Annotated in this window: 335 protein-coding genes, 4 tRNA genes, 2 rRNA genes and 5 pseudogenes (2 of these 346 only partly in view); 163 read left to right on the forward strand and 183 right to left on the reverse strand. The window is 54.3% G+C overall.

Going from position 1 to position 425,000, the window contains the following annotated elements:
- The 21 genes from ACKPCT_RS19430 to ACKPCT_RS19530 all read left to right on the forward strand — a co-directional run.
- A 23S ribosomal RNA gene (locus ACKPCT_RS19430) occupies positions 1 to 872 on the forward strand; it begins 1,865 nt to the left of the window's first position.
- Between the two features lie 121 nt (positions 873 to 993).
- Positions 994 to 1,108: ribosomal RNA gene (rrf, locus tag ACKPCT_RS19435) — 5S ribosomal RNA — on the forward strand.
- A gap of 163 nt (positions 1,109 to 1,271) precedes the next feature.
- Entirely contained in the window at positions 1,272 to 2,186 is a 915-nt protein-coding gene (locus tag ACKPCT_RS19440; RefSeq protein WP_319567691.1) for an HAD-IIA family hydrolase, read from the forward strand.
- A 173-nt stretch (positions 2,187 to 2,359) separates the two neighbouring features.
- The gene (locus ACKPCT_RS19445) at positions 2,360 to 4,024 is read left to right on the forward strand and encodes a hypothetical protein (RefSeq protein ID WP_319567692.1); all 1,665 of its coding nucleotides are present in this window, start codon (positions 2,360 to 2,362) and stop codon (positions 4,022 to 4,024) included.
- A gap of 7 nt (positions 4,025 to 4,031) precedes the next feature.
- Complete coding sequence (locus tag ACKPCT_RS19450) at positions 4,032 to 5,249, forward strand: AAA family ATPase (RefSeq protein WP_319567693.1); 1,218 nt, start codon at positions 4,032 to 4,034, stop codon at positions 5,247 to 5,249.
- Positions 5,246 to 6,217 (forward strand): DUF58 domain-containing protein, encoded by a 972-nt coding sequence (locus ACKPCT_RS19455; RefSeq protein ID WP_319567694.1) that lies wholly within the window; start codon positions 5,246 to 5,248, stop codon positions 6,215 to 6,217. The genes ACKPCT_RS19450 and ACKPCT_RS19455 overlap by 4 nt, the downstream gene beginning before the upstream one ends.
- Entirely contained in the window at positions 6,217 to 7,869 is a 1,653-nt protein-coding gene (locus ACKPCT_RS19460) for a hypothetical protein (RefSeq protein ID WP_319567695.1), read from the forward strand. Before ACKPCT_RS19455 ends, ACKPCT_RS19460 begins: the two co-directional genes overlap by 1 nt.
- Entirely contained in the window at positions 7,866 to 10,541 is a 2,676-nt protein-coding gene (locus ACKPCT_RS19465) for a vWA domain-containing protein (protein WP_319567696.1), read from the forward strand. The genes ACKPCT_RS19460 and ACKPCT_RS19465 overlap by 4 nt, the downstream gene beginning before the upstream one ends.
- Positions 10,538 to 11,533 carry a hypothetical protein gene (locus ACKPCT_RS19470; protein ID WP_319567697.1) on the forward strand — a complete coding sequence of 332 codons (996 nt, stop codon included), beginning with the start codon at positions 10,538 to 10,540 and terminating at the stop codon, positions 11,531 to 11,533. Before ACKPCT_RS19465 ends, ACKPCT_RS19470 begins: the two co-directional genes overlap by 4 nt.
- Positions 11,534 to 11,565: 32 nt before the next feature.
- Entirely contained in the window at positions 11,566 to 12,657 is a 1,092-nt protein-coding gene (locus tag ACKPCT_RS19475) for an AAA family ATPase (RefSeq protein WP_319567698.1), read from the forward strand.
- Positions 12,657 to 14,282, forward strand: a complete 1,626-nt coding sequence (locus tag ACKPCT_RS19480; protein ID WP_319567699.1) for a hypothetical protein — start codon at positions 12,657 to 12,659, stop codon at positions 14,280 to 14,282. The genes ACKPCT_RS19475 and ACKPCT_RS19480 overlap by 1 nt, the downstream gene beginning before the upstream one ends.
- Positions 14,275 to 16,470: a hypothetical protein gene (locus ACKPCT_RS19485; protein ID WP_319567700.1), complete on the forward strand. Its 2,196-nt coding sequence runs from the start codon at positions 14,275 to 14,277 to the stop codon at positions 16,468 to 16,470. Before ACKPCT_RS19480 ends, ACKPCT_RS19485 begins: the two co-directional genes overlap by 8 nt.
- On the forward strand, positions 16,463 to 16,957 hold the full coding sequence (locus ACKPCT_RS19490) for a hypothetical protein (protein WP_319567701.1): 495 nt from the start codon (positions 16,463 to 16,465) through the stop codon (positions 16,955 to 16,957). The genes ACKPCT_RS19485 and ACKPCT_RS19490 overlap by 8 nt, the downstream gene beginning before the upstream one ends.
- Complete coding sequence (locus ACKPCT_RS19495) at positions 16,954 to 18,252, forward strand: hypothetical protein (protein ID WP_319567702.1); 1,299 nt, start codon at positions 16,954 to 16,956, stop codon at positions 18,250 to 18,252. The genes ACKPCT_RS19490 and ACKPCT_RS19495 overlap by 4 nt, the downstream gene beginning before the upstream one ends.
- 1 nt (position 18,253) lies before the next feature.
- The gene (locus ACKPCT_RS19500; RefSeq protein ID WP_319567703.1) at positions 18,254 to 25,492 is read left to right on the forward strand and encodes a hypothetical protein; all 7,239 of its coding nucleotides are present in this window, start codon (positions 18,254 to 18,256) and stop codon (positions 25,490 to 25,492) included.
- Positions 25,485 to 26,486 carry a hypothetical protein gene (locus ACKPCT_RS19505; protein WP_319567704.1) on the forward strand — a complete coding sequence of 334 codons (1,002 nt, stop codon included), beginning with the start codon at positions 25,485 to 25,487 and terminating at the stop codon, positions 26,484 to 26,486. The genes ACKPCT_RS19500 and ACKPCT_RS19505 overlap by 8 nt, the downstream gene beginning before the upstream one ends.
- Entirely contained in the window at positions 26,473 to 28,443 is a 1,971-nt protein-coding gene (locus ACKPCT_RS19510; RefSeq protein WP_319567705.1) for a M48 family metalloprotease, read from the forward strand. The genes ACKPCT_RS19505 and ACKPCT_RS19510 overlap by 14 nt, the downstream gene beginning before the upstream one ends.
- Complete coding sequence (locus ACKPCT_RS19515) at positions 28,440 to 28,802, forward strand: hypothetical protein (RefSeq protein ID WP_090075075.1); 363 nt, start codon at positions 28,440 to 28,442, stop codon at positions 28,800 to 28,802. Before ACKPCT_RS19510 ends, ACKPCT_RS19515 begins: the two co-directional genes overlap by 4 nt.
- 266 nt (positions 28,803 to 29,068) lie before the next feature.
- Entirely contained in the window at positions 29,069 to 29,593 is a 525-nt protein-coding gene (locus tag ACKPCT_RS19520; protein WP_319567706.1) for a TRAP transporter small permease, read from the forward strand.
- A 29-nt stretch (positions 29,594 to 29,622) separates the two neighbouring features.
- Positions 29,623 to 30,912: a TRAP transporter large permease gene (locus ACKPCT_RS19525; protein ID WP_319567707.1), complete on the forward strand. Its 1,290-nt coding sequence runs from the start codon at positions 29,623 to 29,625 to the stop codon at positions 30,910 to 30,912.
- A gap of 74 nt (positions 30,913 to 30,986) precedes the next feature.
- Positions 30,987 to 32,039: a TRAP transporter substrate-binding protein gene (locus ACKPCT_RS19530; protein ID WP_319567708.1), complete on the forward strand. Its 1,053-nt coding sequence runs from the start codon at positions 30,987 to 30,989 to the stop codon at positions 32,037 to 32,039.
- Between the two features lie 115 nt (positions 32,040 to 32,154).
- On the opposite strand, the gene ACKPCT_RS19535 is transcribed toward ACKPCT_RS19530, so the two are convergent.
- From ACKPCT_RS19535 to ACKPCT_RS19560, 6 genes are all read right to left on the reverse strand, one after another.
- A complete protein-coding gene (locus tag ACKPCT_RS19535) occupies positions 32,155 to 34,317 on the reverse strand; it encodes a tetratricopeptide repeat protein (RefSeq protein WP_319567709.1) in 2,163 nt (720 codons plus the stop codon).
- Positions 34,281 to 35,357 (reverse strand): glycosyl hydrolase family 8, encoded by a 1,077-nt coding sequence (locus ACKPCT_RS19540; RefSeq protein ID WP_319567710.1) that lies wholly within the window; start codon positions 35,355 to 35,357, stop codon positions 34,281 to 34,283. Before ACKPCT_RS19540 ends, ACKPCT_RS19535 begins: the two co-directional genes overlap by 37 nt.
- Positions 35,354 to 37,795, reverse strand: coding sequence for a cellulose biosynthesis cyclic di-GMP-binding regulatory protein BcsB (locus tag ACKPCT_RS19545; RefSeq protein ID WP_319567711.1), 2,442 nt, complete (start codon positions 37,793 to 37,795; stop codon positions 35,354 to 35,356). The genes ACKPCT_RS19540 and ACKPCT_RS19545 overlap by 4 nt, the downstream gene beginning before the upstream one ends.
- Positions 37,792 to 39,996, reverse strand: a complete 2,205-nt coding sequence (bcsA, locus tag ACKPCT_RS19550) for a UDP-forming cellulose synthase catalytic subunit (protein ID WP_090075068.1) — start codon at positions 39,994 to 39,996, stop codon at positions 37,792 to 37,794. The genes ACKPCT_RS19545 and bcsA overlap by 4 nt, the downstream gene beginning before the upstream one ends.
- 243 nt (positions 39,997 to 40,239) lie before the next feature.
- Positions 40,240 to 41,148, reverse strand: a complete 909-nt coding sequence (bcsN, locus tag ACKPCT_RS19555) for a cellulose biosynthesis protein BcsN (RefSeq protein WP_319567712.1) — start codon at positions 41,146 to 41,148, stop codon at positions 40,240 to 40,242.
- 236 nt (positions 41,149 to 41,384) lie between these two features.
- Positions 41,385 to 42,155 (reverse strand): DeoR/GlpR family DNA-binding transcription regulator, encoded by a 771-nt coding sequence (locus ACKPCT_RS19560; protein ID WP_090075065.1) that lies wholly within the window; start codon positions 42,153 to 42,155, stop codon positions 41,385 to 41,387.
- Positions 42,156 to 42,383: 228 nt separating this feature from the next.
- On the opposite strand from ACKPCT_RS19560, the gene deoC reads away from it, so the two are divergent.
- The 7 genes from deoC to rbsK all read left to right on the forward strand — a co-directional run bounded on the left by deoC (position 42,384) and on the right by rbsK (position 49,930).
- The gene (gene deoC / locus ACKPCT_RS19565; protein ID WP_319567713.1) at positions 42,384 to 43,055 is read left to right on the forward strand and encodes a deoxyribose-phosphate aldolase; all 672 of its coding nucleotides are present in this window, start codon (positions 42,384 to 42,386) and stop codon (positions 43,053 to 43,055) included.
- Positions 43,056 to 43,149: 94 nt separating this feature from the next.
- Positions 43,150 to 44,196: an autoinducer 2 ABC transporter substrate-binding protein gene (locus ACKPCT_RS19570; protein WP_319567714.1), complete on the forward strand. Its 1,047-nt coding sequence runs from the start codon at positions 43,150 to 43,152 to the stop codon at positions 44,194 to 44,196.
- A gap of 77 nt (positions 44,197 to 44,273) precedes the next feature.
- Complete coding sequence (locus ACKPCT_RS19575; protein WP_319567715.1) at positions 44,274 to 45,773, forward strand: sugar ABC transporter ATP-binding protein; 1,500 nt, start codon at positions 44,274 to 44,276, stop codon at positions 45,771 to 45,773.
- 10 nt (positions 45,774 to 45,783) lie between these two features.
- Positions 45,784 to 46,761 carry an ABC transporter permease gene (locus tag ACKPCT_RS19580; RefSeq protein WP_090075061.1) on the forward strand — a complete coding sequence of 326 codons (978 nt, stop codon included), beginning with the start codon at positions 45,784 to 45,786 and terminating at the stop codon, positions 46,759 to 46,761.
- 11 nt (positions 46,762 to 46,772) lie between these two features.
- A complete protein-coding gene (locus tag ACKPCT_RS19585; protein WP_319514431.1) occupies positions 46,773 to 47,762 on the forward strand; it encodes an ABC transporter permease in 990 nt (329 codons plus the stop codon).
- Between the two features lie 108 nt (positions 47,763 to 47,870).
- Complete coding sequence (locus ACKPCT_RS19590) at positions 47,871 to 48,953, forward strand: aldose 1-epimerase family protein (protein ID WP_319567716.1); 1,083 nt, start codon at positions 47,871 to 47,873, stop codon at positions 48,951 to 48,953.
- A 47-nt stretch (positions 48,954 to 49,000) separates the two neighbouring features.
- A complete protein-coding gene (gene rbsK / locus ACKPCT_RS19595) occupies positions 49,001 to 49,930 on the forward strand; it encodes a ribokinase (RefSeq protein WP_319567717.1) in 930 nt (309 codons plus the stop codon).
- Between the two features lie 88 nt (positions 49,931 to 50,018).
- Here rbsK and ACKPCT_RS19600 read toward each other — a convergent pair whose 3' ends face one another.
- Positions 50,019 to 50,912 carry a helix-turn-helix domain-containing protein gene (locus ACKPCT_RS19600; protein WP_319567718.1) on the reverse strand — a complete coding sequence of 298 codons (894 nt, stop codon included), beginning with the start codon at positions 50,910 to 50,912 and terminating at the stop codon, positions 50,019 to 50,021.
- Between the two features lie 575 nt (positions 50,913 to 51,487).
- Here ACKPCT_RS19600 and ACKPCT_RS19605 point away from each other — a divergent pair.
- From ACKPCT_RS19605 to ACKPCT_RS19625, 5 genes are all read left to right on the forward strand, one after another.
- Positions 51,488 to 54,904, forward strand: coding sequence for a DUF5107 domain-containing protein (locus tag ACKPCT_RS19605; RefSeq protein WP_319567719.1), 3,417 nt, complete (start codon positions 51,488 to 51,490; stop codon positions 54,902 to 54,904).
- A 30-nt stretch (positions 54,905 to 54,934) separates the two neighbouring features.
- Positions 54,935 to 55,909 (forward strand): substrate-binding domain-containing protein, encoded by a 975-nt coding sequence (locus ACKPCT_RS19610; protein WP_090075055.1) that lies wholly within the window; start codon positions 54,935 to 54,937, stop codon positions 55,907 to 55,909.
- Positions 55,910 to 56,053: 144 nt separating this feature from the next.
- Positions 56,054 to 57,556: a sugar ABC transporter ATP-binding protein gene (locus ACKPCT_RS19615; protein ID WP_319567720.1), complete on the forward strand. Its 1,503-nt coding sequence runs from the start codon at positions 56,054 to 56,056 to the stop codon at positions 57,554 to 57,556.
- Between the two features lie 14 nt (positions 57,557 to 57,570).
- Positions 57,571 to 58,569: an ABC transporter permease gene (locus tag ACKPCT_RS19620; RefSeq protein ID WP_090075053.1), complete on the forward strand. Its 999-nt coding sequence runs from the start codon at positions 57,571 to 57,573 to the stop codon at positions 58,567 to 58,569.
- Positions 58,570 to 58,633: 64 nt separating this feature from the next.
- On the forward strand, positions 58,634 to 59,539 hold the full coding sequence (locus tag ACKPCT_RS19625; RefSeq protein ID WP_319567721.1) for an aldose 1-epimerase: 906 nt from the start codon (positions 58,634 to 58,636) through the stop codon (positions 59,537 to 59,539).
- A 37-nt stretch (positions 59,540 to 59,576) separates the two neighbouring features.
- On the opposite strand, the gene cbiQ is transcribed toward ACKPCT_RS19625, so the two are convergent.
- From cbiQ to ACKPCT_RS19645, 4 genes are read right to left on the reverse strand one after another with little or no spacing between them, the layout of a single operon-like run.
- A complete protein-coding gene (gene cbiQ, locus ACKPCT_RS19630; protein ID WP_090075102.1) occupies positions 59,577 to 60,305 on the reverse strand; it encodes a cobalt ECF transporter T component CbiQ in 729 nt (242 codons plus the stop codon).
- On the reverse strand, positions 60,302 to 60,889 hold the full coding sequence (locus ACKPCT_RS19635) for a cobalamin biosynthesis protein CbiL (protein ID WP_319567722.1): 588 nt from the start codon (positions 60,887 to 60,889) through the stop codon (positions 60,302 to 60,304). The genes cbiQ and ACKPCT_RS19635 overlap by 4 nt, the downstream gene beginning before the upstream one ends.
- Complete coding sequence (cbiM, locus tag ACKPCT_RS19640; protein ID WP_319567723.1) at positions 60,886 to 61,512, reverse strand: cobalt transporter CbiM; 627 nt, start codon at positions 61,510 to 61,512, stop codon at positions 60,886 to 60,888. The genes ACKPCT_RS19635 and cbiM overlap by 4 nt, the downstream gene beginning before the upstream one ends.
- Positions 61,513 to 61,517: 5 nt before the next feature.
- Positions 61,518 to 62,291, reverse strand: a complete 774-nt coding sequence (locus ACKPCT_RS19645) for a DUF4198 domain-containing protein (RefSeq protein ID WP_090075049.1) — start codon at positions 62,289 to 62,291, stop codon at positions 61,518 to 61,520.
- 245 nt (positions 62,292 to 62,536) lie between these two features.
- On the opposite strand from ACKPCT_RS19645, the gene nikR reads away from it, so the two are divergent.
- Both nikR and ACKPCT_RS19655 read left to right on the forward strand, forming a co-directional pair.
- Complete coding sequence (gene nikR, locus ACKPCT_RS19650; protein WP_244544794.1) at positions 62,537 to 63,019, forward strand: nickel-responsive transcriptional regulator NikR; 483 nt, start codon at positions 62,537 to 62,539, stop codon at positions 63,017 to 63,019.
- A gap of 275 nt (positions 63,020 to 63,294) precedes the next feature.
- Positions 63,295 to 65,021, forward strand: a pseudogene (locus ACKPCT_RS19655) (sensor domain-containing diguanylate cyclase).
- Positions 65,022 to 65,088: 67 nt separating this feature from the next.
- Here the strand turns inward: ACKPCT_RS19655 and ACKPCT_RS19660 are convergent.
- The gene (locus ACKPCT_RS19660; protein WP_319567724.1) at positions 65,089 to 67,038 is read right to left on the reverse strand and encodes a glycoside hydrolase family 127 protein; all 1,950 of its coding nucleotides are present in this window, start codon (positions 67,036 to 67,038) and stop codon (positions 65,089 to 65,091) included.
- A 380-nt stretch (positions 67,039 to 67,418) separates the two neighbouring features.
- On the opposite strand from ACKPCT_RS19660, the gene ACKPCT_RS19665 reads away from it, so the two are divergent.
- From ACKPCT_RS19665 to ACKPCT_RS19705, 9 genes are all read left to right on the forward strand, one after another.
- Entirely contained in the window at positions 67,419 to 68,147 is a 729-nt protein-coding gene (locus tag ACKPCT_RS19665; protein ID WP_090075046.1) for a FadR/GntR family transcriptional regulator, read from the forward strand.
- A complete protein-coding gene (locus ACKPCT_RS19670) occupies positions 68,144 to 69,304 on the forward strand; it encodes a PLP-dependent transferase (protein WP_319567725.1) in 1,161 nt (386 codons plus the stop codon). The genes ACKPCT_RS19665 and ACKPCT_RS19670 overlap by 4 nt, the downstream gene beginning before the upstream one ends.
- A 175-nt stretch (positions 69,305 to 69,479) precedes the next feature.
- On the forward strand, positions 69,480 to 71,249 hold the full coding sequence (locus ACKPCT_RS19675) for an ABC transporter substrate-binding protein (protein ID WP_244544792.1): 1,770 nt from the start codon (positions 69,480 to 69,482) through the stop codon (positions 71,247 to 71,249).
- A gap of 149 nt (positions 71,250 to 71,398) precedes the next feature.
- Entirely contained in the window at positions 71,399 to 73,276 is a 1,878-nt protein-coding gene (locus tag ACKPCT_RS19680) for an ABC transporter ATP-binding protein (protein WP_319567726.1), read from the forward strand.
- Entirely contained in the window at positions 73,273 to 74,295 is a 1,023-nt protein-coding gene (locus ACKPCT_RS19685; RefSeq protein ID WP_319567727.1) for an ABC transporter permease, read from the forward strand. Before ACKPCT_RS19680 ends, ACKPCT_RS19685 begins: the two co-directional genes overlap by 4 nt.
- Entirely contained in the window at positions 74,292 to 75,245 is a 954-nt protein-coding gene (locus tag ACKPCT_RS19690; protein ID WP_319567728.1) for an ABC transporter permease, read from the forward strand. Before ACKPCT_RS19685 ends, ACKPCT_RS19690 begins: the two co-directional genes overlap by 4 nt.
- 55 nt (positions 75,246 to 75,300) lie before the next feature.
- Positions 75,301 to 77,112: an aminopeptidase P family protein gene (locus ACKPCT_RS19695; RefSeq protein WP_319567729.1), complete on the forward strand. Its 1,812-nt coding sequence runs from the start codon at positions 75,301 to 75,303 to the stop codon at positions 77,110 to 77,112.
- A 191-nt stretch (positions 77,113 to 77,303) separates the two neighbouring features.
- Entirely contained in the window at positions 77,304 to 77,882 is a 579-nt protein-coding gene (locus ACKPCT_RS19700; RefSeq protein WP_319567730.1) for a cytochrome b, read from the forward strand.
- Between the two features lie 17 nt (positions 77,883 to 77,899).
- Positions 77,900 to 78,751 (forward strand): RibD family protein, encoded by an 852-nt coding sequence (locus tag ACKPCT_RS19705; protein WP_319567731.1) that lies wholly within the window; start codon positions 77,900 to 77,902, stop codon positions 78,749 to 78,751.
- Here the strand turns inward: ACKPCT_RS19705 and ACKPCT_RS19710 are convergent.
- Genes ACKPCT_RS19710 through ACKPCT_RS19725 form a run of 4 tightly spaced genes read right to left on the reverse strand, consistent with a single transcriptional unit; the run spans position 78,671 to position 81,923 of the window.
- Positions 78,671 to 79,465 carry a class I SAM-dependent methyltransferase gene (locus ACKPCT_RS19710; RefSeq protein ID WP_319567732.1) on the reverse strand — a complete coding sequence of 265 codons (795 nt, stop codon included), beginning with the start codon at positions 79,463 to 79,465 and terminating at the stop codon, positions 78,671 to 78,673. The two genes, ACKPCT_RS19705 and ACKPCT_RS19710, sit on opposite strands and share 81 nt — an antisense overlap.
- Positions 79,462 to 80,517, reverse strand: a complete 1,056-nt coding sequence (locus tag ACKPCT_RS19715) for a glycosyltransferase family 4 protein (protein WP_319567733.1) — start codon at positions 80,515 to 80,517, stop codon at positions 79,462 to 79,464. The genes ACKPCT_RS19710 and ACKPCT_RS19715 overlap by 4 nt, the downstream gene beginning before the upstream one ends.
- Positions 80,514 to 80,912 carry a 6-pyruvoyl trahydropterin synthase family protein gene (locus tag ACKPCT_RS19720; protein WP_090075038.1) on the reverse strand — a complete coding sequence of 133 codons (399 nt, stop codon included), beginning with the start codon at positions 80,910 to 80,912 and terminating at the stop codon, positions 80,514 to 80,516. The genes ACKPCT_RS19715 and ACKPCT_RS19720 overlap by 4 nt, the downstream gene beginning before the upstream one ends.
- Positions 80,913 to 80,924: 12 nt before the next feature.
- The gene (locus ACKPCT_RS19725) at positions 80,925 to 81,923 is read right to left on the reverse strand and encodes a zinc-dependent alcohol dehydrogenase (RefSeq protein WP_319567734.1); all 999 of its coding nucleotides are present in this window, start codon (positions 81,921 to 81,923) and stop codon (positions 80,925 to 80,927) included.
- Between the two features lie 218 nt (positions 81,924 to 82,141).
- Between ACKPCT_RS19725 and ribA the strand changes: the two genes are divergently transcribed.
- Genes ribA through ACKPCT_RS19740 form a run of 3 tightly spaced genes read left to right on the forward strand, consistent with a single transcriptional unit; the run spans position 82,142 to position 84,795 of the window.
- Entirely contained in the window at positions 82,142 to 83,248 is a 1,107-nt protein-coding gene (gene ribA, locus ACKPCT_RS19730; protein WP_319567735.1) for a GTP cyclohydrolase II RibA, read from the forward strand.
- A 12-nt stretch (positions 83,249 to 83,260) separates the two neighbouring features.
- Positions 83,261 to 84,052 carry a CDP-alcohol phosphatidyltransferase family protein gene (locus ACKPCT_RS19735; protein ID WP_319567736.1) on the forward strand — a complete coding sequence of 264 codons (792 nt, stop codon included), beginning with the start codon at positions 83,261 to 83,263 and terminating at the stop codon, positions 84,050 to 84,052.
- On the forward strand, positions 84,049 to 84,795 hold the full coding sequence (locus tag ACKPCT_RS19740; protein WP_319567737.1) for an FkbM family methyltransferase: 747 nt from the start codon (positions 84,049 to 84,051) through the stop codon (positions 84,793 to 84,795). Before ACKPCT_RS19735 ends, ACKPCT_RS19740 begins: the two co-directional genes overlap by 4 nt.
- A 29-nt stretch (positions 84,796 to 84,824) precedes the next feature.
- On the opposite strand, the gene ACKPCT_RS19745 is transcribed toward ACKPCT_RS19740, so the two are convergent.
- A complete protein-coding gene (locus tag ACKPCT_RS19745; protein WP_319567738.1) occupies positions 84,825 to 85,757 on the reverse strand; it encodes a lysylphosphatidylglycerol synthase transmembrane domain-containing protein in 933 nt (310 codons plus the stop codon).
- A 210-nt stretch (positions 85,758 to 85,967) separates the two neighbouring features.
- Here ACKPCT_RS19745 and ACKPCT_RS19750 point away from each other — a divergent pair, with 210 nt between their 5' ends.
- Positions 85,968 to 87,467 (forward strand): sulfatase-like hydrolase/transferase, encoded by a 1,500-nt coding sequence (locus ACKPCT_RS19750; protein WP_319567739.1) that lies wholly within the window; start codon positions 85,968 to 85,970, stop codon positions 87,465 to 87,467.
- Between the two features lie 199 nt (positions 87,468 to 87,666).
- Complete coding sequence (locus ACKPCT_RS19755) at positions 87,667 to 88,497, forward strand: M15 family metallopeptidase (RefSeq protein ID WP_210186825.1); 831 nt, start codon at positions 87,667 to 87,669, stop codon at positions 88,495 to 88,497.
- Positions 88,498 to 88,549: 52 nt separating this feature from the next.
- On the opposite strand, the gene ACKPCT_RS19760 is transcribed toward ACKPCT_RS19755, so the two are convergent.
- From ACKPCT_RS19760 to ACKPCT_RS19900, 29 genes are all read right to left on the reverse strand, one after another.
- Positions 88,550 to 89,602 carry a hypothetical protein gene (locus ACKPCT_RS19760; RefSeq protein ID WP_139229339.1) on the reverse strand — a complete coding sequence of 351 codons (1,053 nt, stop codon included), beginning with the start codon at positions 89,600 to 89,602 and terminating at the stop codon, positions 88,550 to 88,552.
- 53 nt (positions 89,603 to 89,655) lie between these two features.
- The gene (locus ACKPCT_RS19765; RefSeq protein ID WP_319567740.1) at positions 89,656 to 90,393 is read right to left on the reverse strand and encodes a PP2C family protein-serine/threonine phosphatase; all 738 of its coding nucleotides are present in this window, start codon (positions 90,391 to 90,393) and stop codon (positions 89,656 to 89,658) included.
- Between the two features lie 10 nt (positions 90,394 to 90,403).
- Positions 90,404 to 91,084: a type VI secretion system-associated protein TagF gene (gene tagF / locus ACKPCT_RS19770; RefSeq protein ID WP_319567741.1), complete on the reverse strand. Its 681-nt coding sequence runs from the start codon at positions 91,082 to 91,084 to the stop codon at positions 90,404 to 90,406.
- On the reverse strand, positions 91,066 to 94,659 hold the full coding sequence (tssM, locus tag ACKPCT_RS19775; RefSeq protein ID WP_319567742.1) for a type VI secretion system membrane subunit TssM: 3,594 nt from the start codon (positions 94,657 to 94,659) through the stop codon (positions 91,066 to 91,068). Before tssM ends, tagF begins: the two co-directional genes overlap by 19 nt.
- A 3-nt stretch (positions 94,660 to 94,662) precedes the next feature.
- Positions 94,663 to 96,048 carry a type IVB secretion system protein IcmH/DotU gene (icmH, locus tag ACKPCT_RS19780; protein ID WP_319567743.1) on the reverse strand — a complete coding sequence of 462 codons (1,386 nt, stop codon included), beginning with the start codon at positions 96,046 to 96,048 and terminating at the stop codon, positions 94,663 to 94,665.
- Between the two features lie 14 nt (positions 96,049 to 96,062).
- Positions 96,063 to 97,397 carry a type VI secretion system baseplate subunit TssK gene (gene tssK, locus ACKPCT_RS19785; protein ID WP_090075028.1) on the reverse strand — a complete coding sequence of 445 codons (1,335 nt, stop codon included), beginning with the start codon at positions 97,395 to 97,397 and terminating at the stop codon, positions 96,063 to 96,065.
- Between the two features lie 188 nt (positions 97,398 to 97,585).
- A complete protein-coding gene (gene tssJ, locus ACKPCT_RS19790; RefSeq protein ID WP_319567744.1) occupies positions 97,586 to 98,017 on the reverse strand; it encodes a type VI secretion system lipoprotein TssJ in 432 nt (143 codons plus the stop codon).
- Positions 98,018 to 98,028: 11 nt separating this feature from the next.
- Entirely contained in the window at positions 98,029 to 99,528 is a 1,500-nt protein-coding gene (tagH, locus tag ACKPCT_RS19795) for a type VI secretion system-associated FHA domain protein TagH (RefSeq protein WP_319567745.1), read from the reverse strand.
- 4 nt (positions 99,529 to 99,532) lie between these two features.
- On the reverse strand, positions 99,533 to 99,823 hold the full coding sequence (locus ACKPCT_RS19800) for a PAAR domain-containing protein (RefSeq protein ID WP_090075025.1): 291 nt from the start codon (positions 99,821 to 99,823) through the stop codon (positions 99,533 to 99,535).
- Positions 99,820 to 100,443 (reverse strand): DUF6931 family protein, encoded by a 624-nt coding sequence (locus tag ACKPCT_RS19805; RefSeq protein ID WP_319567746.1) that lies wholly within the window; start codon positions 100,441 to 100,443, stop codon positions 99,820 to 99,822. Before ACKPCT_RS19805 ends, ACKPCT_RS19800 begins: the two co-directional genes overlap by 4 nt.
- 11 nt (positions 100,444 to 100,454) lie before the next feature.
- Positions 100,455 to 102,581 carry a type VI secretion system Vgr family protein gene (locus ACKPCT_RS19810; RefSeq protein ID WP_319567747.1) on the reverse strand — a complete coding sequence of 709 codons (2,127 nt, stop codon included), beginning with the start codon at positions 102,579 to 102,581 and terminating at the stop codon, positions 100,455 to 100,457.
- A gap of 30 nt (positions 102,582 to 102,611) precedes the next feature.
- The gene (locus tag ACKPCT_RS19815; protein WP_090075023.1) at positions 102,612 to 102,929 is read right to left on the reverse strand and encodes a hypothetical protein; all 318 of its coding nucleotides are present in this window, start codon (positions 102,927 to 102,929) and stop codon (positions 102,612 to 102,614) included.
- The gene (tssB, locus tag ACKPCT_RS19820) at positions 102,926 to 105,871 is read right to left on the reverse strand and encodes a type VI secretion system contractile sheath small subunit (protein ID WP_319567748.1); all 2,946 of its coding nucleotides are present in this window, start codon (positions 105,869 to 105,871) and stop codon (positions 102,926 to 102,928) included. The genes ACKPCT_RS19815 and tssB (ACKPCT_RS19820) overlap by 4 nt, the downstream gene beginning before the upstream one ends.
- Before the next feature lie 148 nt (positions 105,872 to 106,019).
- Positions 106,020 to 107,087, reverse strand: coding sequence for a hypothetical protein (locus tag ACKPCT_RS19825; RefSeq protein WP_319567749.1), 1,068 nt, complete (start codon positions 107,085 to 107,087; stop codon positions 106,020 to 106,022).
- Between the two features lie 34 nt (positions 107,088 to 107,121).
- Positions 107,122 to 109,824 (reverse strand): type VI secretion system ATPase TssH, encoded by a 2,703-nt coding sequence (tssH, locus tag ACKPCT_RS19830; RefSeq protein ID WP_319567750.1) that lies wholly within the window; start codon positions 109,822 to 109,824, stop codon positions 107,122 to 107,124.
- A gap of 24 nt (positions 109,825 to 109,848) precedes the next feature.
- Positions 109,849 to 110,868, reverse strand: coding sequence for a type VI secretion system baseplate subunit TssG (gene tssG, locus ACKPCT_RS19835; protein WP_090075093.1), 1,020 nt, complete (start codon positions 110,866 to 110,868; stop codon positions 109,849 to 109,851).
- Positions 110,832 to 112,706, reverse strand: a complete 1,875-nt coding sequence (gene tssF / locus ACKPCT_RS19840; RefSeq protein ID WP_319567751.1) for a type VI secretion system baseplate subunit TssF — start codon at positions 112,704 to 112,706, stop codon at positions 110,832 to 110,834. Before tssF ends, tssG begins: the two co-directional genes overlap by 37 nt.
- A gap of 4 nt (positions 112,707 to 112,710) precedes the next feature.
- Positions 112,711 to 113,205, reverse strand: coding sequence for a type VI secretion system baseplate subunit TssE (gene tssE, locus ACKPCT_RS19845; protein ID WP_090075018.1), 495 nt, complete (start codon positions 113,203 to 113,205; stop codon positions 112,711 to 112,713).
- Positions 113,198 to 114,037: a type VI secretion system accessory protein TagJ gene (locus ACKPCT_RS19850; protein ID WP_319567752.1), complete on the reverse strand. Its 840-nt coding sequence runs from the start codon at positions 114,035 to 114,037 to the stop codon at positions 113,198 to 113,200. The genes tssE and ACKPCT_RS19850 overlap by 8 nt, the downstream gene beginning before the upstream one ends.
- Positions 114,038 to 114,106: 69 nt before the next feature.
- Entirely contained in the window at positions 114,107 to 114,649 is a 543-nt protein-coding gene (locus ACKPCT_RS19855; protein WP_319567753.1) for a type VI secretion system tube protein Hcp, read from the reverse strand.
- A 75-nt stretch (positions 114,650 to 114,724) separates the two neighbouring features.
- Positions 114,725 to 116,215, reverse strand: a complete 1,491-nt coding sequence (gene tssC, locus ACKPCT_RS19860; RefSeq protein WP_319569444.1) for a type VI secretion system contractile sheath large subunit — start codon at positions 116,213 to 116,215, stop codon at positions 114,725 to 114,727.
- Between the two features lie 15 nt (positions 116,216 to 116,230).
- Positions 116,231 to 116,749 (reverse strand): type VI secretion system contractile sheath small subunit, encoded by a 519-nt coding sequence (gene tssB, locus ACKPCT_RS19865; RefSeq protein WP_090075016.1) that lies wholly within the window; start codon positions 116,747 to 116,749, stop codon positions 116,231 to 116,233.
- A gap of 70 nt (positions 116,750 to 116,819) precedes the next feature.
- A complete protein-coding gene (tssA, locus tag ACKPCT_RS19870) occupies positions 116,820 to 117,878 on the reverse strand; it encodes a type VI secretion system protein TssA (protein WP_319567754.1) in 1,059 nt (352 codons plus the stop codon).
- A 53-nt stretch (positions 117,879 to 117,931) separates the two neighbouring features.
- On the reverse strand, positions 117,932 to 119,290 hold the full coding sequence (locus ACKPCT_RS19875; RefSeq protein WP_319567755.1) for a serine/threonine-protein kinase: 1,359 nt from the start codon (positions 119,288 to 119,290) through the stop codon (positions 117,932 to 117,934).
- Positions 119,283 to 120,155: a Tll0287-like domain-containing protein gene (locus ACKPCT_RS19880; RefSeq protein ID WP_090075013.1), complete on the reverse strand. Its 873-nt coding sequence runs from the start codon at positions 120,153 to 120,155 to the stop codon at positions 119,283 to 119,285. The genes ACKPCT_RS19875 and ACKPCT_RS19880 overlap by 8 nt, the downstream gene beginning before the upstream one ends.
- Positions 120,156 to 120,222: 67 nt before the next feature.
- On the reverse strand, positions 120,223 to 121,299 hold the full coding sequence (locus ACKPCT_RS19885) for a peptidoglycan-binding domain-containing protein (protein ID WP_319567756.1): 1,077 nt from the start codon (positions 121,297 to 121,299) through the stop codon (positions 120,223 to 120,225).
- A gap of 188 nt (positions 121,300 to 121,487) precedes the next feature.
- The gene (locus ACKPCT_RS19890) at positions 121,488 to 122,654 is read right to left on the reverse strand and encodes a S8 family serine peptidase (RefSeq protein WP_319567757.1); all 1,167 of its coding nucleotides are present in this window, start codon (positions 122,652 to 122,654) and stop codon (positions 121,488 to 121,490) included.
- A 2-nt stretch (positions 122,655 to 122,656) separates the two neighbouring features.
- The gene (locus ACKPCT_RS19895; RefSeq protein WP_319567758.1) at positions 122,657 to 123,286 is read right to left on the reverse strand and encodes a hypothetical protein; all 630 of its coding nucleotides are present in this window, start codon (positions 123,284 to 123,286) and stop codon (positions 122,657 to 122,659) included.
- Complete coding sequence (locus tag ACKPCT_RS19900) at positions 123,279 to 123,812, reverse strand: RNA polymerase sigma factor (RefSeq protein ID WP_319567759.1); 534 nt, start codon at positions 123,810 to 123,812, stop codon at positions 123,279 to 123,281. Before ACKPCT_RS19900 ends, ACKPCT_RS19895 begins: the two co-directional genes overlap by 8 nt.
- Before the next feature lie 963 nt (positions 123,813 to 124,775).
- Between ACKPCT_RS19900 and ACKPCT_RS19905 the strand changes: the two genes are divergently transcribed.
- The gene (locus ACKPCT_RS19905) at positions 124,776 to 125,831 is read left to right on the forward strand and encodes a helix-turn-helix domain-containing protein (protein WP_319567760.1); all 1,056 of its coding nucleotides are present in this window, start codon (positions 124,776 to 124,778) and stop codon (positions 125,829 to 125,831) included.
- Between the two features lie 60 nt (positions 125,832 to 125,891).
- Here the strand turns inward: ACKPCT_RS19905 and ACKPCT_RS19910 are convergent.
- The 4 genes and pseudogenes from ACKPCT_RS19910 to ACKPCT_RS19925 form a co-directional block, all read right to left on the reverse strand.
- A pseudogene (locus ACKPCT_RS19910) lies at positions 125,892 to 126,176 on the reverse strand (helix-turn-helix domain-containing protein); the annotation flags it as partial.
- A gap of 830 nt (positions 126,177 to 127,006) precedes the next feature.
- Positions 127,007 to 127,246 (reverse strand): hypothetical protein, encoded by a 240-nt coding sequence (locus ACKPCT_RS19915; protein WP_319567761.1) that lies wholly within the window; start codon positions 127,244 to 127,246, stop codon positions 127,007 to 127,009.
- The gene (locus ACKPCT_RS19920; RefSeq protein WP_319567762.1) at positions 127,246 to 127,914 is read right to left on the reverse strand and encodes a ParA family protein; all 669 of its coding nucleotides are present in this window, start codon (positions 127,912 to 127,914) and stop codon (positions 127,246 to 127,248) included. The genes ACKPCT_RS19915 and ACKPCT_RS19920 overlap by 1 nt, the downstream gene beginning before the upstream one ends.
- Positions 127,915 to 128,363: 449 nt before the next feature.
- Positions 128,364 to 129,125 (reverse strand): SDR family NAD(P)-dependent oxidoreductase, encoded by a 762-nt coding sequence (locus tag ACKPCT_RS19925; protein WP_090075656.1) that lies wholly within the window; start codon positions 129,123 to 129,125, stop codon positions 128,364 to 128,366.
- A 143-nt stretch (positions 129,126 to 129,268) separates the two neighbouring features.
- Between ACKPCT_RS19925 and ACKPCT_RS19930 the strand changes: the two genes are divergently transcribed.
- The gene (locus ACKPCT_RS19930) at positions 129,269 to 130,162 is read left to right on the forward strand and encodes a LysR family transcriptional regulator (protein WP_319567763.1); all 894 of its coding nucleotides are present in this window, start codon (positions 129,269 to 129,271) and stop codon (positions 130,160 to 130,162) included.
- Between the two features lie 101 nt (positions 130,163 to 130,263).
- Positions 130,264 to 130,632 carry a GFA family protein gene (locus ACKPCT_RS19935; protein WP_319567764.1) on the forward strand — a complete coding sequence of 123 codons (369 nt, stop codon included), beginning with the start codon at positions 130,264 to 130,266 and terminating at the stop codon, positions 130,630 to 130,632.
- Positions 130,633 to 130,861: 229 nt separating this feature from the next.
- On the opposite strand, the gene ACKPCT_RS19940 is transcribed toward ACKPCT_RS19935, so the two are convergent.
- From ACKPCT_RS19940 to ACKPCT_RS19950, 3 genes and pseudogenes are all read right to left on the reverse strand, one after another.
- Entirely contained in the window at positions 130,862 to 131,206 is a 345-nt protein-coding gene (locus tag ACKPCT_RS19940) for an MbcA/ParS/Xre antitoxin family protein (RefSeq protein ID WP_319567765.1), read from the reverse strand.
- A gap of 429 nt (positions 131,207 to 131,635) precedes the next feature.
- Positions 131,636 to 131,992: a hypothetical protein gene (locus ACKPCT_RS19945; RefSeq protein WP_319567766.1), complete on the reverse strand. Its 357-nt coding sequence runs from the start codon at positions 131,990 to 131,992 to the stop codon at positions 131,636 to 131,638.
- A gap of 211 nt (positions 131,993 to 132,203) precedes the next feature.
- Positions 132,204 to 132,821, reverse strand: a pseudogene (locus tag ACKPCT_RS19950) (IS256 family transposase); the annotation flags it as partial.
- Positions 132,822 to 133,406: 585 nt separating this feature from the next.
- Between ACKPCT_RS19950 and ACKPCT_RS19955 the strand changes: the two are divergent.
- On the forward strand, positions 133,407 to 134,159 hold the full coding sequence (locus tag ACKPCT_RS19955; RefSeq protein WP_319567767.1) for an IS6 family transposase: 753 nt from the start codon (positions 133,407 to 133,409) through the stop codon (positions 134,157 to 134,159).
- Between the two features lie 1,126 nt (positions 134,160 to 135,285).
- On the opposite strand, the gene ACKPCT_RS19960 is transcribed toward ACKPCT_RS19955, so the two are convergent.
- From ACKPCT_RS19960 to ACKPCT_RS19980, 5 genes are all read right to left on the reverse strand, one after another.
- On the reverse strand, positions 135,286 to 136,596 hold the full coding sequence (locus ACKPCT_RS19960; protein ID WP_319567768.1) for an enolase C-terminal domain-like protein: 1,311 nt from the start codon (positions 136,594 to 136,596) through the stop codon (positions 135,286 to 135,288).
- 90 nt (positions 136,597 to 136,686) lie between these two features.
- Positions 136,687 to 138,282, reverse strand: coding sequence for a TRAP transporter large permease (locus ACKPCT_RS19965; protein WP_319514951.1), 1,596 nt, complete (start codon positions 138,280 to 138,282; stop codon positions 136,687 to 136,689).
- A gap of 131 nt (positions 138,283 to 138,413) precedes the next feature.
- The gene (locus ACKPCT_RS19970; RefSeq protein WP_319567769.1) at positions 138,414 to 138,932 is read right to left on the reverse strand and encodes a TRAP transporter small permease subunit; all 519 of its coding nucleotides are present in this window, start codon (positions 138,930 to 138,932) and stop codon (positions 138,414 to 138,416) included.
- A gap of 105 nt (positions 138,933 to 139,037) precedes the next feature.
- On the reverse strand, positions 139,038 to 139,844 hold the full coding sequence (locus ACKPCT_RS19975; protein ID WP_319567770.1) for a FadR/GntR family transcriptional regulator: 807 nt from the start codon (positions 139,842 to 139,844) through the stop codon (positions 139,038 to 139,040).
- Positions 139,845 to 140,043: 199 nt separating this feature from the next.
- Positions 140,044 to 141,078 (reverse strand): TRAP transporter substrate-binding protein, encoded by a 1,035-nt coding sequence (locus ACKPCT_RS19980; RefSeq protein ID WP_319567771.1) that lies wholly within the window; start codon positions 141,076 to 141,078, stop codon positions 140,044 to 140,046.
- A gap of 285 nt (positions 141,079 to 141,363) precedes the next feature.
- Here ACKPCT_RS19980 and ACKPCT_RS19985 point away from each other — a divergent pair.
- Positions 141,364 to 142,499 (forward strand): IS3 family transposase gene (locus ACKPCT_RS19985; RefSeq protein WP_407652442.1). Its coding sequence is split into 2 segments (ribosomal slippage): positions 141,364 to 141,655 and positions 141,655 to 142,499, totalling 1,137 coding nucleotides; the frame shifts between segments, so codons are not numbered across the junction.
- Positions 142,500 to 142,554: 55 nt separating this feature from the next.
- A complete protein-coding gene (locus tag ACKPCT_RS19990) occupies positions 142,555 to 142,905 on the forward strand; it encodes a transposase (RefSeq protein ID WP_407652443.1) in 351 nt (116 codons plus the stop codon).
- A gap of 77 nt (positions 142,906 to 142,982) precedes the next feature.
- On the opposite strand, the gene ACKPCT_RS19995 is transcribed toward ACKPCT_RS19990, so the two are convergent.
- The 3 genes from ACKPCT_RS19995 to ACKPCT_RS20005 all read right to left on the reverse strand — a co-directional run bounded on the left by ACKPCT_RS19995 (position 142,983) and on the right by ACKPCT_RS20005 (position 145,242).
- A complete protein-coding gene (locus ACKPCT_RS19995; protein WP_319567773.1) occupies positions 142,983 to 143,435 on the reverse strand; it encodes a hypothetical protein in 453 nt (150 codons plus the stop codon).
- A 360-nt stretch (positions 143,436 to 143,795) separates the two neighbouring features.
- A complete protein-coding gene (locus ACKPCT_RS20000) occupies positions 143,796 to 144,548 on the reverse strand; it encodes a hypothetical protein (protein ID WP_319567774.1) in 753 nt (250 codons plus the stop codon).
- Positions 144,490 to 145,242, reverse strand: coding sequence for an IS6 family transposase (locus ACKPCT_RS20005; RefSeq protein ID WP_319567775.1), 753 nt, complete (start codon positions 145,240 to 145,242; stop codon positions 144,490 to 144,492). The genes ACKPCT_RS20000 and ACKPCT_RS20005 overlap by 59 nt, the downstream gene beginning before the upstream one ends.
- 484 nt (positions 145,243 to 145,726) lie before the next feature.
- Between ACKPCT_RS20005 and ACKPCT_RS20010 the strand changes: the two genes are divergently transcribed.
- The 4 genes from ACKPCT_RS20010 to ACKPCT_RS20025 are packed head-to-tail and all read left to right on the forward strand — an operon-like array spanning position 145,727 to position 152,977.
- Positions 145,727 to 147,232 (forward strand): ATP-binding protein, encoded by a 1,506-nt coding sequence (locus ACKPCT_RS20010; RefSeq protein ID WP_319567776.1) that lies wholly within the window; start codon positions 145,727 to 145,729, stop codon positions 147,230 to 147,232.
- Positions 147,222 to 149,954, forward strand: coding sequence for a Z1 domain-containing protein (locus tag ACKPCT_RS20015; protein WP_319567777.1), 2,733 nt, complete (start codon positions 147,222 to 147,224; stop codon positions 149,952 to 149,954). Before ACKPCT_RS20010 ends, ACKPCT_RS20015 begins: the two co-directional genes overlap by 11 nt.
- On the forward strand, positions 149,914 to 150,915 hold the full coding sequence (locus ACKPCT_RS20020; RefSeq protein WP_319567778.1) for a PD-(D/E)XK motif protein: 1,002 nt from the start codon (positions 149,914 to 149,916) through the stop codon (positions 150,913 to 150,915). The genes ACKPCT_RS20015 and ACKPCT_RS20020 overlap by 41 nt, the downstream gene beginning before the upstream one ends.
- Complete coding sequence (locus ACKPCT_RS20025) at positions 150,899 to 152,977, forward strand: AIPR family protein (protein ID WP_319567779.1); 2,079 nt, start codon at positions 150,899 to 150,901, stop codon at positions 152,975 to 152,977. The genes ACKPCT_RS20020 and ACKPCT_RS20025 overlap by 17 nt, the downstream gene beginning before the upstream one ends.
- 6 nt (positions 152,978 to 152,983) lie before the next feature.
- Here the strand turns inward: ACKPCT_RS20025 and ACKPCT_RS20030 are convergent, their stop codons facing one another.
- Complete coding sequence (locus tag ACKPCT_RS20030; RefSeq protein WP_319567780.1) at positions 152,984 to 154,513, reverse strand: DNA cytosine methyltransferase; 1,530 nt, start codon at positions 154,511 to 154,513, stop codon at positions 152,984 to 152,986.
- 56 nt (positions 154,514 to 154,569) lie between these two features.
- Here ACKPCT_RS20030 and ACKPCT_RS20035 point away from each other — a divergent pair, with 56 nt between their 5' ends.
- Positions 154,570 to 155,025 carry a very short patch repair endonuclease gene (locus ACKPCT_RS20035; protein ID WP_319567781.1) on the forward strand — a complete coding sequence of 152 codons (456 nt, stop codon included), beginning with the start codon at positions 154,570 to 154,572 and terminating at the stop codon, positions 155,023 to 155,025.
- Positions 155,026 to 155,310: 285 nt separating this feature from the next.
- Here the strand turns inward: ACKPCT_RS20035 and ACKPCT_RS20040 are convergent, their stop codons facing one another.
- The 4 genes from ACKPCT_RS20040 to ACKPCT_RS20055 all read right to left on the reverse strand — a co-directional run bounded on the left by ACKPCT_RS20040 (position 155,311) and on the right by ACKPCT_RS20055 (position 158,986).
- Positions 155,311 to 155,655 carry a DUF2384 domain-containing protein gene (locus ACKPCT_RS20040; protein ID WP_319567782.1) on the reverse strand — a complete coding sequence of 115 codons (345 nt, stop codon included), beginning with the start codon at positions 155,653 to 155,655 and terminating at the stop codon, positions 155,311 to 155,313.
- A gap of 383 nt (positions 155,656 to 156,038) precedes the next feature.
- Positions 156,039 to 156,115: transfer RNA gene (locus tag ACKPCT_RS20045), tRNA-Arg, on the reverse strand.
- A 334-nt stretch (positions 156,116 to 156,449) separates the two neighbouring features.
- Positions 156,450 to 158,318, reverse strand: a complete 1,869-nt coding sequence (locus tag ACKPCT_RS20050; RefSeq protein WP_319567783.1) for a hypothetical protein — start codon at positions 158,316 to 158,318, stop codon at positions 156,450 to 156,452.
- 179 nt (positions 158,319 to 158,497) lie between these two features.
- Complete coding sequence (locus tag ACKPCT_RS20055) at positions 158,498 to 158,986, reverse strand: BRO-N domain-containing protein (RefSeq protein ID WP_319567784.1); 489 nt, start codon at positions 158,984 to 158,986, stop codon at positions 158,498 to 158,500.
- Positions 158,987 to 159,372: 386 nt separating this feature from the next.
- On the opposite strand from ACKPCT_RS20055, the gene hsdR reads away from it, so the two are divergent.
- The 5 genes from hsdR (at position 159,373) to ACKPCT_RS20080 (ending at position 168,421) form a co-directional block, all read left to right on the forward strand.
- Complete coding sequence (hsdR, locus tag ACKPCT_RS20060; protein ID WP_319567785.1) at positions 159,373 to 162,786, forward strand: type I restriction-modification system endonuclease; 3,414 nt, start codon at positions 159,373 to 159,375, stop codon at positions 162,784 to 162,786.
- A 68-nt stretch (positions 162,787 to 162,854) separates the two neighbouring features.
- Complete coding sequence (locus tag ACKPCT_RS20065) at positions 162,855 to 164,399, forward strand: class I SAM-dependent DNA methyltransferase (RefSeq protein WP_319567786.1); 1,545 nt, start codon at positions 162,855 to 162,857, stop codon at positions 164,397 to 164,399.
- Positions 164,396 to 165,883, forward strand: a complete 1,488-nt coding sequence (locus ACKPCT_RS20070) for a restriction endonuclease subunit S (RefSeq protein ID WP_319567787.1) — start codon at positions 164,396 to 164,398, stop codon at positions 165,881 to 165,883. The genes ACKPCT_RS20065 and ACKPCT_RS20070 overlap by 4 nt, the downstream gene beginning before the upstream one ends.
- A 28-nt stretch (positions 165,884 to 165,911) precedes the next feature.
- Positions 165,912 to 166,448 carry a hypothetical protein gene (locus tag ACKPCT_RS20075; protein WP_319567788.1) on the forward strand — a complete coding sequence of 179 codons (537 nt, stop codon included), beginning with the start codon at positions 165,912 to 165,914 and terminating at the stop codon, positions 166,446 to 166,448.
- Between the two features lie 17 nt (positions 166,449 to 166,465).
- On the forward strand, positions 166,466 to 168,421 hold the full coding sequence (locus ACKPCT_RS20080; protein ID WP_319567789.1) for a GmrSD restriction endonuclease domain-containing protein: 1,956 nt from the start codon (positions 166,466 to 166,468) through the stop codon (positions 168,419 to 168,421).
- A 47-nt stretch (positions 168,422 to 168,468) separates the two neighbouring features.
- Here ACKPCT_RS20080 and ACKPCT_RS20085 read toward each other — a convergent pair whose 3' ends face one another.
- Positions 168,469 to 169,446, reverse strand: coding sequence for a site-specific integrase (locus ACKPCT_RS20085; RefSeq protein WP_319567790.1), 978 nt, complete (start codon positions 169,444 to 169,446; stop codon positions 168,469 to 168,471).
- 101 nt (positions 169,447 to 169,547) lie between these two features.
- A tRNA-Arg gene (locus tag ACKPCT_RS20090) sits at positions 169,548 to 169,624 on the reverse strand.
- Between the two features lie 444 nt (positions 169,625 to 170,068).
- On the opposite strand from ACKPCT_RS20090, the gene ACKPCT_RS20095 reads away from it, so the two are divergent.
- Positions 170,069 to 172,060, forward strand: coding sequence for a methyl-accepting chemotaxis protein (locus ACKPCT_RS20095; protein ID WP_090075657.1), 1,992 nt, complete (start codon positions 170,069 to 170,071; stop codon positions 172,058 to 172,060).
- 84 nt (positions 172,061 to 172,144) lie between these two features.
- Here ACKPCT_RS20095 and ACKPCT_RS20100 read toward each other — a convergent pair whose 3' ends face one another.
- The 3 genes from ACKPCT_RS20100 to secA all read right to left on the reverse strand — a co-directional run bounded on the left by ACKPCT_RS20100 (position 172,145) and on the right by secA (position 176,962).
- Entirely contained in the window at positions 172,145 to 173,296 is a 1,152-nt protein-coding gene (locus ACKPCT_RS20100; protein ID WP_090075658.1) for a methyl-accepting chemotaxis protein, read from the reverse strand.
- A gap of 55 nt (positions 173,297 to 173,351) precedes the next feature.
- Positions 173,352 to 173,876 carry a PAS domain-containing protein gene (locus tag ACKPCT_RS20105; protein ID WP_090075659.1) on the reverse strand — a complete coding sequence of 175 codons (525 nt, stop codon included), beginning with the start codon at positions 173,874 to 173,876 and terminating at the stop codon, positions 173,352 to 173,354.
- Positions 173,877 to 174,283: 407 nt separating this feature from the next.
- A complete protein-coding gene (secA, locus tag ACKPCT_RS20110) occupies positions 174,284 to 176,962 on the reverse strand; it encodes a preprotein translocase subunit SecA (protein WP_319567791.1) in 2,679 nt (892 codons plus the stop codon).
- Between the two features lie 269 nt (positions 176,963 to 177,231).
- On the opposite strand from secA, the gene ACKPCT_RS20115 reads away from it, so the two are divergent.
- The 4 genes from ACKPCT_RS20115 (at position 177,232) to ACKPCT_RS20130 (ending at position 180,281) form a co-directional block, all read left to right on the forward strand.
- Positions 177,232 to 178,056, forward strand: a complete 825-nt coding sequence (locus ACKPCT_RS20115; RefSeq protein ID WP_319567792.1) for a peptidylprolyl isomerase — start codon at positions 177,232 to 177,234, stop codon at positions 178,054 to 178,056.
- Positions 178,057 to 178,245: 189 nt separating this feature from the next.
- Positions 178,246 to 179,490, forward strand: coding sequence for a bifunctional glutamate N-acetyltransferase/amino-acid acetyltransferase ArgJ (gene argJ / locus ACKPCT_RS20120; RefSeq protein ID WP_090075662.1), 1,245 nt, complete (start codon positions 178,246 to 178,248; stop codon positions 179,488 to 179,490).
- A gap of 12 nt (positions 179,491 to 179,502) precedes the next feature.
- Positions 179,503 to 179,940 (forward strand): 8-oxo-dGTP diphosphatase MutT, encoded by a 438-nt coding sequence (gene mutT, locus ACKPCT_RS20125; RefSeq protein WP_090075663.1) that lies wholly within the window; start codon positions 179,503 to 179,505, stop codon positions 179,938 to 179,940.
- Positions 179,941 to 180,104: 164 nt separating this feature from the next.
- Entirely contained in the window at positions 180,105 to 180,281 is a 177-nt protein-coding gene (locus ACKPCT_RS20130) for a Flp family type IVb pilin (RefSeq protein WP_090075664.1), read from the forward strand.
- 95 nt (positions 180,282 to 180,376) lie between these two features.
- Here the strand turns inward: ACKPCT_RS20130 and ACKPCT_RS20135 are convergent, their stop codons facing one another.
- A complete protein-coding gene (locus tag ACKPCT_RS20135; RefSeq protein WP_090075665.1) occupies positions 180,377 to 181,276 on the reverse strand; it encodes a methyltransferase domain-containing protein in 900 nt (299 codons plus the stop codon).
- Positions 181,277 to 181,389: 113 nt separating this feature from the next.
- On the opposite strand from ACKPCT_RS20135, the gene ACKPCT_RS20140 reads away from it, so the two are divergent.
- The 4 genes from ACKPCT_RS20140 (at position 181,390) to ACKPCT_RS20155 (ending at position 184,153) form a co-directional block, all read left to right on the forward strand.
- The gene (locus ACKPCT_RS20140) at positions 181,390 to 182,208 is read left to right on the forward strand and encodes a ComF family protein (RefSeq protein WP_319567793.1); all 819 of its coding nucleotides are present in this window, start codon (positions 181,390 to 181,392) and stop codon (positions 182,206 to 182,208) included.
- 85 nt (positions 182,209 to 182,293) lie between these two features.
- Positions 182,294 to 182,548 (forward strand): glutaredoxin 3, encoded by a 255-nt coding sequence (gene grxC / locus ACKPCT_RS20145; protein WP_090075677.1) that lies wholly within the window; start codon positions 182,294 to 182,296, stop codon positions 182,546 to 182,548.
- A 132-nt stretch (positions 182,549 to 182,680) separates the two neighbouring features.
- Entirely contained in the window at positions 182,681 to 183,511 is an 831-nt protein-coding gene (locus ACKPCT_RS20150; protein WP_319567794.1) for a carbon-nitrogen hydrolase family protein, read from the forward strand.
- A 108-nt stretch (positions 183,512 to 183,619) separates the two neighbouring features.
- A complete protein-coding gene (locus ACKPCT_RS20155; protein WP_319567795.1) occupies positions 183,620 to 184,153 on the forward strand; it encodes a DUF1178 family protein in 534 nt (177 codons plus the stop codon).
- 90 nt (positions 184,154 to 184,243) lie between these two features.
- On the opposite strand, the gene ACKPCT_RS20160 is transcribed toward ACKPCT_RS20155, so the two are convergent.
- A complete protein-coding gene (locus ACKPCT_RS20160; RefSeq protein WP_319567796.1) occupies positions 184,244 to 186,433 on the reverse strand; it encodes a methyl-accepting chemotaxis protein in 2,190 nt (729 codons plus the stop codon).
- Positions 186,434 to 186,772: 339 nt separating this feature from the next.
- A complete protein-coding gene (gene ubiG, locus ACKPCT_RS20165) occupies positions 186,773 to 187,546 on the reverse strand; it encodes a bifunctional 2-polyprenyl-6-hydroxyphenol methylase/3-demethylubiquinol 3-O-methyltransferase UbiG (protein WP_319567797.1) in 774 nt (257 codons plus the stop codon).
- Positions 187,547 to 187,787: 241 nt separating this feature from the next.
- Between ubiG and ACKPCT_RS20170 the strand changes: the two genes are divergently transcribed.
- The 14 genes from ACKPCT_RS20170 to ACKPCT_RS20235 all read left to right on the forward strand — a co-directional run bounded on the left by ACKPCT_RS20170 (position 187,788) and on the right by ACKPCT_RS20235 (position 204,697).
- Positions 187,788 to 189,041, forward strand: a complete 1,254-nt coding sequence (locus tag ACKPCT_RS20170; protein ID WP_090075671.1) for an aspartate kinase — start codon at positions 187,788 to 187,790, stop codon at positions 189,039 to 189,041.
- Between the two features lie 259 nt (positions 189,042 to 189,300).
- Entirely contained in the window at positions 189,301 to 191,583 is a 2,283-nt protein-coding gene (gene ptsP / locus ACKPCT_RS20175) for a phosphoenolpyruvate--protein phosphotransferase (protein WP_090075672.1), read from the forward strand.
- A 99-nt stretch (positions 191,584 to 191,682) separates the two neighbouring features.
- Positions 191,683 to 192,774, forward strand: coding sequence for a peptide chain release factor 1 (prfA, locus tag ACKPCT_RS20180; protein ID WP_319567798.1), 1,092 nt, complete (start codon positions 191,683 to 191,685; stop codon positions 192,772 to 192,774).
- A gap of 49 nt (positions 192,775 to 192,823) precedes the next feature.
- A complete protein-coding gene (gene prmC / locus ACKPCT_RS20185; protein WP_319567799.1) occupies positions 192,824 to 193,690 on the forward strand; it encodes a peptide chain release factor N(5)-glutamine methyltransferase in 867 nt (288 codons plus the stop codon).
- Positions 193,691 to 194,070: 380 nt separating this feature from the next.
- Positions 194,071 to 194,700, forward strand: coding sequence for a DUF4167 domain-containing protein (locus ACKPCT_RS20190; RefSeq protein WP_319567800.1), 630 nt, complete (start codon positions 194,071 to 194,073; stop codon positions 194,698 to 194,700).
- A gap of 366 nt (positions 194,701 to 195,066) precedes the next feature.
- Positions 195,067 to 196,233 (forward strand): nucleotide sugar dehydrogenase, encoded by a 1,167-nt coding sequence (locus tag ACKPCT_RS20195; protein ID WP_090075676.1) that lies wholly within the window; start codon positions 195,067 to 195,069, stop codon positions 196,231 to 196,233.
- Positions 196,234 to 196,392: 159 nt separating this feature from the next.
- Positions 196,393 to 197,292: a sulfate adenylyltransferase subunit CysD gene (gene cysD, locus ACKPCT_RS20200; RefSeq protein WP_090074119.1), complete on the forward strand. Its 900-nt coding sequence runs from the start codon at positions 196,393 to 196,395 to the stop codon at positions 197,290 to 197,292.
- Positions 197,292 to 199,190 carry a sulfate adenylyltransferase subunit CysN gene (cysN, locus tag ACKPCT_RS20205; protein ID WP_319567801.1) on the forward strand — a complete coding sequence of 633 codons (1,899 nt, stop codon included), beginning with the start codon at positions 197,292 to 197,294 and terminating at the stop codon, positions 199,188 to 199,190. The genes cysD (ACKPCT_RS20200) and cysN (ACKPCT_RS20205) overlap by 1 nt, the downstream gene beginning before the upstream one ends.
- A 189-nt stretch (positions 199,191 to 199,379) precedes the next feature.
- The gene (locus ACKPCT_RS20210; RefSeq protein ID WP_319567802.1) at positions 199,380 to 199,943 is read left to right on the forward strand and encodes a hypothetical protein; all 564 of its coding nucleotides are present in this window, start codon (positions 199,380 to 199,382) and stop codon (positions 199,941 to 199,943) included.
- A 44-nt stretch (positions 199,944 to 199,987) separates the two neighbouring features.
- Positions 199,988 to 200,932 (forward strand): glycosyltransferase family A protein, encoded by a 945-nt coding sequence (locus tag ACKPCT_RS20215; protein WP_090075767.1) that lies wholly within the window; start codon positions 199,988 to 199,990, stop codon positions 200,930 to 200,932.
- Positions 200,922 to 201,908: a glycosyltransferase family 2 protein gene (locus ACKPCT_RS20220; protein WP_319567803.1), complete on the forward strand. Its 987-nt coding sequence runs from the start codon at positions 200,922 to 200,924 to the stop codon at positions 201,906 to 201,908. Before ACKPCT_RS20215 ends, ACKPCT_RS20220 begins: the two co-directional genes overlap by 11 nt.
- 51 nt (positions 201,909 to 201,959) lie before the next feature.
- Entirely contained in the window at positions 201,960 to 202,721 is a 762-nt protein-coding gene (locus ACKPCT_RS20225) for a CatB-related O-acetyltransferase (protein ID WP_319567804.1), read from the forward strand.
- A 221-nt stretch (positions 202,722 to 202,942) separates the two neighbouring features.
- Positions 202,943 to 203,767 (forward strand): hypothetical protein, encoded by an 825-nt coding sequence (locus tag ACKPCT_RS20230; protein WP_090075763.1) that lies wholly within the window; start codon positions 202,943 to 202,945, stop codon positions 203,765 to 203,767.
- Between the two features lie 189 nt (positions 203,768 to 203,956).
- On the forward strand, positions 203,957 to 204,697 hold the full coding sequence (locus tag ACKPCT_RS20235; protein ID WP_139229384.1) for a hypothetical protein: 741 nt from the start codon (positions 203,957 to 203,959) through the stop codon (positions 204,695 to 204,697).
- Positions 204,698 to 204,784: 87 nt separating this feature from the next.
- On the opposite strand, the gene cysQ is transcribed toward ACKPCT_RS20235, so the two are convergent.
- The 3 genes from cysQ to cysD (ACKPCT_RS20250) are packed head-to-tail and all read right to left on the reverse strand — an operon-like array spanning position 204,785 to position 208,371.
- A complete protein-coding gene (cysQ, locus tag ACKPCT_RS20240) occupies positions 204,785 to 205,573 on the reverse strand; it encodes a 3'(2'),5'-bisphosphate nucleotidase CysQ (RefSeq protein WP_090075761.1) in 789 nt (262 codons plus the stop codon).
- A 3-nt stretch (positions 205,574 to 205,576) separates the two neighbouring features.
- Positions 205,577 to 207,472, reverse strand: a complete 1,896-nt coding sequence (gene cysN, locus ACKPCT_RS20245) for a sulfate adenylyltransferase subunit CysN (protein ID WP_319567805.1) — start codon at positions 207,470 to 207,472, stop codon at positions 205,577 to 205,579.
- Complete coding sequence (gene cysD, locus ACKPCT_RS20250; RefSeq protein ID WP_090074119.1) at positions 207,472 to 208,371, reverse strand: sulfate adenylyltransferase subunit CysD; 900 nt, start codon at positions 208,369 to 208,371, stop codon at positions 207,472 to 207,474. The genes cysN (ACKPCT_RS20245) and cysD (ACKPCT_RS20250) overlap by 1 nt, the downstream gene beginning before the upstream one ends.
- A gap of 463 nt (positions 208,372 to 208,834) precedes the next feature.
- Between cysD (ACKPCT_RS20250) and ACKPCT_RS20255 the strand changes: the two genes are divergently transcribed.
- From ACKPCT_RS20255 to ACKPCT_RS20265, 3 genes are read left to right on the forward strand one after another with little or no spacing between them, the layout of a single operon-like run.
- A complete protein-coding gene (locus ACKPCT_RS20255) occupies positions 208,835 to 209,668 on the forward strand; it encodes an ABC transporter permease (protein ID WP_090074117.1) in 834 nt (277 codons plus the stop codon).
- Entirely contained in the window at positions 209,665 to 211,062 is a 1,398-nt protein-coding gene (locus tag ACKPCT_RS20260; RefSeq protein WP_319567806.1) for an ATP-binding cassette domain-containing protein, read from the forward strand. The genes ACKPCT_RS20255 and ACKPCT_RS20260 overlap by 4 nt, the downstream gene beginning before the upstream one ends.
- Entirely contained in the window at positions 211,052 to 212,164 is a 1,113-nt protein-coding gene (locus ACKPCT_RS20265) for a hypothetical protein (RefSeq protein WP_090074114.1), read from the forward strand. Before ACKPCT_RS20260 ends, ACKPCT_RS20265 begins: the two co-directional genes overlap by 11 nt.
- A gap of 111 nt (positions 212,165 to 212,275) precedes the next feature.
- Here ACKPCT_RS20265 and ACKPCT_RS20270 read toward each other — a convergent pair.
- The 19 genes and pseudogenes from ACKPCT_RS20270 to ACKPCT_RS20360 form a co-directional block, all read right to left on the reverse strand.
- Positions 212,276 to 213,467, reverse strand: a pseudogene (locus ACKPCT_RS20270) (IS256 family transposase).
- A gap of 418 nt (positions 213,468 to 213,885) precedes the next feature.
- Positions 213,886 to 215,082 (reverse strand): capsular biosynthesis protein, encoded by a 1,197-nt coding sequence (locus ACKPCT_RS20275; protein ID WP_175528120.1) that lies wholly within the window; start codon positions 215,080 to 215,082, stop codon positions 213,886 to 213,888.
- A gap of 276 nt (positions 215,083 to 215,358) precedes the next feature.
- The gene (locus ACKPCT_RS20280; RefSeq protein ID WP_090074110.1) at positions 215,359 to 216,495 is read right to left on the reverse strand and encodes an SLBB domain-containing protein; all 1,137 of its coding nucleotides are present in this window, start codon (positions 216,493 to 216,495) and stop codon (positions 215,359 to 215,361) included.
- Between the two features lie 268 nt (positions 216,496 to 216,763).
- Positions 216,764 to 217,879, reverse strand: a complete 1,116-nt coding sequence (locus tag ACKPCT_RS20285) for a capsular polysaccharide export protein, LipB/KpsS family (protein WP_319567807.1) — start codon at positions 217,877 to 217,879, stop codon at positions 216,764 to 216,766.
- A gap of 15 nt (positions 217,880 to 217,894) precedes the next feature.
- Complete coding sequence (locus tag ACKPCT_RS20290; RefSeq protein ID WP_319567808.1) at positions 217,895 to 218,680, reverse strand: SDR family NAD(P)-dependent oxidoreductase; 786 nt, start codon at positions 218,678 to 218,680, stop codon at positions 217,895 to 217,897.
- Positions 218,681 to 218,682: 2 nt separating this feature from the next.
- Positions 218,683 to 220,050 carry an aminotransferase class I/II-fold pyridoxal phosphate-dependent enzyme gene (locus tag ACKPCT_RS20295; RefSeq protein ID WP_319567809.1) on the reverse strand — a complete coding sequence of 456 codons (1,368 nt, stop codon included), beginning with the start codon at positions 220,048 to 220,050 and terminating at the stop codon, positions 218,683 to 218,685.
- Positions 220,051 to 220,231: 181 nt separating this feature from the next.
- The gene (locus ACKPCT_RS20300; RefSeq protein ID WP_319567810.1) at positions 220,232 to 227,935 is read right to left on the reverse strand and encodes an SDR family oxidoreductase; all 7,704 of its coding nucleotides are present in this window, start codon (positions 227,933 to 227,935) and stop codon (positions 220,232 to 220,234) included.
- 116 nt (positions 227,936 to 228,051) lie between these two features.
- Complete coding sequence (locus tag ACKPCT_RS20305; RefSeq protein ID WP_319567811.1) at positions 228,052 to 229,047, reverse strand: capsular polysaccharide export protein, LipB/KpsS family; 996 nt, start codon at positions 229,045 to 229,047, stop codon at positions 228,052 to 228,054.
- A gap of 241 nt (positions 229,048 to 229,288) precedes the next feature.
- Positions 229,289 to 230,536 carry an NAD(P)/FAD-dependent oxidoreductase gene (locus ACKPCT_RS20310; protein WP_319567812.1) on the reverse strand — a complete coding sequence of 416 codons (1,248 nt, stop codon included), beginning with the start codon at positions 230,534 to 230,536 and terminating at the stop codon, positions 229,289 to 229,291.
- A gap of 27 nt (positions 230,537 to 230,563) precedes the next feature.
- Positions 230,564 to 230,899 (reverse strand): RidA family protein, encoded by a 336-nt coding sequence (locus ACKPCT_RS20315; RefSeq protein ID WP_090074099.1) that lies wholly within the window; start codon positions 230,897 to 230,899, stop codon positions 230,564 to 230,566.
- A 53-nt stretch (positions 230,900 to 230,952) separates the two neighbouring features.
- Complete coding sequence (locus ACKPCT_RS20320) at positions 230,953 to 232,461, reverse strand: amidase (RefSeq protein WP_319567813.1); 1,509 nt, start codon at positions 232,459 to 232,461, stop codon at positions 230,953 to 230,955.
- A gap of 5 nt (positions 232,462 to 232,466) precedes the next feature.
- Positions 232,467 to 233,807, reverse strand: coding sequence for a D-serine ammonia-lyase (locus ACKPCT_RS20325; RefSeq protein WP_319567814.1), 1,341 nt, complete (start codon positions 233,805 to 233,807; stop codon positions 232,467 to 232,469).
- The gene (locus ACKPCT_RS20330; RefSeq protein ID WP_090074093.1) at positions 233,804 to 234,619 is read right to left on the reverse strand and encodes a sulfite exporter TauE/SafE family protein; all 816 of its coding nucleotides are present in this window, start codon (positions 234,617 to 234,619) and stop codon (positions 233,804 to 233,806) included. The genes ACKPCT_RS20325 and ACKPCT_RS20330 overlap by 4 nt, the downstream gene beginning before the upstream one ends.
- A gap of 3 nt (positions 234,620 to 234,622) precedes the next feature.
- The gene (locus ACKPCT_RS20335) at positions 234,623 to 236,023 is read right to left on the reverse strand and encodes a M20 family metallopeptidase (protein ID WP_090074092.1); all 1,401 of its coding nucleotides are present in this window, start codon (positions 236,021 to 236,023) and stop codon (positions 234,623 to 234,625) included.
- A gap of 91 nt (positions 236,024 to 236,114) precedes the next feature.
- The gene (locus tag ACKPCT_RS20340) at positions 236,115 to 237,692 is read right to left on the reverse strand and encodes a gamma-glutamyltransferase (protein WP_319567815.1); all 1,578 of its coding nucleotides are present in this window, start codon (positions 237,690 to 237,692) and stop codon (positions 236,115 to 236,117) included.
- A complete protein-coding gene (locus ACKPCT_RS20345) occupies positions 237,689 to 239,374 on the reverse strand; it encodes an ABC transporter ATP-binding protein (RefSeq protein WP_319567816.1) in 1,686 nt (561 codons plus the stop codon). The genes ACKPCT_RS20340 and ACKPCT_RS20345 overlap by 4 nt, the downstream gene beginning before the upstream one ends.
- A complete protein-coding gene (locus ACKPCT_RS20350; RefSeq protein WP_319569445.1) occupies positions 239,374 to 240,210 on the reverse strand; it encodes an ABC transporter permease in 837 nt (278 codons plus the stop codon). Before ACKPCT_RS20350 ends, ACKPCT_RS20345 begins: the two co-directional genes overlap by 1 nt.
- A gap of 117 nt (positions 240,211 to 240,327) precedes the next feature.
- Positions 240,328 to 241,245, reverse strand: a complete 918-nt coding sequence (locus ACKPCT_RS20355) for an ABC transporter permease (RefSeq protein WP_319567817.1) — start codon at positions 241,243 to 241,245, stop codon at positions 240,328 to 240,330.
- A gap of 67 nt (positions 241,246 to 241,312) precedes the next feature.
- Positions 241,313 to 242,824: an ABC transporter substrate-binding protein gene (locus ACKPCT_RS20360; RefSeq protein ID WP_090074085.1), complete on the reverse strand. Its 1,512-nt coding sequence runs from the start codon at positions 242,822 to 242,824 to the stop codon at positions 241,313 to 241,315.
- Positions 242,825 to 242,936: 112 nt separating this feature from the next.
- Here ACKPCT_RS20360 and ACKPCT_RS20365 point away from each other — a divergent pair, with 112 nt between their 5' ends.
- Positions 242,937 to 243,614: a GntR family transcriptional regulator gene (locus ACKPCT_RS20365; RefSeq protein WP_090074084.1), complete on the forward strand. Its 678-nt coding sequence runs from the start codon at positions 242,937 to 242,939 to the stop codon at positions 243,612 to 243,614.
- A 36-nt stretch (positions 243,615 to 243,650) separates the two neighbouring features.
- Here the strand turns inward: ACKPCT_RS20365 and ACKPCT_RS20370 are convergent, their stop codons facing one another.
- The gene (locus ACKPCT_RS20370; RefSeq protein ID WP_319567818.1) at positions 243,651 to 244,313 is read right to left on the reverse strand and encodes a hypothetical protein; all 663 of its coding nucleotides are present in this window, start codon (positions 244,311 to 244,313) and stop codon (positions 243,651 to 243,653) included.
- Positions 244,314 to 244,926: 613 nt separating this feature from the next.
- On the opposite strand from ACKPCT_RS20370, the gene ACKPCT_RS20375 reads away from it, so the two are divergent.
- From ACKPCT_RS20375 to ACKPCT_RS20390, 4 genes are all read left to right on the forward strand, one after another.
- Entirely contained in the window at positions 244,927 to 245,898 is a 972-nt protein-coding gene (locus ACKPCT_RS20375) for a TRAP transporter substrate-binding protein (RefSeq protein ID WP_090074080.1), read from the forward strand.
- Positions 245,899 to 245,991: 93 nt separating this feature from the next.
- Positions 245,992 to 246,519 (forward strand): TRAP transporter small permease subunit, encoded by a 528-nt coding sequence (locus tag ACKPCT_RS20380; RefSeq protein ID WP_090074078.1) that lies wholly within the window; start codon positions 245,992 to 245,994, stop codon positions 246,517 to 246,519.
- Entirely contained in the window at positions 246,516 to 247,811 is a 1,296-nt protein-coding gene (locus tag ACKPCT_RS20385; RefSeq protein ID WP_319567819.1) for a TRAP transporter large permease, read from the forward strand. The genes ACKPCT_RS20380 and ACKPCT_RS20385 overlap by 4 nt, the downstream gene beginning before the upstream one ends.
- Before the next feature lie 46 nt (positions 247,812 to 247,857).
- On the forward strand, positions 247,858 to 248,283 hold the full coding sequence (locus ACKPCT_RS20390; protein ID WP_319567820.1) for a universal stress protein: 426 nt from the start codon (positions 247,858 to 247,860) through the stop codon (positions 248,281 to 248,283).
- 66 nt (positions 248,284 to 248,349) lie between these two features.
- Here ACKPCT_RS20390 and ACKPCT_RS20395 read toward each other — a convergent pair whose 3' ends face one another.
- The 9 genes from ACKPCT_RS20395 to hutI all read right to left on the reverse strand — a co-directional run bounded on the left by ACKPCT_RS20395 (position 248,350) and on the right by hutI (position 258,727).
- Positions 248,350 to 250,029: an amidohydrolase gene (locus tag ACKPCT_RS20395; protein ID WP_319567821.1), complete on the reverse strand. Its 1,680-nt coding sequence runs from the start codon at positions 250,027 to 250,029 to the stop codon at positions 248,350 to 248,352.
- 249 nt (positions 250,030 to 250,278) lie between these two features.
- Positions 250,279 to 251,091 carry an amino acid ABC transporter ATP-binding protein gene (locus ACKPCT_RS20400; protein ID WP_280141778.1) on the reverse strand — a complete coding sequence of 271 codons (813 nt, stop codon included), beginning with the start codon at positions 251,089 to 251,091 and terminating at the stop codon, positions 250,279 to 250,281.
- 31 nt (positions 251,092 to 251,122) lie between these two features.
- Positions 251,123 to 251,782 carry an amino acid ABC transporter permease gene (locus tag ACKPCT_RS20405; protein WP_090074072.1) on the reverse strand — a complete coding sequence of 220 codons (660 nt, stop codon included), beginning with the start codon at positions 251,780 to 251,782 and terminating at the stop codon, positions 251,123 to 251,125.
- A gap of 9 nt (positions 251,783 to 251,791) precedes the next feature.
- On the reverse strand, positions 251,792 to 252,445 hold the full coding sequence (locus ACKPCT_RS20410) for an amino acid ABC transporter permease (RefSeq protein ID WP_319567822.1): 654 nt from the start codon (positions 252,443 to 252,445) through the stop codon (positions 251,792 to 251,794).
- Between the two features lie 192 nt (positions 252,446 to 252,637).
- Positions 252,638 to 253,456, reverse strand: coding sequence for a transporter substrate-binding domain-containing protein (locus ACKPCT_RS20415; protein ID WP_090074068.1), 819 nt, complete (start codon positions 253,454 to 253,456; stop codon positions 252,638 to 252,640).
- A 56-nt stretch (positions 253,457 to 253,512) separates the two neighbouring features.
- Positions 253,513 to 255,189 carry a urocanate hydratase gene (hutU, locus tag ACKPCT_RS20420; protein ID WP_319567823.1) on the reverse strand — a complete coding sequence of 559 codons (1,677 nt, stop codon included), beginning with the start codon at positions 255,187 to 255,189 and terminating at the stop codon, positions 253,513 to 253,515.
- Between the two features lie 17 nt (positions 255,190 to 255,206).
- The gene (hutG, locus tag ACKPCT_RS20425) at positions 255,207 to 256,016 is read right to left on the reverse strand and encodes an N-formylglutamate deformylase (RefSeq protein WP_319567824.1); all 810 of its coding nucleotides are present in this window, start codon (positions 256,014 to 256,016) and stop codon (positions 255,207 to 255,209) included.
- Positions 256,003 to 257,559: a histidine ammonia-lyase gene (gene hutH, locus ACKPCT_RS20430; protein WP_319567825.1), complete on the reverse strand. Its 1,557-nt coding sequence runs from the start codon at positions 257,557 to 257,559 to the stop codon at positions 256,003 to 256,005. Before hutH ends, hutG begins: the two co-directional genes overlap by 14 nt.
- A gap of 4 nt (positions 257,560 to 257,563) precedes the next feature.
- The gene (hutI, locus tag ACKPCT_RS20435) at positions 257,564 to 258,727 is read right to left on the reverse strand and encodes an imidazolonepropionase (RefSeq protein ID WP_319569446.1); all 1,164 of its coding nucleotides are present in this window, start codon (positions 258,725 to 258,727) and stop codon (positions 257,564 to 257,566) included.
- A 179-nt stretch (positions 258,728 to 258,906) separates the two neighbouring features.
- Here hutI and ACKPCT_RS20440 point away from each other — a divergent pair, with 179 nt between their 5' ends.
- From ACKPCT_RS20440 to ACKPCT_RS20455, 4 genes are all read left to right on the forward strand, one after another.
- On the forward strand, positions 258,907 to 260,283 hold the full coding sequence (locus tag ACKPCT_RS20440; protein ID WP_319567826.1) for a formimidoylglutamate deiminase: 1,377 nt from the start codon (positions 258,907 to 258,909) through the stop codon (positions 260,281 to 260,283).
- Positions 260,280 to 260,987: a GntR family transcriptional regulator gene (locus tag ACKPCT_RS20445; protein ID WP_090074057.1), complete on the forward strand. Its 708-nt coding sequence runs from the start codon at positions 260,280 to 260,282 to the stop codon at positions 260,985 to 260,987. Before ACKPCT_RS20440 ends, ACKPCT_RS20445 begins: the two co-directional genes overlap by 4 nt.
- 210 nt (positions 260,988 to 261,197) lie before the next feature.
- Complete coding sequence (fabV, locus tag ACKPCT_RS20450) at positions 261,198 to 262,394, forward strand: enoyl-ACP reductase FabV (RefSeq protein WP_319567827.1); 1,197 nt, start codon at positions 261,198 to 261,200, stop codon at positions 262,392 to 262,394.
- 621 nt (positions 262,395 to 263,015) lie between these two features.
- Positions 263,016 to 263,867, forward strand: a complete 852-nt coding sequence (locus ACKPCT_RS20455; RefSeq protein ID WP_319514296.1) for an enoyl-ACP reductase FabI — start codon at positions 263,016 to 263,018, stop codon at positions 263,865 to 263,867.
- 88 nt (positions 263,868 to 263,955) lie between these two features.
- Here ACKPCT_RS20455 and ACKPCT_RS20460 read toward each other — a convergent pair whose 3' ends face one another.
- The 3 genes from ACKPCT_RS20460 to ACKPCT_RS20470 form a co-directional block, all read right to left on the reverse strand.
- Positions 263,956 to 264,300 (reverse strand): zinc ribbon domain-containing protein YjdM, encoded by a 345-nt coding sequence (locus ACKPCT_RS20460; protein WP_319514295.1) that lies wholly within the window; start codon positions 264,298 to 264,300, stop codon positions 263,956 to 263,958.
- A gap of 176 nt (positions 264,301 to 264,476) precedes the next feature.
- Positions 264,477 to 265,919 (reverse strand): NAD-dependent succinate-semialdehyde dehydrogenase, encoded by a 1,443-nt coding sequence (locus tag ACKPCT_RS20465; protein WP_319567828.1) that lies wholly within the window; start codon positions 265,917 to 265,919, stop codon positions 264,477 to 264,479.
- Between the two features lie 217 nt (positions 265,920 to 266,136).
- Positions 266,137 to 268,251, reverse strand: coding sequence for a methyl-accepting chemotaxis protein (locus ACKPCT_RS20470; RefSeq protein ID WP_319567829.1), 2,115 nt, complete (start codon positions 268,249 to 268,251; stop codon positions 266,137 to 266,139).
- Positions 268,252 to 268,841: 590 nt separating this feature from the next.
- On the opposite strand from ACKPCT_RS20470, the gene ACKPCT_RS20475 reads away from it, so the two are divergent.
- Both ACKPCT_RS20475 and iolG read left to right on the forward strand, forming a co-directional pair.
- Positions 268,842 to 271,064, forward strand: a complete 2,223-nt coding sequence (locus ACKPCT_RS20475; protein ID WP_319567830.1) for an NADP-dependent isocitrate dehydrogenase — start codon at positions 268,842 to 268,844, stop codon at positions 271,062 to 271,064.
- 438 nt (positions 271,065 to 271,502) lie between these two features.
- Positions 271,503 to 272,495 (forward strand): inositol 2-dehydrogenase, encoded by a 993-nt coding sequence (gene iolG, locus ACKPCT_RS20480; RefSeq protein WP_090074043.1) that lies wholly within the window; start codon positions 271,503 to 271,505, stop codon positions 272,493 to 272,495.
- Between the two features lie 85 nt (positions 272,496 to 272,580).
- Here the strand turns inward: iolG and ACKPCT_RS20485 are convergent, their stop codons facing one another.
- From ACKPCT_RS20485 to ACKPCT_RS20500, 4 genes are all read right to left on the reverse strand, one after another.
- Positions 272,581 to 272,919, reverse strand: coding sequence for an ArsR/SmtB family transcription factor (locus ACKPCT_RS20485; RefSeq protein ID WP_090074042.1), 339 nt, complete (start codon positions 272,917 to 272,919; stop codon positions 272,581 to 272,583).
- 267 nt (positions 272,920 to 273,186) lie between these two features.
- Positions 273,187 to 275,988 carry an EAL domain-containing protein gene (locus ACKPCT_RS20490; RefSeq protein ID WP_319567831.1) on the reverse strand — a complete coding sequence of 934 codons (2,802 nt, stop codon included), beginning with the start codon at positions 275,986 to 275,988 and terminating at the stop codon, positions 273,187 to 273,189.
- Between the two features lie 115 nt (positions 275,989 to 276,103).
- Positions 276,104 to 276,907, reverse strand: coding sequence for a BKACE family enzyme (locus ACKPCT_RS20495; protein WP_090074038.1), 804 nt, complete (start codon positions 276,905 to 276,907; stop codon positions 276,104 to 276,106).
- A complete protein-coding gene (locus tag ACKPCT_RS20500; protein ID WP_090074037.1) occupies positions 276,904 to 278,226 on the reverse strand; it encodes an aspartate aminotransferase family protein in 1,323 nt (440 codons plus the stop codon). The genes ACKPCT_RS20495 and ACKPCT_RS20500 overlap by 4 nt, the downstream gene beginning before the upstream one ends.
- Positions 278,227 to 278,421: 195 nt before the next feature.
- On the opposite strand from ACKPCT_RS20500, the gene ACKPCT_RS20505 reads away from it, so the two are divergent.
- The 4 genes from ACKPCT_RS20505 (at position 278,422) to ACKPCT_RS20520 (ending at position 283,526) form a co-directional block, all read left to right on the forward strand.
- The gene (locus ACKPCT_RS20505; RefSeq protein ID WP_090074035.1) at positions 278,422 to 279,282 is read left to right on the forward strand and encodes a MurR/RpiR family transcriptional regulator; all 861 of its coding nucleotides are present in this window, start codon (positions 278,422 to 278,424) and stop codon (positions 279,280 to 279,282) included.
- 42 nt (positions 279,283 to 279,324) lie between these two features.
- The gene (locus tag ACKPCT_RS20510; RefSeq protein WP_090074033.1) at positions 279,325 to 280,290 is read left to right on the forward strand and encodes a TAXI family TRAP transporter solute-binding subunit; all 966 of its coding nucleotides are present in this window, start codon (positions 279,325 to 279,327) and stop codon (positions 280,288 to 280,290) included.
- 192 nt (positions 280,291 to 280,482) lie between these two features.
- Positions 280,483 to 283,095 (forward strand): TRAP transporter permease, encoded by a 2,613-nt coding sequence (locus ACKPCT_RS20515; protein ID WP_319567832.1) that lies wholly within the window; start codon positions 280,483 to 280,485, stop codon positions 283,093 to 283,095.
- Positions 283,092 to 283,526, forward strand: a complete 435-nt coding sequence (locus tag ACKPCT_RS20520) for a universal stress protein (RefSeq protein WP_090074030.1) — start codon at positions 283,092 to 283,094, stop codon at positions 283,524 to 283,526. Before ACKPCT_RS20515 ends, ACKPCT_RS20520 begins: the two co-directional genes overlap by 4 nt.
- Before the next feature lie 92 nt (positions 283,527 to 283,618).
- Here ACKPCT_RS20520 and ACKPCT_RS20525 read toward each other — a convergent pair whose 3' ends face one another.
- The 3 genes from ACKPCT_RS20525 to ACKPCT_RS20535 all read right to left on the reverse strand — a co-directional run bounded on the left by ACKPCT_RS20525 (position 283,619) and on the right by ACKPCT_RS20535 (position 288,539).
- Positions 283,619 to 284,047: a methylglyoxal synthase gene (locus ACKPCT_RS20525; RefSeq protein WP_090074028.1), complete on the reverse strand. Its 429-nt coding sequence runs from the start codon at positions 284,045 to 284,047 to the stop codon at positions 283,619 to 283,621.
- 195 nt (positions 284,048 to 284,242) lie between these two features.
- The gene (gene rocF / locus ACKPCT_RS20530) at positions 284,243 to 285,214 is read right to left on the reverse strand and encodes an arginase (protein ID WP_319567833.1); all 972 of its coding nucleotides are present in this window, start codon (positions 285,212 to 285,214) and stop codon (positions 284,243 to 284,245) included.
- Between the two features lie 217 nt (positions 285,215 to 285,431).
- A complete protein-coding gene (locus ACKPCT_RS20535) occupies positions 285,432 to 288,539 on the reverse strand; it encodes an AsmA family protein (protein WP_319567834.1) in 3,108 nt (1,035 codons plus the stop codon).
- Between the two features lie 290 nt (positions 288,540 to 288,829).
- On the opposite strand from ACKPCT_RS20535, the gene pgi reads away from it, so the two are divergent.
- The 3 genes from pgi (at position 288,830) to ACKPCT_RS20550 (ending at position 292,796) form a co-directional block, all read left to right on the forward strand.
- Entirely contained in the window at positions 288,830 to 290,467 is a 1,638-nt protein-coding gene (pgi, locus tag ACKPCT_RS20540; RefSeq protein ID WP_407062732.1) for a glucose-6-phosphate isomerase, read from the forward strand.
- A gap of 369 nt (positions 290,468 to 290,836) precedes the next feature.
- Complete coding sequence (locus ACKPCT_RS20545; RefSeq protein ID WP_319567835.1) at positions 290,837 to 292,318, forward strand: hypothetical protein; 1,482 nt, start codon at positions 290,837 to 290,839, stop codon at positions 292,316 to 292,318.
- A gap of 91 nt (positions 292,319 to 292,409) precedes the next feature.
- Positions 292,410 to 292,796, forward strand: a complete 387-nt coding sequence (locus tag ACKPCT_RS20550) for a hypothetical protein (RefSeq protein WP_090074019.1) — start codon at positions 292,410 to 292,412, stop codon at positions 292,794 to 292,796.
- Between the two features lie 183 nt (positions 292,797 to 292,979).
- On the opposite strand, the gene ACKPCT_RS20555 is transcribed toward ACKPCT_RS20550, so the two are convergent.
- The 7 genes from ACKPCT_RS20555 to gcvA all read right to left on the reverse strand — a co-directional run bounded on the left by ACKPCT_RS20555 (position 292,980) and on the right by gcvA (position 302,407).
- The gene (locus tag ACKPCT_RS20555; RefSeq protein ID WP_319567836.1) at positions 292,980 to 294,629 is read right to left on the reverse strand and encodes an ABC transporter ATP-binding protein; all 1,650 of its coding nucleotides are present in this window, start codon (positions 294,627 to 294,629) and stop codon (positions 292,980 to 292,982) included.
- Positions 294,626 to 295,525 (reverse strand): ABC transporter permease, encoded by a 900-nt coding sequence (locus ACKPCT_RS20560; RefSeq protein ID WP_319567837.1) that lies wholly within the window; start codon positions 295,523 to 295,525, stop codon positions 294,626 to 294,628. The genes ACKPCT_RS20555 and ACKPCT_RS20560 overlap by 4 nt, the downstream gene beginning before the upstream one ends.
- A complete protein-coding gene (locus ACKPCT_RS20565; protein WP_319567838.1) occupies positions 295,522 to 296,478 on the reverse strand; it encodes an ABC transporter permease in 957 nt (318 codons plus the stop codon). Before ACKPCT_RS20565 ends, ACKPCT_RS20560 begins: the two co-directional genes overlap by 4 nt.
- A gap of 97 nt (positions 296,479 to 296,575) precedes the next feature.
- Positions 296,576 to 298,075 (reverse strand): ABC transporter substrate-binding protein, encoded by a 1,500-nt coding sequence (locus ACKPCT_RS20570; RefSeq protein ID WP_407062731.1) that lies wholly within the window; start codon positions 298,073 to 298,075, stop codon positions 296,576 to 296,578.
- 283 nt (positions 298,076 to 298,358) lie between these two features.
- Complete coding sequence (locus ACKPCT_RS20575; RefSeq protein ID WP_319567839.1) at positions 298,359 to 300,026, reverse strand: thiamine pyrophosphate-binding protein; 1,668 nt, start codon at positions 300,024 to 300,026, stop codon at positions 298,359 to 298,361.
- 109 nt (positions 300,027 to 300,135) lie between these two features.
- Positions 300,136 to 301,323 carry an acyl-CoA dehydrogenase gene (locus ACKPCT_RS20580; protein ID WP_319567840.1) on the reverse strand — a complete coding sequence of 396 codons (1,188 nt, stop codon included), beginning with the start codon at positions 301,321 to 301,323 and terminating at the stop codon, positions 300,136 to 300,138.
- Positions 301,324 to 301,486: 163 nt separating this feature from the next.
- Positions 301,487 to 302,407 (reverse strand): transcriptional regulator GcvA, encoded by a 921-nt coding sequence (gene gcvA, locus ACKPCT_RS20585; protein ID WP_090074007.1) that lies wholly within the window; start codon positions 302,405 to 302,407, stop codon positions 301,487 to 301,489.
- Between the two features lie 256 nt (positions 302,408 to 302,663).
- Between gcvA and ACKPCT_RS20590 the strand changes: the two genes are divergently transcribed.
- The 5 genes from ACKPCT_RS20590 to ispG all read left to right on the forward strand — a co-directional run bounded on the left by ACKPCT_RS20590 (position 302,664) and on the right by ispG (position 306,238).
- Positions 302,664 to 302,870, forward strand: coding sequence for a tautomerase family protein (locus ACKPCT_RS20590; protein WP_319567841.1), 207 nt, complete (start codon positions 302,664 to 302,666; stop codon positions 302,868 to 302,870).
- A gap of 149 nt (positions 302,871 to 303,019) precedes the next feature.
- Entirely contained in the window at positions 303,020 to 303,322 is a 303-nt protein-coding gene (locus ACKPCT_RS20595; protein ID WP_319567842.1) for a winged helix-turn-helix transcriptional regulator, read from the forward strand.
- 170 nt (positions 303,323 to 303,492) lie between these two features.
- Positions 303,493 to 303,942 carry an Rrf2 family transcriptional regulator gene (locus tag ACKPCT_RS20600; RefSeq protein WP_090074004.1) on the forward strand — a complete coding sequence of 150 codons (450 nt, stop codon included), beginning with the start codon at positions 303,493 to 303,495 and terminating at the stop codon, positions 303,940 to 303,942.
- Between the two features lie 332 nt (positions 303,943 to 304,274).
- A complete protein-coding gene (locus tag ACKPCT_RS20605) occupies positions 304,275 to 304,784 on the forward strand; it encodes a Fur family transcriptional regulator (RefSeq protein WP_090074002.1) in 510 nt (169 codons plus the stop codon).
- Positions 304,785 to 304,996: 212 nt separating this feature from the next.
- Positions 304,997 to 306,238 (forward strand): flavodoxin-dependent (E)-4-hydroxy-3-methylbut-2-enyl-diphosphate synthase, encoded by a 1,242-nt coding sequence (gene ispG, locus ACKPCT_RS20610; protein ID WP_319569447.1) that lies wholly within the window; start codon positions 304,997 to 304,999, stop codon positions 306,236 to 306,238.
- Positions 306,239 to 306,288: 50 nt separating this feature from the next.
- On the opposite strand, the gene ACKPCT_RS20615 is transcribed toward ispG, so the two are convergent.
- The 3 genes from ACKPCT_RS20615 to ACKPCT_RS20625 all read right to left on the reverse strand — a co-directional run bounded on the left by ACKPCT_RS20615 (position 306,289) and on the right by ACKPCT_RS20625 (position 308,759).
- Complete coding sequence (locus ACKPCT_RS20615; RefSeq protein ID WP_319567843.1) at positions 306,289 to 307,203, reverse strand: polyprenyl synthetase family protein; 915 nt, start codon at positions 307,201 to 307,203, stop codon at positions 306,289 to 306,291.
- A 317-nt stretch (positions 307,204 to 307,520) separates the two neighbouring features.
- The gene (locus tag ACKPCT_RS20620; protein WP_090074000.1) at positions 307,521 to 308,039 is read right to left on the reverse strand and encodes a carboxymuconolactone decarboxylase family protein; all 519 of its coding nucleotides are present in this window, start codon (positions 308,037 to 308,039) and stop codon (positions 307,521 to 307,523) included.
- A gap of 168 nt (positions 308,040 to 308,207) precedes the next feature.
- Positions 308,208 to 308,759: a peroxiredoxin gene (locus tag ACKPCT_RS20625; RefSeq protein WP_090073999.1), complete on the reverse strand. Its 552-nt coding sequence runs from the start codon at positions 308,757 to 308,759 to the stop codon at positions 308,208 to 308,210.
- A 213-nt stretch (positions 308,760 to 308,972) separates the two neighbouring features.
- Between ACKPCT_RS20625 and ACKPCT_RS20630 the strand changes: the two genes are divergently transcribed.
- From ACKPCT_RS20630 to ACKPCT_RS20640, 3 genes are all read left to right on the forward strand, one after another.
- A complete protein-coding gene (locus tag ACKPCT_RS20630; RefSeq protein ID WP_319567844.1) occupies positions 308,973 to 309,887 on the forward strand; it encodes a hydrogen peroxide-inducible genes activator in 915 nt (304 codons plus the stop codon).
- 326 nt (positions 309,888 to 310,213) lie between these two features.
- On the forward strand, positions 310,214 to 310,393 hold the full coding sequence (gene rpmF, locus ACKPCT_RS20635) for a 50S ribosomal protein L32 (protein ID WP_090073997.1): 180 nt from the start codon (positions 310,214 to 310,216) through the stop codon (positions 310,391 to 310,393).
- A gap of 255 nt (positions 310,394 to 310,648) precedes the next feature.
- Positions 310,649 to 311,068: a hypothetical protein gene (locus ACKPCT_RS20640; protein ID WP_090073995.1), complete on the forward strand. Its 420-nt coding sequence runs from the start codon at positions 310,649 to 310,651 to the stop codon at positions 311,066 to 311,068.
- A 243-nt stretch (positions 311,069 to 311,311) separates the two neighbouring features.
- Here the strand turns inward: ACKPCT_RS20640 and ACKPCT_RS20645 are convergent, their stop codons facing one another.
- A complete protein-coding gene (locus ACKPCT_RS20645; protein WP_319567845.1) occupies positions 311,312 to 311,644 on the reverse strand; it encodes a hypothetical protein in 333 nt (110 codons plus the stop codon).
- 328 nt (positions 311,645 to 311,972) lie between these two features.
- On the opposite strand from ACKPCT_RS20645, the gene ACKPCT_RS20650 reads away from it, so the two are divergent.
- The gene (locus ACKPCT_RS20650) at positions 311,973 to 313,688 is read left to right on the forward strand and encodes a GGDEF and EAL domain-containing protein (RefSeq protein ID WP_319567846.1); all 1,716 of its coding nucleotides are present in this window, start codon (positions 311,973 to 311,975) and stop codon (positions 313,686 to 313,688) included.
- Positions 313,689 to 313,752: 64 nt separating this feature from the next.
- Here the strand turns inward: ACKPCT_RS20650 and phaR are convergent, their stop codons facing one another.
- Positions 313,753 to 314,328 (reverse strand): polyhydroxyalkanoate synthesis repressor PhaR, encoded by a 576-nt coding sequence (phaR, locus tag ACKPCT_RS20655; protein ID WP_090073991.1) that lies wholly within the window; start codon positions 314,326 to 314,328, stop codon positions 313,753 to 313,755.
- Positions 314,329 to 314,931: 603 nt separating this feature from the next.
- Here phaR and phbB point away from each other — a divergent pair.
- On the forward strand, positions 314,932 to 315,660 hold the full coding sequence (gene phbB / locus ACKPCT_RS20660; protein ID WP_090073990.1) for an acetoacetyl-CoA reductase: 729 nt from the start codon (positions 314,932 to 314,934) through the stop codon (positions 315,658 to 315,660).
- 113 nt (positions 315,661 to 315,773) lie between these two features.
- On the forward strand, positions 315,774 to 316,646 hold the full coding sequence (yddG, locus tag ACKPCT_RS20665; RefSeq protein WP_090073988.1) for an aromatic amino acid exporter YddG: 873 nt from the start codon (positions 315,774 to 315,776) through the stop codon (positions 316,644 to 316,646).
- On the opposite strand, the gene ACKPCT_RS20670 is transcribed toward yddG, so the two are convergent.
- The 3 genes from ACKPCT_RS20670 to amaB form a co-directional block, all read right to left on the reverse strand.
- A complete protein-coding gene (locus tag ACKPCT_RS20670; RefSeq protein WP_319567847.1) occupies positions 316,643 to 317,455 on the reverse strand; it encodes a metal ABC transporter permease in 813 nt (270 codons plus the stop codon). The two genes, yddG and ACKPCT_RS20670, sit on opposite strands and share 4 nt — an antisense overlap.
- Positions 317,445 to 318,266 (reverse strand): metal ABC transporter ATP-binding protein, encoded by an 822-nt coding sequence (locus ACKPCT_RS20675; protein ID WP_319567848.1) that lies wholly within the window; start codon positions 318,264 to 318,266, stop codon positions 317,445 to 317,447. The genes ACKPCT_RS20670 and ACKPCT_RS20675 overlap by 11 nt, the downstream gene beginning before the upstream one ends.
- 151 nt (positions 318,267 to 318,417) lie before the next feature.
- Positions 318,418 to 319,932, reverse strand: coding sequence for an L-piperidine-6-carboxylate dehydrogenase (amaB, locus tag ACKPCT_RS20680; RefSeq protein WP_090073984.1), 1,515 nt, complete (start codon positions 319,930 to 319,932; stop codon positions 318,418 to 318,420).
- A gap of 330 nt (positions 319,933 to 320,262) precedes the next feature.
- Between amaB and ACKPCT_RS20685 the strand changes: the two genes are divergently transcribed.
- Positions 320,263 to 320,754: an Lrp/AsnC family transcriptional regulator gene (locus tag ACKPCT_RS20685; protein ID WP_090073982.1), complete on the forward strand. Its 492-nt coding sequence runs from the start codon at positions 320,263 to 320,265 to the stop codon at positions 320,752 to 320,754.
- A gap of 82 nt (positions 320,755 to 320,836) precedes the next feature.
- Here ACKPCT_RS20685 and gloB read toward each other — a convergent pair whose 3' ends face one another.
- The gene (gene gloB / locus ACKPCT_RS20690; protein WP_090073980.1) at positions 320,837 to 321,613 is read right to left on the reverse strand and encodes a hydroxyacylglutathione hydrolase; all 777 of its coding nucleotides are present in this window, start codon (positions 321,611 to 321,613) and stop codon (positions 320,837 to 320,839) included.
- Between the two features lie 228 nt (positions 321,614 to 321,841).
- Here gloB and ACKPCT_RS20695 point away from each other — a divergent pair, with 228 nt between their 5' ends.
- On the forward strand, positions 321,842 to 322,645 hold the full coding sequence (locus ACKPCT_RS20695) for a class I SAM-dependent methyltransferase (RefSeq protein WP_090073978.1): 804 nt from the start codon (positions 321,842 to 321,844) through the stop codon (positions 322,643 to 322,645).
- On the opposite strand, the gene metW is transcribed toward ACKPCT_RS20695, so the two are convergent.
- Both metW and metX read right to left on the reverse strand, forming a co-directional pair.
- Positions 322,642 to 323,295 (reverse strand): methionine biosynthesis protein MetW, encoded by a 654-nt coding sequence (metW, locus tag ACKPCT_RS20700; RefSeq protein WP_319567849.1) that lies wholly within the window; start codon positions 323,293 to 323,295, stop codon positions 322,642 to 322,644. The two genes, ACKPCT_RS20695 and metW, sit on opposite strands and share 4 nt — an antisense overlap.
- Positions 323,292 to 324,524, reverse strand: a complete 1,233-nt coding sequence (gene metX / locus ACKPCT_RS20705) for a homoserine O-acetyltransferase MetX (protein WP_319567850.1) — start codon at positions 324,522 to 324,524, stop codon at positions 323,292 to 323,294. The genes metW and metX overlap by 4 nt, the downstream gene beginning before the upstream one ends.
- A 252-nt stretch (positions 324,525 to 324,776) precedes the next feature.
- Here metX and ACKPCT_RS20710 point away from each other — a divergent pair, with 252 nt between their 5' ends.
- The 3 genes from ACKPCT_RS20710 (at position 324,777) to ACKPCT_RS20720 (ending at position 327,868) form a co-directional block, all read left to right on the forward strand.
- A complete protein-coding gene (locus ACKPCT_RS20710; protein ID WP_319567851.1) occupies positions 324,777 to 325,622 on the forward strand; it encodes a chorismate mutase in 846 nt (281 codons plus the stop codon).
- Between the two features lie 156 nt (positions 325,623 to 325,778).
- On the forward strand, positions 325,779 to 326,888 hold the full coding sequence (hisC, locus tag ACKPCT_RS20715; protein ID WP_090073964.1) for a histidinol-phosphate transaminase: 1,110 nt from the start codon (positions 325,779 to 325,781) through the stop codon (positions 326,886 to 326,888).
- Positions 326,889 to 326,893: 5 nt separating this feature from the next.
- Entirely contained in the window at positions 326,894 to 327,868 is a 975-nt protein-coding gene (locus ACKPCT_RS20720; protein ID WP_090073962.1) for a prephenate/arogenate dehydrogenase family protein, read from the forward strand.
- A gap of 69 nt (positions 327,869 to 327,937) precedes the next feature.
- On the opposite strand, the gene ACKPCT_RS20725 is transcribed toward ACKPCT_RS20720, so the two are convergent.
- Positions 327,938 to 328,993 (reverse strand): DUF2125 domain-containing protein, encoded by a 1,056-nt coding sequence (locus ACKPCT_RS20725; protein ID WP_319567852.1) that lies wholly within the window; start codon positions 328,991 to 328,993, stop codon positions 327,938 to 327,940.
- Between the two features lie 137 nt (positions 328,994 to 329,130).
- On the opposite strand from ACKPCT_RS20725, the gene ACKPCT_RS20730 reads away from it, so the two are divergent.
- On the forward strand, positions 329,131 to 329,679 hold the full coding sequence (locus tag ACKPCT_RS20730) for a gamma-glutamylcyclotransferase (protein ID WP_319567853.1): 549 nt from the start codon (positions 329,131 to 329,133) through the stop codon (positions 329,677 to 329,679).
- 84 nt (positions 329,680 to 329,763) lie between these two features.
- Here the strand turns inward: ACKPCT_RS20730 and ACKPCT_RS20735 are convergent, their stop codons facing one another.
- The 5 genes from ACKPCT_RS20735 to ftsE form a co-directional block, all read right to left on the reverse strand.
- Positions 329,764 to 330,126: a hypothetical protein gene (locus tag ACKPCT_RS20735; protein ID WP_319567854.1), complete on the reverse strand. Its 363-nt coding sequence runs from the start codon at positions 330,124 to 330,126 to the stop codon at positions 329,764 to 329,766.
- A 122-nt stretch (positions 330,127 to 330,248) separates the two neighbouring features.
- Positions 330,249 to 331,010, reverse strand: coding sequence for a lysophospholipid acyltransferase family protein (locus ACKPCT_RS20740; RefSeq protein ID WP_319567855.1), 762 nt, complete (start codon positions 331,008 to 331,010; stop codon positions 330,249 to 330,251).
- A gap of 194 nt (positions 331,011 to 331,204) precedes the next feature.
- On the reverse strand, positions 331,205 to 331,813 hold the full coding sequence (locus tag ACKPCT_RS20745) for a YdcF family protein (protein ID WP_175528115.1): 609 nt from the start codon (positions 331,811 to 331,813) through the stop codon (positions 331,205 to 331,207).
- A 104-nt stretch (positions 331,814 to 331,917) separates the two neighbouring features.
- On the reverse strand, positions 331,918 to 333,108 hold the full coding sequence (locus ACKPCT_RS20750) for a cell division protein FtsX (RefSeq protein WP_319567856.1): 1,191 nt from the start codon (positions 333,106 to 333,108) through the stop codon (positions 331,918 to 331,920).
- A gap of 14 nt (positions 333,109 to 333,122) precedes the next feature.
- Entirely contained in the window at positions 333,123 to 333,782 is a 660-nt protein-coding gene (gene ftsE, locus ACKPCT_RS20755) for a cell division ATP-binding protein FtsE (RefSeq protein WP_090073953.1), read from the reverse strand.
- A 226-nt stretch (positions 333,783 to 334,008) separates the two neighbouring features.
- Between ftsE and ACKPCT_RS20760 the strand changes: the two genes are divergently transcribed.
- The 3 genes from ACKPCT_RS20760 to ACKPCT_RS20770 all read left to right on the forward strand — a co-directional run bounded on the left by ACKPCT_RS20760 (position 334,009) and on the right by ACKPCT_RS20770 (position 336,578).
- Positions 334,009 to 335,364, forward strand: a complete 1,356-nt coding sequence (locus ACKPCT_RS20760) for a zinc-ribbon domain-containing protein (protein ID WP_319567857.1) — start codon at positions 334,009 to 334,011, stop codon at positions 335,362 to 335,364.
- Between the two features lie 59 nt (positions 335,365 to 335,423).
- Positions 335,424 to 335,960, forward strand: coding sequence for a hypoxanthine phosphoribosyltransferase (gene hpt / locus ACKPCT_RS20765; RefSeq protein ID WP_090073949.1), 537 nt, complete (start codon positions 335,424 to 335,426; stop codon positions 335,958 to 335,960).
- A 207-nt stretch (positions 335,961 to 336,167) separates the two neighbouring features.
- A complete protein-coding gene (locus ACKPCT_RS20770) occupies positions 336,168 to 336,578 on the forward strand; it encodes a response regulator (RefSeq protein WP_090073947.1) in 411 nt (136 codons plus the stop codon).
- Between the two features lie 86 nt (positions 336,579 to 336,664).
- On the opposite strand, the gene lysA is transcribed toward ACKPCT_RS20770, so the two are convergent.
- The 3 genes from lysA to argH form a co-directional block, all read right to left on the reverse strand.
- Positions 336,665 to 337,936, reverse strand: coding sequence for a diaminopimelate decarboxylase (gene lysA / locus ACKPCT_RS20775; protein WP_319567858.1), 1,272 nt, complete (start codon positions 337,934 to 337,936; stop codon positions 336,665 to 336,667).
- A 111-nt stretch (positions 337,937 to 338,047) separates the two neighbouring features.
- A complete protein-coding gene (locus ACKPCT_RS20780) occupies positions 338,048 to 338,296 on the reverse strand; it encodes an LptM family lipoprotein (RefSeq protein ID WP_139229295.1) in 249 nt (82 codons plus the stop codon).
- 103 nt (positions 338,297 to 338,399) lie between these two features.
- Positions 338,400 to 339,800 (reverse strand): argininosuccinate lyase, encoded by a 1,401-nt coding sequence (gene argH, locus ACKPCT_RS20785; protein WP_090073941.1) that lies wholly within the window; start codon positions 339,798 to 339,800, stop codon positions 338,400 to 338,402.
- A 160-nt stretch (positions 339,801 to 339,960) separates the two neighbouring features.
- On the opposite strand from argH, the gene tlpA reads away from it, so the two are divergent.
- Entirely contained in the window at positions 339,961 to 340,593 is a 633-nt protein-coding gene (gene tlpA, locus ACKPCT_RS20790; RefSeq protein WP_319567859.1) for a thiol:disulfide interchange protein TlpA, read from the forward strand.
- Positions 340,594 to 340,735: 142 nt separating this feature from the next.
- Here the strand turns inward: tlpA and ACKPCT_RS20795 are convergent, their stop codons facing one another.
- From ACKPCT_RS20795 to ACKPCT_RS20855, 13 genes are all read right to left on the reverse strand, one after another.
- The gene (locus ACKPCT_RS20795; RefSeq protein WP_090073939.1) at positions 340,736 to 340,942 is read right to left on the reverse strand and encodes a hypothetical protein; all 207 of its coding nucleotides are present in this window, start codon (positions 340,940 to 340,942) and stop codon (positions 340,736 to 340,738) included.
- A 195-nt stretch (positions 340,943 to 341,137) separates the two neighbouring features.
- Positions 341,138 to 342,016: a 3-hydroxybutyryl-CoA dehydrogenase gene (locus tag ACKPCT_RS20800; protein ID WP_090074135.1), complete on the reverse strand. Its 879-nt coding sequence runs from the start codon at positions 342,014 to 342,016 to the stop codon at positions 341,138 to 341,140.
- Positions 342,017 to 342,367: 351 nt separating this feature from the next.
- Entirely contained in the window at positions 342,368 to 343,297 is a 930-nt protein-coding gene (locus ACKPCT_RS20805; protein WP_090073937.1) for an electron transfer flavoprotein subunit alpha/FixB family protein, read from the reverse strand.
- A gap of 21 nt (positions 343,298 to 343,318) precedes the next feature.
- The gene (locus tag ACKPCT_RS20810) at positions 343,319 to 344,068 is read right to left on the reverse strand and encodes an electron transfer flavoprotein subunit beta/FixA family protein (RefSeq protein WP_090073936.1); all 750 of its coding nucleotides are present in this window, start codon (positions 344,066 to 344,068) and stop codon (positions 343,319 to 343,321) included.
- A 99-nt stretch (positions 344,069 to 344,167) separates the two neighbouring features.
- Complete coding sequence (locus ACKPCT_RS20815) at positions 344,168 to 344,392, reverse strand: hypothetical protein (protein ID WP_319567860.1); 225 nt, start codon at positions 344,390 to 344,392, stop codon at positions 344,168 to 344,170.
- 23 nt (positions 344,393 to 344,415) lie between these two features.
- Entirely contained in the window at positions 344,416 to 345,105 is a 690-nt protein-coding gene (locus ACKPCT_RS20820; protein ID WP_090073933.1) for a rhomboid family intramembrane serine protease, read from the reverse strand.
- Between the two features lie 74 nt (positions 345,106 to 345,179).
- Positions 345,180 to 345,758 carry a cob(I)yrinic acid a,c-diamide adenosyltransferase gene (locus ACKPCT_RS20825; protein WP_319567861.1) on the reverse strand — a complete coding sequence of 193 codons (579 nt, stop codon included), beginning with the start codon at positions 345,756 to 345,758 and terminating at the stop codon, positions 345,180 to 345,182.
- Between the two features lie 213 nt (positions 345,759 to 345,971).
- Entirely contained in the window at positions 345,972 to 346,535 is a 564-nt protein-coding gene (locus ACKPCT_RS20830) for an acyloxyacyl hydrolase (protein WP_319567862.1), read from the reverse strand.
- Between the two features lie 162 nt (positions 346,536 to 346,697).
- Positions 346,698 to 346,886: a twin transmembrane helix small protein gene (locus ACKPCT_RS20835; RefSeq protein WP_319567863.1), complete on the reverse strand. Its 189-nt coding sequence runs from the start codon at positions 346,884 to 346,886 to the stop codon at positions 346,698 to 346,700.
- A gap of 203 nt (positions 346,887 to 347,089) precedes the next feature.
- The gene (locus ACKPCT_RS20840) at positions 347,090 to 347,920 is read right to left on the reverse strand and encodes an SDR family oxidoreductase (RefSeq protein ID WP_090073927.1); all 831 of its coding nucleotides are present in this window, start codon (positions 347,918 to 347,920) and stop codon (positions 347,090 to 347,092) included.
- A gap of 47 nt (positions 347,921 to 347,967) precedes the next feature.
- On the reverse strand, positions 347,968 to 348,516 hold the full coding sequence (locus tag ACKPCT_RS20845; RefSeq protein WP_090073925.1) for a VOC family protein: 549 nt from the start codon (positions 348,514 to 348,516) through the stop codon (positions 347,968 to 347,970).
- A 210-nt stretch (positions 348,517 to 348,726) separates the two neighbouring features.
- Positions 348,727 to 350,412, reverse strand: coding sequence for an acyl-CoA dehydrogenase family protein (locus ACKPCT_RS20850; protein ID WP_319567864.1), 1,686 nt, complete (start codon positions 350,410 to 350,412; stop codon positions 348,727 to 348,729).
- Positions 350,413 to 350,658: 246 nt separating this feature from the next.
- On the reverse strand, positions 350,659 to 351,543 hold the full coding sequence (locus tag ACKPCT_RS20855; protein WP_319567865.1) for a DMT family transporter: 885 nt from the start codon (positions 351,541 to 351,543) through the stop codon (positions 350,659 to 350,661).
- Between the two features lie 331 nt (positions 351,544 to 351,874).
- On the opposite strand from ACKPCT_RS20855, the gene ACKPCT_RS20860 reads away from it, so the two are divergent.
- Entirely contained in the window at positions 351,875 to 352,792 is a 918-nt protein-coding gene (locus ACKPCT_RS20860) for a YihY/virulence factor BrkB family protein (protein WP_090073921.1), read from the forward strand.
- A 120-nt stretch (positions 352,793 to 352,912) separates the two neighbouring features.
- Here ACKPCT_RS20860 and ccrA read toward each other — a convergent pair whose 3' ends face one another.
- Positions 352,913 to 354,199 carry a crotonyl-CoA carboxylase/reductase gene (gene ccrA, locus ACKPCT_RS20865; protein ID WP_090073919.1) on the reverse strand — a complete coding sequence of 429 codons (1,287 nt, stop codon included), beginning with the start codon at positions 354,197 to 354,199 and terminating at the stop codon, positions 352,913 to 352,915.
- A 391-nt stretch (positions 354,200 to 354,590) separates the two neighbouring features.
- Between ccrA and ACKPCT_RS20870 the strand changes: the two genes are divergently transcribed.
- Positions 354,591 to 356,579, forward strand: a complete 1,989-nt coding sequence (locus tag ACKPCT_RS20870) for a protein meaA (protein ID WP_319569448.1) — start codon at positions 354,591 to 354,593, stop codon at positions 356,577 to 356,579.
- Positions 356,580 to 356,693: 114 nt separating this feature from the next.
- On the opposite strand, the gene ACKPCT_RS20875 is transcribed toward ACKPCT_RS20870, so the two are convergent.
- A complete protein-coding gene (locus ACKPCT_RS20875; RefSeq protein WP_175528113.1) occupies positions 356,694 to 357,755 on the reverse strand; it encodes a hybrid sensor histidine kinase/response regulator in 1,062 nt (353 codons plus the stop codon).
- 287 nt (positions 357,756 to 358,042) lie between these two features.
- On the opposite strand from ACKPCT_RS20875, the gene ACKPCT_RS20880 reads away from it, so the two are divergent.
- A complete protein-coding gene (locus ACKPCT_RS20880; protein ID WP_175528112.1) occupies positions 358,043 to 358,999 on the forward strand; it encodes an AEC family transporter in 957 nt (318 codons plus the stop codon).
- A gap of 32 nt (positions 359,000 to 359,031) precedes the next feature.
- On the opposite strand, the gene gluQRS is transcribed toward ACKPCT_RS20880, so the two are convergent.
- Positions 359,032 to 359,925 carry a tRNA glutamyl-Q(34) synthetase GluQRS gene (gluQRS, locus tag ACKPCT_RS20885; protein WP_319567866.1) on the reverse strand — a complete coding sequence of 298 codons (894 nt, stop codon included), beginning with the start codon at positions 359,923 to 359,925 and terminating at the stop codon, positions 359,032 to 359,034.
- A 118-nt stretch (positions 359,926 to 360,043) separates the two neighbouring features.
- Here gluQRS and ACKPCT_RS20890 point away from each other — a divergent pair, with 118 nt between their 5' ends.
- A complete protein-coding gene (locus ACKPCT_RS20890; RefSeq protein ID WP_175528111.1) occupies positions 360,044 to 360,685 on the forward strand; it encodes a DNA-3-methyladenine glycosylase family protein in 642 nt (213 codons plus the stop codon).
- A gap of 38 nt (positions 360,686 to 360,723) precedes the next feature.
- Here the strand turns inward: ACKPCT_RS20890 and ACKPCT_RS20895 are convergent, their stop codons facing one another.
- Both ACKPCT_RS20895 and ACKPCT_RS20900 read right to left on the reverse strand, forming a co-directional pair.
- Positions 360,724 to 361,308 (reverse strand): disulfide bond formation protein B, encoded by a 585-nt coding sequence (locus ACKPCT_RS20895; RefSeq protein ID WP_175528110.1) that lies wholly within the window; start codon positions 361,306 to 361,308, stop codon positions 360,724 to 360,726.
- A gap of 109 nt (positions 361,309 to 361,417) precedes the next feature.
- Entirely contained in the window at positions 361,418 to 361,999 is a 582-nt protein-coding gene (locus ACKPCT_RS20900) for a YqaA family protein (RefSeq protein WP_090073910.1), read from the reverse strand.
- 250 nt (positions 362,000 to 362,249) lie between these two features.
- On the opposite strand from ACKPCT_RS20900, the gene ACKPCT_RS20905 reads away from it, so the two are divergent.
- The 3 genes from ACKPCT_RS20905 to ACKPCT_RS20915 all read left to right on the forward strand — a co-directional run bounded on the left by ACKPCT_RS20905 (position 362,250) and on the right by ACKPCT_RS20915 (position 364,391).
- A tRNA-Leu gene (locus tag ACKPCT_RS20905) sits at positions 362,250 to 362,336 on the forward strand.
- Between the two features lie 394 nt (positions 362,337 to 362,730).
- Positions 362,731 to 363,951: a hybrid sensor histidine kinase/response regulator gene (locus ACKPCT_RS20910; protein ID WP_319567867.1), complete on the forward strand. Its 1,221-nt coding sequence runs from the start codon at positions 362,731 to 362,733 to the stop codon at positions 363,949 to 363,951.
- 14 nt (positions 363,952 to 363,965) lie between these two features.
- On the forward strand, positions 363,966 to 364,391 hold the full coding sequence (locus ACKPCT_RS20915; RefSeq protein WP_319567868.1) for a response regulator: 426 nt from the start codon (positions 363,966 to 363,968) through the stop codon (positions 364,389 to 364,391).
- Positions 364,392 to 364,408: 17 nt separating this feature from the next.
- Here the strand turns inward: ACKPCT_RS20915 and ACKPCT_RS20920 are convergent, their stop codons facing one another.
- Entirely contained in the window at positions 364,409 to 369,085 is a 4,677-nt protein-coding gene (locus ACKPCT_RS20920) for a CheR family methyltransferase (RefSeq protein ID WP_319567869.1), read from the reverse strand.
- A gap of 235 nt (positions 369,086 to 369,320) precedes the next feature.
- Here ACKPCT_RS20920 and ACKPCT_RS20925 point away from each other — a divergent pair, with 235 nt between their 5' ends.
- Together ACKPCT_RS20925 and ACKPCT_RS20930 are read left to right on the forward strand one after the other, a co-directional pair.
- Positions 369,321 to 370,007, forward strand: coding sequence for a hypothetical protein (locus ACKPCT_RS20925; protein ID WP_319567870.1), 687 nt, complete (start codon positions 369,321 to 369,323; stop codon positions 370,005 to 370,007).
- A 57-nt stretch (positions 370,008 to 370,064) separates the two neighbouring features.
- A complete protein-coding gene (locus tag ACKPCT_RS20930) occupies positions 370,065 to 371,264 on the forward strand; it encodes a response regulator (protein WP_090073902.1) in 1,200 nt (399 codons plus the stop codon).
- 41 nt (positions 371,265 to 371,305) lie between these two features.
- Here ACKPCT_RS20930 and ACKPCT_RS20935 read toward each other — a convergent pair whose 3' ends face one another.
- The gene (locus tag ACKPCT_RS20935; RefSeq protein ID WP_319567871.1) at positions 371,306 to 373,165 is read right to left on the reverse strand and encodes a [FeFe] hydrogenase, group A; all 1,860 of its coding nucleotides are present in this window, start codon (positions 373,163 to 373,165) and stop codon (positions 371,306 to 371,308) included.
- A 3-nt stretch (positions 373,166 to 373,168) separates the two neighbouring features.
- Entirely contained in the window at positions 373,169 to 375,166 is a 1,998-nt protein-coding gene (locus ACKPCT_RS20940) for an FAD-dependent oxidoreductase (RefSeq protein ID WP_319567872.1), read from the reverse strand.
- A 552-nt stretch (positions 375,167 to 375,718) separates the two neighbouring features.
- Between ACKPCT_RS20940 and ACKPCT_RS20945 the strand changes: the two genes are divergently transcribed.
- From ACKPCT_RS20945 to ACKPCT_RS20955, 3 genes are read left to right on the forward strand one after another with little or no spacing between them, the layout of a single operon-like run.
- The gene (locus ACKPCT_RS20945; protein WP_319567873.1) at positions 375,719 to 376,735 is read left to right on the forward strand and encodes an ABC transporter substrate-binding protein; all 1,017 of its coding nucleotides are present in this window, start codon (positions 375,719 to 375,721) and stop codon (positions 376,733 to 376,735) included.
- A gap of 3 nt (positions 376,736 to 376,738) precedes the next feature.
- A complete protein-coding gene (locus ACKPCT_RS20950) occupies positions 376,739 to 377,536 on the forward strand; it encodes an ABC transporter permease (RefSeq protein ID WP_319567874.1) in 798 nt (265 codons plus the stop codon).
- Positions 377,526 to 378,269, forward strand: coding sequence for an ABC transporter ATP-binding protein (locus ACKPCT_RS20955; protein ID WP_319567875.1), 744 nt, complete (start codon positions 377,526 to 377,528; stop codon positions 378,267 to 378,269). The genes ACKPCT_RS20950 and ACKPCT_RS20955 overlap by 11 nt, the downstream gene beginning before the upstream one ends.
- On the opposite strand, the gene ACKPCT_RS20960 is transcribed toward ACKPCT_RS20955, so the two are convergent.
- Both ACKPCT_RS20960 and ACKPCT_RS20965 read right to left on the reverse strand, forming a co-directional pair.
- Positions 378,235 to 379,002: a sulfite exporter TauE/SafE family protein gene (locus ACKPCT_RS20960; RefSeq protein WP_319567876.1), complete on the reverse strand. Its 768-nt coding sequence runs from the start codon at positions 379,000 to 379,002 to the stop codon at positions 378,235 to 378,237. The genes ACKPCT_RS20955 and ACKPCT_RS20960 overlap by 35 nt on opposite strands.
- A 91-nt stretch (positions 379,003 to 379,093) precedes the next feature.
- Positions 379,094 to 380,260, reverse strand: a complete 1,167-nt coding sequence (locus tag ACKPCT_RS20965) for a M20 aminoacylase family protein (RefSeq protein ID WP_090073894.1) — start codon at positions 380,258 to 380,260, stop codon at positions 379,094 to 379,096.
- A gap of 316 nt (positions 380,261 to 380,576) precedes the next feature.
- Between ACKPCT_RS20965 and ACKPCT_RS20970 the strand changes: the two genes are divergently transcribed.
- Positions 380,577 to 381,800 carry a D-alanyl-D-alanine carboxypeptidase family protein gene (locus tag ACKPCT_RS20970; RefSeq protein WP_319567877.1) on the forward strand — a complete coding sequence of 408 codons (1,224 nt, stop codon included), beginning with the start codon at positions 380,577 to 380,579 and terminating at the stop codon, positions 381,798 to 381,800.
- 13 nt (positions 381,801 to 381,813) lie between these two features.
- Here the strand turns inward: ACKPCT_RS20970 and ACKPCT_RS20975 are convergent, their stop codons facing one another.
- Complete coding sequence (locus tag ACKPCT_RS20975; RefSeq protein ID WP_090073891.1) at positions 381,814 to 382,050, reverse strand: sulfurtransferase TusA family protein; 237 nt, start codon at positions 382,048 to 382,050, stop codon at positions 381,814 to 381,816.
- 155 nt (positions 382,051 to 382,205) lie between these two features.
- On the opposite strand from ACKPCT_RS20975, the gene ACKPCT_RS20980 reads away from it, so the two are divergent.
- Positions 382,206 to 382,745 carry a DUF924 family protein gene (locus ACKPCT_RS20980; protein WP_090073889.1) on the forward strand — a complete coding sequence of 180 codons (540 nt, stop codon included), beginning with the start codon at positions 382,206 to 382,208 and terminating at the stop codon, positions 382,743 to 382,745.
- 240 nt (positions 382,746 to 382,985) lie between these two features.
- Positions 382,986 to 384,092: a GNAT family N-acetyltransferase gene (locus ACKPCT_RS20985; protein ID WP_175528107.1), complete on the forward strand. Its 1,107-nt coding sequence runs from the start codon at positions 382,986 to 382,988 to the stop codon at positions 384,090 to 384,092.
- Here ACKPCT_RS20985 and ACKPCT_RS20990 read toward each other — a convergent pair.
- Together ACKPCT_RS20990 and ACKPCT_RS20995 are read right to left on the reverse strand one after the other, a co-directional pair.
- The gene (locus ACKPCT_RS20990) at positions 384,059 to 384,625 is read right to left on the reverse strand and encodes a CAP domain-containing protein (RefSeq protein ID WP_175528106.1); all 567 of its coding nucleotides are present in this window, start codon (positions 384,623 to 384,625) and stop codon (positions 384,059 to 384,061) included. The genes ACKPCT_RS20985 and ACKPCT_RS20990 overlap by 34 nt on opposite strands.
- Positions 384,618 to 387,287 carry a DUF3772 domain-containing protein gene (locus tag ACKPCT_RS20995; protein WP_175528105.1) on the reverse strand — a complete coding sequence of 890 codons (2,670 nt, stop codon included), beginning with the start codon at positions 387,285 to 387,287 and terminating at the stop codon, positions 384,618 to 384,620. The genes ACKPCT_RS20990 and ACKPCT_RS20995 overlap by 8 nt, the downstream gene beginning before the upstream one ends.
- Positions 387,288 to 387,512: 225 nt before the next feature.
- Here ACKPCT_RS20995 and ppk2 point away from each other — a divergent pair, with 225 nt between their 5' ends.
- Positions 387,513 to 388,355: a polyphosphate kinase 2 gene (gene ppk2, locus ACKPCT_RS21000; protein WP_090073881.1), complete on the forward strand. Its 843-nt coding sequence runs from the start codon at positions 387,513 to 387,515 to the stop codon at positions 388,353 to 388,355.
- 141 nt (positions 388,356 to 388,496) lie between these two features.
- Here ppk2 and ACKPCT_RS21005 read toward each other — a convergent pair whose 3' ends face one another.
- Positions 388,497 to 389,537, reverse strand: coding sequence for a zinc ABC transporter substrate-binding protein (locus ACKPCT_RS21005; protein ID WP_319567878.1), 1,041 nt, complete (start codon positions 389,535 to 389,537; stop codon positions 388,497 to 388,499).
- A gap of 389 nt (positions 389,538 to 389,926) precedes the next feature.
- On the opposite strand from ACKPCT_RS21005, the gene ACKPCT_RS21010 reads away from it, so the two are divergent.
- Complete coding sequence (locus ACKPCT_RS21010) at positions 389,927 to 391,384, forward strand: methyl-accepting chemotaxis protein (protein ID WP_319567879.1); 1,458 nt, start codon at positions 389,927 to 389,929, stop codon at positions 391,382 to 391,384.
- Between the two features lie 151 nt (positions 391,385 to 391,535).
- On the opposite strand, the gene ACKPCT_RS21015 is transcribed toward ACKPCT_RS21010, so the two are convergent.
- From ACKPCT_RS21015 to ACKPCT_RS21030, 4 genes are all read right to left on the reverse strand, one after another.
- Positions 391,536 to 392,777: a murein L,D-transpeptidase family protein gene (locus ACKPCT_RS21015; RefSeq protein WP_319567880.1), complete on the reverse strand. Its 1,242-nt coding sequence runs from the start codon at positions 392,775 to 392,777 to the stop codon at positions 391,536 to 391,538.
- A gap of 355 nt (positions 392,778 to 393,132) precedes the next feature.
- A complete protein-coding gene (locus ACKPCT_RS21020) occupies positions 393,133 to 394,086 on the reverse strand; it encodes an acetyl-CoA carboxylase carboxyltransferase subunit alpha (RefSeq protein WP_090073874.1) in 954 nt (317 codons plus the stop codon).
- Positions 394,087 to 394,363: 277 nt separating this feature from the next.
- Positions 394,364 to 395,281 (reverse strand): site-specific tyrosine recombinase XerD, encoded by a 918-nt coding sequence (locus tag ACKPCT_RS21025; RefSeq protein ID WP_407652500.1) that lies wholly within the window; start codon positions 395,279 to 395,281, stop codon positions 394,364 to 394,366.
- Positions 395,282 to 395,409: 128 nt separating this feature from the next.
- Complete coding sequence (locus ACKPCT_RS21030; protein ID WP_090074125.1) at positions 395,410 to 395,550, reverse strand: histidine kinase; 141 nt, start codon at positions 395,548 to 395,550, stop codon at positions 395,410 to 395,412.
- 228 nt (positions 395,551 to 395,778) lie between these two features.
- Between ACKPCT_RS21030 and ACKPCT_RS21035 the strand changes: the two genes are divergently transcribed.
- The 3 genes from ACKPCT_RS21035 to ACKPCT_RS21045 all read left to right on the forward strand — a co-directional run bounded on the left by ACKPCT_RS21035 (position 395,779) and on the right by ACKPCT_RS21045 (position 398,926).
- Positions 395,779 to 396,369: a shikimate kinase gene (locus ACKPCT_RS21035; protein ID WP_090073872.1), complete on the forward strand. Its 591-nt coding sequence runs from the start codon at positions 395,779 to 395,781 to the stop codon at positions 396,367 to 396,369.
- Positions 396,370 to 396,536: 167 nt separating this feature from the next.
- Entirely contained in the window at positions 396,537 to 397,655 is a 1,119-nt protein-coding gene (gene aroB / locus ACKPCT_RS21040; RefSeq protein ID WP_319567882.1) for a 3-dehydroquinate synthase, read from the forward strand.
- A complete protein-coding gene (locus tag ACKPCT_RS21045; protein WP_090073868.1) occupies positions 397,655 to 398,926 on the forward strand; it encodes an HlyC/CorC family transporter in 1,272 nt (423 codons plus the stop codon). The genes aroB and ACKPCT_RS21045 overlap by 1 nt, the downstream gene beginning before the upstream one ends.
- 27 nt (positions 398,927 to 398,953) lie before the next feature.
- Here ACKPCT_RS21045 and ACKPCT_RS21050 read toward each other — a convergent pair whose 3' ends face one another.
- Entirely contained in the window at positions 398,954 to 399,214 is a 261-nt protein-coding gene (locus ACKPCT_RS21050) for a BolA family protein (RefSeq protein ID WP_319567883.1), read from the reverse strand.
- Positions 399,215 to 399,529: 315 nt separating this feature from the next.
- On the opposite strand from ACKPCT_RS21050, the gene ACKPCT_RS21055 reads away from it, so the two are divergent.
- From ACKPCT_RS21055 to ACKPCT_RS21070, 4 genes are all read left to right on the forward strand, one after another.
- Complete coding sequence (locus ACKPCT_RS21055) at positions 399,530 to 400,162, forward strand: J domain-containing protein (RefSeq protein WP_090073863.1); 633 nt, start codon at positions 399,530 to 399,532, stop codon at positions 400,160 to 400,162.
- 276 nt (positions 400,163 to 400,438) lie between these two features.
- Entirely contained in the window at positions 400,439 to 401,416 is a 978-nt protein-coding gene (gene cobS / locus ACKPCT_RS21060; protein ID WP_407062733.1) for a cobaltochelatase subunit CobS, read from the forward strand.
- Positions 401,417 to 401,467: 51 nt separating this feature from the next.
- The gene (gene cobT, locus ACKPCT_RS21065; protein WP_090073860.1) at positions 401,468 to 403,363 is read left to right on the forward strand and encodes a cobaltochelatase subunit CobT; all 1,896 of its coding nucleotides are present in this window, start codon (positions 401,468 to 401,470) and stop codon (positions 403,361 to 403,363) included.
- 31 nt (positions 403,364 to 403,394) lie between these two features.
- Positions 403,395 to 404,432 carry an esterase-like activity of phytase family protein gene (locus ACKPCT_RS21070; protein ID WP_319567884.1) on the forward strand — a complete coding sequence of 346 codons (1,038 nt, stop codon included), beginning with the start codon at positions 403,395 to 403,397 and terminating at the stop codon, positions 404,430 to 404,432.
- A 122-nt stretch (positions 404,433 to 404,554) separates the two neighbouring features.
- Here ACKPCT_RS21070 and ACKPCT_RS21075 read toward each other — a convergent pair whose 3' ends face one another.
- The 3 genes from ACKPCT_RS21075 to ACKPCT_RS21085 form a co-directional block, all read right to left on the reverse strand.
- Positions 404,555 to 405,190, reverse strand: a complete 636-nt coding sequence (locus ACKPCT_RS21075) for a VUT family protein (RefSeq protein ID WP_175528103.1) — start codon at positions 405,188 to 405,190, stop codon at positions 404,555 to 404,557.
- 130 nt (positions 405,191 to 405,320) lie between these two features.
- Positions 405,321 to 405,611 carry a 50S ribosomal protein L28 gene (rpmB, locus tag ACKPCT_RS21080; RefSeq protein WP_090073858.1) on the reverse strand — a complete coding sequence of 97 codons (291 nt, stop codon included), beginning with the start codon at positions 405,609 to 405,611 and terminating at the stop codon, positions 405,321 to 405,323.
- 72 nt (positions 405,612 to 405,683) lie between these two features.
- Complete coding sequence (locus tag ACKPCT_RS21085) at positions 405,684 to 405,842, reverse strand: hypothetical protein (protein WP_319567885.1); 159 nt, start codon at positions 405,840 to 405,842, stop codon at positions 405,684 to 405,686.
- Between the two features lie 288 nt (positions 405,843 to 406,130).
- Here ACKPCT_RS21085 and ACKPCT_RS21090 point away from each other — a divergent pair, with 288 nt between their 5' ends.
- The 5 genes from ACKPCT_RS21090 (at position 406,131) to ACKPCT_RS21110 (ending at position 413,661) form a co-directional block, all read left to right on the forward strand.
- Positions 406,131 to 406,997 (forward strand): DUF3108 domain-containing protein, encoded by an 867-nt coding sequence (locus ACKPCT_RS21090; protein ID WP_090073856.1) that lies wholly within the window; start codon positions 406,131 to 406,133, stop codon positions 406,995 to 406,997.
- A 1,442-nt stretch (positions 406,998 to 408,439) separates the two neighbouring features.
- Positions 408,440 to 411,349, forward strand: a complete 2,910-nt coding sequence (locus tag ACKPCT_RS21095) for a helicase-related protein (protein ID WP_319569449.1) — start codon at positions 408,440 to 408,442, stop codon at positions 411,347 to 411,349.
- Between the two features lie 99 nt (positions 411,350 to 411,448).
- Positions 411,449 to 411,838 carry an RNA-binding S4 domain-containing protein gene (locus ACKPCT_RS21100; protein WP_319567886.1) on the forward strand — a complete coding sequence of 130 codons (390 nt, stop codon included), beginning with the start codon at positions 411,449 to 411,451 and terminating at the stop codon, positions 411,836 to 411,838.
- A gap of 427 nt (positions 411,839 to 412,265) precedes the next feature.
- Positions 412,266 to 412,601 (forward strand): ferredoxin FdxA, encoded by a 336-nt coding sequence (gene fdxA / locus ACKPCT_RS21105; protein ID WP_090073853.1) that lies wholly within the window; start codon positions 412,266 to 412,268, stop codon positions 412,599 to 412,601.
- A gap of 505 nt (positions 412,602 to 413,106) precedes the next feature.
- Positions 413,107 to 413,661 carry a CarD family transcriptional regulator gene (locus ACKPCT_RS21110; RefSeq protein ID WP_090073851.1) on the forward strand — a complete coding sequence of 185 codons (555 nt, stop codon included), beginning with the start codon at positions 413,107 to 413,109 and terminating at the stop codon, positions 413,659 to 413,661.
- A gap of 111 nt (positions 413,662 to 413,772) precedes the next feature.
- On the opposite strand, the gene ACKPCT_RS21115 is transcribed toward ACKPCT_RS21110, so the two are convergent.
- Positions 413,773 to 415,248, reverse strand: coding sequence for a M48 family metalloprotease (locus tag ACKPCT_RS21115; protein ID WP_319567887.1), 1,476 nt, complete (start codon positions 415,246 to 415,248; stop codon positions 413,773 to 413,775).
- 90 nt (positions 415,249 to 415,338) lie between these two features.
- Positions 415,339 to 416,172 (reverse strand): thermonuclease family protein, encoded by an 834-nt coding sequence (locus ACKPCT_RS21120; protein WP_319567888.1) that lies wholly within the window; start codon positions 416,170 to 416,172, stop codon positions 415,339 to 415,341.
- Positions 416,173 to 416,421: 249 nt separating this feature from the next.
- Between ACKPCT_RS21120 and ACKPCT_RS21125 the strand changes: the two genes are divergently transcribed.
- Positions 416,422 to 416,498: transfer RNA gene (locus ACKPCT_RS21125), tRNA-Arg, on the forward strand.
- 252 nt (positions 416,499 to 416,750) lie between these two features.
- On the forward strand, positions 416,751 to 418,148 hold the full coding sequence (locus ACKPCT_RS21130; protein WP_319567889.1) for a hypothetical protein: 1,398 nt from the start codon (positions 416,751 to 416,753) through the stop codon (positions 418,146 to 418,148).
- Positions 418,149 to 418,278: 130 nt separating this feature from the next.
- On the opposite strand, the gene ACKPCT_RS21135 is transcribed toward ACKPCT_RS21130, so the two are convergent.
- The 3 genes from ACKPCT_RS21135 to ACKPCT_RS21145 all read right to left on the reverse strand — a co-directional run bounded on the left by ACKPCT_RS21135 (position 418,279) and on the right by ACKPCT_RS21145 (position 422,472).
- The gene (locus ACKPCT_RS21135; RefSeq protein WP_090075759.1) at positions 418,279 to 419,709 is read right to left on the reverse strand and encodes a carbon starvation CstA family protein; all 1,431 of its coding nucleotides are present in this window, start codon (positions 419,707 to 419,709) and stop codon (positions 418,279 to 418,281) included.
- A gap of 238 nt (positions 419,710 to 419,947) precedes the next feature.
- Complete coding sequence (locus tag ACKPCT_RS21140) at positions 419,948 to 421,666, reverse strand: LytS/YhcK type 5TM receptor domain-containing protein (RefSeq protein WP_319567890.1); 1,719 nt, start codon at positions 421,664 to 421,666, stop codon at positions 419,948 to 419,950.
- A 59-nt stretch (positions 421,667 to 421,725) separates the two neighbouring features.
- Positions 421,726 to 422,472, reverse strand: coding sequence for a LytR/AlgR family response regulator transcription factor (locus ACKPCT_RS21145; RefSeq protein WP_210186875.1), 747 nt, complete (start codon positions 422,470 to 422,472; stop codon positions 421,726 to 421,728).
- A gap of 449 nt (positions 422,473 to 422,921) precedes the next feature.
- Between ACKPCT_RS21145 and ACKPCT_RS21150 the strand changes: the two genes are divergently transcribed.
- Together ACKPCT_RS21150 and ACKPCT_RS21155 are read left to right on the forward strand one after the other, a co-directional pair.
- Positions 422,922 to 424,436, forward strand: a complete 1,515-nt coding sequence (locus ACKPCT_RS21150; RefSeq protein ID WP_090075756.1) for a hypothetical protein — start codon at positions 422,922 to 422,924, stop codon at positions 424,434 to 424,436.
- Between the two features lie 184 nt (positions 424,437 to 424,620).
- Positions 424,621 to 425,000: pseudogene (locus tag ACKPCT_RS21155) on the forward strand (nitrate- and nitrite sensing domain-containing protein) (its annotated part continues 453 nt past the right edge of the window); the annotation flags it as partial.

A 425,000-nucleotide genomic window follows, 5' to 3' on the forward strand; every position in this document is an offset into this window, starting at 1 on the left:
ATTGAATTCCCCGTGAAGATGCGGGGTTCCTGCGGTCAGACGGAAAGACCCCGTGAACCTTTACTATAGCTTTGCGCTGACAGTTGTGTTGGCATGTGTAGGATAGGTGGTAGGCTTTGAAATTTGGGCGCCAGCTCAGATGGAGCCATCCTTGAAATACCACCCTTGTTGTCATGGCTGTCTAACCGCGGTCCGTTATCCGGATCCGGGACAGCGCATGGTGGGTAGTTTGACTGGGGCGGTCGCCTCCCAAAGAGTAACGGAGGCGCGCGATGGTTGGCTCAGACCGGTCGGAAATCGGTCGTTGAGTGCAATGGCATAAGCCAGCCTGACTGCGAGACTGACAAGTCGAGCAGAGACGAAAGTCGGTCATAGTGATCCGGTGGTCCCGTGTGGAAGGGCCATCGCTCAACGGATAAAAGGTACTCCGGGGATAACAGGCTGATGATGCCCAAGAGTCCATATCGACGGCATTGTTTGGCACCTCGATGTCGGCTCATCGCATCCTGGGGCTGGAGCAGGTCCCAAGGGTTTGGCTGTTCGCCAATTAAAGCGGTACGTGAGCTGGGTTCAGAACGTCGTGAGACAGTTCGGTCCCTATCTGCCGTGGGCGCAGGAGAATTGAAAGGAGCTGACCCTAGTACGAGAGGACCGGGTTGGACGCACCTCTGGTGGACCTGTTGTGGCGCCAGCCGCATTGCAGGGTAGCTATGTGCGGAAGGGATAACCGCTGAAAGCATCTAAGCGGGAAGCCCACCTTGAGACGAGTTCTCCCTGAGAGCCGTGGAAGACCACCACGTTGATAGGTCAGGTGTGGAAGCGCGGTAACGTGCGAAGCTTACTGATACTAATAGCTCGATAGGCTTGATTACTCTCATTTGTCTATATTCATTCAAAGCGGGTTGCTCTTTAGCAACACGAAAAAACTAAGCGCTAGGTGATTGGATAAAATCACCGTTAGCAACTCCAGCTTCTCTGTTTGTTATTCGCCGGCCCGGTGGTTATGGCGAGGACACCAAACCCGATCCCATCCCGAACTCGGCCGTTAATATCCTCTGCGCCAATGGTACTCCGTCTTAAGACGTGGGAGAGTAGGTCGCTGCCGGGCCTGCTAATAACAAACATTCAAAAACCCCCCGTGCTCCATAAGCCGGGGGGTTTTTGCGTCTGAATGAGGACAGTGTAACACACTTGATACTGCCTTCTGAAATATATCCAGCCAGTTCAATAGCAGTCTTGCTCCATTTGAAAATACAAACGAGTACAAATCCATGCTCCCCACTTTGACTTCAGAACAGGCTTTTGAGCGCTATGAAGCCGTTAGACATCGCTTCCCAAATCTTTCCAGAAACAAACTAGTTATAGAGCCGATCAAAGACCTTTCTGAAATTGTGGATCGCTTTGATGCTTTTGTGTTTGATGCTTTTGGGGTTCTGAATGTGGGTGAAACACCCATCAAAGGGGCACGTGAACGAATAGAAGCTCTGAGGGCCGCAGATAAACATGTGTTCGTTCTGACCAACGCCGCTTCCTATTGTTTCAACCAGGTTGTTGCCAAATTTAAACGTTTGGGCTTCGATTTTCGCGATTGTGAGTTGGTATCTTCGCGCGCCGTGTGTGAAATGCATCTACCATCTGTCCCTCCCTCTTTTGTTTGGGGCGTTGCCGCGCCGTCGTCTTTCCAATCTGAAGAACTTTCCGTTAAAGCACGGCCCCTGCTGGATGATCCTGACGTATATGATGAAGTTGACGGCTTTCTAATTCTTTCCAGTGAGAGTTGGACTCTTGAGCGGCAGGCTTTGTTGTTTGAAAGCCTTATTCATAATAATCGTCCTGTGATCGTAGCCAATCCCGATATCGTTGCGCCACGTGAAGAGGATATGTCTGTTGAACCGGGCTATTATGCTCATAATCTCTTGGATCGGTTACCAGATTTGAGTGTGACATTTCATGGTAAGCCCTTTGGGTCTGTTTATGATGAAATCGAAGCGCGGCTCGGTAGCTCTATTCCTAGGCATCGGATTTCCATGATGGGGGATAGTCTTCACACAGATATCTTGGGCGCACGAGTGCGTGGCTGGGGGTCGGTGCTGGTAACCGTGCATGGGTTTCTCAGGGGGCAGAACCCCATGGATGCTATCCATAAGAGTGGCATTTATCCTGATTTTATGACGCCATCTATTTAATGTTTTTCGGATGCTTTTTTCGTGCTCGTAGGATTTTTGCGGGCTTTGTTTGGTCAAAGCTATTTGCTACCGTCTCTATCCGAGCATCTGATTTGCCATGAGCATGATAGTTGTCATTTCCATGCATATCATTTGTGGATTTGATGCAATGATTAGGCAAAGGCAGCAAAGTAATGGCTGGTTATGGTGACAATCAGGTCTTTGATAGTCTTCCACGTATGAGGTCAGCACCTGAAGACGCCGGCTTTATGTGGCGGTTTTTACAGGCGCGTCACTTCGTTGCAAGTTTTGGATGGCCTGTCGTTGCTGGAAGCAATGTCTCAGGCCTGCTGCTTGTTGGTTATGCATTGTTGCCCCAAGAGGGATCTTACCTATTCATCGTGGCTTCGACGCTCCTAGCAGTAGGTTCGTTTCTATTTGTCCTATCTCAGATCAAAAGGCATAAAGCGACCAAGCTTTATCAGACTGGCGCGTTCCAAAGAGCTGCGGCCCTCTGCAAAATTTCTGCATCACGAAAGCTGTTCATGATCGCACATGGGGTCGTCTGGGGCGGGGCTGCATTTTTGTGTGCCTCAGGGATTCTTGCGGGATTAGGGGCAACGCTGTTGTCCTATATCTTCGTTGGCGGGTTTATTGCAGTTGGATGCGGCCATCTCTTTGGTGTATTGCGGGTAAAAAGTTCGGTCTTTTGCTTGATATGTTGCAAGCGAAAAGAACTTCCTCCAGCGTCTCTTCCTCAGATGACACGCTATGCTCTGCAGCCGGATGTCCGCTTGGCGATGGATCAGGCAAGTGATGCGGGTGCGTTGAGCTCTTTGTTGGCGATTATTGCGCAAGACGATGCGCAGGCTAACGGGGTTGCGTTGCGCATTCCGGATTTTGGAGACTGGCCTGGGCTTTCGCTTGCGCGTGAAAGCAAGTTGCGTATGAAGGGGAGCCTGGCTCCTTTCGCTTCTGGTTGCGCTATAGGGCTTATAGCGGGGGGGCTTTTGCTGCTTCTAGTCGGTCTTCCTACTCATTCCATTTCCAATCCTCATGTGTTTGCTCCGCCATTTTCGGCTCAACAGCATACTGATATGCGGAGTGCAGAGAACGGCAAACCTCGCAGTGAATTAGGCTCTGTTTTTCAAAAGCAACAGCGGGGTCTCTCTGCTTCCGGTGCTTCTGGCAGAGAGGGTCTATCTGATCGCAATGGTGGCCGCATGGCGCAACATCCTCTGGAGTCTTCTCTAAATGCAGAGGACGTGGATGGTGCATCGTCCCGCGACTTGGCAAATTCTTCCAATGATAGTGTTCCGTCTCAATCTTTCGAGCAACCTCAAGGGCAGGACGGTTTGCCGCCGGATCTCTTAGGCGAGGATGCTTCGGCTCAAGCGGCGATGCAATCTGGCGATGCCTCACCTCATTCAGGTGCCACTGGGGGCGGGCTTGAAACTGCGCTGCAGGGGCTTGCTGATCGGGCAGAAGTTTTTCCAGATGGGAGTCTTGCGAAGGATCGGATCAAGATCGAACAACCTGGGCAGGATGGTGGATCTGTCGATAGGTCAAGCGCAAATACGCGCGATGACACTCGGCGTGATGGCACGCAAAGGGAAAAGGCTCAAGCTCAAACAGGCTCTCTTGTTGGAGGCAATGCTGACGCGCGTGGGGGAGGCGAACAAAGTACTGGGCAAGAAAAGAATCTGGCCGTTGCGGACAGGGAAGCAAAGGCGGTGCAGGTCGAGGAAATTCACGCAAAGGGCGCGAATCGTGAGACAAATGAAACGCCCCATCCCCATATTCCGGTGCAACAGATGCCCCACTGGATGAGATCCCTTCTCAAGCCGCAATCACAATGAGGAAGTCATGAACCAATTACCAGCGGAACAAGCAGCCCATTTCATGCTGCAGGTCAAGCGGAGCGTGCAGCGGGATATAATCGGGCAGGATGCTGTGATCGATGGGATGATTGCGGCGCTGTTTACCGGTGGGCATGTGCTGTTGGAGAGCAATCCCGGGCTTGGAAAGACATCTCTGGCGGTTTCGTTTGCCAAGAGCCTCAAGATGAAGGATGGCGCGGGCTATGGACGCATCCAGTTCACACCGGACCTGTTGCCCTCGGATATCACGGGCACCTTTATGCCCAATATGAGCGGGTCTGGGGAGGCTTTTGTTTTCCAGCCTGGCCCCATTTTCCGGCAGATTCTGCTGGCGGACGAGATCAACCGCGCCACGCCCAAAACCCAGGCTGCCATGCTGGAAGCCATGGCGGAGCGGAACGTAACTGTTCTGGGCGAAACGCGGTCCTTGGTGGAAAGCCGCATTCTTTCGCAAAATATGCAGCAGGCTAGATTTGAAACGCCCTTCATGGTGATTGGTACGCAAAACCCTATTGATCAGGAGGGCACTTACGATTTGCCGGAAGCGCAACTGGACCGCTTCCAGCTCAAGCTCCTGATGGCGCCGTCCGATAGCGCGGCACTGGTTGAGATTGTTGAGCGGGTCTCCGGTGGTCACACGGGCATTGAGGACGAAGTGCGGACGCCTCTGGATATTGATGCTTATTCCGCTGACCAGTGCGGCTGGCTGATTGATCAGACAAGGGCTTTGCTTTCGGAGACCAAGATGCCGCGCAAGATGGTAGAGCATGCCGTTAATCTGGTGCAGGCAACCCATGGCGCCGCCAAGGCGGCAGAGCTGGTCGATATTCCGGCGCGCTACGGCGAGCAGATTGTGCAGTTTGTCGAGCGTTATTGTGAATGGCCGCTTGGCCCGCGCGCGGCGATTGCTCTCATTCAGGCAAGCAAGGCAAAGGCTTTTCTGCTGTCGGCGGAAAGCGCAACCACGCAAATGCAGGCCATGGCAGCGAGAGCCCTGCTGGAGATGGCGCCTGGCGCCTTGCGGCATCGGGTGAAGTTCAAATATAGCTGGCAGCGGATGGCCATGGAGGACTTCCCGGCGCTGCGTTCCATGAGAGATATGGAGAAAGTGCGTGATGCGCTGTTGCTGCATTTGCTTGCTCTCACCGCACCACAGGCCGCCAGCTATAGTGAATTCTTCAAGCCATATCAGCTGGACCAATGATCTCTTTGCGCCCCAATCCGTTCGATCCGGCTACGCTGGACGACATCTGCGTCAAGGCTCGCAAGGCGTTTGCCACGTCTGGCAGCGGAGCCTTCTTGCGGCGCAAGTTGGGGCAGTCTTTGGAATATCGGGAGCATCGCTCTTATGTGTTCGGCGATGATGTGCGTCACATCGACTGGCGGGCGTCGTTGCGCCATGGCGGGGCGGATGAGTTTCTGGTGCGCTCATTCGAAGCCGAAGAACAATTCCAGCTTCTCGTGATTGTAGATGGCAGTGCCACCATGCGCGCCGGTATGGAAGACCCGCATCGGGTGAGCAAGTTGGAGGTTGCGCTCTGGATATGTGAAGCGCTGGGGCATATTGCAGGCAACGAAGCCATTGGCATCGGCCTTACGTCGCTCGGGGGCTCTTCGTCTCAGGATCGTATGAGCTTTGTGCAAGGCGGGCAGATCGGTGAGGCGTTTGCCCACTTCTCTCAAGGCTTGTGGTCTTCCAAAGCCCCTAAAGGCCGCGAAGAAGTGTCGATCGGGGCTGAGCTGTCTCGGCTTAAACAATCATCGGTCACCATTTTCATAACGGACTTCTATCGCTCTAATACAGCGCAAGCAGCCCTTGAGGAAGCCATACAGCTGGCTTCGCGCGGCTATCGGCAGGCCGTGGTGTGCGAGCTCAACAGTTGGCCAACGGAGCGCGCCATTCTTCGGGACGATATTGTTTCGCTGGGCGCTGTTGGGGCCGCAGCTGAGCGTAGCGGCGCGTTTCAGGCGTCGGGCCCTGATCTGACGGCCGCTGAAGATGCTATTCAGGCGCAGCGGGATGGATATGCTCAAGCCCTTAATCGCGGCGGCGTGGTGCATTTCGCATGGGATTTTCCCGATCGGCCGGGCTTTGATGCCATGGCGGAAGGTTTTCGCCTGCGCTTTCATGATTTCCTTCTTGCAAGCGAATTGTTCGGGAGGGTCGGCTAATGCTTCTTGGCCTTCTCGCCTTTGCAACTGTCGGTCTCTTCCTCGTGGTGCTGCTGGTCAAATATATGCGGCGCTCGAAAGTGCGGCATGTGGAGATATCTGCTCTGCAGTTTCTGCCTGAGCTTTCTGAGGCAAGACAATCGCGTGTACGCTGGCAGGTGAGTACACCCTTGCGCAGCCCTTTATTCTGGTTGCGCTTTCTCATTCTGCTGACGCTTCTGGCCAGCCTGTTGCTGGATGGGGTGTTGGTGCCAACCAAAAACGCGCCTGCTTTTGGCGTGCTTGTTGCCGTGGATCATTCTCCCAGCATGGCGGTGGGTCGTCCGACGCGGCTACAGTTGGCCAATGAAATGGCGGATAAAATCGTCCAGCATGTTACCGCCCAAGGGGGCTGTTCGCGTGTGGTGGCGGTGCCACATACTACGCCTAGCAATGGGGTTGGCGATGCTGGTGTGTCTCCCATTGCGATGATGCATGCTCTTTCTGCTGCACTTGAAGATGGTTCTTGCCATTGGACCCATCTGGCCGTCGTATCAGACTTGCCAAAGCCTCCGTTCTTTGCGCTGTCAGATGCGAGGGGGCAGGAGGTTGTGGCTGAAGGCGAGGCGCTGGCGGCTGATCCTCTATGGTTTCAGGTTGGTGAGCCTGAGGCTAATAGCGCTCTGACAGGAGCCGATTTCAAGGCTGCCGGACTTGGCGGAGACGGTGCGCGCTTGTCTTTGAATATTGCTCGCTTCGGGGATGCCAATTCGGACCTATCCCTTGTTGTTACAGGGCCAAAAGGCCAGATTCTCAGTCCCGATGCGCCGGTTGATTTGGGCAAGGGGCAGGAGGCCTCGGTCTCTTATGCTGTCTCTGAGCCAGGCACTTATCAAGCAGAGCTTGAAGAGACCGGCGAGTTTGCTCTCGACAATCGCCTTGCTCTTTCTATCGGCGCAATGTCGGTGTTGCCGATTGCTCTGGATTCTGATGTGAGCGCGGGGCCTCTAGCCAACCTTGCGCGGCAAATGGCGCCCGTTGTCGGGGCCGAGCGGGATGATGCGGTGCGCATCGGGCTTTATTCCGATCAAGACGGGCTCACCGAGCGCGGGATTTATCTTGTGCGTGGAGACGCACAAGACGGTAGTGCCCTCGGCTATTTCCAGAAGGATAGCCCCTTGCTGGAAGCGGTGGATCTGGATCTATTGGAAGCCATCAAGCCAAGAGGGCTTGAGCGATTGCCTGAGGGCTTTCGCTCTGTTGCAGCCGGTGCTGATGGCAAGGTCTGGATTGCGGTGCGTGCAGGGGCGCATCCGGCGGTGTTGATGCCAGAGCCTGCTGGCGGGCTGGTCAATGCCAATCTTGCAGACGCGCAGCATCTGACGTGGCTGGTGGCTTTCATCAATGCCTATCGCTTCGTCAATCAGGATCGGCAGCCGTTACTGGATGTGTCCCATGTGGATGCGTCGGGCGCAAGGCTTGAAAATCTGGCCTATGAGAGCGATACGGCCAAGCCCTTGGGGACGAACCCTGAGCTTGATGATATTCAGCCCGTTTCTATGATAGGGGAAGCGCAAAGCCCGCTTTGGCCGTGGCTTGCGCTGGTTGCCATCATTCTGCTCGTGGCTGAGCGTTTTGTTGCCCTGAGGCTGAGCGGTGGGAGGACGGCATGACGGCGTGTGAGCTGATATTTCCGCTTTTCTCGCGCTCTGGCTGGGTGGCCACCTGTCAGGAAACCGGTTGGGTCGCTTTGCTTGCAAGCTGGGGCGCTGTCGCTTTGCTGGCCGGTATCGTTCTGATCGGGGGCTATCATCTGGTCAGGCGAATTCAGATGGAGCGCTCAACGCGCCTGTGGCGCTTGGGAGCATCCTTTTCGGCTTTGATCGCTGCGCTTTTGCTGGCTGTGGCCGCAGGACGTCCGGCCTATTTGCATGCGCCTTCCGAGCGGCAGCAGCATTTCATCCTATTGGTGGATCAATCTGAAAGCGCGCATCGGCAACCGGCCATGCGGCGTGATCAGATTGGGGCTCTTGCCAAAAAGCTTGCGACCTTGGCGAGCGATGACGCCAATGCGAGAACACGGGTGTCTCTTATCGATTTTGCCGCCTCCGTTGATGTCAAACTCAATCGGGGCAGCCTATCTGATGGATTGTCTCTGCTACAAGAGGATGACGTTTCGAACGGGCTGTCTCGCGATGGCAGTGACCTTGCGGGCGCACTTGATGCCGCCAAGGCTCTCGCCGACCAACAACGGGATGATGACGTTCTGTTTCTGCTCAGTGATGGCAATGCCACGACAGCGCCGCTTGCCAAGCTGGCGTCTAGCTTAAAGGGTCGATTGGGCCCGGTTTTCATTGCGTCGCTGGATGCTGGCGCTGCATCTGAAGGGATCATTTCGTCCTATCTTCCTGCCAAAATCCGCTCGGGCAGCGAGCCGACCTTGCGGCTTGTCTTCGATCCGGGGGCAGTTGAAGCCAAAGACGTTAATGAAGAACGTTGGACTGTTACTCTCAGGCGGGATGGAGCGCCTGTAACTCTTGAAAATGATCGGCTTGATGGCGGACACGCTCTTCAAGCCTTGCGCCTACCCATGCGGTTTGAGGGCCGTGGGCTGCAATTTGCCTCAGTGGATGTGAAAAGGGGCGAGCAGGCCTTTTCCGAGCGGGTTTTCACGCTGGTAGACGCTCCTATTCGGGTTTTGGGGCTCGGTGCTACCGGGTTCCTCAACGCGTTGCCGAAAGAAAAGGTCGAGCTTGAGCAGCGGCGCGCTGCGGATTTATCGCGGCTTGATGATTTCGACATCGTGGTTCTGGGTGGCATGGACGCCGCGCAGTTTCAAGCCGGCGATCTGGCGCGGTTGGCCGATGCCGTGAAGAGCCGCGGGCTCGGTCTGTTTCTGGTGAATGGGCCCTTGGGAGGCAGCGCAGAAGACCCGACCGTGGTGCAAAGCTACGCTCATACAGCGCTTGATCCGCTGTTGCCGGTCTCACCCGATCCGAAATATCTGCAAGATGATCCGCCGCCGCGCGATACCATCGTGTTGGTGGATACCTCCGGCTCCATGGCAGGGGGAGGGCTTGCGGCTGCGCGGCTGGCCGTTGCCGATATTCTGGATTATCTGCGCCCTCAGGACAGTCTGGAGCTGATTACCTTTGGTGGCCTGACGACAGGGCGCCAGATGGGGGACGCGCGGGGCAAAAAGGTGATTCGAAATTTCGCCAGCCGCTTTCCGACCGGTGACAGTTCGAATGTTTCACGCGCTTTTGAGCGCGCTTTGGCCGCAACCGGCAATTATACATCGGTTTTTCTGATTACAGACGGCATGGTTGACCCTTACGACTATGCGAAGGCGGGGTTATCCTTTTATTATCTTCAATATGGCAGCGGCGCTACGCCGCTCAATGAGGAGATCGCCAAGGCGGCGCGGCAGTCTCAGATCTTGCAATCGGGGCAGGGGCTCTCGTTCAAGCCGGATTCCTACGACCCCGAAGAGCGAGCGGAATTCTTTACGCCGGATCTGGTGCGCCCGCGTATCGTTACGCCGATTGATGGCATTTCTGGCGGACTGGCAACCCCCGGCGTGGCCTTCACCTATGCCAAGGCCGATGCCGTTCGGGCGCTTGTCAGCGATGGACTTGAAGGAGAACCCGTGCTCGCGTTTCACAAAGCGGACCAGTTGGAAAAGGGCAATACGGGCGTCTTTCTCTCCGCTCTTGATGGCGCGTGGACTGATAGCGCGGCGGGGCGCCGCACGATTGAAGCGAGCCTCATGCAGCTGGTTAAATGGTCAAATCGCAATCGCTACAGCTTCCGGCTTCAGGATTTCGGCGATGAGATTACGCTTCGGGTGTCGGTTGTCGGTGAGGGCGCAGATGCTGCAAATGCGTCTCTGCCGCAGACCCTTTCGACGACCTTGTTGCGTGCGGGGCAATCCATCGGCGTTCCCATGACAATGGTCAAGGGGGAGCAGGGGGTGTTCGAAGGTCGCTTTGCCTTGCCAAGCCATGATGCTGCATCTGAAGGTGAGGGCGCAGTGAATAAGGGACTGCTCTATTTGCAAGAAGGCGGTGCGGGCGCATTGGAACAGCCGCAGGCCATTCCTGTTGCGCTGCCTTATGCTGTCCCACGGGCAGGAAACCGCTCGGAAGCGGCAAGCTACGGGGTCGACCTCTCGGGTCTGCAAGCCTTGGCTGATGCAACGGGCGGTACGCTTGATCATTTGCCAAATCACAGCGGACAGGCACGTCAATTTTCCGTGCCGCCAAAGCCGGTGCACAGGCTGTTGTTGCTTTTGGCGACCGTCTTTTTCGGTCTGTCCTTCCTGATGCGAGGCAGCCGATTATGATGGACTCCCTTGGCAAAGCGGGGCCATTTTCCAATCGGTCCCAATGGTTCGCGCCGCTCAATGACACGGCCTATCATGCCGAGCCACTGGTCGCGATCTTGCGTGATCTGGCGCATAAGGCGGTGCGTTATCATTTCGAAGATGGTGCACGCCCTTCTCTGTCGCGGGCAGACGCGAAAGCCTTGCAGCCTCTGTTTGGCGGGGCGCACTGGGCGGAAACGCGCCCCAATGCCTATCTCGGATTTCTCAATTCCGTGCTCTATTTTACCGGCAAGGATGCCGATTTTCGAACCAACGAGATGGTCTTGGCCGTGGGCGCTACGACGCGAACGCGCTTCTGGCAGCGCTGGGCCTTGCGCAAAAGGGTAAAAGGGGCAGCCCTTGTTGGTGGCGAGGCTTTGGTTCCGGTGCTGCTGGAAGGGGCCTGGAGTGCGCCTTCGGTGCAAATGCATCTGCTTGAGGCACTGCGCAAGAATTGGCATGCACGAACCCTTCTTTATCCTGACGACATAGACTGGCCTGATCGTGTATCTATTGAAGTGGTACTGATTCTCGTTTTGCTTGCTCTTGCGCGGCAAGGGGAAGAGGAGGCTGGCTCCTCATGGGCTCTTGTCCGGGCCTTGCAAGCGGTGCAGATGCGTCCGGTGCGGCGTATGGAAGGATTGCTGCTTGGTTGGCTGTCTCCCGCTTTGGCAGCCCTTGGAGACGGCGTCGATATCGAGCATCTGGTCGTGACGGATGCCATCGCCCGGATGCCCAATAGCGGCGCGCTGGAGGCGGTGAACCGCTATTGCAGCCGGACTGGTTTGGCCCAGCTGTATGGTTGGCTCCCTTTGTCTGAGGGGGAAGCGGACGAAAAAGACGGGGATGAGCAGGGCGTGCCGGCTGACATGGCGGATAGTGGGTTGAAGGCTTTTGCTGTGTCGCCTGTAAGCGAAGAAGAGCAGGCTGTTCTTGCGTTGGGGCAGCGGCTTGCAACTGGTTTGTTGTAAGCGATGTCTATGCGGTTTTATGGAGTGAGTTGATGTTTTCGCAAAAAGTCATGGCCGAATTGCTGGAGCGCCATAGTGATCTGTTTTCAGATCTGGTCACCATCAAGAAAACACTCAACGATCGCTTCTACGGTCTGTCCGATCAGATCCATTGTCAGATGCTGGCCGTCGCGTCGGGAGAATCCATGCTTTTGATCGGGCCTCCGGGCACGGCAAAATCGCGGCTCATTCGGGCCTTCGCTCACATTTGCGGGCTGCTGGGGGATGATGAATTCTCCGGCTCGGACGACCGCGCCTATGATGGCGTCTTGCGGGAATTCCAGCAGGAACCGCGCTATTTTGAATATCTTCTAACTCCCTTCACCGAACCGGGGGAATTGTTCGGCTTTTTCGATATCGGCAAACTGTTCGACGCGCATGGGCGCAGCGTGGGGCTTGAGCGGTTGCATGAAGGCATGATGCAGCATGCTGAGATCATCTTTCTGGATGAGGTCTTCAATGCTTCGAGCGCGATCCTTAATTCGCTGCTCACCTTCATCAACGAACGCAAATTCCATGATCGGGGCAAGTCTTATGAGGTTAAGCTTTCCTGCCTGTTCGGTGCGACCAACTTTCCGCCCAAGCGGCCCGAGTTGCTGGCGATCTATGACCGCTTCCTGCTGCGCAGCTGGGTGGACAATGTGCCTTCCGAGCCTCATGCCATTGGCGCTTTGATGCAGACCGGCTGGCAGGAGAGCCACGCGAAGGATCTGGGCCGAACCTTCCCGCAGCTTCTTGAAAAGGCAAGCCATTTTCGTGCTGACCTCAGGGCGATGAGCCAATCAGGTGCGCTTTTGGTCGATCTGCAGGACGATCAGGTCAATGACATGCTGGTGCGCCTTACCTGTGTGGCCGACTATGCCCGCGGACGGCGCCTTTCGCAGCTGTCCAACCGGCGCATGGTGCGCTTTTCAAGGATATTTCTGGTCAATGCCCTGATGCGGGCTGCCGAGCAGGGATCGGCGCAGCCAGTGATGGATATCGAGCAGGAATTGATGCTGCTGGCCCGGCATGGGCTCGATCGGTTGCCCGATCCATTTCAGGAAAATGATCTCCAATCGCTGCTGGTCAAGGGCCAATTGTAATGCAGGTTCATCTGGTTGGGGCGGTACAGTCAGAGCATTTTCTTCATGCTGGCACGGGGCAAGATGATCCTGCGCTGCTGGCACAAACACGCGCAGTTATCCGCCTGTTTCATGACCGGCATATCGGTGTGCCGCCGCACTTTGCCGGGGATGTGGCACAGGGCTTTTCAACCCATCATCCGGAAGTATCCAATCCGGTGCGGCTTGCGGTCTATCGGCGGCTTCTGGATGCCATGGATGCGACCCGCAGCATGAAACAGGATCCGCGCCAGTTCGATCATGTCTCGCGGGCGCTGTTTTATGATGTCTGTCTTTTGCCCCTTGGCGCGATGATCATGGAGGAGATGGAGGAGACTTATCTCTTCAGTCTTGATGCCGAGCTTGAGCCTGTATCCGAGGTGGACTATCAGGCCTTTTGCGCGCGTTTTTCCGAGCTGTTTCAAACGGTCTGTGATCCTGATATGCCTCTGGTAGATGGTGCTTCTGGTGAGGATCAAGCTGCGGACAAAGCGGATAAATGGCATCTTTTCTGGGAGCGGGCCGCACATCAGCTTTGGGGCGAATTGCAGCGCGTGCGCCATGGTAGCGGCATGGTGTCCGGGGCTGCCTATTCAAGTGTCGTCTATGATGATGTCTTGCTCAGGTTGATCTATGGTCTGGACCCCAGACCCAAGCTGAAATTTGATCCCGGGCGTGACAGCTTCGATTTGACCGATGAGCAGAATGCGCATCTGGCCCATCCCAAGCAGGGAGGGGTGGTGGGCATTCACACCAGTTCGCGGGTTGAGGATATCGAGGATATGCTGCTCTCGGAGATGGTTTTGCCGCCACCGCTCCTGGCGGACAAGCTGCTTAATTCCTCCTTCTTTGCGCGTCACCGTCCTCCGCCACTGGATCAGAAGAAACAGGTTGTGCTGATCGGAGCCAGTATTGATGACGGAAGTGATCCGGTGATAGCGCTGGCCAAGGCTTGTTGGCTGGAGGCGGTGTTCCGCATGGGGATCGTCTTTTACCAGAGTGAGCTGCTGCAAAGCGAAATCCGCTTCGGGCAATGGCATGGACAGATGGGCCTTGTTTCCTCTCGCATGCGGGTGGGGGACTATTCCCACTTGCAAGGGCTCAATCCGCTGACGGCGAACCGCGCGCAGCTGCATCGCTTTTTTTGCGATGCGGGCTGGCTGCCGGGCTTCCTCTCGATGATGCCCGGGGTTGAAGGGCACCAGACAGGGGAGGCCGCGCGGCGCCCAACGCTTGGATCGAAGGATTTGCAACTCTACGACATTCTGGATGCGCTATTGCCTGAAGCCAGCGATCTGGATAGCGATATGCTGCCTGATTTCAGTGCCGCTCTGATGGTGGTTATCCGGCGCGCCCATGTGGCCAAAGCTCCCCTTTTGCAAGGGCGACGGCAGGCAGCACTGGAAACCTTCAACCTGACCATCGGGTGCCCTGCCCAATTGCGCGGTGGGGCGATTTTCCAGCTCGAAGATGGCCAGAAGGCACCTCTTTCTCTTTCCATTCCGGGAGATGAAGGGCAGCCGATTGGCATGGATGCCCTTAACAAGCTGGCCGCTGATCTGGTCGTGGCGATCTTTCAATTCTATTGGGAGCAGGTGCATGGCTGAAACTGCAATCTATACCCTGCCGCGGCTTCCGGCTCCTGTGGCGCTGGACATATTGGCCCATCTGTTTGGAAAGACCGGAACCGCCATGGTGGACCGGTTTGACATCAGCGCCGAGCGCGATGGCTCGATCACACTTGCCTTTCGGTCTGATCATCGAAGCGTTGGGGCTGAAGAAGATCCGCGTTGGGAGGGGATGCTCTATCAGAGCTATAATCGTCACCCCTATATCGCGCAGAGGGGCGGGCGGTTGCCTGATGACCTTTCCAATGTGGCGCTTGAAGAGCGATCCACTGGCGATATTGCGCAACACTATGCCGGTTTGATCGGCATGGCGATCGCAGCCAGCCAAAGCAGCTTTCTTATTCAGACCGAAGCCAGCACCACGGAACTGGCTGCCCCTGAGGAAGAAACCGCCTATGTGCTCGGTGTCGTCGGGGAATTCACCTCGGTTGCCAAGGCCTTTGCGCGCATCGAATGGCGGGCCAATGGCATGACGCTCTCCTGCCTTGGTGTGGAAAGAGCTGTGCCGGAAAGTGCCGGGGAGATTGACGGGCATCTGGCGATTGCGAAAATCGGCATCAGCCCGGATTGGGGCGGTGCGCAGGATATCGTTGCAAGGCATCAGGAATTGTTCGAGAGCAATGTCGATGTCCGTCTGGCCTATACGCTCGCAGAAGGCAATCTGTTGCTGCTCAAGCCGATGGTTCTGTTGGAAGAAAGGCTGCGCAAGGCCGCCAGCATGATCGTGGCCAGTGTTGCACGCTATCTGCAAAGCCAGACGCCCGTCGGGCTTGCTCTTGACTGGATGCGTGATGACAGTGGCTTTGCCTCTCTGGATGCCCTTGAGGTCGGCTTGCCGAAGCTGGATATTCTATCCTCCGCTCAAGCCACTATGTCCGATCCTCTTGCCGTTGTTCAGGAGAGGGATGGCGTAGCGCGCGGCCCGGTGCGCATTGAGTTTGTCAAGCTCACCCATCTTGATGATGCAACGGCGCATTTGCGCTCTCTGCTGGAAGAGCATGCCAGCACATTGGGGCATCGTCTTAGTCTTCAGAGGTTGCCCAACTATCAAGACAGCTCGGACCTCTTGTTGGAAATTGATCAGCAGATTGATGAACTGTCTATCCGGCGGGATCTTATTCTGGGTGAAGGGGCGGGAGACTGGCGCCTGCTGCGCTTTCCCGCTGATGGCCTCAGCGCCTTTATTGATTATCTCAGGCGGTTTAGCTTGGAGATCATCGATTCAGGGCATTTGCGTTATGCCTTCCGTGGCAGCCAGAACGACGTGCGCGGGGTGCATTTCCTGCTCTACCGGTTGCGCGATGTGGGCGTGGAGCCGGCCTATCCGGTTGCTCTTTGGGAAAGTCGTCTCAAATCGGGCACCTTAAGCCATCGGGTTGATCCGATGTTCGCCCAGTTTGCCGTGTCGCAAAAGGCAAGGAGCCTCGTCTTTACGCCACCGGCGCATGTGGTGGTGCCGAACTTTCGCGCCACGCAAAGCGACATTGATGCTTATCTCAAGCAAGGGTTCGGTGGCCTGTTTGATCAGCAGACGCTGGAAGAAACGAAAGCCTTCGAGAGCCCGATCTATTGCTTCGGGCAGACGGAGCAGGGGGCCATGCGCATCGAGATCCTTGATGGCGGCGCATTCCAGCCCATCCGGCGGGTCATTCCGTTCCTCAATGATGCTTTGCAGATCGGGCACTATGTCGACGCAGAGAGTTTCGCTTCCGAGGTGACCGAACAGAGCTGGCGGCAGGAGCGGTTGCATCGTCTGGAGGCGGCCAACGCGGATCTGTCCGCCCGGTTGGACGCCGACATCGCCACCGTGGACAGACAATTGGCTGCCCAGAGTGAACAGCTGCTTGGGGCCATAGCCGAGGAAGTCAATGCGCTAAGGGCCTATCTGTCCAAGATTACTGGCCTCATGGAAGATCTCAGTGATCGCTCGGTGGCGCTTGAGACGCTGGTTGGCGAGAGCATTCGGAATGCGGCCTCTTATGAAGATATGGTCAAGAAGGTACCGGAGAAATTCTCCGAGCTGGAACAGGCAAGGCGGAGCATTCAGGATGCCATCTGGACAGAGCATCAGAATTCAGACGCCTTCATGCAAACGGCAAAGCGCAATATCGCGGCAATCCACGATATGATCGACGATCTGCGGCAGGAGCTTGAGCCTGATGACTGAGCCTTCCGCACCTCGATCCCTTGGTGACTATAAGAAGCTGCTGGAGCCGTTCGATCACTCCTTCGAGCAGGGGCTGGCCGAGATTCCGGACAATATCGAGCGGTCGCGCAAGACCATTGCTCGCATCAAGGCTGCATCCAAAAAGGGCAAAGGCGATATCAAAGGGTTTCTCGCCCAGCGTGCAGGGCAGACAAAGGAGGTGCGAAAGCGCTTCCGGCGGCAGAAATGGGCGCTGCGGTTGAGCAAACTGCGCTATGGATGGGCGCGGCTTGGCAAGCGGATTTTCTTCACGCTGCTGCGCCTGCGCATGTTTTGGTCTCGCTACAAGTGGGCGTTCATCATGCTCTTTGCTATCTGCGCTCTCTTTTACGGGGGCATGGCTTATTCCTCTGATGTGATCGATTTCGTGCGAACCCTTCTGGCATCCTTCTCTGATCGAGCGGGCGGGCAGTTAGCCTCTCTTCGCTTTCGGGGAGGGCTGGGATGATCTCCTTTCTTGTGCAGCGTCTGCGCCAGTTGATTGGATGGCGTGATGATAAAATCTTGCCTCCTTTTGATGAACGCCGCTCGGCTTCCTTGTCGCCTCTGTTGCAAGACGGGGCGCAAAGCCCCTATGTGCGCGTGCATTCAAGGCGGCTCTTTTGGGTTGGTGGCGTGCTGTTGGTGCTCTGCCTGTTCGGTGCCGCTACCCTGTTGAAGCTTTGGCCGGATGTTGCGCCTTTTGACAGCATTTACCGTTTTCATGATGATGTCTGGCTGCCACTGAAAGGGCGGCTCTGGACGGCGTGGTTCCCATGGAGCCTCATCTTGTGGGTGCCGGTGGCGGCGTTTGTCGGGTTTGGCGTGGGCATGTGGACGAGCGGCAAGGACCCTAGCCGTCCTCTGCATCGATTGATCATTTTGTTCTTGAGTGGCTTGCTGCGCTTGCGTCTTGCTGGCAAGGCCGAACCGTCTGCCGGGCTGCTGCAGACCGTCGTGCATTGGAGCCAGAAGCCGGGATTGCGCTCTGACTATATGGAGCTTGTCATCAGGCACGCCCTTGATCATCAGTTTGAACAGATGGAAGCGGCTGTGCTCGCGGGGCGGCAGGTGGATGTGGCATGGCTGCGGCGGGCAGATCGCCTGATGCGCGCGCGTGCCTTGTTTCCGGCAAAAGAGGTCAATGTGGGCGAGGGGAACCTGGGTGAAACCGAGGCTCGGTGGCTGGAAGCCTTTTTCGATCTGGCCTTTCTCAGTCACATCGACACAGATCAGGATGTGGCCATTGCGGATTATCTTGCCGATCTGATGAAGGCGCTCGGTCCGGAAGAAAACCAGAAATTCGCGCTGCTTGACGCCTTTGTTGCGGCTCGTCCTCTATCGAGCTGTCAATATGCGCTCTGGCAGGCTCTTGCGGGTTTTGATCAACTCTCCGCTTCAGCCAGTGCCCAGATCGAGCAGATGAGGCGCGTGCCACCAGCGAGCGGACGCATTCCCGAATTTCTGGCCCATTGTGCCTTTGCCTTTTTGGCGGTTGCTGACCGGAATTGGGCCTTGGCTTCCCTCACTGCGCTTTCGAGCATCGAGCGGGCCTACAACGCCTTGCGACTCTCTGGCGACTATCAGCAGGATGCGGATGCATTGGCCTGGTGGATTGGTCGCTCGCGGCTGGCAACCATTCGGTTGCTGCACCAGAGGAGCCATCAGACTTCCCTTTCTGCTGACGATCTGGCGCTTTGGCCTGATGAGCGTCCTGTTTATCACCCTCTGACGGGCAGCCGGTTGGCTGCGGGAGGGGTATAAGATGTTTTCCCAGTGGCGAAGCCGGACTCTGCAAAGGATTGAGGCCAAGAGGCGGGCGATTGAACGTCTTGTACCCTTGCGCCGACGGATTGATGCGATTTTGCTGTCACTCTATGGGCTTTTCCTTGTTTGCGTGGTGGCCTTCGGGATCTTGCTTGCCAACGGGCATATGCGCTTTGGCTGGTTCGACCCTGATCCGATCCAGCCACTTGCCGACGATCGGCTGGCGAGCAATGTGCGCGATGAAGAGGCGCAGAGCGCCGGCGCTTTTGTTGCGGCGTCCTATCAGCAAGGTGACAACCGGCTGTCGCTTTTAAGAGAAAATGGGCTATTGCATAGCGTCAATCTGAGTACGGGCGTTTGGGACGAAGAGGAAGGCCTTGAGGGCGTAGAAGGGATCGAGAGCACGTTTGTTGATATGTCTCCGGCCTGCCCGACCCAGACCAAAGAGGCGCTTTCCCATTGTGCCGACGAGGCGGGCCTGTTTGCCTATTCCGCTGATGGTGGGCTGGTGGTGCGCGACAAGACCGGCTGGCGGACGGTGCTGCCGGACACGCGTTTTACCGGCGCATCTGGTGATGCCGTTCAGCAGGATGATCTGGCGGATGCGGCGGTTTCCGCAGACAAGCGCTGGCTGCTGTTGGCCACAAAGGCCGATGGTTTGGGGCTGTTTGATCTTGTTCGGCGTATCTGGGTGCCCATCTCCCATGCTGATCAACAGGCTATATTGGGGGATGAGACGCTCCAAGCGCCTGATCATATGGTCGCCTTTGGAGGTGATTTCCTGCTAGGCACGCAAAAAGGGCTTATGGCCCTGTCCTTGGGAGCTGATGGACAGCTGGTCTCTTCCGGTCTCGTCAGTGACGGGCTCGGAACCATTCTCGATATGACCGTCTTTGACAAGGATGCTCTGATCCTTGCGAGTAAACCATGTGAGGGCGGTGCCTGTCTGTCGCTCTATCGCTATGAAGCCAGCGGAGATTTGCAGCGTTTGTTCGGGGAAACGCAGCTCTATCCGGAGCTGTCGCAGGCCCGGCTTTCGCGGGCGCTGGTGGCTGAAGATGGCAAAAGCATTCTCATGCTGGGAGAAGTGGGCATCTATCGCTATGACCGCGTGGGGCGGAACTGGCAACAGTTGCTGGATGAGGCCGTGTCGACCTATCTTGAAGCGCCCTCTGTGAATGGCATCTATTTTGCGGCCACTGGCAAGGTAGGCCTGCTTGAAAGATCGGGCGAGATGACCTTCTGGTCGATTGCCGGAGAGAAGGTGACCTCTCTTGCGCGCGATGAAACAGGCGCACTTCTGGTGCTAACGGCCAGCAACCAGACCTGGCGCATTGCTGACGATGCGGTCGCCATGATCAATGATGGTGTTGCGGCGCGCGAACCGCTTGCCAACATGAAGCGGGCTGTATCGGCCTTTGATCGTCTCGTGATGATCGGCAATTCCTATCTGGTTCTGCATGATATCAAAACGCGTTCCTATCGTTCCATTCCGCGGGCGCGCCTGTCTCCGGGGTTGCTGTTCGGGGCGGACACACAGCTTTATGGCGGTAAGGACGTCCTGTGGGGGCTTGCGGGTGATGAGCTTGAGGCGTGGCGCTTGACGGGCTCTGATGCTGAGCCTTCGCTTGAGCGTCTTGCGCACTCTTGGCTATCCTCCAAACCACGCGCCATACATAGGGACGGTGATGCTCTGTTGTTCGTTGATGCCGAAGGGCGCCCTTTCCGGGCAAAGGCGGTTGGGCATTCCATTCAGCTTACGGCGCTTTTGGGCGAGGCTGATGACGAACGAGGGCCGGTGCGGGATGTGATCAATGAGGGAGATCTCACCTATCTGGCGCGGGACCGCAGGGTCAGCGTCTATTCTCTTGCCGAACGCGGCTTTGTCGACACCCTCTCCATGCCCATCAGTGAAGATATTCGCGAAATTGCCCGTGTGGATGATGCGCTCTATTTTCTGGGATCGAACGGCAGCATCGTTGAAGAGGGACGCGGTAGGCGCTTGACAGGAAACGATAAATCCTTCTCCTTTCCCTCCGCTCGGATTTCTGATGCCATGAGCAATGGTAAGGCTCTGTTTCTGGCTTCTGGAAACGGCGTCACCACCTATTCTACAGCCGAGCGAAGCATCACGCAGAGCCTTCGGATCGATGCCTCTGGCCCGTTGCGGTTTGCCGGTTTGGCCGGTTCTGTTCCCATTGTCTATGATGGGCGCAACGCCTGGTTCGGCAATGAAAGCCTGTCCATTGATGGGGCGCGGGTTCTCTCTGCCAGCAAGGTGGGCGCGGATATTGCATCCGTACAATATGATGGCGAGGTGACCTTTCTGGCGCGCCACACCATCAAGGATGGCGGCCTTGCTCCCCCTTCCTGTTACTATCGCAATCCCGGCCCGGCCGGTGACAACATCATCGATGTGGCTGCGGTGCCTGATGTCGGGGTGGTGTCGCTGGTGGGGGGTGCCTTGTGGCTGAGAGATCAGGTGCATCGTCGCTTCGTAGGCTTTATGCTGTCTGCCAGCAGCTTGCCGCGCAATGCCCGCATTTCGGTGATCGACGATTATCTGGTGGTGCATAATGAACAGGACGCCTGGATTGTTCCTCTGGCGCGGCTGAGGATCTCAGATAGCTGTTCGCGATCGAATGAAGATCTGACCAACGAGACGACGCGGTTGAGCGCGGATCAACTGGCCGTCTCAAAATCAGACAATCTGGTTGGGCTGCTCTATGCGGACGGGGAATATCGCATCTGGAAGGATGGCACACTCTCTGTGCAGATTCCTGCCGTTGAAGGGCCACAACCGGCCCCGCAGAGTTTTCAGTCTGTTTCGCAGATGGGCAATGCGCTCTATTTTGCAGATGATCAGGGCATCTGGCGCTATGATGGCGTCCGGCGGCAATGGGCAAGAGCGGTGCTTCCGACGATGGAAGGCCGCCGCGCCAACGTTGATGTCTGGGCGCAAGAGGATGGTCTGGTTGTTACCGAAACCTATCAGGACGGGCGCACTTTGGGGGCTGTTGCAGACCCTGAGCTCACCTCCATTCCGCTTATGCCGCTTGATCAGTGGAGCATGGATGCCCTGCCCATTGCTCCTGAGGCGATAAAGGATGTTGTGCGTCTTTCTGATGGCAATTGGCTTTATATGACAGCGCAGGCGGCGGTTATTGCCGAAGCGCCGGATCGGCCTAATGCCCGGGTTTCCGCGCCGATAGCGCTGCCTTTCGCTCAAGGGGTGCGATCTGTCTCAGAGCAGAATGGGCAGATTGTGATTGCCGATGGTGACGAAGGATCGCTTCCTGTTTCGCTGTTGATCATCGACCCCGAGACAGCCTTTGGGCAAGAAGGGCGCGCACCGGTGCATCTGGCCTATCAGCCCGAGCGAGGGGAACGGGTCACCGTCCTTGCCGATCACCAACTGCTCAGACAATCAGCCGATGGCGCTGTCAGCCTTTGTTATTGGGGGGGAGGGCAAAACGGCCTCACGTCATGCACGCCACTTGAAGCTTCATCTGGGGATGCGAACGCAATCACGTTGCGTGAGGAGCAGGGGCATGTTGTTGTGTCTGCAGGCACGCGCGAGATCGAACGCTTTGACGGTCAATTGAGCATGATGAAGGCGCCTGCTGCGGCAACGGCCTCAGTGCGTTGGGATCGCGAAAAGGCAGCCTTCTCCTTCCTTGATGTGGATGGCACCCGTTTCTCACTGCCCGCCTCAGAGGCCATGCCCGATGGGCGGTTTGCTTTTGCCGCGCCGGGGCGTGCCGTGATGCTGGATGCTGAGCGCTATATGGTTGCGAACCGGTATGGTGTGTGGATCTATCAGACAGGCGCTGAGCCCACGGTGCGCTGGCGCCGCATGACACTGCCGGATGCTATTCGCGCGGTTGGCAAGGGGCGGATTTATTTCACTGATGGGCGTTCCGTCGGGCCAGAGGATTCTTATCCGGTTGAGGCCAATGGCACGTATGAGGTCTCGCTTGGTGCATTGCAGGTAAAGGCCGAAGTCGGAGGAGGGATCACTTCTGCACACTGGTCGGATGGGCTCCAGATTTACAATGCCTTCTCGGACAGCGGGTTTTTCTTTGATGTGAAGCGCGATGTGGCTTTTGCCGATGGGGAGGCCTGGTTCCTGACACCCGTCGGGCTGGTGTCTGCGCATGATCTTGGCCGCACCATGCCGCTGCTATCGGGGCAATCGATCTTGTTGACCAGCGTTGGGGACAGGTTATTTGCGCTTGAAGGGCGTGACCAGTGGCTTGTTCTGGATGTGATGGGTTGGCAACGGGCTGACAATCCCTTTGCCGATCGTCAGATAGCCTATGATCAGGATCTCATCTGGCTTTATCAGAATGGCCGGCTGATCACGCGCTCCACCACCCGAACCATGAGTGCGGAACGGCGGCTGGGTTTGCGCTTTGAAAGCGACATCCTGTTTGACGCAGCTTATTCCCCGCAGGGGCTTGTGGTGCGGCTGGGGGATGGGGTGCGCCAATATTCCGGATTTGATGGGCTTTCGGCCAGCGTGGATGCCAGTGCCGAGCTGCCTTCGGGGTTGCGGCTGGCGGTGCAGCCCATGCGGGATGGAGAACGGCAGGTTGTTGCCATTAACCGGCGAGGGGCAGTTAGCCGCCGCTGGAACGGGCAGGCCTTTGAGCGCGTCGCCTATGAAGACAATCCCGATATTGAACGGATCGCAACATCGCTGGATTGGTTGCGCGTGCGCTTTGTGGCGGGCAAGCCGTCTGTTGAGCTGAAAACCGAGATAGCCGGTTTTGAAGATGGCTGGACACCTGTGGCGTGGGATCAGGGCGAACCGATGCCGATGGATCGCTTCTTGTCACTCTATGGCCGCGATGGCGTTCTTTATGCCGGGTCACCCGTCGGGTTGCAGATTTTGAAGGTGGATCGCGGCAGGATCAGCAGTCAGCGTTTTGTCGAGCTGGGGCGAGGGTCGGCTGCGCGTAACGGGCGTGAAGCGGTGGTGCATATCGGCGCCTATCGCAATGGGCGCGCGCCTATCTATGCGCTCGGGTCTGAGCAATGTCTGGCGATTGATGAAGGCTCTGTTCTTCCTTGTGGGCGGGGTGCTGATTTCTCGGTTGAGGATTTGGGTGGCAATGATTTTTGGCACTGGGAGCGGCAGCAGGGGCGCATTTTGTTGCGCTATTCCGATGGGGATGGCCAGCCGTTGGGGGCTCCGTCTGTGCTGTCGTCATCGGGGCGCTTTCCGCATGATCAGCTTGATGACATTATCCGCTGCAATGGGAATCTGGCGCAAAGCTGGCATGGTAATTTCACCGCACTTGATGAGGCTTTCGGGCTTGCGCCTGCTGGTCCTGCCACGAGCGAAGGTAAAGGGAAGCGGGGGCGCAGTTTCCGTTTTCTGGAAGACGGGGCGGTGACGCTTTTCTGCCAGTCTGAAACGGTGGCTCCTTCGGTCAGTGAGCCACAGGGATTGCCTGAAGGGCTCTATATCGAGGCTGGCAATCTATGGCGCTGGGATGGCAATGGGCTGGTGGCTGCAAACGAGTTCTCCGAGGCCTTTGAGGCACATGAAGACGACCACATTGCCTATCAAGCGGGGCAGATGCGTGTGCGCAATGGCGATGGTGGTGTTTCGTTTGACTATCGCGATGGCAACCAGTGGAAGCGGCTTGCCTTTGCCGGAGGGCGACTGGCCATCGATGAGCGGCAAGGGCTGGTTTCTGCCGAAGGGCAGATCTGGGCTTATTCGCCGGAAGGCTTTTCGTCTGTTGTTGCCGAAGGGGGAGCAATCGATCCGGATCATTTTGCACTTTATGCTCTCACAGGCAAAGAAGATCAGGCGGCTTGCCGTTTTGATCGGGCCCAAACGGCCAATGACGGGTCGTCTCTGCTGAGCCTGGGGGGCGAGGGGGACGATGGACCGGTAACGCTGTTGCGCTGTCAGGATGGGCGCCTGTGGCAAGGGCGTTTGGCGCGTTCAGAAGCCGGTGAGCCTTTCGCTTTGCGACAGGATCAGGCTGACCCCTTCGAGACACGGCGTATTGTCGGCGATGAAGAGACAGGCGTCTGGCTGATTGGGCGCACTGCCGGGCGCGAGGGCATGTTGCAGTTTCGCTGGCATGGGGAAGAGAACAGCCTTTCAGCTGGGCGTTTTGCTCTGGATGCCATTCGGCAGATCGCCAAGATTGAACCCAAACACATCGACTTGATGACGGGGCTCGGATGGGTTCGGCAACCTGTTGGCCAGTGGGAAACGGAAAATGGAGCGCGAGCGGCCAATGAGGCGGGGCTCGCTGCCAGCATTCGCGCATTTGGCGCCGATGCCGATGTTGATCGCGTGCTGGACAGGGGACGAGCCGCTGTCCGTTCGCTTTGCCTTGAAGATGGCGATGGCCGTTTTTATCGCTGGCGCACCAACGGCCAGCTTGATCAGGTGGAAGCCTGTGACGCATTGTTGGCTGACGATGGAGACTTTGCCTATCGCCGCGGCGAAGGGGATGACGATGATGCCATCCGCATTTCGGCGGCAAGCTTGAATGGCAGCAAGATGACACGCCGTCTGGTCGATGGCCGGTTTAGTGATCTGGTCGCTCGCGGCCATGCTGTCTTGTCTCATCTTGAAGGGGCTCCTGTCATTGCTATTGGCAGCGAGAAACGGGTGAACCTGTTTGATCCGGATACGTTGGCGTGGAAGGGCGCATGGGCGTTAACGCGCGATCCGCAAACGCTGTATCTGGATGAGGCCGGTGACATCGGCGCTGTCTTTGACAATGGGCGCTCTGATCTGCGCGGACAGGCCGCCTCATTCTGCGCAGGCTTTGATGGCTTGCGTGCGCGCTTGGGTAGCCAAATGGTTGGCAAACTACGCGAATTTGAGGTGATGGGCGGGCGTGGTTATGTAGATTTTGTGAGCGACAATGGGTCGTCTCAGGTCTTGGCCTTTGACTGCGAAGATGCGGACAATGTTGTTGCGGGAGATATCGCCGAACTGGAAGACCGCACGCGCTATCTGAGCAATTTCGAGCTGTGGGGGCGCCCTGCGGCCATGCTCTCGCTCGTTGCGCGGCCTGATCAGGTGCTTGAGGCTCGTGTCGGCGACAAGCAAGTGTCTGTTGCAACGCTTGCTTCCCGGCCTCTCTTCTTGAGACGGATTGGCGAGCGCTTTGTCATATTGGATTCATCCGAGATCTATGCCGCGGATCTGGATGCCCTGCTATCTGTCACCATTGAGCAAGGAGCCCGTCATGAATGAAGCCCCTGCCAGCACCTTGACTGTCGGTGATGCCTTCTTTTCCTTCAGCGAGATAGATCGCAAGGTCAAGGCGGGTTTGTTGCAAGGCCAAGGCATTGATGACAGTTCGCTGCTTGCGGGGCGCGAAGAGCGGCTTGAGTGGCTCTGGCAATGGTCTTTTTGGCTCGACAGGGAAAGAGACCCTTTGCAGGCTGTGCCTGATGCGCTTGATGCAGACAGTATCTTGCGTGATCTGTTTGACTATTCCGCCAAGCAGGAAGGAAATCGCCAAAGCTGGGTTCAGGTCGGGGACATGCCGCTGCTGCCCAGATGGGCCGCCTTTGTTGCCGGACAGACCTGGTTACCGCGCCGCCTGCGTGCTTCGCAAGGCAGGCGCATTCATGCTCACAGGCAAGTCATGGCGCAATGGCTGGATGGCGAGCAGGACCGATGGGAAGGCATGCGAGCGGTTGCTTCTGATGAACAGCAGACCGAGGGCCCCTATGAGGCTTATCTGGGCCATCTACGTCGACAAATCGAGGCCGGGCGCTTTTCCCTTGAGGTGAAAACTGCTTTTCAGGCCCTGCTTCAGCGCATTTGCCCGTTGATCGAGCTTGTCGAGCTCAAGAGCGCAGATAGCGACAATCTTATTTTGATGTTGAAGGTTGCCGATAAATACAGGCAATTTTCCAAGCCCCGCCATCAACCCTCTGATGCGCTGGATCGTCTTGATCGCGTGCGGGGAGATGCGGTTGCCGAGCAACGGCTCAAGGAAGTCGGCTATCGGGTTGCCATTCTGGTGAGCGAGATGCTGCAAATCATGCATTGTCGCAGAAATCAGGTTGCCATGGCTTTCATTATGACGCACCATGGCGCGAGTAAACCCGTGTTTGCAATCACTTTTAAAGCACCTTTGTTATTGACCTATCGATCCTTTATTCTTTCCGCCATCGGCAGGCGGTTCATCCCCGATCTGCCGGTCTGTAAGACTCTTAAACTGCATGAACTCTTATAATCCATCGCGCCAGACTATTCGCGCTCCGCTATATCCGAACATCCGTTCCTTTGTTCTTTCCGGTGCGCGGCTCTGGAGCATGGTTGCCTTTCTACTGCTGGGTGGTGCGGCCTTTATTGCGCTTTGCTTATCGATGCTGTGGGCGCTCGATATGGTCCGAGGGGCTGGCTCTCTCTATGCGCAGTTCAGCTTTTTGATCAATGGGGCCAATCCACTGTTGCTGCTGCCATGGCTTGGCAAGGCGGTGGATGCCTTCAATCAGGCAAGAGGCAATTCCGCTTTTGATCTTGCTGCATGGCATCTTCTTTTCTTCCTTTGCCTGTTGCTGTTTGCCGCTCATATCTGCCGGTTTGACAAGCCTTCCGGCGAAAGCCTGTTGCTTTATCCTGCTGCGCGGGGCGTGGCTGAGCGATTGCTGCGTCGGGTGGGGTATTTCGTTGATATTCGCATGCCCGTCGGCAAGGACGGGGAGGCGGGTACTGACTTTTTCGGAGCCGACCAGCTGTTTTATGCGCCGAGAGGGCATCTCTCCCGCATCCTCAAGGGCAAGCGCTCTGACGCCGTTCAGGAGCGTCTGGCCTTTTTCATGGTGCATGAATGCGCCCATGCGGTCAGCAAGGACAATCTGGCGAATTCGGCATTCGTGGTGATTGTCGCGTTGCTCACCTTTATGTTCCTCATGGTGTTTGGGCCTCTTCTGCTTATAGGGTCAACGGTGCTGTCGATGACCCCCATGGGCCCTTCCCTTACGCTTCCGCTTTCCATTGTGATTTTCCTAAGCTTCAGTGCTGGGGTCTATCTTTCCTTTAGAGGCATGATTGTTTCCTATATCAAGGCGCGGGAATATTTTGCTGATGCTGCCGGGTTTCATTTTGTCTCAGAGGTCGAGTCGCCCTACGGGTTTGACGGCCTGCCTGCCAGACCGGACATCTTTTCTGCGCTTAGAACCGGGATTTCGCCTTTCGAGCGGGCGTTGCATCAACGGGGGCTGAGCCTTCACGCGCGGGATATGCTGATCTATTTCTGGGGCTTCTTTTTCAGCATCCGCACCTTGTATGTGCTGGTTGCCCCGAAGGATTTATGCTGGACGGTGTTGGGCTTTGATGCAGTGGCGCTCGGGGCTTTTGCCTGCCTCTATGTCACGCTGCCCAAGCGTCCCGCCAAGCCTTTGCGGCGGAGTGGTTTGGCCTGGTTTTTGACCTTTCTTGCCGTAACCGCCGTGGAAGTGTGCGGGCCGGGGCTGATCGGTTCGGTGATGATGCTGTATCGGGGGATTTTCTCCAACTTCAATGCGCAATTGATCGGTCTGCCCGGAGCTATACTCTTCCTTGTTTTTGCCATTGGCGGGGCTGTGAAGGGTATCCGACATCTGGCTTCGGGGCAGGTGTCGTTTTCAAGGCTGAAGGGAGACACGGGGCACAAGGGGCATAGAGGGCGTGTGCTACGACGGCTTGGCCTGTTTTCCCTCTCATTGCCGGGGGTAGTCGTGGGCTTTTTCATGCTCGTTGTGTGCGGGGTGATCTTTTGCGTTATTCCGCTCAACTATTTTCTACGCTTCGGGCTGTTTCATGCAAGGATACTGGAAAGCGGTTTGCTGTTACTGATCGTAATGGGCGGATTAACGCTGCTCTTTCATCAGTATCTGCTGCTGTTCATGCGCAAGCTGAAGGTGGTCGCGGCTGTTTCCCTGATTGAAACTTTCCTCTTTTTCCTGTTTTCCTGCACATTTTATCTAGCTCAGGCCGATGTCATGCGAGGGGTGCGGCAGGGAGTGGTTCATGCCACGCCGAGCCTTGATCGCTTCCCCCAGCTTTTTTCTCAGGCGCATTGGGCTTCTGTTTTGCCCACTGCGATTATTTCGACCGCTTGCTACCTCCTGTTGCGCTTGCTTGCATTTTGGGCACAGGATACCATAAAGCGAATGGATACAAGATGGGCACAGGAGAGTGGCCGATGATGATTGATGCTAAACAGCTCCAAATGGAGCTCACCAGAGCCATGGCCGAAGCTGTCGATGAAGCCGATAGCTATGATGATTATTTTGGTGAGGGAGCCGATAGTGCAGATTATGGTGTTGCGCGCGCTGATGGCGTCATGCCCGCCGATTTGCTGTTCTTGTGGAATTATGCCGGTCAGCTGGTCGACTATATGGTTCAGCATGGTCTGGATGCTCTGGATCTGGCCGAGCAAGCCGGCAATCTTTTTATGGCCTTCCAGGCCGTGAAGAGTGTTAAGAGCGATTTTGACAATAGCGAGAAGAAAAAGATACAAAAGGCCGCAGAAGACAAGCTGCATGATCTGGTGGATAAAGAGTAGCTTTTGAAATCGGATCGGGCTTTTGTTGCCTTGCGGGCTGTTCGTGCTTCTCACTGCTCGTGTTTCTGGCCTCTATGGGGGATGGTGGCCTTTACGAATTGATATGCCGAGGGGAGGCATGGAGCTGTGATCCACAGCTGTCATATCTTTGCGTTTTTTCCTCCTTATGCAAGACCGGACAGATTGAAATGCCAGAGCGTGGCAGAGGGTTTAGCCTTGCTCTGACGCTTTCAATACCACTTTGATCATCAAGGGAAGCGTGTCTCATGTTGGCGTCATTGGAAAAGGGGCTGAGCAGGGTGAATGCACCACTGGCGCGGCTGGGAAGCTGGATTGGTGGCGCGATGCTTGTCGCGATGACAGTGATCGTGCTGCTGCAGGTGGTGTTTCGCTATTTGCTCGGCATGCCGCTTAGCTGGACTGATGAGCTCTCGCGGTTCCTGATGATCTATATGGCTTATCTCTGCCTGCCGCTGATCTATCTGCAGGACAAGAATATTGCGATGACCTTTCTGCTCGAAGCCCTCAAGCAGCGGCGAGGGCGGCATCTGCTGATGGTCGTCATCCATATTCTGGCAATCCTGACATTCTGTGTGTGGATCAAGTTCGGCTATGACTTTTTCCTGCGTGGTGGCAGCAGAGCAGACAGCCTGCCGATTTCCATGCGCTTCATCTATGCTGCGCCTCCCATTCTGATGATAATCACGCTTTTGAGCGCCTTTCAGAAGATCGTTGCGGAATTGCGCCTTTTCATTGCTGATGCGCCCGGTGAGCAGACGCCCGCCCTTTGAGTGCAGAGAGCTGCGCAAGGATTTTACACATGGTTTCGCCGATTTTTGCCCTATATTTTCTGCTGTTGCTGCTGATCGGCCTGCCGGTTCTTTTTGCGCTGGGGCTGTCCCCTGTCATTGCCCTGTTTCAGGCTGATAAATTGTTGTTTCTCAACATGCTGTATCAGCGTCTTTATGCTGGTATGGACAATTTTCTGCTGCTTGCCTTGCCCTTCTTCATGCTGGCAGGCGAGTTCATGGTCAATGGCGGTATTACCACGCGCATCATCTCCTTTTCCCAGACCATGGTGCGCCACTATCGTGGTGGATTGGGGCATGTGGTCATTCTGTCTGCAACCATCTTCGGTGCGTTGACCGGCTCGTCGGTGGCGGCAACCTCTGCCATAGGCAACATGATGATACCGGAGATGGAGCGCTTCAAATATGACCGGACCTATGCGGCTGCCATCACGGCGGCGGCGACCGTTCTGGGCACCATCATTCCGCCAAGCGGCATCATGCTGATTTATGCTTTTGTGATGAATACCTCTGTGGCCGCGATGTTCATGGCGGGCATCGTGCCGGGGCTCATGTTGTGCGGTGCGCTGATGCTGGTCAATCGCTGGCAGATCAAGAAATATCCGCAGGTGCAGCAGTTCGATAAGGCCTTGCCCGCCGAACGGTCGGCAGCGCTCAAGGCGGCGGTGCTGCCTCTTTTGACGCCGGTGATCATTCTGGGTGGCATCTATGGTGGCATCTTCACGCCCACGGAAGCGGCGGCCGTGGCGGTCTTCTACGCCTTCATCCTGTCGGTTTTCATCATGCGCATTCTGAAACTGAGGGATGTCTTTCCGATGTTTGTGCGCATTGCGGTGAATGCGGGAGCCATTCTTATGATCGTAGCTGCGGCGAGTGGCTTTGCATCGGTGGTGTCCCTGTCGGGGATCGCGGATACGATCTCGCGCTTTTTCTATTCGGTCACCGATAATCCCTATCTCTTGTTCTTCATCATGAATATCTTCCTGTTTTTCGTGGGGATGTTTCTGGATGCAGGGCCAGCCATCCTTATTTTTGCGCCGATCCTGGCTCCCATCATGACCCATGTGGGGATAGATCCTGTTCATTTCGGCGTTGTCATGGTGGTCAATCTTTCCATAGGTTTGGCGACACCACCAATGGGGCTGGTTCTGTTTGTCGCCTCCGCGGTTTCCGGGGTGCCGCTGCAAAAGATATCCCGTGTTATCATTCCGTTTCTGGCCATTGAGGCCTTGGTTATTTTTGTGATTTCATTTTTCCCAACGCTTGTCATAGGGCTTCCTGAATTGTTGGGCATGATGTGAAAGGAAGATTTTAAGGGGCAATCGGCTTGTCGTTGAAACGGGCCGGGTGGTGTATTTGTCACAAGGAGGATTTTATGAAATTGAAGACTTTGGGTCTGTCACTGCTTTCTGCGATGGTGATGTCTGCTGGTGCTCACGCAGCGGATTACGAGCTGACCGTCCCGCATGTGACGAACATTGAAAGCTACAATCATCAATCTTTGCTGGTGTTCAAGAATTTCGTCGAAAACCACTCCAACGGGGCCATCAAGGTCAATATCTATCCAAGCGGTCAGCTTTGCAGCACGGCAAGGGAATGCCTTTCTGGTGTGCAGGCGGGCACATTCGACTATTTCCAGACGACCATTCCTGAACTGGCAAATTATTGGGGGCCGGTTGGTGCCTTCGATCTACCTTATATGCTGCGCGATGACCGGGTGGCCGAATGCGTCTATGACAATCAGGATTTTCTCTCTGATGTGCGCGCCAACGTGCTTGAGCAGACCGGTAATCTGCGCCTGATGATGGTGTCCAACTCCGGTGGCTGGCGCAATTTTGCCACCACGGACAAGCAGATCAAGTCACCAGACGATATCAAGGGGCTGAAAATCCGTACGGTTCCGGCGCCGATCCAGCAGGAGCTGGTCAAGGCTCTGGGCGGAGCGCCGACGCCGATTGCTTGGCCTGAGGTCTATACCGCCCTTTCAACCGGCGTTGTCGATGGCACCAAGAATGGCATTGTCGATATCACGATGATGAAGTTCGAGGAGAGCCTCAAGTATCTTATCCTCGATGGACATGCCTATATGGGCGGGGTCTGGATCATGAACAATGATCGGTTCAACAGTTTCCCCGATGCGCTGAAACGGGTCGTTCTGGATGGTGTTGCTGCGCAGAACCAGTTCTTGCGGGTCTATCCGAAGTGGAAGGAATATGATGCTTATGAAACCTTCCGTAAGGCCGGCGGGACGATCTACACACCGACTGCCGAAGAGAAAAAGGCCTTTCAGGCAGCAACCGCGCCTGTGAAAGACTATTTCATCGAACAGGCTGGTGACGAAGGCAAGGCTTGGCTTGAGCGCTTTGAGAAGGAAATCAAGGCCTGCGAAGCTTCCATTGACGCGGATTTTGCTACTGCATCCAAATAGGTCTGGTTGGCGCTGGCGCTTGAATGTAGCGGATAAAGGAAAGGGACCGGCTTTGCGCGGTCCCTTTTTCTTCTTGTCTCAAAATGCCATATTGCGGAGAGCGGATTTCTCTCGCTTATCCTTGCGACGAGGCCTGTTGCCTTGCTTCATTCAGGCTGCGGATGGCATCCCGATTGCCGGTTGCGGCCAATGCGTCAAATATATGGATCGCCTGTGCCATATGCTTGAGCTTGAGATAGGCATGGCCGCGCATCAGCATCAGATCCACCGGTTCCGGGCCAAGCTGGGCTCGCTGGTCCAGATAGAGGATCGCTTCCCTGTAATGACCGAGCTTGAAGGCTGACGTGGCTCTCTGTGTCAGGATGGAAACCTGTAACTCGTGCGCACGTTTTTGGCTGAGCGTAGCGCGGGTGGCGGTGAGGGCAGCATCATCGACAAGACCGAGGCGCAGATAGGCCAGCGATTTGCCATAGGCGGCTTCACTGCGTGCGCTGGAGGCGCCTTTGTTTAAGGCGATCTCGAAGCTGTTGGCCGCCTCCAGTGCGCGCTCCATGCGCATGAAACACCAGCCATAACTGATGGCTGTTCTGGCTGAGGATGCTGCCGAGGGCCTGTTGTTGCGGCAATTGACGGCAACGGCGCCGCTGCCGGACGCGGTGGGCTGTTTGAGCGCTGCGATGCGTTCGGATGTTTCTTGCCAACTCTCGCGGATGGATGCCAGACGCTTCCATTGCTTGAGATCAACCAATGTAACCGCAAGACCATAGGCGGTGGGTTCGCTTTCTTCATCCCAGGAAAGCGCGGTTTCAAACCATCGCAGGGCTGTCTTATGCTGCTTGAAATGGCGTGCATACCAACCAAATTGCTGGGCTATCTTGGCGCTTTTCTCTTCAACCGTAACGGTTGCGATACGGGTCAGCTTGTCTTGCTCAAGCGCCTTTGGCGGATCTTGTGATAACAACTCGGTGGCTGCCGCCAAATAGGTCTGCATAGCGTCCGGGCTCTCAGAGCGCCATGGATACATGACCTCTTCGGCTTCTTCGGGCTTTTCTTGCGATAGCAAGACCAGAGCCAGACCCTGAGATATTTCTGCCGTGTCTTCTTTCTCCCGAGCTGCACGGAAATAGGGCTCGGCCTTGTCTTTGCTGTCATGCAGCCAGAGATACCAACCCATCAGTGCGATATCGGACGCTTCCTTGCCGCCATCGGCAATCTGACGCATGGCGTTGACATAGCGATCATCAATCTGCAAGTCGGGGTCTTCGTTGGCCTCGGCCACAAAGCGCCTTGCCAGATTGTCGATCAGGGTTTGATAGTCAGCCACGTTGAAAGCATTCGGATCGGTGGATTCCAAGAGGCTTTGCATGGGCGCGTAAGGCAGCAACTCGGCAGCCTTTTGCAAGGTGGCCAGACGCTCCTGTTGATTGCTACAGGTGTTGAGAATGTAGTTATAGGCATCAAGGCCGCGCTGTTGGCGGTCTGTCTTGATAAAGGCCTCGGAGACGCGCCAGAGGATGTCGACGTCACTGCAGGTCAGCAGGTTGGGTTCGGCAGCCGCAATCTTGATGACCTGGTCATATTGTTTGAGTTCGGAGCTGTTGACGATCCGGTTGCGCTTCTCAGCCAGATCCAAAAGGCCGATCAGCTCCTCGGGGGGCTGCCAGCCGGGTTCCTGCTCCTGCCGCGCCTTGATCTCAGCGCGCAATTCAGCGAATTTTCCCTCGGCATAGAGAGACCAGAAGGCATCTGACTCACCGCCGGGTTCGTTCGCCATGGCCAGGGGATTTTCCGGTGGTACCCAGTTGGGGTAAAGCAACTGCAAGCGGGAAATCTCCGCCTTCAAGCGCTTGGTGTCTCCCTTGCTGGCAAAATAGCGCAGGGCGCTTTCATCCACCTCGGTCTGTTGGCTGCGTGCGCCCCCTGCTGCCTCTTGTTCGCTGGTTTCAGCTTGCGTGACCGTCAGGGACGGTTTGGGGCTGGCTTGGGCCGGAATGGCATTGCTGATTGCGTTCAGGCGGGTTTTTACCGGATTGGCAGAAGCCGCTGGCCGGTCTCTTTCAGATGCTTCGCTTTCAGATGGCGCGCTCTGCGGCGAAAGCTCCGGCTGCACTTGCATTTGTGCATTTGACAGCACAAAAGGAGCGTTGGCATCCTTGGGGGTTGATGCATCCTGCTTGAAGGCAGCAAGAGCAGGCGAGAGTTTGGGAATCTCCAACTCTGTCGCAATGGCTGCAATCGCTGCTAGCGAGGCGATGATGATGATCGGCTTACGAGACACTCTGAACGCTTCTCTTTCACATAGGCCAGGCCAAGTAACTGGAGTGTAGAAGGATAATAGAACTCTGGGTGGAAATCCCTCGACACGGTCGGATTGGTGTTGTCCATATTCGAACATGCCATGATATGGTTAATGATTTGATATCCGGGGTCTTTCAGGTTTTCGAGCTGAACACCTGTTTCGACATTGACGAGTGCAGGGATATGGTCTTGAAACGTCATGCCTTTTTTGATGCGCTCAAGCAACTCCGGCGCCTTGATGCCAGCGCGAATGAGATAGAGCGGTATGCGGATGCTGTTATAGCCGAATTGCGGGTCAAACCCTGCCGCCGGAACCGGCTCTTTTCCGCCAAGACTGATCCAGTCGGAAGGCAGTTTTCGGGGTCCGAATTGTGTCGCTTCCAGCAGTTGCAGGCCACTGTTATAGACTCTCTGCCATTTCTCTGATGGCGCGAGCGCATTCATAACCGGTAGGGCTTCAAATACCCAATATGATAGATTCACAACCGGACCGTCCTTGCGATCCTTGGCAGAGAATCCCTCAACGCCCGGCAAAAGCAGGCTCTGCTTGCCATGCTCTATCACCGTGCGTTCCAGAAGGGTTTTGGCGATACGGGTTGCCGCATCCATATAGGCTTCGCTCTGCCATGAGAAACCGGCCAGCGCCAGAGCATAAGCGATCAACAGATCTCCATCTGTGGCATTGTTGATGTCGGTGACATGGGGGCGTACGGCCGGATCCCATCGCCATGCGGCCAATCCGTCGTTGCGCACCATCAGTTCTGATTGTGTGAACGACCAGATGCGCTCGAAGTCTGCCGGTTCATTGGCGAGATAGGCCAGAAGCAGGCCGTATCCCTGCCCCTCGCTATGGCTGATATTGCCGTTTGCATTGTCTATGATGCGACCGTTCGATGCCAGAAACCGGGCCTTGTAAAGCGTCCAATTCGCGCTGGAAACGCCCCGGTCCTGAGCGAACCCGGTCGTCATCGCGGTGCAAAGAACGATGGCTGCCAAAAGAACGGTCATCAGGGGTTTCATTCCCGTCTCCCAGAGCGTTTGAGCAACGCACCCCATGAAAGGGCAAGGAAGATGGCGGCGAGAATGAGGAGGCCGACATAGACAAGACTGTTATGTGAAAGCCAATCGGTTATGACCAACCTGAGATTGCGAATATCCCAAGGGTCTGACAGGTGTAAGGTCGGGTTGGGATCAAGGCGGGAAACCATCCGGTCCGGTGTCAGTGCTGTCAGGTAGCCTTGGAGATTTTCCCAACGAGACTGGCTTGCGATGAGGGCATTGCCCAAGGCGAGATTCTGCACTGTGGGGCCGGTTATCAGGGTCCAGTTGCCCTTGCCCTCGAAGCTTGTATTCTGCGCCAGTAGCAGGATGTCGCTGGGGGTGGGCATGAAAGATTCCTTGATATCCTTGAAGAGCTCCAACTCGTCTGTCGTCAGGCCAAAGCGGTCATGCAGCCAAGAACCGGCCCTTTCCAGATAACCCAATAGTCCCTCGCTGGAGATGCGATCTTGCCATTCGCTGAACTGTTTGGTGGTATCGGCTTCTTCTGTTCCTGTGACTGCAATCTGGTTCCAGGTTTCGCTGGCATCCGGCGCTATGTGGAAGCGATCAAGAAAACTGCGCGGAATCTGGGAAATCGGAGCCACGAAAATCGTGTCTTCTTCACCGATGGCCCGAAGAGACGTCTTGGGCTTTACGCCCAGCGCATGGCCAGAGGAAAGCGCCATTTTTCCCAATACCGTTGCTGCGGACGACATGGTTTCCGGTCCGACAGGCTCGAGAAAGAGAGAAATGCTCTTCTCGTCTTTGGTATAAGGGAAGCCGGTGCGCGCGGTTGCTGCGAGATTTGGAAACTGGCCAGCCCGGGCGAATTTCTCGATCTGTATTTCCGTTGTGTTGAATAGGGCGAACCGGGGTTCGCGCGTATTATTCTCACCGGGGGCGCAAACCGCATCCTGGTTGGTCGAGAGCTCTGCGCTTAGGGTAATGGTGTTTCGCCCCGGCTTGAAGTGACGCATGGTCACGCTGACCGGAAAATGCTTGAAGATGCCGCCATGGCGATTGTTGATCTGCACCACGGAAGCCACTTCGCCATTGACGAAAACAGTGATGTGGTTGCCCGGCAGAACATCCGGCGCATAGGCTGCGTCCAGCAGGATCGTGAATTCGCTTGAGGCCCGGCCGTAGAAGTCACCCGGCAGCATGATCGAGAAGGTTGTCTGGAAGCGACGGCCGCTAAATTCCTGCGTTTTTAGACCCAGATCGGAAAGGCTGAACTGGCTGTCCGACAAGATGACCGGCAGGTCCGGTCCGGTCCAGCCACTATTTTGCAAACCGGCGCGCTGATCAACGGATGCCTCGCTTAGGGGGGCGACAATCTTGCCGATGGCGGCGCTGATGCTGGCCCAGTCTGGGCCGCTTATGACCAGAATAGGCGCGCTATCTGGGGTAACGCGCAGCATGGATGCCAACTGACCGACGCGGGCTGCCTGCGGCAGATTGGGTACGATGGGAGCCAGCTCGGAGGCGGTTCCCACCAGAACACCAAGGCGTCCCGGCCCGGAAACCGGCAGGGCATCGCGGTTGAAGGCGAAGTCTTGATTGGGCATGCCTGCCAGCAAGGCCAGCCCCTGACCAAGAGAGAGTAGATCCTCTACAGCCGTTGATTGCTTGATAGACGGAGAGCTGATTTCAAAATGGGTATCGCCATTTCCGTCGACCCCGATGGCGCGGATCGCCTCCAGATCGGATATGCGCTCGGATGCAGGCAAGGTGAGATAGCTGCCTTGTGCATTGAGGGTCGTTACCAGCTCATAGGTCGAATCGATCGTGCAATCCGTTCTATGGCGCTGTGCCACCCGAACCGAAATGGTGTTCGCGCCATAGCGCAGCAGGCCCTCGGGCAGCGGCACTGTGAGCTTGGTGAAGCTGGCTGGAGACCTTAAGGGTTCCTCTATGACGACATGGTCGTTGATGCTCACGATCATGCGGGAACTCTCCGGCGCGATCACCACCGTGTTTCGGTAAGACAGTGAGAGACTCTCTGCATTGGTGGCCTGCCATGAGGTGAGAAACAGGCTCCAGTCCTTCTGGTCAATTTCTCCGTTAAGGGTCAACTGGTTTGCGGGAATCAAATAGCGGCGGTTTATCTGTCCCGGTGATGCCAAGCCGGTCATGGTTGCCGACGGTTCTGAAGCTGAGGAGACCGGAGAGTAGGCATCAGGGGCGGCTAAAGCCGGTGCCGAGGACTTTGCCGGTGCGTCGGGGGGGAGAATCTCACCCAGTTGGCGGGATTGTTCTTCGCTCGTTTCTGGTCTTGCAGCCGATGGCGCAGCGGGAGAGGATTGCACGCGCGGATCGGCATTCTCGGTGGACATATCGAAGGGCAGGGGATCAGCCAAGCTGTTAGCCGCAGGCAGGGCAAACAGCATCAGGGCGAGCAGAATGGATTTCATCATGCTTTCCTCCCTTCATTTTCGGCCAGATTTTTCTCTTTTGAGCCTGAGATCGAGCCCTTGATGAGATACTCAAATCCGCGCAATGTCTGCCGGAGCGAAAGAGCAAGGAACCACACTGTTCCGCTTACGATACCCGGATTTTTTCGGCGACTGCGCATGAAATCTGTCCACTGTCTGGAATTGGCGAACACAAGGTCAGCAATGGCGGAATAGTCCTTGGGGCTTTCTGGCTTGAAAGCACTGCCAAGAATGAGCCTGTCTCCGCTTTGTCTGACGTTACGCACCTTGATGCTCAGAGATGCTTTATTCTCACCGTCATGCTTGGTGAAGCGGATCTTGCCAATGGCATCGCGTTTGATTTCCGGGAAGTCCGGTTCATAGATATGCAGTGCAGCGCCGTGAATGGAGACATTGTCGATGGAGCATTCGTGCCAACTGTCGCCATAAAGAAACTCGCAGCTTCTGGACACCGAAATGCGTCTTGCGCCCTGCCTTTCGCCGCGCTCGGAAACCACACCCAGAGCGCATCCCGCAAGGATGAGGTTGAAAATGTTCCAGCCTCCAACGACGAGGGTCACGTCTGCCTTGTAGGGCTCGGCGTAAATCTTGTAGATGGAAAAGGCAACCGCTAGCAAAATGGCAAAAAAGACAACGAAAAACGGCCGGTTGATCTCGGAAAGCCGGTTGGATGTGATGCTCTCATCCTTTGCTGTCACGTTGAAGCTGGGTTTGGACGGGTTGATGATCGCGGACAAGACCGCGGGCAGCAGATGGATCGTCTGTGAATATTCATACAGTTCGGAAATCCAAGGCCAGCGGAAAGACCCGTAGAGATAGTTCTGCATCATCAGGTTCACCAGCATATAGGCCAGTGTATAGGCCATGAAGTCGCCGCCGGAGGCCTCGAAAATCTTGAGATCAAAGAAGATGTAGCAGAAGGGGGCAAACAGGAAGATGGTCCGTGAGATCGGGAAGAACCAGAACATCATCGATGAGAGATAACATAGCCTTTGTGGCAGCGAGAGCCCCGATTTGAAGAGCGGAAAGTTATAGCGCATGAGCTGGATCATGCCCTGCGCCCAGCGGCTGCGCTGGCCGATGAAGCTGGCAAAGGTTGCTGGCTGCAATCCTGCGATCAGAGGCTTGTCGATATAGACACTGTTCCAGCCCTTGGCGTGTAGCGAGAGCGCGCTTTCGCAGTCTTCGGTGATTGTCTTGCCAGAGAAGCCGCCGGTTTCTTCCAGGGCCTCGCGGCGCAACACGGCTGCAGAGCCGCAGAAAAAGGACGCATTCCACTTGTCCAGCCCACGTTGGATGATGCCGTAGAACATCTCGTTTTCACTGGGCATGAAGGAGAAGGTCTTCAGATTGCGCTCAAGCGGATCCGGGTTGATGAAGAAATGCGGTGTCTGTACCAGAAACAGCTTGGAATCCTTGGAGAAATGACCCACGGTTTCAGTGAGGAATTCGCGTGCCGGTGCGTGGTCGGCATCAAAGATCGCGACGAGATCACCCGTGGAATGCTCCAATCCATAGTTAAGGTTGCCTGCCTTGGCATGTTCGTTGCGCTCGCGTGTCAGGTAGCGCACGTCCAGTTCGGCACAGAGCTTTTGCAAGTCCTCGTGACGCTTCCTGGCGGCATTGGCCTTGAGAATATCGCTTGAATTGCGCTTTTCGAGCGTGCCGCCATCATCGAGCAACCAGACGGTGACTTTTTCCGCCGGATAATCCATGGCCTTGGCTGCTGCCAGCGTGTTGCCGAGAATATCGGCCGGTTCGTTGTAACTGGGGACAAACACGTCAACCGTCGGCAAGCGGTTGTGGCTAGGCAATTCGCAGGAGGGGCGAGACGGCAAAGGACGGCTGACCACAAACAGACTGAGGAGCAGCGTCAGCACATTGTACATTTCCGCGATATAGAGCAGCAAGCCTGGAATGAAGTTCTCGATCTGGTTCGGAGAGGGAATGGTCTCCGTTGTGCGCCAGAAGACATAGCGCGCAATGATGGAGAGGCCGAATGTCAGCGAGATGATGCGCAGAGAGCCGTTCTTCTTGAGCAGCTTCAAAATAGCCATGAGCGTAAAGACGACAAGGCTGCAGATGAGCTGTGTCTGCAGGTTGATCGGCATCGTTGTGATGATCAGAAATGCAACAACTGACAACACCCAAACGAAGAAGACCTGGATTTTATACAGGGACATATGCGGCTCCTTTTGAGGAAAGCCTTAACGCGCAGAGGTAAATTTAAATTGAACTTTCGTCGATTCCTGATGCTGCCCACCATTGGAGCTGTTCTACATTTGGTGGATAACTAACTGAAATCACGAATTTATGATGTCTAAATGTTTCTGCGATGAGATCCGAAGCGCCGCAGAATCGCGACACTTTACCCTTCCCAGTCTATACCAGACGGCTTGCGTGTGGCAGGCGTGAATTCAAGCCAGTCAATTGTCTGTTGATTGCTGGATAACCGACGTCAAGGGAGGCAACGGAACGATTGGCGCGTTCTCTTGCGCTGACTCGCTGCTGCCAGAGGGCTGCGGAGTAACAGGTGGGTCCAGAATCAATGGACGGTCTTCCGGGGTCTTGGCGACGGGCGTAGTTCTCGGGGCTTTGGTTCTTCTGGGAGCGGGCGCCGAAGCCAGCGAGAAGCTACCAACACCGTCTGGTGGATAAATCGGGCTGCCGGTTTCTCCTAGTGCTCTGTCTGGTGTCTGTGGTTCGCCATAGGGGTTCCAAAAGCGTCCGGAATAGCTTGTTGCGATTGTGTAACCATACATCAGCGAAAGAAGCTGCTTCTCGGTTGCCTTGCTGTCGCACATGCGCAAGCGGATCTGCACTATGCCATTGTTGCGGAACAGGGCGCGATCTTCCGTGCGGCTGCGGATCTGCTGCCAGCCGTAAAGGCAGGTATCGCCCGTGGCGGCTTGGCCAACTGCGTAACTGAAGGGGCCGTAATTGTTTTGCAGGAACAGCGAGGATGGCGTCATCCGCATGGACGGGAACTCCGCGCGCAGCTCTCTTTGAATGCTGCGGGTGTCGGAGTAGGCGGTTGATGCGTTGGGCAGCGAAGCCTGATTGACGCCGGAAGCGATCACCAGCTTGACGTTGGCATAGTTTTCGCCCGGAACACCTGAACTGGTCGCCAGAGTGATCTGCTGTTCGGTGCCGTTGGAATAGTCTGTCTGCAACACCCCGACAATGGCAGGGCCACCGGGTGGGGTAAACAGGAACGCTTCGCTTGATGGCACCATCTTTGTTGCCTGGATGCGGTTGAGTTTACTGGATGTTCCGCAGCCGGCAAGCAGGGCAAGCGTCGAGAGGAGTGCTGTGATTTTTGCGCTTGTGTGCATGGTCCTGCAGGTCCTGGCGATGGCTTGTCGAGGGCAAATTTCGATTCAGACTTTTGTCTGGCTTTGCCGCTCAGTAAACACTGCAGAATTTAATAAGCTATTAACTATGTTTGTTAACAGAAGAAAAAGCTTTGATGTTTTGCTGCTGGATCAAACAAGTGAGCGGAATAAGGCGCGATTGGGACGAGATGAAAGCCTTTGGAAATAGCTGAGGGTATATGCGCGGGATGGCCCCTTCAGGGAACCAACTCGACATTGGCATCCATGAGCAGAGACCGTTGCTCGGTACTGATGTCATCATCGGTTGCCAGAAAGTCGATCGCGTTTGATGGCGCAAAGGGCGCGGCCTTCACCTTGCCTATCTTGCTGGAATCCATCACCAGAATGTTGGTCACAGCGCGGCTCATGGCCATCTGCTTGATACGGACCTCATGGAAATTGGAACAACTCAGCCCATGTTGGGCATGCAGGCCGCCTGCTGAAAGGAAGGCTTTGTTGATGCCTAGATTGGAGAGCATCACCAGCGCTTCTTCGCTGGCGAAGGATGCCGAGGAGGGGTGATATTCTCCGCCCAGCAGGATGACTTTCAGATTGGGCTGCTTGCAGACGATTTCGGCGATATTGACCGAGTAGCAAATGACGGTCAAAGGCCCTCTGTCGCCAAGGGATTCGGCGATATAGGGCAGGGTTGTTCCGCAATCGAGAAAGACGACGTCGCCGGGTTGAATAAGGTCTATGGCCTTCTGGCAGGATGCCTTTTTGGCTTGAACATTGGTGGCATTCTCCCGGTGCAGAAAATAACCCTTGCCTGAGGGTTGTTCGCCGGAAATGACAATATGCCCACCCAGAAAAGAGAAGCGCTCATCACTTGAAGCGATGTCGCGTCGGACGGTCATTTCAGAAACACCGAGCATCGAGGCTGCATCACGCAAGTGAAGCGCGCGCCCTTCATCGAGCGTTTTTTCCAGTTTATCAAGCCTCGTTTTTCTGCGGCTCTGCATCGTCATAAGCCTTGCAATCTGCGTACTGAATCGTTTCGGTTTTGTGAGGTGACCCTCTTATAACGAAATTTTCGTGTTACGCCATCCTGTGATTATGAAAAACTTGTCACAACTATCTTTTACAATTTGACAGAAAGGGCGTCAATATGTGAATATGCTTTCAACAAATGTTACAATAGTCACATTGATTAACAAAACCTTGTTTTCATATGTTGAATAACAGGAGCAGATTCCATGACTACCCTTGCCTCTGATTTAACTTCCCAGACCCTGGCCAAATATATCGATCACACCATCCTGGCGCCGCAGGCAACGCCTGAAGAGGTTGAGAAGATCTGCAAGGAAGCTCTGGAATTCGGCTTTTGCTCGGTTTGTGTCAATCCGGTCAATATTCCTCAGGTCGCCAAACTGCTGGCGGGCAGTGATGTGGTGACATGTTCGGTTATCGGCTTTCCGCTCGGTGCGATCCCGACTGCGCTTAAATGCGCCGAGGCCCGTTGGGTGGTTGCCGAAGGAGCCGGAGAGGTTGATATGGTGATCCCGGTTGGCCAGCTGAAGGCCGGGGATGTCGACTATGTGAAGAATGATATTGCCGAGGTCAAAAAAGCCTGTGGCGAAGCAAAGCTCAAGGTGATCATCGAGACCTGCCTTCTGAGTGATGAAGAAAAGAAATTGGCCTGCCAGCTTTCTAAACAAGCTGGCGCTGATTTCGTCAAGACCTCCACCGGCTTCATGAGCGGAGGGGCCACGGCCGAGGATGTGGCGCTGATGCGTGCTGAAGTCGGGGAAGAAATGGGCGTGAAAGCGTCCGGGGGTGTTCGCACACATGCCGATGCCCTGAAAATGATTGAGGCGGGCGCCTCTCGGCTGGGAGCCAGTGCAAGCGTCGCAATCGTTACCGGCTGAGGCCGGGCCGGATGGCCGTGACTGTTTGGAGGAACGCGCGGTTATTCTCTCACTTATCTGAATAGATGACATGGACAATCCAAGGGAGGATTCAATGAAGTCTTTGTTCTCATCAATTCTTGTAGCGGCAGCGCTTGTTGCCGCTCCTGCTCTTGCAGAGGGGCCTGTCGACACCTCACAGGTGCGCAAGGATATTTACAAGAGCGAAACGGGGAAAGAATATTCCATTGCCACGGTCGTCAAGGTTGACGGCATTGCCTGGTTCGATCGCATGCGCGACGGGGTCAAGCAGTTTGGTGATGAAACGGGCCATGACACATGGATGCTTGGCCCAAGTCAGGCTGATGCGGCCGCTCAGGTGCAAATCGTCGAAAACCTGATTGCTCAGGGCGTGGACGCCATTGCCATCGTGCCATTTTCCGTGGAAGCCGTTGAGCCTGTTTTGAAAAAAGCGCGTGATCGCGGCATTGTTGTTGTGGCCCATGAAGCTTCCAACATCAAGAATGCGGACTATGTTCTGGAAGCCTTCGATAACCACGCTTATGGCGCCAAGCTGATGGAAGTGCTCGGTGGTTATATGGGTGGTGAAGGCAAATATGCTGCAACCGTTGGCAGCCTCACGTCCAAATCCCAGAATGAATGGATTGACGGGGCGATCGATTATCAGAAAGCCAATTTCCCGAAAATGGAACTGGTCACCAAGCGTCTGGAAACCTATGACGACGCCAATACTGACTATAACAAGCTGAAAGAAACGCTCACCACCTATCCAGATCTTAAAGGGATCGTCGGTGGCCCGATGCCTACATCTGCCGGCGCTGGCCGTTTGATCGCAGAACGTGGTCTTAAAGACAAACTCTTCTTTGCCGGCACGGGCCTTGTGTCTGTGGCTGGTGAATATCTGGCCAACGACGATATCCAGTATATCCAGTTCTGGGACCCTGCCGTTGCTGGCTATGCAATGAACATCGTTGCTGTCATGGCGCTTGAGAAAAAGGATGCGGAACTCAAGGCTGGCCTCAATCTTGGTCTGCCGGGTTATACCGATCTGATTACTCCGGTGGCAGACCAGCCAAACCTGCTCTATGGCGCAGGCTGGGTCGGTGTGACCAAGGACAACATGGACGAATATAACTTCTGATCATGTCGCCTTCGGGGCAGCGCCTGGCGCTGCCCTTCTCACACCAATTGTTAAATTCTCAAACGCCTGGTTCGAGCATGTCTGAAGCGTTCATTGAACTGCGCAGCATCGGGAAGCAATTTCTCGGTTTGCGTGCACTGGATGACGTCTCCCTAACCATCAACAAAGGCGAAATCCATTGCCTTGCTGGTGAGAATGGGTCGGGGAAATCCACTCTTATCAAAATCATATCCGGGGTCTATCAGCCAACCGAAGGTGAGATCATCATCGAGGGGGAGAAGGTAGAAAACCTGTCGCCGATCGAGTCGGTGAACCGAGCCATTCAGGTCATCTATCAGGATTTCTCCCTGTTCGGTAATCTGACCGTGGCAGAAAATCTGGCCCTCAACACCGAGCTACGGGCCAAGACCAAGCTTGTCAATTGGCGTCGTGTGCGCAAACTGGCCCATGAGGCGCTGGAGCGCCTTGGCGTGGATATCGATCTGGATGCCGAGGTGGAAAGCCTGCCCACATCCAGCAAGCAGCTGGTGGCCATTGCCCGTGCGCTGATGTCTGATGCCAAGCTGATCATCATGGACGAGCCGACGACCGCGCTGACAGGCAAGGAAGTGGAGACGCTCTTCCGTATTGTGCGCGATATTCAGAGCCGCGGCATCGCCATTCTGTTCGTCAGCCACAAGATGCGCGAGATGTTGGATATTTCCGAGCGCCTGACGGTTATCCGGAATGGCGCGAAAGTGGCCGAAGGGCCAACCAGCGAATTTGATGAAGCCTCTGTGATCCGCCATATGACGGGCCTCGATATACAGATCGAGCCTTTCCGTCGAGCCCGCCCGGACGCAAGCGAAACGCCGCGCCTCAAGGTGCAGGGGCTTTGCCTTGCTGGCGATTATCAGGATATCGACATGACCCTTCATTCGGGTGAGATTGTCGGGCTTTCAGGGCTTTTGGGGTCAGGCCGCACAGAGCTGGCGCTCAGCCTGTTCGGCATGCTGCCACCAGAGAGTGGCTCCGTAGAGGTCGATGGTAAGCCGATTGCGCTTCACAGTGTGCAGGATGCGATTGCCGAGGGCATTGCCTATGTGCCCGAAGACAGGCTTTCTGAAGGCCTGTTCATGACCCAATCGATCAAGCGCAACATTATCGCGACGTCGCTGGAGACACTGGCCAAGGGCGGGATCATCGATATTCCGCGTGTGGATCGGGTCGCCGATGAGACGATTGCGTCCATGCAGATCGCCACTCCCAGTGCCGAAAAGCAGGTGGGGGAATTGTCCGGTGGCAATGCACAGCGCGTGGTGCTCGGTCGCTGGCTGTTGACCGATGCCAAGGTGCTCATCCTCAACGGTCCAACGGTTGGCGTCGATGTGGGGTCCAAGGCCGAGATACACAAGAAAATCCGCGAGCTGGTCGATAATCACGGCCTCGCTGTTCTGATGATCTCGGACGATGTTCTGGAGCTGGCCCAGAATTGCAGCCGCGTCATTCTCATGCATCGTGGGCGTTTCGTCGACGAGCTTGAAGGTGATGCCATCATCGAAGATGTGATCAGCGATCAGCTGAAGTCGTTCACGTAAGGACAAGGCCATGAAACTCTTCAAAAGATCAGAATTTGTCATAGCGGCCATCCTTTTGTTTGCCATGATCGTGATCGGCCTGATCAACCCTGCCTTCTGGCAGCTGGATAATATTTTCTCGCTTCTGCGCAGCAATGTCATCGTTGGCATCATGGCGCTTGGGGTGTTGATCATCATGATCTCGGGTGGCATTGACGTGTCCTTCCCGGCTTTTGCCGTGGCGGCGATGTATCTTACCGTCAAGGGGATGATCTATCTGGGCTATGACGGGGTAATCCTGCCTTTCATTGCAGCGGCTACGATGGGCATGCTGTTTGGCTGCCTCAATGCCTTCTTTGTCTACAAGTTCCGCATGATCCCGCTGATCGTGACGCTGGGCACCGGCAGCATGGTGCGTGGTTTCCTGCTCGGGATTGTCGGCACCAGTATGATCAACATCAACAAGATGCCGGACGCGCTGATTGATTTCGCCAAGACCGAAGTCATCTCCATGACCAAACCTGATGGCACCCATTTCGGTCTAACGGCCATGGTGCTGATCTATGTGGGGCTGGCGATCATCGTGCATCTGGTGCTGCGCTATACGATGATCGGACGCAGCGTCTATGCGCTGGGGGGCGACGAGGAAGCGGCCAAACGCGTTGGCTTTGATGTGCGCAAGACAATCTTCTTCATCTATTGCTTTGCCGGCATGCTGGCTGGTTTCGGCGGTCTGTTGCATAGCGGCATGATCTGGCTGGCCAACCCGCGCGATTTCGTCGGTCTTGAGCTGGATGTGATTGCCGCCGTCGTGCTGGGCGGGGCGAGTATCTTCGGCGGACGCGGCTCGGTGCTGGGCACCATGCTTGGCGTGTTCATGCTGGTCATGGTCAAGAACAGCCTGATCATCATGAAGGTGGAAACGACCTGGCAGCGTGTTGTGGTCGGTATCGTCATCGTTATTGCGACAGCCATGACTGCATGGCGTGATCGCAAACGGAATGTATGAGGAAATAGAACATGAAATTCTCCCTCGATTTTCGCAACATGGTCAATCGCGACAATAATATTCTGCAATTGATCATGATGACCGTTCTGATCTTCATCATCATGACGGCTCTTAGCCCGGACAAGTTCCTGCGCTATTATAACTTTGAATCCATCACCTATCTGTTCCCCGAGTTGGGCCTGTTGTCCATCGCGATGATGATTGCGATGCTGACCGGCGGGATCGATCTCTCGGTTGTCGGGATTGCCAACCTGTCCGGCATTCTCTCAGGTGTGCTGTTTCACTATCTCACCCGGGATCTGGGCATGGAACAGAGCGTGCCGATGGTGATGTTGGGTGTTTGCCTCTCGCTGGGGGTAGGGCTTGTGGCCGGGGCCATCAACGGGTTTCTCATAACCAAGCTCAATATCATTCCCATTCTGGCGACACTTGGCACGGGGCAGGTCTTTATCGGCTTGTGTCTGGTGCTGACCGGCGGGCCTGCCATCGTTGGTTATCCTGATGCATGGGCTTTCCTTGGCAATGGCAAGCTGTTTGGAATTGCGGTGCCGTTCCTGTTGTTCCTGCTGGTGGCTGGCATGGTTGCCTTCCTGCTGACGCGGACGACGTTGGGCGTCAACCTGATGTTGATCGGCTCCAACCCGCGGGCGGCCGTCTTTGCTGGTTTGAAGAAGTCGCGCATGATCCTTTACAGCTACATGTTGTCTGGCGTGCTGGCCAGCATGGCGGGCATCATCCTGTCGGGACGGACCAATGCGGCCAAGTCGGATTATGGCACATCCTATTTGCTGCAAGCGGTGCTGATTTCCGTGCTCGGCGGTACAAACCCTGCCGGTGGCAAGGGAACGGTGGCCGGTGTGTCGATTGCCGTGGTGGCCTTGATGCTGCTTTCCAGTGGGTTCCAGATCCTGCGCTTCAGTAACCATCTGATCGACTTCATCTGGGGGGCCTTCCTGCTGCTGGTCATTGCCATCAATGCCTGGAAGAACCGCGCCCGGTAGAGCAATCTATGACCGTCGCAGCCTCTGGCGCGGCGGTCTTTTGGATCACAATCAAGCCGGGGCCTGTTCTTCAGAACAAAGAGCTTCGGACAAGACGGAGGAAATACCATGGAACCGGTAAAGATCACCCTTCGCAAAGTCGACTTCGCCGCCCATGAGCAGACGGTAGCCAACTGCGATGAATTGAGCGCGTCCACCTTCCGCTATGACAGCGGCATCGAGGGATTGCGTATCAGCAACGCCAGAGGCCATCTGGTCATCCTGCCTTTCTATGGGCAAATGATCTGGGACGCGGTGTTTGACGGCGTCGACTTGACCATGAAAAACATGTTCTCCATGCCGCGTCCGGCCCATGACATTGCGGGCACCTATGGGTGCTTTGCCTTTCATTCTGGCCTGTTGCGCAATGGCTGCCCATCGCCCGATGATACTCACGCGCTGCATGGCGAAATGCCTGTGGCTGCGCTCGATTGTGCGGGGCTGGAAATCGGCGAAGATGACGAGGGGCTCTATATGGCAGTGACGGGCACTGCTGAATATGTCATGGGCTTTGGGGATCATTATATCGCTCACCCCAAGGTGATCTTGCGTCCCGGCAAGACCCTGTTTGACATGTGCATGGATGTGCAGAATGTCGGTGGGGCGCCGATGGATCTCATGTATATGTGCCACGTCAACTTCGCTTATTGCGAAGGGGCCAAGATCATTCAGCCCGCTCCCTTTACGCCTGATCGGACGGTGGTTCGCACCGCCGTGCCGGGTCATGTGCAGACCACGCCGGACTATCTCGCCTTCATCGATGCTCTGGCCAAGGATCCGACGGGGCTGGAAGTGCTGGATGAACCGGAGCGCTACAATCCCGAGCAGGTGCTCTATGTGCGTGGCGTGGGAGCCGATGGTGATGGCAACACGGCGTCGTTGATGCGTCGGCGCGAGGGCGACGGCTTTAAGATTGCCTATAACCGGAATGACTTCCCCAAGACCGTACGCTGGATTTTGGTGAATGCGGACCAGCAGGTGGCAGCTTTCGCGCTGCCATCTACCTGTGAGCCAGAGGGCTATCTGGCCGAGAAGTCAAAGGGCAATGTACGACAGCTTGCCAGCGGTGAGGCGGCCAGCTTCAAGGTTCGTCTGGGGTATGTAACAGGAGAGGAAGCCGAGGCGGCAGAAGCGCATATTCGCGCGCTCTGATCTCGCATACGGTGGCCATAACAAAGGCTAATCAAGGGAAGAGAACCATGTCAGGAAAAGTCGCTGTCGTTGGCAGCAATATGGTCGATCTGATCACCTATGTCACCCGCATGCCCGGGCCGGGCGAAACGCTGGAAGCGCCATCCTTCAGTCTCGGATGTGGTGGCAAGGGAGCCAATCAGGCAGTGGCCGCCGCCAAACTGGGGGCCGACGTGATGATGGTCACGCGGGTGGGGGATGATATCTTTGCCGACAATACCATCAACAATCTTGAGACACTGGGCGTCGATACGCGCCATGTGGTGCGCGTGCCGGGCACCTCTTCAGGTGTTGCGCCAATCTTCGTGGAGGAATCGGGCGAAAACAGCATCCTGATCGTGAAAGGGGCCAATGAGCATTTGACCCCCGAGGAAGTTGACAAGGCGGCAGAAGAACTTAAGCAGTGTGATCTCATCGTCATGCAGCTGGAAGTGCCGCTGGAGACGATCTATCACACCATCGCCTTTGGTGCGAAGCACGGCATTCCAACCCTGCTGAACCCTGCTCCGGCACAACCGGATCTTGATGCCTCCCGTATCACCGATGTGACCTATCTGGTGCCCAATGAAAGCGAGCTTGAATTGCTGACAGGTATGACAGTAAGCGATGAGGACAGTGCGGAAGCAGCCGCCCGCAGCCTCATGGCCAAGGGGATCAAGACGGTGATTGTCACGCTCGGGTCAAAGGGTGCACTGCTGGTCACCAAAGAAGGGCGCAAGCATTTTGCTCCCATTACCGTGACACCGAAGGATACGACGGGAGCTGGCGACGCCTTCATTGGCTGTTTTGCGCATTTCTATACCCGCGACAAGGATCTCGAAGCGGCGCTTTCCATGGCTGTGCGCTATGCAGCAGATTCCATCACGCGGCAGGGCACGCAGAAATCCTATGCAACGGGGGCAGAATTCGAAGCCTTTTGCGCGTCTCTCGAAAAATAGGGGTATCGCCCTTTGTGAAAGCCTCTAAGCCGGAGTGGATTGCCATTCCGGCTTTTCTTGTATCAAGAGAGAGCAGGATTGGATGCCATCAACCCTTCTGCACGGCCTTATACTGGATGGGCGAGCAATTGTGTATCAGGCGGAAGCGTCGCGAAAAATAGAGTGAGTCATCAAAGCCAAGCTGCATGGCTATGACTTTGACCGGAAGGTCTGTTGTATCGAGCAGATAGCAGGCCCTCTGCATCTTAAGGCGCAGGAAATAGTCAAGCGGGGCGAAGCCCGTACGCTTCTTGAAAATGTAGGTGAAATGCGACTTGGACATGCTGGCGTGAGCGGCCAGTTCTTCCAACGTCAATTTTCTGTCCAGTGCCTTGTTCATGAAGTCGATGACGCTTTTGATGTTGGCGCGATGGCTATCTTCGCCGTGTGGCTGTCTGTGGCGTATGGAAACCAGATGCGTTGCCATCTGATGCGTCGCCATTGAGGCGAGACGCAAGCTTTCGTCGGAATAGCCGCTATCGAGGAGATAGAGAATGCGTTCGAAAAGCGAGGGCAAGGCAGGGTCATGACCAGGATAGAGCATCAGGGATGCCGGATCCAGATCGAGAAGCTGTAAGAGGCTGCGTGTTTTTCTGCCCGCAAGGTGAATCCAGTAGATGGTCCATGGATTATGCTGGTCCGCGCCATAAAGATGGGGTGTGTCGGGGGGAACAAGCAGGGCTTGCCCGGCATGGATGCGGAAGGTGTGGTCCGCGATGGTTGCCCATCCTTCGCCCGATACGCAATAGATGAGGATCAACTGGGTCGAGCCTTTGGGGCGGTCGACATAGTGCCATTGTGCTTCAGGGAAAAGGCCGACATCGCTGGGGACCATATCAAACAGTGGGTCATTGGCGAGCCAGGTTGCCACAACCGAGCGAGGCAAAACGGCGGATCGTTGCCCTGCAAATCCTTCCCGTATTTGGTGCTGATCTGGTGTCATAGATGCAGGCCTCTTGCGAACGGTGGGCTGGCTGTTGGCCCTTTCGATATAGAGACTATATCAGGATCGGGTATCTTTGTGATGCGCGAATAGAATGGTTTTGTTCTAATTCAAAAGAGATATTCCGGTAAATAATCCATATCCCGTATTCTGAAAAGGTCTTTTAGGGCGGTGCGAGGTTGTCACTCTCGATTATCGCGCGCGGAGCGTTCCCAAGCGATCCCTTCCTTGTTTCAGAGCCTGTTTTTTTGCCAATGAGCGATTATGTTCAATATCTATCGAATAAAAGGATGATTTTCTTCGAAACAGGGACAAATGAAGCGGTGCGTCGATGGCGTGTGTGAGCCTCCAGATTTTTACGGAGATTGATCAAAGCTAATACTTTCGTTTCAGATTGAATTGTTGGAGCCGGATTTTCAGATATGCGTTTTACGCATGTCTGTTTCACATTTCGGAATATCTTCCATACTATTCAGTAAATTTGCCATTCTGGTTTTTAATTCCAAGGCTCACCATGAGGGCCGGAGGATGTCTTCAGGGATTAAATTGTCAGCAGCTGAAGACAAAATGCACACATGACTTGCCATACCCTTTTTGCTGAGGCACCCGCATCCCAGAAGGGCCGCCCTGTGAAGGCCTGGAGCCAACCACTGGCGTTACCGACCTATGAACCTGCGCAGGCCGAACGCAATCCGATGTTTCTTGAGAAGCGCGTATTTCAGGGGTCCAGTGGACGTGTTTACCCCCTGCCTTTCATTGACCGGATCGAGAGCGAACCGGTGGAGCATGAATGGACGGCTGTTTTCATCGAGAATGACCATCTTTTGGTGATTGTTCTGCCAGAGCTGGGCGGGCGCGTTTATGCGGCGATCGACAAGGCCAACGGGTATGACATCATCTATCGCAATCATGTGATCAAGCCTGCACTGGTCGGGCTGGCCGGGCCGTGGATTTCCGGTGGCATAGAGTTTAACTGGCCACAGCATCACCGCCCGAGCACCTATATGCCGACCGACTGGATGATCGAAGAGGGCGATGATGGCGCCCAGACGGTCTGGATGAGTGAGCATGAACCCATGAACCGCATGAAGGGCATGCATGGGGTGCGTCTTTATCCGGACATTGCCCGTTTCGACATTTTGGTGCGGTTGCATAACCGTACAGCGATGACGCAGACCGTCATGTGGTGGGCCAATGCGGCAACCGAGGTGCATGAGCATTATCAGAGTTTCTTCCCTGAAGATGTGACCCGTGTTGCTGACCATGCCAAGCGAGCCATGATCGATTTTCCGCGTTGTCAGGGGCACTATTACGGTGTTGACTATGGCGAAAGGGCGCGCTCCGGTGTGCCAGAGATCGAAGCGCCCAGCCAGTTTGTTCCCGAGAGCAACTATGCGCCGAATGATTTGCGTTGGTACGCCAATATTCCTGTGCCCACATCCTATATGTGCGTGGATACGTTGGGGTCCTTCTGCGGCGGCTATGATCATGCGGCTGGTGCTGGCCTTGTACATGTGGCCGATCGCCATGTCTCACCGGGCAAGAAACAATGGACCTGGGGCAATCATGATTTCGGCTATGCATGGGACCGCAATCTGACGGATCCTGACGATAATGGCATCTATCGGCCCTATATCGAGCTGATGGCGGGAGTCTATACCGACAACCAACCGGATTTCGCTTTCATTGCACCGGGGGAAACAAAGATTTTCATCCAGCATTGGTATGGCATTCGCGATATTGGACCGGCACATCAGGCCACGCCTGAACTGGCGGTCAATGTGTCCCTTGAAGGCACGCGTCTGCAAATCGGTCTTCATGCCGTGGTGCCTTTGTCCGGAGCCTTGATGCGGGTGCGCAAAGGCCAGCAGGAGATCGCCTGTTGGGGCGTTGAGGCAAAACCGCAAAAGCCGCTATTGCTTGAGGCTGAGGTGCCGGAGGGCACTTACCGCGATGAGTTGGCGCTGGTTATTCTGGATGCGGACGGGACTATGCTGCTCGATTGGGGCATTGATCGCGTCCGCGATGACGAACCCACCCAATCGGCCACGGAGCCGATGTTGCCCGAAGATATCGAGAGTCTTGATGAACTTTACATCACGGGGCTGCATCTTAGTCAGTATCGGCATGCGACGCGGGCACCCGAGATTTATTGGCGCGAAGCTCTCAAGCGCGATCCGCAGGATAGTCGTTGCAACAACGCAATGGGGGTATGGCATCTGCGGCGCGGCGCATTTGAAGCCGCTGAAGCGCATTTCCGCGCCGCCCTTGGCAGGCTTCGCCTGCGCAATCCCAACCCGCAGGATGGCGAGGCGTTCTACAATCTCGGACTCACCTTGCGTCATATGGGGCGCACGGAAGCGGCCTATGATTATTTTGGCAAGGCTGGCTGGACCGTTGCATGGGGGGCGCCAAGCCAATTGGCCATGGCTGAAATAGACGCAGCCAAGGGGCGTTGGGCCGAAGCATTGCGCCGGTCCAATGAAGCCCTGCGTGTTGGGGTCGACAATTTGAAAGCGCGTAATCTCAAGGCTTTCTGTCTTCGTGCGCTGGGGCGCAGTGACGAGGCGGATGATCTGTTTGCGGAAACGCTGGCGCTGGACCCGCTGGACTATATGGCGCGGGATGCGCTGCGGCTTCCTTTGAGTGTTGATCCGCAGGTGCTGCTGGATTTGTCTCTGGATTATGCCAGCATGGGCGACTTCAACCGGGCGTTCGAGTTGACGTCACGCGGTACTCCGCCGGGCTCTTCGGGCACGGAACCCCTCATGCACTATTACGCGGCCTATTTTGCCGATCAGTTGGGGCTGCATGATGAAGCCGACAGACAGCGCCAATGCGCTCGCAAAGCCAACAGCGACTATTGTTTCCCCAACCGTCTCGAAGAGATCGCCATTCTGAAGGCGGCGATTGCCGCGGATGCTACGGATCCCATGGCTCCTTACTATCTGGGCAACCTCTTTTACGACAAAAAACGGCATGAAGAAGCCATCGTGCTTTGGGAGCAATCCGTTGAAAACCAGCCCAAATTTTCCATTCCCTGGCGGAATCTGGGCATTGGCTATCACAATATTCTCAAGGATGCACAAAAGGCGCTTGCCGCTTATGACAGGGCCTTTGCCTGTGATCGTGCTGATGCCCGCATCTTCTATGAGCGCGACCAGCTCTGGAAACGCCTTGGCAAGCAGCCCGATGAGCGGCTCAAGGAGCTGGAAGCTCATGGCGGTCTGGTCATGAAACGCGATGATCTGACAATCGAACTGGTTGCTCTCTTCAACCAGACCGGAGCCCCAGACAAGGCATTGGCGACACTGATGCAGCGGCAGTTCCAGCCATGGGAAGGCGGGGAAGGAATGGCTCTTGAGCAATTCACCCGAACCTGTCTGAATCTGGGCAGGAATGCGCTGGAGCGCGGTGATCTTGTGGCGGCGTGCGAGGCCTTTGAGAAGGCCATGACCAGCCCGCACAATCTTGGCGAGGCGCGGCACCTGCTCGCCAACCAGTCCGATGCCCATTACTGGGCCGGCGTGGCTCATGCCCAAGCGGGAAATCAGGAACAAGCTTTGAAAAACTGGACTTTGGCCGCTGATTTCAAAGGGGATTTCCTTGATATGGAGGTCAGGGCCTTTTCCGAGAAGACATATTATTCAATATTGTCCATGAAAGCTCTGGGGCGCAACCGGAAGGCTGACATGTTGTGTGATGCCCTTGAAGGTTACGCCAAGAACCTTCTGGGCACGACGGCCAAGATTGACTATTTCGCAACCTCGTTGCCGACGATGCTGATCTTTGACGATGACATACAGCTTAGACAGTCCATTTCTGCCTATGTCATGCTCGGGCAGGTGGCGCTCGTGCGCAAGCAGGAGGATGTTGCAAAAGACTGGCTCTATCGAGCCCTCAAGGACGATCCTAATCATGCTCTGGCTTCAGAGCTTCTGGTTGAAGCCGAAAGAGGGGACGCCGCGCATGCGCCCGTTCTGGCGGTCTGACGCCAACGCCCATAACTGTGGAGGAGAAAAATGGGTAATTCACTAAAATGGATAGGCGCTGCTGTCGCATTTTGCAGCGTTTCATCTCTGGCCAATGCCGATGACATTAAAATCGGCTATGTGAACAAGATGGGTGACCATCCATGGTTCGTAGCCGAAGTGGTCGGGGCGCAAAAGGCCGCAGAAGCACGTGGCGCCTCGCTTATCGCGCAGGATGTGCAATTCAATGCCGATCTGGCAATCACCGCTGTTGATACCATGATTGGTGACGGTGTGAAGGGCATCGCCATTGTCGTGCCAGATCGCGGCATCGGCCCGGTTGTTGCTGCGCGCGCCAAGGAGGCTGGCGTCAAGCTGGTGGCGGTCGATGACGACATCTATCATGAAGATGGCACCAAGGTACCGTTCGTCGGGCTTGATTCCTATAATATCGGCCTGGCCGTTGGCGAAGAATTGTCAAACCTTTACAAGGCTTCCGGCTGGGATCCTGAAACTGTCAAGATTGCCTCGATTGAAGACCGCAAGGCTGATACCTGCATGCTGCGCAACAAGGGTGCCGAGGATGCTTTCCTGAAGGCCAATCCGGAATTCGAACGCGATGATATTGCCCGCGTTGCCTATGACAACACGATGGTCAACTCCATTGACGTGATGACCACCACACTGACCGCCAATCCCCAGATCACCAACTGGATTTTCTATTCCTGCAATGATGACGGCGTTCTGGGGGCTGCACGCGCCATGGAAAATTCCGGCTATGCGGCAGAAAATGGCATCGGCGTTGGCATCGATGGCAGTCGCGCCTGTGACGCCTTCGGCAATGGACGCGCATCCGCCTTCAAAGGCACGATGTGGTTCAACCCTGAAAACCAGGGCAAGGTTGCTGTCAATCTACTAATGGACGCAATCGAGAATGGCAAAGACCTGCCCGAGAACACCTATTCTTCGCCTGAACTGGTCAATATGGGCAATTTCGACGCGTATAAAGGGCGTCTGTGCAAGTAATATAGTTTTAAAATGCGAGGCCCCGTGCTGCACGGGGCCTATTCCGGTCCAAACTGCCCCTCGTCGGGCTTTGGAATATGGCTGCCGTCAATGGCAGGGAGGGGCAGATGCCTGCCCGGTCTTCGCATCTGAAAAGGAGGCGAGATGCAGAACACAATTAGTATGACCAACATTTCCAAGCGCTTCGGGGTTGTTCAGGCCCTTGCCGATGTGGAGGTGACCTTCACACCCGGAGAGGTTTTGGCGTTGGTGGGGGAAAACGGGGCCGGAAAATCGACCTTGATGCGCATTCTTGAGGGCGTGTTTCCGCCCGACACCGGATCTGTGCTGATCGACGGGCAGCCGGTTGTCTTTGGGCAGACGAGAGAAGCTCATGCCAGGGGCATAAGGGTGATCCACCAGGAACCGGAAATCGTGCCCGATATGAGCGTGGCGGAGAATATCTATATCGGCGAGCTGCCGCGTGTTGGTCGCGCCTTTCTGGATCGTTCGCGGCTCAAGCGTGATACTTTGGCGCTGCTCAAGGATTTCGGCATGGCCGATGAACTGGATCCGGACCAGAGCTGCGAGCGGATCGGACCAGCCCAGCGCCAGATGATCGAGATTATCCGGGCCGTGCGCGCAGGCGGGCAGTTTATCGCATTCGATGAGCCAACATCTTCCCTTACCGATGACGAGGCGCGACGCCTGTTCCGCATCATTCGCCGCCTGCGCGAAGAGGGTAAAGCCATCGTTTATATTTCACACCGCCTCAATGAGGTGGTTGATCTGGCCGATCAGGTTGCCGTGTTGCGTGATGGTCGTATCGTGTCCCAGACACAGGTTGCTGAGGAGACGACCGAATCCATTGCTCGCAAGATGGTTGGTCGAGAGCTGAGCACGCTCTTCTCGCGGCGCCCGAGCAAGCAGGATCGCGCGGTCCTGGAGGTCAGGGACCTGTCCTCGGCCGCGATTGAAAATATCTCCCTGACAATCAATGCCGGTGAAGTGGTTGGGCTTGGCGGCTTGATGGGGGCGGGGCGGTCCGAGTTGGCCAAGGCCATATTTGGCTATGACAAGATCACCGGCGGCACGGTTCATATGGAAGGCAAAGCGCTTGCTGCCAACAATACGGCGGCTGCCATTCAGGCGGGGATCGGCTTTGCGCCGGAAGATCGCAAGCATGAGGCCCTGTTGCTGATGCGCTCCATTCTGGACAATGGCGCGATTGTCATTCCCGATCTGGTCTCGCGTTATGGCCTGTTTGATCGCCAGTCGGCGAAAAATCTGGTTGGCGAGGCAGCAAGAGCCATGAAGATCAAGGCGCCGAGCCTGGATACGCAGGTGTCGGATCTTTCCGGTGGCAACCAGCAGAAAGTGGTTCTGGCCCGCTGGCTGGCGCGGTCGCCCAAGGTTCTCATTCTTGATGAACCCACCCGCGGGATTGATGTCGGTGCCAAATCCGAAATTTACAAACTGATTGATGACCTTGCCGCCAGCGGTATTGCGATTTTGCTGATTTCTTCGGAAATGCCCGAGCTGATGGGGCTGGCTGATCGCGTTCTGGTCATGGCCGATGGTAAAATCACCGCCGAACTGGAGGGGGATGCCATCAATGAAGAGGAAATTCTGCTGCACGCGATGCCTTCCGCATCGATGGTTGCTTGAAGGGGACCCTGACTATGTCTGATGAAACACTAAATACAAGCAGTGCCAATGCGCGCGAGACCTTCTATGAAGCAACCGCCGGCCGCATCGGCATTCACAATATGAGCCTTATTCTGGCTCTGCTCGTTCTTCTCGTACTGTTTGGTACGTTGCGCGGGGATGTCTTCTTCTCCATGCGGAATTTCCTGAATATGGGGATGGGGATTGCCATTCTGGGCGTGCTGGCCATATCCCAGACCGCTGTAGTGATCTCCGGACGCATGGATATTTCGGTAGGCTCCATCGTCGGACTGACGACGGTGGCGACTGCAACGGCCATTCAGGCGACGGACTCGGCCACTCTGGGCATCTTTTTCGGCATTCTTGTTGGTGCGTTGGCCGGTCTTTTCAACGGAACGATCATTACCTACGGCCGCGTCAATCATATCATCGTCACGTTGGGCACCATGGCTATTTTCCGCGGGGTTGCCTTCATCATCTCCGATGGCCAGTCGATTTCGATCTTCAATGATACCTTCCGCCTGATCGGTATTGGTCGTTTTCTGGGTATTCCAATGCCGATATGGATTCTGATCCTGACTGCGATTGTTTTCCATATCTTCCTGTCGAAATCCATCGTGGGTCGAAACTTCTATGCCATTGGCGGCAACCCGATTGTAGCGCGCTTCGCGGGCATCAATCTCAGCCGTTACAGCATCGGTACTTTCGTGATGAGTGGTGCGGTCGCTGGCATCGGAGGTATTCTGCTTGCCGCCCGTACCGGGTCCGGTCAGCCGATTTCCGGGTCGCAAGGATTGGAGCTTGAGGCCATTACGGCTGCATTCCTGGGGGGATGTGCCATGCAGGGCGGCAAAGGCAGTGTCATCGGCGCTTTGCTTGGTGTTGCCGTTATCGGCATCCTCAACAACGGCATGATCCTAACCTCGGTACCCACCTTCTATCAGTTGCTGGCCAAGGGATCGCTGCTGATCCTTGCTGTGGTCTTTGCCGAGTTCCAGCAGAACAGACAATAAAAACTATGACAAGCGGGCGCTTTGAGCCCCCGCTTGTCTTTCATTAAGGAATGGATGAAGAGGCATGTCCCTGATTGCTCTGGACCATGGAGACTTTTCCGCAACGCTCTCACCGCGGGGCGGGGCGCTCTGGTCCTTTGAGATGCGGCATCAGGGCCGGACTTTTCCGTTGCTTCAGACAAGGGGCGATGGTGCAAGCGACGGGGCAGACCTGTCGGGCTGCTTTCCTCTTGTGCCGTTTGGCAATCGCGTCAGAGGCAATGGCTTCTCGCTCGCGGGGAAGCATCATGTCTTTCTTGCCAACACGGATGATGACCCATTCTACCTGCACGGGGATGGCTGGTTGGGGGAGTGGCAAATTGTCGAGCACGCGCAAAGTCGCTGCCGGCTCTCTTTCGAAAAGCAACAGGACGCAGAGGGCACTGCGTCTCCTTATGTCTATCGGGCGACCGAGGACATTACGCTTGATGATGAGGGATTGATCCTCACACTCACTGTGACCAATCTGGGGGATGAGACCCTTCCCTTTGGGCTCGGCTGGCACCCCTTCTTTCCTTTGACTTCCCGGACCAGATTGACCGCTGGCGCCTCTCACTATTGGACTGAAGAGAGTGACCGGCTACCGGGGTCTAGAGAGGCTCTTCCTCGTGCGCTGGATTTCAATGAGGCCCAGTCTCTGCCGGATCATTGGGTGAATAACGGCTTTGAAGGATGGGATGGGTTGGCCGAAATTGCATGGCCTGACGACAATCTGATGTTGGAGATCAGGGCGAGCGATCTGTTTACGCGCTATCAGATTTTTGTGTCTGATATCTCCTTTGATCCAACCTACCAAAAGGATTTTTTCTGTTTCGAACCGATGTCCCATGCGGTGGATGCGCATAATCAGGAGGGACTGGCTGGCTTGCGTCTGCTTGAATCCGGTGAGATTCTCAGCGGATCGATGCGCCTGCAGCCTCGGATGGGCTGAGGGGCTTATGGGAAGCGCGAGGGTGGACTTGGGCCTCCTAGAAAGGGATCTTGTCCATGAGGAGAATACCGAGCGCCAACGCCATGAGAATGGAGCCGGAAAACCAATCCATTGGTTTTGGCGCGCTCAATTCGGCATAGGGGTAACGGCCATTATAGCCTCTACAGAGCATGGCATTTTCCACTCTGTGCGCCCGATCAAGGGAGCGGACCAGAAGCATGCCGATCAGGTTGCCATAGCTGGTGTAAGTGTGACGGTTTGTGCCCGGTTGAAAGGCCCTTGCCCTCATGGCCTTGTGCAGACGTGTTGCCTCCATGCGGATAACCGACACATAGCGCACTGTCATGACAAACAGGCGCACCAGACTTTCCGGCAGTTTCAGAGCATAGAGTGCTGCGCCAAGGCGGATTGGCTCTATGGGGCCAAGAAAGACCATCAAAAGCAGAACCGACGCCGAGACCTTGCAGCCGATCAATGCAGCTCTCGCCACGCCTTCCAGAGAGGCTTGCAAGGGGCCGATGCTGAAAAGGGAGGGGCCGGGTATGAGGAAGGGCATCGTGATGAAAATCAGCAACACGAAGCCTTCGACATGCATCAGCCGTCGCCATAGGCTGCGCTCGATTCTTTCGGTCGCGCCAAGAATGAGGCTCCCGATAAAGGCGAAGAAGGCCGTCTCAAGGCTCTGTAATTGGGAAAAGATACAAACCGCCAGAAAGACGACAATCAACCGAATCCGCAGGTCTTCTGGCAGCAGACTTGGTCTCATCGGCGAGACCGTGCCCATAGACCAATTCCCGCAAGCCCGATGATGAGAAAGATGCCCGAAATGATATCGGTAAAGCGCATATGGCTGTCCATTTGCTCGATGCGCTCCAGAAGCGGCTCGACCTGTCGCTGAACCGCCGCTTCGATCATCGGCTCCAGTTGAGATGTAGACGGGAGTTGGGGTTTTGCCTCTGCCGGGTTGGCAGGGGATGTTTGAAGGACGTTGTCTTGCGAGCCGGTTTGAGGGGTATGCATGCTTGTGCCACCCAAGCGGTCTGCCGCAACATGAGCGGAGGCGATATGGCCTTCCTGTGTGTTGACCGTGATGGTGATGTCAGACGAAGCGGGATTGGGAGGGGCGAAATCATAGGTCCCTTCCATGTCCGTGGTGCCTTCGGCCACTATGGCGCCGGAGGCATTTTTGGCTATCCATTTGGTCCCTTGCGCACGGCCACCGCCTATGAAAAAGGCATATCCGGCGATATGATCGCCCTTGACGGTGGCAAAGACTTTCAGTTTGTGCGCGTTGGCCGGGCTTGCGAAGAGCGCAAGGGATGCAAGGGCAATGAATAGAAACCGCATCATGAAGTCGCAGCTCCGGTTGCAAGACTCAATGCGTCGGGCTGAACGCGAGAGAGAAAGCCTACCACTGCCGCCGTGACGAAAGCTTCAGCCAGCGCCAGCGGCAGATAGGTGGCCAACAAGACGCTGGCGACGGGTGTATATTCCGGTGCCGAGAGCGCCAGCGAGAGGGCGACAAGACCTCCGGTTCCCAAGACAGACAAGGCCCCGATAAGAGCAGACAGGCCTGCCCGCATGGCGCTGGAGTGGGACGAGCGGATGATCGGGCCGATGGCCATGGCAAGGATAAAGCCGGGCAGGGCGATATTGACGGTGTTGACGCCCAATGTCGTCAGGCCGCCAAAGCCGAACAGCAAAGCCTGCAAAATGAGGGCAACCCCGACGGCGGGGAAAATGGCAATGCCAAGCATGATGCCCATAAGCCCTGACAATAAAAGATGCACACTCGACGGGCCGACGGGCACGGAAATCAGCGATGCTGTAAAAAAGGCTGCCGACAGAATGGCCGCGCGGGGAATGGCCCGATCACTCAAGCTGCGCAGCCCCAGCGTTACGCCGCCAAGGGCCACAGCAGCGCCGCCAATCAGGACCGGTGCACTGAGTATGCCGTCAGGGATATGTGCCATGGCGCTTATTTCCCGCTCATATCTGTCGTTTTTACCCACATCAGGGCGCCCAGTTCTACCGGCACGTCCTTGCCCTCTGGCGAGGACATTGGCTCATCGCCTTCGACCAGCGCGGCAAATCCCCACCAGCCTGCGCGTGGCATGGCATAGGTAAAGGTGCCGTTGGCATCGGCTTTGATCACTTGCGTAATGAAGGCATCGTTAGGGGCTGTTATAGAGGCGTCATTGATAAACTCAACCTCGATTTCGGCGAACGGTACAGGATTTCCCTCCTTTAGCACCACGCCGGAAAAGACATTGCCTGCCCACAGGCCGGTTGGACGCGTGAGCGGCTGGATTTCTACCGGCAAGCCGACGAGTTCATCCCAGCCTTCTCCGGATGCATAATTGTCCACGACGACCTTGGCGTAATGAATGATATATTTGCCTTCAGCAGGTTCCCAATAGGGCTGCGGTTCGACGTAGAAAATCGATGCCCCCGGCTCAACAAGCTCTGTTTCAAGGCTCCATGTGGTCTTTCCATCGATTTCGGATTGCTTGATCCGGGGCAACAGGTCGGTTGTTGTGCCAGCTTTGAAAACACCCATTTTGACGGGTTTTTTCATTTCCATAACCGGTCCGCCTTCAAAGGGGTGGGTGAAGACCATATCGATGTTCACTTCACCGCCTTCGGGCAGGACATCTGCGGAGGGAATGACTTCCTGAAAATGGGCCAAGGCCGGAGCGGAAAAAAGGGCAAGACAAGCGAGCGCAGCGAAGGAAGGGGCAAGAGGACGCATGGGAAAACCTTTGAGTATGAAATTTTGGATAATTGATCATACTATTGACCCTTGTTCAAGCACTTCCTGCTGCTTTTGGACAAGAGAGATAAAATCACATGCCGTATCCGCCATGATCTCCGCTCTGCAGCTGTGCCTCTAGGTCGAATAGCGGTTTTACAAACGGATCTGAATGTGTATTTATCAAATGGTTACAGCCCTGCTTGAAGCCCTTCGAGCCACGCGTGAGAAGAAACGAGATTGACATGAACAGCATGACGCGGACAACCATCACTCTGGACGCAGAATTGACAGAGGTTCTGGATCGTTTCATTGCCCGCTCGGGTGCTTCCAATCGCTCAGAGGCCATAAGAGACCTGATCCGGCGAGGGCTTGCTGCCATGCCGGCAGAAGAGCAGACAGCCAATTGTATCGCCGTTGTGTCCTGCACCGTGGATCATTCCGTTGTCGGGCTGGAGAAGAAGTTACAACGGGGGCGGCACGACAGGCACGGGCAGATTCTGTATTCCACGAGCCTGCCCATCGACCATGATCATGCCTTTGATGTGACTGTATTGCGGGGGTCTGTCGAGCAGGTGAATGATTACGCACAAGCCTTGTTTCTGGAGCGCGGGATCAAGCACGGGGCTGCCTCTCTCACTCCGGTGGATGAGGATGTGCAGCAGCATTCGCATGCCGAATCGGACCCCAAGGAGCATGTGCATCTCAAGGTGCGCGAGAGCTTCTAAATAGGCCTTTGGGTTTTTCTTTCTAGGGATTGTTCCATTTTGATGCGGGCTAATGCGTAGGGTTTTGCACGCCTTTTCTTGCACACATGATGATGAGGGTAAGGATATTTTCACGGACTGTGGATATGGACCGCTCTGTATATATGTTCTTTTAGCTATTTGATGGAATAGTTGATAGAGAAACATAAAAACAAAGCGCCAATATTGAGGCTAAACGCATGAAATGTCTAAATATACTATATAGAAGTAGTGATGATTTGGACGTTTTACTACAAATGGTTGCAGATGTGCCTCGTGACCAGATACTCATCCAGGTTTACGCCGGTGGATGCGGGCGCGACTCTCTGCAGAGCCTGCAGGCCGTTCTGGTGAATGCCTTTCCCGGCGTGGCCATTCTGGGGGCGACGACCGAAGGCGAGATACTGGGAAAGACCACCTCGCAAAATACGATTGTCCTCAGTCTGTCTGTTTTTGAAGACACCAAGGTCAAGACACTTTATGCCGATGATAGCAAGCCAGAGGCGACGCTCCGATTTGCCAAGGAGATCAGCGCTCAGGGGGCAACTGCTGCCATTCTGTTTCGCTGTGGTGCTACGGATGGCCATTTGCAGCGCAGCCTTGATTTTATTCAGGCCATCGGAGTTGAGAATCCCGGTCTTGTGCTTGCCGGAGGGCAGGCTGGCGTCGGGGATGAATATATTGATACCTTTGTCTTTACCGAGCATTTTCTTTCCAGCCATGGCTCTGTGATTGCAACCCTGGCAGGCCCCGATCTACACGCGGAAAGCCTGCGGATAGATGGTTGGGAGCAGATCGGCAGAGAAATGCAGATCACCAGAGCTGAAGGGGAGCGGGTTTATGAAATTGATGAACGCAGTGTCATCGATACCTACAAGCATTATCTCGGGGTCGATATCGATCTGGCAAAATTGCAAAATCCGACGCTGGAATTTCCCCTGACCTGTGTTCGGGACGGCATCTTGATGAAAAATGTGCCGGTTACCTATCATCCAGATGGTGCGATCGAGTTTCTGTTTCCCTTCAAGGAAGGTGAAAAGATCAAGTTCAGCTTTTGCGACATTTCCAAACTGCATCAGGATCTCAAGCAGATGCAGAGCCGCGTTGCGACCCTGAAGCCGGACGCCATCTTCTTTTTTTCCTGCTCCGGACGAAAAATGATCCTTGGCAACAAGATTTCCGATGAGACGCAGGGCTTTAGTCATCTATGCGACAGCACGGGCTTTTTTACCTCATCGGAATTCTACTCCGGAGGCAACCATTCCAGTGTTTCGCTGATCCAGAATATGACCATGCTGGTCTTGTCGGAAGGCAGTAAAAAGGAAAAACCGGTGCAATGGGGCGTGCCTGCCCAACAGCATTCCGAAGAAGAGCTGCAGTCCATCAAGACACTCAAGATTCTGACCAACCTGATCTCTGCCACGTCGCGCGAACTGGAGGAATCCAATCGGGCCTTGTATGAAATGGCGGTTCTGGACAGCATGACTGGGTTGCTCAACCGCCGTTCCTTTGATGTGATGATGAAAAGCGAGTTGCGCCGCCATGTGCGCTCTTTGGAGCCGATGTCGCTGCTTCTGATCGATATCGACTATTTCAAGCAATATAACGATCTTTATGCCATGTGGCGGGGGACGATTGTCTTGAAAAGGTTGGCGCCATTGTCCGGGATACCCTTCTGCGCACGTCAGACATGGCTTTCCGATATGGTGGAGAGGAAATGTGTTGTCTGCTGCCCGCCACTGATTTCAGCGGTGCACGCCATCTGGTTGGTCGCTTGCAAGAGAATGTGAAAGCGGCTGGAATTGCGCATGAACGCTCAGATATTTCTTCCCAACTGACCGTCAGCATTGGTTTCATGACCTATCATTTCAGGGGCAAAAGCCTGCCTGATGAAGATACGGTCATTCAGGCCTGTGACAAGATGCTTTATGCTGCAAAGCAGGGAGGCAGGAACAAGGCTGTTGGTGGAGAGCTGACCCTTTGAGTCACGCTTGACGAGGCCTGCTCCTGCTCTCTTGATGAATATTTTTTCTTATTTCGGATTGATCGGTTCAGGCTTCTTCCTGCAGCCAGACCATCATGCCCCCTTTTTGCCTGTTGGCCCACAGATGATAGGGAATGGCTGTCAATGTGGTCTCCATCATGCGCGCCTTGCTTTTTGAATAAAGCCCGTTGCCCCAGTTTGTTTCGTCTGCTGCCAAGGCATCGCATGTCAGAACTATTGCGCCGCCCAGAAGGTCTTCTGCGAATGAGGCCTTGAAAGCAGCTTCGGCGGGCAAACGCAGACGCTGGGGTGGAAAGCCCAGATCAGCTTCTTCGGCGCAATAGACAAGTGGTCCGCGCTTGATGGCAACGCGGCCAAAATCTTCCGAAACATCGGGATGGGCATAGAGCCGTACGGTGGGCATGGGCAAAATCAGTCGGATTTCATCGCCTCTCTGCCACCGGCGGGTCAGGTTGGCATAGCCCTTGATTGTGACATCTGAAAGATTGATGGCCTCTCCATTTACTTCGATGCTTGCCTTGTCGCACCAGCCGGGGATGCGCAGATGCACCGTAAAGTCCAAGGATTCGTCGAGATCAAGGCTGAGGCAGATATCGCCATCCCAGGGGTAGGCGGTTTTCTGCGTGATGCGCACAGGCCGCTCACTCAGCATAATGTCGGCTTTACCGGCGGCGTAGAGATGAACGGCCACTGCGTCGTCGGTGCTGCTATAGACATACCCTCCCAGCGAGGCGATGAAGCGGGCGATATTGGTGGGACAACAGGGGCAGTAGTGCCATTTCCAGCGCCGGTGCTGGCCATGGCTTTCGAGCACATTCTCGTAGAAATAATGCTCCCCATCCCGCGCGATGCCAGATAGGGCGCCATTATAGGCGATCAGCTCGAGGATATCGGTATAGCGGGAATCAAGATCAATCTGGGCCATGCGGCTCACCCAGAAACCTAGGGCGATGGCCGCGCATGTTTCCGCATAGGCGGTTTCGTTGGGTAGATCAAAATCCCGCGTAAAGCCTTCATTGTCGCCCGAAGAGCCGATGCCACCTGTGACATAGAGCAGCTTGGATGTCATGTGCGCAAACAACTTTTCCAGCGCGATCCAGAGTGTGGGGTCTTTGGTTTCGAAGGCCAGATCAGCCATGGCGCTGAAGAGATAGGTGGCACGCACAGCGTGACCTTCCACTTCTTCCTGCGCGCGCACGGGTTTGTGCGCCTGAGAATAGGCATAGGTCTTGTAGACATAGTCATCGGGATTTTCGCCGCGTTTACGGGCTTCTTCATCAAAATAGGATGGCATCTGCCCGCGCTCATCGACGAAATAACGGGCCAGTTGCAGATGTCTGTCCTCTCCGGTCAGCCGATAAAGTTTCATCAATGCCAATTCCACTTCGGCATGGGCGTCATAGCCCTTGAGCTTGCCATCTTCGGTGCCAAATTGGGTGATGATGTGATCCACGGCCTTGAGCATGATGTCCAGAAAGGCCCGTTTGTCGGTGGCCTCAAAATAGGCGATCGCTCCCTCAAGCAGATGTCCCATCGAATACATTTCATGCAGGTCGCGCAGGTTGGTCCAGCGCTTTTCCGGCTCGCGGCGGATAAACCATGAATTGAGATAGCCATCGGGCATCTGGCCTTCGCTTAGCTTTGCGACAATATCATCTATTTTGGCTTCGATGTCGGGATTGCGCTGATATTTGAGCATGTAGCTGGCCGCTTCGATCCATTTGCCAAAGTCGCTATCGAAAAAATGCTGCATCGACAGGCCTGAAGGCTGGATGGGGCGGGCGAGGGGCGCTGGAGGGCTCTTGAAGTCGAGAACCTCGAGGAATTTCTCTTCTTCAAGACGCTTATATTGGGTCGGGATAGTGATATCACGCACTATATCTTGCCAGCTCTTCCAGAAGCCTTCGGTGAAATGCACATGAGCATGATCTATCGGTTGGAAGCGTTTGGCCTGGCGGGAGAAAGGGGCGTCCATATCCGGGCTGTCTTGTTTCATGAGAACATTCCTTCGCAGTCATCTGGTTCCTGTGCATCGTGCCGTTCAGCTTAGCGCAGAACAGAATTATGTCTACACGCTGTCGACAATTAGTATTCAATGCGTTGTAATTGGAGAGAAGTGGGCGGCTGGTGGTCTCTGCCAGACCCGCGAAAAGCTTTGAGACAGTCGCGTTAACCTGATGAAATTTAGACCTAAATGAGGGCTGGAAAACTCTCTGAGATCTGACATCAAGAGCTGGGACAACCAGTGCCAGACACAGCATTTCAGGGCGTGGTTGGTCGTAAAAGTCACAAAATACTGCATTTGAGAGGGTTAAAGAGGACAAGTTATCCCCAGTTTCCTTCTCTTCAAATTGGTCAGACCTATTACCAAAGAGAATTGCATTGAAAGACAGGAAAAAGCGCGTCGCGGGGTTGAAGCCGCTTCCCCAGCAGGGGCGTAGCGAGCAGGTGATCAAGGCTTTGGCCAAGTTCATCACACGGCAAAAGATGGTGCCGGGTGATCGCTTGCCGCCTGAGCGGGATCTGGCCGAGGCGTTGGGCGTGGCGCGAACCAGCGTGCGGGAAGCGGTCAGCCAATTGGCAGCTCTGGGCATCTTGGAACCACGCATCGGCTCGGGCACGTTTTTACTGCGTAAGATTACATCCGATACCGTTTATATGCCGCTTTCTCTGGATACTGATGGGCTTGAAGACCTGCTGCTGAAGGCGCTGGAAGTGCGACGCGGTATCGAGGTGGAAGCGTCGATCGCGGCCGCCAAGCGGCGCACCGAAGAAGACATCGAGCGGATGGAAGCCGCGCTTATCCATATGGAAAGCCTGTTCAAGCCCGAAGGGGGCAGCGGCCCGGCGGATCTTGCATTTCACCTGTCCATTTATGATGCCGCTCATAACCCGCTGTTTCGCCAGCTTCTGGAGCAATTTCGCGATCTGTTCGAGCGCTTCTGGACACGTCCCTATGGGCGGCCGGACTTTGCCTCCAATTCCTTTCCCTATCACCGGACCCTTTTTGAAGCGATCCGTGATCAAGATCCTCACAGAGCCGAACAGGAGACCCGAAAGCTCCTCAATTCGGTAGAAGACGACATCAGGATGATGAAACCATGACCTCATGCGTGGAACGGGCACAGTTGATCCTTGCCCATGACGAGCATAATCCGCAGGACGCTGTTGTTCCGCCCATTGTGCAGACTTCTCTCTTCACCTTTAGCAGCTATGAAGAGATGGTGGCCACCTACAGAGGAGATCTTGAGCGACCGGTCTATAGTCGCGGTCTCAATCCCACGGTTCGGGCGCTTGAAGAGAAGATTGCCTCTCTGGAAATGGCCGATGATGCGATTGCCTTTGCCTCAGGCATGGCTGCCATTTCGGCATCCATTCTCTCGAATGTGGCTCCGGGGGACAGAATCGTGGTGGTGCGTAATGTCTATCCGGATGCCTTCCGCCTGTTCGGAACCTACATCAAGCGCATGCAAATCGAAGTGACCTATGTTGATGGCACAGATCATGCTGCCGTGGAGGCAGCTCTTGTTGGTGCGCGGCTGTTCTATATAGAAAGCCCGACAAGCTGGGTGATGGAAGCGCTGGATGTGGGTGCTCTTGCGGCTATGGCCAAAAAGCAAGGCGTGTTCAGCGTGATTGACAATAGCTGGGCCACGCCGATCTTTCAGAACCCGCTCGAGCTGGGCGTTGATCTGGTGGTGCATTCCGCTTCGAAATATATCGGCGGGCACAGCGATGTGGTTGCTGGTGTCGTTGCTGGATCGAAAGAGACTATCGCTCGCATTCGGGGTGAGATCTATCCCTATCTGGGCGGGCGCATTGCGCCCATGGATGCGTGGTTGCTGCTTCGCGGTCTGCGCACTTTGCCGCAACGCGTAATAGCCCATCAGGAAAGTGCGCTAGAGCTCGCTCGCCGCCTGTGTGAGAGGGATGAGGTGGTCAAGGTCTATCATCCCGGCCTTGCGCCTCTGCCTTACGGGCTGAAGGGAACAACGGGCCTCTTTTCCATTTTGCTGGCGGATCATGTCGACATGCGTAGCTTCTGCAACGCACTCGAGCTGTTCAAGCTTGGTGTCAGCTGGGGTGGGCATGAAAGCCTCATTGTGCCGGGTGATGTCGGGCTGCAACAGAAATCGGAACCCAATTCGGCGCGCGCCTTCGGGCAATCGCCACAATCGGTGCGTCTGCATGTCGGTCTGGAAGGAACCGAGGCTCTCTGGCGCGACCTTTCGGAGGCACTGGAGACTGCTTCCAAATCCTGAATCTATCTCCCTTGGTAAAAATGCCGAGAGAAACGGCGGGATTTCAACTTTGCCTCTATCATATGTCGACAATTATAATACAAAATATTGACGTATGATTATTCAATGATAATACTATGAAAATACAAATTATAAAAACACACCTTTCCATCGATCATCTTCAGAGGAGAAACTGATGTCTCAGTTCAAAATGAAGACTTGTGGCCTGTCGGGCACCATCGCCCGGACACTGCTCTGTGGTGTTGCTGCCGCAGCTACGCTTTCTATTGGTCTTGACGCCAATGCTGCCCCTCAAAAGGGCGGCACGCTCAAGGTTGTCGGCACTGCCGACATTGACCGGTTTGATCCCACCAGCGCCGGTCTGGTTACCACCAACAACTTTCTGCGCCCGACCCAGCGTACGCTGATCAGCTATGACTCTTCAACGGACGAAACGGTGCGAATCACGCCGGTTGGCGATCTGGCAACCGAAGTGCCTCAACCAAGCGCAGACGGCCTTTCCTACACGTTCACAATCCGTGATGGAGCCACCTGGAACACACCTGATGGTGCCCGTCAGATCTCGTCGGAAGATGTCGAGCGCGGTATCAAACGCATGTGCAATCCGGCGCTTGGGTCTTTTGCCCTGACATATTACACCTCGCTCATCGAGGGGATGGACAGCTTCTGCGAAGGCTTCTCCAAGGTCGACCCGACTGTCGACGCCATGAAGGCCTATATTCAGGAAAATGATATCTCCGGCATCACCGAAGAAGATGACAAGACCGTCACCTTCAAGTTGAAGGAAGAAGCGGGCGATTTCATTTATATGCTGTCTCTGCCAAGCGCCACACCGGCGCCGGTGGAAGTGCTCGACTATATGCCGGATAGCCCGGATTATCGCGACAATTATATCGCGTCCGGCCCTTACACCCCGACCGATTATGTGCCCGATAGCAAGCTGGTGCTGGAGCGCAATCCGTCATGGAATGCTGAAAGCGACCCACTGCGCGCAGCCTATGTCGACAAGATTGACATCACCTTCGGTTTGCAGGCTGATGCTGCCATTCAGCAGCTTCAGGCAGGTGACGCCGATGTGGTTTGGGACATCATTATTCCGCCAGCTATTCTGCAGATGCTGACGATGACCGGTGATGAAAAGCTCTCCACCATGGGTGTTGGCCGTACGTCCTTCATCTTCATCAATACGGTATCCGGCAATAATGATGGAGCCCTCAAGGACCTCAAGGTCCGTCAGGCTCTCAACTATGCTGTCGACAGGGCAGCCATTGTCCAGCAGATGGGCGGACCGGCTGTGGCTGCTCCTCAGCATGGTATCTTCGGCCCGGGTGTGTTGGGCTATCATGACTTTGATCTCTATCCTTCTGAAGAGTCCAAGGGCGATCCGGAAAAGGCCAAAGCCCTGCTCGCTGAAGCCGGATATCCCGATGGCATCACCCTCAAGATGCCCTACCGCAACTCGGGCATTCTACCTGCTGTCGCCCAGACCGTTCAGGCTGCCATGGCGAAAGCCGGTATCACATTGGAACTGACGCCTGTCGCTCCGGCTGACTATTATTCCAAATTCATGACCAACCAGCGCAACACCGAGGAAGGCACCTGGGATATTGCTCCGGTTGGCTGGTCTCCGGACTGGGTTGGCGGGGCTGCCCGTTCTGTCTTCCAGCCACAATTCACCTATGACGGCAACCACCAGACCTACAATTACACCGACTATAACAATGCGGATGCAACGGCTCTGGCGAAAAAGGCCATCAATGCGACCACGCCGGAAGAGACAGCCAAATTGTGGGGTGAAGTGGACGAAATGGTCATGAAGGACGCTCCGGTCGTTCCCATGGTTAGCGAAAATATCGTCCTGTATCACGGCGAAGCGGTTCAGAATTTCCAGCCATATGCGCTGAGTGCGCAGGGTGACTACACCAACGTGTGGCTGGATCGCTAAGGCGTTTCCTTTCTTCATCAAGGATGATCCGGCTGCTGTCCTTGCGGCCGGATCATCCGCGCTGTTCAAGTCTGCCGTCTGTTGCTGGCGGTAGGCCTTGATGCCTTGCTTCAGGATCAATCCAACAGACGAACGGAAAGCTGCCGGTCATGCCGTTAATCGAAGCGCACAATGTTACGATCCGAATTCCCACCGAGGACGGGGTCATCTATGCTGCCAATTCCATTTCCTTCTCGGTGGAAGCCGGAGAGGTTTTTGGCATTGCGGGGGAATCCGGCTCTGGCAAGAGCGTGCTGATGCAGGCAATTACGGGTCTGTTGCCCGGAGCCGAAATTACGGGGGAGGTGCTGTTTCAGGGGCAGGATCTTTTGAAAATGTCGCAAAAGGAGCTGCAGGACCTGAGAGGCTCCCATATCGGCATGGTCTTTCAGGATCCCCTCTCCAGCTTGCACCCCTACTTCACCATCGGGTCGCAGATCACCGAGATGATCCATACCCACCGCAAGATCAGCGCCGAAGAAGCGCGCGCACTTACGGTGGACATGCTCGAAAAGGTTGGCATTGAGGATGCAGAGAGCCGGTTTGATGATTATCCGCACCAGTTTTCCGGTGGTATGCGCCAGCGCGTGATGATTGCCATGGCGCTTGTGTTGCATCCGCCGTTGATCATCGCAGATGAACCCACGACCGCCCTCGATGTGACGGTTCAGGTGCAGATCATGGATCTGCTTGATGAGATGCGCCGCACCTTTGGCACAACGGTCATCATGATTACCCATGATTTGGGGCTGCTCGCCAATATCGCCGATCATGCCATGGTGATGTATGCGGGTACGCGCCTTGAAATTGGCGCAACTGAAAGTCTGTTTTCCAATCCGGCCCACCCCTATACGCTGGGTCTGCTCAAATCATCGCCCTCATCGCAGGAGACCGGCGGCAAAAGTCTGGAGCCGATCCAGGGCAACCCGCCAAGCCTGCTTGATCGACCCAGGGGCTGCATTTTCGCCGAGCGCTGCCCTCAGGTTCAGAACCAATGCCGCAGCGCGCGCCCGCCTCTGCAAAAATATGATGACGGGGCCGAAGCGCTTTGCCATTTCAGCGCTCACGATACGCAGGCCATGACCGTAGACACAGGCCTGCAAAAGTCAGCCAGCAAGCGGCCGATTGTTGTGGATGTGCAGGATGTGAGGCTCACCTTCCATGCCAAGAGCATGTTTGGCAAAAAGCGTAGCACCGAGGTGCTCAAGGGCATCAATCTGCAGATTCACAAGGGGGAAACCTTTGGCCTTGTTGGAGAATCCGGCTGTGGTAAATCCACCCTTGCCCGCGTGATTGCGGGCCTCATTCCGGCCAGTGCTGGCGAAGTGACACTGGACGGGGTGCCCATTCTATCTGTCACCGGACAACGTTGGCGGCAAATGCGGCGCCATGTGCAGCTGGTGTTTCAGGATCCGGTCGGCTCGCTCAATCCGCGGCGGCGCATTGGCGCGATCATTGGCGATCCGTTTCGCATTCACGATGTTGCCCATGGGGCCGAGCAGAAAAAGAAGGTTCAGGAGCTGATGGAAATGGTCGGGCTGAACCCCGAGCATTATAACCGCTTCCCTTCGGAATTTTCCGGCGGTCAGCGCCAGCGCATCGGCATTGCACGGGCTTTGGCCCTCAAGCCGTCTCTCATCATCTTTGATGAGCCTGTCTCGGCGCTTGATGTTTCCATTCAGGCCCAGATTCTCAATCTCATGCAAGAGCTGCAAAGAGACCTCAACCTGACCTATCTCTTTATCAGCCACGACTTGTCTGTCGTGCGCCATGTCTGTGACAAGATCGCAGTGATGGATGCGGGCCAGATTGTGGAGTTGAACCAGTCCGACAAGCTTTTTGCCGAGCCGACCCATCCCTTCACCCGAAAATTGCTGGACGCCATTCAGGATCCGCCACCCTTGCAGGAGAGTAGCGCCAGAAAACTGGTTGAGACCGAGCCGGCGGCGGCAGTGTTCGATGGTGCCGTGATGGAGGCCTCCCTATGACGCAGATCAATGAGACCAAGCCAGTTGAAACCAACGCTTCCAAAGCCTCTGAAAAGGTGGTGCTGCGGAGCTCCTTTGCTCTGACAATGCGCAGGATCCTCAAAGATCCAGCCCTGCTGACAGCCGTTGTCTTCATTGTCATTCTGTCCCTTATTGCCATTTTCTCCCCTCTGGTTGCTTATTGGACCGGCCATGACCCAAATGCCCAGTTCCGCGAAACGGGCATGTCGCCCTTCGGCTTGCCGGTTGGTCCCAACGGGGAATTCTTGCTGGGGGCGGATCAATTGGGGCGCGATGTTCTGGTTCGCCTGGCCTATGGTGCGCGTATTTCTCTCGCGGTCGGGGTTCTAGCCGCCTTTGCGTCGGCGGTGATCGGGATCACAATCGGGATGATTTCAGGCTTTTTCGGCGGCTGGGTCGATGTTGTGCTTGGCCGTGTGATGGATCTGGTGATGAGCGTACCGTTCCTGCTCTGCGCTCTTGCGCTGGTGTCGGTCTTCGGGCCCTCGCTGACCCTGTCTATCGGCGTGATCGTCTTTTTCAGTTGGACAACAATGGGGCGTGTGATCCGGGCCGAAACTGCTTCGCTCACCAAACGGGAGTTCATCGAGGCTAGTCGTAGTCTGGGCGCCAGCCCGCTGTCGATCCTCTTGCGCGATATCCTGCCCAATCTGTCGGTGCCGATTATTGTCTATACCACCATGATGATCCCCAGCTCGATCGTTTTTGAAGCAACGTTGAGCTTTTTGGGGCTTGGTATCACGCCGCCCACAGCGAGCTGGGGCGGCATGCTTGCCGACGCCGGGGCCAACTCGGTTTATCTGGTTGCCTGGTGGCTTGTTGTGTTCCCCGGTCTGGCGCTGCTCATGTCGACGCTGGCCTTCAATATTCTGGGTGATGGGCTGCGCGATGCGCTTGATCCAAAGGGGCGTCGCATCAAACCACGCAAGAAAAAGGGAAATACCCTGTTTGGCTGGTTGGCCAAGGGGAAGGCGTCTGAGGGAGGCACGCACCAATGATCCGATATTTTATGCAACGCTTGCTGTTTGCCTGTCTGGTGCTGGTTTCCTTGTCCGTGTTTGTCTTCTTCCTGTTTTTTGTCGCGCCGGGCGATCCGGCCCGAGTGGTGGCAGGCGACAAGGCAACAGAAGCCCAGCTTGAGCAGATCCGAGAAAATCTGGGTCTGGACCGACCGATCATCGTGCAATATGGCAGCTTCGTCAGCAAAGCCATTCAAGGGGATCTTGGCTATTCCTATCGCAATCAGCAGCCGGTTCTGGATCTCATCACCCGCCGTATTCAGGCGACCGTGTCCCTTGTGATCGGCGGGGTGATTGTCTGGCTGGCTATCGGCATTCCCATAGGGGTCATGTCGGCGCGCAATGCAGGCAGCAAAAAGGACAGGCTCGGGCAGACTTTCATTCTGATCGGGCTCAGTTTTCCCACCTTCGTGCTCGGCATGTTGTCGCTTTACTGTCTCTATTTTCTGCCGCGAAAAGCGGGCTTCATGCTCTTCCCTGCGGGCGGCTACAAGCCTTTTCTTGATAACCCTGCCGACTGGGCCTGGCACTTGGTGTTGCCCTGGACCACGCTGGCGCTGGTAACGGCTGCCATCTATGCGCGTCTGACGCGCGGCCAGCTTTTGCAGGTTTTGGGCGAGGACTATATTCGCACCGCCCGCGCCAAGGGGATCTCTGAAGGCAAGGTCATCTACAAACATGCCATGCGGGCCACTCTCACACCGCTGATTACCCAGTTGGGAGCAGATATCGCCTTTCTGCTTGGTGGTTCCATCGTCATTGAACAGGTTTACGGCTTGCAAGGCGTGGGGGCGTTGGCTGTGCAGGCGGTGGCTAATCAGGACCGGCCCATCATCATCGGTGTGGTGATGCTGGGTGGTTTGTTCATCGTGATGGCCAATATCATCGTTGACCTTCTCTACACCCTGCTGGACCCGCGCATGCGGTAGCCCTTCGGGGGGGGGGCTATGCGCCCAATACCAGACTTGTAACAGGAGGCTATCCATGAGCTCTGATAAAACCGTTTATCTGCCTGCCGATCGTCTTGGCGCGTTGCGTCTATGGATGGTTGACCAGAAGGTGGATGCCTATCTCGTGACCAGCGCAGATGCGCACCAGAGCGAGGATTGCCCGGAGCATGATCGTTGCCTTTTTTGGCTCAGCGGCTTTTCCGGATCACTCGGGCGGGCTTTGGTGTTGCAGCAAGAGGCCGTTCTGTTTGTTGACGGGCGTTATCAGGTGCAGGCGAGCAAGCAGATTGATCCGGCCTTATGGCATATTGCCCATCTGCATCAGACCCCGCCGGAAAAATGGATTGCGACACAGGGTGAGCATTCCGCCTTGCGGATCGGATATGATCCGATGCTCTGGTCTGTTGATCAGGCTGATGCACTGCGGGCCTCCTTGAAGACTTGTGGCGCGGAGCTGATCCCGCTCGATGATCCCTTCAGTGCCATTTGGGTTGATCGGCCTGCCTCTCCCGTGGGGAAGGTGCGGGCAATGCCGGAGAGGCTGAGTGGGCTTTCATTTGGCGAAAAGCTTGCCCAGATTCGCGAAGAGCTCCATGCCGATCAGATCGAGCTTTGGGTCGAAAGTCGCCCGGATGAAATCGCCTGGCTGCTTAACCGTCGCGGCAGCGATGTTCCCATGCATCCGGTTCCCTTGTCTTTTGCAATCATTCCGTCAAAAGGTGCGGTGAGCTGGTTCATTGAGCCGCAAAAAATAGCCGGTGATGGCATGGAGGGTCTTGACGTCAAACCGTTCGCCCCGGCGGAGTTTCTTTCTCGCCTCAGTAAGGAGGCTGAAGGCAAACGGGTCGGCTTTGATCCCATGTTTGCGCCCGATGCCGTGAAGGTCTCTGCCGAAAGTGCTGGCGCCACGCTTGTTCCGCGTAGCAATCCCATCATGATCCGCAAGGCCCGCAAAACCGAAGCCGAACTGAAAGGGTATCGCGATGCACATCATGCCGATGGCATTGCTTGGGTGGAATATTGCCATTGGCTCAGTGTTGAAGTGCCAAAGCGTGCTGCCGCAGGCAATCCTGTCACCGAATGTGAGGCGGGCGATAAAATCAACCAGTTCCGACAGGCTGTTTCAGGCTACCTAGAACCCAGCTTCAAGCCGATTTCTGCGGTCGGCCCGAATGCCGCCATGTGCCATTACAATCCCACGCCGGGCCGGGATGCGCCGCTTTTGCCGGGGTCCCTCTATTTGCTTGATTGCGGCGGACAATATGAAAGTGGCACCACGGATGCGACCCGCACCTTTGCCTTCGGGGGCTGTCCTGAAGCATTGAAACCGGCTGCAACGGCGGTGTTGCGTGGCTTCCTCTCTCTGTCCATGGCGACGTTTCCCGAGGGCACCTTTCCGCACCAGCTTGATGCGCTGGCCCGTATGCCTCTCTGGCAGCTCGGGCTTGATTATGATCACGGCACGGGACACGGGGTTGGCCATAATTTGCTGGTGCATGAATATCCTCATCGCCTTGGTAAATTGCCGAACTGTTTCGGGCTTGAGCCAGGCAACATCATGACGATTGAGCCGGGTTATTATCTTGAGGATGGTTTTGGCTTGAGGGTCGAAAATCAGGTCGAAGTCATCGCCGAAGAGAGCGGCTTTTGCTCGTTCCGCCCTCTGACACTTGTGCCCATTGATCTGGCGCTTTTCTCTCTGGATAGGCTGACACAAGAAGAGGTGATCTGGCTGGATGCCTATCATGTCCGCGTGAGGGAGGCTCTGAGGGACGGCCTTAGCCCTCAATGTCGCCGCTGGCTTGACCATGCGACAAAGCCAATTGCGGCCCGAGGCCGGGAGTAACCCGCAAGGGGGTGGCCAATTCAATGGTAGACCAACCGCATTCTTTAGACAATTTGAGGCGAGAGGCCCAAAAAGCCATGCTGTAGACCGATTGCCGCGTGTCGAGCGAACCTTTTGCTCCGCTAAGGGAACCAACATGTAAATAAACCTTGTTGGCTTGATCTTTTGCCGCATGAATGCGGGAGGCGGAATTGCAGGATACGGACACAGAAACGCATTTGCTTTTGCAAAGCATGCAACCAGTTCACAAGCAGGTAAAGACTGAATGCTACCCGGCGACTTCGCGCCTTTTGCATTGGGGTGTCGCACTATTGGTGTTGGCTACGTGGCCTCTCGGATTTGTCATTCACCTTATCAAGAATGAAGCTGCCATGACCTTCTACATGCTGCATGAAGGCTTCGGTTTTCTGGTGTTGTGGCTGATGCTCTTGCGTGTTGGCAACAAGTTGCTCAGCCGCAGTCCAGAAGCGGAAGGACATCGTCTCGAACAGATCGCCGCCCACTCGGTGCATGGCCTGCTTTATCTGCTTTTGATCGTGATGCCCGTCAGCGGCTTTCTGGCAACCAATGCGCATGGTTTTCCTTTGCAATGGTTCGGTCTGATCGAGATCTGGAGCCCGATTGGCAAATCTCCCGATATCGCCGGATTTCTATCCGGAATCCACTTCTGGAGTGCATGGTTACTGCTTGGGTTGTTTGCTCTGCATATGGGGGCAGTGCTGATGCATCATGTCATCAAAAGGGACTTTACGCTGTACAAGATACTCTGACAAAGGGGGCTTTTGTTTTGGCTATTCAATCGATCGAGATGACAAGCAAAGCATGGGACTGCGTTTTGGCCTTGCGACAAGGTCGGATCGACGAAACCAAGCCCTGCGGCGCCGTTTTCGAGCTTTACGGAACCCTTGCTCAAAAGACAGGGCCATTTGTTCTTGCGCAAGTGGGACAATCTCTGGATGGGCGGGTTGCAACGCCAACAGGGGATGCGCGGGACATATCCGGACCAGATGGCCTTGCTCATTTGCACCGGTGCCGGGCTCTGGTCGATGCCGTCATCGTGGGTGAGAACACCGTCACGACCGACAATCCGCGCCTCTCTGTGCGCATCGTCAAGGGGGGCGATCCGGTCCGCGTCGTCATTGACTGCCATGCAAGGCTTTCCGGAGAGGAAGGCATTTTTCATGATGGGGGAACACCTGTGATCTTGTTCCAGTCCGTGGCGGCCAGACCCAGACATTTGCCTAACACGGAAGTGATCAGCCTTGTGCCTGAAGCTGGCACAGGGCTTCGGCCAGAGGAGATATTAAAGGAGCTGGCTGCACGTGGCTATGCGCGTATTCTGGTGGAAGGCGGAGCCAAAACCATTGCCCGCTTTGTTGATGCCGGTCTGGTCGATCACCTTCACGTGGCTGTTTCTCCGATCATCATCGGGTCTGGCCCAACGGGCATAAGTCTTCCGCCGATCGAAAAGCTCTCAGCTGCTCATCGACCCGATACGAAGGTCTTCAATCTGGGAAGCGATATCCTGTTTGATTGCCGGTTTTCGCCTCAAAGCCTTTCAGATAGGCAGAGCGATGAGATCAGTGTGCCCCACGGTGCAAAGGCTTCCCGCCTTTTCAATGGCATCAAGACGGTATGACAGCCAGTCTTTGACTGAACCCGCCTCTAGTGTGCCCATCTGCCTGATGGGCTCCGGAAACCCCTGCAGAAATGCTCTCTCCAAGTCTTTATGCTGCGCAGAAATGTGCCATGGGCTCGGCCTTGTCTTTACAAGATAATTATTCTCGCGCAACAGTTCTGCGAGATAGACGCTTGCTTCCGGTCCCAAAGCGTCACCAAATCCCTTATCTGTGCGCTGATGGCGATTGAACAGCGCGATAATCTCGCTATCAAGCGGATGGGAATGCGACCAGTGCGTGGTCCCATCATAATTAAGCGCCGCATATAGACCACAGCGTTTGCGCTTCAACATGTCGATCAATTTCTTGCAGAAGGCTGGTGACGCCAGGTCAAAGAAAGCTGATGCCGTGACAATCGCACTTTCTTTCATTGGCAGTTGGTCCAGATCATTGAGGTCGAACTGATGGAAAGAAACGGATTTTGATGAGCCAATCTGCTCTTTTGCAGTAGCCAACAATTCTGCATCATAATCCAGAAGCAACCAATCCATCTCACTGGGTAAACGGGGCGCAAGAGCGCGCCAGGTGGACCCCGTTCCGCAGCCGATATCTATGATAGTGGAGAGATGCTTCTGGCTGATATGGTTCGATAAATCCGTTATCAAGGATCGATCGCGGGCGGCCCTGTCGGCCGGTTCGCGCAGGGCAAGCCATTCCTTGTCAAATCCGCTCATCGAAGGGTCTCCAGTCTTTTCGAGATGATTTGGGCGCTGTCTGCCCAACCGGGAAGCCCTCTACTTGCTTCTCTAGCGGCGGCTGCCATTTTCTTTCGTAAGGTAGGGCTTTCAAGCAAGGCGCGCAGAGCGGATGCAAAGGCTTCCGTGTCATCAATGGGCACGAGATGACCTGCTCCTGCTGGCACGACTTCGGGAATGGCGCCTGCCTTGCACGCAACAATGGGTAGGCCATATGAAAGGGCTTCCGCAAAGACCATTCCATAGCCCTCATACCGGCTGGCAAGGGCAAAGATATGCGCTTTTGAAAGGATTTTGCTGGTATCCTCTATTTCTCCTACAAGCCTGATCCTGTCACCGAGGTTGGAGGTGTGGATCAGGTCTTCGAGCGCCATTGCTGTTTGCGGCGCCAATCTTTTGCTGCCAACAATGGTTGCCTGCCATGGGAGATCTTCCACCTCTTTTAAAGAGGCAATGAGGATGTCGTGTCCCTTGCGTGGTATCAGCGATCCGATCGAGACGATGTGGGCAAGAGTGCCGTTGCCAGTAGCACATGGGGCCGGATCTGTGCCAGGCAGGGCGATGGTGATTTTATCTTCGGCTACAGTATAGTGCGCGATCAGTTCGCGCCTCGTGTTGGGGGATGTCACGATGACATGGCGGCAGAAAGCGAGGGCTCTTTTCTCCTGCCGTAATAACCTGTCATGCTCGTCTGCATTCAGCCCTGTCTCCAGCGCCAACGGGTGGTGGACCAGTGCAACGATTGTGAGGCGGTCGGCCTCTTTTGACGCCCAGTCGCCCATTATGCCGAAGGCCAGTCCATCGATGATAACGAGCGCATCATCGGGCAAGGCCGAAAGCTTGTCTTCCGCTTCTCTTCTGGTTTGAAGTAAGGGCGCGGGAAAGCCTTCCCCCAGCGCCAAACGGTTGATCGTCCAGCCGGATGCGTCAAGCTCTGCAAGGATCCGGCGATCATAGCCATAGCCGCCGGTCTTGAGGTCAAGATTGCCGGGATAGGCAAAGGTTAGCGTGCCGATGATGGACTGGTTCAAAGATCGGCCTCATACCAGCCTTTGGCCACATGGGATTCGTGCAAGGTGACCCTGATCTTGCAAATTCTGCGGCTGCCGGGGCCAAATCTTTCTTCATGCACGGCAGTGGCGAGCTGGTCGAAGATATATTTGGCGATCACTTCAGTCGTCGAGATTTTATGTCTGAAAACTTCAATCTCATCCAGATTTTGGTAATTGAGAGGATTGAGCACATCGTTGAGAGCTGTGGTTGCTTCGCCGATGTCGACGGCAAGGCCGTCACTATCAACATCGCGCGTAAAGAAGGTGGCATCAACGACAAAGGTGGCCCCATGTATGCCCTGAGCGGGCCCGAATACAGGGCGGGGCAAACTGTGGGCGATCATGATGTGATCGCGAACTTCAACTGCAAACATAGGCGAGCTCCTTTAATAACGAATGCGGTGGCAAAGGGTTGAGTGATTGGCAAGAATGGCCGGATAGTCTTCAGCGATGGAAGCAAAGGGTGTTTCGCCTGAAATAAGAGCGTCCAGTCGGGCGTCGACCAGCAGGTCCATTGCTTTGGAGAGGCGGCGCGAAAATGACCAACGAGAACGCCTGTCAGTTGGCACTGCACCGACCTGTGAGCTGATAAGTGACAGCCTTTTTGAATGGAAGGCTCCGCCAAGGGGTACCGTCACGGGCGCGGTTCCATACCAGCTTGCTTCCACGATGACCGCTTCAAACGAGGCATGGTCCAGTGCGTTAGCGAGGGCTTCCTGTGAGGCGGAGGCATTGATCAGGATGTCATAGTCGTTGGTAATCGCATCACTATGCAGAAAGGAAAGCCCGAGCGCTTCAGCAATGGAGCTGCGCTCCCTGTTACTGTCTATGAGCTCCACTTCGGTGCCGATGATGCGCGATGCAAGATAGGCGACCAACGACCCTACCACCCCGGCACCAAACACGGCTACCCTGTCTCCGGGCTGAACATGTGCGTCCCAGACGATATTAAGGGCTGTTTCCATGTTGGCTGCGAGAATGGCTCGGTCTGGTGAAACTCTATCGGGCAGTATGGTCACCATGTCTTTGTTGATGATGCATGCCGTTTGGTGGGGGTGCAGGCAAAAGACAGCTTTGCCGAGCAAGTCCTGCGTGCCCTCTTCAACCACCCCAACAAGGCAGTAGCCATATTTGACCGGAAAGCAGAAGTCTCCAGCCATGTGCGGACCACGCATTCGTTCTGTTTCTGTGTGCGGAACCTTGCCTTGAAAAACGAGCGCTTCTGTGCCGCGGCTGATACCGCTGAAAAGCGTTCTGATAAGAACCTGATCCTGTTCAGGCCTGCTCAGAGGGTCCTTGCGTATTTCGCAGGTTTGTTTTGCAGAGAGCCAAAGCGCAAGAGCATGAGTAGCGTCTTTGTTGTCTGCATAAATCGGCTTGTTCAACAGGCGTCCTCCCCAAGGGCGCGTGATTCAGGTCATTCGTAAGTGCCTTGATGCAGCAAAAGGGTTTGGCATTGAATAGATTTTTATTCGTACGACAGCTCTGACTCTTGAAGAGGCAAAAAGCGCTGGCAGCTGCGAGCCATGAACCTTCTGGGCTCAAGCTGGAACTAACGAGGTATCATTCAAGACAGGGCATTTAGACAGTCGGGGACCAATCCATGCTTAAGTCGGCTCATTTTACCTTTCAGCATTCCACCGCTCAGATGGACGTTGAACGCGCTGTTGCGGACTTAAGGTTCGGTCGACCTGTCGTTCTGAAAGACCAAAAGCGACAGCTTGCCGTGCTTGCCCTTGATTGCGTCACACCTGCAATCTACGAACTGTTTGCTCAGGTTGCCGCTGATCAGCATCGGCTCTTTCTCTCCGCTCCCCGTGCTGCGCGTCTGGGTGTCACGTCTGGAGCAGGCATTGCCGTGCCGCTCTCCGGGGTGGGATTTGAAGACGCATCGCGGCTCTCTTACGCTCTTGATGTCGAGCCTCCGCAAGAGTGGTGCCAACCGGATCAGATTATGGCGTCGGCAGCAGAGCTGGCCCGCAACGCGCTTCTGCTGCCAGCCATGATCTATGCCGAAATCGAGCCAGACGAGCCGCGTTTTGGTGCCTGCCTGAGGCTTGATGCCGATGCGCTCGGTCAAGCCAGTGAGGCGCGCCAGATCTTTGAGATCATAGCGCGTACGCAGGTTCCTTTGAAGGAAATCGGAGATGCGGAATTTGTCGTTTTCCGCGGAGGGCTCGCGCAGAGAGACCAGATTGCCATCGTGGTGGGTAAGCCCGACACAAATAGTCCGGTTCCTGTGCGCATTCATTCATCCTGTATCACCGGTGACCTGTTCGGGTCTCTCAAATGTGATTGTGGTGACCAGCTTTGCAATGGCCTGGCTCATCTGAAAGAGGCTGGCGGAGGCGTTCTTCTCTATCTCGATCAGGAAGGGCGCGGTACTGGAATTGGCTCGAAAATGCGCGCCTATGGCTATCAGCATCTGGGCATCGATACGATTGATGCGGATGCAGAACTCGGCTTTGAGGCCGATCATCGTCGCTATGAAGCGGCCGTTGCCATGCTCGGGTTGCTATCGATTTCCCGCACGGTGCTCTTTACCAACAATCCAACCAAGATCTCGGCGTTGCGAGCTGGTGGAATTCATGTCGAAGAGAGAAAACCGGTATTTGGCGATATCACAGCTGAAAATATGAACTATCTGCGCACAAAAATGCTGCGTGCCGATCATATGCTGGATATCGAGACGCTGACGGGGCCGTGCTAGATGGGGAACGTCATGAAAGCCGCAATCATTGAGGCGCCGGGAGCTGGCAATCATTCGCTCGATCCGGCACTCTTCAGACGCCTGAAGATCAATGCACTTGCGATATTGGCCGTGCTCTTCGGCTTCGCGCTTGGCGCCTATTATATTGCAGCCCCACATCTTGCTCTTACTGAGGAAGCAATCATTCCGGCGGCTTTCTTGTTGCTTGTCATCTTTTCTCTCGTACTCAGAGGACTTCCCAATCATCCTCACCAACGGTTTGGGGTCGCCAATGTCGTCACGTCCTTTCGGGCGGTCATTGTATGTCTTGTTGCTGCAACGGTCTTTTGCGCAAGGGATTTATCCGATGCTTCTTCGCCGCTATGGTTGCTTGTCGGCCTTGTCGGCTTTGCTCTGCTGCTGGATGGTGTAGATGGCTACTTGGCCCGCACGCTGAACCTGGTCTCTGAATTGGGGGCCCGTTTTGATATGGAGGTGGATGCTCTCCTCCTTCTCGTCCTTTCAATCGCGGTTTATATGCTCGATAAGGCGGGTGTTTGGGTCATTGCCATTGGCATGATGCGCTATTGCTTTGTGTTTGCTCAGATTTTCTTCCCGTCCCTCAAGCAAAATCTATCGGCATCGTTTCGCAGGAAGCTGGTCTGTGTCATTCAGGGGGGCGTCTTGTGTTTCTGTCTTATGCCTGTTGTTTCCCCTCATCTTTCCGGCTCTCTGGCTTTCATGGCTTTGGCCCTGCTGAGCTATTCCTTCGGGGTGGACACGCTCCATCTGCTGCGCAAGGACGAGATGGAGCGGGTCCGATGAACACCCACCTCAAAACCGCGTTCGGTATAGGGCGCTCTCTGCTTGTCTATTATGGGCAACCGTGGCGCCGAAGAGCCTTGAAGCGCTTTTACAGCGCACTCATCCAGCCGGGTGATCTTGTTTTCGATATCGGAGCTCATGTTGGCAACCGAAGCAAAAGCATGCTGTCTTTAGGGGCTCAGGTTGTTGCCGTTGAGCCGCAACCGGCCTTCGCCGATTTGCTGAACAGGATACTCGCGTCAAGGCTGAGGGGGCTTGAACAGTGTGCTCTGGGGGCTGCCGAAGGGCAGGTGACGCTCAGGATTTCCAGCCAGCATCCAACCGTCAGCAGCATATCGAGCGCCTTCGTTGACGGGGTTCAGAACAATAAAGGATTTCACCAGGTTGTCTGGGATCGCGAAATTTCCGTACCGATGACCACGCTTGATGCGCTGATCGATCGATATGGCATACCCTCTTTTTGCAAAATTGATTGTGAGGGTGCTGAAGTCGAGATCTTAAGAGGGCTAACACAACCGATCAGGCTCGTTGCCTTTGAATATACCCCAGCCATGCCATCGCTGGCTCAAGAGGCCATCGCGCGGCTTGGGGAACTTGGGCGTAATCGGTTCAATCGTGTGATTGGTGAGAGCCATCGCTTTGTTCAAACGGACTGGAAAGACGAGGCCGCAATGCTTGAGGATCTGGCCTTGCTATCTCCGTCAAGTCCGTTTGGCGATATATATGCCCGCCTTGAAAGCTGATGCCAGTGTTTGTAACGCCAACGGACCTTTTATGCTCTGACGAGACGTCCTTTGACAAGAGCGATAACAATGGCCAGCGCGCTCGGAATAGCCGCTCCTGCGAGGGAAAGCACCCCGTAAAGCAGGCTTGCAGCCAGCCCCTGGGTGCTGGCGAAGCCCAAAAGCGGCCAGAGGGCAGCCGCTGCGGCTTCCCGTGTTCCCCATCCGCCAATACCCGCTGGGATCAACATCGTCAGAAGGCAAAGTGGAAGGATGGTGAAGGCCGCGATTGGAGGCAGGGGAGCGCCCACAGCATCCGAGGCGATGAGAAATGTTGCGATATAGCCGCTCACGATGATGAGGTTCAGCCCCGCCTGCACGATCCATGCTCCATCGTGCCAAAAGACTTTGGCAAGGGCTGGCTTGAGATTGCGAAACCGTGCAGGAAGGTGACTTTGCTTCACGCCCAGTGCCAAGCCGAGGAAAGCAAGCAGCAATGCAGCCGCCGCCCAAAGAGCAAGGCTGATGCCTTGGGGCAGTTGATCCTTCAACAGAAATGGCCAAGCCCAAATCCCCACTGCGCAAAGGACGAAAAAGGCAATCTGCCCGGACAGCCTTTCAAGAAAAACTGCGGTCGCTGGCCTTTTCCAGCCGCCTTTCCTTTCGGTTCTGTTGCGATAGGCCCTGATCGCGTCGCCTGCCATGCCTCCTGGCAGAACAAGGTTGAGCGCGCTGCTCACATAATATTCGCGAATGGCGAGCCCTGCCTCTATCTCGTGTCCCAGCCGCCCAGCCGTAAACTGCCATCGATAGGCAGAGGCAAGGATCTGGATCTGAACCACCACAAAGGCCGCAACCATATGGCTCGCCGGTACGCGCTTGAGCATGTCTCCAAGCAGAATGGGCTCCGTCGCCAAGACAAGGAGCGCGAGCAAAGCAAGGCTGGCGAGGGCAGAGAATGTGGCAAATTTTCGCAAATCCATTTCTTTCTTTGGTGACGGGAGAAGGTGACCTTGTTTCGTGATTTTCAAAATACCCCGCAAGCCTCAAGAGCAAACCTTGGTGCAAAAAGAGCCAAATCAGGAAGGCGTAGCCTCCTTATGCGGCTTTTGCCTTTCCTGTTAGTGCTCATAATCAGCTTTGTGGTTCTCTCGCTGCCAGATCATCCCGGTGCTTTTTATTGGAATAGTTTCTTGCGTCTGCCGCTTGAGATGCCGCTCATCATCCTTGTTCTTTGCCTTTTGCCGAGAAAACTGGCGGCTGCCAGCGCCTTCGCTATCGCTTTGACATTGTTTCTGCTGCTCTTTCTCAAAGCCGCTGACATCGGTGTTCAGTCTGCCTTTCAAAGGCAATTCAATCCGTATCTGGATCTGAAAATGCTGAAAGATGGGTGGAATCTTCTTTCCGGTACCATCGGCAAGGGCCAAGGCGGACTAATATTGGTGAGCTTGGGTATCATCTATCTGGCTCTTTTTGTGGTGTTCCTTAAGGCAGAAAACCGCCTGATCAACGCTGAATTGGTAGCGAAGAGAGCCTATGTGCGGCTAAGTTTGGGTCTTCTTGCGGTAGGAGCAGGGCTTCTTTTTGTTGGGCCCTTTCCCTTCGCGCGGTCTGACCTTCAGGCTCTGCCTTATCTGGGTAAAAGGCTGGTATTGGTCAGGCAGTCCATTCTCGACATGCAGACTTTTGAGCGCGAGATCACAAGTTTCGATGGGGTCGCCTCAAAAAACAACCTCTTTGCGGGGATCAAGGGGCGAGATGTCATTCTGGTGTTCGTTGAATCCTATGGACGTAGCGCCATTGAAGACCCTCTTTATAGCCCTCTGATCGGTCCAAGGCTCGAAAAAGTGGAACGTCGGTTGGATGAGGCCGGGTTTGCGTCTGCCAGCGGATGGCTCAAATCTCCAACTGTGGGTGGGGTGAGCTGGCTGGCACATGGCACTTTTCTCTCGGGTCTTTGGGTGGATGATCAGGCACGCTATGACCGGCTCATGATCAGTCAGCGCAAGAGCCTCAACCGGCTTTTTCAAAAGGCAGGGTGGCAAACGGCGGCCATCATGCCCGCCATAACAATGGATTGGCCTGAAGCTGATTATTTTGGCTATGATCAGGTGTTCGCCGCCAAGGATCTTGGCTATAAGGGCAAACCGTTCAACTGGATCACGATGCCAGACCAGTATAGCTTGGCAGCCTTTGAGCGTCTGGTTCGGCAGCCCGCTCGAAAAGAGGGGAATCCTGTGATGGCAGAGATAGTGCTTGTATCCAGCCATGCCCCCTGGACGCCGGTTGCAAGGCTGATTGACTGGAAGTCTGTCGGCAATGGTACCGTCTTCAACGAGCAGGCCACAAGCGATCAGTCCCCAAAGGTTGTCTGGGCGGACCGGGATAACATCCGCGATCACTATATCCGCACGATAGACTATTCAATCCAGACGCTTGGAGACTATGTTTCCCGCTTTGGTGACGATGCCATATTCATCATTCTGGGTGACCATCAACCGGCTCCACTGATAACCGGCGAAAAGGCCTCTCGTGCCGTGCCGGTCCATATCATCAGTCGGGATCAGACGCTGGTGGGCAGGTTTGAGGGCGAAGGCTTCTCGCGAGGCATGACGCCGGCAAAGGCTGCGCCCGTGTTGCCTATGGACAGCATGCGAGAGCGTCTTGTTCGTCTCTTCAGTCAATCAGAATAGACTGCCAATTCTCATGCATTTGATCTTGTTAGGGTGAACCATAAGTCACCCAATGAGAACTCACTCGTAAATGCCTGCAGTCGCAGGACTGTCGGAAATAGAGAGAGGCTCTCATGAATAAGGCAATTGATACCAATCATTTAGACCATGCTGCAATGCTGCTCTGCAGGGCGGCCTTTGCTGGCGAGGGGCTGGCCTCATGATCCGTATCCTTTCCGCTTTGCTGATTGCTGTCGCCATCGCCATTACGCCTCTCACTTGGCATTATGGGCAAAAATATTTTCAATCGCCGCAGCCCGCACCGGTCACGCCTCGCGATGATACCGCACTAAGGGCAGAGATCGAGGCTCTGCGCAATCATGTCAGCGAATTGCAAACCCGGATTGATGGGCTTGATGCGCGTCTTTCGCTTGGTCTTCTGGGCAGCGCAAGAGACGCTGCTCCAGAAAGCGAGGGCATTGCGCCAGCATCGGATAGCCTCAAGGATTCTTTCGCTCAAGTCGTGCTGATTGCAGATCGGCGCAACGCCAACAATGGGCTGACTGTCGCTTCGCCATCCTTTCTGTCAAACCTGCTTGGGCTTCCGCGCGAAAACTTGACCGATGATTGCCAACAGATGACCAATCCCAAATTGGCGAAGCTGCTCAAAACAGAGGATGTCGGCCCGATCACGGTGCGCATGCTGGAACCAGCTCTCATTTCACTTCGTCAGGTTTTCGCCAATGTCCAGGTTTTTGAGCCAGAGCTCTATGCGCGCGTCAAGAGCGCCGGATCCCTATGTGTGCGGCGTATTAGAGGATCCACCACTTCGGCCTCCGCGCATGCTTATGGGTTGGCTCTGGATATAAATATTGATGGAGTGCTCGACAGTTTGGCGGATGGCAAAACCCAGCTCGGTCTCATTCTGCTGGCTGATTTCTTCAAGAAAGAAGGTTGGATTTGGGGGGCTGGCTTCGGCCGCGAGGATTCCATGCATTTTGAAGTCAGCCGTGAAAAGCTGCAACAGTGGCGGCGGTTGGGCGAAATCTAGCGAGCCCTTGGCGCAGGAGCGTTCTGTCCAATAAGCAAGATCATTGACGAGCTTATGCGAAGGGGCAGTGACTGCACATGTCGAAAGGGGCTATCTCCAGCACTTTCTGAAAAGATCCGCTGAGTGCCTGTGTCAGATTGAGAAACGGGGTTATTGCCAACTCCGGCGGAGAGAAACTGGAGTCAAGGGTCACCATGGCCATGGCGGCCTCCTGAGCTGCTTCCTGTCCCAATTCAATGGCTTCCAGTGGAGGTAAGCTATCGAGTTTTGCGTTGAGCGCCAAAGGCTCTAGCGGCGGCAGCGGCATGGAGAAGCCGTTCCAAACCGCCAGCATGGTCTCGATCCGATCCAACATCCATGGCCCGAATGCCTCCGGGCCAAAGGCTTCCTCGATGGTATCCAGAGACTGGATGACCAATGCGAGCTTTTGCAGCTCCGGGAACTGGATCGCCAGATTGGGCGGGGTCACCGCTGCAAGGTTTGACATATAGCCATACATCAACTCAAGGCTGCCCGGTTCACTCAGAGGCGGCAGGCTCAGTGTTTTATCCAGCGACATGATGTTGGGTATGCCCGCAACAATCCGCGCCATGGATACTTGCGGTGCGGTCAGAGCAAAGTCGAAATGCGGAAAGGACGCCTGCGGGTAAGACGGGAATGAGTCCACGGCGAATGGATCAATGCCCATGGATTGGAGATCGAGCGTCAGCTGCGCGATGTTCGCGAAATTGAGGAGCGGTTCCATTCTGAAAGAGGTCAGTCGACCCAACTGCGGCCAGACATTGCTTTCTATGCTCTGGGCAGCCTCGGCCATTTCCATTTCCAGCGTAGGCAGATCATCCAGCGTAAAAGTGTCTGATAGCATCGAGAGGGTCTGCGCCAGCAGGAGCATGGGCATGCTGCCAAGGTTGAGGGGCGGCAAGCCAGATCTATTCAATGCCATGCCAAAGATCGGCTTTTCGCCGAAATATAAGGGAGGCAGAACTGAAGGATCAAAGCCCGCTGCGATTTGCATATCGAGCCGGTTCTCTGGCGTAAGAGAGGGGAGAGCCGCCCCCAAAGCCATGGAAAGAGGAGGCGGAGGAAGGATCGGTAAGACCCCCATATCGAGGCTCTTTTGCATTTCTGTGACTGAGGATTCGCAGAAACAGGGCATAGTTAAACCTCGACAACGATGATGGAGACATTGTCAGCGGCACCCGCATCGAGCGCGAATTGCAGTAGATCATCGCTCACAGTGTCAATCGGCTTTTCATCAAGATAATGAAGCAGGGTATCCTCGCTTGCATATTTTGAAAGACCATCCGAACAGAGCAGAAAGCGATCGCCGGGCCGGATTTCACCGCGTCGCTTGTCGATTTCCAGAACATCACTCACGCCAACCGCACGCGTGATCTGGTTGGACTGCGGATGGTTTTCCGCTTCTTCCCACGTCAAATAGCCTTGCTCGACAAGCTCGCCCACGACCGAGTGATCCGAGCTGATAATCTCGATTGCACCATCACGATATCGATAAAGACGGCTGTCTCCCACCCAGAGGCACAGGAAGTTGGTCTCTGACAAGGCTAGAATAACAGCGGTTGCCCCAATCGTGCCAATGGAGCGGCGCGTGGCCTCGGCTTTGATCTCGCTATGGGCGCGATGAAGCGCTTGTCGCGCCTTGCACATCACCTCTGTCGGCTCGAGATTATCGGCAAGAGACTGGAGAGACTGAACCACAGTCTGACTGGCAAAGTCGCCCGCAACATGCCCTCCCATTCCATCGGAAATGGCCCACAGATCCAGCTCCGGGCGAGAAAGAATTGCGTCTTCATTGACCTTTCTTACCAAGCCGGTATGGGTTATGGCGCTGCTCTTTCTTGTTGTCTGTTCAGGCGGTGCGTATGTATCTGTCATCGTTTTCCTGTCAGGCTCGTTTGTTCCATATAGGAGCATTCAGGTCGAATATGGCGTGCGCCATTTCAGAGCCACTGGGCATCTGAGGCGTCAGAAGAATGCGGTTGTCTTCATCAACCGACGAGATCCAGAGAGTTGCCTGGTCATGCTGCGCCATTGCCGCAAGGGCTTCTTCTTCACTGCCCGTAAAATGGCAAGGCAAGCGGCTCTTTTGCAGGTCCGGCTCAGGACTAGAAAAGACACCCTCTTCTGATGGCAGTCGTTGAGGAATTTGCTGCAACAGATCCAACTTTGCCGTCTCTTCCAACATGGCCAATGCGACATCCTCCAGCATGGGCATGGCAGGCAAGAGGCGCTTGTAGAGGTCTCCGGCGGGGTCATCGGCTTCCACGGCAAGGCAGAGCGGGAATTGTCGCCCAACCCGATCCACACTCGGCATGACCAACCCCGCGACGGAATGGCTTCCACATATGCCGAAAGGCAGGGCAAACCGCCAGATGGGCGCGCTCATGTAGCAGGCCTGCCATTGGTCAAGCAGTGTTTCCCGTCCGGTGATCATCAGGCCTTGCAGCCAGTGGTCCCAGCTCTGGACGAAACCGGGGGACAGACCTGAGCGGACAAAATCACCAACGCAAGGGACTTTGCCATACCAGCCGACAGCCGCTTTGGTCGTCACAGAGAACTCGGGCATGAGAAGTCCTTGAGAGCTGAGATGGTGAACGGGTTCAGCGCCGAGCCCGCGCGGATCTGAAAAATGGCTATCCTGCCTCCAAGGTTGAAGATCACACTATTCCGGTCGGTGACGTTGGTCCGTCTGATCTCTGCTGCATCAAGCAGGCGGAACCATCCCCAAGGGCCATCCCGCTGGATGTCATTCTTGATACCCGCCTGTGATGGGGTGAAGGCAACACGGTTGCGGCGTGGACCATTCTGTCCCGGCCAGGTGATCGGGGTGACCTCGGGTGGGCCGTGGGCATAGATGACCGGTTGGCCATCAATCTCGACAGTCACCTGCTCGACATTGGGGTCAAGGGCCACAGGGGTCATATCGAATGTGATGGCTGGCAGGCCGGAGGATAGGAAGAAGCTGTCGCGGATTTCATTTGCCTTCTGGAACTGGGCGATAACGGAATTCGAGATACCGATATCAACACCATTGACCCGCTTGAGACGCCATGGATTGGCTGCGGTATCGACAAACTGAGCGAGATTCTCATTGAAGAACTTGTCTATGAGACCGCTTGGACCAAATAGTCGGCCAAAATCCTGCAAGGCAACATCCGCCTTGGCTTGTCTGTTGAACGGATAGCGCCCGTCGATCGCCCGGGTGCAGAAAGGGAGAACCTGTGCCTGCCATTTGGCGTTGATATCGGCGCGCGCCCCCCCAACCGCCGCCCCCGATGAGGCCGCAACAATCTGCGTTGCCCACCGTTGCAACGGGTTCGGCAGGCGCGTCGTCGCAGCCTGCAGCTCTGCTGCAGCATTGCCATTCTTGCCGACAATGGCTGCGCCCGTATTTTGGCCTAGAGAAAGACGGTTCAACTCGTTGAAAATGTCACCAAATCGTGTGATTACCTCATCGAGTTGTGAGGGAACCCCTTCGGGGCTGTCGACCAGCGTGTGCAAATCGGCGAACCTTTGTTCGACAAATTGCCCTGGCAGTTGCTCAGAGGCAGCATCCGAGCTATTGGCTGCGGCCGACCCAAGAGCATTGAAAATGGCCTGACCGTCAGAATCAAGATTCTCTAGGATCGTTTCTTTTGCGATGCTCGAAGCCTCGGCACCGACCTTGTTTGCAGCAGCCTGACCTTGGGTTGCCGTGGTGAGCTTGGTTTCTGCAGAGACCGCTTCAAGGATGTTGCGGATTGGAGAAGCCGGACCTGAAAGAATATTGATGACCTGAGTTGCCTGCCCGATGCTTTCCATTGGTATGATGTCGATATCGCCCAGCAATTGGTCATATTGGGTGACATAGTCGCTTTCATACAGGGCAAGGACATCGCGCCCCAACGTTTTAAGCGCTTGCGGTGTCACCTCTTCGGCACGAGAGCCTAGAACCAGATTTTCGAATTTTGCTCTCTCTCCAACACTCGCCAACTGCGGTACAAAATAGGTCAGAAACCCTTTGCGCGTATAGACGCCACCAACGCCGGAGCTCAAGGGTTTGCCAGATGGGCGAAGCATTACGCGCGAAACGGCTGGGCCTCCCACGTCAGTTATCCGCAAAGGCGCGAGCTGTTTGGCAACTGGTGCGTTGATAATGCCCTTGTAGATGCGCTCGGCCAGAGGGGTCTCGGCAAGCAATGCCTGAATCTGATCGACCAGAGGGCCGTTGAGCGCAATCTGTTGCATGGGTTGATTGATCATTGCATCCAGATGCCCCAGCAAATCATTCTGGAGCTGCTCGTCGCCAGAAAAAGCCACGGCCCAGTCTGCCTTCATCCACTGCTCGACCGTTTGCGCATCCATGGGGCCCTGAAGACCGAGCATGAGATAAACCTTGAGAGCCTCAAACAGCAGATCCTGGTTGTTCAAGTTGGCTTGCATCTGGTCTTCCAGCCGGAAGAGCAGGCGGGGAAGAAGCATCGTGTTCAGGGCACCCCGATAGGTTTGGGCTGTCTCTGTCCCGATCGCGTCGCCCTGATAGAGACCGAATGTGAGGTCGATCGGTGGCTCGGCGTCATTGGCGGCAGGGTTGCCCGGCAGGTCACGCAATATGTTGAGCGCCGGTATTGTGGCGGCGATATCCGCGTCGGCAATCGGACTGCGCGGGATTTGGTCGGAAATCTTGCTGAAAGTCTCCACCTGAGCGCTTGCTGAGGAGATCAAAGCCTTGTTGCCAAAGAAGCTGTTGCCGAGGGCTGCACCGGTTGCTCCAAGGGCAATGATGCTGGCCGTTATGGCTGCACCCTTGATCCAGCGATAGCGCCGTTCAACCTTGTCATTGTTCGAGACGAGGCCGGATTCCTTGAAAATGACGCCGGTCAACAGCCGGGTGAGGAAATAGCTGCGGCCTTGTCCTTTGCCTGTCCCAATCGCCTGACGCCCGATGCCAAATTCGCGCGCCATACCCATCATGAGACGGTCTATGGGCGTGCCTTCCTGCGTCCCGGATGAGAAATAGACCCCGCGCAGGAACTGGTTGTGTTCGTAGCGGCTTTCCTGAAAGATATCGCCAAGGAAGGACTTGGCTACCGAGCGTAAGGAGGCAATCTGGTTTGGAAAACCGGAGATCAGGCTGCGCCGCTGATAGTCTGTTTCCGCCTGCATTCGCTCAAGGCTTCTGTTAGAAAGCTGTGCCAGCAAGCTGTCGAATTCCTGCTCGAAGCCGGCCAGAAGATCACTGGAAGGGGTGGCCTCTTCATAGGGCAGGGTAAAGCCCCAGACCTGCGCCCGTTCTTCTGAGCCAAGATTGTCGAAAAACTCCTGAAATCCGGCGATCAGGTCTGCCTTGGTGAACATGATATAGATCGGGAAACGGACCCCAAGCCGTTCGCGCAGCTCGTGTAGACGCGTGCGAATGGCGCGCGCATGAGCACGACGGGTTTCTTCATCCTGCATGGATAGATCAGAAAGGCTGATGGAGACGATGGCCCCATTGATCGGCTGCCTCTTACGGTATTTCTTGAGCATGTCAAGAAAGCCGGTCCAAGCCTTGGCATCGGCATCCTGATTGCTGTCCTGGGTGGTGTAGCGACCAGCCGTATCCAGCAAAACCGCTTCGTTGGTGAACCACCAGTCGCAGTTACGCGTGCCACCAACACCGCCAATTGCCTTCTTGCCCATGCTCTCGGCCAGCGGAAAGTTGAGGCCTGAGTTGACAATCGCGGTGGTTTTCCCTGCCCCGGGCGGTCCGATGATGACATACCAGGGAAGCTGGTAGAGGGGAACCGAACCAAAGCGCCCGCCCAGTTTTGACTTGCGCAGAAACACGAGGGCTTCATTCATGCGGTCTCGGAGTTCTGCGAGCTCTGCTTTTACGGTCTCATCTTCTTTGGACGCATCATTGACGCTGCTGCGCGTCATCTCATGCGCCATTTCTTGATCTTTGCTGCGGCGGCGCAAAAGAATGGCCAATGTGGCAATGATGAGCCCGGCCAGAATGCATCCTATGGCGATAAGGCGCGAACTGATCAGATCAAACGGGCGAAAAGACCCAATTGCCAGCAGCGGGCCCAGATACCAGACAGCAAGGGCCAGAATGACGCTGAACACGGCCAAAACAGTGAAGATGTTGAACAGATAGGGGCGTATGGTCTTGAACATGGCTCAGCTCGCCTTCACTAGAATAACTTCGATGCGACGGTTCTTGGCGCGCCCTTCTGCGGTTTCGTTTGACGCGATGGGTTCCTTGTCAGCGCGCCCTTCCGCAGAGATACGGTCTTTGTCGGATAGCTTTTCCGAAATGCGGTTCATGACCGATTTCGCTCTGGCCAATGACAAGGCCAGATTGGAGGGAAAGCGCGCCGTGCTGATGGGGATATTGTCCGAGTGTCCTGCGACAATGATTTTTCCGTCTTCGTCATCAAGGGCTTCGGCGACGCGATCAACAACGGTTTCAAAGCGTGTTTCAAGGCTATCGGAGGCGGAGGGGAACATGCCTTTGCCAGCCAGCCGGACAACCAGTGTGTTGCCAATCTTTTCGACGGAAACGAGCCCTTCCTTGATTTCCGGTTCAAGGAAGGCCGAGACGGTTTCGATCGCTTCGACTTCCTTCGGTGCTGGCGGCGGAGGTGGTGGTGGCGGTGCAGGACGCTCCAGAACAACCGGCCTGCTGACATTGAGCGCTGTGATCTTGCCGCGCAGAAGATCTGTGTCCTGGCTCAATGCAAAAGAAAAACCGAAGAACAAAAGGCACATGCCCGCGAGAACAACAGCTCCGGTGCTCCATACCGGTACCCAGTTGGACAGGATCCTGTGAGCCACATTGGCCCCTCGCCAATGCGGAGAGAGATCGCGATCCGTGTCACCTCTGTGCGTTCGGATGAGGCGAGCCAGTCCGTCTCGAATGGAGAGATGCTTTTCCGAGCCGCGCGGCTCCACGCGCAAGCGTCCTTCAAAGCCCAGGCTGAGGCACATATAGAGGAATTCGAGCAAGTCGAGATTCTGGGAGGGCGCTTTTTCCAGACTGGAGAGCAATTCGTAGAAGCGGTCGCCGCCATGGGTCTCCTTGTGGAAGGTGCCAACCATGCTTTGTTGCGCCCAAATGCTCTGGCCGCCCCAAGGGGTGTTGAGCACGACATCGTCAATCGTTGCGCATATGGCATAACGTGCAGCGCGAATTGACTGGACAGGGACACCATTCTGCTGGGCGGTATTTCCGAATGTCCGGATTTCATTGACAACGCTTTGGCGCAGCGCAGCCGGGTCGGAATGCTGGGCCCGGTTCCTGATGCGCGCCACAAGGGAAAACAGTGTTGAGGCCGCTGCGTTGAGCGGGTTCATCCCGGTTGTCGCCGCGCTGGTGGGCACAACAGGTATGGTGCCCCCGGCGCCAACTGGTGGAGCGGCGGATGGGGTGGGCGCAGAGTGTGCCGGTTGCGGCTTCGGGGTTGGCTGCTTGGCCGTCGTTTGCCGGCGCCCTCCGGGATTGGGCCGGATCACGGTCTTGTCAGTATCGAACGGCTCTGCAAAAGGATCATCGGACGTCATCATGCGCTCCTTGGGGGCTATCGAATGGCCCAGAGTTCCATTTCAAGGTCGGGGAATTCACCAGATACATGCACAGCAAGTCCGCCAGACGTCGTGATCTGCTTCCAGTAGGTGCTCGTGTTATCGAGCTCGAAATACACAACACCCGAATGATAGGGCACCTGACGAGGCGCAACAGGAAGCGGTCTGAGGTCAATACCGGGCAGAGCCGAGTTGACCAGCTGGCGAATGTCTTCCACCGGGCCCAGTTTCGCCTGTGTCGGGAAGTGCCGCCTGATGCTTTCAAGCGGTACGCTGGCTTTGGCGGCGAGTATGAAGGTGGCGGAGGTAACAAGGCGCTTGTCCGAAATCATCGCAACAGAGACGCCGTATTTTCTTGCTTCGATCGGAATGGAAACCGCATTTTGCTCAAGGACAGCGCTCAAATGCCTGCGCAATGTCTGGAATAGAGGTTGGAAAATGTTGGTCAGATCATCATGGCGATAGGGGGCAAACTGAGGCGCAAGCTTTTGTGCCGCCATAAAGGTTGATAGCTCACCGGCAAGGCTCGCCAGCGTCTGATAAACAATATGCGGATGGATATTCTCAATCGACAAAAGGTGCCGGATGGATGGCAAGGCCCTATTGATGGAAATGAGCAGGAGGAAATCGGAGATTTCAGAGACGCCTTTGGCACTGCCGTCCTGATTCAACCGTCCGGCCAACGCCTCTGCGCGATGGCTCAGAAGGCCCTCCAGTTCATGCAGAAAGCCATGCAACGGACGTGCCGCCCGTATGTCTGTGCAAGTGGGGATGAAGGCGTTGTCCAGAATGATTTCCTTGTCCTGCCGTACCTCTATGATGCGTGCTACGGGAATAACGATCTGGTCTGTCAGTTCATCAAGGTCCAGAGCAAATTGCAGACGCAACTTGCAAATCGCCATTTGCACGGCTCGACCATCGCGGCCCATGCTATCGGTAATCTCTATTTCTTCTGGACGGTAGCGAGATGCCGATTGGGGCGCGTCGCTCATGTCGACCTCGACGGCACCATGGCGCCGAATAGGCACAGCCAGATAGACAATGGAATTCTTGACTGTGGTCGGCACGTCCAGAGCAGGCGGATGGTCTTCTGTTTGGGGAATCTTGAAGGTAACCCCGTCCGGGGTCAGGCCGGTGCAGCTCTTCACCGCGATCTTGCCCAGTTTGAGGAGATCTTCATCCAGCGTCAGTTCGCGCAAGCCCCAGACATAGGGGGAGACGGCTGATGTTACCCCGTCGACCAGCGCCTCGACATAGCGATCATGCTGCTGGAAGTGATGCGGTTGGAGGAAAAGTCCTTCCTGCCATACAACCTTGTTTTCCCAGGACACGCGTACTCTTCTCCTCTGGCAATTCAGTTTCAGCCCTTCTGCCTGCAAAGACATAAGCTGACTGTAAGTGCCGGAGAGCATCGACAGGGTTCATTGGATCTGATCTGAAATTTCCCTTTTTTGGTAAAAATAAACCCGCTCGGCTTTTCTGCTTGAGCGGGCTTTAAGCTTTTTGGGCGACGACTTGTCTATCGGATCGAAACGCTGTTTCCGGAGACGATGACCTTGAGGTTGTTCTCCTGACCGGGGGAGATCCGGCGCACTGCCGAGAATTTTGCGCCGCCAATATCGCGAAAGGCGGCCACGATCCCCACTGCTGTCGGTTCGGTTGCAAGGCTGCGGCTTTTGTTGGCAGTTCTTCCCGGCACCATCTGGATGTCGTCCGTGCCAAGGAGATTATCTCCAAGCGTTTCGCTGCCCTTGTTGAACAGGGCAAAAAAGTCTGCCGATGCAAAATTGCCAGCTGACTTGAGGTAAAAGACCTTGAGTTTTACAGGTGCGCCGCCGTTCATGTTGGCACTCCCTGCTGCCGAGATATTGACCGTGGTGGCCGAGGGGCCGTTGCAGCCAGCCAAGGCAAACAAAAGGGCGGCTGCGAGTAACATAAGTCTGGTACGCATGGTTTATCCTTTCAGAGTTTTTTCAGCTGTTCTTCATAGGCCCGTGCAAATTCCCTCCCGAATGCAGACTGGAAGTCATCTTCGGTTTCGCGGGCTATCTGGGCGTACATTTTTTCGTAGGCTTCCCAATATTTGGCTTTTCTGCCGCCAAGGAGACCGCCAAGGGTCGAGCCGGATTCGATCCTCTGGGAGAGCTGATCGGGGCCAAGGCGAAACAGCAAATCTTTGAGAGCGGCCTCCATGCCGGACATCATCGCCACTTCGTGGGCCTTGATATCATTCAGCGCTTCTGTGGTTGCCGTTTCCGCATCCTGATAGCCGTGCACGGTTGGCCGGATCATGGCTTCTACGGCTTGCTCGGCACTGATTGAGAATTTAAGAGGATTGTTGCCTCCCTGGTTGACCATAGTGCGCTCCATGCGCAATTCGCTCTTGATCGAGGCCCGTGTCATCAGGATTTCGCGCATGCCACTCACCATTGCTGCAAAGACACGTCCCATGCGCGCCATGGTTTGTTCCATTTCATGCGGAGGGATATCGAGATGCTGCACGCCAGCTCCTCCGAGAAAAGCGCGAGCCGCATCCCCGGTGTCACCTTGTGGGCGCTCCGGTTGTCTTGATGCCTCAGCTGTTGGCTGTGAGGCGCGAGCAGACGGGGCGGCTGGAGCTGGCGGTGTGTCTGGTATTGGCGCAGCAGGGGTATCGTGCTCTGCCATGGAAGGGGATGGCTCCGTCTTCGGAGCAAACATCTCATCCCAATCGTCCGGGATAATCGGGGCTTGCACGGCCGGGCGCGTGAAGTGATCCTGTGAAGAGGGGGAGTGATCCGTGAGGCTTTCTCCTGCATCTATCGGTGGCAAGGGGGGGGAGTCGAATGAAAAGTCTTCCGGTGCAGGGGCTTGGGCAAATGGATCATCAGAGACCGAGATGTCTTCAAAAGGGTCGAGTGGCTCTGAAAGCGGATCGCCAGAGAAGGGATCATCTGGAATGGCTTGCCGCTTCCAAACCGGCGCATTTTCTGGCTGGGATTGTTCGGTGGCGATAGGGGCGCTGATGATGTCGTCCCACGGAGCGTCAATATCATCAAGGGAATCCTGAATATCCGAAGGAGCCCGCCCGCTTCTTGCTGCTTGCGGAATGATCTCGCTGGCATCGGCTGGAGGCATCGGCATGGCGTCATTGGCATCGGGCTGGTTCTTGTCGATCGTGACGACCAGTTCATAGGCCCCCAACTGGATGACATCGCCATTGTTGAGTGGTGTCGGGATATCGCCTATTCGCTCTGAGCCATAGTTGAGATATGTGCCGTTGGTGCTGATGTCGACGATGAGATAGTCACCATTCCTTTCTTCGACCACACAATGGCGTTTGGACAGGGCGCGTTCCGGATCAGGCAGGGAAAGATCATTGTCTTCACCGCGTCCGATCGTTACGGTGCCATCCACCATATCAACCATGGCTTTGTCGCCCGGCATCGCGCCTGAATTCATCAATTTGAGGGTCAAACCCATGCCGCTATCCTCCTACCAAAACGGTTGGGCAGCCCATGACGATGACGCCTCCATGGGCGCATGTGTCCCCCAATCGCGCCTGCGGCTTCTTGCCTGTCAGCACTTTGGTGGAGCCTTTGGCCACCATATCGGGAGGACCGACACAGACCGCCATGGAGGTTGCTGTTGCGGCAGGCATTTTGCCTATGAGCACCGTCGGGCAGGGAACGACGATGGGGCCTCCGATATGAGGAATGATGCCAGTCACCATAGGGCAAACGTGATTGTCTCCGATGCGGGCGGCAGGGAGTGTCATGATCTGGTCTCCTTCTCGGATGGAATTGGCGCAGGCTCAGCAACATTGCCGTTGCCGCCGCGCGCAATATTGAGTGCGCGTTCCAAGAGCAATGGACCATTGGTTTCCACCTGATCCTCGTCATGAAAGAGTGCGTCCAGCACCATTCCGAATACGGCAAAACCGACGGCCCCCGGAGGCGTGTCATAGTCGTTCAGATTGCCCGGCCCCAAGGTTCCATCAGCAAAACTCGCCGCCATCGCGCAAAAGGCTGTATTGTCTTCGTTGCCCGCCCGATCGAGGGCTGCACGGGCTTGGGTTCTGGTTGCTACGCCGGGTTGACGCACCCATGCCTCGGCCGCCTGAACCGAGGCAGGAACAAGGGCGCCCGAAGCGAGGGTTTCCCGCGCCGCAAGGCACGACCACCATGTTGCCTCTCTGGCGGGCAATGCGTGGGCCAACAGTTGCAGCATATCGACAAGGGCGCCCTTTGCTTCCAATTCGGTGAGAACTTCGGGTATGGAGGCACTCGCGTGGGCCTCAAGCGATGTTTGCAAAACGACGTTTCCAGTTGCCAGCGCCTTTGCAGCAGGAATTTCTGGCAGTTTTTTCAAATCTGAAAATCGTGTGCTGATCGTCATGTTGCCTCCTGCTAATTGATCATCGTCAAAGCGCCTTTGACGAGCAGCATTCCGGAAGATTTCACCTGCGTCATGCCTCCGCCTTCGAGCTTCAACATACCGCCGCCCTTGAGGGAGGCTTGGCCTTTGCCTTCCATCTTCAACTGGGCTCCGGCGGTGAATTTGGCAGTGGCCTTTGCCTTGAATTCGATCTGGGTGGTAGAAATGGTGACCTTCGTCGGGGTCATCTCGATGGTTGAGCCACCGCATTTGAGCGTGATCCGGGATTTGGCCGTGATCTTCAGAGCATCTCCTACGTCGATATCGTAGTTGTCGGCAATATCGTCGGATTTGGCGCCAAGAATGCGGACGGATTGATCCTTGTCGACACGCAAATGATCTTCCCCGCCGATGCCGGTCTTACGCGTCTGGGCAACCGAGATATCTTCCTTGCCCTTGGTCACAGTGAAGCTGTGATCTCCCTCGCGGATGGTCTCGGTTTTTGTGCCATGGATCGTCTGGGTGAAGGTGCCGCCCTTCTTGTGTTCGAGCCCTATGGTCACCTCGGCATTGTTCTTGATGATCTGCTTATAGTCGCGCTCGGACTGGAAACGGACAAACTCCGCGTTTTTCTTGTCTTCAAACACCAGCTCATTGAAGCCGCCACCGCCCTTGGAGGAGTTTGTCTTCAATCCGCTTTGTGTCTGATTGGCTGGTAGTTTGTAGGGCAGCTTGGTGTCGCCATTATAGACCATGCCTGTTACGATCGGGCGATCCGGATCGCCATCCTCGAACTGAACAACCACTTCCTGTCCCATACGCGGCACGCCCACCATGCCCCAGCCCTTGCCGCTCCATGGAACCGTGGTTCGAATCCAGCAGGAGGATTTGTCGTCTCTCTTGCCCTCGCGATCCCAATGGAACTGAACCTTGATCCGGCCATATTCATCGGTCCAGATTTCTTCGCCCTTCTTGCCGACTACGACCGCAGTCTGGATGCCCGGATGAGGCGGGCGAGGCGTGATCTGGGGCGCGCGAAAAGCGACGCTGATAGGCTGAACTTCAAAGGAACATCTGTAGATGTCGATGGTGTTAGAATGATCGAACGTAAGGGTCGGGCCCAGTATCGCATCAATGATTTCCCTGTCATCGATATCGGCGTCGATCTGTAGTTGGTGGCAGGCGGAAAGAACGAGATATTCCGCATTTTCGGCCTTGCGAGGATGCTTTTTGAGCTTGAATTTCCCTCCAGCCATCATCTGTTGCACATTGCACACGCCCATGGCCCGTTGCGCCTGAGCCGCGATGCCTTCAATCTTGACACGGGCATGATGCTCGCCAAGACGAAGTTCTCTGTGGCGTCCCGGATATTGATAGACTTCGTAAGATTTATATGAGTGCTTGCCGCGCGGCAGAGCTTTTACCGTTCTAAGGTCTGATTTCGGTTTCTCGAAATCATAGTCTTGTAGCGTAACCTTGCCGGACTGGATGCTCTCTCCACCGCGCCACTCAAAGATATGGTCATCGGCGCGACGATAGTGTGGTTCACGAAAATAGAACTCTATCTCTGCATTGTCCTCAACTGCTTTATGCGTGCTTGCATCGTCGGCCAGAACGAGGGTCTCTTTCGACTTTTCGTGCGTGATGTAATAATAGATGCCTTCCTCTTCCATAAGGCGCGAGACGAAGGCAAAGTCCGTTTCCTGATATTGAACGCAATAGTCGCGCGGTTTGTAACTCTGCTTGGTTGAATCCTTGAAATCAGAGAAACCGTGCTGATTGAAGATCTCCTTGATGACATCAATCACGGACTTGTCCTGAAAGACACGGCAGTCTGTCGTGCGTGTCAGGAACCATAGCCACGGGCGCACCTCGGCTCGAAAATACCCTCGGCCAGCGTGGGAGCCAAGATATTCCGCGGCGACACAGTGGCCCTGAAAATAGCGGATCTTGTTTTTCGGGGCATCGACTTCAAGGCGCATCCGCTCTCCAACAACCTTTTGCAGGTCCAGATCGATATCTGGAGACATGAACTCGATTGTCGTCTCGGTTATCCGGCTCAGTCCTTCATCGATCTGGGCGCGCATCAAAAAACCCTTCAGGTTATTGGGCAATTCAAGGCGGACCTGACGGCCTTCCAGAATAGATTGACTTGCCATTATTTTACCTTTCACCGTTTGAAAGAAGGGTCATGCGCTTTGCGAATAGTCGACAAGGACGAGTTGGTTCTCGCGCTTCAGGCGATCGATAATGCCGGTGTGAATGGCCCACAGATCGGCAGTGTCTATGCCGCCTGAGGGCAGGGAGGCCATCTCGAACTTGCTTGCAAACCGGACACAATAAACAGGCGTTGGGTAAGGCTCTTCCGCTGATAGCAATGCAGCGAGATGCTGGTCACCCTCGATAAGCCAATAGCCCTCATCAAGCTGCGCTATGAGGATGGAGGCGGCGGTTCCATTTTCGCTGACGGTCTCGTCCGGGGTGGTGTTATCTCCATCAAGCATCATAGCCCCTCCAGAAGTGCTGCCAGCTCGGCATCGAGATCGTCTTCGTCTTCGTCGTCGTCCGAAGACGGCGTGTCATCTGTTTCATCATCGAACTCAGCCAACAGGCTATCCAGATCCACATCACCGTTGCTGTCAGCGTCATCGTCGGTAGGCGCGTCGCTATCGCTATCGTCAGCGGTCAGATCGAGATCTAGTCCGAGATCATCGTCACCAGTGCCTGAGATTTCTGACGTCAAATCTTCATTTTCAGTTTCGGTGTCTTCATCGGATTTCGATAGCGCGGACGAAAAGCTGAGGGTCGTATCACTTGTTGCATTGGCAGGCGTCGTGATTGAAGCCCAAGGGCCTGCGAGCATCGAACCACTCAATGCTTGAAAGGAGCCTTGCCGAACTTCGTTGCGCCCCTTGATGGACAGTAGCGGGATGAAGCCGCGTGTCACGACATCGGCCATTGTACGCGTGTTCAGAAGGCGCTCGGTGCAGGGCAAGGCGATCTGGTCGCCAAACTGATCATTCATGGTGTGGACTGGCATGTCATCCAGAGACATGATCTTGCCCAACTCCATCGATTTGCCCATGCTGCTCACGGTTTTTGCCATCAGGATTGCTGATAGAATGACGGGATTGGCCCAGAGCATGCCTTTCAAACCACTGCGAAGGGTGAATTCTTCAAAATCGAAAGGGTCTACCGGTTCGGTTTTGCGTCCATATGGCAACCGCAATAAAAAGCGCGGCGAGGCAAGGCCGACATAGGCCGCTTCCGGTAGCGCGCGCATGGCGTCCCATGATTTGGCTGTTGCCGGATGGCGATCCTCTTTAGATATTTCAAGAAACTTCGGAGAGATGGCTGAAACAAACGGGGCTTTCATCCATGCGGAAATCTTTGCCATACGGGCAAGAAGCTCCGCGTGGGGTGGGGTTTCCTCCAAACTGTAAAGCCCGAAAATGGCAGACAGGGGGCCCTGTGCCTCATCAAGGCGCGGCTCTTCGGCCAGCATCCGGAAGAGACCACATTCAGACAACTCATCCTGAGCGGACAGATCCGCAGCCCATTCTTCGGCTGAGACATCATAGAGAATAATCTCAAGCGAAGCGTTGGTCTCGACCCGTCTGGCAAGCAAGTCAAGCGAACGCCAGGTTGACTCGACGGCCTGAAAATCCGGATGATGCAAAATGGCTCTCATGACACCTGACAAGGCATTGTCGATGGCCGCAAGATAGCTTTGTTGATCAGGGTCTGGGGCCGCCTTGACATAAGGAGAAACCACTCGATTGATAAGGTCTTCTGCTGGTGTTGCTGTGACTGTAATGCCTTCTTCATCACCGATCAGACGCTGGAAATCGCCGAGTTTCCTGTTGGCAGGCACGGAACTGCCCTTGGCTCTGGTCCGTGGCAAATGTTCGATATCGATTGGTTCGACAGTGAGGTCTCTCAGTTTGGAAAGAGACGAGGCGGTGCCAGCGGCGACGCTTTGGCGGAGGGAAGACAGCTCTTCGAAAATTGACACATTTTCATAGAGTTCATCGGGATGAAGGTCATCAAGACTGTTTAACTTGACTTCGATGCCAGCACCATCCTTGCCCAAAGGCAGAAGCAAGGTAGTCGCAAATCTGGCTATGATGGTGTCTAGATTGTCGACATCAAGTTTGATCGGTTTGCGATTGGCGAGATCATCGCCCGTTGCCAGATCCCCACGGTTGGCGCGCCCTGTAAAATCGCCCAAAAGCGCAATGCGGAATTTGGGCCGCGAAGCGTCAATATCTTGGGGTTGGTCAAGGGAAAGAATGCCAAAGGGCTCCGTGATCGTTAGTTCGTCTTCGCTCTCTTCCTCTTCATCATCATCACGATCTAGTAGGAGTGCTTCCAGCTCGTCAGGCTGATCATCCTCCTCTGCGTCTTGCTCTTCAAACAGCCCATCGAGATGCAACTCACTGTCCTGAGAGACGGCCTCATCCAAGTCGAATGAGGGGGGGCTTTCTGTCGTTGTACCACCATCTGCTTCCAGATCAGAAAAGCCTGCCTCTGTATCGTCGGCGTCAGGTGCGTCTTCGTCAGCAAGCAATAAATCAAGATCCTGATCTTCATCGGAAGTCAGGCCAAGATCTTGCTGTTCTCCGCTCTCGCCTTCGTCGCGCCCTGCCAGAAGACTGTTGAAGGTGATGTCCCTTTCGTCGTCATCTACTTCTGGCTCGGTCTGATGTGACCGCAACGCATCGAACACAGCCTCGGTCGGGTCTTCTTCTTCCATGGATGGGGCGGCCGATGAGGATAGCAGGCTTTCAAACGCCGCGTGTCTCTCGTCTGGCTTTTCCTGAAGGTCGCGGCTAGGGATATCGCGCAGGCTATTAAGGGCGGCCCCAGTTGTATCTTCTTCTGCCGCCATTTCTGTATTGGATGCCGCTTGCCTCAAACTTTCAATGGCTTCTGCATGGTTTTGAGGCGTGGCGGAAGAATCTCCCGCTGACGCGAGAATAGCGGTGAGCGCCTGAGGATCGGCTATCAGCTTGGCAATAAGATCTTCAGCTCCCGTCTTGCCGTCCATATAAGTGGCGAGATGAGAAAGCCGGGTTCTTGCTTCAAGCAGCTTGTTCAGGGGAGATACCTTTTTTGCGATTGCGGCCGGAGAAAAATCCTCCATGCTTTCGAACGAAAGATCGATGTTCAGATTGCCGTCACCAGTCAGGGTGTTTGGCACCGAGAAGGCCGCTCTCGGGCGAAGCGCTTTCATGCGCTCATCGAAATTATCGATATCAATTTCCAGAAATTTTCGATCAGCAACGCTTGGGAGGGAAGCTTCGGATTTTCCGGAAAGATCTGACATGACTCCCATGACAAACGGAAGCTGGACTTTCTTCTCGGCTCCATAGAGCTCTACGTCATATTCGATCTGTACCCGAGGCGCCCTGTTGCGCGCGACGAACTTCTGTCCGCTTTTTGACATTGAACCGTCCCTAACTTGGCTGATGGCGTACCGGTTTGTCTGCCGAGCACGCCCTGTTGCCTTGTTAGTGCAGGGGAGGCCCCTTAAGGTTTGCGCCATAATGAAAAAAATTACGGGGAGATGCCCCAAGCGGGGGCTGCGAAAACCATCAAGTGGCAAATTCCTCAACCGCTGACGTGATCGACTTCAGAATGCCTTTGACATTCTTGGCCTCGGTCTGAATGGTCTTCCGGTCGAGAGCCTTAATCCGCTCCAATAGTGTTTTGTCGTCAACCTTGGCGCCCAAATCCTTCAGCGCGTCCTCGATATAGTCCAGAAAGGTTTCCTGCTTGTCGAGACGCGTTGCCAGAACGCGCACCTGCCCCTTGAGCTTCATGCATTCCGCTCCAATCTTGACCCCTTCTTTGATCGTTGCGGCAGCCTTCATCTTGGCCTGGATTTTACCTGCGGCTTTGGACAGATTGTCTGTTGAATGCCGGGTTTTCGTTACATTGTTGCGGTAGTCCTTCCGAGCTTTCTCGGCCTTGCTGGCAAAGCTGGCCAGCTTTTTGTCAGCCTCTTGTTTCTTTTTGGTCAATTCGCCCTTGTGTTTGGCAAAATCGGTCAGGGCGGAGTCGAGGACCTTCCTCAGTTTCTCCTCGTCGCGCATTTGCTCTTTGAAATCGTCATACAGGACCTTCAGTGCTTTGGCGATCGCGATATAAGCCGAGACATCGGCTCCGGAAGTTGCGACCAGTCTGCCAACACTGGTGGAAATCTTTAGGAGGGACTTTCCCCATTTTACTACGGTCTTGACCCTTGCTTCAGTAAGGTTGGAATCGTTGCGGGCTTCTTTCTTCAGGCGGTCTTGCGCTGCCTTCTTGGCTTCCGCTTCGGCCGAATCCATCAGCGCGCGGATCGCCTTGTTGGTGATTGCCGTTATTATCTGGACCTTCCGGGCGGTATCCTGCGTGACAGGGCGCACCTTCATCAGGCCATCGATTTCTTCAGCTGCGTCGAAGGCAAGCTTCTTGATCTTCGCTTCCTTGCCTTCCAGCACCTCGCGGGCGTCTTCCTCCAGACGCTTGAGCAGGGATTCAGGAGCAGGGGTCTTGCCTTTCGTCGTCACCTCGAACTCGATATCAACGCGGAAGGCAGGTACTTCGATGAACTCGCTCTTGGGCTTATTGCGCACGAGATCGACAATATAAAACTTGTGTTTGGTAGTGGTGGCCATCGGTAAAATCCTTTTATTTCAAGATTCTGAAAACTCAGTCGAATGCGTAGGAGAAGTCGCCATCAGCCAAATCAATGGCAATGCGCTCGATTTGCTCGCCCTCAAGTTGGCGTGTCAGAAACTCTGTCGAGATAGCAGGGAGCATCGTGTTGGTGATGATGGCATCAATCATGCGGCCTCCGCTTTCCAGCTCCTGACAGCGCGAAACAATCGTCTCGATCACAGCGTCGGAATAAGTGAACGGTACCCCATAGGTGTCCTGCACCCGCTTGCGAATGCGTTCCAGTTGAAGGTCGGTGATCTTGCCAATCATCTCGGGGCTAAGCGGGTAGTAGGGAATGGTGACCATGCGTCCCAGAAGGGCTGGTGGGAATACCTTGAGAAGAGGATCGCGCAAGGCCTTGCTCATGCCATCAGGGTCTGGCATCAACTCAGGATCGGCGCAAAGATCCATGATCACTTCGGAACCGACATTGGACGTGAGCAAGATGAGCGTGTTTCTGAAATCGATCATCCGGCCTTCACCATCTTCCATGAAGCCTTTGTCGAAGACCTGAAAGAAGATTTCGTGGACGTCCGGATGGGCCTTTTCGACCTCGTCCAGCAAAATGACAGAGTAAGGCTTGCGACGCACGGCTTCTGTTAGTACGCCACCTTCGCCATAGCCGACATAGCCCGGAGGCGCACCTTTTAGGCTTGAGACAGTGTGGGCTTCCTGAAATTCTGACATGTTGATGGTGATGACATTCTGCTCTCCGCCATAAAGCACGTCGGCCAGTGCCAGCGCTGTTTCGGTTTTACCAACGCCGGAGGTTCCCGCCAGCATGAAGACACCGATCGGTTTGGAGGGATTGTCAAGACCGGCTCTGGAGGCTTTGACACGGGATGTAATCATCTCCATGGCATGGTCCTGACCGATCACCCGTTTGGATAGATGTGTTGCAAGATCAAGAACCGTGCGGATTTCATCCTTCACCATCCGCCCGACTGGAATGCCGGTCCAGTCGGCAACCACGGACCCCACGGCCTGTGCATCAACGATAGGCAGGATGAGGGGAGCCTCTCCCTGCAATTCTGAGAGCGCAGTTTGTTTTTCCAGCAGCAATGCGCGTGTTTCCTCACGCGTTGCAGCATCGTCTACAGAGGGCTCCGTCTCGTCTTGTGCGTCGTCGATGGTGTCGACAGGCCGGCCGGATGTCCTTAATTTTGCCCGCAACGCGAGGATTTCTTCAACGAGCGCTTTTTCAGCGTCCCAACGCTCCGTCAGGGTTTGAAGGCGTTCCGTTTCTTCCTCCAAGATTTTGGTTGTACGCTGTCGCCTTTCGTCAACGGGCAAACCGGCAGCCTCGTCGCGGCCAATGATGTCCAACTCGGTCTGGAGGGCTTCGATGTACCGTTGGCAATTATCAACGGGTGCGGGCACGGCATGAAGACTGATGGCTACACGGGCACAAGCCGTATCGAGCACACTGACGGATTTGTCAGGCAACAGCCTTGCCGGGATATAGCGAGCGGACAATTTAACGGCTGCTTCCAGGGCTTCGTCCAGAATTTGCACCTGATGATGTTTCTCCAACATCGCTGCCGTACAACGCATCATGAGAACGGCGCGCGCCTCATTCGGCTCATCAACCTGCACCACCTGAAAGCGGCGGGTCAAAGCAGGGTCTTTCTCGATATGCTTCTTATATTCCGCCCATGTGGTCGCGCCTATGGTTCGCAAGGTGCCGCGCGCCAGAGCGGGCTTGAGCAAATTGGCTGCATCGCCGGTTCCTGCTGCGCCTCCCGCGCCAACAAGCGAATGTGTTTCATCAACGAACATGATGATCGGTTTGGGGCTGGCCTGAACCTCTTCAATCACGCTTTTGAGGCGATTTTCAAACTCCCCCTTCATGGATGCGCCTGCCTGAAGGAGCCCGACATCCAGAGAAAGGACACGCGCCTCAGCAAGAGGGGCAGGTACATCACCGCGCGCAATGCGCAGGGCAAATCCCTCGACAACCGCCGTTTTGCCGACGCCCGCTTCGCCGGTCAGGATCGGGTTGTTCTGCCTCCGACGCATCAGCACGTCGATAACCTGCCGGATTTCTTCATCCCGCCCGACGATCGGATCGATTTCGCCTTGGCGCGCTTTCTCGGTCAAATCGCTACAGAATTGGGAGAGGGCATTGCCGCCACCAAGTTGGGCTGGGACGGCATTGGATGCCTCGCCGGGATCACCTGATAGTGCAACGCTTTTGTCATTTGCGGATAGCTTCTCTTCGGGAGATCCTGCCAGAAGGTCTTGATAATTTTTGCTGAAGTGATCCGCATCGATTTTGGCGAATTGTGGGGAGATCGTCTCGATGAGACGTTTGAGACTGGATGTCTTCAGAATCCCGAATAGCAGATAGCCGGTGCGCACCTGAGATTCTCCAAACAGTAGGGAAGCATAGACCCACGCGCGCTCGACGGCTTCTTCCAGATGAGGTGAGAGGTCGGAAATCGCCGTCGCACCTCTCGGCAGACTATCCAGATTCCGCACGACATCGGAAGCAAGACGCGATGCATCAAGGTCATAGTGTTTGATCAGGTGATGGAAATCGCTATCTTGCAATTGCAGGATCTGGTGGATCCAGTGAACGAGCTCGACATAGGGGTTGCCGCGCATCTTACAAAAAACCGTGGCGCTTTCGATGGTTTGAAACCCCAATTGGTTTAACTTGCCAAATAGGGCCACTCGGCTGATTTCTGACATGGATTCTTCCCTGTAAAGTCGTGCTCACAGCGCATGATGCGTCGGAGCCGTAATATGTAGATCGTCGGCATCCTCATCATCCCGAGTGCCAATCCAGCTTGTCTGTCCCAGAGCACTGTTCGCGCCAAGAATGGTTGGTGGCACCTCTTCCTTTTTGAGGATGAGATTGACGTCCCACTCCAGAGTGTCTCCTGCATAAGTGCGGACGATGGCGCCAAGGCGCTTGATGCTTCGGCCCCCCGGGAGCAGACGCTCATAGTCTGCAAGAGATAGCGGACCGATCCGAATGCGGAATTTGGCTTCTCGGGACCAGACTTTCTCGCCAAGGTTGGCGCCTTGTCCAAGGGCCACAGCGCCCAGACGTCCGCGATCATGGGGTTCCAGATGAAGCCAGCTACCAACGAAGCTTTCAATGGTTATGGGCGCATTGAAAAACCGCTTCAGGATGGCAACCAGGCCGGATTCGTTGCGAGGACTTGCCGACAGAAGGCCCGAAAAATGCCGACGAGCCAGATCCGGCATGGCGTCACGGCAATTGAAGGCCTCGCCAGCGACGCCCGCGATGGCGTCAAGCTTTTCTCCGAAGGGATCATCGTCAACGCGATCAAAGGACGGAGCCGGTTCGCCTGTTGTCCACGCGCGATAAAACAGGGAGATCATGCGATGGTGGAACATGTCAGCAAAGGCCACAAAGGTCGGGTCATGCTGGTTGCGCAGGCGATCTCTGGCATATTCCGTCAAATGCAGAGGCAAGGCTCCGTTGGGGCCAAACAGACCGAACGCATGTTGCGTTAAACGGGGGGAGCCCGTCTCCGGATTGCTTTTAAAAGCTGCAATGGTCGAACTTGGAAAAGCAAGCTCTGGTTCCTGACCGAAGCGCACCGCATCCTCAGAGGGCCTGCGGGAGCGACCAAGGCGTGGATTGTTGGCATAAACGGTCTCGATCAGACGTAAGGCCTGAAACAGATGATGTGTTTGTGGGGAGTCCTTGAGGCCTTCCAGACGGCTCAGATCAGGACCCGCCTCCCGCTCTTGGCTGGCCATCGTCGGATGTCCCCTCTTTGTTGTGAATGGATGACGGTCTCGGTGAAGCTGTTGAGCGTGACATATTTGGCGAAAAAGGAGTCAAGAACTGCGCCGAGCAGATAGCAGCCCGTGCCTTCAAAGAAGCTGTCGTCAAATCCCAATCGAATCTCCAATCCGCGGACTGCTGTGGAAAGCGGTCCGTCAGCCATGCGGCGGACAATTGGACGGGAGGAAACACTGATCAGTCCCTCCATTTGCTTGGCTATGGTGGCATCGCCCGAGGGCGTGTAAATGCCGAGAAGTTCGCGAAGAGCTGCCGCTCCGGTTCCCCGATCCGCGTCGGATAGAGAAAGATAGTTGAGGCTTAAATGGCTGATCAACTGCCAGGCACGATTTCCCTCGGTCAACCCCTGATGTGGACGGGTTGGTGGCACAATGGCGCGGATTTCCGCGACCGGCCCGCCATCCGGTAATGTGAAGTCGGTGTCGCCTGAGCCAACAGGGGTTAGGAGTGGCAAATCCCTGTTTGTGCAAAGAGCTGTCACTGCCAGTTGCTTGATCTGTCCGGGATATGGCGCCTGAGTGCGATCACACAACGAGACGTAAAGCTCGGACCCGAGATAAGAGGTGCGAATGCCCTTCAAGCGTTGCTTCTCAGACCGCTGGCGCATTCGTCTGCGGACATTGAAGTAGGCCGTATGCGTTTCCCCAAACGGAGTGAAGTCTTCTGCGCTGTAAAAGGGGCGGAATGGAACGTCGTCAGCGCCTTCGCTGGCTATGCCTGTGACACTTTCCAACTGGAAGATTTCAAAGTCCAATGGTGCGGTACGATCCACCTGAATATGATGATCAATTTCAGTGCCGGCTATACGGGTGCGATCGCAGCGTTTGGAAAACAGATTGATCGCTGGAACCGCATGCAAGTCGAAGCTCTCCTTGCTCACTGACTTGAGCTCGGGATTTTCATCTTCCAGCAGAATGTACAAGTCGAGTTCATTGTCGCCGCACCGGTGGACTGCCTTTTGTATGCCTCCCAGGTCAATGAAGAAAAACCGCTCGGGCATGGCGAAATATTCCTGAAGCAGGCGATATCCCTCAAACGACTGACCCGGCGTTGGCAGAAGACTCTCTTCCGCTTCAAAACCGCGGGGGGAGATGTCCTTGCCAAGAAGCTCTGTCCAGTCGGCCCGTCTGTCCGTCGAGCGACCGGCTATTGCAACAGCCCGGCTGAGGATCGCCTCATATAGTCGCCATGGCTCGGCACCGGAGCCGGAAAGAAACAGGGTCAGTTTTTCAAGCGGAAGCGTGTTGATCGGAAGCCCTCCGGCATGTCTGAGGCGTATACGCACCGCAGATTTTGCCTGATTGCCTTTTCCCAGCCCTGCCGCGACGAGTTCGCCTCGCCCCATCACAAACTCAGCCTCGGAAATCTCCAAAGGCCACAAGGTCGTGTCCTGAGCGGTACTGAACTGGCAAGCGGTTTGCTCTCCGTCAACAATTCTTCCGCGCAGGATTGTGCCGCGCTTGACCGTATATCCTTCTTCAAGGCCACCTTGCGAAATATCCGGTTTGAGGCGAGCAATCATCATCGAAGGAGTCGGCGCGAGGACATGCGGATATACGATTTCCAACAGATTTTGCGTGAAAACCGGATATTGCAAATCCAGTTCCAACTGAACGCGTGCAGAAAGAAAGGCAAAACCCTCAAGCAGGCGTTCCACATAAGGATCAAACACTTCTGTTTGCTTCATGCCCAGCCGTGCAGCAATCTTCGGGTAGGCTTCGGCAAACTCTCCACCCATCTCACGGATATAGTCGAGTTCGCTCTCATAGTGTTTGAGCAGTCGGGTATCCATGTTGCTACACCTGTTTGATTGTCAAATCGCCGTTGGTCACATCCAGAGCGGTGCGTAAATAAAGATCAACCGGAACCGGTTTGGCCCACAGTTCCCCTCGGATGTCGAAGGCAATGACGGCATCGCTATCGGTTTTTTTTCGAAAAGGGGTAACCTCGATGGTTTCCCGCAGAATTCTGGGCTCGAAAACTTCAATTGCCTTGCGGATCGTTTGCTGGATCGAGGCAATTCGTCCCTGTGTGTTCCCCGTCCCGGAGAGATTTGAAATGCCGAAATTCACAACCGATGCGGCAGTATTGGGGAATAGATCGAGATCATGCATCGCCTCGATATTCGAACAGTTGAGAAGCCAGGTGAGATCTCTGTGAATGATTTTTCTCAACCTGTTTATGTCGATAAATTGTTCCGCTTCGCTGTCGATGTCTCGCCCGGGCGCTTCATCGGTCAAACGGTCGAGCAGGGAAGGCTGCAATCGTTCTGCTAGCAGAAGATCAGCCATGGTCACCTCCTGATCGTTCAGGTGGACTTGTTCGGTCCGCTGTTTCGTCAAGCACAAGCTCACGAACATCCATCAAGGCAAAGTCTGATTGATCGGTGGCAAAGAGGCGTTGCCCGAGCCCGGATGCTGTCAGGTTGCCATTGCCTTCCTGCCATGAAGTCGATGCCGAGAGCAGAAGCTGATTGTCTTTGGACCCTGTCGTTCCGACATAACGGGTCGGGATCAGACCAACAGCATCTCCTCCGTTTGACCATGTAATGGTCGCAGGCATCCAGACACGATCTCGCAGATCGCTTGGTGCCTCTATATGCACCTGTCTCATCACTGAAAAGGGCGCCCAGAAATAACGGCCGTTGACAATGACTTCCAGTATCGGCCCCAATCGAGGATCCGCATCGGCAATCCACCCGAAGGGTTGGCCGTCCAGCTGCCCTCCAATGGCGGGCGCCACTTCGAAGGCATGTGCACGCAAGTCTGCGGCGGCGGCCATGTTTCCGGATGCTTCATATTTGAGAGCCTCGATCATGGACGCGATCCAGTCCTCCGGCTCGCCAAAGATCAGTGGTTGTTTCGTCCCTTGAAAAACCTCGTTCCGATATAGTTCGCAAATGATCGCGGTCCGGTACATTTGCGCCATGGCATTGGCTTGAGGATCGAGAGTGGCACAGGTTTTCAACTGTTGAACCGCACGTTGCCATGCTCCCATGATGCAAAGCAGCTGGAACAGGAAGATGCGTAAGCTGGCATCTTGAGGTGTCTTGCGGATGTCATCCTGCAAAGCGCTCAAAGCTCCTTCCAGATCGCCTTCCTTGAACCTTTGCTCTGCTATCATGACGTTGCCACCTTTGGTTCGGGGTAGCCCGGCGCCATAGCGCCGGGACATTCATTTCTGACTGGCGAATTAGATCCCGGCTGCGTATTTGTTTGTGTTGAGAACGCGGCTCCAGACGGCTTCGGCACCGCCGGAGACAGTCGGCTTTTTCACCTTGCCGTCTTTGCCTTGCTGGAAATATTCGATCTTGATGGCGCCATATTCGAAGGTGAGATCCTCTTCGAGAATGTCGTCGCCATCCGAGCCGTTCCACCCCATGTCTGTGACATAGACCATCATGAAACTGATTTTGAGGACCGTGGCTCCAGACGATTTTTCCGAACCGCCCGAGCGGCGCAATTCCAGGATGGCTTCGTCATAGTGGGTGCCCCGGCACATCTGCTGGAACAGGGCGCAGGATGCTGTATCGGTCCGTTTCTTGATTGTGAAGGGCTTGAAGGTTGCTTTGCCCGACCCGCCACCGCCGGTAGCCGATCCGATATTGGCTGTGTTTTCAGCGCCGAAGCCGAATTCGGTCAACTCGAATGCGTCATGTTTGCCCATGAATGAGTCGAGCGTTTCACCATGTGGTTTGTCTTTGTCTTTGAAGTAAAGGAAGGCGTCATAGGCCATGATATGTTCCTCTTGATGAAGTGCGAATTTTCATGATGTGTTGGAACCGGAGCGTTCGTATCGCTCCGGTAATGCTTACTGTCCCCTTTGAGACGGCAGCTTTGAAACCAGCCGGAGTGAGACCGACAGGCCTTCCAGCTGATAGTGCGGTCTCAGGAAGAACTTGGAGCTGTAATAGCCAGGGTTGCCCTCAACTTCCTCAACCACGACTTCGGCTGCTGCCAGAGGATGTCGCGCTTTTTCGTCTTCGTGAGACGTCTCTGCATTGAAGTCGACATATTTGTTGATCCAATCCTGCAACCATTCCTGCATGTCGTTGCGTTCTCGGAAGGACCCCACCTTGTCGCGCACGATGCATTTCAGATAATGGGCAAAGCGACATGTGGCGAAGAGATAGGGCAGGCGCGCCGCAAGATTGGCGTTTGCCGTGGCATCGGGATCGTCATATTCTGCCGGCTTTTGAAGGCTCTGTGCCCCGATAAAGGCTGCCAGATCGGTGTTCTTGCGATGGATGAGCGGCATCATGCCATTCTTGGCAAGTTCCGCTTCCCGACGATCCGAGATGGCGATCTCGGTTGGACATTTCATGTCAACGCCACCGTCGTCTGTCGGGAAGGTGTGCGTTGGCAGCTCATCAACAGTGCCGCCGGACTCGACGCCGCGAATACGTGTACACCAGCCATATTCCTTGAAGGAGCGGGTTACGTTGCGCGCCATGCCATAGGCGGCATTGACCCAACAATATTTGTCGGAACTGGCCCCTTCTGTGTCTTCCTCAAACGAAAATTCATCAACCGGGTCTGTCTTCTCGCCATAAGGATGGCGCCCGAGGAAGCGGGGCATAGCAAGGCCCAGATAGCGGCTGTCTTCGCTTTCTCTCAGAGACCGCCATGCGGCATATTCAGGGGTCTGGAAAATCTTGGTCAGATCGCGCGGGTTCGCCAATTCGGACCAGGAATCCATCTGGAACAGGGAGGGCTCGGCCGCTGTCAAGAAGGGAGCGTGCGCAGCCGCTGCAACCTTTGATATCTCGCCAAGAAGCTCGACATCGGGAGGGCTGTGATCGAAATAATAGTCGCCGACAAGACAGCCGTAAGGCTCACCGCCAAATTGACCATATTCCTCTTCGTAGAGCTTTTTGAAGATGGGAGACTGATCCCAAGCCGTGCCTTTGAATTTGCGCAAGGTCTTGGAGAGGTCCTTTTTAGAGATGTTGAGGACGCGGATCTTCAGCATCTCGTCGGTTTCAGTGTTGTTGACCAGGAAATGCAGGCCGCGCCAGGCGCTCTCCAGCTTCTGGAAATCCTGATGATGCAAAATGAGATTGACCTGCTCGGTGAGCTTTTTGTCGATCTCGGCGATGATACCTTCGATAGAGCGCAAGGCGTCGTCAGAGACCAGTGCTTCATTCTGCAATACCTGCTCGGCAAGAGTGCGCACCGCTTCTTCCACGGCCGTCTTGGCCTGATCAGATTTGGGACGGAATTCTTTCTGCAAAAGAGAAGCGAATTCTGAAGAGCCGAAGGCGCTTTGCGTATCAACTGAGGCCCCGGCGGTCTGGTTCATTGTTTCACTCATCACTCATTCCTCGCTCTGTGCGCTGTCGCTGCTAGAAGCCGGGGTCGAAGCCAATGCCCGCAAAAGGCTGGGGTCCTGAATAATCTGTGCCATCAGATTTTCAGCGCCTGTCTTGCCATCCATGTAGGTGGTCAGGTTGGAAAGCTGGGTTCGTGCATCGAGCAGTTTCTTCAAGGGCTCAACTTTCTGTGCTATTGCAGCAGGTGAAAAATCGTCCAAGCTCTCGAAGGTGATATCGACTGCCAGATTGCCTTCACCGGTCAGTGTGTTGGGAACAGTGAAGGCGGCTCTGGGCTTCATCGACTTCATGCGCTCGTCGAAATTGTCGACGTCAATCTCAAGGAATTTGCGATCAGCGACTGCTGGCAGTGGCTCTTCGGATTTGCCCGAAAGATCGGACATGACACCCATCACGAAAGGCAATTGAACGGACTTTTCTGCTCCATAGAGCTCCACGTCATATTCAATCTGTACGCGTGGGGCGCGATTGCGCGCTATAAATTTCTGGCTGCTGTCGGCCATATCAAGGCTCCCCTGTCTAACTGGCTATGTGTGGTCCCTGACGCACGAAAAGGTTCATGCGAAACGTGATTTATTCGTCATTTTCTTCAATGCCGCCGATCAGCGAGACATTCTCCACGCCTTGAGGAGCCATGTCTTGCATGATGGTAAAGAAGTCCGCAGAGATGAGACGGCGGGCACGCGAAAGTAGAAGCGGCACGGGACTGGACGGTTCATGGCGGGCGTAATAGTCAATGATCCGGTCTATCGCCCGTCTGACATCTTCAGGGGAGTGGATTGCTCCTGAAGCCGCAGTTGAAGCCGCAGATGCGGCAGACGCCGGGGCGTCTGAGGAGATTTCGTGTCCATTCAGATCGCCTTCATCGCCCATTTCTGCATTGTTTGGGGAAAGGACTGTACCGGTATAGGCCTCGATCTGCTTTTTCATCAAGCTGAGGATCTCTTTTAGAGGATCGAGGTCTGGGCCCAGCGTGCCGATCTGTTCATCAAATTCCGAAGAGATCGCCGTCACATGCTCAAGGCATGCGGTAACTGCGGCAACGAGTGCTTCGATATGGGAGGCATCGGTATCCTGAAAGGCTGCGGAAATGGTCTGCGGTGTCGGTACACTATCCATATCCGACGGAGCGGATATTTCACCTTGCGCTATTTGAAGATCCCTTAGGCTGAAAAGGCCGAAGGTGCGGCTTTCCGCGAGTGGCACCATGCGTAGGGAGGCCAAGAGGCTTTCTCGATCTGTCAGCCCCATCACAGCATTGACGCGCATGGTTGGGTCGTTGTCATCCTCCTCATCGAGTTGCGGATGGACACTGTCCCAATAGTCGCTAAGACTTCTGCGGATATACTCCAGAACCGGTTCGAAGGAGAGAAGGCCGCCGGTGCGCAATGACGCATTGGCCAGCATCACGGCAACACGTATATCCCTTGTTCTTGCAAGGAGTTCTTTCGCAGCCTTCTCGACCTCGGAAAAATCAGGGTCTTCTGCAGGAATGAACGCGTCCCCCACGACCCGCTCCTCGCCCGGTTCGTTGGCCAGTGTCAGAGCTATATAGTCTGGGTTATATTCAAGGTCCATCCCGCTCGGAGCATCGTCTCCGAAACTGCGCAGCAATTCATCCAGATCGAGCATGTGGGCTCCTTACGATTGATGGCTCTGCTATCCGGGAGCCAGGTTGCGAGGAATTAGCGCAGCAGCTTTTCTGCGGCATTGACGAAATTCTGTCGTTCGGCATCATCATCGATATGCTCGGAAAGCTGTCTGATCAGTTCTTGCGAAGAGCCAGCCGTTTGAGCTGATTTTTTAACGACTACGCGCGCGATCGGTCCAAGCTCGGTTGTCATGAGACTTGTCAGTGTCTGCAAATATTCGCTCGAGAATGCGTCTGTTGCCGCTGTTTGGTTATGTGTGTCTGCCAATGCCTTGCGCATGATGTGGCGCAGATCGTCACGTTCCTTTTCATCGTCGAACTCCCGTAACACTGTCGCGATCATCTCTTCGGTGCTGGTGGCATTCGCCGCTGCCCGGCGGGCAATCACTTTGCCGATTGGTCCGATGTTGGAGGTGAGGTGATGCTCGACCTTGCGCATGCTTTGTTCGCTCATCCGGTCGAGCAGGGTATCAGGTGAAGCGCCGGCCTTGCGCTTGGTCGGGTGAGGCGGCGGTGCTATGTCTATAAGGCCTGTGCGGTCTGCTGTGGGCATGATGCGGGACAGCGCTTCGCGCATTTGCACCGCGCCTTCAAAGCGTTCCTCGGGATCAACGCTCATGGCCTTGAGCACGACGGCGTCAAGCTCCGGGCTGATCGAGGGAATATGGGTGCTCGGTGGTGTGATCTGTCCGTTGCGCATTGCTGCGAACAAGGCTTCTGCGCCACCTCCCTTGTAGGGCTTGCGACCTGTCAGCAATTCATACAGCAGAATGCCGCAGGCGTAGATATCAGCCCGTGCATCGACTTCGCTTCCGGTGAGCTGTTCAGGCGCCATGTATGCTGGTGTGCCGACCATGCCTGCTCCGGTGGCCTCCATGGCAGTGAGCCGGGCAATTCCGAAATCGGTCAGTTTGACGACGCCATCATCAGCCAGCATCACATTGGCTGGCTTAAGGTCGCGATGCACGATACCGGCCGCATGGATGCAGGCAAGGCCGGAGAGAATTTGCGATATGATCGCGTGGATCTCTTCGAGCGGCAGCGCCTCGGGCGCATCACGTCTATCCTCCAGCGTGATAGAACGAACGCGCTCCATCACGAGATAGGGCACACCATCTTCTTGCAGATAGTCGAAAATTGTCACCAGATTGGGGTGCAAAACGCGGCCGCCAGCCCGTGCTTCGCGGGCAAAGCGCTCCAGCCAATCCTGACCACCAGATTCGTTGATCAGGTGTTTATGGATCGTTTTGATGGCAACCGGCCGACCAATGTCAGGATCCTGACCGGCATAGACCATGCCCATCGCGCCCTCTCCAAGAATACCCTCTATGCGATATTTGCCGATGAACCGACGTGCGCCGGCCCCTGGTGCGATGATAGTGGAATCAGTCATCGATCATGCTCATGGCTCGTTCGAGACTGCGTCTCACACGATTGAATGAAAGGGAAAGGGAACTGATTTCGTCATTGCCCGGCTTTTTATATTCCGGCACTGAGAAGTCGCCCATGCTCACTTTTTCCGCCGCTGATGACATCAGACGGACAGGACGCAGCACAATGCGGCCGAGCATGAAGTTGGTGATGGCGAAGACCAGAATGAACACGACAGTGAAGCCCGCGATCAGAATGATGCCGGTTTCTCTTGCGCGTTTGTCTGCAATGGCCATGGGGGCCGTGATGATCTGCGCGCCGACGGTCTCTCCAAGTTTCCAGCCAAATCCGTGATCCGGTCCATATAGATCGATCATTGCAGGGGGGGCCGCATCCGGGGTCGAATGGCAGGCAAGACACCCCTTTTGCTTGATGGTCAGAGGGAAGGCTATGGTCAGGAACTTGTTGCCTTCCTTCTCGACGATTGTCGAAATCTGTTCAAGATCAGGATCGTCTCTCAACTGATTGATGAGCGACTTTTCCAATTCATTTGGCAGATCAGCCAAATTGGTCGGATCAAGCGCGGCTTCCTTGTAGTCAAACTCGGGAAACTGCTTTTGCAGGGTTGCAAACACGGTTTGTGCCGAGAAGGCGGCAACCGTTTCTGGCAGAAAGAGAACGTCGTTATTGTCAGACAGGAGCGGATCGATATTGTTGACCGTATAAGACCGGACCGCCAGCGCGTTGGCTCGCACCAGATTAGCCGACCTTTTGACTTCTTCAACGGCTGATTTCTGCACAATCGAATAGGAAATCGCGGCAGCTGCCAGCAGGCCGATAAGGCAAGCCAGGAACAGGGCGATGTTATATTTGAGGCGCAAGCCCATGGGTCGTTATCCTCTATTTCTCTTCCGAGTAGCTAGTGATGAGTTGCGATAAATGGTGCTGTTGCACCTATGAACTCAGGTCCAGCAACTGCCTTCGTGTGAGTATTCCGGTCTGTTTCTCGGAGCGGCTTTTTTGAAAAGCCTCGATTGCCTCTCTGGTTTGAGGGCCGAAGATGCCGTCGACCAATCCCTTGTAGAGTTGCTGGTTTCGCAGCGCGCGCTGAACCGTCCGTTTGGCAGCGCGCGACAGGGTTTGTTCCAGAAGCTCCAGTTCTTCCAGAGATTCCTCTGCAGAGGCCGCAGGCGCAGCCGGCTTGTTTGTGAGGGCACTGTCTGATGTCTGGAATTGTGATGCCGGGTCTGAAGGAGCTATCAGAGCACTATCCTGCTTTGGACCACCGGTGTCCTGTGCGTCCGAGCTGTCTGGGGCGTCTATTGCCTCAGACACCGGAACTGGCAAGGCCACCGGTTCCGGTTCGGCTTTCGGGGGGAGGCGAAGAAAGATCCGGTTGCGTGGCAAGTCCGAGATGGAGATGCCGTCCTTTACAAGCATGTCGCTCAGCAGGGTTCCGATCTCGACCTCGCTTTTTTCAGAGCTTTTTTCCATGGCCGCCAGAACGGGGGCAAAGGTCTCTGGCGTTGAAATCAGGACCGGACTTGCCCCCAGCACCGCTTCGGGGGCATTGGTCACGTTGCTCAGGCCGTCAAGCAAGCGGTCTTGTGGCACAATCGTAATGACAACTGCTCCGCCCTGTTCGGCTTGCACGGCAGAACGGGAAAAGGCTTGTATGGGGATGGCTTGGGTGAAGAGGTCTGTCGGCCGTTTAAGCGTGGCTCCTTTGGGAAGAATGAAAGGCCGTCCCTCGAAATTGACCGCTGGCACATCAAGATAGATGAAGGTGGCTCGTGCGCTGGAAGCTTCCCGCGCAAAACGCATCAAAATCGATCGCAGCTGGGCGTTGTTCGGGTCGTGGGCCCTTAGTGTTTCCGCCCCCATCAACTGCAACTGGGTTTGCATATCATCTGCGCGTTGCGCCCCGCCGCCGACAGAAACAACCAACGCGACGACACGGTCAGTTTGGGCTGCTGCCGGCATAGCCCAGATGGCCATTGCCAAAATCATCGGAACGATGCGCGCTTTCATGGAAACTCCCCTTGAGCCATTGTGCTGTCAGTCTATGAGTGCTGAAAGAAACTGATCTGGTTCACGGCAAGGGTAAAAAAGACCAAACACGCCCAAAAGGCGTGCCAGCAACGCATGTCGAAATGCCTGAAACAGGGAGAAGCAAAAGGAGAAGGAGCCCAAGACGGGAACGGCTAATAGGTGGGTGACTACTTGCAGGAAACCGTGTCTTTTGCCTCGCTATGCAGCACAGCACAGGCATCGATCATCGGATCTCCGTTGCGCTGTCTGACCGAAGCATGCAGGGCATGGGCGAGGGTCTCGGTGGGAAGGTCCGGGTGCAAGGCCAGCAGAAGCGCCAAAATACCCGATACGTGAGCCGCAGCAACCGATGAACCGGAAACATAGCGATAGTCGTTATGCGGTGCTGTGCTGATCACATCAACAGACGGCGCCGGTATGCTGGCTTTTGTCGGGCCACCTGCGGCGATAACGCCTGAAACTGAAGCAGGAAAGGTTGCCACACCATCTTCCCCCCATGCCGCAACCACCACGATATTTTTCTCTATTGCTGACTGGATAAGCTCTTCCAGAAGCGGGTCTGGAGGCCCTCCCAAACTCAGGTTGATGACGTCAAAGTCATTCAACAGAGCAAAATTGAGCGCTCTGGCGAGAGAAAAGCTGTTGCATTCTCCCTGCTCGTTCGGGGCTTGCCAGCACGCGCGTAAACTCGTCAATTCAGCCGTTGGTGCAACGCCGACAATACCGGTCGCGTTGGCAACGTCGGCAGCAATAATGCCTGCTATTGCCGTGCCATGGTCTTCTGCAACGATCGTTTGTCCAACCCCGACAAAGTCTTTGGCTGGTGTCAGACGGCCCAGAAGATCGGGATGGCTTGCGTCGATCGCAGAATCCACCACAGCAACGCGAACGCCAGATCCTGTTGAATAGCGCTGCGCTGCGACGGCATTGATTTGTGTCAGCGCCGTCTGGATAGGGAAGAGCGGGTCTGAATAGCGGCTTTCGAGCGTCTTGAAATCCTGCATTCTCTGAACGGTTCGGATTTGCTTGTCCGCTTGCATCCGGGCAATCAGGCTATCCATATCTGCTTGCTGATTTGCCTCCACTACGAAGCAATGGACTGCGATGGACTTGAGAGGCCACTCGGCAGTCAGTGTTACGCCGAACCGGGCCGCGATCTCACTGGCTGTCTGGTCGAGCTTCGTCTTGTTAGCCAGAGGCACCGTCAGGATCAAATGGGTTTTGGTTGCAATTGCGTTGGCCGGTTTCAGCAAGAATGGCTGAGACTGGGCAAAGGCGGGATATGTCAGGCCAAGGATGAATAGAAAAATGGCGGAGAGAGCGAGCCGTCTCATTGTCAGTCCGCCGGAGAAGCAAAGATGATTTCGGGTGCGCTCATCAGGGCTTTCGAAAGCGCGGCAAGATCTTCGCCCTGTTTGGGCTTGGTTGTATAAACGCCGGTCTCGGTTGGACCGCTCTGAATCTCAAGCCCATATCTGGACAGGATCGATGGCAAAGAGTCTGTATCGACGTCTGGGCCAATCTGAAACTTAATCGTTGCTTGCGAATTGGTATCGGTGCTTGTCAGTGTCTGGAAAGTGTTATTGCTTGTCGTTGGAACGAAGACCGCAATTGCCAGAAGGCATGCAACCGCCCCAGCGCCACCAATAAGGAATCCCGTCTTAAATTTACCAAGCCAGCTCCAAAGATTGAATGCCGGTTTGCTGCGAGGCTTTTCAGCTTCGATTTGAGCGCGCAACATTTCCCAACTGCGCGAGACGGGTGCTTCAAAAGGGTCGGCGGTGGCGACATGCTTGGCGAGCTGCTGTTGGCGGGCAACTTCGAGCGCAAAGTCATGGTTGTTAACCATGCGGCTTTTGACAGCATTATGCTGCTCGGAGGACAAGGTTCCGTTCACATACCATGGAATAAGGTCCCACAGATCATCATGATTGTCGTCCGACGAAGAATTCCTGGTCTTAAGCAACTTCGTTCTCCGAATAATTTGGCGCATCTTCAGACAAAAAACCTCTAAGACGTTTTCTTGCCGTCATCATGCGCGTTTTCACTGTTCCCACCGGACAGTCCAGAATTTCCGCAATCTCCGTATAAAGATAGCCGTTGTAATAGGTCAATTCAACAACAGCACGGAGTTCAGGCGTCAACTGCTGCAGAGCGCTGGTCAGGTCCTTCCTGTTCATGACCGTCTCAGCGACATTCTGGCCGTCATCTATGAGCGTTTCCTCTAGCAGAACATGGCCTTTATGCCGACTGAGCTTCTGCCTTTGCTTGAGTGATAGTCGATAGGCAATGCCGAATATCCAGGAGGACGCCTTAGATCGTCCTTCGAACCGGCTTCCTGTGCGCCATACGACCATCAAGGTTTCATTGGCCACTTCTTCTGCGGCCTCAGTACTATCCGTGATGCGCCGTGCGAAATGCATCAGTTTCGGAAAGTATTTTCCATGCAATTGTTCAAAGGCTTTTATGTCGCCAGTTGCAACGGCAGCCAAGAGTGCTTCATCAGTTTGTGGTGCCGCTCCCCTGGGGAGGGACTTTGTTGATTTGGGTCTATGCATACTGAACGTTCACTTTGCTGTCTTCAGTGATAAGTGTCTCCCAGTCTTCGAAAGGTTCATCTCTTTGCGAAAAATGGATGCAAAACACGGAATGTGAATTTGAAGAGCTCGTCGGGGCTTAGGACCGGCGATGCATTTGGGCAAAGTGAAGGTTCTTGGTGTTTGCTCGCTTCACTGTTTCAGTCGCATTTTTATTATTGATTTTATGTTTGTTCATTGTCGTTCCCCTGATTGTCTCAATGTGACTATTTTTGAGAACGCTATGCTTGAGAGCTAGACGAAGAGTCCCGTTTGTTGCCCAAATATTTATCGCTACGCCAAATATCCCTGCTCATGCAAAGAGAGCTGATGTGATCAGCCCTTAAAGCCGCAAACTTATCAAACATACCGTTGCTACTTGTTTTTTGAGTTGCCATTTTCTGGCGAGAAATCTCAAAATATTAGTATTGATACTGCTTGGAATGGTATTGAAGAATAACAGTTGCGAGGTTCTTTGGGAGCCACCAGGAATTTACAGCGCGTGCAAATATCATTGCCGTTTGTGCAAAGCAGGGCTGTTTTTGGTGTTCTTGGAAAGTGAACGGTGGCGCTTGCTTTGTTCTTAAACCGGAGTGATTTGGCGGGGAATTACTAAAAGAAGAGAATGAGATAGCTCTTTTAGCCGGTGTGATGGGTGGAAATAGAGGGCCGGTAGCAATCCAGCCAGTGTCTCCTGTTCACATGCTTTTTACCAAAGCCTTATGCGAAGCGTCTTGAGAATGGATTTCACTTGATTGTATGTGAAGGTACCTACAAAATTGACGTGTAAGTTTCAATGTCTCACGCAATTAGTGAATTTAAGATATTTTGGATTTGTTGATCGGCTGTCAGCATTATTGATATTCAGGAGTAACTGCAATGGAAACAAGCGAAGCCCAGTTACACGAACAATTGCAGGGCAAGAAACCTGTTCCCAGTTTGAAATTCTCCACTGAGCCTTTTCAGAAAAAGGAGCAATTTGATGCCTGGTGTGATTTCACGACAACAATGAGTGATCTGAAATCTGTCGCTCCTGTGACGGAAGGATTTAGAGGGCGCGTCAGCTCTTATCATCTTGATCGGTTGTTATTGACCAACTTTGAACTTTCTCCGATGAGTTTCACCTTCACAAAAGAGATTGTACGCAAATCCAACTTTGATCACTGGTGTTTGAGCATCGCGACGAAGGGGTCAGCTCTTTCCCAAAGCGATACAGGCAGTTTCAGAGCAACTCCCGGAAAGTTGGTTCTTCACTCTTACGCAAAGCCGTTTGTTGGTGCGATGGATGACATCAGCTATGCCGGACTGTTTTTCAGTCGAGATGATTTTTGGGATATTGCGGATGCCCTTGATCAAAACGAGCATCAAGAGGTTAGCGGGCCTATGTCTAGTATCGTCGGTGACTTTATTCTTTCCTTGAATAACCGGATAGACAGTTTGACCCGCACTGAATCTATTGCTGTCAGTGAGGCTTTTGGTCATCTCGTAAGAGCGATGGTGCATCAAACACCAGATGCATTAGAAGAAGCAAAAGCACCAATCGCGGCTGCGCAATTTGATCGCGCCCGCCGCTTTATCGCCAATAATCTGAAATCACCAAACCTCTCGCCAGAAATGATCTGTGCCGGTTTGGGAATCTCCCGACGTCAGCTTTACTATCTTTTTGGAAGACATGGTGGAGTGGTCAATTTCATAAGAAACCGACGTCTGGCCGCCTGTTACAATGCGCTCACAAGAGGCGACGAAAAGAAACTTGTCAGCTCTGTTGCTTATGAATTTGGTTTCACAAACAGCTCAACTTTTTGTCGGCAGTTTCAATCGCGTTACGGATTTAGCCCAACGGAGGCGCGCTCCGCATGGTTGAGCCGCCAGAAACTTCCTGGCGAAGAAAACGGTACTCTGAGTGACTGGCTTGGATGGCTGAGTGACGCGTAACTGCTGAATCCTCCTTTGTCAAATCAACCCAATCTGTCCCATAGGCGCTGAGACGGAACACACGGTCGTGTATCCACCGTCATAGCCCATTTCGGAGATTTCTCTCATGAGACGCCGCCCTGACAAATCTGGATACTGGGTAACGCGCTCACGCAAGTAGTTGTGATAGCCATCAAGCTTGCTGCCACGAGGCAACCGGGGGCCATAAACTGGCGCCTCCAATCCCAGATCCAAGTATTTGCGTACGGTTTTGCGGTCACAGCCAACCTGGCGAGCAATGGCACTCACGCTCAGGCCTTGGCGCTTTAAATCCTGTATCAAAACAATTTCCCTCAATCGGATCATTCCTTATCCCCCACCGCAATGAGGGTATTCCGGATGAAAAATGCGCGATTGCCAACTGTGAGGGGCATGCCCCTCACAGTTGGCAGCGATGCGCCAAACTGGGGAATTTTAAGTTGCCCGTTTTGGGGAGATTAAACCTGCCACTAATACGAGGCAACAAGCTTCTCTTTTTCCGCGGCTGTGCAGCGTATTGTAATCACCTTGGTAAGGTGATTTTCAGGTGCGCTGTCGGTGAGGTTCGAAGGGGAGGCAGACCTCTCATCGCAAGGCTCCGTGTTGTCATCCACGGGTGTCCTTGCTTCCTGATTTTGGCTCATAATTCCCTCGCACGGATTTTTGTGGTTGAGGGATATGCTGGATAGGTCTTAAGCGATGAAGGGCGGCTGAGTTTAAGGTGAGATATAATCTGCACGGATCCTGTTGGAATCGTGTTTGATCTCGCTTTCTGGCGTGGGTGTCTGCTCCAATTGGTCAGGTGATGTTGGGGGAGTGTCCAACTGGCAGATATCTTTTGGCGTATGGATTATGACCATCTTGGTTGCGATGGCCCCGATGGGAGGAATTCATAAAACTTCTCCTGAATAAACGATGTTACGGAGAGGCCAAAATCTGTTCGACTGAATTTAAAAAAACAGGTGCCGAAGATTTGTCGGTCTCTCTTCAGGGAAGTGATTTCCTTTTTAAGAAAATAAAAATTGAATTCAAAAAAAATTTAAGAAGCTACTTTACGGATTGTTGGCCGATAAAATTTGATGCGCTGGACCGAGGCTGATTTGATATAGCCTCGATCAATTCTTGTTTATCATTGCACCCAATTTGGGTGGTGGGGGTTATGGATTTCTTGCTCGCCATTCTTTCCAAACCAAATTCCAGAGTTGGCTTTTGGTTATGCCATGTACCGCGCTGTAGATTCTGAATTCCCGTAAGGTTTCTTCCGAAACAGCTATATTGAGCTGTCTCTTCGCGCCCCTTGGGCGCTTGGCCAGATTGTTTGTCGTTGCAACCTCAAGGTCTTTGTCGGGGCTGCCTTTACGGTTTGGATTGTCGATACTGGGCTTTTTGAGCTTCATCACAGTTCTCCTGCTTGTTCCTGATTGGCGTCACAAAGCTCTTTCATTAGCGATTGGAAGAATACACGGGCGCGATTATTGAGCTCTCCGAGCCATGTTTCCGTTACAGCCCGGCCACTATCGCTTGCCCGACGGTAGGTCACCATGTCGCGCAGTTCACCTGATGCCACGCGATAACCAGTCTGTTCGAGATAGTTTCTGGCTTCTGAGTTTTCCAGCTCACTGGTGCCGACGCGGTTCAGGCCGAAGACGATAATTCGGCGCGATATGCCATTTTTCTCGAGCTCATTGGCCAGTTGAATAGTCGGGATAAGGTCGTCGCGCGATGTGCCAGTTGGGATGATGACAACATCCGCAGCCTGAGCAACGCGTAGCGTGTCGCGGGATGCATTGGGGGCACCATCGACGATAACGATGTTATAGTTGCCTGCATCCGCCAACACCTGTTCGGGGCTGGCGTATGGTCTGGCAACGATATCTGGCTTACTGGCATTTTGCTCGCGCCATTGAGACCATCTAAAGGCGGTTGCTTGCGATGGATCCAGATCGGCAAGCAGCCCTTTCCAGCTGCAACCATCCATCAATGCAAATTCGACCGCGATCATGCGGGCAATCGTGCTTTTGCCGACCCCTCCCTTCTGGGAAACAACAGAGATTATATAGGGCATCGGCTATTCCTTCCATTTTTCGTTGAGAATGAGAAATGGAATGGAAATGGACTCGGTTTTTTCAGGATTAAAACGCAAAAGCGAATTTTATTTAAATTTTTTTGAATGGCCCTGGGGGGCAAACTGATAATTCTGGTCCATCTGGTCTGGAATTGTGGCTGGGCCAGCTATTTGTCTGCATAGAAATATAGAAATATAGAAATATAGAAATATAGAATAGTAGGTTTATAGAAAGCTTGTGCCCAGAGACTTCACATATGTAGCCCCTATCGATGTGGTTGCTTCCTCCGGCATCGTAGAATGATGGGATTGCTGTGAAGGGCGGGGAGCGGTCGTTCGCCGTAAATGTGCGATTTCTGATGCTGCAGGCTCAAGTGGCCATTCGACAATTCATTTTAGCTGCCCTCTGCAATCGTATCAGCGTTTAAGATCAAAGGGCGTTTTAGGATTCAGTTAACCAACCCACTTAGCCGGGCCAAGTGTTTTAGCAGAGTATTCTGAAACTCCTGATTTCTCACCTTGGCGTCCGGGGCTCGTGGTTTCATGTGATGCCAATATTGTCCCGACTGCAGTGTAATGGCGTCATTGGACGTTGCTAGCCAACATTGGGTGACGTGTGCCAATTCTAGTGGGTCTGAAGCTGATGCCCCTCCCATTCGCGTAGGAACCCATCCTGGGTCAACCGTTTGATAAACTATATTGGGACAAAGTCGGGCAAGCGCTGCAGAGAGCGTTGTGACGCTCAATTTACTCTCGCCGTAGGCCTGCGATCCCGACCAGCGGCGGCTACGCCACTCAAGGTCTTCCAGTATTTTGTTGTGGCCGAAATGCATGCTACTGCCGGTAAAGATATGACGCGCTGCAGGCAAAAGCTTTGATAATAGATAGGGAGCCAAAGCGTTGACTGCGAGGACTTGTAAATGTCCTTCCGTGGTTTCCTTACGACATGATCCGCCAAGGATACCCGCATTGTGAATTACCGCGTCTATGGGGCTGAAAGATGCTGCTTGATCAACGATCCTGCGAACGTCCGCCATCAAAGACAGGTCACCAATGACGACCCCCTTTGCTCCTCCGGCGAGATCACCAAAGCTTTCGGCGCGGTTAGCGTTTCGCGCATGCAGAATGACGCCGTGCCCTTCGTCAAGAAGGAGCTTTGCTGCATTGAGGCCTACGCCCTGCGTGCTACCAGTGATCAGTATATTCGCCATCTTGTTCTATCCTTTTATATCTGCCAGCAGCAATTGACCCTTAAGCTGTTTGGGCTTTTTTCTCATTATAAGTACTGGTTTATTGAGAGATTAGGTGGCATAGTTATATTAATTTAATTAAATTTGCTCATGGATGATTTCTTATGCCAAGAGAAAATGTGAATGATCTGCGCGCTTTTGTTGCTGTAGCGAAAGAGCGAAGCTTCACGCGCGCTGCGGCGGGACTTGGCTTAACACAGTCGGCATTGAGCCACACGATCCGGCAACTTGAGGAACGTCTCGGTGTGCGTCTTCTCACTCGCACTACACGAGCCGTAGCACCGACAGAAGCCGGCCAGCGTCTGCTTAACGGCGTAACTCCGCATCTGGAAGCAATTGACGCTGAGATTGAAGCACTTGGTATGTTGCGCGATATGCCTGCGGGCACAGTCCGAATTGTTTCATCAGAATATGGAATAAGCCATGTGCTTTGGCCTAAACTGGCACCTTTCTTGAAAACGCATCCCGACATTAAAGTTGAGATCACGCAGGACAATGGTCTGAACGAAATCGTAACCGAGGGCTATGATGCAGGCGTGCGACGCGGGGAGCATCTAGCCAAAGACATGATCTCCGCTCGAATTGGCCCAGATTTGCGCTATATTGTGGTTGGCTCACCTGCATTGCTGGATGTTTATCCGACTCCATCACATCCTCGTGAGCTGGACCAGATCCCTTGTGTCAACTTTCTGCTTCAGTCAAGCGGTATCCATTTTGCGTGGCAGTTCAAGGAAGAAGAACGTGAACTGCGCGTGCGCGTTGATGGGCAGTTGGCTTTCAATAACGTTTTCGATTGTTTAAAAGCGGCGGAAGCCGGATTTGGACTTTCCTACGTACCGGACGAGATCGCTCAGAAAGGAATTGCGTCCGGAAAGCTCATTCAGGTTTTGGAAACGTTTTGTCCCACTTGGGACGGGTTTCACCTTTACTATCCGAACCGGCGTCAAGCATCGCCCGCGTTCCAGGCCGTCCTGAATGCTCTGCGCTATCGGGGGTAACCTCGTCTAGGGACGAGGATTGCGGTTAGGCGATATTTGAGCTGGTCCTAAGAATTCGGACCAGCTCTCAACACACAATAGGCGGGTGCCTATGTGACGCTGTGAAGTTTCGCATCTCGGGCGACCCCGAGAGATTTTTTCTTTATCACTGCTCACGATGCCGAAAGGATAGCGATTCTACTTATTCGGCAAACTTGTTTTCTTCCTCTTCATCGATCACCTGGCTGTTAGGTCAGGAAAATGTCAAAGTATTTAAGCTTCCAAGAACACGGCACACGAAGTGTTTCTGCACGATATGCGGCTCCGCATTGCCGTTCTATCAAAGCAACGGTGATATACTCGTAGTACCCGTAGGATCACTTGACTCCCCAGTCAGCCTGCGACCAAACGCGCATATTTGCTTTTCGATGCGCGCAAATTGGGACAACGATCTTGCTTCGCTGGAAAAGATCGACGAACTTCCCAGTTGATACTCACATCTTATGACGCAATGGAAATCGAAGGAAGATGCAGAGGAAGCAAATGTCCGCTCATCCGTCGTCTGATGGCTGAGAATGCTGCGCTTCATTCAAATGACAGCAATGGGGAAGCGGGCTTGCCGCGTAGATCGGCTCACGAATGTAACCTTTGGGCCGCATCTTCCATGGGCCGCAATGAGAACTGGTCAGGATCATGCCAATTTGAGCATTCCAGATGCGCTTATGAATAGACACCAGATTGGACCGACCTCAAATAAGCAAGAACTCTGTCAGTTTTGCGCTCCGACACCAAATCAAACGCAGTTTTTCCGGCCCAGCCAGGAATTGGTTGATGTTTAAACCAAAGAGCCGCACGCTGATCTGATCCTGTCATCTCGCTTGCTAGGTTGAGGATGCTCATTAATGGGCGAACTGCTTCATTCAGCTTGCGCAAACCTGATTGCCTATAAAAAGAACGTCGATTAATACCGGTCAACTTAGCCAATTTTGTTTGCGTTATACCAAGGTTCGTTGCAAATGCCCTTGCAGATATAATGTGACTGTTGGGATCGAATTGTGTGGTCATGTTGAGAGAACCTTATCGCTAAGCCGGCCTTTTAGCTGCATTCGAGACAGGCCCATTCTGTGACCATCTTTCGAACAACACAAGTCTCTTGAAGGAAACGGGCTCAAAAGCAAATGTGCGAAAAATATTGTACGTTATCCTCCCGCGGTTGTCATACGTGGAGAAATGTCGGATGTATGGGAGTGCTGCAGCATGTAGACTAGTTGCAGATCGCTTTAGAGGGATGAGAATGAAAAATTGAGCCTGTATGATCTTTCCGATTGATAGTGCACCGCACCAGGCCGCTTCGAGCCCAGATTGACCCATGCTGCAGAGTTTTCCAACGTCCGCAATAGCAAATCACACACCTCCGATTAGCTTTTCAAAACGACGGATGAGTTTTTGTTTAGCCTTACATCTGAAGAAAACACTAGTAATACCGAGATCTTCTTACCAACAATCTCGCAGGTGTTCCGAGATTAAGAACTCATTGCTTTCTTCTCCTAACCACTCCTTGATCACGTCTTGATGCAATTTAAATTCTTCCATGATTATTTTTCGGGCTAGTTGCCACGAAGTATTGTCAAAAATATTCTGATGCATTGCATCCTCAAATGAGGCAATGATGAGAGACATTAACGTTTGTTTTTGATCTTTCGACAAGTCGTGGTCGTTGTAGAACTCCACAAACTCGGCCACTCGGTTGGGATCCGAAAGCTCTATTTCCCAGTCTTGCTCTCTTCCTGTGGCTGAAAGAGCTAGTGCTTGATTTAGATAAGTTTGTGCATCTTGTTTTGAATACCACATTTCATGGCTCCGGATATGATGTTTTTACGCCTTTCCCACCTGGCACCAATCTGATCGACCGAGGAGTGCTATAGGAGCCATTTGGATTAATGATCCTAGCTTTGAAACCTCTAGGTACTGGTACAGAAACAGGGCCATTAGTCAGCCCTTTTAAATTTCGCTGTATAAGCCTCGCAGCCGAGCTATTGTCAATTCTGGTGTTTGAAGCTTTTCAAGCAGCGGCCTTTTGTTGGTTTGACGGCTTGATGCCGTTGACGAAGTCGACGCCTTCAATGACGTCAGCGAGATGAGCGAAGCCACGAAGCTTTCGCCAGTTTTTCTCGGCGCATTGGCCGAGTTTGAACATCATATGCAGCATACCTTCTCTGCTCAGGCTTCCCTTTGTTCGCTTGGTGCGATGGCGGATGGTGGCAAAAGCGCTCTCAATCGGATTTGATGTGCGGATACTCTGCCAATGCTGAGCGGGAAAGTCGAAGAATGTCAGGAGTTCTGAGCGATCCTTGATCAAGCATTCAACTGCCCTGGGGTATTTGGCCTCATAGCTTTCGATGAACAGGTCAAAAGAGAGATTGGCATCCTCACGGGTCTCTGCCTGCCAAATATCATGCAGCATTTTCTTGGCCTTGGGCTGGGATCGCTTGGGCAGATAATTGAGCACGTTTACCGTTTTATGGACCCAACAGCGTTGCTGACGGGTGGATGGAAATATCTCTTCCAGCGCCGCCCAGAATCCCATGGCTCCGTCGCCGATGGCCAATTTCGGTGCCTTGAGGCCATGCTTTTGAAGGCCCAGCAGAACCTCTCGCCAGCTCTGGGTGGATTCGCGTAGCAACGACGATCCAATCAGATGCACCGCCAACTTTCAAATCCTCCAAACACCAGATTCACCTATAGCTCCATCTAAGCTGAGATAGTCATAATATGGTAATCCCCCCATTAAAAATGAGGGGATTACCATATAAGTTAAAATAATACCCCAACACCAATAACTATTGGCCCGTCCAACAATTCGATTGGAGCACCGCTAGTTAGTAATCTTTTAGGAGTAATACTTGAAATAAGAGAGCACTTCAAGATTGAGTATCCTGTATGCTTTTCAGTTTGGGACTCTTCTATAATGATATCAGTATAGTTTTCTGTCCAAAACTCGATCTCTTTCTGCAACCTAAACCCACACTTCATTCCCTCACCGGGTTGCGACGAGCGACCTCCAAGTTCTTTGGGCACCCACATTACTTTGATATTTAAACTATGCATGTTTTCACTTCAAGAATGGCAGATCTTCAGGATAGACGTAAACTCCGGGTCCACGACCATCAATGTTTGGAACGGGCGTGTCGCAAACTTTTGTCGTTAACCCAGCCTTGAGATTTTAACAGCGAGAAGATGCTTCGATTTGTTGAAGGAGCACCGTATGATTCTCAATGCCATTGCCGAAAAGCTTAAACGGAAATCGAGAGATGACTTCAAGGGCAGACAATTTGAGGCATGGCTGATCATTCAGGCGGTGTCCTGGTATCTACGTTACCCGTTGAGCTATCGGGATCTGGAAGAAATGTTCCTTGAGCGCGGCTTTGAAGTTGACCACAGTACAATCAACCGATGGATCCTGGCCTATGCTCCGCTCATCGAGAAACGGTTACGCCGGTTTCGAAAGCCCCACTGCGGATCAATCCGGATTGATGAAACCTATATCAAGGTTCGTGGGGTTTGGAAATATCTGTACAGGGCCATAGACAAGCACGGAAATCCAGTTGATTTCCTGCTTACAGCTAAGAGAGACCTTGGTGCAGCAAAGCGTTTCTTCAGCAAGATGCTCAAGGATGAACCGCTTTTGTCTCCGGGCAAGATCGGCACTGACGGCGCCAACACATTCCCCTCAACGATCAAACAATCGGTCGACAAAGGCTACCTCAGACCAGCCCCTGTCCATTATGTCACCAAGCATTTACAGCAGCGCATAGAAAGCGATCATTTCAGGGTAAAGAAGAATATGCCCAGGATCGGTGGTTTCCGATCCTTCCATACAGCACGGCGAACCATCGCTGGTTTCGAGGCCATGCTGTGGCTCAAGAAGGGCTTTGACTTCGCGGGGCAATGGACCGTTCGTGAACAGAATGATCTCATTGCTCTCCTCTTCGGACTTCAAAAAGTTAACGAAGCATGAAGACGAGGCCGTTTCCGGCACAAACAAGGCCTGCATAAAACTTTGCTACGAGCCCGAGTACCCTCGCTCGGTGATCTGCTTGACTGCTTCAATCTTAAACTCTTCAGTGAATTGGGTATGGGCCATCGTAGTCTCCTTGCCTCATTTTTAGGGGACAAGATGTCTACAATTCTAGGGGCAATTCAATCAGCCGTTGATTCAGGCAGCACTCTCGGTCTCGTTTACAAACAGATTGATGCTCCGTGGCTACATCGTCGTGTTGGCATCATTCGTAAAGCAAGTCGTAGGACTCCCCGGTTGCAGAGCATTTCATTGGGGCGCTGCATGCGGCAGTAGACAGCATGCCAAACAGCCCATTCAGCAGTATTAAAAAGCGGGAGTTTTCTCGGTAAAATCAAATCTATTGAATGGTCGAACTAGGCCGATTCTGTTTTAAAAATGGACTTTGCTTTCTGATGAAGCCCTGTTTTAATTCCTTTGAGAGTAGGGGATTTGGTCTTGATGGGCAGTTCATTCTATTTCCTCTCGTACCATGAAGCAGGATCGGTTACACCTCAAGAGACCAAATGGAACCAGAGACGCATTCCACACCGCAGCAACGGTCCGGAAATTGCGCAAGATGGCATAACTGGTATCAATACCCGACGTAAAGCGGTATCAGAAACCTCTTTACTGCGCGAGATACCTTCTCAAAATCTGCGACTTTTCCGACGGAATCGGTCGTTTTCGAGACCTTGATTCTTCTATAATAGATCGAAGCACCTTCTCACTGAATAAAGCCAAAGCCGGGGTCCCAACAGGATTTTGCAACGATCCACGCGTGTCCGTGACAAAGGTTTCGGTGTACGAATTCTACACCATGAATATGGATACACGATGGTAGCTCTACTGAGCGTCCCAAAATCAAGTCAACGCATCGGCTCGAAGGGCTCTGCTCTTCCCTAGCGTTCCGACGCGTTGACTCCCCAGCTGGGAGGGAGAAATTCCGTATGAGGACATCGGGCTAGCGCTCTTGGTATCGGCTGCAAATAACCAATTAGAGCTTTAGCGCATCTCCAGTTGATCCTTCCCGGTTGGTTAGAAGGATGGAGAGGCTTGCCCCTCCACCCTTTTCTGCCAGATTTGGCTATTTGGCTTCCTCAGCCCATTCGGCCCCGTTCGGGAATTCAAATCGATCCAGCGATTCAGCCCTCATCGTTGCGCCATAGCCGGGCAGCGGGTTGGGATAATAGCGCCCGCGCTTCACGGTCAGAGGTTCCTTGAAATTCTCATGCAGGTGATCGACATATTCGAGCACCCGGTTTTCAAGATTGCCGGTCACTGCGATATAGTCAAACAGTACAATGTTGAGGGAATATTGGCAGAGCCCCACCCCGCCACCATGCGGGCAGACCGGCACGCCGAATTTCGCAGCCATCAACAGAACCGCCAACACCTCATTGACCCCCCCAAGACGGGCAGGATCAAGCTGGCAGAAGTCCATGGCACCAGCCTGGAAGAACTGCTTGAACATCACCCGGTTATGCGCATGCTCGCCGGTTGCGATGCCAATTGGGCTGATGCGATCCTTGATGGCGCGATGTCCCTGAACGTCGTCGGGGCTGGTTGGTTCTTCAATCCAGAGCGGATTGAACTCGGCCAGACGCCGCATATTCTCAACCGCCTGATCGACATCCCAGTTCTGGTTGGCATCCATCATCAGCTGACGATCCCACCCCAGTTCCTCGCGCAGGATCTGGGCACGGCGTACATCCTGCTCGATATCCGCACCGATTTTCTGCTTGAGATGGGTCCAGCCATCAGCCACGGCCTCACGCGCCAAACGGCGCATTTTTTCTTCCGAATAGCCAAGCCAACCAGCAGCCGTGGTATATCCGGGGAAGCCTTTCTCCAGCATTTCCGCTTCACGCGCTGCCTTGCCCGGCTGTGCCTTGCGCAGAAGGCCAATGGCTTCATAAGGGGTCAGAATGTCGGAAATGTAGGTGAAGTCAACGCAGCGCACCAAGTCTTCCGGGCTCATATCGACCAGCATCTTCCAGACCGGTTTGCCCTGAGACTTGGCCCACATGTCCCACAGGGCATTAACGAGCGCAGCGGTTGCCAGATGCACCAGCCCTTTTTCAGGACCAACCCAGCGCAACTGACAGTCGCCAGCCACCAGCTTGTGCCAGAAGGCGCCGAAATCAGCCGTGATGTCCTCAAGATTTTGGCCGATGACGAACATCTCTGCCAGTTCGCGCGCCGCAACAACGCACAGGTCATTGCCGCGACCGATGGTGAATGTCAGGCCATGGCCTTCCAGATCGCCCTCGGTCTGGAGCGTCACATAGGTTGCCGAGTAATCGGAAATCGCATTCATGGCATCAGAGCCATCAAGATTGCGTGACGTTGGGAAGCGGATATCGCGTACAACGACATTTGTAATTTTGGTTGCCATTTTATACCTCATTAGAAAAAGACACACAGACCGCTCGGTTGGCGGATTGTCGGGCCGATGCATTCAGGTCGGCCCAACAGTTTGGCGAATTTAGAGAAAGACCATTGTCAGCTCTGGGAAGAAGAGCACCAGCAGCAACACCAGCACCTGAATTCCGATAAAGGGGATGAAGCCTTTGAAAATGTCGGGCAAGGTGATGTGAGGAGGTGCAACGGATTTGAGAAAGAAGGCGGCCGGACCAAACGGAGGCGACAGGAACGCAACCTGCATCGCAACCGTAAAGACCACGCCAAACCAGATCGGCACGAGGGCTGCGTGATCGACCATCGGGCCAAGAAGCCCCAGCTCAGCACGCGGCAGCTCGACAATGATCGGCAGGAAGACCGGCATAACCAGCAGCACGATGCCAACCCAGTCCATAAAGGCCCCCAGGAACAGGAAGATCACCATCATGATCAGCAGGACACCATAGGTCGGCATGTCCGCACCGATGATCAGATTGGCGATGTAAGTCGGGCCACCGGCCATGGTATAGGCACCCGCCAGAGCGGTAGCGCCCATGGTAATCGACAAAATGGAGCCAGTCGAAACAAAGGTCTGGCTTGCGGCCTGCTTGATCAGCTTGAAGGTCAACTCCCTGCGAACAGCCACAATGATCAGAACGATGATCGAGCCCATGCCAGCGGCTTCGGTAATGCCGGTGATACCCCCATAGATCGACCCAAGAACCACGCCCACGATAATGAAGGGAGCAACGAGTCCTTTTGACATGCGCCATGTTTCGGCGACAATCGTCTGGCCAAAGGCAAAGCGGGTACCCAACCAGCCGATGAGCAACGCCCCAAGGGAAAGCAGATGGTCCTGCATGGAATAGGGCAGATACTCTTCCGGTCGCAAACCGCCAAAGGCATTCTGGATTTCAATGGCCCCGCCATGGACCAGACGTCCGGCACCCCAGACAGCCACCATCCAGCCAAGCAAGGTGAAAAAGCATTTGGTTTTCTCAAGTCCAGCAAGCTGCTCTTCATCCATTTCCGGCAGCGGTGCCAGCGATGGATTGAGACGTGTCCGGATGATGATGTAAATGATGTAGAAACCACCCAGCATGAAGCCCGGGAAGAAGGCTGCCTTGAACAGCGAGTGAATGGACGTCTCCGTAACCAACCCATACATGATCAGAACGATAGACGGGGGGATCATCGTTCCAAGGGTCCCACTGGCGCAAATGGTACCGATGGCGAGGCTCTGGTTATAGCCGAGGCGAAGCATCTGCGGCAGTGCGATGAGACCCAGCAACACCACTTCCCCACCGATAATGCCCGACATGGCTGCCATCACGATCGCCATGATGGACGTGACGATAGCGATCCCGCCTCGGGTTCGCGATAGCCACATATTGAGACTGCTATACATATCCTTGGCGATGCCCGATCGCTCGAGCATGAGCGCCATGAAAATGAAAAGCGGCACGGAAATCAGCGCATAGTTGGTCAGGACTCCATAAATACGCTGGGCCAGAATGTTGAGAGGCCCCATGCCGAAGTGGCTGAAAAGCATGCCAACGCCAAATTTCATTGCCATGACGGCGACGGCGAGCACACCGGATGCAAATGCTAGTGGCATACCGATTGCGAGAAGAAACAACATTCCCATCAGCAATACGGCCGAGATTAATCCCGCGTCCATAGCTCTGGCTCCTTTGATGTGAAGACACAGCTTTCCCGTTGACTACCCTTTGCCCTTTCAAAAAGAACAGTGAGATGTAGCCCGAAGTGGTCTTCAGAATTTAGTGTTAGTGAGTGGGAGAGTGGCGAAAGTCAGCTTTCGCCTTCGCCGTCTTTCCAATCCATGATCAGGTTGGAGATCGCTTGCACCAGCATCAGTACAAAGGCAATCAACAGCAAAGGCTTGAGCGTCGCGGGAATCGGCGGATCCCAAGCGGTTCCGAAGGTTTCCCAGGTAATCAGCTTGCGAACGGCGTCCGTATAGCTGCCCCAGACAAGCGCCATCACATAGATGGCCAGAAGCACCACCGATATGACATCAAACACATGCTGCAGCCAGCGCGGAGAAATATCATAGATCACGGTGATCCTGATGTGAGAGCGCTTGCGCATGGCATAGACACCTGCCAGCAGATAGACCGCTCCGCAAATCCACAGAGACAACTCATTTGCCCATAATGTGGGGCTGACAAATACATAACGCATTGTGACTTCGTAGAAGATCACACAGACAACAACAGGCACGCCCCACATGCTGATGGTTCCCAAAAGGGAAGATAGGTAATCAACCGGCGACCGTTTTTTCTTAACGTCCTTGTGAGAGCTTTCCATCTCACATTCCTCCTGTTTGGTACTGGCAAACCCGAAAGAATCGGGTTGCCAGCCAATGACGGACGGTCGCAGAAACGAAACAAGTTTCGTTTTCAGGTGCTGCGATCACTCCTTTTGCAAGTCTTCCATAGAGCGCAACCGGTTCATGATTGTAAGGACAATGTCATCCTTGTCAGATGCACTTTTTCCTTCCAACCCTTCTTCAAGGAAGGGAACCCCGAAATTCTTGCAATGAAACTGCATGGCTCGGCGAGCGGCTACAGGATCATGCGCTTCAAGCGCCTCCAGAATGACATCATGCTCTTTCTGAATGGCCACGATATTCTCTTTAACACCAAGAATCTGGCGCCGAATACGAGCCCAGTTTGGGAACCGTTCACGAACGCTCCAGATCAGATCCATGATGGATATGAACATGTTGTTTTGCGTTGCCTGAGCTATTCCCAAATGAAAATCCGCATCATAGGTGTCCAACTCCTGGACAGGCAGATCCGGTTCTTTCATCTTCCGCAGAATTTCCCGCAATTCAGCGATCTCTTCCGCAGAAATCGTCAACGCTGCAACAGCAGCAATATCAGCCTCAAACCAGTAGCGTGCCTCGACGAGCTCGGAAAAGCTACAATCGTCGATCAGCCCCAGTCCCTTGGTTGGCAATCGCTGTGCAACAAAGGCCCCATATCCAAACCGAGTTTCCACATACCCCATCATTTCCAGAGATATCATGGCCTCACGAATGGTGGGACGACTGACCTGCAGCAGTTCCACCAATTCCACGTCTGGCGGCATTTTCTGTCCTGGCTCAAGTGCACCCTGACGAATAAGCTCCGCGATCTGGTCAGCCACAACGCGATAACGTGGCAAAGGCGCAGCTGCCGGATTGATCGTCAATTTCTGCTTAAGATCTTTGGACATGTTCCCTCGCCATCATTTCGGTAATTTTCAATCTTGTTCGAGTCAGCATAAACTCCGAACAGTTGGATGAAAATCAATACAATGCTTATTTGTAGACCACAACATTGCAAATTCCGACATGATAGAAACACCGTCAGGCCACGTTGGTTGGCTTCCAACCTGAACTCAGGAAGCCAACCTGAAAGAAAAGAGCTACAGACTACTTCTCCCCACCAAGACCGATGCGCTCCAGGAATTCAATGTGGCTTTTCACAAGCTTGTCGGTTTCCGGGGTCTTCTTGGCCCATTCAAGCCAACGCGCCTTTGCTGCGGCACGGAAGGTTGCGCGATCTTCTGCAGACCAGTTGTGGAGAGTGACCCCTGCTGCTGGAGACTTAGCAGCAGCCTCGCCATTCAGAACAAGCGTCTTCATCATCAGATTCATGGACAGCTTTTGCATGGCCGTCTCAAGAATCAGGCGATGGGCCTCTGGCATGGCATCCCACACATCCTTGTTGCAGGCCAGATGGTCGGCAGACATGGAATGGAAGCCTGGATAGGTTGTTTCCTTGACCACATCATACAACCCCAAACGATAGTTGTTGGTCAGAGTTGATGCGTCAGCGCCATCAATGATCTTGGTTTCAAGCGCCGTAAAGATTTCGTTGAAGTCCATAACGACCGGCTTGGCGCCCAGAGACGCGAAAATTTCGGATTCCATTCCCGGAGGAGAGCGGAACTTGAAGCCTTCCAGGTCTTTCACACCGCGCAGAGGACGGGAAGATACCAGCGATTCCTGCCCACCCATGAACGCGCCAACAAACTGCATGTTGTAGCTGTTATACAGTTCGTTGATGGCCTGCTTGCCACCGCCATAATAAATCCAGGACATGAACTGAAGCGGGTTGTCATAGCCCCCCATAACGTCAGCAACAAACTGGAAGGCCGGGTTCTTGCCTGTCTGGTAGCTGCCATTGGTCATATCACAGCTGGCAACACCGTTGCGCACAGCGTCAAAGGTTTCAGACGATTTGACGAGCGATCCCGAATAGAAAATTTCAACATCAATGTCACCATTGCCCATGGTGCGGACATCATTTTCAAACTGCTTGATCAGTTCGCCGGTTGTGGATTCGGCGGTCGTGGTCGTCGCAATGGTCAAGGACGTTTGCGCAGCCATTGCTGCCCCTCCCAGACAAGCTGCCAAGGCAGTTGCTCCCATCAGGCGCGCTGAAAAGCTCAAAAATTTCTTCATGATAATTATCCTCCAAATTCTCATGAGTTCGGACAAAATCGAACCGACAACAATGTAATATTGATATATTGCCATATTGTCAAACAATTTATCAATACTAGAAATATATGGAAGCGCCGAATTCGTCTGATTTATAGGTAAAATATTGAATATTATAGCCAATATATATTCATCCAGACAAACTGAGAGCATGGACAATGCTGGCCCTGTCGCAAAGTTAGAGCTGGTCCCAGGAATTTGGACCATGTGTTAAGGTGGATCGCCTGAACAGAAAGACGATCCGAAATGACGAAGAGAAAACGCTACTCTGCCGACTTCAAGGCCAAGGTTGCGCTTGAAGCAATCCGCGAAGAATTGACGCTTTCAGAGCTGTCGAAGAAGTATGATGTCCATCCCAACATGATCAGCGCTTGGAAGCGAACTGCGATTGAGAATATGGCGTCAGGCTTTTCAAAGGGCAAGGAAACCGAGCATCAGGGTAATGATGCCGAGATTGCCCGGCTGCATGCCAAGATCGGCCAATTGGTTGTGGAACGAGATTTTTTATCGGAAGCCTCTGTTCTGCTGGGCGTGAATGGAGTCAAAAAGCGGTGAAGCGTGATCATCCCAAGCTCAGCGTCCGTCGGACGTGCACACTTTTGTCTCTGACACGTTCAAGCCTTTACTACCAATCGGTCGGAGAAAGTGCCGAGAATCTGCGGTTCATGGAAATCATCGACAAACAGTTTCTGGAGACGCCTTGGTATGGCTCGCGACAGATGGCCCGTCATATGAAGCGTCATGGACACCAATGCGTCCGACATCGGGTGCGTCGCCTGATGCGCTTGATGAGGCTGGTCCCAATCTATCAGGAGCCCAATACCAGCAAGAAGAACCCGGCGCACAAGATCTGGCCGTATCTTTTGAAGGATCTGTCGATTGAGCAACCCAATCAGGCGTGGTGTGTCGACCTAACCTATATTCCGATGCGGCACGGCTTCCTGTATCTGGTGGCAATTATGGATTGGTACAGCCGGAAGATTCTATCTTGGCGGCTTTCCAACAGTATGGAAGCCAGTTTCTGTGTTGATGCCTTGAAAGAGGCATTGACCAAATATGGGCCACCGGAGATCATGAACTCCGATCAGGGCTCTCAGTTTACCAGTTCCGACTGGATTCAGACGTTGACCGGTGCCGGAGTGAAGGTCTCCATGGACGGACGTGGGCGCTGGGTCGATAACCGGATGATCGAACGGCTCTGGCGATCTATCAAATACGAGTGCATCTATCTCAATGCATTTGAGACGGGATCAGAAGCAAGGGCTGGCATTGGAAAATGGATCTCCTACTATAACGAACTACGCCCCCATTCTTCCCATAGTATTCTGACCCCGAATGAGGCCTACAACACGATGAATGGAACAACAAAACTGGCTGCCTGAACAGATAATCAGATCCACCTTATTCAGGCTAAAATTTGGTCGAAATAGCAGGACCATGTATGACACCCAAGAGAAGGCTGGCGCGGTCGTAGCAGAGCTTCGTGCAAAACGCATGGTCCGAGCCGCAGAATTGATTGAGGAAAGTATCGGGGAGACACTCACCTACTATGCCTTCCCGGATAGTCATTGGCGCAAGATTCGCACCAACAATCCGCTCGAGCGGATCATGAAGGAGATCAGACGCCGCACGCGTGTGGTGGGGGCATTTCCAGACGGGCAGTCATGCCTGAACCTGGCTGCGGCCAGGCTCAGGCATATCGCAGCCAGCAAGTGGTCAACGCGAAAATACATGAACATGGAACCGCTCTTCGCAGAGCAAAATCAATCACAGGGAGCCGTGGCCTGAAAACCAAAGTGCGAAAAATCTTTGACACTACCCAGGAGCTGGCGGATATTCTCTGAATGCACTAAAATCGAAAATGTTCACATTTTTTCTAGAGTAAAAGGAAATATCTCAGATTTAAGATGAGGTTTACGCGTGCAATCTATTACTGAATTTGCAAAATCGACTGCATCTTCAGAGAATGATCTGCATAGATCTTTATCTGATACTCCTTCGAATGGATGCTTGGTTAATGAATGGTTGCGGGCGTACAGAATGTATTCGAGTTCATCATTTCTCATCATGAGAATTTTGTTTTGAATATCTATGACTGCAAATTGTTGTACAAAGCCTGCCCATTCCTGAAATTCACTAGCAAGATGAAAAGAGAATTTTTCTATCTCCACCACAAGCTGGTCATTAATATTCAGCGAAAAGATTAGAAGTTTTGCAGGATGTCTCGAGAACAGGATTTCAAAATGAGCCTCTATGGTTTTTCCATTAATTGAGTACGATTCTTGTGAATAGCTTCCCCCCCAAATTACGTGATTCACATAACCATTCAGAGGACTGATGTAGTAAGGGTAGTTTGGAATTTTAGATTGTTTAATTAGGTCCGAAGGAACCCATCCTGACGAGACAACGACATCCCAACTGGATATACGGCACCCATGCTTAATAAAACAATCGGTGTTCTCAAAGTGGTGTTTCGTCATAGGTCAGTCTGATCAGCCCCATTTGAGTGGTCCGTTTTGAATGTTAGTGCATTACAGGCCTTTGTTCCATCTGAATGATGGTTTCAGGGGCTGGAGGGCGATAGCCCCGGTGAGAAACTTCGTATTGGTACTGCTATGCAGTTTATTTCTGCAATCCTCCGAACCGTTCTGTTTCAAGATAGATGGCTTTGTGCAGGATTACGTCAATCTCAAAACACGAGAAATATATGTTGTTTTCAACATGTCGAGGAAGTCAGGAGAGCAAAGACGAGCCGCTTGTGAAATATTTTTGTTAAAATAATCGGTCCAAAACGAATGATTTTTACCAAATAGTTCACTTTTTTCGATAGGTTCTCTTTTTGAAATAACAATGAACGGAAACTCAGGGCATAGTGTCACCCAAAAATCCTGCCCCTCATCGAAGATAATGAAATGTGTATTCGCACCGCCGTTTTGCGCGAGGCTTGATACAATGTCATAAGAGAAGGTTGGTATTTCTACCGCTATTAAGTGTCTTGGATCACATGAAGCGATGAACTTCTTGGGTCGAAGCGTTTCATTAATTTTACTTTCAATGAGCTCAGAGAGCTTTTGTCCGTTAAATGAAATTTCTTCCTGATCTTCGAATGAGAATGGAATCAAATAGTGTGTTAGATCACCTGAGATCTTAGGGATTGGATCCACAGTGTTCCATACGCAGAGGTGGGTGACGAGTAAGTCAAAAAGTTGATCATGATTCATTTTGTTGGCTTGGTCATTTGAAAGAAACCTCACCCCCTGCTCTTTGAGCCAAGGAACAATGTCAGACGCACCAAAATTACCTCCAAATGGCAGGAAGGGCGCGTCGCAAAGTTTTATGCAGGCCTTGTTTGTGCCGGAAACGGCCTCGTCTTCATGCTTCGTTAACTTTTTGAAGTCCGAAGTGGAGAGCAATGAGATCATTCTGTTCACGAACGGTCCATTGCCCCGCGAAGTCAAAGCCCTTCTTGAGCCACAGCATGGCCTCGAAACCAGCGATGGTTCGCCGTGCTGTATGGAAGGATCGGAAACCACCGATCCTGGGCATATTCTTCTTTACCCTGAAATGATCGCTTTCTATGCGCTGCTGTAAATGCTTGGTGACATAATGGACAGGGGCTGGTCTGAGGTAGCCTTTGTCGACCGATTGTTTGATCGTTGAGGGGAATGTGTTGGCGCCGTCAGTGCCGATCTTGCCCGGAGACAAAAGCGGTTCATCCTTGAGCATCTTGCTGAAGAAACGCTTTGCTGCACCAAGGTCTCTCTTAGCTGTAAGCAGGAAATCAACTGGATTTCCGTGCTTGTCTATGGCCCGGTACAGATATTTCCAAACCCCACGAACCTTGATATAGGTTTCATCAATCCGGATTGATCCGCAGTGGGGCTTTCGAAACCGGCGTAACCGTTTCTCGATGAGCGGAGCATAGGCCAGGATCCATCGGTTGATTGTACTGTGGTCAACTTCAAAGCCGCGCTCAAGGAACATTTCTTCCAGATCCCGATAGCTCAACGGGTAACGTAGATACCAGGACACCGCCTGAATGATCAGCCATGCCTCAAATTGTCTGCCCTTGAAGTCATCTCTCGATTTCCGTTTAAGCTTTTCGGCAATGGAATTGAGAATCATACGGTGCTCCTTCAACAAATCGAAGCATCTTCTCGCTGTTAAAATCTCAAGGCTGGGTTAACGACAAAAGTTTGCGACACGCCCAGATAACTAGAAGCATAGAATTCTAGAACTCGAACACTGGATAGCATTCACGGTGGTTGTCCTCTGGCGCAGTCGCAGAAAGTTCATGGGGATGGTTGTGAAGGACGGGAACCGGACATTTACCATGGGTGCTAGACCTCTGATGTCGCCGTTCTTGTAGACTCTGTCCTAGAATGGTCGCGGAATTAGTGCTGAGTGCCGGATGTGAGTTAGACATGTCTCTGGGTGATATCAACCTGTGGTATTTGTTACTCAGATGTTGATTAATCGTGTAGGAGGTAGTTAAGCTGGCCACAGCTTCAGATTATGGCTCGATTTTGAGAGCGACAATATCTCGTTTGTGTGTTTTGGTTGAAGTAATTCATTACGATGGGTTTTCCCTGTCGTGGCATGGAGCATTATGACTTTTCTGGCAGTCGACAATTCGGTCATTGAAGAAGTTGATGTGACGCCAGCTGCGTCAATCCTGATCGAAGGGCATCGCGACTTCGGATATGATCTTCAAACGGCTTTGGCTGATATTATAGATAACTCAATCACGGCTGGAGCGCATGATATAAAGATAGTGGCCGAAACCTCTTCGGCATCTCCTCGAATTGCGATTGCTGATGATGGCTGTGGCATGTCTCGGGATGAGCTCGTTAAAGCCATGACCTTGGGGTCCAAGAGCCCGACAGAAAAGCGGCCCGAGCATGATCTGGGGCGCTTTGGTCTTGGTCTGAAGACTGCCAGTTTTTCTCAGTGCCGACGTTTGTCTGTGGTGACCCGCAAGGGCGGAATAGAAGTCTGCGCGCGTTGGGACTTGGATCATGTTGCCCAGAGAAACAACTGGAACCTTGAGATTGTTTCTGCTTCGGATGAATGGGAGCTTTCCGACATCCTGCGGGATCATGGAACGGTTGTTATCTGGGAAAAACTGGACCGGTTGGTCGGTGAGAGATCTGAAGGCGACAAAATTACTGAGACCCTGAATGCTGCATTGGCGAGTGCTGAACAACATCTGTGCTTAGTCTTTCATCGCTTTATGGAAGGGAGAAAACCGGACATCAAGCTCAGTCTCAATGGGCGATCACTTACCCCTGCAGATCCATTTGCCTCAAAAAATTCGGCCCGGCAGGTTGATCCGGCCGAGACCATTGCAATGAACAGTGGAACGGTCAGAACCCAATGTTTCACTCTTCCTCATCACAAGAATATGACGAAAGGCGAGTGGGAACGGATTGGCGGGGCTGAGGGACATCTGAAATCTCAAGGTTTTTACGTTTATCGAGAAAAGAGACTGATCATTGCCGGGGGGTGGCTGGGTCTTGCAAGGTCGACGGAGCTAACAAAGCTGTGTCGGATACAGGTCGATATTCCAAATACAATGGATGCAGAGTGGAAAATCGATGTCAAGAAGGCCTCTGCCCAATTGCCTCCGGCTGTTAAGCAAAGACTGAAAAAGGTCGTAGAACGATACCTCGGAACTTCCAAGCGCACTTATACTGCCAGAGGACGGAAACTGGTCGACGAGACCAGATATCCCATCTGGAACAGGCTGCAAAAAGACGGGGTGATCATATTTCAACCTAATCTGGATCATCCTCTCTTTGAGGATTTCAAGGGCAGACTGCCTGATGAACTGAAGCACGACTTCTTGTCTTGTTTGCGGTTGCTTGGGACAGGCCTGCCTGTTGACACCCTCCACGCAGATCTCGTCGGTAATGCAGAGGCAGTAATCCCGGATAGCCCTGAACTTGACGAAATTAAAAGGGTCGTCAAGTCGCTGACAGATGTGCTGCTTTCCAGTGGGGTCAAAAGGGCCCTACTGGCCGATACGCTCAAAAGCCACGCGTATCTCCGACAAAATTGGGAACTTGCAAAGCAGGTGATCGAACAAGCACTGGAAGAAATCGATGCAGAATGAAGCGGCGTGCACTAACCTGATTGGTCTAGTTGATACTGCCCTGTTCGGGCAGGAACGGAAAACTGGGCATGAACTCCGGATCCTTATCAAGGGGTTGGCCGCTGCTGTCGCGCCAGAGTTGGGCGTGGAGGAGCTTGAATATGTGGCGAGGGTGGCTGAAGAGAAGCAAGGCATCAGAGCTGGGTTGGGAGCTATCCTGGACAGTGAAGATTATGAGCCTTGGTTGGATGATGCAAAGTCGTCCATTGTTCCGTTCTATTGGAGCCGATACCGGCAGCTTCTTCTTAAGAATGGATTGCCAAAAGATGTCGTGATTTCGACCGACACTGTCACAGACAGGATACTCAGTCGGCTTGGAAATCCAATGAACCGCTCGAAATGGGATCGCCGGGGAATGGTAGTCGGTCATGTCCAGAGCGGGAAGACGTCAAACTATACTGGTCTGATCTGCAAGGCTGCAGATGCAGGTTATCGGCTGATCATCGTCATTGCGGGAATTCACAACAACCTCCGGAACCAGACCCAGGAGCGGATAGATGAGGGCTTCATCGGACGGGATACCGGGAAGAAGCAGATTTCCAAGGGGCATAAGAAATTTTTGAAAGGCGTTGGCCATTTTGATCCTTCCAACACTCCAGTCAGTCTTACAAATACGCTGAAAGACTTCAACAAGGCAACGGCTTCGACCAATACGAGCGAGATCGATTCATACAAGGTCCCCGTCGTGCTAGTCATCAAGAAGAATTATCGGACACTGGGCAATCTTCTGGATTGGCTTCGGGACAACAGTGCCAAGGGAGACAATGAAATGATCGATCAGCCAATGCTGCTGATCGATGACGAGGCAGACAATGCCTCGATCAATACCAAATACAAGAAGAGTGACATCACGAAGATCAACGGCCAGATACGAGATCTTCTGAACATGTTTCACCGCAGCTGTTATGTGGGGTACACGGCAACCCCATTTGCCAACATATTCATCGATCCGGATCAGGAAGATGAAATGAGGAAAGAAGATCTGTTCCCTCGGAATTTCATCATAGGCTTGGATGCTCCGACGAATTATTTTGGACCCAAACGTGTATTTATCGATGGTCTTCCTGAGGATGAAGACCCGGTATTCCTTCGATACATTGATGACAATGAGCCATTCATTCCGATTTCTCACAAGATCGATCTTGTCGTTGACGAATTGCCTCCGTCTTTGGAGAAGGCTGTAAGGTTGTTCCTTGTGGCGAGAACCATCCGGAATCTGCGCAATCAGGTGTCTGCGCATTGTTCGATGTTGGTCAATGCTAGCCGGTTTACAGCTGTACAGCGGCTTTTGCGGAACCGGATTCATGATCTTGTGGAGAGAATTCAGAATGCTGTCCGGATCAATGCCAGCAAGGGAAGCAGGGCGCTCTCGGATCCAGAGATAGCTGCGCTCAAGGAAGTCTGGGAAACCGAATATTCAGATACCGACACAGATTGGAGTGAAATACAGGCGGCCCTGTTTGATGCCATCGCGTCGGCCAAGGTTGTCGAAGTCAATAGCAATGCCAACGGGCTTGACTATTCCGATGCGGGGGAAAAGGGGCAGTGCATCATAGCGGTAGGAGGGTATTCTCTCTCCCGTGGGCTCACCCTTGAAGGGCTCACCGTCACCTGGTTCCTCAGGAATACAATGATGTATGATACCCTGATGCAAATGGGGCGCTGGTTCGGATATCGAGGGGGATACGAGGATCTTTGCCGCATCTGGATGCCTGATAATGCTATCGAGTGGTATTCCTTTATTGCCGAAGCGACAGATGAGCTGTTTGATGAACTGAAAAAGATGGAGAATGCCAAGGCTACGCCGGAGGAATTCGGGCTTGCTGTCCGGAGCCATCCTGCCTCACTGCTGGTGACTGCTCGCAACAAGATGGGCGCTGGTCAGAAAGTCACCACTCAGGTGGGATTATCCAACAAGTTTGTCGAAACAGCGCGAGTGAGCATCAATCCCGGATATATCGATGCCAACAGGAAACTGGTCGAAAAACTTGTAGCTCGGCTCGTCGCAGAGGCTAAGCGGGATGAGTTTCTGGGGCAGACATTGTTCCGGGAGGTATCTTTCGATGTTATCGACGAGTTTCTTGCCGGTTGGAGGAATGCTCTTCAGAGCATTCAGACAGATCCTGCCCCGGTCCGGTCATACATAAGGGCTGGAAAGGATGATGAACTTGGCCAATGGGATGTCCTGATTGCTGGAACCAAGAACAAGACGGATGAGATCTGCGGAATTCCAGTGGGGCATATTGAACGTTATGTGGGGCTTGATGACCTGAGGCGCGGGTTCATGTCTTTCAGTGGCAGCAAGATGCGTGTCGGATCGCGTGGTATTGAAAAGGCTGGGATTAATCCCCAAAAGGCGGAGGAGGCTGAATTAAACTACCTTACGCAGCGTGCAGGCAAAGAAACCAAGCCAAACTTTCCAGACCGGATTTATAGACAGGCAAGAGAGCGTCCTCTTTTCATCATCTATCTTGTACAAGCGACGCCGCCCAAGAATATGTCTGAGGACGCTCGTGTCTCGAAAATTCCATCCCAGACGGTTGTTGCTTGGGGAATGAGTTTGCCTGCTTCTGCACGACCTGAGCAATCTGTCGAATACATCGTGACACCAACTTGGATGAGGGAAATGTTCGGGGAGGAAGATGTCGACGAAGAGTTTATGGAGATCATTGATGGAGAATGATCCTTGGAAAGGCCTTCAGATCGGCGATGCCAAAAGAGTGGAAAGCAAAGGGCGCCATGATTTCTTCTGGGTTCGTCTTGAAAAAGATCTGCCGGGGTTGATGCTGGAGTTTTCGGATGTAGTCGATCCTCGACCGAAGCTGCCAACGCTTGCAAGTCTTGAAATCGATTTTCGTTCTCTGGAAAAGGGCGTGGCTCTTGTCTTCGGGCTCAAAGAAAAAAAACCTGATCAGATCGAAGTGTTTCGCGCTTTTTGCCGGAACATCGTTTCGTCAGGAGAGGCAGCTCCTGACGAACGGCTCGCTTTGCTTGAAGTCGTGAGGCAGGCCAACAGATGGCACTATCTTCTGCGTTCTGGTTCTTCCAGAGGGCTTTCTGTCGAAGAACAGCGCGGACTGATTGGGGAATTGGCATTTCTTCAGGAACTGGTGGGATGCCTAGGACCACAGAAAGCGATTGAAGCCTGGAAGGGACCCTTAGGGGCTCCTAAGGATTTCGAGTTGCTTCATGGTTGTGTCGAGATCAAGACACGACGGTCTGCTTCCAAGCCTTTCGTATCCATTTCGTCAGAGTTTCAACTTTCAGATGTTCATGATGCTAGGCTTTTCCTGAGAGTGACGGAGGTTTCATCCTCTGTTTCCCCTTCCGGCACAAGTCTACATGATCTGGTCAATGAGACTGCGCGGCTCTTTCAGACAGATCCGCATGTTGTCAATCTTTGGGATCAGTCTTTGATAGCCTCGGGCTATGATGCGAATGACAAGTATGACGACCGGAATTGGAAAATCGGGGATTCAATGGATTTTGAGATCACAGAAGGGTTTCCGCGAGTAGTGCCACCGCTGCCCTTTGGAGTGAGCAATATCAAATATTCTTTGTCGTTGGATGCATGTCGGGAATTTGCCGTTGCCGATCTGTTCGGAAAAATTGCAAGGATGGAAAACAATGTTGGAGCTTCTTGAGTTTCATCATCAGCTCATTGCCGATGTCCAAGGAGATGCCGACGCTCTTGGCCTGATAACGGTTGAAGCCTTCTTTGAAAAGGTTGCCGAATATTTGACTGAAGCCGGAGAGGTCGATAGTCCCGGGAGAGCGTTTTATGAAGGCCGTCACTCTAGGTACACCATTCAGATTGATGGATATGGTGGAGATCCCCGAGAGAGCGATGGGATACTGAGCCTAATTCTTTGCGACTTTTCCATCACTGATGAAGTACGAAGCATCAATACACAGCAGGCAAGAGGTCTGCTGCAACGCATGTACCATTTTGCGGAAGCTTGCTTGGATGAACAATTTCGAGACGGTTTGGAAGAAACATCGGCGGCATTTGGCGTGGCAGACCTGGTTTCCACGACCTGGAAAGATATTACGAAGATAAAATTGATCATTGTAACGAATGCTGACTTCAGGGCTCGGGCCGATGGCGCTTTGGTCAATGAAATCATCGGGAAGCCGACCACACTCAGTGTCTGGGACCTGAAGAGGTTGAAACAATTTGCAGAGCAGGGTCAGGCGCGCGGCAGCTTGGTAATAGATTTCAAGAAAGATTTCGGAGGGGGAATACCTGTGCTTCCAGCGTCAATCGGAGACGAGACGCTGGAAAGCTACCTTGCGATCGTACCTGGGAAACAACTGGCTGCAATCTATGAAAAGTGGGGAGCACGCCTGCTGGAAGCCAATGTAAGGAGCTTTCTGCAGGCAAAGGGCAATGTGAACCGAGGTATCCGAAACACCATAAGGGATGAGCCGGCAATGTTCTTCTCTTACAACAACGGATTGAGCACGACCGCAGATTCTATTGATATAGAACCGTCACCGCATGGCCCTCTACTCGTCCGAGCAGACAACCTGCAAATCGTGAATGGTGGCCAGACCACAGCGTCAATCCATGCAGGTATGAGAACATTCGCAGATCAGATAGCAAAGGTGCATGTGCAGATGAAGCTGACAATTGTGCCAAGAGATCTAAGCGAAAATATCGTTCCAAAGATTTCAGAATATGCAAACAGTCAGAACAAGGTGAATGCTGCCGACTTCTTTTCAAATCATCCATTTCACGTCAGGATTCAAGAGCTTTCAAGACGGGTCTTGGCACCCGCTGGAGCAGATGGGTATCGGGAATCCAAATGGTTTTATGAAAGGGCTAGGGGGCAATTCGCAGACGAGAGAGGCCGTCGTTCTGATGCGGAGAGGAAAAAATTCGATGCTGAATACCCAAGGAAGCAGTTCGTTACCAAGACGGATCTTGCAAAATTTGAAAATACCTGGTCTAGGCTTCCTCATGAGGTGAGCAAGGGGGCCCAGAAGAATTTCAAGATATTTGCCGAAGGTATGGAAAAGCGTTGGGGGAGCGAGGGAGCAAATATCGATGAGCTTTGGTATCGGAGCATGATTGCCAAAGCCATTGTTTTCAAGGCCACAGAAAAGCTTGTTTCCGAGGCTCCTTGGTATGAAGGTGGCTATCGGGCCAACATCGTTACCTACGCTATTGCAAAGCTTGTACGGGATGTAGACGCGACGAAAAAGCAGATCGATCTCGAGACCATCTGGCGGCGTCAGGCGATATCTCAGGCATTGAAGGATGCGCTCAATGTTGCTGCTGAAAAGGCTCAGTATACCATTGCTCATCCACCAGTGGGAGTTCGTAACTTCAGTGAATGGGCCAAGAAAGAGGTCTGCTGGAAACAGTTGTGTGACATGAGGTTCGATTATCCAGAGCATCTTGATGATGCTCTGATTGCCATTGATATCGCCAAAGAAAAAGCTAGAGCTGCGCGTTCCGAGAAGGCGTTCAATGCGGGGGTGGAGGCTGAAATCGAAGTTTATAATCTTGGGGGAGTTTTCTGGTCTCGCACGATGGAGTGGGGAAACAGGCAGCGCCTGATTTCTCATGATGAGATTGGCATACTATTGGCCTGTGCATCCATTCCGCAGAAAACCCCTTCGGCAAAACAGTGCAGGGAAGCAATGAAAATTCTCGAAAAGCTGAGAAAAAACGGGCTTCCGGATCAGGTTGGTACCTAACCTTTTTCAAATAAACTGGAACACTGGAAGCAGTAACTCTGCTATCTGCCGTGCCAGAAAGGGAGGGACTGCGTTTCCTACCTGCACAAACTGCTGCGTCCTGTTGCCCATGAAATGATAGTTGTCTGGGAATGTCTGCAGCCTTGCTGCCTCCCTCACCGTGAGGCTACGGCATTGATTGGCATCGGGATGAATGAAATAGTGCCCATCTTTTGATATGTGACTTGTTACCGTGGTTGAAGGTCCAGTACCGACCTGAACCCTGAAGCGGTCGTTGAACTTCCCTGAGTGCCAGTTTTTGTGTGCAGGGGCCAGCTGTTCCGGGAACTGTTTCGCTCTCGGGCTGCTGCCTTCAGCTTCCGCGAAGCAGGCAACATACATGTAGCGTGCAAGATCTGATGCCATGTGCCCCCGGGTTTCGTGACCTGATACCCCAACCAGCCGATTGTCATCAAGGAACTGTTTCAGTCTTTCGTTCAGATCGCGGGAAAAGCCGGTTCTGCCTGTAGACATCCTTCCTTTGACAGCAGTTTGGGAGAGGGTAGATGCCATCCTTTTCAGAATGGCAAGATACGCTTTTCTGTTCTTTCCGGGATATACCGCCGAAATCTCCTGAAGCGTATTCGCCGCTGTCGTGACGACTTCAAGCCAATGATCGGGATTATCTTTCCGGCTGAGGCCACTCCTGAGGCAGGGAAGTCCGTGGAGCACCTCTTCAGCAGTTGTCTGCCTTTTATTCTTTACCAAAGTAAAGTCGAAAAGATCTTTTGGAAGCCTTGTTGCCAGTTCCCGCTTGACGCCGACTATGATGACTCTGTGACGTGCTTGGGGAACACCATAATCCTCAGCATGAATTACAAAGTCTCTAGGATCTGGCCTATCGAGCAGATTGCCTTTACCCGATAGCGCGAGCAGACGATATCCGTCTCCAGCCTTCTCCAAATCGTCCAGTACCTGCTCGAAGATTGCTTTCCCCTTGATTGAGGATGACAGCATGCCCTTGACATTTTCCATGACGAAAACGGCAGGTTTTAGGGTGTTAAGAACCTTGCAATACTCACGATACAGAAAATTTCTTTCGTCTTTTTGCGGCTTGTAGTCTTCAATTCCTGCTCGCCGGGAACGCCCGACAAGGGAGTATGCCTGACAGGGTGGACCGCCGATTAGCAGAGTGCGCCCATTAGCCTCTTTGTTGATCTCTTCAATCCGCTTGTTCAAGAACGTTGTCGTTTCGGGCTTTCCAAGCTCCATGCAAAGAGCCTCGTCATCTGCCGCATGCCATTGCTCGGGATACAGATGCTTCCAATCCGGCTCTTGGGTCTTGCCCCCGATCCATGCATAATACTCTTCGGGAAAGACATCAAACTTCCGTAGGAATGAACGCAGTCTCAATGTCTTGTGGGCGGATTGCTCCTTTTCGATTGAAACCTGGATCTGATAGGCAACATGATCGTTTTCATCTCTGCAAGAGGAAAAGCCTTCACCCAAGCCGCCCGGGCCAGAAAACAGATCGACAATGTGAACGGCATTTGACATTTGAAATCTCCGTTCCTCCTCTTCCCAGGTTTCGGGGGAAAGATCAAGAATTAATTATGGTTGATACTGTTGATACAAACACAAGATCGTGGATGATGGGGCGGATCCGCGGAAAAGATACAAAGCCGGAAATGCTGGTTAGAAAGTATCTGTTCGCTCATGGTTTCCGATACAGGCTTCATGGCAGGAAACTGAGCGGACATCCCGATCTGGTGTTGCGGAAATATGGCGCTGTGATTTTCGTTCACGGCTGTTTCTGGCATCGCCACGAAGGTTGCCGAGACGCAACCACGCCGTCTACCCGTGTAGACTTCTGGTGTCAGAAATTCAAAAGCAACATGTCCCGGGACCAGCGCAATGTTGTCACCCTCATGAGTTCCGGATGGCGGGTTGCCATCGTTTGGGAATGTCATCTGAAGAGAATGGAGCTCAGGACGCTGAACGCGCTCGAGGCATGGTTGAAGGAGGGCGGGCAGAGTTGGACCAGCGATGAACTGTGTCGCGGCAATTAGGTGAGGTGATCGAGGGCAGAATGCCTGTTATTCCCGCTTCAGATTATGCTGTCTGTTGATGAGCCTGTTCAAGGCATTCCCGGTAACGGTTCCCGTTCGAGAATCCTTTTCCAACCGCATCAGCAAGCTGATTTATTTTGGTGTGTTAGCTTTCACAAGGTTGCCGGCGTTAAACCCTAAAGTAGAATGTAAGGGTGCGATTGTTTCGCTTCCCCGAAACCAATTTACCCTGCATTCCTTTTGAGTGTGGGGTCTGCGGTGTAGACCCGAACGCTGCAGATCTGTCTATGAATAGACACCTGATTGGACCGACTTCAAATAGGCAAGAATTCTGTCTGATTTGCGCTCCGACACCAAATCAAACCCAGTTTTTCCGGCCCAGCCAGGAATTGGTTGATGTTTGAACCAAAGAGCCGCACGCTGATCGGATCCAGTCATCTCGCTTGCTAGGTTGAGGATTCTCATTAAGGGGCGAATTGCTTCATTTAGTTTGCGCAAACTTGATTGCCTATAAAACGAATGTCGATCAATGCCGGTCAATTTTGTCATCTCGGCCTGAGTGATGCCAAGTCTCGTCGCGAATGCTTGTGCAGATGTAATCTGTTTACCACCATCAAATGGCGTGACCATGTTTGAAGAACCTCTTTGCGAAGCAAGCAATTGACGTGCATGCGAGACTATCCCATTCCGTGACCATCTTTCGAACGATTCAAGCTTTTTGAACCGCCCAAGGTTTGCCGGAAGCCATCACCTCATGAAAGGAAACTATCCAAATTCCTGCTGTCAGGTCGATGAAAGCAGCGCGCTTCATTCGAACGACGGAAATGCGGAAGGATATTGCGCCACAGATGCCGCCTTACGAGTGGTGGGGTTGGACCGGATTTGCCGGGGCAATTCAGTTTACTGTACGCGATTTGTACGGAATTGCAGAACATTTGAGCGTAATCTGGCGATTCGCTTGGTCCAATAGAAATATGGAATTTCTAAAAACACCAATTATATCAATGAGATATTGGTGCACCCGATAGGATTCGAACCTGTGGCCTCTGCCTTCGGAGGGCAGCGCTCTATCCAGCTGAGCTACGGATGCTTCTGGTGGCTTGGATAAAGCGGAAAGAAAAACCTTCAAAAAATCAATCTGTTACACGAGCGATACTACATGAGGGCACCTCTCATTGCAAGCCCGAAAGATCGGTGATGTAGGCCGAAAAGTGCTCCAAAATGGGGGGCACTGTGACACCAGTGTGACAGAATTTTTGCTCGTTTTCGGTTGTAACTCCTTGTCTTCCTTCTTTGAATCCTGCTCCCCCCCCCTCCCTCTTGGTGTGACAGGAAGGGGGGCTCAGGGGGGATTCTACCTCGACATGGTGGTGAATAGGCCCGACGAATAGCCGGACCAAAATTCACGCGGCGATTACTTCCGATCAGAAGTCGTCGAAGAGACACAACTCGTTAAACATGAAGGCATAACGTCTTCCTACTTTCTCGATGATAATGTCGCGGTTCTCAAGCCCCTCAATGAAGTCAGGATGTTCCCGGACGTTCTTTCTGAAGTTCGAACTGTCTAGCACTGCGATGGCAGTCTGCACTTCCGAGAACAGAACATGGGAGTCCGGATGCTGATCCAACTGTTCAGTTATGAAATTAAGTGCTTCAGCGACCTTTCCTTTGGGTGTCGTGCGGATTGGCTTCCAGTCAGAGATGCAGCAATGTGGGAATACTTCTTTCAGAAGAGGTTTAATTTCTGAGCGCTTGCTGCCTATGATGTAGACGGTGCATGGGGCACACTGGTCCCCAATGCATTTGCGTACAGATCCCCGGCAAGCGGCCTGAAGGATAACATGCTTCAGCTCACCTCTGGCGATCGCTTCTGACCAATCAGATCGAAAATCTCCCATTTCTGATGGAAGACCAGCGGATGCTCGACCTAGAGACTCATAGTAGGATGCTGGGTAGAACAGGGTTCCTGCCAAAATGACATTCTTCACGTCAGCAAATTGGTTGGTCGCATCATGGCTGCCCCAATTGAGGTAGCTGACATTGCTGTTGTTGCGAAGCAACCGGCTGAGGTCTCGCGGAACATTGATGCCGAACCCCGTTTTGTGATGGACGATAAGCCACTTCTCATCTGGGCGTTTGTTTATGGTTTTGGCGATGCCTTCAAGCAACATCTCTCGATTGCGGCGGAAGCTTTGTTTGCCACCCCCCGTGTTCCATACCCGGATTTCGAGGTCATAGTAGTCTTTGCTGGCTTCAGGAAGGCGAACGATCCCTCCTCTTTGCTGCTCCCAGAGCTCGTAAGTCTGGCGAACACGCCCGGAGGCATCCAGAACCAGCACCGGAGCGAGGCCTTCTGGCAAGGTCTCGGAATAATCAAGCATCGTGTTTCCTGTTCCTCCATCATTGCGGACCGTGATCCATTTGCCGGACAACAACCATAGAGACTTGAGAGTTCGTTTCTGATCCTCAGTTGGGTTGGTGATCGCTCCCAAGGCACCCTCTACTGTCAGGTCGAAGGTTGATGCAAAGTCCGGTATTTTCTGTCGAGCGCCGTTCGGTTGTTCTCTGAGCGATACAAAGAGCTCCTCTAAAGCATCACCGAGCTCTGGATGTGCTTTGCGGACTGGCTGAAGGATGCTAGAAATGTCATCCCGCCCTACGGTTAGTGTTGCTCCCGGTAGCATGGCCTCATCCCAGATTAGTACCTGGCGTCGTTCTCCGACAAAGTGGAACTCCCGCACATCATCAAAATGCCTTCCCTCTGTCCTGCTTTCGACCATCTTGTGAGTGGTAAAGAGAAAGCGGGCATTGGCGTGATCAGAACGTCCTAGAGTATTGAGGCCATCATCGGACGTCAGAACTGCGAATTCCAGAGGATCGAAGCCGATGAGATCAACCAATCCTTGGATCTCCGATAGGCGGCTGACGCACATCAAGACAGATACGTCGAAGTGTTCATCAAGGGGTGAGGCTCTTAAGGCTTGGATAAAGCTGATGACCGCTTGGGTTTTTCCGACGCCAGGATCTAGAGAAGACAGAAATACATCGTTTGAGGCTGAACCATTGGCCATATCCGACATTGTCTTAAGCACTGCCTTTAGAGCTTCTAACATCTCCTCTGATGGCTGATGTCCGTATTTGAGGAAACTCGAGTTCAGACGTAAAAAGGCATCTGCCTCTAGTCCTCTGTAACCCTGGTTTGAGGTGGTCAATGTTTGTATAAAGGCATTCTTACAATGTTCGACCCCTTTAGAATTGCCTTTGATGGTGGTCTGAGGTGTTAAATAATTCATAGAAGTCCTCCTTTTGATTGGGCGAACAGGCACCCAAGCGGCGTCTGGGTTTCTGTTCGATAGGAACGTTGATTGTCATTGTCGGTGGATGTGTCTGGTCAGAGATTTGAAATGGCCGAAAGGACGGCTGCCGTCGGGCGCAGACGGAATAGGAAGACACTGGCGATGTCTGCCGAATGTCACGGTACTCTTCGGGGATGACGAATGTTGGGAGCAGTGCAGGACGGGGCATGCTCAAAGACTCGCAGCTCCATCTCTTCGATGGACATCTCGCCGGTCGCTACCTTCTCTTCACCCTGCACATACATGCCGTCCTTGCGGATGGCAGGGAGGACATCGCGGGTTACCCAGTCTTGGAATGCCTTGGCTTGAGGTTTGTCCGAGCGCATGACCAACTTGTAGAGGCCGGACTCTGAGATGATCGAGTAGGACGGGGCGCGAACTCCAACGAACAGATCGTTGCAGTCGGAGCGGCGTAGTGTCTTCTTCTCATCGCTGTCAATGTTTTGAAGGTATCGTCCAGCCCCACCTGCCAACGGAAGATCCAGCGCCTTGCACACATCCGCAGCGACGAACCACGGCTCATCATTGAGGATGACCACTCGGATCTCATTGGTCTGGAAGGAGAAGGTGTTCAGGTCGGTGGTGGTGTCTACTTTCTTGAGCATGTCAGTCTTCCTTTCTGTAGGTATAAAGAAAGACCGGTCCTTTCGGGCCAGCCTTTGGGTAGTCATTCAGTTTTGCTTTGGGTTAGCGTGTTGGCTTAGTGGTTGCTGGAAATGCAAAATTTCTGTCGATGTATTTTTATGAAGATGGCAGTGAACGATTCCATTGAATGCGCAAAAACATGGATCGCCACAGTCGGTTCACTAGGCCCGCTCTTAACGACCAGTCAAAATGAAAGGGAAGCAATGGCTGGAAACGCAAACTTATTGGACGAAGGAGCTCGTTAGACGGCAAAGTTGTAGGAATTTGTCTAGTTGGTTGTGCCTGTCGTTGACACTACCTTTGTGGCGTGGTCAGTTGAGGTATCTGATAAAGGGCAATAACCGCCATGACTTCCACGAACTTTGATCATTTAAAGAGCCTTAGCCCGCAGCTTTATAAGCTGGGCATTTTGGCAGAGCGCTTTTTCAGCCAGGATGCCAACACATCACTCATGAAGAGCCGACAGTTCATGGAGCTGATGGTCAAGGAGGTGGCAGCTCTTTCCGGTCAGTATGACGAGCATAGACAAGAAAGCATCCATGATCTTATCAGGCGTTTGTCGGCACAGCAGATCTTGCCGCAAGAAGTAGCAAGCGTTTTTCATGCCGTTCGAAAGCTTGGTAACCAGGCAGTTCATCAGTTTGATGGTGAAGCGCGAGATGCTCTTTCAGCTCTGAAATTCTGCCGTTCTCTCGGCGTGTGGTATCGCTGGTCATTCGGGAGAGATCCTGATTTCAAGCCGGGGCCTTTCGTTCCACCCAAGGAGCCAGAAGATGCAGGGGCTTTCCTGAAGGCGGACCTTGAGCGACTTCGTGATGAGATCAGGAAAAAGCAAGCAGCTCTTGTGGCAGCGCAGGTCGAAACGGAAGAGCTGAAGAAAGCCCAAGCTGCCTTTGAGGAGATGGCCAAGCAGGCCACTGAAGACCTCGCGATTTGGGAAGAAACCGCAGCTGAGCAGGAAGCCAATGCGTTGGCCCTGGCCAAAGAACTGGCGGAGCTTCAGAAGAAAGCCCAAGCCGAGCCGGAGCAAACGCATCGAGAGCGGCAACATGCTTCCCGTAGTGCAGCTGCAAACCTAGAGCTTGATGAACAGGATACACGTATTCTCATTGATGCTCAGCTCATGGAGATGGGGTGGGAGGCAGATTCTACATCGCTTCGCTATAGCCATGGTACGCGCCCTGAGGTTGGTAAAAGCAAAGCAATCGCTGAATGGCCTACAGACAGTGGTCCTGTCGACTATGCTCTATTTGTCGGCATGATCTGTGTCGGTGTGGTTGAAGCCAAACGGGAAGCTCTTGATGTGCCGGGTGTCTTGGCTCAGGCTCAACGCTATGCGCAAGACATCAAGCTTGATCCCGAAAACCTTCATACAGATTCTCCTTGGAAACATGGTCTGAAAGATCCTTTCCGTGTTCCCTTCGTCTTTGCTACAAATAGTCGCCCCTATGTGCGCCAGTGGAAGACAAAATCAGGAATCTGGCACTGTGACATGCGCCATGCCAGCAACAAGCCTGATGCGCTTTCACAATGGTTTTCACCGCAAGACCTGATGCAGAAGCTCAAGACGAATGTCGATGCGACAGCCAAAGGATTGGCAGAGGACAGTTTCGGCCAGGGGAAACTGCGCCCCTATCAGGAGGAAGCTGTCTATTCCATTGAAGACGCCATCAGTAAGGGACAAAAGGACATCCTCATTTCGATGGCTACGGGAACCGGCAAGACCCGAACCGCGATTGCGCTGATGTATCGTCTGCTCAAGCATTCACGTTTTCATCGGATTCTCTTTCTTGTCGACCGTCGCGCCTTGGGCAAGCAAACCGAGGATGCTCTGGAAACCACAGAGCTTGAAGGGCTGCTGAACTTCGCTCAGATTTATGGAGTCGCAGGGCTTGGCCAAAAGTTACCAACAAAAGAGCAGCGCGTTCAGGTGGCGACCGTTCAGTCCATGGTTGCCAGGATCGAAGGCGAAGACGATCTCAGCGCTCGCCCTACGCCAGGCACTTATGATTGCATCATCGTGGATGAGGCCCATAGAGGCTACACTCTTGATGCAGACCTGAAAGAGAGCGAAATCGCGTTCCGCAGCCTTGAAGATTATCAGTCCGCCTATCGCCAGGTGCTAGATTATTTCGATGCGGTCAAGATCGCCTTGACGGCGACCCCTGCTTTGCACACGCGAGAGATCTTCGGCCATCCGGTTTATCATTATGGCTATCGCCAAGCAGTGATCGAAGGGTACCTCATAGACCATTTACCCCCCAGACGCATCACCACGGCATTGGCAGAAGCTGGCATTCATTTCGATGGTGGCGAAGAAGTTGAAATTCTGGATCGCAAAACAGGTCAACTGGATTTGTTCGAGCTACCCGATGATGTGGATCTCGATTATGATCTGGCTCAGTTCAACAGCAAGGTCTATTCGGAAAATTTCAACCGCGCAGTTTGTCAGGCATTGGCCCGCGAGATACCTCCCACTAAGCCGGGCAAGACGCTGATCTTTGCCGCTCGCGATGACATGGCTGATGACATCGTAAGGCTTCTGCTTGAAGAATTGCAGGACGAGTATGGCATCGATGAAGTGCCAAGCTCCATGGTGCAGAAGATCACAGGCAAGACGGACAAGCCGCAAGACCACATTCTACGCTTCAAGAATGATGCGATGCCGAAATACGTGGTGACCGTCGATCTGCTAACGACAGGTATCGATGTGCCATCCATCTGCAATCTCGTCTTCATGCGCAGGGTCAAGAGCCGCATTCTCTATGATCAGATGATTGGTCGTGCTACGCGCCTTTGCGCTGAGATAGGCAAGGAGCATTTCAAGATCTATGACGCCGTAGACATCTATGCGGAACTGCAGGAAATGTCAGACATGCGCCCGGTTGTCACCAAGCCTGACCTTTCGCTGGGGCAGCTCGTGACCGACCTCTTCAACGCGCCCGATGATGAAGACAGGGATTGGGTGGCCGGACAGGTCGTCGTCAAGATGCGCAATCTCGCTGCACGGATCGATGAGGAAACTCAGGAGAGCTTTGAGCGAACGACAGGCCAGACAGCGGCGGCAGCAGTTCAGGATCTTTCTCAGAAGTCGTCGCTTGAGCTGATCGACTGGCTCAAAGCCAATCCGCTTGCTGTTGAGCTATTGGAGCGACGACCGGTAAAAACCTACAAGGGTGGCGATGGCGTGGCAATCTCCCACCATGAAGATGAGCTTCTGCGGATTGAAGAGATCTTTGGCAAGAACACCAAGCCCGAAGACTATATTGAAGGCTTTGAACGTTATGTCCGCGAGAACATGAACAGTATCCCGGCGCTGATTGCCGTTACACAAAAGCCGCGAGAGCTCACTCGCAAAGAGCTTTCGGAACTGGCCGGTCTTCTGGATGAGAAGCATTATTCTGAAGCCATGCTCCGTGCAGCCTATGGCAAGGCGCGTAACGCAGACATAGCAGCCCACATCATAGGCTTCGTGCGTCAGGCTGCCCTTGGAGACCCGCTAGTGCCTTATCGGGACCGGGTGGATGCCGCTCTTGATAAGCTCTACAAATCTCGTGACTGGACCAAGCGTCAACGCCAGTGGCTCAGCCGCATAGGGCGAGCGCTCAAGGATAAACCAGTAGCGGACCCGACCCTTCTCGAGCACGGCTCCTTTGCTGACAAGGGGGGCTTTGTCCGTATCTCCAAGGAGTTCGACGGCTCTCTGGATGAGGTGCTGCATGAATTCAATGAAGCTATCTGGGGGACACCGGCAGCTTGACCTGTCCGACTCATCCCCCAACCGCTATAGCTTTTTTATGATCTACCCATTTTGAAAACGGTCCCGCCATGAATGCCAATACCATCGTCCAGAAACTCTGGCGTCTCTGCGCTGTCCTTCGCAAGGATGGCATCACCTATCAGCAGTATGTGACCGAGCTCACCTATTTGCTGTTCCTCAAGATGATGAAAGAGCGTGACCGCGAAACTGGATGCATCCCCAAAGGCTACCGCTGGGCTGATCTCTCCAAGTCGGATGGTCTGTCTCAGCTTGAGCTTTATCGAGCGCTACTGGTTGCACTAGGCAGTGTCAATTCACGCTTGGGCAATGATGACAAGCTGCTTACCAAGCCATCCGATTCCGCCTCGGAAGAAGAGCTAAAAACCTACGCAAAGGGACAAGAAATCCCGCGCATGGTTCAGGCGATCTTTGACAATGCGTCGACCTTCATCCGTGAACCGCAAAATCTTTCTACCATTATTACGTCCATTGATGATCTTGATTGGTACTCGGCAGAACGTGATCAGTTCGGCGATCTCTACGAAGGCCTGTTGCAGAAAAACGCAGAAGAGACCAAGCGCGGCGCTGGCCAGTATTTCACGCCCCGTGTTCTTATCAATGTGCTGGTTGAGCTGATGCAGCCACAGCCGGGCGAAGTTATTCAGGATCCTGCTTCAGGTACCGGAGGCTTTCTCATTGCGGCAGACCGTTTCATGCGGCAGCGCACAGACGACTATTTCGATCTTGGCGAAAAGGCTGATTGGCAGAAGCATCATGCCTTCCATGGTATGGAGAATGTGCCAGGCACCTTGCGCCTGCTCCTTATGAATCTCTATCTGCACGACATCGATAGCGACCATGTGGATCTCGGTGATACCCTTTCCGATAAGGGGCAGCGGATGAGCGAGGCCGATCTGATCCTGACCAACCCGCCGTTTGGTCCGGCAGGCGGAGCGCCGACGCGGGACGATCTGACGATCACCGCTTCTGTCTCCTCCTATCAGTTGCCCTTTGTTGAGCACTGCATCCGCTCTCTGAAGCCCGGCGGTCGGGCGGCGATTGTCGTGCCTGATAACGTGCTGTTCGAGGATGGTCGCGGCAAGGCGCTCAGACAGATGATGATGGACTGGTGCGATCTGCACACGATCCTTCGGCTCCCCACTGGCATCTTCTATGCGCAAGGGGTGAAGACCAATGTCATCTTCCTCACCCGAGGCAAGACTGATAGTGGCAACACCGATGAGACTTGGGTTTATGACCTCCGCGCCCAGATGCCCAAATTCGGCAAGACCAACCAGCTGACCGAAGCTCATTTTGCCGAGTTCATCAAGGCCTTTGGTAATGATGCTCTTGGCCATGAGCGCGGTAAGGATCAGGGCGAGGAAGGCCGCTGGCGCTGTTTCACCCGCGAGGAAATCTCAGCCCGTGGCGACAATCTCGACATCTCCTGGCTGCGTGAAGCCGAAGAGGAAGCAGAAGACGGCCTGACCGAACCGGAAGACATCGCCGCCTCCATTCTGGAACACCTACAAGCCGCCATGATCCAAATCGAAGCCCTCAGTGCAGAGCTTGGTGAGAGTGAGCAGGATGCCGATCCGGAGGAGACACTATGAGTGAGCTGCCGGAGGGGTGGGTTGAGGCCGAGTTGGGAGAACTCGGAAAGTGGACTGGTGGAGGCACTCCCAGCAAATCTAATTCTACCTTTTGGGAAAACGGTACTGTCCCTTGGGTCTCTCCCAAGGACATGAAGTCCGATAGAATTGCCTCATCAGAAGACAAAATTACCGAATTGGCGATTGAAGGTTCGACGACCAATCTAGTTCCCGTCGGCACCGTCATGCTAGTTACTCGTAGCGGTATTTTAAAACACACTTTGCCTGTGGCCATCGCTCAAGTACCAGTGACAATCAACCAAGATCTTAAAGCTCTTACTCCAAGTGAGGGAATTAATTCAGACTTTGTGGCGAGACAGTTGAAAGGTGCCCAACGTAAAATTCTCAATGACTGCAGCAAAGCTGGCACCACTGTCGATAGCATAGATTTCAAACGCCTACAGGCTTTCAGAATTTCCATTCCCCCCCTCGCCGAGCAGAAGCGGATTGTGGGGAAGCTGGATGCCTTGAGCGCGAAATCCGCCCGAGCCCGCGACCATCTCTCCCGCATCGAAACCCTCACCAAACGCTACAAACAAGCCGTGCTTTCGAAGGCTTTCTCAGGGGAACTGACCAAGGACTGGCGGGGAGCTCAGTCTGCCGCATCTGACTCCCTGAAAGAAGTAGAGCTTGTAGAGAAAGCCAAACAAGGCCGATTGAAAATCCGGGGCGTCACTAAAATTCTCGAAGGAATAGTGCTATCTTCGCTGCCGGACGGTTGGAATTGGATTCAGAATTATCGCCTAGCAGACGACGCTAGCAACGCTATATGTGCAGGTCCTTTTGGAACTATTTTCAAAGCGAAAGATTTTCGATCCGAAGGTGTACCTATCGTTTTCTTGAGGCACGTTGGAGAAGGAAAGTACCTAACCCACAAGCCGAACTTCATGGATGAGGAAGTCTGGAAGGAACTCCACCAACCCTATTCCATTTCAGGAGGAGAGCTGCTGGTCACCAAGTTGGGCGACCCACCCGGGACCGCTTGCATTTATCCGCAAGAGGCTGGCACTGCAATGGTGACACCCGACGTCATGAAAATGAGCGTAGATCCCAGCGCGGCTTCAACATTGTACCTGATGTATTTCTTCAATTCACCAGTTTGCAAAGCCATGATTCAAGAACTTGCATTCGGCCTTACGCGATTACGTATTGACTTGAGCATGTTCAAGGGCTTTCCAATTCCGTTGTCCCCCCGTGCAGAGCAAAAAGAAATCGTCCGGCGCATCGAGAGTGCCTTTGCCAAGATCGACAAGCTGGCCGCTGATGCCAAACGGGCATTGGCGCTGACCGACCGGCTGGACGAAGCCTTCCTCGCCAAGGCCTTCCGTGGAGAGCTGGTCCCGCAAGACCCCAATGACGAACCCGCCAGCATCTTGCTTGACCGCATCAAAGCCGAACGAGCCGCCGCCCCGAAAGCGAAAAGAGGACGAGGGAAGAAGGCATGAGCATTGTTTATGAGGAAGCAAGTTAATTATGGGAGCTGAGAAAAAAGATTTAAGCGCAGGGAAAGTTATAAGCATGAAAAAGCCAAGTGAATTCTCAAAAGATGAACTGAAAAATCTGATCAATAATTACAGACGTTTACAGCGTACCCAGGACGCCTACTATTCTGAGTTACTTCAAGAATTTAGCTTGAGATCAGGGTCTGGCCTGGATTTCGAAACGACCAAAAAGGCTGTCTTGGAAGCCGCAAAAGAGCAGCGTTTTCTTTCTTATAAACAATTGGCTGATGCGAGTGGTGCAGACTGGGTCAAGGTGCACTATGCGATGAACACCCATCTTGGAGACCTTGTGGAGTATGCCCACTACAAAGGGTGGCCGCTGTTGAGTGCAATAATTGTCAATCAGAAAAATGTTGAGACTGGCGACATGGATCCTTCAACGTTGAAGGGCTTTGTCACCGTGGCTCGAGAATTAGGCTACTCGGTCGTTGATGAGGTGGCGTTTCTGAAAGAAGAGCAGCAGAAGGTATTCAAATGGGCTAGCCAGGCTAGCGAACAGCAAAGGTGAACTAAGTGGGGGGAACAATGAAAATTTCGACGATACTGGATCACATCGACAGTGGCCACATGGCATTGCCAGAGTTTCAGCGCGGTTATGTTTGGACGCGAGATCAAGTGCGTGGTTTGTTTGATTCCCTTTACAAGCGCCATCCGGTCGGAGGACTGCTTGTATGGGCAACCGAGGCCAAAACTGCTGATCATCGAGGAGATGGTCCCGTTGCCGCAGGTATTGTGAAACTGTTGCTTGACGGTCAGCAGCGCATGACTTCACTTTATGGAGTGGTTCGAGGCGAGGCCCCTCAATTCTTTGACGGTAATGATAAGGCATTCAAAGACCTTCGCTTCCATTTGGAGACCGAAACTTTCGCATTCTACCAACCCATCAAGATGCAGGATGATCCGCTCTGGATCGACGTTTCCGCTCTGTTACAAGGCGGAAATGATGGACTAGGTACAGTGATGGCGGGCCTTTGGAGTGATCCCGAGCATGGTCGAAACGCAGGAACCTACAACGGGCGACTGAACAAGCTGTTGGGAATTACAGAGATCGAGTTGCATGTTGAAGAAGTTACCGGCACAGACAAGACACTGGACATCGTTGTCGACATCTTCAACAAGGTGAACAGCGGCGGGACCAAGCTATCCAAAGGCGATCTGGCTTTGGCGAAAATCTGCTCTGAATGGCCAGATGGGCGCGATGCTATGAAGGCTAAATTAAAAGAGTGGGAAGGTAGTGGCTATCGTTTCACCCTGGATTGGCTGCTTAGGTCAGTAAACACTGTCCTCACCGGCGAAGCGAAGTTCAGCTATCTTCATGATAAGAATGCAGAAGAAGTTCAGGATGCTTTAAAGCGGGCTTCTAAGCAAATCGATGTTTCACTCAATTTGATTGCGGGTCGTTTGGGGCTGGATCACGATCAGGTCTTTTTTGGCCGGTTTGCTGTTCCAATCATGGTCCGCTATTTGGATCAGAAAGGCTCTAGTCTTAGTGCAAAAGAGAGGGACAAGCTTCTGTTTTGGTTTGCCCAAGCAGGGATGTGGGGCCGGTTTTCAGGCTCGACTGAATCCGTTATCGACCAAGATCTTGCAGCTCTAGAAGGCGATCAAGACGGCCTAGATGCTTTGATCGATAAACTGCGCCTCTGGCACGGGAATCTTCAAATTTTGCCGGATCATTTCAATGGCTGGAGTCTTGGGGCTCGTTTTTATCCCGTCTTGTATCTCCTCACTCGCATGGGTGAAGCTAAGGATTGGGGAACGGGTCTGCCTCTGAAAGCAAGCCTGCTTGGCAAGATGAGCAAACTGGAAGTTCATCACATCTTTCCTAAGGCTCAGCTCTACAAACACGACTATAAACGAGCGGATGTCAATGCTCTTGGAAACTTCTGCTTTCTCACGAAGGACACCAATCTTGCGATCAGTGATCGGTTGCCAGAGGAGTACTTTCCGGAGATTGAAGAAAAACACCCAGGTGCCTTGGCTTCGCAGTGGATCCCAATGGATCCAAGTTTGTGGCGCATGGAACGGTATTCTGACTTCCTTGAAGCTCGAAAGGCTCTTTTGGCACAAGAAGCAAACAAACGCTTTAGTGAACTGCTTCATGGTGATGAGCGCTGGTTAGACGCCAGTGATGATGATTCTCACGAGGTAGACACTCCGATTGTTGTTGGTGGTATTTCCAGTGAGGCAGAGGAACAGGAGCTTGAGTCGATTAATGCTTGGGTTGTTGAGCTCGGCTTGAAAGAGGGAGAAATCGCATTCGATCTTTCCGATGCCGAAACAGGAGTTCAACAAGCTGTTCTTGATCTTGCATGGCCGGATGGATTGCAGCCTGGATTAACCGTGCCCGTTGCGGTCCTTCTAAATGAAACCAAGGATGTTGTTTCTCTCGCTAGTAGTGGTGGCTTTCGTTGCTTTTCAGACAAAGCGACATTTGAGTCCTATGTCGAACGGGAAATTCTCGGAGCTGAAACCGTCTAATTAGAATGGTGGAGGAGAGGCTATTGCCTCTCCGTTTTCTGTCCGGCTTATAACCTCTTCGCCACTTCCTCTGCTTTGGGGTGGGTGTATCTGAACAGCATGCGCGGATCTTTGTGTCCGCTGATCATGGCTACCTCTGGGACATTCAGACCGAGCTCGAAAAAGCGGCTGATGGCTTCGTGTCGGAGATCGTGAAATCGAAGATCCTCTAATCCTGATCTGCGTTTTGTTCTCTCCCAGGACAGACGAAAGGCGTTGGCTGATAGAGGGAAGATGCGGCCCGAGGCTGTCTGGCAGAGTTTGAGCGCGGCGAGCGCTGAGCTGGAGAGAGGAACTGTGCGAGGGTCTCCATTCTTGGACATTCGGATCGTTGCGGTGCGTTTCTCCTTGTCTATGTCGTCCCAGTTCAAGGCTAGAATTTCACCTCGTCTCATGCCTGTCGCCAATGCGAAGAGAGCCATAGGCTTAACGTGCTTGTTGCGGCACTCATCGAGTGCTTTGCTCAGAGCTTGCAATTCCTCTTCTGTCAGGCGTCGTTCTCTGGCTTTGCCGTCTGAAGGAATCTTGATGTCATGCACCGGGTTTCCCTTGATCGGTTCGTTCCATTCTTTACGGGCGATCTCCAGGCAATGACGAAGCACCACCAGTTCTCGTCGGACGCTGGAAGAACTGACCTCTTTGAGGCGATCATCGCGATACTTGGCGACTGCCGACGAGGAGAGCTTGCTGATAGGGATCTTCGAGATCTCATGCCTGAGGATGGTCTTGATGCGGTATTGCTCAATGTCTGCTCCGCGCTTCTTCGGAGTGATTTCCTGGGAATAGCGAAAAAGCAGGTCAGACAGGGGTGGCGATTTGTGTGCGCGTGGCATTATTCCCATGCCGTCGATCTCTAGGGACATCTCCATTTGCTTTGCCCAGAGTTCAGCATCGGCTTTCGCCAGGAATGATTTGGTGATTGGGGTGTGGCCCTGCTTTCGGACCAGTGCTTGCCATCTTTGTCCGCGTTTGCGAAAGGTAGCCATAATCGTCTCCGTCACTGTGACACCAGTGTGACAGATCGATTTGTGAAGACTTTCAGGCTTTCCGTTCTTTCCTTCAATGTGTTGAAAACACTGCGGAAATTTGGTGCACCCGAGAGGATTCGAACCTCTGGCCTCTGCCTTCGGAGGGCAGCGCTCTATCCAGCTGAGCTACGGGTGCTTCTGGTGGCCTTTTGGGGATGTTTGCACGAACCTGATGTTTTCGGTTGTGCGTGGCTTTGTGACATCTCCAAGACACACAGATTATATGTCGGCTTTCTTAGCGGATGCATTCGACGGGTGCAATGGAAAAGCAGTCTAATTCTCGTGCTTTGTGCATATTCTGCAGATATGGGTCCTGTTTGTTGGTGTTGCTCATTGGTTAGCGCTGTCGCTCATGATGCGCTCGCGTGTTTGGCGCAGCCTTTCTTGGTTGGAGGCTGAATTTACGGATCCGGCATGCTGAATCAAACTAAATATAGTTTAAGAATAGTTGTTGTTGTAATTGACCGTTCTAATGGTAGTAATGCTCTTCGGAAATGATTTAGACTATTAATGAAATTATTATAACTTTCCTGATAAATATATTTTGATTATTTCAACAAAGTGAGGTGCGATTTTGGACATGGAAAACCAGATTGCTTCAGAAATATTGTCCGAAGCCGTAGTTGAGACCATTAGGGTTATTGAGAGTAATAAATCCCTGTCGCATCTTAGCTCTGCTTCCTTCTCCTTTCCGACTGGTCAGTCCCCGCTGGCCGTTGCCTATATCTCTCCCCATCTCAATTTTGAGGATATTGTCCGCCGGCTCAATGAAATGGCGGGGAAAACCCGCGTTATTGCTGTAATGACCGCTGGTGAGCTGTGCAACTGTTCTGACAATGCGCTTTATCGCAATGCTTCGGGCAGTTGGGAGAGCCTTACTGTCCAGATTTTCCCGCCAGATCTGATTGGTGATGTGTCCGTTCATAAGGTTTCCCTGCATAATGAGGATATTCGCGCGGGCAGCCCGAACAAAAGCCGTGACCAGCGGATTGCCCGTATCGCGCAGGATCTGGGGCGTATCAATGTGCCATTCTCCATCCGCCCCGAAGAAGTTTTTGCTCTGACTTTCATTGACGGTTTGTCAGCTTCTGAGAATTATCTGATGGAGGCAGTGTATCAGAGCGGTAAATTCCCTTGCCTCTTCATTGGCGGCTCGGCTGGCGGCAAACTGGATTTCTTGGAGACCAAGATTGCCGATGGGGCTCAGGTGATGCAGAACCATGCGATCATGGTTTTTGTTCGTTTGGCCAAAGGGCGGAAATATGGTGTTTTCAAAAGCCAGAATTTCAAGAAGAGCAGTGTTTCATTCCTGATTGCAGATGCCGACCCGGATTTGCGTGTGGTCCGCAGTGTGGTGGACCCAACAAGTGGCGATGTCGAGCCCTTTATCGATAGGCTGGCGCAGCATTTCAGGGTGTCGAGTGACAAGATCGAAGGTAGCTTGGCTGGCAAGAGCTTTGGCATCGAAATAGACGGCGAAATATATGTGCGCTCGGTCGCTGCGATCAAGCCCGAGGAGGGAGAGGTTGCCTTTTATTGCGATGTCAATCCGGGGGACGAATTGTTCCTGCTTGAAGCGACCGATTTTGCGCAGCAGACCAAGAGTGATTTGGGCAGTTTTTTGCGTGGCAAGCCTAAGCCTTTGGGAGCCATCCTGAATGACTGTATCTTGCGCCGCCTGCACAATCAGAAATCGACGGCGGCTCTGTCGGATGCTTGGGCGATGCCTGTCGCTGGTTTTTCCACCTTCGGTGAGCTGTTTGGCATCAATGTGAATGAGACACTGAGTGCAATTGTCTTCTTTGAAGATGAGGCGAACCAGTATGAGGATGACTATCTGAAGAATTTCACGATCCACTATTCGCGCTTCAGCAATTATTTCACACGGTGCCGTTTGGCCAGTGCCGAGATGATCAATCTGGTACGCTCCAAGATCATCGACACAATGTCGGAGCAATTTGCCAATGTTGGTGATATCCAGAGCGTTCTGGCCAACACGCAGCATATGCGGGATTCTCTTTATTCCATCCGTTCTTCCATTTCGGGAGTCAATGACGGTCCGGAGGCCGGGGCGGCTCAGGAAGCTGACGAGACGAATGATCTTTCCTATCAGTTCGAGCATTTGTCCGGTGCCATGAAGGGCTTGAGAGACATTCTGGGTGTGATTGACGGGATTACCGGGCAGACCAACCTTCTGGCTCTCAACGCAACGATTGAGGCCGCCAGAGCCGGGCAGGCCGGTCGCGGGTTTGCTGTTGTTGCTTCGGAGGTCAAGCAACTGGCCGGGGATACGAAATCCACTCTGGTGCATACCGAAGAAACAATCGGAGATATGGAAGGAGCGCTGGCTGCATTGGGTGAACTGATCGCGCAGACGCGGCAGAAATTTATTGACGAGGGGGATTTGTATAAATCCACCATTCAGCAGATTGATGACATGATTGCCCAGCCAGACGGCATCGACAAGACGCTCAATGAACTGGGGGGGATTGTCGAGACGCAGGTTGAATCTGCCGAGCTTGTTCAAAGGCAGCTTGAAAAACTTGCCCGTTTGGGGGCTAGTGCTGCCTGACACGTTGCCACAACAGGTCTTATGTAAAACGAAAGCCCCGGTCGAACCGGGGCTTTCTTGTTTTCTAGAGGTCGCTGGTACCTGTCAAATGACCTTGCGTACTTCGTGCAGAAAATTGTCGATGCCGGATTTGAGCTTCTCGCCGTTCGTGGCCAATTCCTGAGAAGCATGATGGACATCGTGCGCTGCGTTGGAGGCTTCAACGATGCTCTCGCTCACCGAAGAAATGTTGCAGGTTACTTCCGAGCTTCCCACGGACGCTTCTTCAATGCTGCGGGCGATCTCGTTGGAGGCTGCGCTTTGCTCTTCCACTGCGGCTGCGATGGCAACCGCGATCTCCTTGGTGCTGGCGACCGTACGCTCTATACCGTCGAAGGAATTAACAGCATGCTGGCTTGCTTCCTGTATGCGTGCAATCTGCTGGCCAATGTCGCTGGTGGCTTTGCTGGTTTGGGTTGCCAGTGCCTTGACCTCATTGGCGACGACAGCAAAGCCTCTGCCAGCTTCTCCGGCTCTGGCGGCTTCAATCGTCGCGTTGAGGGCCAAAAGATTGGTCTGGTCGGCGATGTCGGCAATCAGTGACATAATGGCGCCAATGCTATCGGCTGCGCTGGAAAGGCCCTTGAGGTCTTCGCTGGTTTGTCTCACCTCGTTGACCGCATTTTCGCTATGCTCGGCGGAGCGCATGACCTGCTGATTGATTTCGCTGATGGAGTTGGTCAGTTGCTCTGTGGCTGCAGCCACAGCGCTGACATTGCCAGATGTCTGTTCCGATGCCTGCTGAACAATGTTGGCCTGACTGCTGGATGTGGTGGCGATCTGGTTCATGGAACCGGCGGAAGCTTCAAGCTCGACGGCAGCTGCGGCCACAATCTGAACAATGCTGCTCATCTGGTCTTCAAAGTCCTTCACCGCTCCGGAGAAGGTGTGGACCCTTTCTGACATGACCTCCATGGCATCGTTGACCGTGCGGCTAGCCGTTGCGAAGCTGCCGTTCATGCCTTTTTCCGAGATGCGTCGGAAATATTTGTTTCGCGCAACATATTCAAGGGATGCTGTGGATTCGCGCAAGTAGGCATCCGATCGGTCGATCAGGTCGTTGATGGCATGTAACAGGCGTGCGGACTCGCCCGTTTCTGTAATATTGATAATGCGTTTTTCGAAGTCGCCCTTGGCTGCTGCTTCGACAACATCTATGGCTTTCATGACTGCGGACTTGTACTGATTTTTCAGCATACTATCGGTCTCTGTATTTAAGGCGCCTGAATCCGGTTGAACGGATTGTCATGCGTCACAATGTTGCGATGAATTCGTCATAGGGAACGCCACCGGATTCCAGCAGGTCGGTGAGCATCTGGCGGGACGCCTTCATGCCTTCCTTGCGATTGGTATGGGCGTTTTCTTCATCCAGCAATTTCTTGTAGAGCGGTATGATTGCGTTATTGACGATATCCCTGTCCGGGACACGGCGGTTGGAGTGATATCCGATAATGTTGCCCGATGCATCATGGCTCGGCGTGATGTGGGCGTTGACCCAGTAGTGATCGCCATTCTTGCAGCGGTTGACGACATAGGCGAAAATTTCCTTGTCGTTCTGGATGGTCTCCCACATCAGTTCGAAGACGCATCGCGGCATGTCTGGATGGCGAATAATGCTGTGAGGTTGGCCCAGCATCTCCTTTTCGGAATAGCCGCATATTTTGACGAACTGGGAATTGCAATAGGTGACACGGCCTTTGAGGTCCGTTTTGGAAACTATGATTTCGGACACTTCAAAAAAACGCTCAGTCCCTGTCAAGGTTATGTTCTTTGACATAAACGCTCCAGCGCAAAGTCCTGTGAACTCTGCTTATTACTTAATACTTTTCAATTCTTTGTATCAGCTTGCTCTTAACAGAATATTTAATTGCAAAATTGGCAGTAGATATAATTATCAAGTACAAATGCTTACGGATTTTAGGGTAATATGAAAAAAAATTACCCAAACTTCCAGTTGAAAATTAGTGTCTTTTTTGATTTTTCATAAAAAACTATAATTATAGGTATTTTCTATTCTTGTATTACTTACTGTGGCATTTCTTTGATTTTGTCGTTGGGTTCTGTTCAAGAGTGCTAAAACTGACGGATGTCTTCACGAAGGAAGAGTGATTGGACAAGGTATAAAAAAATCCCGCCAAAGCTGATAGGCAATGGCGGGACCTGATTTGGTGATGTCGAGGCTGATCAGCTCAACTTGCCGTGGCAATGCTTAAATTTTTTACCCGAACCACAAGGGCAGGGGGCGTTGCGTGGCACTTTGCCAAAGGCATTGTGTGGAGCAGCGTCCTTGTTGGGCACAGCATCATTTTCTCCCGTATTCGGATTGGCGTGCTGTTCGTGCATTTCTGGCAGTTCATTCTGTTCGAACGGGTTTGGCTCTTCCTGTCGCAGCTGCACATGGGCCAACTGCTGGGTCACCAGACGGCGCATATTGTCCATCATGGCCTGGAACAGTTCGAAGCTCTCGGTCTTATATTCCTGCAGCGGATCACGCTGGCCGTAGCCGCGATAGCCGATCACGTTGCGCAGATGATCGAGGGCCACCAGATGCTCGCGCCAGAGATGATCGAGAATTTGCAGCAGAACCGACTTTTCTACCTGACGCATAAGGTCCGGAGTGAAGTTGGCTGTTTTCGCTGCCGCTGCTTCATCTGCTGCTTTTTGCAGGCGATCGATGATTTCTTCGTCAGCGATGCCTTCTTCCTTGGCCCAGTCCTTTACCGGAACGTCGAGATTGAGGATTTCCTGCACTTCGTTGTGAAGGCCATCTACATCCCACTGCTCAGCATAGGCGCGCTCTGGAATATGCTTGGCGACGATATCTTCGACGACTTCGTGGCGCATATCCGTAACGGTTTCCGCAACGCTGTCGTCCTTCATTAGATCGACGCGCTGATCAAAGATGACCTTACGCTGGTCATTCATTACGTCATCGAACTTGAGAAGGTTTTTACGAATATCGAAGTTCCGGGCCTCAACCTTTTTCTGGGCTTTTTCAAGCGCCTTGTTGATCCACGGATGAACGATGGCTTCGCCTTCTTTCAGGCCCAGCTTCTGGAGCATGCCGTCCATGCGGTCCGAGCCGAAGATGCGCATCAGGTCATCTTCCAGAGAGAGGAAGAATTTGGAATGCCCCGGGTCACCCTGACGGCCGGAACGACCACGCAACTGGTTGTCGATGCGGCGGCTTTCGTGGCGCTCGGTGCCGATCACATAAAGGCCTCCGGCTTCGAGTGCTTTCTGCTTCTTGGCTTCGATGTCTGCCTTGATCTCGGCGATTTTCTTCTCGCGCTCTTCACCCTGCACCTCTTCTGGGATTTCCTGTGCGATGCGCATGTCCAGGTTGCCGCCGAGCTGAATATCGGTACCACGACCGGCCATGTTGGTGGCGATGGTGATTGCGCCCGGGCTACCGGCCTGTGCAACGATGAGGGCTTCCTGTTCGTGGAAGCGGGCGTTCAGGACCTGATGCGGGATCTTTTCCTTTTTCAGTCGCGCGGACAGCTCTTCGGACCGTTCAATCGAGGTCGTACCGACTAGGGCCGGCTGGCCTCGCTCCACGCAATCCTTCATCAGTTCGACGAGAGCATCATCCTTCTCGCGCAGGGTGCGATATACCTCATCATCTTCATCCACGCGCTGGATCGGCAGGTTGGTCGGAACATCGATGACTTCGAGGTTGTAGATGTCCATGAACTCTTCCGCTTCGGTCTGGGCCGTACCGGTCATGCCGGAGAGCTTGTCATAGAGGCGGAAATAATTCTGGAAGGTAACGGAAGCCAGAGTCTGGTTTTCCGGCTGTATGGCTGCGTGTTCCTTGGCTTCAAGTGCCTGATGCAGACCATCAGAGAAGCGGCGGCCTTCCATCATGCGGCCGGTAAACTCGTCAATGATGACAACTTCATTGTTCTTGACGATGTAATCCTTGTCGCGGGCGAACAGCAGATGAGCGCGCAGAGCCTGATTGAGATGGTGAACAACGGTCACATTCTCGATGTCATAAAGCGACTCGCCTTGCAGCATGCCAGCTTCCTGAAGAATCTTCTCGACATACTCGGTGCCTTCTTCAGTGAAGGTTGCCGTTTTCTGCTTTTCGTCGATTTCGTAATGTTCAGGGCTCAGCTGCGGAATGAACTTGTCAATGGTGTTGTACATTTCCGAGCGGTCATCCAGCGGGCCGGAAATGATCAGTGGAGTACGCGCTTCATCGACCAGAATGGAATCGACCTCGTCGACGATGGCGAAGTTATGGCCACGCTGAACCATCTGGTCCAGATCATATTTCATGTTGTCGCGCAGATAATCGAAACCGAATTCGTTGTTGGTGCCGTAGGTCACATCTGCTGCGTACGCGGCTTTGCGTTCTTCGTCATTGATGCCATGGACGATGACGCCGGTGGTCATGCCCAGGAAGCGGTAGACCTGTCCCATCCATTCGGAGTCGCGCTTGGCCAGATAGTCGTTGACGGTGACCACATGCACGCCCTTGCCTTCGAGCGCGTTGAGGTAACCTGCCAATGTTGCGACGAGGGTCTTACCCTCACCGGTGCGCATTTCTGCGATGGCGCCGTCATCGAGCACCATGCCGCCCATCAGCTGCACATCGTAATGGCGCTGTCCGAGCGTGCGCTTGGCCGCTTCTCTTACTGTGGCAAAGGCAGGAACAAGCAGCTTGTCCAGCTTCTCCCCGTTCGCCAGTTGTTCACGGAACTCCACGGTCTTGTGGCGCAAGGCCTCATCGGAGAGCTGGGAATATTCATCTTCCAGCGCGTTGATGGCGGCGACTGTGGGACGATACCCCTTGATGCGACGATCATTTGCCGTTCCAAAGAGTTTGCGAGCGATAGCTCCAAGACCAGCCATAGACCGGATCCTTCCTTGAAAATGCCCCCACAATTTTGTGACGGCCTTATTTGTAACGCAATTGCGGCGAGACTAGGTCAAGCGGGACGCAAGTCTCGGCTTTAACATGAATGTCAACAGCCAGATAACCTGATTGGCAATAAACTGCACGGCTGACAGATAAGATTGGGTCTTTGTCTTGTCAACGCCAAGAAAGGCGGGTAGGTCACATGAAAGGCAGTTTTTAAAGTTTTTTCGTTCCAAAGTGAACAACGATAGGAAAGATACAGATGGTTCGTGCCTATTTCCAACGCTCTGCAATGGCCGTAGCGGCTTCTCTATTTCTGATTGGCTCCGTCCCGGGTGTTCTCGCTCAGGATGCTGGAGACGACAGTGTGGTTGCTACTGTCAATGGCAAAGAAATCACCGCGGGCGAGTTTGATTTTATTGCAGATCAGCTTGGCCAACAAACCCAGCAGATGACACCCGAGCAGAGAAAAGAGACCCTGACGACGATGCTCGTTAACATGGAGCTGGTCTCTCAAGCAGCAACCAAACAGGGGCTGGATCAGTCTGAAAGCTTCAAGAAGCAGGTCGAATTCCTCAAGAAGCGTGCTTTGCAGACCGAATTTTTCCGCAAGAATGTGGATGAGGCCATCACGGATGCCGATTTGCAGGCTGTCTATGATGAACAGATCGGTGCGTTGCCGGTGCGCCAGCAGGTCAAGGCCCGTCATATTCTGGTCAAGACCGAAGATGAAGCCAAAGACATCATCAAAGAACTTGATGGTGGAGCGGATTTCGCCGAGCTGGCCAAGGAAAAATCCACAGGGCCGTCTGGTGCTCAGGGTGGTGATCTTGGCTATTTCGGTCAGGGACAAATGGTTCCTGCCTTTGAAGCTGCAGCCTTTGCACTGGATAAAGGCAAATATACCGAAGAGCCTGTCAAATCCGATTTCGGTTGGCATGTCATTCTGGTCGAAGACAAGCGGGATGCGCCAAAGCCAACGCTTGAATCGGTAAAAGATAACCTACGTGCATTTGTCGCTCAGCAGAAATTCCAGTCTTTGCTCGACGATCTGCGTAAGGAAGCGGACGTCAAGATCCCTGAATGATCTTGAAGACCAATTGCTTCTGACCATGAAAAGGGGATGGCGGGCCAAGGCTCGCCCGCCGCTAAAGTCAGCGAATAATTGCTAAAATTGGCTGGCATTTGTTCAGAGCACGGTTTATGGAGAGGGAAAGCATCCTTATGGCCATGGGCCCTGGATGTTTTCCCTCTTTTTTATGGAAGGATGCCTGTCATGGAACTCAAGCCATCACCTTTTGCACCAACCGACTATCCCGCGCTTGATGCGATCGGAGGGTTTCGCCTTGGTGTTGCTGCGACCGGCGTAAAATACAAGGGACGCAACGACTTACTGATTGTCGAGATGGCTGAGGGAACCTCCGTCGCCGGGGTTTATACCAAATCCAAATGCCCATCGGCTCCGGTTGACTGGTGCAAGGCCCATCTTGGTGGCGGCAGCGCGCGGGCGCTCGTTGTCAATGCATCCAATGCCAATGCCTTCACCGGCTCTGCGGGTGAGAAGACCGTTTCTGCTGTTGCTGCGGCAGCTGCTGAAGCCTGCGGCGGCAAGGCTTCGGAGATTTTCATGGCCTCGACCGGTGTTATTGGCGAACCGCTGGATCCGGCTCCGATTACATCCCTGTTCGGCACATTGTTTGATCCTGAAAAAGCCGATGCGTCCTTCATGGATGCGGCGCGGGCGATCATGACAACAGACACCTTTGTCAAGGTGGCCACAGCGAGCGTGGATATCGATGGGACAACGGTCGCCATTCATGGCATCGCCAAGGGCTCGGGAATGATTGCGCCGGATATGGCCACAATGCTGGGCTTCGTCTTTACCGATGCGCCGATTGCCTCCGAGGCCCTTCAGGGGCTGCTCTCCAAGCATGTGGATACCTCCTTTAACGCCATCACCGTGGATAGCGATACATCAACCAGCGACACTCTTATGGTTTTTGCGTCTGGTGCCGCCAAGGGGCGCGGCTGTCCAGAGATCGAAGTGGCAGACGATCCGCGACTTGAAGCTTTTTCCGATGCGCTCTCGGCTCTCTTGCAGGATCTGGCCAAGATGGTTGTGCGCGATGGAGAAGGGGCCAGCAAGTTCCTTGAAATCACGATCAGTGGTGCAGAGGATAATGCCGCAGCCAAGCGTGTGGCACTTGCTGTTGCCAATAGTCCGCTGGTGAAAACGGCCGCTGCCGGGGAAGACGCCAACTGGGGGCGTGTCGTTGCCGCTGTCGGCAAGGCCGGTGAAATGGCAGATCGGGACAAGCTCGCCATCTGGTTCGGTCCTTATCGTCTGGCTGTCGATGGCATGCGTGATGCGGAGTATTCCGAAGAGCTTGCCAGCGACTATATGAAAAATGGCGAGATCGAGATCCGCGCTGATCTCGGGGTTGGTGAGGGAACCGCGACGGTTTGGACCTGTGACCTGACCCATGGCTATATCACGATCAATGGCGACTATCGCAGCTAGGGTTTGGGGTTTATGTCTGCATCTGAAGGAACGAACGAGCCGTCGATCCGGTTGTTGCTGGTGGTTGCTGTCGCTTTGGTGGATGAGGACAATCGCATCCTCATCGCCCAGCGCCCGGAGGGCAAGAATCTGGCCGGGCTATGGGAATTCCCGGGCGGTAAGCTGGAAGCAGGGGAGCGGCCGGAAGTGGCGCTCATTCGCGAGCTGGAAGAAGAGCTGGGTATCAAGACCAAAGAAGCTTGTCTGGCGCCGCTGACCTTTGCCAGCCACGGCTATGATGATTTTCATCTTCTGATGCCGCTTTATATCTGCCGCCGTTGGGAAGGGGTGCCGCAGTCTCGTGAGGGGCAGGCGCTCAAATGGGTGCGGGCCGGTGCCTTGCGGGATTATCCGATGCCGCCGGCAGACCTGCCGTTGATCGCTCCGCTGGTCGATCTGCTGGGTGCATAGAGCCAGCTTTTTTCACGGAATTAATAATTTGGTTGCTATTATTTCAGGTCGGAAAGAGATTCTTTCCGGCTTTTGAGATTTTCTTTATAAATTTTGATAAAATTACGTCCAGATGGTTTTTTGCGGGAGCCAGATCTTTCCTGCGGCAAATTGTTAGGATCAGTATGCTTCACAAATTTAACGCTTTTCTGAAAGATCAAAATGGCGCTACGGCTATTGAATATAGCATTATTGCCAGCTTGGTGGCTGCTGCGTTGGTTATAGGCTCCGGTCCTCTGGTTTCAAACCTCAATCGGGTTTTGAATGCATTTGCTGGCTATATCGGGGCCACTGCGCCTTAAGACACAGGCGGATCACAGAGTGTTTGCAGCCGCGCCTCGGTTCGACGCGCGGCTTTTTGTTGTCTGGCGTGATTGGACATTGCAGGCAAGGGTCGTTATTTGCTGCCCGATTTATCCCCCAAAACACTGGCAAGAGACATCTTGGCGCTGCCCGGCTTGAGCGGCTTTTGCTGGCTTTCATCCGGAGCCCAGCCGGATAGGGATACGACTTGGAAGGTGGCGCGGATACGGCCGTCCTGATCGGAAAAGCGGTCTTGATAGATTTTGGCCGCGCGCATGAGACAATCACGCCGCATGAAATGGCGTGAGCGGTCTGTCAGCACATTGGTTGCTCCCATGCGCCGTAAATCCTGCATGAGCGAGAAGAGTGAGCTGTAGCGGACCGTCAGCGTGTCATGATCCACAACGGGTAATGAAAAGCCAGCCCGTTGCAGCAAGCTTCCCATATCCTTAAGGTCGGGCAACGGGGCAACCCGCGGGCTTGCGCCGCCTGTTATTTCGCTGTCGGCCATGAGGAATGCTTCGCGCAGTTCTTTCAGACTATCTCTTCCGAGCAGGGTGGCCAGCAGCAGGCCATCGGGAGCCAGACTCTGGCGGATTTGCACCAAGGTACCGGGCAGATCGTTGACCCAGTGCAAAAAGAGCGGAGAAACCAGAAGATTGAGACTTTGCGGCTTGATAGGCAGGAACTCGGGGTCAAACAAGAGCCCGTTGTCTTCCTTCGCCAGAAGCGTCGAGGCCTGTTCGAGGCGGAATACATAGTCCGTCCCCTCCCGATTTTTAAGCTGTCGGGCAAGACCTCCGGTGTGGCCGCCCAGTTCGGCGATGACGGGAAAGGGGCGCAGAATGATGGAAAGACGGTCGAGCATGTCACTGGTAACTTCCTTGAGCAGGAAATCGCCTGCGTCGCCATGGTGCGCCAGAGCCCTTTTGCGACGGTCGGCCAGCAATCTCGTGTCGAAAAGGCGCGGGACGCCGGTCGTGTCTGTTTCCATGAGAGTGATGCCTTTTTCGATTCTGGATCAACTTGTATGATAACGCTGCTTGTTGCATTGTGCTATCAGTATCATCGATCCGGGGTTAGCAGAGGCGAGGATTAGGGGAGGCAATGCTGAAATTTCTCCAGAGCGAACAGGGCGGCCTTGATGGAAGCTTGCTGAATGGCGCTCGGCTGATCGGGCGCCCTCTTTTGCGGGCAGGCCGCGCGGTGCAGGATCTTATCATTCCTCCCCGCTGCGCAGGCTGCGGCAAGATCGTGCAGGATGCCAACAGCCTGTGCGGGGCCTGTTGGGGCGAAATGGAATGGATCGCGCGGCCCTATTGTTCCGTATCGGGTGTCCCTTTTTCCTACGATCTGGGCGAAGCGCTTGTCAGTCCGGATGTTCTGGCCAATCCCCCCGCTTATGATCGCGCACGCTCTGTGGCACTGTTCGGCCGCACGGCAAGACGTATGGTGCATCAACTCAAATATATGGATCGAACAGATCTTGCCATTGTCATGGGGCGCTGGATGGTGCGGGCCGGAGCGGATTGCCTTACTGACCCTGATGCCATCATCGTGCCGGTGCCCCTGCATAAAAGACGTCTGTGGTGGCGGCGGTTCAATCAGTCTGCGTTGCTGGCCAAGGTGATTGCGCAGGAGACGGGAACCGTTTTCATGCCGGACCTTCTGCAACGTACGCGGCCCACGCGTCAGCAGGTAGGGTTGAGTGAGGATGAGCGCCGGGTCAATGTGGAGGGGGCCTTTCAGATCAATCTGGACGACAAGACATCTCTGTCGGGCCGAACGGTGGTGCTGGTGGATGATGTCTGGACGACTGGGGCAACGCTTGATGCCTGCTGCCGTGTGTTGAGGCGTTCCAACGCAGGAGAAATTTGCATTATCACTTTCGCACGGGTTGCCGCTGGCTCTGAAATGCCCATATAAATGATTGAGTTTTGAATAAATCCAAACTGGCATTTGCATCCTTCCCGAAATGGCAAAAGACCGGTTTGGTCGAATGGAGACCGAAATGGCAGAAGTTGTTATTTATACGCGTAAAATGTGCGGATTTTGCACCGCAGCCAAAAAACTGCTCACCGACAAGGGTGTTGCGTTCCGTGAGCTGGATGCGACCTTCGATTTTGATATCAAGCAGGAAATGATGAAAAAATCCGGTCGCCGCACCTTCCCGCAAATCTTCATTGATGAAGAGCATGTTGGCGGCTGTGATGATCTGTTTGCCCTTGATAAAGCTGGGAAACTTGACGAGATGCTGGCCGCTTAAGGTGCCGCAGACCGCACTCGGTTGCGAGCCCTTTTGTCCGCTTGTCATTGCGGATGGGCTTGGGTAATACTCAAAGGTGATCCTGTTGCGGCCCTGTCGGGCCGTCAATTCCGAGATAAACTGGAGAGTTGCATGACGTCCTTCCGCGCTGCCTGTGTTCAACTGCGTTCCGGTCGCGATCCGGCGCATAATCTTGATGAAGCCGAACGGCTTATCAGAGAGGCGCGTCGCGATGGGGCAGAATATATCCAGACGCCCGAACAGACCGCGACCATGGAGATGAACCGCAAGGCGATGATGGCCGTCCTCTCGGCCGAGGACGATGATGAAGGCCTCAAGCGGATGCAGGCGCTGGCCGAAGAGCTGGATATCTGGTTGCATATCGGTTCGATGTCCTTTCTGGTCAAGACATGTGATGAGGTGAAGGCGGCCAATCGCAGCCTCCTGATCTCGCCAGCCGGGCGGATTGCTGCGCGCTATGACAAGATCCATATGTTTGATGTGGATCTGGAAAATGGTGAGAGCTACCGTGAATCGGCCAGCTTCGTGCCCGGAGAGAAAGCTGTGAGCGCCATTTTACCTTGGGGTACATTGGGACTGACCATTTGCTATGATCTGCGCTTTCCCTATCTCTATCGGGCTTTGTGCAATCAGAAGGGCGCTAATATTCTGGCCATTCCTGCTGCTTTTACCAAGCGTACAGGTCAGGCGCACTGGGAAGTGCTGATACGGGCCAGAGCCATTGAAAATGGCGCCTTCGTGATTGCCGCCGCGCAAGGGGGTAAGCATGAGAATGGCCGCAAGACCTATGGTCATTCCATCATCGTGGACCCTTGGGGCACCGTGTTGGCCGAGGCTGAGGATGAGCCCTGTTTCATCGCGGCCGATATCGACATGACGCGCGTGGATGTTTGTCGCAAGGCAATACCGTCCCTTCAGCACGACCGTGCTTTTGAAATCTGATCGCAAGTAGCGTATAATTCAGCGGATGAAATTTCGCTTGCCAATTGGTGCGAAATGGATTTTTGTGCGCGATGCACAGATTGTCTGAAATGGAATTAGGGGTTTGACTTGATTAAGTATTCGCTGCGCTGCGAGCATGATCATGTGTTTGAGGGCTGGTTTCGCAATAATGATGATTGCGAGATGCAGACCCGGGACGGCCATGTTGAATGTCCTTTTTGTGCATCGACGAAAATCTCAAAATCCCTGATGGCTCCGCGCGTCACCGGAACGCGCACGCAAGACAGTGCCGTGCGCCCAAGTGAGGGGCAGGGCGCTGCTGAGGTTGCGCCTTCACCCGCTGTGCCACAACCAGCGACGTCGAATGCCGTCGTGCCTCATGCCGGTGCCGCCGTGGCAGCGCCCCAAGAGGGGCCCGATCCCCAGCAGGTGCAGAAGATGTTGCGCGCCTTCCGCGAACATGTGGTCAAGAATGCCGATTATGTTGGTGACAATTTCGCCGAAGAAGCCCGCAAGATGCATTTTAAGGAAACCGAAGAGCGCGGCATCTATGGTGAAGCAACCGTTGATGAGGTGAAGTCGCTGGCAGAAGACGGGATCGATTGTCTGCCGATGCCGGTTTTGCCCGAAGATCAGAACTGATTGGTCGATCTGTCTCGCAGACTGCAAATGAAAACCCGCACCAGCTGATGGCCGATGCGGGCTTTTTTGTCGGAAGGGTTTCTTTCAAACTCAGGCGGCGGCGAAGTCTTCGACAAATTTCTCCACGATGTTGCTGAGGTCGCCAGCCTGCTCGGACAGGCCTTTGGAGAGATCCTGCAGCTTGGTGGATGCCGTACCGGTCTGCTGGGCGGCGATGTTGACGCCGCTGATATTCTTGGTCACTTCATCAGTGCCGGTTGCTGCCTGCTGACAGTTGCTAGCGATCTCGGCGGTGGCCGATCCCTGTTCATCGACAGCTGTCGTGATCTGGGACGCGGTTTCCTTGATGCTTGCGATGACCTGGGCAATCTCGCCAACGGACCGGACTGTACCGTCTGTTGCTTGCTGGATTTCGGAAACTTTGAGTCCGATTTCCTCGGTGGCCTTGGCTGTCTGGGATGCCAATTCCTTGACCTCGGCTGCAACGACCGCGAAGCCTTTGCCTGCTTCACCAGCCCGGGCGGCCTCGATGGTGGCGTTAAGGGCCAGCAGGTTGGTTTGGGCTGCGATGCCATTGATCAGCTCAATGACGTCGCCAATGGCCGCAGCTGCTGCCGCCAGAGACTGGATGCGGTCATTGGCAGCATCCGCTTCGGCGTTGGCCTTGTCGGCGATTTGCGCTGAATGGACCACCTGATCGTTGACGACGCGCACGGAGGCCGACATTTCCTCGGTGGCGCTGGCCACGGTCTGAACGTTGGCCGAGGCCTGATCAGCTGCGACGGCAACAGACTGGGATTGTCGGGTTGTTTCCCTTGCTGTGTTGGACAGGTCCTGTGCTGCGGTGGCCACTTCGCTGGACGAAGAGGCGATGCCTGTGGAAAGAGCCTGCATGCGGGAGACAAAGTCCTGAGCCAGTTTGGCGCGGCGGTCCAGTAGTTTGCGTTCTTCTTCTTCGCGGCTTGCTGCCTCCTTGCGCAGTTTTTCCGCTTCCTGAAGACCTGTGCGCAAGATCTCGGAGGCTTGGGCGATTTCGCCGATTTCATCCTTGCGGTCAGCGCCATCGACGCGGTCAACTGTATCTCCGGATGCAATACGGCGCAGAATTTTGGCCATTTTGACGATCGGGGCGGAAATGTTGTGCGCGACCAATGCCATGGCGACCATGGCCACCAGAGCCACGATGAGGGCAACCGCCAACTGCCAGAAGAGAGCCGTGTTGTTGCGCTCGTCCATGGCCTGTCCCATGGCGATGGACTCGGCCATTACCACCGAGCGGGGCACATCGATGACCACTGACCAGCTCTGATCGGTGCGTCCAAGAGCGATTGGAGAGAAGACACGCAGGGCATCGTCCTTCTCGTCAACAAAGATCTTGGAAGCGCCTTCGCTCAGTGCCTTGGCCTCTGCTGCACCATTGTCCTGATCGAATGAGAATTTGCCGCCGATGCTCTTCGGGTCCAGACTGGATGCGACCAACAGGCCGTCATTGGTGACGATCTGCACCGAACCTGCTCCATCATAGATGCTTTTATCAACCTTGTTGGCTAATTCCTGAACGAAGGAAAGCTCGAAGTCGGCTCCTGCGACGCCAGCGAATTTGCCGTTCACCGTGATGGGAACGGACATGGTTGCAAGGTAAACCGACTTGCCTTGAACGACATAGGGAAGTGGGGCAAGGATATTTTCATTTCCTGTGCGTTGCGGGTTCAGGAACCATCCGCCTTTGACAAGACCATTGGGGTGTTTGTCCGAGCTGTCATATTCTACAAGAGGCTGTACGGCGATTTTGCCGTTGCCGTCGCGTGTCCAATAGGGCAGGGCCCGCCCTGATGCGTCGGAGCCCATGGCTGCATCGGATTTGAAAATGGCGTCCATGCCGTCAAGGGCGTCCGGCTCCCAGGCGCTGTAGGTGCCGTTGAAGAGGGGGTTGTCTTGGAGGGAGCGGTGAAGCAGTTCGTTCAGCTGGGCGCGTCGTACTTCGTCTCGAGAGCCGCCTTTATTTTCTGGCATGGCAATGGTTTCAAGTGCCTTTGCCATGCTGCGGGCGGTTGAAAAGGCTGTTTCGACCTCGGACTTGATGACACCGGCCTGAGCGGCGGCAAGGTGAGAAAGAGAAGACTGGCTGTTGTGGTCCAGAAGCTCTCCCACGTTAGAGGCCACATAGTCTGCGTTTTTACTGGCCGACCAAAGATTATATCCAACAATCGTGCCGGTGGACCCGATGACACAAATGGCTGTGAAAGCGACGATGCGTACGCGAATGGAATGGAGGTTCATTGTTCAAAACCTTGTTAAGTGCCATTCAGACTTGCTGATACACTGCTGATTTATCCGGCGGGCTCGATGCCGAATATCCTAAGGCTTCCTTGAACTGCTTTAACAATCAAAGAATTGAATGTTATGATCCATTGGACAGGTTAAAAGTAGGTAAAATATTCTTTTATTCTGAAATAGCGTAATACTTAAATACTGCTTATTACTGGAAAACTTTTCTATCTGAAATTATTAATGTTTATTCTTGAAACCATAACGGGTTTTTTTGTCGCAAATCTAGTAGAATTGACCACAGAACTTCTGTTTGTATACCTAGGGTGGTGGTTGTTTTTACCTGCTCTTTTATTGTGTTGACCTGCGGGAGCAAAGCACCATGTAATTGACGTCGAGATCCTTTGAGCGAGACCATTTATCGAACAGGGGGTTGTAAGTGACCCCGACCTTCTCGACGACATCCAGCCCGGTGGGGGCAAGGGCGCGTTCCAGTTCGTCCGGTGTTACGAATTTGTCCCAGGTGTGTGTGCCGACGGGCAGCCAGCGCAGAATATATTCGGCCCCTACGATGGCCAGCGCATGAGATTTAAGGGTCCGGTTAAGGGTTGCGATCAGCATCAGTCCTCCGGGCTTAACCATGCTCGCGCATTCGGAGATGAACAGATCCACGTCTGATACATGCTCGACCACTTCCATGGTCAGAACCACATCGAACTTGGCCCCTTCTGCAACGAGGGTTTCTGCCGTTGTTGCCCGGTAGGTGATGTCCAGATCATTTTCACTGGCGTGGGTGGAGGCAATGCCGATGTTGGTCTCTGAGGCATCAACGCCAACGACATTGGCGCCTAGCCGGCAGAGTGGTTCGCACAGGAGGCCCCCGCCGCAGCCGACGTCGAGAATATCAAGGCCCTCAAGGGGAGTCTTAGCCTTTGCGTCAAGGCCGAAATGGCTCAGAAGCGTCTCGCGCAGATAGGCGACGCGTGTGGGATTGAACTTGTGAAGCGGGCGAAATTTGCCCTTGGGGCTCCACCATTCCTGAGCCATTGCAGAAAAACGGGCAATCTCTTCGTCGTCGACGGTGGTTGCTTTTGCTTGCGCTTCCTTGGTGCTCTGGGATGTCATTGTCTGCCCCTTGTTGGCTTTTCGTCTTTTGCGAGATTGTACGAAACGGAATGGCCTTTGGATTGGTTGTGCCTGTCATGTTATCAATAACTTCTTTCCGCAAATGGAAAAGTCAAGCCTTTGAAAGCTTGCATGAGAGGCAACTGCCGAGTATGACTATGCGCAACCGGCGGCAAGGTCAATCAGCCCTTATGATTGAGCCGCTTAAAACGTAAAAACCAGTGACAGAAAGCGATAGTGAATGGCTCGTCTTGTCATGAAGTTCGGGGGTACGTCTGTTGCTGATATCGAGCGCATCAGACGCGTTGCCCGACATGTGAAGCGTGAAGTGGACGCAGGCAATCAGGTGGCCGTTGTGGTTTCTGCCATGGCGGGTAAAACCAACGAACTGGTTGGTTGGGTGCAGGAAGCGTCTCCGCTCTATGATGCGCGTGAATATGATACCGTTGTTTCCTCAGGCGAACAGGTGACATCGGGGCTTCTCGCTTTGACCCTGCAGAATATGGGCGTCGATGCCCGGTCTTGGCTCGGGTGGCAAATTCCTTTTAAAACCAACAGTGTGCATGGTGCTGCTCGCATTGAAGAGATCGATGGGTCGGTTTTGATCGAGCGTCTTGAAATGAACCAGGTGGCCGTTGTGGCCGGGTTCCAGGGCATCGCTCCGGATAATCGCATTTCGACATTGGGGCGCGGCGGGTCCGACACCAGCGCAGTGGCAATCGCTGCGGCAATCAATGCAGACCGATGCGATATCTACACCGATGTGGACGGGGTTTACACCACCGACCCGCGGATCGTGCCCGAAGCGCGACGGCTTGAGCATATTTCTTTCGAGGAAATGCTGGAAATGGCTTCGCTCGGCGCGAAAGTCATGCAGGTGCGCTCTGTTGAAATGGCGATGGTGCATAATGTGCGTACCTTCGTGCGGTCCTCTTTTGTCGAGCCAGATGCGCCAGAACTTATGAATACGGACCAGCCCATCGGAACTTTGATCTGTGATGAGGATGAGATTGTGGAAAAACAGGTAGTAACCGGAATTGCCTTCTCAAAGGACGAAGCGCAAATCTCTCTGCGTCGGCTCGAAGACAAGCCGGGTATCGCTGCACATGTCTTTGGTCCTCTCTCCGAGGCCAACATTAATGTTGACATGATCGTTCAGAATATTTCTGAAGACGGCACGATCACCGACATGACCTTTACCGTGCCCAAAGGTGATTTCGAGCGCGCAAAGGATGTGCTTGAGCAGGCGCGCGGCAACATTAACTATAACATGCTGCAAGGCTCGACCGATGTGGTGAAGGTTTCTGTGATCGGTATCGGTATGCGCAGTCATGCTGGCGTTGCTTCCAAGGCCTTCAAGGCATTGGCAGACAAAGGTATCAACATTCGTGCCATTACGACGTCCGAGATCAAGATTTCCATCCTGATCGACGCCGAATATGCCGAGTTGGCAGTGCGTGCACTGCACTCGCTTTATGGTCTGGATGAGAAATAGAGTGATAGGGAGAGGAAGCCTCATTGCAGGCCTCCTCTTTTCGTCTTGCTGTTCCAGTTTGGAGTGTCTTTTCAATCATTCTAAAAACCGGGCAGATGATTGATCTGTCTGATCGCCTCGTGCCATAGTGCGCATGAGACGAATCCCAATTGCCAATATGTCGCTTCTTTATGGCCTCATGCAGAGCAATGGTGAATTCGTGCAAGGGTGACACGTGAGTGGCCCTTAATGACAAAAGCGGAAAATCGGAGAAACCCGGATGCGGGGAAATCTGGCTGGGCCGCGTATCCTTCTTCGGCGCCTTCGCGAGACGATGGCAAAGCCGACCGATGCGCAGGAACGATTAAACGAGATTGTGCGATTGATCGCGGCCAACATGGTGGCCGAGGTTTGCTCTGTCTATGTTCTTCGGTCCGATAACCTGCTGGAACTCTATGCGACCGAAGGTCTGAACCCACTGGCTGTGCATGAAACGCGCCTGCAGGTCGGGGAAGGTCTTGTCGGCCATATCGCGTCCGAAGCCCGTATCCTCAATCTTTCCGAACCGCAAGAGCATCCCGCCTTTGCCTATCGCCCCGAGACGGGTGAAGAAATCTATCATGCCTTTCTGGGTGTGCCGATCCTGCGATCCGGGCGGACGCTGGGTGTTCTGGTCGTACAGAACAAGACACAGCGTGTCTATTCCGATGAGGAAGTCGAGGCGCTGCAAACCACGGCAATGGTGCTGGCTGAGCTGATCGCCTCGGGTGAGCTCAAGGGCATGTCCGGCCCCGGTGCCGATCTTGATCTGGTGCGTCCGTTGCGGCTGGAAGGTCTCTCCATGGCCGAAGGGCTCGGCCTTGGGCGCGTGGTGCTGCATGAGCCGCGGATCGTGGTCACCAATCTGATCGCCGAAGACGCGCTGGCCGAAGAAAAACGCCTGGAAGCGGCGATCGAGCATCTGCGCCTGTCCGTTGACGATCTGCTCAATCGTGACGATATCTCTCATGTTGGCGAGCATCGTGACATTCTGGAAGCCTACCGCATGTTTGCCTATGATCGTGGTTGGGTGCGCCGGATGATCGAGGCGATCCACACGGGCCTGACGGCGGAAGCTGCGGTTGAACGTGTGCAGAGTGATACGCGGGCGCGGCTGTTGCGATCGACCGATCCCTATTTGCGGGATCGATTGCATGACTTTGATGATCTTGCCAACCGCTTGATGCGTAAGCTGAATGGCGACCAACTGGCAGACAAGAACGGCGAGAAGCCTACAGATTCCATCATCGTGGCGCGCAATATGGGCGCAGCCGAGCTGCTTGATTACGGGCGGGATCGGGTGCGCGGTCTTGTGCTGGAAGAAGGGGCGCCTACCAGTCATGTGGTGATCGTTGCCAGAGCGCTTGGTATTCCCACAGTCGGGCAGGTTTCGACAGCGGTTAACCTGTGCGAAGATGGCGATCCGATCATTGTCGACGGCGATACTGGTCATGTGCATATGCGCCCTCCGGCAGATGTCGAGGCGTCCTATGTCGATCAGGTCAAGTTCCGTGCTCATAGGCAGGAGCAATATCGCAAGTTGCGCGACAAACCCGCTGTCACCAAGGACGGGGTTCCTGTCGATCTTTACATGAATGCCGGTTTGCTGGTGGACTTGCCCAATATGACAGGGGCAGGGGCCAAGGGTATCGGCCTGTTCCGCACCGAGCTGCAATTCATGGTCGCGGCCAGCTTCCCGCGCATGCGTGAGCAGGAGAAGGTGTATCGGCAGGTGCTGGACAGCGCGGCTGAAATGCCCGTGACATTCCGCTCTCTTGATGTGGGCGGGGATAAGGTTTTGGCCTTCTTGCGCATGGCGGCGGAAGAAAATCCGGCCATGGGCTGGCGCGCCATTCGGCTCGGGCTGGATCGTCCGGGGCTGTTGCGCACACAGATGCGCGCCTTGCTGCATGCGGCCGCTGGTCGGTCGCTGCGCCTGATGTTCCCCATGATCACCGATGTCTTCGAATTCGAAGAAGCCAAGGATCTCTTCATGCGCGAGGTGGCGCACTTGGAGCGGCATGGCTATGAAAAGCCCAAGAAGATCCATCTTGGCGCCATGCTTGAAGTGCCGTCTCTGCTGTTCCAGCTGGATGCCTTGCTGGATCGCGCCGATTTCATTTCGATTGGTACAAACGATCTGCACCAGTTCATGATGGCATGTGATCGGGGCAATACGCGCCTTTCGGGGCGGTATAGTTCTCTAACGCCCTCTTTCCTGCGCGCCTTGAAGAGCATTATTGACAAGGGCTTGGAAAAAGGGGTGCCGGTGACCGTGTGCGGTGAGTTGGCTGGCAGGGCAACCGGCGCGATGGCGCTTTTGGCCATTGGCTATCGTCGCTTGTCCATGGCCCCCTCTTCGGTTGGGCCGGTCAAGGCCATGTTGCTGGAACTGCCGCTAGAGCAGCTTGAGGCGGAATTCGCCGAAGCGCTTGCCAAAGCCGTGCATGCCGATGAAATCAAGCAATTCCTTCAGGATTTTGCCGAGCGTTACGACATTCACATTCCGGCCGGAAATCTTTAGCGACACATCGTGCCACTCGACTTTACTGCAGTTCGGGCTGCGGCATTGTGCGATGGACGCGTGTCATGCTTTTGGCCGCTTGCAACAGGACTGAATAAAATGGTTGGTGTTTCCATTCCGCTTGGGCGCGTTGAAGCCCTCATACAACGGTTTGATGCCCTGTCGGCTGAAATGGCGGCGGGGCCTGAGCCTGATGTCTATGTTAAGCTAAGCCGGGATTATGCAGAGTTGGAGCCGGTGGCCATCAAGTCCCGTGATTATCTGGCGGCTCTCAAGGAGCTTGAGGATCTTCAGGAAATTCTGAACGACCCCGAGATGGATTCCGACATGCGCGATTTGGCATATGAGGATGTCAAGCCCACGGAAGAAAAGATCGAGGAACTTGCAGCCGAGCTGCAAATCCTGCTTTTGCCGAAGGATGCCGCTGATAACAAGAGCGCCATTCTGGAGGTGCGGGCCGGAACGGGTGGCGACGAGGCAGCCCTGTTTGCGGGTGATCTGTTTCGCATGTATCAGCGCTATGCCGAGGATCATGGCTGGAAAGTTTCGGTCATGTCTGTCAGCGAAGGCGATATGGGCGGCTATAAGGAAATCATTGCCAGCGTGTCAGGCGTCGGGGTGTTCGCCAAAATGAAATATGAATCCGGTGTTCACCGAGTGCAGCGCGTGCCGGAAACCGAATCCGGCGGGCGTATTCATACTTCTGCTGCAACGGTGGCGGTGTTGCCGGAGGCTGAAGAGGTGGATATCGACATTCGCCCTGATGATATCCGCATCGATACCATGCGAGCATCCGGTGCCGGTGGTCAGCATGTGAACACGACGGACTCCGCAGTCCGCATCACCCATTTGCCAACGGGCATAGTGGTAACGTCTTCGGAGAAATCCCAGCATCAGAACCGTGCCAACGCGATGAAAGTGCTACAGGCTCGTCTTTATGAAGCCGAGCGGGATCGCGCTGATAGCGAACGGTCTGAAGAGCGACGCGGGCAGGTTGGATCGGGTGACCGGTCCGAGCGCATTCGCACCTATAACTTCCCGCAAGGGCGCGTGACGGATCATCGTATCAATCTCACGCTCTATAAGTTGGACAAGATTCTGGCCGGTGAAGCGCTGGGTGAATTGATCGATGCCCTGATTGCAGAAAATCAGGCGCAATTGTTGGCCGCTGTTGAAGACGATGCGGTTTAATTTGCTGCAGCTTGCTTAATGTGGGCTGTCTGGAGCCGGAAGGCGTGTCATGCGTTTGGATCAGATGATCGCAGGAATGTCGAGGGCTCTGGCGCAAGAAGGCATCGAAACCGCGCGCCTTGATGCCCGGTTGCTGGCTTGTCATGGATTGGGCCTGTCGGAAACCGATATCATTCTGCAATTTGACAGAGCCCTTCAGTCTGATGAGATCCGTCTGCTGGACGGGCTGGTCGAGCGACGGCTTACGAGAGAACCCATTGCGCATATTCTGGGCTATCGCGAGTTCTGGGGGCTGCCTTTCAAGGTGACCGCTGATACGCTTGTGCCGCGCCCCGATAGTGAAACGCTTGTGGCGGCGGTGCTTGATGCGGTGAAAAGCAAACAGGCGCCACTCTCCATTGTTGATATCGGGACTGGTACGGGCTGCCTGTTGCTCTCGCTCTTGTCTGAATTGCCCAATGCGTTTGGTGTAGGATCGGATATCAGCTCGGCTGCGCTCTCGGTGGCGCGGCAGAATGCGTTGGATCTGGGCTTTTCGGAGCGTTGCGCGTTTCTGCGGGCCAGCTATGCCGAGGCTTTTGCCGGAGGTATGGATATTCTGATCTCCAACCCACCCTATCTGGCTGCTGATGAAATGGGCGACATAGAAAAAGATGTCGCCGACTATGATCCGACCAGTGCTCTGGTGTCTGGAGAGACAGGGCTAGAGGCCTATGAGGCGCTCTTCTCTGCAATTGCAGCGTGGGAGGTGAAGCCATCCATCATGGCGTTCGAATTCGGTTATCGCCAGGCTGACGCGGTATGCGCTGTCGCCTGCAAGAGCGGTTTGACATCTGCGATTGGTGAAGATGGCCATATTTTGAAGGATCTTGGGGGGCAAAACCGAATTTTATTGCTGCAAAGCCGTCAAAATTAGCCTTTTTGCCAAACTTCTGTTGAAAGCACGGCGTGCGGTCTGACAAAAAAACGCCAATGGGCTTGAATTTGTGACGTAACTCGATAGATTGAAATCACCAAGAGCAAAATCCGGCTGATTTGCGTAGCAAAAGACAGCTGGCGGTGGGGTTCCTCTCAGATTCATCTGTATTTTTAGGGTCCCCGTAGCGGATTTCAGATTTTATTCAGTCAAAGAAGCAACTCGATCGTTGAATCGATATAGCTCGTGACTTTTCAAACAGGTTGACAACGCGGTGTTATGGTCTGCGAGATCAGGTCAGGGCACGTGTCCGTGGGGACATTTGGCAATCAGTTTGCCTTGCTGAACCTTTTGGTCGGCCTATTTACGAGAGAAAAACAATGCGACAGAGCCAGAAAAGCAGCCGGACACGCAGTCGCGGGCGCAAGCCATCCAATCCGCTGTCCCGCTCCTATGATAGCAATGGACCTGATGTAAAGATTCGAGGTACAGCGAGCCATATTGCAGAGAAATATCAGTCTCTTGCAAGGGATGCCTTGGCGTCCGGCGATATGGTCATGTCCGAGAACTACTATCAGCATGCCGAGCATTATTTGCGCATCATAGCTGCTGCGCAGTCTTCTTCCCGCGATGACGCGCGCAATAATAATTCCAATAGCGACCAGCCATCCAATTCCGAGCGTCCGGCCCGTGCAAAACCAGCCTCTCAGCCCGAGATTACCGGTGATGAACCGCAGCCGGAGATCAGTGGTTTTGAAAATACCGCTGTTGAAATGGAAGTGGCCGTTATTGAGAAGTCTGATGAAGAGCCGAAGCCTGAGGAAAAGCCGAAAAGGAAACGGACACCAAAAGCTGCAGCAGATGGGGACGAAGACGGCAAGGACGAGGCTCCGCGCCGCCGCCGCCGCACCACCTATCGCTCGCGCAAGAGACCTGTGGCCGGTGAAAAAGACGGCGAAGCAGCGCCTGCTGCTCCTGAAGCCCCCCAGCCGGTGGCTGCTGAAGAATAAGGCTCGGCCTTTGAATGATATGTCAGAACCCGCCAGAGATGGCGGGTTTTTGCGTTTTATGGTGAGGCTGGCGTTCCCTCGCTCACCTGCTCTTGTGAACCAAATGGTCAAAATAGTGTAACAGGGTTTATGCTATGTCAGGATTTGCTGGGAAGAGGGGCACCCTATCTTTGACGCTCTGCTTGTCGAGCTTTTTTGGGGGGGCTTTTTCCTCTCTTCTCAAGCGATTGGGCCGGGCTGACAAATTTTGTGCTCATTTGCTCTGCATATGACGGACATGTTGGACGCTGCCTGAATAATGAAGTAGAAGTGGTTCGGTATTTCGGGGCGCATATTTGCAGATGGTCTATTGACGGGTTGTATGAAATGAAAATTGCAGTGGCAGGTATTGGCTATGTGGGCTTGTCGAACGCTATCTTGTTTGCGCAAAATCACGAGGTTGTCGCGGTCGATATCAGCGAAAACAAGGTTCAGATGCTGAATGACAAGAAAAGCCCGATTGTTGATGATGAGATTGAGGATTTTCTTGCAACCCGCGCTCTTGATCTTACTGCAACGGCTGACGGGGCGAGCGCCTATCTGGATGCTGATTTTGTCGTGGTTGCTACGCCAACCAATTACGATCCTGAAACCAACTATTTCAACACCGAGTCGGTGGAAGCTGTTATCCGGGCAGTCATGGCGGTCAATAGCACCGCGACAATCATAATCAAGTCGACCATTCCGGTTGGATTTGTTGATGATGTGCGCGCTCGGATGGACACCGCGCAGGTGGTCTTTTCGCCCGAATTTTTGCGTGAAGGGCATGCGCTTTATGACAATCTCTACCCTTCGCGCATCATCGTGGGGGAGAAGTCCGAGCGCGCCAGACAGTTCGCCGATCTGCTGATTGAGGGGGCGGTTAAGAAAGATGCGCCAGTGCTTTTCACAGATGCGTGCGAAGCGGAAGCCATCAAGCTCTTTTCCAACACCTATCTTGCCATGCGTGTTGCCTATTTCAATGAGCTGGACAGTTATGCCATGGCCTTTGGCATGAATACGCGTCAGTTGATCGATGGTGTCGGGCTTGATCCACGCATCGGCGATCACTATAACAATCCCTCCTTTGGCTATGGCGGCTATTGCTTGCCTAAAGACACCAAGCAGCTGTTGGCCAATTATTCTCAGGTGCCTCAGGTGCTCATCCGGGCGATCGTTGATGCCAATACGACGCGCAAGGATTTCATTGCGGATACGATTATCGCCAAGCAACCCAAAACGGTTGGTATCTACCGCTTGGTGATGAAGGCCAACTCGGATAATTTCCGCAGTTCCTCGATTCAGGGGATCATGAAGCGCATCAAGTCCAAGGGGATTGAAGTGATCGTTTATGAGCCCTCTCTGGATGAAGAGCATTTCTTCAATTCACCCGTGATCACGGATCTTGCCGAGTTCAAGTCTATGTCCGATATCATCGTGGCAAACAGAATGGCCAAGGAAATACAGGACGTGACGGAGAAGGTTTTCACACGGGATCTGTTCGGCTCGGACTAGTACTCTTGTATCGTCTTGCGTGTTTAAAGGTGCCCTTCTTGAGAACACGGATGAATGTCGACAAGTTTTACAGCTTCAAGGGGTATACAAACGCGCTGAATTTGATAATAGGTGAAGCTGTTATTATCGCTTAATCCCAGAAGTTAGTTGAGTTCGCCAATGCATTTTACTCACTTAAAGGCCCTCGAATATGAGAGCATCCATATTATTCGCGAGGTTGCGTCGGAATTCAAAAATCCGGTGATGCTCTACTCGATCGGCAAGGATAGTGCCGTGATGCTGCATCTGGCGCGCAAGGCGTTTTATCCGTCTCGCTTGCCGTTTCCGTTGATGCATGTTGATACGACGTGGAAGTTCCGGGAAATGATCGAGTTCCGCGACCGGATCACCAAGGAATATGACCTTGATCTGATCGTGCATACGAATGAAGAAGGCCGGGCGAACAATGTGAACCCTTTCACCCATGGCTCTTCGCTTTACACGCAGATCATGAAGACGGATGCGCTAAAGCAGGCGCTGACCGCACACAAGTTTGATGCAGCCTTTGGTGGCGCACGACGCGATGAAGAGAAGTCCCGCGCCAAGGAACGCATCTTCTCCTTCCGGACAGAAAATCACAGCTGGGATCCGAAGAACCAGCGTCCGGAGCTTTGGAACATCTTCAACACCCGCACCAAGCCGGGCGAGAGCATCCGGGTCTTCCCTCTGTCCAACTGGACCGAGCAGGATATCTGGCAATATATCATGCTGGAGAATATTCCGATTGTTCCGCTCTATTATGCCAAGGAGCGCCCTGTCGTGAAGCGCGATGGCACCTTGATCATGGTGGATGACGACCGCATGCCGCTCAATGAAGGCGAAGTGCCGGAAATGAAGATGGTGCGCTTCCGCACCCTTGGCTGCTACCCGCTGACGGGCGCGGTTGAAAGCTCGGCCTCGACGCTGGAAGAGATCTTTGAAGAAATGCTGATTGCCCGGACCTCGGAGCGCGAAGGACGCATGATTGATCATGACGACACCGCATCGATGGAGAAGAAGAAAAGGGAGGGCTATTTCTGATGAGCGACGTGGAAACAACCTCGAAATCATCGCTGGAAGGCGGCCAATTTGCCCGTCAGGAAAGCCGCGACATTCTGCGCTTTCTTACCTGTGGCAGTGTTGATGATGGCAAGTCCACCCTGATCGGGCGGCTGCTTTACGATAGCAAGACGATCTTTGAAGATCAGCTCTCTGCGCTGGAAGTGGTCAGCCGCAAGCATGGCACGACCGGGGACGACATGGACCTTGCGCTGCTGCTTGACGGGCTTCAGGCCGAGCAGGAGCAGGGCATCACGATCGACGTGGCCTATCGCTTCTTTGCGTCCGACAAGCGCAAATTCGTTGTCGCCGATACGCCAGGGCATGAGCAATATACCCGCAACATGGCGACCGGTGCGTCCAACTGCGATCTGGCGGTCATTCTGATTGACGCGCGCAAGGGCGTGCTGACCCAGACCCGTCGTCACAGCTTCATCACCTCTCTGATCGGTGTGCGCCATGTGGTGCTGGCGGTCAACAAGATGGACCTGATGGACTTCAGCCAGGAGGTGTTCGACAAGATCGTTGCGGATTATAACGCCTTTGCGCAAGGGTTCGAGTTCGAGACGATCATGGCGGTGCCGATGTCTGCCCGCTATGGCGACAATGTTGTGGTCAAGAGCGACAAGACCCCATGGTATGAAGGCCCGAGCCTTCTGTCCTATCTGGAAGATATCGATGTCGAGAGTGCAGACCGCTCTCTGCCTTTCCGCTTCCCGGTTCAGTGGGTCAACCGTCCGAACCTCAACTTCCGTGGCTATTCGGGCACGGTGGCCTCTGGTGTGGCGCATGTGGGGGACGAACTTGTTGTCGCCAAGTCCGGCAAGGTCTCCAAGATCAAGTCCATCGTGACGATGGATGGGGATTTGCAGGAAGTGGAAGCCGGACAGGCTGTCACGATCACGCTGGAAGACGAGATCGACATCTCGCGCGGCGATCTCCTGGCTCCGCCACAACATCGTCCTCAGGTTACCGACCAGATCTCGGCCCATCTCATCTGGATGGATAGCAGCCGACTGATGGTTGGTCGGGCCTATATCATCAAGATGGGCAACCAGCAGGTTCAGGCGACGGTTACCGAGCTCAAGCACAAGATTGACGTGAACAACGCCTCCCACAAGGATGCGGGCAAGGCGCTGGATCTCAACGAGATCGGCTTCTGCAATATGTCCTTTGCCGAGCCACTGGCGATGGATACCTATGAAGAGAACCCGCATACGGGCTCCTTCATCCTGATCGACCGCTATTCCAACCAGACGGTTGCGGCTGGTCTTGTCTGGTTTGGCCTGCGCCGTGCAGAGAATGTGCATTGGCAGGCGGTTGATGTGGACAAGGCGGCGCGCGCCGAGCAGAAGGGTCAGAAGCCACGGGTTCTGTGGTTCACCGGTCTGTCGGGGTCTGGCAAGTCTACCATTGCCAATCTGGTCGAGAAGAAGCTGCATGGGGAAGGCCGTCACACCTATCTGCTGGATGGGGACAATGTGCGCCATGGCCTCAACCGCGATCTTGGCTTTACCGATGTGGACCGGGTCGAGAATATCCGCCGGATCGGCGAGGTCTCCAAGCTGATGGCTGATGCGGGTCTGATCGTTCTGACCGCCTTCATCTCCCCTTATGCCGCCGAGCGGCGCATGGTGCGCGAGATGCTTGAAGAGGGCGAGTTCATTGAGGTCTATGTTGATACGCCGATGGAAGTGTGTGAAGCACGCGATGTGAAGGGCCTTTACGCCAAAGCTCGCGCGGGCAAGATCGAGAACTTCACAGGCATCGATGCGCCATATGAAGAGCCGGTCAATCCGGAGATCTATGTCAACACCGCCAAAATGTCTGCAGAGCAGGCATCCGATCTCATCGTCAAGGCGCTGCAAGAGCGGGATTGATAAAAATATGCCCGGAGCTATACGGTTTCGGGCATTTCAGGCTCTTCTGATAAGGCCCATAGGCTAAAGGCAGAGAGAGTTATTTCCTACTATAATCTCTCGTGAAATCACTTATTATGCGAGGACAGGTCTGTATTCGCGCAGGATTCGGCTGAACTGTTGCAAAGCCAAGAAACGTCAAGGACACTAATGATGCAAACTTCAATTCTTGCCAAACTTATTTCTGAGCTGGAAGAAGCCGCAGCCCCTTTTGCTGATCTCAATCAGCTAACACAGATGGCACTATCAGCGAAACCTGCTGAAGAGATCTCTTCGCATGTGGAGCTTGCGCGTGGCATTCGCGTCGATGTGCAGCCTGACAGCAAAATTGAATTCAAGTTGGAACAAGCTCAAGAGGAAACCGGGCTTCGTTTGTGTGTCGAAGACCGAGCCGATTCAAAATGGATTTCCATCAATTTTCTGGTTCCGATCGCTCAGGCGAAAGACGCTCGCTATATTGTCAGCTTGATTGATGCTCACAGCAAAGGCATGACGGCTTTCCGCCCCTGTGTGCGCTATCATCTGGAAGAGCGTTTTGTTGACCGGTTCAACAGCCCGCTGACGGTCTTTACCGATGGACGCTCGGAGCAGTTTGTGATTCACAAAATGGAAGAAGAGCTGCTTCAGGAAGCCCGGAATATTGAGGTCATCTGGTTCTTTGATGGTACAAAATTTGATTTGAGCCTCTTTGCAATCGAACATATCAAAGTTTGATCGCAGGTTTCTCGAATGTTTATATTTTGTAGGTAGTTATTAGAATGGTCCATGCTGAATACTCTTTTGTGATTCCCGCATATAATGATGAGAAGGGAATTGCACGCCATTTGGATTTCTTTTCCAGGCGGCAAGAGGCTCTTGAGGTGATTGTTGTTGACGATTGTTCAACCGATGACACCGAGGGTGTTGTTGCGCGCTTCGAAATGCCCAATAACATCAAGCTGATCTATCACAAACAAGACCAGAATAGCGGGCCAGCCGCTGCCAGAAATCTCGGAGCATCGCTCGCAAGCGGAGAGTATCTGACCTTCATCGACGCAGATGACATGATTTGCGATAGCTTCTTTTTCTATATCAAGTCATCGGTTCTCAAGAATGGCGCAGACTTTGTGATCTATAAGTATCATCTGGCCGCGCATGAAGATGATCCTCTGACATATGAAATGCACGAAGTGGACCGTTCCTTCTTTTCCTCGATCGGAAGCTCCAGATATCCTGCGGGCATGTTTTCGTTGCGTGAGGTTCCGGGCGTTCTCAAAACCGTAAATTTCCCATGGAACAAGACCTATAACCGCGACTTCTATGTCAAAAGCGGCATCTGTTTCCCCGAAGCGCGGTATCATGAAGACATCCAGCCTCACTGGATGAGCTTTCTCAAATCCTCCTATTTCGGTATTCTTGGTTGGGCTCCTCCACTTGTGGTCCACTTTGAATCGCCTGAAGGAGAGCGTGCGACCAACTATATTGGTGAAATGCGTTTGCAGCTGTTTCCTATGCTGGAAGATATTTCAAAAGAGATCCAGCATCATGAAACCAATGCTGAACTCTATGCTGCTTATGATGGCTTCACCGAAGATGTTTTCAGTTGGCTTATCAACGGGTTATGCCGCGATGAAAGCGAGACCAGCCTGTTCTGGAAAGAGCGCTATCAAGCAGAAATAGAAGTTTTCAAAGCCAAAAGCCAGGAGTGGCGTCGTGAAAATTAGTGCTATTGTCACTTGCTATAATGTTGAAGAATATGTGGCCATCACGCTCCAGTCTGTGCTTGATTGCGGATTTGATGACCTTGAATTGATCGTGGTTGATGACTGCTCAAACGACGGCACGCAAGCCATTATTAAGGCGATTGCTGATGATCGGCACGATGTGTCGATCCAGCCGGTATTCTTCTCCAAAAACACCATTGGCGGTGTAGCTACGGCAGCCAATGCCGGCTTGGATCTGGCGACTGGCGACATTGTCCTGTTTGTAGATGGCGACGATTGGGTTATTCCAAAATATACCAAGCAAGCTGTTGAGATGCTTTGGAAAAGCAAAGCAGATTTCATCGTTTGCAACTGCAGTGAATATTGGAACCATGACGGCAAATACAGCCAATATCCCGAACATCATCTCTGGGGACAGGTTGCCGCCGAATGGCGCACCGACCGGTTGAGAAATACCCTCCTGGAAATGGCTCCCTTTCCATGGCGCAAAATCTATCGACGCTCTTTTCTTGAAGAAAAGGCCATTCGTTTCCCCGTCGGAGATTTCTTTTTCGAGGATAATCCATTTCATTGGGAAACAACCACAAAGGCCGAAAAGTTCCTTTTTCTCAACGAAATTACCCATGTCCATCGCATGAACCGGACCGGGCAGACGATTGGTGCGAGCGGTACGCGTTTCATCAAGATTTTTGATCATGCTCAGATCATGCTGGATAAACTCAAGAAGGATGATCTGTTTGAGAGCTACAAGAAGGATTATGCCAAGTGGCTCTATAAACACATTCTCTGGTGCAGTCGCTATGTGCCTCCGGGCTTTTTGAACGAAGTGTTCGAACGAGCCAATCCTCTGCTGAAAGAATTGCCAGCCCATACGTTTTGGGAAGTTGTCTCCACTTCAGGATACAATGCCAAGGATGTGCGAAAAATCGCCGCGATATTTTTGAATAAGAGATTTGAGTTCCTGCAGGAATTCTGATTTTTATAAAGGAACACTTTAAGCTTTGATATTTTCGGGAGTGGTCGCTGTATGGCTAAGTATATAAATGTAGAGGTGGATCAAACCACTTCCGATTTGCTTGCTGAAATGTCTATCGAGTTTTTCGGAGGGAAAAGGAAAATTAGGCCGGGAGACGTTATTCGCAGTCGTATCGGATCGGTCGTTGAAGAATATTCCCGTCATCCAACCAAGCTGCTGATGCATTCGGGCTCTTTTTCCTATGCATCAGATAATGGACGTTCACTTCTGGGGATGGCAACAGGACGCTACTGCAGCGTTGCGGTTGGTATTCGGGTCATGAATGGCCATCATCCCATGGAAGCGTTGACAACCAATCCTTGGCACTATGGAGATTTTTACAAGGAAGGCAACATTCCTGCCGATTTTGTTTATCGAGGCGAGCGCCCTGCCTTTCCGCAAGAATATGGCCCGGTCAAGGTTGGCCATGATGTATGGGTCGGCTCGCATTGTACTTTGATGTCGGGCAAGCAGATTTCTACAGGTGCGGTCATTGCGGGCGGAGCGAATGTTACCAGTGATGTGCCTCCTTATGCGATTGTCGGGGGGAACCCCGCAAAAGTAATCCGCTATCGTTTCCCCGATGAGATCATTCAGCGTTTGCTGGAATCAAAGTGGTGGGAAATATCGCCGAAGCTGCTTCGGGATTTCAATGTTTTTGAAGTGGAAGAAACCCTTGATGCAATAGACCGCTTGCGTCAATCGGGGGAGGCCATCGAATTTACTCCGAGGAAACTCAAAGTGACAGCCAACGGGTTAGAAGAAGCTTCCTGATTGTGTAACTGACTTAGTGAACCTATGCCGTCAGAGCGTTAGGTTGAGCCTTTATTGAGAATGCGAGCTGATATTAAGTCTATCGTGACTTTCGGTTAGGGAAAACAGCGTGGAGACATTTAGAAACTTCTGTCTTCCGGTAAATTTGTTTTATAAATTGATATGCTGTTTGTAGCTGCGGTAGTCGCACTGAAGCCGAAGAACAAGGAATTGAATATAATATGACCTCTGCGCGAGAAATCACGATCATTGCTGCGCCTAGAACGGGAACAAACTATTTCTGTGATAGTCTTGGTGAGTTTGATAATTTTGCCAATTTGTTCGAGATTTTCAATCCACGCGGTGCTTTTGGATTGGCACGCTTTCCTGAAGTCTTAGAAAGTCTTTGCGAAAAGGCTGGCATAGACTTTCAGGACCAGACAGATCCTGCTCTTACTCAGTATGTCGCAGAAAACCGGTTGGCATTTCTTGAAATTCTAAGGGATTCTATGACCAATGCAGGCAAATTGGCCTATTCATATAAGGTGTTTCCGCACCAAATGACCGGAGATGAACTTGATCAAATGATCGTCAAGCCTGATAGCCTGATCTTGTTTATTGTTCGCAGTCGTATTGATACCTTTATTTCCTACAAAAAGGCGATGCTATCCGATGTCTGGGTGAATGCAGACACCAAGGATACCAAACCGGAAATCGAGTTTGACGAATTCATGCAATGGGCCGAGGTAGAAGATCGCTGGTATAGAGCCTCCGAGGAGCGCGTACGTAAGGCTGGAAAGTCATATATGACCTTCTCTTATGAAGCGGATATCAACGTAACCAAACCGGTTCTTCTGGAACAACAATATCTCTATCTTCGTGGACAGGGTGTTCCGGTTGAGTTCCCGTCTGACATCACGCCTCCGACATTCAAGCGGCAGGACGGTGTTGTAGGCCCGTTCAAAAAAATTCAGAATGGCGAAGAGCTTAAACAGACATTTTTGGACAAGGGTTTGTTGGGTAAATATGCCCTTAGAAACCCATTGGTTGATCTAAGAACAAGTTAAACGCGAGTATAAGCATTTCTGTTTGATATCTGGAATGCTTAAGTTTTGAACCACATCATTATGCCGTCTAATGATTTTCATCATTGGTGACCGATGGGCTTTCGAGAAAATGTCTGGCGTGCTGAGATAATTTATTTGCAGTGATGAGCTGTTTCAGCGGTGCACTAAAATCAATAAGGTAGAAATCCAATGCAAATTGCTAGTGAATTAGGGAAAAATGGGTACTACATCCAGGTTGGTGAAAAAGTGCCCAGCAACTTTACAGTATTGGGTGAGCGCAGTTCTGGAACAAATTTTCTGAAAGCACAGCTCGATACTATTCCTGATATGCAGTTCAAGAATTGGGGATGGAAGCATGCATTCATTACGGCTTGGAATGTTTCACCCAACTTGATGATTTTTGGAATCGTCAGAAACTGGAATGATTGGCTACTCAGTATGCATAAAAAGCCATGGCATGCATCCAAACAACTCCACGAAATGGCGTTTTCTGATTTCATTCGGACAAAATGGGAATCTCATCCCATTCCAAGGCCGCGGCAGGATCAGAATATGATCATCGAAAAACTAATTCCCGGTGACAGAAATCCGATTGATGGATCGCAGATTGAGAATGTCTTGGCACTTCGTGCTCTCAAGTTGAAGAATCTTCTGTCTTTGCCCTTAAGAGCGGAAAATGTGGTTTTGATGAAATATGAATGGTTCAATCAGAATCCCGGCGCGCTGTCTGATCTTTTAAAGAGCAAGTTTCCATCTCTCGACTGTCCGAATTTCGAGAAGATAAAAGGCACAAGTTTTGCGTCCTTCGAGAATTATAAACGGTTTGAGGATTTTCGCCCTGAATTTCCCAAGAGCATACCTGAAGAAGATCTGCCTTTCATCAAAACCAATCTGGACAGTGAGTTGGAAACAAGCCTCGGCTATATGTAAGAGAGGCTTGCCCGCACAACAGATGTATTAAAAAAAGGCCACTGTGCGTTTCATCGCAGCGGCCTTTTTTATGCGCTGAAAACTGCTTCAGAACGTCTTTGCAATGAAAAACGGGTTGGCAAATGGCGCGTCATCCTGGACGACTTTGCCATATTGCAGGCGTTTGCCATCAGGTGTGATTACCGTGCCGCCGGCCGCTGAGAGAATGGCGTCGCCAGCAGCGGTATCCCATTCCATCGTGCGCCCAAAGCGCGGATATAAATCAGCTTCACCGGCTGCCAGAAGGCAGAATTTAAGCGAAGAGCCGATAGATTTCTGTTCGCCCACGGTGAAGTCCTTGAGATAGGCTTCTGCTTCCGGCGTATGATGCGACCTGGAGCCGACCACATCGACCTTATCCGTTGTTGGGCGCGTCTTGATCTCGTGCCAGTTTTCGATAGCATGAGACGTGCGAGGATCCGCTACATCTCCCTGCCAGCAGCCAGTGCTGACATCGCCTGCATAGAGCCAGCCTTTGGCAGGTGTGAAGATCACACCCATTACCGGAACATTGTCGCGAATAAGGGCGATGTTGACCGTGAATTCGCCATTCTTCTTGATGAATTCCTTTGTTCCGTCCAGCGGGTCGACGAGAAAGAAGTCTCCATCCACATCAGGAATATTTCCTTCCGCGGCGGATTCCTCCGCAACGACAGGAATATCAGGCGCCAACGCGGCCAGATGCTTCAGAATGACGGCCTCGGCTGCCTTGTCGGCCTGCGTGACCGGTGAATCATCACCTTTGATTTCGACATCAAAATCTGTTTCGTAGATATCCAGAATTGTCTCGGAAGCACAAAGGGCTGCTTCGATCAAGCTCTTGAGAAAAGGCGTCATGAATTAGTCCTTTGTCAAATACGCGACAATGGCATCTGCAGCATCTTCGGCAGACATCTCATCGGTATTTACATAAATTTCAGGATGACGAGGTGCTTGGTATGGCGCATCGATGCCTGTGAAGTTCTCGATCTTGCCCGCGCGAGCTTTGGCGTAAAGGCCCTTCACATCGCGTGCTTCACACACTTCCATCGGCGTATCAACATAGACCTCAATGAACTCGCCCTCTTCAAGCATCTCGCGCACCATGCGCCGCTCGGCGGCATAAGGGGAGATGAAGGCGGTCAGAACGATCAGACCCGCATCAGCCATCAGCTTGGAGACCTCGCCGATCCGGCGGATATTCTCGACCCGGTCCACATCGGTAAAGCCAAGATCGCGGTTGAGGCCATGGCGCACATTGTCCCCATCCAGCAGATAGGTGTGACGGCCTTCCCCATGCAGCTTCTTCTCGACCAGATTGGCAATGGTAGACTTGCCAGACCCCGACAGACCGGTGAACCACAGAACCCGTGGCTTCTGACCCTTCTGCTCGGCGCGCGCCGCCTTGTCCACATCAACCGCCTGCCAATGCACATTCTCTGCACGGCGCAGGCCAAACCAGACAAGACCAGCCGCAACCGTCTGGTTGGAATAGCGGTCGATCAGGATGAAGGAGCCCGTATGCGGGTTCTCTTCATAGGTATCCATCGCCAGTGGCTCGGCAAAGGACATATTGCAGAAGCCGATCTCGTTGAGATCCAGCGCCTTGCCCGCATCCTTGTGGGAGGCGTTGTTCACGTCAATCTTGTGCTTGAGCTCGGTAACCGTCGCCTGAACCTGCTGGTTGCCCATCTTGATGATATAGGCCCGACCAACCATCAGTCGGCTGCTATCCATCCAGATGAGATGGGCCGAGATCTGGTCGGTAACCTGAGGACGATGTTGTGGCGGAGCCAGGAGATCGCCGCGCGAGATGTCGATCTCGTCTTCCAGCGTGATCGTGACAGCCTGTCCGGCTTCCACTTCCTGCAAATCCCCATCCATCGTCACGATGGACTTGATCTTGGAGACCTTGCCGGACTTGGCGACAACAAGTTCGTCCCCCACATGCGCCACACCAGAGGCCACCGTGCCCGAATAGCCACGGAAGTTGAGGTTCGGACGGTTGACCCACTGAACCGGGAAGCGGAAAGGCAGAGAGCGGTCTGCACTCTCGACATCGATATCTTCCAGATAGGACAGAAGGCTCGGGCCTTCATACCATGGGGTCTTGTCGCTCTTGACCACAACATTGTCGCCATAGCGGGCAGACATCGGCACCGCCATGATCGTCTCGAACTCGAACCCTTGCGCAAAGGCGTTATAATCCGCAACGATCTTGTCGAACACCTCCTGGCTGAAGTCCATCAGGTCCATCTTGTTGACCGCCAGCACCACATGGCGCACACCGATCAGAGAGGTGATGAAGCTGTGACGACGGGTCTGGGTCAGCACGCCCTTGCGCGCGTCAATCAGAATGACCGCCAGATCGCAGTTGGACGCACCGGTCGCCATGTTGCGGGTATATTGCTCATGCCCTGGCGTATCGGCGACAACGAATTTGCGCTTGTCGGACGCAAAGAAGCGATAGGCCACGTCGATCGTGATGCCCTGCTCCTGCTCGGCCTGAAGCCCGTCAAGCAGCAGCGCAAGGTCCATGTCGTCCCCGGTCGTGCCATGCTTGCGGCTGACCACTTCCAGCGCAGAGAGCTGATCTTCAAAGATCGTCTTGCTATCGTAAAGCAGCCGCCCGATCAGGGTGGACTTGCCATCATCAACACTGCCACAGGTAAGAAAGCGCAGAATGTCGCGGCTTTCCTGACGGGCAAATTGGCCGCCTTCCAGCGATGATTTCGAGGTTGTTTCCACGTCGCTCATCAGAAATAGCCCTCCCTTTTCTTCTTCTCCATCGATGCGGTGTCGTCATGATCAATCATGCGTCCTTCGCGCTCCGAGGTCCGGGCAATCAGCATTTCTTCAAAGATCTCTTCCAGCGTCGAGGCCGAGCTTTCAACCGCGCCCGTCAGCGGGTAGCAGCCAAGGGTGCGGAAGCGCACCATCTTCATTTCCGGCACTTCGCCTTCATTGAGCGGCATGCGGTCGTCATCCACCATGATCAAGGTGCCATCGCGCTTCACGACAGGGCGCTCCTTGGCATAATAGAGCGGAACAATCGGAATATTCTCCAGCATGATATATTGCCAGATATCCTGCTCGGTCCAGTTGGACAGAGGGAAGACCCGGATGCTCTCGCCCGGCTTGGTGCGGGTGTTGAAGATGTTCCAAAGCTCCGGACGCTGGTTCTTCGGATCCCAGCTGTGATTTTCTGTCCGGAAGGAGAAGATGCGTTCCTTGGCGCGGGACTTCTCTTCATCGCGTCGTGCGCCACCAAAGGCTGCATCAAACTTGTGTGCGGTCAGCGCCTGCTTTAGCGCATCCGTCTTCATGATCTGCGTGTAAAGCGAAGAGCCATGGGTGAAAGGGTTCACATTGTTCGCCCGGCCTTCTTCATTCGTATGCACGATCAGATCAAGGTCATATTCCTTGGTGATCCGGTCGCGGAACTCGATCATTTCCCGGAACTTCCACGTCGTATCAACATGCATCAACGGAAACGGCAAGCGAGACGGATAAAACGCCTTGCGCGCCAGATGCAGCATCACGGCACTATCCTTGCCGATCGAGTAGAGCATCACCGGATTTTTGAATTCCGACGCAACCTCGCGAATAATATGGATGCTCTCATATTCGAGGGCCTTTAAGTGAGTAAAATGCATTGGCGAACTCAACTAACTTCTGGGATTAAGCGACAGAGTTTACTGTCATACATGACAATGTATTCAGAACGTAAACATTGGGGCCTTTATATCGTTGTGCTTTGGTGTTTGTCTACCAATAGCCGTGAAAAATTCGGCAAGATCGGTTTTGCATTTACTGGGATGTTGCAGAGGCAAAAAGGCTGATGTTTTGTCTGAGTTTATCGCGGCACACTGTCGTGTCGTTGTATGGCAAATTTATGTCTCTAGATGGCAACTCGCGTTGAACCCCTTGACGTTGCGTGAGCTGTGTGAGACGACACTTTAACTATATGGAATCATTGCTTCGGGTGAGACAAAATTTTACCTCAAATAGACTATAATATCATCTATATCCGGGACTTTATGCAATCACGTCCCTGAAGCCACCATTTCGATCGTCTCAGACTTTACTTATCGGCATGCGTGATCATGGAGAGCGGGTTTGAAGAATGTTAAGTTGAAATCCAAAGGCTTAGACAATAAAAGCGAATTCTATCTGTATAAGCGCGGTTTTCAAAAGCAGGTTTCCGCTATCTGGGCGCTTGTCTTCAAGGAATATAAAATCCGTCTGGGAAAGAGTCGGATTGGTCTGTTCTGGTCGCTTTTTGAACCGATTGTCGGAATGAGCATCATTACCGCGGTCTGGTGGGCCTCTGGCCGAACCAGTATTCGAGGTGTTCACGTGACCCTCTTTGTTGGCTGCGGTTTTATTGTTTTCAATACGGTCCGAAACGGGTTTGGCTATCTGGCGCATGCCATTCAAGCGAATATGGCTTTGCTCAATTACCCTCAGGTGAAACCTCTGGATACGATATTGGCGCGTTTCATTACCGCCATGTTTATGCATGCATGGGCAAGTGTCCTCTTGATTTTGCTGGTCTGGTGGCTGTTTGGCGCTGTGCCGGATTTCCCCGACCCGTTATTGTGTGTTGAAGTTATTCTGATTTCGATGTTGTTTGCCATGGGAATCGCAACTCCGCTGGCTGTACTGGGGACGCTCAATGAGAATATATTCAAGGTTGTTGGGATTGTGACGAGTCCGCTCATGATTATCTCCGGCGTTATCTTTTCGATTCTTGATCTGCCTGCAAATATCCAGACAGTTCTTGCATATAATCCCATTATCCATCTGACGAACGGTTTCCGGGCAGGCGCTCTGGGCGTACCTTTGTTTGCGGATTCAGATTTGTCTTACCCGCTTGAATGGGCTGTGATCGGTCTGGGGATCGGTTATGCTCTTTACTTCAAGTATCGTTTCAAGTTGCTGCAATCATGATCGAACTGTTCGAGGTTTCAAAATATTACCCGACGCCCAATGGGCGGCACTATGTTCTCAAGGATGTCTCCTTGGTCATTCCTGACGGAGCACAGGTGGGCGTGTTGGGGCCAAACGGCACCGGTAAGTCTACGTTGATGCGGCTTCTGGCCGGTGTTGACATGCCCAATACCGGAACGATCCGCCGGACAGGCTCCATATCCTGGCCAATGGGCTTAGCCAACTCGATGCAAGGGTCTTTGACGGGGCGAGAGAATGCTCGTTTTGCTTGCCGATTACAGGGTGTTCGGCGCAGAGACATGGATGCGATTATCGATGAAGTAAAAGACTTTGCGGAAATCGGTGATTATTACGAAATGCCCGTGCGAACCTACTCTTCTGGGATGCGCGCAAGGCTCAATTTTGCCATCGCGATGGCTTTTACCTTTGATTGCTATATCATTGATGAGCTGACCGCTGTTGGGGACAAGAATTTCAAGGAGAAAAGTGCCAAGGTTTTCAAAGACAAGCGTGCTGTTGCTTCCTTTATCAAGGTATCTCATAGCCTCAGAGAATTGCGCAATGAATGCAATATGGGGCTTGTGCTGAACAAGGGCAGCGCGGTCATGTATGACTCGATCGAAGAGGCTATCGAGGTCTATGAGCGAAATATCGGGTCGGAGTCTTCGGCGCCGAAAAAACGGCCCAATCAGAAGAGAATGCACCCCAAAAAAGGACCTCTTGCGCGCAAGAAACAAGCCGGGAACGGGCCGAATGCCGGTGTTAAGAGAGGTGTTGGGCCCAACGCCAGTAAGAATCAGGGAGCAGGCCCGAATGCGGCGATGAAGCAAGGCGGTGGGCCGCAGGCAAACAGGCTGCAAGCTGGTGGCCCGAAGGCCAGAATGGCACAAGGCGGCGGGCCTCTTGTCAATCAGAACTCTGGTGCGGGGCCGAATGCTGGTGAGGCGAGAGGCAACGGACCAAATGCAGCCAACAAACAGGCCACTGGTGTGAAGGCGGCAATGAAGCAAGGCAATGGGCCGCATGCGGATAGGCAGCAAGCTGGTGGTCCGAAAGCCAGAATGGCACAAGGCGGCGGGCCTCGTTTCAATCAGAAACCCGGAGCGGGGCCTAACGCTGGTAAGAATCAGGGCGCTGGTCCGAATGCGGCGACGGGGCGAAGTGACGGGCCCCCTGCAAGTCGGAAACAAGGCCCGAACGCCGGAATGAAGCCGCCTGGCGTATCCCGCGCGCATGAAACCGCAGAGCATGGCCCTCAGGCAGGCTTGCCGCGTGGACAGAACCGTCCCAATGCCAATATCAAAAATGGAGAAGGGCCGCATGGACCGGGCCCAGACCAGACCGGAACACCAGAGCGCCTAAAGCCACATATCGGAGCCAAAGATGATCAATGATATTAAGAGCAAATTGCCCGCTCTGAATCTGTCGCTATATCTGTTTCTTTTCGTTCTCATATTGCCCATAGTCATTGTGGCCATTTATCAGGGACTGATTGCGACCGACCGGTATGAGAGTTTGGCATCCATTTATATAACTGAAGCGAAATCCGAAAGCAGTCCGCTGGATCTTTCGATGCTGGGGCTCACATCTTCAACTGCGTCTGATCGCGATATTCTGGTTTTGAAAGCCTTTATCGAAAGCCCAACGCTACTTGATAAGTTGAATGATGATTTGGGGCTTCTGGACCATTTTGCCTCTTCGGACGCAGACTTCTTTTCTCGTTTGACAAAAGATACAGAACGGGAATACGCGCTTGAATATTATAACGAGATGGTTACGGCCACTCTGGATGAAGAAGCCAAGCTGCTGGAAATTTCCGTTCAAACCTTCGATCCTGCCTATTCGCAGAAAGTTCTTGATCGCATTCTGTACCACTCCCAGAAGTTTATTGATAATCTGAACGAGAAGGTGTCCCGTTCGCAGTTGCTTTTCTTTGAAGGTGTGGTGCAGCAATCGGAAGAAGAGTTGATGCAGGAGAAGAAGGTTCTGCAGGAATTCCAACAGAAGAACAAAATCTTCTCAACCGAAATTGCTTCGCAAACCATTGCTGGAACCATTTCCAGCCTTGAGCAGCAATTGGCTGCCAAGCAGGCGGAAATTACCTCTCGTCAGGGGACACTTGGTGAGAATTCACCTACCCTGATCAGGCTAAGGGCCGAGAGTGAAGCGCTCAAGCACCAGATTGAAAAGGAAAATGAGCGTCTGGCAGGTGGCTCGGGGCGTACCCTCAGTGAAATTGATTCTGAATTCAGGGATATCAATCTCAGGATCGAATATAAGACGCTGCGCTATAAATCACATTTGGAGGCGCTTGAAGCCGCTCAGTTGGAAACTGCACGACGTATGCGGTTTTTGACCATCGTGTCTGCCCCAACCATGCCAGAAGCGTCTCTCTATCCGCGGAGAGGGTATAATATTCTGACCGGCGCAATTATCGCTCTGATGGTTTATTTCATGGTTTCGGTGTCACTTGCCGTGATGCGCGAGCATGCCTAGATGACATCATCCGATGTAGGCACCTTGCTGTGACAGCAAGATCTGCATCATAATTAAATCAACGCCCTGCTTCTTTTACGGTAGTGTCAAAGATTTTTCGCACTTTGGTTTTCAGGCCACGGCTCCCTGTGATTGATTTTGCTCTGCGAAGAGCGGTTCCATGTTCATGTATTTTCGCGTTGACCACTTGCTGGCTGCGATATGCCTGAGCCTGGCCGCAGCCAGGTTCAGGCATGACTGCCCGTCTGGAAATGCTCCCACCACACGCGTGCGGCGTCTGATCTCCTTCATGATCCGCTCGAGCTGATTGTTGGTGCGCATCTTGCGCCAATGACTATCCGGGAAGGCATAGTAGGTGAGTGTCTCCCCGATACTTTCCTCAATCAATTCTGCGGCTCGGACCATGCGTTTTGCACGAAGCTCTGCGACGACCGCGCCAGCCTTCTCTTGGGCGGCCTTGCGGCTTTCTTGCGCATGAATGGCCTTAAGCATGTGTGTCACTTCCCGCATTTTGTCCGAAGGAACGTGACTGAATACGTTGCGATAGAAATGCACCATACAGCGCTGCCAGCGAGCATCAGGAAGATAATCTGCAATGCTCTCGACAAGCCCACGGCAAGCATCCGAGATGACCAGTTGAACGCCCTTCAGGCCCCGGTCAACCAGATGACGAAGGAATGAGGACCAGCCGGACTTGTCTTCCTTGGCACCCTCACAGATGCCCAATATCTCCCGATAGCCTTCCTTGTTGACTGCACTAGCCACCAGCAGCGAGACATTACGAACCTCCCCCGCCCATGTCCGCTTCATCACGATCCCGTCCAGGTGAAGATAGGGATGTTCTCCCTCAATGGGCCGCTGGCGCCATTCTTCGATCTTGACGTAGATCTTCTTGTTCAGGTTCGAAACCGTGCCTGGCGATACCCGAGTGCCCCACAGGGCCTCGGTGATATCTTCAACCCTGCGAACGGAAACACCCGCCAGATACATCTCAATCAAGGCCTCTTCGACACTGCTTTCCCGGCGCTGATAGCGCTCTATAATGGCTGTCTCAAAAGTCTGGCGACGCAGTTTCGGCATCTTCAGCTTTACTTCGCCTGCCTTGGTATGAAGTGATCGCTCATAACTGCCTGCCCGTGTATCTTGGCGGCCTTCCTTGCGTTCATAACGCCCAAGCACCACACAGCCGATCAGCCTCCGCATCAAGCATCGCGTTGAGCGCTTCTTCAACTGTGCCCCTGACCATCTCTCCCAGATGATCCTTGATGCGTCCTTCATCTATCCAAATGACATTGTCCATCACTCGATCGTCCATATCTTCTGCCATCCTCAAATCTCCCTTCATGCATCTTGAAGGAAACGGGCTCAAAAGCAAATGTGCGAAAAATATTGTACGTTATCTCTTTTACCGGAAGTGGGGCGTTTTGCGTTGCTAGGTGATGATGGCAGGTTTAGCGAGGCGCTTGTTGCAGAGACCCTCTTTCTCGAGTGGGGGGTGGGAGGGGCTCCGGTTTCTCAAGGTGAAGGATAATTTAGGGCGCTCATGCTGCCTTAATGCTTCACGGGTGTTGGACTGACGTTGGCGCGGGTCATCTTGGCCAAGATGGCTGACTCATGTGTAAGACCAAGTTTTAGCGACTGTACCAAACGAGATGCAAGGCAAGCGGTAGGGGGCTTTGAGACGTGAGGGCGAGACCTGGAGACGTCTATGACCCAGACTATCAGGTTGCCTTCGCTGCTGGCGGGTTCACGAACACCGGCAATCGATCCGGTGATACCTCTTTGGGCTCGACAGGGTCGATTTCCACTGTAATGGGCTTGGGCGCATAAAGGGGTGGCTCGTTCGCTACCAGCGTCGTCAGTCTCGGGGGCATTTCTTCAAAGGCGTCAAAGCCGTTGACTTTGCGTTCGATGAGGTTGTTGGCAAAGGCGGGCACTGCGGCCTTGTTTCCCTTGGTCGTAAAGAAATTGCCCTTTACCTGAATGCTGGCCGCAACGGCTTTCACAAAGTCTCTGACGAAAGCGTCGTTCGGCAACTGCGGGTGCGTCCAGAAACTGTCCAGACTTCCCTGATGTGTGAGGCCTTCAATATCGAAAATGGCATGGCCCAGAACCTTGACCGGACAGCCGGAGCGGACCGAATGCAGACCAACGGTGCTGTTGATCATGACGCAGCCCTTGGCGTGTTTCAGCATGAATGTCAGGTTGCCGCCAACAATAAAATGTACGCGTTTGGACACGCCAAGTTGCTTGGAAATTTTCTTGATGAAGGGGCCCCAGCGTTCCAGTCCATTGTCCAGAGGATGCGCCTTCAGGATCAGGTCTGTGCTCTTGTCAGAGGTTCTCGCAAACGAGCGAATGACCTGTTCGATTGCGCGCTTTTGATGAGAAAATGGCGCATTCGAACGAAGCTGATAATCGCTTTGCAGCTGAAGAGAAAAGATGAAAAATGATCGTCTTTTGCGTCCGAGTTGGGTGACCAGCTTGCGAGCGGCTATGTGTCGGCGCTTTTCAAGGAAGAGACCGGGAATGCCTGAAATATATTCGACCAGCGGATTGTAATACCGATCCGCTTTGTAAAAAGGATAGAAGAACCACAGGAAATAACTGAGCAGATTGTAGGTAACCTCGTAGAAGATCTCGCGTGGCTTGGTATAGGGATATTTCGGCTCAAAGTCAGGCTCATCGGCCTGATTGGCAATTGCGCTGATCTTTTCGGGTTCCGTCGGGAAATGGGAAAAAGCCGACATGCCGCCTCTTTCCAGAGTGATCCAGTCAGGGCGGAGATAACCGAATTCGAAGGCGTAGGTCGGGATATCGAGATCCGCTGCAACCTTTGCCGCTATTTGGTGATAAGGCTTTCGGTCTGCGTAATAAATGATGTCAGTAACGCCGTGGGTCTGGATGAAGCCCCGCAAATACTGTTCCCATGACGAGAAGGGCTTGCGGAAGTTGTGAGATTTTCTTCCCCACCACAAAATGGCATCGCCAAGGCAGAAATTGATGCGAAGCGCTGTGTGTCCTTGATCTTCAAGGTGATTGGCTACATTCCTGGCAAAGAACGAGGGGTGACCCTGAAGAAAGAGAAAGACTCTCTTTCCATCCTGTTGGGTAGGATTTTTCAATTCCTGGGTCACGCGAACACCATGAGGTCAAAAATTTAACTATAGGTTCGTTGATTGTTTAAAGTGACCTTAGTCGCTAAAAACTTCAACCTTATTTCCGGTCGTTGCTATGTTTCTTACAGATGAAGTCGCAAGATTCATAAGTTGCAGGATCTTGCCGATCTCGACAGCACGCGCATTTGAAACGAATACCGAATCCTTATCCTGCAGATGGAAGGATTGCGCATAAAAATACGACTGTGCGTGCTTCATGTTAATACGATAAATAGTCGGAACTTTGCCACGGACCTGATGGGTGTAGCCAATGTTCAAAGTATCAAGAACTTTCGGGTCTTCGTAGCGGAAGACAAAGACACCTGTCGCATCGGCTCGGTTGTCATTCAGACCACCTGCTGCTGCAATGGCTTCCAATACAGAGATCGTTGATGAATCGAATGTATAGACAGATGGCTTCTGGACGGCGCCGAGCACGGTGTAACGTTGCGGATCATGGGAAAGATAGATCCGGTCGCCGCGTGACACATAGATATTCTCGTCGGGCTGATCAATCACTGTTTCTAGCAGCTGGACGCCCTGACGGGAGCCGCGCATGAGCGTGATATAGGTTTCGCGAGCTGGGAACTTGGTGCCGCCAGCCTGCGCAACGACGTCGAGTAGACGAACGCCTTTGGATGACAAGGGATAAAGGCCCGGCTTGGTCACGTCACCACTGAGGGTAACGACATTGTTCTCGTTTTGAACGACATTCACCATGGCTTGAGGCTGAATAGCCTTGCCCTGCAGGCGCTCTACTACGAGATCCTGAATTTGCAGAGGGGTCTTACCCTTGACCTTAATGGTGCCAGAGTAGGGCAGAGAGATCTCGCCCTTGTTGTCCACGACGACTTTGGGGAATTCGGCCCGGTTGCCTGAGCTGCCTGTGAAGAGGCCACCCTGATCAGCTTCAAAGACGGTGATAGCCAAGATGTCACCGGTACCAACAGTGGATATCGGCAGGCGATGGCTCGTGGATTTGAACTTGCTATGCAGACCAACGGGGTTGAAACGGGCTAAGCCATCGACAACTTTCGAATCGACGTCAACCACAAGATAGTCATTCTGGGTGCTTTGCTTCTCAATTTCAGCAGATAGGGGCCCTTCTCGTGGCGTAAAAACGCAACCAGCCAAAGAAGCAGAAACTATCAGAGCAAGAAGAATTCTAAGCATGGGTATATAACTCGTTGGTAACAAACGGGAATAACACCCCCGTATGAGATCTGCGCGTCAGCTTTTGCATCATGCTTTAGCCACGATACAAAAATAGCATAAATTAAATCAATCAGTTAATCCTGTTTAGCAACATTTTTGAACCGACAGTTGCACAAACACCACGTTTGGTTTGAAACACATATTCATCAATGCCAATCTGGATATCACTGATAACGCTTAATTTCAACGGTATTAAGCCTTTTACTGCAGTAACTCCCAGTCTTTATCAGAGGCCAAGTCTGAAGGCGAGCCTGGCAATTTGCAGCATTATTCCATCCTTAGCCGATCCGGCTTTATTATTCCTTAACCTTGAAAGCTGATCGACCGTCTCTTCTGCCTCACAATATTGGAAGGTGAGGGGGGAAACATAGTGCGGATACTTGATCATGGCCAGATAGACGAGTTCATCAAGGGAACGCTTTGTGGTGCGGCGCAGGCAGCTGGTTTTATCCTCGCTGATACCCCAGCCGGCATAAAAAGGCAGGCCATGCACGACCACATGTTTGTTGCGCAACAAGGCCTCAAAACCGGACAGAGAGCTGATCGTGTGCAGAGAATCACACTGTTCGATCAATTGGATGATGTCGGTATCAAGCTCTATCGCGTCTGCATATGCCAACATCTGCGCGTCCGAGAGGTTGCCATCGCGCAGGCCATTGGTCACGTCGGGGTGGGGTTTGAAGGTGATATGGGCATCGGGGTGATGGCTGCGCACCCATTTGAGCAGTAGCAGGTTTGGATTCTCGCCCGAGGTGAGCGCCAGACTGTCACTGCGGCTTTTCTGGATGGAGGCATCATCGCTGACCTGACCGGGGACGAGAATGCGCAAGGCGTCTGTTGGGGGGCGCCCGTTTTTGGAGTGGTTAAAAGATGCCTTGTTGCCAAGGTTGTATTTTGAGACGCCCAGATCGACAACTTTTTGGCGGAAGGTCTGCCCTCGCAAGCGCTCTTCAGCGCTAACTGTATCCTGTTCCAGCATAGTTTCCAGATCGCTGGGATGGGACGGATCGTAATAGATGCCGCTTGCATCCATGATCAGAGATGCTGCCGGAGTAAAGGCTGCGCCCAGCCCGACGGAGCGGATAAAGCCGTCTTCCACATTCACGATTGCGACACCCTCAGCGTTGCAGGCTGCGCGCTGCTCCGGGCTGAGGCGGGTGGCCCAGGCAAACAAACTGGCATTGCTAGCCTTGGCAGCTTTGAGGGCGCGTTTGAAGGAGCGGATAAAGCGTGGCTTTCCGGGCAGAGGAGCAAGCATGCCTGCCATGGATTTCCTGTTCCAGAATCCGACGCCGTAAATCACGGCCGGTCGCTGCATCCAGTCTCTGGTCTGATTTGCCACGATGAAAGGCTCTCCCTATTCGGGCCGGTCATCACGTGCGACGTGATAGCGGAAAGGTCTGTTGACCCGGCGTCTTAGCCAACCGGGAAGGAGGTTGCTCACCAGAATGAGCCAGTAAAGATGTCTTGGGAAAATGATCCGGGCACGTTTCTTGTCGATGCCTTGGCGGATGATCTCTGCGGCGCGAGGGGCTGGCATCAAACCGGGCAGGGAACCAACTTGCATCTCTGTCTGCTGGCTTTCGATATGGCCGGGATAGACAATGCTGATTTGCACGCCATGGTCGGCGAGATCTTCAGCCATCGATCGGCCCCAAAAGGCAAGGCCTGCTTTGCTTGCGCTATAGGCTGGGCTATCGGGTTGCGGCTGGATGGCTGCGAGCGAACTGATGAGAACCAGATGGCCTGAGCCTCTGTCCTTCATGCCTTGCGCGCATTGATCCAGAAACTGGATGGTTCCTAACAGATTGACGCTAAGTTGTTGGTTTTGTTCAGCTCGTGGCTCGAGCATACCGTTTGCCTGTCGTCCGGAATAAACCCCGGCATTGGCGATCAGCAGATCCGGCAGGCCGATGAGCTTGATCTCTGCCAAGGCCTCATCAATGCTGGCTTCGCTGGTAAGATCCAGAGGGATGCAGCTGACCTTGGCTCCAGACGACCGGCAATCCGAGCAGACGCTCGCCAAGGCTTCCTCCGAACGGGCGGTCAAAATGAGATCAACACCCGCAGCGGCGTAGGCGTGCGCCAGTGCCGCACCCAGTCCGCGACTGGCTCCAGTGATCAATATGGAGCGCGGGCGCATGCTCATTCTTCCAGATTAAGAGTGCTCAGGGAGGTGGCAATGGAGAAGTTTGCCTCTTCCAGCTTGCGTAATTCCTCAGCTGTGATGTCGACAGCCTGTTGCAATTGTTCTTCGCTATGAGTGGCGCTAATAAAGAAGCGCAGGCGGGCGCTGTTCATGGGCACCGCAGGATAGGTGATGGGAAAGGCGTAGATGCCTCGGTCCATCAGGTTGTTGCTCAATTTGACCGCGCGCAAGCTGTCGCCAACTATGACCGGGACGACGCAGAATCCTGCGCTAAGCCCCGTGTCCAATCCGGCGTCTTGCGCTGCCTTTTTGAAATAGCGACCATTGGACTGTAGTTTTTCAACGCGCCATGGTTCTCGCTGCATGATCTCGAGCGACTTTGCCCCGGCTACAGCCAGTGGCGCAGACAGACCGACGCTATACATGAAGCCGGACGCGAAGAATTTCAGGATATCGATCAGCACCTGATTGCCGCAGATATAGCCTCCGCAACCACTCATGGTCTTGCTCATGGTGCCCATCCAGATGTCGATCTTGCTGGGATCAACGCCCTGCTGTTCGAACAGACCCTTACCAGTTGCCCCCAAAACGCCCAGTGAGTGGGCTTCATCGACCAGAAGCCACGCCGCAAAGCGCTCCTTGATTTCTACGAGGCGGGCAAGATCCGGCATGTCGCCATCCATCGAGTAGAGGCCTTCGGCAATGATCATGACGCGGTCATGGGCGTTGCGGGTCTCTTCCAGAATGCGTTCAAGATCATCAAGATCGTTATGCTTGAAGGAGCGTCTTGTGGCGCCGGAAAGCTTGCAGCCGGTTGTCACCGAATTGTGGCTATAGGCATCGAACACCACCAGATCGGTAGGGCCGAGCAGCTCGCCGATGGTGGAAACGTTGGTCGCGTGTCCCGAGACGAACACGAGCGCAGCTTCGCTTTTATACAGCTCGGCCAATTGCCGTTCAAGTTCGGAATGGAAGGGGCGTTCGCCCGAAGTGGGGCGTGAACCAGATACGGAAGTGCCAAACTTGTCAATGGCGGCCTTGGCTGCGTCATGCACTTCATCCAGACCATTGAGGCCCAGATAATCGTAGGAAGCGAAGTTGATCAGCTCCTTGCCATCCACGATGGTCGTCGCGCCAGCGCGTGTTTCGTGCAAGACGAAATAGGGATCTTTCGTTTGCAGTTTTTCAGCCATTTGCCGCTGAATGGCGATCTGCTGATAAAGATCCAGGGTCGCAAAGTCAGTCTTCGAGCGGTCGGCCTTTGTGCGGGATTCGCGGGTCGGCGCAGGTTTGGGCGCGGCACCTTTGGCCATTGACCGGGACAAATTCAAGATCGCGTCCCGATCAAATTGCTGCTTTGACATTCATTGCTCCATTCATTCCTCTGCCGAGTGGGCCTCCAGCACAACGGGTCAAAAGATCATAGGATCTTCTGGTGCGCGGAAGCATGCCCCTCGATTTCCGGATCATTCGCATGATCGGACTATAATAATCAATCTACGAATAACGGTAGCGGTTTACCAGAAGAAAAGGCAAGGGCCGACATCACATGTCGCTCTTGCGCATTTCGTTGAGCTTGGTTGCAACTGTGGTGGCTTCGCTTTCGCTGCTCACATGCTGATGAAGCAGCGTTTCCTCGGTGAAGGATAGACCACTGTCGGCATCGCCGCGAATACGCTCAAGCACCTTGGCTGCGATGTCCTCAATGGTTGTGCCATCGGCAATGGCCCCCATTGGGATTTCAATATCGAGCTTCTGTTGTGCCGCTGTGCGCAGTTCCATACCCATCAGGCTATCCATGCCCAGATCGGTCAGTGAGCGTTTGAGGTTGATCTCTTCAACCGGCATGCGGAAGATATCCGCCACTTCCTGTGCAAGGATTTTGGCGATTTCACCACGTGCCGCTACGTCATCAAGACCGTCGATCAGGCTGCTGACATCAAGGGACTGCTGGCCGCTTCTGGAAGATTGCGCCGCTTCCTTCTTGAGCAATTCATAGGCCGGTGTTTTCAGAATTGGCAGATTTTCATGCGCATAAGCCCAGTTCATCGGAGCCAGTGTGATGGTTGCCAAGTGGCTTTCTGAAGGCACCTGTGCGAGCAGTTTGGCGAGATGATCCAAGGCTTGCCGCGCCTTGAATTCGATGCCGCCCGTGGTTCTTGCCAAAATCTCTGCTGTCTGCTTGTCGCGTTCCAGAATGCCCACGTCGGTGATCGCACCCCAGCCGATGGCAAGGGCGGGCAGGCCTTGCTGCTGACGTTTGCGTGCCAGACCATCCATGTAGCTGTTGGCTGCCACGTAGTTTGCTTGCCCCGGGTTGCCCATCAGGACGGAGACAGACGAGAAGAGCCAGAAATAATCCAGATCATCCTTGCGCGTGACCATATCGAGATTGTCGCCGCCAAGAACCTTCGGCCCGAGTACCTTGTCGATCTGCTCGTCGCTCATATTGGCAAGCAGCACGTCATCAAGAACAGCGGCCATATGTATGACACCGCTGATTGGACGCTCCTTGCGCAATTCGGCAAACAGGCTCTCCAGCGCCGCAGGATCGGATACATCGCATGGCTTGACCACCAGCGCGCAATCGCTTGCGGCCAATTTGGTCTGAAGCGCCAATGCCGCATCGGAAAGTTTGCCCGAGCGACTGGTGAGGACGATAGATTTTGCGCCCTGATCAGCCAGCCAGCGGGCTACCTCGATGCCGAAGCCGCCCAGACCACCGACAAGAATGTGATGGCCTTCGGAGTTGACTTTGAATGGCGCTTTATCAGCCGGGTCGGCCATTGGTTTCGGCGCCTTGACGACGATTTTGCCGATATGACCAGAGCGCTGCATCAGGCGGAACGCATCAACGATATCTGCGCTGTCAAACAGGCGATACGGCAGCTGCGTGAATTGTTCCTCGGCGATCAGGTCAGCCAGTTCGTTAAAGAGCCGTTTGGCGCGTGCCGGTTGCTTGTTGAGCAGTTGGTCCGCATCAATGCCGAAGTAGCTGATGTTGCGGCGGAACGGGCGCAGGCCAATCTGGGTGTTGCCATAGAAATCGCGCTTGCCCAGCTCGAGGAAGCGACCGAATGGACGCACCAGCTCGATGCTGCGTTCCATCGCTTCGCCAAACAGCGAGTTGAGGACGACATCGACGCCTTCCTGATCTGGACCATCGGCTTTGCGTGTGATGGCGCGCACTTGATCGACGAAATCAAGCGAGCGGGTGTCCAGTACATGATCTGCGCCAAGCATTCTGAGGAAGTCGCGTTTTTCATCATTGCCAGCGGTGGCGATGATGCGGGCACCACGCCATTTGGCAATCTGCAATGCAGCAAGGCCAACGGCCCCTGCTGCGCCGTGGATGAGCACCCATTCGCCTTCTTCAAGGCGGGCCAGATAATGCAGGGCATAATAGCTGGTCAGGAACGCCACCGGCATGGTCGCTGCGGCAACCAGATCCACCGTTTCCGGCAATTTGGAAACGGCACTGTCGGAGACCGTCACGTGAGAGGCAAAGCTGGCCGGGGCCAGCGTCATCACCGGATCTCCAACCTTGAGATCCGTAACGCTCTTGCCCGTTGCTACGATGCGGCCGGAGCATTCAAAACCGAGGGTCGGACCGGCAAAACCGTCTTCCAGCGCTTCCTCAGGCAACAGCCCTTGTGCCCACATGACGTCGCGGAAGTTGAGGCCAGCGGCCACGACTTCGATTTCCACTTCGCCTTCGTCCGGTTTGCGGCGTTTGGCCGGAATCCATTTCAGGCGATCGAACGAACCTGTGCGCGGATGATAAAGCTGACAGCCATCGTCCTTGCCGAAGGCTTCTTCCTGTTTTGCAGGTTGCGGCCAGCCGCGTCTTACGCGAATGACACTCTGGGCTTTGTCTTCAAGAAGAATTTCGCGTTCTTCACCCGGCTCTTCGATGAGGTCTGCAAATCTGGCGGCCTGATCGGAGGCGGTCAGCGTAGCAGCGAAATCGACCAACCGTACGTCATGGTTGTCATATTCGTTGCTGACCGTGCGGCCAAAGGCCCAGACAGCACTTTGAACCGGATCGCTTTTCCGATTTTCCGAAGCCGGATAGCCTCCCGGAGCGATGATCCAGAGGCGCATCGGGATGTCAGACGTGGTGCGCACCAGATCGGCCAACTTGTACAGGCGATCTGCAAGCCGATCCACGGAGGCTTCTTCTGTGGTTGCACTGCCTGGCGTATAAATGACATCCAGTTTGTCATCGGGCTGGCTGGCACAAATGAGATCTGTCGCCTTTTCCCACTCTTCAGCGTTTGTGACGTCAAAGCAGGATAGAGCCGGAGCGGCAGCGCCACTTGTAAGCGCTTCAGCAAAGGCCTGAGCCTTTGTGTCTTTGCCATCTGTCAGTAGAACGGCAGTTCTGTGCTCGGCGTCGAGCAGCGGAATGTCGGTTGTCTCCTCTGCCTTCGCAGCTGGTTTGCTTGCTGCGGTCAGAAGATAGGCGCCGGAAAGATCCGGTTCGCCTTGCGCGCTGGCAAAAGGAGCCATGTCGATGGAGCCAAAGCCAGCTTCATCCAGCCAGTTGCTCCAATCCTTGGCAGCGCCAAAGCGTGAAACCGGGAACGAAGGATCAACGGAATGGTCGAACCAGCTCGTGGCTGGTCCGAAGACAAGATCCTGATAGACGTTGGCATCCGACAGGCTCATCAGCATGAAGCCATCCTTGGCGAGTAAATCAGCCAGAGGATTCAACATGGAAGATGCCTGATCCATCATCTGCAGGCCATTGGCCGAGACGACGAAATCAAACGGGCCGAACGGCTCAAGGGCTTCAAGATCAGAACGCAGTGCTACGGCTTCGAAATGGATCGAGTTGGCAAACAGGATGCGCAGGCGGTCAATGATCAGCTTGTTGGTGTCGGCTGAAACCAGAATGCCTTTGTTCTCTTCCAGCAGCGGCAGAATGGCTTTGGTCAGCTTGGCACCGCCGACGCCGAATTCCAGAACGCGCAACGGACGCCCTTCCGGCCACAGGTCAAGAGCGGCTTTGAAGGATGCGGTAACCTGCTCCACATGGGCTTCAGATAGAGGCGAGGAGCTCAAATGCTGTTCGAACAGATCGTGCGAATAGAGATCCTGCGGCTGGCCATGGTCTTCTGCGTCTCGCTGCATGGTGCGCAGCATCTCGGGCATGCGCATCAGCGCATGATTGAGCATGACGCAATCTGCCGACCAAAGCGGATTTTCGCTCAGAAGCATTTGCAGGATCTGGCTGAATTCGGGCAGGCCACTGTCCTCTGCCAGCGTCAAACCGTCTTCAGACGCGCTGACCAGGCCGGACTGCTCACAGATGGAAACCAGAGCACCGAAAATCTGCTTGCGGTGGATGGAGCGGCTTCTGAGATCTTCATCCGCATGTTCACCATCCAGATCGTCCCGTGCGGTAAGACGTGGCAGGGTGGCTTCGGACAGTGTCAGATCGTCATTTGCGAACTGACGAAGAATGTCATAGGCACCACGACGACTGGCTGCCTGCAGCAGCATCTGGCCATCATCGATCGGGCTGCGATCTGGCAAGGAGAGACCCTTGAGGGCTTTGGCAAGTGCCGCCGCATCAATCGGAGCGCCTTGCGCTTCCACGCCGGGAGATGACAGCTTCAGGGAATCGTAGAAATAGGTCAGGCGGTCCAGCCCTTGACGCTGCACAAGAGCGGATGCACGGAAGCGGCCATCTCTTAAGGTTGCCACCAGAGAGCCATCGTCGCCGAACATGTCGATATCGGCCTTGATGCCGCGTGCGTTGGAGCGGATCACATGCACGCGGGCTGATCGCACGGCTACGCCGGATTGCAGAATGCGCAGGCGTCCGAAGCGAACAGGAATGAAGGCCATTTTCTCGGCGTCTTCTTCCAGACTTTCATAAAGCGTGTTCAGGCCATGGAAGCAGGCGTCGAAATCAAGCGGATGCAGCGCATAGGGGGCGGCCAACTCTTCACGCTTGGAGGTGAAGGCGTCGCGGTCTGCGATGACGAGTTCGATATACTCGTCGCCATGGCGTTCGCAATGGGTCATGCGCTGGAAGGCCGGGCCGAAATCCAGCCCGAATTCACGCGAACTCGCGTAGAGCGCTTCGATCTTTTCAGGAGATGATGTGAGCGTCGCATCGGGTGCCCTGAGCTCATAGTCAGAACAGTCTTCGCCGACATCGCCCGGAATCTTGGCGACGCGACATTTTGCATGCAGTTGCCATTCGTCGTCAACCAACCGCGCGCGGCTGGAAATCTCAACCACGCCCGAAGTGGTGTCAAGGCGCGTTAGAATGGACGAAATCTGATCTTCTCCAAGCGGCAAGGCTTGCAACAGATCCATGTCGCGAATTTCGACGCGGTCGGTTTGGAAGGCAATCTGCGCGGCAGCCAGCGCCATTTCAGCGAAGGCGGCTCCGGGCAGGATGACCTTGCCATCTACCTTGTGGTGCTCAAGATACGGAATTTGTGCCGTGTCCAGCTCGGTAGACCAGACATGTTCTTCATTACGGATCTGCTGTCCGAGCAGGGCGTGCGGGACGACCTTGTCGTTGAAAATGTCAAAGGCTTCGCTGCTTGGGCGTAGCTTGAAGGGCTTGAGCTGCCATGGATAGCTGGGAAGCGCAACGGAACATGGCTTGTTGGCACCAAATACGGTTTTCTTGTCAAACAGCATGCCGTTGGCAATGGCCCGGCCGATGGCCAGTTGCACAGGGTCGAGGTCTTTTCCTGTCTTCTGCGTCAGGCTTTCTGCGACAATGATGGTCTGGGCGCGATCGCGCGCTGTTTCCGCGATGTAGCCTTTGAGAATGGCGCGCGGACCGATTTCGAGAAACTGGGTCTGGTCGTCGGCGAAGGCGGCTTCTACAGCGCTGAGGAAGCGCACCGGCTGACGCACATTCTGCCACCAATATTGGCCATCCATTTCCTTGCCTTTGAGGCAGGTGCCTGTAACAGCAGAATAGAATGGCAGTTTTGCCTTGGCTGGCTTGATGCTGGCAAGATCCTTGAGCAGGCCATCCTTGATGGGCTCAACCACGTTGGAGTGGAAGGGATAGTTGATATCCAGCATCTTGGCGGCAAGGCGCTTCTTGCGAGCGATCTTGAGGAAGGCTTCCAGCTCCTCGGTTTCGCCCGAAAGCGTCAGGGACTTGTCCGTGTTGATTGCGGAAATCTCGACTTTGTCAAAGCCTTCAGCGGACAACAGGGCCTGAGTTTCTGCAACTGACAGCTTGATCACGGCCATGCGGCCTGTACCTGCCACTGCTTCCTGATGGTGTGAACGCCAATAGATAACCTCGACAGCCTGCTTGAGATCAAGGGCGCCACAGGCCCAGGCAGCAGCGACCTCGCCAACTGAGTGGCCCATGACGCCACTGGCCGTCATGCCGGATGCTTTCAGCGCTTCGGTCAAGGCGACCTGTACGGCAAAGAGCAACGGCTGCGCGACCGAGGTCTGCTTGAGATCTTCTTTCAGATTATCTTCAAACAGCTTGTCTTTGAGGGACCAGCCCGAAAGCGGCAGGAAGAAGGCGTCGACCTTGTCAAAGGCCGCAGCAAAGGCGGCATTCTGCTCATAGGCTACAAGCCCCATGCCAGCAAATTGGGCGCCATTGCCCGAATAGACAAAGACCGGTGCCTTGGTTGCACGCGATGCGGTAGCGTGGATCAGCGCAGGATGCTTTTCCTCCTGCGCGAAGGCTTCAAGCGCTTCGGTCAGCTCTCTTTTGTTTTTGGCAACAATGCTGAGGCGTTCGTCCAGAAGGGAGCGGTGCCAGCCAAAGCTATTGCTCCAGTCTGCAAGGCTTGCGCTATCATCAGCTGCAATCGCTTCAGCGCTCTTGGTTGCGAGGGCCTTGAGAGCGTCTTCGGTCCTGGCAGAGAGAACAAGGAGCGTCGGTGTGCTTGGCTCGGCAGTCGTTTCGCCGCCCGACTTGGTCGAGGCTGCGAGAGGCTTGGCTTTTGCCGGGCGTACTGGCTTGGTATCGGAGACCAGAACATGCGCGTTGGTGCCGCCGAAGCCGAAATTGTTGATGCCGGCATAGCGGATGTCCTTGCCCTTTTTCAGAACCGTGGCTTCGCTGTTCAAGGCCAGATTGAGGTCCTCGAACGGGATATCCGGATTGGGATTTTCGATATGCAGGCTTGCGGGCAGCAGGTTGTTTTCAAGCGACAGCAGCGATTTCAGAACGCTGACGAGACCTGAAGCGGGCTCCAGATGGCCCAGATTGGACTTGACCGAGCCAATCGGCAGCGGCTTGTCGCGCTTCTGGCCAAGAACCTGGCCCAGTGCGAAGGCTTCTGCCGGGTCGCCGACGCGGGTGCCGGTGCCATGGGCTTCAATGAAGGCGAGTGCATTGGGGTCCAGATCGATGTCGGAATAGAGTTGCTTGAGCAGTGCCGACTGGAAATCCATGGACGGCAGGGCAACGCCCGAGGTGCGGCCATCGGAGTTAATGCCCGAGGCAACGATGCGACCAAAGCTCTTTTGTAGTTTCGGATCAAAGACTTCCTTGCGCTGCAGAACGAGGGCAACGGCCCCTTCTGCGCGCACGTAGCCATTGGCATCTTCATCAAAGGGGCGGCAAAGCCCCTGCGGCGACAACATGGATGCGGCAGCAAAACCGACAAACGGGAAGGGCGAGAGCAGCAGGTTGACACCCGCAACGATGGCGGTGTCTATTTCGCCCGACTGCAGGCGCTTTAGTGCCAGATCAAGGGCCACTAGTGACGACGAACAGGCCGTATCGACCGTGAAACTTGGGCCATGCAGATCGTAAACATAGGAAATGCGGTTGGAAACCAGCGACAGGGTGTTACCCGTCATCATGAAGCTGTCGGAGCTGGCCGGGTCGAAAAAGAAACGGTTTGAGTGATCGCTGCCTGAGTTGCCGACAAATACGCCGATATTGGAACCGGCCACTTCGGAAATGGGCAGGCCGGCTTCTTCGAGTGCTTCCCAAACGAGCATCAGCAGCAAACGCTGCTGCGGGTCCATCTGCGTTGCTTCACGGGGGGACAGGGAAAAGACGGAAGGGTCAAAGCCCCAGACATCGTCCAGAATGCCAGCGCGAAATGTATAGGTTTTGCCAGCCTGGCCCGATTTTGGATGCAAATAACGGAAGGTCGAAAACCGGTCCTGTCCGATTTCCCCTACGCTGCATTCATTCGAAACCAGTAAATCCCAGAACTCAGATACACTATTGGCTCCAGGAAGGCGGCAAGCCCGCCCAATTACTTCAACCCAGTTGTCACTCATCGTTATTACAATTGTCTTTCACTGTCTTTACAGCTCGTAGCCTAGGAAAACGAAGAACAAACCCCGCAACATAAACGCTTTTTACAAAAAACAAATTCCGCGAAATAAAACCGAATTCAAGCTTTTTGCTTGAGTTCCGCCAGATAGTCAATAGCTCTTTCAATCTCGCAAGCCTGCCCGGCGCGCAAATCTACGTAGCGTGGATAAAAGACCAATGCTGCCATCGCTAATTGAGCCAAAGTTGTGGTTTGTCGACGCTGCGGAGCCTCCAAAAAGTCTTCTGTTAGCCCCCATCCGGCATAGAAGGGCATGCCGAAGCATCTAACCGGTTTCTCCCATATCAAGGCTTCAAAGCCTATTTGTGACGTTACCGTATATATCTTATCGGCATTCTCTATCAGCCGGGAAGGAAGGCAACCTTCTGCAACTACCTTTATATTCTTCAGTCTGTCTAGTTCACTAGCATCAAAATGGCCAGATTTTGACCTTGTATAGATATCTGGATGCATTTTTACAACAATCTCACGGCCCGGATTCTCCGTGCGTGCGGCCGCCAGCATGGTCTGGAATGTGTTTGCATCGGCCATGCCGAAATGGATTGATGCGTCATTGCGCACCTGATCAATCACGAGAACATAATCTTCCGGCAGCTCGCCGTCATATTCCGCACCGGCATTATATTTGGAAAGACGAAGCTCTCTCCAGCGCGACAGGATGGAGGCAATGCGGCGCTCTTCATCCGGCGTCAGCTCTGTGGGGATCAGCTTTTCAAGTCTGGATGGAGCATAGGCATCATAATAGATGCCCAGATCATCAAGGGAGATCGCCAGTGGTGGATCGTTGCGATCATGAGAGCGCAGGAAGCCGTCTTCGAGCAGCAGCATCTGCGCGTTGCGCTTCTTGGCCATGCGCCTTGCGTGACGTCCGGACTTTTGCCCCCAACCGACATAGGTCTTGGCATTCATGGGCTGGAAAGGCAGGCAGAAGGCAGGGCGCTCTCCCAGAATGCTGGCAACGGCCTGCTCCTCACAAATATCGATGGACGGAGAGGCGTAGGTGACTTCTTTGCGTGTCGCCGAGCGGAAAATACTGTCAAGCAGGGTTGATAGCACTGTTTGTCCTTCAAACGTGAAAGCTGGGGTGCCGCGCAGTGGTCGACTGCATCAAATCCAAGCAGCATCTGGTCTGCTTTTTATTTATCGTCAATCTTGAGGATGGGCAATGGCGCGTCCGGAGCTAATTGAGAGGGCGATGACGATCTGGTGGTCTTGTCCCCCGCGAAATGCCCTTTCTTGCTATCTCAGTCCTGCGTTGGTGCGCTGCGGCCCACAATGTGGGCCGCTGTATTTTGTGTTACCGTGCCGAGATGACTGGCCGGTTTTCGGGGGATAGAGCATCCGACAGGGTGCTTGTCTTCCCTTCCATGACATCGACGAGGAGCTTTGCTGTCGTTGGGCCTTGGGTAAAGCCCTGATGGCCGTGGCCGAAATGGAACCAGAGGCCCTTGTGCTTCTGAGCCGGACCGACAATGGGCAGCATGTCGGGCATACAGGGACGATTGCCGAACCATGGTTCGTCTTCCACCATTTCACCCACATCCATCAGCTCGCGTGCGCTCTTGAGGCCATGCATGAGCTGCTTGGGATTGGCCGGGTCTTTGCGGTTGACCAACTCGGCGCCGGTCGCGATGCGCATGCCCTTGTCCATGGGCGAGAATACGCAGCCATTGGCGTAATCCTGAATCGGACGGCTCAGCGGGGTATCCATTTTGAAATGGGCGTGATAGCCGCGCTTGTAGACCATCTTGATCTTGTAGCCGAACGGGCCGAGCAGATCCGGAGCCCACGGGCCGAGAGCCACCACGACATCACTGCCGGTAACCGGACCGTCATCGCTTTGCACTTCCCAGCCAGTCTCCGTCTGTTTCAATGTCATGGCGTCGCCCTTGACGAAGGAACCGCCGCGCTTGATGAACAGATCTGCATAGGCCGAGGTGAGAGCGCCCGGATCGGAGCAGGCCCATGTGTCGGTCCAGTGCACAGCGCCGGCAACATCGATCTTGAGGGCCGGTTCTAGCTGACGCAGTTCCTTTCCATCGACCATGCGCAGAGGTACATCATACATGGAGGCAATGCGCTCGGCATCGATGGACTGGTCATCATAGGCGCGCTTGTTGCGGCACAGCTTGAAAAAGCCCTTGCGTTCGATCAGACGTTCGGTTCCGGATGCCTCGATGAGTGGCTGGTGGTCATCGGTGCATTTGACGGTCATCTGTTCGAAGATCTTGGAAATGCGTCGATGTTGGGTTTCGCCAGAATTGACGAAATAGGTCCACAGCGACGGCATGATGTTCGGCATGTCTTTCCAGTGATAGACAATGTCGTTGGTGCGCCCGATACCATAAAGGAACAGGGTCACCAGACTATGCGGGATGTGGTATGGTTCTGCGGCTTCGCGCTGGATCAGGCCAGCGTTGCCGTAACTTGTTTCAAGGCCCGGGTTGGAGCGATCCAGAAGGGTGACTGCGTGTCCGCGCTCTTGCAGGGCGAGGGCCGTACTGACGCCAACCATACCTGCGCCCAGAACGATTATCTCTGACATTTTCTTGTTCTTTCAAAGGGTGAAGCCTCAGGCTTCGGCAATGACTGTGATTTCCACTTTCGCATCCACCATAAGTTCGCAGCCAATTGTGGTGCGAACAGGGAGAGGATCGGAGAAGAAGGTCGCATAAACAGCGTTGAAGGCAGCAAAATCAGCGCGGTCGGTCAGATAGCATGTGCAGGAGATCACATTGGAGAGGGAAAGGCCTTCGCCTTCCAGTGTCTTCTTGATGCCTTCGAGGCAGTTTTTGGTCTGCGCTTCGATGCCCTCGGGCAGGGAGCCATCCGCATTGAAGCCGATTTCACCGGACAGATAGACGGTGGAGCCGGAGCGGCGGACTTTGGAGAAGGGTAGATTGGCCATAGTGTAGTCCTTGGGAGGTTATTTGGTCTTTAGTCGGGAGGATTCAGACGGTGTTATTCGAAACTCAAAAACCCCTCGGCTTGGCTGATTGGCGCTGCCGATTTGAGCAATGCAAGATCCGGGCCTTTTGGTGCGAGATCCGAAATGGACGCGATGATCGCTTCCAGCTCGTTGGCGACCGCAAGGACACCCAGATCATCGTGGCGGCGCCCGACAATCTGTAGGCCGAAGGGCATGTTGTTGGCGTCAAAGCCGCAGGGAATTGTGATGGATGGGTGGCCGGGGATGGTCGACGCATAGGCCATGGCCAGCCAATGATAATAGCTCTTTGTGGGCTTTCCGTCGATTTCAGCCGGATATAGCTCCCGCCACGGGCGCGGGCTGATGGTTACGGCCGGTGAAATCAGATAGTCGTGATTTTCAAAGAATTTCTGCCAGTCGCGATAGTAACGGCTCTGGGCGAACATGGCTTGGGCGACATCTTCGGCGGAATAGCTGCGGCCCTCTTTCACATTCTCGGTGACATTCGGGCCGACCAATTCGGGTTTGGTGTCTACTAAAGTTGCATGAATGCCCAAGAATTGAACACCGCGCAGCACAGAAAATATGCGATCTGCGTCCGTGCATTTGGGGCTTGTCTGTTCGATCGTGCCAAAGAAGGGGGCCAGTTGTGGCATTATCGTTCGGAAATGATCGCGGACGATGCTTTCCGTCGGGGCGAAATCATAGTCTTCGGTCACCGCAATGTTGAGCGAAGAGAGATCTGCGCGCGGCAGATTGGCAAAGCTTTCCGGATCCCACGGGGTCTTGCCATCGGTGATGATGGTGTAGGGATCTTTGCGATCGGGACGTGCCAGAACGGAGAGCATCAGGGCCGTATCGGCAACCGTGCGGCCCATGGGGCCCGAGGTTGGCATCGGAATGAGGGCTGCGGCGCGGCTATCGCCGGGGACAACGCCCGGGCTGGGGCGGTAGCCGACAATGCCGCAGAAAGCCGCCGGATTGCGCAGGGAGCCGCCCGTGTCCGAGCCGGTTGCCAAGGGAGCATAGCCGCAGGCAAGGCTGACGGCAGACCCGCCTGAAGAGCCAGCGCAGGTGCGGGTGAGGTCGTGGGGGTTGGCGGTGACGCCATAAACCCGGTTGCGGGTGTTGCCGCCTGCGCTCCATTCGGGGTTGTTGGTCTTGCCCATGGGCATGGCGCCGGCCTTGCGCATGGCGGCAACGATTGGGTCATCCCGCGTTGCGATATTGTCCTTGAAAGCCTCAGAGCCGAAGGTGGTCGGCAGGCCCTTCACATCGATCATGTCCTTTACGCCGAAAGGCAGGCCATGCAGGGCTCCAAGCGGTTCACCATCCATGACGGCCTGCTCGGCGGCCTTGGCTTCATCTGAGAGGGCTTCGAAGCGGCGTGCGACCAGCGCGTTGACGGCATGGTCTACAGCTTCGACCCGCTCGATGCAGGCATTGGCGAGTTCAACCGGAGAAAGGGCCTTGCGAGCGATCAGCTGACGCGCCTCGATTGCGCCCAGATCTGCGGGGTTCGTCGCGGTTTGCTTGACCATTTTCTTTATCCTTTTTTCAAATCGAATTGGGGTGCAAGCGCATTGCCCTTGTCCACGAAAGACTGGAATTGCAGCTCGGGAACGAAAGAACCGCCGGTCGTCCAGACGACATGAATTGCGTTTTCCATCGCTTTGGGAGTGAGATGCTGACTGCTGAAAGCCTGACCCTGCGCGGTTTCAAGCATGAAATGCGGGCCAGCAAAGCCGATGGTGGCTGAGGGCTCCAGCTTGAGATTGGCTGCGCCGTAGGCAATGGAGAGCAGTCGCATCAAATCATCATCGCCAACGGTGTAAACGCCAGCAAGGCGTTGCTGCATTTTCTGGGCAACGATATGGGACATGGTGGCAACCGCCATGCCATCGGCTTCGGTCTTGTTGGTCAGGCCGATATCATAAACAGACATTGGCTTTTCCAGACCATGCATCATCTGCACCATAGCGGAAGGCGATTGCACTGGCTCGGCAAAGAAGCAATGCACATTGGAACCAAACACACCGCGCGCGCCATAGGCGATGCCGCCCGGTGCGCCGCCGATGCCGCAGGGAAGATAGAGAAAGAGCGGGCAATCAGGGCCGATATTGATGCCAGCCTCGATCAACTGGCTCGCCAGTTCCAGCGCAGCGGCGCTGTAGCCGGAAAAGAGCAGCTCTGAATCCTCGTCATCGACAAAATAGACCATAGGGTCTTTGCTGGCAGCATCACGGGCTGCGGCAACGGCGAGGTTATAGTCTCCACGATGCTGCTTGACCTTGACACCGAAGCGGCGCAGGCGCTCGATCTTCCAGGGCTTGGCGTCGGCAGACATATGCACAACGGCATTATAGCCAAGGGTTCTGGCGGCAATGCCCACGCTGAGACCAAGATTGCCGGTCGAGCCGACAGCAATGGTGCGTTCGGCAAAGAAACTGTGTGCGGCCGCGCCTGTGAGGGCGGAGACAGGATCCGTGGGGGCGATGAAGCCAGAGGATCGGGCTTCATTCACGGCGGTCATGAGGACCTCATAGATGCCACCGCGGGCCTTGACTGATCCGGCAACCGGCAAGGCATGGTCAGCCTTGACAAACAGGCGCCCGAAGGTGCGATCCAGATAACCAAGAGGGGCGCGAAGAGCATCCACTTCGATGAGATCGGAGGTAATGGTGCCAGCTGTATCTTCCAGCTCTGGGAAAATAAGCTGGAGGAGTGGCGCCAGCATGCGCCAATTCTCGACGGCCTGCTGCAAGCCAGCTTGCGCCTCATCGTCACGCTGGGGCGCATAATCAGGATTGCACCAGAGGGTTGGTTCTGCGGCCCTTAGCTGCTCTAGAAGGGCGTCATTGCTGAGGAAAGGAGAAGAATGCGTCATGCCATCAGTGCCTTTCGGAGCATGTTGCCTGTCAGGATAAGGATTGTGAAGGCAAAGACGATGCGCAGCTGCTTGGGCGAGAGGGAATGGGCCAGACGCACCCCAAGCGGTACGGTCAGCATGGTGGTCATGACGATGACGACAACCGCGGGCAGGTTGACATAGCCGACGGTGAAGGGAGGCTTGCCGGTGATATCCCAGCCTTGCGTGAGAAAGGTGATGAAGCCGGGGATGGAAATCATCAGCCCGAAGCCGGGGGACGTGCCGACAGCCTTGTGCGGGGGTACGTTATAGGCGGTCAGCAGTGGCACGGTGAATGAGCCGCCGCCAATGCCCATGAGAGCCGAGAAGAAGCCGATTATGATGGGGTAGATCTTGCTGAGGATGCGGCCGGGCAATTCGGTTGAAAGGCGCCAGTCCTTCTTGCCGAGCAGCATGTAAAGGCCCAGCATGATGCCGATGCAGCCAAAGACAAGTTGCAGCTCATGGGAGCGCAGGGAGGCTGCCGCGAACACACCAACCACCGATCCAAAGGCAATGAACGGGCCCCATGTCTTGATCAACTCGACGCTAACCGCGCCGCGTTTGTTGTGTGCCAGCACCGAGCGGATCGAGGTGAATATGATGGTGCCCGTGGAGGTCGCCACGCAAATTTGCATGAGCTGTTCGGGCTGGTAACCCAAAGAAGAGAAGGCATAGAAGAAGGCGGGCACAAGGATGATACCGCCTCCCACGCCCAGAAGGCCTGAGATGATGCCCGCAATGGCACCCGCGCCAGCGATGACTGCAAAAAGCGTGAGGGTTGCTGCCATGTTTTATTCTCCTTCGGAAGGCACCGCCCCTTTGGCGGCGATGTCCCAGAACAGCCCCGTCATGCCTTGCAGGGCCTGTCGGGAAAGGGATTTGAGGATATGCTCGTTGGGGGCATGCTGGCTGCAGGCTGCATAGCTGTGCGGAATCCAGATGGTTGGCAGGCCCAGCACATCGGCAAAGCAGTCATTGGGCAGGGAGCCGCCAAGGTTTGGCAGGATGTGCGGCTTGGTGCCTGTGGATGCTTCGAGGGATTTGGCGGCAAAGCGGACCCATGGATGGTCCGGATCAAGGCGCGTGGCCGGGAAGGCATGGCGTTCGGCCTTGACGACCTCGACCTTGTCAAAGCCTTTGGCTGCCAGATGACGACGCAGCGCCGGAATAATGTCATCGGGGTCGGTGCCAACAACGAAGCGCAATTGGCAGGTGGCTTTGGCATAGCCGGAAATGGCGTTGACGGGGGCCTCCGGCACGCCGGATTTCATGGCGAGCACGGCAAAGCTGTTCCAGCCAAGGACACGTTCCTGCGGGGTGAGGCTTTCTTCGCCCCAGTTTTCATCGATCTCGATGGAGCCAGTGTCGACGGGTGGTAGCGCCGAGATCACTTCGCGAATGCGCGGGGTGAGGCTGGTCGGGCGCCATTCCGGGATCTGGATCTGGCCACGTTCATCGGTGATGGAAGCAATCGCGTGGGCCAGAATGATGGCCGGATCGGCAATCAGGCCGCCAAAGTTGCCCGAATGATTGGCGCTTTCACGCAGGTCCACCACCATGTCGAACAGTTCGCCACCGCGCGAGCCGGTGAAGATGGTTGGAGCTGCGGGGGAAAGGCGCGGGCCATCGGATGCGATGAGCACATCGGCGGCGAGCAGCTCCTTATGCTGTTCGCAGAAGGTCTTTAGCCCAGGGGAGCCGCACTCTTCAGCCATTTCCAGCAGGATCTTGGCGTTGAATCCCAGCTTGCCTTCTGCCTCGATGACGGCCGCCATGGATTTGATGTTGATGAGATGCTGGCCCTTGTTGTCGGCAGCGCCACGGCCATAGACCTTGTCACCCTCTTCAACCATGTCAAAGGGGGAGAGCCCTTCGCGCCACTGGGTTTCCTGCGCGCGGATGACATCGCCATGACCGTAGCTCAGCACCGTTGGCAGGGCCGGATCTTCCATGCGCTCGGCCACCATGATGGGAGGCGCATCTTCCTGAGGGTTGTCAAAGATTTTACAGCTGAAGCCGAGGCCTTCAAGTAGGGGCTGCATTTCGTCCGTGAGATAGGCCAGAAGATAAGGCTTGCCGCGCGGGTCCTGACTTTCGGTCGGGTGTGAGACAAGGCGCTTGATGTCCGAGAGGAAGGTGCCCTCATCAAAATAGCTGGCGCTGATGGCCAGAGCCTTATTGCGATCACTCATCTGTCTGCTCTCTATTCTTGTCAAATTTTAAACGGTTTCGGGCGGCGACCGTCCGGGCGGGCTCAGGGCAATGGCGGGGGCAGAGGTCAGGTCAGTCCCTGACTTCTGCAATGCCATCGCCCCATGGGGAAAAGGTTTCTGTGGTGCCGGAATTGGTGCTTCCGTCACGCAAAACGCCAGCCGGGCAGGCGAAGGCATAGGGGAAGGGCATGCGCTTTGCTGTTGCCAGAGACCAGCGGGCCGACAGGGCGTCGTTGACATCATCTGAAAGGCGCTCGTCGGCGACGATCGTGTCGCCGCCTGAAACGTCGATACGAGGGGCCTCTATGGCATCCTGCATTGACATGCCATAGTCAAGCAGGAATGACGAGATTTGTCCCACTGCGGGCATGATCTTGCGTCCGCCTGAAGCGCCCAGTGCAAAACGGCGTTCGCCTTTTTCGCCAATCACGGGGCAGACATTCATCAGGCAGCGTTTGCCCGGAGCCAGGGAATTGGGTTTTCCCTGCTCGGGATCGAACCACATGATGCCATTATTCATCATCAGGCCGGTGGAGGGCGACAGGGTGCGCGAGCCGAAGATGGAGAGCAGGGTCTGCGTCATGGCGACCATGTTGCCGTCTTTGTCGACGATGGAGAAATGGGTGGTGCAGCCCGGGGCCTTGGCGCTTTCATGATCGCCCATATTGGTGAGGCGATCCTCATAGGCGGCACGCATGGCTTCGGCCATGGCGGCAAAGCTCGTTCCTTCTGGCGCAGTTGATGGTGTGTAGGCGCTTTGCCAGTGGCTCATGGCGTGCGCAAGAGTGGGGCCTGCAGTGAGGGTCGGAACGGCCCAGATGTTGGCGCCATTGTAAGGGATATGCAGCGGGTTCTGCCACTCGGCGCGGTAGCTGGCCATATCCTCGGCAGTGAGGAACCCGCCCTTGTCGGTTACATCCTTGATAAGGGCCGCGCCAATGTCTCCGGTATAGAAATCCTCGGCTCCCGCTTCGGCAAGGCGCTCAAGGGTTGCAGCATGTCCGGACTGGTCAAGGCGGATATCGGAAAGAGCCGTCCAGCCAAAGACCTTGGGCCATTGACCATCTTCAAGGAACAATGCCGCGGCGTCCTTGTCCTTTGCCAGCTCTCTGGCTGAAGAGGCGATGATGAGGGCCGCGTACCAGTCCACATGCATGCCGGTTTTGGCATGGGCAATGGCTGGCTGCAGCAGATCACGCCATGGCAGCTTTCCGAAGCGTCGATGGGCTTCTGCCGCACCGGCCACCGTGCCGGGCACGGCGATAGAGGATGCGCCTGTGACATTGCGATCCTCAACCACGGCTTCCCAGGGAAAGAGATCCGATGCCTTGCCTGCTCCAGAGAGGGGATAGTGGGACACATCAAGGCTGGTTGAGGACCGCATGCCATAGTGTAGGGCATAAGGCTTTTTCTCGTCCGCTCGCCAGAGCATCATCGCGCCGCCCCCCATGGGGCCGGACATCCAGGGCTCCAGCACGCCGATGGCGAAACTAACGGCTACGGCTGCGTCCACCGCGTCGCCACCGGCGGCCAGAACTTGGGCTCCAGCTTCAGCGGCCAGAGCATGTTGGGCGGCGACAACGCCGCCGCTTGTTGCTGTTACACCCGGTTTGCGGGTGGATTGAGAGCGAGAGAAATTGCCACTCATCTGACCGCCCCCATGGGCTGGTTCAAGGCCTGATCCAGCAAAGCCGGATCAACGGGGGGGAGTTTGGAGATGTCAGGGACATTCCAGTTCTGGCCGGGCTGGGCCGAGAGCAATTTCTTGGTATAGTCGTGTTTGGGATGTCCGAAGACTTCGTCGACATTGCCCCGTTCCACGATTTCGCCATTCTGCATGACCACAAGATTGTCGCAGATCTGGGCGGCAACGCGCAGGTCATGGGTGATGAAGAGAACCGTCAGGCCCATTTCATCACGAATCTCGTTGAGCAGCTTGAGCACTTCCTTCTGCACGGACACGTCCAGCGCAGAGACGGCTTCGTCGGCAATGAGCACTTCGGGCTCGACCATCAGCGCGCGAGCGATGCAGATGCGCTGGCGCTGACCGCCGGAGAACTGGGCGGGATAGCGATAGAGCGCATCCTGCTCCAACCGGACGATTTCCATCAGCTTCTTGGCCCGTTCCATGGCATGGGCGCGGTCTTCGCCGAAATTGACCGGTCCCTCTACCAGCTGGTCGCCGATCGTGCGGCGCGGGTTGAGCGAGCCATAAGGGTCCTGAAAGACGATCTGGATGCTCTTGCGATAGGGATGCAGCAGTTTCGGCGTGAATTGTGCAATGTCGCTGCCATCGATGATGACCGAGCCGCTGTCTGGATCTTCAAGGCGAATGAGGCATTTGACGAGCGTTGATTTGCCCGAGCCGGATTCGCCCACGATGCCCAGAGTCTCGCCGCGATGGACGATGAAGTTGATATCCTTGCAGGCATGCACCGTGCGGGACGGTTTGAACATGGTGCCTTTGGTGTGGAAGGTCTTGTTGAGGCCAAGCACTTCCATCACCTTGTGCTTTTCCGTCATGTGGGCATTCACTGAGCCTGTACGGCGGGGCACTGCGTCAATCAGCTTGCGGGTGTATGGATGTTTGGGGCGATTGAGCACCTCTTCAGCTGTGCCCTGCTCTACGATCTTGCCCTCTTTCATGACGACAACCTTGTCGGCAATCTCGGCTACCACGTCGAAGTCGTGGGTCACGAACATGATGCCAGCGGAGTGCTTCTCGCGCAGTTCCTTGAACAGATGGAGAATCTGGGCCTGCGTGGACAGGTCGAGCGCGGTGGTTGGCTCATCGGCGATCAGCAGGGAAGGATCGAGCGCAAGGGCAATGGCGATCACGATGCGCTGGCGCTGGCCGCCGGAGAGCTGATGGGGATAGGAGGAATAGATACGTTCCGGTTCCGGCAGCTGTACTTCGTCCAGCAGCTTAATGGTCTTGGCCTTACGTTCGGCTTTGGACAGGCTGGTGTGTTGCTCAAAGACTTCTTCGATCTGATCGCCAACGGTGTAGCAGGGATTGAGCGCGCTCATAGGTTCCTGAAAGATCATGGCCATGCGACTACCGCGCAGCTTGGCATGTTCCCTCGGGGAGAGCTTGAGCACATCCTGCCCTTCAAAGATCACTTCACCGGTTGAAGGCTTCAGAGCCTTCGGCAAGAGGCCCATGGTGGTGAAGGATGTGATGGACTTGCCCGAACCGGATTCGCCGACGATGCAGACGATTTCCTTTGGGGCAATGTCAACCGAGAGCTTCTCGACCGCATGGGGGCGGTCGCCGCCTTCTGGCAGATCGACGGTCAGGTTCTTGATGGTGAGAATAGGGTCGGTCATCAGTTGCGGCCCTCCGGTGCGGTGACGTCGCGGATGCCGTCGCCAAGCATGTTGATAGACAGGACGAGAAAGAACAGAGCGACACCCGGGATGGTGATCAGCCAGCTTTCAAACAGCAGCATTTCCTTGCCTTCAGAAATCATCAGGCCCCAGGACGGGGTTGGTGGCTGAACGCCAAGGCCAAGGAAGCTGAGGGCGGCTTCAAGGATGATGGCATGGGCCATTTCAAGCGTGAAGATGACGATCAGATGGTTCATCACGTTCGGCAGGATATCCTTGATAAGCACACGCGGCAGAGAGGCTCCGAGCACTTGAGCTGCGGCAACATATTCCAGCTTGCGTACTTGCATGGTGGCTGCGCGCATGACCACGGCGAAGCGATCCCAGAGCAGCAGGCCAAGCACAGAGACGACGACGAGCAGAGACCCGCCAAACAGGGCGACCACGGCCAGCGCCACCAGAACCACCGGCATGGCGAGGCGGACATTGATGAAGAAGGTCACGATCAGGTCAATGCGGCCGCCGAAATAGCCAGCCATGACACCCATGAAGGTGCCGATTAAGGCCGAGATGGTGGCTGCGATGAGCCCGATCAACAGTGAAATGCGGGCGCCATAGACAAGGCGGGCGAGATAGTCGCGGCCAAGGGCGTCCGTGCCGAGAGGATGCTCCCATGTGCCGCCAAGAAAGACAGGGGGCTTCATTCGGGTGAGCAGGCTCTGGCTGTAAGGGTCATGACCGGCAAGCAACGGTGCGAACAGGGCGACAATCACAATGATCGCCATGACGAACAGGCCAAACAGCAAGCCTTTGTGGCGCAGCGCCCGATGCAGCATCTTGGCGCGCGGTGAAAGCTGATGAACCGGCGTCTTCTGCTTTTTGGGGGCAGATGCCTGTTTTTCGGTCGAGGCCGAGGTGATGGATGTCTCCGACATGATTTTCTCCGTTCCCTATCAGGCTATGCGCAGGCGTGGATCCATCCAGGCGTTGAGGATATCGGCCAGGAAGGTGAAGAAGATGTAGAACATCGAAAAGATGAGAATGAGAGCCTGCATGGTTGGCAGGTCATTTCGGGAGATGGATTCCCAAGCGAGGAAGCCCGCGCCATGCAGCGCGAAAATGCTTTCCACCACAATGGACCCGCCCAGCATGAAGCCCATCTGCACGGCGGCAAGGCTGATCACCGGAATGATGGCATTGCGCAGGGCATGCTTGAACATGATCTTGCGGCTATCCAGCCCCTTGGCGCGCGCGGTGCGGATATAATCTGCGCTCAGCACTTCGAGCATGCCTGCGCGGGTTAGGCGCATGATGGCTGGTGTTGCGTAATAGCCCAGAACGACCGTCGGCAGAATGAAATGAGCCCAGCTTGTCGAGCCGGATGCGGGCACAAGCCCCAGCTTGATGGAAAAGACCACGATCAGGATCAAGCCGAACCAGAAGGACGGGATGGCCTGACCGACCACCGAGATGAAGAGAGCTGCGCGGTCGATGAGAGAGTTTGGTTTCATCGCTGCGGCAACGCCCATGGGGATGGCCAGCAGAAGCGCGAAACTGATGCTGAGCAAACCCAGAAGCATAGTGACGCTCAAGCGGTCTACGATGAGGTCGGAAACAGGCAGATCAAAATACCAGCTGTTGCCCAGATCGCCGGAAACTGCCTTGCCCAGCCATTCGAAATATTGCACGACGATGGGGCGATCAAATCCATAGCGGTCATTGACCATCTGGATGTCTTCCATGGACGCGTTTTCTCCTGCAATTGCGATGGCGGGATCACCGGCCATGAAGAGCAGGCTGAAGCTGATTGCGGATACGGTGAAAGCCACCAGTAAGGCAAGACCAAGCCGTTTCAGAATATAGATATACATTCCGACCTCGAATTCTCATTATTGGGGGAGGGGTGGGGGCCGGATGGTATCCGGCCCCGATTGCTCGTTATTTCCAGCCGAAGGTGAAGAAACGCACCAGCTCGTCCGGGGTTGCCTTGTAATCGAGTTCTTTGCTCATGGCGTAGTTCACATTGTAGGTGAACATCGGAACCCAGTAGGCTTCCTCGACAATCTTGGTCAGGGCCTTTTTGTAAAGGGCCTTACGTGCTTCCTTGTCTGTGGTCTTGTCAGCTTCCGTCAGCCATTCCTTGATTTCCGGATCGCGGGCATCATCCCAGTCGCCGCCGGTGAAGAATTCGGAGGTAATGGCGGACGCATCTGCGATGGAGTAAGAGCCCCATGTCTGGAAGGAAATCGGCACTTCACCCTTGGCGCGCTTCTCACGCAGTGCAGCATATTTCAGGTAGCTGAAGTTGGTCTTGATGCCGACTTCGTTAAGGAAGCCCATCATGGCTTCGGCATACGGACGGTTGCGGTATGCATAGAAATCGGTGGTGAAGCCATCCGGATAGCCAGCTTCGGCCAGAAGGGCCTTGGCTTTTGCCGGGTCATAGTCGTAGGTCGGCAGGTCCTGAGCACAGGCAAACTGAACTGGAGAACAGGCGCTGTCGATGACGGTGGAAGAGCCTTTCACGAGAGCTTCGACGATCGCCTTGCGGTCAATGGCGTGATAGATGGCCTGACGAACCTTTTTCTTGGTCATCGGGCCGTCCGGATCAAAGCGGCCTGCAGCATCCATTGTGATATAGCCAACGCGGATTGCCGGAGCATTGACCACATCGAACTTGCCCATAGCGGCGAGCTTTTCAGCCTGGTCGGCAGGGATGTTCCAGAGGAAGTCCAATGTGCCGTTGAAGAATTCGGCGATTTGGGTGTTCATGTCCGGAATGGTGCGGATGTCAACTTTTGACACCTTGGCCATGCCTTTGGGGCCGTTGAAATAGTCTTCGTTTTTCTCAAGTACAAAATGCTTGCCGGGTTCCAGCTCCGTGACCTTGAAAGGACCGGTGCCGACTGGATGGGCAGCCATGCCTTTGGGGCCGACTTTGGCGTAGTATTCGTTGGGATACATCGCAACGGGGCCTGCGAGGAACTCTTCAGCGGCCGGGAATGGAGCGTCGGCAATGATACGGACCGTGAAGTCATCTACCTTTTCTGCGTGATCCATCCAGCTCACATTGGTCTGGCTTTTCACGCCATTGGCTTTGTCAGACACGAAGTTGACAGTGTAGACCACGTCATCTGCGTTGAATGGCTCGCCATTGTGGAATTTGATGCCCTTACGCAGCTTGAATTCGATTGTGGTGTCGTTAATCCATTCCCAGGATTCTGCGAGGTTGCCCTTATATTCACCGGAGTCTGGATCGCGATAAAGCAGACCATCCCATACCGAATTGTTCAGAAGAAGACCTTCGCGTGCCGTGTTGAAAAAGACGTCGGCAGATTCGAGTTCTTTCAGAAATGCCATATTGACGGTGTCGCTCGCTTTATCAGCGTAGGACGTCGCCGAAAGCGCCAAGTAGACCGCAGTACTCAATACCAGTTTGGATATCTTCATATTCGTTCCCCTGTTGAAGCTCGGGTTTGTGCTTGGAAGGTTATTTGTATTGATTTTTATAAGATTGTATATAATCTGTGTGAAATGTATACTGTCAAGCGATAATGGTACCATGACTAATAAATACAAAGCATCAGCCCTGATTTGCTCGGAAATTGAGCAGAAAATAGCCACCGGTGCCTACAAAGATGGCGAAAAACTCAATGAAGCTGCGCTTTCCGAGCAGTTCAATGTGTCGCGCACACCGCTGAGAGAGGCCTTTCAGATTCTGGATGGCATCGGTCTTGTGGAACTTATACCCAACCGTGGTGCCTTCGTTCGCAGGCCTTCAATGACCCGCCTTGTGGAGATGTTCGAATTCATGGCTGAGTTGGAAGCCTGGTGTGTCAAGCTGGCAACCCGCCGTCTCACTTCAGCTCAGCAGCTTTATCTCAAGCGTGCCGCGAGCGATTGCGCGCGGGCGCTGAAGGAAGGCAAGAATGATGACTATTATGAAGCAAACAACAGGCTTCATGGCATGATCTATCAGGCCTCGGGCAATGCGGTGCTGGAAGAAGAAACCTTGCGCATGCACCGGCGCCTCAGACCCTTCCGGCGCAAGCAGCTCGATGTGAGCGGACGCCTTGAGCAGTCCATGCAAGAGCATGACGATATTCTAGCCGCGATGGATGAAGGTGACGAGGAGAAGGCTGCCGAGCTGATGCGCAAACATATCTACACGCTTGGCAACACCTATGATCAGTATCTTGCCGCGCTTGAAGAAGTGCCCGCCGATATCATGAATCTATAGAAGATTGGGCGGTCGGTTCAGTCGAAGAGAGGCGTGTTATTGCCCTTTGATTAGGGCATTGACCCCATCCAGAATGGAATAGACCGGCTTGCCGGTGGCCTTGGCTATGGCCTGCTGATAGGGAGGTAAATTGCCGCATTCGAGCAGAAAAGCCGCAAGGTCGGGATGGTGAGCGAGCATATCTTGCGCCTTGCAGATGATGTCGGCCTCTATGGCTGTCTGATCCAGTTTCAATGACTGCTCTCGCTTGGCGCCCAGAATGGCGGTGGCAAAAGCGGGACAATCTTCCATGCCGCGGATGATCACATCCTCGGGCTCTATATTTACGGCCTTGAGCACGTCTGCGCCCAGACTTCTCGCGGATGCCGTGAGAATTCCGATTGGCCCCTCGAGATGTTTGGTACGAATATCCGTGTAGAGACAAAGCGCTGAGAGCATTACGGGGATCGAAACCGCGTCTTCCATCTCTTTCTGAATGGTGGCTAGAAAACCGCAAGTGGAGGTTAAAGCACAGGCGCCTTCCCGTTCCAGTTTGCGCGCCTTTTCCTTGAACGCTTCTACCAGATCCGGCAGGGGGCGGCCATTTCTGACAATGTCGGGGCTACCCGCTCCGGTAATCACTTCGATACGGGCCGGTATGGCAAAACTGGCGGCGTTGCCCGCATCTCCGATTGGGCGCTTGAAACGCGTGTCCAGCATGAGGATGCCTAGAAAAGGATCATTTTGAACAGTTGATGCCAAAATATTTGCCATTCCTTGTTGGTGACGATTGCTAATTCCGGTCAAAGCTGTTGATTTTATGGACGGAAATCGCGGTGCTCGAAGGAAATAACGGCGATATTTCCAGATTTGTCAATGGGGCACGGATTTTGCACGTATAGACTGCAAAAAGAAAGCCGGACGCCGTTTCATCTGAAGGCAAAGGGTAAGTTGGGGTTTTTCCCGCCTTTGCCTTGGTCCTTTCCTCTCCGCCTTTGTCGATATAGGAGAACGGGCCGCCAGTCCGGTAAGCGTCAAGTGGAGTATGCAGTATGGTCAAGGATGGTCTGGATTGCGGAGCACGAACAATGGGCGTGCTGATCGCGCTGGCGCTTCTGCCCAACAGGATAAGCCTCATAAATCTTGACGCTTTCCACATTTTCCAACACTTTAAGCCAGCAGACACCTGCGCCAATCAGGGAAAGCCCCTGATATCGCAAATTTTTCACCGATCGGATAACAGGTCGGAAAAATAACAGGATTGCCGAGCCGTCCTTTTCTTACGGTTCAATCTTTCATTTTTAAAAAGCACCACCATCCAGAGGAATACCAAATGAAACTCAAATTTCTCCTTGCCTCGGTCGCAGCGCTTGCGGCCTCGACATCGCTCTCCCATGCTGAAAAGTGGGATATGGCTCTGGCTTATTCGGCCACAAACTTCCATTCCGAAATGGCTGCTGAATTTGCCAAGGAAGTGGCCGAGAAGAGTGATGGCGCGCTTGAAATCACCACCCACCCGTCAGGGTCTTTGTTTGGCGGGGCTGAAATTTTCGGTGCCGTGCGTAAAGGTTTGGTGCCGATTGGTGAGCGCCTGATTTCTGCGCTTGGCAATGAAAGCCCGATCTATGAAATGGATTCCATTCCGTTTCTGGCAACTTCTTTTGATGATGCCATGAAGCTTTACAAGGCAACCAAACCAACTCTAGAAGAAACTCTGGCCAAGTCACGCGTCACGCTGCTTTATTCCTGCCCATGGCCGCCGCAGGGCTTCTATTCCATCAAGGAAGCCAAGGTGCCTGCTGATGTTGAAGGCCTGAAATTCCGTGCTTACAATCCGACAACATCCAAGATCGCCGAATATCTGGGTATGGCGCCGACCAAGATCGAAGCTGCCGAACTGTCTCAGGCTTTCGCAACAGGTGTGGCAGAAGCCATGATTTCTTCTGGCGCGACTGGCTATGACCGTAAGCTTTGGGAGCATGTGAGTTACTATTATGATGTGAAAGCCTGGTTGCCGCGCAACATGGTCATCGTCAACACCCGTGCATGGGATCGGTTGGATGATGGCGTCAAAGCAGTTGTCAAAGACGCAGCTGCCAATGCAGAAGCCAAGTGCTGGGCAAAATCGGAAGAGCTGGACAGCTGGTATGTTGAGCAGTTCAAGGAGAAGGGCATGACCGTTGCTCCTGCTTCGCCTGAAATGAAGAAAGCCTTTGAAGATGCCGGTGCAAAGCTGAAAGCTGAATGGCTTGAGCGTGCCGGAGAAGAAGGCGCTGCCGCTTTGAAAGCCTACGAAGAAATGTAACCGAAATATCGGGGAGGCTTCGTGCCTCCCCGATGCATATCTGTTCGCAGGTAATCCGGTCTTATTGAGAGGCGCAAGCCTCGGGACGAATGCATGACTACTATCAGTCGGTTTATGGACCGCATCTATCTTTTGGGAGCCTGGCTTGCGGGGGCGCTCTTGGTGCTGCTGTGTCTGTTGGTGCTTTATAGCATCCTGGCGCGTCTTGTTGGATGGTTCGCCGGTGGGGCATCTGATGTGGCTGGCTATGCCATGGCAACCAGCAGCTTCATGGCTCTGGCCTATACCTTCCGCTCACAGGGGCATATCCGCGTATCGATCCTCTCCCAGAGGCTGGAAGGGGCCAAGAGGCGGGCTTTGGAAATCTGGGCGCATCTGGTTATCTCCGGTGTTGCCAGCTTTCTGGCCTTCTACATGATGCGACTGGTGATTGATTCCTATGACTATGGTGAGCGCAGCGAAGGCGCCGATGCGATCCTTTTGTGGATACCGCAGACGCCGGTGGCGCTGGGCTCCATATTGTTTGCGCTGTCGACCATTCATGTCTTGCTGATCGTTCTGTTCGATTACAAGTCGATAGATCCTGAACAGGGCGAGGCCGGGGGGCCGCAAGAAGTATGAATGAAGCGCTTTCCATTTCGATATTCCTGTTCGCCCTGTTCTTGCTGCTTGGCACCAGCGTCTGGGTGGGGGCGTCGCTGCTGCTCACGGCGATGCTGGGCATGTATCTGTTTACCTCTGCGCCCATCGGGGACGCGCTGGCGTTGACCGTCTGGGGCAGCCAGTCTTCCTGGACCCTGACGGCTCTGCCTCTTTTCATCTGGATGGGTGAAATTCTCTATCGCACAAACCTGTCCGAGACCCTGTTTCGTGGCATCGCTCCCTTTATGCGGCGCATGCCCGGCGGATTGCTGCATGTAAATGTGGGGGCTTCTGCCATTTTTGCCGCCATTTCCGGCTCTTCGGCAGCCACGGTGGCCACGGTTGGCAAAATGGCCATTCCGGAGTTGCGCAAACGTGGCTATCCGGAAAGGCAGATCGTCGGGTCGCTTGCGGGGGCAGGCACACTCGGTCTGCTCATTCCGCCCAGTATTTCGATGATCATCTATGGGGTGACGGTCAATGAGAGCATCGCCAAGCTCTTTATGGCGGCGATGATCCCCGGTGTGTGTCTGGCGCTGCTTTTCATGGGCTATATCGCCCTCTGGGGGCTACGCCATGGCGAGAAGATGCAGATGGATCCATCGACCAACTGGAGCGAAAAGCTTTCAGCCTTTTTGGGGCTGCTGCCCGTTGTGGCGCTCATTGTTGCAGTGATCGGCTCTATTTATGGCGGCGTCGCAACGGCAACCGAAGCGGCTGCGCTCGGGGTGCTCGGGTCTTTTGTGCTCGCCTTCCTGCAGAAGACATTGACGCGGGACACTTTCGTTGAGTCCGTCTTGGGTGCGGTGCGCACCACCACGATGGTCATGTTCATTCTGATGGGGTCGGGCTTCCTGTCGCTGGCTATGGGCTTTACCGGGATTCCCAAGGCGCTGGCCGAGGTGATTTCCACGTGGGATCCATCGCCGCTGGCTCTGATCATGACGCTGACGGTCTTCTACATCTTGCTGGGTTGTTTTCTGGACGGCATTTCGTCCATTGTTCTGACAATGGCCGTCATCGAGCCGATGGTCCGGGCTGCCGGATTTGATATGCTCTGGTTCGGAGTCTATCTGATGATCGTGGTCGAGATGGCACAGATAACGCCGCCAATCGGGTTCAACCTGTTTGTGCTGCAAGGGATGACGGGGCACGATATCGGGGTCATTGCGCGGGCAGCGGTTCCGAGCTTCCTCGTCATGTGCCTGTTTGTGGTGCTGCTGGTGATCTTCCCGGATCTGGCGCTCTGGTTGCCGAGTGTATTGAAATAGACAATCGGCCTCTGGATAGGTGGCGATGAACCCTGCGGAGAGACCCATGGACCCCAAGATTCTCGTTGCGATTGACATTGAACATCAGGCCAATGCGGTCAAGGCCCTCAAGGAGGCAGCTAAGCTTGCGCAATGCGTCAATGGCGAAATCCATGTCTGCTATGTGCTGGCCTATGGCTTTTATGACTATGTGAAGCCCTTTCTGGTGGAAGAGGTGGTCAAGGACAGCATTGCTCACGTCAAGATGGAGCTTGTGGCGCTCGTAAAGGAGGCTGGCCTCTCCGATGAGCTGGTCTATCGGCATGTCCTGAAGGGCGGCGTTCATCAGCAGATCCTGCTGCTCGCCGAGACGTTGGCCTCATCCTATCTCATCGTCAATGCCAGCCAGCCGGACGCGATGACGGGTATTGCCGGGCCAGTGACGGCCCAACTCGCCCATCTTGCGCCTTGTAGTCTGTTGATCGTGCGCTAGGAGCAGGGCTCCTTCACTTGCAGAGGATTTGATGAGTCGCGGGAAAGAGTGACAAGAGGGCTGCAATCAGCCCTCTTTGCGCTCATAGACGACCTTGCCATTTAGAATAGTGAGGTCGCAGAGCGTGTCATTGAGAATCTCTTCCGGCGTTGCCTCCAGGAGATTGCGCGAGAAGACGGCGACGTCGGCCAAATAACCCGGCATCAGCTTGCCACGCACATGTTCCTGCTTTTGCGAATAGGCCCCATATTCGGTGTAGGATTGCAGGGCTTCTTCAATCGAGAGGCATTCGGACGGGTCTAGCTGGGTGCCTGCGCCCGTCTTGCGGGTTAGCATGGCATAAAGGTTGGTCCATGGCGCAGGGTCACAGACGGGGCTATCACTGCCGGCAGGTGGTTTCAGGCCCATGTCTGTCCATGTTTTCTGCGGATAGGAACTATAGACCCGTTCCTTGCCGATCATGGTGATGTAGGCATCGCCGAAATCATAGAGAAACACCTGTTGCGGCGAGGGGATGATGCCTGCCTTCTGCATGCGCTCATTGTGGTCAGGGGCCAGAAAGCCGCTATGCTCCACCCGGTGACGCCGGTCCGGATCGGGGTAGGCGGTGAGTGCCTTTTCATAGGCTGTGATGAGCTGTTCGATGGCGCCATCGCCAATGGCGTGGGCGCAAATCTGGTAGCCCTTCTCATGATACTCCAGCACCATGGCTTCCAGCTCCTGGGTGGGGATCATCTGCAGGCCGTGGTTGTCCTTGTCGGCTAGATATCCTTCGGTCATCCAGGCTGTTGCGCCGCCGATCGAGCCATCCAGAAACAGCTTCACTGAGCCGACCATCAGCATGTCGTCGCCAACGCCGGAGACAAGGCCGACGGCCTCGCATTGGGGCACGATATTATCATGCGCGGGGGTGGCTCTGAGCGCCATCCATGTGCGCACCGGCAGGCGACCTGTCCGCTTGGCCTCGTTATAGGCAGCGATTTCCTCAAAGCCTGCCTTCATGCCGATGGCTGCATCCATTACGGATGTGATGCCGACCGAGAGACAGTAATTCCCGGCTCGTTCTATGGCATCAATGGCAGCGTCTCTGCTGAGTGGCGGCACGGCATCAAAGACCGGTGCCGAGGCATTCTCGGCCAGAAAGCCGGTCAGTTTGCCATTTTCCTTGCCAATCTGTCCGCCATCCGGGTCAGGTGTGCTGTCATCAATTCCGCCTGCCTTCATGGCCAGACTGTTGGCAATCTGCACATGTGTGCAGGTACGGATCAGCATTACCGGATTATTCGGCGCGATGGCGTCCAGTTCTGCAAGCGTCGGGTGTCGTTTGACGTCGAGCTTGGTCTGGTCATAGCCGCTGGCAAAGACCCAAACGCCCGGCGCGCTCTGCTCTACCCGCGCCTTGACCGCAGAAAGCAGCGCTTCAAGGGTTGGGGCCTTTTGCGGCGTGATATCGACCCAATCCATGACCACGCCCAAATAGGTGGGATGCAGATGGGCATCGGTAAAGCCCGGCGTGGCCAGTCTGCCCTCAAGATCGATCATGCGGGTGTGGTCCCCTTTGTAAGGGGAGAGTTCATCCAGTGTGCCCGTTGCCAGAACCCGCCCTTGCCAAAGAGCCAGCGCTTGCGTTGTGCCTTCTTCAAAACCGCGCCAGATGGGGCCATTATGCAGAATGATATCGGCAATAGGCGTCGTATGGGAAGCGATGGGCGTGTGGGCTCTGGATGGGGCAGACGAGGTTGCCATGGTTCTCTCTTCAAGGTTTGAAATGGGGGCCTTGCTGGTATGAAAGGGCAAGGGAATGGGCAATGATTTGTTCGCTTTATGCATTCATCATAAAGGGCATGCACGCCATTTCCAGCCCCCTTTAGGGTCTTTCCGCTTCAGGCATGCGTCTTTCCACCGGTGGGATGGATTGGGCGCCCTCTTTAAAAAACAAAGGCCGCCTTCCCAAAGAGAAAGCGGCCATTTCTCAAGCAAGATTAAGCGCAAAGCCTAAACCACATTGCGCTCGCGATAGGTCTGTAGGAAGGAGCGCACACGGGCGTCGTCCGGCTCGCGCCCGAACATTTCTTCAGGCGGAACGCAGGTAACCAGTCGCCCGCTATCAAGGAAGGCGACGCGGTCGGCCACATGGGCGGCAAAGCCCATTTCGTGGGTAACCACCACCATGGTCATGCCTTCGGCCGCCAGATCCTTCATTACCGAGAGCACTTCGCCCACCAGTTCCGGGTCGAGCGCCGAAGTGGGCTCATCAAACAGCATCACCTGCGGTTCCATGGCAATGGCACGGGCGATGGCGACACGCTGCTGTTGACCACCCGAGAGGTTTGCCGGGTAATTCTCTGCCTTGTCTTCCAGATGCACCTTGGTGAGCGCTGCCATGGCAGCTTCTTTGGCTTTCTTTTTGGATAGCTTCTTTACGCTTGTCAGGGCTTCGGCGACATTGTCCAGTGCGCTCATATGCGGCCAGAGATGGAAATGCTGGAACACCATGCCGATATGTTGGCGCTGTTTGCGCAGGGCTTCACCGGAAAGCGGCTTGCGTGGATTGTGGCTGATATCCTGCCAGCCGATCAGTTCGCCATCCAGATGTACTTCGCCGCCGTCATATTGCTCAAGAAAGTTGAGGCAGCGCAGCAGCGTGCTCTTGCCGGAGCCGGACGGGCCAATGAGGCAGAGCACTTCGGAGCGTTTGACATCCAGCGTGATGTCGCGCAGGGCTTCGAAATCGTCAAAATATTTGCTGAGATTGCGGACTGTGATGATCGCATCGTCAGCGGTGGTGGTCATCTGTTCTTTCGACATCTTGGTCTCACTTGCTTGTGCGTTCATCTTGTCAGGCCCGTTTCAGGTGGCGGGTAACGCGCTGTTCCACCTTGGCGCCAATCCAGCCGGTTACCAGCACCATCAGCCAGTAGAACAGGGACAGCGCGAGGAACGGCTCGACAAAGGTGAAGGTTTCCGCAGCCATTGTCTGGGTCTGGAACAGCAGTTCCGGCACGGTGACGACGGAAAGAATAGCGGTTTCCTTGGTCAGGATGATGAAGAAGTTGGTGAGTGGTGCGGTGATCGGCACCAGCATTTGCGGCAGGATGATCCGCCACAGGATGCGGGTTTCAGGCATGCCGACGCAGCGGGCCGCCTCGATCTGGCCCTTGGGAATGGCGTTAAAGCCAGAGCGGAAGATCTCGGCAAAATAGGGGCTGCCATAGACCACAAAGCTTGTAATGCCAGCCTGCACCGGCGAGAGCACCAGACCGATATAGGGGCCGCCATAATAGAGGATGAACAGCTGGATCATGAAAGGCGTGCCGCGAATGATCTCAACATAGACATAGATCACCCAACTGAGCGCATGCGGGCCCCAGCGGTTGAGGCAGGCCAAAATGAAGCCGACGATCACGCCACCAATGGAGCCTGCCAACCAGCACAGGATGGTGATGCCGAAACCGTAGAGCAGGGCGGGTCCGTAACGGACAAAAAGTTCTGTTTCCATGACGCGCTCCTATCCGATCTGTAGTTTCTTTTCGATCAGTCGGCCACTGATGGACAGAACCCAGTTGATCGCGAAGTAAATGACAGCAGCGGTGATGTAGATTTCCAGCGGGCGATAGGTCTCACCGGTGATATTCTGCGAGATGCGTGTGAGTTCGCCGATGCCGACAACGGATGCCAGAGAGGAAACCTTGACCAGAAGGATCAGCTCGTTGACAAGGGAAGGCATACCGATGCGCACCGCCTGCGGCACCAGAATGCGACGCCAGAGCGAAAAAGACGGAATGCCCAGCGCATAGGCAGCTTCCGTTTGTCCGCTGGGGATGCTCTGCAAGGCACCGCGCAGGATTTCAGCGGTATAGGCCGCCGAACATAGGCCCGTTGCCAGAATGGCAGCCTGAACGGCCGGAAGGTCCAGTCCGACATAAGGCAAGGCGTAATAGAATAGCAGCAACTGGACAAGCAGCGGTACGCCACGGAAGAAACTGATATAGAGGGCGGCGGCTCCACGTAAAAAGGGGTTGGCCGAAAGCCGGGTCGCGCACAGGGCTGTGCCCCACACAAGGCTAATCGCCATGCCGCTGACCGAAATAAGGATGGTCCAGCGCGCAGCTGCCAGCAGATAGGGCAGATTGTGCCAGATCGTATCAAAGGAAAAATTCATTGATCGCAATCTCCGCTCGATGAGCCACTTCCCCCGGTCAAGTGTCATGAGGCGGGCTGATCTGTCGTAGAGAAGACTTATATGATTGTTAAACAGAAAGGGCGAGGCATAAAGGCATGACTCGCTTGGCTGTATTGGCAATCTAATGAAAAGCATACGCCCGGCAAGGTGACCTGCCGGGCGCTGTTTTCATTATTTTACGTCCGGCATGGTTGTCGGTAGGTCCGGATTGCTGCCGAGCCATTTTTCGTTGATGGCTTTCAGGCGACCGTCTTCATGCATTTTGAGAAGGCTGGCGTTGATTGCCTCAATCAGGCTTTTGCTGTTTTCGTCACCCGTTGCGACCCAGCCGAAGAATTTCGGATCGCCGAATGGAGGCATGACGAGTTCGAACAGGCCTGGGCGCTGTACTGCGGCATACCCCATCAGAGGCAGGGAGTTAGCAACGCCGGAGATGCGGCCTGCTGCCATGTCAGCGAGCGCTTCGTCGACGTTTGTGTATTCACGGATCTCAGCTGGCGTTGCCAGCGATTCGGAAAAAGCCTTGAGCTGTTCGAGCTGAGCGGTACCCTTCTGGGTGCCGACGACCTTGCCAGAAATGTCTTCAGGCTTGGAGATGGACGTGTCGCCAGCCTTCTTGGCCAAAGCAACGGTGGCGTTGCCAATAGGCAGGGTGAAGTTGTAGCGCTTCATGCGTTCTGCGGTGATGGTGACCGGGGCAACGACGAAGTCGAATTTGCCTGCTTCCAGACCCGGCAGAATGGAGTTCCATGGCAGGTCGAGATATTTGGCCTTGACGCCCAGATCTTTGGCAATTTCGTCAAACAGATCACGGTCGATACCTACATATTCACCATCCTTGAGAAGGTCGAATGGCGCGTAGTGCATCTCGGTTGCGGCTACGATTTCGCCTTTTGCCTTGATGTCGGACAAAAGGTCGGCCTGTGCCGCACTGGCAAAGCTCAGACCGATGGTTGCAGCAGCAACAAAGCTGAGGATTGTCTTTTTCATTGTAGCTGTACTCCTAAATTTCTGGAAGGTTGGAGGGTATTGTTTTCGTTATTATATTATTCGTCTGAAAGGATGCCCGGAAGATTCAACTTGTGTTCCTTAGCGCATTCCACAGCGATTTCATAGCCCGCATCGGCATGACGCATCACACCGGTTGCAGGATCGTTCCATAGCACGCGTTCCAGGCGTTCGTCTGCATCTTTTGTGCCATCGCAACAAATGACCATGCCCGCATGCTGGGAGAAGCCCATGCCGACGCCGCCGCCATGATGCAGCGACACCCATGTGGCGCCCGAGGCTGTGTTGAGCAGAGCGTTGAGTAGCGGCCAGTCGGAAACGGCATCCGAACCATCTTTCATGGCTTCGGTTTCGCGGTTTGGCGAAGCAACCGAGCCACTGTCCAGATGGTCGCGGCCGATGACGATCGGCGCTTTCAGCTCGCCATTGCGCACCATTTCGTTAAAGGCAAGGCCGAGACGATGGCGCTGGCCAAGGCCAACCCAGCAAATGCGGGAAGGAAGGCCCTGGAAGGCGATTCGCTCACGGGCCATATCGAGCCAGTTGTGCAGATGCGGATCATCGGGGATGAGTTCCTTCACCTTGGCGTCGGTCTTGTAGATATCTTCTGGATCGCCGGAGAGGGCTGCCCAGCGGAAGGGGCCCACGCCACGGCAAAAGAGCGGACGGATATAGGCGGGCACGAAGCCTGGGAAGGCAAAGGCATTCTCTAAGCCTTCTTCCAGTGCCATCTGACGGATATTGTTGCCGTAGTCCAAGGTCGGGATGCCCATGTCGGAAAAGGCAACCATGGCTTCGACATGATCTCGCATGGAAGCGCGGGCCGCTTTTTCGACCACTTTGGGCTCGGTTTCCTGCTTGGCGCGCCATTCGGCAACGCTCCAGCCCTTGGGCAGATAGCCATGAACAGGGTCATGGGCAGAGGTCTGGTCGGTGACGATGTCCGGTTTGACGCCGCGTGCGATCAACTCGGGGAAGATGTCAGCGGCGTTGCCTACGAGGCCGACCGATTTGGCTTCGCCTGCGGCGGTCCATTTCTTGATCATCTCCAGAGCTTCGTCGAGGGTGTGGGCCTTTTCGTCCACATAGCGGGTGCGCATGCGGAAATCGATGCGGCTCTCGTCGCATTCAACGGCAAGGCAACAGGCGCCTGCCATGACGGCTGCCAGTGGCTGGGCGCCACCCATGCCGCCAAGACCACCGGTCAGAATCCATTTGCCCTTCAGGTCGCCTTCATAATGCTGACGGCCTGCTTCGGCGAAGGTTTCATAGGTGCCCTGCACGATGCCCTGTGCGCCGATATAGATCCACGAGCCAGCGGTCATCTGGCCATACATCATTAGGCCCTTTTTATCGAGCTCGTTGAAATGGTCCCAGTTGGCCCAATGGGGCACAATGTTGGAGTTGGCGATGAGAACACGCGGCGCATCCTTGTGGGTGCGGAACACACCAACCGGCTTGCCAGACTGGACCAATAGGGTCTCGTTGTCTTCCAGCGTCTTGAGGGTTTGTGTAATCTTGTCGAAATCCTGCCAGGTGCGGGCGGCGCGACCGATGCCACCATAGACAACCAGTTCGTGCGGGCGTTCGGCCACATCCGGATGCAGGTTGTTCATGAGCATGCGCAGGGGCGCTTCGGTGAGCCAGGATTTGGCGTTCAGTTCCGGGCCGGTCGGCGGGAAAACATCACGTTCGTTGTGGCGGCTGTCAACCATTGCTGTCTCCTCAAGTCTTATTGTTCTTTGCCGGAAAGGTGGGGTGCGAGTGCGGCCAGATCGGTCAGGATCGCCTTCAAATGCACGCGCAGCGCTTCGGCTTTTTTGTCATCATAGTCAAACGGGGGCTCTTCGCGGACCAGATGGGTATCCTGTGCCAGTTCCATCTGGATCACATGGACCTTGTTGTCCGGATCGCCATAATGGCGCGTCGTCCAGCCGCCCTTGAAGCGACCATTGAGCACGGCGGTGTAGCCCTCAGCGCCCATGGCGTGGGTGGCGACGGTCTTCTCAACGCATTTGCAGCAGGTTTTGCCCTCATTGGTGCCGATGTTGAAATCGGGCAGCTTGCCTTCAAAAAGGAAAGGAATATGGGAGCGGATCGAGTGACAATCATAGAGAATTGCAAAGCCATGGATGGCCTTGACCCGTTCGATCTGGGCCGCAAGGGCATCATGATAGGGCTTGTGCCAGGCAAGGCGGCGGGCTTCTATCTCTTCAGCGTCGGGCTCCATGCCATCCTTGTAGATCGGCTTGCCGTCAAAATCGGTGGTAGGGCAAAGGCCAGTGGTATTCTGGCCCGGATAAAGCGACTCGTCGCTCGGGGCGCGGTTGGCGTCGATCACGTAGCGATGGAAATTGGCGCGCACCATGGTTGCGCCTTCCAACAGACCCGAATAGAGCCGGTCGACAAACCAGTCGGTGTCAGCAAGGACCTTGCCCGTTTCATTGAGCTTTTCTTCTACCGCGTCGGGCAGGTGGGTGCCGACATGGGGGAAGGCCAGGATAATCGGGCTTGTGCCTTCGGTAAGGTCAAAGGGCTGCATCGAGCGCCTCCAGTGAAATCAGATAGTCTTTGGAAATTGCATCAAGCATGGTGCGGTCTGCGATCAGGGCGCAGGCGGCCTTGAGGTCCGGAGCCATGAAGCGGTCGGTATCAAGACTCGGAATGTCTTGCCGGAGGCGGGCAATGGCCGTTTGCAGGCATGGGCTCGTCTTGAGCGGCAAGCGATGCTCCACACCCATGGCCGCACAGAGCAGTTCCACGCCCAGAATGTTGGCAAGATTGTCCGTCATGCGCTTGAGGCGGCGGGCTCCATGAGCGGCCATTGAGACATGGTCTTCCTGATTGGCGCTTGTGGGCGTGCTGTCTGTCGAGCAGGGGTTGGCCAGATGCTTGTTCTCGCTCATCAGGGCGGCGGTCGTCACTTCGGCAATCATCAGGCCGGAGTTTAGGCCCGGATCCTTGGCAAGGAAGGGCGGAAGATCAAAGGAGAGGGCCGGATCGACCATGAGTGCAATACGCCGCTGGGCAATGGCACCAATCTCGGAAATGGCAAGGGCGATCTGGTCGGCGGCAAAGGCAACCGGCTCGGCGTGGAAGTTGCCACCTGAAACGATGCGATCGGCCTCAATGAGCACGAGCGGGTTGTCGGTGGCGGCATTGGCTTCGATCTGCAAGGTCTGGGCGGACATGCGCAGCAGGTCAACGCAGGCGCCTGCCACTTGTGGCTGGCAGCGGATGCAATAGGGGTCCTGCACACGGGCATCGCCATCGCGATGGCTTTCGCGGATTTCAGAGCCTTCCATCAGCTTGCGCATGGCGCTGGCCACTTCGATCTGGCCGCGATGGCCACGGAGTGCGTGGATTTCCGGCAGCAGGGGTGCTGTGGAGCCCATGATGGCATCCGTGGACAGGGAAGCGGTCACGAGGCAGGCTTCGGCCATGCGCAGGGCGCCAAACAGTCCGACCAGCGCAAAGGCGGTGGAAACCTGCGTGCCGTTGATGAGGCCAAGGCCTTCTTTCGGGCCAAGGGTGACCGGTGTAAGGCCCGCTTGGGTAAGGGCTTGCGCGCCAGACAGGCGGGCGCCCTCATAGGTGGCTTCGCCTTCGCCGATCAGCACGGCGGTCATGTGCGCCAGTGGGGCAAGGTCGCCTGAAGCCCCAACCGACCCTTGGCTCGGGATGATGGGGGTCACACCCGTTGCGAGGCAATTTTCGATCAGTTCGAGAATCTCCCAGCGAACGCCGGATGCGCCGCGGGCCAAAGACAACAGCTTCAGCGTCATGACGAGACGTACGGTGGCCGGTTCCATCTCTTCGCCCACGCCGCAGCAATGGGAGAGAATGAGATTGCGCTGCAGGGTGGCGGTGTCTTCCGGCGCGATCTTGACGCTGGCAAGTTTACCAAAGCCAGTGTTGACGCCATACACGGCTTCTTCGCCAAGGGCAGCAAGGCGCACGCGATTGGCGGCTTCTTCAATGGCTGGTTTGGCGCTGCGGTCAATGGTGACAGAGTGACCCTGACGATAAATGGATTCAAGATCCTTGAGCGTTACGGCGCCGGGAACGAGAGAAACGGTAGCCATTTTATTATGCACCTCCCCAGATGCGATCTTCTAGCGGGTTGAAGCCGATGCGATAGGCCAGCTCTGCCGGATGAGCGGCATTCCAGATGGCGATATCGGCACGAAGGCCTTTTTGCAACATGCCCCGATCGGCAAGGCCGAGGGCCTTGGCTGCGTTGCGGGTGACACCGCTGAGCGCTTCTTCTGGCGTCAGGCGGAAAAGGGTGCAGGCCATGTTGATGGTCAGCAGAAGGGATGTGAGCGGCGATGTGCCCGGATTGCAATCTGTCGAGATGGCCATGGAGACGCCATGCTTGCGCAACAGGTCAACCGGTGGGCTCTGGGTTTCGCGCAGGGTGTAAAAGGCACCGGGCAGCAAAACGGCAACCGTATCGGCCTCGGCCATGGCTTTTACGCCAGCTTCATCGAGATGTTCCAGATGATCGGAGGAAAGTGCGCCGAATTTGGCAGCAAGCGCTGCACCACCCAGATTGGAGAGCTGTTCGGCATGGAGCTTGACCGGCAGGCCGAGTGCCTTGGCCGCTTCAAATACGCGGGCAATCTGCTCAGGTGAGAAGGCGATGCCTTCACAGAAGCCATCAACCGCATCCACAAGGCCCTCTTCATGGGCCTGTTTGAGGGCTGGTAGACAGACCTCATCAAGATAGAGATCCGGCTTGCCTTTATAATCGGCAGGTACGGCGTGGGCGCCAAGATAGCTGGTGCGCACGGTGACCGGACGCTCCTTGGCGATCCGCTTGGCAACGCGCAGCATTTTTAGTTCGCTCTCGATATCGAGGCCATAACCGGATTTGATTTCAAGGGTGGTGACGCCTTCTGCGATCAAGGTGTCAACGCGGGGCAGGGCGCTGGCAAGCAGGTCGTCTTCGCTGGCTGCGCGGGTGGCTGTTACCGTGGAAACAATGCCGCCACCTGCACGGGCAATCTCTTCATAGGTGGCCCCTTCAAGACGCATTTCAAATTCGCGCGCACGATTGCCCCCAAAAACAATGTGCGTGTGGCAATCGACCAGAGCGGGTGTGACCAATGCGCCATCTACGTCGCGGCTCGGCCAGTCCTTCATGTGTTCTGGAAGAGTGGCAAGCGGGCCGCAATAGGCGATTGTCTCGTTCTCTATGGCGAGCGCTCCATCGGGGATGAGGCCATAGGGCTCCGCGCCTGTTACCATTGTTGCCAAGGTGGCGTTTTTTATCAAAAGTCGCGTCACTGATTGCAATCCGTGCTTGATTATGTTGCGATTTATGTGAATATACATGCACATAATAATGAGGCTGTCAACGAGACTCTCGAATTAATGCCGCTATTATCGGCAAAACTGATCACGATCGCGTTGGAGAATAGTAAGTGATGAAAATTTATGCAGAAAAGGCGTTGCTGCCGAATGGCTGGCAGAATGATGCTCTTGTGTCGATTGGCGCGGATGGCAAGATAGCACAGATCGAGAGCGATGTTGATGCCGCGCGCGCAAGCGAGGCTGAGAGCAGAGTGGATATTCTGTTGCCTGCGCCGACCAATCTGCATAGCCATGCCTTCCAACGCGCCATGGCCGGCATGAGCGAGAAACGCGGGCCCGAACCGCTCGATACCTTCTGGACCTGGCGCCAGATCATGTATCGCTTCCTTGATATTCTGACGCCCGACGACATTGAAGCCATTACGAGCTTTGTGCAGATGGAAATGCTGGAAGCGGGCTATGCCTGCAACACCGAATTCCATTATGTGCATCATCAAGCGGACGGGACGCCCTATGACAATCTGGCCGAACTGTCCGAGCGGGTGGTTTCTGCCGCCGAGACATCCGGCATCGGATTGACGCTGCTGCCTGTGCTTTATCAATATGGCGGCTGTGATCAGCGGCCTCTCGGGGCTGGGCAGATCCGGTTTGGCAATGATTTCGAGCGCTTTGCACGACTGCATGAAGGAGCGTCAAAGGCTGTGGCGCATCTTGGGGGCGATAGCCTCATTGGCGTTGCACCCCATTCTCTGCGGGCTGTTTCGCCCGATGCTCTGGCCTCTTGTGTGGCCTTGGTAGGAGAGCGCCCGTTGCATATGCATTTGGCCGAGCAGGTCAAGGAAGTGGAAGAAGTGGAAGCTGCCTGGGGCAAACGGCCCGTCGACTGGCTGCTTGATACCCATGATGTGGCGTCGAACTGGTGTCTTATCCATTGCACGCAGATGAGCGACGACGAGACTGACGCGCTTGCGGCAACCGGTGCTGTTGCCGGACTTTGCCCGATGACTGAATCCAGCCTTGGGGATGGTATCTTCAATGGGGTGCGCTATCTGGCCAAGGGCGGCAAGCTGGGGCTCGGGTCGGATTCCAACATCCGCATTTCCCTGTCTGAAGAATTGAGAACGCTGGAATATTCGCAGCGTTTGCGTGATCGTTGCCGGGCGAGTGTTGCCACAACGGAGCGCTCCACAGGGCGGGTGCTGTTTGATGCGGCCGTAACCGGTGGGGCTCAGGCTGCTGGTCGTGCTGCCGGAGCGCTTGCCGAGGGGCACTATGCAGACCTGCTGGCGCTTGATGCATCATCTGTGATGCTGGATGGCTGCGCGGGGGACGAAATTCTGGATAGCTGGATTTTTGCTGGCGATGATCGTTTGATAACAGATGTCTGGTCTGCGGGGCGGCATTTGGTTATAGATGGAAAACACACGAGGGGAGAAGAGATTTGCGCACGCTATATCCAGGTAATGAGACGGCTGAGGCAGGAATTTTGAGCGAGAAGACAAAAGAGGGTACCAGTTGGACCCAGATCAGAGAAGAAGTGCTTCGGCGGATCAATGAGCGAATTTGGCAGCCCGGTGAGATAATTCCCAATGAGTCAGAGCTGGCCGAGGAATTTCACTGCGCCAGAACGACGGTCAACCGTGCCCTTCGAGAGCTGGCGACATCAGGCATCGTGACGCGCAAGCGCAAGGCGGGCACTCGGGTTGCCGTCAATCCGCCACACAAGGCAATCCTGACCATTCCGATCATTCGCGAGGAAGTCGAGGCCAAGGGTGCATTCTATCGGCAGAATCTGCTGATCCGTGAAAATCGTTCCCTGCCTGCCTTTTTGGCTGGGGCCTTCCGTGTCGGTGATGATACGCCGCTTCTTTACACCGAGACTGTGCATTTTTACGACAATCAGCCCTTTATCTATGAAGAACGCTATACCAGCCTTGATGCGGTTCCTGATTTCGAGGCTGCCGATCTGGAAAAGGTGACGGCAAACGAATGGCTCGTTCAGAATGCGCCTTATTCGGGTGGCGATGCGAGTTTCTTTGCCGTTTCGGCCGATGCCAAGCTGGCCAGAGCCTTTGATATTCCTATCGGCGGCGCCTTGTTTGCAACCGAGCGCAATACATGGTTTGCGGAAAAACCGATCACCCATGTGCGGCTGGTTTATCATCCCGGCTACCGGATGCGCACCAGCTTCTAGGCTGCATCTTCCTTGCCTCTATCTTGCTTCTGGCATCTATTCGGGCTCTCAGGAGCGAATGCACCGGATCGTGGGCCTCTGTTTTTTAACAGGGGTCTTTTGGTTAAGTGTGGCCACTTTTTTCAGTTGCTTGGTTGCGCTATTTTGCTTGTGTCGGGCCCAAGATGGATGAGCCCCTGTTTTTGATCACGCATTGCTGCTTGGACTATCATGATTATTCATCCCGTTATCAAGGGGCAGGTTGCCAAATCCTGCCACCCGGTTGGCTGTGGCCAGGCGGTTGCTGAACAGATTGCATATGTGAGCCGCGCCCCGCAAATTGCCAAAGGGCCACGCAAGGTTCTGGTGTTGGGGGCGTCTTCGGGCTTCGGGCTTGCCTCGCGGATCTCATTGGCCTTTGGCGGAGCACGGGCCGATACCATCGGTGTCGCCTTCGAGCGCGGGCCTTCGGACAAGGGCGTCGGCTCGGCCGGCTGGTATAATCTCATTCATTTCAGTCACATGGCCCGCAAGGAAGGGCTGATCGCGCGCAATTTTGTTGGCGACGCCTTTGCTCCGGACATGCGGGCGAAAGTCGCTGACTATATTCGCAATGAATTTGGCGGATCGGTGGATCTGGTGGTTTATTCTCTGGCCACCGGAGCAAGGCCCGATCCGGAAACGGGTGAACTCGTGCGTTCCACCATCAAGCCGATAGGAACTGCGACGCGCGGCTATACCATCAATCTGGAAAAGGATTGTCTGGAAGAGCAATGTCTGGAACCTGCGACAGATCAGGAGATCGAGGATACCGTCAAGGTGATGGGTGGCGAGGACTGGCAAAGCTGGATATCGTTTCTGAAAGGCGAAGGTCTGCTCGCGGAAGGCTTTGAAACGCTGGCCTTTTCCTATATCGGGCCGGAACGCACTTACGACATCTACCATCATGGCACGCTCGGGCGGGCCAAGGCTGATCTGCATCAAACCGCAGACCGGATTGATGCGGCGCTGAAGGCGCAAAAGGGTCAGGCCCATGTGGTTGTCTGCAAGGCTCTGGTGACAAAGGCCAGTGTGTTTATTCCAGGTCTGTCGCCCTATCTGCTGGCGCTGTTTCGCGTGATGAAGGAAATGGGACTGCATGAAGGCTGCATCGAGCAGATGCAGCGGCTTTATGCGGACACACTCTACCGCGCGGATGGCACCATTCCGGTCGATGCCGAGCGGTTGGTGCGAATTGACGACAGGGAGCAGCGCGCCGATGTGCAGGAGAAGGTTGCCGCGCTTCTGGACAAGATGACACCTGAGACCTTCCGCTCCATCGGTGATTATGAAGGCTACAAGGGCGACTTCATGAAGCTCAACGGCTTCGGACTGGAGAGCGTCGACTATGAGGCGGATGTGGATCTTGACCGCTACAGGATGGAATAGGGAGCTGGCGGGTTTCGCGGCGGCGTCCTTGTTTGATTCTGACTTGCCAGCCTTTTACGCCTTTTGAGGGTTGAAAATGCCCTCTCAGGGTAATCACATATTGTTTCAAATTGTGTTGGAAATGGTAATCTTCGACCGTCTCGCAAGGCCAAGGTAAGTGGCTTTTTGCTCCAGAAATCCATTAAAATTCAATATTTACAATGGCTTGTTTGTTTTTCTTGGATTTTGTGTAGGGTTGCTCTTGATGACGCTTTTGGGTGTCTTGATGTTCACTGCTGCCCGGGCGCCTCTGTTGGCATTTCACGATTTGTCCCATATATTTAACTAACATGTTCAGCGAACATTTTGATTGCTCCGCGTCGGTAAGATTGAAGCAGATCCTGCCGGGAGTTGTAGGTGGATGTGGATCTCGGACAGCCCTGTCACAAATCCACACCGTGCCGTCATTTTGTCATATTGAAGTTTGGAACGCGTGGTATCTAAGGCGGCCTTTCGGGTCTTGAAGACTTGAGGCGCTTGTTGAGTTTTGAATCAATTGGAGTTTTGACGCATTCATCCGTGACCTTTTGATGAAGGCGTATTGTCTCCGGTGTCTTGGGACCATCCGTTCAGGATGAAGAAGTGGATCGATTGGCGATGGGTTGGCAAGGACAAGTCCTGAAATATAGTGCATTTCTCGACAAACGGAATTTTTTGGCTCCGGTGCCCGATAATGAGGCTCCGAGACAGGACGTGCGCGAGGAAAAGGCTGTGGCTCCTGCCGGCAAGGCCATGATCGTGGGTGTGAGCTCGCGGCGTTCCATCGGCTTCGGTATTGCTGAACATCTGGCTGACCATGGTTGGAATACCGTGGTGACAACGCGTCGCAAAGACAAGTTCATGCATATTTCTCAGCGTCACGAGGTGCGTGAGCTCGATTATCAGGGATCTTTTGATGATCTGGATGATCTCAATGATGTGACCGGTCTTGTCTATTGCATCGCCAAGTCGAATGTGACGACGACCAAGGGTCTGCTTGGCACCAGCCGCGATGAATTTTTGCAGACGATGAGCGATAGCTGCTATTCCTACATCGCCGTGATCGATGAAGCGCTCAAGCGGAATCCCAATATCAAGTCGATTGTCGGGTTGTCTTTCCTCGGTGGGGAGAAGGTTATTCCCGGCTATGATGCGATCGGGGTGGCCAAGGCTGCGCTTGAACAGACCAACCGTATTCTTGCCTGTGAGCTCGGAGATCGCGGCATTCGCGCCAATATCGTTTCTGCCGGTTCACTGCGCACGCCAGCCTCGCGCGTGTTGCCTGATTTCAGCAAGGTGCATTCCATCTTGAGCCGCCGGTCCTTCCTGCGGCGTCCGGTGACCACTGAAGAGATTGCGGGTAGCGTGGAATTTCTGCTGAGCGATGCTTCGGGCGGGATGACCGGAGAGGTGATCTATGTGAATGGTGGCCTCAACCATTCCATGATGCTCTGATGCACCCAGTCGTGCGTATCTGGTTTGATCCGCGCCAATAACGCTCAGTCGGGATATGAACAAGGCCTCCTTGCGGAGGCCTTGTTTTTTAGTCATTCACCTTCTTGATGAATTCCGATTTTAGCCCCATCGGGCCGATGCCCGGAATGCGGCAATCGATGTCATGGTCGCCGCCAACGACGCGGATATTCTTCACCTTGGTGCCGACCTTGACGACATCGTTGGTGCCCTTGATCTTGAGATCCTTGATGACGGTGACGGTATCCCCATCGGCAAGAGGGGTGCCGTTTGCATCGCGAACAATCTCTTCGCCTTCTTCTTCTGCCGCCTGTGTGAGCGACCACTCGTGGGCACATTCAGGGCAGATCAGCAGGGCGCCGTCTTCGTAAGTGTAGGTGCTGCCGCATTGCGGGCAGGGTGGTAGTTCGCTCATGGCGGGTCCTATCTCTCTTTGCCCGTAGGGCAGGGGCTTGGTTGATGTCTCAGTGCCACGTTGTCTCATCAAGTACAACAGGGATTCGTACTATCCTTGCGTTTGGCGCGAAAAACCCGCCCCTGTCGGGAGGCGGGTTCTTTCAATTTCTGATTTTTGGGCTTTTCTTTGGCCTGTTAAATGCCGCCAAGGCACACATATTTGACTTCGAGATAGTCCTCGATGCCATATTTGGAGCCTTCACGGCCAAGACCAGACTGCTTGATGCCGCCGAACGGAGCCACCTCGGTGGAGACAAGGCCGGTATTGACGCCAACCATGCCGGTTTCCATCGCTTCAGCAACGCGCCAGACGCGGGAGAGATCATTGGCGAAGAAATAGCCTGCAAGGCCGAATTCGGTGTCGTTCGCCAACGCAATGACTTCCTCTTCGGTTTTGAAGCGGATGAGCGGGGCGACCGGTCCGAAGGTTTCCTCGTTGGAGACGAGCGCGTCAGCCGGCACGTCGGCAATGACCGTCGGTTCAAAGAAGGTTCCTTCAAGACGAGAGCCACCGGTGAGCACCTTGGCGCCTTTTTCCAAGGCATCCTTCAAATGGGCCTCGACCTTTTCAACTGCATCCATATTGATGAGTGGGCCGACGGTGACGCCTTCATCCATGCCGTTGCCGGGCTTGAGCTTTGCCACAGCTGCGGTGAGCTTCTCGGCAAAAGCATCATAAACGCCTTCCTGCACATAGAGGCGGTTGGCACAGACGCAGGTCTGGCCATTGTTGCGATATTTGGCGATCATGGCGCCTTCCACGGCGGCGTCCAGATCGGCATCATCGAAAACGATGAAGGGAGCGTTGCCACCCAGCTCCATGCTCATTTTCTTGATGCTGTCTGCGCACTGGCGCATGAGGATCTTGCCCACGCGGGTAGAGCCGGTGAAGGTGATCTTGGAAATTTTAGGATTGACGCACAGCTCTTGCCCTGTTGCGGCAGAATGGCTGTTCGGCACCACATTGAAGACGCCTTTTGGCACGCCTGCGCGCTCGGCCAGAACAGCCATGGCCATGGCAGACAGTGGCGTAAGTTCTGCCGGGCGCGCCACAAAGGCGCAGCCCACAGCCAGCGCCGGAGCGACCTTGCGGGCAATCATGGCGTTGGGGAAGTTCCAGGGTGTGATGGAGCCGACGACGCCAACTGGCTGCTTGAGCACCATGATGCGCTTGTCGCGCTGATGGCCGGGAATGATATCGCCATAAACCCGTTTGGCTTCCTCGGAGAACCATTCGATGAAGGAGGCGCCATAATGAATTTCTCCAATGGCTTCAGGCAGGGGCTTGCCCATTTCTGCGCACAGGATCTGGCCGAGATCGTCGGCATTTTCGACCATCAGGTCGAACCATTTGCGCAAGATGGTGCCGCGTTCTTTGCCCGTGCGCTTGGCCCATTCCTTCTGGGCTTCATAGGCAGCATCAATGGCGGCCTTGACATCGTCAATGCTGCAATCGGAAACCTTGGCGATTACGTCGCCCGTCGCGGGGTTGGTGACATCGAAAGTGGCGTCGAGTTGTTTCCATTCGCCATTAATATAGGCGCGGGGTTCTAGAAGGCTTTTGTCTTTAAGGTTCATGTCATTATGTCTTTCGCGCGGTAAATTTGTCCGGGTCGATATCTGACAGGCCCGGTGCGTCTTGAAAATCGTGTTGACCCTAAGGGATCACCTTCAGCATCGCAAGTCATGCCTATTGATGACGGTTATTGTGTGAAGGGGCGCGCAAGAGAGGGGCAATAAAAAGGCCGCCTCGGGCGACCTTTTATCGTGTTTTTGCTTTGAATGGGCGAAGGGATCAGGAACCGACAACCTTGCGGATGTCTTCAAAGAAGCCGCTGACGCTTCTGCGCAGGTTGCTGGATTCGTTGGTCAGCTCGCTTGCAGATTCACTAACGTGACGAGCTGCTTCGCCGGTTTCACTAGCCGAGGTGGAGACGCCTGCAATGTTGGAAGAAACTTCCCGCGTGCCTGCGGAGGCTTCCTGAATGTTGCGTGCGATTTCCTGCGTGGCTTGCCCTTGCTGCTGCACCGCTTCGGTGATGGCAGCGGCAATCTGGTTCATATGTTCGATGGTGGCCGAGATTTCGCCGATAGCGGTAACCGCTCCATCGGTTTCGTTCTGAACCGCTTGAATCTGCTGGGCGATCTCGTCCGTTGCCTTGGAAGTCTGCTCCGCAAGGCCTTTGACCTCTGCGGCGACAACCGCAAAGCCCTTGCCAGCTTCGCCAGCGCGTGCGGCCTCGATGGTCGCGTTGAGTGCAAGCAGGTTGGTCTGTTCGGCCACATCCGTGATCAGCTTGACCACCTCTCCGATGCGGGTTGCCGCGTTGGAAAGGCCTTCGATCTTGCTGTTGGTGCGATTGGCCTGCATCACCGCCTCGGACGCAATCTGGTTGGATTGATCCACCTGACGGTTGATTTCATTGACCGAAGCGAATAGCTCCTCGGCAGCCGATGCAACGGCTTCCACGTTGGCTGAGGCCTCTTCGGAGGCCGCTGCCACAGCGTTGGATCGCATGGAGGTGCTGTCAGCGCCCTGTGTCAGTTGTTGTGAGGTCAGATCCAGACGCTCAACAGAGCTGGAAACCGTATCCAGCAGGCCAGAGATCTGGGCATCGAAAGCCTGGGCGAGTTCGTTGACCTTGGCTGCCCGACGCAACTGTTCCTCTTTTTCCTTCTCCTGCTCCTTGGTGAGCTGTTCGGCCCGCAGGGAGCTTTCGCGGAAGATTTCAAGAGCATGGTTGATCTGGCCGATTTCATCCTTGCGGTTGAGATAGCCGATGGTGACGTCATACTGGCGATTGATCAGGGCCTTGATGGTTTCGGTGGTCGCAGCCAATGGCTTGCGGATCACGGATTGACCGACAAGGAACAGGGCCAAGGAGACGGCAACGATCAGAACCAGACCCGTGATGACGACAGACATGGTGATCTGACGGCTTGCCGCATAGACGCTATCAACCGGAATGGAAACGATGAGGGCAAGGGAATTGCCCGTGTTGCCAACGGGAACCGGATCGATAAACCGGATGACGTCTGTAGCCAGAGTGTTGGAGTATCCCTCGAAGGTCAACGGCTTGCCAGACTTGATGGCGTTGAACAGTTCGGCCTGATGAGACAGATCCGCTTCGCTGCGTCCCTCGTTCCAGTTTTTGCCAAGAAGAGTGCTGTCCGAATGGGCAATCCATTTGCCTTCTTGCGAAATAAGCTGCACGGTGCCGCTGCCAAGAGGCTTTATCGAAGACAGATAATCTGAAAGCTCGGTCAGGATAATATCTGTACCGGCTACACCGATGATGTTGTCGCTGGCGTCCTTGATGGGAACAGCCAGAGAAACACCGGTCACGGTCTTGCCGCCCATGTCCCAACTGTAGGGCTCAGTGGCGTAAGGCTTGCCGCTATCATAGGCGCCATAGAACCAGCTCAGCTCTTCGCGGGATTTGCTATCCATATCCGCGATGGTGCGGAAACCGATAGAACCGTCCGGGTTACGGAAGAAATATGGGCGCCAGACGCCCGAGGCATCATGATACTCGGAATTGGCGGCCTTTGTGTCTTCACCATCAAGCTTGTTGTCGATGACGGCGCCCCATGTGCCGGAAAGCTCAGGAGTCTTTTCCAGCATATGCAGCAGCATACCCGACCAGGCTTGCCGGTTGGTCATGTCATCCTGCTTTAGGCTTGTAAGAGCGTTGGCAATGTTGCCAGCAGAGGTCAGGCCATATTGCAGAGTATTCTTGACCTCTGCAACTTGCGTTTCGGTAACGGCCTTGGCTTCCCTGAAGGTCGTTTCCTTGGTGATGGAGGAGCTTTGCCAACCGATAAATGTAATGCCTGCAGCGAGGACCACGATAAGGGTCAATATGCTTGCTACGAGCATTTTGGTTGTTATCATCATTCTTGAAAACATGGCGCAGATCTCTTTTTCGGTGCTACCGGGCGTTTTTACTGGTTATTGATAATTTTGCTTAGGTAAGAGTGTAGCGAATTTTCCTTAAGTATTTGTTTCTGTGATTTCTGATATCCGAATGTGTGAATTCAATTTTTGTTTTCTTTCCTTTGGCTAAAACCTTTGCGTGTCTTGGTGTCTCTTTGAGTTGTATTTGGTGTACTTGGCGCTTTGTGCAATCTGCGTGAGGAGATTCGCAAGGAAAGGCATTCTGGGCAGGTCTTGCACCGCCAGCTTCCGGCAATTTCCTGCAACTGACAAATCTTGCCATGTTTGAGGGTGGCATGCGACGGATGTTGAATTGGAATAAGGCCTTAGAGTGACTAGACACTTGATCGAAAAAAGAGCGTGCTCAATAACAAGGGCGTCAATGGCAAATAACGGCGAATGACATCATTTTGCTAACTTGAATGTCAATCAGTGGTTGACGCATAGTGCTCTTGCTCACTTCGGGCTTTTCCTTGAGGGAGAGGTTGCGGAGCTCATTTTTCCTGACCCGGCAGGGGAGCTGCCTGATGGTCAGGAATTCGGGAACCGGAAAGGTAAATCATATGGCCGATCAGTCTAACCCAGATATCATCTATACTATTGTGGACGAAGCGCCGGAATTGGCGAGCGCATCCTTCTTGCCGATCATACGGTCTTTCGCTGATGCTGCTGGCATCAAGGTCGGTACAAAGGACATTTCCCTTGCCGGGCGTATCATTGCAACTTTCCCGGAAAAGCTGACCGAAGAACAGCGCCAGAGTGATGATCTGGCTGAACTTGGCGAACTGGTTAAAACACCCGGCGCCAATGTTATCAAGCTTCCGAATATTTCCGCCTCCGTGCCACAGCTTGTTGCGGCCATCGAAGAGCTGAAGGCACAGGGCTATGATCTGCCGGACTATCCTGCCGAGCCGAAAACTGATGAAGAAAAGGCCGTGCGTGCGCGCTATGACGGGATCAAGGGCTCTGCCGTGAACCCGGTTCTGCGCGAAGGCAACTCCGATCGTCGTGCAGCCAAGGCCGTCAAGAATTACGCGCAGAAGAACCCGCATTCCATGGGCAAATGGTCCTCTGACAGCAAGACCCATGTGTCTTCCATGCCGGGTGATGATTTCTATGCCAACGAGGCATCCGCAACGCTTTCTGCTGATCAGGCAGGCGCTGCAAAAATCGAATTCGTTGCCAAGGATGGCAGCATCTCGATTCTAAAGGATGGCTGGATGCTCACCGATGGCGAAGTTGTCGATGCAACCTTCCTGTCGGCCAAGGCGCTGGATGCCTTTCTCGCTAACGAAATCGAGAAGACCAAGAATGACGGCATCATGTTCTCGCTGCATATGAAAGCGACCATGATGAAAGTCTCTGACCCGATCATCTTCGGCCATGCGGTCAAGGCATGGATGGGGCCGATCTTCGAAAAATATGGTGAAGCTTTCGCCAGCGCAGGCATTTCGCCCAATTCCGGTATGGGCGATGTACTCGCTCGCATCGCAAGTCTGCCCAATGCTGCTGAAATTCAGGCCGAGATCGACGCTTTGGCTGCGGACCGTCCGGCAATCTATATGGTTGATAGCGACAAGGGCATCACCAACCTGCATGTGCCGTCCGACGTGATCATTGATGCTTCCATGCCAGCGCTCATTCGCGCCGGTGGCAAGGGCTGGGATGCCAAGGGTGAGAAGGGCGACGTCAATTGCGTCATCCCGGACAATTGCTATGCATCCATCTATGATGAGGCCATCAGTTTCTTCAAAGCCAACGGGGCGCTTGATCCGTCAACCGCCGGTACCGTGCAGAATGTAGGCCTCATGGCGCAGAAGGCCGAGGAATATGGCTCTCATCCGACGACCTTTGAAGCTCCTGCCGATGGCACCATCCGTATTGTTCTGGCCAATGGTGATGTTCTGCATAGCCATGATGTGGAAGCTGGCGATATCTGGCGCTCTTCCACTGCTAAAAAGGCGCCGATTGAAAACTGGATCCAGCTTGCGCTTGATCGTCAGCGCTTGACCGGCTTTGAAGCCATCTTCTGGCTTGATGCCAATCGCGCCCATGATGCAGAGCTGATCAACTATGTGAAACCTGCTCTGGAGGCTGCTGGCGTGGCCGACAAGTTCCAGATCATGGCACCGCGTGAAGCAACCCGCGCCTCGCTTGAAACCATCACAGCGGGTAAGGATAGCATCGCTATCACCGGCAATGTGCTGCGTGACTATCTCACGGACCTGTTCCCGATCCTTGAGTTGGGTACGTCGGCCAAGATGCTCTCCATCGTCAAACTGATGAATGGTGGAGGTCTGTTTGAAACCGGTGCTGGCGGCTCGGCTCCAAAGCATGTTCAGCAGCTGATCGAGCAGAACCATCTGCGCTGGGATTCCATGGGTGAATTCTGCGCTCTTGGCGAGAGCCTGAATTTCCTTGCTGATAGCAAGGGCAACAGTAAGGCTGCTGTGCTCGGCGCTGCGGCTGAGGCTGCTACTCAGGGCATTCTGGACAATAACAGGTCACCATCGCGCAAGGTTGGTGAGCCGGATAACCGCGACAGCCACTATTGGTTTGCCCGCTATTGGGCCGATGCTCTGGCTGCACAGTCCGATGACTCTGAGCTGGCAGCGCATTTTGCTCCGATTGCCAAGGCGCTTGCCGAGAAGGAAAGCGACATCCTCAAGGAATTGGCTGAGGCGCAAGGCGGGGCTGGTGATATCGGTGGTTACTATCACCCATCCGTAGAGAAGAAAGCGGCCGTCATGCGTCCAAGTGCGACTCTGAACGCAATCTTCAGCTAAGCGCGGATAATAGTCCAACACCTGCCTTACGCAGGTTAGCAAGACAAATGGCACCCGGATTTGGTCCGGGTGCTTTTTTTATGAAAAGCTTCAGCCCCGGCTGTGCGCGTTTGATCAGATGTTTCTGAAGATCATATCCAATCAGGTGAGATATGAGCTTGCTGCATAGCTTCTATCATCCAGGCGTCGCTATTCGTGAAAACGACTATATGCTAGAAGACTGCCGGAAGTGACCATTAGCATTGACCATCTATTTGACTTTCCGCCCTGGAATGTGGCATTTGAGCCATACCAAGGTCTAACTCACTTACGCCTGTGTGCTAGTCTGAATTAATCGGTGGACATACGCCGGAACCGACGCGTTATGACGGAATTGTCATATCTGCGCGTTCCTGCGTCGCTAATACCCGTGCAGAAACGCAACTTGGAGAAATATATATGATCCGTATCGGTCTTTTGGGAGCTGGCCGTATTGGCCAAATTCATGCCAGATCAGTCAATGCGCTCGACAATGTTGAAATTGTCGCGATTCATGATCCGGCCGATGAGGCTGCCGCATATGTTCAAGCCATGACCGGCGCAGCCCGTGCGTCGCTATTGGAAATCGTGGACGACCCCGATATCGATGCTGTGATCATTGCTTCGCCTGCAATGCAGCATGCAGAGCAGATTATGGAAGCGGCCAATGGGGGTAAGCATATTTTCTGCGAAAAGCCGATCGATCTCGACATGAACAAGGTGCGTGAATGCGTGGCTGCCGTTGAGAAGGCCGGTGTGAAAATGATGGTTGGTTTCAACCACCGTTTCGATACCAACTTCAATGCGGTCAAGCGCAACATCGAAAATGGCGAAGTCGGGGAAGTTGAACTCGTTCAGATCACCTCGCGTGACCCGTCCGCCCCATCCATGGATTATCTGAAATCATCCGGCGGCATTTTCGTCGACATGATGATTCATGACTTCGACATGGCGCGCTATGTTCTCGACGATGAGATTGTTGAAGTCTATGCCACCGGTTCCGTGCTGACCGATCCGGCAATCGGCAAGATTGGCGATCTGGATACCGCGACCGCAACGCTGAAGTCTGCCAAGGGCCGCGTTGCCGTGATTACCAACAGCCGCCGCTCCAGTTATGGCTATGACCAGCGCGTCGAAGTGCATGGCTCCAAGGGCATGGTTAGGGCGAACAACCTGCGTGGCACGTCGGTTACGCTGGCCAACTCCACCGGCTATCGCAGCGATCCGCTGCTCGACTATTTCCAGGAGCGTTATGCCGTTTCCTATAAGGCCGAGTTGCAGACTTTCTGCCGCGTGATTTCTGGTCAGGACGAAAAGCACCCAGACCATATTGATGGTCTGAAGGCTATCGAACTGGCAGAGGCAGCCTGGGAATCCTACAGAAAAGGCCGCATGATCAAGATCGGCGAATAGCATCCGGGCAAGAATAGCTTCATGAAACAGGAAAAGGCCGCGTGAGCGGCCTTTTTTATTCCTCCCGATTGTTATCGTGGCAGCTCTATGTGGTGCTGCCACAGAATAAGTCGTAAACGAGGTCCATGACCCGTTTTGCCCGATTGTCGGTGAGGTGATAGTAAATCGATTTACCTTCTCGGCGTGATTCAATTAAACCCTCAAGACGTAGTCGAGAGAGCTGCTGGGAAACAGCAGCCTGACGAGCTGACAATAAATCTTCCAATTCAGTAACCGATTTTTCGCCTGTTGCTAGATGGCAAAGAATCATCAGTCGTCCGTCATGTCCGATTGCCTTGAGGAAGCTGGAGGCTTGCGATGCAACGCCCGCCATTTTTTCCAAGGAAGTCTCGTCGATATCCTCACTGAAAATGCGTGTGGACATTCAATGTCACCATATTTGTTTTTATAGTTGAGGCTGTAATGCTGGTTGAAAACCCGCAATTTGTCTTGGCGACGCCGCGACTCACTAAGCAGATCACATTCTTCAGCTGTTTGGATACCGCGATACTACTAAGAATCCACAAGCTATATAGATTTTACCGGGCTTTTACCTCGTCAAGATTGCCAAGTTCTGTTGTTTTGCGGGATAAACAGGGGGCATTGAAGGTGTTTACTTGCCTAAAAATCATGAGTCGAACTGATCTCTTGCTCAACCGATTTGGCGCTGTTTCCCCTCCGCGCTGACCGTTGTGCTGAGTGAAAGATAGGATGCAAACTGATCGCTTTTCATGGGTTTGCCAAATAGGAAGCCTTGCCCCTGATGGCAGCCAGCAACACGCAAGACATCGGCCTGTTGTTGGTTTTCCATGCCTTCGGCAACGATCTTCATATCAAAGCCATGGGCGAGTGCTGTTACCGCATTGATGACGGCCATGGAATCCGCTGAGTAGGGCAGATCTTTGACAAAGGCGCGGTCTATCTTGATCTTGTCCAGAGGGAACCGATGAATATAGCTCAGGGATGAGTAGCCCGTGCCGAAATCATCCAGTGCGATCTTGATGCCCCTGTTTCTGATGGCAGTGAGTTGCTCAAGAACGGCTTCGGGATCTGCTATGAAAAGAGATTCCGTGATCTCGATATGAAGGCGGTCATGCGGCAGTCCGGAAAACGCCAGAGCCTCCTCAATCTCTTCAAGAATGTTGGAGCGCTGGAACTGTACCGCTGAAATATTGACCGCGACAGGCACCGGCTTTGGCCAACTCATCGCCTGAGAACAAGCTGTTCTTAAAAGCCAGTGGCCCAGCTCGACAATCTTGCCTGTTTCTTCCAGAATGGGAATGAAATGGTCTGGGCGAATGAGGCCCAGTTCCTTGTGGTTCCAGCGAACCAGTGCTTCGCAGCCCACGGGCTCTTCTGTTTTCAGATCGACCTGCGGCTGATAGTAAAGCTCGAATTCCTCGCGCTTGAACGCACCCGGTATCTCGTTTTCCAGAAACCGTTTGCGCTGAACGTCGGCGGCGAGACTGGTTGAATAGACGGTACAGTCTTCTCCCGTTTCCTGAGCGTGATCAAGGGCAATGATGGCTGCATTGGTCAGATCGGTGGCGCTTTTCATGGTCGCGCTGTCAAATCTGGCTCCTCCGATTTGCGAGCCAACCATGATGCTGTGCCCGCGCACGTCGAACGGAGCATCCAGACATGCTTGAACCATCTCGGCCAATGCGTGCATGTCGGACGGGCTTGCATTCCTCTTGGCAAGCAAGAAGGTCTTGCGATTGGTGCAGAAGCCAATGCAGTCAAATTGCTGCAGGGCTATGAGGGATTGGCCGATCTGACGCAAGAGGCTCTCGACATAGTCCGGGCCCAACATCTGGTTGACTTTTTCGATGCGTTTTCCCTGACAGGCCAGAATGATTGTGGTGTCTAGAGCGGCTTCGGAAGACGAAGTTTCTTCTATCTGATTGCAAAAGCCCTGCATGTTGTACAGGTTCGTGATGGGATCATGATCTGCGATGTAGGCGAGACGCTTCTGCTCCAGATAGACATCCGTGATATCGTGAAACAGAAGGGTTACGACCTTGCTTTCTTCCTGTTGCGCATCGCCATCGGGGGCAATGGAGGACGGTGTTATGGAATATTCGTAAACGCGCCTTCCGCCCCTGCGTTTGATTTCAAGCAGGTGGGTGCTCTGTCCGTTATGGTGCCAATGAATTTTGTCGAGGCATTCCCTGATCTTGCTGCCAAACTCGGATGGGATGGATTGCTCCATAAGAGCCCCTTTGTGGGCGTCATAACCGAGACGCGCGAATGTTTGCTGTGCCTGCTGACTGACGCTGAGGATGCGGCGTTCGGAATCAACAATCACAATGCCTGTCAGGCTGTCGGTGACAATGGTGTCCAGCAGATCGGATATGCTCTGGCCATGCTTGTGGGAAAGATTGAGCAGTACAGACTTGAAGCCCACTTCGGTCAGCGTCAGGGCGACACCCGTCATCAGGATGGTCGCTTGAACCATGGCTGTATCCAGCAGCAGATGATGATCGGCATAGAGGGTAAAACCCAGATATTCCACGCCAGCAGCCAGCGCGAAAAGGCCCGCTAGTCGGCCATAACTATTGAACTTTCTGAGAAGGAGGATCAATCCCATGGGCAATAGCAACAGCAGCATCAGGCCATAGGTCCAGCGCTCTGGAGCCTGATGGACATTGGTGCCCTGTAGCAGATTTTCTGCGGCGATGACTTGCAATTGCGGTCCACTGAGAACGCCAAAGACGGGGACGGCCATCGTGTCGCGCAGTTCTGCTGCGCCCGCACCGACCAGGATCTTCCGGTTATCAAGCGCCCTTTCCGGGAGGGTGCCCTCCAACAGGTCTATGACCGAATAGGTGGGGATCGTGTCCGGATTGATATTGAAATTGATGATCTGCTGTTTCTCCACAATCTCCTGATATCCACTCAGGGAGCTGGTAAGGGAGGGGAGCAGCTCGTCACCAATGGTTTGCGCCAGAGGAAAGGACCGCACATAGCCATCTGAATCTGCGATCACATTGACCGTAGCCAGCCAGGCCTGTGTGGCCAGAGAAGCGATGGGCCGGTTGAAGCGTTGTTCGCCTGCCTCCATGCTCGAGGTGGCAAATTGCTGGAAAACCGCAAGGGTTACCGGCCCTTCCGCCTGTTCGAGCGCCGCGGCAAAGGCTTGATCTTCATCGGGGGTTGAACTGGATGAAAAATCGATATCGAAGGCCAGCTCCTGTGCCCCGGCCTTAAAGGCCTTATCAAGGATATCGGCATAGATCGAGCGCTTCCACGGCCAGACGCCAATGGCGGAGAGGCTCTTGTTATCAATTTCCAGAAGGACGATTTCGCCGGAAGCGGGCATGGCTCGAGTGGCCATACGATGATCCGTGAGCACATGATCAATATGGTCGAACCAGCCTTCCCTATTTGCCAGCACGCAGCAAACAAGAACGACCAGAAGCGTCAATATGCGATAGAGAGGTGCCCGCTTCATTATAAGTCCGAATTTTTTACATTATCTTCAAGCGGACTATAGAAGTGAAAAGTTGAGCAATAATGCCAGTTGCGCTGGCGACCTCTCTCTTTCTTTGGCTATGGTAAGCAGAGCGTTAATGCGCTGTCGGTCGGGCCTTGATAAGGTCGACTACACGTTCGGCATTGTCCCTTGCAATGGTGCCATCCTTGTTGGTCATGTTGTTTTCAAATCCGATCCGAACCTTCCCTTGCAGACTTTCCGCCTTGAGAAGACAGTCGGTCTCTTGCGCTCCGAAGGCGCAGCAGGCCCAGTCCGCCTTGATCTGCAACGCTTCTTCAAGGCTTTGTTTGGCCTTGATGAATGGCAGCAGATCGTCGGGGGATGAAACCTGACCATCGGTGTATCGGCCTAGAACAAAGAGCAGATGGAGGTTCCGGGCGGGGATTATGTCCCGACGGCAGAGATCAAGCAGGAAAAGGACCTGTTGCTGATCATAAAGGATGTGCTGGATGGCGACGCCCTTTTCTGCCTGCGCGTGATAGAAGCGTTTGACGTCCGCAGTTTCGCCATCGCTCAGCATTTCCTTGACAGAAATGGATACAGCGGTTGGCTCCACCGCTTCGACAACTGCTCTCTGTTCGGCGGGGCTATATTGACCCACGGCTTCGGTCGTGATCTGGGCATAAAGGTCCGGGGTCTGCTTCGTCAGCTCATCGAGCAATTCGCTGTAGAGGCCGGCATCAAGAATATGTTTGCCCTTGGCATCACGCACATGGGCATGGATGCCGTCGGCTCCCGCCTCTTGGCAGGCAAGGGCCGTTTTAACGGTTTCGGCAATGGTAACAGGCAGGGCGGGATGATCCGCCTTGCCCTTGCGTGCCCCGTTGGGCGCGATCATGATCGCCGGCAGGGGAGATTGGCCTGCAGTCAAGGTCATGGCAGCACCTTGTCCATGGCAATCTTCAGTTTTCCGACCAGCTCTTCGATATGCGCGTCTTCATAGATGAAGGGAGGGGCCAGCAGAATGTGATCGCCGAATTTGCCATCGATCGTTCCGCTCATCGGGTAGCAGATAAGGCCTGCTTCAAAGGCCGCTTTCTTGAGGTGTTTGGCGGTTGCAAGGGCCGGATCAAAAGGCTTCTTGCTCTCTTTGTCTTCAACAAACTCGATGCCAAGGAACATGCCGCGGCCTCGGATGTCACCCACGTAGGGATGGGTACCAAAGGCATCATCGAGGGCTGCTCGCAGTTTGGTGCCGGTTTCCGCAGCGCGCTTCACAAGACCGCCGTCGGTCAGCTTGGTCAAAACCGCCAGCGCTCCTGCCGCTGCCGTGGGGTGGCCGATATAGGTGTGGCCATGCTGGAAGAAGCCGGTGCCATCCTCAATCGCCTTGTAGATCGTATCGGTGCAGATCATGGCCCCGATGGGTTGATAGCCTGCGCCCAACCCTTTGGCGGTTGTCAGGATGTCCGGTGCGATGCCGTCCTGTTCACAGGCAAAGAGCGTACCGGTACGGCCCATACCGCACATGACTTCGTCCAGCACCAGGAGGATGCCATATTGATCGCAAATCTCACGAATACGTTTGAAATAGCCCTCAACCGGCGGCAATGCACCGGCCGTTGCACCGACAACCGGTTCAGCAAAGAAGGCCATGACATTTTCGGCCCCGACACGCAGGATTTCATCTTCCAGCTCATTGGCAACGCGCTGGCCATAATCAAAGGCGCTCTCGTCTTCCTTGCGGTCGCGATATTCATAGCAGGGAGAGATGTGGCTTGTATCGATCATCAGGGGCGCGAAAGGTTCGCGGCGCCAAAGGTTGCCGCCCGTTGCAAGCGCACCAAGGGTGTTGCCATGATAGCTCTGGCGGCGGGCGATGATATGGCGGCGCTGCGGCTGGCCGATTTCAAGAAAATACTGACGTGCCAGCTTGATGGCCGATTCGACGGCTTCCGAACCACCTGAAACAAAATAGACCCGGTCCAGCCCTTCAGGGGCATGCGCGATCAGCTTGTCGGCGAGCGCTTCGGCCGGTTTGGAGGTGAAAAAGCTGGTGTGCGCGAATGGCACAGCGTCAAGCTGTTGTTTGATCGCTTCGATGACATCTTGATCGCCATGACCCAGACAGGAGACAGCCGCTCCTCCGGACCCGTCCAGATAGCATTTCCCTTCGGTGTCAAAGAGATAAACGCCTTTTCCGTGGTCTACAGTGGGGAGATTGGATTTGGTATGGCGAGGGAATATGTGGGACATGGCTGTGCCTGCTGATAGGGCGGAGATGGCCTCCGCAGCAATGGTTTTAGCGGGTCGCGCGGGGTTATTGGACCGTTTGACCCAAGGGGTGGGTTATATAACAAAGAAACATTTGTTTCAACTATTGACTTTAGTTAAAACAATTGAAATTTTACTGAGGCGTCATGAGACTAGGGTGGAGCCAATATTACGGGTATGCAGTCGATACAGGACAGGATTTCTGGTCACTATGGCCAACTGAGCGGGCGGTTGAAACAGGCCGCAGACTTTGTGGTTGACCACGAAGTCGAGATAGCGACTCACTCGTTGCGCTCGGTTTCCGGTATGGCAGGCTTGGCTCCGTCCACTTTTACACGGCTTTCTCAGGCGCTGGGATTTTCCAACTATGAAGAAATGAGAGACATGTGCCGTCAGCGCATCGGGCGTCAGGCCATGTCATTTTCTGAACGCGCGAGCTTGCTTGTCGAGGATGGAGCCGGCAGCAGCGCTCGATCCTTCTTCGAACGACAGGTATCCGCCAGCCTTGAAAATCTTGGGAAACTGGAACGGGATATCAATCAGGAACAGCTGGTCGCTGTGGCGGATCGTCTGAATGATGCCCGTCAGGTGCTTTTGTTCGGGGCCTTCAGTTCAACGGGTTTTATGGAATATCTGGGATATCTTGCGCGCTATTTTGCCGATAACTGGAAGGTTGCCGGGCGGATGGGGGCATCTTTGAGCTCGGCCATGGTGGGGCTTAACGAGAAGGACGCCGTCATCATACTGACCAAGGCTCCTTATGCCCGACGCGCGATTGTTGCTGCCCAGATGGCCGCCGACGCTGGCGCCTATGTACTTGTTATTACGGATGATATTTCCTGCCCGGCTCTTGCACATGCATCTGCAAATTTTATCGTGCCGACAGAGAGTCCACAATTCTTCTCTTCTTATGCAGCCACGCTTGTGCTAATTGAAACTCTTATCGGAATGCTGGTTGCTAGGGCAGGGGATAGTGCTCGCGCCAGAATTGAAGAAGTTGAAACCCGGAATCACCGATATGGTGAGTTTTGGGATTGAATAGACTTGGATTAACCTTTCGATCAACTCAGGGAGAACTTTATGTTGAAAAAATTGACAATCACTGCAGCTGCGGTCGCAGCTGGCTTGAGCTTTTCTCAAGCGGCGTTTGCCGAGAGCTTTATTTCCATCGGTACCGGCGGTGTAACGGGCGTATATTATCCAACGGGTGGCGCTATCTGCCGTCTGGTCAATAAAGGCCGTAAAGACCATGGGATTCGCTGCTCTGTCGAATCAACCGGTGGTTCCGTTTACAACATCAACACGATTCGTGATGGCGAACTGCAGTTCGGTGTTGCCCAGTCTGACTGGCAGTATCACGCTTATCATGGTACCTCCAAATTTGAAGACAAAGGCGCTTTCGAGGATCTGCGCGCTGTGTTCTCCATCCATCCGGAACCATTCACCGTGGTTGCCCGTGCTGATGCCGGCGTGAAAAACTTCGCCGACCTCAAAGGCAAACGCGTCAATATCGGTAACCCGGGATCTGGTCAGCGTGGCACCATGGAAGTTCTGATGGAAGCCCTTGGCTGGACCACCGACGATTTCGCACTGGCTACCGAGTTGAAGGCTGCTGAACAGTCTGCTGCTCTGTGTGATAACCAGATCGATGCCATGGTTTACACCGTTGGTCACCCATCCGGTTCCATTCAGGAAGCCACCACAGCTTGTGATTCCGTTCTGGTAACGGTTGACGGCCCTGCCGTTGAAAAACTGATCTCCGACAATGCCTACTACCGCTCCGCTACCATTCCTGGTGGCATGTATCGCGGAAACGATGAAGATGTGAAAACCTTCGGTGTTGGCGCAACTCTGGTGACCTCCGCTGCCGTTTCCGATGACGCTGTTTACACGCTTGTGAAATCCGTCTTCGAAAACTTCGATGCCTTCAAGAAACTGCATCCTGCATTTGCTCACCTGAAACCGGAAGAAATGATCAAGGACGGCCTGTCTGCTCCTCTGCATCCGGGTGCTGTGAAATATTACAAAGAAAAAGGCTGGATGTAAGTCTCGCTGATTTTGGGCTTCGGGCTTTTGTGTCCGAGGCCTTTTGCAATTGCTGTGACTGGACCCGGCAAGACCGGGTTCGGTTTTCCATAATTAATAATATGCTATCGCCGATCAGTGCTGGTGAAACTGTTTGACGGTTTCAGCTTGGTTGTAATCGCGCTTGGGAGCGATGGCTGGGGGCTGCAATCTATGTCACAGAAAAATGCGTCTGGGCGTCCACTTTCTGAGGAAGAGCTTCAGGACCTGGTTGCCTCTACGGATGCGGGAGCGCGTAATCCGATCGGCCCGGTGGGAACCTTTTTGGCTATCGTTGCCCTTGTTTGGGCTGCCTTTCAGGTCTTGCTGGCTTCGCCGATTTCCAACTATGTCCTTCCGTCCGATCTGATCAACAACTCGCGTCAGGTGCATCTGGCCTTTGCCATTTTCCTGGCCTATATGGCTTATCCCGCGCTGAAAAGCAGTCCACGCCATCATATTCCGGTTCAGGACTGGATCTTCGCGTTGGCGGGCACCTTTATCGCGCTCTATGGCTTCTTCTTCTATCAGAAGGTCGTCAATAATGGCGGTCTGGCCGATGATGTCGACAAGTGGGTCGCCCTTGCAGGCCTGATCCTGCTGTTTGAAGCGGCCCGGCGTGCGCTTGGTCCGGCTATGGCGACCATCGCAGTCATCTTCCTTGTCTATGTCTTTTTCGGCTCGTCTGAATGGGTGCCGGAAGTCATTCGCTGGAAGGGCGCTTCGCTCAAGAAAGCCATGAGCCACATGTGGATCACATCCGAAGGCGTGTTCGGTATCGCGCTGGGGGTTTCCACCAAGTTCGTGTTCCTGTTCGTGCTGTTCGGCTCGTTACTCGACAAGGCCGGGGCGGGGAACTATTTCATCAAGATGGCCTTCGCTGCTCTAGGGCATTTGAAGGGCGGACCTGCCAAGGCAGCCGTTGTCGGCTCGGCAGCTACCGGTCTTATCTCCGGCTCTTCCATTGCCAACGTGGTGACGACGGGTACTTTTACCATTCCGCTCATGAAGCGGGTGGGCTTTACCTCCGAACAGGCTGGCTCTGTTGAGGTGGCTTCTTCGGTGAACGGGCAGATCATGCCGCCGGTGATGGGGGCTGCGGCCTTCCTGATGGTGGAATATGTGGGCATTTCCTACATGGAAGTGATCACGCATGCCTTCCTGCCTGCGATCCTGTCCTATGTTGCGCTAGTCTATATCGTGCATCTGGAAGCGGTGAAGCGCAATATGCCCACCATCGGTACGAAAGCTGTTTCCACGGCACGGACCATTCTTGGCATGTTGTTCTTCTTCGTCGGATTTGCCCTGCTTTGCTATGGCATCAAATACCCGATCGGGTTGATTGTTTCTATGGTGCCTGAAGGGGCAAGCTGGATTCTGGCGGCCATCACCTTTGTGGCCTATCTGTTGCTGCTCAAGCTGGCGGCATCGGTGGATGACCTGAAACCGGACGATCCAAATGACGAGAACATCGTGCTGCCGGAAGTCAAGGACATCTACAAAACCGGTCTTTACTATCTGCTGCCGATCGTGGTTCTGGTCTACTTCCTGATGATCGAGCAGAAATCGCCGGGGCTTTCCGCTTTCTGGGCGACGGCTCTGATGTTCGTTATCCTGCTGACGCAGCGGCCGCTCAAGGCCATGTTCCGCGGCGAAAATGAATATGTGAACGCCTTCAAGGCTGGTGTTGGTGATCTGGGTATCGGCATGATCGATGGCTCACGCAACATGATCGGTATCGGTCTTGCCACGGCAACGGCTGGTGTGATCGTGGGAACGGTGACGCTAACCGGTATCGGGCAGGTGATGGCGGATCTCGTGGAGCTGATGTCCGGGGGCAACCTCGTCTTGATGCTGATCTTTGTGGCCATGCTGTCGCTCGTGCTGGGTATGGGACTGCCGACAACGGCCAACTATATCGTTGTGTCTTCGCTGATGGCCGGTGTGGTTGTTCAACTCGGGGCGCAATCCGGTCTGGTGGTGCCGCTTATCGCAGTTCACTTGTTCGTTTTCTATTTCGGTATCATGGCCGATGTGACGCCGCCGGTGGGGCTTGCCTCCTTTGCGGCGGCTGCGGTGTCGGGGGGCGATGCGATCAAGACGGGCTTTACCGCCTTCTTCTATTCGCTCCGGACCGTTGCGCTGCCATTCGTCTTCATCTTCAACACCGATCTGCTCTGGTATGATGTCACATGGTATCAGGGGCTTCTGGTTGCTGCGATCGGAATGATAGCGGTGCTGGTCTTTACAGCGGGTACGATGGGTTATTTCGTGACCAAGAGCCGCATCTATGAAAGTGTCGCTCTGGTGCTGATTGCCTTTATTCTGTTCCGTCCGGATTTCTTCATGAACCGGATACAGCCTCCTTTCGAGGTGGTGGAACCGGCGCAGGTAAGTCAGGCCTTCGGGGCTATTCCTCCGGGGCATGAAATGCGGCTCAACATCTCCGGGCCGGATTTCGACACAGGATCAACCAAGGAAACCACCCTGGTTATTACCTCCGGTGAAGAAGCGGGAGGGGACGCACGTCTCGAGGCTCAGGGCCTGACCATTCTCGATGAAGATGGTGTGACCAAGCTGGATGAGCCATTCCCGGGCACACCTTTCTTTGAAATGCTCGGTGGCTTTGACTTCTACGCGGATGACCCTGTGCAGATTACCCATGCGGAAATCAAGGCAGACCAGTTGCCCAAGGATCTGATCTATATTCCGGGGCTGTTGCTGCTTGGATGTGTTTATTTGCTTCAGCGTGCACGCGTTGGTCGCAAAGAGGAGAAACCAGCATGATCAATACGGTCCTATGCGCCCTTGACATCAGTCAGAAAAATGATGCCGAAGTTCTGAACACGGCAAACAAGATCGCCAAGCTTGAAGGTGCACGGCTGGATATCGTAACGGTCGTGCCCAATTTCCGGATCTCTCTCGTCGGGTCCTATTTCGATGAGAATTTCCAGAATCAGGCGGTCAAAGATGCCAAGGTTGCGTTGAAGAAGCGTGTCTCCGATATTCTTGGCGAAGACGGTGTGGCCGATTTGCGTCACATCGTGGCGTCGGGCTCGATCTATGAGGAGATTCTGGAAACCGCCGAGCAGGCTGATTCAGATCTGATCGTGATCGGTGCTCATAAGCCTGACTTGCGCGAAATGCTGATTGGGCCAAATGCGGCGCGTGTCGTGCGCCACTCCAAATGCTCGGTCTATGTCGTGCGGGAAGACTAGCGACAGGCTGCATCGCGAAATAAAAAGGCCGCTCGGGGAACCGGGCGGCTTTTTGTCTTGCAATATCCGTTTGGGCTTTGTGGGGGCCTATCCTACAAGTCGATGGTGCCGTATTTTTCCATCATCATGCCGCGAATGATCATGTTGGCGGAGCGGCGGCTCTGGGCCATAGGCAGGTCGTAAACGACGGCCAGACGGTTAAGTGCTTTCACGTCCACATCATGGGGCATGGGAGAAAGCGGGTCGACGAAGAAGATCAGACCATCCAGTTTGCCTTCGGCAATCATGGCGCCGATCTGCTGGTCGCCACCCAAAGGGCCGGAGAACAAAGGCGTGAGATCCAGCTCGGGAAAGGCCTTCTTGATGCGTCCACCGGTGGTGCCGGTGCCGACAAATGTTGCTTTTCTCAGCAGATTGAGATGTTTGCCAACCCAATCCACGATGTCATCCTTCTTTGCATCATGGGCCACCAGAGCGATGCGAAGCGGAGCATCATCCTCTTTGCTGTCATTGTCTTGCATGCGTGCGTTTCCTCGTGCCGTTGTGATCTATCCTTTGAGCCTGATCCATAGCGAGCCATTCTCACACGACAGATCATTGTCGTTGATCCTAGTTTTAGGCAGGAAATGATTTTTGTCCAGTTAATCAACGTGATCAGGCTGTTACGCAGCGGCAAAATTACCGAAAGGGATAGCAAATTGTTTGATGGCCGTGGACTAGACGCTTCTGTGCCGTGGGCCGGGGCGGCGGGTTGGCCGGTCGAAAATGGTGCGTCCGAAGAGGGAGGCTGTGAGATCGGTCAGCAGCTCCGCTGTCTTGCCGCGATGATCAAGGAACGGATTGAGCTCGACCAGATCCAGCGAGGAGACACAGCCGCTCTCATGCAGTAGCTCCATGATCAGATGGGCTTCACGCAGGGTGGCGCCCCCCGGTACTGTCGTGCCGACGGCTGGGGCAATCTCCGGGTCGAGAAAGTCCACATCAAGGCTGACATGTAGCATGGCGTTGCGTGATTTGACTTCATCAATCAGTTCCATCAAGGGGCGGATGACGCCCATCTCGTCAAGTACACGCATGTCGTTGATCTTGACATGGTGCCGCCGCAAGAGATCACGCTCTTTCTGGTCGATGCTGCGAATGCCCATCATATGGACTTGAGCGGGATTGACCGGATGATCAAGGGGGGCTTCGTAAAGACCGCTCAATTCGGGCAAACCGCAAAAAGCGGCGACAGACATGCCGTGCATATTGCCCGATTCCGATGTCAGCGGGGTGTTGAAGTCTGTGTGGGCGTCAAGCCATAGCACGAAGAGCTCTCTTCCTTCTTCGGCGGCATGGCGTGCCATGCCAGCAACCGAGCCCATAGACAGCGAATGGTCGCCGCCCATAAAGAGCGGAAAACCGTTCTTGGCCATCTCATAGGCTTTGGGAGCAAGGGTGCGGGTCCAGCTTGCGATAGCATCAAATTGCAAAGCGTTGCCCTTTCCCGCGGGCATTGGATCAATGGCGGCGGGCGAAAGGTTGCCATGATCCACGCAATCAAAGCCAAGTCCTTCAAGCGTGTCTCGCAATCCGGCAGTGCGCAGAGCATCCGGCCCCATGAGGCATCCTTTTTCATGGGTACCATCTTGAACCGGAACCCCAAGAAGATGGATCGTTGGCGGGGTTGCTTTCTCTGGTGCAGGCATTGTCCTATGGCTCCCTTGATCGGCTTGCTGGTCTTTTGGGAGGACTTAACTGCACTCGCTGATCAACGGGTAGAGGCTATCTTTTATAAAAATTGTCAGAATTAATGCAAATCGTCAGAACTCTTTGTGCAAATTGTCAATTGGTCTGGCAGTGAGACTGTCTCCAACAAAAAAAGGGCCGCCGATGGGCGACCCTTGATGTCGGTATGCGGCTTGTTCAATTGCCGAACAGGCCCTTGGTCAATCCTTGCAGGAGTTGCTCTTCGAGCTTGGGCTTTTGCTGGCTCTCGTTGTTATTGCTATTATTATTGCCCTTTTGTGGCTGCAAGATCTGGTTCAGGTCAACGCCGAGCTTGTCTGACTGCTTTTGCAGCTCCTTGGTGACATTCTTTTCGATTTTTTGGATCGCCTTGGAGGCATCTTTACCTGCTCCTCCCATCTGCTCAAGCGATTTGAGGATCGCTTGCGGGTTTTCCAGAATGCCCGGAATATCGGGATAGATGCGCGGCTGGCTGAGCTTGCCTTCAATGATGATCGGGATGGGAATGCCATCCGCATCCACCGGACCGCCTTGCCCCTTGAGCTTGGCAATGACCTTCGGTATGGCCTTATAGTTGATGGTCATCTGTGGCAGGTTGATGGTGCCTGCACCAGACAGCCGCAACAACGGGCTGAGCATGTTGAGGTCATTGTTGCTTGCAATGCCGTTCTTGAAGACGAAGCTGGCGGTCAGGGCTGAGAAGTCTGTACTTTGAGCATCGGCAGAGGCCCAGCCATCCAGAATATTGCCACGCAGACTGCGCAGCATACGCGGAATGTTGATACCATTGATCTGTCCATCCCGCATTTCCAGTTTGCTTGTGCCATTGAGCTGTCTGATGATGGCGGCCTGACTTGCGCCTTGTGCTGTCAGATCGAGGGTGACCCCGCCTTTGCCGCTCAAGTTGCGCATGCCGATGGTGTCGGTGAGGAAGGGGCGCATATTCATGCCCGAGAGGGCGAATTGGGCAGCCAGTTTCGCCGGTTTGCTCCGTGCGTCCACCGTGATCTGTCCATTGCCTTTGCCCTGATAGAGCGAAATCTGGTTCAGTGCCGTGGAGAGCTGGCCATTGTCGATTTTCACAGCGAGCTGCACCGGCCCCATGACGATGTCGCGGGCAACGAGGGATTTTGCCGAGAAGGCCAGATCGGCTTTGATGCTGTTGAGGCCCGAGAAATCGATGGGGCTTTTGTCCCAGCCGGACGGGGTGGCTGGTCGATTGGCCGCTTGCCTGTTTTTCGCACCCCCGCTCTGCTGGCCATCGCCCATGAACGGGGTCGCGTCCAGTTTGTCAAAGGCCAACGAGCCCGAGATGGCTGGAATAGTGCCCGCGACATAGGTGATGTTGCCTGAGCCATTGGTCTGGCCCATGCGCAGGGTCATATTTTTGAGCGTGCTCTTGTTGGCGCCAAGGTCGAGCTGACCGGAGAAGAAAACCGGAAGGTTCGGTGTGCCCCGGTTGACATCTCGCCCGAGCCAGGCCAGCAGTTGTTTGCTTGATTTGGTTTCAACGGTCAGCTTGCTGCCTGAAAGGCTGCTTTTAGCAGGGTCAAGCTTTCCCGCAAGGGCGAGGGCGAAGCGCTTGCCTTCAACCGAAATGCTGGCAGGAACCGGCGCATTTGACAGCAATTCGCCAAGGCCGATGGTGCTGCTATATTGGATTGTGTCGCCATTCCAGTTGAAGCTGCCCTTGATGTCGATAGGATCATCGAGGTTGGCGATGGTGATGCGGCTGGAGATTTTGCGCAGCATACCGGTTTTGCGCTTTGGTACGGCCTGTTGCAGTGCCGGATTGGCATATTGTCCGTTTGCAAGGGTGATCTCGCCTGCCAGATTGCCCTTCTGGGTGATTTCGTCGACGGTCAGGCCCTGTGCGGCGAAATTGATATTGGCCGAAAGCTTGCCCGCCAAGGGGCTGGTCTGCCCCACCAGCTTTGCGATCTGCTTGACCCCCAACCCATTGGCTGTCAGAGAGCCGGACCAGACAAGCTGGTTGACATCGCCCGAAAGTTTGGCGCGCACATTGCCCTTGGCCAGATTGGCGGACTTGAGATTGATGCCAAGTTTGCCATTGATGTTCTGGGCCAGCAATTTGACTTGGCGCAGCGACTGTCCCTTGTAGGTGAGGCGCCCAGAGCGGAAGTCAAGCGTGGCGTTGAAGTCGTTGAGAATGGACAGATCCGGCGGTGTGCCGGCGGTGCCTTGCGCCTGAGACGTGGCTTCCTGGCCCTGCGCGTTTGCTGCGGCTGCGGGCTTGAGAAGCGTGTCGATATTGAGGGTAGAGCTATCCACGGCCAGCCGAATGGCGGGGCGCTGCGTTTTGGGGGCGATGAAAAGCCGTGCTGCTGCGTTCAGCTGTTGCTTGTCCAGCGAGACGGTCAGGCTGGGCAGGCGAATCTCTTTCTTTCTCGCGATCACAGAGCCCTTGACGCTCGCCGCCTTGACATCCAGCAGGTCTGGCGACAGGCCTAACCAGCTCATGAATTGCTTCACATTACCAATGTTGGAGGCATAGTTTGCCGTGAAGATCTGGTTGTTCTTGTAGGCAAGATTGCCCTCGATGGTCGCCTTGATCAGTTCGCTATCAAGGTTGAGATCTAGTCGCGAAGATTGGCCATTGATTGCGCGTCCCGTATTGGCCAGCTTTCCTGCAATGGAGAGGGATTGGCCCTTGTAGGGCAGGGTTGCTTCGATCTCGGAGACACCATTGAAATCGGGAATGCGCACGGTGGCGTTAAGCCCGGAGACGATGTTTTGTGCGTGGCCACCCTGATCGATGGTAACGACCTGGGCGTCATTGATGCTGAGGCGACGGATGCTAAGGGCGGAAAGGTCTATCTCGCCGGATTGTCCCGAAGCGGCGGGCGCTGTGTCTGTCTGGGCGCTAGCCCCATCGGCTGCCTTGGTCTGTCCCTGTTGGCCTTCAGCGGGCGATGGCGCTCCCGTCGTAATGGTCACCACCGGCCGATCCAACGTAATGCCGGTGATGTCTGCCTTGCCACTGAGAAGCGGAGAGAGGGCGAGCCCGAAATCCAGTTCGCGCACCGAGAAGAGCGGCTGTCCCGCCTGATCTTCCAGCGAAACGCTCTCGGTGTTGAGCTTGACGCCGGTGATGAAGGACAGGGACACATCGCCACCAATGGCCAGCGTCATGCCCGTCTTGTCTTTTACTAGATTGACCACCTGCGCCTTGAGATAGTCGGTGGAAAGGAACATGGGTAGGAGAAGGATTGCCAGAACAACCACAATGATCGCTGAAACAATGGAAATGACTATATTGCGCACAAAACTCTCCCGCCGATCCGGCTTTTCCTGTCCTGTTTCCTTGCGAGCGGCTTCGAGGGGTCGAATCAGCTCACTGTTTCATATTAATTGCATAGGTTGAATTTCTACAATCTGCTTGACATATTCAGCTATTTTTTGACGCTTTTTAGCAGCGAAGGCGCTTTTTTTCCTCTGAAGGCCGTCAAAGGGCGGGCGTGGAAAATTACACACTTGAATTCATTTGTTGATGGAACTCAAATGACTCGTCACATATTCGTTCTACAAGTCTGTAAAGTTTCAAAAGCAATTGATTGGGGTTGAAAATGAGCTCTCTGGAAGTCGTCTGGTCCGATTTGGTCCGCCATCGTCAGGAATTGTCTGATTTTAACCTGCGCTCAGCCTTCGCTGAAGAGGCTGACAGGTTCGAACGCTTTTCTGCAGAAATGGACGGATGTCTAACGCTCGACTATTCGCGCAACCGCATCCAGGACAAAACCCTGATGCTGCTCGAAAATCTGATGCTGCAATCCGGTGTGGCCGAACGCTATGCCGAGATGAAATCTGGCGTTGCCATCAACAATACTGAAGGGCGCTCTGTGCTGCATATCGCTCTGCGCGGCAGTGTTGATGATGATCTGGTGGTTGATGGGCAGGCAATTGCGGCTGATGTGAATGCTGTCAAGGAACGGCTCTATGCGTTTGCCAAAGGCGTGCGTGATGGGTCCATCGCTGCCAAAGATGGCAAGCCCTTCACCGATGTGGTCAATATCGGCATTGGGGGCTCTGACCTTGGGCCGCATATGGTGACCGCTGGTCTGGCTGCCTATCATGATGGTCCACGCGTGCATTTCGTCTCCAACGTGGATGGCGCGCATATGGGCGATACGCTGAAGGTGCTGGATCCCGCTCGTACCCTGTTCCTCGTTGCCTCCAAAACCTTCACCACGCAGGAAACCATGACCAACGCCCGTGCGGCCAAGGAATGGCTTGTCGCGGCTCTGGGCGATGATGCTGTGGGCGATCACTTTGCAGCGCTTTCCACCAACAAGGAAGGTGTGGAAGGCTTTGGCATCAGCACCGAGCGGATGTTTGAATTCTGGGATTGGGTCGGCGGCCGCTATTCGGTCTGGTCGGCCATCGGTCTGCCTGTGATGATCGCCATCGGGCCGGAAGGGTTTGAGGAGTTTCTCGCTGGTGCCCGCTCCATGGACGAGCATTTCGAAACAGCGCCATTCCGCGAGAATCTGCCCATGCTGCTGGCCGCGCTTGGCCTGTGGTATCGCAATATCTGGGCCTGCCCATCGGTTGCCGTGTTGCCTTATGACCAGCGGCTGGAATTCTTCTCCGCCTTCCTGCAACAGCTGGATATGGAATCCAACGGCAAGCGCGTGCGCCGCGATGGCTCCGATATCCTACGCGCGTCCGGTCCGGTGATCTGGGGCCAGTCTGGCACCAACGGTCAGCATGCCTTCTATCAGGAACTGCATCAGGGCCATGATATCATCCCATGCGAATTCCTCGTTGCTGCAAAGCCGACGGACGCGGACCAGCATCAGCATGAATTGCTGCTCTCCAACTGCTTTGCGCAGGTCGAAGCGCTGGCCTTTGGCCGCACGGCAGATGAAGCCAAGGCGCAGCTGGAAGCTTCGGGCAAATCCGCCGAAGAGGTCGCAGCCCTTGTGCCGCACAAGGTGTTCCCGGGCAACCGCCCGACCTCGCTTCTCTTCTATGACAAGCTGACCCCGAAAATGCTTGGCCGCCTGATCGCGCTCTATGAGCACAAGGTGTTCGTTCAGGGCGTCGTCTGGGGCGTGAACAGCTATGATCAGTGGGGCGTCGAGCTTGGCAAGGAACTGGCCAACAAGCTGGCTCCTGCCGTTAAATCCGCCGAACGCGGCGAAGGTGACCCAGCCATTCTCGATCGCCTCAAAGCCTACCGCGCCAAATAGGCGTCAATGGTGCAACAACGCTTTTAGCGGAATAACTATCCAGCCCGTCGGAGCAATCCGGCGGGTTTTGCTTTTTTTGGGAGGGGAGGTTGGAGCCCAAACGCGACATTGAAAATGGTGGCACGTTCCCATGCTCGAAAGAGCTGCCCGGAAACCGCAGTCCATACCGGACACCCTGTAGAGGCTACATCCCAAATGCATGCTTCCCCATTCCTGCCATTCGATTGAAGCATCGCAAGCCTTTACGATGATGCATCATTTTTACAATTTACTTACCAAAAGCAAAATTACTGACAGTGTGCATTCAGTGTTTTCTTACTCTCAACCTTTTGAATATATCAAGACAATATTCAATCTGGAGGGTGTATTGTGAAAACCAAAATGCTATCGCTTGTTGCTTCCCTGATGATGTTAAATGCGCCCTATGCGAGCGCCTCTGAAGCGCCATCCATTTTTAGCAAATATGAACTGAAGCAGATCGCCAAGGGACGTGATAAATTCTTAATCCGTCTCAACGATGAGTTTAAAAGACGAGCTTCTGACGGCGTGTTTACGCAAAGCATGTTGGATAGGGAAGAGCAATGGAGCTTGGCAAAGGCACGCGCATTTTTTGCGGCTGACATACTTTCATATGATTTCAATTCGGATCGCGTCATTGACGGCAAGGATTACGCCAGTCTTTCCGCTCTCATGTCTGAGCGCAAGCTCAAGAGTGTACAAGCCACTCTTTCCAAGATTGACGAGGCAGGCAATGGAGACGGCAAGGTCTCATTTGAGGAATTGTATCGATATTCTTCTGATGCAGCGCAGCATCATAAGGACAAGAAAAAAAGGCAAGACCGCCTCATGCGTTTTGACGCTGACCATGATGGAAAGGTGGTGTTTGAAGATATCCTGCAAGCATTAGATCAGGTTCCGGTAAAGCAAAGTCCATCGACAGAGGAAACGGAAACGGCTGAAAAACCAGCCCAGACGCCAAAGACGAAAGCTGCTGCCGTTGAAACTAAAAAACAGGCCTGCATTTTGCCGCAACCCTCGGAAAAGGCGGAAATCATCTTCCTGAGCGGATCTGCCTCCAAGGCTCTCTCGTCGGTTGCCGTGAATGGCTTTGAAGAAGAAACAACCGCTGCAAGTATCAATATTGAATCCGGCGACAAGCCCCTTTTCATCATAAGTGCTTTTAGCGGATCAGTTGTTCTGAAATTTACCGGCGAAACGAGCAGGATTGAAAAGCTTGTCGTTTCTGAACTGGATGGAAAGCGTCAGGGGATCGTTGGCCTCAAGGCCAATCAAGTCGAGTTCACAGCACAAAAAAACTGTGCTCCACCCTATATAGGCAACCCGAAATCCGGAAGAGCCCTGCTGGCGGAAAGTCGTTTGTCGCTGGCGCTGGGCCACGCTATTGACAAGGTAATTGCCGCCCGCTCTATTCAGAATATCGGGCTTCCATCGGGCACGAGCGCTAAAAGAGAACGCTTAGGCATCGACTATTCAAAGAGAGATCCGCGCAGCAAAATTGAGAATAAATTTCGAGGTTTCTACCCATATGGGGTGGAACAATTCGAGGTGGCTGATGTGATCGCATCAGGAAAAGTGGCAGTTTACGACATTCTCCCTAACATTGCAGGGCTGATACAATTGCTTGATGCAGGATCACTTAGCGTTACAGAAGACGAATACTTCATCATTAAAAAACCGATAGCGCATTTTCCTGCAGGCATGCACGGAGCCTTTGGCGGTACGTTTCTCTTGGAAGAAGGGGTTCCTCTTCCCGCAGGCGACCTGGGACATGCCGTGGTCTATGACCTTGCCACGGGCAAGTGTCTCGACGGTTTCAGATGTCTGCAATAGGCGCTGCTATTCCTTGTTCTGAAAACAAACGTAAACTTCCTCGAAAAGTCATTAGAACAAATCTTTACACTCATTTCAAAAGGTGCTGCGAATGTCCGCTTTCTCAAGAACGCTGCGTATCGTCTTGATCGCCTCGATGTTCATGTTCAGTATTTATATTCTTCTCAACATACCAATTCTCACCGTCACAGTGGAGAGACCTCTGAGCAAAACCTATGAAGGTCCAGGCTTTTCGGAGCAGTCCAAAAGGGTGGCGCCATACTCCGATATGGCGGCGCCCTTCGATATGGCGGCACACTCCAGTAAGCAGGTTTTTCAAATTTGTGGGCTAGCGCATCCTGTCACGCTCGATGAATCGGATGTTTTCAGCATCATTCGAAAGGGTGGGCGCGATGCTGATGTGGCCCGCGAGATGCTAAGAAAAGGCAAAAGCAGGTGCGCTATTCTGGGGACGCTAGAACGCCTTCATGGCCGCTGAACTGCCAAATAGGTATTTTGCTTAATTCCCTAAATGTCAGCTTCCTCTTGAAGCATCACAAATCTCTCATCCGCAGTAGATGACCGCCTCCCGCTCGCTTTGCCATAAGCGCGCACCGACGCCATGAAATTTCGGCACTGCACCCAATGTATCCTTCGTCCGCAAAGCTGACATGGCGCGTTCTCAGGTGGGCTCTTCTGTCACGGCCCTTCGTCTTGCAATGGTTTTGTGCAGGTTGGGGGCGGCGTTGATGAGGGCGCGGGTGTAGGGCTCTTGGGGGGCATTGAAAATGGTTTCGGTGCGGCCGCGTTCGATGATTTTGCCGCGATACATGACCATGACTTCGTCTGTCACCGAGCGGACAACGGAAAGATCGTGACTGATGAACAGATAGGCAAGGTCCAGCCGGTCACGCAAATCGGTGAAAAGATCCAGAATCTGGGCGCGAATGGAGACGTCGAGGGCCGAGACGGGCTCATCGGCGATGATGATGCGGGGACAGGTGATAAGCGCCCGGGCGATGGCGATGCGCTGGCGCTCGCCTCCGGAGAATTCATGGGGGAATTTTTCCGCGTCTTCTGGTGCTAGTCCCACCTGCGTGAGGCTGGTGGCGATGCGTTCGTCGCGCTCGTCGCGGTTCACTTCCTTTTGAAACAGATAGAGCGGTTCGGCAATGGATCGTCCCACCTTGTGGCGTGGATTGAAAGAGCCGTTCGGGTCTTGAAAGACGATCTGGATATCCCGACGCACCTGTTGCAGATCGGTCTTGTTGGCGGAATAGGGATCGTGTTGGCCGACGCGAATGCCGCCCTTTTGTGGAGCTTCCAGCCCCAGAAGGGTGCGGGCGAGAGTGGATTTGCCACAGCCGGATTCGCCCACGAGCCCGATGCTCTGGCCCTTGTGGATCGTCAGGTCTACGCCATCCACGGCGCGCGTGCTGCGGCGTTCAAGATAGGGGAACTGGCGCGGCAAGGGGTAGGTGCGCACGACTGTGCTGGCGGAAAGCACGGGGGCCGTTTGCACAAGGCTCGGGTCATCGCTGAAAATGGGTGGCTTTTGCCGCGCGGGCTGATGGGTCGAAGCCTCGAACAGGCGTTTGCTATAGGGGTGGCTGAGGGTGTCGAACAATCCCGGTAGTGGGCCTTGTTCGACGATGGCACCCTTTTTCATGATGGCTATCGAGTTGGCCATTTCAGCCACCACCGCAAGATCATGGGAGATGAGCATCAAGGCGGAATGGTCTTCGGCCATGAGGGCCTTGAGCAATTGCAGGATTTCGGCCTGTGAGGTGACGTCGAGCGCGGTGGTCGGCTCATCGGCGATGATGAGGTCCGGTTTCATGGCGATGGCCATGGCGATGACGACGCGCTGGCGTTGCCCGCCAGAGAGCTGGTGGGGAAAGCGATCCGGCGCGACATGCTCGGGGTTGAGGCCAACACGTTGCAGCTGGTTTCTGGCCTGCTCCTGCGCTTCATGGCGGGTGACCGAGCTGTGCTGGAGGATGCATTCTTCCACTTGCGCGCCAATGGCTTTTAGCGGATTGAGCGCTGTCATGGGTTCCTGAAAAATCATGCCCATCCGGTTGCCACGCCAATTGCATAGCTGCCGCTCGGAGAGATGGGCCAGATTGGTCTCCGCCAGATGGATGGCGCCTGAAAGCTGGCTCTGGCGCGGCAGAAGCTGCATGATGGAAAGGGCTGTCAGGCTCTTGCCCGAGCCAGATTCGCCAACAAGCCCGAGACATTGGCCCCGCTCCAACGAGAAGGAGATATCCTTCAATATTGGCTTGTCACCAATAGTGAGGCTGACATTTTCCAACGTGAGCAGGCTCATGATGCTTTGCTCCCGCCAATGTCGAGGCTTGAACGGATTTTCGGGTCGAGCATGTCGCGCAGGCCATCGCCCAGAAGATTGAGGCCCAGAACCGTAAGAATGATCGCCATGCCGGGGATGATCGCCAGTTGCGGGGCCATCATCAGCCATGTCTGAGCTTCCGAGAGCATTTGCCCCCAGCTGGGCATGGGTGGCTGGGTGCCAAGGCCTACATAGGAAAGCCCGGCTTCAGCCAGAATGCCCAGTGAGAACTGGATGGTTCCCTGCACGATCAGCAGGTTGGCGATGTTGGGCAGGATATGCTCGATGGTGATGCGCACCGAGCCCTTGCCGGAAAGGCGGGCGGCGAGAATGAATTCACGCGTCCATAGGCTCAACGCCGCACCGCGGGCAAGGCGGGCAAAGACCGGAATGTTGAAAATCCCGATGGCGACAATGGCGTTGATGGCGCCGGGGCCAGCCAGAGCGGTGATCATGATGGCCGAGATGATGGCCGGAAAGGCGAAAATAAAGTCGCCTGTGCGCATGATGGCTTCATCCAGCCAGCCGCCTTTTGCCGCTGCCCAACAGCCAAGAGGCACGCCGAGACAGGCGCCGATGCCCACGGCAACCAGCGCCACGGCGATGGAATTGCGCGCGCCCAGCATGATCATGGAAAAGAGATCATGGCCATAGTGATCCGTGCCGAGCCAATAGGTGGCACTGATCGGCTTGAGGCGCTCGGCGATATTGACCGAAAGCGCGTCATGGGGCGTCCAGACAAAGGAGACCAGAGCAAGCACCACAAAGAACAGAGTGATCGCGCCGCCAATGACAAAGGAAGGCGAATGCAGGCCCTTGGCAAGGAAGCTGCGATATTTATGGGCGTCCGTTGAGAAGAGATGCGGCTTGGTCATTGGCTGCCCTGCCTGCGATGAAGGCGCGGATCGATCAGGCCATAGGTGATGTCCACGAGGAAATTGACGAGTATGACGGTGGCGACCAGCAGCATGATAACGGCTTTCACCGTGATGAGGTCGCGCTGGTTGATGGCCTGAAACACCAATCTTCCAAGGCCGGGCAGGGAGAAGACATTCTCGATGATGACCGTGCCCGCCAGAAGGAATGAGAATTGCAGCCCCATGATGGTGATTACCGGGATAAGCGCGTTGCGCAGACCATGGCGCGCCAGTGTCTGACGCAGGTTGAGGCCCTTGGCGCGGGCGGTGCGCATATAATCTTCATGCAACACTTCCAGCATGGAAGAGCGCATGATGCGCACGAGAATGGATGCCTGCGGCAGAGCAAGGGCAATGGCAGGCAATAACAGCGCCTTGATTGCGGGCCAAAGCCCGGCCTCCCAGCCGGGAAAGCCCCCCGAGGGCAACCATTGCAGGGTAACGGCAAAGACCAGAACCAGAAGCATGGCAAACCAGAAATTGGGGATGGCGATGCCGATCTGTGTTGCGCCAATGAGGCTCACATCCGGCCAGCGACCGTGATTGCTGGCGGCCAGAATACCAAGTGGCAGGGCTATTAAGGTGGAAAGGGCAAGGGCCATTAGCGCAAGTGGCAGAGAAATGGTCAGTCGTTCGCTGATCAGCTCTGTGACTGGCACAGAATAGGTGTAGCTGATGCCGAAATCGCCTTGCAGCATGCCCGAGATCCAGAGCCAGTAGCGGCTGGCAAGGGGCAGATTGAGGCCCAGTTGCTCGCGCAAAGCGGCCAAGGTGTCTTCCTGTGCGTTGATGCCAAGAATCAACTGAGCCGGATCGCCCGGCAATATCTCCATCACTGCGAAGATAAAAAGAGAAGCTGCCACGAGTGTCACGCAAAGAGAAGCAAGGCGGCGCAGGGAATAGATGATCATGGCAATGGGCTGCTATCTGCCGGGCATGGTGATGCGAAAAAGGGTATGGCAGATGGTTGCTGCCATACCCGGAGGTCTTTTAAACCGAAATCGCTGATTAGTCCATCCATTCTACGGCTGTCAGATCGTTGGCCTGGATGGGGGCATTGGCCCACAATCCCTTGATCTTGGCGTTCCAGACGCCGGTCTTGGCAAGCTGGAACAGGAAGCCGTTGACGGCATCGTCATTGAGCTTTTTCTGGGCCTGATGCAGCAATTCCGTGCGTTCTGCTTCATCGGCTGTGGCATTGAGCTTGGCGATGATCGCTTTGAACTCTTCATTCTTATAGTTGAAGTAATAGTCATCGCGGGCATAGATGCCGATATCCAGCGGTTCGGTGTGCGAGATGATGGTCAGATCATAATCCTTGCCCTTGAAGACGTTGCTCAGCCACTGGGCCCACTCGACATTGATCAGTTCCAGTTCGATGCCGACCTTTTTGAGATCAGAGGCGATGATCAGGCCGGAGCGACGGGCATAGTCGGTCGGTGGCAGGAACAGGCGGGCTTTGAAGCCGTCTTCCAGACCAGCTTCCTTCAGCAGCTCTTTGGCTTTCTCCGGATTATAGTCATAGACGTGGGATAGATCGAGATAGGCCGGGTTATGCGGCGCAAAGTGGGAGCCGATAAGGGTTCCATAGCCGAACATGGCTCCATCGATAAGGGACTGGCGATTGATGGCATAGGCCAGCGCCTTGCGCACGCGCACATCGTCAAAAGGTTTGACCCCATTGTTGGTGGCCAGAATGGTTTCCCCTTCCGTGGTGCCGATGACGACCTTGAAGCGCGGGTCATTCTCGAATTGCGGCAGCATTTCCGGTGCGGGAAAAATCGGGAAGGCATCCACATCGCCTGCCATCAGGGCAGCAAGGCTGGCCGCGGCATCGGCAACAATCTTGAAGGTGGCTTTCTCCAGCTTGGCTGGTTGACCCCAATAGGCGTCATTCCTGATCAGGGTGATGGAATCGCCCTTGACCCATTTTTCCAGTTTGAAAGGGCCTGTGCCCACGGGATTGGTCTTGTTTGTTTCTGCGCTTTCTGGGGCCACCATGGCAGCGTCTCCCCAGCCCAGATTGAAGAGCATGGCGCCGGTCGGGCGCTTAAGAGTCATCTCGACGGTATATTTGTCCTTGGCAACGACGCTATCTATGGGTTCGAACAGCGCTTTCTGCGCATTGACCGAATCTTCCCCGCGGGCACGGTCGAGCGAGAAGACCACGTCTTCTGCATCAAAATCGGTGCCGTCGTGGAATTTTACACCCTCATGGAGCTTGAAGTCATAGGTGAGGCCATCGGCGGAAATGGTCCAGCTTTCCGCCAGCGCTGGCTTGATTGCACCATGTTCGTCAATGCGCGTGAGGCCTTCAAAAATATTGGCATAGGTGATTTCGTCAATCGCAGCGGCAGCGCCTGCTGTTGGGTCCAGATGAGGTGGTTCTAACCGGACGCCCAGCACGATATCTGTCCGTGCAGCCCATGCGGCGGACGTGGAGCCTGCTGTTACAAGCGTTGCCGCCATAGAAAAGGCTACAGCCCATTTCCTTGCTGATTTCATCATTCTTGATACTCTCCGACCGTCTTTTTGTGCCGCGCTGGTTCATAAATGGAACTGGCTGGCTGATTGCAGAGCGCAGTGTGTCCTGTTGACAGCATGCTGGTCGCTCCCCCCTTTGTTGCGGCGTTTTATTGCACAGCGTGTGCTTCGGGGCAGCCATGACTTCCGTCGAAGTCGAGATTTCAATCACTTTTCTGTTTTGCACGATTGTTAGCACAAAAAAGGGTGCCTTGAGGCACCCTTTTGTAAAAAAATCATGCATTTTGAAGCGAAAAAACGCGCCATATCAGCTTTTGGTGCGGAAATCCGTGATGGTTTTAACTGGCGTGATTGCTTCGGGATCTGTGATGATCTCGATGAGCGCTGGGCCGTCATGGGCCATCATGCGGGCAAAGGCATCGGGAAATTCCTCGGTTGAAACGACCTTTTCTGAATGCCCCCCCATGGCTGCGGCCATGGCTGTGAAGTCCGGGTTGGACAGGGCCGTGCCGGAAATGCGGGTTGGGTATTCGCGCTCCTGATGCATGCGGATTGTGCCATACATGGAGTTGTTGACAACGATCACCTTGATGGGGGCACCTTCCTGCGCGGCGGTGGCAAATTCCTGACAGGTCATCTGGAAACAGCCGTCGCCTGCAAAACAGATGGCCGGGCGAGATGGATCCTGAATAGCGGCTGCAACGACGGCCGGCATGCCATAGCCCATGGAGCCGGAAGTCGGGGCGAGCTGGGTACGCCAGCCACGATATTTGATGAAGCGATGCACCCAGATGGCATAATTGCCTGCACCATTGGTGAAGACCGTGTTGTCGGGGGTGTTGGCAACCACATGTTTGACAATTTCGGCCATCTGCACATCTCCGGGCAATTTACGCTCGGGTATGGCGCTGAAGGCATCATAACCCGCACGGGCTTCGCTCACCCAGTTTGCATCCCCTGCCTTGCGGATTTGGCCCAGAGCGCCAAATAGCAGCGCCATGGTTTCATGGCGGGCAGCGATGGCGAGAGCTGGCTGATAGACGCGGCCCAATTCTTCCGGATCGGCATGAATGTGAATGAGCGTCTGGGTCGGAATAGGCGTGTCGATGAGGGTGTAGCCGGAGGTGGTCATTTCGCCAAGGCGGGCGCCGAGCACGATGAGCAGATCGCTTTGCTTGATGCGCTTGGCAAGTGCGGGATCGATGCCGATGCCGACATGGCCCGCAAAGTTCGGATGCTCGTTGGGGAAATAGTCCTGACAGCGGAAGGAGGTGCCCACGGGAATGGCATTCTGCTCGGCAAAGGCGGTGACCGCCTTATTGGCTGCCAGCGACCAGCCGCCGCCGCCAACAATCATGAAGGGACGTTCGGCCTCGGCGACAAGCGCCTCAAGCTCTTTCATGCTCTCAGCAGATGGTGCGCTGTCTGCCGGTTTGCCCTTGGCGGGAAGGGCTGCTGGCTTTTCAATTTCGGTGACCAGCATGTCTTCGGGCAGGGCCAATACAACGGGGCCGGGACGACCGGACAGGGCGGTGCGATAGGCGCGGGCGATATATTCTGGAATGCGGGAAGCGTCATCGATCTGGGCAACCCATTTGGCCATCTGGCCGAACATGCGGCGATAATCGATCTCCTGAAAGGCCTCGCGCTCGATCTGGTCGCTGGCAACCTGGCCGATGAACAGGATCATGGGGGTGGAATCCTGATAGGCCACATGCACGCCGGAGCTTGCATTGGTGGCACCGGGGCCTCGGGTGACCATGCAGAGGCCAACCTCGCCGGTCAGCTTGGACCAGGCATCCGCCATCATCGAGGCGCCGCCTTCCTGTCTTGCGTTGACATAACGCAGGGAGGGGGCATCGTAAATCGCGTTCAAGACGGCCAGATAGCTCTCGCCGGGCACGCCGAAAATGGTTGAGGCTCCCTGCTCTATGAGGCAATCCACCAGAAGGGTTGCGCCTGTTGTCAGCGTCATGTCGCTGTCCTTTTCTCTTTATGGAACCGCTTTTATGCTCGTGCGGAGGGAGTGCTGCGGTTATTGGATGGTGATTAAGTATGTGCCAATGGGCTTGGCCAATGGGGTTCTAGAAGAAAGCCTGCAAACCGGTTTGTGCGCGGCCAAGGATCAGGGCGTGGATGTCGTGCGTGCCTTCATAGGTATTCACGCTTTCCAGATTGACCATGTGGCGCATGATGTGGAATTCGTCGGCAACGCCATTTCCGCCATGCATGTCACGGGCCGTGCGCGCAATGGTGAGGGCCTTGCCGGTATTGTTGCGTTTGATAAGTGAGACATTCTCGACCGGGCAGTTGCCTTCATCCATCATTCGGCCCACGCGCAAGGCAGCTTGCAGGCCCAACGTGATTTCGGTCTGCATATCGGCAAGCTTGAGCTGGACGAGCTGGGTTTGCGCGAGCGGGCGACCAAATTGTTTGCGATCCATTGTATATTGGCGCGCAGCATGCCAGCAGAATTCGGCAGCGCCCAAAACCCCCCACGCGATGCCATAGCGGGCCTTGTTAAGGCAGCCAAAGGGCCCCGCGAGGCCTTCCACGTTGGGGAGTAGATGATCTTCGGGCACAAAGACATCGTTGAGCACGATTTCACCGGTGGTCGAGGCCTTGAGGCTTAGTTTCCCTGCGATCTTGGGGGCCGAATAGCCTTTGCTGTCAGCCTTGACAATGAAGCCCTTGATCTTGCCGTCGTGAGCATCGGATTTGGCCCAGACGATGGCGATATCGGCGATGGGAGAATTGGTGATCCACATTTTCGCGCCATTGAGGCGATAGCCGCCCTCGACCTTCGTGGCGCGGGTGACTAGGGAGCCGGGGTCCGAGCCATGGTCCGGTTCGGTGAGGCCAAAGCAGCCGATCAACTCTCCTGTCGCCAGCTTGGGCAGATAGTGTTGTTTTTGCGCCTCGGAGCCATAGGCATGGATGGGGTGCATGACCAGCGAGGATTGGACCGACATGGCTGAACGATAGCCTGAGTCCACACGTTCGATCTCGCGGGCGATCAGACCATAGGCTACATGGTTGACGCCAGCGCAGCCATAGTCTTCGCTGATGGTGGGGCCAAGGAAGCCTTGTTCGCCCATTTCCCGCATGATGGCGCTGTCAAAATATTCCTGCCTGTTGGCTTCAAGGACGCGCGGCATCAGCTTGTCGTCGCAAAAGGCGCGGGCCGCGTCCATGATCATGCGTTCATCTTCGCTCAGTTGCTGGCGAAAGAGGAACGGATCATCCCAAGTGAAGGCCGGTTTTGCGCACATTGCCTATTGCTCCTGTTCTGCCGCGCGGGAAGGCCGATAGAGGGCCGATGCGGGCTGGCATTAATGGCGCAATAGTAGTGCTGCCTGTCAGGCGCTGGAAGCGATGATATTTCAATCGCTCATGACATTTGTTTATAGGCCCTGGTTGCCTAACCTGTTGGGCTCAGGAGAGGGCTGCATTCATCTTCTTCTTGGTGCTTAGTGCCTCGCGCATGACCCAGGTGCGGAAGGTCTGAAGATTGGGATTGGCCCGCTTGGCCTGCGGATAGACGAAATAATAATCGCCGTTGGAAGGCGTCAACTGGTCGTCAAGCTGCACCAGCTCTCCGCTGGCCAGTTCTTCCTCCGCCAACAGACGAGGCAGAACGGCAATGCCCATTTTAGAGGCGGCGGCCCGTATGACCATATGAAAATGCTCGAAACGCGGCCCAACATGCGGGTTGGGATGGCTATAGCCTTTCTGGCTGAACCAGTGGGGCCAGAGGGCGGGACGCGATGTCGCTTGCAGCAGCGGGTGACGCCGCAACAATTCTTCCAGTCCAACCTCCTTGAGCTCTTCCTGCAGGATTGGATGAGCCATGGGCACGACATATTCCGGCATCAGCTCGTCTGTGAGGGCATTGGGCCAAGCGCTTTCGCCGAAATGGAAGGCGGCATCGATATCAAGGCCATCAAACTCGAAGGGTTCAAGTTTGGTCACGATCTGGATCAGGATTTCTGGGTGTGTGGTGGTGAATTTTGTGAGGCGCGGAACCAGCCAGCGTGCGCCAAGGGTCGGCAGGCAGGCGATGGTCAATTCTCCACCCTGTCCGCGATAGGCGAGCAGTTCCAGCGTTGCGGTTTCGATATCCTGCAGTTTGGTGCGGATTTTGTGGGCATAGACGGCGCCCGCCTCTGTCAGAACCAGTCCCGAGCCTGTGCGCTCGAACAAGCGCAGGCCCAGCAGATCCTCCATGGAGCGCATCTGGCGGGAAATGGCGCTCTGGGTGACGCCCAGCTCGCTGGCAGCCTTGGTGAAACTGAGGTGACGGGCTGCTGCCTCGAAGGCACGCAGGGCAGAGAGAGAAGGAAGGTAATTCAGCATGGCATGAGGTTTGATTATGGTTCGTTTTTGGCTTCTTGTTTTGCTTATTCGAGCTTTTCACCATTTCTCCCGAAAATCAAAGCAAAAAGGTGGGTAATGACGCTCTGATCCCAGCTTTGATGCCGGTTGGCGGCAGAAGGGGATGAAGAAAAGTCATGCTAGAAAATTGTTGCTACTAATTTAGTAGCGTGATAATGTGGCTTTGCTACTAAAATGGTAGCGGATTATATTTATCTTCTCATTCATGGAGTCTATCATGCCCGTTATCACAATGACGTTGGGCGCTGATCAGATTGACCAGCAAAAGAAAAATGCCTTCATTCAAACCGTCACCAAGTCCGCTGCGGAAATTACCAATATTCCCGAGCAATCCTTCATCGTTTTCATCGAGCAGCTCGATAGCGATAATATCGGCGTAGGCGGTGTGTCGCTTACGGAAAAACGCAAGCTTAAGGCGTCTTGAGCGCTTTGTGCCTTCTGGCGGCAAAACGGTCTTTTCTTTTTGGTTCTTTGCGTTAGTGTGACACCATCACAGCGAAGGAAGAAGAGACACATATGGCGATACCACGCCCCGGAAATCCTGTCCGAGGCTCCCAAAGCGGAGCCCCGGTCATGGCAGCATTCGATCTATTGGGCCGTCGATGGGCCATGGGGATCATTTGGAACCTCAAGAAGGGGCCTGCGACATTCAGGGTTCTGCAGGACCACTGCGAAACCATTTCTCCCTCCATTTTGAATAGCCGCATCAAGGATCTGCGCGAAGCGGGCCTGATAGAGAAAACGCCGCAGGGATATGCTTTGACAGCCCTTGGCGAGGAGCTTTATTCTTTGCTGCAACCGCTCGCTGACTGGGCCGTCCGGTGGGCCGAAGAGCTTTCGCAAGAAACGGGTTCTGATATTTCAAAGTGTAAATAAAGAATTTCACTTAGGAATCATGACATATTCTGCGCGCATCCCTATATTAGAAGTCGAATTCTTCTAATGTTTCCGGCGTCCGGGATTGAAGGATATGGTGAAAAGGGATAAAAGGCACAAGTAACAAGCGGTGACCTTTTGCGCAGCGCCAACAGGCAGGTGGTGAAATTATGAGATTAACTCAGCAGGCTAATTATTCTGTTCGCATTCTGATGTATTGCGCTGCCAAGAAAGATGAATTTGCCAAGGTTAGCGAGATCGCGCAGGTTTATGCCATCTCCGAATATCACCTGTTCAAGATTCTGCCGATTCTGGTGTCCAACGGCTTCATAACCACGCACCGTGGCCGCAACGGTGGGCTGAAGCTGGCAATGGAGCCAAGCGAGATCACGCTGGGGCAGATCATTCGTGCCGCCGAAGAGAATTTCCATCTCGCGGACTGTTTTGATGAAGGCAGCTATGATTGCCCGCTGCTCTCAATGTGCGACTTCAACCAGGCGCTCAATGATGCGCTTGAATCTTTCCTCAAGGCGCTGGACAAATACACGCTGGCGGATCTTACTGCTCGGGAAGGCGATATGCGCAATCTGCTTAACATTTCTGAAGCCGCTTCCGCCTGATCATCTGACTGATTTTATGCCTGACCATCAGACTGGTCAGGCGCTTTTCAGGCTCAGATGGGGATGCTGCCTGTCGGCCTGTCTCGGCTTTGCGATGGGGCCTGTGGCATTTTGTGCGTGCTTTTCAGCAATTTGATTCCGTCTCAGACTTGGCAAGTGGTTATGGATGTGCACAATCGGACTTGTTATATTGTATCACATCGCTGCCGGGCAGCATGCTCTTCAGGCCAGTTTGCACGACCATCAGAAAGGCCAAAGAGAAATGACCATGGCAAAACGCATGGCATTGCGTTGACGGAAATGCCTTTTGCTGTGTTGTAGAGGAAAATGCAATGATCGAAATGAGTGACCATGACCATAGTTTTTGCATAGATCGCGTTCTTGCCGATGCCAAGGCTGTCTGTGCTGAAAAGGGCGTGCGCCTCACGGATCAGCGGCAGTCGGTTTTGCGGGTTCTGGCGGCCAGCCACGTGCCTTCAAGTGCCTATGATATTCTCAATCAGCTCAACAAAGAGCGCAAGGAGAAGGGCGAGACGATGCTCGCGCCGGTTTCCATCTATCGCGCCCTTGAATTCCTGATCCAGCATGGCATCATCCATCGAATCGAAAGCAGGAACGCCTATGTGGCGTGCAATGAAGGACCGGATGCCCGACATAGGCATGGGGAAGCGACCATCTTTCTGCTTTGCGATAAGTGCGGGCGCGCCGCCGAGTTCCAGTCTGAAAGCCTTGGCGGGCTGATTGAAACCATCGCCGGCAAGGTGAAATTCAGCCCCAACGCACCGGTCATGGAAATTCGTGGTCTTTGTGAGGAATGTCAGAAGCTTGAAGGCAATGGCTAAGGGCTTCTTGGTAAAGCTCACCAGATTGTGACAGTCCGTTTGCGGTTTGTCCGAATTTGTGCGTATGCTTCAAGCCTTCCTTGCCGTTGTTGACTTGCGCGCCTAGATGCAATTTGCCATATAAAATCAGCGTATTTTCATCCCTCCGGTGTTGCGGCTTGCTGGTTGCCTGAATGCCGGAAAAGAGAGGGTCCATGTCTCTTTTGTCCCAGATGCCTGTTGGTTCCACCCCATTTCTCACCGAGCCCCTGCCTCGCAGGATTACCCATGCCGTTAAGGTCGGGTCTGTTACGGTCGGAGGCGGCGAGCCGATTGTCGTGCAATCGATGACTAACACGGATACAGCAGATGTGGACAGCACGGTCGCGCAGGTGGCTGCCTTGCACAGGGCCGGCTCGGAGCTTGTGCGCATTACAGTGGACAGGGACGAAGCGGCAAAGGCTGTGCCCCATATCAAGGAGCGGCTTCTGCGGCTGGGCATCGATGTGCCGTTGGTGGGGGACTTCCATTATATCGGTCACAAGCTGCTGGGCGAGAATCCCGCCTGCGCTGAAGCGCTGGACAAATACCGGATCAATCCGGGCAATGTTGGCTTCAAGGATAAACGCGACAAGCAGTTCTCGACCCTGATCGAGCTGGCCAATCGATATGACAAGCCAGTGCGTATCGGGGTCAACTGGGGCTCGCTGGATCAGGAATTGCTGACGCGCCTGATGGACGAAAATTCCGTCAGTGAAGATCCGATGCCTGCCCAAAAGGTGATGCATGAGGCGATCATCCAGTCCGCGCTGCTTTCAGCCGAACGGGCTGAAGAGCTCGGCATGGGGGCAGACAAGATCATCCTGTCGGCCAAGGTATCTCAGGTGCAGGATCTGATTGCGGTCAATACCGAGTTGTCCCGCCGCTCGGATTATGCGCTACATCTGGGGCTTACAGAAGCGGGAATGGGCACCAAGGGGATCGTGGCCTCGGCGGCGTCCATGGGACTTGTGTTGCAGCAGGGGATTGGCGATACGATCCGCGTTTCTCTGACGCCGGAACCAAATGGAGACCGCACGCGCGAAGTGCAGGTGGCTCAGGAATTGTTGCAATGCATGGGCTTCCGCTCCTTCGTGCCCATCGTGGCGGCCTGTCCGGGGTGTGGGCGGACGACGTCAACCGTCTTTCAGGAGTTGGCGCAGGCCATCCAGACCGATATCCGCGAGAATATGCCGGTTTGGCGTGAGAAATATCCTGGTGTCGAGGCGCTCAATGTTGCCGTCATGGGCTGCATCGTTAATGGGCCGGGGGAATCCAAACACGCCGATATCGGCATTTCCCTTCCGGGCACTGGAGAAACCCCGTCTGCGCCGGTCTTTGTGGATGGCGAAAAGGTGGCAACCTTGCGCGGACCGCAAATTGCAGAGGATTTCCATCAAATGGTGCTGGATTATATCGAAAAGCGCTTCGGCTAGGCCTGATTGAGGCCCGATAGCCTTAGCGCCTTTTGCTGTCCCTTAGATGATCAGTTTTTGCGCGTTGCGATGTAGCGGGCCGTTGCAGTGAGCGTATCGGCCTGACTGCCGAAGGGGGCGAGCAGGGATTCTGCTTCCGTGATCAGCGTGTTGAGTTCGGCGCGCGTGGCTTCTATCCCGTGCAGGCTGACGAGGGTTGCCTTTTTGGCCTTCTGGTCCTTGCCTGCGGTTTTGCCCAGCTGGGCCGAGGTGGAGGTGACATCCAGCAGGTCATCGGCAAGCTGGAAGGCGAGGCCGATAATGGTGCCAAAGCGGGTTACGGCGGCGCGCTCCTTGGCGTTGGCCTCGGCCAACATGGCGCCAGCCTCGCAGGCAAAGCGCAACAGGGCGCCGGTTTTCATCTGCTCCAGCTGACGGATTTCCCCTTCCGTGATGGATCTGCCTTCCGACGCGATATCAAGGCTCTGGCCGCCTGCCATGCCGCCGATGCCGGCATTCTGGGCAAGGCAGCGGACGAGTTCGGTGCGCACTTCTGCCTTATAGTGGGTTTTTTCATCGGCCATGATGTCAAAGGCCATCGTCAGAAGGCTGTCGCCTGCCAGAATGGCTGTTGCTTCATCAAAGGCGACGTGAACGGTTGGCTTGCCACGGCGCAAGGCATCGTCGTCCATTGCAGGCAAATCGTCATGGATGAGGCTGTAGCTGTGCACGCATTCCAGCGCACAGGCAGCGCGCAGCACGCCGGGATGCTCATAGCCAAGCATTCTGGCGGTCTCTATCATCAGGAAGGGGCGAATGCGTTTGCCGCCATTCAGGACACCGTGGCGCATCGCCTCCAGAAGTCTTGGAGGGCGATATTGCTCGGCCCCTCTTGGGTCTTCGGAAAGCATCCGTTCCAGCTTCTGCGCCACGTCTTCTGCGCAGGCTTTCAGGCGTGTCTTCAATGGTTGCGACTGTGGGGACATACGCGACATCACTCCCTAAAGCTCGTTAACCCGGCTTGTCATCTTGTCTTCTCGCCATGGTGCCATGGCGGTGCGGGCAGGTGGCAAAAGGCTTTACCCTGTGCTGTGTTCTTAGCTGCTCAATGGTATGAAAACAACCAGCAAACCAATCAGAATTTCATCAGATCAGCTACAGCAAAAGCATAGTCCTATATGGAAGAGGCTGAAGAGGGCGTGCAAGGCTTTGCACAGTCAAAAGGGTATAAAAAATAAATTACCCCGGCAACAGGCGCGGTTTTCTGTTGCCGGGGCTGGCTTGCCTACCAGTTTATTGGCGATTAAGCCGCTTCCAGCGCAATAGCGGCGGACTGGATAATGGCAGCAAAGCGAATCGCTGTCTGGATTTGGTCGGTGGTCATGCCACCCTGACGCAGAACAGCCTCGTGGGAATCAATGCACATGCCACAGCCATTGATGGCTGAAACAGCAAGGCTCCAAAGCTCGAAGTCGACCTTGTCGACGCCCGGACGGCCGATGAAATTCATACGCAGCTTGGCCTGCAGGGAGGCATATTCCTTGTTGGAAGCCAGATGGACAAAGCGGTAATAGACATTGTTCATGCCCATCATGGTGGCTGCGCCCTTGGCTGCGGTCAGGGCTTCTGGGGAAAGCTTGTCGGCAGCTTCTGCCAGGAAGGCTTCGCGGATGGCCGGGCTGCGGGTCGCGATGGCGCAAGCAACCATCAGGCCATATTTCTGCTGATCGGTCAGGCTTTCATCACCGGCAATGTTGGACAGGTTCAGCTTCACATCCTTGGCGAAATCAGGCATATGGGATTTAAGGCTGTCGATGGTCATTGCAATGTTTCTTTCTTCAAATTTGCTGGAAGTTGGCCAGGCAGCATCATGTCCGCGCCAGATATGTCGCAGGTCTGCAGGCTTTAGGTGTTCCGGGAAATCTGCCTTGCGGCAGCGGGAATGGACGGGCCAGCGGCCCGCCCTTGATTAGTGGGTTCGGCAGGCTGATTAGCCAACCAGAGTTGCGCCGCCGATGTCACGGTTGCATGGGCACAGCTCATCTGTCTGCAGAGCGTCGAGAACGCGCAGGGTGTCTTTCGGGTTACGGCCAACATTGAGGTTGGTTGCGTAAACATGCTGGATCGTGTTGTCCGGATCGACAACATAGGTATAGCGGTATGCAACGCCATCCGGGTGACGCACGCCGAGTCCGTCGATCAGTTCACCCTTGGTGTCTGCAAAGCTCCAGATTGCGAGCTTGTTGAGATCCGGGTGGTCACGGCGCCATGCGAGCTTGACGAATTCGTTGTCGGTGGAGCCGCCCATGACGACAGCGTCACGATCTTCGAATTCTTCGTTCAGGCGTGCGAACTCGGCGATTTCAGTCGGGCACACAAAGGTGAAGTCTTTCGGGTAGAAGAAGATGACTTTCCACTTGCCTTCAAAGCTTTTTTCGGTGATCGGCTCAAATGCTTCAACGCCGTCTTCAACGATCTCGTTAAAACCAGGTTTTACGCCGGTTACAGTAAATTCTGGAAGTTTATCACCAATGCCAAGCATGTTCTTTCTCCGAGGTTTGGACCTTATGGGAGGTAAGGTCCAGATTAGAATAATTCAAAATCTCTGAACCCTATGAACCATATTTTGGACAGGGTGGCAAACTTCTAATTTCGAATTTGCCAATCGATTTTTTCGATCATATAGTGTTTCTACGTGCTATCTGTTCGAACGCCCTGTCAGTGCGTGATTTAATTGTTTTGGAGTTTTCATGTCATGACCATTCGCCCAACCTTACGGCAACTGCAATATTTGTCTGCGCTTGCCGAAAAACAGTCGTTTCGTGAGGCGGCGGCGGCCTGTCTGGTATCTCAATCGACACTGAGTGCGGGAATCCGCCAGCTTGAGGAGATCTTGCAGGTGACACTTGTGGACAGGGAGTGCGATCATTTCCGGCTGACAGTGCTTGGGGGTGAGATTCTCGAACGGGCCCGCTGTTTGTTGCGCGACGCGGATGATCTGGTGGCAGCCGCCCAGCGTCATGACAAGCCCCTTGCGGGGCGATTGCGGCTGGGGGTCATACCCTCCATCGGACCATTCCTGTTGCCACGGGCTTTGCCCAGTCTGCGCCAGAGTTTCCAAGAGTTGAAGCTCTATTTGAGGGAGGCTCTTTCGCGGCAATTGCTTGATGATGTGCGGGCCGGGCGGCTTGATGCGGCTGTTTTGGCCTTGCCCTATCCGATTGATGATTTTGCCTGCCAATCGATCGGCAATGATGGCTTTCGGGCAGCCTTGCCGCTGGACCATCCTCTTACTGAGAAAGAGGCCATATCATCAGAGGCACTACAGAATGAAGCGCTCATTCTACTGGAGGATGGTCACTGCATACGCGATCACATCCTCTCCTGCCTCGACCTTAGCAATGCGGCTCGCCGATCGCGCGAGAGTGGGGCCGAGCATATTGAGGCGACCAGCCTTATTACCATCGTGCAGATGGTGGCCAATGGGCTGGGTGTCACTCTCCTGCCCGAGATTGCCTTAAGGGCCGGGCTGGCTGATGGGCTCGACATCGCCTTGCGGCCTCTTGCTGAACAACCGGCCGAGCGGGAGCTGGCGATCATCTGGCGCAAGAATTCGGCCTTCGAACCGAATATCCGGCTTTTGGCCGGGCACTTGTCCAATTTCGTTTAAGGGCCTTCTCGATAGGATCGGACAGATAGGGGGCCGTTTACCCTTTTGCCAGAATGTCCTGCCTTATATTGCCGATTCTGGCCAAGAAAGGGTGCCTGAAGCGATTCTCTCCAATGTAGGGCTTGAATTTTCAACTGATTGGGATATGTAAGGGGCGAAGTGACGCTACTTGATCAAAGAATCTCGTGAATGCGGTCTTTTTTTGAAAGATTGCTCTGGTCAAGTGCGTTCCGGTTCTGTATAAGGCCCGCAACCTCTTCCATTAGAGTTATTCCCGCAACGGGGCTAGCCCCGGATAGCGGTCTATTGACGACGGAGTTTTGACCATGGCTGTGCCAAAAAGTAAAGTGACCCGTATGAAGCGTGGCTTCCGCCGCTCTGCGGATGCACTCAAACAGTCGGTCTATGTCGAAGACAAGGATTCTGGCGAACTGCGCCGTCCTCATCATATCGACCTGAAGACCGGCATGTATCGTGGTCGTCAGATTCTGGAGCAGAAAGACTAAGCCTTTACCGGTTTGGTTCTACGCTTCTTGACGATGAAGAATTGAGAAAAGGTCGGATTTTATCCGGCCTTTTTTCATGCGCATTTTTTGTGAAAGGGGTGCGTTGGCCGTTGGCAAAGCACCCTGCATATTGGATTATGTCCCCGTTTCAAAATCTGGTCACACGTCAATTCTATTGTTGAATGCCGTTGTTGAGGGCGCCTGACCATAATCGTGAAAGCTGCACGCCGTTCGCCATGCTGCAGGGAGATACAAATGCTTTTTAATATTCCGCTTTTGATTGCACCTCTGGCTGTCTATAATTTCTTTGCCTTCGGGCTGCTGGGCGCTTCGGTCGGTGATCCATGGAGCGTGCCGATCGTGACGATCGAGATGATCTCCTCGGCGCGCTGGACCCTTACCTTGGGGGACGTGATGATTGTGGCAGCGCTCGTGTTGCTGTTTGTCGAGATCCTCAAGGCAACGCGCACCGGTGTCAGCTCCATTGTGGATCACATCCTGTCCACGCTGCTGTTCATCATCTATCTGGTCGAGTTTCTGCTCGTACGGGAAACAGCAACATCTGTCTTCTTCATTCTGATGATTATTTCTCTGGTGGATGTGATCGCCGGTTATTCTGTTACGATCAGTGGTGCCCGCAGAGACATGAGCTTCGGTCCAGGGCCGCATGCCTGATCAGAGCCAGAGCGCGGCCACAGCTCCCCATGTGTCCTGAATTGATACAATTTTATTAAAATAGTTTGACGATGAATGCAGCCCGAGCGCGAAGAAGCGCATCATTCTGTTCGGATATGGTCTATTAAGGCGGGGGAAACAGGCCGGAAGAACCGGGCTTTCGGGGGCAATTTGGGGATTTGTATCATACGGGCACAGCCAGCCTTGGCGGTTGGCTGCTCTTAATCGCCCTCTGACATTTCGTTAAACAACTTTGCGATGAATGGGCATATCCGCAACAGCTTGCGGACGGCGGCGGGCCTGACCGTAGGCACGCGCGACTTCTCGCGGACTACGGGCAGCACTGTGGCGCCGTGGGCTTCGGGTCAGTTCGCTACTAAGCAACTGCGCCTGAATATAGGCCTGCTGATTGCCCGCATATTGCATAGGCGTGATTGAGGGGACAACCGCGTTGTTCACTTCAACCGGAGCGGCTGCCTGTTGAGGCTGCTGCCTGCCGTCGGTCAAGAGCGGCTGATATTGTGTGCCACTTCCCGCCGGATGATAAAGCGCCGGAACCACTTTCAAGCCAGACATTGTTGAGGCCTTCCCAAAGAATGTCTCATTATGAGACAAGGTTGATTGTTTTTCTGTCTTTACGGGAAGAATTTGCAAGAAGCGGGCCAGACTGTTAACGGTCTGTTAAGATTTTGCCGTTGGGTGTAAGTCCTTTGGGACAGTGCAAATTTGGCAAAAATTAACCATGGGAATGCCATTATGGGGTTCGATCTTTCCGTCCGCTTTGGGATGTGGTTGCTTCACATACAGAGCAGTGTCGGACCAATGGAATTCACTTGCAGGTGGTTTTCCTCAAAAAGAGGGGTGAGCCGCATGCAGCATGGGCAGGCAGAGAGGGCTTAGCGGGTTGGACACTTCATCTCCCCGATCAAAAACGGCCATCAAGGCGCGTGACATTCTGACATCCATCGGTGAGGTGGTTTATGAATGGCAGGCGGCCACGGATCGTTTGCGCTGGAGCAACAATGCGTTCGATGTGCTCAAGACCGATATTCTGAGTGTCTTTCCAAGTGGCAAATCCTACACGGATCTGATTACGCCAGACACTCTGACCTCACGCTACAGAGCCATTTTCGGCTCCGGTAAAAGTGATGATGGTGACGGCGTGCCCTTTGAATGCATCTATTGTCTTGCGCCTCTGGGCTTCGAGAATGAGCTGAGGCTCTGGGTTGAAGAGAGTGGGCGATGGTTTGCGGATGGGACTGGCCGGGCCGAACGGGTGCACGGCATCATTCGCGTGGTCAATGAAGCGCAGCATCGCGAGCAGCGTTTGCGCTTTCTCTCCCAGTTTGATGCGCTGACCGGCCTGTTCAACCGCTCTGTCTTTCTGGATCAATTGCAGCTCACTCTTGTGCAATGCAGAGAAAAGGGCAAACAGGCCTGCTTCCTGATTGCCCATATAGACAATTTTCGTGTGGTCAATGAGGCTTACGGGTTCGATGTTGCCGATCAGGTGATATGCGAAGTTGCCCGCCGTATTGCACGGCGCTTGCGCGATGGCGATCTAGTGGGCCGTATCTCGGGAACCAAATTCGGTCTTCTGATCAACAATTGCTCAGAGAAGGAAATGGCAGCTGCCGCAGAGCGTTTTCTGGATGCGGCCCGAGAAGAGCTGATCATGACCGATGTCGGTCCTGTGCATGTGACCCTGACGATGGGTGGGGTGTATCTGGGGGAAGGCGTTGACGATCTGCGCCAAGCCGAGATTTGCGCACTGGATGCCTTGGATCGGGCCAAGAGCCATTGTCGCGGAACATTCCGTGCTTTCCAGGCCAAGACCTTTGCCCTGGAAGAACGCCAGCAGAAAATCCGGATGTCCGATGAAGTGATTACGGCGCTCAATGAACGGCGCATTGATCTGGCCTTTCAGCCCATTGTCGAGGCACGCACTGGCGCCGTTGCCTTCCACGAGGTGCTGGTGCGGGTCAAGGATCGTGATGGCGATCCAATCCCTGCGGAGAGCTTTGTTCACTATGCCGAGCAGCTGGGGCTGGCGGCAATGCTGGACCACCGCATTCTGGAAATGACGCTGGATCTGCTGTTCGCGCATGAAAAGGTGCAATTGAGCATGAATGTTTGCCCTGATGTTGGCGGGGACAAAGAGTGGATGAGCTATTTGCGGGCGCGGCTGGTGAATAACCCGGATGTGGCGGCGCGGCTGATGATCGAAATCGCGGAACGCTCGACGCTAGAAAATCCGGAGACTGCGGCCGAATTTGTTCGCTCCGTCAAAGAATTGGGCATTCGTGTTGCGATTGACGATTTCGGGGCTGGCTACACATCCTTCCAGCAACTGCAGGCGCTGGATGCGGACATGGTCAAGATCGCCGGTAGCCTGATGCGGGATATTGCCGAGAATGAACAGAACCGGGCGATTGTGCGCATGTTTGCCGAGCTGGCGAGCGAATTGGGCTTTGATGTTGTGGCGAAATGGGTGGTTAGTGCTGAAGTGGCCGATCTGTTGGCACCGCTCAAGGTTGCCTATCTACAGGGCTTCCATTTCGGTGAGCCGGTGAGCAAGCTGCCAGGGCAGGAAGGTGACGCTCAGGCGAGAACCAAGTGATGGGGGCATTGATGAGCCTTTGTCATGTGCTGCTGCCCTGCCGATCAACTGATTTGATGGCTTGCTAGTCCTTCTTGCTGCGAACAACCAACTCGGAAATCGTTTTCTGCATATCAGCGATCTGGTCCTTTAGTTGTTCCAGCTCGCTCGGTTTGCTGGGTTCGGGCTCCTTCTTTGGCTTCTGGGGCGCAGAGCCGAAGGGCATGAACATCTTCATGGCATTTTCGAAAATTTCGGAATTCCGGCGGACCTGCTCTTCCATGGCTTCCATGGCTGAGTCGCCGAAGGAGTCGGCCATCTGCTTGCGCAGATTTTCCTGATCCTTGGCCAGATTCTGCATGGTGAAATCAAGATAGCTTGGCACCAGATGTTGCATCGAGTCGCCATAGAAACGGATCAGCTGGCGTAGGAAATCGATGGGCAGCAGATGCTGGCCCTTATTCTCATGTTCAAAGATGATCTGCGTGAGAACAGAGCGGGTTATGTCTTCTCCGCTCTTGGCATCATAGACGACGAAATCCTCCTTCGCCTTTACCATGTCGGACAGATCTTCCAGCGTGACATAGGTGCTGGTGCCGGTGTTGTACAATCTGCGGTTCGCATATTTCTTGATGACAGTTTGATCCGCTTGTTTTGTCATTTATGCAAGGCCTCGTGACGGAATGGACACTGGTGTCAGCAGCTTGAAAAGCGCTTGTTGATGCCCCCAACTTAAATCGTTCATGCTGCATTGCCAAGAGCCTCGGACCTATCCTTTTAGCAAGTGCAAAAAGATAGGAATGACCAGTAAAAGGGCATGTCTATTTTCTAGGTCTTTCAGACTAGGCCCATGGCGTAATTGACTCCTTGCCACTTTCTAAACGATTTTCAAGAGGCCAAATTCTTCTCGGAAGCTGGCGAATTTGAGATTTTTGCTGCGGCGCAATAAGGGATGAGGTACCCGAAGTTGCTGTTTCGCCGCACAAATATCGAGCGCATTTCGGGCTCGGGATAAATGGCATCCTGCGTCCATTCGGTTGGCCGGTGCACACAAGGTGAAAAGATGCGCCGAGATGCAAACTGCGATGCGCAATGAAGGTGGGCCGGACAGCATTCAACAGGCACAAGGCAGACCAGGACGTCTGACTGCTTGCTGACCTGCCCGAGATGACGAGGGGCGCGGCAGCGACACACATTCAAGGTGGAGGGACCAGCCCGATCCGGAGAGGGGGCGGGCCATGGTTTTCATGAGGGGAGAGAGAGCATGTCCAAGGTTGCAGTTGTAACTGGTGGAACAAGGGGTATTGGCGAGGCGATCTGCATAGCCCTGAAAGAGGCCGGGTTTTTTGTTGCAGCCAACTATGCTGGCAATGATGACAGTGCCCGGGGCTTTACGGAGCGCACGGGCATCAAGGCCTATAAATGGGATGTAGGGGATTTCGAAGCCTGCAAGGCGGGCCTGAAACAGGTCGAGGAAGATCTCGGTATCATCGATATTGTGGTCAATAATGCAGGCATCACGCGCGACAGCATGTTGCACAAGATGGAATTCGAGCAGTGGCATGAAGCCATCAATGTCAATCTGAACTCGATGTATTACATGACCAAGCCGATCATCGACGAAATGCGTGCACGCGGACATGGGCGGATCATCAATATCTCGTCCATCAATGGCCAGAAGGGGCAGATGGGCCAGACCAACTATTCTGCGGCCAAGGCTGGCGTGATCGGCTTTACCAAGGCTTTGGCGCAGGAGGTGGCGCGCAAGGGGATTACGGTCAATTGTATTTGTCCGGGCTATATCGATACCGACATGGTGTCGGCTGTTCCCGAGAAAGTGCTGGAAAGCATCGTCTCCAACATTCCGGTTGGACGGTTGGGGCAGGCCGAGGAAATTGCCGCGATGGTGGCCTTTCTGGTCTCCGAGCAAGCAGCCTTTATCACGGGGTCTGTGATGACGATCAATGGCGGCCAATATATAGCAAATGGCTAAATTTTAGTCATTGCCTAAAAAGCGTTTGATAACAAACCGCAGGAGCTTTTCTTCTGCGGTTTTTTTGTCTTTGCTGAGGCGTTTTTTGATGGTCTGTTGAAAGTGAAGTTTCCATGTCCAAACGCCTGCTTGCCACGCTTGTCGGATTCACGGCAATCCTGATGTGGTCGCTCCTTGCCTTGTTTACCGTATGGAGTGGAACAGTGCCACCCTTTCAGCTGACCGCGATGTCATTTATCGTGGGTGGGCTGGTTGGTCTGGTCAGCTGGGTGTTTCGCCCTTCCGCGATAAGGGTGCTCAAGCAGCCGTGGAATGTCTGGGCGCTAGGGGTGTTCGGGCTGTTTGGCTATCATGCCGCCTATTATGCCGCGCTGCGTCTGGCACCGCCAGTGGAAGCGGGGCTTGTGAATTATCTCTGGCCGCTGCTCATCGTTGTCTTCTCGTCTCTGCTGCCTGGTGAACGGTTGCGCTGGTTTCACAGTCTGGGGGCGCTTCTGGGCCTCTCCGGTGCGGTGCTGGTCGTCACCAAGGGACAAACGATCTCGATCGATCCGCAATATATTCGCGGCTATAGCGTGGCGCTGTTCGGAGCTTTCTTCTGGGCTGGCTATTCGGTTCTCTCGCGCCGCTTTTCTCATGTGCCCACGGATATTGTGGTGGGCTTCTGCTTTGTAGCGGCCGCGCTCAGCATTGTGGCGCACTTGTTGTTCGAAACCACGGTTTGGCCCGAAAATGCCATTCAATGGATGGCAACCATCGGGCTGGGGCTTGGCCCGGCTGGCGGGGCCTTCTATGTTTGGGATTTCGGGGTCAAACACGGTGACATTCAGGTGTTGGGAGCGGCTGCCTATGCTGCGCCGCTCCTGTCTACCGGTCTGCTCATTGTGGCTGGCGTGGCTGACTTTACGGTCATCATCGGGGCTGCTGCGTTGTTGATCACCTGCGGTGCCGTATTGGCTTCCAAGGATCTGTTCCTGCGTCGTTAGCGCTGGGGTGGGCGCAGGGCTCGCACCAGCGGGGCGATGGCCAGAGACAGCAGAAACAGCATGAAGGCCCCCAGCACAATGGACGGACCGGGGTTGGAATCCCAGATCATCGACATGTTGAGGCCGAGAATGGCTGATAGGCATGCCAGGATGGCGGCGAGAAGTGCCATCATCTCCGGACTGCGGGCAAATTGTCTGGCGCTGGCAGCAGGAATGATCAAAAGCGAGGTAATCAGCAAGGCGCCGATGAGCTTCATGGCCACCGCTATGACCAGCGCGATCAGAAGGATAAAGACCAGATTGGCCTGCTTGGTTGGCAGACCTTCTGCAGAGGCAATATCCTGACTGACGGTTGCCGCCAAAAGGCTGCGCCAGTGAAACAGAAGCAGGCCAAGCACCAGTATGCCTCCGCCCCAGATGAGGGCCAGATCGCCACGGGTGATCGAGAGGATATCGCCAAACAGCAGAGACATGACATCCACGCGCAACCACGTCATGAAGCCCAAGGCAATCAGCCCGATGGAGAGGGAGGCGTGGGACAGGATGCCCAGCAGAGTATCGCTGGAGAGGCGGTCGAGTTTTTCAAGGCCGTATAGCGCCATGGCAATGGCGATGGAAACGGCGAAGACGCCCCAGAAAGGCATCAGATCCATCATCAGGCTCAGGGAGATGCCCAGCAAAGCTGCATGCGACATGGTCTCGCCGAAATAGGCCATACGGCGCCAGACGATGAAGCAGCCAAGAGGGCCGGATACAAGGGCGATACCGATGCCTCCGAGCAGGGCGCGTATAAAGAAATCATCCAGCATGGTTATGTCCCTCGTGGTCGCAATGGTGATGGTTCTCGCATGAGTGCCCTTCGGCACTATGGTCGCCAAGGGACGCCGAATCGGGCGGAATATCATGAAAATGGCCATGCCTATGGCCATACGGCGCCATGGTCTGCAATCCGCGAGAGCCAAACAGGCGCTGGTAATCGGGGCTTTGTTCCACATCGGTCGGCTGTCCGGAGCAGCAGACATGGGTGTTGAGGCAAATGACCCGATTGGAGGCGCGCATCACCATATGCAGGTCGTGAGAGACCAGAAGGATGCCGCATTTATACTTGTTGCGGATGGCTTCGATGAGTTGGTAAAGCGCGATTTCGCCCAGATAGTCGACCCCCTGTACCGGCTCATCCAGCACCATCAGTTCAGGCTGGCGGATAATGGCGCGGGCGAGTAGCACACGCTGCATCTCACCGCCCGAAAGCGAGTGGATATTGTCATGGATCTTGTGTGCGACACCTGTTTCTCCCAGCGCGTCCTCAATCTGGGCGCGCTTGTAGGAGCCGGTGAGCTGCATCAGGCGCTGCACCGTAAGTGGCAGCGTGCGATCAATGACGAGTTTTTGGGGCACATAGCCCAGATTAAGATTCTTCTTGCGTTTGACGCTGCCGGACGCAATAGGCCTGAGGCCAAGGAGGGACTTCAGCAAGGTGGTCTTGCCGCCGCCGTTGGGCCCGATAATGGTCACGATTTCATTTTCGCAAACCGAGACGGAAACGTTATTCAGCAGTGTCTTGCCGTCAGCTTTGACTGTGATGTCTGTTCCAACGAGCAATGGGTCGGTATGGGGCACGAGCTTGCAATCTTGATTGGTCGAGGATTATAATGGGGATGTTACATTATAACATTTTACGCAAAGCGCAAGTGGTGAGCGTTACATAACACAAAAAAGGGCCGTGAACGGCCCTTTCGTCAAATTCTCACTTTAAAATTCCTTGTCGTCATCAGACGTCGAAGGACACACCCTGTGCCAGAGGCAACTCGGTGGAATAGTTGATGGTATTGGTCGCACGGCGCATATAGCCTTTCCATGCATCAGAGCCGGATTCGCGGCCACCGCCGGTTTCCTTTTCACCACCAAAGGCGCCTCCGATCTCTGCGCCTGACGGGCCAATATTGACATTGCAGATACCGCAGTCAGAGCCGGCCGCACTCATGAACAGCTCAGTTTCACGCATATCCAGCGTGAAGATGCAGGAAGACAGGCCCTGTGGGACTTCGTTATGCAGCTTAAGGGCTTCGTCGAAATCCTTGTAGGTCATGACATAGAGGATCGGGGCGAAAGTCTCGGTTTTGACCACATCGCTCTGGGCAGGCATCTCGGCAATCGCGGGGCGCACATAAAAACCGCCTTCGCATTGCTCGACTGAGACACGTTCACCACCGGTGACGGTGCCGCCCTGTTCCTTGGCCTTGGTCAGGGAATCCTGCATCATGGAGAAGGCGGCTTCATCGATCAGCGGGCCAACCAGTGTACCGCCATCCAGCGGGGTGCCGACGGGCAGAGATCCGTAAGCCTTCTTGAGCTGTGGCACCAGCTTGTCAACCACACTCTCATGCACGATGAGACGACGCAGAGAGGTGCAGCGCTGACCGGCGGTGCCCACGGCGGAGAAGCAGATGGCGCGCACGGCCATATCGAGATCGGCGCTTGGCGCTACGATCATGGCGTTGTTGCCGCCCAGTTCCAGAATGGAGCGGCCAAAACGGGCTGCTACGCGCGGGCCGACAGCCTTGCCCATGCGGGTCGAACCGGTGGCAGAAATGATCGGTACAAGCGGATTATCTACAAGCGCTTCGCCGACAGCCGGACCGCCAATGACGACCTGAGCCAAAGCAGCCGGAGCCTGCTCAAAGGAAGCAATCACGCTGTTCAGGATTGCTTCGCAGGCGAGCGCGGTGAGTGGGGTCTTTTCCGAAGGCTTCCAGATGACGCTATCGCCACAGATGAGTGCCAGACATGTGTTCCAAGACCAGACCGCAACGGGGAAGTTGAAGGCGGAGATGACACCACAAACACCCATCGGATGCCATGTTTCCATCATGCGATGACCGGGGCGCTCGGAGGCGATGGTCTTGCCATAAAGCTGGCGAGACTGGCCAACGGCGAAATCGCAAATGTCGATCATTTCCTGCACTTCGCCAAGACCTTCAGACAGGATCTTGCCAGCCTCGATAGACACCAGCTTGCCAAGTGCTTCCTTGTGCTTGCGCAGTTCAACGCCCAGTAGGCGAACCAGTTCACCACGGACCGGCGCTGGTACGGTGCGCCATTCAAGGAAAGCCGCATGGGCGGATTCGACGGCCTTGTTCATATCGTCGGCTGACTGCTCTGCGACCGTTGCTATGGTCGAGCCGTCAATCGGGCTGGAAACGGAAATGGATCCGCCAAGTTTGGCGGCGTCAACGCCCATGGCGTCGAGCAGGGTTTTTGCTTCAGAAGCGAGGGATGAGCTCATCGAGGGATCTCCGGCAAGTGTGATTGAAGACGGTTTTGAAAGGGGGAGGAAAATCAATCCGTCTTTAATATGTTGATTTTATTCATGAAAAAGAATTTGTCGGCTGATAGTATAATCAGGCGACTACAGCAGAAACAGAGGGGCGTTTGATGCTATTTGGCAATATGCCGAATATTCGAAGCATTTTGCTGGAAATATTTGGTAATATGTCAAATTAGCGGTAGCTCTTGAGGGAAAATCATGAATAAGTGAGCTAATGAAATACAGGTGAGGACAATAGCCTGTTTACAAGATCGAGCCAAGAGGCCCGATAGGATTCAGGAGAGGGCAATGCGGCGTTCGCTAGATGATCTGGACAGAAAACTCATCCGATTGTTGCAGGCAGACGCGCGTCTTTCGACTTCTGAAATCGGGCGCAAGCTGGATGTGGCACGCTCAACGGTGCATGAGCGCATTGAACGGCTCAAGCGGGAAGGCGTGATTGACGGCTTTACCGTGTTGCTCAACAGCGACCCCATGGAAGCGCTCAATCGGGCGATTGTCTTTGTCGAGATCGACCCCAAATTGCAGGGGCCTATCGTGCAGAAGCTCGAAGGCTATCCCGAAATTTCCTCTTGCTTCACGGTGAACGGGGCGTTCGATCTGTCACTGATCGTGGAAATGCCACAGCTTGAAGATCTGGACGTGCTGCTTGATGAAATCGGCGAGATACAGGGCGTTGTGCGTACGATGACCAACATCATTCTGGCCAAGAAATTCGATCGTCGCCATACGCTTATCAATGAAACTGCCAAGAAGCTGTTTGGCAGTGAACCCTTCTAGGGGCGCGCTTTTTTGTACACGAAATTAGAGGCACCGAAGCGCCTCTTGTCAATTTGAGCCCTTTGTTCCGCTTTCCGGCACGTCAGGCATTGTCCTTGCGGGTGCGGATCTCGGCAAAAACTTCCCAATCTTCAGCATCGGCCATGCCCAAAGAGGCCTTAACGTCCGCGTCATTGGCGCGCAAGAAGCTGTTGGTGGTCAGTTCATCCAGAATGGTTGACGGCACAGTTGGTAGTCCTTGGGCTCGCAAGCTTTTAACCTCTTCTACCCGCTGCTGGAGCAGCTCATTGTCCGGTTCAATGCTCAGGCAGAAATTGCCATTGGCCTCAGTATATTCGTGACCGCAGAAAAAGGTCGTTTCCGGCGGCAGTTTTGCCAGCTTGTCAACGGAAAACCACATGTCCTTAAGGGTGCCTTCAAACACGCGACCACAGCCCATGGCGAAGAGCGTGTCACCCGTGAAGGCCAACTCGGCATCGGGCAGCCAATAGCTGATATGGTCAAGCGTGTGGCCCGGCGTTCCCAGCACATAGACCTTCTGGTCGCCAAATTTGAAGCTGTCTCCGTCGGAGAGAGGCTCGTCGATATTGCCTATCTTGCTGGCGCTGTCCGCTGGGCCATAGACCGTGGCTCCGGTTTCTCCCTTGATGGCGGCAAGCCCTTCCACATGGTCATAGTGATGATGGGTGATCAGAATATGTGTCAGAGACCAGTCCGTTTCCTTCAGGGCCTGTCGGATGGCTGGCGCTTCGGGGACATCCACCAGAAAAGTGAGGTTCGCCTCCTTGTCATGGACCAACACTGCATAATTGTCCGATCGGCAGGGAATGAGTTTTGTTTCAAGGGGCTGATTGGTCATTTGGGTCTCTCCAGTGATTGCTGTCTGGCATTGCCGATCACAGTTGCATGTTTTCGAGGGAATGCCCAGATTCTTTCTCAATATAGGGGCCACCCGCGCGGACGCAATTGCCAGCTTGCTCATTATGTGATTTTTGCCGCTTGGAATTGGTGGTGCGAGATGCCACATTAGAGTGGCTAGCCACGAGCCAACGATGGGGAGCCGCTTACGCGGTGCGTGCTGTTTTTCATGTTTCTTGATGTTCTGGATTTGAGAAATTTCTATACCCAGCCGTTGGGACGTGTGACTGCGCACCATGTCAATCAGCGCATTCAGACGCTCTGGCCCAACCTCAAGGGGCTGAGTGTTCTGGGGATGGGCTATGCTCCCCCCTATATCCGCAGTATGCGCGAACATGCCGAACGTGCTCTGGCTTTCATGCCCTCGCAGCAGGGAGCTGTCTACTGGCCTTCGAATGGAGCTTCATCGACTGCGCTTGTCCAGAGCAGTGATTTGCCTTTGGCCGATGCCAGCATTGACCGGGTTGTGCTGGTGCATATGCTGGAGCTGGTTGACAATCCGGCTGAGCATTTGCGCGAGATCTGGCGCGTTCTGACGCCGGGCGGGCGCTTGATGATCGTGGTGCCAAACCGGCGCGGCGTTTGGGCGCGGGTGGAGCATTCTCCCTTTGCCTATGGGCGGCCCTTCTCGAAAAGACAGCTAAGACACCTCTTGCGCGATACCATGTTTACGCCGACCCGCTGGAATGACGGGCTCTATTTCGCTCCCTTCAAGCGGCAGCGCTTTCTGGGCTCGGCGCATCTGTGGGAACGGATCGGGACGCAATGCTGGCCCGCTTTTTCCGGCGTTCTGATTGTGGAGGCAACCAAGCTGTTGGCGCAAGGGCTGGTGAGTACGGAAGCCAGCAAGGTGAAGACCAGCTTCCGCCCTGTTTTCCTGCCGGTTCCCAATCTGCCTTCAGCGGGTGGGCATTTCCCGGCCTACAATTCTTTTGCCAATGTTGAAGATTGGCCGAAGGGCGAGCGCGACTAGCGCTTGCGGCTTAGAAGGAAAATGGCCTGCTCGGCAAACAGATTCCAGAACCACCATGGCGCGGAAAAGGAGATGCGTTCGCCATCGCCCTGAATGCCGTGGGCTTTCTCGATTTCGGCATTGGTTTCCCGACACAGATTGACAAAATCCCGCACCGTGCAGAAATGGATATTCGGGGTGTCATACCAGCTGTAGGGCAGGTAATCGTTGACTGGCATCGTGCCACGGAAGAGAAGATCCGAACGCACGCGCCAATGACCGAAATTGGGGAAAGAGACAATAGCCTTGCGCCCGATGCGCAGCAAATGCTCCAGCACGAGTTTGGGGTTGCGTGTGGCCTGAATGGTCTGGCTGAGGATGACATAATCAAAGCTGTCGTCGGGATAATAGATCAGATCTTCATCCGCATCGCCCTGAATAACCGACAAGCCACGGGCCACGCATTTGTTGACCCCCTTCTGGGACAGCTCGATGCCGCGTCCTTCCACATTGCGGCTGTCACGCAGCAATTCCAGCAGGGCGCCATCGTCGCTGCCCACATCAAGAATCTTGGTGTTGGGTTCGATCATGTCTGCCACCAGCTCGAAGTCGATGCGGGTGTTGTCTGCGCGTCCGCCGACGATGAGGGCCTTCTTGTCGGGCTTGCTCATGAGCGCTCCTCCGTATCATCGTGGGTGCCGGGCTGGTCATTGTTGCGATCGGCAGCATGCAGGAAGCCGTTGATGGCATCGAAGAATTCTGGCTCTTCGAGCAAAAAGGCGTCATGGCCCTTGTCGCTGTCAATCTCGACAAAGCTGACCGAAGCGCCTGCCGCATTGAGCGCATGCACGATGGTGCGGCTGGCCGAGGTTGGGAAATGCCAGTCGGAGGTGAAGGAGACAACGCAAAAGCGCGCCTTGGTTCCCATGAAGGCTTTGGCCAACTGTCCATCATAGCTTGCGGCCAGATCGAAATAATCCATCGCCCGCGTAACATAGAGATAGGAATTGGCGTCGAAGCGATCCACGAAGGTCATGCCCTGATGATGCAGATAGCTTTCGATTTCAAACTCGGCATCAAAGGAAAAGCCCTTTTCCGTACTATTTTGCAGATTGCGGCCAAATTTATTCTGCAGTGACTGCTCGGACATGTAGGTCACATGGGCCGCCATACGCGCTACGGCGAGCCCCTTTTTCGGTGTGACGTCATAGTCATAGTAGCGCCCGCCATGCCAGTCCAGATCGGCCATCACGGCTTGGCGACCAACCTCGTAAAAGGCAATATTCTGCGATGAATGGTGCGAAGCGGTGGCGATCAGGATCGCCGAGTTAACCCGTTCGGGGTAAGCAGCCGCCCATTGCATGGCCTGCATGCCGCCCATGGAGCCACCAATCACACTGAAGAGTTTGTCGATACCCAGATAGTCAATCAGCATCGTCTGGGCGCGCACCATGTCCGGCACGGTGATCACCGGCAGGTCAAGGCCATAGGGCTTGTCGGTGGCCGGATTGATGGAGGCCGGCCCTGTGGAGCCTGAACAGCCGCCCAGAACGTTTGAGCAGATAACGAAATAGCGTTCGGTATCAATGGGCTTGCCCGGTCCGATCATGGTGGACCACCAGCCCGGCTTGCCGGTTACCGGCGAGGGGGAGGCGGCATATTGGTCACCGGTCAGGGCGTGGAAAACGAGGATAGCGTTGGAGTGGTCTTCGTTCAGGCTGCCATAGGTTTCATAGGCGATGGTGAAGGGAGAGAGTTCTCCGCCAGCATCCAGCTTGAGCGGGGTGTCCGGGCCGAAGGTGACACTCCGGCTGGATGGAGACAGCGCCTCGTGGTGGGCGCGCTCTTCCCGACTTTTCACTCCGGTTTCCGGATTGTTCTTGTCGGTCGGACTGTTCATTGGGCATTTTCTCCAAAGACGGACTGGTTTTTTTGTCTTGTGCAAAGTAGCTAGGGAGCATGGGGGGACAAGTCAAATCTTTTCTTTGCTTTTGTGGTGTCTCCCTTTTAAGGATACTATCCAATCAAAGGGATACTATTCGATTAAGCGCATTGAACGGCGCGCGGAAATCAGCCTGTTGCCGGATGCGTTTCATCGGCTCATCGGCGTTGGCCAAGTGACTGCGCAGAGACAATTGAAGACAGGACGATCATGACGGATAGCAAAGAGGGCGGCGCGCAAAAGGACGAGCCGACACTGGATGAGCTGCGGCAGAGAATTGACAGCATCGACGAGTCCATTCACCGGCATTTGATCGAGCGCAGTGAAATCGTTCAGGCCCTGATCGCGGTGAAGCGCACACACAAGCCCGGAGCGGCCTTCCGGCCAGGACGCGAGATGGATATGATGCGCCGGCTTGTCGGGCGGCATCGGGGTATCCTGCCGATTACGACCGTGGAGCATCTCTGGCGCGAAATCATCGCCACCTTTACCCATATGCAGGCCCCTTATGATGTGATTGTCGAGCCGGGCGTTGAACTGCGCGATGTCGCCCGCTTCTATTTCGGATTTACGGTGGGCTTCAAGGAAGCTGCCGGCAGCGCTTGCGTGATCGAGCAGGTGCGCGCTGGCGATGGAGCCGCCCTCGGGCTTGTCGCCAACCAGAGCGACGCCAAAAGCGCCTGGTGGGTTCCGCTTTCTAAGGATGGCGTGCAGATTATCGGTCGCTTGCCGGTGATCAAACAGGCGGGGCGCCCGGTGGATCTGGATACCTTCGTGCTGTCCATGCCATTGATGGATACGACCGTGCCGGATATGCGTCTGGTGGCCCTTTGTGCTCCGCATGAGGAAGGGGTGCAGGACGCTGTCAACCGCATCGGTGGTCAGTTGATCTCCTGTGTCATGGAAGAGGGGCATTGTGAATGCCTTGTTGCCGTGCCTTTCTCGGTGGCTGATGTGGAAGTGGAAGGTCTGACACGCTCGCCCAGCAACCCGATGGTGATCCGCGGGGTTGTTGGTGGCTATTGGACGCCAATTGCGCTCTCTGCTGCCGAATAGGCCTTGATTTCGCTTCAACAGGCGCGAATTTTTGATCTTTCGATCAAATCTGGCTCTTTGATCGTTCAATCCCACCTTTTTGCTTGAATGGGCTTCCGGCTTGGCTGTAAGACTGCCGGAAGCAATTGTAGACTTAAGATTATCAGGAGTGGTGAAATGTCCTCTTCCGGACAGCCCCAACGGCCTCAGCCGCGTGAAGGGCTTCTCGATATCCCGCTTTATGTTCCCGGCAAGGCCGAGATTGATGGGGCGGCGCCCATTCACAAACTGTCCTCCAACGAATCTCCTTTCGGTGCAAGCTCCATGGCAATGGATGCCTTCCGTCAGATGACGGGTAATTTGGAGCTTTATCCCGATGGCGGCAGTGTTGTTCTGCGCGAGGTGATCGGCGAGGTGCATGGTTTGCATCCTGATCGTATTCTGTGCGGTGCTGGCTCGGACGAAGTGCTCAGCCTGCTGTGCTACACCTTCCTTGAGCGTGGTGACGAAGCAATTTACAGCCAATATGGTTTTGCGGTGTATCCCATTGCCATTCAGGCTGCAGGCGGTGTTCCTGTTGTTGCTAAGGAGCAGGATCTGACGACCGATGTGGACGCCATTCTTGCTGCGGTGACAGACAAGACCAAGATGGTTTTTCTGGCCAACCCGAACAATCCGACCGGCACCTATATTCCAGTGTCTGAAGTGCGCCGCTTGCATGCCGGTTTGCCAAAGCATGTGGTTTTGGTTCTGGATGCGGCCTACTCGGAATATGTGGCTGAAAATGACTATGAGGCTGGCATCGAGCTGGCAGCGACCACTGAGAATGTGGTGATGTCGCGCACCTTCTCGAAGGTGTATGGCCTTGCCGCGTTGCGCCTTGGCTGGTGCTATGGACCGCAGGCCATTATCGATGCCATGAATCGTATTCGCCCGCCGTTCAATATTTCCGGTGCAGCTCAGGCCGCAGGTGTTGCTGCCCTGCGTGATCAGGATTTTATCCGCAAGGCCGTGGTGCATAACAGGGAATGGCTGCCAAAGACCTCTGCTGCTCTGGAAGCACTGGGACTGAAAGTGACCCCGAGTGTGGGCAACTTCATTCTCATTCATTTCCCGGATGCACCGGGCAAAAGTGCAGCAGAAGCAGATGCTTTCTTGCAGACCAAGGGCTGCGTTCTGCGACAGGTTGGAGGATATGGTTTGCCAAACGCACTGCGTATGACCATTGGCACCGCAGAAGCGTGTGAGGCCGTGATCGGCCATTTGGCGGAATTCCTCAAAGGGTAAATTGGATGACAGACTTTCTTTTCAAGCGCATGACCCTGATCGGTATCGGTCTTCTGGGGTCTTCCATTTCTTTGGCAGCCCGTCAAAAAGGGCTGGTCGAGCATATCGCGGTGCATACGCGATCCGATGCCACATTGGCGCGTGCTGAAGAATTGGGCTTGGGAGACAGCTATCACAAGGATGTGGCTGAGAGTGTCAAGGATGCCGATTTCGTCGTTGTCTGCACGCCAGTCGGCGTTTGTGGCACCGTGGCCAAGGCGATTGCGCCTCATTTGAAGGAAGGCGCTATCATCACGGATGTCGGCTCGGTCAAGATGTCGATCATTCGCCAGATGCAGCCACATCTGCCCGCTCATGTGCATTTCGTGCCGGGGCACCCGATCGCGGGTACCGAGGAATCCGGTCCTGATGCAGGCTTTGCCGAGCTGTTCATCAATCGCTGGTGTATTCTGACGCCTCCTGAGGGCACGGATGAAGGAGCCATCGAGAAGGTCAAGACCTTCTGGTCAACGGTCGGGTCCAATGTGGAGCTGATGGATGCGCATCATCACGACAATGTGCTGGCCATCACCTCTCACCTGCCGCACCTGATTGCCTATAATATCGTAGGCACCGCGTCTGATCTGGAAATGGTGACCAATTCCGAAGTCATTAAATATTCTGCCGGTGGTTTCCGCGACTTTACCCGTATTGCAGCATCCGATCCGACCATGTGGCGGGATGTCTTTTTGCATAACAAGGAAGCCGCTCTGGAGATGCTGGGGCGCTTTACCGAAGATTTGACGGCTTTGCAGCGGGCCATTCGCTGGGGCGACGGGGATGCCCTGTTCGACCTTTTCTCGCGCACGCGTTCCATTCGCCGCAGCATTATCGATGCTGGTCAGGAAATTGCCGCTTCGGACTTTGGCCGTCATCTCAAAGAGGGCGAGACCCATGCTCCAACGCTGAGCAGCGACGATCACGAATATACCGGCAGCTGATCGCTATCACCGGATGCGCAAGCGTGAGCCATCCGGTTTTTCGATTCCGGCGCGCCATGCTAGCAAATGCTATCGCAAAGCAGGCAGGGTCCCCAAAGGCAGGAACCCTGCCTTTATTGCACCATTGACCAGCGTGATCTTGACCTCAGAGCCGACCAGATCTCCATCCCGCACCGGTTTCCCCATCAACTGAAGGCCGGTGAGCGGGCCGTTGAAGCCATCGCGCTTGGCTGAGAGGGTTGCCTTCACCTTGGCGGTTTCGAGGTTGGGGTTGAGGATGCGCAGCTTGAGGGTGCCATTGGCAAGGCCTGCCTGATTGAAAGCGATGTCACCCTTCAGCTTCAGGGTCTTCTGGCCAATTTCCAACCAGCCATCGATATTTTCGATTTTGCCCGATTGACGTAGCCACAAACCGGCCGGGTCGCGTCGATCCTGCATCAATGCGTTCAGGCCGTCCTTGGCGGTGAAAGTCATTTCACCATTGAGAACAGGGATGCGATTGATTGAAAGTTCGCTTGCCTTGAAAGTGAGATCCAGATCGCCAGTTGTCTGCTGCCGTGGGCTGGCATTGAATTCGAGGCTGTCAGCCTTGATGGTGCCAACGGGTTGGCCGAGAACCGCATTGTTGGCGGACAGCGTGGCCTCCTCCGCTTTGAAGGACACGGCACGTATGCCATTGGGTGGTGTGAGCAAAACCGAACTCTGGATGAGGCTGCCAGTGATGTCATAGCTCTGGCCAAAGGCTGGCTGCTCGATATGCATGGGGGCATGGGTCTTGATACTGGCCTGACCCGGCTCATGAATTTGCCAGTAGACTTGCAAGGGGCCGCCGGAGACCTGCCATCCGGAGGCAGGATCGACAACCGCGTAGGACGAACAATCAAGGGCCAACCGCACCGGGTAACCACCCAATTTCCGGTCCTGACAGCGAACTATTTTCTGTCCGTTCACCTCGCGGGCGACAAATTGATCCACAAGGGCTTGTGTGGTCGTATAGCCATAATACCAGAAGCCTGACCATCCAGCTGCGATCAGGACTAGAATGATGGCGACACCCCATAGGAGGCGTTTGGCGCCTTTTTTCTGCTTGATCTGGTTGGTTTGCTCAGGTGGCTGTTGAGGCATTTGGCACTCGTTCTGTTGCAAATGTCGATCGGTGTTGGTATTTCACGTCCTTTGTTGCGTTATCTTATGGCGCAATCATGGCGGTTTTTATAGCGAACCGATTTTAGTTGTTTGTATCCTGTTTGGAGGCAGTTGGCATGCGCGATCTTTGGGTCTTTGGTTATGGCTCTCTCATGTGGCGACCCGGATTCGACTTTGAAGAATCCTATATTGGTACCCTCGAAGGCTATCACCGCGCACTCTGCGTCTATTCCCATGTCTATCGTGGATCGCCGGAAAATCCGGGACTGGTGATGGGACTGAGCGAGGGCGGTTCCTGTCAGGGCATGGTGTTTCGCGTTGATGCCAGCCAGCGCGAGGCGGTGATTGACTATCTGCGCGCGCGCGAACAGGTCACCTCCGTCTATCTGGAAGAATTTGTGCCCGTCGAGATCGCTTCGGTCACGGTTGGTGGCGCGCCGCGCAAGGTGGAGGCTGTGACCTATGTTGCCGACACAACGCATGGGCAATATGCGGGAAAGCTCGGCCTTGAGGAGCAGGTTAAGATTGTTCTGAAAAGCCAAGGCGAGGCCGGTCCGAACATCGACTATGTACTCAACACGGTGGATCATCTCAAGGAGATCAATATCGAGGATGAGGCTCTTTATGAACTGGCTGACGCGCTGAGGTTCAAAGCCAAACCGTGAAGGTACGACGCAGCGAAGATGCAAGAGCGATTTTATGAGAAGCGGCTATCATGAGGCCGTCTGTAGCTTTGAGCCTGATGAGTCTCAGGCACTAAGCAGGCAGATTTCCCGTCCAGCATCGCGCGCCAAATCGTCAATGACCTGCTGGCGTTCATGTTCGCTACCTGCCAGCAGGTGAACATAGACCACCAGATCCTTGACGTCCTCAGGGGCGATGTCGCGAAAGGCGAGCGGGGACAGATCCGAGATTTCGCCGATCCACTTCAATTCAGGCTGAAGCTTGTCAGCGCTTTCGGTGGCCAGCAACAGGATGCAATTTTCGAAGCTGGAAATGTCATCTTCGGGAATCTGGGTGAAAATATACCGATTGCCACTTTCGCTCTGCCAGTAGCAGAAGCGATTGCGCAGGCTGTCGACAGCGAAGTCTCCAATGGCCCCAAACGACATACTCGATCCCCAACACATCTTGATCTTAATAAGAACAAATATAGAACAATCCATAATGGGATGCAACTTGTTCTTTGTCTATATTATGTAGTTCGATTCTTAAAAAATACAATATTTAGAATCTAGGCTTCGGTTTTTGTCGGTGGAGGGAGGTCTTCGTTGGCAGCACGGGCTTCGGAAATCAGCCGATTTGAATGCGATTCTATGGTTTCACTAAGTTGTTCGAAAAATGGACGCATCCCCATGCCCGGTTCGATCGGAGGCAGAATCTCGATGATGATTTTGCCGGAATGGCGAATCGGGCTGCCTTTCGGCCAGAACAGACCGGTGTTGAGGGCCACAGGATAGCAGGGCACTTTCAGGGCATGATAGATATGGCTGATACCGAACTTATAGACTGGCTCAGTATCGGGGCGCCGGCGTGTGCCTTCGGGGAAGATGATGAGTTGCCTGCTGTCGGCAGTCATTTTCTTGCGTGCTTCGAGCAGCATGCCGCGCAGGGCTTTCAGTCCGGCGCTGCGGTCGATGGGGATCATGTCGGTTTTCAGCAAGGCCCAGCCGAAAAGCGGATAGCGCAGCAATTCGCGCTTGAGAATGAATAGTGGGTCGTCCACCAGCGGTACCAGAGCGAAGGTCTCAAAGGCGCTCATATGCTTGGAAGCGAGGATGATGCTCTGGCCTTTGGGAATTTTCTCCGCCCCTCTCACCTCATAGCTGCCGCCCACGATGGTGGTAAAGAGCCATGCGCATACCTTTGCCCAGATGCCTGCCAGTTTGATCAGATAGCGGCGGGGCAGGGGGTAGGTGAAAATGGATATGATCAGCATGAGCGCTGTCGACAGATAAAAGGCTGCGTTGAATAGCACGGATCGGATAATCAGCATCTGGGTCTTGTTCCGCTCGGGTTATCTGATGCGTTTTTCTTTCATTCGGCTCTTCCGGTTTGAAAGACACGCACTGGTCCATTGGTTTTTATGTGCCTCTGTGCAGCTCCGCGCGCACAGCTCTCGGATCTGGCTTGGTGAAACCATTTATCGGTGAAAATGACAGATCTGTCCAGAGACATGATCGTCTCAGGCTATTGCCCCCGATGGCTCAAGAGTCTCTCGGTGGTCCCGTGCAGCACAGCGGCCAGAAGCTTGAAATATTCCTTGGTTAGCAGGTGTACCGTGTTCCAGTTGATTAGGCGAGACAAGAGCGGCTGTTTGGTTGATCCGGCCACAAGATCGCTTTGGAAGGATACATCTGGTGCCGCGCGGCGCATTTCCAAAAGGGTCCGGGGCATGTGATAAGCGCTGGTGACGATGATGAGGCTTTTGAAATTGTTTTCCTTGGCCCAGATCGCCGTCTGGGTGGCATTGGCAACCGTATTCAGCGCTTCCCTGTCCAGATCGACACAGCAGTTGATCGTCTCTTCATCCAGATCGAAGCGGGCAAACAGGGTGCGGTCCGTGTTTCTGTAGTGTACGCCGGAAATGAGCAGCTTGTGGCCCTTGTCTTCCTTGAGCAATTCTATTGCCCGTTCCAACCGACCCGCTCCCCCCGTGACGACGACGATGGCGTCGGCTGGCTCAGGGGGCGTTTCATCGGCTGTCAGCGCATAGGCGATGAAGATTGCCCAGCCAATCAACAGCGCACACAGGCCAATAAAGGCCGCGAAGAAAAGAGCAAATACCCCTTTTCTCAAGGCAGAGCTCTGTTGTGTGGGTGACTGGGGCATTCCGGGTCCGGCGTTGGTTGTGATGGGTGCTTTATCCGCATTTGGGCACAGCCTGTCGAGGCCAATTCTGCTCAGGATAGCTTTTTCAACGTATTCATAACGGTCAATCGTGTTGTGATTGCGGTGAATACGGCGATCAAGATCACCAGAGCGAAGGTGCCAAGATAGGCGTTGGCGCCCAGTTGCACAACACCGAGTAGGGCCTGCATCTGATCAAGGGCGGCAGACCCTTCCTGCGCGCGCAGCAACCCCTGTATGATAAGGAAGGTGACGACGGCGGTCCCGCCGCCAGCAAGGGCGCCCTGAAAGCCGAGGGTAAAGAATTTGCGCTGGAATTCGCCGGCAATGAATTTGTTGCTGGCTCCCACAAAGTGGAGCACCTCGATCGTTTCCTTGTTGCCCGACATGGCCGATCTGGTGGCAAAGACCACGGTTAGAACCGTGGCTGTGACCACCAGCACCATGATGGTGAAGCCGATGAAGATGGCGGTTTCGGCCATGGAACGCAGTCGTTCCACCCAGAAGCGGTGGTTATCCAGAACGGCGCCGGGCACCTGCTCCTGCAATTGCCTGCTTAATGATGCGAAGTCCACTGCCGAAGGGTCATCGATGGTCAGCTCTATCAGACGCGGAATAGGTAGATCATCAAAGGTGATATCGAGCCCCAGCCATGGCTCGAGCAGCGAATTGGATTCATCCGACGTGAGGGCCGTGGCGCTTGTGATGCCCGGGGTCTGGCGAGCAATATTGATGGCCTTGGCCAATTCCCCTTCCATCTCGACGCCCTCCAGCTGTCTGATCTGGATGGTTGCGCCGCGGCTGATGTCAGATTGCCAGTCCCGCGTAGCATCGGAAATGATGGTCACGGCTGCGACAGTGAGTGCGGCAAGGAAGCTCATGATGGCGATAACCAGTACGAGCGCGTGGCCCGCGATGGTTCCTTTGGGGACAATCGGGCCGGGCTTCTTGTCCGAGAAGGGGATCTGCTGGGTGAAGCGCTTGGGCTTCATCTGACGCAGCTGGCGCATTCTGGAGCTTTTCTTGCGCACCTTGCCCGGTTTGGAGAGCGGATTCTTGCCCTTGGTCAGGGAAGGCAGCTCATTGGGGCCTGCCGGTTGTCTGGTGCTGGCATGCGGCTTGAACGCTTCCTCGCCCACAGGACCCGGCCTGGGACCAAGATTGGGGCCGACGCGCGGCGTGCTGGACGGCATCGGGGCGTGCGTTCTGTCTTGTCCGTCTCTATCGGTGGGGCGTCTGGCCATGGGGCTCTCCTCTCTTAATCGTAAATGTAGAGAGTTCCATCGTTCAGCACAATGCGGCGCGCCTCAATCTGATCCATCAGGCTGGTGTCGTGCGTTGCGATGACAATGGAGGTGCCTGATCTGTGCAATTCAACAAACAGGCGCAGAAGGCGGCGGGCAAGAATCGGGTCAACGTTACCGGTCGGCTCGTCTGCCAGCAGAAGCTTGGGGCGGGAGATGAGCGCGCGCGCAATCGCTGCGCGCTGCTTTTCCCCACCAGACATTACAGGCGGATAGACATGCATACGGTGGCCAAGGCCGACCCATTCCAGCAATTCGGCCACATCGGTTCTATAGGCACTTTCAGACATGCCCTTGACCCGTAATGGCAGAGCGACATTTTCGAAGGTTGTCAGATGGTTGAGCAGGCGGAATTCCTGAAAGACAAAGCCGATCTGTCGGCGCAGCTTGGCAAGTTCGTCATGGTCAAGGCGAGCGGTATCACGGCCGAAGATCTTGATCAGGCCGCGGTTGGGCTTGAGCGAAAGGAACATCAGTTTGAGCAGGGATGTCTTGCCAGCCCCCGAGGGGCCGGAAAGAAACTGAAAGGAGTTCTGTGGGATGTGAAAAGACACATCGCGCAGCACTTCCTGTCCCATTCCGTAGCGCAGGCCAACATTCTCAAAGCGAATCAATATGATCTTCCTTCTGGTCGTTTGATGGCAGCTTGCATGATTTGGTGTCCCGATTCACCCGATAACTATACACAATCATTGATCTTTGAGCGGGGCTTGGCAAAGCCTTAATGGCTGATATCCTATGTTGTGGATGATTCGCCTCCTTTCAATGCTTTGTCTAGAATGTGGGCGTCAAAAGGCGGGGAGCCGCTTATACCCATTCCTTTGCAGCGTTGAAGCACCGATGAAGATAACCTGCCCAAATTGTGCGACAAGCTATCAGGTCCCCGATGATTATATCGGCGCTGAAGGGCGGTCCGTGCGTTGTTCCAGTTGCGGGGAAACCTGGCATGCGGAACAGACCCCTGAACCGAAGCCTGAAAAGGCACCTGACCCCAAACCTGCCCCAAAGCCAGCGGCAAAAGAACCCGAGGTGCAACCTGCTGAGGGAAAGGAACAAAGTCAGGATGATATTGACGCGTTGTTCGACAGCCCCTCCGGTGGTGAAGAGCAAAGTCAGGATGATATTGACGCGTTGTTTGACAGCCCCTCCGGTGGTGAAGAGCAAAGTCAGGACGATATCGATGCTCTGTTTGACAGCCCATCTGGTGGCAAGGAACAAAGTCAGGACGATATCGACGCTCTGTTCGATAGTCCGTCTGGCGGTGAAGAGCAAAGTCAGGATGATATTGACGCGTTGTTTGACAGCCCGTCTGGTGGCGAAGAGCAAAGTCAGGATGATATCGATGCGCTGTTTGACAGCCCTTCCGGCAGTGAAGAACAAAGCCAGGATGATATTGACGCTCTGTTTGACAGCCCCTCAAGAGGCGAGGAGCAGAGCCAGGACGATATTGATTCCCTGTTTGATGAGCCTGCTGGCAAGGCGGAAAAAGCTGAAAAACCCAAGAAGCCCCAGAAAGCAGAGGCTTTGCCCGCAGGAGAGTCTGAGGACGGGGCAGATGATGCTGCGGCCGATGATGAGGATTCCAAGCCCTTTGTCGTGAAGGGAGACGGCGGGGATGATTTCCAGCCTCCTGTGGTCGATCTTCTGGATGCCGCTGCTTTTGAAGCGCAAAAGAAAGTCGCGCGCGGCGGAACAGAAGCCCGGGCGCGCAGTCGGCGGCGCAAGGCGCGAGCCAAAAAGCAAAAGGGGGGAGGCGGCGCCGGCCGTTCAGTGAAAAAAGAGTGGGTGATGGGTAGCGCTGCTCTTGCCGCCACGGTGATTTTGCTGGGGGCTCTGTTTATGGCGCCTCAATTCTGGGTGAAACGCATTCCGGACCTCGCTTCCCTTTATTCCATGTTTGGAATGGATGTGAATGTGGTCGGTGTCGATATCGAGATGGTTGACGTGCGTCTTGAGCAGAAAAGCGGGTCACCAGTGCTCGCCATCGAGACCGAACTGGTCAATCCGGGCACTGAACCTGTGATTCTTCCCTCTGTGGAGTTTTCCGTCCTTGGCAAGGAGCGTCTTGAGCTTTATTCATGGACCATCGGACCGGACCATGTGGGCCTCGGGCCGGGTGAGCGCAAACTGATCGAGACGTCGATTGCTGCGCCCGCGCAAGCAAGATATCTCTCGATGCGCGTGTTCAACGAATAGATCATCATAGGCCAGGCCATCTGACAGAGTCTGAGTCTGAAGGGAAGCCGGAAAAATTCATGACAGATACCATTGAAGTCCTCTATGACGAGGCGACACTCGCCAGCCGAAATCAGGAACTGGCAAACGCCATCGCAGAGGCTGGTTATAAAAATCTGCTCGTTATTGCGGTCCTCAAGGGAAGCTTTGTATTTGCAGCTGATCTGCTACGCTCTCTGTATCGCGCCGGTGTTCCGCTGGAAGTGGAATTCATGTCGCTCTCCAGCTACGGCTCTGGCACCAAATCTTCAGGCAATGTGAAGGTTGTGCGGGACATCGAGGTGATCGTGAAGGATCGCGATGTGCTACTGATCGACGATATTCTGGAATCCGGGCGCACTCTGGCCTATGCCAAGAATCTGTTGCAGGAACGTGGCGCCAATCGCGCAGACATTGCCGTTTTGCTCGATAAGCCGGGCAAAAGGGTCGCCGATCTTGATGCGGAATATGTCGGTTTTGAATGCCCTGACAAATTTGTTGTCGGTTATGGAATGGATAAGGCACACTCATACCGGGAAGTGCCTTTTGTTGGCTATCTGGAAGAAAACGATCAATAAAATCAGATAATTGAATGTGATTTATGGGTAAGGGCGCAGGTCGAACCGAAGGGTTGGATCTGCGCTTTTCTTTATGTGTAAACATGCCGGTGCTTCAATTTTTCCGTCCCGTTTTCGCTTTTGGTAAACCTTTTGGCTGTCAAATAGGCGAGCAAGATCGGCAAAAGATCTTGGTGTGACTAAAAAGAGTATTTTGGGGGTAAGGTTATGGCCCGAATTCTTCTTACCGAAGATGACGACGGGGTTCGCATGTTTGTGCAGCGGGCATTGATGATGGACGGGCATGACGTCAAAACCGCTGAAGACGGAACAGATGCTATGGACCTTCTTGCAGAGCATGGAGGGTCTTTTGACCTGCTTCTGACTGATATCAAGATGCCCGAAATGGATGGCATTGAACTGGCCAAGTCTGCCGCAACCAGCTGGCCGGAAATGACAATCCTGATGATGACCGGATTTGCCGATCAGCGCGAGCGCTGTGATAGCCTCGCTGCTATTGTGCATGATGTGGTGTCAAAACCCTTTTCTCTGGCAGAAATTCGCCGTGCCGTAAGAGAGGCCCTGTCTGGAGAGGCGTCTCTTGGTCCGGTTTCCATGTCGCGTGCGATGTATGGATAAGTTGGTTTCCGGCTGGAGCTTATGACAAGCGTTTAAAAAAAGGGATGGCATTTGCCATCCCTTTTTACATTCAGCTATCGGTCGGACTATTCTTCCAGCCAGTCTGGCACGCTGTCCAGCGCGAGCAACGCGTCATAGCTCTTGCGTTCTCGGATGACATGCCACTTGTCGCCACTGACCAGCACTTCGGGCACCAACAGGCGGCTATTATAGGTGCAGGCCTGCACCGCGCCATAAGCTCCCGCTGACATGATAGCCACCAGATCGCCTGAATCCATATGCGGTAGGGGACGATCCTGCGCTAGGAAATCTCCTGTTTCACAAACGGGGCCTACAATGTCCACATTCGAGACGGGGGTGTCGTAGGATGGTTCGGTTACGGGTTTGGCCTCGTGCCATGCTTCATAGAGCGTGGGCCGGATGAGATCATTCATGGCACCATCTACAATGACGAAGGTTTTGCCTTCTCCTTCCTTGCGATAGATGACCTCGGTGATCAGCACGCCCGCGTTGCCTGCGATGAGGCGGCCAGGCTCGAAATAGACCTTGCAGTCGAGATGCTTGACATGCTTCTTGACCGTTTCGGCATAGTCGCGCGGCAGAGGCGGTGGCGACTGGGTGTTCTGGTAGGGAATACCCAGGCCGCCCCCCAGATCCACATGATCGATCTCGATGCCATCGCTGCGCAATTGTTTGACCAAATCTTCAAGGCGCTCGAATGCAGAATCAAAGGGTTCCAGATGGGTTATCTGGCTGCCGATATGCATGTCGATGCCGGTGACCTTGATGCCGGGCAGGCTGTTGGCGCGTTGATATACCTTGCGGGCGCGCTTCCAGGGAATGCCGAATTTGTTTTCCGATTTTCCAGTCGCGATCTTGGCATGGGTCTTTGCATCCACATCCGGATTGATCCGCAAGGAAATGCGAGCCTCTTTGCCAAGCTCTGCAGCGATCCTGCTCAAATGCTCAAGCTCGGGCTCGGATTCGACATTGAAGCAGAGAATGTCCTGTTCCAGCGCAAAGGTCAGCTCGCGGCGAGTTTTGCCTACGCCGGAGAAGAGGATTTTTGAAGCGGGAATACCTGCGGCCAGAGCGCGACGCATTTCTCCTTCAGAGACAACGTCTGCACCAGCGCCAAGGCGTGCGAGCACCTTCAGTACAGCCTGATTGGAGTTGGCCTTCATGGCGTAGCAAAGCATGGAGTCCACATCACCAAAAGCCTCGGAAAACACCTTGTAATGGCGTTCGAGCGTGGCGGTGGAATAGACATAGAAAGGGGTGCCGACTTGCTTGGCGATGTCCGGAATGGAAACGCCTTCGGCATGCATGACGCCGTCGATATAATCGAAATGGTGCATGGCTATCTCTTTTCTTTGGGCTCTTCAGTCGCAAGCACGCGCTTTTGCGTGGCAGATGAGCGGGCATGGTTTCGATTCCGGGCGCCGGGGGGCCGTAACGTAAGGCTGTTCCTAGAGCAGAGGGTCGAGGAAGAAGTCGTCGTTGGCCGTCTTCGTCGGGGTGGCCTGAGGCTCTTGCTCGTCAACGGCTCCCTCGCTTGCCACCGGATCCTTGATGGTGCTTTGTGCATTGGTGTTGGCTGACGGGGCCTGCAGTGGTCCACGCACGCCGCAGGCAGCTAGGCTGGCCACCATGCCCAATGCGATGAGGCCGGTTGCGGCGGTTTTGACGACGGACTTTGAAAAAATGCCATGAGCCATCGCTTGATATCCCTTTTTCTTCGCATGGTCTGGATGGTGGCGGAGGTAGCGCACCATGAACGAGGCCGGGCTTTGTTGGCTCCGGCCTGTTTGTTCTTGTTGACTATTGCTTGGCTGCTTTTTCTTTTTCAAGCTTTTTCAGCCAGCTTTTTGCCTGTTTTTTAACATTGGCAGGAGCGGTGCCACCAAAAGAGACGCGGCTTCGGACGGATTTGTCGACCGAGAGCACCGAGAAAACATCTTCGGTGATGGTCGGCTCGACCGTCTGCATGTCTTCAAGAGTAAGCTTGTGCAGCTCGATATTGCGCTCGGCGGCCATGGCAACAAGGCTGCCGGTGACATGATGGGCGTTGCGGAAGGGCATGCCCAGTGTCCGCACGAGCCAGTCTGCTAGATCCGTGGCGGTGGAATAGCCAGAGCCAGCGGCCTTTTTCAGCTCTTTCACATTGGGTTCCAGATCGGCGACCATGCCGGTCATGGCTGCAACGCACAAGGACAGATTCTGCAAGGCGTCGAAGACCTGCTCCTTGTCTTCCTGCATGTCCTTGGAATAGGCAAGCGGCAGGCCCTTCATGACGATCAACAGGGCATTGAGCGCACCGATGATGCGGCCGGATTTGGCGCGGACCAATTCAGCTGCGTCCGGATTGCGCTTTTGCGGCATGATGGAAGAGCCGGTGGAGAATTTGTCCGAAAGCTTCACGAAGCGGAACTGGGCGGATGACCAGATGACCAGCTCTTCAGCAAAGCGCGAAAGATGCATGGCGCAGATGGAGGCGGCAGACAGCGCTTCAAGAGCAAAATCGCGATCGGAAACCCCGTCCAGCGAGTTGGCCGTCGGGCGGTCAAAGCCAAGGGCTTCTGCCGTCATGTGACGGTCGATCGGGAAGGAAGTGCCTGCCAGTGCCGCAGAGCCCAGAGGGCATTCATTCATGCGCTTGCGCGCATCCTGCACACGGCCCCGGTCACGGGAGAGCATTTCTACATAGGCCATCATATGGTGGCCGAAGGTTACCGGCTGGGCGCTTTGAAGATGGGTGAAGCCTGGCATGACGGCATTGGCGAACTCTTCTGCCTTGCCTGCGAAAGTGCTCTGGAGCTCAAGCAATTGTCCATCAAGGGTATCGAGGGTGTCGCGTACCCAAAGGCGGAAGTCGGTGGCTACCTGATCATTGCGCGAGCGGGCTGTATGGAGCCGTCCGGCATTGGGGCCGATGAGATCTGAAAGCCGGCTTTCCACATTCATGTGAATGTCTTCCAGCGCACGCGAAAAAGTGAAGTCCCCTGCCTCAATTTCTCCAGCGATTGTGTCTAGACCTTGTTCAATGGCTTTGGCATCATCGGCAGGCACGATTTCCTGCTTGGCCAACATGCGCACATGCGCTTTGGATCCGGCAATGTCCTGGGAGTAGAGTTTTTTATCGAAATCGATGGAAGCATTGATTTCTTCCATAATGGCGTCCGGACCTTCGGAGAAGCGGCCGCCCCACATTTTATTACTCATGATGCTTATTCCATTGATCAGATCGGTAAGTCGTGTTGCTTTATGCCATAACAAAATGGGACTGTCAGCGCCAATACTGAGGAAAGATCGTTCACTTGTGGCTCATTGTGATGATTTCCCGTCTTCGGCGGGGGTCTTGATTGAAGAAGGGGAAACAGAAATGCTTTCATTTGCTCAAAAATTCCGGCCCTTGCGTGCTGGCCTAATTTTTCTGATGGCCCTTTCCGGCGCTGTTGCCATTGCGGCTCCCTCCGTTTCCGCGCAAGAAAGCTGCCCTGCTGCCAAGCAGCAGATTGGCGCCATTGATCCCATGATCAAGGGGCCGATTGCGGCGCTCCAGACCAGCGGACATCCGGTGGATTTCTCAGGACTTGCGTTCAAGCGCGAGGATGGCAGCGCTGTTTCTCTTGCCGATTTCAAAGGCAAGACGGTGCTTCTCAATTTGTGGGCGACCTGGTGCGCGCCCTGTCGTCACGAGATGCCCGATCTTGATGGGCTACAGGCTGCGCTCGGGGGGGATGACTTTGAAGTGGTCACGGTGAGTCTTGATCGCAAATCGCCAGACAAGCCCCGTGCCTTTTTCGATGAAATCGGCATCAAGTATCTGACGCTCTATTATGATGAGAAGATGGCAATGTTTCCGGCCCTGCGCTCAAAGGGCATGGCGTTTGGTATGCCCTCAACGCTGATCATCAACAAGGATGGCTGCTCGTTGGCGCATATGGCAGGCCCTGCTGCCTGGGCATCAGCAGAAGCGCAGGAACTCGTTAAAGCGATTGTGGAATCGGAATAGAAGGAGCGGGAGGACCTAGGGGACCGGGACTGGGGGATGCCGCACACGAGAGCGAGCCCACGCCCGGTTCTGAGCGCAGGTTTTAGCGCGCAGGCCTTTGAAGGGCTGCGCGGTATTGCCGTCAGGACGCGTGTGAGCGACCTTATGCCTTGATATTGACTGCCTTGCCCATGCCTTCAGGGGCAGAGTTGCTATTCTGCATACCCTTCTGGACGAGGGCATCAAGGGTGTTGGCCATATTCATATCGGCGTTATGAGCCATCTTTATTAGGGTCGAACCCAGATCCATGCTTGACTGGGCTGCGTTGGTGTAGGCGATTGCCGCACCGGACGAAGCTACGCTGGACATCAAGTATTCTCCTTTGGGGTTACTCCTGTTTCATGGTTTGCCTTGGCCCAATTGTCCGGTAGCTCTCTTAAGACTGTGTTAAAGTGTGTTTAAATAGTTTTCTGTGTTTTTCTATATTTCTGTACAGAAAAGCCAGCCCGGATGCTGGGCTGGCTTGATGTTTGATGGGGGATCGCCTGATCGCTCGGGCAAAGTCTAGCGCGTCGGGATGGGGATTTCGCTGCGATAGTCATAGAAGCCGCGCTGCGTTTTGCGCCCCAACCAGCCGGCTTCGACATATTTCACCAGCAGCGGGCAGGGGCGATATTTGCTGTCAGCCAATCCATCATAAAGCACCTGCATGACGGACAGGCAGGTATCCAGACCAATAAAATCGGCCAATTCCAGTGGCCCCATGGGGTGATTGGCCCCCAGCCGCATGGCGGTATCGATGGCATCCACGGTGCCGACCCCTTCATACAGGGTGTAGATGGCTTCATTGATCATGGGAAGCAGGATGCGATTGACGATGAAGGCGGGGAAATCTTCCGAGACGGCAACGGTCTTGCCCAAGCTCTCGACGAATTTTTCCGAAGTTCTGAAGGTCGCCTCATCCGTTGCTATGCCGCGCACGAGTTCGATCAGCTTCATGATCGGAACGGGGCGCATGAAATGCATGCCGATGAACTGTTCGGCCCTGTCGGTGGCCGCCGCGAGGCGGGTGATGGAATAGGACGAGCTGTTAGAGGCTATAAGGGCTTCGGGTTTGAGGAATGGCGTGATGGAGGCAAGAACCTTGCGCTTTGTTTCCTCATGCTCGGTGACCGCCTCAATGACCAGATCCACATCAGCCATGGTCTGCAGATCCAGCGTTGTGGTGATCTTGGCCAATGCTGCCAGTTTCTGCCCATCGGAAATGCGCCCCTTGGTGACCTGCCGCTCGAGATTGCTGGTAATTTCGACAATGGCCTCATCGAGTCTTTCCTGATTAATGTCATTCAGGAGCACATCATAACCGGATAGACCGCAGACATGAGCAATGCCGCTGCCCATTTGTCCGGCCCCAATGATCCCAACTTTCTTGATTTCAGACATTTCACTGCTCACGGATTGCTCTGCTATGGTTCTCTGCTCGTTGTCCCGGCGGCTGGAAGATGCCCAGGGCATGGCCTCCAGATGGTCGGGCAAGTTTGGCAGATTGTGCAATGCTTCGCAAATGCAAATGAATGCATGGAATGTGTGCAGCAAGTGCTAAGCGCCTTTGCTCGACAAAACTACGATCAAAGTCTGATAGTTACGCGAAACAATGGGGATAATTTGCTTGCACCGTGAGGCCGGATATGAAAAATCCCGCGCTCCAAGAGGAGCGCGGGATGACTGGAAAGACGCGTTCGTGTTTGTCACCTGACCGGCTTCGCCAGATCTGTGCGGCCACTCAGCGCAAGATCAGAGGGCTTTTTCAAGCTCTGGCAGAATGTCGAACAGATCACCCACGATGCCATAATCGGCAACCTGGAAGATCGGTGCTTCTTCATCCTTGTTGATGGCAACAATGACCTTGGAATCCTTCATGCCTGCCAGATGCTGGATGGCACCGGAGATGCCTGCTGCGATATACAGCTCGGGAGCGACCACCTTGCCGGTCTGGCCGACCTGCAGGTCGTTCGGAGCGTAGCCGGCATCAACGGCTGCGCGCGAAGCGCCGATGGCTGCGCCCAGCTTGTCGGCAATCGGGGTCAGAAGACCGTTGAACTGTTCTTCGGACGCCAAACCTCGGCCCCCGGCGATGATGGCTCGGGCGCTTGCAAGCTCGGGACGATCCGATGTTGAAAGCTCTTCGCTGACGAAGGTTGTGGTGTCGGGCGCGTCAGCTGCCGCAACATTTTCGATGCTGGCAGAGCCCTCGGATGCCGCGGCTGCAAAATTGGCGGTGCGCACCGTCATGACCTTCTTGCTGTCGGCGCTTTTGACGGTCTGGATGGCATTGCCAGCATAGGTCGGGCGCTCGAAGGTGTCGGCCGAGACAATTTTGGTGACTTCGGAAAGCTGCATGACGTCGAGCAGAGCGGCGACACGCGGCATGAAGTTCTTGCCCACGGAAGTGGCCGGAGCCACGATTGCATCATATGCGTCTGCCATGGCAACGACCTGAGCAGACAGGGCTTCTGCGATATGGTGGCCAAGGGCATCGCTTTCAGCAACCAGAATTTTGGCCGCTCCGCTCAGTTTGGCCGCTTCTTCAGCAGCAGCTGCGCAATCCTTGCCAGCAATCAGGATGTCCACGTCACCACCCAGCTCGAGCGCTGCGCTCAGGGCTTTTGCGGTGGCGTCATTCAAAGCCGCGTTGTTATGTTCGGCAATCAGAAGGGTTGTCATAATCTATCTCCTCGCTTTGCCTTAAAGCACGCTGGCTTCGTTTTTCAGTTTGTCGACCAGTTCGGCCACGCTCTCAACCTTGATGCCTGCCTTGCGGGCTTCCGGTTCTGCGGTGGAAAGCACTTCGAGGCGCGGCGCAATGTCAACGCCATAGTCTGCGGCTTCCTTGGTGTCGAGCGGCTTCTTCTTGGCCTTCATGATGTTGGGCAGAGAGGCATAGCGCGGCTCGTTGAGGCGCAAGTCAGCGGTCATCACGGCAGGCAGCTTGATCGTTACATTCTGCAGGCCGCCATCGATTTCGCGCGTTACACTGGCAACATCGCCTTCAACCTTGATGCCCGAAGCAAAAGCACCCTGGCCCCAGCCAAGAAGTGCGGACAGCATCTGGCCGGTCTGGTTTGCATCATCGTCAATGGCCTGTTTGCCCACGATGACCATGCCGGGCTGTTCTTCTTCAACAACGGCCTTGAGCAGCTTGGCAACGCCCAGAGGTTCGACGGGGGCGTCTGACTTGATAAGGATGGCACGGTCGGCGCCCATGGCCAGACCGGTGCGCAGGGTTTCCTGCGCCTGCTGAACGCCAATGGAGACAACAACGATCTCGCTGGCCACGCCGGCTTCCTTCAGGCGCACGGCTTCCTCTACCGCAATTTCATCAAACGGGTTCATGGACATTTTGACATTGGCCAGATCGACACCAGTGCCATCGGCCTTGACGCGGATTTTGACGTTGTAATCGACAACCCGCTTGACGGGTACAAGGATCTTCATGGATTAATTCTCCCATGTGAACCGGCATTAGGCCGGCTCAATTGACTTGAGCGTTGTGCAAGAGAACTGGCTTTGGCTCGCTGCGAGCGCCTGGAGTCTTTATGCTCCGCTGTGCCGTCCCTGCTGTTTGAGGCCCACGAGATCAATTTCTGATGTCTTGGGGGTCAGAAATATGATCACAGATATTATTTGGCTGACATCATTTGGAAAAGACCATCCAATATCAGCGGCTTCATTGTTTTGTTCCTGATCGGGGAGGACGGTAATGGCAGCTTTTGGGCCTGTCAACAATCCGTCAGTCTGAGACGCATGAGTTTCTGTCATGGCCCTTAAACCTTTGGGTAGTTTCACGTAGCGCGTTGGAACAGGGGGACTGTTTTTCGCTTCATAAAGGGGATAAGAATGGCTCCCGTGATCGCTCCTCCCACATGCGCCCACCATGCAACAGTGGCCTCTGTGCTGGTCAGGGAGTTGAAAAGTTGCAGCCCGAGCCAGGCACCAAGGCAGTAAATAGCGGGAATTGGAAGGGGTATGCGTCCAAGGATCAGGATCCAGACGCGGACATCGGGATGCAGCATGAGATAGGCGGCGATAATGCCCGCTGTTGCGCCTGATGCTCCTATGAGCGGCACGGGCGAGCCCCAGTTGGCTAGCGCATGCAGCAGGGCCGCCCCTGCGGCGCAAAGGCAATAGAAGACGAGAAAGCGGACATGCCCCATCGCGTCTTCGATATTGTCGCCAAAGACCCAGAGAAAGGCCATGTTGCCGATGAGATGCATCCAGCCACCATGCAGAAACGCATAGGAGATGAAGGTGCCCCAATGCATGCCAGAGGTTGGCCCGAGCAAGTCTGGAGATTGCCAAATCAGGCTGCTCGGAATGAGACCGTAGGACACTGCAAAATTTTGCAGGGTTTGGCCGTCACCCGGGCCGCCGCTGATCAGGAAAACAAGACAATTGGCAAGGATGAGCCCGAGTGTGACATACTGCCAGCGGACATAATGAAGGGCATTCCTGTCATGCAAGGGTATGAACATGCTCTGCGTGCCTCCGTTGGCCTTCTGATTTGTCGTGTCGCGCTCAGGCCTTGCTGTGGTCTCTTAACGGGTTCTTAACGATTCTGGCCGGGAACCCAGAGCACATCTGCGGTGCCTTTGTTGTTGGCCCAGCGGGCTGCAACGAAGAAAAAGTCAGAAAGACGATTGAGATACTGGATGGCCTCAGCGGATACGGGTTCGTTTTCCTCTGCGGCAAGGGCCGTTACCAGACGCTCGGCGCGGCGTGAAACCGTGCGGGCATAATGCAGATAGGCCGATGCTCTGGCGCCGCCGGGCAGAATGAAGCTCTTCAAGGGTTCCAGATCCGCATTCAATTGATCGATCTGCTTTTCAAGGCGCTCGACCTGACTGGCAATGATGCGCAACGGTTCATAATCGAGCTTTTCGCCGCTGTCTGGTGTGCACAGATCGGCCCCCAGATCAAACAGATCGTTCTGGATCTGGGAAAGCATCAGATCCAGTTCCGGGTTATCTGCGGTTTCCAGCCGGGCGAGGCCAACAATCGAGTTTGTTTCGTCAACTGTTCCGTAGGCTTCAACGCGCAAATCGTGCTTGGGGCGGCGCTCGCCTGTGCCCAGCATGGTTGTTCCCTTGTCACCTGTACGCGTGTAGATTTTGTTGAGACGAACCATCGAAGATCTTTCCGTTTTTGGCTATGGGATTGCGGCGCTGTCACAAGCTGCGCCTTTGAATGAAATATGGTCACCAGATTGCAGGAGTAGGCACATACAAAAAATGCGCCTGATGCAATGTCAGACGCACTTTAAATGGTTCCTGATCAGACGCAAGATGACGGATCGTCATTCCCTTGCTTCAAGCGGCCTTTATGTCAGGCCGTTGGCTTATCAGAATTTGTATCCGACGCGTGCGCCGACGTTGGTCAGGCCGTGGTTCCAATTGCCAAGACCAGCGTTGGAGCTATGCTCAACGGTGAGCATTACGCGGATACGTTCATAGTCCAGACCGATGGAAGCTGACTCGTGGAACAGCGCACGGGTGCCCAGAGGCTCACGGTCAGGATCCGTATTGCTCAGTTTGCCATCATGAACCATGCCGCCGAAGCTGCCTTCAACGAAAACAGGGCCGTAGACCGGGAACAGCCAGCTAAAGCCGGCATAGCCGTAAGATGTCTTGCCATCCGTGTTGAGGGAAGCTCCGATATGGGGGCGCGGTGTCAGGAAACGTTCCCAGACAGAGGCATTCTCTGCCGGTGTGCCAAAGGCATTGAAAAGAACTTCGGCTTGCAGATCAACCGTACCATCTTCGCGACGGGTCACGTCATGCGCCATGACGCCCATGCGCAGTTCGCTGAGAAAACCCATTTCGCCGGGTGCGGTATAATCGGCTGCGTTGGCTGCACCAGCGGCACAGGTGAGCATTAGTGCTGAAATAAGAGCGGCATGTTTCATGCTAATCGTCCAAGGCAAAGCTATTGTTTCCCCATCTTTAGCCCAAGCAAGCGGTGGATGCCACCCGAAATCGGGAAATTTTTATTCGCTCGCAGGCTTCTTCACGGCGGCGTGTTGTTTTGGTCACAGGGCCAGCCCTCGCGTTCTCGGCTCCTATTGCTCCTATTGCAGGAAATACAAACTCGCCATGACGATGACGATGGCCAACAACTGCAAAAGAACGCGCCAGCGCATCAATCTTTGCGACCGGTTGGGGTTGCTGCCACGCATCATGTTGACGAGGCCAACAACCAGAATGAGCGCAACAGCGAGCAGCGCGATGGGAATGAGAGCGGAAAGAATCGAAGACATGCTGCACTCCTGATCTGGGGTTAAGCAACATGCACGTTTCTTCACTCTTGCTGGATGCTGCCAAGTCGCCCTTTTCGTTGATCGCGGTTTCTCTTTTGATCTCTCTGGAAAAGAGGGGCACTCACTAGGGCTTGTCGGCGCAGTCTAGCAGGGGGGCATAACCGCATGAAAGATGTCCGTTACTGAACTTTGGTTGGGCGGGATCAATCCCCATAGGCACGCAAAAAGGCATCAAGCGCTCTGGTGGGCAGAAAGCGACGCAAGACATTCATGATGTAGGTTGGCACGGTTACCATATAGCGCGGTTTCGGGTTGCGGGCATGAAGGGCGTGGTGCAGCTTCTTGTAAACCGCTTCGGGCGGCAACTCGAACTTGCCCGGCGCATCGGATTCCATGGCCTTGAGGCGATGCTTGTAGCGCTCGCTATAGACGGAATTTTCTGTGTCCACCGTTGAGATGAAATTCAGGCGGGCATTTTCACGAAACTGGCTGGTGATCGGGCCCGGCTGGATCATCGAAATGGAGATGTTGCTGCCGTGCATTTCTATGCGCATGGTGTCCGTCAGGCCTTCAAGGGCATATTTCGAGGCCACATAGGCCCCGCGGAAAGCAAGGCCGGTAAGCGCCAGAACCGAAGAACAATGGATGATCCGGCCATATCCCTGACGCCGCATGACGGGGATGATCTGGCAGGTCAATTCGTGCCAGCCAAAAAGGTTGGCCTCGAACTGGGTGCGCAGTATGTCTGTCTTGAGGTCTTCCACCGCACCGGCCTGACCATAGGCGCCATTGTTGAAGAGGGCATCAAGCTGGCCACCGGTATGGTTCAAAACCGCTTCCACACAGGCCTTGATCGACTGGTGGTCGGTGTAATCCATGTAAATGGCCGTAACCCCTTCATTCTTGAGGGCCTCTATGTCTTCGATCTTGCGGGCGGTAGCAAAAACCTGCCAGCCCTCTTTGTGGAGTTGAAGCGCACAGTGGCGACCAATGCCTGAGGAACAACCGGTGATGAGGATGGAACGCTGGGTCATGATGTCTTTCGGGTAATGTCTTCAGGGCCTGGGGGAGGACGGCGCGCTTAGCAATCGCGTGGGGGTAGTGAACGCTCGGATTCTTTCGAGAATGGGTGCTTCCATTCGGGATGTTTTGTTTCTTCGTCCTTCATGGCCTTTCGCCAGTTGCGAATGGCCTTAAGGGACGGCAAGCGCGGGATATGGGCCAGCTCCCAATGGATGCCATTGATTGGGTCATTAAAGAAGGTGGCATAATAGCCCGGCGCATAAAGCGGATATTCAGCGGGTGTTTCTGTAACCGGCACGTGGTTGGGCATAAGAAACTCTTTGTGGAAGGCATCCACTTCCTTGCTGTTTTTGGCCCAGAGCGCAATGTGATGCACGCCGACAGGGCGGGCCGGGAAATCGAATTTTTCTCCGCTCTTGGCGGGCTGAATGCCGATATAGCTGTGCGGCATGGGAAAGCGGGCCATGTAATAAGTGGAGCGGTAGCCCACATCCAGCGTCCAGAAACTCTTATAGCCGAGCCAGCCAAACATCAGATCGTAAAAGGCAATCGATTTGTCATAATCGAGGACTGAAAATTCCACATGATTGATTCCGCGCCAGCGCATTGTCTTTTCCTTCCCTCTTGATCAATTGGAGTTAAACGCGCCTGAGCGCATCGGATCAAGAGCTTTTCCCTGATTGATGGCAGAGGCATTACAGGGATGTGAAAAAGCCTTATTTCGCAAGGGATGGCAATTGGCAAAATACACAAAGGGGAGGCGTGGGCCTCCCCCTCGTGATGCTGGTTGTGGCGGTTGCTCCACAGGAATGCTGGCCTAGCTGCGCGTATCCAGAAGGCGGCGCGCGATCACCTGTGCCTGAATTTCGCCTGCTCCTTCGAAAATATTGAGCACACGGGCATCGCACAAGACGCGGGAGATGGCATATTCCAGCGCGAAGCCGTTGCCGCCGTGGATCTGCAAGGCATTGTCAGCGGCGGCCCAAGCGACGCGAGCGCCAAGCAGCTTGGCCATGCCTGCTTCCAGATCGCAGCGCTTGTCGTGGTCCTTCTGACGGGCTGAATAATAGGTGAGCTGACGGGCCACCATGATTTCAGCGGCCATCATGGCCAGCTTGTCGATGACACGCGGGAAGTTGATCAGCGATTTGCCGAACTGCACCCGCTCTTGCGCATATCGAAGGCCAAGATCCAGAGCATTCTGGGCCACGCCAATGGCGCGGGCAGCTGTCTGGATGCGGGCTGCCTCAAAGGTCTGCATCAATTGCTTGAAGCCTTGCCCTTCTTCTCCGCCCAACAGATTATCCTTGCTGACTTCGAAATTGTCGAAGGCAATGTCATATTCCTTCATGCCGCGATAGCCGAGCACTTCGATTTCGCCGCCATCCATGCCTTGCGCAGGGAAGGGATTGTCATCATCACCGCGTGGTTTTTCTGCCAGCAGCATGGACAGGCCCTTATAGCCGGCTTCGGCCGGATTGGTGCGGACCATCAGGGTCATCAGGTCAGCGCGCACGGGGTGAGTGATCCATGTCTTGTTGCCGGTCACCTTATAGGTGTCACCGTCCAGTGTAGCGCGAGTCTTCAGGCTGGCAAGGTCGGAGCCGGTGTTCGGTTCGGTGAAAACAGCGGTTGGCAGGATCTCGCCGGAGGCGATCATCGGCAGCCATTTTTCCTTTTGTTCTTCCGTTCCACCGCACAGGATCAATTCAGCGGCAATCTCGGAACGGGTGCCGAGAGACCCCACACCGATGAAGGCACGCGAAAGGGCTTCGGAGACCACACACATGCTTTCCTTGCCAAGCCCCAATCCGCCATAGTCTTCCGGAATGGTCAGGCCAAAGACACCCATTTCGGCCATTTGCTCGATGATTTCCATCGGGATATAGGCATCTTTGAGATGCCACTCATGGGCATGCGGGGTGACTTCGCTTTCGGCGAAGCGGTTCATTTCATCGCGGAAGGCTTCCATGGTTTCGTCAAGGCCCGCATCGCCAAAGGAGGCCGCCCCTTCTGCCGCTTCCATGAGGGCGACAAGGCGGGTGCGGATTTCCTTGGTGTTGCCTTCGGCCATAAGGCGGGCCACTTCCGGGCTCTGGGCGGCAGCGATGGTCTCGGCAGACACGCCAAAATCAGCAAGGCGCACGATTTCACCCTGCGTCATGGGAATGCCGCCAAAAATCTGTGCCAGATATTCGGCAAAGGCAAGGCGGGTGACGAGCGATTCCATCTCGCCATAGCGACCTTCATCGCTCATAGTCTTGCTATAGCCGCGCATTTCCTTGAGCGCTTCCACATAGGTGGCAAACCATGCAAGGCCGTGAGTGAGGCGCTGTTCGGCTTCCACTTTGCCAGACTTGACGCGGCCATCCTCGGCTACCTTTTCATAGACTATATCGACCAGCCCCTTGAGCAGGCTTTCACAGGTCGCGACCGCTGCGTCCATGTCGGACATCAATGTGTCAGGAATGGCGATCGGCTGGGTCTCGATGGTCAAAGACATGGTTTCTCCCCCCTGATGCAATGTCTGGCCTGCCGTTGGACTTCTCCGCCAGATGACGGCTTGAGACAGGGTGACGGGTGCAATCAATTGCTTTTATGTTGCAGTGCACATTGAAGGGCGAAGGCTATATTTGCAATAAGCCAAAGGGGTAAGGCATCAAAGACGTTCGTCTGACATGTTGCGGTGCACACGACTTTTGTCGCAGAATTTTCCGCTGTCTTTGAGGTAGAGGACGGGCCGTTGCTGTCAGCTTTTTCTGCGGCTGGCCAGAATGACGCCGAGGGCGGTGACGATCATTCCAGCCACCTGCATGGGTGTGATGGGCTCGCCAAAGAGCAGGAAGGAAATGGTCGCGGTCACGGCGGGTACGAGATAAAAAAGCGATGCGGTGTTGGAGACGGCCCCCTTCTCTATGAGCCAAAGCAGCAGGAAGATGGCGCCGATGGAAAGCACCAGCACGAGCCAAACCAACGCAAAGATGAATTCTCCTGACCAGATGATGGTCTGGCTTTCCGTTAGCAGGCTGAGGCCTACACAGAAAAGCGCGGCCGCGATATATTGCAAGATAGTGGCCGTGCGGATGTCCAGATTGGCAGCGAAGCGCTTCTGGTAGACCGTTCCAAAGGAAATGGCGATGACCGCCACGAGGGAGACGAGGACCTGTATCGGGGTAACAGAGAAAGCCCCGCCGCTGAGACGCGGAAGCAGCTCCATGGAGATGCCGATAAGCCCGAGGACAAAGCCAAGGGCGTGGTTTTTGGTGATCTGCTCTTTCAGAACAAGATGGGCGAAAAAGGCCGTTAATACGGGCTGCAATCCGGTCATCAGGGCGAACAGGCCCGCAGGCATGCCATCATCAATCGCCCAGAAGACGCCCGAAAGATAGATGCCGTGAATCAAGAAGCCGGACACAAAGGCATGAAAGCCTTGGCGCGGATTGGGCCAGCGGGCGCGCTGGATGAGTGAAATAGACAGCAGAAGCAGCAGCACCGAGCCAAACCGCAGGGTCAGGAATGTCATGGGCTCGGAATAGGGGGCACCCATGCGCGAGCCGACAAAGCCGGTTGACCAGAGGACAACAAACAAAAGAGGGGCGAGGATCGGCAATATGCCTGCGGTTCTGGAGGTCATGGTGTTTCTTGAGTGGCAGGTCGAAAGAAAGGCTTAAAATACAGAAGCTCCAGCTTTATCCGCTGAGGGCGGAAAAGTCCAATGGGAACCGGACCGGCACGGTAAACATTGATTATGATGTGGGCTCCGGATGTCTCTCTGGGGCGATGGAGCGGATTGCTTTTTCAGGTCAGAAGCCTATAAAGGCTGCGCGCATGGCGGGACCTTTATAGCAAAACGAACAAGCATGCTGTGCTCCCTATCTGGTGTCAAACTCTGGCTGTCACATGGAGTGGGGGGTGTTTGTGGTTTCCTGTTGTTGCGTAAGGCTAATGAATTCGGATAGTTGGAAATGATGCGTCTTTGGGAATGGATAGTCGTGCCGGTCCGGATCTTCTGGCGCTTTTCAGACAATCACGGTTTTGCGCTCGCCAGCAACATTGCCTTTTCCATGCTGCTGTCCATTTTTCCCTTTTTGCTGCTGCTTACGGGTGTGTCCGTCTGGATCGGTGGCGATGCGCTGGGCAAAGTCTTGCAGGATATGCTGAGCTTACTGTTGCCGGACGCGATCGCAGATATCTTGCAGCCCGATGTGGATGCGGTAATTGCCGAGCGTACCCGCAGCCTGCTGTCCATTTCTCTGGTCGTCTTCCTCGTTACCCTGACGTCACTGGTAGAGAGCCTGCGCGAAGGGCTTAATCGTGCTTATGGCTATTATGAACGCCGGTCGATCCTGTCGCGCAGGGCGATGGGGTTGTTGGCCATCTTTGGGGCGACGGGTGTGATGATCATTGTTGCCTCGGCCCTGTTCTTTGCGCCCATCGCATGGAATATGCTCAAGCCGCATTTTTCATGGATCGAGGATTTTCAGTACACCTTCAACGTGGTGCGGTTGGGGATCGCCATTCCGCTTTTGACTCTGTTTCTGGTGGCGAGCCATCGCTGGCTGCCCATGCGTACGACCGAGTGGGCCGATCTCTGGCCCGGAGCCTTGACCACGCTTGTTTTATGGTGGTTCACGGCCGAAGCCTATTCCTACTATCTGTCGCATTTTGCCCAATATGCACGTGTCTATGCGGGCCTGGCCGGTGTTGTGGCAACGCTGATCTTTTTGCAGATCATCTCCATGATCTTTCTATATGGCGCCGAGGTGAATGCCTGGATTATTCGCTGGCGCCGCATTGAGCGCAGCAAGCATGCCAAGCCCTATCCTGATCCTGATGAAAAGACAGCCATGCCGCCGCCGGAAGAGCCGGCCAATGACTATTAGGGCCCGAGCAGGCGTGTGTGGGGGCATATGCTCATAGGGTGATGTTGAACAATTTGCGGGAAAGAAAAAGCCGGGATATCCCGGCTTTTATCTGTCTGCTTTCCAGATTGGCCTTGCCTGTTAGGAGCTGCGGCTGGCTAGAATGGTTTCTTCCAGAGTCTTGAGGCCCGTTCTGGTCGCATTGACCATGCAGGACATGTTGCCCGGCTGATGCTTGTTGCTCAGCATCAATTCATGTGCCTTGGGGATTTGCTCCCATGTGAAGACGTCTGACATGCAAGGATCGATATGGCGATCGATCACCATCTGGTTGGCGGCCATGGCCTGTTTTAGGTGGGCAAAGTGGGAGCCCTGAACGCGCTTTTGATGCATCCAGACATAGCGGGCATCCATGGTCAGGTTGAAGCCTGAGGTTCCCGCACAAATGACCACCATGCCGCCGCGCTTGACGACGAATGTGGAGACCGGCATCGTGGCTTCACCGGGATGCTCGAAGACCAGATCGACATTCTTGCCCTTGCCGGTATATTCCCAGATGGCCTTGCCGAATTTGCGCACTTCGGCAAACCAGTCGGCATATTCGGGGGAGTTCACCTTGGGTAGCTGGCCCCAACAATGGAAATCCTTGCGATTGATGACACCCTTGGCTCCAAGGTTCATGACAAAATCGCGCTTGCTTTCATCGGAGATGACGCCAATGGCATTGGCGCCTGCTGCGGCTGCAATCTGCACGCCGAAGACACCCAAGCCACCCGAAGCACCCCAGATCAGCACATTCTGACCAGGCTTCAGCTCATGAGGCATATGGCCGAACATCATTCGGTAGGCGGTGGCGAGGGTCAGCACGTAGCATGCGCTTTCTTCCCAAGTGAGATGCTTGGGGCGGGGCATCAGCTGCTGCGCCTGAACCTTGGAGAATTGGGCAAAGGAGCCGTCTGGCGTCTCATAGCCCCAGATGCGCTGTGTGGGCGAGAACATCGGGTCGCCACCATTGCATTCCTCGTCGTCGCCGTCATCCTGATTGCAATGGATGACAACTTCGTCGCCGACTTTCCAGTTGCGGACCTTGCTGCCAACCGCCCAGACAATGCCGGAGGCGTCAGACCCTGCGATGTGGTAAGGCTGCTTGTGCACGTCGAACACGGAGACCGGTTCGCCAAGGCCCGCCCAGATGCCATTATAGTTGACACCGGCGGCCATATTCAGAACCAGCACTTCGTGGCTGTCCAGTTCCCATGTTGGCACCACTTCGACCTGAAATGATTTTTCCGGTGGCCCGTGGCGTTCGCGGCGGATGGCCCAGGCATACATTTCTTTTGGCACATGGCCCAGCGGTGGAATTTCTCCGATTTCATAGAGATCCTTCTTCTCACCGGTTGTGCCTTGGGCAAGCAAGTCCTCGGTCATTGGTGCTCCTCCCGATCATTACGAACTGTCTGCGATTCTGATTATGTTGCGATGCAGCAAAAATGGGTGAGCTTGGTCCCATTTTATGGTGCGATTGCGAAATTATCCAAAATTATTGGGCCAGAAGATATAAGTCTTATTGCCAATTTGCATTTTGCGTGTGCGAAGAGACACTCGGAGCTTGAAGAGAGGCAATCTCTCCTGTGGCTGTCTTGAGGGGCATGAAGAACGGGAGAGTAGAGGGGAAAAGCCGTAAGACCTTGTCTCAATTGAGCTGTCCGGATGCGTTTGGCAGCGGCCTGACAGGGAAGGGCTCTGAATAGGGGTGGAGCCCGTGCGGCCTTTGCGGGAGGAGAGCAAAATGAGTGGCGCAGAAGCTATAAACAAAAGTATGGAAGTTGCCGGTGCCAAAAAATCCGTGTCCGGTCAGGAAAAGGACCGCCCGTGGATCTTTCGCACCTATGCGGGGCATTCAACCGCCAAGGCATCCAATGCGCTTTACAGGAACAATCTGTCCAAGGGGCAGACGGGCCTATCGGTCGCCTTCGATCTGCCGACCCAGACGGGCTATGATCCGGACCATCCGCTGGCGCGTGGTGAAGTGGGCAAGGTTGGTGTGCCTATTGCCAATATCGGCGATATGCGGGAGCTGTTCGATCAGATACCGCTCGATCAGATGAATACCTCGATGACGATTAATGCAACGGCTGCCTGGCTGCTGGCGCTCTATATAGCCGTGGCTGACGAGCAGGGAGCTGACAGAGCCAAGCTTGCAGGCACCACGCAGAATGATCTTATCAAGGAATATCTCTCGCGGGGGACCTATGTCTTCCCGCCCAAGCCATCTCTGAAGCTGACAACCGATATCATCGGCTTTACCTACAGCCATATGCCCAAGTTCAACCCGATGAATGTATGCTCCTATCATTTGCAGGAAGCGGGCGCGACACCGGTGCAAGAGTTGGCCTATGCGCTGTCAACGGCGATCGCCGTGCTGGATGCCGTCAAGGCAAGCGATGTGCTCAGCGAAGAGGACTTCCCAAAGGCTGTGGGGCGCATTTCCTTTTTCGTCAATGCGGGCATGCGCTTTGTGACCGAAATCTGCAAGATGCGCGCCTTTGCGGAATTGTGGGATGAGATCTGCCACGAGCGTTATGGGGTGGAAGAGGAACGCTATCGCCGCTTCCGCTACGGGGTGCAGGTCAATTCGTTGGGGCTTACCGAACAACAGCCCGAAAATAACGTCTACCGTATTCTGATCGAGATGCTGGCGGTGGTGCTGTCCAAGAATGCCCGCGCCCGCGCGGTTCAGCTCCCCGCCTGGAACGAAGCGTTGGGCTTGCCCCGCCCGTGGGATCAGCAATGGTCTTTGAGGATGCAGCAGATCATGGCTTTTGAGACAGACCTTCTGGAATATGGGGATCTGTTTGACGGGTCATCCGCGATTGATGCCAAGGTCAGGGCTCTCAAGGCTGAGGCCCGCGAGGAAATGGTCCGCATTGAAGAAATGGGCGGCGCGATTTCGGCCATTGAATCAAGCTATATGAAGCAGAAGCTCGTTGAATCAAACGCCAAGCGCCTTGAGGGGATCGAGAGTGGTGAGCAGGTTCTTGTCGGCGTCAACAAGTATCAGGAAAGCGAGCCTTCCCCGCTCTCATCCGGCGAAGATAGTGGCATCCTGACCGTTGATCCAGCTGTTGAAGAGGAAGCCATTAACAAGATCAAGGCTTGGCGCGAGGCGCGCGATGATCTTGCTGTTGAAGATGCGCTGACAGCTTTGCGCGAGGCGGCCGAGGCCGGGGCCAACATCATGGAGCCTTCCATTTCTTGCGCCAAGGCAGGCGTGACAACCGGCGAATGGGCCGCCGTGTTGCGAGATGTTTTTGGGGAATATCGAGCGCCAACCGGCGTTGGCAAATCCGCTCGCATGGAGGGGGACGATGTTTCCGATGTACGCGAAGCGGTCAACAAGGCCTCTGAAACGCTTGGGCGGCGCCTCAAGATTTTGGTCGGCAAACCGGGCCTTGATGGTCATTCCAACGGTGCGGAGCAGATTGCCGTGAGGGCGCGGGACGCTGGCATGGAAGTTGTCTATCAGGGCATTCGCCTGACGCCGGAGCAGATCGTCAATACCGCGCTTGAAGAGGGTGTTCATGTGGTTGGTCTATCCATTCTGTCCGGTTCGCATCTGGCACTGGTGGGCGATGTCATGAAACTGATGAAGGAAGCCGAGCTCGATGATGTGCCGGTGGTGGTGGGGGGGATCATTCCACCTGCAGATGAGGGGATCCTCAAGGGCTATGGAGTTGCGGCCGTTTACACGCCGAAGAATTTCCAGATCAACGAAATCATGAAGAATATCGCCGAGCTGGTGACCTGAGCCTGTTTTAAAACAAGCCTCCCAGCATATGAAAATGCTGGCACATACAAAGGGCCCGTATTACGGACCCTTTTTCATGGTGTTTTACCGATGCTGGCTTAGTGGCCCGTTATTTTACTGGCTTTTAGGCCGAGCGAGAGTGCTGTCTGCAAGGCAGGAAGTCAGCAGCTCATAGAGCGTATCCGCTTCAATCGGGCGTCTGAGCCACGCCTTGAAGGGCGCAATCGTTTGAGGGGCGTCGTCTGCGGAAATGGCGATGACGGGCAGAGCCGCGTGATTTTTCTTTTGCTGTATGTGCTTGATCAGGTCCCATCCGCTCATGCCATCCATGCGGATATCAAAGATCGCCAGATCCGGCTGGATGTGTTTCAATAATTCAAGCGCTTCGCTGCCTGATTGTGCTGTGATCGGGCTAAAGCCCAACGCCTTCAGGATTTCTGCCAGAATAAGCAGATTGGTTTTATTGTCATCGACGATGAGGATTTTTGCTCGCTCTTTTTCATTACCTTGCTTCTCGGTTAGGGCGTGCTTGATGCTGGGTCTGGATGGCTTCGACTTTTCCGGCTCGGGAAGGCGGGCTTGTTCCAAGGGCAGAGTTATGAGAAAGCAGGCTCCGTGTGGCGTGTTTTCCTGTGCCGTGATGGTGCCGCCCATGACGGAGAGAATGTGGCGTGCGCTCCATAGGCCGAGGCCCTTGCCATCTGAGGCATCTTGGCCTTCGCCGCGATGATAGGGCTCAAACAGCAATTCGGGATTTTCCTCCCGAAAGCCTGGGCCATCGTCGCACAAGGTGAGCAGGATCTCGGTGTCCGACTTGAGCGCGGCAGTTAGCGTGATCGTCGCCTGCTGCGCATATTTGAGGGCATTGTCGAGCAATAGCATCAGGGTGCGGTGCAGGTAGCTCGGCGCAGGGGCCAGGGGGGCACCCTCTTCGAGATCTGGAGAAATTGCCAGTTGGAACCGCGCGCCATGGGAATTGGCTAGCAGCGACGCCAGACCTTCGAATTCTTTTAGCCAGCAACTGAGCAGGATCGTCTCCTGTTTGGGCTGTTTGAATAGTTCAGCCCCGCCTTCCACCATGGTCATGGCATTGCTGGCGGCAAAATGCAGAGCCTCGATAAGGGCGGCTATTTTCTCCTGATCTTCAGATTTGCGGATAAGGTCAGTCAGAGACACAATGGCGCTCAAATGTGTGCGCAAGTCGTGACGAAAGCTGTCCGTTTTTTGTCTTTTTGTATCGGTATTCAGGCTGTTTCTTGTCATAATCTATGCTATAGGCACACATTGTTGTTTCATTAGAGTACGGGCATGCATCCTAAGATGCCCTGTATTTTCGGCAGGTTCCAACACAATTTTCCTCGAACCGCTTGTCTTTTCGGTCAATGGTCCTTTGTCGTGGGTTCTTTTGCTAATGTCCCGGGAACAACGCCCCTCGAACGACCCCTTCCTTCCGGAGCTCTTATATGCTCGATATTTTTAATATTGTCTTCCCGATTTTTGCCTTGATAGCCATTGGCTATGGGCTGATCTTCAGCGGTCTTATTCCCAAGGAAGCAGGCGCTGCCTTGTCGAAATTCGTCTTCACCGTCCCCTTGCCCCTGACCATGTTCCGCTCTTTGGCCACGGCCAACCTGTCCGAGCAGGCGCCATGGTCCCTTTGGGGCGCCTTCTTTCTTTGTGTCTTTGCCATGTTTGGTCTGGGCATGCTTGTCACACGCTTTCTTTTTGGGAGGGAAGGAAGCGTGTTGGCAGTGGCTGGTATCTCGAGCGGCTTTTCCAATCTGGTGTTGCTGGGGATTCCGGTTATTTCGGCCGTGTTCGGGGAGGATTCACTGGTGCCGCTGGTCATGTTGCTGACGATCCATCTGCCGATCATGACCTTGCTCAGCTCCATCATGGTTGAGGTTTATGCGCGTGAGCCCGGCCAAGCATTGCATTTTGGCGCCATTCTGCTCAAGGTTGGCAAGGGGCTGATGCGCAACGCCATCATTCTGGGCATTCTGGCCGGTGGTATCTGGGGCTTCATCGGGCTGCCGATCCCCGAGCTGGCCTCGGGCGTGATTGACCGAATTGTGCCGGTGACTGTGCCTTTGGCCCTGATGGCCATGGGCATGAGCATGCGTGAATATGGTTTGCAGGGGGATATCCTCAACGGCCTTGCGCTGGCAATCATCAAGACAGTGGCTTTTCCTGCGCTGTTCTATCTGGTTACGGCCACCATTCTGCCTTTGCCCAATGCATGGACCGCGGTGATCCTTTTGGGGGCTGCCAGCCCGACCGGGGTCAATGCCTATCTTCTGGCGAACCATTTCGGCGTGGGCCACAGATTGTCAGCCAACACAATTTCCCTGTCCGTGCTGGTCAGTCTTGTGACGCTGCCTTTCTGGATTTCGGTGGCGCATACCATCATGGGCCACTAGGTCGTCGCCACTCTCTAGACCATCGCTAGGCTCTAGACAGCCGTAAAGGCTTCAAGGTCGGCGTCGCTCCAACGGATCAGCTTTTTGATCTGGGAAGGGGTGACGCCGTCTTTGCGTAATGCCCTGAGGCTGAGGCTCTGGCGCGATTTTGACAGCTTCTGCCCCCCAATGTCAGTGAGTAGCCGGTGATGATGATAAAGCGGGGCGGGCAGATCGAGCAGGCTTTGCAACAGCCTGTGCAGACTTGTTGCGGCATAGAGATCCTGACCGCGCACCACATGGGTGATGCCTTGGGCGGCGTCATCAAGCACCACCGAGAGATGATAGCTTGTCGGGCAATCCTTGCGCGCCAGAATGACGTCGCCCCACTCCTGTGGGGATGCTGCGATTTGGGTGGCTTGCGGATAGGTGGGGGCAAGAGGGCCGGTCTCTTGCCAGAATAGCGGGTGGCTATAGGCGGCCTGCGCTTTTTCCATATTGAGCCGCCAAGCTGCATTGCCCCCATCCTTTTCTTTTTCAAACAGAAGGGCGCGCGGATAGTGAACCGCGCCGTCGGGATCTCGCGGCCAAGGGCTTTTGGCTGTTGTCTCCCATTCTTTTACGGCCCTTTGAATGTCCTTGCGGCTTGCCTGCGATGGATAAAGCAGCCCCTTCGCCTTAAGGTCTTGCAGGTGATCTTCATAAAAGGCAAACCGTTCGGATTGGTGCATGACCGGTTCTTCCCAACGGATGCCGAGCCAGTCAAGATCATCAAGCATCTGCGTGATCTTGTCCTCAGTGCAGCGTACGGTGTCGATGTCTTCAATGCGCAACAGGAAACGGCCATCGGTCTGTTTTGCGGCCTCGAAATTCAGTAGCGCCGAAAGGGCATGGCCCAGATGCAGGGCGCCGTTCGGGCTGGGGGCAAAGCGGAAGAGTGCAGGCATGAGGCGAAATGGGGTCCGGCTGGTGTTGCGTGCTGCATTGATAGCCTCTAGATGTGGGGTTCGTCCAGCATATTGGCTGCATCAGGGCAGCATCCATCTTTGAAAAGGAGAGGGCTTGGTGTCCTATTTGCATTGTCAGGCAGATCTTGATGCGTCGCTTACGCGGTTGGTTGCGCTTGATTCGCGTCTTGTGCCTCTTCTGGAGCAGTGTAAGCCGATTGCCTTGCGACGTCAGCCCGCAGGGCTGGAGGGGCTGTTGCAGATCATTCTAGCCCAGCAGGTTTCGGTGGCGTCCGCCCGCGCAATCTGGCAAAAATTCACGACGCGTTTTCCGGTGTGCGATGTCCAACTGTTAGCGGATGCTAGCGAAGAGGACTTGCGGGCCTGTACGCTCTCGCGTCCCAAGATCAAGACGGTGCAACGGATCGTTGAGGCCATCAGAGACGAATTTGATCTTGATGCGTTGGCAAAGCGGGACCCATCGGAGATCCGGCGTGCGCTTATATCTCTCCACGGCGTTGGGCCATGGACGGCGGATGTCTATTTGCTTTTCTGTTTGGGGCAGGCTGATATATTCCCTGCTGGCGATCTGGCTTTGCAGGTTTCCGTGGCCTCGGCGCTGGGATTGGATGATCGTCCCGGTGAGAAACCTCTTGCGGCTATGGCTGAAGCGCTTTGGGCGCCCGAGCGTGGAGCGGCGGCTCATCTTTTCTGGGCCTTCTATCGGCAGATAAAGAAAGGGCGCGAGGGTATTTTATAACCCGCACGCCCTTGATTATTTATCCGTAAGTGGGGCAATCAGGCACGGTTCTTGACGATGGCCTGCATCCAGTTGCCAAGGAAGGGCAGGCGCGCAAACAAGGGCGCCAGAGCATCTTTGGAAAGGAAGGCGCCGCACAGGGCTATGATGACCTCGATGGAAGACAGAACCGCGTTCCAACCGCCAAAGGAGAGGCCAAGAATGCGCAACTGGGCGACATCGCAGCTGATCAGCTTGGTTGTCTTGAGCTGAGCCAGAAGATTAGAGGCGTCTTTGGTGACAGGAATGGTATTGGCGCAATCATTCGGGCCAAGCCAGAATTCCCATTCCGCGCCAGCCTGATAAACGCCAACGCCTGCTCCATAGACCAGCACTCCAGCCAAAATGATGAAGGCAAGGCGCACGACGATTGGCGGCAGACTGCGCCAGACCGTGAGCAGGGTGATCAGCGTTAGCGGGATCAAAGCATAGTGGACATGGCGTTGAACATAACATAGTTGGCAGGGCTGATAGCCGCCGATATGCTCAAAGCCCAGAGAACAGGCGGACATGAAAAGTGCGCCCAGTACGAGAAGTGTACCAGCCAGCGCTTGGGATTTGCCAATTGGAGCGGTCAGGTTCATAAAACTATCTTTCAGAAATATATCTTCCGATATGTCGCTAAAGAGCAACCGTGTCCAAATTTTGTCAATGGCCATGGCTGCTGCAATTCGTCTCAAGGGCGGGGGTGGATCACAAGAGATACTTGACGGCAGCGAAACCGCCCACGAGCAGAAGCATGAGAATGGTGAAGACAAGCCCGAGGCGCTTTTCGATGAAATCGCGGATTGGAGGGCCTAGCCAGTAGAGCAGGGCGGCCAAAATGAAAAAGCGCAAACCACGCGCCACGATGGAAGCGACCATGAAGACGGGCAGGGAAAGCCCGGTTGCGCCTGAGGCAATGGTGATTACCTTGTAGGGGAAGGGTGTGAGCCCTGCGATCAACACGATCCAGACTCCCCAGTCATTGTAGCGCTCAGTGAATGATGCGAATTTGTCTGCATATCCATAGAAAGCTAGAATAGGCTCTGCCACCTGTGTGAAGAGCAACGCCCCGATGGTGTAGCCCAACAGGCCGCCAATCACCGAAGCAACGGTGCATATTGCTCCGTAAAACCATGCCTTTTCCTTCTTGGCAATGACCATGGGCACGAGCAGTGTGTCGGGCGGAATGGGGAAAACGGAGCTTTCAACGAAGGAAACGCCAGCGAGCGCCCAAGTGGCTCGTCGGCTGCTGGCCAGCCCCATCGTCCAATCATATAGTTTGCGAAGCATGCCCGTTCTTATCCTTGATATCATGCGTCAAGTGAAGACACTACGGTACTTTTTTAGTCGCCCGTGGTCTCATTCTCATCGGCTCTGACTTTTTGTTGTGTTGGTTATAAGTAAGCAATTGCGCGTGCTAATACCAGTCGCGTTCATATCTGAAGGTGCAAACAAGTGTCAATTCGTGTTGACTATAAGAAATTTATGACGGTTATGAGTTGACGGGACAAATTTTGCTTCTATATTCGGCCCTCAAATAGCCCCTGTGGCGGAACTGGTAGACGCGACGGATTCAAAATCCGTTTCCTTCACCGGAGTGCCCGTTCGAGTCGGGCCAGGGGCACCATCCATTTTATGGATCATCAAAACCACTCAGACCTTCAATGGTCGGGTGGTTTTTTGCGTTTGTGTATGCGCCTTGGCGGAAAGGCAAGAGGAGGGGATAAGACCTCAATCCAAGTGCTAACGAGCAGAGTGTAGAGGTAGATTATCCATGCGTAAGTGTAGATGAAGCTATTGGGATCGTCTGATGTTATCTGGCTGTTTTTTCCTTGGTGAAAACAGTGTTTATGTTCAGCGTTGTTTATTATTTTAGAGCAATGGAATTTCCTGAAATCCAATAGGTGTTTGATTCCAAAGTACAAATATGTTAATTATTTGTTAATAACTGAATTGATTCTAAACTTGGCTTTATTTGTTGTTTCCGGTGATAAGGCAGTGTTGCTGACAGGGGGTTAGCCATGCACTTGGAGGGATGGGATCTGGGGGGATTATCATCGAGTGAGGCATTAAGTGAGGTTACTTCTGTCGATATATTCTCAGAGGAGCAGCTCCCGCTTGAAAAGACGCTTCGCGTGTTGGTACTGGAAGATGACGAAACCGACTTCCTGATCACCAAGAAGGCGCTTCTCTATCTGGATTCCTACAGGGTGGATCTGGACTGGGTGACGTCTGTTTCTGATGCGGTGATTGCTGCCAGAAAGACGCATTATGATGTCGTGCTGGTGGATTTCTGGGTTGGCATGGAAACAGGCGTGGCTGCGATCAATGCTATCGGGGACATCAATTCCAATTCGGTTGTCATTTTGCTGACGGGAATGCCCGGAGAAGACGTGCAGAAAATCGCGCTCAAGGCAGGGGCCAGGCACTGTATCAACAAAAACCAGCTGACGCCTGTGTTGCTGGAGGCGACCATTCGCAGCGCGCGCCATACCCATCGATTGGAACAGCAGCTGCAGCAAACCATAGACAATCTCAAGAAGGCCAATGAAGCCAAGGATCGCTTTTATGCCACCATGGGGCATGATTTGCGTACGCCTCTGAATGCCATACTGGGCTATTCGGAAATGATTTTGGGCAACAGTCTCAATCTGCAAGTGCCAGAAGAATATCAAAAATTTGCCGCTAAAATTCATACCGGCGGCCTGCATCTGCTTGAGGTCATTAACAATCTGATGCTGCAGAATGGCAATGCGCTTGAGACGGTCAAGCAACAGCTTGAAGATGTCTATCTTGATGAAGTCATTGCCCGAGCGGTCGAACTGGTCCAGTTCTTTGCTTCAGACAAGGGGATTGAGCTTGCTGTGCATTTGCACAAGGAAAGGCTCTGCGCGCACTGTCACCGATCGTTGATGACCCAGGCGCTGGTGAACCTCCTGTCTAATGCGATCAAATATACCCCGGCAGATGGCCGGATTGATGTGTCACTGGCCGCGACATCGGATGGCTATTGCATTGCGGTCAGGGATAACGGTCCGGGAATGAGTCCCGAAGAGATCGAGTTGGCACGCAAGCCTTATGGACGTGTGCTACCCTCTGCCGAGTTGACACAGGAGGGAACAGGGCTCGGGCTGCCGATCGTTGAGAAGATCATGGACGGCCACGGTGGCGCGGTTCTGATAGAGAGTACGCCGGGTGAGGGAACCTGTGCTTCCCTGCGTCTGTGCCGCGTGCGAGCGTGAAAGAAACCCGGCCATTGACTTCACAAAATGACAGCAAGGCGACCCTGTTTCTGATTGAAGACGATCAGGCGGATGTGTTTCTGGTCAAGCGTGCGCTGGCAAAGCATGGTGGGAACATCGTGCTTGTCAATGCCCGGGACGGGGCGGAGGCGCTGGAGATGTTGCGTGGGGGAGAGATCGAGCGACCGTTCGTCATCTTGTCCGATCTCAACATGCCGGGTATGTCGGGCTATGAATTCCTTGATGAAATCAGGGCAGATGCCGCTTTGAGAGACAGCATCATCTTTGTCATTTCCAGCTCAAATCTGGCCGAAGATGTCAATCTTGCCTATCAGCATTTTGCGTCCGGCTATATCGTCAAGGAAATGGAGCCTGCCAAGATGGCGCGCTCCATGCAGCTGCTGTTCGATTTTTGCGAGATCATCCGCTTGCCATCCTGAATGTTGCTAGCGGCAGGCTATTTCCCTTGTTTGGGCCAGGTGAAACGAAATGTCGTTCCCGGCTCTATGGATGGATCCGAGAGGATTGTCAGCGTTCCGCCTACGGACTCAATGGCTTTCTTGACCAATGCCAGTCCCATGCCGTTTCCGGGAACCTTGTCCTTGCGTTCCAGCTTCCTGAAGGGGAGCAGGATCTTGCCGTGATGTTTGGGGTCGATGCCCGGCCCATCATCGCAGACAGCAAAGGCCCATGCATCGCCCAGATCTTCCTGCCAGACCTTCACAATACCATTGTCTTTGTCGTGATATTTAATGGCGTTTTCAATCAGGTTACGCAGCACGAGTAACAGGGGCGCGCGGTAGGTAAGAATGCTCTCCTGTGGCAAGCTGGTCTCAAAGCGGATGGCGTCGCTGCCGTCCACGATATCGAAGATGCTTTGCAGATTGACTGTCAGATGGATTTCTTCAGCTTCCTGAACATTAGAACCGGCTTTGGAATAATCTGACAGATCTGCGATCAGGCTGCCCAGATGCGAAATCTGGTCCTTTAGCCGGTCGATATGCTCCTGGATTTCGTTTTGGGTGTTTTCGTCCAGATCTTCCTCGATCCAGGTCGCGGTATGCTGGATGGCGCGGAGCGGGCCAGCCAAATCGTGGCTGATGATGTGGGTGAACTGATTGAGATTCTCGTTGATCAGCTTGAGTTCCTGATTGTGCGCTTCGAGTTCCTTTTCAGCGCGCACCCTGTCGGACACATCGGCGAGTACGGTGCGGGTCTGCTCAACGCCTTTTCCGTCTGCAACGATGATGGTCGACATTTCGACATCTATGATGCCCCCGTCCTTTTTAACCATCTGGAAGGGCACATTGTCGGCTTGCTTGTTCTTGGTGGTCTCGGGCAATACCACCTCATAGGCATATTGCGTTGAGGCCTCCGTCATGAATTCTTCCCAATGGTGACCGATGACGTCCTCGCGTTCATAGCCCAGCGTTGTGAGCCATTCTTCATTGGCCTCAACAATAATGCCATCCTTGTCGAGGGAATGCATAATGACCGGGGTTTCCATATAGAGCTTGCGGAAGCGCTCTTCTTCTTCCATGAACATGTTATTGAGCATTTCCAGCTTCTCTTGCTGGTCTCTGCGAAACAGCTCATAGCCGATCCAGTCGGCAATGCGGTCGATTATTGGCTGGTAATTTTCAAGATAGCTTTTGCTGATGTGGAATTTCGAGGCAAGGAGAATGGCTCCGTTGGCCTCGCCATTGCTTATGGTCGGCGCGCCGATGACTGTTTGATAGCCTTTGGAATGGAATATGTCTGTGGTCCTGACAATGCAGGCGATGAAATAGTCCCGATAGGGTATGCCCTCGTCAGAGGTCAGAGCATGCTGGCAAGAAGCGCACGGGGTTGAGAAGGTCTGCCCAACCGAGAGCTTGCCCTTTTTCATCCCGATAATGGTGTCGACTGCGATCTGCTGATTTTCGAAACTTATTTTCAGCGCAGCAGGTAGCCTTGAGACCTCGGATACGCGGGTTAGAATACGCTCGATCTTGTCGTTAAGATCAAGATTGGTGCTGGCCGCTATGCGGTTGAACTCGCTAATCAAATTCTCCCGTTCGACAATTTCCGTCACATTGTGCAAGACCGCCTGTATCTCGAAAATCGCTCCATGCTCGTCTCGCAGGATGTTGAAGCGGCATTGCAGCCATTTGCTGGACTTGTCTGCCTGTTTGAACTCCCATTCGATGGAGACATCCTGCTCCAGATTTTCAATCGCATTGACCAGATCTTCCTTTTGCGGGGTTTTCAAAAGATTTTTGAAAAGGGTGCCCTTTATGGCGTCCGGATCGATGTTGAAAAAGGCATGAAAGGCACTGTTGGCGTAGGTGATGGTCGTGTCCGGCTTGAAGCGGCAGATGAGGTCGCTCTGAAGATCGACGACGGTTTTGTAAAATTCGCGTTCTTGTTTCACACGCTCCTGCGCGCGCTTCAATTCATCAATTTCAAACACAGTAATGACGGCGCCGGTGATGGTTTCCAGCTCGGTCTTATAGGGCAGAATATTCAGCAGATAGATGATGCCATCGCATTCGACTTCTCTTGAATGTTCGGTGCCTCTGGTGATGGTTTCCAGTGTGTGGGCCAGCAAATCGGTGCTGTCAAAACGGCAGGTGACATGGCCGATGGGGCGGCCTACGTCATGAGGCATCAGGTTGAAGGCTTTTGTTGAGGCTGGTGTGAAGCGGCGGATTCTCGCCTCTTCATCAAGAAAGATGGTTCCGATTTGCGTGCTGCGCAGCAGATTCTCCATGTCATCCGTCATTTCGGTCAGTTCGACAATCTTGCGCTGATGCTCGGCGCCGACGGTATAGAGCTCTTCGTTGACCGAATGCAGCTCTTCGTTGGTGCTTTGCAGTTCCTCGTTGGAGGCGGTTAGTTCTTCGTTTGTCGCCTGCAGTTCCTCGTTGCTCGTTTCCAGCTCTTCGATGGTTGTCTGAAGGCTTTCACCCGTGGAGCGAAGTTCATTTTCCAGTTCGGCAATGCGGCTGACATAGATCTCTTCATGGCCCAATATGGGGGCGTTGCTGTTCTTGATTGTGCGCTCGGAAAGCGGGGATTTCCTCTCTTCCAGTGTGATCAGCAGGAAAACACTGTGGCTTTCCACATTCAGGATCTTGGTGACCCGGATGGTCAGACGGGTCAGATTGTCTTCGGATTCCTTGATCTGGACGGAGCGTTCGAAGTCTGGTTCGTGGTTGATCGTCATGGCGCGTTCGATGCCAGACGTGATCGCGAGTTTGAGATCCGTCTGCACCAGATCTGTGATGCGATTGCTGAACAACCCCTTGCGGACTTGCAGGAATTTGTCCGCATTGCCAAAGATATGCATCAATTCGCCAAGGTCATTGATCAGGAACCCTGTCGGCGCATACCGCTCTAGCAACCTGTCATAGGCGCCATAGAGGGCTTGGCGGGTGAGGCTTTCCTTTTTGGCTGCTGCCAGATTGTGAGAGCGCGTTTCTCTTAGGGAAAGGCCATTTTCCGTGTCCTCTTGTGAGCGTGACGTGGCGGGCATCAAGAAGGCTGCATCGCGGATCTGGCTGTTGTGTTTTTTCTGGAAGATGCGCCATCTCTTGTCGATGGAGGTAAATTCTTCATCCAGATTGCCCACGGTTTCGCTTGATCCCAGGAAGAGGTGTCCTTTCTCCTTGAGGGCAAAATGAAACAGCGACAACACCTTGCGCTGGGCCAATTCATTAAAGTAAATCAACAAATTGCGACAGGTAACCAGGTCTATTTTGGTAAAGGGCGGATCTTTTAGCAGATTTTGCGTCGAGAAGACGACCTTGCGCCTGAGGCTTTTCTTCACCTGATAGCGGTTGTCGACAAAATCAAAATAGGTTTTGAGCAATGTCTCTGGAATATGGGCCACGCTCTCGGCGTTGTAGCTTCCTTCTGCCGCAATTTCGAGGGATCTGAAATGGATGTCGGTTGCGAATATTTTGAGGTTGGGCGTGATACCGTTGCGCTTGGCGATTTCGCTCACCAGTATGGCGATGGAATAGGCTTCCTCACCGGTTGCACAGCCGGGCACCCAGATCCGGATTTGTCTCTCCTCAGTCATATTTGCAACAAGGTCGGGCAGAACCTTCGACTTGATTGCCTCGAAGGCTTCCTTGTCGCGGAAAAATTCGGTGACCCCAATCAGCAAGTCACAATAAAGGGTGTCCATTTCTTCCTTGTCAAACAGTAGGCTCTCGCAATATTTGTCGAGGCTGGCCTCGCGCTTGAGCAGGGCGCGGCGCTGGATTCTGCGATGGATGGTCGCGTTCTTGTAGAAGGTGAAATCCGTGCCGTAGGATTTTTGCAAAATGGCCAGAATACGGGATTCAGGATTGCCTATCTCCGTATCAATGGCTTCCGGTTCTGGGCGGGGTACTTCTGAGCCGCTGATCACCGCCGCGAGGATTTCCGGCATATCCGTCACGTCGGCAACATAGGCGGTGTTGATGGTGTCGATGACTTTGCGGGGCATGGAGTCGAACTTGGCCTTGGATGGCTCTTGCGCAATGACGACACCCCCATGTTGCACGATCTGCAAGCTGCCTCTGGTGCCGTCCGATCCTGTTCCCGACAGGACAATCCCGATGGCGTGTTCCCCCTCTTCTTTGGCGAGAGAGGTGAAAAAGGCATCGATGGGCAGGCTCAGCATATCATTGTCGGGATAAGCGGTTGCCGAGAGTTTGCCCTCTTTGACCGAGAGCTCGGTTCGGGGCGGATTGAGATAGATGACGTTGGGCTCGATGGCCATCTGATCTTCCGCGTGCACAATGCGCATATGTGTGTGGCGGGCGATCAACTGATCCATCATCGACTGGAAGTTGGGGGAGAGATGCTGAATGATGACAAATGCCACATTGGGATCTGTGGGTAAGGCATCAAAAAACTGCTCTATTGGCTCCAAACCACCGGCCGAGGCGCCGATCGCAACGATGCGAATCGTATTGCCTTGTTGACCGGGCTCTGTTTGCGGATCGTCCAGAGCTGTTTCTTCTGCGGGCGGATGCGATAGCTGTTCAGATGCATCCACTTTGGTGTTTTCCGAAGGGGCTGAGCTGTTCTGCACTTTCTGGTCGAGCGCTTCTTGGGCCGGTGTCGCCGAAAGCTGTTCGGAATCAGTATCTTTACTCATGATCAATCCTCCCCCAAGGAATGAAAAACACGGTTTTCGATGCAATGTCGCCTTGCGCTCGGCTGATGATCCATTGAGCGAAGGCTTTTGTAATCACTATAAATGATCAGTTTTATCTAGACATATCCGAAACTTAGAGGGAAGATTAACATCAAATTAACCATAGTTAAATATGTCTATACATCTTAAAGTTGTTTGGTTGTTGATTTTTCACGGTATCGGGAGGGCTATTGTGATGACCAATGAGGACGGTGGCGTATCCTCTTCCGAACAGAGCATGAAAGCGCGCTATGAGCTTAGCCGCCGGATTGCCCATGACACCATGGCCCCCATCAGGCAGATTGCCCAGTTGATCGAGATTTTTAAGGCAGAGCATGCTGACTCGCTTGATGAGGATGCGCAGGTCATTCTGGGGATGGTGCAAGACAAGACCAGACAGTTGTCCGAAATGACACAGGCCGTGCGTGCGTATTCTGATGCCATGTGCAAGCCTCTTGCACTGCAGGAGGCCAATTTTGCGGCTGCTCTGTCGACGGAAATAGAATCACTCCAATTTGAAACAGTTTTGTTCAAAAGGGAAGATTCGATCTCGGTGACCGCCGATCCCCAGTTTTTGCGGCAGTTTATCCAGCGGCTCTTGAGAAGCATTCCCTTCGATGTTGCCAAAGAGCAATCCGCAGAACTGGTTCTTTCCGTTTGTCACGATGAGGCATCTGCCGCTCATATTCGTCTCGATTTCTCGCCTTGCAGCATTGATTTTTCGGAGAAACTCCAGTTGAGCGAGTTGGCGCAGTATAAATCTGGAGATCTGTTCGAACTTCTTTGTCTTCATGAGTGTAGTGAGATTTGCCTCCGGCATGGTTGGGCGCTTTACATGGAGAAGAACGGAGATGATGTGCTCAGGGTGAATATCTGTTTGTGATTTACAGATTTTTAACTATCCTCTTCTGGACCGATATTCTGATCACGGGGGTTTCAGATGTGTGCGGCCTGGATGAGCTATTCTCAGGGAATGGCGAGCGAACTCGAGCGGATATCTCAAGCCGCTGGAGAAGATATTCATCTTTCATGTCTTCTGCTGGATGATGATCCGATTGACAGGCGCTATGTGCATTGGTTGCTGCAACAGCTGACAGGGTTTCGGTTTGACGTGACCTTTGCCGACAGTTTGAAAGAAGCTGAGAAACTTTGCTCAGACAATCATTTTGATCTCTATCTTTTCGACTACTGGATGGGGGAGGATTCCTCTGTTTCCCTTGTTTCCTCTCTGAGAGAGGGAGGCGACACTGCCGGTACGATCGTTGTCATGTCGTCGCTTGATGATACGTCTTTTCAGGAGGTCAGCCTCAATTCCGGCGCGGACATGTTTCTGGCCAAACAGGAGCTTTCAGCCAAGACGCTTGAACTGATGCTGCGCAACATCGCCCAGATCGCATCGAACACCCGCTTGAACTATCATCAGAAACAGCTTGATGCGGACAAGATTGGCGGTTGGCTGAAGCATATCAATGGCGGGCTCGATCAGTCTCACGGATTCGCCGTTCTGGCCCTTGATGCGCTTAAGGCTGGACGCGGACAGGAGGCCGAGGGCCTCATCTCCGATGCACTCGAACGGATTGCCGCGCTGCGGAATGAGGTGTCCTATGTCGGCGTGGGCATATCCATGCTGAACAAGGAGAGTGCCCTCAAACTCAAGCCGTTTGACGTCAGCACCGTCTTGACCGAAGTGGTTGAGGAATGTCGCTTTGAAGCCGAGCAATTTGGCAAGACGCTGAGCTTTTGCGAGCATGTGGCGGATTCGATCATTCTCAGTGACGAGGGGCTACTCAGGGAACTGCTGTTTGTTCTGCTGCGCGGAGCCGTGCGCTATGCGAGCGAAAGCTCTGATGTCGCCGTGAGTTATGAACTCGGCTCCGAGACGCTCGATATCTTTATCTCCGAGTTTGGCACCGCAGAGGATCAGGCGCAGGATATTCGTCAATTTGATGTTTCCGGCACCATCAGTCTGGCCTATCTGTTTGGCACCGAACGGGCGGGCAGCCTTCTGCTGGCTGAACATATCCTGCAGATTCTGGGAGGAGACTGGACGGTTGGCTACGCGAACCGCAATCTTGAAATCAGCTGCCGGATTCCGCTCAATGCGGATCTGTTGCAGGAGCGGGGATCGGGCCTGTCCTGATGCGCAGGCCCGACTGGTTTTGATGATCTGATTTTACTCTTTCAGTAAAGAACCGAGCTCATGGACAGATTGTCCCAGATTTCCTTCACCGTATGCCGAAGGTCCTTGCGGCGATCCTCATAGTGCGTATGCAGCAGGTGATGGGCTTTTTCCGAGTTTGGTGCTTGCAGAAAATCCCTGTAAAGGGCCTGCACCTGCATATTCTTGTGCGACTGGCGCACGTTGGTTTTCCGGTCGACATTATAGATGGTTTCCCGCCGCGCCATGGCCAGCGGTAAATAGGCTTTCTTGGAACGCAAGGAGCCTCCGCCATCGACGCATCCCCCCGGACAGGCCATGACCTCGATAAAGTCATAATCGGCTTCACCAGAGCGGACCATTTCCACCAGCTTGCGCGTGTCACCGAGCCCATGGACCATGGCGACCTTGACCGCGCCGATCGGGCCACCCAGATCAACCGTTGCTTCGCGTACCCCTTCAAAGCCGCGCAACTGCGTAAGCTCCACTTTGTCCAATTCCTTGCCGTTGACGACAGAATAGATGGTGCGCACGGCTGCTTCCATGACGCCGCCCGTGGTGCCGAAGATGGCGGCAGCGCCAGAATATTCGCTCATATACGGGTTGTCGAAGCTGGAAGGCTTGATGGTCTTGAGGTCAATCCCTTCACGCCGCAAAAGGCGGGCAAATTCTCGGGTGGTCAGCACCACATCCGTATCCTGCTTGCCTGCTTCACCCAATTGCGGGCGGGCTGCTTCGTCTTTCTTGGCGATGCAGGGCATGATTGAGATGACACGGATCTTGTCGGCGGCAATATCCTGTTTTTCCGGTAGGTAAGCCTTGGCAATGGTCGAAAGCACCTGTTGGGGTGATTTGGTTGACGACAGCAGGGGCAGGATATCGGGATAGTGGGTTTCGGCAAAATTGATCCATGCCGGGCAGCAAGAGGTAAAGGTTGGCTTGCGGCCTTCCTTGAGGCGGCCGAGCAGCTCGGTGCCTTCTTCCATAATGACAACGTCAGCGGCGAAATTTGTGTCGAGCACGATATCGACGCCGATCTTGCGGCAGGCAGAAATCACCTGACCTTCCACATTGGTGCCCGCTGGCATGCCGAATTCTTCGCCAAAGGCAACGCGCACGGCTGGCGCAAACTGGACCACCGTTGTGATGTCCGGATCACAGATATAATCGAGTGCCTTGTCGATTTCGTCTCTCTCGCCCAGCGCCCCGGTGGGGCAGACCAGAACGCATTGTCCGCAGGAGACGCAGATATTGCTCATCGGATCGGCGCCATCGCGCAGGGCAACGACGCGGTCATTGCCGGTGCCTTCCATGACGAGGGCATCAATGCCCTGATGATCGCGACAAATGGCAACGCAACGCTGACAGCGGATACAGCGGCGCATGTCTCGAATCATGGATGTGGAGGCTTCGTCCACCGGGCGGCTCTCGGCCAAAAGCCGGTCAAAAAATCGGTTTTCCGTCAGGCCTACATATTGGGCCACGTCCTGCAACTCGCAGTCGCCATGGCGGATGCAGGTGGCGCAGTCCTGAAGATGGTCCGCCATGAGCAGCTCGACCTGGAGCTTCTGCATGTCGCGCGCCTTTTTGGAGCGCGTCTGGACGGTCATCCCTTCACGCACCGGAGTGTTGCAAGAGGTGACGATCTGCGCGCCATTGTGTTTTGAATGGGTGATTTCCACGACGCAGACGCGGCATGTGCCCGGCGTGTGATCGATATCATCCAGCTCGCACAGGGTTGGGATATAGATATCGTGGCGCCGCGCACAGGACAGGATGGTCTCATTGGGAAAGGCCATGCATTGTTTGTTGTTGATCTGAAGCTTGATGGTTGCCTCGGCAGGATCGCGTCCGGCATAGCTGATGGGCTCAGTGGTGCACATGGCTCAGGCCGCTCCTTCGGGGATGGAATGCTTGGTGATGACGGAATAGAGGCGATAGCAGCGCATGCAGCGTTGCGCCTCTGTATAGGCGTCTTCCAGACTGATGGTCTGTTCCACCTCGCCGAACATTTTCTTGCGCAAATCCGGATCAAGCGCCGGATTATGCACGCGATAGCCATTGCGCACCGGCGTTTCCACGGCGTCATTGGCGAGGAAGGCATTCTCGTTGATCAGCTCGCGCATACGAGAGCGCTTGAAGAAGCGCGGCGTGCCGAACTGGATCCAGTCGTCGATGCTGCGTGCGGCCTTCAACCCTGCCGACATGGCGTAGATGAGAGTAGAGGGGCCGGTAACGCAGTCCCCACCGGCAAAGACGCCAGGTCGGGAGGTGGTCAGGGACTTGTCCGCTTCCACGCATTTCCAATGGTTGAAGTCGATGCCTTCCTCTGCGATGCGTTCCTGACTTTCTACCTGCTGGCCGATGGCGGCAATGACCGTTGAGCAGGCCATGACATGCTCCGTGCCGGGGATGGGGCGCACGCTTCGGCGACCGCTTTCGTCCGGCTCCGTTTCTTCCATCTCAACCAGTTCAATGCCGGTAATCTTGCCATTTTCGCTGATAATGCGGGTCGGTGTGCAAAGGGTATGAAAGTCGATATCTTCCTTCTCTGCCTCTTCCACTTCTTCAGTGTCGGCGGGCATGGCATCGCGGGTGCGGCGATAGATGAGGTGAGCATTGTCGGCACCAAGACGGACCGCCGAGCGGACGCAGTCCATGGCAACGTTGCCGCCGCCGACGACCACCACATCGCCCTTGAGCTGGAAGGTGTTAATGCCATCCACATGGTCATGCACCTTGAGCAGGAAATCGATGCCGGTGAAATAGCCTTCGCGCACCTGTTCTTCATTCTTGAGGCCCAACATGGTGCCTTCCTGACAGCCAAGGCCAAGGAAAACCGCCTTGTAGCCGCGCTGGAACAGATCGTCGATTGTGAAGTCGGCTCCCAATTGCTGGCCAAACAGGAAACGTCCCCCCAGATCAACGATGATGTCGGTTTCCATGGCGAGGGTATCCTTGGGCAGGCGATAGTTCGGAATGCCGATCTGGGCCATACCGCCGGCTTTATCCTGCTTTTCAAACACATCCACATGATAGCCGTGTAGCAGCAGATGATAGGCACAGGAAATGCCCGCCGGTCCGGCGCCAATGACGGCGACCTTCATGCCATCGGCGAGGGGCTTCTGGATCATTTCCCGGGTGAATTTGAGGGCATGCGGCCCTTTCTGCTGGTCTGCGACAAAGCGTTTGAGGGTTTTGATGCCCACCGCCTCGTCCACGAATTTGCGTCGGCAGGCCTGCTCGCAATAGCGCACACAGACACGGCCACAGGTGGCGGCCATGGGGTATTTCTGTAGCAACACACCCAGTGAGTTTTCCGGTTTGCCATCGCGGATATAGTCGATATAGCGCGGCACATTGACCTTGGAGGGGCACGCCTCGATGCAGGGGGCTGTCATATAGGCCATGCCATGCTGGGCGCGGATGGGCATATGATCGGCCACTTCCTTCTCGATCTGCTCGCGGAAGTGATGGATGACCTCCAACAGGGCGATGCAGCAGGTCTGTCCCAGGCCGCAAAGGGAGGTTTCCTTCATTTGGTCAGCCAGCATTTCGATATCATCGAAATCGAGCGGGGAATCCAGCCCGCGGCGCATCTTGTCCAGCGCGTCCCGTATCAGCACTGTGCCCATGCGGCAGGGCGTGCAGGCACCACAGGATTGTTCTGCAGCTTTGTTGATATAATGAAAAAGCCCGTCGACCAGACTGACGCTTTCATCAAAGACGAAAAAGCCCCTATCCGCAAAAAAGGCACGGACTGCATTTCCTTCGTCAAATTCGTCGAAATTTCGCAAGGCTGCGAGTGGCGTGTCCTTGCCGGGCAAATCGCGCCGTGCATCATGAACAACCCCATCCCAAACGCCATACACCACTTGTGCCACAGTGACCCCCGTCGCGTAGAATAACCAACGTAAACAGGAAGGCATCCAGACTCAGTTGCGGAGTATGACAGCAAAATCTTCCGTAGCTGATTTGGCGCCTTCGTCGTAGATCCACCCTTTGGACAAAGCCGTTTTCTTGTTTTGGCCTATGTTCGGTCAGAAAAGGGTAAAAATCTTGCGGTAAGTCAAACTGCTACAAAGCAACCCGTCGGATCTGAAGAGAAATATTTTTAATTCAATGTATGAAATATTTATCTGTTTGTTTTTTATCTATCCAATTGTTTTGAAAATGTGATTAGATTGAGGGTGTTATGGTAAATTCTCAAATTTTTCCAGAATGTTGTTTTGTCGCGGTAAGAATACTGAGAATTGTTTGTTTTTGGCGGAAGTACGATGTATTCAATACTTTCGTCTTATAAGGGTGAAAGACTTGTTGAATATGGTCCTTTGGGATCGGTTTGCCAGAAATTGCCTTGAATTCTGTTTTTCTCTTTGGATTTTAGTGGTGTTCTAGTCGGTGGGGCAGCTTAAGGTAAAAAGGGAGGTTGGGAGATGTTTTTACCGTCGGACATGCCGCTCGAAAGGCGTTCTTTGCTCAAATGGGCGGCCGGCTTGGCTGTTGCTGGGGCGCCTTTCTCTCTGGGCGGCCTGTCGGCCAATGCTGCTTCTGGTGGCAGTCTGACCTTGTGGGGCATTCCTGCCTCTCCTTCTGCCGTCTTTGCCCGTGCCGTGGCCTCTGGTGCTTTGGAGGGGATTGCGCCGGATTTACGGTTTAATGTTTGGAAAAGCACCGACCAGATGCGCGCGGGCATTGCCTCTGGCGACTTCAAGCTGTTTGCAACCTCCACCTATGCTGCTGCCAATTTCTTCAATCGCGGCGCAGGCACAGTGATGCTCAATGTGGTGACATGGGGTGTGCTCTATGTGATGGCGCGTGAGGAGGGCATAACCAGAATTGAGGATCTGGCGGGCAAGCGGGTTTTGCTGTCCAACAAGAATGAAGCGCCCGATTTGCTGTTTCGTCTTGTGCTTATGTGGGCCGGACTGGACCCGGACAAGGATGTGACGCTGGATTATGTCGGCTCGCCGGGGGAAGCTGTGCCGCTTTATCTCTCAGGGCGCGGCGATGTGGCGGTGTTGCATGAACCTGCATCGACTGCGGCGCTGTTTCAAGCCAAAAAAGCCGGGCTGCCTCTCTATCGCGCCATTGATATCACTAAGGTTTACGGCGTTCACACGGGGCGGGGGCCACGCATTCCGCAGGTGGGGTTGGCGGTCAACCCTGCCTTTCTTGAAGAGAAGCCGGAGGTCGTTGCCGCCGTGCATCAGGCCTGCGTTGAGGCGGGCGAGTGGACAAAGGCCAACTGGGATGAGGCGGGTAAGCTGGCTGCGCAATCTCTTCCCCTGCCTGCGCCGGTGATCGCCCGGTCTCTGCCCTATGTACATCTGGATGTGCAGTCGGCCAAAGAGGCGCGTGCGGATATCGAGCTTTATTTTGAGCATCTGATGAGCCTTGATCCGGGCATTGTTGGTGGTAGGAAGCCGACGCCGGATTTTTACTGGGGGTAACGGGTGGCCAAGCGTGATCGACAAAGCTCCGGATATCTGAAGCGGTGGCTGCTGTTTGCTGTCGGCGTTGGGGGAATGCTGGCGCTGTGGCAGGCGGGCCATGTTGCCTATGGCTCGCTCGTGCTGCCCGGCGTCGGCGAAACCTTCGTCATGCTTGGCAGGATGATCAGGGCAGGGGAGGTGGTGGTTGCGCTTCAGACCACGACCTTCAATGCGCTTTTAGGCTGGTGCATCAGTGTCGTGATGGGTGTGATGGCAGGAGGTATGGCCGGTCGCTTCAAAGATGTGCGTTTTGTGTTGCAGCCGGTGTCCCTCATCCTTCTTGGCATTCCGGCGATTGCGTGGATCGTGTTGGCGCTCCTGTGGTTTGGTGGCCGGTGGGCGGTGGTCTTCACGGTTGCCGCGGCGACCGCGCCGATGATCTTTGCTGCCGCCTTGCAAGCTGTGCGCAGCCTTGATGGGGATCTGGCGCGGATGGCTCGCGCCTTCCATACGCCACCACGGGCGATGGTAAGCGATGTCTATGGGCCTCATATGCTGGCCTATCTCTATCCGGCACTGGCCACAACGCTGGCCATGTCATGGAAAGTTTCCATTATGGCCGAGTTGCTCTCTGGCTCGGGTGGCATAGGCGATGGCATCGCTGCGGCGCGGGCGCGGGTGGATACGGCCCAATTGCTGGCGTGGGTGGTTGTCGTTGTCTTTATTTTGATTGTGCTTGACCATCTGCTGCTGCGCCTTGTGCGCGAGCGCATGCATGTCTGGCGCAGGCAGGAAGAAGGGGGCAGGCATGGGGGATAATCTGCTCTCTATCGAGAATGTCCATTTTGCCTATGGCTCCCAACCGGTGCTGGCGGATATATCGCTGACCTGTTCGGCACAGGGAGTGGTGGCGCTTATGGGGCCTTCGGGATGTGGCAAGACAACTTTGTTGTCTCTGATGCTTGGACTTTTGACGCCCGATGCTGGCCGGATTGTCTGCGCAGCGCAGCGCCTTTCAGTGATGTTTCAAGAGCCACTCTTGTTGACATGGCGGACGGCCATCGACAATGTGGCTTTTGCCTTGAAGGGGCAGGTTGCTGCTCGTCGTGAGCGGGAGGAAAAGGCGGCGGCAATACTTGAGGTTGTGGAGCTGCCTGAGGAGCATTATCGGCAATTTCCCCATCAGCTTTCGGGCGGTATGCGTCAACGGGTCTCGTTGGCGCGGGCGCTCGTTGTCGAGCCGGATATGCTGCTGTTGGACGAGCCATTCCACGGGCTTGATTTCAGTTTGGTCCAACAGATGCAGGCGCTGTTGTGTCATCATGTTGATGCACACGGAATGGGCCTGTTGATGGTGACCCATGATGCCCGCCATGCTGTGGCGCTGGCCGATGACATTTTGTTGCTGACATCCGCGCCGGCTCGCATCGTGACCCGTTTTGTCAATCATGGTTGGGGCAATCGGCAACAGGAATTGGCGCTGGCCGATGAGATTGAACAAGCTCTGATGGGGGATGTCACAGGACGCTTCGGGCCGCGCCCAAAAGCATGAGTAGCGCCAGCGCCGTGATGATAACTCTGAAAATCTTGCGAAACAGCGCCTCATCCATGACATGGAGAAGTTTGCTGCCGGTGCGGGTGCCCAGATATCCAGACAGGATCATGGCGCCGATAAGGCCCAGCCAGTTGGTATAGGCAAAGCCGATAAAACCGAAGGCGATGATCTTCAAGGCATGGGAGAGTGTCATGGCTGCTGCATGAGTGGCAACGACCCCTTGCCGGTTGTCGATCCGGCCGGAAATGAGGGCAGCAAGCAGCGGCCCGGTGGCGCCCACAAACATGCCTGCCAGAGAAGCGATAAAAGCGCCAACTCCAACAGTGCGATCTCCGCTTTTCACTCGCCTTGGGGTGGGTAGCCAGGTGATTGCCAGAACAAACAGGGCAAGAATGGTCTTGAGAAGGGCATCGGGTAGGGCGACGACGATCTGAGACCCAAGAAGGGTGCCGACAATAGCGCCCAGCGCGATAAGGCCGATCAGGCGCCAATGGATGTGATTGCGCAGATGCCAAGCGCGCCCGGCGTTGGACCCCATCTGCACGGTGCCATGCACGGGAATGAGCGTGGTCACAGGAATGACCATGCCTAAAATCGCCAGAAGGGTCACGCCGCCGCCAATGCCAAAGGCGGCCGTGAATGCAGATGTGAAGAAGCTCGCGATGATGAGCCCCCAGAGCGTCACCTCGGTAAGCTGGGTATGGGCAAAGAGGGGCAAGGTTTCCAGCAAAGGCGATTGTCTCTTTTGCGTTGGATATTTTGATTATGCCGCGTTGAAAAAAAGAGCCGGGGGTGACGCCGGCTCTTTCAAATGGCTTGCGTTAAGCTGGCAGCAGCTCTTCGACCAGTTTGGCCCAGTAGGAAGCGCCAACCGGAATGACTTCATCATTGAAATCATAGTTGGGGTGATGAAGCGGAGCAGAGTCGCCGTTGCCGATAAAGATGAAGGCTCCGGGGCGTTCTTGCAGCATGAAGGAAAAATCTTCGGCGCCCATGGTGGCAACCACGTCATCAACCACCTTATCCGCTCCCGCGATGGACTTGGCCACCTTGACGGCAGTTTCCGTCTGGGCCTCATGGTTCACGGTCACTGGATAATCGCGCTTGTAATTGAGGCTTGCCTTTGCGCCATAAATAGCTGCGGTGCCTTCGACTATTTCCTTCAGGCGCTTTTCAGCCAAGGCGCGAGTTTCAGGATTTAGTGTGCGGACAGTCCCCTCAATGAGGCCGGTTTGCGGGATGACGTTGTCGGTAAAACCTGCTTCGACATGGCAAAGGGAAATGACGATGGAATCTTGCGGGTCGACATTGCGGCTGGCGATGGTCTGAATGGCCTGAATGATGGCGGAAATGACCACCACCGTGTCGATGCATTCATGCGGCTTGGCTGCATGCCCGCCACTGCCTTCAACATTGATATAAATGCGGTCGGCCGATGCCATCAGTGAGCCGGGACGAATCTGGAACGTACCGGCAGGCACGCCGGGCCAGTTGTGCATGCCATAGACCTGTTCGATGTTCCAGCGGTCCATCAAACCGTCTTCCACCATGGCACGGGCACCGCCGCCCCCTTCTTCAGCAGGCTGGAAGATGAGCACCACTTCGCCATCAAAGTTGCGGGTTTCCTGAAGATATTTGGCAGCCGCCAATAGCATGGATGTGTGTCCATCATGGCCACAGGCATGCATTTTGCCTTCAACCTTGGAGGCGTAAGGTTTGCCGGTCGCCTCATGCAGCGGCAGGGCGTCCATATCGGCGCGCAGGCCGATGGTGCGGCCGGACTTGTTGCTCTTGCCCTGAATGACGGCAACAACACCGGACTGGCCAACGCCGGAGGTGATGTTGGTAATGCCATAGGATTTCAACTCGGCGATGACGCGGGTTGTTGTCTTGTGGACGTCATATTGCAGTTCCGGATATTCGTGAAGGTCCTGACGTACTTTCTTGATCTGATTCTGAAACTCGGCAATTCGGTTGATGATAGGCATTGAAGTGACCTTTTGCTTTTCCGGGAGGCTTCTCGCACGTCGTCAATTTACGGCGATTTTTATGTCTGGATAAGACTGCATGGTGATGAGGTTTTCCATGCATTTGAGAGCAGATTAGTCATATGGCTAGGAGGGGGCAAGCGCTTTTGTTGTAAAATCGAACCTTCTTCGCTCCCTTTCTTGCCTCCATCATGGGAGGCCAAAGAATGGATCTTTGGCGCGCTGCTCTCTTGTTCGTGCCATGATCTTGGGTTAGAGAAGGGACAGGATAATTTGCCAAGCCATTGCCCGCTGCTTTTGGGAGTTCTCTTTCTTCATGATCGACCTTTCTGTCATCAGATGCCCGCGTCTGTCCATCAAACGGGCGGTCTACCGACCCGTTGTTCTGGCCTTTCTCATGCTGGCTGGCATCTTTCATGCCCATCTTGCGTTGGCCAATGCTGCCGCCAATGGACAGGGGACTTTGCCGGATCTGGAGATTTCCCCCAATCCGCTGCTGCTGATGGATGTGGCCACGGGCAATGTGCTTTATCAGCGAGATGCTAACAAGAAATGGTATCCTGCCTCTCTGACCAAGTTGATGTCGGCCTATGTCATTTTCAAAGCCATCGAGGCGGGTGAGATTTCCGAAGACAGTGTGTTGACCGTTTCCAAGCATGCGCTCTCCTATCCGCCTTCCAAAATGGGTTTCCCGGTGGGCACAAAGCTCACTGTTGGCAATGCGCTGCGCATGATGCTGGTTAAATCGGCCAATGATATTGCCGCCGCTCTCGCCGAGCGGGTTGCTGGTAGCGAGCCTGCCTTTGCCAAGCGTATGAATGCCGAGGCGCTGCGGCTCGGCATGCATGCGTCTCATTTTGTCAATGCCAACGGGCTTTATGCTTCGGGGCATGTGTCTTCGGCGCGGGACATGGCGCTGGTGGCGCGGCAGATTCTCGTTGAGTTTCCACAATATCGCACCCTGTTCCAGATACCGGCCATCCGGCATGGCAAGAAGGTGCTGCGCTCCTACAATACCTTGCTGGAACATTTTCGCGGTGCCAACGGCATGAAGACCGGCTTTGTCTGTGCGTCAGGGTATAATATCGTTGCCTCGGCCACCCGTGGCGGGCGACAGTTGCTGGCTGTGGTCATGGGGGCTCCCAACGCGCAAATCCGCGCTGAAACGGCCGCTTTTCTGCTAAGCGAAGGCTTCCAGCGGCAGGATATGCGCAGTGGTGCTGGTGTGCCGATCACGCAGGAAGCCGCCTTCGGGCCTATCGCCTCGGCTGGCAATATGCGCTCTGAGGTCTGTCCCAATGGTCAGGTGAAATGGAATCCGACCGTGAAATATAGCTCCAGCTATCTGTCGCCGCGCTTCAAACTCATGGAGCCGGTGCGGGTCTATGCGGGGGCGCGGTCGGTGGAACGGCCGGTGATCTTGCCGGAAAATCTGGCTCAGTTGCCTTTGTATGCTCCGAGGGACAAGTCTGTGCTGCCGCTCAAGCAGCAGAAGGGCTCGCAGATCAAGCTGGCTCAGCTGCCGCGCGCCAAGCCATGATTTTTTCTTGAGCTCAGCTTTCTGTCGCCTGTGTTCCCTTTTCAATGAGAAAGGTCAGGGCGTTGCTTTTCTTGCTGCTTTCCAGCAGTTTGTGGCCTTTCTGATTGCAGAAATGGGGTAGGTCGATCGCTGCCATGGGGTCGGTTGCGACAACACGCAGTTGAGTGCCTGCAGGCATTTGTCCGAGGGCTTTCTGGGTATGCAGAACAGGCAAGGGGCATTTGAGGCCTGTAAGATCCAGATCTTTCATCTGCGGCTCCTATTCCTCTTGCGCGGGGCTGCCTGTGACGAGGCACGAAGACATGTTCGGGCGAGGCTTCTGAAAGGCCTTGCTTTGTCTTCACTGTTTCATTCAACTCTGCAAGAAATCTATATGCGTTTTTACATAATTTTGCGAGACAAGATATGACCGAACCACATGATGTATTGAATTTCTGGTTTTCCGCTGATCCGAAGCTCTGGTTCAGCAAGAATGCGGCCTTTGACATGTGCATCCGTGTGTCGTTCGGGTTGGCGCTGGACGATGCCCGTGCGGGGCGCCTTCAGCATTGGGAAGAGGAGCTTCGGGGCAAGCAGGCGCTGATCATTCTGCTCGATCAATTTTCACGCAACCTCTTCCGGGGGCTTCCCGAGGCATTCTCCCATGATGAGGTCGCCCTGAGGCTGGCCTATGAGATGGTTGATATGCCCGATTGGGACGATCTCAATGCAGCCGAGCAGCAATTCGCAGTTATGCCGATGATGCATTCGGAGGCACTGGAGGATCAGAAAAATTGTCTGGCATGGATGAAGCAGATTGGCATAGAAGCGGCGATCAATGCTGCGCAGGAGCATTATGACATTATCGAGCGGTTCGGACGTTTTCCGCACCGCAATGCCGCATTGGGGCGGGAAACGACAGAGACTGAGCGTGCTTTCCTCACCAGTGGCGGTTTTTCTGGCTAGCATAGCGAGCAAAGTGTTTGGCTCACAATTAACTAAAATTTAAGGATTTTCTTTCGCCTCTGGGTTTTTGCGTATAGTTTGGACGCCAAATAGGGGAAGGTGCGATTTAGGCGGTCGCAGCCGTAGTTCGTCAGAAGCTTTCTAATGTTTGCCATTTGGAAACGGAATTGTGAAAGTATGGCGATTTACGCAAAGCCATTATCCAAACGTATGACCGCCGTTTTTGGGGAAGTTGATCAGATGCTCCAGCAAACGAGGTTCATTCAGAAAATTGCCAGTTTGACCGATCAGTTTGATAATCCGTTTGTCGATGACACATTTATGCGCGCCAGTGAGGGCTTTTTCACGGCGAGCGCGCTCGATTGTGTGCAGTCAGGCGGATATCGTCTGCCCTTTGAGCATGTGCGGAATGCCAGTTCGCTTGGGGTACCCATCGTGCGGTTTCTTGCTCATGGCAGTAGTCCTATCGGCGGGGCCTTTTTCAATCCTGACGGGGTACATGTTCGTGAGGAAGCGGCATTCCATGCTGCCCTTGATCAACTCACCGCTGAAGCGCGGGCAGATGTTTTACTTTGGCCCTTTTTCCCGCTGGAAGCGCGGGAATATGGCTGGCTGGAAAAATGGCTGGTAACTCGTTTGGGTCGTTCCGATGCATCCGACGTCATTCCCATGGCCCGGCGCCATAAGCGGGCCTATCTCAATTGTGCATCCGATAATGTTGCTGCGGAAGATGGCGGGATGAGTTTAAGCCGAAACAAGCGCAAGACCACCGGGCGTCAATGGCGCAGGCTTTCAGATCTTGGCAAGCTTGAGGTTCTCTCGACGCAAGATGGGTTGGACTATGGAGAGGCCATTGAGAGCTTTCTGCATGTCGAAGCATCTGGCTGGAAGGCGTCCAAGGGCACGGCTCTGGCTGTCGATGAGCGGTTGAATGCCTTTGTGCATAAGGTCTTTTCTGAAATGATGGCTAAAGATCGTGCGCGGATTGATCTACTATCGCTTGACGGTCGGTGTATTGGCGGTCTGGTGAGTTTCAGGGTGGGGCGCGGTCTCTTTACGTGGAAGACCGGAATGGACGATGTCTATAAGCGCTATTCCCCCGGCGTGCAGATTCTCCTGGAGGCAAGCCGGCAGGCCATCGCCGATCCGGGCATCGATTATATCGACAGTCTGGCAGATAGTGGCCACCCCATTGCAGAGCATATTTGGGCGGGACGGCGGTCCATGGCCTTGTTGTTTGTTCCGCTCAACCGGCGCGGAACGCTTGCCGCGCGCGGACTGCGCACGGCATATGTCGCCAGAGACAGTGCCCGCTATTGGGCAAAGAGAGCGCTTGGGCGCGTTTGACTGAGCGGCCGTCGGTTGATGCCATCATCCGGCTTGGCCAGAATGAGTGACCAGAAAACCTTGTATTTTGCGTCACCCCTGAACTGAGTGGCGATGCCCATTTCGGTTACACCTTCCTTGAGCATATTCTTGTTGTGGCTGCGCGAATCCCGCCAGCCGGAAAAGGCTTCCGCAAGGGTCCAGTATCCTGCACCGATATTCTCTGTGGCCAGAACCGGATCATAGTTCGCGCGCTTGAGGCGCTTGATGAGGGTGAGATCCGGCGTGAGCGCGTGGCTGACCTTTACGGCCTTGGCCATGGCGTCAGCCTCTTCCTGAGCGGCTGCGTTAAGCTTCTCACTCAACGTGAGGGTGGAGAGGCCATGGCGTTTGCGGTAGGCGTTGAGCATATTCAGCGCCTCTTGCGGATTGACGCTCACATCGCCTCGGCCAAGATTGTCATACATGGCCGGAGAGCTTGGCCCTGGGCCGCCCGAGCAGTTTGCAACAAGCAATGTCGCCATTGCTGCGGCCATCATTTTGGTCTTAGTCATCGGCCGCATCGGCGTCACCTTCTGCTGTGTCTATGGTCTGGGCATCATCGATATCAATTTCGTCGGCTTTAGGGCGCGCGCGTCTTTTGCGCGGCTTTTTCGCCTGCTGTGATGCGGCGGCCTTTAATTCTTCAGGAAGGGTGACCGAACGCACATGAACGTCGCGCTGCGGGAATGGAATTTCGATATTTGCCTCTTTCAGGGCGCGGAAAATCTCAAAGCGCAAATCGCTCTTTGCTGTCAGCGAGTTGTTGACGTCCTGCACGTAGCAGCGCAAATCGAAATCGAGCGAAGATGCGCCAAAATCCATGAAATAGACGACAGGGGCCGGATAGCTTGTAACATAGTCATTGGCATCGGCCACTGCGAGCAGGATTTCGCGTACGCGGTCCGGATCGGCATCATAGGATACGCCAATGGGCACGATGATGCGGCCCATGGAGCCATTATGCATCCAGTTCATGACCCGGTTGGAGATCAGCTCCGAGTTTGGCACCACAACCGTCGCCCGATCGAAGGTTTCGATCTTGGTGGCGCGCACCGAGATTTTTTTGATGTAGCCCTGATCAGCACCTACAACGACCCAGTCGCCGGTCTTGATGGGGCGTTCAACCAACAGGATGAGGCCGGAGACAAAGTTGTTGACGATGCTCTGTAAGCCAAAACCGATACCAACCGACAGGGCACCGGCTACCAATGCGATGTTGGAAAGATCCAGCCCCATATAGGAGAAGGAGACCATAGCCGCGATGATCACTCCCAGATAACCAAGGCTGGTCTGGATGGAGCTTTTGAGCCCTGAATCGAGATTGGTGGCCGGCAACCAGCGCTGTTCTATCCAGCGTTCAACGCTCTTGAGCAGAACGATGGCAATGATAAAGACCACAAGAGCGCCAACGATATTGATCGGCGAGATGGTCAAATCGCCCAGCTTGACGCTGAAAATGGCGTTTTGCAGAGAGGTTATGAAATCGGTTGATTCAACGCCCCACGGGGTGAAGATCAACAGGGCTGCTGTGATATAAAGGAAGATCCGGACGATACCATTCAGCAGCACGCCCAACTGATTGACTGCACTGGTAGAAACGCCCATAGCCTTGGAGATGCGCTTTTGGGGGCCTTCCGCCGAGCTGAGGTGTTCGAGCAGGAAATTGTCTATGAGGGCCGAGAAAATGCCCAACAGGCCCAGAATGATGAACAGGCGCCCCAGCTGTTCGGCCACGAAAGCCCCCAGCGAGACATAGCCCAGAATAGGAGCCGTGGCAGTGATCAGGCAGATCAGCCAGATCAGCGGTTGCAGAAAGCGGATGAAGCGCGGCAAGGAAAAGCCGCCCTGTTTTTCTTCTTCCAGTACCGTTGTGCCATCATTCTCCGGCTGTGCCGCAATCAGCATGCGCAAACCGAGGGAAACAAGCAGGGCAACAAGGAAAGATGTTACACCGTTGATGACAATGGTGGTTTCCAATGGTGCGAAGAGCAGCTCGTCCACTTCATCAAATAGGGTTTCCACCATGAAGGTGATGATCAGGGCCAACGCAATGCTGAAGAGCCGGGTCGCATCGCCTGTTTCCAGATTGAGGGGGCGATAACTTGGTCGTCCAGGTGCCAGCAACACCCGCGCAAGGCCGTAGGATAGCGAGCCAGCGAAGATCACAAAGGACAGATGCTTGAACAATAGCTCAATGCGATCTGGTAATAGATTCGCGTTGATCAGGATGAGTGTGATCGCCCAGAAAACGAAAATGGGGAAAATTGTATAGACCAGCATAGCCCAGCTAGCAAAATAGCTGCGTTGTAGGGCGGTTGGTGATTCAAGGCTTGCAAGGCGCGATAAGCCTCTAAAGAGCAGGATACGCAAGGGGCCAAAGATCAACAAGAAGACGAAGGTCAGTGTGGCGAGTATTTGCCAGATCTGTTCGGAGGCCTTGTTGGAGATATAGTGGCTCCAGTCCGTCATTAGGGTCACAGCGACGCGCCAAGTTGTGGCAAGGCCAGCGAGCCCCTTCACCCAGAGGGTCGGATCGAGGATCGAGTTGCTGCGCTCAAGCAACTGGCTGGTGAAACGCTGCTGACGGGCCACCGTAATGCGGTTGCTCAGCTGTTCGGCTCGCACAAGCGTGGAAGTGACCAGCTTCAGCTGGGCATCCAGCTCCGAGATATGGGCTTCAAGCTCATTGCGCCGTTTGGCGAGTTCTTCAGTTTCGCTATTCGGACCGGCGATGGCTGGCGGTGCGGCTGCCGTGGTTGGCTCTGCATTGTCCTGCTCATCGCCTGAGGATTGCTGCAATTGCAAGGGATCTGTGAGAGAAGGGGCTTGCGTGTCGCTCTTGGCTTCTCCGTCTTGCGCTGGCGCTGCCGGTTTGAGCGCATCGAACCGGGCCTGAGCTTCCTGCAGTTGGGGCTCCAGACGTTCTTTCTGGGCGGTTGCCTCGGTCTTGATGGCGTTGAGCTCTGTCCTCAGTTCGGCATAGGTCTGATCGGATAAAGATGCGCGCGACAGAGTGGCTTCCACCTGATCAAGCCGGGCAATGAGAGACTCTGTACTGCTGGCTCCGGAGGTTGGTATGGCTTGTGCGCTGGCAAAGGAGAAAGCCGCGAGAAAAAGACAGATCGCCAGATTGGCAATGATCAGGAAGCGATGAACAGGTTTGAAATATGCCACGCAGTGATCCTCATGCAAAAACGAAACAGGCCGAGCCCGCTGAGCAAAGTGTATATTTTGTCTAATGGAAATTGAAGGTGAACTCAATTGCTTCGATGGGTCAATCAAACCATACGCCAAATATGAAGGAAATATGTCTTTTTGGAACTTCCCTACTGGTGTCATGGTTGTCCCAGCAGTAGGATTCCCTTCAAGATGCTTGATTAAAGAGGTTGAGACAAAAAGATGACGCTATCATTTGATCTGGATGATCCGGTATTTCCCGAAAAAATTGAAAAAGAAATCATGCAGAGCGGGGGGTACCCCTATAAGAGCAAGCTCAAACGCAAGAAATATGAAAAGGAACTTGAAGCTCTGCAAATCGAGCTGGTGAAGGCTCAGGAGTGGGTTAAGGAAACCGGGGAACGGGTCGTCTGCGTATTCGAGGGTCGTGATGCGGCGGGCAAGGGGGGCTGCATCAAGGTGCTGACCCAATATACCAACCCAAGAAATGTACGTTCTGTTGCGCTTTCCAAGCCCAGCGATGTCGAGCGCGGGCAATGGTATTTCCAGCGCTATGCAGCACAAATGCCCACACGTGGTGAAATCGTCTTGTTCGATCGCTCCTGGTATAACCGTGCGGGTGTTGAGCCGGTGATGGGGTTTAGTACACCCGAGCAGACGGAAAAATTTCTTGTGGATGCGCCGCGCTTTGAAAAGATGGTGCGTGATAGCGGAACCCGGCTTTTCAAGTTCTGGCTCAATATCGGACGGGAAATGCAGTGGAAGCGGTTCCATGATCGCCGCCATAGTCCGCTAAAGCATTGGAAGCTGTCGCCTATTGATCTGGAGGCGCTGGAAAAATGGGACGATTATACCGCTGCCCGCAACCGGATGCTCAAGGAGACGCACAAGGATCATTCGCCATGGATCGTCATTCGCGCCAATGACAAGCGTCGGGCCCGGCTCAACATGATGCGCTATCTTCTCAACGAGTTGCCTTATCCAAAGAAGGACCAATCCTTGCTTGAGCCGATCGATCCGAAAATTCTCGGTTTTGGCTATGACTTCCTCAAGGATGGCGATTGAGGGCGCGCGGACATATGCCAGATATAAGAAAAGCGGGTATTGCTACCCGCTTTTCTCGTTCCAAATGTCTCTGCCGCTCGTGACTTGATCGGGAAACTGCGGCACTATCCAACAATCTGATCGGGATCGCTGTCGGATATCTCACTGGAGGCATTCGGTCAGCTTATCTGCGTTATAGCGCATCAGCTCGACATACAGGTTCGGGCCAAGATCGAGATTGGTGCCAAGCGGGTCAAGTTGGCTGATTTTGGTATCCGTTCCTTCAATCAGGGTTGAGAGGATCTTGTCGGAGAATTGTGGCTCAGCCATGATGCAGACCACATTAAGTTCCTTGAGCTTTGAGCGAATTTCGCGGACACGCGCAACGCCAGGGGCGACACCGGGCTGTAGCATCACGGAACCAACGGCTGAAATGCCGAAGCGATTTTCATAATAGTGATAGGCGTCATGGAACACGATATAGGGCTTGTCCCTGACCGCGGCCAGCTCGGCCTTGATGCTTTGCGTCGTGCTGGTCAGTTTCTCCTCGAAAGCCTTTTCATTGGCTGCGTATTTGTCCGCGTTTTCAGCATCAAGCTTGCTGAGTGCAGCTGTAATGGCTTTTGCCATTGTCAGGCCATTCTGCGGGTCTAGCCAGACATGCGGGTCGTGATCCCCATGGTCGTGAGCGTCATGGTCGTGATCTTCATGCTCATGCTCATGCTCGTCATGTTCGTGGTCGCCATGATCGGCCTCATGCTCATCATGGTCTTCTTCATGGGCGTCATGGTCATGATGATCATCGTGATCGTGAACATGCTTTTCCCAGTTGCCTCCGGTTCTAACCGCCAACTCGGTCAAGCCGTCCAGTTCGCCCAGTGTCAAGATCTGGGCATTTTCAGGCAGGGTCTCGATTGGCTTTTCAAGACTAGGGGACAGATGCTCGCCAATCCAGATAACAAGGTCTGCCTCTTGCAGTGCCTTTGCGTCCGAAGGACGGAGTTTCGCAGCATGCGGAGAGGTGGCCTGATCAATGAGCAGGCTCGGGGTGCCAACATCCTTCATGATCGCAGCTGTGATCGAATAGACCGGCGCGATGGATGTGGCGACCTTTGGGGCTGCTTGTGCGGCATGGTTGGCAACTGTCGAGAGAAACAAGGCCGATGCGGCAGCGAGCATGGTCCGTCTGGTTCTGTTTTTCATGGTTTGATACGATGCCCTTCAGGTGTCTTGTGCGATGAGTATTTAGTGAATTGATATGTTATAACGTTTCATTTATAGGCTTGCTTTGATCCTGTCAAGCGTCATTTTATTCACTCTAGGGCACATCTCCAAAAAGAGTTTCTTCATAGGTCCAAGCAAAATTTTGGTTTTCATATTGTTTTAAACACATTGAGACAATATAGATTCGTTTTTTCTTATGTTAAGAGAAGCAGTATTCCTGAAATAAATATTTTTATTAACCAGCATTGTTTACCTCGGGTTGAGGTTTCGCAATTTGAATAAAATGTGAAACGTCAAGAGCGCACCGGGAGGAGCGGGAATTGTTTAATTTCGCTAAAAACAACATAGTCACGAAAGACAACCAAAATATGGTGACGCGCGCGAATAATGCTTCTGTAGACCAATGTAGTGATGCCGACGGCTTGGAAAAGGCGGTGGGCACATCTTCAAAAGATAATGTCGGCCTTGTCAGGCTGATGGGAGACCTCAATGGTTTGGGGCAGGATATGGCCGATGTGGCCGGGGAAGTCGAGATGATCAATATGGAAACAGAAGCCTGTTTCCAGTCCCTGTCGCAACTGGTCTCGGCTTCGAGCGAAGTGCAGAAGACCAACGATCAGATTCTGGATTCCGCCAGCCGGTCCTTTGCCATTGCCGAACAGACCTCCAGTGATGTCGGGCGTAGTCGCCAGATGTCTGAGACGACGCTTGAAAAGGTGGGAGAACTGATGCAGGCGATCACCGGCATTAGTGAGCAGTTGCAAGGGTTGCAGACGGCCTTTTCGTCCGTGCGGGATGTGGCCGGTGTGATCGATGCAATCGCGCGACAGACCAACCTTCTGGCGCTTAATGCCACCATCGAAGCTGCCCGAGCAGGCGAGGCGGGCAAGGGGTTTGCCGTGGTGGCAACCGAGGTAAAAGCGCTGGCCAGCCAGACCAGTAAAGCAACAGAGACGATTGGGGCGACCCTCAGCGATCTCGATAGCGAGGCCCAGGCGCTCATTTCTCTCAGCGATGAAGCGACCAGCTTCATGGGAGAGGTGGAAAGCAGCACGGCCTCGATGCAAGACGTCATTCAGGATCTGGATCAGGCCTTCTCGACAATCCGTGAGGCGTCGGCTTCCATTGAAACGCAGGTCTCCGAGAATAACAGCTCTCTGGGGAGCCTTGTGGGGGATGTGGATGCAGTGCACAAGGCCTTTGATCTTACCCATTCCGGTCTCAACAAGGCCAGCAAGCGGCTTTTGCAGTCCGTGGCCAAGTCCGACAAGATGATCGCGGAAACCTCCCTTGACGGCGTGGAGACGGAAAATACCTTCTGTATCCAATCTATTCAGCGTTTGGCCGGAGAGATCGGGCAGGCCTTTGAAGAAGAGGTCAAGGCAGGGCGCATTTCCCTTGCTGATCTGTTTGACTCCTCTTACACGCCGATTCCGGGAACCAACCCCGAGCAGGTGATGACGCCTTTCACCGAAATGACCGATCGCGTCATGCCACAGTTTCAGGAGCCGATTGTGGCTGAGAATGACAATGTGGTCTTTGTGGCGGCCGTCGATAAAAACGGCTATCTGCCGACCCACAACAAGGCCTTTTCCAAGTCGCAAGGCGATGATCCTGTCTGGAATGCCGCCAATTGCCGCAACCGTCGCATCTTTGATGATCGGGTTGGGCTGGCCGCCGGGCAGAATACCGAGCCCTTCCTGCTGCAAACCTATCGTCGGGATATGGGCGGCGGCAGCTATGTTTTGATGAAGGATGTTTCTGCCCCGATCTATGTGCAGGGGCGCCATTGGGGCGGGCTGCGCATGGGATACCGGGTGACCTAGCGCGCGATATATTGTCAGAGGATATAAATAAAGGGGCGAAAGCCCCTTTATTCTTTTGATTTCTTTTCAGCTTCCTGACCACTACTCAGCTTGAAATCCACTCGACACTATCTCTATCGGTCTAGATGGGCAGAAGGTGCAAGCACTCTTGCTAGCGGGCCTGTGGTAGCGTTGTCAGGGTCGCGGTTTCCTTGCTTGTGCTCTGGCTGCTGTCTCCCGTCAAGGGTTTGAAAGGCTTGCTGATGGCCGAGCCCAGCTTTGAGAAAAAGCTGTTGGAGGCGGGTGCCCCGGCATTGGGCTGCGTTTGAGCAGTAACCGTCTGAGGTGTCTCTGCCTGAGCTGTTGATGTCTGAGTTGATTGCGTTGCAACCGGCTGAGCGGGCGCTGTGGCAGGAGCCGGATTGCCTTTTAGCAGGCCTGCCAGAAAGCCATCAGGATTTTTTCCTTCGGCAATGCGTTCTTTGCGCTGCAAAACCTCCAACTGTGCTTCAAGCATCTGGTTGTTGGCTTTGGTTTCAGCCTTCTGGTCGGCTGCATCCTGTTTCTGCACGGCCTGACTGAAGCGGACATTTTCTTGCGAGCGCAGCTTTTGCAAAGAGGCCAGAAGGGTCGGCTCGAGCGTATAATCAGGGCATGGGGCAGAGGCATTGAAATGGTTGGCGCCTTGCGGGTCGAAGACATAGGTGCGATTGCATACTTCTACCTTGGGCGGCACATGGGTGATCTGGAAATGGTCATAACCATTTTTCAGATTCTGCCAGAAGGCGAAGTTGTCGCTGTTGCGCACGCGTGCCATATTTTCCGGCGTCATGCGAAACGGAAAGGCATGTACGGCAAAGGAGCGTTGTCCGCCCTCGAAGGATTCGCGTCCAAGAGCATAGATTTCTGCAATCTGGTCGTCTTCCATGGCGTAGCAGCCGCGTGATGAGCAGGACCCATGCACCATGAGATGCTTGCCGGTGCGCCCGTAGGAACGGTCGAACTTGTTCGGGTAGCCGATATTAAAGGACAGATAATAGCTGGAATGCGGGTTCATCTGGCCCGGTGTGATGGTATAGAAGCCCTCGGGAGCCTGTCGGTCTCCCTCTTTCTTCTTGGGGCCGATTTTACCGGAATAGGCGCAGATCGGATAGCTTTTCAGCAACGCATAGGTTCCATCCTTGGTCTGCTTCCATGCCTCCAACACCGCTTCCTCCTTGAAGATGCGGATATAGAGCGGCGCGCCCTCGGTGGACCCGATTTTCTGGATTTCGTGTTTGAGCTTGATCGGCAGTGGCTGCGAAGCCTTGCCATCTTCTATCAGTTCAGGGTTGCAAGCGCTCAAGGCAAGGCTGCCCATCAGCGTTGTCACTAGAGCGATATTGCGGACCCAATGCCGGTGGTGCTTTTTCACGCAGTAATCCTGACTCACGTTTGTTTGCTCCAACTATTCCCCTTCTGCCATGCTGTGCGGTTTCATTCAAGGAGAAGCCGGTCACATAATCGGGAGCAGTTCCGATGGTTCAAGACTGGCAAAGAGCCATTCTCCGGGCAATAGTCTTTGACCAAACGTTAACCAAAACAGATTGATAGATGGTTACCGACTTTTGCAAGGGCAATCGGGCCAGAGTGTGGCAGGCAGGATCGCAAGTTTGTGAGATGTCAGGGGAATAGGTCAGGCAAAGATCTGGTGCAAATCTGGCGCAGGTCGCAAAAAGGCAGCAGAGTGCTCTGCCGCCTTGTGACTGTCTGCTATTGTCTAAGCGCGCTTACAGCTTTGTTCCGATGGTCAGAAACTTTTCGCGGCGCTGTTTGCGAATGTCGTCTGAGCTCAAGCCGTCAAATTCGGCAAGGCAATCAGCGATCATGTTGCCTGCGCGCTTGATGACCTTTTCCTTGTCGCGATGGGCACCGCCAACCGGCTCGGAAATGATCCGGTCGATGATCTTGAAATCCATCAGGTCCTGCGCGGTGATCTTCATATTGGTGGCTGCATCTTCAGCGCGGGTGGAATCCCGCCACAGAATGGAAGCGGCCCCTTCTGGCGAGATGACGCTGTAGATGGAATGCTCCAGCATCAAAACACGGTTGGCCGTGGCGATGGCGATGGCGCCGCCGGAGCCGCCTTCACCAATGATGGTGGCAACGCTTGGCGTTCCAAGGGCAAGGCAGGCGTCGGTGGAGCGGGCGATGGCTTCGGACTGGCCGCGCTCTTCTGCGCCGATACCGGGATAAGCACCAGCGGTATCCACAAAGGTGATGAGGGGCATGTTGAAGCGGTTCGCCAGTTCCATGATGCGCACGGCCTTGCGATAGCCTTCAGGGCGGGCCATGCCGAAATTATGGCGCAGGCGGCTTTCGGTGTCGCTGCCCTTTTCCTGCCCGATCACGGCAACAGGACGACCGCGAAAGCGGCCAAAACCGGCCTGAATGGCTTCGTCTTCGGCAAATTTGCGGTCGCCGGCGAGAGGCGTGAACTCTTCAATCAGCCCGGACACATATTCCTTGAAATGCGGACGGTCCGGATGACGGGCGATCTGGGTTTTGTGCCAGGGGGTCAGATTGGCATAGAGGTCCTTGAGGGCATTGTCCGCTTTGGTTTGCAAACGTTTGATCTCGTCGCCCACATCTACGGCTTCCCCGGTTTCCTGCAAGACAAGCAGCTCTTGCACTTTGCCTTCAAGATCGGCGACGGGTTTCTCGAATTCCAGATAACTATGCATAGCGGGTTTGATCCAACTTCTTTCCTATTGGTATCCAAGGCACCTTGCGCTCTGGCTGTCTTGCCCAGCGCAGATGCGCATTTGGCGAGACGCTGAACGGCAGAGCGGGGCCATTTTCTTGCCCGTCCTGATCCATCAGGAGGCATGAATAAAATGTCGCGGCCACGTTGGCCTTTTTTCGGTCCGGCTGTCAAGCAACAGACATGGTTCGGCCTCAGCTTTGAGCCATTAACAACAACTATGATTAAGACAATGGCGGAAATAGGTCGCGCCGGATTTATTCTGCTTTCGGTTCGAAGTGATCAGACAGCGGGTGGTGGTGCTCCACCAGCTCAATCAGTCTCTCATCCAGAATATGGGTATAGATCTGGGTTGTTGAAATATCACTGTGGCCCAATAATTTTTGCACGGCGCGCAGGTTGGCACCATTTTGCAGCAGATGGCTGGCAAAGGCATGGCGCAGAACATGGGGAGAAACGGAGCCCGCATCAAGGCCAACATCGGCCGCCAAGGCCTTCAGCTCGCGGGCGAAGGCCTGCCGGGTATAGTGCCCTTCTTTGCCGGATGAGGGGAAAAGCCATGGCTGTGCGCCGGCACTTTTGGGGGCGCCAGTTTCCTTGAGCATGGCACGGTAATCGCGCATGGCTTCCTTTGCCCGCTCTGACAAAGGCACCAGACGTTCCTTGTTGCCCTTGCCGACAATAGAGAGAAACTGCCCGTCCATATGGGCGGCAGAACTGGGGAGCGTTACCAGTTCGGAGACGCGTAAGCCCGTGGCATAGAGCAGCTCCAGCAGCACATAAAGCCGCATGGCACGAATCTGCCGTTTCGGAGTAGGGCCTTCCAGCGACGCATTGAAACGGGCCGCTTCAATGAGGCGGTCCACTTCCTGCACGGTCAGAATCTTGGGCAATGGTCGGGACCGTTTGGGAGCCTTGAGCATGGTGGAAGGATCATCGGAGCGGAAGCCGTCGCGATAAAGAAAGCGGAAGAGCTGTCGAATGGACGAGATTTTTCGGGCAACGCTGGAGGCGGCCAGATCACGATCGGCTAAATCCGCCAGATAGTCACGCAGATGCTCGCTGGCGCAGCTTTCGAATTTTATGCCCTTGGCTGATAACGTGCTGTCCAGATCGTCCAGATCGCGCTGGTAAGCATCGAGCGTGTTGCCCGAGGCGCCTTTTTCCGCGCTCATGGAATCCAGAAAGAGATGAATGGCCTGATGGTTTGCCAGTGTCACGACGGTATCTCGGCTAAAGGGGGATATCAGATTGGGTGTTTGTCGAGTTCAAGAATTGCTCGGGTCAAGAGAATGACTAGGGATCAGTTGATGGTTCGGGACGGGATGCGGACGACCATTTCGCGCTGTGTCGGCTCAACAAAATTGGCCAGCGCAAAGATGCCCCCCGCGACCAGTCCGCCCAGAACGAGAAGAAACACAAGTGCTTTGATCAGACTAGGCATTGAACAATCCTTGATTTTGGTTTTTGCGATATTATCGTGCCAACCTAGCATCAATAGTTTGTTAATGTCATTTATTTGGCGAGCCTTTCCAATCCCTTTTGGTTGAATTGGGGACGGTAGCGCTTTGAAAGCGTTGAATTTGAAATGGTTGCTTGACAGATTTGACCTTTCCAGCGCAAATCTGGGCCAATCGTTAACGGGACAGGGTGTACGGGCGCAGGGACGCATATGGCGGATACGAAGACAGCTGGTAACAAAGAACGGGAAGCACGCGTTGTGGCAGCCCTTGGCGGGCGCCCGATCGTGCTCGTCGGGCTCATGGGCGCTGGCAAGACAACGATTGGACGACGTCTGGCCAAACGGTTGTCCATCCCTTTTCGCGATGCCGACCATGAGATCGAAGCAGCTGCCAATATGACCATTGCCGAAATTTTTGCGCAGCATGGGGAAGCTCATTTCCGCGATGGCGAAAAACGCGTGATTGCGCGCCTGCTTGATGAAGGCGATCAGGTGATTGCCACCGGGGGCGGCGCGTGGATGAATGATGAAACGCGGGCATTGGTTGCCGAACGTGGTGTTTCCGTTTGGCTGAAGGCCGAATTCGATGTGTTGATGGAGCGCGTCCGGCGCAGATCCCATCGCCCTTTGCTTAAAGATCCCGACCCCGAGGGTGTCATGCGCCGCCTGATGGATGAACGCTATCCTGTCTATGCAACGGCCGATGTTATGGTGCTTTCGAAAGAGGCCCCCCATGATCGTATTGTAACATCCGTCATCGAGGCTCTGGAGAGCCACACCGGTATTGCCGACAAGGGGTGACCGGAAGGCCGTTTGGTCTCTTGGCAAATGATGGTGCTGAATGAAAGATCTTTGGAGATCGCTGCGCGAGCGCCTGACAGTAGCAGTCTGTCGCGACGGTCTGATCGACCGTTAGTTGGGGGGCGAAGTTGCTTTTCTGGGGCTTTTTTGAGGATTGAGGGAATAAAATGATAGATGGTGTGAAGCGCACGGTGCGCGTCGATCTTGGTGAACGCAGTTATGACATCCTGATCGGACGGTCGATCCTTTCCGGCCTAGGGGAGGCATTCAAGACGCTGTTTCCCTCATCCAAAGCCGTCATCATTACCGATTCCAACGTGGCCGGATTGCATCTGGATACCGCCGAGGCCTCTTTGCGGGAGGTTGGTGTCGATCCTTATGTGATCGTCATGGAGCCGGGAGAGAAGAGCAAGAGCTACAAGGGCCTGATGAAGGCCGCAGATGCCGTTCTGGATAGCAAGCTGGAGCGGGGCGATATCGTCATTGCGCTCGGCGGCGGTGTCATCGGCGATCTGGCAGGCTTTGTCGCCGGAATTGTCCGGCGTGGTATGCGCTTCATTCAGGTGCCCACAACGCTGCTGTCACAAGTGGATTCGTCAGTCGGTGGCAAGACGGGGATCAACACCAGTCATGGCAAAAACCTGATCGGGCTTTTTAATCAGCCGCATCTGGTGCTGGCTGATACGGCTGTTCTGGATACCCTGACGCCACGCGATTTCAAGGCTGGATATGCGGAAGTGGCCAAATATGGCCTGATCAATGATCCGGATTTCTTTGAGTGGCTGGAACGTCACTGGCAGGGCATTTTTGATGGGGGACCGGAGCGGGAAGAAGCGATTGCGTGTTCCTGTCAGGCAAAGGCCGATGTGGTGGCTGCCGATGAAAAAGAAGCCAACCAGCGTGCCTTGCTTAATCTGGGGCATACCTTCGGGCACGCCCTGGAAGGCATGGCCGAATATGATGCCGAGCGCATTGTGCATGGAGAAGGCGTGGCCATCGGCATGGTTCTGGCCCATGAGTTTTCGTCCCGACTAGGGCTTTGCGATGCGGCGGTGACAGATCGTGTGGTTGCCCACTTGCAAGCAGTGGGGTTGCCTACCCATATAAGGGACATTCCGGGACAATTGCCGAAAGTGGACCTTTTGATGGACTATATCGCTCAGGACAAGAAAGTGTCCCGGGGAAATCTGAATTTCATTCTGACGCGTGGCCTTGGCCAATCCTTCGTGGAGAAGGGTGTTGAGCCAGCTGCGGTGCGTGCTTTCCTTGAGGAGAAACTGGGTTGATGGCTACCGGGCTTTGGCTGATTGCTCTGGCTATACTGATCTTGATTGTGATGTCGGGCTTCTTTTCCGGCTCTGAAACGGCGCTGACCGCTGCTTCTCGTGCTCGCATGCACCAGAAGGAGAAAAATGGCGAACCGGGCGCGCAGGCCGTCAACCAACTGCTCCAGATCAAAGAGCGGATGATCGGGTCGCTGCTGTTGGGCAACAATCTGGTCAATATTCTCGCGTCTGCGCTGGCCACCAGCCTGTTCATCAATCTGTTCGGGCAAACCGGCGTTGTTTATGCAACGTTGGTCATGACCCTTGTTGTGCTGGTCTTTGCCGAGGTTTTGCCGAAAACATGGGCGATCTCGGATCCGGACAGCTTTGCCTTGCGGGTTGGACCCTATGTCAATGTGATCACCAAGGTCTTTGGCCCTGCCATGGCGGCTGTTGAATGGATCGTGACGCGCATTATCGCCATGCTGGGCATTGAGGCCAAAGACAATCATGCCCAGTCGGGGCAGGATGAATTGCGCGGTGCGGTTGATTTGCTGCATATGGAAGGCAGTGTGGTCAAGGCCGACAAGGACCGCTTTGGCGGTTTGCTGGATTTGGCCGAGCTGGATGTATCTGACGTGATGGTTCACCGCACGGGCGTCAAGTCCATCAATCTGGATGACGGGCCGGAATCCATCGTCGAGCAGGTGCTGAAGAGCCAATATACCCGCATTCCCCTCTGGCAGGGTGAGCAAGACAATTTCATTGGTATTCTGCATGCCAAGGATGTGTTGCGGGCGCTATCCGAAGTGAAGGGCGAAGCCAAGGATCTGGATATTGTCGCTGTGGCATCCGAGCCATGGTATGTGCCGGATACGACGAGCCTCAAGGCGCAGCTCAATGCCTTTCTGAAGCGCAAGAGTCACTTCGCGCTGGTGGTTGATGAATATGGTGAGGTGATGGGGCTGGTCACTCTTGAGGACATCATCGAGGAAATTGTCGGCGACATTGCCGACGAGCATGATATCGACGTCAAGGGTGTGCGCAAGGAGCCTGACGGCTCTGTATTGGTGGATGGATCGGTACCGATCCGCGACCTCAACAGGGCGCTTGATTGGGAATTGCCCGATGAAGAAGCCACGACGATTGCCGGGCTTGTCATCCATGAAGCCCGCCAGATCCCCGAGCCGGGGCAGGGCTTCACTTTCTATAATTTCCGCTTCCGTGTGTTGCGCAAGGAAAGAAACAGGATTACGTCTTTGCGGATCACGCCGGTGCAGCCGGTGCAATAGGGGGCGGCTTTTCTCGCCGCTTATCCTTCAGGGCTTTATGGTTTCCAGCGCGAGCGCATGGATTGGACCTTTTAGCTCTTCTTTGATAATATCATGCACCATTCTGTGGGCCTGGACCCGAGAGAGGTTTGCAAAGAGAGGGCTTGCTATGCGGACTCTGAAGTGGGATTCCCCTTCGGGGCGCGCGTGCTCGTGACCTATGTGAAGGTCTGATTCATCAATCACCTCTAACATTGTGGGCTGAAGTTGATTGTTCAATTTTTTCTCGATGTTCTGCTTGACGGTCATGGCTGGGAATGGTGAACTGTCGCACTTCCTGATTTTGGGGTGATTTGGGTCTCTTTGTTATCTTTACGCAAATGGGAACGATTTTCCCGTTTTGCAATAGAGTTCAAGTTCGAATTGCTCATTTGCAATTTGTGATCCTGTCATCCTTGGCGGCATCTTGGAAGGGCCTTTGATGGCTTTTCTTTTCGAGATGGCTGCCAAAAGAGCAACTTGGAGTGTTTCAGCGCTGTGTTTTCGGCGCAGTTTGCCTCCATGATCATACACTAGAGAAACCGACACGAGAGATAACCGGCGTCCGGAGACAAGATTAGATTCATGAACCTCGACTCGAAACTGTTCGACTCTATCCGCATCAAGCCTGATACGGATCGTCGTAAAAAGAAACAGCAAGAAGAAACGTGCGAGTGGCCTGGGTGTGAAAAGAAGGGCGGCTGCAAGGCTCCAAAGCGTGGCTCGGGTGGTCGCGAGTTTCACAATTTCTGTGAGGCGCATGCCCGTGAGTTCAACAAGAACTACAACTATTTTACCGGTATGGATGACGACACTGCCGATACCGCCAAGGCAAGCACGGTCACTGGCGAACGTCCAACCTGGAAAATGGGTGTCAACGCATGGGGTAATGCGACTGACAAGGCGGGTGAAACCATGGGCAAGAGCTGGGAGACAACCGGCTTTTCCAATGGTCGGGCCCAGCGTGCCGCAGAGCGCATGAAACGTCGCTCCCGTCACCAGGACCAAACCCGCAAATTGCGTCCATTGGAGGCCAAGGCTTTTGAAACGCTCGGCTTGACGCTGCCTGCTACCGCAGATGATGTGAAGCGCGCCTATAAGCGCCTGCTCAAAGAGAACCATCCGGACCTCAATAAAGGGGATCGGGCTTGCGAAGAACGTCTGCAAGACGTGATCGCAGCCTATAATACCCTGCGTGCAGGCGGCTATGTTGGATAGTTATGCCCGGTGTCTGGCCTTCATTGGCCAGACCACCCGAGGCCCAGCTGGTGCCTTTTTACGCTTCTAGTCTGCTTCGCGCTTCGTATCCTTTTTTCGCGTTGTAGGCAGAAAGACATAATCTTTCCTTTCCTTTTCGGTCGCGTTTGCTTTAAGTTGCCCAACTGAACAGCTAGGCTTTTCCAGAAGGCCATCTTCAGGTGTTGATCACAACCCTTTCCAGTGACGTATATGCGAGTCGAGAGCGGCCTCATCCAGAGCAGTGTTATGAATGATATGAGCAACGAGATTTCCAATTTGCCGGATACCGAGGTGTCTGTGCGCGATGTATTCGGCCTTGATATCGATCTGATGGTTCCTGCCTTCAGTGAAAAAAGCGATCATGTGCCTGATTTTGATCCTGATTATCTGTTTGACAGGGAGACCACGCTGGCGATCCTTGCGGGTTTTGCCCACAACCGCCGCGTGATGATTTCCGGTTATCACGGCACGGGTAAGTCCTCTCATATCGAACAGGTCGCAGCGCGCCTCAACTGGCCTTGCGTGCGCGTCAACCTCGATAGCCACATCTCCCGAATCGATCTGATCGGCAAGGATGCGATTGTCCTGAAGGATGGCAAGCAGATCACCGAATTTCGCGATGGTATTCTGCCATGGGCATTGCAGAATAATGTGGCGCTGGTGTTCGACGAATATGATGCCGGTCGTCCAGACGTGATGTTCGTTATTCAGCGCGTGCTGGAAGTGGCCGGTCGCCTGACCCTGCTTGACCAGAATCGCGTCATTCGTCCGCATCCGGCTTTCCGCCTGTTCGCAACGGCCAACACGGTTGGCCTTGGGGATACTTCGGGGCTGTATCATGGTACGCAGCAGATCAACCAGGGCCAGATGGACCGCTGGTCTATCGTGACCACGCTTAACTATCTGCCGCACGATAACGAAGTGAATATTGTGCTGGCCAAGGTCAAATCCCTTATCGGTGACGATGGCAAGGACACAGCCAACAAGATGGTGCGTGTAGCCGATTTGACCCGTAATGCCTTCATGAATGGTGATCTGTCGACGGTCATGAGCCCGCGTTCGGTGATCACATGGGCTGAAAATGCCGATATCTTCGGCGACCTTGGCTTTGCCTTCCGGGTTACGTTCCTCAATAAATGCGATGAGCTAGAACAGCCTTTGGTGGCTGAATTCTATCAGCGGTGTTTCGGTGAGGAATTGCCAGAATCATCCCTGAATGTGGCCGTAAGCTAAGGCTTGTCGTCACTGCATCGATCAAGAGGGAACAGGCAGGAATAACAAGGCATGTCGAGCAAGTCTTCATCCAAACTGGGCGGATCTGTTGATCCAAACGAACGGTTCAAGCAATCGGTGGGCGGTACGCTCAAGGCGATTGCCGGGCCCGTCGAGTTGGATGTGCATTTTTCGGCGGACCGCCCGATGCTGATCAACGGGCAGGCTCGCCTGCCTGAACCGCCGCGTGCGCTGACCAAGGAAAAGGCGGCAATTCTGCGTGGACAGGCGGACAGTCTGGCCATGCGTGTGGCCTGCCATGATCCGCGGGTGCATGCCAAGCTTGCTCCGGATGGGGCAAGGGCTCGCGGTGTTTTCGACGCCGTTGAGCAAGCGCGCGTGGAAGCCATCGGCTCCCAACAGATGGCGGGATTGGCGCAAAATGTCTCTGCCATGCTCGAAGACCGCTACAGCCGCTTTGTTAGTGGCGATTCCTCCCGTGTGGAAGAAGCGCCGCTTGATCATGTGTTGTCCCTCTTGGTGCGCGAGAAGTTGACCGGCGCGCCAATTCCTGATTCTGCCCATCATCTGGTGGAGCAATGGCGCGGCTGGGTGGAAGAGACTGCTGGCGACAGTCTGGACACTATCGGCGAGGATATGCTCGACCAGACCAAATTTGCACGGCATCTGCGGCGGGTTCTGGCGGATCTCGATGTGGCCGATGATCTTGGCGGCGAAGCTGAAGACAGCGAAGAGAATGCTGACGACACCGACAATGGCGCGGAAGAAAATGCTGATAGCAGCAACAATTCCGAAGATGCCGAAGGCGGTGAGCAGGAAGAACAGCAACAGGCAGAAGCCGGTGCCGACGATCTGGAAGGTGGCCAGTCCGAGGCTGATGAGCAGCTCAGTCAGGACATGGATGACTTTGATGAGCTGGATGGCGATGATACCGGCGAATCCGTCATGCCACCGGACTATGGCAAGAATGAACCGGACAAGGGCTACAAGGTGTTTACCCGTGCCTTTGATGAGGTCATTCATGCCGAGGAATTGTGCGAGCAGGCTGAGCTGGATCGCTTGCGCGGGCATCTGGACAAGCAATTGCAGAATATGCATCAGGTCGTTGCCCGTCTGGCCAACCGTTTGCAGCGCCGGCTTTTGGCTCAGCAGAATCGTGGCTGGGATTTCGATCTGGAAGAAGGCCTGCTGGATACCGCAAGGCTGACCCGCGTCGTCACCGATCCCATGCGGCCGCTCTCTTTCAAATGGGAGCAAGAGACCGAATTCCGCGACACGGTTGTGACCTTGCTGCTGGATAATTCGGGCTCTATGCGCGGGCGTCCGATCTCCATTGCTGCTGTCTGTGCCGATATTCTGGCGCGCACGCTGGAACGGTGCAATGTGAAGGTCGAGATCCTTGGCTTTACGACCAAGGCTTGGAAGGGCGGTCAATCCCGCGAGGCGTGGCTGAAGGCTGACAAGCCTGCCAATCCGGGGCGTCTGAATGATTTGCGTCACATCATCTATAAGTCTGCCGATAGCCCATGGCGCCGGTCGCGGCGCAATCTTGGCCTGATGATGCGCGAAGGTCTGCTCAAGGAGAATATTGACGGGGAGGCTCTGGATTGGGCGCACAAGCGTTTGCTGATGCGGCCCGAACAGCGCAAGATTTTGATGATGATCTCGGACGGGGCGCCGGTTGATGATTCCACGCTGTCCGTCAATGCAGGCACCTATCTTGAGAAGCATCTGCGCGAAGTGATCGAAGAGATCGAAACGCGCTCTCCGGTCAACCTCTTGGCGATTGGTATCGGCCATGATGTGACGCGCTATTACAAGCGTGCGTTGACGATCATCGATGCCGAAGAGCTTGGCGGCGCCATGACCGAGAAGCTGGCGGAATTGTTCGATGAGAATGTGTCTCAGGAGCCTCATGCGCCGTCGCGTCGCCTCAGGAGGCGGTAAGGGCATGCTGTCCAGAAAGACCGGCTTGTTTATGAAAAGCAGACTGCGATTGTCAGTCTGCTTTTCTGTTTTGGTGATCCTTGCGGCCTGCTTTTCTTCGCAGGGGCAGGCCGCTCCCATGGAGGCGTTGCCCAAGGCTGCGCCGAGCAGCATTGCCATTGATGTTTCTGCCCAGATTATCGACCGTCTCGGGCGGTTTTCTTCAGGGCGGACAACCTATGGTCAGTTGGAATGGCTTGGTGGCCTCACGCTTTCCAGCGATGAGCCGACCTTTGGTGGCTTTTCCGGTCTTGCCTTCGTGGATCCAGATCATTTTCTGGCGATCAGTGACAGGGGCAGTGTTCTGTCTGCCCGTCTTGTCCGTGAGGGGGAACGCCCCATCACGCTTGCGGATACGTCCATACGTCCCTTGCCCGGTGTCGGCGTCGAGCTACCAAGATGGCGCAGGGATTCCGAGGGACTTGCGATCAAGGGCGGTGAGGCTTTTGTGAGCTTTGAGGGCGAGACACGGGTGACGCGCTATAGCCTTAAGGGTAACGAGTTGCTGCGGCTTGAGGGACTTCTTCCCTTGTCGCGCGAGATCGATGAAGCCAATCAGGCCAACCGGGGGCTGGAGTCCATCGCGACCATTCCCGACGGACACCCTTTTGCCGGAGGTTTTGTGGTTCTTTCCGAGAAACCGAAGAATGGACGCATCTTGGGCTGGATTGTTGGTGCAGGGGCTCCACTGGCTTTCTCATTGCCTCAGTCCGGGGAATTGCTGGCTGCGGATGCGGATTTCACCCAAGAGGGTGACCTCGTTATTCTTGAGCGGAATTTTTCCATTCTGGGTGGGCTCGTCGTGCAAATGCGGCGGGTGCGGGCAGAGGACTTCCAGGCCGGACCGATCGCTCACACCGATTTGCTGTTCCGCGCCAATCTGGGCGATGGTATGGATAACATGGAAGCGCTGGATATTCAGCCGATGGGCGGGGCGGGAGACAATCTGATTACGCTCATGTCTGATGATAATTTCAATTTTCTACAGAGCACACTGTTGTTGCAGTTTCGTCTGCCTGCGAATCGCTAACCCGTATGTAAGCAAACATGGCTGACAACGGGTGACAATGACGGTAAGGGATATAGAAAAAGCCGGTCTGGAATTGACCGGCTTTTTGCATGGATGGGGTTCTATTCTTACTCCCGCTTCTTTCAAGCGGTTGCTGGCAGAGCGTCCTGACGGCTGAGCAGCAATCTGTAAGGCGCCAGCATCAGGAGCGCGACAAACATCTTGCAGGAATAATCGACGATTGCCCAGCTGACCCAGCGCGGCGCATCAATCAGGCCAAGGCTCAGCAGAGAAGAGGCTTCTGTCGGGAAGACATCCGGTGTCATGCCAAAGCTTGTATCAAGAAAGGCAAAGGACGCAGCAAAGCTGAAGCCGAAGAAGATCACCGTGTCGAGAACCGAACCGAAGAAGGAAGAAGCCAGCGGGGCTTTCCACCAGCTGTTGCGGCGCAGGCGGTTGAAGACCGTGATATCGAGCAGTTGGGCGACCAGAAAGGCTGAGCCGGATGCGATGGCAATGCGCGGGGTGGCAAGCCAGATGGAGATCAGAACCGCGATGGCAAAACCGGCGGCGACCACTATGCGTGCATTCCTGGAGCCGCATTTGCGGTTGGTCAGGTCGGTTACCAGAAACGCCATCGGATAGGTGAAGGCGCCCCAGGTCAACAGATCCTGCAGGCCAAACGGTTTGAACGGGAATTGAACGAGATAGTTGGACGCAGCAACGACGCCCACCATGGCCAGAACGGAAAGGCCAAGGGTTTTACGAGTAGCAACCATATGTCACCCTCCTTGATGTTAGCCGCGAATGGGAGAATAGCCCAAAGCAGCGTTGGATATGAAAACAGCGCCAAAAGAGGCGCTGCTTCTTAACGATCAAGCCAGATTTTCGGACTAATCCGAAACTGCATTAAGATGCAGCAACCTGTGCTTTTTCAATTTTCTTTTTGATCAGCTGCGCATTGGCTGACAGATCTGCTTCTTTGGCTTTGGCCAGGAAAGCGTCAAGGCCGCCACGATGTTCAACAGAACGCAAAGCGTGAGCGCTGACGCGCATCTTGAAACCTGTGCCGAGTGTATCGCTCAGCAGAGTCACATTCACCAGATTTGGCAGAAAGCGACGGCGGGTTCTGTTTTTTGCGTGGCTGACATTGTTACCGGACTGAACGCCTTTGCCGGTCAGTTCACAGCGACGTGCCATGGAAAATCCCTCACAAATTAGTAGGACGCCAATGGCGCCCGCTCATTTTCTGTTCTGTGTTCTGCCGTTTTGCTAGGATGCTCGACGGCGGAAAGTTGCCTCGGTATAGTGATCCTTGCGCCGCTCGTCAAGCATTTCTGGGTGGTTTCGCGTGTTCTTTTCAAGATTCTGACTTATTTTGCGAATAACCCCTGCGCCATTGTCGGTTTTCAATAGGCGATTGCGCTTCATTATGCACGCTCTTGTTGAGCGGATGCGCTGCAGACTTGTGTGTAGCGTTGCATAAGTAGCGCAGTTCCCGGTCACTTTTCTTATACCGAACTTTGCGTAGGACGCGTGATTGTAATTTGTTAACCATATTCAGTGAGAGTGGGACAGAGATATCTGGTGATTGGTCTATTGGCACCGCTTTGTTTCTCAGGGCTGGGGACAGATTGTCATCAAATCCAATTGGTCAACAAAGCCGAATTGTTCAATAAGACAACCGGGCTGTAGATTTTAGGGTGTTTGGGGAAAACCATGCTTGAACGAAAACGCATGACCTCACTTGGCAAAAATTTTCCAGCTGGGGCCGCAAAATGGACGGTGCCCTTGCGCGCAGTGGCTATTGCCGGTGCTGCGCTGGGCTTTGCTGCCTTTGCGCCTCAGGCCCAAGCCACGGACATCGATGCGAAATTTGCCATTTCCATTGCGGGCATCCCTGTGGGAAGCGGCTCGGTGGAGGCCTCGGTTAAAGGGCACCGCTATTCCATCGATGCTTTTGCCAAGACGTCTGGTATCTCGCGCCTGTTTATCGATAGCAAGGGGCGGGCTGTCAGTGAGGGCTCTTTCCGTGGCGATCGCATGTTGCCCTCCATGTATGCCCTCAATTCCAAGGAAGACAAGATCCACAATATTGTTCAGATCGCGATGCGGTCGGGCAATGTGAGTGATTTTTCCGCCTCTCCACCGCTCTCTAAACATTCGGACCGTATTCCGCTGCGGCGTGTGCATACGCGCGGTATTGTCGATCCGCTGAGCGGCCTGTTGATGTCAGTGCGCTCCAACAAGCACAGGGTCGGAAAGTCTGTCTGCAATCGCACGGTACGCATGTTCGATGGCCGCTGGCGCTATAATATCGAGCTGTTCTACAAGGAAACCAAAGAGATCCGCTCGTCGCGAAAGAATGCCTATTCGGGTCCGGCAACGGTCTGTGGTGCCCGTATCCGATTTGTGGCTGGGCATCGCCCGAACAAGAAGAGCACCAAATATATGGAAGAGAACAAGGATCTGGAAGCTTGGTTCGTTCCTGTTGGTGATGAACCTGTGGTCGCCGTCTACAGGCTGCAAATCGGCACGATGGTTGGACGCATGGTGTTGTCAGCGCGCGAGTTGACCATCAAATAAATGGTCTTCAATATGAATTGAGTGCAAGGGGCCTTGGGGCCCCTTTTTTATTGCCTGAGTTCAAAGCCTAAGATCAATGATCAAGCTGTTGGTGGCCAACAAGGCCGGAGCCGGCTGTTTGCAATTTGCGAACGGACTTTTGGCGGAATCCTGCATAAGTGTCTCATTCCGGGAAAATGTCTTAACGAAGCTGCGGCAGGTCCATATCTCATGGTCTTGATGCTGTGGGGGCATCACTAGATATGGTAACCAATCTCTCTTTCTGTGTATATTTGGTGAGAACAAATCAAAAACATGTGCACATAGCCGATTCGTGCTGATTTTGTTCAGGCTGCGTTCAAATGGTTAACGGCAGCCATGGTGGAGGGCCCGTCTGTTTAATGGATTGAAAAAGCGGGTTTGTTTCATATTGGAGCGTCTTGATTAAAAATTCCGAAGGCTCGGGTTAAGGAATTTCAAGCCCTGTTCGCATCTGAAATTTGGGCGGCACCAGATTTAGTGGCTGACGTAAAAATGTCATCCAGATCTGTTGAGAACAAAATAGGAATCTGCGGGAGTCGCCGATTCGGCCATGATTCGTTCCAGACTCGTTCTAATTATTAATTTGCCTCGGCGGGTAATTGTTTTTACCAATAGGGCTTCGTCAAGCCTGCAGATGCGCGTGACCGTTGCGGATGGGGTGAATTGTTGTCATGATATTGGTCAAGCAGATGTGACTTGGCGCTTTCTTGTTGCGTTTAGGCGTTTGGGCCACTATCTGACGTGAAATGGGTTGGCGATGCTTTAAGCCGTTGCCACCTCGCTTGGATTAAGACAATGACTGAGCCGACATTTGACGATGATTGGCTCAGAGATAGGCTATTGCCAGGCCCATGAGCAAAAAACACGATAGCGATTCTCCCTTTGCTTCGCTGGCTGAATTCGGACAATCCCTGAAAACCGAACTCGACAGGAAGGCCGAGGCCGACAAGGCCCGCCGGGCAGCGGAAAAGAAGCGTGCATTGAAAGCCGATCCGGCTGGCGGATTTTCCGGCATCGAAGCGGAGCTTATGCGCCACGCCCGTTCGCAGGGCGCTCAAATGGCAAAGGGGCAGAGCGAAGATCCCGATGCTGTTGACTTTCGCAAGATGGAAGAGAAGGCAAAGGCCAGTGCAGCCAAGAAGGCAAACACGGCCAAGGCATCGACGTCCGATGCGACGGGATCGTCTTCCTTTGCCGATGCATTTGCGAAAGATCTTGAGGGTGAGCGACCCGCCAAGCCTGCAAGGCCTGTGGTGCGGCCTGCGCCAGCCCCTTCTGCGCGGAACAAGACCAATCAGGCTGAGATGCTCGGCATCAGGGCGCCCGGCTGGGCCGATGAATTCGGGGGCAAGGCTTCCAATCCAGGGGCGCAGGGACGCGTAACGGCTGTTTTGGGGCCAACCAATACCGGCAAGACCTATATGGCCATCGAGCGCATGGTGGCTCATTCCTCGGGAATTATCGGGCTTCCCTTGCGCCTTCTGGCCCGCGAAGTCTATGGCAAGCTGGTGGACAAGGTGGGCAAGGATCTCGTGGCCTTGCATACAGGCGAAGAGCGAATCGTTCCCGATGGGGCGCGCTATCATGTCTGCACGGTCGAAGCGATGCCCGCCCAGGCCGATGTCGCCTTCGTGGCGATTGACGAGGTGCAATTGGCGTCTGACTTCGAACGCGGGCATGTCTTTACCGATCGGCTGCTGCATTTGCGTGGACGGGAAGAAACGCTCCTGCTTGGCGCAGAGACCATGAAGCCGATGATCGAGATGCTTCTACCTCATGCGACCATCATTTCCCGTCCCAGGCTCTCACAGCTTTCCTATATCGGGCAGAAAAAGTTGTCTCGCCTGCCAAGACGCTCTGCGGTTGTCACCTTCTCGGTCAATGATGTCTATGCCATCGCGGAGCTTGTCCGGCGTCAGCGAGGTGGGGCGGCGGTTGTTATGGGCAGTCTTAGCCCGCGCACGCGGAACGCGCAGGTGGAACTCTTTCAGAACGGAGACGTTGAGCATCTGATTGCAACAGATGCGATTGGTATGGGGCTCAATCTGGATCTTGATCACATTGCCTTTGCGGCAGAGAAGAAGTTTGACGGTTTCCAACATCGACGCCTGACCGCGCCGGAACTGGCCCAGATCGCAGGCCGGGCCGGGCGGCACACACGCGATGGCACCTTTGGGGTGACGGGCCGGGTGGCGCCATTTGAGGATGATCTGGTCGAGCAGCTTGAGATGCACGTCTTCCAGCCCATCAAGATGCTGCAATGGCGTAACCGGCTGCTGGACTTTTCCAGCTATACCGATCTGATTGCGTCGCTTGAAGTAGCGCCGGGGCGTCCGGGGCTGACGCGATCTTTGCCTGCGAGCGATGTGCAGGCTTTGGAGCTGTTATACAAGAACAGGGATATCCGACAGCGGGTTCATGAGCCCGATCAGCTCAAATTACTGTGGGATGTGTGTCAAGTTCCCGATTATCGCAAGATTGCGCCTACCAATCATGCCGAATTGATTGGTATGCTGTTCCAGCAGCTTGAGGACCGGGGCACTTTGTCTCAGGAATGGCTTGCTGCACAAATTTCATATGCGGATAGAATTGATGGCGATATTGACACACTCGCCAATAGAATTGCACATATCCGCACTTGGACCTTTGTTGCTAACAAAAAGGGGTGGCTAGATGATCCTGTTTTGTGGCAAGAGAAAACCAGAGCCGTGGAGGATCGTCTGTCCGACGCCCTGCATGAGCGACTTACCAAGCGCTTCCTAGATAGGCGCACTAGTGTATTGATGAAACGTCTGAGAGAAAAAGCAATGCTCGAAGCGGAAATTACTCCTGCCGGTGACGTGCTGGTAGAAGGCCAGCATGTTGGTCAATTGCATGGATTTCGCTTTGCGCCCGATGTGAGTGCCGAAGGCAACGATGCCAAAGCCATTCATGCCGCTGCGCAGAAGGTCCTGTCTGTCGAATTCGAAAACAGATCGGAAAAAATAGCCGGAGCGGCCAATGATCAGTTCTTGCTGTCTGGTGACGGCATGCTGCGTTGGCAGGGAGCCCCGATTGCCAAAATGGTGGCTGGCGATACGGTTTTGAAACCGCGTCTGACCATCCTGGCAGATGAAGGTTTAAGCGGTGCGGCACTCGAAAATGTCCAATCGCGTATCAACCTCTGGCTGAATAACCATGTCAATCTCCTGCTGCAGCCTCTGGTTGAGCTGTCCAGCACGGAAGAATTGGATGGAATTGCCAAAGGTTTGGCTTTCCAACTGGTTGAAAATCTTGGGATTCTGGACCGTAGGACGGTTGCGGAGGACGTCCGTTCTCTGGATCAGGATGCCCGTGCTTCCTTGCGCAAGTTCGGAGTTCGATTTGGTGCCTACCATATCTATATTCCGGCGCTGCTGAAGCCTGCCCCCAGCACTTTGCTGGTGATGATGTGGGCTCTGCATAATGGCGGGATCGATCAGGAAGGCGTCGTTGAGGTGCCATCCTTGTCCGCTTCGGGGCGTACGTCGATACCGGTCAACGAGGCTGTTTCTCCGGCGCTCTACAAGACCGTGGGCTTTGGTGTCTATGGCAAGCGCGCTGTTCGCATCGATATTCTCGAGCGTCTGGCAGACCTTATTCGTCCGCTCCTGAGCTGGCGTCCAACCGAGGAATCACCTGAACCACCTGAAGGGGTAATGGATCGTGGCTTCACCGTGACGGTTGCCATGACGTCTCTTCTGGGTTGTGCGGGAGAAGACTTTTCCACCATCCTGAAGTCGTTGGGATATCGTGTTGAGCGCCGTAAGATCGAGCCGACTCCGGCCGAAGCGGATGCTGCCAAAGATGATTCCAATGGGGATGCGGCCGCTGAAAAGACTGCCGAATCTGCTCCTTCTGCGGAAGAAACTCCGGCTGAAGCGGCTGCAGAGGCAAGTTCTCCACAGGATAGTACACCTGTAGCTGAGGGCTCTGCGGAAGCAGAAACTGCCCCTTCAGATGCTGCGACCGAGGCTGTAGAGGAAGAAGAGCAGTGGCTTGAAATCTGGCGTCCGGGTGGTCGTGGCGATCGCCGCCCGAATCGGTCCGGTCAGCGTCAGAAGCCCGGTGTTCGCGCCGGTGGGCGTAATGAGGGGCAGAAAGATGGCCAAAAGGATTTCCGCAAGGGTGGAAAGCGCAATGGTCCTCGCTCTGAAGGCGGTTTCAAGGGCGGCAATCGCTCTGGTGGCGGCGATAAGGGCCGCGGCAAACCGCGTGATCAGTCCTCTCGCAAGCCAGAGAAGGTTGCAGATCCAGATTCGCCATTTGCAGCATTGGCTGCCTTGAAGGCCAATCTGGACAACAAGAAATAAGCCTGTTCCCACGGGAACCGGTTCGGGATCAATCAATCGGCATGCCGCAAGGTCGCATTACAGGGCGGCTTTCCGGCGTGCCTTTTTATTGGGTGAGTGATGAGCGAAGAAAGTGCCAAACTGCGCATAGACAAGTGGCTCTGGTTTGCCCGAGTCGCCAAGACCAGAAGCCTGGCGGCCAAGCTTGTAACCGCGGGCAATGTGCGCGTGAACAAGGAAAAGGTGTCTGCTGCCAGTCGGCAGATCAAGCCTGGAGATGTGCTGACAATTGCCAAGGCGGGGCATATCCGCATCCTTGAAGTTGTGGCTCTTGGTACTCGCAGAGGGCCGGCTCCGGAGGCTCAGCTTCTTTATAACGATCATTCACCAGCTCCTGAAAAGAAGCAGGATGAAACGGACACCGGCATTGCCCATGAGGCTCATACCGGGCGCCCTACCAAAAGGGATCGCCGACAGCTGATGCGGCTGAAGCAAGGGCCTTTTGAATGAGGCAAATGGAAAGAGTTGGTTGGTAGCCAATTCTGTTTCTTAATTGCGGTTGGAATTGCGCATTTGCCCTAAATGTGGACTTGTGAATGCATCTTTCATTTGCAAAAGTGGGGCGCGGTTTAAGGCTACCGGTTTACTGGGCGTCTTGAAGCGAACTGCCCCTGAGGCTTTAGGAATCGGGCCTGAAAGAGTTCAGTGCTGGAGCCGAAGAGATTTGATATTGCTTGAACGCCGGGCGCAAAAGCGATAGCTAGAAGATAACTCGAATGGGAGTGGTCTTTATACAGTCACGTTGAGTTTGCCGCTCCGGCTTTTTGATCAATGACATATTTGATCGGCAAGGAGCGGGATGTGGCCGTGAGGCACTCCCGTAATAGACCAATTTTGCGATTGCAGAGACCAAGCTGCATCGTATGCGGAGTTTGTGATGACTTACGTCGTGACCGATAATTGCGTCAAATGCAAATACACCGATTGTGTGGAAGTTTGCCCGGTTGACTGTTTCTATGAGGGCGAAAACTTTCTGGTAATCAATCCGGATGAGTGCATCGACTGTGGTGTGTGTGAGCCGGAATGTCCGGCAGAAGCGATCAAGCCGGATACTGAGCCCGGGCTTGAAGAATGGCTCGAGATCAACGCGAAATATTGTGAAGTCTGGCCTAATATCACGGTTCAGAAAGAGCCGATGGCCGAAGCAAAGAAGTGGGACGGCGTTGAAAACAAACTGCAATATCTCTCAACCAATCCCGGAGAAGGGGATTAAGAATGGGAGTTATGCAATTTTAGTATAACGAAGCCGGGCGCTATTTATTGAGCGACCGGCTTTTTATTTGCATAAAAAAGCATCGTTCAATCTGTCGAAATCGGCAGAAATCTGCGTTCTACTGCATTATACAACTAGTCTGGCAGGCTAGGGGGGTGGTAGGGCGCACTTTTGATCACAATCAAAGTTTGGAAAATGTGCAAAAATGTGATATTCTCCCTCAATCAGCTGATAAAGGAAGGTTCACACAGCTCCTACTTCAGGAGTTTTTTTATGCGTATTTCGAGCAAGATGCAATGTGAAAGTACGCAATCCACATGCGTGTGCCTATCTGACTTTGATGCGAAAATGTGAAACCGGAATGGGCTTGCGGTTGTAGGCGGGCCTTAGACCGGTTTTACCTTTTAAGGATGCCGACAAAGAGGGAGTTCCCTCTTTTGTTTTTGGAAGATCAGGCGGGCAATGTGTCCGCTTGGAAATTATGTGACGCGGGAGTTTCAAGCGTATGGCAATCAAAAAAGCCACCCAACGTCAGGGCTTTAAAATCAACGAATTTATTGTCTATCCGGCTCATGGTGTGGGTCAAATTGTCAATATCGAGGAACAGGAAGTTGCTGGCCTCGCTCTTGAATTGTTCGTTATCAATTTTGAGCAGGACAAAATGACCTTGCGTGTTCCAACGGGCAAAATTGCTTCGGTTGGTATGCGTAAACTCTCGGATGAAGAGTCTGTTGAGAAAGCATTGACGACGGTTACAGGGCGCGCTCGTATCAAGCGCACCATGTGGAGTCGCCGCGCGCAGGAATATGAAGCAAAGATCAACTCCGGCGATCTGCACTCGATTGCAGAAGTCGTTCGCGATCTTTATCGCTCCGACACCCAGCCTGAGCAGTCATATTCTGAACGTCAGCTTTATGAAGCTGCTATTGATCGGATGGCACGTGAAGTGGCTGCTATTCGCAAGCTGTCCACCACGGAAGCTGTGCATCTGATTGAGAAAAACCTCTCCAAAAGCCCCCGTCGTGGTGCTGGCAAGAGCGAAGAGGAAGTTGCAGCCTAATGAAGCCGCTTAAGGCTTTGGTTGCTGCAATGGCAGTTGTTGTTTGAAAAATCCCGGAAGCTTGCTTCCGGGATTTTCTTTTGCCTGCCATTGGCTCAAGCAGATTGCGCGCTATCGCATGGGGGTGACAAGCTTCAGCTTTTGTCCCCGTTTGAGGTGCTCGCCTGTCTTGATGTCATTTAAGATTCGAAAGAGTGTTTCGCCATCATTTGCACCTGCCATGCGGGCCGCCATTTTCTGGACCGTATCGCCGTAACCGGCTGTGACGATCGTGATCTGCAACGGTTTAAAAGCTGCCGCCTGATCATGCGTGAGGGTTTGGAAACTATTGACTGTTTCCGCAATCGCGCTTTCGAAGGTAGCATTGGGCATGGTGGTCGCAAAGACAAAACGATAGGTGGCTGACTTTACCCGAATAAGAGCAATGCGGAATGTCCAGCCTTTGGCCTCAGCTGCCGCGAGAATAGCCGGATGGCCATTGATCACCTGCTCGCGAATCGAACCCGTTATCAGGCCGCTTACCCAGCCGGATGTAAGATAGTTGGTCAGGGGAACATCCGGGCTCACATTGACCCCGTCAAACCGCATGGCCGAGCCATCCGGAGCGACTGCCAGCACGGCTTTTGACGTGTTTTCCAGTCGATAGCCTTCTGGCGGGCTGAAACGGATGCGCAAGGCCGGGTGAATATAGCTATTGCCGCGCACAAACCCCTCATCTGGCGCATCGCCAAATAGAATGCCATCAATCGCGTCTAGATAGGCATCTCTTTCGCGCGTTCCAATTTCGGGGCCGCCATATCGACGGGCTGCGAATACTGCAGCCTTGATGCGCTCCGGTGTGGCGGGATGGCTGGATAGGAAGTTGGCCTTGTTGCCCTGCTCTGAGCGTCCTGTCAGATAGGCGGCATAATCGCCCATGGTTTGCAAAAAGCGGCTTGCGGCGAATGGGTCCAGACCGGAAAGATAAGCGGTTTCTATACCGATCTTGTCGGCCTCGAGCTCCTGCACCTGGCTGAAGCTGGCGAGTGTGACCAAGTGGCGCGCCTTGATGGTCGCCCCCTTCGTCCGTTCGCTGACCATCTTGTCCATGACTTTGGATACAAGTTCAGAATTCTGTCGGGCTGCGGCTCTTGCGATGGCGTGGCGAGAGGTGACATGGGCCATCTCGTGAGCCAGTACAGCTGCCAGCTCTGCCTTGTCGTTGGCTAGCGCAATGAGCCCGCGCGTAACATAGAGATAGCCCCCCGGCAAAGCGAAGGCATTGACTGTCGGTGAATTGAGGATGGTGACGCGGTAGGGACGGCTTGGCTCGCTGGAAGACCCCACAAGGCGACCGACCAGCTTGGAGACCATCTGCTCCAGCTTGCGATACTCATAAGCACCACCATAGGCTTTGACGATTTTGGGGTGTTCTTTGGCGCCGATGGCCCGTTCAACGCTATCATTGGGAGAAAGGCCAGCGGGCGCAACGCCGGAAATGGTCGGTTCTTCCGAGCCAGTCATCAGGCTTTTGCAGCCAGCAAGAAGCATGAGCGAAAGGCAAAGGGCTCCTGCCATCTTCAACTTGTCGATGCGTTTCTTGCTCACTTCTTTGTTCCCATGCTCGCTTGCCTGCCTGCCGGCCCTGTTCGCAAAGCGGATAATGCTATTTTTTTCGTCGGAGAGACCGCCGATTGGCTATCGTGTGTCGCCTAGACTTTTGGTTTCGCCTGCCACTGTCAATTGGCTGGCATTCTGAAGCTCTATCAATGGCCCCCCACGATCTTCTACCCAGCCTCGAACATATATGGGCTTGTTTTGTAAATCATCCAAAAATTTATTTTTGGCCTCCCAGCTTTGAAGGCCTTTCTTGCCTAGCGAGATTGTGAAATCTTCATACCAGTTGTCGCCAAAATTCACATAGCTTGTCCCATCTGCCTTGCGATGAACGGACAAGACGATGCCCGACACAATCTGGTAGGTGGACACAATGGCAGAAAGGTGGAGATCATCAGCTTTTTTTAAGCGGTAAGCAGCCTCTTTCCACAAGCCTTTCTGTGTTTTGCGGGCTGTTGCTTCGATAGAAAGAAGATGGTCTGCACAGTCATCCTCAAGGCTGTCGGTCAAGACCCGCGCCAGACCTTTTGCGACGAGACTGTCCTGAAGCAGGATCTCGTTACCATCTTTGAGGTGAGCCAGAAAAGCTTCATGTCGTCCATAGCGGTCTGGTTTCTTATGGCCAGTCACATAGGCCTCTATTGGCGCTTTCCTTAAAAAGCGGCTGATTTCCTTTTGCTTTTGTCTTTCAAGCTCGGAGTTGGCAAAAAGGTCCGGCACAAGGCCCTTAAGGGTGAAGCCGCCTTGCCCACGCGGCTTGATAGCCACAGGAGCGCTATAGGACAGAGGGCTACCTGGCGTGACAGGCTTTTCTGATTCAGTGCAGGGAGACGCTGCGACATGCTTTTCTTCTGCAAAGGCATGACCAGTCAGTAGAAAAAGGCTTATGGCGAGGGCGGACGAAGATCTATGCACGAAGCTGTTGCACCATGAAATTGAATAAATCGAAAGGGTTATGCTGAATTGCGAGTGTGGCTGGTTGATCTGGGATTGTTGAAATGATACAGAGCGTCAGCGTTTTTGAAATGCCGATCCGTGCTTGGTGTTGCTGAGTTGAAGTTTAGCAAATTCTTCAAGCATGGATAAGCCTTGGCGAACCCGGAGTAAACTTTTGCTGTGGGTTTGTTGATGTTGCACCTTTTGGTTGTTCGGCGAATAAAACGAGGCCCCGTAGCTCAGCAGGATAGAGCAACCGCCTCCTAAGCGGTAGGTCGTGCGTTCGAATCGCGCCGGGGTCACCATTTCTTCTTTTTCTCCTGATGGTCATATTTCTGCAAAGTCGGACTTGATCCATTTTATGGTTTCGGTTTATGCGTTTTAGGCAGAATGATCCATGTTTGCACCCGAAGTGATTGCTGAAACCGGTTTTTGGCTTGGGGTCCTATCCTTTTTATCAGTTATAATGTTCGGCAGTTCGGCAGTTCGGCAGTTCGGCAGTTCGGTGGTGTGCAGCCGTTCGTCTTCTTGTTTTTTCCCTACGAAAGCAGGCCTATATGAATTTTTCGCGTTTGGTTGATCCCTTCTTTGGCTGGGTTGTTGTCTCCGTTATCGTGATGCAGGCTCTGTTGGAGTGGACAGGAGTGGAGTGGGTGCAGTGGCCTTTGATGGTCGCTCTCATTCTGATGGTGGGGATGATGGCCATCAGCGCGAAGCGCGGCGGGCGGATCTTTCTGTTTGTTTGTGCTGGTCTTACACTGGCTATGGTGCTTGTGAATGACGACTGGCAGCCTGCGCTGCAGGCGGCTATTGTCAAAACTGGTTTTCTGGCCTCTTTCTTCAGTGCCCTTGCGGTGTTGCGTGAGGCTGCGTCGGCTTCTCCTGCCATGGGTAAAGCGGGGGGCTTTCTTGCCGCTCAACCTCCCGGTCGCCGTTATATATCTTTGTCCTTCGGCACGCAGATTTATGCACTCTTGCTCAATTTCGGCTCGATCCAGCTGTTGGGAACGCTTGCGCTGGCCAGTAGCAAGGATGAGCCTGACGAGGAGATTCGGCAAATCCGCACGAGACGGATGTTGCTGGCCATTCAGCGCGGCTTCATTTCAGCTTTGCCATGGTCGCCGATGGCCTTTTCTACAGCCATGGCTGTAGCCACCATTCCGGGTATTACCTGGCTGGGCATTGCGCTGCCAGGGCTTGGGACGGCAGCGATCCTGCTTGGGACCGGCTGGGCGCTGGATACAGTGTTCAAGCCGAAGCTTTCACCCAACGCGGCCACACCCAAACGTGCGCAGAGCGATCTGCACTGGACGGTACTCTTGCCGCTGGCAGCGTTGCTGGTGGTTATCCTGCTGCCAGTGCTGGCACTTGAAATGCTTCTGGGCATTCGCGTTGTGGGGATCGTGCTGGTGGTGGTGCCCTTGCTGTCTGTTGGTTGGCTCTATATCCAGTTTCGCGATGCGGCGGTCGTGCGCGCGCGGATGGTCAATTATGTGCACAAGGAGCTGCCAGCCTTTCGTGGGGATCTGCTTTTGCTGATGAGCGCCGGCTATATCGGCGTGGTCGGATCGTCCGTGCTGGTGCCGCTGATGGCGCGCGCGGGGATCGATCTTACGGTCTTGCCACCCTGGCTGCTGCTGATCGCCCTTCTGTGGATCATGCCAGTTCTGGGGCAATTGGGCGGAAACCCGATTTTGACCCTGTCTCTGGTTGCTCCGCTTTTGCCGGATGCGGCATTGTTCGATCTGGACCCGACAACCTTTGCCGTTGCCATGCTGGCTGGTTGGGCGCTTACGGGGCTGACATCTCCTTTCACGGCAACCAATATGATGATTGGTCGTTTTGGTGGTATCCCGACTGTTGATGTCGGGCGTGTGTGGAACCGTTCTTATTTTCTCGTTGCTGTCAGCTTATTGGCGGTTTGGATTCTCATCTATGCCTATCTTATCGTGTAGGCATCTGACCCGGGCTGCGTAGGCCCTCTTGCGATCTGGCACAAACAAAAAAGCCACGTTGATCAGAGATCAACGCGGCCAATTGCCTTGTGGCTGTGCGGGCAGCCACAAGACCTGTTGTCAAACCTGATCATTCAGCCGGTTCTGCCTCTTCACTGACGTCCCCTGTCGGGCGCACCAGAATGAGGAAGGCGATCAACGAGATCGCTGCGACAATGACGGCCACGATATTGGAAATATCCGCTGGCAGGTTGAAGCCGATTTTGGCTTGCAAGATGAAAGCGGTATCCACGGCAGTCATGAACACGGCAGGCACCGTGGCGATCCAATGCAGTTTGCCCTTGCGGCCAAGCCAGATGGCTGCGCTCCAAAGCACGAGCATGGAGAGCGTCTGATTAGACCAACCGAAATAGCGCCAGATGATATTGAAGTCGACAAGGCTGATTGCAAAAGCCACGACGAAGAGCGGAATGGCAATTACAAGGCGTTTGTTGATCTTGGTCTGGTCCAGTCTCAGGGTTTCAGCCAGAATGAGGCGGGTCGAACGGAAAGCCGTGTCACCGCTGGTGATTGGCAGAATGACCACGCCGAGAACAGCAAGGAACCCGCCAAAGACGCCGAGAAGCTCGGTGGATACCTGATTGACGACACCGGCCGGAGACTGGGCGGCAATCACGGCATTGAGGGCTTCCGGGCTATCATAGAAGGACATGCCTGCGGTGGCCCATACCAGACCGATGATGCCTTCTGCGATCATGGCACCATAAAAGACGACACGGCCGTTTTTCTCGTTGCGCATGCAGCGAGCCATCAAAGGCGACTGGGTTGAATGGAAACCACTCAGAGCGCCACAGCTCAAGGTGATGAAGAGCAGCGGGAAGAGTGGCAGATCGCCCGGATGCACATTGGTCGAGATGTCCATGTTCGGCAGGAATTCATAGCCATGATAGATCAGGCCGAAAGTGATGCCGATGGTCATGAAGAGCAACAGAGCGCCGAAGATCGGATAAAGGCGACCGATGATCTTGTCGATTGGCAGGATCGTGGCGACGAAATAATAGACAAAGATCAATGCGACCAGAAGCTGGACATTGAAGCCGGTCATGCTGCTGAGCAGTTTTGCCGGGCCAAGAATGAAGACCACACCAACCAGCAGAAGCAATATGACCGAGAAGACGCGCAGGGTTTGACGGGCAAACTGGCCCATCTCGTCGCCCACCACTTCCGGAATGGACTTGCCACCACTGCGGACCGAAAGCATGCCCGAGAAATAGTCATGGACGCCACCGGCAAAAATGGAGCCGATCACGATCCAGAGCAAGGCCTGCGGGCCATAAAGAGCGCCCAGAATGGGGCCAAAGATCGGGCCCAGACCTGCAATATCGAGCAGCTGGATGAAGAAGACCTTCCAGGTTGGCATGTTGATATAGTCAACACCGTCTTCCTTGGTCCAGCAGGGTGTTTTTCTATCTGGCTGGATGCCGAAAATCTTCTCAACAAAGACGCCGTAGGTAAAATAGCCTAGGACTAGAATCCCGACGCATAACAAGAAATAAAGCATACCGTTCCTCCTTAACCGGGGTAGTTCCAACGCGGAACTACAAATGCTTCCCCAGCCTGAGAGGCTAGTTAATAAAGTCTGAAGAGCCAAAGGAAAGCGCGTGAGGGACATCTTTGCTGGCGTGAAATGCATCTATGCCGGGCTGGAATGCATCTCTGCTCGTGGCGAACGTGCGAATCGCAAGGTTGAATGGCAGGGCACTTTTTAGATCCAGAATGCATGTCTGAGATGAGAAGGGTCAGGATGCCTTGGGGAGCAGCTCTTGCCTGTTGGGAATCGAAAAGCTGATATGGGTGCCCTTGTTCGGGGTGGTTGAAATCTGCATGCCATGCTCTGGCCCATAGATATGCTCAAGGCGGAGATTGGAGTTGCGCAGGCCAATCCCTTCATGGTGCGATTCAATCTGGCGCTTTTCCAGAAGCGAGACGAGGATATTGTCCGGAATGCCAACGCCGTCATCATAGACCGTGATATGGAGCTGATTGTGGTTCTGGAAGATCTTGAGGCCAACAATGCCGGCGCCCGCCCGTTCCTTGAGGCCGTGCTTGACGGCATTTTCCACCAGCGGCTGGATGATCAAAGAGGGGATGGGCCACTTTTCACAACCATCCTCTATGTCAAGCTTGACCTGAATGCGTTCGCCAAAGCGTGCCTTTTCGATGGCCAGATAGGAGTTGATCTGGTCCAGTTCGTCCGAGAGGCGAATGAAGCCGCGGCTGGAATCCAGATTTTTGCGCATATAGAGCGAGAGATCGAGAATGAGGTCGCGGGCCCTGTCTGGGGCCGTGCGGCAGAAAGAAGCGATGGTGTTGAGCGAGTTGAACAGGAAGTGCGGGTTGATCTGTGCCTGAAGATGGCGGATTTCTGCATGGGCAAGCAGGCGGTCCTTGACCTGAATATCCTGCAGTTCAAGCTGAATGGAGAAGAGGTCGGTCAGACCCTTGGCGAGTTCGAACAACACCGAATTGAGTTCGAGATGGGCTGAACCGTAGAATTTGAGAGTACCCACGATCGTGTCATTTTTCTTGAGCGGCACGATAATCGCCGATGTGAAGGGGCAATGGGGGTCGCTGCAGCCGATCAGGTGTGCGTCCTTGAGGAAAATGGGTTCGCCGGTCTTGATGACACGGAAGGTCGCCTTAGTGACAAACGGCTCGCCGGGCAAGTGATGATCTGCTCCTTCGCCCGCATGGCCGATGACGGTGTTGGCATTGGTGACGGACACGGCTGCCACCGGCAGTTTTTCCAGAATGATGCGCGCCAAAGCCTGAGCACTGTCGCCATTAAGGCCAGAGCGCAAGTGTGACACCGTGCTGTTGGCAATTTCGAAGATTTTTTGTGTGTGGTCGGATGCTTTGCGTTCGCGCAGTCCCTTGATCGAATTGAGGATGTGAACGAATAGAACGGTGCCCAGAGAGTTGCCGATCAGCATTGGCAGCATAATGACGCGCACAAGCGCCAGTGCATCATCAAAGGGGCGGGAGAGCAACAGCACCATGCCCATATGCATGGTTTCTCCGATGATGGTCAGGAAAAAGGCTACGCTCCAATCCATTGCCCTGTCTTTGAGATGGCGCTGTAGCCAGCCCGCCAGAAACCCTTCCGTTATCGTGGCAAGCGCACAGCCCAAGGCGGAAAAGCCCCAAGGGTCGATCAAAAAGCGATGTCCACCGGCCACGAGGCCCGCGCCCAGGCCAACAACGGGGCCACCAAACAGGCCTGCCGTGATGACTGCCATAGCGCGCAGATTAGCAAATGAGTTGAAAATCTCGTTGCCGCCATAGGTGCCCAGAATGCCCAGAAAGCCGAAGAAGAGGATCAGAAACAGACGATTGAAAATCGAATCCTGCCGAAAGTTGATTTCCTGCACCGGCGATACCGTGAGCAAGACAAAAGCTCCGGCCACGAGCAGGGCAACCTGCTTGAGCAGGAAGGCCATCAGAGCGACAATCGACATGAGACTCCAACTCCCCTCAAAGTAAAGTCATGTATCCAAACGCGGTTTGCCTTGGCCGACTACAGACCGAGGCGCAGCTTGAAATCCTTGACGCGAGACCGGCTGACCGTCAGCTCGCTTTTCTTCTGGTCATTCATGGTCAGGCTGTATTTGCCATTGAACCACGGACTGAATTCCGAAATTGCATCCAGATTGACCAATGTGGAACGGTGGGCGCGGAAAAAGCCGGTATTGGCCAGATGCTCTTCCATCCGGTCCATGCTGGCGATGCCATAAACGGGCAGGGTGCCATCAAAGGTGTGAGCGAAAACCCTGTTATCCTCGCACTCGCAATAGATGACGTCATCCGGATCCATGAGGCGAATGCGACCATTGATGAGGACGGATATCTTCGTGTGAGTCTGTGCCGGCTTGCTGGAGGCTTCATTCTGTCTTGTCACTTCAGAGAGCAGGGTTTCCAGCTTTTGCTTCAGAGGATCTTGCGTTTCGTCATGCATCCTGCGCACGCGATCCAGTGTTGTGGCAAGGCGCTGCTCGGAGACCGGCTTAAGGATATAGTCCATGGCACTGGCCTCGAAGGCCTCGACGGCATAGGAATCATAAGCCGTTACAAAGACGAAAATAGGGGGATGCTCTGTGCTGCTCACCAGATTGCGAATGACATCAAAGCCATTTTTGCCAGCCATTTGAATATCGAGAAAGATCAGATCAGGCTGTAGATTAAGGCTGAGGTCTATTGCTTCTTCGGCAGAAGGGGCTTGCGCAAGAATCTCGATATCACTCTGACGGGAGAGTAAATAACTCAACTCATCTCTTGCAGGCTTCTCATCATCAACGATTAAACATCTGATCTGCATGCTAAAACGAGGCCCAATTACCTTCCGGTCTTTGTGTTTGTGAAACTTTTACATCTTACTTAGCAAGTTTTTCTTTTGCGGGCCTAGATCTAGATCAGGAACCAGCAAAAGGATATCTTTCTAAGGGACTAGGTAGTATTCCGCTTATAAAGACGATTGCACGCATTCTCAATGCCGATCTAGGATTGTTTTTTTGGGTGTGAAGAAGGTTTCATGTGCTGCGGTTCAAGGCGTGTTCTGCTCGCCACTCGCACCGGCAGGCTTAAATCTTTCCTAATAGAAGCTTTGTATTCTTCATGGCAGTATCTGATGACGGGTGCAGATGTGTGGGAACAGACGCAATAGGTCTTGAGTAAGGGGAGGCGGACATTAGATCATTTGTCGCTCCGGCATCCTTGATGCCGGCTTCTCCTGATTTTCCTGAATCCGATAGCCAATCCTCCCGGGAAGAAACGGCCTTGGGGGCGTTTGAGCATCTGCTGGTGTTTCTGCTGTGTCTTACGCTGACCGTGGTGCCGTTGGTCCTGCATTTCGTCAATCCGCTTCTGGCGATTGCTACCCAGCTTGCTCTGGCGTCATGCGTGGTGCTTTTCTTTACCCCTTATGCGCCGCTTGTCGTTGTGTTTGCCTTGCTGTTCCAGAATTTATTCATCTCGATGATGTCTGGCTTTCTGGTCACCAAGGACGATTACAATTTCGTGCGCGGGTATAATTTCTTCACCACCGTGGTCTTCTGGCTATGGCTGTTTGGTCATTATGCGCTGAACTGGCGTTCCTTCAGCCGCATGACCAACAAGCTTATGGTGGTCTGTCTGATTGGCTTTGGTCTGATCGGAGTCTATTTCCTACTCGGGCTGACCAAGAGCCCGGCAGGCGCGGTTGTCTATTTACGCAACATCATCACGCCCTTGCTGGTTTTACAGATTTTCTTTTTGGCGACTTTAAAGCGGCAGATTCCCATGGTGCCCTTTTTCACGATCCTGACGGTAATTGTGATTGTCATGGGCTATATCGAGATGATCGATCGCAGACTATGGCTGGACCTGACCAACGGCTGGACACTTTGGGAATTTTCCAACCGGGAAGCCATGCTTAATCTGGTTGCTGACAAATCGGCGCGCACCACGGGCCAGTATATTACAGGCATTCTGGACCTGATGAAGGTGCAGCTGTTCAATACTCCACTTCTTGGGGATTTTCGCCTGATCATCTTACGGATGAACGGCCCCAACGGGCATGCAATCAGCTATTCCTACGCACTGATGTTCCTTTGCATTCTCATGCTAACCAATAAGCGCTGGTATCTAGCGCTGCTGATGGCGCCCCTTGTGCTGTTTGCCAGCGCCAAGGGAGCCATTATCATGGGGCTGCTGGCATTCTGTGCGTTGGTTGCCCGAAAGCTCTTCGGAGCCATGTTCGCCATCGGGTCGCTGGCCGTCGTGCTGGTTGTCTATATTCTGCTGGGCGTTGTAACGGGATTAAAAATTGGCGATTTCCATGTGCTTGGTTTCATGGGGGGCGTTTATAATTTCATTGATTATCCCTTTGGCAATGGTATTGGAGACGCGGGCAACCTGCTGACCAACTTCGATAAGCTCGATTGGTCTGCTTTTCAGCATGCGGGGCGAACGCCTGTGGCCATGGAAAGCGCCGTCGGGGTTTTGTTGCACCAAATGGGCTTTGCCACATTCGGGTTGTTGGCGGTGTATTTCTGGATTGCCCTGCAAGTCTATAAAGTTTCCTTTGTCAGTCGGGTCAATCTGCATTCGTTGGCCTGTTTCATAACAATAACGGTTGTCGTCAACGGCATCTTTCAGGAAGAGGCTCTTTTTTCTCCTCTGTCTCTGGGGCTGATTATGGGGCTGAATGGCTACATCCTTGGTAAATTTGCCCGGAGCGGTGAGGATCTTTGAGATAGTTGCCGCTTGAACCTGGGTCAGGCTTCTTTTTGCTATTTAACAAGTATTTCTTCTAGTTGTTTGCCGTATAATCTTTGTGCGACGAGAAAAACTTCGTATTTTTGGATCTGTTTGTTTATTATAATTATTAACTTATGCATGGCGTAATATTTCTTCGAGAATAGATCGGGGAATTATTATGCTGTCCATATTTAATAATCTTTCGCTTTCTGCGCGTATTGCTGTTCTTGCCTTGATTCCGCTTTGTGCTGTTGTCGGAGTGGGTATTTCCGATTTGCTCAAGGAACGGGAAAAGGCGAGGGTGGCCCAGTCGGTTGCCGATGTGGTGGCCTTGGCGCCCGTTGTTTCCGGGCTGGTTCATGAGCTCCAGAAGGAGCGAGGTACCTCTGCCGGGTTTATTGGCTCGAAAGGCGCGAAATTTGCCGATTCCATCGGGCAAAGACGCGCTGATACAGATCGGGCCCTCAAGGCTTTCCGGGCCAGTATCCCCGAGGCGATAGGGCGGCTTGATTTCTCTGGCTTCAAGGTGCCGTTTGATAAGGCTGTGTCTGAGCTGGA

This window comes from Cohaesibacter marisflavi (assembly GCF_963665895.2).
In the GTDB taxonomy this organism is placed as follows: Bacteria; Pseudomonadota; Alphaproteobacteria; order Rhizobiales; family Cohaesibacteraceae; genus Cohaesibacter; species Cohaesibacter marisflavi.

Excerpts from the sequence above, each read along its gene's own strand:
- cysD (WP_090074119.1), top strand. The coding sequence starts at position 196,393 with ATGCATTTTACTCACTTAAAGGCCCTCGAATATGAGAGCATCCATATT.
- tssF (WP_319567751.1), bottom strand. The coding sequence starts at position 112,706 with ATGGATACCCGACTGCTCAAACACTATGAGAGCGAACTCGACTATATC.
- ACKPCT_RS20015 (WP_319567777.1), top strand. The coding sequence starts at position 147,222 with ATGCAGAATGAAGCGGCGTGCACTAACCTGATTGGTCTAGTTGATACT.
- ACKPCT_RS19465 (WP_319567696.1), top strand. The coding sequence starts at position 7,866 with ATGACGGCGTGTGAGCTGATATTTCCGCTTTTCTCGCGCTCTGGCTGG.
- ACKPCT_RS20805 (WP_090073937.1), bottom strand. The coding sequence starts at position 343,297 with ATGACAACCCTTCTGATTGCCGAACATAACAACGCGGCTTTGAATGAC.
- ACKPCT_RS20495 (WP_090074038.1), bottom strand. The coding sequence starts at position 276,907 with ATGACCTTGACTGCAGGCCAATCTCCCCTGCCGGCGATCATGATCGCG.
- ACKPCT_RS19810 (WP_319567747.1), bottom strand. The coding sequence starts at position 102,581 with ATGGCAAGTCAATCTATTCTGGAAGGCCGTCAGGTCCGCCTTGAATTG.
- ACKPCT_RS20565 (WP_319567838.1), bottom strand. The coding sequence starts at position 296,478 with ATGATCATCTATTCCCTGCGCCGCCTTGCTTCTCTTTGCGTGACACTC.
- ACKPCT_RS20795 (WP_090073939.1), bottom strand. The coding sequence starts at position 340,942 with ATGTCCAGCGTAGCTTCGTCCGGTGCGGCAATCGCCTACACCAACGCA.
- tssH (WP_319567750.1), bottom strand. The coding sequence starts at position 109,824 with ATGTCAGAAATCAGCCGAGTGGCCCTATTTGGCAAGTTAAACCAATTG.
- ACKPCT_RS20490 (WP_319567831.1), bottom strand. The coding sequence starts at position 275,988 with ATGAAGCGGGCACCTCTCTATCGCATATTGACGCTTCTGGTCGTTCTT.
- ACKPCT_RS19685 (WP_319567727.1), top strand. The coding sequence starts at position 73,273 with ATGACGCAGATCAATGAGACCAAGCCAGTTGAAACCAACGCTTCCAAA.
- rbsK (WP_319567717.1), top strand. The coding sequence starts at position 49,001 with ATGTCAGGAAAAGTCGCTGTCGTTGGCAGCAATATGGTCGATCTGATC.
- ACKPCT_RS20415 (WP_090074068.1), bottom strand. The coding sequence starts at position 253,456 with ATGAAAAAGACAATCCTCAGCTTTGTTGCTGCTGCAACCATCGGTCTG.
- ACKPCT_RS19915 (WP_319567761.1), bottom strand. The coding sequence starts at position 127,246 with ATGAAGCTCAAAAAGCCCAGTATCGACAATCCAAACCGTAAAGGCAGC.
- fabV (WP_319567827.1), top strand. The coding sequence starts at position 261,198 with ATGATTATTCATCCCGTTATCAAGGGGCAGGTTGCCAAATCCTGCCAC.
- ACKPCT_RS19540 (WP_319567710.1), bottom strand. The coding sequence starts at position 35,357 with ATGAAACCCCTGATGACCGTTCTTTTGGCAGCCATCGTTCTTTGCACC.
- ACKPCT_RS19590 (WP_319567716.1), top strand. The coding sequence starts at position 47,871 with ATGGAACCGGTAAAGATCACCCTTCGCAAAGTCGACTTCGCCGCCCAT.
- ACKPCT_RS19560 (WP_090075065.1), bottom strand. The coding sequence starts at position 42,155 with ATGACGATGCAGAGCCGCAGAAAAACGAGGCTTGATAAACTGGAAAAA.
- ACKPCT_RS20035 (WP_319567781.1), top strand. The coding sequence starts at position 154,570 with ATGGTTGATACTGTTGATACAAACACAAGATCGTGGATGATGGGGCGG.
- ACKPCT_RS20870 (WP_319569448.1), top strand. The coding sequence starts at position 354,591 with ATGGAAGTTGCCGGTGCCAAAAAATCCGTGTCCGGTCAGGAAAAGGAC.
- ACKPCT_RS20860 (WP_090073921.1), top strand. The coding sequence starts at position 351,875 with ATGATGCGTCTTTGGGAATGGATAGTCGTGCCGGTCCGGATCTTCTGG.
- ACKPCT_RS20900 (WP_090073910.1), bottom strand. The coding sequence starts at position 361,999 with ATGCTTCGCAAACTATATGATTGGACGATGGGGCTGGCCAGCAGCCGA.
- ACKPCT_RS19575 (WP_319567715.1), top strand. The coding sequence starts at position 44,274 with ATGTCTGAAGCGTTCATTGAACTGCGCAGCATCGGGAAGCAATTTCTC.
- ACKPCT_RS19965 (WP_319514951.1), bottom strand. The coding sequence starts at position 138,282 with ATGGACGCGGGATTAATCTCGGCCGTATTGCTGATGGGAATGTTGTTT.
- ACKPCT_RS19480 (WP_319567699.1), top strand. The coding sequence starts at position 12,657 with ATGCAGGTTCATCTGGTTGGGGCGGTACAGTCAGAGCATTTTCTTCAT.
- ACKPCT_RS20750 (WP_319567856.1), bottom strand. The coding sequence starts at position 333,108 with ATGGCCAGACGCCCCACCGATAGAGACGGACAAGACAGAACGCACGCC.
- ACKPCT_RS20920 (WP_319567869.1), bottom strand. The coding sequence starts at position 369,085 with ATGAGTAAAGATACTGATTCCGAACAGCTTTCGGCGACACCGGCCCAA.
- ACKPCT_RS20720 (WP_090073962.1), top strand. The coding sequence starts at position 326,894 with ATGACAGACTTTCTTTTCAAGCGCATGACCCTGATCGGTATCGGTCTT.
- cysD (WP_090074119.1), bottom strand. The coding sequence starts at position 208,371 with ATGCATTTTACTCACTTAAAGGCCCTCGAATATGAGAGCATCCATATT.
- ACKPCT_RS20380 (WP_090074078.1), top strand. The coding sequence starts at position 245,992 with ATGACTACTATCAGTCGGTTTATGGACCGCATCTATCTTTTGGGAGCC.
- ACKPCT_RS19760 (WP_139229339.1), bottom strand. The coding sequence starts at position 89,602 with ATGGGGGTCTTACCGATCCTTCCTCCGCCTCCTCTTTCCATGGCTTTG.
- ACKPCT_RS19890 (WP_319567757.1), bottom strand. The coding sequence starts at position 122,654 with ATGAGACGGCTCGCTCTCTCCGCCATTTTTCTATTCATCCTTGGCCTG.
- ACKPCT_RS20160 (WP_319567796.1), bottom strand. The coding sequence starts at position 186,433 with ATGAACCTCCATTCCATTCGCGTACGCATCGTCGCTTTCACAGCCATT.
- ACKPCT_RS20630 (WP_319567844.1), top strand. The coding sequence starts at position 308,973 with ATGACCATTCGCCCAACCTTACGGCAACTGCAATATTTGTCTGCGCTT.
- ACKPCT_RS20640 (WP_090073995.1), top strand. The coding sequence starts at position 310,649 with ATGCTTTTTAATATTCCGCTTTTGATTGCACCTCTGGCTGTCTATAAT.
- ACKPCT_RS20080 (WP_319567789.1), top strand. The coding sequence starts at position 166,466 with ATGAAAATTTCGACGATACTGGATCACATCGACAGTGGCCACATGGCA.
- metX (WP_319567850.1), bottom strand. The coding sequence starts at position 324,524 with ATGAACAGTCCGACCGACAAGAACAATCCGGAAACCGGAGTGAAAAGT.
- gloB (WP_090073980.1), bottom strand. The coding sequence starts at position 321,613 with ATGACCAATCAGCCCCTTGAAACAAAACTCATTCCCTGCCGATCGGAC.
- ACKPCT_RS19970 (WP_319567769.1), bottom strand. The coding sequence starts at position 138,932 with ATGGAAAGCTCTCACAAGGACGTTAAGAAAAAACGGTCGCCGGTTGAT.
- ACKPCT_RS20550 (WP_090074019.1), top strand. The coding sequence starts at position 292,410 with ATGTCCGCTTTCTCAAGAACGCTGCGTATCGTCTTGATCGCCTCGATG.
- ACKPCT_RS20470 (WP_319567829.1), bottom strand. The coding sequence starts at position 268,251 with ATGTTTTCAAGAATGATGATAACAACCAAAATGCTCGTAGCAAGCATA.
- rocF (WP_319567833.1), bottom strand. The coding sequence starts at position 285,214 with ATGCCTGCACCAGAGAAAGCAACCCCGCCAACGATCCATCTTCTTGGG.
- ACKPCT_RS20365 (WP_090074084.1), top strand. The coding sequence starts at position 242,937 with ATGACTAATAAATACAAAGCATCAGCCCTGATTTGCTCGGAAATTGAG.
- hpt (WP_090073949.1), top strand. The coding sequence starts at position 335,424 with ATGACAGATACCATTGAAGTCCTCTATGACGAGGCGACACTCGCCAGC.
- ACKPCT_RS19710 (WP_319567732.1), bottom strand. The coding sequence starts at position 79,465 with ATGAGCGGATTTGACAAGGAATGGCTTGCCCTGCGCGAACCGGCCGAC.
- ACKPCT_RS19635 (WP_319567722.1), bottom strand. The coding sequence starts at position 60,889 with ATGATGCGGTTTCTATTCATTGCCCTTGCATCCCTTGCGCTCTTCGCA.
- ACKPCT_RS20115 (WP_319567792.1), top strand. The coding sequence starts at position 177,232 with ATGGTTCGTGCCTATTTCCAACGCTCTGCAATGGCCGTAGCGGCTTCT.
- ACKPCT_RS20740 (WP_319567855.1), bottom strand. The coding sequence starts at position 331,010 with ATGCTGATTATCCGATCCGTGCTATTCAACGCAGCCTTTTATCTGTCG.
- ACKPCT_RS21070 (WP_319567884.1), top strand. The coding sequence starts at position 403,395 with ATGAAAAGCAGACTGCGATTGTCAGTCTGCTTTTCTGTTTTGGTGATC.
- ACKPCT_RS20280 (WP_090074110.1), bottom strand. The coding sequence starts at position 216,495 with ATGCTTAGAATTCTTCTTGCTCTGATAGTTTCTGCTTCTTTGGCTGGT.
- ACKPCT_RS20560 (WP_319567837.1), bottom strand. The coding sequence starts at position 295,525 with ATGACCAAGCCGCATCTCTTCTCAACGGACGCCCATAAATATCGCAGC.
- ACKPCT_RS20605 (WP_090074002.1), top strand. The coding sequence starts at position 304,275 with ATGATCGAAATGAGTGACCATGACCATAGTTTTTGCATAGATCGCGTT.
- ACKPCT_RS20710 (WP_319567851.1), top strand. The coding sequence starts at position 324,777 with ATGACGGATAGCAAAGAGGGCGGCGCGCAAAAGGACGAGCCGACACTG.
- ACKPCT_RS20985 (WP_175528107.1), top strand. The coding sequence starts at position 382,986 with ATGCTCCAGCAAACGAGGTTCATTCAGAAAATTGCCAGTTTGACCGAT.
- ACKPCT_RS21150 (WP_090075756.1), top strand. The coding sequence starts at position 422,922 with ATGCCGGCTTCTCCTGATTTTCCTGAATCCGATAGCCAATCCTCCCGG.
- ACKPCT_RS20315 (WP_090074099.1), bottom strand. The coding sequence starts at position 230,899 with ATGGCCAATCTACCCTTCTCCAAAGTCCGCCGCTCCGGCTCCACCGTC.
- ACKPCT_RS21095 (WP_319569449.1), top strand. The coding sequence starts at position 408,440 with ATGGCCATCGAGCGCATGGTGGCTCATTCCTCGGGAATTATCGGGCTT.
- ACKPCT_RS19855 (WP_319567753.1), bottom strand. The coding sequence starts at position 114,649 with ATGGCCTATGACGCCTTCCTTTACTTCAAAGACAAAGACAAACCACAT.
- rpmB (WP_090073858.1), bottom strand. The coding sequence starts at position 405,611 with ATGGCACGTCGCTGTGAACTGACCGGCAAAGGCGTTCAGTCCGGTAAC.
- ACKPCT_RS20500 (WP_090074037.1), bottom strand. The coding sequence starts at position 278,226 with ATGTCCCACATATTCCCTCGCCATACCAAATCCAATCTCCCCACTGTA.
- cbiQ (WP_090075102.1), bottom strand. The coding sequence starts at position 60,305 with ATGAGACCAAGTCTGCTGCCAGAAGACCTGCGGATTCGGTTGATTGTC.
- ACKPCT_RS19735 (WP_319567736.1), top strand. The coding sequence starts at position 83,261 with ATGAAAGCCGCAATCATTGAGGCGCCGGGAGCTGGCAATCATTCGCTC.
- ACKPCT_RS21140 (WP_319567890.1), bottom strand. The coding sequence starts at position 421,666 with ATGTCGATTGTCGCTCTGATGGCCTTCCTGCTCAAGCAGGTTGCCCTG.
- ACKPCT_RS20625 (WP_090073999.1), bottom strand. The coding sequence starts at position 308,759 with ATGCTTGGCATTGGTGATAAACTTCCAGAATTTACTGTAACCGGCGTA.
- tagH (WP_319567745.1), bottom strand. The coding sequence starts at position 99,528 with ATGGGTTTGACCCTCAAATTGATGAATTCAGGCGCGATGCCGGGCGAC.
- ACKPCT_RS20375 (WP_090074080.1), top strand. The coding sequence starts at position 244,927 with ATGAAACTCAAATTTCTCCTTGCCTCGGTCGCAGCGCTTGCGGCCTCG.
- amaB (WP_090073984.1), bottom strand. The coding sequence starts at position 319,932 with ATGAGCTCATCCCTCGCTTCTGAAGCAAAAACCCTGCTCGACGCCATG.
- ACKPCT_RS20735 (WP_319567854.1), bottom strand. The coding sequence starts at position 330,126 with ATGTCGTTTGGGGCCATTGGAGACTTCGCTGTCGACAGCCTGCGCAAT.
- ACKPCT_RS19580 (WP_090075061.1), top strand. The coding sequence starts at position 45,784 with ATGAAACTCTTCAAAAGATCAGAATTTGTCATAGCGGCCATCCTTTTG.
- ACKPCT_RS20335 (WP_090074092.1), bottom strand. The coding sequence starts at position 236,023 with ATGAGTGATCGCAATAAGGCTCTGGCCATCAGCGCCAGCTATTTTGAT.
- ACKPCT_RS21010 (WP_319567879.1), top strand. The coding sequence starts at position 389,927 with ATGGTGACGCGCGCGAATAATGCTTCTGTAGACCAATGTAGTGATGCC.
- ACKPCT_RS20290 (WP_319567808.1), bottom strand. The coding sequence starts at position 218,680 with ATGCGCCCGCGCTCCATATTGATCACTGGAGCCAGTCGCGGACTGGGT.
- ACKPCT_RS19695 (WP_319567729.1), top strand. The coding sequence starts at position 75,301 with ATGAGCTCTGATAAAACCGTTTATCTGCCTGCCGATCGTCTTGGCGCG.
- ACKPCT_RS20390 (WP_319567820.1), top strand. The coding sequence starts at position 247,858 with ATGGACCCCAAGATTCTCGTTGCGATTGACATTGAACATCAGGCCAAT.
- ACKPCT_RS21090 (WP_090073856.1), top strand. The coding sequence starts at position 406,131 with ATGCTTGAACGAAAACGCATGACCTCACTTGGCAAAAATTTTCCAGCT.
- ACKPCT_RS20855 (WP_319567865.1), bottom strand. The coding sequence starts at position 351,543 with ATGACCTCCAGAACCGCAGGCATATTGCCGATCCTCGCCCCTCTTTTG.
- ACKPCT_RS19440 (WP_319567691.1), top strand. The coding sequence starts at position 1,272 with ATGCTCCCCACTTTGACTTCAGAACAGGCTTTTGAGCGCTATGAAGCC.
- ACKPCT_RS20820 (WP_090073933.1), bottom strand. The coding sequence starts at position 345,105 with ATGTTCATACCCTTGCATGACAGGAATGCCCTTCATTATGTCCGCTGG.
- ACKPCT_RS20385 (WP_319567819.1), top strand. The coding sequence starts at position 246,516 with ATGAATGAAGCGCTTTCCATTTCGATATTCCTGTTCGCCCTGTTCTTG.
- ACKPCT_RS20105 (WP_090075659.1), bottom strand. The coding sequence starts at position 173,876 with ATGTCAAAGAACATAACCTTGACAGGGACTGAGCGTTTTTTTGAAGTG.
- ACKPCT_RS19450 (WP_319567693.1), top strand. The coding sequence starts at position 4,032 with ATGAACCAATTACCAGCGGAACAAGCAGCCCATTTCATGCTGCAGGTC.
- phaR (WP_090073991.1), bottom strand. The coding sequence starts at position 314,328 with ATGACAAAACAAGCGGATCAAACTGTCATCAAGAAATATGCGAACCGC.
- ACKPCT_RS20835 (WP_319567863.1), bottom strand. The coding sequence starts at position 346,886 with ATGTCTTCGATTCTTTCCGCTCTCATTCCCATCGCGCTGCTCGCTGTT.
- ACKPCT_RS20410 (WP_319567822.1), bottom strand. The coding sequence starts at position 252,445 with ATGAATTTTTCCTTTGATACGATCTGGCACAATCTGCCCTATCTGCTG.
- ACKPCT_RS19875 (WP_319567755.1), bottom strand. The coding sequence starts at position 119,290 with ATGACTGATTCCACTATCATCGCACCAGGGGCCGGCGCACGTCGGTTC.
- ACKPCT_RS20210 (WP_319567802.1), top strand. The coding sequence starts at position 199,380 with ATGATGCAAACTTCAATTCTTGCCAAACTTATTTCTGAGCTGGAAGAA.
- ACKPCT_RS19500 (WP_319567703.1), top strand. The coding sequence starts at position 18,254 with ATGTTTTCCCAGTGGCGAAGCCGGACTCTGCAAAGGATTGAGGCCAAG.
- secA (WP_319567791.1), bottom strand. The coding sequence starts at position 176,962 with ATGGCTGGTCTTGGAGCTATCGCTCGCAAACTCTTTGGAACGGCAAAT.
- ACKPCT_RS19455 (WP_319567694.1), top strand. The coding sequence starts at position 5,246 with ATGATCTCTTTGCGCCCCAATCCGTTCGATCCGGCTACGCTGGACGAC.
- ACKPCT_RS19745 (WP_319567738.1), bottom strand. The coding sequence starts at position 85,757 with ATGGATTTGCGAAAATTTGCCACATTCTCTGCCCTCGCCAGCCTTGCT.
- ACKPCT_RS19755 (WP_210186825.1), top strand. The coding sequence starts at position 87,667 with ATGATCCGTATCCTTTCCGCTTTGCTGATTGCTGTCGCCATCGCCATT.
- prmC (WP_319567799.1), top strand. The coding sequence starts at position 192,824 with ATGCGTTTGGATCAGATGATCGCAGGAATGTCGAGGGCTCTGGCGCAA.
- ACKPCT_RS19925 (WP_090075656.1), bottom strand. The coding sequence starts at position 129,125 with ATGGCGAATATACTGATCACTGGTAGCACGCAGGGCGTAGGCCTCAAT.
- ACKPCT_RS21050 (WP_319567883.1), bottom strand. The coding sequence starts at position 399,214 with ATGACCGTCAAGCAGAACATCGAGAAAAAATTGAACAATCAACTTCAG.
- ACKPCT_RS19470 (WP_319567697.1), top strand. The coding sequence starts at position 10,538 with ATGATGGACTCCCTTGGCAAAGCGGGGCCATTTTCCAATCGGTCCCAA.
- ACKPCT_RS20930 (WP_090073902.1), top strand. The coding sequence starts at position 370,065 with ATGTGTGCGGCCTGGATGAGCTATTCTCAGGGAATGGCGAGCGAACTC.
- ACKPCT_RS20065 (WP_319567786.1), top strand. The coding sequence starts at position 162,855 with ATGAATGCCAATACCATCGTCCAGAAACTCTGGCGTCTCTGCGCTGTC.
- ACKPCT_RS20555 (WP_319567836.1), bottom strand. The coding sequence starts at position 294,629 with ATGAGCCTGCTCACGTTGGAAAATGTCAGCCTCACTATTGGTGACAAG.
- ACKPCT_RS20670 (WP_319567847.1), bottom strand. The coding sequence starts at position 317,455 with ATGCTGGATGATTTCTTTATACGCGCCCTGCTCGGAGGCATCGGTATC.
- ACKPCT_RS20345 (WP_319567816.1), bottom strand. The coding sequence starts at position 239,374 with ATGACCGACCCTATTCTCACCATCAAGAACCTGACCGTCGATCTGCCA.
- yddG (WP_090073988.1), top strand. The coding sequence starts at position 315,774 with ATGTCCAAACGCCTGCTTGCCACGCTTGTCGGATTCACGGCAATCCTG.
- tssA (WP_319567754.1), bottom strand. The coding sequence starts at position 117,878 with ATGCTCGATCTGGATGAATTGCTGCGCAGTTTCGGAGACGATGCTCCG.
- ACKPCT_RS20935 (WP_319567871.1), bottom strand. The coding sequence starts at position 373,165 with ATGTGCACCACTGAGCCCATCAGCTATGCCGGACGCGATCCTGCCGAG.
- ACKPCT_RS19570 (WP_319567714.1), top strand. The coding sequence starts at position 43,150 with ATGAAGTCTTTGTTCTCATCAATTCTTGTAGCGGCAGCGCTTGTTGCC.
- ACKPCT_RS20975 (WP_090073891.1), bottom strand. The coding sequence starts at position 382,050 with ATGAAAGATCTGGATCTTACAGGCCTCAAATGCCCCTTGCCTGTTCTG.
- ptsP (WP_090075672.1), top strand. The coding sequence starts at position 189,301 with ATGCGGGGAAATCTGGCTGGGCCGCGTATCCTTCTTCGGCGCCTTCGC.
- ACKPCT_RS20845 (WP_090073925.1), bottom strand. The coding sequence starts at position 348,516 with ATGCGCTGGCGCGGAATCAATCATGTGGAATTTTCAGTCCTCGATTAT.
- ACKPCT_RS19615 (WP_319567720.1), top strand. The coding sequence starts at position 56,054 with ATGCAGAACACAATTAGTATGACCAACATTTCCAAGCGCTTCGGGGTT.
- hisC (WP_090073964.1), top strand. The coding sequence starts at position 325,779 with ATGTCCTCTTCCGGACAGCCCCAACGGCCTCAGCCGCGTGAAGGGCTT.
- ACKPCT_RS20515 (WP_319567832.1), top strand. The coding sequence starts at position 280,483 with ATGTCACAGAAAAATGCGTCTGGGCGTCCACTTTCTGAGGAAGAGCTT.
- tssJ (WP_319567744.1), bottom strand. The coding sequence starts at position 98,017 with ATGCGTACCAGACTTATGTTACTCGCAGCCGCCCTTTTGTTTGCCTTG.
- ACKPCT_RS20600 (WP_090074004.1), top strand. The coding sequence starts at position 303,493 with ATGAGATTAACTCAGCAGGCTAATTATTCTGTTCGCATTCTGATGTAT.
- argH (WP_090073941.1), bottom strand. The coding sequence starts at position 339,800 with ATGAGTAATAAAATGTGGGGCGGCCGCTTCTCCGAAGGTCCGGACGCC.
- ACKPCT_RS19525 (WP_319567707.1), top strand. The coding sequence starts at position 29,623 with ATGGTTTCGCCGATTTTTGCCCTATATTTTCTGCTGTTGCTGCTGATC.
- bcsA (WP_090075068.1), bottom strand. The coding sequence starts at position 39,996 with ATGTCCCTGTATAAAATCCAGGTCTTCTTCGTTTGGGTGTTGTCAGTT.
- ACKPCT_RS21055 (WP_090073863.1), top strand. The coding sequence starts at position 399,530 with ATGAACCTCGACTCGAAACTGTTCGACTCTATCCGCATCAAGCCTGAT.
- ACKPCT_RS19905 (WP_319567760.1), top strand. The coding sequence starts at position 124,776 with ATGGAAACAAGCGAAGCCCAGTTACACGAACAATTGCAGGGCAAGAAA.
- ACKPCT_RS20195 (WP_090075676.1), top strand. The coding sequence starts at position 195,067 with ATGAAAATTGCAGTGGCAGGTATTGGCTATGTGGGCTTGTCGAACGCT.
- ispG (WP_319569447.1), top strand. The coding sequence starts at position 304,997 with ATGCCTGTTGGTTCCACCCCATTTCTCACCGAGCCCCTGCCTCGCAGG.
- ACKPCT_RS20825 (WP_319567861.1), bottom strand. The coding sequence starts at position 345,758 with ATGGTTCGTCTCAACAAAATCTACACGCGTACAGGTGACAAGGGAACA.
- ACKPCT_RS20350 (WP_319569445.1), bottom strand. The coding sequence starts at position 240,210 with ATGCTGCATCGGGCGCTGCGCCACAAAGGCTTGCTGTTTGGCCTGTTC.
- mutT (WP_090075663.1), top strand. The coding sequence starts at position 179,503 with ATGTCTGCATCTGAAGGAACGAACGAGCCGTCGATCCGGTTGTTGCTG.
- ACKPCT_RS20880 (WP_175528112.1), top strand. The coding sequence starts at position 358,043 with ATGCTCGATATTTTTAATATTGTCTTCCCGATTTTTGCCTTGATAGCC.
- ACKPCT_RS19495 (WP_319567702.1), top strand. The coding sequence starts at position 16,954 with ATGATCTCCTTTCTTGTGCAGCGTCTGCGCCAGTTGATTGGATGGCGT.
- ACKPCT_RS19520 (WP_319567706.1), top strand. The coding sequence starts at position 29,069 with ATGTTGGCGTCATTGGAAAAGGGGCTGAGCAGGGTGAATGCACCACTG.
- iolG (WP_090074043.1), top strand. The coding sequence starts at position 271,503 with ATGATCCGTATCGGTCTTTTGGGAGCTGGCCGTATTGGCCAAATTCAT.
- ACKPCT_RS20725 (WP_319567852.1), bottom strand. The coding sequence starts at position 328,993 with ATGCCTCAACAGCCACCTGAGCAAACCAACCAGATCAAGCAGAAAAAA.
- ACKPCT_RS19825 (WP_319567749.1), bottom strand. The coding sequence starts at position 107,087 with ATGGCCACCACTACCAAACACAAGTTTTATATTGTCGATCTCGTGCGC.
- ACKPCT_RS20520 (WP_090074030.1), top strand. The coding sequence starts at position 283,092 with ATGATCAATACGGTCCTATGCGCCCTTGACATCAGTCAGAAAAATGAT.
- lysA (WP_319567858.1), bottom strand. The coding sequence starts at position 337,936 with ATGCACCATTTCGATTATATCGACGGCGTCATGCATGCCGAAGGCGTT.
- ACKPCT_RS19675 (WP_244544792.1), top strand. The coding sequence starts at position 69,480 with ATGTCTCAGTTCAAAATGAAGACTTGTGGCCTGTCGGGCACCATCGCC.
- ACKPCT_RS19800 (WP_090075025.1), bottom strand. The coding sequence starts at position 99,823 with ATGACACTCCCTGCCGCCCGCATCGGAGACAATCACGTTTGCCCTATG.
- ACKPCT_RS19765 (WP_319567740.1), bottom strand. The coding sequence starts at position 90,393 with ATGACAGATACATACGCACCGCCTGAACAGACAACAAGAAAGAGCAGC.
- ACKPCT_RS20810 (WP_090073936.1), bottom strand. The coding sequence starts at position 344,068 with ATGAAGATCCTTGTACCCGTCAAGCGGGTTGTCGATTACAACGTCAAA.
- ACKPCT_RS19945 (WP_319567766.1), bottom strand. The coding sequence starts at position 131,992 with ATGTGGTATTCAAAACAAGATGCACAAACTTATCTAAATCAAGCACTA.
- ribA (WP_319567735.1), top strand. The coding sequence starts at position 82,142 with ATGCTTAAGTCGGCTCATTTTACCTTTCAGCATTCCACCGCTCAGATG.
- ACKPCT_RS20150 (WP_319567794.1), top strand. The coding sequence starts at position 182,681 with ATGACGTCCTTCCGCGCTGCCTGTGTTCAACTGCGTTCCGGTCGCGAT.
- ACKPCT_RS20135 (WP_090075665.1), bottom strand. The coding sequence starts at position 181,276 with ATGGAAACAGACACGACCGGCGTCCCGCGCCTTTTCGACACGAGATTG.
- ACKPCT_RS20620 (WP_090074000.1), bottom strand. The coding sequence starts at position 308,039 with ATGACCATCGACAGCCTTAAATCCCATATGCCTGATTTCGCCAAGGAT.
- ACKPCT_RS21135 (WP_090075759.1), bottom strand. The coding sequence starts at position 419,709 with ATGCTTTATTTCTTGTTATGCGTCGGGATTCTAGTCCTAGGCTATTTT.
- ACKPCT_RS19940 (WP_319567765.1), bottom strand. The coding sequence starts at position 131,206 with ATGACCACACAATTCGATCCCAACAGTCACATTATATCTGCAAGGGCA.
- ACKPCT_RS20850 (WP_319567864.1), bottom strand. The coding sequence starts at position 350,412 with ATGTCTTTGACCATCGAGACCCAGCCGATCGCCATTCCTGACACATTG.
- gcvA (WP_090074007.1), bottom strand. The coding sequence starts at position 302,407 with ATGCTGAATTACCTTCCTTCTCTCTCTGCCCTGCGTGCCTTCGAGGCA.
- ACKPCT_RS19930 (WP_319567763.1), top strand. The coding sequence starts at position 129,269 with ATGCCAAGAGAAAATGTGAATGATCTGCGCGCTTTTGTTGCTGTAGCG.
- ACKPCT_RS20830 (WP_319567862.1), bottom strand. The coding sequence starts at position 346,535 with ATGAAACATGCCGCTCTTATTTCAGCACTAATGCTCACCTGTGCCGCT.
- ACKPCT_RS20595 (WP_319567842.1), top strand. The coding sequence starts at position 303,020 with ATGGCAGCATTCGATCTATTGGGCCGTCGATGGGCCATGGGGATCATT.
- ACKPCT_RS20475 (WP_319567830.1), top strand. The coding sequence starts at position 268,842 with ATGGCCGATCAGTCTAACCCAGATATCATCTATACTATTGTGGACGAA.
- ACKPCT_RS20020 (WP_319567778.1), top strand. The coding sequence starts at position 149,914 with ATGTCGACGAAGAGTTTATGGAGATCATTGATGGAGAATGATCCTTGG.
- ACKPCT_RS21075 (WP_175528103.1), bottom strand. The coding sequence starts at position 405,190 with ATGGTTGCTACTCGTAAAACCCTTGGCCTTTCCGTTCTGGCCATGGTG.
- ACKPCT_RS19850 (WP_319567752.1), bottom strand. The coding sequence starts at position 114,037 with ATGATAGCAGAGCAAAGGTTCAAGGAAGGCGATCTGGAAGGAGCTTTG.
- ACKPCT_RS19610 (WP_090075055.1), top strand. The coding sequence starts at position 54,935 with ATGGGTAATTCACTAAAATGGATAGGCGCTGCTGTCGCATTTTGCAGC.
- nikR (WP_244544794.1), top strand. The coding sequence starts at position 62,537 with ATGAACAGCATGACGCGGACAACCATCACTCTGGACGCAGAATTGACA.
- ACKPCT_RS20945 (WP_319567873.1), top strand. The coding sequence starts at position 375,719 with ATGTTTTTACCGTCGGACATGCCGCTCGAAAGGCGTTCTTTGCTCAAA.
- ppk2 (WP_090073881.1), top strand. The coding sequence starts at position 387,513 with ATGACGCTATCATTTGATCTGGATGATCCGGTATTTCCCGAAAAAATT.
- ACKPCT_RS20130 (WP_090075664.1), top strand. The coding sequence starts at position 180,105 with ATGCTTCACAAATTTAACGCTTTTCTGAAAGATCAAAATGGCGCTACG.
- ACKPCT_RS19620 (WP_090075053.1), top strand. The coding sequence starts at position 57,571 with ATGTCTGATGAAACACTAAATACAAGCAGTGCCAATGCGCGCGAGACC.
- ACKPCT_RS20215 (WP_090075767.1), top strand. The coding sequence starts at position 199,988 with ATGGTCCATGCTGAATACTCTTTTGTGATTCCCGCATATAATGATGAG.
- ACKPCT_RS19690 (WP_319567728.1), top strand. The coding sequence starts at position 74,292 with ATGATCCGATATTTTATGCAACGCTTGCTGTTTGCCTGTCTGGTGCTG.
- ACKPCT_RS21110 (WP_090073851.1), top strand. The coding sequence starts at position 413,107 with ATGGCAATCAAAAAAGCCACCCAACGTCAGGGCTTTAAAATCAACGAA.
- ACKPCT_RS19510 (WP_319567705.1), top strand. The coding sequence starts at position 26,473 with ATGAACTCTTATAATCCATCGCGCCAGACTATTCGCGCTCCGCTATAT.
- ACKPCT_RS19990 (WP_407652443.1), top strand. The coding sequence starts at position 142,555 with ATGTATGACACCCAAGAGAAGGCTGGCGCGGTCGTAGCAGAGCTTCGT.
- ACKPCT_RS19815 (WP_090075023.1), bottom strand. The coding sequence starts at position 102,929 with ATGATGCTTGATGGAGATAACACCACCCCGGACGAGACCGTCAGCGAA.
- ACKPCT_RS19980 (WP_319567771.1), bottom strand. The coding sequence starts at position 141,078 with ATGAAGAAATTTTTGAGCTTTTCAGCGCGCCTGATGGGAGCAACTGCC.
- tssC (WP_319569444.1), bottom strand. The coding sequence starts at position 116,215 with ATGAACCAGACCGCCGGGGCCTCAGTTGATACGCAAAGCGCCTTCGGC.
- ACKPCT_RS20295 (WP_319567809.1), bottom strand. The coding sequence starts at position 220,050 with ATGTCAAAGCAGCAATTTGATCGGGACGCGATCTTGAATTTGTCCCGG.
- ACKPCT_RS19485 (WP_319567700.1), top strand. The coding sequence starts at position 14,275 with ATGGCTGAAACTGCAATCTATACCCTGCCGCGGCTTCCGGCTCCTGTG.
- ACKPCT_RS20840 (WP_090073927.1), bottom strand. The coding sequence starts at position 347,920 with ATGACCCAGCGTTCCATCCTCATCACCGGTTGTTCCTCAGGCATTGGT.
- cobS (WP_407062733.1), top strand. The coding sequence starts at position 400,439 with ATGAGCAACGAGATTTCCAATTTGCCGGATACCGAGGTGTCTGTGCGC.
- ACKPCT_RS20075 (WP_319567788.1), top strand. The coding sequence starts at position 165,912 with ATGGGAGCTGAGAAAAAAGATTTAAGCGCAGGGAAAGTTATAAGCATG.
- cysN (WP_319567801.1), top strand. The coding sequence starts at position 197,292 with ATGAGCGACGTGGAAACAACCTCGAAATCATCGCTGGAAGGCGGCCAA.
- ccrA (WP_090073919.1), bottom strand. The coding sequence starts at position 354,199 with ATGACCGAGGACTTGCTTGCCCAAGGCACAACCGGTGAGAAGAAGGAT.
- argJ (WP_090075662.1), top strand. The coding sequence starts at position 178,246 with ATGGAACTCAAGCCATCACCTTTTGCACCAACCGACTATCCCGCGCTT.
- ACKPCT_RS21025 (WP_407652500.1), bottom strand. The coding sequence starts at position 395,281 with ATGAGCGCGGAAAAAGGCGCCTCGGGCAACACGCTCGATGCTTACCAG.
- ACKPCT_RS20300 (WP_319567810.1), bottom strand. The coding sequence starts at position 227,935 with ATGAGTGACAACTGGGTTGAAGTAATTGGGCGGGCTTGCCGCCTTCCT.
- ACKPCT_RS20770 (WP_090073947.1), top strand. The coding sequence starts at position 336,168 with ATGGCCCGAATTCTTCTTACCGAAGATGACGACGGGGTTCGCATGTTT.
- ACKPCT_RS20590 (WP_319567841.1), top strand. The coding sequence starts at position 302,664 with ATGCCCGTTATCACAATGACGTTGGGCGCTGATCAGATTGACCAGCAA.
- ACKPCT_RS20325 (WP_319567814.1), bottom strand. The coding sequence starts at position 233,807 with ATGACGCATTCTTCTCCTTTCCTCAGCAATGACGCCCTTCTAGAGCAG.
- ACKPCT_RS19975 (WP_319567770.1), bottom strand. The coding sequence starts at position 139,844 with ATGTCCAAAGATCTTAAGCAGAAATTGACGATCAATCCGGCAGCTGCG.
- prfA (WP_319567798.1), top strand. The coding sequence starts at position 191,683 with ATGGTTGGTGTTTCCATTCCGCTTGGGCGCGTTGAAGCCCTCATACAA.
- tssB (WP_090075016.1), bottom strand. The coding sequence starts at position 116,749 with ATGGCCGACAGCAGCCAGAAATTTATAGCGCGCAATCGCGCCCCACGC.
- ACKPCT_RS20485 (WP_090074042.1), bottom strand. The coding sequence starts at position 272,919 with ATGTCCACACGCATTTTCAGTGAGGATATCGACGAGACTTCCTTGGAA.
- ACKPCT_RS20050 (WP_319567783.1), bottom strand. The coding sequence starts at position 158,318 with ATGAATTATTTAACACCTCAGACCACCATCAAAGGCAATTCTAAAGGG.
- ACKPCT_RS19490 (WP_319567701.1), top strand. The coding sequence starts at position 16,463 with ATGACTGAGCCTTCCGCACCTCGATCCCTTGGTGACTATAAGAAGCTG.
- tssG (WP_090075093.1), bottom strand. The coding sequence starts at position 110,868 with ATGGCCAGCCAAGAGCGGGAGGCGGGTCCTGATCTGAGCCGTCTGGAA.
- ACKPCT_RS20505 (WP_090074035.1), top strand. The coding sequence starts at position 278,422 with ATGCAGTCGATACAGGACAGGATTTCTGGTCACTATGGCCAACTGAGC.
- ACKPCT_RS19660 (WP_319567724.1), bottom strand. The coding sequence starts at position 67,038 with ATGAAACAAGACAGCCCGGATATGGACGCCCCTTTCTCCCGCCAGGCC.
- ACKPCT_RS19445 (WP_319567692.1), top strand. The coding sequence starts at position 2,360 with ATGGCTGGTTATGGTGACAATCAGGTCTTTGATAGTCTTCCACGTATG.
- ACKPCT_RS20780 (WP_139229295.1), bottom strand. The coding sequence starts at position 338,296 with ATGGCTCATGGCATTTTTTCAAAGTCCGTCGTCAAAACCGCCGCAACC.
- ACKPCT_RS21030 (WP_090074125.1), bottom strand. The coding sequence starts at position 395,550 with ATGCCTAGTCTGATCAAAGCACTTGTGTTTCTTCTCGTTCTGGGCGGA.
- rpmF (WP_090073997.1), top strand. The coding sequence starts at position 310,214 with ATGGCTGTGCCAAAAAGTAAAGTGACCCGTATGAAGCGTGGCTTCCGC.
- ACKPCT_RS19605 (WP_319567719.1), top strand. The coding sequence starts at position 51,488 with ATGACTTGCCATACCCTTTTTGCTGAGGCACCCGCATCCCAGAAGGGC.
- ACKPCT_RS19720 (WP_090075038.1), bottom strand. The coding sequence starts at position 80,912 with ATGTTTGCAGTTGAAGTTCGCGATCACATCATGATCGCCCACAGTTTG.
- ACKPCT_RS19740 (WP_319567737.1), top strand. The coding sequence starts at position 84,049 with ATGAACACCCACCTCAAAACCGCGTTCGGTATAGGGCGCTCTCTGCTT.
- ACKPCT_RS20140 (WP_319567793.1), top strand. The coding sequence starts at position 181,390 with ATGCTGAAATTTCTCCAGAGCGAACAGGGCGGCCTTGATGGAAGCTTG.
- ACKPCT_RS20025 (WP_319567779.1), top strand. The coding sequence starts at position 150,899 with ATGTTGGAGCTTCTTGAGTTTCATCATCAGCTCATTGCCGATGTCCAA.
- ACKPCT_RS20570 (WP_407062731.1), bottom strand. The coding sequence starts at position 298,075 with ATGATGAAATCAGCAAGGAAATGGGCTGTAGCCTTTTCTATGGCGGCA.
- ACKPCT_RS20010 (WP_319567776.1), top strand. The coding sequence starts at position 145,727 with ATGACTTTTCTGGCAGTCGACAATTCGGTCATTGAAGAAGTTGATGTG.
- tlpA (WP_319567859.1), top strand. The coding sequence starts at position 339,961 with ATGCTTTCATTTGCTCAAAAATTCCGGCCCTTGCGTGCTGGCCTAATT.
- ACKPCT_RS20980 (WP_090073889.1), top strand. The coding sequence starts at position 382,206 with ATGACCGAACCACATGATGTATTGAATTTCTGGTTTTCCGCTGATCCG.
- aroB (WP_319567882.1), top strand. The coding sequence starts at position 396,537 with ATGATAGATGGTGTGAAGCGCACGGTGCGCGTCGATCTTGGTGAACGC.
- ACKPCT_RS20990 (WP_175528106.1), bottom strand. The coding sequence starts at position 384,625 with ATGACTAAGACCAAAATGATGGCCGCAGCAATGGCGACATTGCTTGTT.
- hsdR (WP_319567785.1), top strand. The coding sequence starts at position 159,373 with ATGACTTCCACGAACTTTGATCATTTAAAGAGCCTTAGCCCGCAGCTT.
- cobT (WP_090073860.1), top strand. The coding sequence starts at position 401,468 with ATGTCGAGCAAGTCTTCATCCAAACTGGGCGGATCTGTTGATCCAAAC.
- ACKPCT_RS20370 (WP_319567818.1), bottom strand. The coding sequence starts at position 244,313 with ATGCTGGACACGCGTTTCAAGCGCCCAATCGGAGATGCGGGCAACGCC.
- ACKPCT_RS19505 (WP_319567704.1), top strand. The coding sequence starts at position 25,485 with ATGAATGAAGCCCCTGCCAGCACCTTGACTGTCGGTGATGCCTTCTTT.
- ACKPCT_RS20800 (WP_090074135.1), bottom strand. The coding sequence starts at position 342,016 with ATGTCTGAAATCAAGAAAGTTGGGATCATTGGGGCCGGACAAATGGGC.
- ACKPCT_RS19645 (WP_090075049.1), bottom strand. The coding sequence starts at position 62,291 with ATGCGTCCTCTTGCCCCTTCCTTCGCTGCGCTCGCTTGTCTTGCCCTT.
- ACKPCT_RS19885 (WP_319567756.1), bottom strand. The coding sequence starts at position 121,299 with ATGAAAGCGCGCATCGTTCCGATGATTTTGGCAATGGCCATCTGGGCT.
- ACKPCT_RS20815 (WP_319567860.1), bottom strand. The coding sequence starts at position 344,392 with ATGACAGAAACTCATGCGTCTCAGACTGACGGATTGTTGACAGGCCCA.
- tagF (WP_319567741.1), bottom strand. The coding sequence starts at position 91,084 with ATGCCCGAGTTCTCTGTGACGACCAAAGCGGCTGTCGGCTGGTATGGC.
- ACKPCT_RS20225 (WP_319567804.1), top strand. The coding sequence starts at position 201,960 with ATGGCTAAGTATATAAATGTAGAGGTGGATCAAACCACTTCCGATTTG.
- ACKPCT_RS20465 (WP_319567828.1), bottom strand. The coding sequence starts at position 265,919 with ATGAACCTTAAAGACAAAAGCCTTCTAGAACCCCGCGCCTATATTAAT.
- ACKPCT_RS20895 (WP_175528110.1), bottom strand. The coding sequence starts at position 361,308 with ATGAACCTGACCGCTCCAATTGGCAAATCCCAAGCGCTGGCTGGTACA.
- ACKPCT_RS19625 (WP_319567721.1), top strand. The coding sequence starts at position 58,634 with ATGTCCCTGATTGCTCTGGACCATGGAGACTTTTCCGCAACGCTCTCA.
- ACKPCT_RS21035 (WP_090073872.1), top strand. The coding sequence starts at position 395,779 with ATGGCGGATACGAAGACAGCTGGTAACAAAGAACGGGAAGCACGCGTT.
- ACKPCT_RS20440 (WP_319567826.1), top strand. The coding sequence starts at position 258,907 with ATGAAAATTTATGCAGAAAAGGCGTTGCTGCCGAATGGCTGGCAGAAT.
- ACKPCT_RS20400 (WP_280141778.1), bottom strand. The coding sequence starts at position 251,091 with ATGTCGAAAGAACAGATGACCACCACCGCTGACGATGCGATCATCACA.
- ACKPCT_RS20040 (WP_319567782.1), bottom strand. The coding sequence starts at position 155,655 with ATGGTCACGCCATTTGATGGTGGTAAACAGATTACATCTGCACAAGCA.
- ACKPCT_RS20355 (WP_319567817.1), bottom strand. The coding sequence starts at position 241,245 with ATGTATATCTATATTCTGAAACGGCTTGGTCTTGCCTTACTGGTGGCT.
- ACKPCT_RS20095 (WP_090075657.1), top strand. The coding sequence starts at position 170,069 with ATGGAAAACCAGATTGCTTCAGAAATATTGTCCGAAGCCGTAGTTGAG.
- ACKPCT_RS20460 (WP_319514295.1), bottom strand. The coding sequence starts at position 264,300 with ATGAGCGAACTACCACCCTGCCCGCAATGCGGCAGCACCTACACTTAC.
- ACKPCT_RS19475 (WP_319567698.1), top strand. The coding sequence starts at position 11,566 with ATGTTTTCGCAAAAAGTCATGGCCGAATTGCTGGAGCGCCATAGTGAT.
- ACKPCT_RS19920 (WP_319567762.1), bottom strand. The coding sequence starts at position 127,914 with ATGCCCTATATAATCTCTGTTGTTTCCCAGAAGGGAGGGGTCGGCAAA.
- ACKPCT_RS19880 (WP_090075013.1), bottom strand. The coding sequence starts at position 120,155 with ATGGGCTTGCGCCTCAAATATAACATCGCCCTGTTCCTGGCTTGCCTT.
- hutI (WP_319569446.1), bottom strand. The coding sequence starts at position 258,727 with ATGGTAACAGGCGCGGAGCCCTATGGCCTCATCCCCGATGGAGCGCTC.
- ACKPCT_RS20760 (WP_319567857.1), top strand. The coding sequence starts at position 334,009 with ATGAAGATAACCTGCCCAAATTGTGCGACAAGCTATCAGGTCCCCGAT.
- ACKPCT_RS20170 (WP_090075671.1), top strand. The coding sequence starts at position 187,788 with ATGGCTCGTCTTGTCATGAAGTTCGGGGGTACGTCTGTTGCTGATATC.
- ACKPCT_RS20970 (WP_319567877.1), top strand. The coding sequence starts at position 380,577 with ATGATCGACCTTTCTGTCATCAGATGCCCGCGTCTGTCCATCAAACGG.
- ACKPCT_RS20100 (WP_090075658.1), bottom strand. The coding sequence starts at position 173,296 with ATGCTGAAAAATCAGTACAAGTCCGCAGTCATGAAAGCCATAGATGTT.
- ACKPCT_RS20055 (WP_319567784.1), bottom strand. The coding sequence starts at position 158,986 with ATGCTCAAGAAAGTAGACACCACCACCGACCTGAACACCTTCTCCTTC.
- ACKPCT_RS21020 (WP_090073874.1), bottom strand. The coding sequence starts at position 394,086 with ATGCATAGTTATCTGGAATTCGAGAAACCCGTCGCCGATCTTGAAGGC.
- tssB (WP_319567748.1), bottom strand. The coding sequence starts at position 105,871 with ATGTCAAAAAGCGGACAGAAGTTCGTCGCGCGCAACAGGGCGCCTCGG.
- ACKPCT_RS20330 (WP_090074093.1), bottom strand. The coding sequence starts at position 234,619 with ATGGCAGCAACCCTCACGCTTTTTGCAGTCATCGCTGGCGCGGGTGCC.
- ACKPCT_RS20190 (WP_319567800.1), top strand. The coding sequence starts at position 194,071 with ATGCGACAGAGCCAGAAAAGCAGCCGGACACGCAGTCGCGGGCGCAAG.
- ACKPCT_RS20695 (WP_090073978.1), top strand. The coding sequence starts at position 321,842 with ATGTTTCTTGATGTTCTGGATTTGAGAAATTTCTATACCCAGCCGTTG.
- ACKPCT_RS20575 (WP_319567839.1), bottom strand. The coding sequence starts at position 300,026 with ATGACGCTGACAACAGGCGCAACCCTTCTGGTGGATTGCCTCATAGAG.
- fdxA (WP_090073853.1), top strand. The coding sequence starts at position 412,266 with ATGACTTACGTCGTGACCGATAATTGCGTCAAATGCAAATACACCGAT.
- ACKPCT_RS21130 (WP_319567889.1), top strand. The coding sequence starts at position 416,751 with ATGAATTTTTCGCGTTTGGTTGATCCCTTCTTTGGCTGGGTTGTTGTC.
- bcsN (WP_319567712.1), bottom strand. The coding sequence starts at position 41,148 with ATGCACACAAGCGCAAAAATCACAGCACTCCTCTCGACGCTTGCCCTG.
- ACKPCT_RS20405 (WP_090074072.1), bottom strand. The coding sequence starts at position 251,782 with ATGGAAACAGAACTTTTTGTCCGTTACGGACCCGCCCTGCTCTACGGT.
- hutG (WP_319567824.1), bottom strand. The coding sequence starts at position 256,016 with ATGCAGCCCTTTGACCTTACCGAAGGCACAAGCCCGATTATCCTGGCC.
- ACKPCT_RS19545 (WP_319567711.1), bottom strand. The coding sequence starts at position 37,795 with ATGATGAAATCCATTCTGCTCGCCCTGATGCTGTTTGCCCTGCCTGCG.
- cbiM (WP_319567723.1), bottom strand. The coding sequence starts at position 61,512 with ATGGCACATATCCCTGACGGCATACTCAGTGCACCGGTCCTGATTGGC.
- ACKPCT_RS20230 (WP_090075763.1), top strand. The coding sequence starts at position 202,943 with ATGACCTCTGCGCGAGAAATCACGATCATTGCTGCGCCTAGAACGGGA.
- deoC (WP_319567713.1), top strand. The coding sequence starts at position 42,384 with ATGACTACCCTTGCCTCTGATTTAACTTCCCAGACCCTGGCCAAATAT.
- hutU (WP_319567823.1), bottom strand. The coding sequence starts at position 255,189 with ATGGTTGACAGCCGCCACAACGAACGTGATGTTTTCCCGCCGACCGGC.
- cysN (WP_319567805.1), bottom strand. The coding sequence starts at position 207,472 with ATGAGCGACGTGGAAACAACCTCGAAATCATCGCTGGAAGGCGGCCAA.
- grxC (WP_090075677.1), top strand. The coding sequence starts at position 182,294 with ATGGCAGAAGTTGTTATTTATACGCGTAAAATGTGCGGATTTTGCACC.
- ACKPCT_RS19960 (WP_319567768.1), bottom strand. The coding sequence starts at position 136,596 with ATGGCAACCAAAATTACAAATGTCGTTGTACGCGATATCCGCTTCCCA.
- ACKPCT_RS20260 (WP_319567806.1), top strand. The coding sequence starts at position 209,665 with ATGATCGAACTGTTCGAGGTTTCAAAATATTACCCGACGCCCAATGGG.
- ACKPCT_RS20030 (WP_319567780.1), bottom strand. The coding sequence starts at position 154,513 with ATGTCAAATGCCGTTCACATTGTCGATCTGTTTTCTGGCCCGGGCGGC.
- ACKPCT_RS20645 (WP_319567845.1), bottom strand. The coding sequence starts at position 311,644 with ATGTCTGGCTTGAAAGTGGTTCCGGCGCTTTATCATCCGGCGGGAAGT.
- ACKPCT_RS20320 (WP_319567813.1), bottom strand. The coding sequence starts at position 232,461 with ATGGTCAAGCAAACCGCGACGAACCCCGCAGATCTGGGCGCAATCGAG.
- phbB (WP_090073990.1), top strand. The coding sequence starts at position 314,932 with ATGTCCAAGGTTGCAGTTGTAACTGGTGGAACAAGGGGTATTGGCGAG.
- ACKPCT_RS20395 (WP_319567821.1), bottom strand. The coding sequence starts at position 250,029 with ATGGCAACCTCGTCTGCCCCATCCAGAGCCCACACGCCCATCGCTTCC.
- ACKPCT_RS20340 (WP_319567815.1), bottom strand. The coding sequence starts at position 237,692 with ATGAGTGGCAATTTCTCTCGCTCTCAATCCACCCGCAAACCGGGTGTA.
- ACKPCT_RS21045 (WP_090073868.1), top strand. The coding sequence starts at position 397,655 with ATGGCTACCGGGCTTTGGCTGATTGCTCTGGCTATACTGATCTTGATT.
- ACKPCT_RS19680 (WP_319567726.1), top strand. The coding sequence starts at position 71,399 with ATGCCGTTAATCGAAGCGCACAATGTTACGATCCGAATTCCCACCGAG.
- cysQ (WP_090075761.1), bottom strand. The coding sequence starts at position 205,573 with ATGACGCCTTTTCTCAAGAGCTTGATCGAAGCAGCCCTTTGTGCTTCC.
- ACKPCT_RS21005 (WP_319567878.1), bottom strand. The coding sequence starts at position 389,537 with ATGAAAAACAGAACCAGACGGACCATGCTCGCTGCCGCATCGGCCTTG.
- ACKPCT_RS20955 (WP_319567875.1), top strand. The coding sequence starts at position 377,526 with ATGGGGGATAATCTGCTCTCTATCGAGAATGTCCATTTTGCCTATGGC.
- ACKPCT_RS20580 (WP_319567840.1), bottom strand. The coding sequence starts at position 301,323 with ATGTGCGCAAAACCGGCCTTCACTTGGGATGATCCGTTCCTCTTTCGC.
- ACKPCT_RS19955 (WP_319567767.1), top strand. The coding sequence starts at position 133,407 with ATGATTCTCAATGCCATTGCCGAAAAGCTTAAACGGAAATCGAGAGAT.
- icmH (WP_319567743.1), bottom strand. The coding sequence starts at position 96,048 with ATGATGACGTCCGATGATCCTTTTGCAGAGCCGTTCGATACTGACAAG.
- ubiG (WP_319567797.1), bottom strand. The coding sequence starts at position 187,546 with ATGACATCCCAGAGCACCAAGGAAGCGCAAGCAAAAGCAACCACCGTC.
- metW (WP_319567849.1), bottom strand. The coding sequence starts at position 323,295 with ATGAGCAAGCCCGACAAGAAGGCCCTCATCGTCGGCGGACGCGCAGAC.
- ACKPCT_RS19805 (WP_319567746.1), bottom strand. The coding sequence starts at position 100,443 with ATGACGATCAGCACACGATTTTCAGATTTGAAAAAACTGCCAGAAATT.
- ACKPCT_RS20965 (WP_090073894.1), bottom strand. The coding sequence starts at position 380,260 with ATGCCTATCATCAACCGAATTGCCGAGTTTCAGAATCAGATCAAGAAA.
- ACKPCT_RS20685 (WP_090073982.1), top strand. The coding sequence starts at position 320,263 with ATGCGGCGTTCGCTAGATGATCTGGACAGAAAACTCATCCGATTGTTG.
- ACKPCT_RS21100 (WP_319567886.1), top strand. The coding sequence starts at position 411,449 with ATGAGCGAAGAAAGTGCCAAACTGCGCATAGACAAGTGGCTCTGGTTT.
- ACKPCT_RS20235 (WP_139229384.1), top strand. The coding sequence starts at position 203,957 with ATGCAAATTGCTAGTGAATTAGGGAAAAATGGGTACTACATCCAGGTT.
- ACKPCT_RS19460 (WP_319567695.1), top strand. The coding sequence starts at position 6,217 with ATGCTTCTTGGCCTTCTCGCCTTTGCAACTGTCGGTCTCTTCCTCGTG.
- tssE (WP_090075018.1), bottom strand. The coding sequence starts at position 113,205 with ATGGCTGATCTTCTGCTAGCAGAACGATTGCAGCCTTCCCTGCTCGAC.
- ACKPCT_RS20310 (WP_319567812.1), bottom strand. The coding sequence starts at position 230,536 with ATGTCAGAGATAATCGTTCTGGGCGCAGGTATGGTTGGCGTCAGTACG.
- ACKPCT_RS20265 (WP_090074114.1), top strand. The coding sequence starts at position 211,052 with ATGATCAATGATATTAAGAGCAAATTGCCCGCTCTGAATCTGTCGCTA.
- ACKPCT_RS19600 (WP_319567718.1), bottom strand. The coding sequence starts at position 50,912 with ATGACACCAGATCAGCACCAAATACGGGAAGGATTTGCAGGGCAACGA.
- gluQRS (WP_319567866.1), bottom strand. The coding sequence starts at position 359,925 with ATGCCTGCACTCTTCCGCTTTGCCCCCAGCCCGAACGGCGCCCTGCAT.
- ACKPCT_RS19515 (WP_090075075.1), top strand. The coding sequence starts at position 28,440 with ATGATGATTGATGCTAAACAGCTCCAAATGGAGCTCACCAGAGCCATG.
- tssM (WP_319567742.1), bottom strand. The coding sequence starts at position 94,659 with ATGTTCAAGACCATACGCCCCTATCTGTTCAACATCTTCACTGTTTTG.
- ACKPCT_RS20360 (WP_090074085.1), bottom strand. The coding sequence starts at position 242,824 with ATGAAGATATCCAAACTGGTATTGAGTACTGCGGTCTACTTGGCGCTT.
- ACKPCT_RS19585 (WP_319514431.1), top strand. The coding sequence starts at position 46,773 with ATGAAATTCTCCCTCGATTTTCGCAACATGGTCAATCGCGACAATAAT.
- ACKPCT_RS20925 (WP_319567870.1), top strand. The coding sequence starts at position 369,321 with ATGACCAATGAGGACGGTGGCGTATCCTCTTCCGAACAGAGCATGAAA.
- ACKPCT_RS20005 (WP_319567775.1), bottom strand. The coding sequence starts at position 145,242 with ATGATTCTCAATTCCATTGCCGAAAAGCTTAAACGGAAATCGAGAGAT.
- ACKPCT_RS20070 (WP_319567787.1), top strand. The coding sequence starts at position 164,396 with ATGAGTGAGCTGCCGGAGGGGTGGGTTGAGGCCGAGTTGGGAGAACTC.
- ACKPCT_RS20510 (WP_090074033.1), top strand. The coding sequence starts at position 279,325 with ATGTTGAAAAAATTGACAATCACTGCAGCTGCGGTCGCAGCTGGCTTG.
- ACKPCT_RS20525 (WP_090074028.1), bottom strand. The coding sequence starts at position 284,047 with ATGCAAGACAATGACAGCAAAGAGGATGATGCTCCGCTTCGCATCGCT.
- ACKPCT_RS20615 (WP_319567843.1), bottom strand. The coding sequence starts at position 307,203 with ATGTCCCCACAGTCGCAACCATTGAAGACACGCCTGAAAGCCTGCGCA.
- ACKPCT_RS21085 (WP_319567885.1), bottom strand. The coding sequence starts at position 405,842 with ATGAAGCGCAATCGCCTATTGAAAACCGACAATGGCGCAGGGGTTATT.
- ACKPCT_RS19530 (WP_319567708.1), top strand. The coding sequence starts at position 30,987 with ATGAAATTGAAGACTTTGGGTCTGTCACTGCTTTCTGCGATGGTGATG.
- ACKPCT_RS20910 (WP_319567867.1), top strand. The coding sequence starts at position 362,731 with ATGCACTTGGAGGGATGGGATCTGGGGGGATTATCATCGAGTGAGGCA.
- ACKPCT_RS20730 (WP_319567853.1), top strand. The coding sequence starts at position 329,131 with ATGCGCGATCTTTGGGTCTTTGGTTATGGCTCTCTCATGTGGCGACCC.
- ACKPCT_RS20085 (WP_319567790.1), bottom strand. The coding sequence starts at position 169,446 with ATGGCTACCTTTCGCAAACGCGGACAAAGATGGCAAGCACTGGTCCGA.
- ACKPCT_RS19670 (WP_319567725.1), top strand. The coding sequence starts at position 68,144 with ATGACCTCATGCGTGGAACGGGCACAGTTGATCCTTGCCCATGACGAG.
- hutH (WP_319567825.1), bottom strand. The coding sequence starts at position 257,559 with ATGGCTACCGTTTCTCTCGTTCCCGGCGCCGTAACGCTCAAGGATCTT.